This window comes from Telluria sp. ZB4P37 (assembly GCF_059685855.1).
In genome coordinates this window covers 57243-513930 of sequence record NZ_JCASID010000002.1, presented here as the reverse complement: position 1 = coordinate 513930, position 456688 = coordinate 57243, and the positions used below count along the sequence as shown (strand labels likewise).

The 456688-nt window shown below is 64.8% G+C and carries 389 protein-coding genes, 5 tRNA genes, 1 other RNA gene and 1 pseudogene (2 of these 396 only partly in view); 224 read left to right on the top strand and 172 right to left on the bottom strand.

Going from position 1 to position 456688, the window contains the following annotated elements:
• The 3 genes from AC56K1_RS06665 to AC56K1_RS06655 all read right to left on the bottom strand — a co-directional run.
• Positions 1-846: the start of a M16 family metallopeptidase gene (locus tag AC56K1_RS06665; RefSeq protein WP_497157054.1), read on the bottom strand. The gene continues 1908 nt to the left of window position 1, outside the view; 846 of the gene's 2754 nt are visible here — the first part of the coding sequence; it begins with the start codon at positions 844-846; its stop codon lies beyond the left edge, outside the window.
• 71 nt (positions 847-917) lie between these two features.
• A complete protein-coding gene (locus AC56K1_RS06660; protein WP_497157053.1) occupies positions 918-1814 on the bottom strand; it encodes a metallophosphoesterase family protein in 897 nt (298 codons plus the stop codon).
• Between the two features lie 10 nt (positions 1815-1824).
• Positions 1825-2307: a CinA family protein gene (locus AC56K1_RS06655; RefSeq protein WP_497157052.1), complete on the bottom strand. Its 483-nt coding sequence runs from the start codon at positions 2305-2307 to the stop codon at positions 1825-1827.
• 355 nt (positions 2308-2662) lie between these two features.
• Here AC56K1_RS06655 and AC56K1_RS06650 point away from each other — a divergent pair, with 355 nt between their 5' ends.
• Together AC56K1_RS06650 and AC56K1_RS06645 are read left to right on the top strand one after the other, a co-directional pair.
• On the top strand, positions 2663-4693 hold the full coding sequence (locus tag AC56K1_RS06650) for a sensor histidine kinase, YfiR-like protein-associated (RefSeq protein ID WP_497157051.1): 2031 nt from the start codon (positions 2663-2665) through the stop codon (positions 4691-4693).
• Positions 4690-7326 carry an EAL domain-containing protein gene (locus AC56K1_RS06645; RefSeq protein WP_497157050.1) on the top strand — a complete coding sequence of 879 codons (2637 nt, stop codon included), beginning with the start codon at positions 4690-4692 and terminating at the stop codon, positions 7324-7326. Before AC56K1_RS06650 ends, AC56K1_RS06645 begins: the two co-directional genes overlap by 4 nt.
• Before the next feature lie 30 nt (positions 7327-7356).
• Here AC56K1_RS06645 and thiL read toward each other — a convergent pair whose 3' ends face one another.
• On the bottom strand, positions 7357-8319 hold the full coding sequence (thiL, locus tag AC56K1_RS06640) for a thiamine-phosphate kinase (RefSeq protein WP_497157049.1): 963 nt from the start codon (positions 8317-8319) through the stop codon (positions 7357-7359).
• A 222-nt stretch (positions 8320-8541) separates the two neighbouring features.
• On the opposite strand from thiL, the gene AC56K1_RS06635 reads away from it, so the two are divergent.
• The 5 genes from AC56K1_RS06635 to AC56K1_RS06615 all read left to right on the top strand — a co-directional run bounded on the left by AC56K1_RS06635 (position 8542) and on the right by AC56K1_RS06615 (position 15460).
• Positions 8542-10854, top strand: coding sequence for an NADP-dependent malic enzyme (locus AC56K1_RS06635; protein WP_497157048.1), 2313 nt, complete (start codon positions 8542-8544; stop codon positions 10852-10854).
• Positions 10855-11158: 304 nt separating this feature from the next.
• Positions 11159-12202, top strand: coding sequence for a GDP-mannose 4,6-dehydratase (gmd, locus tag AC56K1_RS06630; protein ID WP_497157047.1), 1044 nt, complete (start codon positions 11159-11161; stop codon positions 12200-12202).
• 10 nt (positions 12203-12212) lie between these two features.
• Entirely contained in the window at positions 12213-13145 is a 933-nt protein-coding gene (locus AC56K1_RS06625) for a GDP-mannose 4,6-dehydratase (protein ID WP_497157046.1), read from the top strand.
• Positions 13142-14281 carry a glycosyltransferase family 4 protein gene (locus AC56K1_RS06620; RefSeq protein WP_497157045.1) on the top strand — a complete coding sequence of 380 codons (1140 nt, stop codon included), beginning with the start codon at positions 13142-13144 and terminating at the stop codon, positions 14279-14281. Before AC56K1_RS06625 ends, AC56K1_RS06620 begins: the two co-directional genes overlap by 4 nt.
• 9 nt (positions 14282-14290) lie before the next feature.
• Positions 14291-15460, top strand: a complete 1170-nt coding sequence (locus AC56K1_RS06615; protein WP_497157044.1) for a glycosyltransferase family 4 protein — start codon at positions 14291-14293, stop codon at positions 15458-15460.
• 80 nt (positions 15461-15540) lie between these two features.
• On the opposite strand, the gene AC56K1_RS06610 is transcribed toward AC56K1_RS06615, so the two are convergent.
• Together AC56K1_RS06610 and AC56K1_RS06605 are read right to left on the bottom strand one after the other, a co-directional pair.
• Entirely contained in the window at positions 15541-16533 is a 993-nt protein-coding gene (locus tag AC56K1_RS06610) for a response regulator (protein WP_497157043.1), read from the bottom strand.
• A gap of 23 nt (positions 16534-16556) precedes the next feature.
• The gene (locus tag AC56K1_RS06605) at positions 16557-19874 is read right to left on the bottom strand and encodes an MHYT domain-containing protein (protein ID WP_497157042.1); all 3318 of its coding nucleotides are present in this window, start codon (positions 19872-19874) and stop codon (positions 16557-16559) included.
• A 221-nt stretch (positions 19875-20095) separates the two neighbouring features.
• On the opposite strand from AC56K1_RS06605, the gene AC56K1_RS06600 reads away from it, so the two are divergent.
• On the top strand, positions 20096-20866 hold the full coding sequence (locus tag AC56K1_RS06600; RefSeq protein WP_497157041.1) for a substrate-binding periplasmic protein: 771 nt from the start codon (positions 20096-20098) through the stop codon (positions 20864-20866).
• A gap of 603 nt (positions 20867-21469) precedes the next feature.
• On the opposite strand, the gene AC56K1_RS06595 is transcribed toward AC56K1_RS06600, so the two are convergent.
• The 8 genes from AC56K1_RS06595 to hutC all read right to left on the bottom strand — a co-directional run bounded on the left by AC56K1_RS06595 (position 21470) and on the right by hutC (position 28082).
• Positions 21470-21554, bottom strand: a tRNA-Leu gene (locus tag AC56K1_RS06595).
• A 95-nt stretch (positions 21555-21649) separates the two neighbouring features.
• Positions 21650-22117 (bottom strand): hypothetical protein, encoded by a 468-nt coding sequence (locus AC56K1_RS06590; RefSeq protein WP_497157040.1) that lies wholly within the window; start codon positions 22115-22117, stop codon positions 21650-21652.
• A gap of 236 nt (positions 22118-22353) precedes the next feature.
• Positions 22354-24075 carry an ArnT family glycosyltransferase gene (locus tag AC56K1_RS06585; RefSeq protein ID WP_497157039.1) on the bottom strand — a complete coding sequence of 574 codons (1722 nt, stop codon included), beginning with the start codon at positions 24073-24075 and terminating at the stop codon, positions 22354-22356.
• A 130-nt stretch (positions 24076-24205) separates the two neighbouring features.
• A complete protein-coding gene (locus AC56K1_RS06580) occupies positions 24206-24475 on the bottom strand; it encodes a type B 50S ribosomal protein L31 (protein ID WP_497126787.1) in 270 nt (89 codons plus the stop codon).
• Between the two features lie 383 nt (positions 24476-24858).
• Positions 24859-26121 (bottom strand): transcription termination factor Rho, encoded by a 1263-nt coding sequence (gene rho, locus AC56K1_RS06575; protein WP_497157038.1) that lies wholly within the window; start codon positions 26119-26121, stop codon positions 24859-24861.
• Positions 26122-26263: 142 nt separating this feature from the next.
• Positions 26264-26590 carry a thioredoxin TrxA gene (gene trxA / locus AC56K1_RS06570; protein ID WP_497157037.1) on the bottom strand — a complete coding sequence of 109 codons (327 nt, stop codon included), beginning with the start codon at positions 26588-26590 and terminating at the stop codon, positions 26264-26266.
• Between the two features lie 241 nt (positions 26591-26831).
• Positions 26832-27233, bottom strand: coding sequence for a response regulator (locus tag AC56K1_RS06565; RefSeq protein WP_497157036.1), 402 nt, complete (start codon positions 27231-27233; stop codon positions 26832-26834).
• A gap of 132 nt (positions 27234-27365) precedes the next feature.
• Positions 27366-28082, bottom strand: a complete 717-nt coding sequence (hutC, locus tag AC56K1_RS06560; RefSeq protein WP_497157035.1) for a histidine utilization transcriptional repressor HutC — start codon at positions 28080-28082, stop codon at positions 27366-27368.
• A gap of 139 nt (positions 28083-28221) precedes the next feature.
• Between hutC and ada the strand changes: the two genes are divergently transcribed.
• The 8 genes from ada (at position 28222) to hutI (ending at position 38480) form a co-directional block, all read left to right on the top strand.
• Entirely contained in the window at positions 28222-29286 is a 1065-nt protein-coding gene (gene ada, locus AC56K1_RS06555) for a bifunctional DNA-binding transcriptional regulator/O6-methylguanine-DNA methyltransferase Ada (protein WP_497157034.1), read from the top strand.
• A 127-nt stretch (positions 29287-29413) separates the two neighbouring features.
• Positions 29414-31084, top strand: a complete 1671-nt coding sequence (locus AC56K1_RS06550) for an amidohydrolase (RefSeq protein WP_497157033.1) — start codon at positions 29414-29416, stop codon at positions 31082-31084.
• Between the two features lie 121 nt (positions 31085-31205).
• The gene (hutU, locus tag AC56K1_RS06545) at positions 31206-32921 is read left to right on the top strand and encodes a urocanate hydratase (RefSeq protein ID WP_497157032.1); all 1716 of its coding nucleotides are present in this window, start codon (positions 31206-31208) and stop codon (positions 32919-32921) included.
• Between the two features lie 10 nt (positions 32922-32931).
• Positions 32932-34479 carry a histidine ammonia-lyase gene (gene hutH / locus AC56K1_RS06540; RefSeq protein WP_497157031.1) on the top strand — a complete coding sequence of 516 codons (1548 nt, stop codon included), beginning with the start codon at positions 32932-32934 and terminating at the stop codon, positions 34477-34479.
• A 21-nt stretch (positions 34480-34500) separates the two neighbouring features.
• The gene (gene hutG / locus AC56K1_RS06535; RefSeq protein WP_497157030.1) at positions 34501-35289 is read left to right on the top strand and encodes an N-formylglutamate deformylase; all 789 of its coding nucleotides are present in this window, start codon (positions 34501-34503) and stop codon (positions 35287-35289) included.
• The gene (locus AC56K1_RS06530) at positions 35286-36665 is read left to right on the top strand and encodes a formimidoylglutamate deiminase (protein ID WP_497157029.1); all 1380 of its coding nucleotides are present in this window, start codon (positions 35286-35288) and stop codon (positions 36663-36665) included. The genes hutG and AC56K1_RS06530 overlap by 4 nt, the downstream gene beginning before the upstream one ends.
• Entirely contained in the window at positions 36662-37264 is a 603-nt protein-coding gene (locus AC56K1_RS06525; RefSeq protein ID WP_497157028.1) for a HutD/Ves family protein, read from the top strand. The genes AC56K1_RS06530 and AC56K1_RS06525 overlap by 4 nt, the downstream gene beginning before the upstream one ends.
• Positions 37257-38480 carry an imidazolonepropionase gene (gene hutI / locus AC56K1_RS06520; protein ID WP_497157027.1) on the top strand — a complete coding sequence of 408 codons (1224 nt, stop codon included), beginning with the start codon at positions 37257-37259 and terminating at the stop codon, positions 38478-38480. Before AC56K1_RS06525 ends, hutI begins: the two co-directional genes overlap by 8 nt.
• 272 nt (positions 38481-38752) lie before the next feature.
• Here the strand turns inward: hutI and AC56K1_RS06515 are convergent, their stop codons facing one another.
• The 4 genes from AC56K1_RS06515 to AC56K1_RS06500 form a co-directional block, all read right to left on the bottom strand.
• Positions 38753-39241: a GNAT family N-acetyltransferase gene (locus AC56K1_RS06515; RefSeq protein ID WP_497157026.1), complete on the bottom strand. Its 489-nt coding sequence runs from the start codon at positions 39239-39241 to the stop codon at positions 38753-38755.
• Positions 39238-40176: a DMT family transporter gene (locus AC56K1_RS06510; RefSeq protein WP_497157025.1), complete on the bottom strand. Its 939-nt coding sequence runs from the start codon at positions 40174-40176 to the stop codon at positions 39238-39240. Before AC56K1_RS06510 ends, AC56K1_RS06515 begins: the two co-directional genes overlap by 4 nt.
• A 172-nt stretch (positions 40177-40348) precedes the next feature.
• Positions 40349-40795 carry an Mpo1 family 2-hydroxy fatty acid dioxygenase gene (locus tag AC56K1_RS06505; protein ID WP_497157024.1) on the bottom strand — a complete coding sequence of 149 codons (447 nt, stop codon included), beginning with the start codon at positions 40793-40795 and terminating at the stop codon, positions 40349-40351.
• A 55-nt stretch (positions 40796-40850) separates the two neighbouring features.
• The gene (locus AC56K1_RS06500) at positions 40851-41810 is read right to left on the bottom strand and encodes a LysR family transcriptional regulator (RefSeq protein ID WP_497157023.1); all 960 of its coding nucleotides are present in this window, start codon (positions 41808-41810) and stop codon (positions 40851-40853) included.
• A 138-nt stretch (positions 41811-41948) separates the two neighbouring features.
• Here AC56K1_RS06500 and AC56K1_RS06495 point away from each other — a divergent pair, with 138 nt between their 5' ends.
• From AC56K1_RS06495 to AC56K1_RS06465, 7 genes are all read left to right on the top strand, one after another.
• Positions 41949-42152 (top strand): hypothetical protein, encoded by a 204-nt coding sequence (locus AC56K1_RS06495; protein WP_497157022.1) that lies wholly within the window; start codon positions 41949-41951, stop codon positions 42150-42152.
• The gene (locus AC56K1_RS06490; RefSeq protein WP_497157021.1) at positions 42149-42985 is read left to right on the top strand and encodes an alpha/beta hydrolase; all 837 of its coding nucleotides are present in this window, start codon (positions 42149-42151) and stop codon (positions 42983-42985) included. The genes AC56K1_RS06495 and AC56K1_RS06490 overlap by 4 nt, the downstream gene beginning before the upstream one ends.
• A 361-nt stretch (positions 42986-43346) precedes the next feature.
• On the top strand, positions 43347-44558 hold the full coding sequence (locus AC56K1_RS06485) for an efflux RND transporter periplasmic adaptor subunit (protein ID WP_497157020.1): 1212 nt from the start codon (positions 43347-43349) through the stop codon (positions 44556-44558).
• A gap of 4 nt (positions 44559-44562) precedes the next feature.
• Entirely contained in the window at positions 44563-47745 is a 3183-nt protein-coding gene (locus tag AC56K1_RS06480; RefSeq protein ID WP_497157019.1) for an efflux RND transporter permease subunit, read from the top strand.
• A gap of 1 nt (position 47746) precedes the next feature.
• Positions 47747-49231 (top strand): efflux transporter outer membrane subunit, encoded by a 1485-nt coding sequence (locus tag AC56K1_RS06475; RefSeq protein ID WP_497157018.1) that lies wholly within the window; start codon positions 47747-47749, stop codon positions 49229-49231.
• 145 nt (positions 49232-49376) lie between these two features.
• Positions 49377-49985: a PH domain-containing protein gene (locus tag AC56K1_RS06470; RefSeq protein ID WP_497157017.1), complete on the top strand. Its 609-nt coding sequence runs from the start codon at positions 49377-49379 to the stop codon at positions 49983-49985.
• A 28-nt stretch (positions 49986-50013) separates the two neighbouring features.
• Entirely contained in the window at positions 50014-50568 is a 555-nt protein-coding gene (locus tag AC56K1_RS06465) for a DNA-deoxyinosine glycosylase (RefSeq protein WP_497157016.1), read from the top strand.
• A 16-nt stretch (positions 50569-50584) separates the two neighbouring features.
• Here the strand turns inward: AC56K1_RS06465 and AC56K1_RS06460 are convergent, their stop codons facing one another.
• Both AC56K1_RS06460 and AC56K1_RS06455 read right to left on the bottom strand, forming a co-directional pair.
• The gene (locus tag AC56K1_RS06460; protein WP_497157015.1) at positions 50585-51763 is read right to left on the bottom strand and encodes a tetratricopeptide repeat protein; all 1179 of its coding nucleotides are present in this window, start codon (positions 51761-51763) and stop codon (positions 50585-50587) included.
• Between the two features lie 66 nt (positions 51764-51829).
• On the bottom strand, positions 51830-52696 hold the full coding sequence (locus AC56K1_RS06455) for an HDOD domain-containing protein (RefSeq protein WP_497157014.1): 867 nt from the start codon (positions 52694-52696) through the stop codon (positions 51830-51832).
• 160 nt (positions 52697-52856) lie between these two features.
• Here AC56K1_RS06455 and AC56K1_RS06450 point away from each other — a divergent pair, with 160 nt between their 5' ends.
• Positions 52857-53435, top strand: coding sequence for a DNA-3-methyladenine glycosylase (locus AC56K1_RS06450; protein ID WP_497157013.1), 579 nt, complete (start codon positions 52857-52859; stop codon positions 53433-53435).
• Positions 53436-53437: 2 nt separating this feature from the next.
• Here the strand turns inward: AC56K1_RS06450 and AC56K1_RS06445 are convergent, their stop codons facing one another.
• Positions 53438-55156: a methyl-accepting chemotaxis protein gene (locus AC56K1_RS06445; protein ID WP_497157012.1), complete on the bottom strand. Its 1719-nt coding sequence runs from the start codon at positions 55154-55156 to the stop codon at positions 53438-53440.
• A gap of 36 nt (positions 55157-55192) precedes the next feature.
• A complete protein-coding gene (locus tag AC56K1_RS06440; protein WP_497157011.1) occupies positions 55193-55648 on the bottom strand; it encodes a cache domain-containing protein in 456 nt (151 codons plus the stop codon).
• A 335-nt stretch (positions 55649-55983) separates the two neighbouring features.
• Between AC56K1_RS06440 and AC56K1_RS06435 the strand changes: the two genes are divergently transcribed.
• The 3 genes from AC56K1_RS06435 (at position 55984) to AC56K1_RS06425 (ending at position 60140) form a co-directional block, all read left to right on the top strand.
• Complete coding sequence (locus AC56K1_RS06435) at positions 55984-57402, top strand: KamA family radical SAM protein (RefSeq protein WP_497157181.1); 1419 nt, start codon at positions 55984-55986, stop codon at positions 57400-57402.
• Between the two features lie 19 nt (positions 57403-57421).
• Entirely contained in the window at positions 57422-58723 is a 1302-nt protein-coding gene (locus AC56K1_RS06430; protein ID WP_497157010.1) for an MFS transporter, read from the top strand.
• A gap of 97 nt (positions 58724-58820) precedes the next feature.
• Positions 58821-60140 carry a PQQ-dependent sugar dehydrogenase gene (locus AC56K1_RS06425; protein ID WP_497157009.1) on the top strand — a complete coding sequence of 440 codons (1320 nt, stop codon included), beginning with the start codon at positions 58821-58823 and terminating at the stop codon, positions 60138-60140.
• Positions 60141-60300: 160 nt separating this feature from the next.
• Here the strand turns inward: AC56K1_RS06425 and AC56K1_RS06420 are convergent, their stop codons facing one another.
• From AC56K1_RS06420 to AC56K1_RS06405, 4 genes are read right to left on the bottom strand one after another with little or no spacing between them, the layout of a single operon-like run.
• Entirely contained in the window at positions 60301-60630 is a 330-nt protein-coding gene (locus AC56K1_RS06420) for a hypothetical protein (RefSeq protein ID WP_497157008.1), read from the bottom strand.
• Positions 60631-60633: 3 nt separating this feature from the next.
• Positions 60634-63147: a cytochrome c oxidase subunit I gene (gene ctaD / locus AC56K1_RS06415; RefSeq protein WP_497157007.1), complete on the bottom strand. Its 2514-nt coding sequence runs from the start codon at positions 63145-63147 to the stop codon at positions 60634-60636.
• Positions 63144-64073, bottom strand: coding sequence for a cytochrome c oxidase subunit II (locus tag AC56K1_RS06410; RefSeq protein WP_497157006.1), 930 nt, complete (start codon positions 64071-64073; stop codon positions 63144-63146). The genes ctaD and AC56K1_RS06410 overlap by 4 nt, the downstream gene beginning before the upstream one ends.
• A 7-nt stretch (positions 64074-64080) precedes the next feature.
• Entirely contained in the window at positions 64081-64479 is a 399-nt protein-coding gene (locus AC56K1_RS06405) for a c-type cytochrome (protein WP_497157005.1), read from the bottom strand.
• A gap of 89 nt (positions 64480-64568) precedes the next feature.
• Between AC56K1_RS06405 and AC56K1_RS06400 the strand changes: the two genes are divergently transcribed.
• The 3 genes from AC56K1_RS06400 to AC56K1_RS06390 all read left to right on the top strand — a co-directional run bounded on the left by AC56K1_RS06400 (position 64569) and on the right by AC56K1_RS06390 (position 66394).
• Positions 64569-65111 carry a c-type cytochrome gene (locus tag AC56K1_RS06400; protein WP_497157004.1) on the top strand — a complete coding sequence of 181 codons (543 nt, stop codon included), beginning with the start codon at positions 64569-64571 and terminating at the stop codon, positions 65109-65111.
• The gene (locus AC56K1_RS06395) at positions 65108-65467 is read left to right on the top strand and encodes a c-type cytochrome (protein WP_497157003.1); all 360 of its coding nucleotides are present in this window, start codon (positions 65108-65110) and stop codon (positions 65465-65467) included. The genes AC56K1_RS06400 and AC56K1_RS06395 overlap by 4 nt, the downstream gene beginning before the upstream one ends.
• A gap of 78 nt (positions 65468-65545) precedes the next feature.
• Positions 65546-66394: a fumarylacetoacetate hydrolase family protein gene (locus tag AC56K1_RS06390; RefSeq protein WP_497157002.1), complete on the top strand. Its 849-nt coding sequence runs from the start codon at positions 65546-65548 to the stop codon at positions 66392-66394.
• 170 nt (positions 66395-66564) lie between these two features.
• Here AC56K1_RS06390 and AC56K1_RS06385 read toward each other — a convergent pair whose 3' ends face one another.
• The gene (locus tag AC56K1_RS06385; protein WP_497157001.1) at positions 66565-67119 is read right to left on the bottom strand and encodes a carboxymuconolactone decarboxylase family protein; all 555 of its coding nucleotides are present in this window, start codon (positions 67117-67119) and stop codon (positions 66565-66567) included.
• Positions 67120-67235: 116 nt separating this feature from the next.
• Between AC56K1_RS06385 and AC56K1_RS06380 the strand changes: the two genes are divergently transcribed.
• Entirely contained in the window at positions 67236-68561 is a 1326-nt protein-coding gene (locus AC56K1_RS06380) for an aspartate aminotransferase family protein (RefSeq protein WP_497157000.1), read from the top strand.
• Positions 68562-68678: 117 nt separating this feature from the next.
• Here AC56K1_RS06380 and AC56K1_RS06375 read toward each other — a convergent pair whose 3' ends face one another.
• Genes AC56K1_RS06375 through yjgA form a run of 3 tightly spaced genes read right to left on the bottom strand, consistent with a single transcriptional unit; the run spans position 68679 to position 70589 of the window.
• Positions 68679-69347, bottom strand: coding sequence for an alpha/beta hydrolase (locus AC56K1_RS06375; RefSeq protein WP_497156999.1), 669 nt, complete (start codon positions 69345-69347; stop codon positions 68679-68681).
• Between the two features lie 11 nt (positions 69348-69358).
• Positions 69359-70006, bottom strand: coding sequence for a molybdopterin adenylyltransferase (gene mog, locus AC56K1_RS06370; protein ID WP_497156998.1), 648 nt, complete (start codon positions 70004-70006; stop codon positions 69359-69361).
• The gene (yjgA, locus tag AC56K1_RS06365) at positions 69984-70589 is read right to left on the bottom strand and encodes a ribosome biogenesis factor YjgA (protein ID WP_497156997.1); all 606 of its coding nucleotides are present in this window, start codon (positions 70587-70589) and stop codon (positions 69984-69986) included. The genes mog and yjgA overlap by 23 nt, the downstream gene beginning before the upstream one ends.
• A 95-nt stretch (positions 70590-70684) precedes the next feature.
• On the opposite strand from yjgA, the gene pmbA reads away from it, so the two are divergent.
• The 3 genes from pmbA to AC56K1_RS06350 are packed head-to-tail and all read left to right on the top strand — an operon-like array spanning position 70685 to position 72723.
• Positions 70685-72037: a metalloprotease PmbA gene (pmbA, locus tag AC56K1_RS06360; RefSeq protein ID WP_497156996.1), complete on the top strand. Its 1353-nt coding sequence runs from the start codon at positions 70685-70687 to the stop codon at positions 72035-72037.
• Between the two features lie 12 nt (positions 72038-72049).
• Entirely contained in the window at positions 72050-72292 is a 243-nt protein-coding gene (locus tag AC56K1_RS06355) for a hypothetical protein (RefSeq protein ID WP_489872546.1), read from the top strand.
• An 11-nt stretch (positions 72293-72303) separates the two neighbouring features.
• Positions 72304-72723 carry a DUF1801 domain-containing protein gene (locus AC56K1_RS06350; RefSeq protein ID WP_497156995.1) on the top strand — a complete coding sequence of 140 codons (420 nt, stop codon included), beginning with the start codon at positions 72304-72306 and terminating at the stop codon, positions 72721-72723.
• Here the strand turns inward: AC56K1_RS06350 and AC56K1_RS06345 are convergent, their stop codons facing one another.
• The 4 genes from AC56K1_RS06345 to paaX form a co-directional block, all read right to left on the bottom strand.
• Positions 72724-73221 carry a DUF4214 domain-containing protein gene (locus tag AC56K1_RS06345; protein ID WP_497156994.1) on the bottom strand — a complete coding sequence of 166 codons (498 nt, stop codon included), beginning with the start codon at positions 73219-73221 and terminating at the stop codon, positions 72724-72726.
• Between the two features lie 120 nt (positions 73222-73341).
• Positions 73342-73578 carry a hypothetical protein gene (locus tag AC56K1_RS06340; protein ID WP_497156993.1) on the bottom strand — a complete coding sequence of 79 codons (237 nt, stop codon included), beginning with the start codon at positions 73576-73578 and terminating at the stop codon, positions 73342-73344.
• A gap of 13 nt (positions 73579-73591) precedes the next feature.
• Positions 73592-74731 carry a M14 family metallopeptidase gene (locus AC56K1_RS06335; RefSeq protein ID WP_497156992.1) on the bottom strand — a complete coding sequence of 380 codons (1140 nt, stop codon included), beginning with the start codon at positions 74729-74731 and terminating at the stop codon, positions 73592-73594.
• 52 nt (positions 74732-74783) lie between these two features.
• Complete coding sequence (gene paaX, locus AC56K1_RS06330) at positions 74784-75710, bottom strand: phenylacetic acid degradation operon negative regulatory protein PaaX (RefSeq protein WP_497156991.1); 927 nt, start codon at positions 75708-75710, stop codon at positions 74784-74786.
• A 93-nt stretch (positions 75711-75803) separates the two neighbouring features.
• Here paaX and paaA point away from each other — a divergent pair, with 93 nt between their 5' ends.
• From paaA to AC56K1_RS06265, 13 genes are all read left to right on the top strand, one after another.
• Positions 75804-76793: a 1,2-phenylacetyl-CoA epoxidase subunit PaaA gene (gene paaA, locus AC56K1_RS06325; protein WP_497156990.1), complete on the top strand. Its 990-nt coding sequence runs from the start codon at positions 75804-75806 to the stop codon at positions 76791-76793.
• A gap of 20 nt (positions 76794-76813) precedes the next feature.
• The gene (gene paaB, locus AC56K1_RS06320) at positions 76814-77098 is read left to right on the top strand and encodes a 1,2-phenylacetyl-CoA epoxidase subunit PaaB (protein ID WP_171083342.1); all 285 of its coding nucleotides are present in this window, start codon (positions 76814-76816) and stop codon (positions 77096-77098) included.
• A 23-nt stretch (positions 77099-77121) separates the two neighbouring features.
• Positions 77122-77883 carry a 1,2-phenylacetyl-CoA epoxidase subunit PaaC gene (gene paaC / locus AC56K1_RS06315; protein ID WP_497156989.1) on the top strand — a complete coding sequence of 254 codons (762 nt, stop codon included), beginning with the start codon at positions 77122-77124 and terminating at the stop codon, positions 77881-77883.
• Positions 77883-78395, top strand: coding sequence for a 1,2-phenylacetyl-CoA epoxidase subunit PaaD (paaD, locus tag AC56K1_RS06310; RefSeq protein WP_497156988.1), 513 nt, complete (start codon positions 77883-77885; stop codon positions 78393-78395). Before paaC ends, paaD begins: the two co-directional genes overlap by 1 nt.
• Positions 78396-78411: 16 nt before the next feature.
• Entirely contained in the window at positions 78412-79488 is a 1077-nt protein-coding gene (gene paaE / locus AC56K1_RS06305; RefSeq protein WP_497156987.1) for a 1,2-phenylacetyl-CoA epoxidase subunit PaaE, read from the top strand.
• 172 nt (positions 79489-79660) lie between these two features.
• Positions 79661-80452, top strand: a complete 792-nt coding sequence (paaG, locus tag AC56K1_RS06300; protein ID WP_497156986.1) for a 2-(1,2-epoxy-1,2-dihydrophenyl)acetyl-CoA isomerase PaaG — start codon at positions 79661-79663, stop codon at positions 80450-80452.
• Between the two features lie 4 nt (positions 80453-80456).
• Entirely contained in the window at positions 80457-81995 is a 1539-nt protein-coding gene (paaH, locus tag AC56K1_RS06295; protein ID WP_497156985.1) for a 3-hydroxyacyl-CoA dehydrogenase PaaH, read from the top strand.
• A complete protein-coding gene (gene paaI, locus AC56K1_RS06290; protein WP_497156984.1) occupies positions 81988-82425 on the top strand; it encodes a hydroxyphenylacetyl-CoA thioesterase PaaI in 438 nt (145 codons plus the stop codon). Before paaH ends, paaI begins: the two co-directional genes overlap by 8 nt.
• 26 nt (positions 82426-82451) lie before the next feature.
• Positions 82452-83765, top strand: a complete 1314-nt coding sequence (gene paaK / locus AC56K1_RS06285) for a phenylacetate--CoA ligase PaaK (RefSeq protein WP_497156983.1) — start codon at positions 82452-82454, stop codon at positions 83763-83765.
• Between the two features lie 16 nt (positions 83766-83781).
• A complete protein-coding gene (pcaF, locus tag AC56K1_RS06280; protein WP_497156982.1) occupies positions 83782-84984 on the top strand; it encodes a 3-oxoadipyl-CoA thiolase in 1203 nt (400 codons plus the stop codon).
• A gap of 2 nt (positions 84985-84986) precedes the next feature.
• Positions 84987-85586, top strand: a complete 600-nt coding sequence (locus AC56K1_RS06275) for a phenylacetic acid degradation protein PaaY (protein ID WP_497156981.1) — start codon at positions 84987-84989, stop codon at positions 85584-85586.
• A 229-nt stretch (positions 85587-85815) separates the two neighbouring features.
• Positions 85816-87867: a phenylacetic acid degradation bifunctional protein PaaZ gene (gene paaZ / locus AC56K1_RS06270; RefSeq protein WP_497156980.1), complete on the top strand. Its 2052-nt coding sequence runs from the start codon at positions 85816-85818 to the stop codon at positions 87865-87867.
• 65 nt (positions 87868-87932) lie between these two features.
• A complete protein-coding gene (locus tag AC56K1_RS06265) occupies positions 87933-88397 on the top strand; it encodes a cupin domain-containing protein (protein WP_497156979.1) in 465 nt (154 codons plus the stop codon).
• 26 nt (positions 88398-88423) lie between these two features.
• On the opposite strand, the gene AC56K1_RS06260 is transcribed toward AC56K1_RS06265, so the two are convergent.
• The 3 genes from AC56K1_RS06260 to argH all read right to left on the bottom strand — a co-directional run bounded on the left by AC56K1_RS06260 (position 88424) and on the right by argH (position 90976).
• On the bottom strand, positions 88424-88651 hold the full coding sequence (locus AC56K1_RS06260) for a hypothetical protein (protein ID WP_497156978.1): 228 nt from the start codon (positions 88649-88651) through the stop codon (positions 88424-88426).
• Between the two features lie 94 nt (positions 88652-88745).
• A complete protein-coding gene (locus AC56K1_RS06255; RefSeq protein WP_497156977.1) occupies positions 88746-89426 on the bottom strand; it encodes an HAD-IA family hydrolase in 681 nt (226 codons plus the stop codon).
• 152 nt (positions 89427-89578) lie between these two features.
• Positions 89579-90976 (bottom strand): argininosuccinate lyase, encoded by a 1398-nt coding sequence (gene argH / locus AC56K1_RS06250; protein ID WP_497156976.1) that lies wholly within the window; start codon positions 90974-90976, stop codon positions 89579-89581.
• A 133-nt stretch (positions 90977-91109) separates the two neighbouring features.
• On the opposite strand from argH, the gene AC56K1_RS06245 reads away from it, so the two are divergent.
• From AC56K1_RS06245 to AC56K1_RS06235, 3 genes are all read left to right on the top strand, one after another.
• Positions 91110-91304, top strand: coding sequence for a hypothetical protein (locus AC56K1_RS06245; RefSeq protein WP_497156975.1), 195 nt, complete (start codon positions 91110-91112; stop codon positions 91302-91304).
• A gap of 59 nt (positions 91305-91363) precedes the next feature.
• Positions 91364-91801 carry a GNAT family N-acetyltransferase gene (locus AC56K1_RS06240; protein WP_497156974.1) on the top strand — a complete coding sequence of 146 codons (438 nt, stop codon included), beginning with the start codon at positions 91364-91366 and terminating at the stop codon, positions 91799-91801.
• A 68-nt stretch (positions 91802-91869) separates the two neighbouring features.
• Positions 91870-93153 (top strand): cyanophycinase, encoded by a 1284-nt coding sequence (locus AC56K1_RS06235; RefSeq protein ID WP_497156973.1) that lies wholly within the window; start codon positions 91870-91872, stop codon positions 93151-93153.
• Here the strand turns inward: AC56K1_RS06235 and AC56K1_RS06230 are convergent.
• The gene (locus AC56K1_RS06230; protein ID WP_497156972.1) at positions 93128-93454 is read right to left on the bottom strand and encodes a DUF6572 domain-containing protein; all 327 of its coding nucleotides are present in this window, start codon (positions 93452-93454) and stop codon (positions 93128-93130) included. The genes AC56K1_RS06235 and AC56K1_RS06230 overlap by 26 nt on opposite strands.
• Positions 93455-93575: 121 nt before the next feature.
• Here AC56K1_RS06230 and AC56K1_RS06225 point away from each other — a divergent pair, with 121 nt between their 5' ends.
• Both AC56K1_RS06225 and AC56K1_RS06220 read left to right on the top strand, forming a co-directional pair.
• Positions 93576-94991: an IgA Peptidase M64 gene (locus AC56K1_RS06225; protein WP_497156971.1), complete on the top strand. Its 1416-nt coding sequence runs from the start codon at positions 93576-93578 to the stop codon at positions 94989-94991.
• A 142-nt stretch (positions 94992-95133) separates the two neighbouring features.
• On the top strand, positions 95134-95622 hold the full coding sequence (locus AC56K1_RS06220) for a hypothetical protein (protein WP_497156970.1): 489 nt from the start codon (positions 95134-95136) through the stop codon (positions 95620-95622).
• Between the two features lie 260 nt (positions 95623-95882).
• On the opposite strand, the gene parC is transcribed toward AC56K1_RS06220, so the two are convergent.
• Together parC and AC56K1_RS06210 are read right to left on the bottom strand one after the other, a co-directional pair.
• On the bottom strand, positions 95883-98228 hold the full coding sequence (parC, locus tag AC56K1_RS06215; protein WP_497156969.1) for a DNA topoisomerase IV subunit A: 2346 nt from the start codon (positions 98226-98228) through the stop codon (positions 95883-95885).
• Between the two features lie 177 nt (positions 98229-98405).
• Positions 98406-100403: a DNA topoisomerase IV subunit B gene (locus AC56K1_RS06210; protein WP_497156968.1), complete on the bottom strand. Its 1998-nt coding sequence runs from the start codon at positions 100401-100403 to the stop codon at positions 98406-98408.
• A gap of 153 nt (positions 100404-100556) precedes the next feature.
• Between AC56K1_RS06210 and AC56K1_RS06205 the strand changes: the two genes are divergently transcribed.
• From AC56K1_RS06205 to AC56K1_RS06195, 3 genes are all read left to right on the top strand, one after another.
• Positions 100557-101381 (top strand): response regulator, encoded by an 825-nt coding sequence (locus AC56K1_RS06205; RefSeq protein WP_497156967.1) that lies wholly within the window; start codon positions 100557-100559, stop codon positions 101379-101381.
• Positions 101382-101552: 171 nt separating this feature from the next.
• On the top strand, positions 101553-102554 hold the full coding sequence (locus AC56K1_RS06200; protein WP_497156966.1) for a gamma-glutamyl-gamma-aminobutyrate hydrolase family protein: 1002 nt from the start codon (positions 101553-101555) through the stop codon (positions 102552-102554).
• Between the two features lie 164 nt (positions 102555-102718).
• Positions 102719-103057: a hypothetical protein gene (locus AC56K1_RS06195; RefSeq protein ID WP_497156965.1), complete on the top strand. Its 339-nt coding sequence runs from the start codon at positions 102719-102721 to the stop codon at positions 103055-103057.
• Between the two features lie 165 nt (positions 103058-103222).
• On the opposite strand, the gene AC56K1_RS06190 is transcribed toward AC56K1_RS06195, so the two are convergent.
• The 5 genes from AC56K1_RS06190 to AC56K1_RS06170 form a co-directional block, all read right to left on the bottom strand.
• A complete protein-coding gene (locus tag AC56K1_RS06190; protein ID WP_497157180.1) occupies positions 103223-104365 on the bottom strand; it encodes a YbdK family carboxylate-amine ligase in 1143 nt (380 codons plus the stop codon).
• Entirely contained in the window at positions 104355-105545 is a 1191-nt protein-coding gene (locus tag AC56K1_RS06185; protein WP_497156964.1) for a cation:proton antiporter, read from the bottom strand. Before AC56K1_RS06185 ends, AC56K1_RS06190 begins: the two co-directional genes overlap by 11 nt.
• Before the next feature lie 239 nt (positions 105546-105784).
• Entirely contained in the window at positions 105785-106954 is a 1170-nt protein-coding gene (locus AC56K1_RS06180) for a vWA domain-containing protein (RefSeq protein ID WP_497156963.1), read from the bottom strand.
• A 4-nt stretch (positions 106955-106958) separates the two neighbouring features.
• Complete coding sequence (locus AC56K1_RS06175; RefSeq protein ID WP_497156962.1) at positions 106959-107561, bottom strand: GNAT family N-acetyltransferase; 603 nt, start codon at positions 107559-107561, stop codon at positions 106959-106961.
• The gene (locus AC56K1_RS06170; RefSeq protein WP_497156961.1) at positions 107558-108412 is read right to left on the bottom strand and encodes an AAA family ATPase; all 855 of its coding nucleotides are present in this window, start codon (positions 108410-108412) and stop codon (positions 107558-107560) included. The genes AC56K1_RS06175 and AC56K1_RS06170 overlap by 4 nt, the downstream gene beginning before the upstream one ends.
• Before the next feature lie 188 nt (positions 108413-108600).
• Between AC56K1_RS06170 and AC56K1_RS06165 the strand changes: the two genes are divergently transcribed.
• Both AC56K1_RS06165 and AC56K1_RS06160 read left to right on the top strand, forming a co-directional pair.
• Entirely contained in the window at positions 108601-108939 is a 339-nt protein-coding gene (locus AC56K1_RS06165) for a c-type cytochrome (protein ID WP_497156960.1), read from the top strand.
• 8 nt (positions 108940-108947) lie between these two features.
• The gene (locus AC56K1_RS06160; protein ID WP_497156959.1) at positions 108948-109286 is read left to right on the top strand and encodes a c-type cytochrome; all 339 of its coding nucleotides are present in this window, start codon (positions 108948-108950) and stop codon (positions 109284-109286) included.
• A gap of 429 nt (positions 109287-109715) precedes the next feature.
• Here the strand turns inward: AC56K1_RS06160 and AC56K1_RS06155 are convergent, their stop codons facing one another.
• Positions 109716-110144, bottom strand: a complete 429-nt coding sequence (locus AC56K1_RS06155) for a DUF1841 family protein (protein WP_497156958.1) — start codon at positions 110142-110144, stop codon at positions 109716-109718.
• Positions 110145-110344: 200 nt separating this feature from the next.
• Complete coding sequence (locus AC56K1_RS06150) at positions 110345-110992, bottom strand: RNA pyrophosphohydrolase (RefSeq protein WP_497156957.1); 648 nt, start codon at positions 110990-110992, stop codon at positions 110345-110347.
• Between the two features lie 204 nt (positions 110993-111196).
• Between AC56K1_RS06150 and AC56K1_RS06145 the strand changes: the two genes are divergently transcribed.
• The 4 genes from AC56K1_RS06145 (at position 111197) to AC56K1_RS06130 (ending at position 116555) form a co-directional block, all read left to right on the top strand.
• Positions 111197-112915, top strand: coding sequence for a proline--tRNA ligase (locus AC56K1_RS06145; protein WP_497156956.1), 1719 nt, complete (start codon positions 111197-111199; stop codon positions 112913-112915).
• A gap of 5 nt (positions 112916-112920) precedes the next feature.
• Positions 112921-113538: a lytic transglycosylase domain-containing protein gene (locus tag AC56K1_RS06140; protein WP_497157179.1), complete on the top strand. Its 618-nt coding sequence runs from the start codon at positions 112921-112923 to the stop codon at positions 113536-113538.
• Positions 113539-113706: 168 nt separating this feature from the next.
• On the top strand, positions 113707-115164 hold the full coding sequence (locus tag AC56K1_RS06135) for an alkaline phosphatase (protein ID WP_497157178.1): 1458 nt from the start codon (positions 113707-113709) through the stop codon (positions 115162-115164).
• 20 nt (positions 115165-115184) lie between these two features.
• Positions 115185-116555 (top strand): alkaline phosphatase, encoded by a 1371-nt coding sequence (locus tag AC56K1_RS06130; protein WP_497156955.1) that lies wholly within the window; start codon positions 115185-115187, stop codon positions 116553-116555.
• A 320-nt stretch (positions 116556-116875) separates the two neighbouring features.
• On the opposite strand, the gene AC56K1_RS06125 is transcribed toward AC56K1_RS06130, so the two are convergent.
• Entirely contained in the window at positions 116876-117265 is a 390-nt protein-coding gene (locus tag AC56K1_RS06125; RefSeq protein ID WP_497156954.1) for an SWIB/MDM2 domain-containing protein, read from the bottom strand.
• 243 nt (positions 117266-117508) lie between these two features.
• Positions 117509-118876, bottom strand: a complete 1368-nt coding sequence (ffh, locus tag AC56K1_RS06120) for a signal recognition particle protein (RefSeq protein ID WP_497156953.1) — start codon at positions 118874-118876, stop codon at positions 117509-117511.
• Positions 118877-119117: 241 nt separating this feature from the next.
• Between ffh and AC56K1_RS06115 the strand changes: the two genes are divergently transcribed.
• The 11 genes from AC56K1_RS06115 to AC56K1_RS06065 all read left to right on the top strand — a co-directional run bounded on the left by AC56K1_RS06115 (position 119118) and on the right by AC56K1_RS06065 (position 131869).
• Positions 119118-120098 (top strand): ABC transporter substrate-binding protein, encoded by a 981-nt coding sequence (locus tag AC56K1_RS06115; RefSeq protein ID WP_497156952.1) that lies wholly within the window; start codon positions 119118-119120, stop codon positions 120096-120098.
• 94 nt (positions 120099-120192) lie between these two features.
• Entirely contained in the window at positions 120193-120981 is a 789-nt protein-coding gene (locus AC56K1_RS06110; protein ID WP_497157177.1) for an ABC transporter permease, read from the top strand.
• A gap of 1 nt (position 120982) precedes the next feature.
• Positions 120983-121804, top strand: a complete 822-nt coding sequence (locus AC56K1_RS06105) for an ABC transporter ATP-binding protein (protein ID WP_497156951.1) — start codon at positions 120983-120985, stop codon at positions 121802-121804.
• A 232-nt stretch (positions 121805-122036) separates the two neighbouring features.
• The gene (locus tag AC56K1_RS06100) at positions 122037-122840 is read left to right on the top strand and encodes a cytochrome C assembly family protein (protein ID WP_497156950.1); all 804 of its coding nucleotides are present in this window, start codon (positions 122037-122039) and stop codon (positions 122838-122840) included.
• Positions 122837-123082, top strand: a complete 246-nt coding sequence (locus AC56K1_RS06095) for a PP0621 family protein (protein ID WP_497156949.1) — start codon at positions 122837-122839, stop codon at positions 123080-123082. Before AC56K1_RS06100 ends, AC56K1_RS06095 begins: the two co-directional genes overlap by 4 nt.
• Positions 123083-123090: 8 nt before the next feature.
• Positions 123091-124767: a sensor histidine kinase gene (locus tag AC56K1_RS06090; protein WP_497156948.1), complete on the top strand. Its 1677-nt coding sequence runs from the start codon at positions 123091-123093 to the stop codon at positions 124765-124767.
• A gap of 44 nt (positions 124768-124811) precedes the next feature.
• Entirely contained in the window at positions 124812-126269 is a 1458-nt protein-coding gene (locus AC56K1_RS06085) for a sigma-54-dependent transcriptional regulator (protein ID WP_497156947.1), read from the top strand.
• Between the two features lie 628 nt (positions 126270-126897).
• On the top strand, positions 126898-129828 hold the full coding sequence (locus tag AC56K1_RS06080; RefSeq protein WP_497156946.1) for a ribonucleoside-diphosphate reductase subunit alpha: 2931 nt from the start codon (positions 126898-126900) through the stop codon (positions 129826-129828).
• 202 nt (positions 129829-130030) lie between these two features.
• On the top strand, positions 130031-131137 hold the full coding sequence (locus AC56K1_RS06075) for a ribonucleotide-diphosphate reductase subunit beta (RefSeq protein WP_497156945.1): 1107 nt from the start codon (positions 130031-130033) through the stop codon (positions 131135-131137).
• Positions 131138-131213: 76 nt separating this feature from the next.
• A complete protein-coding gene (locus AC56K1_RS06070) occupies positions 131214-131468 on the top strand; it encodes a transposase (RefSeq protein ID WP_497156944.1) in 255 nt (84 codons plus the stop codon).
• Entirely contained in the window at positions 131465-131869 is a 405-nt protein-coding gene (locus AC56K1_RS06065) for an IS3 family transposase (protein ID WP_497156943.1), read from the top strand. The genes AC56K1_RS06070 and AC56K1_RS06065 overlap by 4 nt, the downstream gene beginning before the upstream one ends.
• A gap of 25 nt (positions 131870-131894) precedes the next feature.
• Here the strand turns inward: AC56K1_RS06065 and AC56K1_RS06060 are convergent, their stop codons facing one another.
• The gene (locus AC56K1_RS06060) at positions 131895-132779 is read right to left on the bottom strand and encodes a LysR family transcriptional regulator (RefSeq protein ID WP_497157176.1); all 885 of its coding nucleotides are present in this window, start codon (positions 132777-132779) and stop codon (positions 131895-131897) included.
• A 119-nt stretch (positions 132780-132898) separates the two neighbouring features.
• Here AC56K1_RS06060 and AC56K1_RS06055 point away from each other — a divergent pair, with 119 nt between their 5' ends.
• From AC56K1_RS06055 to AC56K1_RS06015, 9 genes are all read left to right on the top strand, one after another.
• Positions 132899-134182 (top strand): GDSL-type esterase/lipase family protein, encoded by a 1284-nt coding sequence (locus tag AC56K1_RS06055; protein WP_497156942.1) that lies wholly within the window; start codon positions 132899-132901, stop codon positions 134180-134182.
• A complete protein-coding gene (locus tag AC56K1_RS06050) occupies positions 134179-135306 on the top strand; it encodes an alkene reductase (protein ID WP_497156941.1) in 1128 nt (375 codons plus the stop codon). Before AC56K1_RS06055 ends, AC56K1_RS06050 begins: the two co-directional genes overlap by 4 nt.
• Before the next feature lie 98 nt (positions 135307-135404).
• Positions 135405-135926: a DUF4256 domain-containing protein gene (locus AC56K1_RS06045; RefSeq protein WP_497156940.1), complete on the top strand. Its 522-nt coding sequence runs from the start codon at positions 135405-135407 to the stop codon at positions 135924-135926.
• 81 nt (positions 135927-136007) lie between these two features.
• Complete coding sequence (locus AC56K1_RS06040; protein WP_497156939.1) at positions 136008-137708, top strand: PQQ-dependent sugar dehydrogenase; 1701 nt, start codon at positions 136008-136010, stop codon at positions 137706-137708.
• A gap of 139 nt (positions 137709-137847) precedes the next feature.
• Positions 137848-138489 carry a hypothetical protein gene (locus AC56K1_RS06035; RefSeq protein WP_497156938.1) on the top strand — a complete coding sequence of 214 codons (642 nt, stop codon included), beginning with the start codon at positions 137848-137850 and terminating at the stop codon, positions 138487-138489.
• Between the two features lie 258 nt (positions 138490-138747).
• Positions 138748-139557, top strand: coding sequence for a UCP032817 domain-containing protein (locus AC56K1_RS06030; protein WP_497156937.1), 810 nt, complete (start codon positions 138748-138750; stop codon positions 139555-139557).
• A gap of 141 nt (positions 139558-139698) precedes the next feature.
• The gene (locus AC56K1_RS06025; RefSeq protein ID WP_497156936.1) at positions 139699-141345 is read left to right on the top strand and encodes a glycosyltransferase family 4 protein; all 1647 of its coding nucleotides are present in this window, start codon (positions 139699-139701) and stop codon (positions 141343-141345) included.
• Positions 141346-142021: 676 nt separating this feature from the next.
• Positions 142022-143353, top strand: coding sequence for a transcriptional regulator (locus tag AC56K1_RS06020; protein WP_497156935.1), 1332 nt, complete (start codon positions 142022-142024; stop codon positions 143351-143353).
• A gap of 99 nt (positions 143354-143452) precedes the next feature.
• Positions 143453-143980, top strand: a complete 528-nt coding sequence (locus AC56K1_RS06015; protein WP_497156934.1) for a YggT family protein — start codon at positions 143453-143455, stop codon at positions 143978-143980.
• 92 nt (positions 143981-144072) lie between these two features.
• On the opposite strand, the gene AC56K1_RS06010 is transcribed toward AC56K1_RS06015, so the two are convergent.
• The 8 genes from AC56K1_RS06010 to AC56K1_RS05975 form a co-directional block, all read right to left on the bottom strand.
• Positions 144073-145014: a carbohydrate kinase family protein gene (locus AC56K1_RS06010; protein WP_497156933.1), complete on the bottom strand. Its 942-nt coding sequence runs from the start codon at positions 145012-145014 to the stop codon at positions 144073-144075.
• A gap of 19 nt (positions 145015-145033) precedes the next feature.
• Positions 145034-146338 (bottom strand): DUF3426 domain-containing protein, encoded by a 1305-nt coding sequence (locus AC56K1_RS06005; RefSeq protein WP_497156932.1) that lies wholly within the window; start codon positions 146336-146338, stop codon positions 145034-145036.
• Positions 146339-146341: 3 nt separating this feature from the next.
• A complete protein-coding gene (prmA, locus tag AC56K1_RS06000) occupies positions 146342-147298 on the bottom strand; it encodes a 50S ribosomal protein L11 methyltransferase (RefSeq protein WP_497156931.1) in 957 nt (318 codons plus the stop codon).
• Positions 147295-148695 (bottom strand): acetyl-CoA carboxylase biotin carboxylase subunit, encoded by a 1401-nt coding sequence (gene accC, locus AC56K1_RS05995; RefSeq protein WP_497156930.1) that lies wholly within the window; start codon positions 148693-148695, stop codon positions 147295-147297. Before accC ends, prmA begins: the two co-directional genes overlap by 4 nt.
• A 206-nt stretch (positions 148696-148901) precedes the next feature.
• Entirely contained in the window at positions 148902-149366 is a 465-nt protein-coding gene (gene accB / locus AC56K1_RS05990; protein WP_497156929.1) for an acetyl-CoA carboxylase biotin carboxyl carrier protein, read from the bottom strand.
• A 90-nt stretch (positions 149367-149456) separates the two neighbouring features.
• Positions 149457-149894 carry a type II 3-dehydroquinate dehydratase gene (aroQ, locus tag AC56K1_RS05985; RefSeq protein WP_497156928.1) on the bottom strand — a complete coding sequence of 146 codons (438 nt, stop codon included), beginning with the start codon at positions 149892-149894 and terminating at the stop codon, positions 149457-149459.
• A gap of 122 nt (positions 149895-150016) precedes the next feature.
• Positions 150017-150577, bottom strand: coding sequence for a TlpA family protein disulfide reductase (locus tag AC56K1_RS05980; protein WP_497156927.1), 561 nt, complete (start codon positions 150575-150577; stop codon positions 150017-150019).
• Complete coding sequence (locus tag AC56K1_RS05975) at positions 150574-151203, bottom strand: hypothetical protein (protein ID WP_497156926.1); 630 nt, start codon at positions 151201-151203, stop codon at positions 150574-150576. The genes AC56K1_RS05980 and AC56K1_RS05975 overlap by 4 nt, the downstream gene beginning before the upstream one ends.
• A 91-nt stretch (positions 151204-151294) precedes the next feature.
• On the opposite strand from AC56K1_RS05975, the gene mpl reads away from it, so the two are divergent.
• From mpl to corA, 8 genes are all read left to right on the top strand, one after another.
• Positions 151295-152665, top strand: a complete 1371-nt coding sequence (gene mpl / locus AC56K1_RS05970; protein WP_497156925.1) for a UDP-N-acetylmuramate:L-alanyl-gamma-D-glutamyl-meso-diaminopimelate ligase — start codon at positions 151295-151297, stop codon at positions 152663-152665.
• Positions 152662-153246 carry a YqiA/YcfP family alpha/beta fold hydrolase gene (locus tag AC56K1_RS05965; protein ID WP_497156924.1) on the top strand — a complete coding sequence of 195 codons (585 nt, stop codon included), beginning with the start codon at positions 152662-152664 and terminating at the stop codon, positions 153244-153246. The genes mpl and AC56K1_RS05965 overlap by 4 nt, the downstream gene beginning before the upstream one ends.
• The gene (locus AC56K1_RS05960) at positions 153243-153821 is read left to right on the top strand and encodes a chorismate--pyruvate lyase family protein (protein WP_497156923.1); all 579 of its coding nucleotides are present in this window, start codon (positions 153243-153245) and stop codon (positions 153819-153821) included. Before AC56K1_RS05965 ends, AC56K1_RS05960 begins: the two co-directional genes overlap by 4 nt.
• 1 nt (position 153822) lies before the next feature.
• Complete coding sequence (locus tag AC56K1_RS05955; protein ID WP_497156922.1) at positions 153823-155877, top strand: ribonuclease catalytic domain-containing protein; 2055 nt, start codon at positions 153823-153825, stop codon at positions 155875-155877.
• 248 nt (positions 155878-156125) lie between these two features.
• Positions 156126-157010 carry a TonB C-terminal domain-containing protein gene (locus AC56K1_RS05950; RefSeq protein ID WP_497156921.1) on the top strand — a complete coding sequence of 295 codons (885 nt, stop codon included), beginning with the start codon at positions 156126-156128 and terminating at the stop codon, positions 157008-157010.
• Positions 157007-157816: a shikimate dehydrogenase gene (gene aroE / locus AC56K1_RS05945; RefSeq protein ID WP_497156920.1), complete on the top strand. Its 810-nt coding sequence runs from the start codon at positions 157007-157009 to the stop codon at positions 157814-157816. Before AC56K1_RS05950 ends, aroE begins: the two co-directional genes overlap by 4 nt.
• 5 nt (positions 157817-157821) lie before the next feature.
• Positions 157822-158550, top strand: a complete 729-nt coding sequence (mtgA, locus tag AC56K1_RS05940; RefSeq protein ID WP_497156919.1) for a monofunctional biosynthetic peptidoglycan transglycosylase — start codon at positions 157822-157824, stop codon at positions 158548-158550.
• A gap of 98 nt (positions 158551-158648) precedes the next feature.
• Positions 158649-159614, top strand: coding sequence for a magnesium/cobalt transporter CorA (gene corA / locus AC56K1_RS05935; RefSeq protein ID WP_497156918.1), 966 nt, complete (start codon positions 158649-158651; stop codon positions 159612-159614).
• Between the two features lie 91 nt (positions 159615-159705).
• Here corA and hemL read toward each other — a convergent pair whose 3' ends face one another.
• On the bottom strand, positions 159706-161004 hold the full coding sequence (gene hemL / locus AC56K1_RS05930; protein ID WP_497156917.1) for a glutamate-1-semialdehyde 2,1-aminomutase: 1299 nt from the start codon (positions 161002-161004) through the stop codon (positions 159706-159708).
• Positions 160994-161824: a bifunctional hydroxymethylpyrimidine kinase/phosphomethylpyrimidine kinase gene (gene thiD, locus AC56K1_RS05925; RefSeq protein WP_497156916.1), complete on the bottom strand. Its 831-nt coding sequence runs from the start codon at positions 161822-161824 to the stop codon at positions 160994-160996. Before thiD ends, hemL begins: the two co-directional genes overlap by 11 nt.
• Before the next feature lie 235 nt (positions 161825-162059).
• On the opposite strand from thiD, the gene AC56K1_RS05920 reads away from it, so the two are divergent.
• The 6 genes from AC56K1_RS05920 to AC56K1_RS05895 all read left to right on the top strand — a co-directional run bounded on the left by AC56K1_RS05920 (position 162060) and on the right by AC56K1_RS05895 (position 171302).
• On the top strand, positions 162060-162212 hold the full coding sequence (locus AC56K1_RS05920; RefSeq protein WP_036170087.1) for a rubredoxin: 153 nt from the start codon (positions 162060-162062) through the stop codon (positions 162210-162212).
• 106 nt (positions 162213-162318) lie between these two features.
• A complete protein-coding gene (locus tag AC56K1_RS05915) occupies positions 162319-162714 on the top strand; it encodes a response regulator (protein ID WP_497156915.1) in 396 nt (131 codons plus the stop codon).
• 26 nt (positions 162715-162740) lie between these two features.
• On the top strand, positions 162741-163154 hold the full coding sequence (locus tag AC56K1_RS05910; protein WP_497156914.1) for a response regulator: 414 nt from the start codon (positions 162741-162743) through the stop codon (positions 163152-163154).
• Entirely contained in the window at positions 163151-163687 is a 537-nt protein-coding gene (locus AC56K1_RS05905; protein ID WP_497156913.1) for a chemotaxis protein CheW, read from the top strand. The genes AC56K1_RS05910 and AC56K1_RS05905 overlap by 4 nt, the downstream gene beginning before the upstream one ends.
• Positions 163688-163706: 19 nt before the next feature.
• Positions 163707-166019, top strand: coding sequence for a methyl-accepting chemotaxis protein (locus AC56K1_RS05900; RefSeq protein ID WP_497156912.1), 2313 nt, complete (start codon positions 163707-163709; stop codon positions 166017-166019).
• 30 nt (positions 166020-166049) lie between these two features.
• Positions 166050-171302, top strand: coding sequence for a hybrid sensor histidine kinase/response regulator (locus tag AC56K1_RS05895; protein WP_497156911.1), 5253 nt, complete (start codon positions 166050-166052; stop codon positions 171300-171302).
• 135 nt (positions 171303-171437) lie between these two features.
• Here AC56K1_RS05895 and AC56K1_RS05890 read toward each other — a convergent pair whose 3' ends face one another.
• A complete protein-coding gene (locus AC56K1_RS05890; protein WP_497157175.1) occupies positions 171438-172889 on the bottom strand; it encodes a cryptochrome/photolyase family protein in 1452 nt (483 codons plus the stop codon).
• A 306-nt stretch (positions 172890-173195) separates the two neighbouring features.
• Between AC56K1_RS05890 and AC56K1_RS05885 the strand changes: the two genes are divergently transcribed.
• The 7 genes from AC56K1_RS05885 to ilvD all read left to right on the top strand — a co-directional run bounded on the left by AC56K1_RS05885 (position 173196) and on the right by ilvD (position 179742).
• Positions 173196-173810: a YqgE/AlgH family protein gene (locus AC56K1_RS05885; RefSeq protein ID WP_497156910.1), complete on the top strand. Its 615-nt coding sequence runs from the start codon at positions 173196-173198 to the stop codon at positions 173808-173810.
• Between the two features lie 9 nt (positions 173811-173819).
• Positions 173820-174212, top strand: coding sequence for a Holliday junction resolvase RuvX (gene ruvX, locus AC56K1_RS05880; RefSeq protein WP_497156909.1), 393 nt, complete (start codon positions 173820-173822; stop codon positions 174210-174212).
• Entirely contained in the window at positions 174199-174750 is a 552-nt protein-coding gene (gene pyrR, locus AC56K1_RS05875) for a bifunctional pyr operon transcriptional regulator/uracil phosphoribosyltransferase PyrR (protein WP_497156908.1), read from the top strand. Before ruvX ends, pyrR begins: the two co-directional genes overlap by 14 nt.
• Positions 174728-175708 (top strand): aspartate carbamoyltransferase catalytic subunit, encoded by a 981-nt coding sequence (locus tag AC56K1_RS05870; protein ID WP_497156907.1) that lies wholly within the window; start codon positions 174728-174730, stop codon positions 175706-175708. Before pyrR ends, AC56K1_RS05870 begins: the two co-directional genes overlap by 23 nt.
• On the top strand, positions 175705-176985 hold the full coding sequence (locus AC56K1_RS05865; protein WP_497156906.1) for a dihydroorotase: 1281 nt from the start codon (positions 175705-175707) through the stop codon (positions 176983-176985). The genes AC56K1_RS05870 and AC56K1_RS05865 overlap by 4 nt, the downstream gene beginning before the upstream one ends.
• A 48-nt stretch (positions 176986-177033) precedes the next feature.
• A complete protein-coding gene (locus tag AC56K1_RS05860) occupies positions 177034-177765 on the top strand; it encodes a lysophospholipid acyltransferase family protein (RefSeq protein WP_497156905.1) in 732 nt (243 codons plus the stop codon).
• Between the two features lie 114 nt (positions 177766-177879).
• Positions 177880-179742, top strand: coding sequence for a dihydroxy-acid dehydratase (ilvD, locus tag AC56K1_RS05855; protein ID WP_497156904.1), 1863 nt, complete (start codon positions 177880-177882; stop codon positions 179740-179742).
• Between the two features lie 123 nt (positions 179743-179865).
• On the opposite strand, the gene AC56K1_RS05850 is transcribed toward ilvD, so the two are convergent.
• Entirely contained in the window at positions 179866-180723 is an 858-nt protein-coding gene (locus AC56K1_RS05850; protein WP_497156903.1) for a symmetrical bis(5'-nucleosyl)-tetraphosphatase, read from the bottom strand.
• A 292-nt stretch (positions 180724-181015) separates the two neighbouring features.
• Between AC56K1_RS05850 and AC56K1_RS05845 the strand changes: the two genes are divergently transcribed.
• The 6 genes from AC56K1_RS05845 (at position 181016) to AC56K1_RS05820 (ending at position 187041) form a co-directional block, all read left to right on the top strand.
• Complete coding sequence (locus AC56K1_RS05845) at positions 181016-182116, top strand: glycosyltransferase family 4 protein (protein ID WP_497156902.1); 1101 nt, start codon at positions 181016-181018, stop codon at positions 182114-182116.
• Positions 182117-182206: 90 nt separating this feature from the next.
• Positions 182207-182524, top strand: a complete 318-nt coding sequence (locus AC56K1_RS05840) for an H-NS histone family protein (protein ID WP_171083133.1) — start codon at positions 182207-182209, stop codon at positions 182522-182524.
• 276 nt (positions 182525-182800) lie between these two features.
• Positions 182801-184183, top strand: a complete 1383-nt coding sequence (locus AC56K1_RS05835; RefSeq protein ID WP_497156901.1) for a phosphomannomutase/phosphoglucomutase — start codon at positions 182801-182803, stop codon at positions 184181-184183.
• A 10-nt stretch (positions 184184-184193) separates the two neighbouring features.
• On the top strand, positions 184194-185174 hold the full coding sequence (gene waaC, locus AC56K1_RS05830) for a lipopolysaccharide heptosyltransferase I (protein WP_497156900.1): 981 nt from the start codon (positions 184194-184196) through the stop codon (positions 185172-185174).
• Positions 185174-186439, top strand: coding sequence for a lipid IV(A) 3-deoxy-D-manno-octulosonic acid transferase (waaA, locus tag AC56K1_RS05825; RefSeq protein ID WP_497157174.1), 1266 nt, complete (start codon positions 185174-185176; stop codon positions 186437-186439). Before waaC ends, waaA begins: the two co-directional genes overlap by 1 nt.
• Before the next feature lie 101 nt (positions 186440-186540).
• Positions 186541-187041, top strand: a complete 501-nt coding sequence (locus tag AC56K1_RS05820; RefSeq protein ID WP_497156899.1) for a YcxB family protein — start codon at positions 186541-186543, stop codon at positions 187039-187041.
• 186 nt (positions 187042-187227) lie between these two features.
• Here AC56K1_RS05820 and AC56K1_RS05815 read toward each other — a convergent pair whose 3' ends face one another.
• The 10 genes from AC56K1_RS05815 to miaB form a co-directional block, all read right to left on the bottom strand.
• On the bottom strand, positions 187228-188130 hold the full coding sequence (locus AC56K1_RS05815) for a M48 family metallopeptidase (RefSeq protein ID WP_497156898.1): 903 nt from the start codon (positions 188128-188130) through the stop codon (positions 187228-187230).
• A gap of 44 nt (positions 188131-188174) precedes the next feature.
• Positions 188175-188915 (bottom strand): lysophospholipid acyltransferase family protein, encoded by a 741-nt coding sequence (locus AC56K1_RS05810; RefSeq protein WP_497156897.1) that lies wholly within the window; start codon positions 188913-188915, stop codon positions 188175-188177.
• Between the two features lie 28 nt (positions 188916-188943).
• Entirely contained in the window at positions 188944-189498 is a 555-nt protein-coding gene (gene gmhB, locus AC56K1_RS05805; protein ID WP_497156896.1) for a D-glycero-beta-D-manno-heptose 1,7-bisphosphate 7-phosphatase, read from the bottom strand.
• 18 nt (positions 189499-189516) lie between these two features.
• Complete coding sequence (gene glyS / locus AC56K1_RS05800) at positions 189517-191604, bottom strand: glycine--tRNA ligase subunit beta (protein WP_497156895.1); 2088 nt, start codon at positions 191602-191604, stop codon at positions 189517-189519.
• A gap of 22 nt (positions 191605-191626) precedes the next feature.
• The gene (gene glyQ, locus AC56K1_RS05795; protein WP_497156894.1) at positions 191627-192556 is read right to left on the bottom strand and encodes a glycine--tRNA ligase subunit alpha; all 930 of its coding nucleotides are present in this window, start codon (positions 192554-192556) and stop codon (positions 191627-191629) included.
• 211 nt (positions 192557-192767) lie between these two features.
• Entirely contained in the window at positions 192768-194345 is a 1578-nt protein-coding gene (gene lnt / locus AC56K1_RS05790) for an apolipoprotein N-acyltransferase (RefSeq protein ID WP_497156893.1), read from the bottom strand.
• Positions 194345-195223: a CorC family transporter gene (locus AC56K1_RS05785; RefSeq protein WP_497156892.1), complete on the bottom strand. Its 879-nt coding sequence runs from the start codon at positions 195221-195223 to the stop codon at positions 194345-194347. Before AC56K1_RS05785 ends, lnt begins: the two co-directional genes overlap by 1 nt.
• Before the next feature lie 218 nt (positions 195224-195441).
• Positions 195442-195909 carry an rRNA maturation RNase YbeY gene (gene ybeY / locus AC56K1_RS05780; RefSeq protein WP_497156891.1) on the bottom strand — a complete coding sequence of 156 codons (468 nt, stop codon included), beginning with the start codon at positions 195907-195909 and terminating at the stop codon, positions 195442-195444.
• On the bottom strand, positions 195890-196975 hold the full coding sequence (locus tag AC56K1_RS05775; RefSeq protein ID WP_497156890.1) for a PhoH family protein: 1086 nt from the start codon (positions 196973-196975) through the stop codon (positions 195890-195892). Before AC56K1_RS05775 ends, ybeY begins: the two co-directional genes overlap by 20 nt.
• Positions 196972-198333, bottom strand: a complete 1362-nt coding sequence (gene miaB, locus AC56K1_RS05770) for a tRNA (N6-isopentenyl adenosine(37)-C2)-methylthiotransferase MiaB (protein ID WP_497156889.1) — start codon at positions 198331-198333, stop codon at positions 196972-196974. The genes AC56K1_RS05775 and miaB overlap by 4 nt, the downstream gene beginning before the upstream one ends.
• Before the next feature lie 608 nt (positions 198334-198941).
• On the opposite strand from miaB, the gene AC56K1_RS05765 reads away from it, so the two are divergent.
• A complete protein-coding gene (locus AC56K1_RS05765) occupies positions 198942-199340 on the top strand; it encodes a hypothetical protein (protein ID WP_497156888.1) in 399 nt (132 codons plus the stop codon).
• Between the two features lie 179 nt (positions 199341-199519).
• On the opposite strand, the gene AC56K1_RS05760 is transcribed toward AC56K1_RS05765, so the two are convergent.
• Both AC56K1_RS05760 and AC56K1_RS05755 read right to left on the bottom strand, forming a co-directional pair.
• Entirely contained in the window at positions 199520-200374 is an 855-nt protein-coding gene (locus AC56K1_RS05760; protein WP_497156887.1) for an HDOD domain-containing protein, read from the bottom strand.
• Positions 200371-200700 (bottom strand): hypothetical protein, encoded by a 330-nt coding sequence (locus AC56K1_RS05755; RefSeq protein WP_497156886.1) that lies wholly within the window; start codon positions 200698-200700, stop codon positions 200371-200373. The genes AC56K1_RS05760 and AC56K1_RS05755 overlap by 4 nt, the downstream gene beginning before the upstream one ends.
• A gap of 166 nt (positions 200701-200866) precedes the next feature.
• Between AC56K1_RS05755 and gstA the strand changes: the two genes are divergently transcribed.
• Both gstA and AC56K1_RS05745 read left to right on the top strand, forming a co-directional pair.
• Positions 200867-201472 (top strand): glutathione transferase GstA, encoded by a 606-nt coding sequence (gene gstA, locus AC56K1_RS05750; protein ID WP_497156885.1) that lies wholly within the window; start codon positions 200867-200869, stop codon positions 201470-201472.
• A gap of 55 nt (positions 201473-201527) precedes the next feature.
• Complete coding sequence (locus tag AC56K1_RS05745) at positions 201528-202076, top strand: DUF1697 domain-containing protein (RefSeq protein ID WP_497156884.1); 549 nt, start codon at positions 201528-201530, stop codon at positions 202074-202076.
• Between the two features lie 167 nt (positions 202077-202243).
• On the opposite strand, the gene AC56K1_RS05740 is transcribed toward AC56K1_RS05745, so the two are convergent.
• Positions 202244-202384, bottom strand: a complete 141-nt coding sequence (locus tag AC56K1_RS05740) for a hypothetical protein (protein ID WP_497156883.1) — start codon at positions 202382-202384, stop codon at positions 202244-202246.
• Positions 202385-203083: 699 nt separating this feature from the next.
• Between AC56K1_RS05740 and AC56K1_RS05735 the strand changes: the two genes are divergently transcribed.
• Positions 203084-205039: an AAA family ATPase gene (locus AC56K1_RS05735; protein WP_497156882.1), complete on the top strand. Its 1956-nt coding sequence runs from the start codon at positions 203084-203086 to the stop codon at positions 205037-205039.
• Positions 205040-205339: 300 nt separating this feature from the next.
• Here AC56K1_RS05735 and AC56K1_RS05730 read toward each other — a convergent pair whose 3' ends face one another.
• Both AC56K1_RS05730 and AC56K1_RS05725 read right to left on the bottom strand, forming a co-directional pair.
• Complete coding sequence (locus AC56K1_RS05730) at positions 205340-207037, bottom strand: cation:proton antiporter domain-containing protein (protein WP_497156881.1); 1698 nt, start codon at positions 207035-207037, stop codon at positions 205340-205342.
• Between the two features lie 100 nt (positions 207038-207137).
• On the bottom strand, positions 207138-207773 hold the full coding sequence (locus AC56K1_RS05725) for a TetR/AcrR family transcriptional regulator (protein ID WP_497156880.1): 636 nt from the start codon (positions 207771-207773) through the stop codon (positions 207138-207140).
• A 119-nt stretch (positions 207774-207892) separates the two neighbouring features.
• Between AC56K1_RS05725 and AC56K1_RS05720 the strand changes: the two genes are divergently transcribed.
• The 6 genes from AC56K1_RS05720 (at position 207893) to AC56K1_RS05695 (ending at position 213425) form a co-directional block, all read left to right on the top strand.
• Complete coding sequence (locus tag AC56K1_RS05720; protein WP_497156879.1) at positions 207893-209074, top strand: lipid-transfer protein; 1182 nt, start codon at positions 207893-207895, stop codon at positions 209072-209074.
• A gap of 17 nt (positions 209075-209091) precedes the next feature.
• Positions 209092-210228: an acyl-CoA dehydrogenase family protein gene (locus AC56K1_RS05715; protein ID WP_497156878.1), complete on the top strand. Its 1137-nt coding sequence runs from the start codon at positions 209092-209094 to the stop codon at positions 210226-210228.
• A 16-nt stretch (positions 210229-210244) separates the two neighbouring features.
• Positions 210245-211396, top strand: a complete 1152-nt coding sequence (locus AC56K1_RS05710; RefSeq protein ID WP_497156877.1) for a CaiB/BaiF CoA transferase family protein — start codon at positions 210245-210247, stop codon at positions 211394-211396.
• A 132-nt stretch (positions 211397-211528) separates the two neighbouring features.
• Positions 211529-212797: a DUF445 domain-containing protein gene (locus AC56K1_RS05705; protein ID WP_497156876.1), complete on the top strand. Its 1269-nt coding sequence runs from the start codon at positions 211529-211531 to the stop codon at positions 212795-212797.
• A 35-nt stretch (positions 212798-212832) separates the two neighbouring features.
• Entirely contained in the window at positions 212833-213150 is a 318-nt protein-coding gene (locus AC56K1_RS05700) for a putative signal transducing protein (protein WP_497156875.1), read from the top strand.
• A 116-nt stretch (positions 213151-213266) separates the two neighbouring features.
• Positions 213267-213425 carry a hypothetical protein gene (locus tag AC56K1_RS05695; RefSeq protein ID WP_497126464.1) on the top strand — a complete coding sequence of 53 codons (159 nt, stop codon included), beginning with the start codon at positions 213267-213269 and terminating at the stop codon, positions 213423-213425.
• A gap of 54 nt (positions 213426-213479) precedes the next feature.
• Here AC56K1_RS05695 and AC56K1_RS05690 read toward each other — a convergent pair.
• The 5 genes from AC56K1_RS05690 to AC56K1_RS05670 all read right to left on the bottom strand — a co-directional run bounded on the left by AC56K1_RS05690 (position 213480) and on the right by AC56K1_RS05670 (position 217598).
• Positions 213480-213556 (bottom strand) — tRNA-Met (locus AC56K1_RS05690).
• Positions 213557-213616: 60 nt separating this feature from the next.
• A tRNA-Met gene (locus tag AC56K1_RS05685) sits at positions 213617-213693 on the bottom strand.
• Between the two features lie 79 nt (positions 213694-213772).
• Positions 213773-214726: a tRNA (adenosine(37)-N6)-dimethylallyltransferase MiaA gene (miaA, locus tag AC56K1_RS05680; protein ID WP_497157173.1), complete on the bottom strand. Its 954-nt coding sequence runs from the start codon at positions 214724-214726 to the stop codon at positions 213773-213775.
• Positions 214726-216642, bottom strand: a complete 1917-nt coding sequence (gene mutL / locus AC56K1_RS05675) for a DNA mismatch repair endonuclease MutL (protein WP_497156874.1) — start codon at positions 216640-216642, stop codon at positions 214726-214728. The genes miaA and mutL overlap by 1 nt, the downstream gene beginning before the upstream one ends.
• A 41-nt stretch (positions 216643-216683) precedes the next feature.
• A complete protein-coding gene (locus tag AC56K1_RS05670; RefSeq protein WP_497156873.1) occupies positions 216684-217598 on the bottom strand; it encodes a peptidylprolyl isomerase in 915 nt (304 codons plus the stop codon).
• A 163-nt stretch (positions 217599-217761) separates the two neighbouring features.
• Between AC56K1_RS05670 and AC56K1_RS05665 the strand changes: the two genes are divergently transcribed.
• Both AC56K1_RS05665 and AC56K1_RS05660 read left to right on the top strand, forming a co-directional pair.
• Entirely contained in the window at positions 217762-218406 is a 645-nt protein-coding gene (locus tag AC56K1_RS05665; protein ID WP_497156872.1) for a VTT domain-containing protein, read from the top strand.
• A 130-nt stretch (positions 218407-218536) separates the two neighbouring features.
• Positions 218537-219640: a carbonic anhydrase gene (locus AC56K1_RS05660; protein ID WP_497156871.1), complete on the top strand. Its 1104-nt coding sequence runs from the start codon at positions 218537-218539 to the stop codon at positions 219638-219640.
• 127 nt (positions 219641-219767) lie between these two features.
• Here the strand turns inward: AC56K1_RS05660 and AC56K1_RS05655 are convergent, their stop codons facing one another.
• The 3 genes from AC56K1_RS05655 to tsaE are packed head-to-tail and all read right to left on the bottom strand — an operon-like array spanning position 219768 to position 222460.
• On the bottom strand, positions 219768-220562 hold the full coding sequence (locus tag AC56K1_RS05655; protein WP_497156870.1) for an aldose epimerase family protein: 795 nt from the start codon (positions 220560-220562) through the stop codon (positions 219768-219770).
• Positions 220563-220574: 12 nt separating this feature from the next.
• Positions 220575-222011, bottom strand: a complete 1437-nt coding sequence (locus AC56K1_RS05650) for an N-acetylmuramoyl-L-alanine amidase (RefSeq protein WP_497156869.1) — start codon at positions 222009-222011, stop codon at positions 220575-220577.
• Positions 221978-222460: a tRNA (adenosine(37)-N6)-threonylcarbamoyltransferase complex ATPase subunit type 1 TsaE gene (gene tsaE, locus AC56K1_RS05645; protein WP_497156868.1), complete on the bottom strand. Its 483-nt coding sequence runs from the start codon at positions 222458-222460 to the stop codon at positions 221978-221980. Before tsaE ends, AC56K1_RS05650 begins: the two co-directional genes overlap by 34 nt.
• A gap of 42 nt (positions 222461-222502) precedes the next feature.
• On the opposite strand from tsaE, the gene queG reads away from it, so the two are divergent.
• Positions 222503-223606, top strand: coding sequence for a tRNA epoxyqueuosine(34) reductase QueG (gene queG / locus AC56K1_RS05640; RefSeq protein WP_497156867.1), 1104 nt, complete (start codon positions 222503-222505; stop codon positions 223604-223606).
• Here the strand turns inward: queG and AC56K1_RS05635 are convergent.
• The 3 genes from AC56K1_RS05635 to AC56K1_RS05625 all read right to left on the bottom strand — a co-directional run bounded on the left by AC56K1_RS05635 (position 223601) and on the right by AC56K1_RS05625 (position 226686).
• Complete coding sequence (locus tag AC56K1_RS05635; protein ID WP_497156866.1) at positions 223601-223981, bottom strand: DUF3052 family protein; 381 nt, start codon at positions 223979-223981, stop codon at positions 223601-223603. The genes queG and AC56K1_RS05635 overlap by 6 nt on opposite strands.
• Before the next feature lie 122 nt (positions 223982-224103).
• Complete coding sequence (locus AC56K1_RS05630) at positions 224104-224685, bottom strand: response regulator transcription factor (RefSeq protein ID WP_497156865.1); 582 nt, start codon at positions 224683-224685, stop codon at positions 224104-224106.
• Positions 224686-224751: 66 nt separating this feature from the next.
• Positions 224752-226686, bottom strand: coding sequence for a two-component system sensor histidine kinase NtrB (locus AC56K1_RS05625; protein ID WP_497157172.1), 1935 nt, complete (start codon positions 226684-226686; stop codon positions 224752-224754).
• A gap of 214 nt (positions 226687-226900) precedes the next feature.
• Here AC56K1_RS05625 and AC56K1_RS05620 point away from each other — a divergent pair, with 214 nt between their 5' ends.
• The 5 genes from AC56K1_RS05620 (at position 226901) to AC56K1_RS05600 (ending at position 232487) form a co-directional block, all read left to right on the top strand.
• Entirely contained in the window at positions 226901-227899 is a 999-nt protein-coding gene (locus AC56K1_RS05620) for a TRAP transporter substrate-binding protein (protein ID WP_497156864.1), read from the top strand.
• A 385-nt stretch (positions 227900-228284) separates the two neighbouring features.
• A complete protein-coding gene (locus tag AC56K1_RS05615; protein WP_497156863.1) occupies positions 228285-228809 on the top strand; it encodes a methylated-DNA--[protein]-cysteine S-methyltransferase in 525 nt (174 codons plus the stop codon).
• Entirely contained in the window at positions 228782-229687 is a 906-nt protein-coding gene (xerD, locus tag AC56K1_RS05610) for a site-specific tyrosine recombinase XerD (protein WP_497156862.1), read from the top strand. Before AC56K1_RS05615 ends, xerD begins: the two co-directional genes overlap by 28 nt.
• An 82-nt stretch (positions 229688-229769) precedes the next feature.
• A complete protein-coding gene (locus AC56K1_RS05605; RefSeq protein WP_497156861.1) occupies positions 229770-229985 on the top strand; it encodes a hypothetical protein in 216 nt (71 codons plus the stop codon).
• A gap of 357 nt (positions 229986-230342) precedes the next feature.
• The gene (locus tag AC56K1_RS05600; protein ID WP_497156860.1) at positions 230343-232487 is read left to right on the top strand and encodes a putative bifunctional diguanylate cyclase/phosphodiesterase; all 2145 of its coding nucleotides are present in this window, start codon (positions 230343-230345) and stop codon (positions 232485-232487) included.
• Positions 232488-232517: 30 nt separating this feature from the next.
• Here AC56K1_RS05600 and AC56K1_RS05595 read toward each other — a convergent pair whose 3' ends face one another.
• Positions 232518-233492 carry an endonuclease/exonuclease/phosphatase family protein gene (locus AC56K1_RS05595; protein WP_497156859.1) on the bottom strand — a complete coding sequence of 325 codons (975 nt, stop codon included), beginning with the start codon at positions 233490-233492 and terminating at the stop codon, positions 232518-232520.
• Between the two features lie 38 nt (positions 233493-233530).
• Between AC56K1_RS05595 and AC56K1_RS05590 the strand changes: the two genes are divergently transcribed.
• The 3 genes from AC56K1_RS05590 to AC56K1_RS05580 all read left to right on the top strand — a co-directional run bounded on the left by AC56K1_RS05590 (position 233531) and on the right by AC56K1_RS05580 (position 235648).
• The gene (locus AC56K1_RS05590) at positions 233531-234022 is read left to right on the top strand and encodes an aminoacyl-tRNA deacylase (protein ID WP_497156858.1); all 492 of its coding nucleotides are present in this window, start codon (positions 233531-233533) and stop codon (positions 234020-234022) included.
• A gap of 99 nt (positions 234023-234121) precedes the next feature.
• Positions 234122-234739 carry a glycerol-3-phosphate 1-O-acyltransferase PlsY gene (gene plsY, locus AC56K1_RS05585; RefSeq protein ID WP_497156857.1) on the top strand — a complete coding sequence of 206 codons (618 nt, stop codon included), beginning with the start codon at positions 234122-234124 and terminating at the stop codon, positions 234737-234739.
• Positions 234740-234970: 231 nt separating this feature from the next.
• Positions 234971-235648: a DsbA family oxidoreductase gene (locus AC56K1_RS05580; protein WP_497156856.1), complete on the top strand. Its 678-nt coding sequence runs from the start codon at positions 234971-234973 to the stop codon at positions 235646-235648.
• 15 nt (positions 235649-235663) lie between these two features.
• On the opposite strand, the gene AC56K1_RS05575 is transcribed toward AC56K1_RS05580, so the two are convergent.
• From AC56K1_RS05575 to AC56K1_RS05565, 3 genes are all read right to left on the bottom strand, one after another.
• Positions 235664-236509 (bottom strand): endonuclease/exonuclease/phosphatase family protein, encoded by an 846-nt coding sequence (locus tag AC56K1_RS05575; protein ID WP_497156855.1) that lies wholly within the window; start codon positions 236507-236509, stop codon positions 235664-235666.
• A 133-nt stretch (positions 236510-236642) separates the two neighbouring features.
• Complete coding sequence (tsaD, locus tag AC56K1_RS05570; protein ID WP_497156854.1) at positions 236643-237683, bottom strand: tRNA (adenosine(37)-N6)-threonylcarbamoyltransferase complex transferase subunit TsaD; 1041 nt, start codon at positions 237681-237683, stop codon at positions 236643-236645.
• Between the two features lie 41 nt (positions 237684-237724).
• The gene (locus AC56K1_RS05565; protein ID WP_497156853.1) at positions 237725-238786 is read right to left on the bottom strand and encodes a 3-deoxy-7-phosphoheptulonate synthase; all 1062 of its coding nucleotides are present in this window, start codon (positions 238784-238786) and stop codon (positions 237725-237727) included.
• 105 nt (positions 238787-238891) lie between these two features.
• On the opposite strand from AC56K1_RS05565, the gene ybiB reads away from it, so the two are divergent.
• From ybiB to darG, 13 genes are all read left to right on the top strand, one after another.
• Entirely contained in the window at positions 238892-239851 is a 960-nt protein-coding gene (ybiB, locus tag AC56K1_RS05560) for a DNA-binding protein YbiB (RefSeq protein WP_497156852.1), read from the top strand.
• A 473-nt stretch (positions 239852-240324) separates the two neighbouring features.
• Positions 240325-240858 carry a DUF4402 domain-containing protein gene (locus AC56K1_RS05555; protein ID WP_497156851.1) on the top strand — a complete coding sequence of 178 codons (534 nt, stop codon included), beginning with the start codon at positions 240325-240327 and terminating at the stop codon, positions 240856-240858.
• Between the two features lie 43 nt (positions 240859-240901).
• On the top strand, positions 240902-241396 hold the full coding sequence (locus tag AC56K1_RS05550) for a DUF4402 domain-containing protein (RefSeq protein WP_497156850.1): 495 nt from the start codon (positions 240902-240904) through the stop codon (positions 241394-241396).
• A 10-nt stretch (positions 241397-241406) separates the two neighbouring features.
• The gene (locus tag AC56K1_RS05545) at positions 241407-242261 is read left to right on the top strand and encodes a fimbrial biogenesis chaperone (RefSeq protein ID WP_497156849.1); all 855 of its coding nucleotides are present in this window, start codon (positions 241407-241409) and stop codon (positions 242259-242261) included.
• A gap of 179 nt (positions 242262-242440) precedes the next feature.
• The gene (locus AC56K1_RS05540; RefSeq protein ID WP_497156848.1) at positions 242441-245014 is read left to right on the top strand and encodes a carboxypeptidase-like regulatory domain-containing protein; all 2574 of its coding nucleotides are present in this window, start codon (positions 242441-242443) and stop codon (positions 245012-245014) included.
• A gap of 278 nt (positions 245015-245292) precedes the next feature.
• Positions 245293-246522, top strand: coding sequence for a BaiN/RdsA family NAD(P)/FAD-dependent oxidoreductase (locus AC56K1_RS05535; protein WP_497156847.1), 1230 nt, complete (start codon positions 245293-245295; stop codon positions 246520-246522).
• Between the two features lie 107 nt (positions 246523-246629).
• Positions 246630-246842, top strand: a complete 213-nt coding sequence (rpsU, locus tag AC56K1_RS05530) for a 30S ribosomal protein S21 (RefSeq protein WP_005665410.1) — start codon at positions 246630-246632, stop codon at positions 246840-246842.
• Positions 246843-246977: 135 nt separating this feature from the next.
• Positions 246978-247427 carry a GatB/YqeY domain-containing protein gene (locus AC56K1_RS05525; protein ID WP_497156846.1) on the top strand — a complete coding sequence of 150 codons (450 nt, stop codon included), beginning with the start codon at positions 246978-246980 and terminating at the stop codon, positions 247425-247427.
• Between the two features lie 246 nt (positions 247428-247673).
• Positions 247674-249467, top strand: coding sequence for a DNA primase (gene dnaG, locus AC56K1_RS05520; RefSeq protein ID WP_497156845.1), 1794 nt, complete (start codon positions 247674-247676; stop codon positions 249465-249467).
• Between the two features lie 290 nt (positions 249468-249757).
• Complete coding sequence (gene rpoD / locus AC56K1_RS05515) at positions 249758-251950, top strand: RNA polymerase sigma factor RpoD (RefSeq protein ID WP_497156844.1); 2193 nt, start codon at positions 249758-249760, stop codon at positions 251948-251950.
• Positions 251951-252069: 119 nt separating this feature from the next.
• Positions 252070-252148: transfer RNA gene (locus AC56K1_RS05510), tRNA-Ile, on the top strand.
• A gap of 382 nt (positions 252149-252530) precedes the next feature.
• The gene (gene darT, locus AC56K1_RS05505; protein WP_497156843.1) at positions 252531-253172 is read left to right on the top strand and encodes a type II toxin-antitoxin system toxin DNA ADP-ribosyl transferase DarT; all 642 of its coding nucleotides are present in this window, start codon (positions 252531-252533) and stop codon (positions 253170-253172) included.
• A 12-nt stretch (positions 253173-253184) separates the two neighbouring features.
• Positions 253185-254240 (top strand): type II toxin-antitoxin system antitoxin DNA ADP-ribosyl glycohydrolase DarG, encoded by a 1056-nt coding sequence (gene darG, locus AC56K1_RS05500; RefSeq protein ID WP_497156842.1) that lies wholly within the window; start codon positions 253185-253187, stop codon positions 254238-254240.
• Between the two features lie 207 nt (positions 254241-254447).
• Here the strand turns inward: darG and AC56K1_RS05495 are convergent, their stop codons facing one another.
• The 3 genes from AC56K1_RS05495 to AC56K1_RS05485 are packed head-to-tail and all read right to left on the bottom strand — an operon-like array spanning position 254448 to position 260250.
• Positions 254448-255929, bottom strand: coding sequence for a class I SAM-dependent DNA methyltransferase (locus AC56K1_RS05495; RefSeq protein ID WP_497156841.1), 1482 nt, complete (start codon positions 255927-255929; stop codon positions 254448-254450).
• Positions 255926-257473, bottom strand: a complete 1548-nt coding sequence (locus AC56K1_RS05490; protein ID WP_497156840.1) for a restriction endonuclease subunit S — start codon at positions 257471-257473, stop codon at positions 255926-255928. Before AC56K1_RS05490 ends, AC56K1_RS05495 begins: the two co-directional genes overlap by 4 nt.
• Positions 257470-260250 (bottom strand): type I restriction endonuclease subunit R, encoded by a 2781-nt coding sequence (locus AC56K1_RS05485; protein WP_497156839.1) that lies wholly within the window; start codon positions 260248-260250, stop codon positions 257470-257472. Before AC56K1_RS05485 ends, AC56K1_RS05490 begins: the two co-directional genes overlap by 4 nt.
• Positions 260251-260755: 505 nt before the next feature.
• On the opposite strand from AC56K1_RS05485, the pseudogene AC56K1_RS05480 reads away from it, so the two are divergent.
• Positions 260756-261513 (top strand): annotated as a pseudogene (locus AC56K1_RS05480) (IS3 family transposase); the annotation flags it as partial.
• Between the two features lie 230 nt (positions 261514-261743).
• Complete coding sequence (locus AC56K1_RS05475) at positions 261744-264002, top strand: hypothetical protein (protein WP_497156838.1); 2259 nt, start codon at positions 261744-261746, stop codon at positions 264000-264002.
• A 504-nt stretch (positions 264003-264506) separates the two neighbouring features.
• Here the strand turns inward: AC56K1_RS05475 and AC56K1_RS05470 are convergent.
• Complete coding sequence (locus tag AC56K1_RS05470) at positions 264507-265133, bottom strand: DUF4082 domain-containing protein (protein ID WP_497156837.1); 627 nt, start codon at positions 265131-265133, stop codon at positions 264507-264509.
• 281 nt (positions 265134-265414) lie between these two features.
• Here AC56K1_RS05470 and AC56K1_RS05465 point away from each other — a divergent pair, with 281 nt between their 5' ends.
• The gene (locus AC56K1_RS05465) at positions 265415-266236 is read left to right on the top strand and encodes an SDR family NAD(P)-dependent oxidoreductase (protein WP_497156836.1); all 822 of its coding nucleotides are present in this window, start codon (positions 265415-265417) and stop codon (positions 266234-266236) included.
• A gap of 4 nt (positions 266237-266240) precedes the next feature.
• On the opposite strand, the gene AC56K1_RS05460 is transcribed toward AC56K1_RS05465, so the two are convergent.
• Positions 266241-267284, bottom strand: coding sequence for a UDP-glucose--hexose-1-phosphate uridylyltransferase (locus AC56K1_RS05460; RefSeq protein ID WP_497156835.1), 1044 nt, complete (start codon positions 267282-267284; stop codon positions 266241-266243).
• A gap of 256 nt (positions 267285-267540) precedes the next feature.
• On the opposite strand from AC56K1_RS05460, the gene AC56K1_RS05455 reads away from it, so the two are divergent.
• Entirely contained in the window at positions 267541-270231 is a 2691-nt protein-coding gene (locus AC56K1_RS05455) for a TonB-dependent receptor (RefSeq protein WP_497156834.1), read from the top strand.
• A gap of 19 nt (positions 270232-270250) precedes the next feature.
• On the opposite strand, the gene AC56K1_RS05450 is transcribed toward AC56K1_RS05455, so the two are convergent.
• The 3 genes from AC56K1_RS05450 to AC56K1_RS05440 form a co-directional block, all read right to left on the bottom strand.
• Positions 270251-270598, bottom strand: coding sequence for a hypothetical protein (locus AC56K1_RS05450; protein ID WP_497156833.1), 348 nt, complete (start codon positions 270596-270598; stop codon positions 270251-270253).
• Between the two features lie 21 nt (positions 270599-270619).
• Positions 270620-271594, bottom strand: coding sequence for a ribonuclease Z (locus AC56K1_RS05445; protein WP_497156832.1), 975 nt, complete (start codon positions 271592-271594; stop codon positions 270620-270622).
• A 111-nt stretch (positions 271595-271705) separates the two neighbouring features.
• Positions 271706-272095, bottom strand: a complete 390-nt coding sequence (locus AC56K1_RS05440) for a YbaN family protein (protein ID WP_497156831.1) — start codon at positions 272093-272095, stop codon at positions 271706-271708.
• Between the two features lie 264 nt (positions 272096-272359).
• Between AC56K1_RS05440 and AC56K1_RS05435 the strand changes: the two genes are divergently transcribed.
• A complete protein-coding gene (locus tag AC56K1_RS05435) occupies positions 272360-274264 on the top strand; it encodes a bifunctional diguanylate cyclase/phosphodiesterase (RefSeq protein ID WP_497156830.1) in 1905 nt (634 codons plus the stop codon).
• A 135-nt stretch (positions 274265-274399) separates the two neighbouring features.
• Positions 274400-274777, top strand: coding sequence for a YybH family protein (locus AC56K1_RS05430; protein WP_497156829.1), 378 nt, complete (start codon positions 274400-274402; stop codon positions 274775-274777).
• 18 nt (positions 274778-274795) lie between these two features.
• Here the strand turns inward: AC56K1_RS05430 and AC56K1_RS05425 are convergent, their stop codons facing one another.
• Positions 274796-277072, bottom strand: a complete 2277-nt coding sequence (locus tag AC56K1_RS05425; RefSeq protein WP_497156828.1) for a CHASE domain-containing protein — start codon at positions 277070-277072, stop codon at positions 274796-274798.
• A 197-nt stretch (positions 277073-277269) separates the two neighbouring features.
• On the opposite strand from AC56K1_RS05425, the gene AC56K1_RS05420 reads away from it, so the two are divergent.
• The 4 genes from AC56K1_RS05420 (at position 277270) to AC56K1_RS05405 (ending at position 281100) form a co-directional block, all read left to right on the top strand.
• A complete protein-coding gene (locus AC56K1_RS05420) occupies positions 277270-277701 on the top strand; it encodes a hypothetical protein (RefSeq protein WP_497156827.1) in 432 nt (143 codons plus the stop codon).
• Positions 277702-277772: 71 nt separating this feature from the next.
• A complete protein-coding gene (locus AC56K1_RS05415) occupies positions 277773-278393 on the top strand; it encodes an LON peptidase substrate-binding domain-containing protein (RefSeq protein ID WP_497156826.1) in 621 nt (206 codons plus the stop codon).
• Between the two features lie 21 nt (positions 278394-278414).
• Positions 278415-279182 carry an anti-sigma factor family protein gene (locus AC56K1_RS05410; RefSeq protein WP_497156825.1) on the top strand — a complete coding sequence of 256 codons (768 nt, stop codon included), beginning with the start codon at positions 278415-278417 and terminating at the stop codon, positions 279180-279182.
• Positions 279183-279549: 367 nt separating this feature from the next.
• On the top strand, positions 279550-281100 hold the full coding sequence (locus AC56K1_RS05405) for a DEAD/DEAH box helicase (protein WP_497157171.1): 1551 nt from the start codon (positions 279550-279552) through the stop codon (positions 281098-281100).
• 45 nt (positions 281101-281145) lie between these two features.
• On the opposite strand, the gene AC56K1_RS05400 is transcribed toward AC56K1_RS05405, so the two are convergent.
• The 13 genes from AC56K1_RS05400 to AC56K1_RS05340 all read right to left on the bottom strand — a co-directional run bounded on the left by AC56K1_RS05400 (position 281146) and on the right by AC56K1_RS05340 (position 297938).
• Positions 281146-282813 carry a PAS domain-containing protein gene (locus AC56K1_RS05400; RefSeq protein WP_497156824.1) on the bottom strand — a complete coding sequence of 556 codons (1668 nt, stop codon included), beginning with the start codon at positions 282811-282813 and terminating at the stop codon, positions 281146-281148.
• Between the two features lie 139 nt (positions 282814-282952).
• Positions 282953-285052 (bottom strand): DUF7024 domain-containing protein, encoded by a 2100-nt coding sequence (locus tag AC56K1_RS05395; RefSeq protein WP_497156823.1) that lies wholly within the window; start codon positions 285050-285052, stop codon positions 282953-282955.
• Positions 285053-285054: 2 nt separating this feature from the next.
• On the bottom strand, positions 285055-285864 hold the full coding sequence (locus AC56K1_RS05390; protein ID WP_497156822.1) for a PIG-L deacetylase family protein: 810 nt from the start codon (positions 285862-285864) through the stop codon (positions 285055-285057).
• Entirely contained in the window at positions 285854-286705 is an 852-nt protein-coding gene (locus tag AC56K1_RS05385) for a GNAT family N-acetyltransferase (protein WP_497156821.1), read from the bottom strand. Before AC56K1_RS05385 ends, AC56K1_RS05390 begins: the two co-directional genes overlap by 11 nt.
• An 8-nt stretch (positions 286706-286713) precedes the next feature.
• Positions 286714-287103 carry a GtrA family protein gene (locus tag AC56K1_RS05380; RefSeq protein ID WP_497156820.1) on the bottom strand — a complete coding sequence of 130 codons (390 nt, stop codon included), beginning with the start codon at positions 287101-287103 and terminating at the stop codon, positions 286714-286716.
• Positions 287100-288134 (bottom strand): glycosyltransferase family 2 protein, encoded by a 1035-nt coding sequence (locus tag AC56K1_RS05375; protein ID WP_497156819.1) that lies wholly within the window; start codon positions 288132-288134, stop codon positions 287100-287102. Before AC56K1_RS05375 ends, AC56K1_RS05380 begins: the two co-directional genes overlap by 4 nt.
• Positions 288131-289633 (bottom strand): hypothetical protein, encoded by a 1503-nt coding sequence (locus tag AC56K1_RS05370; RefSeq protein WP_497156818.1) that lies wholly within the window; start codon positions 289631-289633, stop codon positions 288131-288133. Before AC56K1_RS05370 ends, AC56K1_RS05375 begins: the two co-directional genes overlap by 4 nt.
• Before the next feature lie 68 nt (positions 289634-289701).
• A complete protein-coding gene (locus AC56K1_RS05365) occupies positions 289702-291135 on the bottom strand; it encodes a UbiA family prenyltransferase (protein ID WP_497156817.1) in 1434 nt (477 codons plus the stop codon).
• Positions 291128-294049: a glycosyltransferase gene (locus AC56K1_RS05360; RefSeq protein WP_497156816.1), complete on the bottom strand. Its 2922-nt coding sequence runs from the start codon at positions 294047-294049 to the stop codon at positions 291128-291130. The genes AC56K1_RS05365 and AC56K1_RS05360 overlap by 8 nt, the downstream gene beginning before the upstream one ends.
• A gap of 37 nt (positions 294050-294086) precedes the next feature.
• A complete protein-coding gene (locus AC56K1_RS05355; protein ID WP_497156815.1) occupies positions 294087-295385 on the bottom strand; it encodes an FkbM family methyltransferase in 1299 nt (432 codons plus the stop codon).
• On the bottom strand, positions 295382-296605 hold the full coding sequence (locus AC56K1_RS05350) for an ABC transporter ATP-binding protein (protein WP_497156814.1): 1224 nt from the start codon (positions 296603-296605) through the stop codon (positions 295382-295384). The genes AC56K1_RS05355 and AC56K1_RS05350 overlap by 4 nt, the downstream gene beginning before the upstream one ends.
• The gene (locus tag AC56K1_RS05345) at positions 296605-297405 is read right to left on the bottom strand and encodes an ABC transporter permease (protein WP_497156813.1); all 801 of its coding nucleotides are present in this window, start codon (positions 297403-297405) and stop codon (positions 296605-296607) included. The genes AC56K1_RS05350 and AC56K1_RS05345 overlap by 1 nt, the downstream gene beginning before the upstream one ends.
• Before the next feature lie 215 nt (positions 297406-297620).
• Positions 297621-297938 carry a hypothetical protein gene (locus AC56K1_RS05340; protein ID WP_497156812.1) on the bottom strand — a complete coding sequence of 106 codons (318 nt, stop codon included), beginning with the start codon at positions 297936-297938 and terminating at the stop codon, positions 297621-297623.
• A gap of 323 nt (positions 297939-298261) precedes the next feature.
• On the opposite strand from AC56K1_RS05340, the gene AC56K1_RS05335 reads away from it, so the two are divergent.
• The 6 genes from AC56K1_RS05335 to AC56K1_RS05310 all read left to right on the top strand — a co-directional run bounded on the left by AC56K1_RS05335 (position 298262) and on the right by AC56K1_RS05310 (position 305777).
• Positions 298262-298999: a hypothetical protein gene (locus AC56K1_RS05335; RefSeq protein WP_497156811.1), complete on the top strand. Its 738-nt coding sequence runs from the start codon at positions 298262-298264 to the stop codon at positions 298997-298999.
• A gap of 70 nt (positions 299000-299069) precedes the next feature.
• Positions 299070-300404 carry a caspase family protein gene (locus tag AC56K1_RS05330; protein WP_497156810.1) on the top strand — a complete coding sequence of 445 codons (1335 nt, stop codon included), beginning with the start codon at positions 299070-299072 and terminating at the stop codon, positions 300402-300404.
• A gap of 35 nt (positions 300405-300439) precedes the next feature.
• The gene (locus AC56K1_RS05325; RefSeq protein WP_497156809.1) at positions 300440-301327 is read left to right on the top strand and encodes a DUF4384 domain-containing protein; all 888 of its coding nucleotides are present in this window, start codon (positions 300440-300442) and stop codon (positions 301325-301327) included.
• Between the two features lie 12 nt (positions 301328-301339).
• The gene (locus AC56K1_RS05320; protein ID WP_497156808.1) at positions 301340-304342 is read left to right on the top strand and encodes a tubulin-like doman-containing protein; all 3003 of its coding nucleotides are present in this window, start codon (positions 301340-301342) and stop codon (positions 304340-304342) included.
• Positions 304343-304402: 60 nt separating this feature from the next.
• Positions 304403-305119, top strand: coding sequence for a TPR end-of-group domain-containing protein (locus tag AC56K1_RS05315; protein WP_497156807.1), 717 nt, complete (start codon positions 304403-304405; stop codon positions 305117-305119).
• A gap of 1 nt (position 305120) precedes the next feature.
• Positions 305121-305777: a TPR end-of-group domain-containing protein gene (locus AC56K1_RS05310; RefSeq protein ID WP_497156806.1), complete on the top strand. Its 657-nt coding sequence runs from the start codon at positions 305121-305123 to the stop codon at positions 305775-305777.
• 42 nt (positions 305778-305819) lie between these two features.
• Here AC56K1_RS05310 and AC56K1_RS05305 read toward each other — a convergent pair whose 3' ends face one another.
• The 4 genes from AC56K1_RS05305 to AC56K1_RS05290 are packed head-to-tail and all read right to left on the bottom strand — an operon-like array spanning position 305820 to position 310183.
• Entirely contained in the window at positions 305820-306596 is a 777-nt protein-coding gene (locus tag AC56K1_RS05305; protein WP_497156805.1) for a Crp/Fnr family transcriptional regulator, read from the bottom strand.
• Positions 306597-306613: 17 nt separating this feature from the next.
• Positions 306614-306940, bottom strand: a complete 327-nt coding sequence (locus AC56K1_RS05300) for a VanZ family protein (protein WP_497156804.1) — start codon at positions 306938-306940, stop codon at positions 306614-306616.
• A 46-nt stretch (positions 306941-306986) separates the two neighbouring features.
• Entirely contained in the window at positions 306987-308252 is a 1266-nt protein-coding gene (locus AC56K1_RS05295) for a tetratricopeptide repeat protein (protein WP_497156803.1), read from the bottom strand.
• Positions 308249-310183 (bottom strand): CHASE2 domain-containing protein, encoded by a 1935-nt coding sequence (locus tag AC56K1_RS05290; protein WP_497156802.1) that lies wholly within the window; start codon positions 310181-310183, stop codon positions 308249-308251. Before AC56K1_RS05290 ends, AC56K1_RS05295 begins: the two co-directional genes overlap by 4 nt.
• A gap of 199 nt (positions 310184-310382) precedes the next feature.
• Here AC56K1_RS05290 and AC56K1_RS05285 point away from each other — a divergent pair, with 199 nt between their 5' ends.
• The 6 genes from AC56K1_RS05285 to AC56K1_RS05260 all read left to right on the top strand — a co-directional run bounded on the left by AC56K1_RS05285 (position 310383) and on the right by AC56K1_RS05260 (position 319639).
• Complete coding sequence (locus tag AC56K1_RS05285; protein ID WP_497156801.1) at positions 310383-311738, top strand: FecR family protein; 1356 nt, start codon at positions 310383-310385, stop codon at positions 311736-311738.
• 376 nt (positions 311739-312114) lie between these two features.
• Entirely contained in the window at positions 312115-314133 is a 2019-nt protein-coding gene (locus AC56K1_RS05280; RefSeq protein WP_497156800.1) for a DUF4214 domain-containing protein, read from the top strand.
• Positions 314134-314371: 238 nt separating this feature from the next.
• Entirely contained in the window at positions 314372-316180 is a 1809-nt protein-coding gene (locus AC56K1_RS05275) for a type I secretion system permease/ATPase (RefSeq protein ID WP_497156799.1), read from the top strand.
• A complete protein-coding gene (locus AC56K1_RS05270) occupies positions 316180-317532 on the top strand; it encodes an HlyD family type I secretion periplasmic adaptor subunit (RefSeq protein ID WP_497156798.1) in 1353 nt (450 codons plus the stop codon). Before AC56K1_RS05275 ends, AC56K1_RS05270 begins: the two co-directional genes overlap by 1 nt.
• Before the next feature lie 13 nt (positions 317533-317545).
• Complete coding sequence (locus AC56K1_RS05265; RefSeq protein WP_497156797.1) at positions 317546-318889, top strand: TolC family outer membrane protein; 1344 nt, start codon at positions 317546-317548, stop codon at positions 318887-318889.
• A 171-nt stretch (positions 318890-319060) separates the two neighbouring features.
• Positions 319061-319639: a DUF4214 domain-containing protein gene (locus AC56K1_RS05260; RefSeq protein ID WP_497156796.1), complete on the top strand. Its 579-nt coding sequence runs from the start codon at positions 319061-319063 to the stop codon at positions 319637-319639.
• Between the two features lie 73 nt (positions 319640-319712).
• On the opposite strand, the gene AC56K1_RS05255 is transcribed toward AC56K1_RS05260, so the two are convergent.
• Positions 319713-320603: a sulfurtransferase gene (locus AC56K1_RS05255; protein ID WP_497156795.1), complete on the bottom strand. Its 891-nt coding sequence runs from the start codon at positions 320601-320603 to the stop codon at positions 319713-319715.
• A gap of 141 nt (positions 320604-320744) precedes the next feature.
• Here AC56K1_RS05255 and AC56K1_RS05250 point away from each other — a divergent pair, with 141 nt between their 5' ends.
• From AC56K1_RS05250 to dnaE, 3 genes are all read left to right on the top strand, one after another.
• Positions 320745-321860 carry an acyltransferase family protein gene (locus AC56K1_RS05250; RefSeq protein WP_497156794.1) on the top strand — a complete coding sequence of 372 codons (1116 nt, stop codon included), beginning with the start codon at positions 320745-320747 and terminating at the stop codon, positions 321858-321860.
• Between the two features lie 146 nt (positions 321861-322006).
• Positions 322007-323476, top strand: a complete 1470-nt coding sequence (locus AC56K1_RS05245) for an Ig-like domain-containing domain (RefSeq protein ID WP_497156793.1) — start codon at positions 322007-322009, stop codon at positions 323474-323476.
• Positions 323477-323561: 85 nt separating this feature from the next.
• A complete protein-coding gene (dnaE, locus tag AC56K1_RS05240) occupies positions 323562-327059 on the top strand; it encodes a DNA polymerase III subunit alpha (RefSeq protein WP_497156792.1) in 3498 nt (1165 codons plus the stop codon).
• Positions 327060-327398: 339 nt separating this feature from the next.
• Here dnaE and AC56K1_RS05235 read toward each other — a convergent pair whose 3' ends face one another.
• Positions 327399-328454 (bottom strand): DUF5694 domain-containing protein, encoded by a 1056-nt coding sequence (locus tag AC56K1_RS05235; protein ID WP_497156791.1) that lies wholly within the window; start codon positions 328452-328454, stop codon positions 327399-327401.
• 111 nt (positions 328455-328565) lie between these two features.
• Positions 328566-329411 carry a glycosyltransferase family 2 protein gene (locus AC56K1_RS05230; RefSeq protein WP_497156790.1) on the bottom strand — a complete coding sequence of 282 codons (846 nt, stop codon included), beginning with the start codon at positions 329409-329411 and terminating at the stop codon, positions 328566-328568.
• A 57-nt stretch (positions 329412-329468) separates the two neighbouring features.
• Between AC56K1_RS05230 and AC56K1_RS05225 the strand changes: the two genes are divergently transcribed.
• Entirely contained in the window at positions 329469-330734 is a 1266-nt protein-coding gene (locus AC56K1_RS05225) for an O-antigen ligase family protein (protein ID WP_497156789.1), read from the top strand.
• Positions 330724-332460 carry a lipid A export permease/ATP-binding protein MsbA gene (msbA, locus tag AC56K1_RS05220; RefSeq protein ID WP_497156788.1) on the top strand — a complete coding sequence of 579 codons (1737 nt, stop codon included), beginning with the start codon at positions 330724-330726 and terminating at the stop codon, positions 332458-332460. Before AC56K1_RS05225 ends, msbA begins: the two co-directional genes overlap by 11 nt.
• Positions 332461-332613: 153 nt before the next feature.
• Here msbA and AC56K1_RS05215 read toward each other — a convergent pair whose 3' ends face one another.
• Positions 332614-334890 carry a family 1 glycosylhydrolase gene (locus AC56K1_RS05215; RefSeq protein ID WP_497156787.1) on the bottom strand — a complete coding sequence of 759 codons (2277 nt, stop codon included), beginning with the start codon at positions 334888-334890 and terminating at the stop codon, positions 332614-332616.
• A 233-nt stretch (positions 334891-335123) separates the two neighbouring features.
• On the opposite strand from AC56K1_RS05215, the gene AC56K1_RS05210 reads away from it, so the two are divergent.
• Positions 335124-335360, top strand: coding sequence for a hypothetical protein (locus AC56K1_RS05210; RefSeq protein WP_497156786.1), 237 nt, complete (start codon positions 335124-335126; stop codon positions 335358-335360).
• Between the two features lie 13 nt (positions 335361-335373).
• On the opposite strand, the gene AC56K1_RS05205 is transcribed toward AC56K1_RS05210, so the two are convergent.
• Both AC56K1_RS05205 and AC56K1_RS05200 read right to left on the bottom strand, forming a co-directional pair.
• Positions 335374-336846, bottom strand: a complete 1473-nt coding sequence (locus tag AC56K1_RS05205; protein WP_497156785.1) for a class I adenylate-forming enzyme family protein — start codon at positions 336844-336846, stop codon at positions 335374-335376.
• An 88-nt stretch (positions 336847-336934) separates the two neighbouring features.
• A complete protein-coding gene (locus AC56K1_RS05200) occupies positions 336935-338008 on the bottom strand; it encodes a substrate-binding domain-containing protein (RefSeq protein ID WP_497156784.1) in 1074 nt (357 codons plus the stop codon).
• 123 nt (positions 338009-338131) lie between these two features.
• On the opposite strand from AC56K1_RS05200, the gene AC56K1_RS05195 reads away from it, so the two are divergent.
• The 7 genes from AC56K1_RS05195 to AC56K1_RS05165 all read left to right on the top strand — a co-directional run bounded on the left by AC56K1_RS05195 (position 338132) and on the right by AC56K1_RS05165 (position 347497).
• The gene (locus tag AC56K1_RS05195) at positions 338132-339772 is read left to right on the top strand and encodes an OFA family MFS transporter (RefSeq protein WP_497156783.1); all 1641 of its coding nucleotides are present in this window, start codon (positions 338132-338134) and stop codon (positions 339770-339772) included.
• A gap of 157 nt (positions 339773-339929) precedes the next feature.
• A complete protein-coding gene (locus AC56K1_RS05190; RefSeq protein WP_497156782.1) occupies positions 339930-341654 on the top strand; it encodes an NAD(P)H-dependent oxidoreductase subunit E in 1725 nt (574 codons plus the stop codon).
• Positions 341651-344452, top strand: coding sequence for a formate dehydrogenase subunit alpha (gene fdhF, locus AC56K1_RS05185; RefSeq protein ID WP_497156781.1), 2802 nt, complete (start codon positions 341651-341653; stop codon positions 344450-344452). The genes AC56K1_RS05190 and fdhF overlap by 4 nt, the downstream gene beginning before the upstream one ends.
• The gene (locus AC56K1_RS05180; protein WP_497156780.1) at positions 344449-345318 is read left to right on the top strand and encodes a formate dehydrogenase accessory sulfurtransferase FdhD; all 870 of its coding nucleotides are present in this window, start codon (positions 344449-344451) and stop codon (positions 345316-345318) included. Before fdhF ends, AC56K1_RS05180 begins: the two co-directional genes overlap by 4 nt.
• Entirely contained in the window at positions 345315-346022 is a 708-nt protein-coding gene (locus tag AC56K1_RS05175; RefSeq protein ID WP_497156779.1) for an ABC transporter permease, read from the top strand. The genes AC56K1_RS05180 and AC56K1_RS05175 overlap by 4 nt, the downstream gene beginning before the upstream one ends.
• On the top strand, positions 346019-346672 hold the full coding sequence (locus AC56K1_RS05170; RefSeq protein ID WP_497156778.1) for an energy-coupling factor ABC transporter ATP-binding protein: 654 nt from the start codon (positions 346019-346021) through the stop codon (positions 346670-346672). Before AC56K1_RS05175 ends, AC56K1_RS05170 begins: the two co-directional genes overlap by 4 nt.
• A gap of 18 nt (positions 346673-346690) precedes the next feature.
• Positions 346691-347497 carry an ABC transporter substrate-binding protein gene (locus tag AC56K1_RS05165; RefSeq protein ID WP_497156777.1) on the top strand — a complete coding sequence of 269 codons (807 nt, stop codon included), beginning with the start codon at positions 346691-346693 and terminating at the stop codon, positions 347495-347497.
• Here the strand turns inward: AC56K1_RS05165 and AC56K1_RS05160 are convergent.
• From AC56K1_RS05160 to AC56K1_RS05150, 3 genes are all read right to left on the bottom strand, one after another.
• The gene (locus tag AC56K1_RS05160) at positions 347451-347786 is read right to left on the bottom strand and encodes an RAD55 family ATPase (RefSeq protein ID WP_497156776.1); all 336 of its coding nucleotides are present in this window, start codon (positions 347784-347786) and stop codon (positions 347451-347453) included. The two genes, AC56K1_RS05165 and AC56K1_RS05160, sit on opposite strands and share 47 nt — an antisense overlap.
• Positions 347787-347823: 37 nt before the next feature.
• Positions 347824-348240 carry a hypothetical protein gene (locus AC56K1_RS05155; protein ID WP_497156775.1) on the bottom strand — a complete coding sequence of 139 codons (417 nt, stop codon included), beginning with the start codon at positions 348238-348240 and terminating at the stop codon, positions 347824-347826.
• A gap of 63 nt (positions 348241-348303) precedes the next feature.
• Positions 348304-349209, bottom strand: a complete 906-nt coding sequence (locus AC56K1_RS05150) for a sensor histidine kinase (protein ID WP_497156774.1) — start codon at positions 349207-349209, stop codon at positions 348304-348306.
• 223 nt (positions 349210-349432) lie between these two features.
• On the opposite strand from AC56K1_RS05150, the gene AC56K1_RS05145 reads away from it, so the two are divergent.
• Positions 349433-349828 (top strand): response regulator, encoded by a 396-nt coding sequence (locus AC56K1_RS05145; protein WP_497156773.1) that lies wholly within the window; start codon positions 349433-349435, stop codon positions 349826-349828.
• A gap of 25 nt (positions 349829-349853) precedes the next feature.
• Here the strand turns inward: AC56K1_RS05145 and AC56K1_RS05140 are convergent, their stop codons facing one another.
• Positions 349854-350183 (bottom strand): hypothetical protein, encoded by a 330-nt coding sequence (locus tag AC56K1_RS05140; protein ID WP_497156772.1) that lies wholly within the window; start codon positions 350181-350183, stop codon positions 349854-349856.
• A gap of 26 nt (positions 350184-350209) precedes the next feature.
• On the opposite strand from AC56K1_RS05140, the gene AC56K1_RS05135 reads away from it, so the two are divergent.
• Positions 350210-350368 (top strand): hypothetical protein, encoded by a 159-nt coding sequence (locus tag AC56K1_RS05135; protein ID WP_497156771.1) that lies wholly within the window; start codon positions 350210-350212, stop codon positions 350366-350368.
• A 33-nt stretch (positions 350369-350401) separates the two neighbouring features.
• Here AC56K1_RS05135 and rng read toward each other — a convergent pair whose 3' ends face one another.
• From rng to AC56K1_RS05090, 9 genes are all read right to left on the bottom strand, one after another.
• Entirely contained in the window at positions 350402-351865 is a 1464-nt protein-coding gene (gene rng / locus AC56K1_RS05130) for a ribonuclease G (RefSeq protein WP_497156770.1), read from the bottom strand.
• A 170-nt stretch (positions 351866-352035) separates the two neighbouring features.
• Positions 352036-352653, bottom strand: coding sequence for a Maf family protein (locus AC56K1_RS05125; RefSeq protein ID WP_497156769.1), 618 nt, complete (start codon positions 352651-352653; stop codon positions 352036-352038).
• 5 nt (positions 352654-352658) lie between these two features.
• Positions 352659-353129, bottom strand: coding sequence for a 23S rRNA (pseudouridine(1915)-N(3))-methyltransferase RlmH (gene rlmH, locus AC56K1_RS05120; protein ID WP_497156768.1), 471 nt, complete (start codon positions 353127-353129; stop codon positions 352659-352661).
• Positions 353130-353147: 18 nt separating this feature from the next.
• Positions 353148-353822, bottom strand: a complete 675-nt coding sequence (gene rsfS / locus AC56K1_RS05115) for a ribosome silencing factor (RefSeq protein WP_497156767.1) — start codon at positions 353820-353822, stop codon at positions 353148-353150.
• Entirely contained in the window at positions 353822-354508 is a 687-nt protein-coding gene (locus AC56K1_RS05110) for a nicotinate-nucleotide adenylyltransferase (protein ID WP_497156766.1), read from the bottom strand. Before AC56K1_RS05110 ends, rsfS begins: the two co-directional genes overlap by 1 nt.
• Positions 354505-355416 (bottom strand): oxygen-dependent coproporphyrinogen oxidase, encoded by a 912-nt coding sequence (hemF, locus tag AC56K1_RS05105; RefSeq protein ID WP_497156765.1) that lies wholly within the window; start codon positions 355414-355416, stop codon positions 354505-354507. The genes AC56K1_RS05110 and hemF overlap by 4 nt, the downstream gene beginning before the upstream one ends.
• A 170-nt stretch (positions 355417-355586) precedes the next feature.
• Entirely contained in the window at positions 355587-356852 is a 1266-nt protein-coding gene (gene purD, locus AC56K1_RS05100) for a phosphoribosylamine--glycine ligase (RefSeq protein WP_497156764.1), read from the bottom strand.
• 27 nt (positions 356853-356879) lie between these two features.
• The gene (locus AC56K1_RS05095; RefSeq protein WP_497156763.1) at positions 356880-357605 is read right to left on the bottom strand and encodes a YebC/PmpR family DNA-binding transcriptional regulator; all 726 of its coding nucleotides are present in this window, start codon (positions 357603-357605) and stop codon (positions 356880-356882) included.
• A 128-nt stretch (positions 357606-357733) separates the two neighbouring features.
• Entirely contained in the window at positions 357734-358510 is a 777-nt protein-coding gene (locus AC56K1_RS05090; RefSeq protein WP_497156762.1) for a copper chaperone, read from the bottom strand.
• Between the two features lie 240 nt (positions 358511-358750).
• Here AC56K1_RS05090 and AC56K1_RS05085 point away from each other — a divergent pair, with 240 nt between their 5' ends.
• From AC56K1_RS05085 to AC56K1_RS05070, 4 genes are read left to right on the top strand one after another with little or no spacing between them, the layout of a single operon-like run.
• Complete coding sequence (locus tag AC56K1_RS05085) at positions 358751-359671, top strand: DMT family transporter (RefSeq protein WP_497156761.1); 921 nt, start codon at positions 358751-358753, stop codon at positions 359669-359671.
• 32 nt (positions 359672-359703) lie between these two features.
• Positions 359704-360090, top strand: a complete 387-nt coding sequence (locus tag AC56K1_RS05080; RefSeq protein ID WP_497156760.1) for a methylglyoxal synthase — start codon at positions 359704-359706, stop codon at positions 360088-360090.
• A 14-nt stretch (positions 360091-360104) separates the two neighbouring features.
• Positions 360105-361079: a quinone oxidoreductase family protein gene (locus tag AC56K1_RS05075; protein ID WP_497157170.1), complete on the top strand. Its 975-nt coding sequence runs from the start codon at positions 360105-360107 to the stop codon at positions 361077-361079.
• Entirely contained in the window at positions 361076-361219 is a 144-nt protein-coding gene (locus AC56K1_RS05070) for a hypothetical protein (RefSeq protein WP_497156759.1), read from the top strand. The genes AC56K1_RS05075 and AC56K1_RS05070 overlap by 4 nt, the downstream gene beginning before the upstream one ends.
• A 176-nt stretch (positions 361220-361395) precedes the next feature.
• On the opposite strand, the gene AC56K1_RS05065 is transcribed toward AC56K1_RS05070, so the two are convergent.
• Positions 361396-362046: a DUF4136 domain-containing protein gene (locus tag AC56K1_RS05065; protein WP_497156758.1), complete on the bottom strand. Its 651-nt coding sequence runs from the start codon at positions 362044-362046 to the stop codon at positions 361396-361398.
• 198 nt (positions 362047-362244) lie between these two features.
• On the opposite strand from AC56K1_RS05065, the gene pepN reads away from it, so the two are divergent.
• From pepN to AC56K1_RS05045, 4 genes are all read left to right on the top strand, one after another.
• Positions 362245-364896: an aminopeptidase N gene (pepN, locus tag AC56K1_RS05060; protein ID WP_497156757.1), complete on the top strand. Its 2652-nt coding sequence runs from the start codon at positions 362245-362247 to the stop codon at positions 364894-364896.
• 158 nt (positions 364897-365054) lie between these two features.
• On the top strand, positions 365055-366056 hold the full coding sequence (locus AC56K1_RS05055; protein ID WP_497156756.1) for a class 1 fructose-bisphosphatase: 1002 nt from the start codon (positions 365055-365057) through the stop codon (positions 366054-366056).
• A gap of 101 nt (positions 366057-366157) precedes the next feature.
• Positions 366158-366233: transfer RNA gene (locus tag AC56K1_RS05050), tRNA-Thr, on the top strand.
• 509 nt (positions 366234-366742) lie between these two features.
• Positions 366743-367699, top strand: coding sequence for an ElaB/YgaM/YqjD family protein (locus AC56K1_RS05045; protein WP_497156755.1), 957 nt, complete (start codon positions 366743-366745; stop codon positions 367697-367699).
• A gap of 208 nt (positions 367700-367907) precedes the next feature.
• Here AC56K1_RS05045 and AC56K1_RS05040 read toward each other — a convergent pair whose 3' ends face one another.
• Together AC56K1_RS05040 and AC56K1_RS05035 are read right to left on the bottom strand one after the other, a co-directional pair.
• Entirely contained in the window at positions 367908-371030 is a 3123-nt protein-coding gene (locus AC56K1_RS05040; protein ID WP_497156754.1) for an efflux RND transporter permease subunit, read from the bottom strand.
• Between the two features lie 13 nt (positions 371031-371043).
• A complete protein-coding gene (locus AC56K1_RS05035) occupies positions 371044-372198 on the bottom strand; it encodes an efflux RND transporter periplasmic adaptor subunit (RefSeq protein WP_497156753.1) in 1155 nt (384 codons plus the stop codon).
• 154 nt (positions 372199-372352) lie between these two features.
• On the opposite strand from AC56K1_RS05035, the gene AC56K1_RS05030 reads away from it, so the two are divergent.
• Complete coding sequence (locus tag AC56K1_RS05030) at positions 372353-373441, top strand: DUF1800 family protein (protein WP_497156752.1); 1089 nt, start codon at positions 372353-372355, stop codon at positions 373439-373441.
• 221 nt (positions 373442-373662) lie between these two features.
• Here the strand turns inward: AC56K1_RS05030 and AC56K1_RS05025 are convergent, their stop codons facing one another.
• The 12 genes from AC56K1_RS05025 to AC56K1_RS04970 form a co-directional block, all read right to left on the bottom strand.
• Positions 373663-374400: a 2OG-Fe dioxygenase family protein gene (locus AC56K1_RS05025; RefSeq protein ID WP_497156751.1), complete on the bottom strand. Its 738-nt coding sequence runs from the start codon at positions 374398-374400 to the stop codon at positions 373663-373665.
• Between the two features lie 40 nt (positions 374401-374440).
• Positions 374441-376498, bottom strand: a complete 2058-nt coding sequence (locus AC56K1_RS05020; protein ID WP_497156750.1) for a TonB-dependent receptor — start codon at positions 376496-376498, stop codon at positions 374441-374443.
• On the bottom strand, positions 376498-377001 hold the full coding sequence (locus AC56K1_RS05015) for a DUF6702 family protein (RefSeq protein WP_497156749.1): 504 nt from the start codon (positions 376999-377001) through the stop codon (positions 376498-376500). The genes AC56K1_RS05020 and AC56K1_RS05015 overlap by 1 nt, the downstream gene beginning before the upstream one ends.
• Positions 376998-379376 (bottom strand): M1 family metallopeptidase, encoded by a 2379-nt coding sequence (locus tag AC56K1_RS05010; RefSeq protein ID WP_497156748.1) that lies wholly within the window; start codon positions 379374-379376, stop codon positions 376998-377000. The genes AC56K1_RS05015 and AC56K1_RS05010 overlap by 4 nt, the downstream gene beginning before the upstream one ends.
• A gap of 87 nt (positions 379377-379463) precedes the next feature.
• Entirely contained in the window at positions 379464-381839 is a 2376-nt protein-coding gene (locus AC56K1_RS05005) for a M1 family metallopeptidase (RefSeq protein ID WP_497156747.1), read from the bottom strand.
• Positions 381840-382072: 233 nt separating this feature from the next.
• On the bottom strand, positions 382073-382474 hold the full coding sequence (locus AC56K1_RS05000) for a PilZ domain-containing protein (RefSeq protein WP_497156746.1): 402 nt from the start codon (positions 382472-382474) through the stop codon (positions 382073-382075).
• Positions 382475-382630: 156 nt separating this feature from the next.
• Complete coding sequence (locus AC56K1_RS04995) at positions 382631-383467, bottom strand: phytanoyl-CoA dioxygenase family protein (RefSeq protein WP_497156745.1); 837 nt, start codon at positions 383465-383467, stop codon at positions 382631-382633.
• A gap of 70 nt (positions 383468-383537) precedes the next feature.
• Positions 383538-384971 (bottom strand): serine hydrolase domain-containing protein, encoded by a 1434-nt coding sequence (locus AC56K1_RS04990; RefSeq protein WP_497156744.1) that lies wholly within the window; start codon positions 384969-384971, stop codon positions 383538-383540.
• A gap of 74 nt (positions 384972-385045) precedes the next feature.
• Positions 385046-386176, bottom strand: a complete 1131-nt coding sequence (locus AC56K1_RS04985; protein WP_497156743.1) for a HupE/UreJ family protein — start codon at positions 386174-386176, stop codon at positions 385046-385048.
• Positions 386173-387354, bottom strand: a complete 1182-nt coding sequence (locus AC56K1_RS04980) for a tetratricopeptide repeat protein (RefSeq protein WP_497156742.1) — start codon at positions 387352-387354, stop codon at positions 386173-386175. The genes AC56K1_RS04985 and AC56K1_RS04980 overlap by 4 nt, the downstream gene beginning before the upstream one ends.
• A 62-nt stretch (positions 387355-387416) precedes the next feature.
• On the bottom strand, positions 387417-387692 hold the full coding sequence (locus AC56K1_RS04975; protein WP_497156741.1) for a hypothetical protein: 276 nt from the start codon (positions 387690-387692) through the stop codon (positions 387417-387419).
• Positions 387693-387708: 16 nt separating this feature from the next.
• Entirely contained in the window at positions 387709-389205 is a 1497-nt protein-coding gene (locus AC56K1_RS04970) for a DUF4331 domain-containing protein (RefSeq protein WP_497156740.1), read from the bottom strand.
• 256 nt (positions 389206-389461) lie between these two features.
• On the opposite strand from AC56K1_RS04970, the gene AC56K1_RS04965 reads away from it, so the two are divergent.
• Entirely contained in the window at positions 389462-389989 is a 528-nt protein-coding gene (locus tag AC56K1_RS04965; RefSeq protein WP_497156739.1) for a sigma-70 family RNA polymerase sigma factor, read from the top strand.
• Positions 389986-390690 (top strand): anti-sigma factor, encoded by a 705-nt coding sequence (locus tag AC56K1_RS04960; protein ID WP_497156738.1) that lies wholly within the window; start codon positions 389986-389988, stop codon positions 390688-390690. Before AC56K1_RS04965 ends, AC56K1_RS04960 begins: the two co-directional genes overlap by 4 nt.
• Before the next feature lie 9 nt (positions 390691-390699).
• Here the strand turns inward: AC56K1_RS04960 and AC56K1_RS04955 are convergent, their stop codons facing one another.
• Both AC56K1_RS04955 and AC56K1_RS04950 read right to left on the bottom strand, forming a co-directional pair.
• Positions 390700-391875: a GAF domain-containing sensor histidine kinase gene (locus AC56K1_RS04955; RefSeq protein ID WP_497156737.1), complete on the bottom strand. Its 1176-nt coding sequence runs from the start codon at positions 391873-391875 to the stop codon at positions 390700-390702.
• Between the two features lie 59 nt (positions 391876-391934).
• A complete protein-coding gene (locus AC56K1_RS04950; protein ID WP_497156736.1) occupies positions 391935-392996 on the bottom strand; it encodes a hypothetical protein in 1062 nt (353 codons plus the stop codon).
• A 235-nt stretch (positions 392997-393231) separates the two neighbouring features.
• On the opposite strand from AC56K1_RS04950, the gene AC56K1_RS04945 reads away from it, so the two are divergent.
• From AC56K1_RS04945 to AC56K1_RS04920, 6 genes are all read left to right on the top strand, one after another.
• Positions 393232-394725, top strand: a complete 1494-nt coding sequence (locus AC56K1_RS04945; RefSeq protein WP_497156735.1) for a hypothetical protein — start codon at positions 393232-393234, stop codon at positions 394723-394725.
• Positions 394725-396218 carry a hypothetical protein gene (locus AC56K1_RS04940; RefSeq protein ID WP_497157169.1) on the top strand — a complete coding sequence of 498 codons (1494 nt, stop codon included), beginning with the start codon at positions 394725-394727 and terminating at the stop codon, positions 396216-396218. Before AC56K1_RS04945 ends, AC56K1_RS04940 begins: the two co-directional genes overlap by 1 nt.
• 26 nt (positions 396219-396244) lie before the next feature.
• Complete coding sequence (locus tag AC56K1_RS04935) at positions 396245-396703, top strand: hypothetical protein (protein ID WP_497156734.1); 459 nt, start codon at positions 396245-396247, stop codon at positions 396701-396703.
• Between the two features lie 22 nt (positions 396704-396725).
• On the top strand, positions 396726-400391 hold the full coding sequence (locus AC56K1_RS04930; protein ID WP_497156733.1) for a tubulin-like doman-containing protein: 3666 nt from the start codon (positions 396726-396728) through the stop codon (positions 400389-400391).
• On the top strand, positions 400388-401290 hold the full coding sequence (locus AC56K1_RS04925) for a hypothetical protein (protein ID WP_497156732.1): 903 nt from the start codon (positions 400388-400390) through the stop codon (positions 401288-401290). Before AC56K1_RS04930 ends, AC56K1_RS04925 begins: the two co-directional genes overlap by 4 nt.
• A 90-nt stretch (positions 401291-401380) precedes the next feature.
• Positions 401381-401677, top strand: coding sequence for a hypothetical protein (locus AC56K1_RS04920; RefSeq protein ID WP_497156731.1), 297 nt, complete (start codon positions 401381-401383; stop codon positions 401675-401677).
• Positions 401678-401852: 175 nt separating this feature from the next.
• Here AC56K1_RS04920 and AC56K1_RS04915 read toward each other — a convergent pair whose 3' ends face one another.
• Positions 401853-403889: a GGDEF domain-containing protein gene (locus AC56K1_RS04915; protein ID WP_497156730.1), complete on the bottom strand. Its 2037-nt coding sequence runs from the start codon at positions 403887-403889 to the stop codon at positions 401853-401855.
• Positions 403890-404150: 261 nt separating this feature from the next.
• Here AC56K1_RS04915 and AC56K1_RS04910 point away from each other — a divergent pair, with 261 nt between their 5' ends.
• From AC56K1_RS04910 to AC56K1_RS04900, 3 genes are all read left to right on the top strand, one after another.
• Complete coding sequence (locus AC56K1_RS04910) at positions 404151-405020, top strand: ABC transporter ATP-binding protein (protein ID WP_497156729.1); 870 nt, start codon at positions 404151-404153, stop codon at positions 405018-405020.
• Complete coding sequence (locus tag AC56K1_RS04905; RefSeq protein WP_497156728.1) at positions 405017-406582, top strand: hypothetical protein; 1566 nt, start codon at positions 405017-405019, stop codon at positions 406580-406582. Before AC56K1_RS04910 ends, AC56K1_RS04905 begins: the two co-directional genes overlap by 4 nt.
• Positions 406583-406666: 84 nt before the next feature.
• A complete protein-coding gene (locus AC56K1_RS04900; RefSeq protein WP_497156727.1) occupies positions 406667-407416 on the top strand; it encodes a DUF2243 domain-containing protein in 750 nt (249 codons plus the stop codon).
• Positions 407417-407499: 83 nt separating this feature from the next.
• Here AC56K1_RS04900 and AC56K1_RS04895 read toward each other — a convergent pair whose 3' ends face one another.
• The 3 genes from AC56K1_RS04895 to AC56K1_RS04885 form a co-directional block, all read right to left on the bottom strand.
• Positions 407500-409257 (bottom strand): ABC transporter ATP-binding protein, encoded by a 1758-nt coding sequence (locus AC56K1_RS04895; RefSeq protein WP_497157168.1) that lies wholly within the window; start codon positions 409255-409257, stop codon positions 407500-407502.
• A 40-nt stretch (positions 409258-409297) separates the two neighbouring features.
• The gene (locus AC56K1_RS04890; RefSeq protein WP_497156726.1) at positions 409298-411049 is read right to left on the bottom strand and encodes an ABC transporter ATP-binding protein; all 1752 of its coding nucleotides are present in this window, start codon (positions 411047-411049) and stop codon (positions 409298-409300) included.
• A 112-nt stretch (positions 411050-411161) separates the two neighbouring features.
• On the bottom strand, positions 411162-411896 hold the full coding sequence (locus AC56K1_RS04885) for a phasin family protein (RefSeq protein WP_497156725.1): 735 nt from the start codon (positions 411894-411896) through the stop codon (positions 411162-411164).
• Between the two features lie 210 nt (positions 411897-412106).
• Between AC56K1_RS04885 and AC56K1_RS04880 the strand changes: the two genes are divergently transcribed.
• From AC56K1_RS04880 to AC56K1_RS04865, 4 genes are all read left to right on the top strand, one after another.
• Positions 412107-413399: an amidohydrolase family protein gene (locus AC56K1_RS04880; RefSeq protein ID WP_497156724.1), complete on the top strand. Its 1293-nt coding sequence runs from the start codon at positions 412107-412109 to the stop codon at positions 413397-413399.
• Positions 413400-413463: 64 nt separating this feature from the next.
• Positions 413464-413991: a GNAT family N-acetyltransferase gene (locus tag AC56K1_RS04875; protein WP_497156723.1), complete on the top strand. Its 528-nt coding sequence runs from the start codon at positions 413464-413466 to the stop codon at positions 413989-413991.
• Positions 413988-414527, top strand: coding sequence for a GNAT family N-acetyltransferase (locus AC56K1_RS04870; RefSeq protein WP_497156722.1), 540 nt, complete (start codon positions 413988-413990; stop codon positions 414525-414527). Before AC56K1_RS04875 ends, AC56K1_RS04870 begins: the two co-directional genes overlap by 4 nt.
• A gap of 88 nt (positions 414528-414615) precedes the next feature.
• The gene (locus AC56K1_RS04865; RefSeq protein WP_497156721.1) at positions 414616-415602 is read left to right on the top strand and encodes a diacylglycerol/lipid kinase family protein; all 987 of its coding nucleotides are present in this window, start codon (positions 414616-414618) and stop codon (positions 415600-415602) included.
• Positions 415603-415784: 182 nt separating this feature from the next.
• Here AC56K1_RS04865 and AC56K1_RS04860 read toward each other — a convergent pair whose 3' ends face one another.
• Positions 415785-417638, bottom strand: a complete 1854-nt coding sequence (locus tag AC56K1_RS04860) for a glycoside hydrolase family 13 protein (protein ID WP_497156720.1) — start codon at positions 417636-417638, stop codon at positions 415785-415787.
• Positions 417639-418171: 533 nt separating this feature from the next.
• Between AC56K1_RS04860 and AC56K1_RS04855 the strand changes: the two genes are divergently transcribed.
• The 3 genes from AC56K1_RS04855 (at position 418172) to AC56K1_RS04845 (ending at position 424611) form a co-directional block, all read left to right on the top strand.
• A complete protein-coding gene (locus tag AC56K1_RS04855; protein WP_497156719.1) occupies positions 418172-421072 on the top strand; it encodes a TonB-dependent receptor in 2901 nt (966 codons plus the stop codon).
• A gap of 82 nt (positions 421073-421154) precedes the next feature.
• The gene (locus tag AC56K1_RS04850) at positions 421155-422666 is read left to right on the top strand and encodes a tryptophan halogenase family protein (RefSeq protein WP_497156718.1); all 1512 of its coding nucleotides are present in this window, start codon (positions 421155-421157) and stop codon (positions 422664-422666) included.
• 169 nt (positions 422667-422835) lie between these two features.
• Complete coding sequence (locus tag AC56K1_RS04845) at positions 422836-424611, top strand: DEAD/DEAH box helicase (protein ID WP_497156717.1); 1776 nt, start codon at positions 422836-422838, stop codon at positions 424609-424611.
• A 194-nt stretch (positions 424612-424805) separates the two neighbouring features.
• Here the strand turns inward: AC56K1_RS04845 and AC56K1_RS04840 are convergent, their stop codons facing one another.
• The gene (locus tag AC56K1_RS04840; RefSeq protein WP_497156716.1) at positions 424806-425690 is read right to left on the bottom strand and encodes an alpha/beta hydrolase; all 885 of its coding nucleotides are present in this window, start codon (positions 425688-425690) and stop codon (positions 424806-424808) included.
• Positions 425691-425902: 212 nt separating this feature from the next.
• On the opposite strand from AC56K1_RS04840, the gene AC56K1_RS04835 reads away from it, so the two are divergent.
• The 10 genes from AC56K1_RS04835 (at position 425903) to AC56K1_RS04790 (ending at position 438142) form a co-directional block, all read left to right on the top strand.
• Entirely contained in the window at positions 425903-427240 is a 1338-nt protein-coding gene (locus AC56K1_RS04835; protein ID WP_497156715.1) for an MFS transporter, read from the top strand.
• 105 nt (positions 427241-427345) lie between these two features.
• Positions 427346-428977, top strand: a complete 1632-nt coding sequence (locus AC56K1_RS04830) for an alpha-D-glucose phosphate-specific phosphoglucomutase (RefSeq protein ID WP_497156714.1) — start codon at positions 427346-427348, stop codon at positions 428975-428977.
• Positions 428978-429003: 26 nt separating this feature from the next.
• Positions 429004-430671: an alpha-amylase family glycosyl hydrolase gene (locus tag AC56K1_RS04825; RefSeq protein ID WP_497156713.1), complete on the top strand. Its 1668-nt coding sequence runs from the start codon at positions 429004-429006 to the stop codon at positions 430669-430671.
• 240 nt (positions 430672-430911) lie between these two features.
• The gene (locus AC56K1_RS04820) at positions 430912-432672 is read left to right on the top strand and encodes a sensor domain-containing phosphodiesterase (RefSeq protein ID WP_497156712.1); all 1761 of its coding nucleotides are present in this window, start codon (positions 430912-430914) and stop codon (positions 432670-432672) included.
• Between the two features lie 60 nt (positions 432673-432732).
• A complete protein-coding gene (locus AC56K1_RS04815; RefSeq protein WP_497156711.1) occupies positions 432733-434592 on the top strand; it encodes a glucokinase in 1860 nt (619 codons plus the stop codon).
• Positions 434593-434604: 12 nt separating this feature from the next.
• A complete protein-coding gene (locus AC56K1_RS04810) occupies positions 434605-435627 on the top strand; it encodes an ABC transporter substrate-binding protein (protein WP_497156710.1) in 1023 nt (340 codons plus the stop codon).
• Positions 435627-436202 carry an SCO family protein gene (locus tag AC56K1_RS04805; RefSeq protein ID WP_497156709.1) on the top strand — a complete coding sequence of 192 codons (576 nt, stop codon included), beginning with the start codon at positions 435627-435629 and terminating at the stop codon, positions 436200-436202. Before AC56K1_RS04810 ends, AC56K1_RS04805 begins: the two co-directional genes overlap by 1 nt.
• Positions 436199-436621: a cupredoxin domain-containing protein gene (locus tag AC56K1_RS04800; RefSeq protein WP_497156708.1), complete on the top strand. Its 423-nt coding sequence runs from the start codon at positions 436199-436201 to the stop codon at positions 436619-436621. Before AC56K1_RS04805 ends, AC56K1_RS04800 begins: the two co-directional genes overlap by 4 nt.
• A complete protein-coding gene (locus AC56K1_RS04795) occupies positions 436618-437382 on the top strand; it encodes an ABC transporter permease (RefSeq protein WP_497156707.1) in 765 nt (254 codons plus the stop codon). Before AC56K1_RS04800 ends, AC56K1_RS04795 begins: the two co-directional genes overlap by 4 nt.
• A gap of 4 nt (positions 437383-437386) precedes the next feature.
• Positions 437387-438142: an ABC transporter ATP-binding protein gene (locus AC56K1_RS04790; protein ID WP_497156706.1), complete on the top strand. Its 756-nt coding sequence runs from the start codon at positions 437387-437389 to the stop codon at positions 438140-438142.
• 220 nt (positions 438143-438362) lie between these two features.
• On the opposite strand, the gene AC56K1_RS04785 is transcribed toward AC56K1_RS04790, so the two are convergent.
• Together AC56K1_RS04785 and AC56K1_RS04780 are read right to left on the bottom strand one after the other, a co-directional pair.
• Complete coding sequence (locus AC56K1_RS04785) at positions 438363-439607, bottom strand: sensor histidine kinase (RefSeq protein WP_497156705.1); 1245 nt, start codon at positions 439605-439607, stop codon at positions 438363-438365.
• Positions 439607-441163, bottom strand: coding sequence for an ATPase domain-containing protein (locus AC56K1_RS04780; protein WP_497156704.1), 1557 nt, complete (start codon positions 441161-441163; stop codon positions 439607-439609). The genes AC56K1_RS04785 and AC56K1_RS04780 overlap by 1 nt, the downstream gene beginning before the upstream one ends.
• Before the next feature lie 148 nt (positions 441164-441311).
• On the opposite strand from AC56K1_RS04780, the gene AC56K1_RS04775 reads away from it, so the two are divergent.
• A complete protein-coding gene (locus tag AC56K1_RS04775; RefSeq protein ID WP_497156703.1) occupies positions 441312-441638 on the top strand; it encodes a hypothetical protein in 327 nt (108 codons plus the stop codon).
• 3 nt (positions 441639-441641) lie between these two features.
• Here the strand turns inward: AC56K1_RS04775 and AC56K1_RS04770 are convergent, their stop codons facing one another.
• Both AC56K1_RS04770 and AC56K1_RS04765 read right to left on the bottom strand, forming a co-directional pair.
• Positions 441642-444362 carry an alpha-1,6-glucosidase domain-containing protein gene (locus AC56K1_RS04770; RefSeq protein WP_497156702.1) on the bottom strand — a complete coding sequence of 907 codons (2721 nt, stop codon included), beginning with the start codon at positions 444360-444362 and terminating at the stop codon, positions 441642-441644.
• A gap of 65 nt (positions 444363-444427) precedes the next feature.
• Positions 444428-446011 (bottom strand): POT-type proton-dependent oligopeptide transporter, encoded by a 1584-nt coding sequence (locus AC56K1_RS04765; RefSeq protein WP_497156701.1) that lies wholly within the window; start codon positions 446009-446011, stop codon positions 444428-444430.
• Positions 446012-446272: 261 nt separating this feature from the next.
• Between AC56K1_RS04765 and AC56K1_RS04760 the strand changes: the two genes are divergently transcribed.
• Both AC56K1_RS04760 and AC56K1_RS04755 read left to right on the top strand, forming a co-directional pair.
• Entirely contained in the window at positions 446273-447916 is a 1644-nt protein-coding gene (locus tag AC56K1_RS04760) for an alpha-glucosidase (RefSeq protein WP_497156700.1), read from the top strand.
• Positions 447917-448015: 99 nt separating this feature from the next.
• On the top strand, positions 448016-448516 hold the full coding sequence (locus AC56K1_RS04755) for a hypothetical protein (protein ID WP_497156699.1): 501 nt from the start codon (positions 448016-448018) through the stop codon (positions 448514-448516).
• Here AC56K1_RS04755 and AC56K1_RS04750 read toward each other — a convergent pair.
• The 6 genes from AC56K1_RS04750 to AC56K1_RS04725 form a co-directional block, all read right to left on the bottom strand.
• Positions 448513-448932, bottom strand: coding sequence for a GFA family protein (locus tag AC56K1_RS04750; RefSeq protein ID WP_497156698.1), 420 nt, complete (start codon positions 448930-448932; stop codon positions 448513-448515). The genes AC56K1_RS04755 and AC56K1_RS04750 overlap by 4 nt on opposite strands.
• 106 nt (positions 448933-449038) lie before the next feature.
• A complete protein-coding gene (locus AC56K1_RS04745; protein ID WP_497156697.1) occupies positions 449039-449464 on the bottom strand; it encodes a DoxX family protein in 426 nt (141 codons plus the stop codon).
• 135 nt (positions 449465-449599) lie between these two features.
• Entirely contained in the window at positions 449600-449986 is a 387-nt protein-coding gene (locus tag AC56K1_RS04740) for a YXWGXW repeat-containing protein (RefSeq protein ID WP_497156696.1), read from the bottom strand.
• Positions 449987-450380: 394 nt separating this feature from the next.
• Positions 450381-450839: a hypothetical protein gene (locus AC56K1_RS04735; RefSeq protein WP_497156695.1), complete on the bottom strand. Its 459-nt coding sequence runs from the start codon at positions 450837-450839 to the stop codon at positions 450381-450383.
• 100 nt (positions 450840-450939) lie between these two features.
• On the bottom strand, positions 450940-451500 hold the full coding sequence (locus AC56K1_RS04730) for a YdeI/OmpD-associated family protein (RefSeq protein WP_497156694.1): 561 nt from the start codon (positions 451498-451500) through the stop codon (positions 450940-450942).
• A gap of 34 nt (positions 451501-451534) precedes the next feature.
• Positions 451535-452431, bottom strand: coding sequence for a LysR family transcriptional regulator (locus tag AC56K1_RS04725; protein ID WP_497156693.1), 897 nt, complete (start codon positions 452429-452431; stop codon positions 451535-451537).
• Between the two features lie 73 nt (positions 452432-452504).
• On the opposite strand from AC56K1_RS04725, the gene AC56K1_RS04720 reads away from it, so the two are divergent.
• A complete protein-coding gene (locus AC56K1_RS04720; protein ID WP_497156692.1) occupies positions 452505-452729 on the top strand; it encodes a hypothetical protein in 225 nt (74 codons plus the stop codon).
• Between the two features lie 246 nt (positions 452730-452975).
• Here AC56K1_RS04720 and groL read toward each other — a convergent pair whose 3' ends face one another.
• Both groL and groES read right to left on the bottom strand, forming a co-directional pair.
• On the bottom strand, positions 452976-454622 hold the full coding sequence (gene groL / locus AC56K1_RS04715; RefSeq protein ID WP_497156691.1) for a chaperonin GroEL: 1647 nt from the start codon (positions 454620-454622) through the stop codon (positions 452976-452978).
• 54 nt (positions 454623-454676) lie between these two features.
• A complete protein-coding gene (groES, locus tag AC56K1_RS04710) occupies positions 454677-454967 on the bottom strand; it encodes a co-chaperone GroES (RefSeq protein WP_091872698.1) in 291 nt (96 codons plus the stop codon).
• A gap of 415 nt (positions 454968-455382) precedes the next feature.
• On the opposite strand from groES, the gene AC56K1_RS04705 reads away from it, so the two are divergent.
• The 4 genes from AC56K1_RS04705 to AC56K1_RS04690 all read left to right on the top strand — a co-directional run.
• Entirely contained in the window at positions 455383-455613 is a 231-nt protein-coding gene (locus AC56K1_RS04705) for a hypothetical protein (RefSeq protein WP_497156690.1), read from the top strand.
• Positions 455610-455921: a cell division protein ZapA gene (locus AC56K1_RS04700; RefSeq protein WP_497156689.1), complete on the top strand. Its 312-nt coding sequence runs from the start codon at positions 455610-455612 to the stop codon at positions 455919-455921. Before AC56K1_RS04705 ends, AC56K1_RS04700 begins: the two co-directional genes overlap by 4 nt.
• A 44-nt stretch (positions 455922-455965) precedes the next feature.
• Positions 455966-456147, top strand: a non-coding RNA gene (ssrS, locus tag AC56K1_RS04695) — 6S RNA.
• A gap of 78 nt (positions 456148-456225) precedes the next feature.
• Positions 456226-456688, top strand: partial view of an EVE domain-containing protein gene (locus tag AC56K1_RS04690; RefSeq protein ID WP_497156688.1) — the 5' portion only. 8 nt of this gene lie beyond the right edge of the window; only the first 463 of its 471 coding nucleotides appear in the window; the start codon lies at positions 456226-456228; the stop codon falls past the right edge of the window.

The window sequence follows — 456688 nt, the reverse complement described above, 5'->3', positions numbered from 1 at the left end:
CAGCGCCAGCTCGGCGTCGCCGGCATGGTAGGCGGGCGGCGTGAGCCAGCCCATGAATACGCGCGGCAGCTCGACCCGGTCGCGCACCACCACGCGCCGTTCGCTGGTGATCGGCGGCGTAGGGATTGACGGGCGCGCCACCGGCGCGCTGCGTCGCAGGCTGCCGAAATATTTTTCGACCAGCGCGCGCGTCTTCGCCTTGTCGATGTCGCCGGCGATCACGAGGCTGGCGTTGTTCGGGCCGTAGTAGCGCTCGAAGAACTGGCGCACGTCGGCCAGGCGCGCATTCTGGATATCGGCGTGCGAGCCGATGATCGAGGCGTGGTAGGGATGGTTCTTCGGGAACAGGGCATGCGCCAGCGCTTCCTCGACCACGCCGTATGGTTCGTCCTCGACCGTCTGGCGGCGCTCGTTGCGCACCACGTCCTGCTGGTTGGTGAGCGCCTTCTGGTCCAGCACGTCGAGCAGGTAGCCCATGCGGTCGGCGTGCACCCACAGCGCCAGCTCGAGCTGGTTCGCCGGCACGGTATCGTAATAGCTGGTGCTGTCGTAGCCGGTGCCGCCATTGCTGTCGGTGGCGCCGGCGCCTTCAAGCAGGCGGTCGGCCATGCCGCGCGGGACGTGGCGGGTGGCGTTGAACATCATGTGCTCGAACAGGTGGGCGAAGCCGGCCAGACCCGGGGTCTCGTTGGCGGGGCCGACGTGGTACCAGATGTTGACTGCCACGATGGGCAGCCGATTGTCTTCGACCAGGATCAGCTGCAGCCCATTGGGCAGGACGGTTTTTTCGAAAGCGATAGTGGGCAGCGGCGTGGCGGCAGGCTGGGCCTGGGGAATTGCGGTCATGAGGATGATAGGCAGGATGAAACGAGCAAAAAATAGTAGGGAAGGCATGCCGGACTCCGGTCGGTGGCAGCTCAGTGGCAGGCACTGCGGCCTTGGTCGAGCCGCGCGCCGGCCGGCACCTTGCCCGGGTCGGCCGGCAGGAAGCGCCACTCGTAGGCGCCGTCCAGCAGGCGCAGCGCGAGCACGCCATCATAACTGGCTTCGCGCACTTCGCTGTTCGGGGCGAAGAATATGAAGGGCGTGGCGTAGGCCCCGCCGGTGCCGACCACGAACTGGCGCAGGCCGCGCGCGGGCACCAGCCGGCCGTCGGCATCCTGCGGCGCGAAGCGCTCGTAGTCGTGGTCGTGGCCCGACAGCACCAGCTCGGCGCCGGCCGCGTGCAGCAGCGCAAACGCGTCGCGCATCCGGCCCGGCGGCGGATGCCCGCCCGAACTGTACAGGGGATGGTGCCAGAATGCGAGGGTGCAGGCGGCCGGCTGTTGCTTCAGTTCGGCACGCAGCCAGTCGATCTGGGCCGCATGCGCGACGCCCTTGAGGTTGCTGTCGAGCGAAATCACCAGCCAGCTGCCCAGCCGCAGGCTATAGTATCCGCGCCCGGCGCGCTTGCCGAAATAGTCGAAATACGGCTTGGCCCCAAGCGTCGCGTATTCGTGATTGCCCGGCGTGGGCCAGGTGCGCTCGCGGAAGCGCCCCCAGGTCGGGGCGTAGCAGTCTCTGAATTCGGCTTTCGTCCCGCGCGGATAGGTATGGTCGCCCAGGCTCAGCACCGCCGATTGCGGATCGGCGCGCAGCAAGCCTTCTACCAGGGTAGCGGTGGCGGCCGCGCCCGACCAGCGCGGGTCGGGGTGCTGGCAGCGCGCGATGTCGCCGGCCGCGTAGACCGTGTACGCGCTCGCATAGGCGAAGGCCGGCGCGGCGCCGGCGAGCAGCGCCAGGCCGCCCAGCACGCGGCAGGCCAGCCGGGACATCGGCCCGGCTCTATTCGATGAAGCGCAGCAGGCCGCGCAGCGCATGCGCCACGGTCTGCTCGCGCACGGACTGGCGGTCGCCCTGGAACACCAGGCGCTCGGTAAAGGTGGTGTCGCCGCGCGACCAGCCGAAGCACACCGTGCCCACCGGTTTGCCCGGCACCGCGCCGGTGGGGCCGGCGATGCCGGTGGTGGACAGCGCCACGTCGGCCGTGCTGCTTGCCAGCGCGCCTTCGGCCATCTTGCCCGCGACTTCTTCGCTGACCGAGCCGAATTGCGCGATCAGCGCGGCCGGGATGTCGAGCAGCTCGCTCTTGGAGGCATTCGAATAGGTGACGAAGCCGCAGTCGAACCAGCCGGTGGAGCCCGCGATTTCGGTGATGGCATGGGAGACGCCGCCGCCGGTGCAGGACTCGGCGGTGGCCAGGACCAGGCGCTTGGCCTCGAGTGCGCGGCCAACTTTGCTAGCTAGATCGAGAATATCGTTCGTCACGTGAGGCTCCTTTGAGTGCTGGTCGGGGTCGCTGCAGGTCTGGCGCACCCGAGTGCGCGCAAGCTCATTCTAGCGCGCTCCGCGCCGTCCTGGCACAGGATGGATCGACAAAATACTACCCGTCGCGCATGGACGCACGGAGCAACCGCGACAATGTGAAACGTGAAAGGTTCCGTGCGACATGTCACACAGCGGTAGGCTATGCTGGTCACGCCCTGCCGTTCGACCCGGCCGGGGCCACTTTTACTGTTTTCGTAGGACCCTCGATGCCGCTCGAACGAATTGCGCGTGACCGGATGGGGCCGGCGCATTCGCGCGGCACGGTCCCTCATGCCTGGCCCGCGCCGGAGGCCGCATGACCCCGCTGCACTCGATCCGCACCAAGCTGGTGGCGGCGGTGATGGCGACGACCCTGGCGGCGCTGCTGGTGTCGGTCGCGATCATCATCGGCTACGACCTGCGCAGCTATCACCGCACCCTCACCAACGACATGGCCACCCAGGCCGAGCTGGTCGGGCACATGACCTCGGCCGCGCTGACCTTCGACGACCCGCGCCTGGCCAACGAGAACCTGGCGCTGCTGCGCACCCGCCCGCAGGTGCGCGCCGCCGCGATCTACGACGCCGGCGGCGAACTGTTCGCGTCCTACCAGGCCGCCGCCGAAACGCGTGCCTTGCCGCGCCGGCTGGCGGGCGCACCCGGCACCGAGGGCAACGACCTCGTGATCCACCACCGCATCGCCGAGAACGGCGACACCCTGGGCACGGTCTACCTGCGCGCCCGGAACCAGCTGATGGAACGCACCCTGAGCTACCTGAGCATCGCCGCCGGCGTGACACTGCTGGCGATGGGCGTGGCCTACCTGCTGGTGCGGCGCATGGGGCATGTGGTGACGGCGCCGATCGTGGCCATTACCGAGATCGCGCGCGACGTCGTCGCCACCCGCGATTATTCGCGCCGCGCGCCGCGCATCAGCAACGACGAAGCCGGTGAGCTGGTCGATTCCTTCAATGCGATGCTGACCGAGATCGAAGGCCGCACGCGCGAGCTCGAAACCTCCAGCGCCGAGATCGCGCACGAGGTGCAGGAACGCTCGCGCGCCCAGCAGGAAGTGATGCGCCTGAACGAGCAGCTCGAGCACCGCGTGGACGAGCGCACCCTGCAGCTGGCTCTGGCCAATGCCGAACTGGCCAATGCCATCGAAGAAGCGAGGAGCGCGAACCAGGCCAAGTCGGCCTTCCTGTCGTCGATGAGCCACGAGCTGCGCACGCCGCTCAACGCGATCCTGGGCTTTGCCCAGATTCTGACATCGGATACGCTGCCCTCGACGCTCGCGCAGAAAAAGGAGTTCGCCAACCACATCCTGAAATCCGGCCGCCACCTGCTCACGCTCATCAACGAAATCCTCGACCTGGCCAAGGTGGAGTCGGGCACGATGACGCTGTCGATGGAACCGGTGGCCCTCGCCGACACGCTGCTCGAATGCCGCGCCATGGTGGCGCCGATCGCGGCCGCGCGCGGGGTGCGCGTGCTGTTCCCGGAAGCGCCCGGCGCGGTGGTGCTGGCCGACCGCACCCGCCTGAAGCAGGTGCTGCTCAATTTGCTGTCGAATGCGGTGAAATACAACCGCGAGGACGGCGCCGTGGTCCTGACCTGCGAGCAGGTGGCCCCAAACCGGCTGCGCATGGCGGTGCAGGACACCGGCCTGGGCCTGGACGCTTCGCAGGTGGCGAGCCTGTTCCAGCCGTTTAACCGGCTCGGCCAGGAAGGCGGCAACCAGGAGGGCACCGGCATCGGCCTGGTGGTCACCAAGCGCCTGGTCGAGCTGATGGGCGGCGATATCGGCGTGACCAGCAGCCCTGCGGTGGGCAGCGTGTTCTGGATCGAACTGGCCACCACCGCACCCTTGGCAGCCCCGGAGCACGAGGGCGCGCAGGCGCTGCCGGCGCTGCCGACCCTGCCGCGCGACGGCGGACCGCATGTGATTCTGTACGTCGAGGACAACCCGGCCAACCTGCGCCTGGTGGAAGAAATCGTGCGCTTCCGCGACGACCTGCGCCTGTTGTCGGCGCCCGACGGCCACGTCGGCCTGGCGCTGGCGCGCGCCCACCTGCCCGAGATCATCCTGATGGACCTGAACCTGCCCGGCATGAGCGGCATCGACGTGCTCAAGCAGCTGCGTTCCGATCCGGCCACTGCCGCCATTCCCGTGATCGCCCTGACCGCCAATGCCATGCCGCGCGATATCGAACGCGGCCAGGCGGCGGGCTTCAACCGTTACCTGACCAAACCGATCGACATCGATAAATTCACCGAAGCGATCAACAGTACGCTGGCAGTGCTCCATCCCGTGGGGGCGCTACCTGCCGAAAGGAAGGCCGAATGATTTCATTGTCCGACATCCGCCGCGCGCGCATCCTCGTGGTGGACGACGAACCCGTCAACGTCCAGCTGCTGGAATACCTCCTCAAGACCACCGGCTATGAAAACGTCCTGAGCACGAACGACCCGCGCCAGGTAGTGTCCCTGCACCTGAAGCACCGCTTCGACCTGATCATCCTCGACCTGCACATGCCCGGCATGGACGGCTTCGACGTGATGGAGGCACTCAAGCCCTTGGAGAGCGATTCTTGGCTGCCGGTGCTGGTGGTGACGGCCGAGCCGGACAAGAAGCTCGCCGCGCTGGAGGCCGGCGCGCGCGACTTCATCGGCAAGCCCTTCGATACGGTCGAGGTCATGACGCGCATCCGCAACCTGCTGGAAGTGCGGCTGCTGCACCGCGAATCGCAGGACTACGGCGTGGGGCTGGAACGCGAAGTGCGCGAACGCACCGCCGAACTGGCGCGCTTTCGCGGCGCGATGGACGCCACGCCCGATGCGATCTTCCTGATCGACACCGCCAGCATGGCGATGGTGGACGTCTCCGACGGCGCTTGCCGCATGTTGGGTTTCTCGCGCGAGGCGCTGCTGCGGATCGACCCGGTGGCGCTGGGCCTGGGTACGCGCGCGCTGCTCGAGCGCCACCTGGCGGCGGACGCGCCGGCCAGCAAGGCATTTGCCGGCGGCAATGGAGACGACCAGGAGCCGGCGCCGCGTTTCGACGCCATGCCGGGCGATATCGTCGAGACCGAACTGCTGCGCGCCGGCGGGCAGGGCGCGGTGCCGGTGGAGATCAGCTGGAAACTGCAAGACCTGGGAAAGAGCCGCATGCTGATCGCGGTGGCGCGCGACATCAGCGAGCGCCTGCATGCGCAGCAGCGCATGCGCCACATGTCGCATTACGACGCGCTCACCGGCCTGCCGAACCGCACCCTGTTCTTCGAGAACCTGAACGATGCGATCGAAATGGCGCGCGACAAGAACTGGCGCGTGGCGGTGCTGTGCATCACGCTTGACCGCTTCAAGATCATCAATGATTCGCTCGGCACCGAACTGGGCGACGAGTTGCTGGGCCAGTTCAGCAACCGCCTGGTGCGCGTCGTGCGCCTGCGCGAATCGGCGGGGCGGCTGGGCGGGGACGAGTTCGCGCTGTTCCTGACCATGACGCGCGACCAGCAGGAGGCCGTGAACATGGCCAACGAAGTGCGCGATGCGCTGCGCGCGCCCTTCGACCTGGGCGTCCAGCAGGCGGGCCTCACGGCCAGCATCGGAATCGCCATGTATCCGGAAGATGCGCTCGATCCGGGCACCCTGGTGAAATACGCCGACGCGGCCATGGTGCGCGCCAAGGAAGCGGGGCGCGACGGCTACCGCTTCTTCACCGCCGGGATGAACGTGCAGGTGCTGGCGCGCCTGGACCTCGAGCTGGCGCTGCGCGGCGCGCTCGAGGGCGGGCAGTTCGTGCTGTACTACCAGCCCAAGCTCGAGCTCAACACCGGGCGCGTGTCGGGCATGGAGGCGCTGCTGCGCTGGAACCGGCCGGGCTACGGCCTGGTGTACCCGGCCGAATTCGTGCCGATCATGGAAGAGACCGGGCTGGTGGTGCGGGTCGGCGACTGGATCGTCGACGAGGCCTGCCGCCAGATCGCCGCCTGGAACAAGGAAGGCGTGCGCGACGTGCGGGTGGCGGTGAACGTGTCGAGCCGCCAGTTCGTCGAGGGCGACCTCGAAGGCGTGATCCGTGCGGCGCTCGAACGGCATGGCGTGGAGCCGGCCTTGCTCGAACTGGAGCTGACCGAGAGCGCGCTGATGTCCAACGCCGAGCACACCATCGAAGTGCTGGGGCGCCTGCGCGAGCTGGGCATCCGCATCGCAATCGACGATTTCGGCACCGGTTACTCTAGCCTGGCCTACCTCAAGCGCTTCCCGATCGACAAGCTCAAGATCGACATCGCCTTTGTCCGCGACATCGTGACCAACCCGGACGACGCGGCCATCGCGCTGGCCATCATCAGCATGGCCCACAGCCTGCACATGCAGGTGATCGCCGAAGGGGTGGAGACGCGGGCCCAGATGGCGTATTTGCGGCGCCACCGCTGCGACGAGATCCAGGGCTTCCACTTCGCGCGCGCGTTACCAAGCGTGGAAGCGGCGCGCCTGGTGCAGGACAACCGCGCCCAGCCCGACACCCCGCCTTCGCACGACGACAAGGTGCAGACCCTGCTCATCGTCGACGACGACGTCAACGTGCTCACCTCCCTGCACCGCCTGTTCAGGCGCGACAACTACCGCGTGCTGACGGCATCGTCACCGGCCGAGGGCTTCGACCTGCTGGCGCTGTACCGCGTGCAGGTGATCCTGTGCGACCAGCGCATGCCGGTCATGAGCGGCACCGAATTCCTCAGCAAGGTCAAGGAGATGTACCCGGAGACGATCCGCATCATCCTGTCGGGCTATACGGGCGTGGAAACGGTGCTCGATTCGATCAACCGGGGGGCGATCTACCGCTTCTATACGAAGCCCTGGCATGACCTGCAGCTGCGGGAAAATATCCGGCTGGCGTTCCGGCATTACTGGATGACGTATGGGCCGTATGATGATCGCAGGGAGCCGCGGGAGGATGAGGGAAAGGTGGGGTAGGGTATTCACGCAAGTTAAGAAGGTGCGCGGTCAACTGAAGTGATCCCACCCGCTCAGTTTCAAGTCGAGCGGCGCGCCCTTCGCATCCACCAGGCGTAATCCAGCCTCGGCCTCGATCCGACCCACGCGCGTCACCGTCGTCCCACTTGATCGCCCCGCCTCCAGCACCGCCTCACGATTGGCCACCGGCGCCGTAAAGCACAACTCATAATCATCCCCACCCGCCAGCGTAAACCGCCGACGCAGGGCCAGCTCCTGCCGCGCCAGCACAGGCCCTGCCGGCAGCGCATCGACATCGAGCGTCGCACCCACCCGCGAGGCCGCGAGGATATGCCCCAGGTCCCCCACCAGCCCATCCGAGATGTCGAGCGCGGCATGCGCAACCGGCTGCGCGGCCAGCGCCAGCCCGAGCGCCACCCGCGGCGAAGGCAGGTGCATGCGCTGCGCGGCCTGCGTGAGATCGCCAGCATCCAGCGCCACTTCCTTCCAGTCCGCGGCCAGCGCCAGGCGTGCATCGCCCAGCGTCCCGGAGATCCAGATATCGTCGCCCACCCGCGCCGCGTCGCGCCGCAGCGCATGCCCGGGCGCGAGCTCGCCGAACACGGTGATGCAGATGTTCAGCGGCCCCTTGGTGGTGTCGCCCCCCACCAGTTCGCAGCCATGCGCATCGGCGAGCTCGAACAGCCCGCGCGAGAAGCCTTCCAGCCAGCCTGGGTCGGCCGCCGGCAGGCTCAGGGCCAGCGTGAAGGCGACGGGGCGCGCGCCCATCGCCGCCAGGTCCGACAGATTCACGGCCAGGCTTTTATGCCCGAGCATGGTGGGATCGGCGCCGGCGAAGAAATGCCGGTCCTCGACCAGCATGTCGGAGGAAATCGCGAGCTGGCGCCCCGGGGCGGGCGTGAGCAGGGCGCAGTCGTCGCCGATGCCGAGTTCGGCCCGGCCGGGACGGTCGCGTTTGAAAAACTGCTTGATGAGGTCGAATTCGGAAAGCATGGATGGATTGTACTGCCCACATCGGCTTGGTACTACGATAACGATATCGGCATGACTGGCGGCGCAATAGTGATCGTACTATTAGCCCGGCAACTAAATCGGCTCGATATATTTGCTCAGCTTCTGAATCGGCCGGCCTCTTGTTGAAAATACGTAGCCTTTGACAAGTGCTCGTCTGATAAAATTGGAGGTTCCCCTCTAGTATCAGGAAGGCTGCCCAGCATGGATTCGTCATCGGACAAAAAAGAAGAATTGCGTCAACAACTGCGTGCTGCAGCGCTCGAGTACCACCAGATTCCCCGCCCCGGCAAGATCAGCGTCACCCCGACCAAGGGCCTGTTGAACCAGCGCGACCTGGCGCTGGCTTATTCGCCGGGCGTCGCCGCGCCGTGCGAGGAAATCGTCAAGGACCCGGCCAATTCGTTCAAGTACACCGCGCGCGGCAATCTGGTCGCCGTGATCACCAACGGCACCGCCGTCCTCGGCCTGGGCAATATCGGCCCGCTGGCTTCGAAGCCGGTCATGGAAGGCAAGGGCGTGCTGTTCAAGAAGTTTGCGGGCATCGACGTCTTCGACATCGAGATCAACGAGAACGACCCGGACAAGCTGGTCGACATCATCGCCTCGCTCGAACCGACCTTTGGCGGCATCAACCTCGAAGACATCAAGGCGCCCGAATGCTTCTACATCGAGCGCCAGCTGCGCGAGCGCATGAAGATCCCGGTCTTCCATGATGACCAGCACGGCACCGCGATCATCGTCGGCGCGGCCATCCTGAACGGCCTGAAGGTCGTGAACAAAGGCCTGAAGAATTGCAAGCTGGTGGTGTCCGGCGCCGGCGCGGCGGCTCTAGCCTGCCTCGACCTGATCGTCGACCTCGGCTTCCCGATCGAGAACATTTTTGTTACCGACCTGGCCGGCGTGGTCTACAAGGGCCGCGCGGAGCTGATGGACCCGGACAAGGAGCGCTTCGCGCAAGACACGCCGCATCGTTCGCTGCTTGACGTGATTCCCGGCGCCGACATCTTCCTCGGCCTGTCCGCCGGCGGCGTGCTGAAGCAGGACATGGTCGCCGCGATGGCGCCGAACCCGCTGATCCTGGCGCTGGCCAACCCGAATCCGGAAATCCTGCCGGAAGACGTGAAGGCCGTGCGCAGCGATGCGATCATTGCCACCGGCCGTTCGGACTACCCGAACCAGGTCAACAACGTGCTCTGCTTCCCGTACATGTTCCGCGGCGCCCTCGATTGCGGCGCCACGACCATCACGCGAGAAATGGAAATCGCGGTGGTGCATGCGATCGCCGACCTGGCCCACGCCGAGCAGTCGGACATCGTGGCCTCGGCCTATGGCATCACCAACCTGTCCTTCGGCCCGGAATACCTGATCCCGATGCCGTTCGACCCGCGCCTGCTGACCCATATCGCCCCGGCGGTGGCCAGGGCCGCGCAGGAAGGCGGCGTGGCGACGCGCCCGATCGCCGACATGGAAGCCTATGCCGAGACCCTGCAGCAGTTCGTCTACCGCAGCGGCACCTTCATGAAGCCGCTGTTCTCGGTGGCCAAGGCGGCCCAGGCCGAGATCAAGCGCATCGTCTACGCCGAGGGCGAGGAAGAACGCGTGCTGCGCGCGGTGCAGGTCGTGGTCGACGAGAAGCTGGCGCGCCCGATCCTGGTCGGCCGCCCGGCGGTGCTGGAAAAGCGCATCGAGAAATTCGGCCTGCGCCTGAAGCAGGGCGAGCATTTCGACGTCATCAACCCGGACTTCGACGAGCGTTACCGCGACTACTGGCAGACTTACCACCAGATGGTAATGCGCAAGGGCGTGACCGCGGACATGGCCAAGCTGGCGATGCGCCGCCGCCATACCCTGATCGGCGCGATGATGATCCACAAGGGCGACGCCGACGGCATGATCTGCGGCACCTATGGCACCACCTGGACCCACCTGGAATTCATCGACAAGGTACTGGGCCGGCGCGCGGGCGCCAACGTGTATGCGGCGATGAACATCATCATCACGCCCGAGCGCCAGCTGGCGATCCTCGACACCCACGTCAACGAGAACCCGAACGCCGAGGAAATCGCCGAGATGACGATCATGGCGGCCGAGGAGCTGGAGCGTTTCGGCATCACGCCGCGCGTAGCGCTGCTGTCGCACTCCAACTTCGGCACCTCGAACGGCGAGTCGGCGGTGAAGATGCGCGCGGCGCTGGCGCTGGTGCAGCAAAGGGCCCCTGGCCTGGAAATCGACGGCGAGATGCACGGCGATGCCGCGCTCGATTCGGCGATGCGCGCCAAGATCATGCCGCAGTCGACGCTCAAGGGCGACGCCAACATGCTGGTGATGCCGAACATCGACGCCGCCAACATCTCCTATAACCTGCTCAAGACCGCGGCCGGCAACGGCATCGCCGTCGGTCCGGTGCTGCTGGGCTGCGCGCGCCCGGTGCACATCCTGACCCCGTCGGCGACGGTGCGCCGCATCGTCAACATGACCGCGCTGTGCGTGGTCGACGCGGTGTCGCAGCGCTAGGCAGCTAGCCTCAAGCTGGAACGGCACCGGGCGTGGTCCCGGTGCCACGCCCTGGCGCGGCCGTTTTTGGCTGCGCCAGGCGCGAATGTCGGAAAACTTCACCATTTGTCTTCGCACAAATACAACGGTAACAAACCGTAAGCGGGCGACGAGCCCCAGCCATTTCAAGGCATAATGGCTGAATATCCGTTGCTTTTCTTGCACGATTTCTAACGTGCAAGGGTTTGAGTTTTCCCTCTCTGTTACAATCCCGGCTCGTCATTTGTCTGGCGGCCTGCGAGACCATCTTCTAGAATCCAAGAACATGCAAACAACAAAAAGAGCCCTGATTACTGGCATCACCGGCCAGGATGGCGCCTACCTGGCGCAGATCCTCCTGGAAAAGGGTTACCACGTGACCGGCACCTATCGCCGCTCCAGCTCCGTGAACTTCTGGCGTATCGAAGAACTTGGTATCGAGAAGCACCCGAATTTGTCCCTGGTCGAATACGACCTGACCGACCTGTCCTCGAGCATCCGCCTGGTCGACAAGGCGCAGCCGCACGAGGTCTACAACCTGGCGGCGCAGAGTTTTGTGGGCGTGTCCTTCGAGCAGCCGGTGGCCACCGCCTCGATCACCGGCATCGGCGCGGTGAACCTGTTGGAGGCCATCCGCATCGTCAACCCGAAGATTCGCTTCTACCAGGCATCCACCTCCGAAATGTTCGGCAAGGTGCAGGCCGTCCCGCAAGTCGAAGACACCCCGTTCTATCCGCGCAGCCCTTACGGCGTGGCCAAGCTGTACGCGCACTGGATGACGATCAATTACCGCGAGTCCTACGACATCTTCGGTTCCTCGGGCATCCTGTTCAACCACGAATCGCCGCTGCGCGGCCGCGAGTTCGTCACCCGCAAGATCACCGATTCGGTCGCCAAGATCGTCCTGAACAAGCTCGACGTGCTCGAGCTGGGCAACCTCGACGCCAAGCGCGACTGGGGCTATGCCAAGGAATACGTCGAAGGCATGTGGCGCATCCTGCAGGCCGACCAGCCGGACACCTTCGTGCTGGCCACCAACCGCACCGAGACCGTGCGCGATTTCGTCACCATGGCCTTCAAGAGCGCCAATATCGAGCTCGAATTCACCGGTTCCGGCGAAAACGAAACCGGCCACTGCGCCCGTACCGGCAAGGCGCTGGTGCGCGTGTCGCCCAAGTTCTACCGCCCGGCCGAAGTCGAGCTGCTCATCGGCGACCCTGCCAAGGCGAAAAAGGTGCTCGGCTGGGAGCCGAAGACCACGCTGGAAGAACTGTGCCAGATGATGGTCGACGCCGACCTGCGTCGCAACGAAATCGGCTTTTCGTTCTGATATGGAGCGCATGGCCACGGATGACATCCCGGCATTCATCGGCGGGAGGGAAGGCGAGGGGCGCCGCGCGCTCATCACGGGCCTGCGCGGCTTCACCGGCCATTACCTGGCGCGCGAGCTCACCGCCGCCGGCTACCGTGTATATGGCACCGTCATGCCGGGCGAAGAGCTCGGCCCCGACGTCTATCCGCTCGACCTGTGCGACCGCGAAGCCGTCGCCAGAGTCGTTGACGAAGTCCAGCCCGACGTCGTCGCCCACCTGGCCGGCATCGCCTTCGTGGCGCATACCAATTCCGAACTGATCTACCGCGTCAACGTGGTCGGCACGCGCAACCTGCTCGAGGCGCTCGCCGCCGGCCAGCACCGGCCCACCAGCGTGCTGCTGGCTTCGTCGGCGAATATCTACGGCAACGCCAACGTTCCCCTCATCGACGAGAACGTGGCCCCGGCGCCGGCCAACGACTACGCCGTCAGCAAGCTGGCCATGGAATACATGGCGCGCCTGTGGATGGACAAGCTGCCGATCACCATCGCGCGCCCGTTCAACTACACAGGCAGGGGCCAGGCCGAGAACTTCCTGCTCCCGAAGATCGTCTCGCACTTCCGCCGCGCCGAGCGCCGCATCGAGCTGGGCAACCTGGCGATCGCACGCGACTTCTCCGACGTGCGCATGGTCTCGCGCGCCTACCGCCGCCTGCTCGCCGTGGCGCCGAGCGGCGAAGCCTTCAACGTCTGCTCCGGGTCATCGCACTCGCTGGCCAACCTGATCGACATGATGAGCGAGATCGCCGGCTACCACATCGACGTGCACGTCAATCCCGCCTTTGTCCGCGCCAACGACGTGCTCACGCTGGCCGGCAGCAACAGCAAGCTGACCGCCGTCATCGGCCAGCTCGAACCGACGCCGCTGTCCGAGACGCTGCGCTGGATGTACCTGGCGTGAGTGAGGGCGGTCTCACCGTCGGACTCGGGACGACCATGATCGAACCGGGCCTGACCGGCGGCCGTCTCGACGGCATCGGGGTCTACACCCGCGCCCTGATGCGCTACCTCCCGCCTCTAGGGGCAACCGTGCTGCCGTATTCCTGGCCGCGCCCGCGTGGCGGCGGTGCCGGCATCAGCATCGGCCAGCCGCTGCCGCAATCCTTCGAAGCCGCTTCCCTGATCGACCTGGCCACGCCCGGCGCCCACCGCGTGCACATGCCGGCCGACCTGTTCCACGTCACCGACTACCGCATCGTGCGCATGGACTGCCCGGTGGTGGCGACCCTGCACGACGCGCTGCCGATCAAGTATCCCGAGTGGTGCAACCCGCGTCTGCGCAGCGTCAAAAACTGGCTGCAGCGCAAGGCCACCGCCAAGGCCGACCACGTGATCGCGCTCTCGCATTTCGCCATCGACGAGCTGGTGGAGTGCTTCGGTGTGAACCCGAACCGGGTGTCGGTGGTGTATTGCGGTGTCGATGACGAATGGCTCGAGCCAGTCGACGACGCTGCCGTGGCCGCGACCCTGGCCGCGTATAAGCTCACGCCCGGCTACTTCCTCACCGTCGGCACCCTGCAGCCGCGCAAGAATGTCGGCCGCCTGCTCGACGCCTGGGTCACGCTGCCCAAGGCGCTGCGCGAGGAGCGCGCGCTGGTGGTGGTGGGCGCGCGCGGCTGGCGCTGCGAAGAGCTGGTGGCCCGCCTCGAACAAGCGCGCGCCGACGGCGAGAACATCGTCTGGCTCGACAAGCTCACCGACCCGGTCCAGCTGCGCCACCTGTTCCTGGGCGCCGGCGTGTTCGCCTTTCCGTCGCTATACGAAGGCTTCGGCATCCCGGTGGTGGAAGCCTTTGCCTCGCGCGTGCCGGTGGTCGCCTCGAACGCCAGCTCGCTGCCTGAAGTGACGCAAGGCGCCGCGCTCGAGGTCGACCCGCTCGACGTGGGCGAACTGGCCGCCGCCCTGCAGACCCTGGCCCTTGACGGCACCGAGCGCGCGCGCTGCATCGTGGCCGGCCGCGCCCGCGCCGAACAACTCACCTGGCACGCCACCGCACGGCAAACCGCCGCGGTGTACCGAACCGTCCTTTCGCAGTAAGCTTCCAACATGCGTGTCCTTCATTTCTACAAGACGTACTATCCGGACTCGGTGGGCGGCATCGAACAGGTGATCCGCCAGCTGTGCGTCGGCACGACTCGCCTGGGCGTGACCAATACCGTGCTGTCGCTCTCGCGCCAGAAAGACCTGGCGCCGATCCAGTTCGACGGCCACACCGTGCATCGCGTGCCGCTGAATTTCGAAATCGCCTCGAATGCCTGCTCGCTGCAGGCGCTGGGCGCGCTGGCGCGCATGGCCAATGAGGCCGACGTCGTGCACTACCACTTCCCCTGGCCCTTCATGGACCTGGCGCACTTCGCGTCACGCGTGAAGAAGCCGACCGTGGTCAGCTACCACTCCGACATCGTGCGCCAGAAGCACCTGTTGCGCCTGTACCAGCCGCTCAAGCACCGCTTCCTGCGCAGCGTCGACAGCATCGTCGCGGCTTCGCCGAACTACCTGGCCTCATCGCCGGTGCTGGCGCGCTACCGCGACAAGACGCGCGTGATCACCTACGGCCTGGACAAGACCACCTATCCGAGCACCGACCCCTGCCGCCTCGCGCACTGGCGCGCGCGCGTGGGGCCGAAGTTCTTCCTGTTCGTGGGCGTGCTGCGCTATTACAAGGGCCTGCACATCCTGCTCGAGGCAGCCAAGGGGCTCAACTACCCGATCGTGATCGTCGGCACCGGCCCGGAAGAGCAGGCGCTGAAGGAACAGGCCGCGCGCCTGGGCTTGAGCAACGTGGTGTTCACCGGCGCACTGGACGAAGCCGACAAGGCGGCGCTGCTCACGCTGTGCTACGCGCTCGCTTTCCCCTCGCACCTGCGTTCGGAAGCCTTCGGCATCTCGCTGTTGGAGGGCGCGATGTACGGCAAGGCCATGATCTCCTGCGAGATCGGCACCGGCACCACCTATATCAACATCGGCGGGGAGACCGGCCTGGCCTTGCCCCCGTCCGACCCGCAGGCCCTGCGCGGTGCCTTGCACACGCTGTGGGAAAGCCCCGAGCTCACGCGCCGCATGGGCGCGCAGGCCGAGGCACGCTACCACGAGCTGTTCACGTCGGAGCAGATGGCGGCGAATTACACGGCCCTGTACCAGGAGCTGGTGGCGCGCAAGGCGCCGGCCAGTGCGGGGACCGGCGTCGGGTTGGCGGGTTTGCCGCCGACGCGGTAATCGATGGCCGGCGGTCCGCGCCGGTGTTTCAACGAAAATGAACGCATGCGATCACGCGGACCGACGGTCCGCGTGATCGATTACGCCTCTGCCCAGCGCTGCTGGACCGTGCGCACCGCATCCATTTGTCCGAGGAACAAATCCACCAGCGCCGGATCGAAATGGCGCCCGCGCTGCTCGCGCAGGAAGACCAGCGCTTCTTCTTCGGTCCACGCCTTCTTGTACGGCCGCTTGGAGGTGAGCGCATCGAACACGTCGGCGATCGCCACGATGCGGCCGGCCAGTGGGATCTCGTCGCCGCGCAGCCCGCGCGGGTAGCCGCTGCCGTCGTATTTCTCGTGATGGGTCAGGGCGATCTGGCTCGCCAGCGCCAGCATGCCGCCATCGTGCTCGCCGATGATCTCGGCGCCGATCGTCACGTGGCTCTGCATGATCTTCCACTCGTCCGCATCCAATGGCCCGGGTTTTTGCAGGATGCGGTCGGGGATGCCGATCTTGCCGACGTCGTGCATCGGCGCGGCGTGCAGCAGGTCGTCGGCTTCCGCTTCGGACATGCCGGCGGCGATGCCGATGATGCGCGAGAAGTGGCTCATGCGGATCACGTGCATGCCGGTCTCGTTGTCCTTGTACTCGGCCGCAAGGCCAAGGCGCTGGACGATCTCCAGGCGCGTGGCGCGCAGTTCGTCCATGCGCACGAGCGACAGGTGGGTGCGCACCCGCGCGCGCACGATCGGCGGGCTGACCGGCTTGGTGATGTAGTCGACCGCGCCGGCGTTGAAGCCTTCCAGCTCGTCGGCGGTGTCGGTCAGGGCGGTCACGAAGATCACCGGGATCGAGGCCGTCGCCGGATGGGCCTTGAGCGCGGCGCAGACTTCGTAGCCGGACATCCCCGGCATCATCACGTCCAGCAGGATCAGGTCGGGATGTTCCTGGCGCACCAGTTCGAGCGCGCGCGCGCCGTCCTTGGCGAACAGCAGGCGGTAGTGGTCCTGCAGGATCTGGCGCAGCAACTGGAGGTTGCTGGCCTCGTCATCGACCGCGAGGATCAGCGGCCGGTTGTTCGGTTGGGTCATGCGAGTACGTCCTGATGTTGGTCTTATTCGCCCAGCGTGGCCATCACGGCCTCGAGCTGTTCCAGGGCGAGGTCGAATTCGAAATCGCCGATTGCGCCCTGCACTTGGGCGACGCGCGGCGCGGCCGGGTGGCCGGCCAGCGCCGTGGCCAGCCCGGCCAGCGCGGCATCGTCCAGCGCCCCGCGGCGCAGGGCCTGCAGCAGCAGGTTGCCGGCGCGGTGGGCGCGCGCCAAGTCGACGCCGGCAGCCGCTTCCGACGCCGCCGGCTGGGCGCTGCCTTCGCGGATCGCAGCCAGTGCCTGGTCCAGGGCGGCGGTCGAGCTCTCCAGTGCGCCGGCAGCTTCGCGCTCGTCGGTCGGCACGGTGTTGGTCGCTTGTTCGAGCTTGGAAAGCGCATCGGACAGCTGTTCCAGGCCCACGTTGGCGGCCACGCCGCGTACCTTGTGCGCCAGCATGCGCAGTTCCTGGTGGGCGCCGCCGGCCGCATGCAGTTTCAGCGTCGTGGCGAGATCGGCGTACTGGCGGCCGAAATGCTCGAGCGCCTCGAGGTAGACGTCTTCCTTGTCGGCCCAGCGGCGCAGGCCGACGCGGCGGTTCAGCACCTCGCGCGCCGGGCCCGGGATGCCGTCGGTGTCCTTGTCGGCGCCGCCCTGCGACAGGCCCAGCACGCGCGCGATCTCATGCGACAGGGTGAACCAGTCGACCGGCTTGCTGGCGAAACCGTCCATGCCCACGTCGGCGCTGGCACGACGGTGCTCGGCCAGCACGCTGGCGGTCATCGCGATCACCGGCACGCGCGTGCGGCCAGTCGTGGCTTCGTGGGCGCGGATCGCGCTGGTGGCGGAGAGGCCGTCGAGCACCGGCATCTGGAAATCCATCAGGATCAGGTCGAATTCGCCGGAGGCGGCCTGTTCGACCACGGCGGCGCCGTCCGACACGGCCGTGAGCGTATGGCCGCGGCGCGACAGCAGGAGCTGCATCAGTTCCAGGTTCTGCGGCACGTCGTCGGCAGCCAGCACGCGCAGCGGCGGCAGCACGGCGGCGCTGCGCACGCGCGGCGCCTGTTGGGCAAAGCGCGCCAGCACCAGCGGCAGGCGCACGTGGAAGGTGGTGCCCTTGCCTGGCTCGCTCTCGGCCCAGATCCGGCCGCCCATCAGCTCGACGAGCTGCTTGCAGATCGTGGTGCCCAGGCCCGTGCCGCCGAAGCGGCGCGTCATCGAGGCGTCGGCCTGGGTGAAGGGGTCGAAGATCGCCTGCAGGCGGTCCGGCGCGATGCCGATACCCGTGTCGGCCACGGCGATGCACAGCTGGTCGCCTTCCGCCCCGACGCGCAGCGTGACGGTCCCCTGCGGCGTGAACTTGATCGCGTTGTCGATCAGGTTGGTCAGCACCTGGCGCACGCGCAGTTCATCGCCGCGCAGGCCGGTCGGCAGCGCCGGGTCGTAGTGGATGTCGAGGTGCAGGCCCTTGGCGCGCGCGTTCGCGGCCAGCGTCGACGAGAGTTCGTCGATCAGCGACAGCAGGTTATAGTCGTTCTGCTCGAGCTCCACCGCGCCTTTGTCCAGCTTGGCGGTATCGAGGATTTCGTTGAGCAGGCGCAGCAGGGCGCGGCCGGCGCTGCGGATGGTGTCGAGGTGGCGGCGCTGGTCCTTGTCCAGTTCCCCGTCGAGCAGCACGTCGGTGAAGCCCAGGATCGAGTTCATCGGGGTGCGGATCTCGTGGCTCATGTTGGCCACGAAGGAGGCGCGCGCGGCGGCGGCCTGCTCGGCCTTTTCCTTGGCTTTGCGCAGCGCTTCTTCCATCTCGCGGCGCTCGGTGATGTCGAGGATGACGCCATCCAGCCAGGACAGCTCGCCCTGGTCGTTGCGCACGCCGCTGCCGTTTTCCCACAGCCAGCGCACGCCGCCGCCGGCGTGCAGCAGGCGGTATTCGACCAGATAGGGACGCTCTTCGCGCAGCGCGAGGCCCACTTCGGCGGCCACGCGCACGCGGTCGGTTGCATGGATCAAGGTGCCGAAGGTGCGGCGCGGCGGCGTGCCCAGGAAATCGGCGGCCGGGTAGCCGGTGACGCGTTCGACCGCGTCGCTGATGAAGACCATCGGCCAGTCGCCGTCGAGCGCGCTGCGGAAGGAGATGCCGGGGATGTTGCCGATCAGGGAACGGAACTGCTGCTCGCTGGCGTGCAGCGCCTGCATGATGGCGCGGCGTTCGCTGATGTCGGTGATGAAGCAGACGTACAGGTCCTGCTGGTCCACGCGCGCGTGGCCGATCGCGCGGCGCACCGGCACCAGGCTGCCGTCCTTGCGCCGGCCCAGCACTTCGCTGCCTTTCGACAGGGCGGCCGAATGGCCGTCGCGCAGGAAGCCGAGCAGGCCGTCGTGCGCCGTAGTGTCTTCGTCGGCGATCAAGATGCTTACGCTGCGGCCGACGATCTCGTCGCGCTGCCAGCCAAAGATGCGTTCGGCCGAGGCGTTGAATTCGGTGACGATGCCGTCGCGCCCGATCGTGATGACGCCGTCGATGGTCGTGGTGAGCAGGGCACGCATCCAGGCTTCGCTGCGCTGCAGTTCGAGGAACATCTGGCGGTAGCGCAGCAGGCCGTTGGCGGCCAGGACCAGGCCGGTGAAGATCACGGTGGTGAGCGAGATCGCCAGCGCCAGGAAGGAGCTGTTCGAGGAGCCGCCACCGCCCGGCGCCACCTGGCCGACGAAGCGCGCGGCGGCCATGCCGGTATAGTGCATGCCGGCGATGGCGCAGCCCATCACGATGGCCGCCAGCAGCAGGCGGCGCGATTTGCCCAGCGACTTGAAGCGCGACAGGCCGAAGCGCACGCCCAGCGCCACCGTGGCCAGCACGACGGCGACCACGATCGACAGCGCGAACATGGCCGGGTCGTAGCGCAATTGCAGGCTCATGCGCATGCCGGCCATGCCGGAATAGTGCATCGCGCCGATGCCGGCGCCGACCACGACGCCGCCGATCAGGAGGCCTACCGGGCCCAGGCGCTGGCGCGAGATCAGCGACAGGGCCACGGCCGAGGCGCCGATGCTCGGCAGGGCCGACAGGATGGTAGTGAGCGGATCGTAGGTGATCGGCGTGCACAGGTTAAAAGCCAGCATGCCAATGAAGTGCATGGCCCAGACGCCGGCGCCCAGGGCCAGGCTGCCGCTGCCGAGGACAATCGCGCGGTGGGTGCGGCTGGCCGCGGCCTGGCCGGCAATCTGCAGGCCCATCCATGACGAGAAGATGGCGATCAGGACCGACAGCAGCACGAAGCGCGGGTCGTGCGCGCCAAAAGTCAGCAGCGACGGATCATCCGGCACCGAAAATAATTGCATCATGGTCGGCTTTTTTTGCGTAATTTGGGCATGAGAGGCGCCCGAAAGTTTCTTGGCAGTATCTCATTTCCATAGGGGAAAGTCTTGTTGAATGCAGGAATCATGTGGGTTTGGAGGCTTTGTGTCGTATAGACACCACCTCTTGTCACATGCAGTGTGGAAATTTACGCCATCCTGATATGCTGTATTTATCGGCGCGCAGGCGTCGTCCGTGGGGTGCGAGCATGTTGTTCAATCGATTTTTCGCCGTGGTCATGACCGGCCTCGGCGGTCTGGCTTGTGCTGCGCCGGCGCCTGCGCCAGCGCCGTCGGCACAGCCGCGCCTCTTCATCGCGACCGAACCGTCCGCGCCGTCGAGCATGCTCGATGGGGGGCGGGTGGTGGGCATTGCCACCGACAAGGTGCGCGAAGCCATGGACCGCGCCGGCGTCGCCTACACGATCGAGATGCTGCCCTGGAAGCGCGCCTACAATGCGGCGCTGCAACGGCCGGATGCCTGCGTGTATTCCACCACCCGCACGCCCGACCGCGAGCCGCTGTTCAAATGGGTCGGCCCGACCGATATTGCCCAGTGGGTGCTGGTCGGGCGCGCCGACCGCAAGCTGCAGCTGCGCACGCTCGAGGATGCGCGGGGCCTGCGCATCGGCACCTACAACGGCGATGCGCGCGACGCGTATTTGCGCGAACGCGGCTTTACCACCGACCCGACGTCGAACGATTTGTCCAATCCGCAGAAGCTGATGCTGGGGCGCATCGATTTATGGGCGGCGAGCCTGCGCAGCGGCAGCACCGTGCTGGCGCGCTATGGCTACGACAAGACGATCGTGCCGCTGCTCGTCTTCAATGAAATTGGCGTCTATCTGGCCTGCAACCGGGCCGTGCCGAATGACGTGATCGCGCGGCTGAACACGGCCTTCGACCAGATCGCACAAGATGGCACGGGGCGGCGCATCGAGCGCCTGTATGAACGCTGGATGCCGGCCAGGCGGCGCTGAACGAAAAAGGGTGATGTAGCGAGAGCGCGTCACCCTTTCTTGTTTCTTCAGGAGACTGAGTGGCTCAAGCAGGCCGCTTGCTCCTGCCAAAGCGCAACACCGCCACGGCGCCGGCGCCAGCAGTGCCAGGCTGCCCGGTTCGGGCACGTTCTGGGTCGGGACGATGCGCGGGATACAGGAATGCGCTTGCTTGCCAGAACGAGGATTTTCTTGAGCATGAAAGATAGTTGCAAGAGTGGTGGAGCTAATTGTTAAGCAATTAACGTTCTATCAACATTTTTCTCTACAATATCCGATGCTTAAGGATGGGAAAGTCTTGTTTTTACTTCATCTGTAAAATTTATCGACGAAACAATAGGCAGACAGGTAAATGATAAAACAGATCGTGAAAACGGATAGCAGCGCCGGTCGGAGAGCAAATATCCATGTCACCTGAATCACGGAACGCGTAAATAAATGCAATGGATAAATATGCCTTACCCGGCTATATGCAGGTGAGGCCGCATGCAGGATGTTGTCGGGAAATTTTACAGCCGCGTTGGACCGTGGTGAATCGGGGAAGGACGGGGAACTGCCGATGACGGGTGGTGCTGGTTGTTGGGGTGGTGCCTCCGGCCGGAATCGAACCGGCACGCCTTACGGCGCTTGATTTTGAGTCAAGTGCGTCTACCAATTCCGCCACAGAGGCCCAACAGCAGGCGCGAATCTTAGCACACCCCTTGCCTCGCTGACCAGTACCGTCGCGCTCCCGGATGGATATGCCTTCATGGCCCCGGAATCGGCTCAGCAGGCAATGCGCTGCTGGAGCAGGCGCAGGCTGCCGACTGGGCCGATGACCTGCAAGGCAGTGGGCGTGACGGCGACCTCGATCGCGCCTTCGCGGCCGCGCAGCCAGGGCCGTGGGCGGAAATAGCTGATGTGATCGGTTTCGGAGGCGGTGCGGCGGTAGCCCAGCGAGGTCAGGGCGTCGTCGAGCGTGCTGATCATGTGGCGGGCGTCGACACGGGTGTTCATCTCGAAGCGGCCCGGGCCCATCATGGCAACGGGCATGAGCCCGCCCGCAAGCGCCGGCAGGATGATGAAGGGCAAGGGCGTGGCCGGGTCGATAAAGTGCAGCACCAGCATCAACAGGGGCAGGCCCAGCGCCAGGGTCAGCACCCAGGGTAGCAGCTGACGCCAGGTTCCGCGCCGGCCGAGAAAAAAGGGCCGTTCGTGGACCCGAACAATTTCCGAAAACGTAACGCTTTTCATGACTATCTCCTCGCAGCGCTGCTTGACCAGTGGGACCGCACGACAAAGCGACCGTATTATTCTGACCACCAACCAGACGGAGAAGTTGACTCCGCTCAAACGCACTGCCATCAAGGCGTAGGTTCTCATATCAGGCTGGCGTGGCGCGCACTGGTGGATAAACCATGCACGAATCGTGCCAGAAATGAAAAAAGCCGCCGGCGATGACGCGGGCGGCTTTCAAGCAGCCATAAAACTCAGCGGCTGCGGCGGAATAAGCGAAAGCGTTCGTCGCGGTCGGAGGCGCGCCGGCCCTCCCACAGCACAGCCGCGCCGCGCACCCCGTAGCGGCGCGCCAGGATGTTGTCATCGCGGTTCCTGATGCTGTCCTGGAGCAGCACGTAATTGCATTCCCCGCCCGCCAGGCTGGCGAAGGGCAGGCGCCCGAAATAGGCGAACGAGGCGCGCTGGGCCGGGCCGACATTGGTGTCGATGCAGCCGGCGTCGGCTGGCAGGCGCGCCGCGATCTGCTGGGCTACGCCGGCGTAGCTCTTGCTGTAGTTCAGGTCCGGCAGGAACAGGGTCATCAGGAGCACCCACACCAGGATCAGGCCGCTCGACGAGAGCACCACCGCGCGCCACAGCACCGAGGGCTGGCGCGACAGGCGCCAGTGGACCAGCATGATCCAGCCGATGCTGGCGGCGGCCGCCACCAGGAAGGCGATGATGCCCACTTCTGGCTTGAAGCCGGGCACCAGCTTGAGCGCATTCTTAGCCAGCTGGGCCGGCCAGCCGGTGAGCTTGGCGATCCAGAACAGCCAGATCAGCGCGCCCAGGATGGTCAGCACCATCACCGAGAACCAGTCGATCGCATTGATGGTGCCGCGCTTCATGGTCGGCAAACCAAAAGCGGCCATCAGCGCCAGGGGCGCGAGCATCTTGAGGAAGTCGGCGTTTTCCGGTTCCGGATCGCACAGCATCAGCAGCATCAGGGCCAGGAAGAACATCACCGGCATCACGATATGCAGCAGGTGCTGCTGGCGGCGCCAGGCCCAGGTCGCCCACAGCGCGAACGGCCAGGCCGGCCAGAAGAACCACACGCCGATGCGGAAGAAGCCCTTGAGCGAAGCCGCGCCGGGCAGCGCGACCTGGGCCGCGTTCCAGCTCAGCCACTCGCCCACCGGCGACAGCCCGAAGGGCTGGACCAGTGCGGCCGGGACGATCCAGGCCAGGGTGATAAGAAATCCGACACCTGCGGCAATGCCCAGATGGCGCAAGCTGGCCGCGGTCTGCAGCTTGAGGTAGCGCGTGCAGGCGAACAGGGCCAGCACCAGCACCACTGGCGGCATGATGCCGCGCGTGAGCGTCAGCAGCCCCAGCGACAGGCCGACCAGCACGGCATTGCGGGTGGTGGCGCTCTCGACATAGCGCACCGCGCGGTACAGGAAATAGGCGAGCAGGGCGCCCTGCAGCGTGGCCGACAGCGTCAGGTGGCTCTGCACCAGCAGGCCGAGGCAGCCGAGGTAGATCAGGACGGCGGTGTCGCCCAGGGTGCGGCCATAGTCGTCGGGTTCGGGCTGGCCGCCGAAGGCCAGGCGCAGCGGCTGGGCCTCGGCGCGGCGGCCGAGGTGAAAGGCGGTGTACCAGAGCGACATGGCGCCCGTAACAAAAATGCCGATGGTCGAGACGCGCGCGGCCAGCACGTCGCCCAGTATCCAGCCAAACAGCTTGATGCACAGGGCGCCGAGCCAGAACGCCAGCGGGCCCTCATGGCTTGCCGCCAGGCCGGCGATGTTCGGGTACAGCCAGTCGTGCAGGCCTCCATGCGCCATGGTCCACATGATGCCGAAGGGACCGGCGTCTTCCTTCCACGGGTCGCGGCCGATCAGGCCCGGCAGGATGTACAGCATGCCCAGCGCGAGCAGGGCCCAGCGGGGCAGCGCCAGGGTAGCGGCGGCAGGGAGGCGGACGGGTTTCATCGGGGTAGTCTGTTGCAAGATGAGAATAGTCGCGTAGTATAGCCGCGAAAAAAAAGAAGCCGGTGAACCGGCTTCTTCTCTGGCAACGCCGGGCGCAAGGGCCCGGGTGTGCATGTCGTGCTGTGGCGAATTAGCCGTTGGCGACGGCGGTCTTCGAACCGACTGCACCGAACTTCTGGCGGAACTTCTCGACGCGGCCAGCGGTGTCGACGATCTTGTGCTTGCCGGTGAAGAACGGGTGCGATTCAGCCGAGACTTCGATCTTGATCAGCGGGTATTCTTTGCCTTCGTGCTGGATCGTTTCGCGGGTGTTGATGGTCGAACGGGTGATGAACTTGAAGTCGCACGACAGGTCGTGGAACACAACTTCACGGTAATTTGGGTGGATATCGTTCTTCATGGTATTGCTTTCTAAGAGTTGGTAGCCAAACAGCACTTCGTCGGTCGTCCTGCTTCTTGACCCGATTGCCGATCACTTGCCAGGGTGGACTGAACCGAAGATTATAAATTGGTTTAGGCGCGGAGGCAACGCTATCCCTGCGCCGGGCGCGTTCACACAACGCTGTTTCTTTGTTAGCCCGTCGTTCCCCCGTAGGCGGGAACCCAATTTTTGCGTACAAATTGCTTACGTTTGATGTAACTGGCAGGCCACGAACCTGGAGGGAATGACGGCTTTTAAGTTAGCGAAGCAAATTGCGGTAGCGATGTGCAGCACACCGTACGAACTCCCCAAACAAAAAAAGCGGCCCGAAGGCCGCCTCTCGCGCGTCGCTGCGTCGACTATCAGCCGCCGCGGCGCATCATGTCAAAGAATTCGACATTGTTCTTGGTCGCGCGCATCTTGTCGAGGATGAACTCCATCGCTTCGATCTCGTCCATCGAGTACAGGAGCTTGCGCAGGATCCAGATCTTTTGCAGCTGGTCCGGCTTGATCAGGAGTTCTTCGCGGCGGGTACCCGATTTGTTCAGGTTGATCGCCGGGTAGACGCGCTTCTCGGCCAGGCGGCGCTCGAGGTGCACTTCCATGTTGCCGGTGCCCTTGAATTCTTCGTAGATCACGTCGTCCATGCGCGAGCCGGTTTCGATCAGCGCGGTGGCGATGATGGTCAGCGAGCCGCCTTCTTCGACGTTACGGGCTGCGCCGAAGAAGCGCTTCGGACGCTGCAGCGCGTTGGCGTCGACACCACCGGTCAGCACCTTGCCCGAAGCCGGGATCACGGTGTTGTAGGCGCGCGCCAGGCGGGTGATCGAGTCGAGCAGGATGATCACGTCTTTCTTCATCTCGACCAGGCGCTTGGCTTTTTCCAGCACCATCTCGGCGACCTGCACGTGGCGGGTGGCCGGTTCGTCGAAGGTCGAGGCGACGACTTCGCCGCGCACCGAACGCTGCATCTCGGTCACTTCTTCCGGGCGCTCGTCGATCAGCAGCACGATCAGGGTGCAGTCGGGATGGTTGGCGGTAATCGCGTGGGCGATATGCTGCAGGATGACCGACTTGCCCGACTTCGGCGAGGCCACCAGCAGGCCGCGCTGGCCCTTGCCGATCGGCGAGATCAGGTCGATGATGCGGCCGGTGATGTTCTCCTGGCCGTTCATGTCGCGCTCGAGGCGCAGCGGCTCGTTCGGGTGCAGCGGGGTCAGGTTTTCGAACAGGATGCGGTGCTTCGAGGCTTCCGGCGATTCGCCGTTGACCTTGTCCACCTTGACCAGGGCGAAGTAGCGCTCGCCGTCTTTCGGCGTACGCACTTCCCCTTCGATCGAGTCACCCGTATGCAAGTTGAACCGGCGGATCTGCGACGGCGAGATGTAGATGTCGTCGGTCGAGGCCATGTAGCTGGCGTCCGGCGAGCGCAGGAAGCCGAAGCCGTCCGGCAGCACCTCAAGGGCGCCGTCGCCGAAGATCTGCTCGCCGCCTTTGGCGCGCTTCTTCAGGATCGCGAACATCAGTTCCTGTTTGCGCAGGCGTGCTGCGTTGTCGATGTCGAGGCCGATAGCCATCTCCAGCAGCGCGGAGACGTGCATTGCCTTCAGTTCAGATAAATGCATGTTTGTGTGGGTGTCCCGTGACGGGAAAGTAAAGGTAGGGGAGGGAACGACGTGGGTTCGTTTAACTGCGTCAGTTGGGAAGCGCCGGAGCGAGGCTTCCCGATAATGACGGCAACGCGGGCGCGCTGCCGTCGCTATGGTATCAGATGTTGCTGTCGATAAACTGGGTCAGTTGACCCTTGGCCATTGCGCCAACTTTTTGCGCCGCCGCTTCACCGTTCTTGAACAGGATCAGGGTCGGGATGCCGCGGATGCCGAACTTGGCCGGTACGGCCTGGTTCGCGTCGACATCCACTTTAGCGATGAGCAGCTTGCCTTCGTATTCTTTTGCGACTTCTTCGAGGATAGGTGCAATCATCTTGCACGGACCGCACCACTCGGCCCAGAAGTCTACCAAAACCGGAAGCTCGGATTTGAGCACTTCGGTATCGAAGTTTGCATCGCTGATGTGTTTAATGTTTTCGCTCATAGGTTCCTCAAAAGAGGTAAGGATCAATTAACGCCTGGCGGCCAATGCCGATCCTGCGTCGTCCCGGCCGGCTTCCGTGCATCGCTTATCGCGCATTGCCACTGAATGACTAACCGCTACACAATGGTGGAGGCACTGTGTGCACAATTCAATATGGAAGGACGGCAAGGGGGTGTCAGGCGGGGATGTGCGGAATAATACCCCATTTTTTTAAAAAGTGTGGGCAGGTTTGTACAAAATCTTAACATTGCACCGCAAGGCGCAGCTGCTCGGCCGCGACCGGCTTGCGGAAGGCCCCTGCCACCTGCAGCCCGAGGGCGCGCGCCAGCTCGGTGGCGGCGTTGCGCAGGCTGTCGTCCAGCGCCGACACCACGATCACCCGCCCGCTGAATCCCTGGCTGGCCGCGGCCTGCAGGAATTCGATGCCGTCCATCTCGGGCATGGCGAGGTCGCAGATCACGAGGTCGGGCAGGTGGCGCGGCAGCTCGGCCAGCGCACTACGCGCGTCGGATTCGGCGTGCACGTCGAAGGGGCCGAAGCCCTCCAGCATGTCGCGCAGGAGCGCCAGCATGAACCGGTCGTCGTCGAGCAGCAGTACGCGCTGGGGCGCGGCGTGCGGCGTGGACGAAGTCGGTGGGTTCATTGGACGGAAAAAAAATGGCTGCGGTTGGACCGGGGCCATTATGGCGAAGTTTTCCACTCTCGTGGAAATATTGAACAACTAGTGTTGCGTGAGTGTTGCTCAATAGTCAGGCGAGCCAGGTTGGACGATGCGTCAGACGCTGCCGGTGAAGCGCGCCAGGTGGCCCGGATGCCACATCGTCGCCACCGAGGCCACCCGCCCGCCCGAGGTGGTGCGGCGGTGCAGCACCAGGCAGGGCAGGCCGGCCTCGATCGCCAGCATGGCGGCAATCTCGCCAGGCGCCGGCTGGGCTTCGATGCCGTAGGTGGCGCCCTGCAGCGGCGCGGCCACCATCAGGTGCTCGTTCGGCGTGATCGTGCTGAAGTCCTGTTCCAGGTAGTGTGGCGCGCAGGCCGGATTGACCCAGCGGTCTTCGACCTGGATCGGCACGTCGTTCTCGAAGTGGACGATGGTCGAATGATAGAGCCGCCCGCCGGGCGCCAGCTCGAATTCGGCGGCCAGCTCGATGCCGGCCGTTTCCTCGCGCAGCAGGCGCAGGTCGCTGCGGTGGGCGCGCCCGCGCGCACGGATCTCGTCGGCGATGTTGCGGATTTCGACCAGGGTGGCCTGGTACTTCTGCGGCGCCACATAGGTGCCCGAACCCTGGCGGCGCGTGAGCACGCCCTCGGCGGTAAGCTCGCGCACCGCGCGGTTGACCGTCATGCGCGAGACCCCGAACTGGCGCACCAGCGCCTGCTCGGAGGGCACCAGTTCGCCTTCCTTCCAGCGTGCGGACGCGATCTCGCCGACCAGGTAATCCTTGATACGCTGGAAAATGGGGGTGCTGTCTTGCGCGATGGGGTCTTCCAAACTACTCTCCGGGAAGGCGATGACGCCAGGTATGCCATGAGCATCGATTCTAGCATTGCAATTCGAAAGCAAGACCCGGAGTGCCTGGGGCGGGGAAGCAGCTTAGGCTGTCTCCATCGCACCTTACCTGGACGCCACCATGAACGCCATGACCAGCCTTTACGACACCGATGACGCACGCTGGGTCGCCGTGCAGCGGCGCGACCCCGATGCCGACGGCCAGTTTTATTATTCTGTGCGCACGACCGGCGTCTATTGCCGGCCTTCGTGTCCGTCGCGCGGCGCGTTGCGGACGAATGTCGCTTTCCACGCCAGTTGCGCCGCCGCCGAAGCTGCGGGCTTCCGCGCCTGCCAGCGCTGCCACCCGGCGCTGCCGCCCTTGGCAGAACGCCAGGCGCAGGCCGTGGCGCGCGCCTGCCGCCTGATCGACGAAGCCGAAGAGGCGCCCGACCTCGATACCCTGGCGCAGGCCGTCGGCATGAGCCGCTTCCACTTCCACCGCATCTTCAAGGCGCAGACCGGGATTACGCCGAAAGCCTATGTCAGCGCACGCCGCTCGGCGCGCCTGCAGCAGGGACTGGCAAGCGCGCCGAGCGTCACCGATGCGCTGTATGACGCCGGTTTTAATTCGAGCGGGCGCTTCTACGAAGCCAGCACCGGCGAACTCGGCATGACGCCTGGCCGCTACCGCGCGGGCGGGAAGGGCGAGACCATCCGCTTTGCGGTGGGTGCCTGCTCCCTCGGCGCCATCCTGGTGGCCGCGACCGAGCGCGGGATCTGCGCGATCCTGATCGGCGACGAACCCGAACCGCTGCTGCGCGATTTGCAGGAGCGCTTCCCGCAGGCCGAACTGGCAGGGGCGGAACCGGAATTCGAACGCACTGTGGCGCAGGTGGTCGGTTTTGTGGAGGCGCCCGGCCTGGGCCTGGACTTGCCGCTGGACGTGCGCGGCACCGCCTTCCAGCGCCGCGTGTGGGAAGCGCTGCGCGCGGTGCCGGCCGGCTCCACCGTCAGCTATGCCGAGCTGGCCGAGCGCATCGGCCTGGCGACTGGCGCACGCGCTGTGGCCGGGGCCTGCGCGGCGAACCCGGTGGCCGTGGCGATTCCCTGCCACCGCGTGGTGCGGCTTGACGGCGCGCTGTCCGGCTACCGCTGGGGCGTCGAGCGCAAGCGCACGCTGCTCGAACGCGAGGCGGGTCAATGATCGGCGATGCGGTGGTGTTTCACGACGCCGGCTGAGGCGCTTTTCCCGCTGCCTGCATTCCTATACACTGCTCCGTGCCACGCCCACAAGGCGTCGAATCCATCCAACACGGAGAAAAGAAAAGCCTATGCGCGCGCGCCGGATCCCCCTGTCTTCCCTGATTGTCCTTGCCGGCCTCGGCGTCCTGTCATCGGCGCATGCCGACACGGTCATCACGAATGCCAACGGCTACACCCTCAACAGCAAGGGCGAGCTGGTGCAGTTCAGCGCGCTGGCCTACGACGACAAGGGCCGCATCACGGCGGTCGGCACGGCCGCCGAGGTCGCGGCGAAAGCAAAGGGCGCGCGCCAGGTCGACATGGGCGGGCGCACCGTGCTGCCGGGCCTGATCGACGCCCACGGCCACGTGTTCGGCCTGGGCCAGCAGCTGACCCAGCTCGACCTCTCCGGCACCACCTCGCTGGCGGACGCCACGCGCGCCATCGCCACTTATGCACGCTCGAACTCGGGCCTGGCCTGGATTCGCGGCCGCGGCTGGAACCAGGAAAACTGGAAGCTGGGCCGCTTCCCGACCGCCGCTGACCTCGACCCGGTCGAATCAAGCCGCCCGGTATGGCTGGAGCGCGTCGACGGCCACGCCGGCTGGGCCAACAGCCGCACGCTGGCGCTGGCCGGCATCACCAAGTCCACGCCCGATCCGGCCGGCGGCAAGATTCAGCGCGACGCGAACGGCGAAGCCACCGGCGTGCTGGTCGACGCCGCGCAGGAGCTGGTGACCAAGGTCATGCCGGCGCAGACGGAAGCCGAGGCCAGAACGGTGCTGGACCGTTCGCTGCAGGAACTCGCGCGCGTGGGCCTCACCGCCGTGCACGACGCCGGCATCGGCGTGGCGGAGGACCGCCTGTACCGCGGCTACGCCGACAACAAGAAGCTCACTGCGCGCGTCTACGCCATGATCGGCGGCACCGACAAGGATTTTGACCAGTTGGCAAAAAATGGCCCGCTGCGCGATTACGCCGACGGCATGTACGCACTGCGCGCAGTGAAGCTGTATTCCGACGGGGCACTGGGCAGCCGCGGCGCGGCGCTCATCAAGCCGTACAGCGACGAGCCGCATTCGCACGGCCTGCTGTTCTTCAAGACCGCGCAGATGGATGCCATGATGACCAAGGCCATGCGCAAGGGCTACCAGGTCAACGTGCACGCGATCGGCGACGCCGGCAACAAGCAGATCCTCGACATCTATAAAAAGGAAGTCGCCGCCACAAAAAGCGGCGCGCAGCGCCATCGCATCGAGCACGCGCAAGTCGTGGCCTTGCAGGACATCCCGCGCTTCCAGTCGCTGGGCATCATCCCGTCGATGCAGCCGACCCACGCGACTTCGGACAAGAACATGGCCGAAACCCGCGTCGGCGCGGAACGCATCAAGGGCGCCTATGCCTGGCGCAGCTTCCTGCACCAGGGCTCGCGCATCGCCTGCGGTTCCGACTTCCCGGTGGAGTCGCCGAATCCCTTCTTCGGCATCCACGCGGCGGTGACGCGCATGGACGCCGGCGGCCAGCCGGTCGCCGGCTGGTACCCGAACCAGGCGATGTCGCTGAAGGAAGCCTTCCGCTGCTTCACGCTGGACGCCGCCTATGCCGGCCACCAGGAGACCAGCCTCGGTTCGCTGGAGCCGGGCAAGCACGCCGACTTCATCGTGATCGACCGCGATCTGTTCCGGATGCCGACGTATGACATCCACAAGACCGGCGTGCTGGAGACCTGGGTGGGCGGCAAGCAGGTGTTCAAGAAATAACGCATGAATCGACGTAACCCGCAGGGTGGTCGGCCAAGCCGGCCACCCTGCAAAAATCGGGTTGACTTGGTTGTATAGACAACCTAGACTTCATCGCTGCACTTCCAACCCAGGAGCCGCCATGACCCAGCCAACTTCCACCGACCCGCGCTTCGACCCGACGCGCTCCATCCGCGCCCCGCGCGGCACCGAACTGAGCTGCAAGAGCTGGCTCACCGAAGCCGCCTACCGCATGATCCAGAATAACCTCGACGCCGAGGTCGCGGAGAACCCGCAGGCGCTGGTGGTCTACGGCGGCATCGGCCGCGCCGCGCGCAACTGGGAATGCTACGACCAGATCCTGGCCTCGCTGCGCGAACTCGAAGACAACGAAACCCTGCTGATCCAGTCCGGCAAGCCGGTCGGCGTGTTCCGCACCCACCCGGACGCGCCGCGCGTGCTGCTGGCGAACTCCAACCTGGTGCCGAAATGGGCCAACTGGGAACACTTCAATGAGCTGGACCGCAAGGGCCTGTTCATGTACGGCCAGATGACCGCCGGCAGCTGGATCTACATCGGCACCCAGGGCATCGTGCAGGGCACTTATGAAACCTTCGCCGAAGCCGGCCGCCAGCACTTCGGCGGCGACCTCAGTGGGACCATGAGTGGCCGCTGGATCCTGACCGCCGGCCTGGGCGGCATGGGCGGCGCCCAGCCGCTGGCCGCGAGCTTCGCGGGCGCGGTTTCGCTCAACATCGAATGCCAGCAGACCAGCATCGACTTCCGCCTGCGCACCCGCTACCTCGACAAGCAGGCGAAGGACATCGACGAGGCCCTGGCGATGATCAAGGACGCAACCGAACGCCGCGAAGCGGTCTCCATCGGCCTGCTCGGCAATGCCGCCGACGTGCTGCCCGAGCTGGTGCGCCGCGCCAAGGCCGGCGGCATCAAGCCCGATCTGGTCACCGACCAGACCTCCGCGCATGACCTGATCAACGGCTACCTGCCGAGCGGCTGGACGGTGGAGGAATGGAAGGCCGCCCAGCAGGACCCTTCGCAGCATGCGCGCCTGAAAGCGGCGGCCGCCGCATCCTGCGCGGTCCACGTGCGCGCCATCCTCGACTTCAAGGCGATGGGCTCCTACGCCGTCGACTACGGCAACAACATCCGCCAGGTGGCCAAGGACGAGGGCGTCGAGAACGCCTTCGATTTCCCGGGCTTCGTGCCGGCCTATATCCGTCCCCAGTTCTGCGAGGGCCGCGGCCCGTTCCGCTGGGTGGCGCTGTCGGGCGACCCGGAAGATATCTATAAAACCGATGCCAAGATCAAGGAGCTGTTCCCGCACCACGCGCAGGTGCACCGCTGGCTCGACATGGCGCGCGAGCGCATCGCCTTCCAGGGCCTGCCGGCGCGCATCTGCTGGCTGGGACTGGGCGAGCGCCACATCGCCGGCCTGGCCTTCAACGAAATGGTGCGCACCGGCGAGCTGAAGGCGCCGATCGTGATCGGCCGCGACCACCTCGACACCGGCTCGGTCGCCAGCCCGAACCGCGAGACCGAAGCCATGCGCGACGGCACCGACGCGGTGTCCGACTGGCCGCTGCTCAACGCCTTGCTCAATACCGCCGGCGGCGCCACCTGGGTCTCGCTGCACCATGGCGGCGGCGTGGGCATGGGCTATTCGCAGCACTCGGGCGTGGTAATCGTGGCCGACGGCACCGACGCCGCCGCCGAGCGCCTGGCGCGCGTGCTGGTCAACGACAGCGGCTCGGGCGTGATGCGCCATGCCGACGCCGGCTACCAGAGTGCGATCGACACGGCCAAGCGCAATGGCCTGAACCTCCCGATGATCAAATAAGAGTCACAGCATGAACAAATCGAACCACGGCATCACCCTGCAACCTGGCCAGCTCACCCTTTCCGACCTGCGCGCGGTCTGGGCCGGCCACGCGCCGCTCGCGCTCGCGCAAAGCGCATGGCCGGCGATCGAAGCCTCCCTCGCGCTGGTCGATGCCATCGTCGCCAAGGGCGACCCGGCCTACGGCATCAACACCGGTTTCGGCATCCTGGCCAAGGCCCACATCCCGAACGACCAGCTGGCCACGCTCCAGCGCAACCTGATCCTGTCGCACGCGGTCGGCACCGGTCCGCTCATCGACGACAACATCGTGCGCCTGATCGTGCTGACCAAGATCGGCAGCCTGGCGCGCGGCTATTCGGGCGTGCGCCCGGTGATCATCGAAACCCTGATTGCCCTGTACAACGCGGGCATCATGCCGGCGATTCCCTGCCAGGGTTCGGTCGGCGCCTCGGGCGACCTGGCGCCGCTGGCCCACATGACCCTCGCCATGCTGGGCGTGGGGCCGGTGCGCTACAAAAGCGAAATCGTCGAAGCGACGGACGCACTGAAAGCGGCCGGCATCGAACCGGTGACCCTGGTCGCCAAGGAAGGCCTGGCCCTGATCAACGGCACCCAGGTCTCGACCGCGCTGGCGCTGCACGGCCTGTTCATGGCCGAGCGCGTGCTGGAGGCGGGCATGGTCGCCGGCGCGCTGTCGCTCGACGCCGCCCGCGGCAGCGATGCGCCGTTCGACGCGCGCATCCACGCGGTGCGCGGCCAGCCGGGCCAGATCACGGCCGCCGGCATCTACCGCGAGCTGGTGGCAGGCAGCGCGATCCGCGCCTCGCACCTGGTGGGCGACGAACGCGTGCAGGACCCGTACAGCCTGCGCTGCCAGCCGCAAGTCATGGGCGCGGCGATGGACATCATTGCCAACGCCGGCCGCACCCTGTTGATCGAAGCCAATGCCGTGACCGACAACCCGCTGCTGTTTCCTGACGACGGGGCCATCATCTCGGGCGGTAACTTCCACGCCGAGCCGGTGGCCTTTGCCGCCGACACGCTGGCGCTGGCCATCGCCGAGATCGGGGCGCTGAGCGAGCGCCGCATCGCTCTGCTGATCGACGCCAACCTGTCCGGCCTGCCGGCCTTCCTGGTGCGCGAGCCGGGCCTGAACTCGGGCTTCATGATCGCCCACGTCACCGCGGCCGCGCTGGCTTCCGAAAACAAGTCGCTGGCCCATCCGGCCAGCGTCGACAGCCTGCCGACCTCGGCCAACCAGGAAGACCATGTCAGCATGGCCACCTTCGCGGCGCGCCGTCTGGACCAGATGGCGCACAATACGTCGGTGATCGTGGGAATCGAGCTGCTGGCGGCGGCCCAGGGCATCGAATTCCACCGTCCCTTGACCACCTCGCAGCACCTGGAGCACGTGCACGCCCAGCTGCGTGAACGGGTAGCGCCGTATGACGCCGACCGCTTCTTCGCGCCGGACATCGAGGCCGCACGCAAGATGGTGGTGAACGGCGAGTTGTCGGCATCAATCAAGGAATTGTTTGTAGCGCTGCACCCTTAACAATCTGACCCAGGAGAGGCAATGGACTTTCGGTTCAAGGCAGGCAGGCTTCCGGTGCTCGTGTCGATGCCCCATGCGGGCACCGACATCCCGGACGAGGTAGCAGGATTGATGTCGCCCTGCGCCGGCGCGCGCGCGGACACCGACTGGCACCTGCCCGAGCTGTATGGCTTCCTGGAAGAAATGGGCGTCTCCACCATCTCGGCGCGGTGGTCGCGCTACCTGATCGACCTGAACCGCCCGCCCGAGGACACCAACCTCTACCCGGGCATGGATACCACCGGCCTGTGCCCGGTCGACACCTTCGGGCGCGAGCCCCTCTACTTGCCGGGTAAAGTGCCGGATGAGGCCGAGATGCAGCGCCGCCTGCAGCAGTACTGGATGCCCTACCACGCCCAGCTGCGCGCGGAACTCGACCGCCTGAAGGCGCAATTCGGCCGCGTGGTGCTGTGGGACGCGCATTCGATTGCTTCCACCGTGCCGCGCTTTTTCGAGGGCCGCCTGCCCGACCTGAACTTCGGCACCGCCGACGGCGCCTCCTGCGCGCCGGGGCTCGAACAAGCTGTCGTCGGCGTGGCGCGGGCCCAGGACCGCTTCAGCATCGCCGTCAACGGCCGCTTCAAGGGCGGCCATATCACCCGCAAATACGGCCAGCCGCCAGACAATGTGCACGCGATCCAGCTCGAGATGTGCCAGTGCCTGTACATGAACGAGACGCCGCCCTTCGATTACCGACCAGATGTAGCAGCGCAAGTGCAGCCGCTGCTGCGCGCCATGATCGGCTCCGCCGCCGAATGGGTGCGCACATGAGGGCCTTGTTTGCCCGCCACGCGCTCCTGCAGGGAACGACACACCCGGGCTGGCAGCGCGACGTGCTGCTCGAATGGGACGTGCACGGCGACCTGACCCGCGTAGTGCCACAGGCCGCGCCGCCGCTGGGCGTGGCGCGCGCCGACTACGTGGTGCCGGGCATGGTCAACCTGCATTCGCACGCCTTCCAGCGCGCGTTGGGTGGCCTCACCGAGCGCGCAGGGGAGGGCCCGGACAGCTTCTGGACCTGGCGCGACCTGATGTACCGCTTCGCCGCGCGCATCACGCCCGAGCAGATCGAGGCCATCGCCGCCCAGCTGTTCGCCGAATGCCTGCGCCATGGCTATACTTCGCTGTGCGAATTCCACTACCTGCAACGGACCCCAAGCGGCGAGTCCTACGCACGGCCGGCCGAAACCGCCGAGCGGATCGTGGCCGCGGGCCATGCAACCGGCATGGGCGTCACGCTGCTGCCGGTGCTGTACAGCCATGCCGGTTTCGGCGAACAGCCTCTGCGTACCGAGCAGCAGCGCTTCCGCACCGGCGTCGACGACATCCTCGGCATCGTCGATGCGCTCGGCGCGCTGCGCGGGCCCCAACTGGAAGTGGGTGCGGCGCCGCACTCGCTGCGCGCGGCCACCATCGAGCAGGTGCGCGAGCTGGCAGCCGGCCTGCCGCCGGGACGCCCGCTGCACATCCATATCGCCGAGCAGCAGGCCGAGGTCGAGCAGAGCATCGCTGCGACCGGGCGCCGTCCGGTCGAATACCTGATGGAGCAGGTTCTTGTAGACGAACGCTGGTGCCTGGTGCATGCCACCCACCTGAACGATGAAGAAGTACGCGTGCTGGCCGGTAGCGGCGCGGTGGCCGGCCTGTGCCCGACCACCGAAGCCAACCTGGGCGACGGCCTGTTCCCGCTGCAGCCCTTCATTGAAGCCGGCGGGCGTTTCGGGATCGGCAGCGACAGCCATGTGTCGCAAAGCCCGGTCGAGGAATTGCGCTGGCTGGAATACGGCCAGCGCCTGGTGCACCAGCGCCGCAATATCGCCTTCACACGCGAACAGCGCGACGTCAGCCAATACTTGTGGCAAGCTGCGTTGCGTGGCGGCGCCCAGGCGACCGGCCGCAAGGTCGGCGCGCTCGAGGAAGGCCGCCGCGCCGACCTGCTGGTGCTGGACGGGACGCATCCGAACCTGGATGGCGTGGCGGACGAGGACGTCCTCGGCCGCTTCCTGTTCTGCGGTAACGACAACCTGGTGCGCGACGTGCTGTGCGGCGGGCGCTGGGTGGTGCAGGCAGGCCGCCACATGGCGCAGGACGCGATCGCGCAGCGCTACCGACAAGCCGTCAATGAATTACGCGAGGTGAGCCAATGACCGTACTGATCCCATTCGCAAGCCTGTCGCCGGTACCGTGGAAAAACGGCGGTGGCAGCACGACCGAAATCGCCATCGGCCCGCCGGATTCCGGCTTCGAGGATTTCGACTGGCGCGTCAGCCTGGCCACCATCGAGAAAGACGGCGCATTCTCGCAGTTCCCGGGCGTGGATCGCACGCTGGCGCTGGTGGAAGGCCATGGCATGACTCTCGACATCGACGGCGATCCGGTCTTGATTACCGACGGCGATCCGGTGGTCGCCTTTGACGGCAGCTCGGACGTCATCGCAAAGCTCAGCCGCGGTGGCAGCACCGACTTCAATGCGATGACGCGCAGCGACCGCTGCTACCACACCTTCGGGCGGCGCCGGCTCACCGGCATCTCCACGTTTGTTGCGCGCGCCGACATCACGGTGCTGTTCCTGGCCGAAGGCGAAGCGCTGGAGTTGCGCAACGAAAAGGAGCGCATCGGCCTGGTGCGCTTCGATGCCGTGGTGCTCGAAGCAGGCTCGGTGTGGAAGCTCGAAGCAGGGCAGGCCATGATCTACATCGTCGACATCTACTACCACAGCGAAGAGGATGAAGAGTCGTATGAGTGAGGTGGCCGACCTGCTGTTCACCAACGTGCGCCTGGCCACGATGGTGGACGGCTACGGCGAGCTGCAGGACGCCGCGCTCGCCGTCAAGGATGGCCGCATTGGCTGGCTGGGCGCGCGCGGCGATGCGCCGGACGCCAGCGCGGAACACGATTGCGGCGGCATGTGGATGACGCCGGGCCTGGTCGACTGCCACACCCACATCGTCCATGCCGGCAACCGCAGCAATGAATGGGAAGCGCGCCTGAACGGCGCCACCTACGAAGACATCGCCCGCCAGGGCGGCGGCATCATGTCCACGGTGCGCGCGACGCGCCAGGCCGACGTCGAGGCGCTGCTGGCGCAAAGCCTGCCGCGCGTGGCCCAGCTCTTGTGCGAGGGCGTCACCACCATCGAGATCAAGTCGGGCTATGGCCTGGCCCTGGCGGCGGAAGAATGCATGCTGCGCGCCGCGCGCCAGGTGGCAAAGCAGCTGCCGGTGCGCGTGGCCACCACCTTCCTGGGCGCCCATGCGCTGCCGCCCGAATTCGCCGGCCGGCCCGAGGCCTATGTCGACGAATTGTGCGAACGGATGCTGCCGCAGCTGGCGGAACAGGGGCTGGTCGACGCGGTGGACGCCTTCTGCGAGCGCATCGGCTTCACCAACGCCCAGACCGAGCGCGTGTTCGCCGCGGCCCGCAAGCTCGGGCTGCCGGTCAAGCTGCATGCCGAACAGTTATCCGACCAGGGCGGCGCCGAACTGGTGGCGCGTTTCGGCGGCCTGTCGGCCGACCACCTCGAACACCTGACCCCAGCCGGTGTCAAAGCCATGGCGGGCGCCGGCACCGTGGCCGTGCTGCTGCCCGGTGCCTACTACTTCCTGCGCGAGACTATGCCGCCGCCGATCGCCGCGTTGCGCGCGGCGGGCGTGCCGATGGCCGTGGCCACCGACTGCAATCCCGGCACCTCGCCCATGACCTCCCTGCTGCTGGCGATGAACATGGCCTGCACGCTGTGGCGCCTGACGCCGCAGGAAGCGCTGCTTGGTGCGACCAGCCACGCCGCGCGGGCGCTCGGCCTGCAGGGCGAAATTGGAACGCTGGAAGTGGGAAAGGCGGCCGACCTGGCGCTGTGGGACATCGCGCGCCCGGCCGACCTGGCCTATGCGATGGGTTTCAATCCCTGCCGCGCGGTGGTGAACGGCGGCGTACTGCGGGCGGGGCATATCACGCCCGTGTGAGGCGCGGCGGAGACGGGACACCCCTTCTCCGTCACGCATGCCCCATTAATCTGCGGCTGACCTTGCTTTTCTTGATTGGCGTCAAATCGCCAGTTTCCAGCTCGGGAATTATTACTTAAACGGTCGTAACAACAGTAACTACTGGTAATAATTAACCCCGGATTAAGAAAGCATATTTATAGTTCGAAGCGTGTTTCACCATCTCCCCTCCCCATTTGTAAAAATGGGTTCGCCCACGGTGCCCTCCAGGCCCGTGGGTTTTTCTTTGTGCTTCAGCTTTGGCGTTCTGCCATCGCGGTGAGGGTATCGCCGGTCAGGCGGCAGATGCGCCAGTCGGGCATCACGTCCGCGCCCATCGACTTGTAGAACTGGATGGCCGGCGCGTTCCAGTCCAGCACCGACCACTCGAAGCGGCCGCATTCGCGCTCGACGGCGATCTGCGCCAGGCGCGCCAGCATCTTCGTGCCATAGCCCTTGCCGCGGTGCGACTGCAGCACATAGAGGTCTTCGAGGTACAGGCCCTTCTTCGTAAGGAAGGTCGAGAAGTTATGGAAGAACAGGGCGAAGCAGACGACCTTGCCGTCCTCTTCGCCGATGATGGCTTCGCACGACGGACGCACGCCGAACAGGCCCTCGTGCAGCAGGACTTCGGTGGACGCCACCAGGTGTTCGAGTTTTTCGAACACGGCCAGCTCCAGGATCATGGCCTGGATGTGCGCGACGTCGGATGGCTTGGCAGGGCGGATGGAAAATTGGGTCATGGGGTTTCGATGGCGTTGTTCAGGTTTGCGGATTGCACAGGTTTGGCTGCGGGTGCGCGCAGGGCCCAGGCCACGCTGGCCAGGCACAGGAACATGCCGGCGAATTCGATCGGGCCAGGACGGTAGCCCTCCAGCTGGATCGACAGCAGCACCGACAGCACCGGCGTGACGACGCCGATATACACGGTTTTCTGCGCGCCGATACGGTTAATCAGCGTGAAGTAGGCGAAGAAGGCGATCACCGAGCCGAAGATCGACAGGTAGACCAGCCCGGCCCAATAAGTGGCGCTGGCAGGCAGCACGAATTGGTCGCCGTTGAGAAGCGACCACACGGTGACCAGCGCAGCGCCCCACAGCATCGACCAGGCCATGCTCAGCGGCAGGTTCGCGCACTCCTTCTGCACCCGGTTGACCACGATGCTGCCGGCCGAACTCGCGAGTGTGGCCACCAGCGCCAGCACGACCCCGGCGATGAATTTGGCGCTGCCCCCCGCCTGGTAATCGTGCCAGGCGGTGCCGATCGAATGCCAGAACAGCAGGGCGACGCCGGCAATGGCCGCCACGCCGCATAAAATGGTGCGCGGGTTGATGCCGGTGCCGAAGAACAGGCGGCTCAGGAGCGGCGTCCAGAACACCATCAGCGCAAACACCACGGCCACCAGTCCCGATACCACGTATTGTTCGGATTCGTAGGTGCACAGATAGGAGATGCAGAAGGTCAGGATGCCCTGCAGCGCGATCCAGCGGTGGGTGCGCAGCGGCAGCGCCAGGCGGTCGCGCCGCACGATGCAGATGATGAAGAGCGTGGCCGCGGCCAGGAAGAAGCGGTAGGCCACCGACACCGCCGGCGGGGCTTCGCCCAGCTGCAGGGTGATGGCAAAGAAGGTCGAGCCCCAGATCAGCGAGGCGACGGTAAAGAGGACGGAAGAGGGCATCGCGGGAGTATACGTGCTTAGCCGGTTTCCCGCACGGGTCGATGTAGGGTAGGCGGGTCCCCCGCCCGCGCGTTCAAATCACGTGGACATGGACGCACCGTGGCTCCACCGCGTTCGTTGAACGCGCGGGGTGATCTGGTCCGGTGGACCAGATCACAAGCCGTCCACCCTGCTAGTAAGCCAAATTCAAACGCCGATACAAGAACGACAGCACGAACAGCGGCCCGATCAGCAAAAACCGCAGGTCGTCAAAAAACGACGGCTTCTTCCCCTCGATCTTGTGTCCGATGAACTGCCCGATCCAGGCCACCACGAAGACCGCGATCGACACCGGCAGCACCGTCATCGCCGGCATCAGCGCCAACACACCCAGCATCGCCGCGCTCATCACGCCCATGCCCGCCGCGAAGCCGCGCGAGAGCTTGAGGTAGTAATAGAGCGAGCCAAGCGTGACCGCGATGGCCGCCACCGGATGGATCGCCCACAGGATGCCCAGCAGGCTGAAGACGATCAGCGGGATGCACACGAAGTGGATGATCTCGTTGGTGTGGTCCTGGTGGCTGTCGCCGTAGCGCGCCAGCAGGATGTCGATATTGCGGGGTTGCGAGCTGTGGTCCATGGGTGTCTCCAACTTTGTTCTGGACCCGCTTCGAGCCGGCCCTTTTCGCCCGATTCTACACCGTCTCCGCCTCGGTGGCGCTGCTGGCCATCACCGTTCTCGGCGCCTGCAGCCGCAAATTCGGATGCCCGGCAAACAGCTCCGAGACCCATTCGACGAACACCCGCACCTTGGCCGACAGGTGGCGGTTCTGCGGATAGACGATGTGCACCGGCAGCGCGTCGATGCTCCAGTCGGCCAGGACTTGCACCATGCGGCCGGCCGAGATGTGCTGGACCAGCAGGTAGTCGGTCATCATGATCACGCCCAGCCCGGCCAGGCCCGCCTGCACGTAGGCGTTCGAATCGTTGAGGGCGATCGCGCCGGGCAGGGCGACCTCGATGCGTTCGCCGTCGCGGGTGAAATCCCAGTTCAGGATCTTGCCGGTCTTGGCCGAGAAATAGTTGACGCAGCGGTGGCGCTCGAGGTCGCGCGGGTGCTCCGGCAGACCGAAGCGTTCGATATAGGCGGGCGAAGCACAGGTGACGAAGTTGATCACGCCGATGCGGCGCGCGATCAGGTTCGGGTCGAGCAGCTCGCCGCCGCGCACGGCGCAGTCGACGCCTTCCTCGACCAGGTCGATCACGCGGTCGGTGCTGCCCAATTCCATCGTGATGTCCGGGTAGCGCTCGAAGAAGGCCGGCAGGGCTGGAATCAGGATTTCCGACGACAGCCCGGTGGGCGAATCCACGCGCAGGCGCCCGCTTGGGCTCAGGCGATGCCGCGACAGCGATTCCTCGGCGTCGCGCACGTCCGACAGAATCTGGATGCAGCGCTCGTAATAGGCCGCGCCATCCGAGGTGATCATGACCTGCCGGGTCGTGCGGTGCAGCAGCTTGACCGAGAGCGTGGATTCGAGCGTCTGCACCAGGGTCGAAACGGTGGCCTTCGGCAGGTTCAGCATCTCCGCCGCCTTGGTAAAGCTGCCGCAGTCGACGACCTGGATAAAGACTTCCATGGCCTGGAGTTTGTTCATGTCGGACTCCCTTTGTCCTGTTTTATGTCGATTGTTCGGAAATATGAACAATCAATTCGATATTGCCATCTTTATCCGATTGCAGATGAAGACTATATTGTGTGCATCGCAGCAAAAAGTAAACCCAGGGAGCAGCTCATGAGCATTCGGAACTCAATTTTCAACACGGTCGCGCTGGCACTCGGTGCAGTAGCATTGGCGGGCCTGCTGGGAACCGACGCCTATTCGCAGGCCGCCGGCGCTGAAGCGCGCGGCTTGCAGGCGCTCTCGATGCAGATGGAAACCTGCAGCGCCTGCCCGGATGCCGACGGCCTGGCCCTGGCGCCTGGAGGCCAGCGATGAGCGCGGTGCTGGAAAAACAACAAATCAGCGCGCTGGCCGTGCGCGAGCTCGAAGTCGCCGGCGCCCAGGGACCACTGGCAGCGCGCCTCTACCTGGCCGGCACGCCGGTCAAGCGCGACACGCTGATCGTGTTCTTCCATGGCGGCGGCTTCGTCGACGGCGACCTGCAGGAAGCCGACGAATTCCTGCGCCACCTGGCCGAAAGCAATGAAGAGCGCGCCGTGCTGACCTCGAACTACACCTTGGCCACCGTCAGCCCCTTCCCGGCCGCGGTCGAAGACGCCCACGCCGTGCTGCTGTGGGCCACGAAGAACAAGGCGAAGCTCGGCTGGTCCGGCAAGAAGCTGGTGGTGGCCGGCATCGAGGCTGGCGCCAACCTGGCCGCCGTCTGCGCCCTGATGGCGCGCGACCGCGCCGCGCCCAAGCTGGCCGGCCAGATTTTAATCATGCCGATGCTCGACCCGGGCCTGTCCACCGGCTCGATGCGCCAGCTCAACGGCTGCCCCGGCCGCGAAAAGCTCAGCACCGATTGCGCCGCCGCCTACCGCGGCTACCTGCCGCATGCGGCCGACCGCGCCCACCCTTATGCCTCGCCGCTGCGCTCGACCCGGCTGAAGAACCTGCCGCCGGCCCTGATCCTGTCGGCCGAAGACGATCCATTGTGCGACGAGGCCGAACAATACGGCGCCAAACTGATCAACGCCGGCGTGCGCACGACGGTGCGTCGCATGCCGCCGGCCCCCCTGCAAGACCCGAACGGGCGTAACGAATGTGCATGCAAGGTGCACGCGCTCGCGGAGATGGCCACCTTCCTTGCAGGACTGGACCGCTGACGCGCCGGCATCCGCTTTAACCACTAACGCTTCCCGAGCACCATGCCATCCAGGCGCGGGGAAGCCCCGTTTTTCCCAAAATTCGCCGCGCAAGCGGCGTGAGGGACCTCATCAAGAAAGAGGTGAGCATGAACAAGGCATCTGCACCCCGCGGCATCGACGCCGGCCACCTCGGCGCCATGCGCGGCCGATGTCGGGACTAGCGCCCGCATCCTGACCTGACCCGCAAGGGCCGGTCCACTACCAGTAACGAATCCGGCATCCACGCTTGCAAGCGTGGAGGGACCCCTGTTTTCCCGTTTTCTGCTCGCGCCCCCGGCGTCGGCGAAGTTTTCGTCTCACCACATAAGAAAGGTTCATCATGAATAACCTACAAGCACGCATGGGCAGCGCAAGAATCCTGGTGGCTGCGCTCGCAGCCGCGGGCCTCGCGGGCGCCATGCTCACCGGCTGCGCCGATGCCAACAGCAAGGCCGACGCGGCTGCCGCTCCAAGCGCGCCGCCGGTCTCCGCCGCGGTCGTGTTCGAAAAGCCGGTCGCCGAGACCCAGGAATTCTCGGGCCGCCTGGAAGCCATCGAGGTGGTCGAGATCCGTCCGCGTGTCAGCGGCTATATCACCGCCGTCAATTTCAAGCCGGGCGCCGAAGTGAAGAAGGGCGACGTGCTGTTCGTGATCGACCAGCGTCCTTACCAGGCCGAAGCCGACCGCGCCGGCGCCGCCGCGAGCGCCGCGCGTGCCCGGGCCGACCTGGCCCGCCTGGAACTGCAGCGCGCCGAACGCCTGCTCGCGGACAAGGCCATCGCCCAGCGCGAATTCGACGAGAAATCCGCCGCCCAGAAGGAACTCGACGCCAGCGCTAGAGCCGCCCAGGCCCAGCATGAATCGGCGCGCCTGAACCTGGCCTATACCCGCGTGACCGCGCCGATCGACGGCCGCGTGTCGAAAGCCGAGATCACCCTCGGCAACCTGGTCGACGCCACCGCGGTCCTGACCTCGGTCGTCTCGCTGGACCGCATCTATGCCAGCTTCGACGGCGACGAGCAGACTTATCTGCGCGTCGGTAGCCGTGCCCAGCGCGGCGCCCCTGCCGTGGTCAAGGTCGGCCTGACCAACGAAGAAGGCTTCCCGCACGAGGGCAAGCTCGAATTCGTCGACAACCAGCTCGACGCCAATACCGGCAGCGTGCGCATGCGCGCCACCCTGGCCAATCCGGACCGCCTGCTGGCGCCCGGCCTGTTCGCTCGCGTCCAGGTGGGCAGCGGCGTCGCCGGCCAGGCGGTGGTGATCAACGAGCGCGCCGTCGGCACTGACCAGAGCCGCAAATACGTCGTGGTGGTCGGCGCCGACAGCAAGGCCGAGTACCGCCCCGTCACGCTCGGACCCGTGGTGGACGGCCTGCGCGTGGTGCGCAGCGGCCTGAAGGCCGGCGAAAAGATCGTCGTCAATGGCTTGCAGCGCGTGCGTCCCGGCGCTCCCGTCGCCGCGCAAATGGTGGCGATGGATGCCGACCCGACGGCAGCCGCAGCCAAGGGCGGCACCAAGGTCGCCCTGAACACGGCCGGCAAGGAGTAAGAACATGAACTTTTCCCGATTTTTCGTCGACAAGCCGATCTTCGCGGTCGTGCTGTCGGTGATCATTTTTGTGGGCGGCCTGATCTCGATCTTCCAGCTGCCGATCTCCGAATACCCGGACGTGGTGCCGCCTTCCGTGGTAGTGCGCGCCCAGTACCCGGGCGCCAACCCGAAAGTGATCGCCGAAACCGTGGCCGCGCCGCTGGAAGAGCAGATCAACGGTATCGAGGACATGCTCTACATGACCTCGCAGAACACCTCGGACGGTGCGCTGGCCCTGACCCTGACCTTCGCCATCGGCACCGACATCGACCGTGCCGAAAGCCAGGTGCAGAACCGCGTGCAGCGCGCGCTGCCACGCCTGCCGGAAGAGGTGCGCCAGATCGGCGTCACCACCGTCAAGAGTTCGCCGAACCTGACGATGGTGGTCCACCTCAATTCGCCCGATGGCCGCTATGACGACCTGTACCTGCGTAATTACGCGGTGCTGAACATCAAGGACCAGCTGGCGCGCCTGAACGGCATGGGCGAAGTGCAGCTGTTCGGCTCGGGCGACTACGCCATGCGCGTCTGGCTCGACCCGCAAAAGGTGGCGGCACGCGGCCTGACCGCAGGCGACGTGGTGTCCTCGATCCGGGAGCAGAACGTGCAGGTTGCGGCCGGCGTGGTCGGCCAGGGCCCAACGAAGGATGCCCAGTTCCAGCTCACCGTGAACACCCAGGGCCGGTTGACAAGCGTCGAGGAATTCGGCGCGATCGTGGTCAAGGCCGGTGAGGACGGCGCCGTCACGCGCCTGAAGGACGTGGCGCGCCTGGAGATGGGTTCCAGCTCCTACGCGCTGCGCTCCCTGCTGAACAACAAATCGGCCGTCGCGATCCCGATCTTCGAGGCGCCGAACGCCAACGCGCTGCAGCTGTCGAGCGACGTGCGTGCCAAGATGGACGAACTGTCGAAAGACTTCCCGGAAGGCGTCGAGTACAGCATCGTCTACGATCCGACCCAGTTCGTGCGCGAATCGATCGACTCCGTCGTCACCACGCTGCTCGAAGCGGTGGTGCTGGTGGCGCTGGTGGTGATCGTCTTCCTGCAGACCTGGCGCGCCTCGATCATCCCGCTGCTGGCGGTGCCCGTATCGGTGGTCGGCACCTTTGCCGTGATGCTGATGTTCGGCTTCTCGATCAATACCCTGTCGCTGTTTGGCCTGGTGCTGGCGATCGGCATCGTGGTCGATGACGCGATCGTGGTGGTGGAAAACGTCGAGCGCAACATCAGCAACGGCTTGAACCCGCGCGACGCCACCATCCAGGCGATGCGCGAAGTGAGCGGCCCGATCATCGCCATCGCGCTGGTGCTGTGCGCCGTGTTCGTGCCGATCGCGTTCGTGGCGGGCCTGACCGGTCAGTTTTACCGCCAGTTCGCCCTGACCATCGCAATCTCCACCGTGATCTCGGCGTTTGCTTCCCTGACGCTGGCGCCGGCACTCTCGGCCGCACTGCTGAAAGCCCACGACGCGCCGAAAGACCGCCTGACCCGCATCATGGACACCGTGTTCGGCCGCTTCTTCGCCGCCTTCAACCGCTTCTTCGGCCGTGCCTCGCACAGCTACGAAGGCGGCGTCAAAACCGTCCTGCGCCGCAAGACCGCGACCCTGGGCGTCTACCTGGCGCTAGGTGTGGCTGCGGTCTTCATGTTCAAGGTGGTTCCGCCCGGCTTCGTGCCGGCCCAGGACAAGGGTTACCTGATCGGTTTCGCCCAGCTGCCCGATGCCGCTTCGCTGGACCGCACCGACGCCGTGATCCGCCGCATGTCGGCCATCGCCAAGGATATCCCGGGCGTCGAATCGTCGATCGCCTTCCCGGGCCTGTCGATCAACGGCTTCACCAATGCGCCGAACGCAGGCATCGTGTTCACCTCGCTGAAACCCACCAGCGAGCGCAAGGGCAAGGCGCAGTCGGCCGAAGCCATCGCGGCCGAGATCAACAAACGCATGGGCGCCGTGGAAGATGCCTTCGTCATGGTGCTGCCACCACCCCCGGTGAATGGCCTGGGCACGACTGGCGGCTTCAAGCTGATGTTGGAAGACCGCGGCAACCTCGGTTACGACGCGCTCTACCAGGCCACGCAGGCGCTGCAGGCCAAGGCCTGGGGCACGCCGCAACTGGCGGGCGTGTTCTCAAGCTACCAGATCAACGTGCCGCAGCTGTTCGCGGACGTCGACCGGGTCAAGGCCAAGCAGCTGGGCGTGCCGCTGGCGACCATCTACCAGACCTTGCAGGTGAACCTCGGCTCGCTCTACGTGAACGACTTCAATCAGTTCGGCCGCACCTACCAGGTGCGGGTGCAGGCGGACGCGCAGTTCCGCTCGCAGCCAGAGCAGATCTCCCAGCTCAAGGTGCGTAACGACAAGGGCGAAATGATCCCGCTGTCGTCGCTGATGCAGGTGAAGGACAGCTATGGCCCGGACCGCGTCCAGCGCTACAACAACTACGTGGCCGCCGACCTGAATGGCGGCGCGGCCCCGGGTGTCTCGTCCGGCCAGGCGCAGGCCATCATGGAGCAGCTGGCCAAGGAGACGCTGCCGAAAGGGATCGCCTACGAATGGACCGACCTGACCTACCAGGAGATTTTGTCCGGTAACACCATGGTGTATGTGTTCCCGCTGTGCGTGCTGCTGGTGTTCCTGGTGCTGGCGGCGCAGTACGAAAGCTGGACCTTGCCGCTGGCGGTGATCCTGATCGTGCCGATGTCGATCCTGTGCGCCCTGATCGGCGTGAAGCTGACCGGCGGCGACAACAACATCTTCACCCAGATCGCGCTGTTCGTGCTGGTGGGGCTGGCCTCGAAGAACGCGATCCTGATCGTGGAATTCGCGAGGGAACTGGAAGACCATGGCCGCAGCGTCGTTGAAGCAGCTTTGGAAGCAAGCCGCCTGCGCCTGCGTCCGATCCTGATGACCTCGATCGCTTTCATCATGGGCGTGGTGCCGCTGGTGTTCTCGACCGGCGCCGGCGCCGAGATGCGTCATGCGATGGGTGTGGCGGTGTTCTTTGGGATGCTGGGCGTGACCTTCTTCGGCTTGTTCCTGACGCCGCTGTTCTATGTCTTGCTGCGCACGTTCGCGAAGCGTTTCGAGAAAAAAGTCCCGGCCGCGAAAGCCCCGGCCCTGGACCTGGAAGGAGTGCATTGAAATGAATACCATGATCGCAAAAGGCGTGGCTCCGCTGCTGGCAGCCCTGCTGTTGACGGCCTGCGCCACCCCCGAGTTCAAGCAGCCGGCCATCGAGACGCCGACGGCATTCCGCGAGTCGCAGACTCCTGCAATCGTCGAGGGCGTCGACGGCGCTCGCTGGAAGAAGGCAGAGCCGGCCGAGCAGCAGCCGCGCGGCCAGTGGTGGCTCGCCTTCAGGGATCCGGCGCTCACCGCGCTGGTCGAGGAAGCGACCGCCAACAACGCCAACCTGGCGGTGGCCGCAAGCCGCGTCAAGCAGGCGAGGGCGATCGCCGGCATCGCTGACGCCGACCGCATGCCGCAGGTCGGCTTCGGGCTCGGCGCCCAGCGCGCCCGCCCGTCGGCACTGGAAGCGGGCCTGCCGCAGGGTACGCCAACCCAGCCGCAGACGAGCTACACGGCTAACCTCACCGCCAGCTACGAGGTCGATCTGTTCGGCCGCGTCGCAGCCGGCGTGTCGGCCGCGAAGGGCGACGCGGCCACCAGCGAGGCGAACTACCGCTCGGTGTTGCTGGCCTTGCAGGCGGACGTGGCGCAAACGTATTTCCGCCTGCGCGCGCTGGATGCCGAGCTCGATACGGTGGCGCAGACGGTCAACCTGCGCAACGAGAGCGTGAAGCTGACCCAGCGCCGCTTCGACCTGGGCGACATCGGCGAATTCGACCTGTCGCGTGCCCGCACCGAACTGTCGACCGCGCGCGCCGAGGCCATCGGCCTGCAGCGCGACCGCGCCAACACCGAGCATGCGCTGGCGGTTTTGCTGGGCAAGCCGGCGGCGAATTACGTCGCCGGAGCCAACCCGCTGCTGGACGCCGCCACCTTGCCGGCAATTCCCGCCGGCCTGCCGTCCTCGCTGCTGGAACGCCGTCCAGACATCAATGCGGCCCAGCGCGCGATGGAAGCGTCGAATGCCCGCATCGGCGTGGCGCGCGGCGCGATGTTTCCTTCCTTGACCATCAGCGCGGCCGGCGGCGGCATCGGCGGCGCCCTGTCGGACGTGTTCCGCTGGAGCAGCCGCTCCTGGGTGCTGGGCTTGCTTACCTCGCTGCCGATCATCGACGGTGGCCGCAACCGCGCCAATGTCGAGCGCAGCGAAGCGGTGCTGGAAGAATCGGTGGGCGTCTACCGCCAGAGCGTGCTCACGGCCTTTGCGGAAGTCGAGGACAACCTGGCCGGCCTGCGCATCCTGAGTGGACAGGCGGAGCAGATCGACGCGGCCCAGGTCTCGGCGCGCCGCTCGGCGGACCTGGCGCGAAAGCTGCATGACGCGGGACGTTCCAGCTATATCGAACTGCTCGACGCGCAGCGCAACCTGGCCAATGTCGAGCGCACGGCCGTCCAGCTGCGCGGCAACCGCGCGGTGACGACGGTGGCCCTGATTCGCGCGCTCGGCGGGGGCTGGGATGCCGATCCGGCGATCGCCAACACGGTTGCACTGAAGTAAGCCTGTTTCCCAGGAGTTCTGCCCTTTGCGGCGGGTACGCGAGTGCCCGCCGTTTTTTTTTGCGCTGTCCATTGGCTTTCCGCTAGCAAAGCAGGCTCGCTTGCATGTATAAATACGGATCTTTCACAGCGATGGAGACCTGGACATGTTCAAGCGACTGGCAGCAGAAGCCCTCGGCATCAGCGATATCGGCGTGATCGTCGCGCCTTCGGATTACGACAAGGTCGACGCCGACGACTACCTGTTCTCGGAAGACGGCGAACAGATCTTCTTCCTCATCAAGAGCAAGAAGGACGAATACTGCTTCACCAACCTGGCCCTGATTCATGTCGACGGCGATTCCGCCGTGTCATCGAAGCGTTCGATCAAGCGCTACGAGTACGCGTCGTCCCGCATCGCCAACGTCAGCATCGAGACCGCCGGCACCCTGGACATGGACGTCGAGCTCAAGTTCAGCGTGGGCGAAACGCCCTTCAACATCGACATCAAGAAATCCCATATCGAACAGCTCAAGGATATCTACAAGGCCTTGATCTCGATCGGCAAGCAGCAGCACCGCGATGCGGTCGGCCGCGACAACGCCCTGCGCGCGCTCGACGCCACGGCCTCGATGCACAAGCTCAATGCGGTGCCGGCGGGCGGCAGCGTGGCGAGCCAGTTCGGCGACCTGCTGGCCGCCGTGAACACCGCCATGCTCGAGACGCATACCCGGCGCGATTTCAGCGACACCTTCAGCAAATACATCCATAACTGATCGCGGGCGTGGGGACTACAATGTCCCCATGCCGTATTCCATCGACATTCCGACTTCCGAGGCGCTGACCGGGCTCGCCCCGGTGATCGCACCTGGCATCCGCGTGCTGGTGCTGGGCAGCTTTCCCGGCGCCGCCTCGCTCGCCGCGCAGCAGTATTACGCCCATCCGCGCAACCAGTTCTGGCCCCTGATCTCCGCCGTCGTCCAGGAAGACCTCGCGGCGCTGCCTTATCACGAGCGGCTTCCGCGCCTGTTGGCGCACCGTGTCGGCTTGTGGGACGTGCTTGCGGGCTGCGAACGCGAAGGCAGCCTCGATTCCGCCATCCGCAAGCCCGCTGCGAACGATTTCGAGCGCCTGCGCGCCTTGTGTCCGGAACTGGAAACGGTCGGCTTAAATGGCCAGGCGTCGGGCAAGTTCGCGCCGCAGTTCGAAGCCGCCGGCTACCGTGCCGTCGTGCTGCCGTCGAGTTCACCGGCGCATCAGTCGATGACGTTCGAGCAGAAGCTTATCGTCTGGCGCCAACAGCTTGAACCTACGGCAACCCGGCTGCCGGCTTCAAAGGCGCAATCCACGCTGTTCTAGACCGCGGGGACAGCACTCAGCGAATATGCGTCCCCAGCGCACTTGCTCTGCGCAAATGCGCCAGCTTGGCCGAATACACCTGCCGCATTTCCTGGCGCGTGCTGGTGTCGACCGCCTTGGCGATCTGCTCTCGCGCGTGGGTCAGGTCGCCCAGCTGCAGGTGCGACACGCCGAGCCAGAAGCGGAACTCGTCGTTGTAGGGCGCGCGTTTGACCTCGCGTTCGAACAGCTCCCTGGCCGCTCCGTAATTCCCGGCGCGCAGCGCGATCATGCCCTTGTCGAAGTGGTGGTAGGGCGGAAATGGCTCGACGCTGGCAATGCGCTTGGCCAGGGCCGCGGCTTCGCCCTGCTTGCCCAGGGTCGCCAGCACCGGCTGCAGGTTGCGCATGACCGCCATGTTTTCCGGCTCGCGCTCTAACGCGGCGCGGTAGGTTTGCTCGGCCAGTTGCATGTCGCCGTGCTTTTCGTAGATCACGCCCAGCGTGTTCAGGGCGCGGATCATGCCCGGGCGCTTCTCCACCGCCGCACGCGCCCACCAGTAGGCGTCGTCGATGCGGTCCTGCACCAGCATCTCGGCGGCGCGGTTGTTCAGGTAGAGCGCGACGATGTCTTCTTCGTCCAGCTCGCGCGCACGCAGGCGCGCCGCTTCGTTCTGTGGAATGAAGTCGACCAGCAGCATGGTGTCCTGGTCGCTACTGCGCACGCCGCTCTCATGGCGGTTGCCCAGGCTGATGTTCACGTGCGCGCTGGCCAGGTAGAGGCCTGCAGTGCGGCTCCAGGTGTCGTCCACGTCGACGCTGCGGTAGCGCACCGGCATGCCCAGTTCCTTGGCAAAGGCCGCGGTCATGATCACCAGCGACAGGCAGTTGCCCGAGCGGTCGGCGTAGGTTTCGGAGGCGGTGCGGGTTTTCGAGGATTCGTATTCAAGCTTCAGGTCGGTCTTGCTGTAGAGCGCAGCGACCAGGCCGTGGCGCTGGCCTTGCTGGCGCAGCGCGATGGTGAAGGACTGGCTGCCGAGGTAAGCCCGCATTGCCGGACTGAGGGTGAACAGGTCGTCGGCCCCGACTTTTTCGCGAGGGGGCGCGAAGCGCGCATCGGCAAACAGGGGAGGGGCCGCAGGCGGCTGCATGCTGGTGCATCCGGCCAGCAGCGATAGCGACAATGATAATGACAGCAGGACCGCAACGCGTTTCATGACTCCCTCCAAGGGCGTACTTACAGACCGAGTATCTGCCTGTGCCGGAGGCTTGTCAAAGCTTGTTCAGTCCTCGTGGAAGGCTTCGACCAGTTCGTCCAGCAGTTCGGCCGTTTCTTCGTCGGACAGGCCCAGGTAGGCGCAGGCGGCGCTGCCGCCCTTGGCCCATTCGAGCGAATCGCCATGGCCCTGGTAGCGGCTGATCGCAGCTTCGGCCAGCAGCGACAGGGCGACCAGCGAGCGCACCGCGCCGGAGGTCGAGGCGTCTTCTAACACCGTGAAATCGTGGTGGAGCAGGATGGCCCAGCCGACGTCGGCCGACAGGCCCCAGTTACGCGCCAGCAGGCAGCCGACCGAGGCGTGGGAGGTAGCGTGGCGCTCGTCTTCCAGCGCCGTGAACGGGCGCTCAACATCGAGCGAGGCGGCGGCATAGGTGTCGGCATAGTCGGCGAAGCGGTCGATCAGCAGCGGGACGCCGGTGTCGCAGAACAGGCCGAAGGTATGCGCCACGTCGGCTTCGCCAATGCGCAGGCGGCGCGACAGGAACACCATCGCCTGGGCGCGGCGGGTCGAGATGTCCCAGAAACTGGCCAGGCTGGCGCTGTTGACGGGAATCGCCTGGCGCGCCAGCAGGCCGGTCATCAGGGCCGCCACCTGGTTAATACCGAGGAAGAGGATGGCCTGCTCGATCGACTTGGCCTTGCGGCGGCCGCCGTAGATCGATGAATTGGCCAGCTTGAGCAGCGCGCCCGACATGCCCACGTCGCTCGCCACGATCTTGCCGATCGCTTCCGGCGACGGATCTTCCGATGCAAGCTCGCGCTGCATGTCGGCGAGCAGGCTGGGACGCGGCGGGATGCGGATCGACTTGATCAGGGCATCGACCTGGTCGAGCTGCGCGAGCTGCGGTATGGGATCGGCGAGGGTATTCATGGGTAAGGGCAGGGAAGCGTGCGCTTCGGGGGCAGCGAGGTCAGCCGTAACTATACCCCAGGCGCGGTTATCTTGCGCAGAGGCAATACTCTAACCCATTGTAAACTGTGGTGATTTCACCAAAACGACACCCTGCCTGAGCCCGCGATAAAATTGGTCCATGGTACTTTCGACAATAGCGGGAATCGATTTCACGGCGCCGGCAGAGATGGTGGCGCGCCAGCTGATCGGCATGACGGTGCTGGTGGACGGCGTCGGCGGACGGATCGTCGAGACCGAAGCCTACGACCGCGAAGACCCGGCTTCGCACGCCTTTTCCGGCCCGACCGAGCGCAATGCCGCGATGTTCGGCCCGCCCGCCCACGCCTATGTCTACCGCTCCTACGGCATCCACTGGTGCCTCAATTTCGTCTGCCGGGAGGAAGGCCATGGTGCCGGGGTCCTGATCCGCGCGCTCGAACCCGTGGCGGGACTCGAGCAGATGCGCGTGCGGCGCGATACGGGAAGCAGCGCCAAGGACCTGCTGCTGTGCTCCGGTCCCGGCAAGCTGTGCCAGGCACTGGGCGTGACGCGCGCCCACAACGGCAGGGCCTTGTCGCAGCCGCCGTTCGAACTGCTGCCCGGCGCGCGCGACCTGGAGATCGTGGTGGGACCGCGCATCGGCATTTCGAAGGCGATAGACGTGCCGTGGCGGTTCGGGCTGGCCGGCTCGCGTTTCGTCAGCCGGCCGTTCCGCTGAATTCAGCTACGGCGCTGGCGCTGCGGCGCGGCCGCGCTCAAGGCACGGATTGGACGCCCGCGCATCGCGCTGCCCGGCCCGCGCCGTTCTTCCAGGCCGTGGAAGCCTGAATCGTCTTCGTCGGCGTCAATGGACGCGATGTCTGCGGCGTCCCTGGCCGGGCGGCCTTCGCTATCGGTGAACTTGAAGATCGAGACCGCCTTGGCCAGGTTGACGGTCTGCTCGTGCAGGCTTTCGGCCGCCGCCGCGGCTTCTTCGACCAGCGCCGCATTTTGCTGGGTCATGCCGTCCATCTGCCCGACCGCCCTGTTCACTTCGGCGATGCCGTCGGCCTGCTCGGTGCTGGCGATGCTGATGCGGCCGATGATGTCGTTCACCTGGCGCACCGAGGCGACGATGTCGCCCATGCTGGCGCCGGCCTGGCTGACCGAGGCGCTGCCGTCCTCGATGATCTTCACCGAGTCGGCGATCAGGGCCTTGATCTCGCGCGCAGCTGCTGCCGAGCGCTGGGCCAGGGTGCGCACTTCGGCCGCGACGACGGCAAAGCCGCGTCCCTGCTCGCCGGCGCGCGCTGCTTCCACCGCCGCGTTCAGCGCCAGCAAATTGGTCTGGAACGAGATGCCGTCGATGACGCCGGTGATCTCGACGATCTTGCGCGAGCTGGCCTGGATCGATTCCATGGTGGCCACCGCGCGGCCCACAGACTGGCCGCCGGTGGAGGCCAGCTGCGCCGCTTCTGCCGCCAGGTCCGAGGCGAGACGGGCATTGTTGGCGTTTTCCTTCACCGCCGTGGTCAGTTCTTCCATGGTGCTGGCGGTCTGCTCGAGCGAGCCGGCCTGCATCTCGGTGCGGGTCGACAGGTCGAGGTTGCCGCTGGCGATTTCTTTCGAGGCCGTGTCGATCGAGCGCACTGAGCGCATGATGCTTTGCAGGGCGCCGTTCAGGCGGCCGATGGAATGATCCAGCGCGCGCGAGGTGTCGGCGATTTCGTCACGGCCGGCGCCGGGCGTGCCGGAAGGCTGCAGGCGGCCGTCGGCCAGGTCGTTCACCACCGTGGCGATCGAGCGGATGTCGGACAGCATGGCGCGCCGCACCAGCATCGTCACGATCAGCGACAGCGCGATCGACAGCACCACCAGGCCGGCCATGCTCATGCCGAGCAGGCGGAACTCGGCCTTGGCGGCGGCGTGCGCTTCCACGCTGAGTTTTTTCTCCAGCGCGGCCAGGCGCTGCAGCTCGGTGTCGAGCGCGACGAACTGCTTTTCCGCCTTCTGCATCGAATTGGTGGCGATCGACTGGTCCACAGCGGCCAGCTCGATCGTCTCCGATACCAGCTTGCGGTAGCTGGCCAGCGCAGCCAGCGAGCCTTCCAGCGCGGTACGCTCGGATGGCTCGGCCAGCTTGGCCAGCTCGCCCAGCTTGGTCTTGACGTCGGCATGCTTCTTGTGAATGTCCGCGATCAGGGCCGTGAGGCGGTTCTGCGCGAAGCTGCCGTTCACCCAGGCCAGCAGCTGGTAGATATTCGCGTGCGCAAAGCGCGCGTCGCCCGCCACGTCGGCTACCGACTGCAGGCGCGCGGCGCGCACCTGCACCATGTGCTCGAGCGAGGCGTTCTGGCGCACCATGCCGTAATAGGCGGCTGCCGACAGCATGGTCAGCAGCACCAGCACGAGCCCCGGGGCCAGCAGGAGTTTGGGACCGATCCGCAATTTATTCAGCATGCTTGACTCCGGGGAGGGCAGGACGGTGAGGTCGGCTTATTTCTTGTAGATGCCGGCTTCCAGCACCACGTCGTCGACCCGCTGGATATAAGTGGTCTTCGGCTCGATCTTGCCGCTGGTCGGGTTCTTGTACTGGTAGTCGACCCAGCCCTTGCCCTTGGCGGCAGCGACGTCGATGATCTCGCGGCGGTATTTCTTGCCGTTCGCATCCGGCACGTCGGTCAGGTCCTTGCCGACGATCGACGGGTTGTAAGGGTGGGCCAGCACGATGCCGGTCTTGAGGTCGCGCATGTCGATGTACAGCTCGCCCTGGACATACTCGCCATCCTTCGCGTTGATTTTTTTCATCATCTCGTCCTTGCCCTTGGCTTTCACGAGGGCGACGCCGCGTTCGACCATGGCGACGGCGTCTTTCTCGGTCGGGGAATTGGCCAGCACAGGGGCGGCGACGAGGGCCAGGGACAGGGCGGCGGCAGTAGCGAACAACTTCATGGTGTAACTCCTTTGGTGGATGTTCTAGGGCCAACATTTCTAAAGTGCATTGCCAAATGTACCGGGGTCGGAAGGAGCTGGATTGCGGTAGCGCAATCGCAGGGCAGGACCGCCCTGCAGCGTTGCGCATTGGTGTCAGGGCCTGGCTGGCTTGACATGGGCGTCCACGGTTGTCCCGCTTGCATTCCTTCTTGTTTTAACCCCACCCGTAGGACCAATCTGATTGATTGACGGCAATTCTTCATAATTTCCGCAACGTAAGATGAATTCTTCCCGGCAACGCTTTTTCCTCTGCCGGTCTTTCGTCCAACGTTTCCTGGAGAACTTCCGTGATCATGACCGACTCGACGCCATCCAAATTCAAGCCCTACACCCGGCAAACGATCCACCTGGCGCGCCAGTGGCAATGGATGTCGCCGGACCTGCAGGAAGCGGTGCAGGTGGTGTCGCATGTGCTGCCATTTCGCGTCAACGCTTATGTGCTGGAAGAGCTGATCGACTGGGACAAGGTGCCGGACGACCCGATCTACCGCCTGACTTTCCCGCACCGCGACATGCTGCCCGCCCTTGAATACGAGCAGCTGCGCGACCTGGTGCTGTACAAGAAGGACGATGCCGCCATTGCACGCCTGGTGCACGGCATCCGCATGCGCATGAACCCGCACCCGGCCGGCCAGATGACCCATAACGTCCCGCGCGTGAACGATGCGCCGCTCAAGGGCCTGCAGCACAAGTACAAGGAAACGGTCCTGTTCTTTCCGAGCTCGGGCCAGACCTGCCACGCCTACTGCACCTTCTGCTTCCGCTGGCCGCAGTTCGTCGGCATGGATGACATGAAGTTCGATGCGCGCGAGTGCAGCGAGCTGGTGGCCTACCTGAAGACCCACCCGGACGTCACCGACGTCCTGATCACCGGCGGTGACCCGATGATCATGAATACCCGTTCGCTCGCCGAATTCCTGGAACCCTTGCTGGCGCCGGAGCTGGCCCACATCCAGAACATCCGCATCGGCACCAAATCGGTGGCTTACTGGCCGCAGCGCTTCGTGTCCGACAAGGACAGCGACGACTTGCTGCGCCTGTTCGAGAAGGTGGTCAGGTCCGGCAAGAACCTGGCCATCATGGGGCACTACAACCATGCCGTCGAACTGCGCGCGCCCGTAGCCCGGCAGGCCGTCAAGCGCATCGTCGGCACCGGCGCCACGCTGCGCATGCAGGGCCCCCTCATCCGCCACATCAACGAAGACCCGAAGAGCTGGGCCGAACTCTGGACCACCGGCGTGCGCCTGGGTGCGATTCCCTACTATATGTTCGTAGAGCGCGACACCGGCCCGCGCGACTACTTCTCGCTGCCGCTGGCGCGCGCGCACCAGATCTTCCAGGAGGCGTATTCGATGGTGTCGGGCCTGTCGCGCACGGTGCGCGGCCCGTCGATGAGCGCCTTCCCCGGCAAGGTGGCGATCGACGGCGTCGTCACGATCAACGACGAGAAGCTGTTCGCGCTGCAGTTCCTGCAGGCCCGCAATCCGGAATGGGTGCGCCGCCCTTTCTTTGCGAAATACGATCCCGAGGCCACCTGGCTCGACCACCTCAAACCGGCCTTCGGGCGCGACAAGTTCTTCTTCGAGGAGGGCGGCACCGCGCATCAAGGCGCACGGGGACGGGTGATCCCGCTGGTGCCGGCAGGGCAACGCGCCGGCGACACCGGCTGCAGTCCGGCCCTGCACGGCGGAACCGAGCCCGACGCCGCCTGACCTCCCGGAGACCTGCACCATGCCGGACCAGGCCACCACGCCACGCCTGTCCGGCATGGCGGTATTCTTCTACGTGTTCCTGCCCTTCGCGCTGGGACACTACCTGTCTTCCCTGCTGCGCAACGTGAACGCGGTGCTGGCCTCGCACCTGGTGGGGGCGCTTGCGCTCACGCCGGGCGAGCTGGGGCTGCTGACCAGCGCCTTCTTCTTCGCCTTCGCCCTGGTCCAGCTGCCGGTCGGGATCGCCCTCGACCGCTACGGGCCGCGCAAGGTGCAATTGGCGATGATGCTGGTCGGCGCGCTCGGGGCGCTGCTGTTCTCGCGCGGCCATGGCTTCGCCCAGCTGGTGGTGGCGCGCGCCATCATGGGCTTCGGCCTGGGCGGCTGCTTCATGGCGGCGGTAAAAGCCGTCTCCACCTGGATCACGCCGAGCCGGCTGCCGTCGGTGCATGGCTACCTGATCGCCGTCGGCGGCCTGGGCGCGGCAACCGCCACCATGCCGGTGCGCCAGCTGCTCCAGTACACAGACTGGCGCGGCCTGTTCGTCATGCTGGCGGCGCTGACCGCCTGCTGCGGCGTTCTGATCTGGCTTCTCTGCCCCCGCACTACGGGCGCCGCCTTTTCAACCTCTTCCAAGCGCTGCCCGCTGGGACTGGCGCTGCGCGATGTCTTCTGCGCCCCGGTGTTCCGCAGCACGGCCTCGCTGGTCTTGATCCCGCACGCGGTCTTCTTTGGCATCCAGGGCCTGTGGATCGGGCGCTGGCTGAGCGACGTCGCGCTGTTCCCGGAAGATGCGGTCGCCTACCTGCTCTACATGGGCATGGCGGCGGTGATCTTCGGGGCGATTGCGGTCGGCATGATCACCGAATGGGCCGGGCGGCGCGGCATCGCCCCGCTCGACGTGGCCGCCGCCGGCATCGGCGTGTTCCTGCTGGTGCAGCTGGCCTTCGTGGTCAGCTACAAGCCGAGCTTCCAGCTGCTGTCGGTGATGTTCACGCTGGTCGGGACGATTACCGGGATCGAATACGCGATCATTGCGCAGTCGATGCCGAAGGAGCTGACCGGGCGCGCGGCGACCTGCCTGAACCTCCTGATCTTCATCGGCGCCTTCGTGGTGCAGGCCGGCTTCGGCCTGATGGTCGGACTGTGGACGCCGGGCGCCGCCGGCCACGCGCCGGCGCTGGCCTACCAGGCGGCGTTTGCGGTGCTGCTGCTGGCGCAGTTGCCCGGACTGGTCGGCTTCGTGCGGCGCCGGCGGCGCGAATCGGCCGCCGCAGCAACCGCGGCGAACGAGGACGAAGGTCTGGCCGCCCCCTCGTGACAGTCGGGTTTTCCCTGCGGTAACGGACGGCGTACTATTGCCAAATTAGCTAGCATCGGAGCACAATCGATGCCGTCCGTTACCTCTGAGGGAAACCATGCGCGATCACACCTTGCCTTGCCTGTCGGCGGGCGCCATGCTCCTGCTGCTCGCCGCCTGCGGCGACAAGTCGACCCTCCCGGTCGGCGCCGATGTCGGCCCGCAGCCGACCATCCGGGCGCCGGTCAAGCGCATGATCCCGACCGTCGACATCGCGCCCGCCAAGGGCTGGCCGCAAGGCGCCGCGCCCGGCGCCGCCCCCGGCCTGGCGGTCAAGGTGTTCGCGTCCGGCCTCGATCATCCGCGCTGGCTGCACGTGCTGCCCAACGGCGACGTGCTGGTGGCGGAAACCAATGCCCCGGAGCGCCCGGAAGACAAGAAGGGCATCAAGGGCTACATCATGGGCAAGGTGATGGCCAGGGCCGGCGCCGCCGTGCCGAGCGCGAACCGCATCACCCTGCTGCGCGACCTTGATGGCGACGGCGTGGCGGAAACGAAGAAGGTCTTCCTCAAGGGCCTGAACTCGCCCTTCGGCATGGCCCTGGTCGGCGACATGCTGTACGTGGCCAACACCGACGGCATCGTACGCTTCCCCTACCGCACGGGCGACCTCGAGATCACGGCAAGCGCGCAGCCGGTGGCTGCGCTGCCGGGCGGCCCGCTGAACCACCACTGGACCAAGAACATCATCGCCAGTCCGGATGGCCGCAAGCTGTACGCCACCTCGGGCTCGAACAGCAACGTCGCCGAGAACGGCATCGACAAGGAAGTCGACCGCGCCGCCATCCTGGAAGTGGACATCGCCACCGGCAAGACACGTTTATTCGCCTCCGGCCTGCGCAACCCGAACGGCATGGCCTGGCACCCGCAGACCGGCGCGCTCTGGACCGTCGTCAACGAGCGCGACGAGCTGGGAAGCGACCTGGTGCCGGATTACCTGACTTCCGTGAAAGAGGGCGGCTTCTATGGCTGGCCGTACAGCTACTACGGCAAGCACGTCGACGAGCGCGTCAAGCCGCCGCGCCCCGATCTGGTGGACAAGGCGCTGGTGCCGGACTACGCGCTCGGCTCCCACGTGGCCCCGCTCGGGATGGCCTTCTACACCGGCGCGCTGCTGCCGCAGTTCGCGGGCGGCGCCCTGATCGGCCAGCACGGCTCCTGGAACCGCAAGCCACTGTCGGGCTATAACGTGGTGTTCGTGGCGTTCAAGGAGGGCATGCCGAGCGGGAAACCGGTCGAGGTGCTGGCGGGCTTCGTGGACAAGAACGGCGATGCGCTGGGACGGCCGGTGGGGGTGGCGGTGGATAAGCCGGGGGCGATCCTGGTGGCGGATGATGTGGGCAACGTCATTTGGCGCGTCACGCCGAGTAGCCGATAATCGATGTAACCCGGAACGCCCGCAGACCACCAAATCGTAGCGTGGACAAGTTCCTTGCCCACGCGTTCAAATCACGTTTGAACAATCGGCGCGGCTGCTCATCCGCTGCTTGAACGCGTGGGCAGGAAAACCTGCTCACCCTACGGTTCCAGGCAGATCGTCAGGCGCAGCCTTCGACCAGCAGCACGGGCAACCCGGTCCACGCAATCGCCACGAAGGCCATCACCGCCGTCAGCGCCGCCGCCCAGTCCAGCAAGCCCGCTTCGGAACCCGCCCGCAACATCCCCCGCTCGCGCCACACCAGCCACCCGCACACCGCCAGCGCCACCACCGTCACACCCCCCAGCAGCACCCGGTCCGGCCCACCCGCCCGCATCGCCGCCGGCGTGCACTGCGCCGCCGCCAGCAAATAGCAGAAGGCGAAATGCGCCGCCCATACCAGCAGGGGAAGGGTGCCGCGCGCGAGCCGGCGCCAGAAATGATCGTGCATGCTTTACTCCATCAGCAGCGGCAGGACATGCACCAGCACCATGCCGGCAATGCCCTGCAGCGTCGTGTAGTGCCAGATCAGGGCGACGTTGTCGAGCGTGGCGCGATTGCGCTCACCGAGCATGCCGCGCCAGGCGCGCAGGCACAGGTAGGGCCCGGCGATCGCCAGTAGCACGATGTGCAGGCCCTGGTAGCCCAGCAGCGTGGCAATCGCCGCGCCCCAGGCACTGGCGGTCGGCTCCAGGCCTGCGAACTGGTGGCCGCTCAGGTCAAGCACGAAGGAAGACACTGCGCAGCCCAGCGCCGCCAGCACCAGCCAGGGCAGGCGGCGCTTGCCGAGGGCGCGCACCGCCAGCAGCATCAGGATGGAACTGGCCAGCAGCAGGCCGCCGGACGCGAACTGCCACGGCAGCGCGGGCAGGGCGGCGCCGGGCGGCGGGCAGACCCGCAGCCGCATCGACACGTGGATATAGGTAAAGCCGAAGGACGCGAAGATGCTGGCGTCGACGACCAGCATGATCATCGTGCCCCACCACGACTGCGAGGCCGTGCCCCTGGCGTTCACCGGCAAGACCAGGTCGTCGGACACGCGCGCTTCATCGATCGAAGGCTTGCGGTCGGACTGCCACAGCCAGCCCAGGGTGCCGGCCACCGCCATGAAGCCGAAGATCCAGGCCAGCAGGATCATCTTCACCGTCAGCAGCAGGAAGAAGCCCGCGGTGCCGAGCGCCGCGATCACCGGCAGCCAGCTGTCGCCCGGCAGCACCATCAGGTAGCGCGGCTCTGCTTCAACAGGGCTGGTGGCGATGGTCTCGCGCAGTCCGGTGGCGGTATTGGGCAGGTAGTGCTGGCCGCGGTCGACTTCTTCGGACAGGGTTGGCTGCTCCCACAAGGGGTTGCCTGATGTGATGCGCGGGATGCTGCGGTTGCCGTAGGATTCGGAGGTGAGCCATTCGAGCGTGGGCGCATTCCAGGGGTTGCCGACTTCCTTGTCGGGCCGGCGCAGGGTGCGCACCAGGTCGACGAAGAACAGCACCACGCCCGCGGCAAGCACGAAGGCGCCGATCGTGGAGAGCATGTTCAGCAGGTTCCAGCCGAGGTTCGCATCATAGGTGTAGACCCGGCGCGGCATGCCTTGCAGGCCGGTGATGTGCATCGGGAAGAAGGCCAGGTTGAAGCCGCCGAACATCAGCCAGAACACCCAGCGCGCCAGCGTTGCCGACAGCTGGTTGCCGTTGATGAGCGGGGTCCAGTAATACATCGCCGCAAATACCGGGAACACCATCCCGCCAATCAGGACGTAGTGCAGGTGGGCCACGATGAAATAGGTGTCGTGCACCTGCCAGTCGAACGGGATCACGGCCACCATCACGCCGGTCAGGCCGCCCAGCACGAAGATGAACATGAAGCCGAGCAGGAACATGGTCGGTGGGCTCATCTTCACGCGGCCGTTCCATAGTGTGGCGATCCATGCGAAGACCTGGATGCCGGTGGGGATGGCCACCGCCATGCTGGCCGCCGAGATGAAGCTCATCTCCAGCACGCCCAGGCCGGCGGTGAACATGTGGTGGGCCCACAGCCCGAAGGAGAAGAAGCCCACGCCCACCAGCGCCACCACCACCGCGCGCTGGCCGACCAGGGGCGTGCCGGCGATGGTCGGGATCATCGTCGACACCATGCCGGCGGCAGGCAGGAAGATGATGTAGACCTCGGGATGGCCGAAGAACCAGAACAGGTGCTGCCAAAGGATCGGGTCGCCGCCACGGTCGGAGATGAAGAAAGGCCAATCAAAAGCGCGCTCCAGCTCCAGCAGCGCGGTGCCCGCGATCACCGCCGGGAAAGCGAATACGATCATCACCGCCACCACCAGCATCGCCCATGCGTACACGGGCATGCGGCGCAGCGTCATGCCCGGAGCGCGGGTAAACAGGATGCCGACGATCAGCTCGACCGCGCCGGCGATGGCCGAAATCTCGATGAAGCCGATCCCCAGCAGCCAAAAATCGGCGTTCAGCCCGGGCGAGTATTTTTCGCCGGTGAGCGGCGGGTACATGAACCAGCCGCCGTCCGGGGCCAAGCTGAAGAACAGGGTGCAGAAGAAGGCCAGGCCCCCGAAAGCATAAGCCCAGTAGGCATAGGCGGACAGGCGCGGGAAGGGCAGGTCGCGCGCGCCCAGCATATTGGGCAGCAGGTAGACCGCGATCGCTTCGACGATGGGGATCGCGAACAGGAACATCATCACCGTGCCGTGCATGGTGAAGACCTGGTTGTAGGTGCCGGGGCTGAGCAGGGTGTTGTCGGGCACGGCCAGCTGCGCCCGCATCATGAGCCCCAGGATCCCGGCCAACACGAAAAACAGCAGCGCCGTGCCAATGTAGAGCAGGCCGATGCTGGTGTTGTTCACCGAGGTCATGAAACGCAGGCCGGTCGGCGTGCGCCAGGTTTTTACCAAACGGTCAAATTCTCCCTCGGGACGCGGCAGGGAAGAGGGCAGTGGTGCGCGGACAGCGTCGGTCATTTCAGGTGCTCGAGGTAAGTGGCCAGCGCGCTTAAGGTGTCGCGGTCGAGGTCTTGCGAACCGGGCATGAAGACGCCCGGCTTGGCCGCTTGCGGGTCGGCGATCCAGCCCCCCAGGGTGTCGCGGTGGGTGCGCAGGGTGCCGGCGCCGATGTGCAGGCGGCTGCCGACGTGGGTCAGGTCCGGCCCCAGGCGCGTGCCTTCGGCCACGCCGCGGATGGCGTGGCAGGCCTGGCAGCGCTGTTCCAGGAAGGCCGTGCGGCCGCGTTCCAGCACCTGGCTGCTGGCCGGCGCCGCGGGCAGGGCCTGGCGCGCCAGCCAGGCATTGAATTCGTCGGGCGTGGAGGCGATCACGTGCAGCGCCATCTTCGCGTGCTGGGCGCCGCAGTATTCGGCGCACTGGCCGCGATAGATGCCGGGCTTGTCGGTGCGCAGGGTGAGGCCGGTGACGCGTCCCGGCACCATGTCGCGCTTGCCGGCCAGCGCCGGAATCCACAGGCTGTGGATCACGTCGGCCGAATTCAGGCCGAGGTAGACCGCGCGTCCGGTCGGAATATGGATTTCGTTGGCGCTGACGATCTCGCGCCCGGATACCGGGTCGTGGTAGCGCACTTCCCACCACCACATCTTGGCCGTCACCGAGATGGTCAAGGCATCGCGCGAGGATTGCGGCGCCAGCTGGGTGCTGCGCCAGGTGCTCCACCCGAGCAGCGCGCTGAGCACCACGATGGGAAAGGCGATGCCCCCGCCCCCGATCCACAGCAGCGCGCGGGCAGGACGCCCCTGGGGCCGCAGGCTCAGGGCCAGCAACAGCATCACGGCCACGAAGATCAGGGCGGCGGCGCCGAACAGCACCCAGGCGAAATGGCTGATGATGGTGGCGTCCCACCCGGCCGGGTGCAGTACCGATTGCAGGTTGTCGTTCATCCCGGCCTTAACGCAGCGTGTACAGGAAGGCCGCCATGTGGCGCGCTTCCTGTTCGGTGAGGCCCATCGGCGGCATCTCGGTGCCGGGTTTGACGGCGTGCGGCACGCGCAGCCACTGCACCATGTTGGCAGGCTGGTTGGGGATGCCGCCCGCGATATAGCTCAGGCGGCCGATGGTGTCGAGCGCCGGCGCCTGTTCGCCGGCAGCGCCCTGCACGCCTGGGATGGTGTGGCAGGCGCCGCACTGGTACTGGGTCACCAGGCGCAGTCCCTGCTGCACGTCGCCACCGGGGACAGTCACGCCGCCGGACTTCTCGCCGCAGCCAGCCAGCGCCGCCATGCATGCCAGCAGCGTGCCGGCGCGTATGGTTTGGGGGACGAATTCGTGGAAAGAGATGGTGCGCACGCTTGGAAATCACAATTGTGGAGTGGCTTTTATAATACACAAAGAATGATGCAATTTTTTTAACTACTCCAATCGGACGCCGCTCTCGCATGCTCTCCAACCGCCACCGGCTGATCATCAAGACCGCCGTATTGACGCTGCTCGCGGCCGGCGTCACCGCGGGCGCAGCCGGCCTGGCCATGCTGTACGGCGGCTGGTACAACATCGGCGCCACGGCCCAGCACTTCCCCTTCGTGTACACGGTGCTGGAAGAGGGTATGAAGCAGTCGGTGCAGAACCACGCGCAGGAGGTGAAAGTGCCGGCCTTCGGCGGCGCACGGCAGCTGCGGCGCGGCGCCCAGGTCTACCGCGACAAGTGCGTGCAATGCCACGGCGGGCCCGGGGTCGCGCAGTCGACCATCGGCATGAGCATGCAGCCGATTCCAGGGCCGCTGGTCGATGCCACCCAGCGCTGGGAACCGCGCGAGCTCTACTGGGTCACCAAGCACGGCATCAAGATGAGCGGCATGCCGGCCTGGGAGTACCACCTGGCCGACGAGGACATCTGGGCCGTGGTGGCGTTCGTGCGCACCCTGCCGGCGATGAGCGCCGACGACTACCGCGCCGCCACCGCGAAAGTGGGCACGCCATGAAGGCGCTGCGCATCGCCACGATGCTGCTGGCACTTGGCGTGCTGGCCGGCTGCGCGCCGCCAGTGCTCCCTGGCGTGCAGGGCGACCCGGTGCGCGGCAAGATTGCGCTGACCCAGTATGCCTGCCAGTCCTGCCACATGATTCCGGGCGTGCCCGGCCCGAAGGTCTATGTCGGCCGGCCGCTGTCGGACCTGGCCAAGCGCAAGGTGCTGGTCGGTACACTGGAAACCAGCCAGGCCAACCTGGTGCGCTGGATCCGCGCCCCGCAGGCGATCGACCCGCACACCGCCATGCCCGACATGGGCGTGACCGACCGCGATGCGCGCGACATGAGCGCCTACCTCCTCAGCCGCTAAGCCGGTACGCCCTGGCGATCCTTGGTATCATCGGCGCCTCGGCCCGGCATGGGCCTGACTACTCACGGGAAGACAAGAATGAGATTGGTGCGCTATGGCCGCCCAGGCAAGGAAAAGCCGGGCCTGTTCGACGAAGAGGGCCGCCTGCGCGACCTGTCCAGGGTAATCGACGATATCGACGGTTCGGTACTATCCGACAAAGCCCTGCGCAAGCTGGCAAAGCTCGACTGGAAGACGCTGCCACTGGTACGCGGCAACCCGCGCCTGGGCGTGCCGGTGAAGGGCGTCGGCAAGTTCATCGGCATCGGCATGAATTATGCCGACCACGCGCTTGAAACCGGCACCGTGGTACCGAGCGAGCCGGTGTTCTTCACCAAGGCCATCAGCAGCTTGAGCGGCCCGGACGACCCGATCCAGCTGCCGAAAGGCTCGAAGAAGACCGACTGGGAAGTCGAGCTGGGCGTGGTGATCGGCACCCGCGCGCAGTACGTGAACGAAGAAGACGCATTGAAGTGCGTGGCCGGCTACTGCGTGGTCAACGACGTCTCCGAGCGCGCCTTCCAGTTCGAGATGGGCTCGCAGTGGGACAAGGGCAAGGGCTGCGACACCTTCGGGCCGGTCGGCCCCTTCCTGGTCACGCGCGACGAAGTCTTCGACGTGCAGGACCTCGACCTCTACCTGGAACTGAACGGCAAGCGCATGCAGACCGGGAATACCTCGACCATGGTGTTCACGGTGGCGCAGATCGTCAGCTACGTGTCGCGCTTCATGACCCTGGAACCCGGCGACATCATCACCACCGGCACCCCGCCAGGCGTGGGCATGGGCCGCACGCCGCAACGCTTCTTGAAGAAGGGCGACCGGCTGCGCCTGGGGATTGCGGGGATTGGGGAGCAGCAGCAGGAAGTGGTGGCGTTTCCGAAGTAAGCGCGCGTTGGTGGTGCGCCGCTAAAAATTGGGTCCCCGCCTGCGCGGGGATGACGCTGGTTTAGTGTTTGGTTGAGCTACCGGTAACGCTGTTTGCACGACTGCCCTAGAACCGTCATTCCCGCGAAGGCGGAACCCAATTTCGTACCGCAGCCACCAACCTCACCACGCTAGTCCGGCATCGCCCGCACGCTTGACGCCGGCACCGCCGTCCTGGCCGTATTCATGATCATGGCCAGGAAGGTGTAATACCCGTTCACCCCCATCAGGTCGACCACCCCCTGCTCGCCGAACAGCGCCAGCGCATCCGCATACACCCGGTCCGACACCGATTTCCCCTCGTGCAGCTCGACGCAGAAGTCGTGCACCACCGCTTCGTCCACCAGCATGTCGTCGGGCCGGCGCCGCTCGGCGATCGCCGCGATCACCGAGTCCGGGATGCCCACATGCGCCGCGATCGGCGCATGGATCGCCCATTCCACCTGCTGGTTCCACTGGCGCGCCGTGACCAGGATCGCCAGCTCCGACAGCCGCACCCCGATCGCGCTGCGGTAGCGCAGGTATTCGCCCATGCGCTGCGCATACTCCATCAGCTCGGGGCTGCGCAGCAGCGGCACGAAGGGGCCGTAGACCGCGCCGCGCGGGCCGTCGATGATGGCTTGCGCGGCAGCGCGCTGGGCCGGCGTCATGTCGGCGGGGGCGATCGGTCCGAGTCGGTCGGTCATGGGATAGGGCAAATGTTGTAATTGGAAAATAATTGCATAGCGTCCGGTAAAAATCAAAAGAACCGGCGCACCGCACGCTTATTGTCAAAGTCGTTCTTCTTACGATGGGAGTCGCAATGAGCCATATCCTCCACCGCAACCTGCGCCAGGTACCGCCGCTCGCGGTGGCAGCCAGCGGCATCCGCATGCACGACAGCGTCGGCCGCAGCTATATCGATGCCAGCGGCGGCGCGGCCGTCTCCTCGCTGGGCCACGGCCACCCGGACGTGATCGCCGCCATGCACCGCCAGATCGACCGCTGCGCCTACGCCCACACCTCCTTCTTCACCACCGACGTGGCCGAGGAACTGGCCGACCGCCTGGTAGCCGGCGCGCCGCAGGAATTCAAAGGCGTCTACCTGGTCTCGGGCGGCTCGGAAGCGGTGGAAACCGCGCTCAAGCTGGCGCGCCAGTACTGGGTCGAGGCGGGCGAGCCGCAGCGCACGCTGTTCGTCGCGCGCCGCCAGAGCTACCACGGCAACACGCTGGGCGCGCTGGCCGTGGGCGGCAACGAATGGCGTCGCAAGGCCTTCGCGCCCCTGCTGATGGATACCGTGCGAGTGGGCGCCTGCTACGAATACCGCGGCCGCGCCGCCCACCAGAGCGTCGACGACTACACCGCCGGCCTGCTGGACGACCTCGAAACCCGCATCCTCGAGGCCGGCCCGGAAAACATCATCGCTTTTGTCGCCGAGCCGGTGGTGGGCGCGACCGGCGGCGCGATCCCGCCGACGCCCGGCTACTTCCAGGGCGTGCGTGACATCTGCGACCGCTACCGCATCCTGTTCATCGCCGACGAAGTGATGTGCGGAATGGGCCGCACCGGCAGCATGTATGCGATCGAGCAGGACGGCGTGGCGCCCGACATCATTGCGATCGCCAAGGGCCTGGGCGCGGGCTACCAGCCGATCGGCGCCGTGCTGGCGCACCAGACCATCGTCGACTGCCTGCGCAACGGCAGCGGCATCTTCCAGCACGGGCACACCTATATCGGCCACCCGGTGGCGGCAGCGGCGGCGCTGGAGGTGCAGAAAGTGATCGAGCGCGACGATTTATTGGGGCGCGTGCGCAGCCGCGGCGCGACCTTGCGGCGCATGCTGGGCGACGTCTTCGGCACCCACGAGCACGTGGGCGACATCCGCGGCCGCGGCCTGTTCCTGGCGCTGGAATTCGTGCAGGACCGCGCGACCAAGGCGCCATTCGCACCGGAGCGCAAGCTGCACGCGGCGATCAAGGCCAAGGCGATGGAGTGCGGGCTGATGGTCTACCCGATGGGCGGGACGATCGACGGGCTGCATGGCGACCACGTGCTGCTGGCGCCGCCCTTCATTGCGACGGCGGCGGATTTGTCGGAGATCGTGTCGCGGCTGGCGGATGCGGTGGAGGCGGCGTTGAAGGGGTGAGGGCACTTTAGCCACCGCCCTAAAGACCGTCGTTCCCGCCTTCGCGGGAAGTCATGGGCGCCAGTGGCGCCCATGACGGTTTTAAAGATAACGATAGAAACCAGGTCGCGTGTCTGCTTACGACAAGACCTTCCTGAACCACGTCGAAATATCCCGCACCTCTTCCAGGCACAGCGAGTGCTGCATCATGTACTCGTGCCACTCCACCTGGTAGCCCAGTTTCTTGAGCACCTCCATCGATTCCTGCGCGCGGGCAAACGGCACCACGTGGTCCTGGCGGCCGTGGGCCATGAAGATCGGCGTGGCCAGGCTTTCCTCGGTGCGTTCGGCGCCGGCGACCCCGGCCAGCGGCAGGTAACCCGACAGGCAGAGCATGCCCGCCAGCTTTTCCGGATGGCGCATGCCGGTCTGCAGCGTCATGGCGCAGCCCTGCGAAAAGCCGGCCAGGATGATGCGCGAAGCGGGAATGCCGCGCGCCTTTTCGCGCGCGATCAGCGCTTCCACGTCCAGCTGCGAAGCGCGCAGGCCGCCTTCGTCTTCGCGGCGGGTCAGGTCGGTGGCGACGATGTCGTACCACGAGCGCATCACGTAGCCGCCGTTGATCGTCACCGGCATGGTCTTCGCATGCGGGAACACGAAGCGGATGCCAGGCAGGCCGGCCAGGTCGAGCTCCTGCACCATCGGCACGAAGTCGTTGCCGTCGGCGCCCAGGCCGTGCAGCCAGATGACGGCGATTTCCGGGTTCGGTGCGGTTTCGATCTCGATGTTTTCCAGCAGCTGGTTCATTGTTGTCCTTGTTATGCGGCGGAAGGCGCAGCAGGAGCGCGCAACGCCGACTTCGGGCGGAAGGTCTTGCTCACAGCCGGATTGGTTTCCATGTAGGGTCCGCCGATCAGGTCGATGCAATAGGGGACCGCGGCAAAAATGCCGCCGACGAGCGTGTTGCCGGCATCGTCCTTGAGCCCTTCGAGCGTTTCCTTGATCGACTTCGGCTGGCCCGGCAGGTTCATGATCAGCGCCGCATGGTCAGCCGTCTCGCGGATCACCGCGGTCTGGCGCGACAGGATCGCGGTCGGCACGAAGCGCAGGCTGATCTGGCGCATCTGCTCGCCGAAGCCCGGCATTTCCTTGGTCGCCACGGCCAGCGTGGCCTCGGGCGTGAGGTCGCGCCGCGCCGGGCCGGTGCCGCCGGTGGTGAGCACCAGGTGGCAGCCAACCTGGTCGACCAGGTCCACCAGGGTGCGCTCGATCTCCGCGCGTTCGTCGGGGATCAAGCGGGTCTCCAGCCGGTAGGGCGTGGTGATCGCAGCGGCAAGCCAGTCGCTTAGTGCGGGAATGCCCTTGTCCTCGTAGACCCCGCCGCTGGCGCGGTCCGACACCGACACCAGGCCAATCACCAGCTCGTGGTCGGCCATCGCCGGATTACTCGTCGTCGGACTCGTCATCGACCGCTTCCTCGTCGCCGGCTTCCGATTCGGCCTGCTTCGACTTCTTGTTCAGGTCCTTCAGGATCTGGAAGATCTCGCGGTAGGCTTTCGGCGGCTTGTTCTCCGCCTGCTCCTTGCGCGCGTTGCGGATCAGGGTGCGCAGGTGCTGCACGTCCAGTTCCGGGGCTTCTTCCAGCAGCTTGGTCAGGGCCGTGTCATCGGTGAGCAGCTTCTCGCGGCGGCGCTCGAGCGCGTGCAGCGAGGCGGTTTCGGCCTTGGAGGCGCCTTTCCAGCTGTCGATGGTGCGCTGGATGATGGCCACTTCCTCTTCATCGAGGGTGCGCATCTTCTTGCCCACGAACTGCAGGGCGCGGCGGCGGCCTTCGTGGTTGGTGATGGATTGGCAGGTGAGGATGGCTTCCCTGACGTCCTCGGGCATCTCGATGCGCTTGACCCGGTCGCGCGCGGCGTCGACAAGCTGTTCGCCAAGCTTTTGCAACTCGTTCGAGTGGCGCTTGGCCTCGGACTTCGATGGGCGTTCGTATTCTTGCTCGAATTCGTTGGACTGGAAGCCCACGGAGCCGCGATTTGGATTAGGCATGATTTGGATTGATCCGATTGGCACTGGGCCGATCAGTGAAAACTGTAAACGGCTGCTATGATAACTGTTTTAGGGCTCGCTACGAAAAACACTATATGAACGACTCCGCTTTCACCCACACCCAGGACCAGTTGAAACAGCTCGCCCGCGACGTTTTGGCGTACGCAAAAGAGCAGGGCGCGACCGACGCCTCGGTGGAAATCAGCGAGGGAAGCGGATTATCAGTTTCTGTACGTAAAGGAAAAATCGAGACCATCGAGCAAAACCGCGACAAGGGCATCGGCGTCACCGTCTATGTCGGCCAGTGCCGCGGCAACGCCAATACCTCCGATTTCTCCACCGGCTCGCTCAAGGCCACCGTCGAAGCAGCCTGGAATATCGCCCGCTTCACCGCCGAAGACGACTGCTCCGGCCTGCCGGACGCCGACCTGCTGGAAATGGAACCGCGCGACCTGCGCCTGTTCTACCCATGGCAGATCTCCACCGAAGAAGCGGTCGAACTGGCCCAGCGCTGCGAAAATGCGGCCTTCGAGGTCGATCCGCGCGTGACCAATAGCGAAGGCGCCAGCGTCTACGTGCAGCAGTCGCATTTCGTCGGCGCCAACAGCCGTGGCTTCATCGGCGGCTACCCGTTCTCGCGCCACACCATTTCGGTGGCGCCGATCGCGGGCAAGGGCAACAAGATGCAGCGAGACGACTGGTACACCTCGGCGCGCGACCCGAAAAAACTGGGCAAGCCCGAAGCAGTGGGCCGCTACGCAGCCGAACGCGCGCTGGCCCGCCTGAACGCGCGCAAGCTCGATACCCGCACCTGCCCGGTGCTGTTCGAGGCGCCGCTGGCCGCCGGCCTGCTCGGCGCCTTCGTGCAAGCCGTCTCGGGCGGCGCGCTCTACCGCAAATCCACTTTCCTGCTCGACACCCTCGGCAAGCCGGTCTTCCCGGACCACATCAATGTGGTGGAAGACCCGCACCTGATCGGCGCGGTCGGCTCGGCGCCTTTCGATGAAGAAGGCGTGAAAACCGTGCGCCGCAAGGTCGTGGACAACGGCGTGCTGCAGGGTTATTTCCTGTCGTCTTATTCGGCACGCAAGCTGGGCATGCAGACCACCGGCAATGCCGGCGGCTCGCACAACCTCGACATGGTGTCCACCCAGACCAAGCTGGCCGACAATTTCGAAGGCATGCTGCGCAAGATGGGCACCGGCCTCCTGGTCACCGAGCTGATGGGGCAGGGCGTGAATTACGTCACCGGCGACTATTCGCGCGGCGCCTCCGGCTACTGGGTCGAAAACGGCGTCATCCAATACCCGGTCGAAGAAATCACCATCGCCGGCAATATGCGAGAGATGTTCCAGCAAATCGTGGCCATCGGCAACGATGTCCTCACCCGCGGCAACAAGTCCACCGGCTCGATCCTGATCGAGAAGATGGTCATTGCCGGCAGCTGACAGGAGCAGGCCATGAGCAAATTCATTCGCATCGATAAGGACAACATCCCGAAGAAAGCGGTCCTGCTCAACCTCGACCTGGTCGCCACCGTCGAGCTGGCGCCGCAGTCCGACCTGCTCAGCTCGAACAACGACGAGAAGCGCATGTACGCCAACCTGCTGTCCGGCGACAAGACCACCCTGGCCACCGTGCATTTCGACAGCGTCGAAGATGCCCACGCCTGGGTCGCGACCCACCTCGACGTCAAGCTCTAAGCCGACGCGCCATGGCGGGCAACAAGACGGTGGCGAACGATGCCGGAGTGCGCGCCTATCTGGACGCTATTCCCGACGAGGCCCGCCGCCGCGACTGCGAGGCGATCGCGGCCATGATGCAGCAGGTGACCGGGGCGCCGCCCGTGATGTGGGGGCCTGGCATCGTCGGCTTCGGCAGCTACCACTACGTCTACGAGAGCGGCCGCGAGGGCGATGCCCCGCTGGCAGGCTTTGCCTCGCGCAAGGGCGACATCAGCATCTACCTCGATTGCGACGCGCCGGCGCTGCAGGCCTTCCGCGGCACACTCGGGCGGCACAAGATGGGCAAGGCCTGCCTGTATGTGCGCCGCCTGATGGACGTCGATGCCGGCGTGCTGGAACGGATGGTAGCGGCGTCGGTGGCCGTCACGCGCGCACGCTACCCCAGCTGATTAGCTGTAAGGCATGAACGGGATGCCGTTCGCGATCAGTTCGGCCACGCCGTCCACGTTCTCGCCGCTCTCGCTGATCATCGACAGCACGCCCACCAGGTCGGCCTTCTTGCTGTCCAAAATATCCAGCCAGCAAGCGTAACCCGCCGCTTCCGGCGCGCGGTGCAGGATGTTGGTGTACAGGCGCGTGACCAGTTCCGCGTTGGTCGGCGTGGCGCCATACAGGTCGGCGAACACTTTCGACGCGACGAAGCCCACGGCCAGGTCGTGCACGGTGGCGCCCTTGTCCATCACCGACAGCCAGAAGCCCATGCCGCCCAGGTCCGGCGCGCGATCAAACGCGGCGCGGTAGATGCGGAAGGCCTGGCCGGCCACGCCGTCGATGTCGATGTCGATGTCGAGGGCCATGCCGACGCCGTCGCCAAAGAGCAGGCGTTCGACGCCGTCCAGGGTGTCGGTGCCTTCGCCATTGAGCCGCAACTGTCCTCGAATCGACAATTCTTGTCTAGAAATCTATATAACAAAACCTGTAACCATGCCGGAGGCATAGCACTACTGCGAATGTGCAAACGCCCCGAAAACCGGGGCGTTTGACAGATCTTGCAGGGATGCAGATCGTCAGCCTGCCTCTTCGATCCTGCTCAGCCGCTGCCCGAAAATCCCCCAGGTGCGCGGCTCGCCCTCGACCGTGGCCTTCAGGACCCAGCCGGTGCCGACCTTTTCTACAGTAACCTCGGTCTCGAGTTCCTTGGCAACCTTCTCGGCCCAGGCCCGGGCCGAGCCCTGGCCCTTGAACAATTCCTGGCCCTCGAACACGACGGTCGCGTCGAACACGGATGCGGCGAATACGGTCATGGTGGCCTCGTCCTTACTTGTTGCGCAGTGCGCGCACGGTATTGAGCACCGGCTGCAGCACCGATGCGCCCAGGCGCGCGCTGCGGGCGCCGTCCCAGCCGACCAGCGGGTCCGGATCGTTGGCGTTGTCCTTGAACGGCAGTTCGAGCGTCAAGGAAAGGCAGCCGAAGGCGTGGGTGATGTGCGGCGAACCCATGGTGAGCGTTTCTTCGGTGTACGGGGTCTGGCCGTAGCCGTGCACGTCCTGGAAGTCCGGGCTGGCGATCTTGAAATCGTCGATGAAGCGCCGCTGCGCCGCGGCTTGCTCCGCGCTGAAGGTCGGCAGGGATTCGCTGCCGGCCACGAACACGTAGGGCAGGCCTTCGTCGCCGTGCACGTCCAGGCACATGTCCACGCCCACCTCGTGCATCTTCTGGCGCACCAGGAATACTTCCGGACTGCGCTCCATGGTCGGGTTCTTCCACTCGCGGTTCAGGTTCGCGCCGGCCGCGTTGGTGCGCAGGTTGCCGCGCACCGAGCCGTCCGGGTTCATGTTCGGCACCACGTAGAACACCGACTCGTTCAGCAGCTGGCGGCCGAACGGGTGGGCCGGGTCGAGCAGGGCGTCCAGCATGCCTTCGACGAACCACTCGGCCATCGTCTCGCCCGGGTGCTGGCGCGCGATGACCCAGACCTTCTTCTTCTCTGGCGACGGCTCGCCGATGACCAGCATGTTCAAATCGCGGCCGTCGACGGTGGAGCCGAGGTCCAGCATGCGCACGTTCTCGGACATCTGGGCGCGATCTAGCAGCTCCAGGTGGCGTTCCCACGAATAGGGCTCGAAATAGGCGTAGTAGACGCTGTCCATGCCCGGGGTGTGCTCGATGGTCATCACCTCGCCATCGAAGCTGGTCGGCACACGGAACCAGTTCACGCGGTCATAGCTGGCCATGGCCTGGTAGCCTTCCCAGCCGGCCGGATAGGCGGCCTGGCCGGCGTTCAGGAAGCGGATCGTGCACGCTTCGCCTTGGGCGCCCTGCAGGCGGAAGTAGAACCACTGGATGATCTCGGCGTGCGAGTCCTTGCGGATGTTCAGGTCGATGGCGTTGGCGCTCGTGGCGTTCACGATCTCGATGGCGCCGGCGTCGAACTGGCTGCTGATCTTGATAGACATGGTATGTCCTGTTGTTGGGTGATGTCGGAAGATGGTGATGATACCGCAAGGCCTAGTCCAGGCCCCCGAAGCGGTCATGAAAGTCGCTGCCGGCCTGCGGCGTGCCGTCATCTTCTTTCAGCAGCATCGTCATGATGTGTTGCTCCGCCTGTTTGTAAGTCAGCCGGTAGATCTGCCCGGCCAGCTCGTAGGCATCCGAGCCGGGCCATGGGCCGGGCAGCAGCTCGACCGGCAGCATCGGGTCGTGCAGCTGCACCCGGCGATAGGCGTGGACCAGCAGGCTGCGGATGGCGAAGGCGTCCTGCGGGTTAATGCCGGCGTCGCCACCCAGCCGCGCCAGCACCGGCGTGAAGCTGTCGATGAATTGCCGGTAGCTGGCGATCACGCCGGACAGGTCCCAGCCGTCGCCTACCAGTTCTGGCAGCGGCCGCGAACCGGCGCCGGGCAGCTCGGCCGCCTCGAACACGAATACCTTGCCGGTGGCCCCGGTGCGCGCCAGGATCTCGCGCAGGGTGTCGCGGTCGGGCGCCGGGTGCGCCATCACGCCGGTGGCCAGCATGGCAAAGCCTTCCCATTCCAGTTCCTTGCGCAGCAGGCTGCGCAGGTCGCCGTCGATGCTGCCGTTCGGGGCCAGCACGAAGCTCCAGCGGCCATCCCAGTGCAGCCCGGGCGGCGAATAGATGCGGCGGTTGGCGCGCTCGAAGCGCGGCAGGGCTCTTGGCTCCAATGCGTAGCGGCTGCGACGGCCCTCGCGGCTGGCGGTCAGCCAGCCTTCCTGCACCAGGCGGAACACGCTGGTGCGCACCAGCCGGTCGGACACGCCCAGGGGGCCCAGCAGCTCGATCATGCTGCCCAGCCAGAAGGCGCCGCCATGCGGGGCGATGGCGTCGCCGCAGAGCGTCATCACCAGCGATTTATGGCGCGGCGGGTCGCTCGCGAGGAGGTGGGCGATCCATTCGCCGCTGGAGCCTGGTTGCATAGGGTTGTTCGCAATATGATTCAATATTTCGGTGTACATCTGATTTTTTGTATCGTATTATGGATTCGATAGGTTTGCAAACGGAGAACCAACATGTATGCACAGATGGTGGAGACCGGACTCAAGAAAGTCCGTACCGAAGAGGACATGAGCGCCGAAGAACAGGCGTTCCAAGCGCGCATCGATGCCGGCATCAAGATCGAGGCCAAGGACTGGATGCCCGAGGCCTACCGCAAGACCCTGATCCGCCAGATCTCGCAGCACGCGCACAGCGAGATCGTCGGCCAGCTTCCCGAGGGCAACTGGGTCACGCGCGCACCGACGCTCAAGCGCAAGTCGGTCCTGCTGGCCAAGATCCAGGACGAAGCCGGCCATGGCCTCTACCTGTACAGCGCCGCCGAGACCCTGGGCGTCTCGCGAGACGAACTGCTCGCCGCCCTCCATTCGGGCAAGGCCAAGTATTCGAGCATCTTCAATTACCCGACCCTGAGCTGGGCCGACATGGGCGCCATCGGCTGGCTGGTGGACGGCTCGGCCATCATCAACCAGATCCCGCTGTGCCGCTGCTCGTACGGTCCCTACGCGCGCGCCATGATCCGCGTCTGCAAGGAAGAGTCCTTCCACGCGCGCCAGGGCTACGACATCATGATGAGCCTTGCCAAAGGCACGCCCGAACAAAAGGCGATGGCGCAGGATGCGCTCAACCGCTGGTGGTGGCCTTCGCTGATGATGTTCGGCCCATCGGACGCCGAATCGGTGAACAGCGCGCAATCGGCTGCCTGGCGCATCAAGTTGTTCTCGAACGACGAACTGCGCCAGCGCATGGTCGACCAGACCGTGCCCCAGATCGAATACCTGGGCCTGACGGTTCCCGACCCCGACCTGAAATGGAACGAGGCGCGCGGCTCCTACGACTTCGGCGCCATCGACTGGAGCGAATTCCAGAACGTCCTGAAGGGCAACGGCCCCTGCAACCGCGAGCGCCTGCGCACCCGCGTCAAGGCCTACGAAGACGGCGAATGGTTCCGCGACGCCCTGGTTGCCCACGCCGAGAAAAAAGCCGCTGCTAAAGCCGCCGCATAAAAAGTACACGGAGAGACAAGATGAGCAAAGAATGGCCCCTGTGGGAAGTCTTCATCCGCAGCCAGCACGGCCTGGCCCACAAGCACGTGGGCAGCCTGCACGCACCCGACGCCGAAATGGCGGTGAATAACGCGCGCGACGTCTACACCCGCCGCAACGAAGGCGTCTCGATCTGGGTCGTGCGCGCCATCGACATCGTCGCCAGCAGCCCGAACGACAAAGAGGCGCTGTTCGAGCCGGCCAACAGCAAGGTGTACCGCCACCCGACCTTCTTCCCGATGCCGGAAGAAGTCAAGAACCTGTGAGTGCGTTGGTGGAGACGAACATCGTGGAGTCAACGACTGCAAAAATCGACTACCTGCTGCGCCAGGGCGACAACGCCTTGATCCTGTCCCAGCAGCTGTGCCAGCTGTGCGGCAAGGGCCCGGCCCTCGAAGAAGACATGGCGCTGTCCAACGTCGCGCTCGACCTGCTGGGCCAGACCCGCATGTGGCTGACCTATGCCGGCGAATTGGAGGGCAAGGGCCGCGACGAAGACCACCTGGCCTTCCACCGCGACGCGCACGATTACCGCAATTGCCAGCTGGTCGAGCAGCCCAACGGCAGCTATGCCGAAGTCATGATGCGCCAGTTCCTGTTCGATACCTGGCACTACTTCCTGATGGATGGATTGACTCGCTCGAGCGATGCCCGCATCGCGGAAATCGCCCACAAGTCGATCAAGGAAGTGACTTACCACCTGCGCCGCTCCGGCGACCTGGTGGTGCGCCTGGGCGACGGCACCGATGTCAGCCGCGCCAGGATGCAGGCGGCACTCGACGATCTGTGGATGTACAGCGGCGAGATGTTCCTCTACGACGAAGTCGATAACGCGATGGTGGAGCAGGGCGTGGCCCCGGCTGCCGACGCATTGCGCCGCCAGTTCCTCGACCACCTGGCCGACGTGCTGAGCGAGGCCACCCTGGTCATGCCCTCGCTAGAAGCTTACATGCAGCGCGGCGGCAAGCAGGGCCGCCACACCGAGCGCCTCGGTTTCATCCTGGCCGAGATGCAATTCCTTCAGCGCGCCTATCCGGGAGCGCAGTGGTAATGACTGCATTGGGCGTCACGCTTGACGATGTCTGGACCTGGCTCGGCGCAGTCGCCGATCCGGAGATCCCGGTCATCTCGGTGGTGGACCTCGGTATCGTGCGCGACGTCGCTCTTGATGGTGACGCCTGCACCGTGACGATCACGCCGACCTATTCGGGCTGCCCTGCGATGCAGGTGATTTCCGATTCGGTGAAGGAAGCCTTGCAGGCGCATGGTTTGGAAAACGTGCGCATCGTCAGCCGCCTGGCGCCTGCCTGGACCACCGACTGGATGAGCGAAGCCGGCAAGGCCGCTCTCAAGGGCTATGGCATCGCGCCGCCAGTACAGCAGGCGATCGACATCAGCGGCCTGCATGCCGGCATCCGCCGCCGCGCCGCGCCCGAGGTCTCCTGCCCGAATTGCGGATCGCCGCACACCCAATTGACGAGCGAATTCGGCTCGACGCCATGCAAGGCGCTGTACAAGTGCCTCGACTGCCGCGAGCCTTTCGATTATTTCAAGTGCCACTGAGAGCACCGAAGGAATCATGAGCAAATTCTATCCACTCACCGTGGCCAAGGTGAAGCACGAAACGCGCGACGCCATCGCTGTCACCTTCGACGTGCCGCCCGAGCTGAAAGCCCAATTCGCCTACCAGCAGGGCCAGCACCTGACCCTGCGCGCCATGATCGGCGGCGAAGACGTGCGCCGTTCCTATTCGATCTGCTCCGCGGTGCAGGACGATACCCTGCGCGTGGCGATCAAGCGCACCACCGGCGGCCTGTTCTCGAGCTGGGCCAATGAAAGCCTGCAGCCGGGCGCCACGCTGGAAGTGATGCCGCCGATGGGCCACTTCAACGTGCCGCTCGAGCCCGAGAGCGAGCGCCATTACCTGGCCTTTGCCGCCGGCAGCGGCATCACGCCGATCCTGTCGATCGTGAAGACCACCTTGCTGGCCGAGCCGAAGAGCCGCTTCACCATCGTCTACGGCAACCGCGCCTCGTCGAGCGTGATCTTCCGCGACGAGCTGACCGACCTCAAGGACAGCTACATGGACCGGCTCAAGCTGGTGTATGTGATGAGCCGCGAGCAGCAGGACATTGAACTGTTCAACGGCCGCATCACCGAAGAGAAATGCGGTCACTTCCTGCGCCACTGGATCGACATCCGCGACATCGACGTCGCCTTCATCTGCGGCCCCGAAGACATGATGCACGGCGTCTCGCGCTCGCTGCAGGAGGCCGGGCTGGCCAAGGAAAAAATCCGCATCGAGCTGTTCGCCGCCAGCATTCCGAAGCACGAGCACAAGCCGCGCAAGATCGAGGCCGGCGTGCAGCATCTGACCGAAGTCACCGTGATCATGGACGGCAGCGCCGCCAGCTTCACGATGGACAAGGACAAGGAATCCATCCTCGACGCAGGCCTGCGCGCCGGCATCGACATGCGCTATTCGTGCAAGGGCGGCGTGTGCTCGACCTGCCGCTGCAAGGTGCTCGACGGTCAGGTGGAGATGGATGTGAACTACGCACTGGAAGACTACGAAGTCGCGCGCGGGTTTGTGCTGAGCTGCCAGAGTTTTCCGATTACGGACAAGGTTGTTGTCGATTTCGATATTGCTGAGTAACGATAACGCTTGTTCTCACCATTAACCGAGAGACTGTCGTCCCGGCGAAGGCCGGACCCCACTGACGTTCGTGGCACAGCAACGAACTTGGAGCGAACAATGCCAGTGGCATTGTTCGCGCCTTCGCCGGGATGACGGATCAAGGGCTAACAATAAGATTCTGGAGACACCCATGACCTACGAATCCATCCAGTTCAGCATCAACGCCGGCATTGCCCTGCTGACCCTGAACCGCCCCGATCGCCTGAACAGCTTCACCCAGGCCATGCACCTCGAAGTGCGCGACGCCCTGGAAAAACTCCAGGCCGACAAATCCGTCCGCGTGCTGGTCCTGACCGGCGCCGGGCGCGGTTTCTGCGCGGGCCAGGACCTGTCGGATCGCGCCGTCGAACCCGGCGCACAAGGCGTCGACCTCGGCGAATCCGTCGAGAAGTTCTACGCCCCGCTGGTCCTGACGCTCAAATCCCTTCCCATGCCGGTCATCTGCGCTGTCAATGGCGTGGCCGCCGGCGCGGGCGCCAACCTGGCGCTGGCCTGTGACATCGTGCTGGCGGCGAAATCGGCCAGCTTCATCGAAGCCTTCTGCAAGCTGGGCCTGATCCCGGATACCGGCGGCACCTGGCATTTGCCGCGTCTGATCGGCCACGCACGCGCCACGGGCCTGGCCATGCTGGGCGAGAAACTCAGCGCCGAGAAGGCCGAGCAATGGGGCCTGATCTGGGCCTGCGTCCCGGACGAAGCGCTGATGGAACAGGCCATGGCCATGGCCGAGCACTTCGCCGCGGCGCCAACCCGCGGCCTGGCGTTCACCAAGAAGGCGCTGAACGCCAGCTACGCCAATACCCTGCCGGAACAGCTCAAGCTGGAAGGCGAGATGATGCGCGAACTGGGCTATACCCACGACTACCGAGAAGGCGTCGCCGCCTTCATCGCCAAGCGCCCGGCGCACTTCAAGGGAGAGTAACAATATGCAGGCACTCCCGAAAGGAAGCATTGTCGCCGTGGTGGGCAGCGGGGCCATGGGCTCCGGCATCGCGCAGGTAGCTGCCAGCGCCGGCCACCAGGTGCTGCTGTTCGACACCCGCATCGAGGCGGCCGACAAGGCCGTGGCGGAGATCGGCAAGACTTATGCCAAGCTGGTGGAAAAGGGCCGCATGAGCGCAGAGGATGCAGAGGCTGCGCACGCGCGCCTCAAGCGCATCGCCACGCTGCGGGAAGCCCACGAAGCCGCACTGGTGGTCGAAGCCATCGTCGAGAACCTCGAGGCCAAGCGCGCGCTGTTCACCGAGCTGGAAAGCCTGGTGGGCGACGAGTGCATCCTGGCGACGAACACCTCGTCGATCTCCGTCACCGCCATCGCCGCACCGCTGCGCCGCCCGGAGCGGCTGGTCGGCATGCACTTCTTTAACCCGGTGCCCCTGATGGCGCTGGTCGAAGTCATCAGCGGCATCGCCACCGACAAGGCCGTTGCGGATACCGTCTACGCCACCTCCGAAGCCTGGGGCAAGAGCCCGGTGCATGCCAAATCCACGCCCGGCTTCATCGTCAACCGCGTCGCCCGTCCTTACTATGCCGAGGCGCTGCGCCTGCTGCTGGAAGGGGCGTCGGACCACGCCACGCTCGACGCCGTGATGCGCGACTGCGGGGGCTTCCGCATGGGGCCCTTCGAGCTGATGGACCTGATCGGCCACGACGTCAACTTCTCGGTGACGAACTCGGTATACGCCGCCTATTTCGGCGACCCGCGCTTCACGCCGTCGATCCTGCAGCAGGAGTTGGTGAACGCCGGCTTCCTGGGCCGCAAGACCGGCCGCGGCTTCTACCGCTACGGTGAAGGCGTCGACAAGCCTGCCGTGCAGACGGAGGCACCGCAAGACAGACCGGAATCGGTATCGCTCATCGGCGGCGAAGACAGCGCGCTCGAACCGCTGGCGGCGCGCATTGCCAGTGCGGGCATCAACCTGTCGCGCCAGGAGTCGTTCGAAGGCACCCCAGGCTTCCTGTGCCAGGGCGCAGCCGTATACCTGGCCGATGGCCGCAGCGCTACCGGGCGCGCGGCCGCGACCTGGCACCCGGATACCGTCACCTATGACCTGCTGCTCGACGGCTCCAAAGCCACCCGCATCGCGCTGGCCCGTGCCGACCAGTGCAGCGACGCAGCCTACAACGCCGTCGTCGGCATGTTCCAGGCCGCCGGTTTCGCCGTGACTCGTTTCGACGACGTGCCAGGCATGCTGGTGATGCGCACCGTCGCCATGCTGGCCAACGAAGCGGCCGATGCCGTCAACCAGGGCGTGTGCAGCGCAGCCGCCGTGGACATCGCCATGCAGAAGGGCGTCAACTACCCGCGCGGGCCGTTGGCCTGGGCCGACAGCATCGGGCTGCAGCAGGTCGTCACCGTGCTGGCCAACCTGGCATCGACGTATGGCGAAGACCGCTACCGCGTCTCGCCGCTGCTGCGCCGCAAGCTGGCCGCGAATCCAACCGGGGCACGCTTCCATGCATAACGACGCCCAGGCGCTGGCCGAACTGGCCGGCAAGTCCATGTACGAGCGCGACCAGGCATCCCAGGCGCTGGGCATGACGCTGGACGAGATCCGTCCGGGTTACGCGCGCATGTCAATGCCGGTGCGCGCCGACATGCTCAACGGGCATGCGACCTGCCATGGCGGCTATATCTTCATGCTGGCCGACAGCGCCTTTGCCTTCGCCTGCAACTCGCACAATTTCAATACCGTGGGCGCCGGCTGCACGATCGATTACCTGTCCCCGGGGCGCGAAGGCGACGTACTGGTGGCCGAGGCGGTCGAGCAGGCGCTTGCCGGTAAAACCGGCGTCTACGACATCAGCGTGACCAACCAGGACGGGCGCAAGGTCGCGCTGTTCCGGGGGAAGTCGCACCGCGTCGGCGGCATGGTGGCAGAGGTCGGCACGTAATTTCGCAGGACAACCAGGAGGTCGAGATGGTCCAACGTATTCCCGCGGCCGGCGAGCTGGAGCCGATCGAACGCGCCAGCCGCGACGAACTGCAGGCCTTGCAGCTCGAGCGGCTGAAATGGTCGCTGCATCACGCCTACGAGAACGTGCCGCATTACCGCGCGGCCTTCGATGCGGCCGGCGTGCACCCTGGCGACCTCAAGTCCCTCGCCGACCTGGCGAAATTCCCCTTCACCGACAAGAAGACCCTGCGTGACAACTACCCGTTCGGCCTCTTTGCCGTGCCGCGCGAGCAGGTGGTGCGCATTCACGCATCGAGCGGCACCACCGGCAAGGCCACGGTGGTCGGCTACACCCAGCGCGACATCGACACCTGGGCCGGCGTGGTGGCGCGCTCGATCCGCGCCGCGGGCGGGCGCCCGGGCGACATGGTGCATATCTCCTATGGCTACGGGCTGTTCACCGGCGGCCTGGGCGCGCACTACGGCGCCGAAAAACTCGGCTGCACGGTGATCCCGATGTCGGGCGGGCAGACCGAGAAGCAGGTGCAGCTGATCCAGGACTTCAAGCCCTCGATCATCATGGTCACGCCCTCGTACATGCTGAACATTATCGAGGAATTCACGCGCCAGGGGATCGATCCGGTGCAGTCCTCGCTCAAGGTCGGCATCTTCGGGGCCGAGCCCTGGACCGATGCGATGCGCAGCGAAATCGAAGCCCGCGCGGGCATCGACGCAGTGGACATCTACGGCCTGTCCGAAGTCATGGGCCCGGGCGTTGCCAGCGAATGCATCGAAAGCAAGGACGGCCCGGTGATCTGGGAAGACCATTTCTATCCGGAGATCATCGACCCCGACACCGGGGAAGTGCTGCCGGATGGCGGCGAAGGCGAGCTGGTATTTACTTCGCTGTCCAAGGAAGCGCTGCCGATCATCCGCTACCGCACCCGCGACCTGACCCGCTTGCTGCCCCCGACCTCGCGCTCGATGCGCCGCATGGCGCGCATCACGGGCCGCTCGGACGACATGCTGATCATCCGCGGCGTGAACGTATTCCCGAGCCAGATCGAAGAGATCATTTTGAAAATTCCGGCGCTGGCGCCGCAATACCAGCTGGTGGTGGCGCGCGACGGCCACCTCGATACGCTCGAAGTGCTGGGCGAACTGCGCGACGCTTCGCTGTCGCCGGGCGACGTGGACGCCTTGTGCCGCGAACTCCAGCACAGCATCAAGACCTATGTGGGCGTGACCACGCGCGTCACCCTGGTGCCGCCGCAAGGCATCGAGCGCACGCTGACCGGCAAGGCCCGGCGCGTGGTCGACAAGCGCCCCAAACACTGAATAACCAGGAGATTCCATGAACGACGCCTTCATCTGCGACGCCATCCGCACCCCCTTCGGCCGCTACGGCGGCGCGCTGTCCACGGTTCGCGCCGACGACCTGGGCGCACTGCCGATCGCCGCCCTCATCACCCGCAACAAGGACGTGGACTGGGCCGCCATCGACGACCTGTTCTACGGCTGCGCCAACCAGGCCGGCGAGGACAACCGCAACGTCGGCCGCATGGCCGCGCTGCTGGGCGGGCTGCCCCAAGAGGTGCCGGGCAATACCATCAACCGCCTGTGCGGCTCGGGCATGGATGCCGTCGGCACCGCCGCGCGCGCGATCCGTGCCGGCGAGGCGAACCTGATCATCGCGGGCGGCGTCGAGAGCATGACCCGTGCCCCCTTCGTGATGGCCAAGGCCGACAGCGCCTTCTCGCGCGCGGCCAAGATCGAGGACACGACCCTCGGCTGGCGTTTCGTCAATCCATTGATGAAAGCAAAATACGGCATCGACTCGATGCCGGAAACCGCCGAGAACGTGGCGCGCGAATTCAATATCAGCCGCGCGGACCAGGACGCGTTCGCGCTGCGCAGTCAGCAGCGCTGGGCCCAGGCCCATGCCGCCGGCTTCTTCAAGGATGAGATCGTTTCCGTGACGATCCACGGTAAGAAAGGTGAATCGCGCGTGTTCGACACCGACGAGCAGCCCCGTGAAACCAGCCTGGAAGCGCTGGCGAAACTGAAAGGCGTCGTTTCGCCTGACGGTTCGGTCAGCGCCGGCAATGCGTCGAGCCTGAACGACGGCGCCTGCGCGCTGTTGCTGGCGTCAAGCGACGCCGCCGCCCGCTATGGTTTGACGCCGCGCGCGCGCGTGGTCGGCATGGCCACCGCCGGCCTGGCGCCGCGCATCATGGGCTTCGGCCCGTCGCCCGCCGTGAAAAAACTGCTGGCCCAGACCGGCCTTCAGTTGGAGCAGATGGACGTGATCGAACTGAACGAAGCCTTCGCCGCCCAGGGCCTGGCCGTGACGCGCGACCTCGGCCTGCCGGACGATGCCGCTCACGTGAACCCGAACGGCGGCGCCATTGCGCTCGGCCACCCGCTGGGCGCTTCCGGCGCGCGCCTGGTGACGACTGCCGTCAACCAGCTGCACCGCACGGGTGGCCGCTACGCGCTGTGCACCATGTGCATCGGCGTGGGGCAGGGCATCGCCATCATCGTCGAGCGGGTGTAAGCGTGGTCAAGGTCTATGAGATCAACGGCGTTCGCCCGGTGGTGCATCCCACCGCCTTCGTGCACCCGACCGCGGTGCTGATCGGCGATGTGATCGTCGGCCCGCGCTGCTACATCGGTCCGCTGGCCTCGATGCGCGGCGACTTCGGCCGGCTGGTGCTGGAAGAGGGCGCCAACCTGCAGGATTCCTGCGTGATGCACGGCTTCGCCGGCGAAGAAACCGTGGTCGAAGTCGATGGCCACATCGGCCACGCCGCCGTGCTGCACGGCTGCCGCGTCAAGCGCAACGCCATGGTGGGCATGAATGCGGTGGTGATGGATAAGGCGGTCGTGGGCGAAGAATCGATCGTCGCGGCGATGAGTTTTGTAAAGGCGGGGATGATCATCCCGCCGCGCAGCATGGTAATGGGCACGCCCGCCAAGATCATGCGCGAGCTTACCGACGAGGATGTGAAGTGGAAGAGTTTCGGCACGCAGCAGTACCACGAGCTGGCAGTGCGCTCGCTGCAGACGATGCGCGAGGTGGAGGCCTTCATCGAGGTGGAGCCGAACCGGCGCGGGATCGAGTTTGCGATGGACGCGGTGCATAAGCCGAAAGGCTGATTTTACTTTCACCACCATCCTCAAGATCGTCGTACCGGCGAAGGCTAATACCAAGTTCGTGCCGCTGCCACCAGATGCGTTAGCACTACGCATGCAAAATTGGATCCCGGCCTTCGCCGGAATGACGTTGGTATAGGGTGACGAGATTCGTAGGTCGGCGAGACCTGAAAAGCTGGCAAAACCTGAAACGCCGGCAACCTGAAAAGACAACTGACTGGAGACTCACAACATGGGCAACATCGCAACCCTGCAAAGCCTGATCGCCGGCCGCTGGCACGGCTCCGAGGCACTGACCCCGCTGCACAGCGCACTGGACAACGAACTGATCTTCCACACGCACGCCGAGAAGATCGACTTCGACGAAGCCTTGAGCTATGCCCGCAAGACCGGCGTGAAGGGGATGATGGGCCTGGACTTCCAGAAGCGCGCCCAGTGCCTGAAAGCCCTGGCGCTGTACATGATGGAGCGTAAGGAAGAGCTGTACGAGATCTCGCACCTGACCGGCGCCACCCGCCCGGACAGCTGGGTCGATGTCGAAGGCGGCATCGGCACCCTGTTCGCCTACGCCAGCATGGGCGGGCGCGAGCTGCCGTCCTCGAACGTGCTGCACGAAGGCCCGGCCATCGCCCTGGGCAAGCGCGGCGGCTTTGCCGGCACCCACATCCTGGTGCCGCGCGGCGGCGTGGCGGTGCACATCAATGCCTTCAACTTCCCGATCTGGGGCATGCTGGAGAAATTCGCGCCGAGCTTCCTGGCGGCGATGCCCTGCATCGTCAAGCCGGCCACCGCGACCAGCTACCTGACCCATGCCACCGTCAAGATGATGATGGAATCCGGCTTGCTGCCGGAGGGCGCCCTGCAGCTGGTCATCGGCTCGACCGGCGACCTGCTGGACCGCATGGGCGGCTTCGACGCCGTCACCTTCACCGGCTCGGCGGACACCGCCGCCAAGCTGCGTGCCAATCCGAACCTGATCCGCAATTCGGTGCCCTTTACCGCCGAAGCCGACTCGCTCAACTGCGCCATCCTGGCGCCGGATGTCACGCCCGATGACGCGGAGTTCGACCTGTTCGTGAAAGAAGTCGCGCGCGAGATGACCGGCAAGGCCGGCCAGAAATGTACGGCGATCCGCCGCGTGATCGTGCCCGAGCAACACGTGGACGCCGTGGGCGAGCGTCTGCGCGAGCGCCTGGCCAAGATCACGGTCGGCAACCCGAAGATGGAAGGCGTGCGCATGGGTGCGCTGGCCTCGATGGACCAGCACCGCGACGTGAGCGAACGCGTCGAGGTGCTCGCGCGCGGCAACGAGGTCCTGTTCAGCGCCCGCGACGGTTTCAACCCGGTGGGCGAGGGCTGTGCGAATGGTGCCTTCTTCTCGCCGACCTTGATCCTGTGCCGTAACGCGCTGGTCAACGATGCCGTGCACGACGTCGAAGCCTTCGGCCCGGTGTCGACCCTGATGACTTACCGCGACATCGACGAAGGCCTGGAGCTGGCGGCACGCGGCAAGGGCAGCCTGGTGTCCACGCTAGTCACGAAAGATCCGGCGATCGCAGCCTATGCGGTGCCGATGGCGGCCGCTTCGCACGGCCGCGTGCACATCCTCGATCGCGAATCGGCGGTGGACTCCACCGGCCACGGCTCGCCGCTGCCGCAGCTCAAGCACGGCGGCCCGGGCCGCGCCGGCGGCGGCGAAGAGCTGGGCGGCATCCGCGCCGTCAAGCACTTCCTGCAGCGCGCCGCGGTCCAGGGCTCGCCGACCATGCTGACCGCCGTGACCGGCGAATACGTGCGCGGCGGTGCGGTGAAAGAAAGCGACCTGCATCCCTTCCGCCGCCATTTCGAAGACCTGGAAATCGGCCACTCGCTGCTGACCCACCGCCGCACCGTGAGCGAAGCCGACATCGTCAACTTCGGCGGCGTGTCGGGCGACTACTTCTACATGCACTTCGACGACATCGCGGCCAAGGACACCCAGTTCGGCAAGCGCATCGCGCACGGCTATTTCGTGCTCTCGGCGGCGGCCGGCCTGTTCGTGTCGCCGGCGCCGGGCCCGGTGCTGGCCAACTACGGCCTGGACAACCTGCGCTTCGTGGCGCCGGTGGCGATCGGGGACACCATCCGCGCGCGCCTGACCTGCAAGCGCAAGGTCGACCGCAACCGCACGGACGAGCAGGGCCGCGGCCAGGGCGTGGTGGCCTGGGACGTGCAGGTAACGAATCAACACGACGAACTGGTGGCGAGTTACGATATCCTGACGCTGGTACAAAAACGCGGCTGATAAGTTAACCAGGCTGCGTGCCGCGGGCGGCGTCCGCCCCCCGCGCCAACCAAGGAGACCCTTGCATGTCGAGACTGGACCTGAGCAGCATTCCCGTGGTGAGCGGCACCGGCTATCCCGCGCCCTTCGCCGAACTGGTGGACGGACGCACCAGGCAGGCGCTGGGCGAGGCCGGCGGCCTGACCCAGCTCGGCGTGAACCTGGTCGAGCTGCAGCCCGGCGCGGCATCCTCGCAGCGCCATTGGCATACGCACGAGGAAGAATTCGTGATGGTGGTGTCGGGGGAGCTGGTGCTGGTGACGGACGAAGGCGAAACCCTGATGCGAGCCGGCGACTGCGCGGCCTTCCCGGCGGGACGGCCGAACGGCCATCACCTGCTCAACCGCAGCTGGGGTGCGGGCGTGTTCCTGGTGGCGGGAACACGGGTGAAGGAAGACGTGGCAACCTATCCCGACGTGGATTTGCGCTACGACGGCGCCACCGATTCGTACTCGCACAAGGATGGCACGCCGTATCCGCCGCGCGGCTGAGCTGCTGAATCATCAAGCGATGCGCGTCAGTTCAGCTTGCGCGCATAGCGTTTCCGGATGTGCTGGCTGACGAAGGTCGACAAGCCGCGGCCCTCGCGCGCCAGTTCCTGCATCTTTGCAATATTCTCCGGACCGGCGCTGCGCCCGGTATAGAGATAGCGGTCCCCGCCGGTGAACTGGATGGTGATCGAATCGTCGCCAAGCTCATACGCCGTCACGCCGGATTCCCCGCTCTGGTTCCTGTAGCGATGCATGTCGCGCCTCCATTGATTGCTGCTGAACCATGTATATGGGGTTCGGCCTGCGCCCGCACAAGGTAGGCGGCGCGCCTGCATCAGGGCAGTGCGTTCACAAGACCTTGCGCTGCACCCGCAGCATCCCGCTCTCCGCCACCACCGCCTCCAGGTGCGTATAGTCGGCCACGCCTGCCGAACGCGTCTCGACCGGATGCGTGTGGGTAGCGGTGACCACGATACTGTCCATGCCGGCCGACTCTGCCGCCTGCAGGCCGATCGGCGTGTCCTCGAATACCAGGCAATCCTGCGGGTTCACGCCCAGCAGCTTCGCCCCCAGCAGGAAAGGATCGGGCGCCGGCTTGCCGTGCCGGACGTCCTCGGCCGCGATCAGCAGGGGCGGCAGGGGCAGGCCGGCGGCGGCGATGCGCGCCGTGGCCAGCGCCCGCGAGGCCGAAGTGACGATCGCCCAGCGTTCAAGCGGCAGGCTGGCCAGGAAGGCGCCCACGCCGCGAATTTCTTCGATATCGCCCACGTCCTCGATTTCGGCCAGTGCGATGTACATGGCCTGGGCCACCGGGTCGACGCCGGGCAGGCCGAGATTGCGGATGGTGTCTTCGGTGCGCTTGCCGTGTATGGTCGGCACGAAGGTGACCGGGTCCAGCCCATGGCTGAGCGCCCACGCGCTCCAGACCCGCTCGGCGGACTTGATCGAGGTGAGGATGGTGCCGTCCATGTCGAACAGGAAGGCGGCGTAGTCGCGGGCGGGGAGGATGGAGGGGTTGGTCGGGGTCATGGGTGTTCCAGGGTATCCGTAGGGTGGGCGGCTTGTGATCTGGTCCACTGGACCAGATCACCCCGCGCGTTCACATCACATCAATTCTGCCCACGCGGCCATGCATCTGCTGGTTGAACGCGCGGGCGGGAGGACCCGCCGACCCTACAGCATCACTCCGCGAGCTGCTTGCGCACCCGCTCGATCGCCTTGCGCACCTGGTTCGGCGCCGTCCCGCCCACATGATCGCGCGCCGCCACCGAGCCTTCCAGCGTGAGCACTGCAAACACATCCTGTTCGATCAGCGGCGAGAACTCGCGCAGCGTTTCCAGCGACATCTCCGACAGGTCGCATTTGGCGGTATCGCAGGCGCGCACCGCATGCGCCACGGCTTCGTGCGCATCGCGGAAGGGCAGGCCCTTCTTGACCAGGTAGTCGGCCAGGTCGGTCGCCGTCGCGTAACCCTGCAGCGCGGCGGCGCGCATGTTCTCGGCCTTGACTGTGATGCCGCCCGCCATGTCGGCGAAGATGCGCAGCGTGTCCGTCACGGTGTCGACGGTGTCGAACAGCGGTTCCTTGTCTTCCTGGTTGTCCTTGTTGTAGGCCAGCGGCTGGCCTTTCATCAGGACCAGCAGGCCGTTCAGGTGGCCGTAGACGCGGCCGGTCTTGCCGCGTGCCAGTTCCGGCACGTCCGGGTTTTTCTTTTGCGGCATGATCGACGAGCCGGTGCAGAAGCGGTCGGCGATGTCGATGAAGCCGATACGCGGGCTCATCCACATGACCAGCTCTTCCGAGAAGCGCGAGACGTGCATCATGATGAGAGAGGCGGCGGCGGTGAACTCGATCGCGAAATCGCGGTCCGACACTCCGTCCAGCGAGTTGTGGCAGACGTCGTCGAAACCGAGCGTTTTTGCCACGCGCAGGCGGTCGATCGGGAAGGTGGTGCCGGCCAGGGCGGCGGCGCCCAGCGGCAGGCGGTTCACGCGGCGGCGCGCATCCTGCATGCGCTCGGCATCGCGGCCGAACATTTCGACATAGGCCAGCATGTGGTGGCCGAAGGTAATCGGCTGGGCCACCTGCAGGTGGGTAAAGCCCGGCATGATGGTATCAACATGGCGTTCGGCCAAGTCCGTCAGGGCGCCGCGCAGGCTGCCCAGCAGCACCAGGATGTCGTCGATCGCCGCACGCACGTACAGGCGGATGTCGGTGGCCACCTGGTCGTTGCGCGAGCGGCCGGTATGCAGGCGTTTGCCGGCGTCACCCACCAGTTCGGTCAGGCGCTTTTCGATGTTCAAATGGACGTCTTCCAGGTCCAGCAGCCACTCGAAGCTGCCGGCCTCGATCTCGCCCTTGATCTGCGCCATGCCGCGTTCGATCTCGGCCCGGTCCTCCTGGCTGATGATGCCTTGCGCGGCCAGCATTTCGGCATGCGCGAGCGACCCCTGGATGTCGAACTGTGCCAGGCGCTTGTCGAAGAAAACGGACGCCGTATAGCGCTTGACGAGGTCGGAGACCGGTTCGGAGAAACGCGCCGACCAGGCTTCGGCTTTCTTGGAGAATTGTTCGTTCATGGTGGGATCCCAGTGTGGTATCCCACGATTATAACTGGCCCACCAAGGCCCCATCCGCCGCGGGTGACAAGCGCCGGGGAATGCATGATGATGTGGTCATGTATTCAACAAAAGACAACAATACAGGGGAGACATGCATCGATTGGTCCAGCTCGGCCTGGCGGCAGCGTTGACGATGGTGGCCTGCGTGCCGGCAATGGCGCAACAGGCGGCGCCGGCCGCACCCGCCGCATCCGCCATGCCTGCGGCAAGCGCGGCACCCACAGCACCCGCCATGCCCGCTGTGCGATGGGCGCGCCCTGCGGCTTCGCCCGGGGCGTCCAATTGAATGTTATACATCATGCAAACAGCGCTAGAATTGGTTTTTTCGCCAGAGCTACGGTCCCCATGATTACCAACGATTCAAGCTTCCAGGTCATTACCGACCAGACGCGGCTCGACATTCCGATGATCTACCGCTTCCTGAGCGAACAGGCAACCTGGGCCATCGGCATTTCGCGCCCGGTCGTCGAGCGCGCCATCGAGAATTCGCTGTGCTTCGGCGCCTACCTCGACGGCCGCCAGATCGGTTTCGCCCGGGTCATCACCGATTTCGCCACCTTCGCCAACCTGGTCGACCTGTTCGTGCTGCCGGAATACCGCGGCCACGGCTATGGCAAGCAGCTGGTCGGTGTTGTGCTGCGTCATCCCAGCCTGCAGAAACTGCGCCGGTTCACGCTCGCCACCAGCGACGCGCACGGCCTGTACGAGCGCTTCGGTTTCACCGCGCCCAAGCAGCCCGAGACCCTGATGGAACGTTACTTCCCGAACATTTATTTGTCCTGAGCGGTCGCAACACGGCGACCCCCTTCTCGAATCAGGCTTACGATAGTCTCAATCGAGAAGGAAGCTGTATGTTCCAGGCCGCCGTCAATATTGTCGTCCGCACACTGCTCGCCGTCGTCTTACTCACGAGCCAGTCTCTCGGGGCCACAGAGGCGCCGCAGCCCAAGGGCTCGCTGGTCATCATCGGCGGAGCGCTGCGCAGCGATAACGCGGCCGTGTGGGAACGCATGGTCCAGCTCGCGGGCGGCAAGGGTGCCCGCATCGCCGTCTTCGCCTCCGCCTCCGCCAATCCCGACAAGGCCGGCAAGGCCCTGGTCGAGCGTTTCCATCACTATGGCGCCAACGCCTTCTTCGTGCCGGTCGCCGTGCGCCTGGCCGGCACCAACTACCAGGCCGCCGCCGACGATCCCACCTTGGCCGCGGCCGTGCGCGCTGCCGGCGGCGCCTTCTTTGCCGGCGGCGACCAGGGCCGCATCACGCATGCGCTGCGGCGCACGGACGGCAGCAATAGCCGCGTGCTCGACGCGCTGTGGGACATGTACCGGCGCGGCGGCGTGATCGCCGGCACCAGCGCCGGCGCCGCCATCATGAGCAGCACCATGTTCGGCCATCCCAAGACGGTGCTCGCTACGCTCAAGCTGGGCCTGGACGACGGCAAGGAAATCACGCCGGGCCTGGGCTTCATCGGCGAAGACGTCTTCATCGACCAGCACCTCCTGGTGCGCGGCCGCTTCGCACGCATGGTGCCCGCCATGCTCAAGAAGGGCTACAAGCTCGGCCTGGGCGTCGACGAGAACACCGCGATGGTGGTGGGGCCCAACCGCGAAGTCGAAGTCATCGGCTACCGCGGCGCGCTGCTGGTCGATTTGTCGAAGGCGGTGGCGCAACACGGCCCGCTCCACGTCAGCAACGTGCGCCTGAGCTACCTGGACAACGGCGACCGCTTCAGCCTCGCCACCCGGTCGTTCACGCCCTCACCGGACAAGATGGATAACCGGATCGACCCGGCCAAGCCCTATTACCGTGAACCCCTGTTCTCGGCCGACATCCTCGGCAACAGCACGGTGGTGGACCTGATGGCCAGGCTGATCGACAGCGACCAGCTTGACGCCATCGGGCTGTCCTTCGACGGCGCGCAGGGCATCGGGCCCGACCTCGGTTTCGAATTCAAGCTCACCCGCACCAAGGACAGCGTCGGCTACATGTCCTCGCTCACCGAGCAGTATTCGGTCTACCATCTGCGCCTGGACATCCGGCCGATCGTGGTGCAGCGCCCGCTCTACCGCTACCACCAGGCCGATACCGTGGCGGCATCGGGCTCCAGCGCTAGCCGGGCAGATGCCGCCAGGTGAAGCCGAAGCCTGCATCGACGATAGTCGCCCGGGCGCTTCCGAGGAAGCGGGCCGCGATGCCGGTCAGCGGCTCGCGGTGCACGAGGGTGATGCGCACCTGCCTGCCGGCCGCTTCCGGCCGCGAGGCCAGCAGCTCGCCGCTTTCGATGAACCCCAGGTAGCCGTTCAGTTTTTCCTGCAGCGCCATCAGGTGTCCGTGGTCGCCGTCCCATGACAAGTCGTCGGTGATCGTCAGGACGATGTCGCCTGAGCCCTCATCGATGCTGATGAAATCGACGACTTGTGGATTCTCGACTGTCATATTCCTCCTGGTCCGACGCCGTATGGGCGTAGTGATCGCGCATCGTCGCATTATCCGTGGTTTCGTAAAATTCGCCGCAGGCCGGCAGTACAATGGATGATCTTCCTGTACGAGGGTATCCATGATCCGTTTCGCTTCCCACTTCTTCTTGGCCGCACTGGCGCTGGCCGCAGGAGCAGCCTGCGCCGCCCAGCCGGCCACCGTCCGCGTCGACTACGCCCACAGCGGCAATGCGCTGCAGGATGGCTACGCGCTCGAGCGCATCGTGATCGAGCCGCTGCCCTGGCCGGGCAGTACCGCGCGCAATCTCGACGAGACCAATCGCGGCCAGAACCGCGTCGAAGTGGTCGACGCGAAAACGGGCGACCTGCTGTACTCGCGCGGCTTCTCGACCATCTTCGGCGAATGGCGCACGACGGACGAAGCGAACAAGATCAGCCGCAGCTTCCAGGAGTCGGTGCGTTTTCCGAAGCCCGACCGCCCGGTGCGCGTGCGCATCCTCAAGCGCGACGAGCGCAACCAGTTCTCGGTCGCGTGGAGCGTCGAGGTGGACACCAACGCTCAGGAGGTCGTGAAGAAGCAGCCTGCGGCGCCCGCGAAACCCATCGCGATCCACACGAGCGGCCCGTCGGCCGACAAGGTCGACCTCCTGATCATGGGCGACGGCTACACCGCTGCCGACATCAAGAAGTTCGAGCTCGACGCGCGGCGCCTCACCAGGCACCTGTTCTCGGTCTCGCCCTTCCGCGAACGCGCGGGCAGCTTCAACGTCTGGGCGCTGGCGGTGCCCACCGGCGAATCGGGCATCAGCCGTCCCTCCACCGGCGTCCACCACGCGTCCCCGCTGGGCACGCGCTACGACATCTTCGGCAGCGAGCGCTATGTGCTCACCCTGGATAACCGCGCGCTGCGCGACATCGCTCAGCATGCGCCCTACGAGTTCATCGAGATCCTGGTGAACAACGAGACCTACGGTGGCGGGGGCATCTTCGGCCAGTTCAGCACCGCGGCCGCCGGCAACGAATGGGCGAACTACCTGTTCGTGCACGAATTCGGCCACCATTTCGCGGGCCTGGCCGACGAGTACTACACCTCGCCGGTCGCCTACGCCGCCGCCAGCACGCGCATGGAGCCATGGGAGCCGAACGTCACCGCGCTGCGCGACCCTGCCGGCATCAAGTGGAAACACCATGTGAAAGCCGGCACGCCGCTGCCAACAAGCTGGCCGAAAGCGGAGTACGAGCAAGCCTCGCGCGCCTACCAGAAGAAGCGCGCCGCGCTGCGTGCGGCCAACCGCCCCGAGTCCGAGATGAACGCGCTGTTCCGGGAAGACCTGCGCGCGACCCAGGCCCTGTTCGCGGGCAAGCCGCACCGCCATGCTGTCGGGGCCTTCGAAGGAGCGAACTACGAAGCGACTGGTTACTTTCGCCCGGCCATGCAATGCCTGATGTTCGACCGCAGCGAAAGCTTCTGCCCGGTGTGCCAGGAGGGGATTGCCGACATCATCGACCTGTATGCGGGCGCAGCTCGGCAGTAAAGTTTGCTTACAACTTGGATAGGCCTAAGTGGGCTGGGCAACAGACCCGGATGTGGCGGATGGGTATTCTGAACTCATCAGCACAGAAAAACGATTCCGCAGACGAACTGATCTGCTTACAGAACCACTGAAAGGATCCACCATGAACAAACTGATCGCCACCCTCATCGCCGGCCTGTTCGCTACCGCAGCCACCGCCCAGGTCACCACCACCGTCCCTGCCACCAAGGCAGTCGTCAAAGCCGAAGCCGGCGCCGAGAAGGACATCGCCAAGGCGGAGTCGAAGGAAATGAAGGTCGCCAGCAAGGCCGACGAAAAAGTGAACAAGGCAGCTGCCAAGGCGAACGAGAAGAAGGCCAAGGCACACGCCGACGCAGTCGAGAAGCAGGCCGACGTGGCTGAAAAGATCGCCGAAGCCGATCCGGAAGACCGCGCCAAGGCCGTCGCCAAGGGCCAGGAGAAGATGGCCGATGCCAACCTGAAGGCCAGCAAGAAGATGATCAAGGCCGACGAAAAGCTGCTCAAGACCCAGGTCGAGGCAGCGGCCGACAAGGCAATTGCTGCAGCCAAGACCGAACAGGTGCGCGCTGAAGCGACCGCCGACGTGCACAAGGCGGCTGCGAAGCACTAAGCACTGCTGTGTCAATGAGAACGCCGGCTTGCGAGCCGGCGTTTTTATTTTCTGGTGCTAGTGGTTTGCTGCGAACTTGGATTCCCGCCTGCGCGGGAATAACGTGCGTGAGTTAACGCTTAAAACGTTTCTGCCGTTAGCCCTGAAACCGTCGTCCCGGCGAAGGCCGGGACCCAAGTTCGTCGCGCACCCCAACCGATTGCTTGCACCGCTAAATCGGCACACGAAAAAAAACGCCGGCATCCAGCCGGCGCTCTCGGTTACACGGCTTTCGCCGCTTCGCCTTCCGTCACCCGCATCGCCAGATCCTGCGCCTTGAGCTTCGCCGACAGCGGCTTGCCCTTGCGTGCGCGCTTGCCGAAGTGCGGCTCCAGGCCCGATGCGAACAGCTCCACCGTGCGCGGCTTCGAGCCGGCCCAGGTGCCGATGACGTTCACGCCTTTCTGGTTGATCGGCTGCGCCGCCAGCAGGGTTTCCTTCGGATCGAGCTCCATCAGGATCACGCCGCGGCCGCCATTGGTCAGCACCTTCATCTCGTCGATGCCGAACACCAGCACGCGGCCCTTTTCGGACAGGCAGGCGATCGCGCCGGTGGCATCGGGCACAACTCGCGGTGGAAGCGGGACGGCGCCTTCGTCGAGCGTGATGAAGGACTTGCCGCCCTTCAGGCGGCTGACCATGTCGCCGGCCTTGGCAATGAAGCCGAAGCCGTTGGACGAGGCCAGCAGCAGGCGCGTGTCGGGGGTGCCGGCGAAATAATGCAGGATGCGCACGCCGCCCGACAAGTCGACCAGGGTCGTGATCGGCACGCCGTCGCCGCGCGCGCCCGGCAATGCCGCGACCGGCACCGAATACGCCTTGCCGTTGCTGCCGATCCCCAGCAGGGAGTCGACGGTGCGGCACTCGAAGGCCTTGAACAGCGAGTCGCCGGCCTTGAAGGTGAACTGCGCCGGATCGTGGCCGATGCCGGTACGCGCGCGCACCCAGCCTTTTTCCGACACGATCACGGTCACCGGCTCGTCGACGATCTTCTGCTCGGCCACTGCGCGTTCGGCTTCTTCGATGACGGTGCGGCGGTCGTCGCCGTACTGTTTCGCGTCAGCCTCGATCTCGCGGATGATCAACCGTTTCATGGTCGACGGGTTCTCGAGGATATCTTCCAGCTTTTCCTGTTCCGAACGGAGTTCGGCCAGCTCCTGCTGGATCTTGATCGCTTCCAGGCGCGCCAGCTGGCGCAGGCGGATCTCGAGGATGTCTTCGGCCTGGCGGTCGGACAAGCGGAACTCCTCCATCAGCGCCGCCTTTGGCTCATCCGAATTGCGGATGATCGCGATGACCTTGTCGATGTTGAGCAGGACGATCTCGCGGCCTTCCAGGATGTGGATGCGGTCCTTGACCTTGCCCAGCTTGAATTCGGTCCGGCGGCGCACGGTAACGAAGCGGAAGTCGATCCATTCCTGCAGGATGTCGGTCAGGCCCTTCTGGCGCGGGCGGCCATCGCCGCCGATCATCACCAGGTTCATCGGGCTCGAGGTCTCCAGCGAGGTGTGCGCGAGCAGCATCAGCATGAACTCGTTCTGGTCCTGGTTCTTCGACTTCGGCTCGAACACGAGGCGCACCGCCGCTTCGCGGCCCGATTCGTCGCGCACGGTGTCGAGCGCGCCGAGGATGTTCTGCTTGAGCGCCAGCTGCTCGGGCAGCAGCGTCTTCTTGCCCATCTTGATCTTCGGGTTGGTCAGTTCCTCGATCTCTTCCAGCACGCGCTGGCTCGAGGTCCCGGGCGGCAGTTCGGTGACCACTGCCTGCCACTGGCCGCGCGCCAGTTCTTCGATCTTCCAGCGCGCGCGCACCTTCATCGAGCCGCGGCCGGTGGCGTACATGTCGGCCACGGTCGAGGCCGGGGTGATGATCTGGCCGCCGCCCGGGAAGTCCGGGCCCGGGATCAGGGTCATCAGCTCGGCGTGCGACATCTTCGGGTTGCGGATCAGGGCGACCGCCGCCGTCGCCACTTCGCGCAGGTTGTGCGAGGGGATCTCGGTGGCCATGCCGACCGCGATGCCCGAGGCGCCGTTGAGCAGCACCATCGGCAGGCGGGCCGGCAGCTGGCGCGGTTCGGTGAAGGAGCCGTCGTAGTTCGGCTGGAAGTCGACCGTGCCCATGTCGAGCTCGTCGAGCAGCAGACGCGATACCGGCGTCAGGCGCGCTTCGGTATAGCGCATCGCCGCGGCGCCGTCGCCGTCGCGCGAGCCGAAATTGCCCTGGCCATCGATCAGCGGATAGCGCAGCGAGAAGTCCTGCGCCATGCGCACCAGCGCGTCGTACACCGACTGGTCGCCGTGCGGGTGGAGCTTACCCAGCACGTCGCCGACCACGGTGGCCGACTTGCGCGGCTTGGCGGTATGGCCCAGGCCCAGCTCGTGCATCGAGTACATGATGCGGCGCTGGACCGGCTTCTGGCCGTCCGAGACGTCCGGCAGCGCGCGGCCCTTGACCACCGAGACGGCGTAGTCGAGGTAGGCGCGCTCGGCGAAGGTGGAAAGGGTGAGCGTTTCGACGTCGTCGTTCGGCTCGTTTTGTTGTTCGAAGAGGTTTGCTTGCGTCGTCATGATTGGGTGTTCGGTGTTTGGGCGGGGCTAGTAGCTGCGGTACAAAATTGGGGGGGATAATGCCAGTGGCATTATTTCCGCCTTCGCGGGAACGACGTAGATAAGCCAACACAATCAATCAACGTCATCCCCCGCACAGGCGGGGATCCAATTTGGCGTGCGTCACGCCTGCGTCACTTAAATATCCGCCTCAGTTTCATTCCCATGTTCCTCCAGCCACGCCCGGCGCGCCGCGGCTTCGCCTTTGCCCATCAGCATATTGAAGCGCGAAGCCGATTCGGCCAGGTTGTACTGGCCGAAGGCGACCGGCAGCAGGCGGCGGGTGTCGGGGTTCATGGTGGTTTCCCACAGCTGTTCGGCGTTCATCTCGCCCAGGCCCTTGAAGCGCGAGATGCTCCACGCGCCTTCCTTCATGCCTTCTTTCTTGAGCTTGTCCTCGATCGCCAGCAGTTCGCCGTCGTCGAGCGCGTACACCTTTTGCAGCGGCTTCTTGCCGCGCGCCGGCACGTCCACGCGATACAGTGGCGGGCGCGCGACGCAGATGTGGCCGCTGCGGAACAGGGCAGGGAAGTGCTTGAAGAAGAGCGTCAAGAGCAGTACCTGGATGTGCGAGCCGTCGACGTCTGCATCGGACAGGATGCAGATCTTCCCGTAGCGCAAGCCGCTCAGGTCGGGACTGTCGTCCGCACCATGCGGGTCGACGCCGATCGCCACCGCGATGTCGTGGATTTCGTTGTTCGCGAACAGGCGGTCGCGGTCGGTTTCCCAGGAGTTGAGTACCTTGCCGCGCAGCGGCAAAATCGCCTGGAATTCCTTGTCGCGGCCCATCTTGGCCGAACCGCCCGCCGAGTCGCCCTCGACCAGGAACAGTTCGTTGCGGGTGATGTCGGTCGATTCGCAGTCGGTCAGCTTGCCCGGCAGGACGGCTACGCCGGAAGACTTCCTCTTCTCGACCTTCTGCAGTGAACGCAGGCGCGACTGGGCCTGCTTGATGACCAGTTCGGCCAGCTTCTTGCCATATTCGACGTGCTGGTTCAGCCACAATTCGAGCGGCGGACGGGTGAAGAAGGACACCAGCTTGACCGCGTCGCGCGAGTTCAGGCGCTCCTTGGTCTGGCCCTGGAATTGCGGGTCCAGCACTTTTGCGGACAGCACGAAGGAGACGCGTGCGAACACGTCTTCCGGCAGCAGCTTGACGCCTTTGGGCAGCAGCGAATGCATCTCGACGAAACTCTTCACGGCGCCGAACAGGCCGTCGCGCAGGCCCGATTCGTGGGTGCCGCCGCTGACGGTCGGGATCAGGTTGACATAGGATTCGCGCACCACCGAACCTTCTTCGGTCCAGGCCACGACCCAGGCAGCGCCTTCGCCTTCGGCAAAGCCTTCGTCGCCCGCCGGGGCGTACTGCGCGCCCTCGAACAGCGGGATCACGGTCTGGCCGCTGGAACTCTGGGCCAGCGCCTCGGTCAGGTAGCCGCGCAGCCCTTCGTCGTAGCGCCAGGTCTGGACGTCGCCGGTCTTCTGGTTGGTGAGCGTGACGGTCACGCCCGGCAGCAGCACGGCTTTCGAGCGCAGCAGGCGCTGCATCTCGGCCAGCGGAATGTTCGGCGAATCGAAATATTTCGGGTCGGGCCAGGCGGTGACGCGGGTGCCGTTCTTCTTGCCGCCACGTTCGGCCGGGCGCGAGGTGAGTGGCTCGATCACGTCACCGGCGGAGAAGGCCAGCTCGTGCACGCCGTTGCCGTTTTCCTCTTTACGCCAGACCGTGATCTCGAGGCGTGTCGACAGCGCATTGGTGACGGACACGCCGACACCGTGCAGGCCGCCCGAGAACGCATAAGCGCCGCCCGAGCCCTTGTCGAACTTGCCGCCCGCGTGCAGGCGGGTGAACACGATCTCGACGGTCGGCACGTTTTCTTCGGGATGCAGTCCAACCGGGATGCCGCGGCCGTCGTCTTCGACCGTGACCGAGCCGTCCGTGTTGAGCGTCACGGCGATGTTGTTGCAGTGTCCGCCCAGTGCCTCGTCGGAGGCGTTGTCGATCACTTCCTGGATGATGTGCAGCGGGTTTTCGGTGCGGGTATACATGCCCGGACGCTGCTTGACGGGCTCGAGTCCCTTGAGGACGCGGATGGATGATTCGCTGTAGTCGGATGCGGGTTTCTTGGAAGCCATGCTTATTTTCGTAAATTAATGCTTGCGCATTCTATCGTGTCAACCGGGAAAAAATTAGGCTTTTATAGATATCAAACGTGCTTGTTCGTTCGTACCTTTGTGCTAGATTAAGACGACAAACCCGGAAGCGCCCCAGGAAAGGCTGGAAAAGCGATGCACGCACCCAGATATCCCTTTACCGTTCGACTGATCGGGTTCGCGCCTGCGGAATGCGCACAGCTGGAAAACCTGCTGGCGCAAGCCCCGCGCACGGGGCCGTCCTATTTTTGCCTGCACGACGACAGTTTGCAGGATCCCGACCTGTACATCGCCGCCGGCGACAGCCCAGAGGCACTGGCACGGCTGCGCTGCCTGCCGCCCGGCGCGCTGCAGCCGACGCTCGTGATCGGCAGTCATGGCGCCAGCTGCCACCGTACCCTGGCGCGCCCGGTCGATCCCGTCCACCTCTACGACGCCCTGGGCGATCTGCTCGACGCACGCGTGCAGGCAATAGCGGCCTCGATGGCACGCGGCGAACGCCGCCTGCCGGAGCGGCGACGAAGGCCGAGGCTGGGGCCGGATACCGAGGCCCCGGCCTACTACGCCAGCATGCGCCACGGACCGCAGGATGGCGCCGTGCTCATCATCGACAAGGGCGGCGCTTTCCGCGACCACGTGGCTCAGGTCGTCGGCACCCAGGGGCGCCCCGTCGAATGGACCGATAGCGGCCGCGCCGCCGTGCGCCTGTGCGACGAGACGCCGGTGTCGCTGGTGATGATCAATACCGCCGCGCCCGGCATCGAGCCCTACGATTTGTGCAGCAAGATCAAGGCGCAGGACGGGGCAAGCCGCACCGCGGTGCTTCTCCTGGTTGGGCAATCTTTCAAGTACGACAGCAACCGCGCCCGCGATGCAGGCGTGCGCGGCCTGCTCGACAAACCGGTAGCCGACCGCCACCTCGTGGCGACCTTCCAGAAACTGCTGGCGCTGCCAACCTGAAAACTACTGTAATTGCATACAGTATTAACCGAAAACCGAAATCGCGCAAGCCGCCGTTGTGTGTCGGCAGCGGCGTGATTCAACGCGCCGGCGGCACCCCTGGCCGCGCGTATTACGATTTCGTAACACGTTCAAATCGTGCGCGGCCATGGCGACGTTATATTGACGGTTATGGCGGAAGACGAACCAAAATCCCTCGAGGAAATACCGGGCTCTCCCCTCGACAAGCGTCCGGAGAGCCCGATCCGCGTGCCGGACCGGCGCGCCACGCGCGGCCCCGTCGAGCCCGGCGCCGCCCGTTATCAGCGCGACGGCGATACGCCCTTTGCGCTGGCGGGAAGGGTGCTGAGCTCGCGCTGGCGCAGCTTTCGGGAGCGCTTCAGCCGCGACTTCATGCACCGCACCCTCCATATCGGGGTGTCGGCGCGCATTTTCCACCCTGAAGCAGGCGCGAAAGGCCTGCTCAGCAAGAATCTCCAGTATCTCGAAGAATCGATCGCCCAATGGGTGATGTCGCGCGACGTGCTGGTGTTCATGATCCCGACGGTGAATACCAACGGGCTGCTGCACCCCAGCAACATCACCCTGCGCCATTACGCGCGCCACCTCGACGGGCTGGTGCTGCAGGGCGGGGCCGATGTCGCGCCGCAGACCTATTCCGAACTGCCGACCCGGCCCGAATGGAGCGGCGACCGCGCGCGCGACGTCTACGAGCTCGAGCTGCTGCACGAATTCGTCGATGCCGGCAAGCCGGTGCTGGGCGTGTGCCGCGGTTGCCAGCTGATCAATGTTGCCTTCGGCGGCACCCTCTACCAGGACGTCGCCACCAATGTCCCCGAGGCGCTGGCCCACGTGCACGATCTGTACGACGCTCACCGCCATGCGGTGCGCTTTCCGCCAGGCTCGTCACTCGGCCGCATGTTCAGTGGCGTGCAACGGCCGATCGTCAATTCGATCCACCACCAGGCCGTCAAGGAACTGGGGCGCGACATCCAGGTGGAAGCCTATTCCGATCCGGACGGCATCGTCGAGGCGATCCGCTACGAACGCGCCGATTTCGTGATGGGCCTGCAATGGCATCCGGAATTCCACCGCGCCGGCGGCACCGAGCTGCTCGACTGCACGCCGGTGCTGGACGAATTCCTGCGGGCGGCGCGCGAGACCAGACTGTAGACGCCAGCTGCAAGGCCGGGCTGCACCCGTCCCCGTGCTGCCCGGAAGTTCTCCAACTTGAGCCAAGCCGTGCCGAAAACGCTTGCTTTCATCGGTTGAGCGGTCAATAATAAATGAGAATCATTCTCATCTATTGGTCGAATATCCGTGAAAGAGAGGCGTGCATGAACAGTCGTTTTGCAGACCCGGCAATCACCTCGCAGGCATCGCGCAGCCAGGACGTGCTGCTAGTGGCGTCGCTGCTGCACCTGATGTCGCATTACACCGCGCGCGGCGATGGCGAGCAGCCCTGCGTGAAGCTGGCCTCGGTGATCGAGCGCCACCTGTGCGCGCTGACTCGCCTGCCTGAGATCGACCCGGTGCTGCGCGCTACCTGCGAGCAGCTGGCAGAACGCTGGGCGGGCCTGGTGGACGAGCAGTTGCCGCGGCCGCAGCCAGCCAGGCAGCCGCTGCTGGCGCGCTTCATGAAAGGGGCGCGGAGCCGGAAGGTGGTAGCGACCTAGACGCCATTGAGCGCTTGCAGATCACCACATTTGTTTAGTCGTTGTCCTATAGGCCGCCGCCGGTGCGACGGTTCCCGAGCAGGAGTTTTTGTTCGCAGCGCGACACCTTGCGAAAGACTTGGGCACCGGCCTTCGCCGGTGCGACGACTCCAGGGTCGCAGGCCATCACCCCCGCTGCCAGCGCATGCGCCGGTCGCCGCGGAAGCGCTGGATCGCCGCCTGCACCATGCCCTCGACGCTGCCCTCCAGCGCGAACACCTGGCGCAGCTGCGCTGCGTCGCTGCCGCCGTGCGCGGCCGCGGCCAGGTGCTGCAGGGCCTCGACGCTGCCCAGCGCCTCGGCGTGCGGCATCATCTTCTCCAGCGTGGCCAGGATGTCCTCGCGCATCGGTACCGCCTCGTAGGTCTTGGGGTGGGTGAGCGAACCCTCCATGCCGAAGCGGCAGGCCTGGAAGCGGTTGTAGTTATAGACCAGGTAATCGTCTTCGCTGGGCGCTTCTTCGGGTCGCGTGAGCAGGTAGCGGCACAACGCCTGCAGGTAGCCGGCAATGGCCGCGGCGCGCTCCACCGTCAGCGGCGTGTCGCACACGCGCAGCTCGATGGTGCCGAATTCGGGTTTGGGCCGCAGGTCCCAGTAGAAGTCTTTCATGCTCTTGATGATGTTGGTGCGTTCCATCTTGGCGAAATAGACCTCGGTGAACTCCTGCCAGGTCTGCACGAACGGCGCGCGCCCGCTCATCGGGAAGGCGAAGACGGAATTCAGGCGCGCCGAATCGAAACCGCTGTCATGGCCCTGCACGAAGGGCGAGGAGCTTGATAACGCGATGAAATGCGGCAGGTAGCGGTTCAGCGCGTGCAGCAGGTAGAGCGCATCGTCGCCGTTGGCGCAGCCGATGTGCACGTGCTGGCCGAACACCGTGAACTGCTTGGCCAGGTAGCCGTACAGCTGCGACAGGTATTCGTAGCGCGGCCTGGCTGAAATTTTCTGTTCCGACCAGTGCTGGAAAGGATGGGTGCCGCCGCCCGCGATGCCGATATTGAGCACGTCGCTGGCGGCGACCAGCGTGTCACGGATCTCGCGCAGTTCGGCCAGGAGCGGCGCGTAGGCCGTGTGCACGCTCGAATTAATCTCGATCATGCTCTCGGTGATTTCGGGCGTCACGTTGCCGGGGAAGGGCTTGCGCTTCAAGAGGTGCAGCAGGTCGGGGCTGGCCGCCGTCAGGTCGAAGTCCGACAGGCTGACCAGCTGCAGTTCGAGCTCGACCCCGAAGGTCAGTGGCCGGGATGGCGTAAAGGCTTCAAGCGGCATCGGGATGCTCCGGGGCTTCATGCGCCCATACCAGGGCGCGCTGGATGATCAGGGGGCCGAACACTTCCAGCAGCATGGTCACGGCCGCCATCGCGCGCAATTCCTCGACCACGTGCACGCCCGCATGGCGCGCATGCTCGATCAGCAAGATTACGAACACCGACAGCGGCACCAGGCCCAGGCCGGTAAGCGCGCCTTTGCGCCAGGAGATGCCGGACAGGTGGGCAAAGGCCGTCACCCCGGCGGTCTTGGTTACCAAGCGCGCAAACACCACGACTACGGCCAGCGCGCTGCCGGCAGCGATCTGGCGCCAGTCCAGCGTGGAGGCGGCGAACACGAACAGCAGCACCGTCAGCATCTCGCCCAGCGCCCCGAAATTGCGCTGCGCCGCGCTGAACGCGACGCGCCGGTGGCGCGCCGTTAGCCCAAAAGCCAGTGCCGCGATATAGGGCGAGAGTGCGCCCGCATCGCAGATCGCCACCAGGAGCAGCACGGCAATCGCGAAAGCCACGGTCGCATCCTGGCGCGGGTTATGGATCGCGCGCAGCAGGGCCGGCACCACCACCCCGAACACGGCGCCCAGCAACACCGAGCCGGCCAGCATCACGAGGCTCTGCCAAAGCGCGTCGCCGACGGCGTCGAAGGTGCGGAAGATCCAGAAGCCGATGATCACGTTGAAGGCGAACACCGCCAGCACGCAGTTCAGCGCCGTCAGGTGCAGTACGCGTTCGGTCACCTGGCCCGAGCTGCGCTGCTCGTTGATGACGCGCATCACGGTGGCGGGCGAGGTGCCCATCGACAGGGCCGCCATCATCAGCGCGATCAGTTGCGGGCTGCCGAAGGCGATGGCGACCAGGTAGACCACGGCGAAGGTGAGCAGGGATTCGGTGAGGCCGGCCACGCCCAGCCAGGGGTTGGTGTGCAGCCAGCGCAGGTTGATGCGGTAGCCGAGTTCGAACAGGATCAGGCCGAAGGCGATGTCGGCGAGCAGCGCGACCGGGCCGCTATCGGGCGGCGGCAGGATACCGATTTGCGGGCCTGCCAGCGCGAAGCCGACCAGGCCGTAGAAGCTGATGCGGGGCAGGCCGGTCCAGCGCTGGCCGAATTCGCCGGCCAGCCAGGCGATGGCCATGGCGATGGGCCATGCGAGGCTGGTCAGGATGGGCGGCAGGTCGGGCATTGATCGCCTTTTAATCAACGGATGGAGTGACCGAACATCGTAGGGTGGGCCAGTCCCTTGCCCGCGCGGTGATAGTCAGCGCAAGATCGTTGCGCACGAGATCCGAGTCCGCAACGATCACCGCGTGGGCGTAATTCCCGGCATTGCCCGAAATTACCCTGCCCACCCTACGGGTTGTTGGCAATTCTACAAGACGGGCAAGCGCGCACGATTGACGTGGACACGCCGTACAAGAAGACCTATTTGCTCAGCAACCGCATCGCCCGCTCCAGCCCTTCGAGCGTGATCGGGAACATCCGATTGTTCATGATTTGCCGGATGACCGAAATCGACTGCCGGTACTGCCACAGGTTTTCCGGCTCCGGATTGAGCCAGGCGAATTTGGGGAACGCATTGGTGAAGCGCGCCAGCCAGGCCGCGCCGGCTTCCTCGTTGTTGTACTCGACCGAGCCGCCCGGCGCCAGCACTTCATAGGGGCTCATGGTGGCGTCGCCGACGAAAATGATGCGGGTATCCTTCGGGTATTTGCGCAGCACGTCCCAGGTCGGGAAGCGTTCGCTGTGGCGGCGCTGGTTGTTCTTCCACAGGTAGTCGTAGACGCAGTTGTGGAAGTAGTAGAACTCCATGTTCTTGAATTCGCTCTTCGCCGCCGAGAACAGCTCTTCGGCGCGTTCGATGTGGTCGTCCATCGAACCGCCGACGTCGAGCAGCATCACCACCTTGATGCGGTTCTTGCGCTCGGGCTGCATGCGGATGTCGAGCCAGCCGGCATTGCTGGCCGTTGCCCGGATGGTGTCGTCCAGCGCCAGCTCGTCGGCGGCCCCTAGCCGGGCGAAGCGGCGCAGGCGGCGCAGCGCCACCTTGAGGTTGCGGGTGCCGAGTTCGCGTTCGTCGTCGTAGTCGCGGTAGCTGCGCTGCTCCCACACCTTCACCGCCGTGCGGTTGCGGCTTTGCCCGCCGATGCGGATGCCTTCCGGGTTGGTGCCGCCATTGCCGAAAGGCGAGGTGCCGCCGGTGCCGATCCACTTGCTGCCGCCTTCGTGGCGCCCGTGCTGTTCCTTCAGCAGTTCCTCCAGGCGCTGCTGCAGCTTGTCGTAGCCGAGCTTTTCCAGCGCCGCTTTCTGCTCGGGCGTGAGCTCGCGCTCGAAGCGCTTGAGCAGCCAGTCGAGGGGGATCTCGGCCTTGGTGTCGAACACCGCGGCCACTCCCTTGAAAAAGGCGCCGAAGGCGCGGTCGAACTTGTCGAAATGGGCTTCGTCCTTCACCAGCGTCAGGCGCGCGAGGTAGTAGAACTCGTCCAGCGAGGGCGCGATGACGCCGCGCTGCAGGGCCTCTAACAGCGTGAGGAATTCCTTGATCGTGACCGGGACCTTGGCGTCGCGCAGCGTGTAGAAGAAATCGATCAGCATCGGCTCAACCCCGCGCGTGCTGTCCCAGGCGCTCGTGCAGGGCGCTCTTGATCGCCGGCCATTCGCTGCGCAGGATGCTGTACATGACGGTGTCGCGCGGAGTGCCGTCGCGCCGCACGGCATGGTGGCGGATGACGCCGTCCTTCTGCGCGCCGAGCCGCTCGATGGCGGCCTGCGAAGCGAAGTTCTCGCCGTCGGTGCGCAGGCCGACCACGGCGCAGCCCAGCGTATCGAAGGCGTGCGACAGCAGGAGCAGCTTGCAGCTGGTGTTCACGTGGGTGCGCTGGGCGCGTTTCGCATACCAGGTGTAGCCGATCTCGACGCGGTCCGCGCCCGGGACGATGTCGTGGTAGCTGGTGGTGCCGAGCAGGGTGCCGCCGCTTTTTCCCTCGCGCGCGTCGATCACGGCAAAGGCCACCCGGTCGGGCATCTCGAGCGCGGTGCCGATGTATTGGCCCGCGTTGTGCGGCTCCGGCACGCTGGTCACCCGTAAATTCCACAGCTCGCCGTCGCCGGCGGCCGCGCGCAGGCCTTCCTCGTGGTACGGCGCCAGCGGCTCCAGGCGCAGGCCGTTAAACTCGAGCGTGACAGGCGCGACCCGGATCATCGGTTGGTCCTCGACATCTGGATCAGGCGCTCGAACAGGTGAACGTCCTGCTCGTTCTTCAGCAGCGCGCCGTGCAGCGGCGGGACGATCGCCTTGCGGTCCTGGCTGCGCAATGCTTCGGCCGGGATGTCCTCGGCCAGCAGCAGCTTGAGCCAGTCGAGGAATTCCGAAGTCGAGGGCTTCTTCTTGATGCCGGCAACCTCGCGCAGCTCGTAGAAGCTCTGCAGGGCTGCGGCAAGCAGGTCCTGCTTGAGCGCCGGGAAGTGGACCTTGACGATGTCGGTCATGGTCTCGCGGTCCGGGAATTTGATGTAATGGAAGAAGCAGCGGCGCAGGAAAGCGTCCGGCAACTCCTTTTCGTTGTTCGAGGTGATGATCACCATCGGGCGATGTTTTGCCACCACCATCTCGCGGGTTTCATAGACATAGAACTCCATGCGGTCCAGCTCGCGCAGCAGGTCGTTCGGGAATTCGATGTCGGCCTTGTCGATCTCGTCGATCAGCAGCACCACCGGCTCGGGCGCGGTGAAGGCCTGCCACAGCACGCCCTTGACGATGTAGTTGTGGATGTCGCGCACGCGCTCGTCGCCCAGTTGCGAGTCGCGCAGGCGCGACACTGCATCGTATTCGTACAGGCCCTGCTGGGCCTTGGTGGTCGATTTCACGTGCCACTGCATGAGGGGCATGTCGAGTGCTGCCGCCACTTCTTCGGCCAGCATGGTCTTGCCGGTGCCGGGCTCGCCCTTGATCAGCAGCGGGCGGCCGAGCGTCAGCGCGGCGTTGACGGCCAGTTTCAGGTCATCGGTGGCGACATAGTTGTCGCTGCCTTCGAAGCGTTGGGAAGCGTGCATGTGCGGTCGAAAGTAAGTGTGAAATGAGGCCGAGTATATGCCAGAATGGCGCTCACCGAGGACGTCCCACCCGTACGTGCGTTTGTAGACTGTGGACAACTCTTCAGATAGAATCGACAGGTTGGTGGATCATTTGCTAACTTTTTGTGCGTTTGCGGTATTCGAATTACAACTAACGAGCCACACCCATGAAAACATCTTTAGCTCTACTGGTACTGGCGGCGTTTGCCGGCACCGCAACCGCCGCCGAGGTCGTCGGCAACCCGAAGGCAGCGGCAAGCAAGGTCGAAATGTGCATCGGCTGCCATGGCATCCCGGGCTACAAGGCGTCCTTCCCCGAGGTTTACCGGGTACCGATGATCGGCGGGCAGTCCGCCAAGTACATCGAATCGGCGCTGCACGCCTACAAGAAGGGCGACCGCAAGCACCCGTCGATGCGCGGTATCGCGGCCAGCCTGAGCGACCAGGACATCGCCGACGTGGCTGCGTACTACTCGCAGCAGACCCCTGCCACCGCCAAGCGCTAAGGACAGCCATGAAGAAACTCGTTTCCGCGCTGGTGTTCGGCGCTTTCTGCCTCAACGCTTCGGCCGCCGACGTCTCGAAGGGCGAAGCCCTGGTCAAGAAGTACAACTGCGCGTCCTGCCACGGCGCCGACTTCAACAAGCCGATCGACCCGAGCTATCCGAAGCTGGCCGGCCAGCACGCCGAATACCTGACGCACACGCTGCACGCCTACAAGCGCGGCGCCGGCCCGAACGGCCGCACCAACCCGATCATGTCGGCCCAGGTGCAGCCGCTGTCGAACCAGGACATGGCCGATATCGGCGCCTACCTAGCGAAACTGCCGTCGCAGCTCGTCGTCAGCAAGTAAGCTTCAGTAAATAAGCTTTTCCAGCCTGCGGCTGGTAAACTGCGATCCCCCCGACCGGGCAGCCGGCAGGGGGATTTTGTTTTTGGTGATGCGCGTGGTGGTGAATGCGGGTGCCGCGGGGGCGCGACGAACTTGGGTTCCGGCCTGCGCCGGGATCCAAGTTCGTACATAACCACCGCCTTTCGCGTCCACCAATTACCGCAGTACACCCCGTCACAACTGGAACCCTTCGTGCCTCCAGCCCACATCAAATCCAACCTGCTCAGCGGCCTCATCGTGGCCCAGGCGCTGGTTCCTTAAGCGATCGCCTTCGCCCTGGTCGCCAAGGTCTCGCCCCTCACCGGCCTGTACGCCGCGATGGTGGGCGGAAGACCCGACCACCCTACCAAAATCACCGTGCGGGCGGAAAGACCGTCCACTCTACGAAGATCAGCGCGATGCGCGCCGGCGCACGCAGTCGATATAGGCCTCGGTATCCGGCGGCACGCCGTTGCGCTGGGACGTCCAGATCATCTCGCCCAGGCATTCCATGATTTCGTGGTGCGCATCGTGCTCGCCGCGCCGGGACACCAAGAGGTCGTGCGCGGCCTTGATCCCGCGCGGCTGGTCGACCGAGACCTGCTCGGCAATCGACAGGTGCATCGACAGGTGCAGGAAGGGGTTCGCCTCGCCGCCTTCGACCGAGTAGTCGCGCGCGATCGCCGCGTCGACGTCGCCCAACTGCTCGTGGTATTCGGGATGCTGGGCGATCCAGTCGGCCGCGATGGCGTCCATCGGCGTCAGGATCTCGCCATTGCGCTGCTTGCGCAGGGCTTCGCAGAAAAAGCGGCGCACGTCGTGCGAAGACGGTGTGAACATATCGGGGGAGGGCAAAAAGGACGGAAGCCGGCATTGTAGCGCGATGCGGTTTGGCCCGTGCGGCAGCCGCCGGCTAGCGCCTTGGTGTTGCTGGATGAATCACAAGGTGTTCATGCGTGGCGCATGAACAGGCTTGCTCCGCAGAACGAGCGCACAGCAAAGGGGATGGAAACCGGCTGGAACCGGTCTCCATGGGGATCTTACTTGTTCGGCACCAGCACCAGCGGTTCTGCAACCACCGGGGCAACGGCCGCCGGCGACGCCGTCAACGTTGCCTGCTGGACCGGCTTGCCGCCGCCCTGCACACGGCCATGCGGCTGGCGCAGGTAGCGCGCGCTGTGGCGGCGTTCGCCATGCGGGCCGCCGCTCTTGGCCGGCCAGGTGATGAAACGCGACAATTCCTGCAGCGCCCGCTGGTAGACATCGCGCTTGAACTCGATGACCACGTCCAGCGGCACCCAATAGTCGTGCCAGCGCCAGGCGTCAAACTCGGGATGGTCGGTGAGGCGAAGGTTGACGTCGTTATCGCGCGCCACCATCCGTAACAGGAACCAGATCTGCTTCTGGCCACGGTAGTGGCCGCGGATCTCGCGCTTGATGAAGTGATCTGGCACCTCATAGCGCAGCCAGTCGCGGGTGCGGCCCACGATCTTGACGTGCTCCTGGCGCAAGCCGATTTCTTCCTCGAGCTCGCGGTACATTGCCTGTTCCGGCGTCTCGCCGTATTTGATTCCTCCTTGCGGAAATTGCCACGAGTGCTCACGCACCCGCTTGCCCCACCACACCTCGTTATTGGCGTTCAGCAGGATGATGCCGACGTTGGGGCGAAACCCTTCACGATCGAGCATAAGTGCACCTCGAAACTTTCTGCCAGCCGTACGATCCTTATATTTTTACCCACAAATTGCCGTGCCTAGCTTGCCGGCAAGTTGCCGGCGAGGCAGGTACTGCGTGTTCCGGACCCATTTGTAGAAAGATTGGACGCATCAGCCAGCTAATCCTTTAAAATTAGGTCGATTATAACTCTCTCTTTTTAAAAAGAATTCATCGATATGCGCGCCTCACGATTTTTTATTTCAACTCTTAAAGAAGCGCCTTCCGACGCCGAAATCGTCAGCCACCAGCTGATGATGCGTGCAGGGATGATCAAGCGGCTGGGTTCGGGCATCTACACCTATATGCCGACGGGCCTGCGCGTCATCCGCAAGGTCGAGGGCATCATTCGCGAAGAAATGAACCGTGCAGGCGCAATCGAACTCCTGATGCCGCTCGTGCAGCCGGCCGAACTGTGGCAGGAAACCGGCCGCTGGGACAAGATGGGCCCGGAATTGATGCGCGTCAAAGACCGCCACGGCCGTGAATTCGCGATCCAGCCGACCTCGGAAGAAGTCATCACCGACGTCGTGCGCAGCGAGCTGAAGTCCTACCGCCAGCTGCCGGTCAACTTCTATCACATCCAGACCAAGTTCCGCGACGAGCGCCGCCCGCGCTTCGGCCTGATGCGCGGGCGCGAGTTCACGATGAAAGATGCCTACTCCTTCGATCGCGATGTGGCCGGCATGCAGGCGTCCTACCAGGTCATGTTCGACGCCTACACCAAGATCTTCAACCGCTTCGGCCTGAAGTTCCGCGCGGTGGCGGCCGACAACGGCGCCATTGGCGGCACCGGCTCGCATGAGTTCCACGTGATCGCCAGCACCGGCGAAGACGCGCTGGTCTACTGCCCGGACTCGGATTTCGCCGCCAACATGGAAGCGGCCGAAGCGCTGGCCATCGGCGAACGCGGCGCCGCCACTCAGCCGCTCACTAAAACATCGACCCCGGGCAAGACCAAGTGCGAAGCCGTGGCTGAACTGCTGAACGTCCCGCTCCAGCAGCACGTCAAGAGCATCGCCCTCACGGCCGAACACGAAGGCAAGAAGACTTACTTCCTGCTGCTGCTGCGCGCCGACCACGAGCTCAACGAGATCAAGGTCTCGAAAGTGGCAGGGCTGATGGACTTCCGCTTCTCGACCGAAGCGGAAATCCAGGAAGTCTACGGCACCGTGCCGGGCTACCTCGGCCCGATCAATACCAAGCTGCCGGTCACCGTGGTGGCCGACCGCACCGTGGCCAACATGAGCGACTTTATCTGCGGCGCCAACGAAGCTGACTTCCACTACACGGGCGCCAACTGGGGCCGCGACGCGGCCGAACCCCTGGTTGCCGACCTGCGCAACGTGGTCGAAGGCGATGCTTCGCCGGACGGCAAGGGCGTGCTGGCGATCGAACGCGGCATCGAAGTGGGCCACGTGTTCCAGCTCGGCACCGCCTATTCGGAAGCGATGAACGCTACCTTCCTCGACGAAAACGGCAAGCCGGCCCCGCTGCAGATGGGCTGCTACGGCATCGGCGTGACCCGCATCTTGGGCGCGGCGATCGAGCAGAACTTCGACGCCAAGGGCATCGTCTGGCCGGACGCCATCGCGCCCTTCGAGCTGGTGCTGTGCCCGATGGGCATGGACCGCAGCGAGATGGTCAAGGAACATGTCGAAAAGCTCTATGCCGACCTGCAGGCGGCCGGTATCGACGTCATCGTCGACGACCGCGGCCTGCGCCCGGGCGCGATGTTCGCCGACTGGGAACTGATCGGCGTGCCGCACCGCGTCGTGATCGGCGAGCGTGGCCTGAAGGAAGGCAACCTGGAATACCAGGGCCGCCGCGACGACGCCGCCACCAGCGTGCCGGTCGACGGCATGGTCGCCTTCATCAAGGGCAAGCTAGGCAAGTGAGTGTGTTGACGCTGGTTTCCTGGGCAGGCAGTGTGCTGCTGGCCGCCGGGCTGCTGCTCGGCGCGCCTGCGCACGCCGGAAACCAGAAGGAAGAAGCCATGGCCGACTCGGTGCGCCTGGCCATGGCCAATGCCATCCGCGACAGCCGGCCGCCCAAGCCGGTGCTGCGCGACGAGGCGGCGCGGGCGCGCTACCAGGCCTGGTTCAACGAGATGTCGCAGCGCCTGGCCAAGCGGCTTCCCGACGCGCAGTCGCGCACCGAATTCCTCGAAGTGGCCTGGTACGAAGCCACCCGCGCCGGCCTCGATCCGGGGCTGGTGCTGGGACTGATCCAGGTGGAGTCGGCCTACCGCAAGTACGCGATCTCGATCGCCGGCGCGCGCGGCTACATGCAGGTGATGCCCTTCTGGACCAAGGTGATCGGCGACGCCGACCGTCGCAAGCTGTTCCACATGCAGACCAACCTGCGCTACGGCTGCTCGATCCTGCGCATGTACATCGACATGGAAAAGGGCAACCTCTACCTGGCGCTAGGCCGCTACAACGGCAGCCGCGGCAAGCCGAAGTATCCGAACGCGGTGCTGTCGGCGTGGAAGAAGTGGGAGTTCAAGCCGGGCGTTTGACCGTTCATGCTCGCGTCTTCTATGCAGTTGTAGGGTGGGCAGGAAACCTGTCCGCCCTACGGTTCGCGGCAGCGCACCTGCCAACAATCCCGCAACATATCAATCCGCCATTCCTGCATGGCGAAGGTGTAAACTTCACGCTTTCCCGACGTAGAGGTTCCCATGCGATTGTCCACCCTCGCCGGCGCTGCCTGCCTTGCCATGCTGGCCGGCTGCGCGTCCGTTCCGCCCGCATCCCTTGCCACGCAAACCCCGCTCGAGCAGCGCGCGAAGAACGTGATCTTCTTCCTCGGCGACGGCATGGGCGTCAACACGCTCACCGCCGCGCGCATCTTCCATGTGGGCGAGGAGGGCGAGCTCACCATCGACCGACTGCCCGAATCGGCCTTCGTGAAGACCTTCTCGAACGATGCGATGGTGACCGACAGCGCCGCCGGAATGGCGGCCTACATGACCGGGGTGAAGCAAAACAACGGCGTGATCTCGATGTCGGCCGGCACCCGCTCGATCGCCCCTGGCAAGGACGTCAACGGCAACGCCCTGGTGAGCCGCTGCAAGGAGAGCCCTGAAGGCGGCGCGCCTGCGGCGACGCTGCTGGAGCTGGCCAGGCGCCGCGGCATGGCGCTGGGCGTCGTCACCAACACCAGCGTCACCGATGCGACCCCGGCCTCAAGCTACGGCCACGGTTGCCACCGCAAGCTGGAAACCGATTTCGCAGCCGCGCTTGTGCCGGGCGGCGCCGGCTACAACGGCGCGCTGGGCCCACGTGGCCTGGACGTGATGTTCGGCGGCGGGGCGCAGTTCTTCACGCCCTTCACGCGCGGCGGCAAGCGCGCCGACGGCCGCGACCTGCTGGCCGAGATGAGCGCGCAGGGCGTGCGCGTGGTGTCGGATAGTGCGGGCTTCCAGGCGCTGGCGCCAGCCACAGGGCAGCGGGCCATCGGCCTGTTCGCCGATAACCACATGGACTACGACGCCGTGCGCGACCCAAGCAGGCAGCCGAGCCTGAGCGAGATGACGCGCAAGGCCATCGACCTGCTGGCGCCGCACGCAGGCAGCCAGGGGGGCGGTTTCTTCCTGGTCGTCGAGGGCGGCCTGATCGACCACGCGCTGCATGCCACGCTCGGCAAACGCGCGCTGCAAGAGACGGTGTCGTACAACGCGGCCATGCAGGCGGCGCTCGACAAGATGGAAGCGCTCGACCCGGGCCTGAAGAACACCCTGGTGGTCGCCACCGCCGACCATGACCACACGCTGCTCCTGAACGGCTACACGGTCCGCACCGGCAAGACCACGCCAGGCAACCCGGGCGTGCTGGGCCTGGTGCGCAACCTCGACGGCAGCCCGAAGCTGGACAAGGAAGGCCGTCCGTTCACGATCATCGGCTTCGGCACCGGCGAAAACCGCACCAACGGCAACCGTAACACCATGCCTGCCTTGACCGACGAGATCGTGACGCGCGACGACTATCACCAGGAAGCCGTGGTGCGCACGCGCCCGGGCGCCGAAACGCATGGCGGCTCGGACGTCTACCTGGGCGCCGCCGGCGCCGGGGCCGAACTGTTCCGCGGAACCATCGACAACACCCGCGTCTTCAGCCTGATCAAGACCGCTGCCGGCCTGTGAGACCTGAACTGGACACCATCATGAAACAACGACTTCCACTGCTGCTGGCCGCCAGCCTGTTCAGCGCCAGCGCCATCGCCGCGCCGCAAGCGAAAAACATCATCTTCTTCCTCGGCGACGGCATGGGGCCGACCACGATCACCGCTGCGCGTATCTACAAGCACGGTGAAGACGGCCTGCTGAACTTCGAAAAGCTCGAGCGCACCGCGCGCATCAAGACGTATTCGAATGACTTCCAGACCACCGACAGCGCGCCCTCGATGGGCGCCTACATGACCGGCGTAAAGATCAACCAGGACGGCATCTCGATGAAGGATGCGCGCGCGATCGAGCCGGACAAGGACGCCCACGGCAACCGCACGGTTGACAAGTGCGGCGAGAACAACGGCAGCATCGTGCCGACCATCCTGGAGCTGGCCAAGGCGCGTGGCAAGGCGGTGGGCGCCGTGACGACCACCGAACTGACGCATGCAACGCCGGCATCGACCTTCTCGCACGCCTGCCACCGCGACGCGGCCTACAGCATCGCGCGCCAGCTGGTGCCTGGCGGCGCCGGCTACAACACCGCGCTGGGCGATGGCGTGGACGTCCTGATGGGCGGCGGACGGCACCACTTCACGCCGTATGACAAGGCGGGCAACCCGAAGGGCCGCGCCGACGGGCGCGACCTGATGGCGGAACTGGCGGGGCAGGGTTATTACGTGGCCGGCACCCGCGCAGGCATGATGTCTGCAAAACCCGGCCGCAAGTTCGTCGGCATCTACAGCGCCGACGACCACCTGGACTTTGCGCTGGAGCGCCGTCCCGAGCAGCCCACCTTGAGCGAGATGGCGCTGAAAGCAATCGAGCTGCTCTCGAAAGACCCGGACGGCTTCTTCCTGATGGTCGAAGGCGGCAAGATCGACCACGCGCTCCATGACAACAACGCCCAGAACGCGCTGGCCGACACGGTGGCTTTCGACGAGGCGATCCAGGCCGCGATCGACCGCATGCGCACGATCGACCCGGGCCTGGAAAATACGCTGATCGTCATCACGGCGGACCACGACCACACCATGGTGCTCAATGGTTATCCGAAGCGCGGCAGCAAGGTGCTGGACATCGTCCACGACTACGCCACCGGCGAGCCGAAGAAGGACGCGGACGGCAAGACCTTCACGGCCCTCGTCTTCGGCAACGGCAAGGTGCGCCCGGACGTGCGCGCCGACGTGGACAGCGCCACCGCGCTGGGCAAGCGCTACCAACAGGAGGCAGGCGTACGCACGGTCTACGAATCGCACGGCGGCGGCGACGTCAAGCTGTACGCGCTGGGCGCGGGCTCGGCGCCGTTCAAGGGGACGATTGAAAATACCAAGGTGTTCCACTTGATGAAGGCGGCGGCGGGATTGTGAGTTGAGGCGGGATGCCTGACGTCGCGCGCGACATCGGGCCAAGGTCGCCATATCAGATCAATCGCCATCCTTTATTAACGTCATTCCCGCGCAGCCGGGAATCCAAGTTCTCCCGCAGTACCTTTCCGGTTGCGGACTTCGGGTACAAACTTGGGCTCCCGCCTTCGCGGGAGGTCGTAAGCGCCAGTGGCGCTTACGACGGTCTTGAGGGAGAGGGAAAGCATCAGCAGGTTGCTGCGAGTACGAAAGAGCCCCTCCAAAAACAAAAAGCCCCGGAATCCGGGGCTTTCTGCAGTCAAGGCCTTGGACAGCCGCAGCGCTTACTTCAGATGATCCGAAATGAGCTTGGTCATTTCGAACATCGAGACCTGCGCCTTGCCGCCGAAGACAGCTTTCAGCTTGGCGTCGGCGTTGATCATGCGACGGTTCGCTGGATCTTGCAGGTTTTCTTTCTTGATGTAGTCCCAGACCTTCTTGGTGACTTCAGTGCGTGGCAGCGGCGCATTGCCGACGACTGCGGCCAATTCGCCCGACGGCGTCATCGCTTTCATGAAAGCGGCGTTCGGCTTGCGTGCTGCTGCAGGCTTGGCGGCTGGTTTTGCGGCTGCTTTTGCTGGAGCTGCTTTTTTTGCTGCAGGCTTGGCCGCGGCAGCAGGCTTGGCAGCTGCTTTCGTGGCTGGTGCTGCGGTGGATTTTTTGGCTGTTGCCATCTTCGAGCCTCCTAAAACGATCACGGGGAAAGTTGCGTTATTGACGCACGGGCTTATATTGGTGGCCTTTTACTGTTCGTGCAAGTCTTTTTCAAAATTTTTTCATTCTTACAAGCCCCGAAATGCGAGCTATCGCACACTCGGTGCGCCGCAAATGAAAAATCGGGGTCCGTAGATGTGAAAAACCGCGCAAGGCCAGTGCCCGCGCGGTTCCTTGCCGTTTCCAGCGAGCCGGTGTAAGGGTCAGCGCATGCCAGGCATCATGCCTTTCATCCCGCGCATCATCTTCATCAGGCCACCGCCTTTGAGCTTTTTCATCATCGACTGCATCTGGTCGTATTGGGTCAGCATACGGTTGACTTCCTGCACCTGCACGCCGGCGCCGGCTGCGATGCGGCGCTTGCGGTTGGCCTTGATCAATTCCGGCTTGGCGCGCTCGCCCGGTGTCATCGAGTCGATGATGCCGACCATGCGGCGTACCTGCTTCTCGGCCTGGTCCATGTTGGCGCCTGCCGCGGCCTGCTGGAATTGCGCCGGCAGTTTGTCGAGCAGGCCCGACATGCCGCCCATTTTCTTCATCTGCGTCAGCTGCGCCTTGAAGTCGTTCATGTCGAACTTGCCGCCGCCCTTGATCTTGTTCGCCAGTTCGGTGGCCGCTTCGGCGTCCACGCCCTTGCGCGCTTCTTCGACCAGCGCCAGGATGTCGCCCATGCCCAGCACGCGGTTGGCCATGCGCGCCGGGTCGAAGGCTTCGAGGCCGTCGAGTTTTTCGGACACGCCGGCGAACTTGATCGGCTTGCCGGTCACATGGCGCACCGACAGGGCGGCGCCGCCGCGCGAGTCGCCATCGAGCTTGGTCAGCACGATGCCGGTCAGCGGCAGCGTGTCGTTGAAGGCCTTGGCGGTATTGATCGCATCCTGGCCGAGCATGGCGTCGACCACGAACAGGGTCTCGACCGGATTGACGGCCGCGTGCACCGCGGCGATCTCCTGCATCATCGCTTCGTCGATGCCGAGGCGGCCGGCGGTGTCGATGATCAGGACGTCGTGGTAGTGCTTCTTGGCCCAGTCCAGCGCGTTGCGCGCGATGTCGACCGGCTTGTCCGCCGAGGTACTCGGGAAGAAGTCGGCGCCGACCTGCTTGGTCACCGACTCCAGCTGCGCGATTGCCGCAGGGCGGTAGACGTCGGCCGAGACGGTCAGGACCTTCTTTTTCTTCTGCTCTTTCAGGTACTTGGCGAGCTTGCCGACGGTGGTGGTTTTACCCACACCCTGCAGGCCGGCCATCAGGATGATCGCCGGCGGTTGCTGGGCGAAGGAGAGCTGGGTGGCTTCGGGGCCGAGGTCGGCGCCCATCAGGGCCGCGAGCTCGCGCTGCACCACGCCGACCAGGGCCTGGCCCGGGCTAAGCGAGCCGATGACTTCTTCGCCGAGCGCTTTTTCCTTCACTTTGGCGATGAATTCGCGCACCGCCGGCAGCGCCACGTCGGCCTCGAGCAGGGCCATGCGCACTTCGCGCAGCATCTCGGCGGTGTTCGCCTCGGTAAGGCGCGCCTCGCCGCGCATGGTCTTGACGACCTTGGCAAGGCGTTGGGTAAGGTTATCTAGCATGTTCTACCTGACTATATATATGAGACGACGGCATTCGATAATCCACTATTTTACCTTGTGCAAGCTCCCCGGTTCAGCCAAGCAGAGGATATGCCGCATTTTTTTTGAGCAGCCGTCATGTCGCCGATCACGCCGCGGGCTTGCTTAATTTGACACACCTCACGTGCCGTCGGGCCGTTTCCCGTCAGCATCGTCCCCTGTGCCGCGCCGTTTTGTCGTGCGGAACTCAAGGGAGACAGGCATGACCAAACTATTCAACAGCATCGTCATTGCGGCCAGCCTGCTGGCAGCAGGCGCCGCCGGGACGGCCGGGGCCAATGAGGTCGTCCGGCTCGGCAACCTCAAGTTCGCGCACTTCGGCGCGGTCTCGTACATCAAGGAGATCGCACCCACGTGCGGCATCCGGGTCGAGGAAAAGGTGTTCCCGAAAGGGTTGGACGTGATGCAGGCGATCATCGCCGGCGAACTCGATGTCGGCGCGACCGCATCGGAGGCGGCGATCTCGGGCCGCGCCGGCGGCGCCCCGATCGTGGCGGTGGCCGGGTTCGCGCGCGGCGGCGCGCGGCTGGTGGCGCGGCCCGAACTGAACATCCGTAGCGTGGCCCAGCTCAAGGGCAAAAAAGTCGGCGTGACGCGTGGCGCGATCCAGGAAGTGCTGCTCATGGCGGAACTGGCCAAGCACGGATTGAGGGGCGACGCGGCGCCGGGCAAGGACGTGCAGCTGGTCTACCTGCCTTATGCCGACTTGAACGGCGCGCTGCTGGGCCGGCAGATCGACGCCATGATGCAGTCCGAGCCGCAGTCTTCGCAGGCGATCAACAAGGGCTTCGGCATGGAGGTGCTCAAGCCCTATGACACTCCGATCGGCGAGCCGGTGCGCACCATGGTCATGACCGAGAAGTTCTACCGCGAGCGCCGCCCGGTGGCCGAGAAATTCATGCGCTGTTTTGTGCAGGCCACCCGCACCTTCATCGACCATCCGGCGGTGGCCGAGAAATACGTGCGCGAGGTGATCTTCAAGAACCAGATCAGCAGCGACGACTTCCATGATGCGATCCGCAATTCGCCGTATTCGTACGCGCTCACGCCCGAGCACATCCAGGTCACCACCGACACCATGGTCAAAACCGGGGTAGGGCGCATGGCGCGCCCGCCGCTGGCCCGGGACTGGGTGCGCACCGACCTGCTCGATGCCGCCATGGCCGACCTGAAACCGCGCTGAAGGAGCCCGCATGACGACGCAAACAATCACGCGCAACTGGCCCCGCGCCTTGCGCGCCTTCTGGAGCACTCCCTGGTACGAGCGCGCGGTCGGCATGGTGGTGCCGGTCGTGGCCATCCTGCTCTGGCAGTGGGTGGCGATGAACGGCTGGGTCGATCCGATGGTGCTGCCGGCGCCGCTCGACGTCTGGCGCAAGTGGGTGGCCTACCTGCTGCCGCTGGCGCCTTTTGAACATTACACCGGGGGCGGCTGGTGGTCCTGGGCATTCTCGGGCGAGCTGCCGATCGACATCTATACCAGCATGGTCCGGGTGGTGGTGGGCTTCTCGATCGGCGCGGGGTTGGCTTTGCCCCTGGGCCTGGCGATGGGCGCGAGCCGCGTCGTGTATGCCTGGATGAACCCTTTCGTGCAGATCCTGCGCCCAATCCCTCCGATCGCCTACATCCCGCTGGCGATCCTGTGGTTCGGGCTGGGCAACCCGCCGGCGGTGTTCCTGATCGCGCTGGGCGCGTTCTTCCCGGTCCTGATGAACACCATCGCCGGGGTGCGCCACGTGGACGGCATCTACCTGCGCGCCGCGCGCAACCTCGGCGCCGGACGCATCACCATGTTCCTGCGCGTGATCCTGCCGGCCGCCGTGCCCTACATCCTGTCGGGCGTGCGGATTGGGATCGGCACCGCCTTCATCGTGGTGATCGTCTCCGAGATGATCGCCGTGAACAACGGCCTGGGCTTCCGCATCCTGGAAGCGCGCGAGTACTTCTGGTCGGACAAGATCATCGCCGGGATGATCACCATCGGCATGCTCGGCCTGGCCATCGACCTGGCCATGAACCGCCTCAACAACTATTTGCTGCGCTGGCACCGCGGCCTGGAGCAGTGACATGAATGCACCTTACTCGCCGCCGCTGCAGGCGCCGCATATCCGCGTCGAAGGCGTCAACAAGATCTTCGCCAGCCACGGCCGCCAGGTGGTGGCGCTGAAGGACATCGCGCTCGAGATCCCGCGCGGGCAGTTCACCTGCCTGCTCGGGCCCTCCGGCTGCGGCAAGTCGACGCTGCTCAATGCGGTGGCCGGCTTTTCGCATCCGAGCAGCGGTACGATCCTCGTGGACAGCGTCCCCGTGACGGCGCCGGGGCCGGACCGCGGCATGGTGTTCCAGGAATACGCGCTCTTCCCCTGGATGACGGTCGAGGACAACATCTCCTTCGGCCTGCACATCAAGGGCATGACGAAGACGACCATCCGCAAGCGCGTGGGCGATTTGCTGGAGATGCTTTCCTTGAGCGACTTCCGCCAGCGCTTTCCCAAGGACCTGTCCGGCGGCATGCGCCAGCGCGTGGCGATCGCCCGGGTGCTGGCGCTCGATTCGCCGATCATGCTGATGGACGAGCCCTTCGGCGCCCTCGATGCCCTGACCCGGCGCAATCTGCAGGACGAGCTGCTGCGTATCTGGTCCGAGCTGAAGAAGACTATCCTGTTCGTCACCCACAGCATCGAGGAGGCGATCTACCTGGCCGACCGCATCGTGGTGATGACCTACCGGCCCGGCACCGTCAAGCGCGACCTGCTGGTGGAGCTCCCGCGCATGCGTGACCCGGCGGCGCCCGAGTTCAACGCGCTCAAGCGCGAACTGGGCATGGTGGTGATGGAAGAGCAGCAGCGCCATCATACGGATGAGTTGAGGATGGCGGCGGTGGATTAGCAGGTGGCTGCGGTACGGACTTGGCGGGATGACGGTGGCATTGCTCCCGCCTTCGCCCGGATGACGGTTTTTAGAGCAGTGGTAAAAATAATGTAACCACTGTCCTGAAGACCGTCATTCGCGCGCAGGCGAAACCTGATTTTTTCGAGCAACCTCTAGCCCTTGAATATCCAGTAACCGCAGAGCAGCCCCCTCCCGCCCCCACCATCAATCGATGGTGTATCCTTCCACTATGCAGAACTTCCTCTTCCTCGCCGCGGCCCTGCTGTACGCGGTGTGCGCCCTGCTGCCGTCGCGCCGGGGCGCCGTCATCTCCGGCGTCACTGCCGCCGCCTGGGCGGTGCATGGCGCCGCGCTCGCGCTCGACGTCGTCTCGCCAGGTCAATTGCGGGTCGGCTTCGCCATCATGTTATCAAGCGCGCTGTGGGTCTCGGTGGCCGCCTACTGGCTGGAAAACCGCAATTTTGCGCTGGACGGCATGCGCCGCCTGGTGATGCCCTTCGCCTTCGTGGCGAGCCTGCTGCCGCTGGTCTTCCCCGGCAGCGTGCTGGAAATCCACGACCAGTCGCCCGCCTTCGGCTGGCACGTCACGGTGGCGGTGCTGGCCTACAGCACCCTGACCATCGCCGCCTTCCATGCGGTGCTGATGGCGCTGCAGGAAGCGCGGCTGCACACCCGCGGCAGCAACGGCGGCTGGTTCGCCGCCGCGCTCGACCAGCTGCCGGCATTGCTGACCATGGAAAAGCTGCTGTTCCGCGTGATCTGGATCGGCTTCGTCCTGCTCAGCCTCACGGTGTTGTCGGGCGTGGTGTTTTCCGAGCAGCTGTTCGGCCGCGCACTGCGCTTCGACCACAAGAGCGTGTTCGCGCTGCTGTCCTGGCTGCTGTTCGCCGCGCTGCTGGCGGGGCGCCGCTGGCAGGGCTGGCGCGGCAAGACCGCGCTGCGCTTCACGCTGGCGGGCTTCGCCACGCTGGCGCTGGCCTATGTCGGCAGCCGCTTCGTGCTCGAAGTCGTCTTGCACAGGAGCGTGGCATGACGCGCATCCTGTTCTGGATCGCCCTGATCATCCTGGTCGTGATGGCGGTACGCGCCAAGCTCAAGGCGTCAAGCGTGCGCTACCAGGCGCCGCCGCGTCCGCAAGCGAAGGAAGAGGTGGCCCGGATCGAAACCATGACCCAATGCGCCCACTGCGGCCTGCATTTCCCGGCCTCCGAAGCGGTGCACGCCGATGGCCTCGACTACTGCTCGCCGGGCCACGTGCGCCTGCCGCCGCAGTAAGCCGGCCGATGCCCTTTCAGTCGTCCGCGCAGGCCTCGTCGCCGCAGCGACTCTCCCCGGAGGCGCGCGCGACCATGTGGCGCACGCTCCAGACCTTCAACATCAGCCGCATCGTGATCGCGCTAGTGCTCCTGCTCTACCTGGGCATGAGCATCACCGACAACGGCCTGCGCACCGATGCCATCAATACCGAGGCCTGCGTCTTCTATTTCGTGGCCTCGCTGGCCTTCGCCGGCTTCGGCACCTGGTGGAAGCGCCGCTTCGTGGTGCAGTTGGCCTGCCAGATCGCGACCGACCTGGCCGTGATCTCGCTCCTGTTCCTTGCCGCCGGCGGCATGCGCAGCGGGCTGGCGATCCTCTACCTGTTCCCGCTGGCCGGCGCGGCCATCCTTGCCCCCCTGGTGCTGGCGCTGTTCGCCGCGTCGGTCGCGACCCTGTTCCTGATCGCCGTAAGCGCCTGGCAGGTGGTCATGCTGGACCGCCAGGCGCCGCTGATGCAGGCAGGCCTGTACGGCGGCGCCTTCTTTGCCGGCGTGCTGCTGGTGAACCGGCTGGCGGCGCGCCTGATCAAGCAGGAAAACCTGGCCGCCCAGCGCGGCACCGACCTGCGCATCCAGCAGCTGATCAACGGGATCGTCATCGCCGACGTCGGCGACGGCATCCTGGTGGTGGGGGACGACGGCGTGGTCTTCACCGGCAATCCGGCGGCCCGCATCACGCTCGGCTTCGAAGGCGAGGCGGCGGGCTTCCGGCTCGGCGAGGCGCCTGGCCTCGAGCCGGTGGCCCAGGCGTTTGCCGCCTGGCTGCGCGCGCCGGTGGAAGGCGCGGCCTTCGTCACCGTCAAGCCCTACCGTGAAGACGCGGGCCTGCTGCGCGGCCGGCGCGACCAGCCGACCCACCTGAAGCTGCGTTTCGCGCGGGTCGACACCGCCGGCGTGGCTGCCGGGCGCAGCGTGGTGTTCATGCAGGACGTGAGCGCCATCGAAAACCAGGCGCAGCAACTCAAGCTGGCCTCGATGGGGCGCCTCACCGCCAGCATCGCGCACGAGGTGCGCAACCCGCTGTCGGCCATCGGCCATGCCACCGCGCTGCTGGCCGAAGACCTGCACGGCCCGGCCGAAGTGCGGCTGCTGAAGATCATCGGCGACAACGTCACGCGCGTGAACCGCATGGTCGAAGACATCCTGCAGCTCTCGCGCAAGGTGCAGCCTAATGGCGAACCGCTGCAGCTGGCGGCCTTCCTGGCCGAGCTCAAGCTCGAATTCTGCGAAACCCACGGCCTGGCCGGTGATATAGTTTATATAGGCGATCCGGGTGCGAGCGCGGTGCGCTTCGACCCGCTGCACCTGCATGAGGTGCTGCTCAACCTGCTGGGCAACGCGGTGCGCTACGCCAGCAAGCAGCCAGCCAGCATCCGCATCTTCCCGGCGCGCGACGCGGCCGGGCGCACCGAGCTGCATGTGCAGGACGATGGTCCCGGCATCACCCCGGAAGTACGCGCCCACCTGTTCGAGCCCTTTTACACAACCTCGAGCAAGGGCACCGGCCTGGGCCTGTACCTGGCGCGCGAGCTGTGCCTGAACAACGATGCAAAGCTCGACTACGAATACCGCTTCGACGCCGCGCCGACTGGTGAGCGCAAGGCGAGCGGGCGCTTCGTGATCAGCTTCGCCCAGCCGGCCTAGGTCCGCCAAACGTCGCGCCGCTATATAGATAGAGTGAGAAAACCATGACCGCACCCCGCATCCTCGTGGTCGACGACGAAGCCGACCTGCGTGAACTGCTCGAGATCACCCTGCTCAAGATGGGGCTGGACGTGGACAGCGCGGCGACCCTGCGCCAGGCGCGCGCTCTGCTCGAGGAGCACGACTACGCCCTGATCCTGACCGACATGCGCCTGCCCGACGGCCTCGGGCTGGAGCTGGTGCGCGAAGTGCACGCCTCGCCCAAGGCGACTCCGATCGCCGTCATCACCGCCTACGGCAGCGCCGAGAACGCAGTGGTGGCGCTCAAGGCGGGCGCCTTCGACTACATCTCCAAGCCTTTGGCCCTCGATGCGCTGCGCCTGATGGTGCGCTCGGCCCTGCGCCTGCTCGACGCCGCGCCGGCGCAGCCGGACGGCAGCCTGCCCGGCTCGCGCATGATCGGCAACTCACCCGCGATGCAGTCGCTGCGCGCCCAGATCGGCCGCCTGGCGCGTTCGAATGCGCCGATCTCGATCACCGGCGAATCGGGCAGCGGCAAGGAACTGGCGGCGCGCGAGATCCACGCCCAGAGTTCGCGCGCCGCCAAGCCGTTCGTCGCCGTGAACTGCGGCGCGATTCCCGAAACCCTGATGGAAGCGGAGTTCTTCGGCTACCGCAAGGGCGCCTTCACCGGCGCGGCCGAGGAGCGCGACGGCTTCTTCCAGGCAGCCAACGGCGGCACCCTGATGCTCGACGAAGTGGCCGACCTGCCGCTGGCGATGCAGGTCAAGCTGCTGCGCGCCATCCAGGAACGGCGCGTGCGCAAGATCGGCGCCACCAGCGAAGAGCCGGTGGACGTGCGCATCATCAGCGCCACCCATCAGGACCTGGCCCGGTGCGTGGAGCAGGGCAGGTTCAGGCAGGATTTGTTCTACCGCCTGAACGTGATCGAACTGTCGCTGCCGCCGCTGCGCGAACGGATCGACGACTTGCCGCCCTTGGTGGACGCCGTGCTGGCGCGGCTGGCCGGGCCGGGACAGGCCGCGCTGGGGGCGGGCGTGCTGGACGCGCTGCGCGCCTATTCCTTCCCGGGGAATATCCGCGAACTGGAGAACGTGCTGGAGCGGGCGCTGGCGTTTGCCAACGATGGCGTGATCGAAGTGGGCGATTTGTCGCTGAAGGCGGCGCGCCCAAACGAGGCGGGGCGCGAGCGGGCACAAGTGGCGCCGGTCCCGGTTCCGGCCCAGGTAGCTGCGCCCGAACCCGAACCGGATCCCGCACCAGTGGAAGCCGTAGCGGGTCCGGCCATGCTCGGCCCCAACGGCTTGCCCGGCAACCTGCCGGAATACCTGATCCAGGTTGAGCGCGACATCATCGGGCGCGCGCTGCAGCAGACCCAGTTCAACCGGACGCAGGCTGCGGCGCTGCTCGGGATCAGCGTGCGGCAGCTGCGCTATCAGATGCAGAAGCTGGAGATTTCGGCGCCGGACGATAACGTTTGATGTCTTCTATATGTAGGGTGGGCAGGGCAGGTCGGTCCAGCGGACTGACCTGCGCCCACGCGTTCAAACCACGTCAACGAACACGCTCCGTGTTTTTTCCTCGAACGTTGAACGCGTGGGCAGAATCCGCCCACCCTACGGTGTATTGGCAGCGCACCCGTAGAGGGATCTCATCCTGTTGTCTTTTCGCCAGTGCAAAACGCACAAGAATGATGCGCGTCGCATCAGGCTGATTACGCTTTGAGCAGCCATCTTGAACAAGGTTAGCGCTCACTCACCGAATACTCCCCGCCGTTCTAGCGCTACTTGCTTGTCAAGCCCATGCACCAAAAAAAACGCAAAATATTGCGAAGTTCTTTACTTGCCGTGACCTGGGTCAGGTACTACAATTAGTCTCATATCAACGTCGGGCACTAGATGTAGTGGTAGTGAGCTGAAGGAAACAAGTTCACTCCCGACTTGAGGCTTGCTCTGCAAGCGACTGATTCCACAGCGATTTCCTACCCTGCATATCTGGTTGCCAGCACGGCGTTCCGGCTGGCGGGGCATCGCTTTGCTATGAATTCCGTAGGACTTCGGTCCTGGTAACAACAAATGGCGGCAGGCATCTGCCCACCCTGGAGGCTCAATGCAAACAGCACAAGACATTTCGATCAATCCTCACGTCACCCCAGGCGCGTCGGCCAATGCCACGCCGGCAGAGATCGTGGCGCGCGGCGACTACCGCGTCATCCGCCGCAACGGCTCCGTGGTGGCCTTCGAGCCGCACAAGATCTCGGTCGCCATGACCAAGGCCTTCCTCGCCATCGCCGGCGGGCAGGGTGCTGCATCGGCCCGCATCCGCGATCTGGTGGAAGAGCTGACCGGCAATGTCGTTGCTGCATTGGTGCGCCGCCAGCCGAACGGCGGCACCTTCCATATCGAAGACGTGCAGGACCAGGTCGAACTGTCGCTGATGCGCTCGGGCGAGCATGACGTCGCGCGCGAATACGTGCTGTACCGCGCCAAGCGCATGGAAGAGCGCAGGGCCGCCAAGGAAGCTCTAGGGGGCGCCGCCGTGGCCGCGCCGCAGATCCACGTGATCGACGGCGGCCAGCGCATGCCGCTGGACATGAATGCCGTCTACGGCCTGGTCAACGCTGCCTGCGCCGGCCTGGAGAAGCATGTCGATGCCGATGCGATCGTTGCCGAGACCCTGAAGAACCTGTACGACGGCGTGCCGGTCGAAGAACTGCACAAGTCGGCCATTCTGGCGGCCCGCGCCCTGATGGAAAAAGATCCCGCCTACAGCCAGGTCACCGCGCGCATCCTGCTGCACACCATCCGCAAGGAAGTCTTCGGCCACGAGGTAGCGCAAGCCGGCGCCGCTCTTGAGTACATCACCTACTTCCCGCAGTACATCGCCAAGGGCATCGCCAACGAGCTGCTGGATGAAGAACTGGGCAAGTACGACCTCGAGCGCCTGGCCAAGGCCATCGTCGCCGATCGCGACCTGCAATTCGCCTACATCGGCCTGCAGACCCTGTACGACCGCTACTTCCTGCACGTGCGCGAAACCCGCATCGAGATGCCGCAGGCCTTCTACATGCGCGTCGCGATGGGCCTGGCCCTGCGCGAAGCCGACCGCGAAGCGCGCGCGATCGAGTTCTACAACCTGCTGTCGAGTTTTGATTTCATGAGCTCGACCCCGACCCTGTTCAACTCGGGCACCCGCCGCTCGCAGCTGTCCTCGTGCTACCTGACTACCGTCGGCGACGACCTGGAAGGCATCTACGACGCGATCAAGGAAAACGCGCTGCTGTCGAAGTTCGCCGGCGGTCTGGGCAACGACTGGACCCCGGTCCGTGCCCTGGGCTCGCGCATCAAGGGCACCAACGGCAAGTCGCAGGGCGTGGTCCCGTTCCTGAAAGTGGTCAACGACACCGCCGTGGCGGTGAACCAGGGCGGCAAGCGCAAGGGCGCGGTCTGCGCCTACCTGGAAACCTGGCACATGGACATCGAGGAATTCCTCGACCTGCGCAAGAACACCGGCGACGACCGCCGCCGCACCCACGACATGAACACCGCGAACTGGATTCCCGACCTGTTCATGAAGCGCGTGATGGAAAAGGGCTACTGGAGCCTGTTCTCGCCGAGCGAGACGCCAGACCTGCACGACAAGGTCGGCAAGGCCTTCGAAGAAGCCTATACCGCCTATGAAGCCAAGGCGGAACGCGGCGAAATGACCGTGTACAAGAAAATCGAAGCGCTCGACCTGTGGCGCAAGATGCTGTCGATGCTGTTCGAAACCGGCCACCCATGGATCACCTTCAAGGATCCGTGCAACATCCGTTCGCCACAGCAGCACATCGGCGTCGTGCACTCGTCGAACCTGTGCACCGAGATCACCCTGAACACCAGCGCCGACGAAATCGCCGTCTGCAACCTGGGCTCGGTAAACCTGCCGCAGCACATGAAGGGCGACAGCCTGGATCACGCCAAGCTGCAGAAGACCATCCGCATCGCCATGCGCATGCTGGACAACGTCATCGACATCAACTACTACGCCGTGGAAAAGGCGCGCAATTCGAACATGCGCCACCGTCCGGTCGGCATGGGCGTGATGGGCCACCAGGACTGCCTGCACATGATGCGCGTGCCGTTCGCCTCGGATAAAGCGGTGGAATTCGCCGACAAGTCGATGGAAGCCGTCTGTTACTTCGCCTACCTGGCTTCGACCGAGCTGGCCGAAGAGCGCGGCCGCTACGGTTCGTACGAAGGTTCGCTGTGGGACCGCGGCATCCTGCCGCAGGACTCGATCAAGCTGCTGGCGGAAGAGCGCGGCGGCTACCTCGAGCAGGACACGAGCGAGTCGATGGACTGGACCCTGGTGCGTAGCCGCATCAAGGAATTCGGCATGCGCAACTCGAACTGCGTGGCGATCGCCCCGACTGCGACGATCTCGAACATCATCGGCGTGTCGGCCTGCATCGAGCCGACCTTCCAGAACCTGTACGTGAAGTCGAACCTGTCGGGCGAATTCACCGAGATCAATGCTTACCTGGTGCGCGACCTGAAGGCACGCGACCTGTGGGACGAAGTCATGATCGCCGACCTGAAGTACTTCGACGGTTCGCTGTCCAAGATCGACCGCGTGCCGCAAGACCTGCGCGACATCTACGCCACGGCCTTCGAAGTCGAGCCGAAATGGCTGGTCGAGCAGGCGTCGCGCCGCCAGAAGTGGATCGACCAGGCCCAGTCGCTGAACATCTACATGGCCGGCGCATCGGGCAAGAAGCTGGACGAGACCTACAAGCTGGCCTGGCTTCGCGGCCTGAAGACCACCTACTACCTGCGCACCATCGCCGCGACGCACATGGAGAAATCCACCAGCCGCACCGGCGCGCTGAACGCGGTGTCGGTCTCGGGCGCCCTGTCGGGTGGCCACGCTGCGCCTAGCGCCCCGGCCGCGGCTCCTGCAGCCGCAGCACCGGCCGCCAGCGCGGAAATCGTCGACGGCGCCGCCTGCTACCTGCGTCCTGGCGACGACGGTTTCGAGGAATGCGAAGCCTGCCAGTAAGCGGCAAATGACGGTGCAAGCCAGCCTGAACGCCGGCTTGCACCGCTAACATCAGATTCGTCGTTCCCGCGCAGGCGGGAACCCAAGTTTGCAAACACGCCGCAAACGCCCCGGTTCCCACTACAAACGGAACGACACTTACTACCGAATATTTAGGCCGTCCGCTCAACGCGGACGCAGCCACGAAAGAAGGAACGAAACCATGCTCTCCTGGGACGACGAACCAAGCACCGCGCCGCGCGCACCACAAGCCACCGATGCAACCGACACCGTGGATGCCGCGCTGGTCGCCAAGCGCGTCAACGCCGACGACAAGCGCATCATCAACGGCCAGACCGACGTCAACCAGCTGGTCCCGTTCAAGTATAAATGGGCATGGGACAAATACCTGGCCGGTTGCGCGAACCACTGGATGCCGCAGGAAGTCAACATGCAGCGCGACATCGAGCTGTGGAAGAGCCCGAACGGCCTGTCGGAAGACGAGCGCCGCCTGGTCAAGCGTAACCTCGGCTTCTTCGTGACCGCCGACTCGCTGGCCGCGAACAACATCGTGCTGGGCACCTACCGCCACATCACCGCGCCGGAGTGCCGCCAGTACCTGCTTCGCCAGGCCTTCGAAGAGGCGATCCACACCCATGCCTACCAGTACATCGTCGAGTCGCTGGGCCTGGACGAGAAGGAAATCTTCAACGCCTACAACGAGATCGAGTCGATCCACGACAAGGACCAGTTCCTGATCCCGTTCATCAACGTCCTGACCGACCCGGAATTCAAGACCGGCACGCTGGAAAACGACCAGAAGCTGCTCAAGTCGATCATCGTCTTCGCCTGCTTGATGGAAGGCCTGTTCTTCTACGTCGGCTTCACCCAGATCCTGGCGCTGGGCCGCCAGAACAAGATGACCGGCGCCGCCGAGCAGTACCAGTACATCCTGCGCGACGAGTCGATGCACGTGAACTTCGGCATCGACCTGATCAACACGATCAAGATGGAAAACCCGATGCTGTGGACCCCGGCCTTCCGCGACGAGCTGAAAACCCTGTTCCTGGAAGCGGTCGAACTCGAATATCGCTACGCCGAAGACACCATGCCACGCGGCGTGCTGGGCCTGAACGCCCCAATGTTCAAGGGCTACCTGCGCTTCATCGCCAACCGCCGCGCCGTGCAGATCGGCCTGGATCCGCTGTTCCCGAACGAAGAAAATCCGTTCCCGTGGATGAGCGAGATGATCGACTTGAAGAAGGAGCGTAACTTCTTCGAGACGCGCGTGACGGAGTATCAGACTGGTGGTGCGTTGAACTGGGATTGATCAACCAGCTGTTTGTAGTGGTCAAATGCCCCCGGACACCTCGATAGGTGGATAATTCACCTTCGAGGGAGTTTGCATGACCAGGCAGCGCCGCAATTTCGACCCCGGCTTCAAGCTCGAGGTCGTCCGCATGATCACGGAACAAGGCCTCAGCATCTCGCACGTCAGCCAGACAATGGACATCGGCGTAACCGCGATCCGTCGCTGGATGGAGCAGTACGAGGCTGAGCAGCAACGCATTCGTCAGCTGGAACAGGAAAATTGTCAGCTTCGTAGTGATGTGGACGTCTTAAAAACGGCATCGGCCTTCTTTGCCCGCGAGCTCAAGTGAGCTATCGGCTCGCCGACGAGCTGCAAACGAAGGCCGTACCTGTCGCACAAACCTGTCGCCTTCTCGGGGTGAGCCGGGCCGGATTTTACGAAGCCAGGCTCCGTGCAGCTACGCCGGCTTTCTGCAAAACGAGCGTGCATCTGCGTGCCGCGTTCATGAGCAGCGGCCAACGTTACGGCAGCCGTCGCCTGGTCACGGTGCTGGCCAACAGCGGTCTTCAGGTCGGGCGTTACAAGGTGCGCCGTCTGATGCATCGAGCCAGCGTGAAACCAGTATGGAAGCGCAAGTTCGTGCATACGACCGACAGCAAGCATACACTGCCGATTGCGCGAATGTGCTTGCCCGGCAGTTCAATCCGGCAGCGCCCAACTTGGCTTACGTCTCGGATATCACGTACTTGACCACTACAAAACGTAACGAAAGACGCTAAGGGTGATGAAAACCTGGCAGTGAAGAAAGCGACCTTGTAGCAAATTCGATAAACAGTTTAGTACGTAATGGCTGATACTTCCTTGAAGGATATAGGAGATGGAGATCTTGGGGACGGGCAGACCACTCTTTCAAAACCGGTACTAGCTTGCCGCTGTCCAGCAGATCACGTACAAGCCAGTCTGGGCAAACTGCCACGCCGCCAGCTAGTAACAATGTCTCTCGGATCGCAAGTGCATTGTTGACGCGATAGCGGCTACTTGTCGGAACGTGCATCATTTCGTCGTTTCGAAACAACTCGATCGTCGTGCCTGGTGTCCACGCGAAGCGCACAAAATCATGTGAAGACAAATCACTTGGAGTCGCTGGGTTGCCTCGACTTTTCAGATACGCCGGCGAGGCTACCAAGAAGCGGGAAATCGTCGCTAGGTGTCTACCAAAGGCGTCTGCTGGTAGCGTGCCTCCTAACCGAAACGCAACGTCAACACCGTCTTCGATGAGGTCAACGAAACGGTCGTTTAAGATCAGCTCTATCTCGATCGCGGGATGCTCTGCCAGAAACTGCTGGACCATCGCATTAATACGGTATTGTCCAAGCGCGACAGGTGCATTGATCCGTAAAAAACCAGACGCTTGGGCATTCGTCCCCTGGATCGACGCTACTGCAGCGTCAAACTGTTCCAGTACCAATTTAGCGTCCACGTAAAAACGCTGTCCCTGTTCGGTTGAAGACAGGCCGCGCGTGCTGCGCTCGAACAATCGAACGCCAAGCTGTTGCTCGAGTTGAGCCAGCATCTTGCTAACAGTCGGCTGTGTTGTTCCTGCTTCCCGAGCTGCCGAGGACAAACTGCCTAACTCAACGGCTCTAACGAAAGTTCGCATTAATCGAAGAGTGTCCATTAAGCCATTCGAAAAAGGAATAAGTAATCTTCCATCCTACCATCTTCCATGACGCTTTCGCATGACCTAATGTGAAAGCTTTGAAAAGGATGGAGAACAAAATGGTGAACAAACTTGGTTCGATCGCTACCCTCAGCCTCGCCATGGCGTTAGGTGCTGAGGCGTTGGCAGCGACTTCTGACCCAGGAAGCAAAGACCAGCACTGGATAACGTCCTGGTACGCGGCGCCCCAGTCGAGCTGGGATGCCACCTTTGTGCTACCTACGAATGTGCCGGCATATCTAAACAACCAGTCTTTGCGTGAGAATGTTCGTCTTAGCGCTGGTGGACAACGCATCCGGCTCGTTTTCTCAAATCGTTATGGAAAAGAGCCCGTGCTCATTGGCGAAGTCAGGGTTGGCATACCAGGCAAAAGTCGGCCGTGCCAGCGCTTGTCGTTCTCTGGTCAACCAAGCATTTCGATATTGCCAGGCGCGACAGTGACCAGTGATCCGCTTCCGCTGTCGGTTAAACCGCTTGCTGATTTGAGCGTGACTACTTATCTACCGTCGCGCACTACTGTCGACAGTTTCCACTGGGGGAGTCAGCAAACCATGCAGGTAACAGCAGGAAGGGCGACCGAAGCCCCTTACACAAAAGGCGGCGATCGGGTCGAAGGACGTCTCTTCTTAAGTGCTGTCATGGTTGAAGCTGCAGAGAAGCGGCGAACTGTCGTCGCTCTTGGCGACTCGATTACGGATGGGAACGGATCGACTCCGGATGCGAATCGTCGATGGCCTGACTACCTCGCGAAACGCCTGGCGCCTTACGGCGTAGGCGTGGCTAATGCCGGGATTTCGGGAGCACGTCTGGTAAGCGACGGAATGGGGCAGAACGCCTTGGCTCGCCTTGAGCACGATGTGCTGAGCCAACCAGGTGTATCGGATGTCATTGTCCTACTCGGTATCAACGATATCGGGTGGCCTGGCAGTCCGTTCGCACCTAACGAAGCACCGATGACACTGGACAGACTTACGGCCGCCTACCGACAACTGGTGTCTGCTGCACATGTCAGGGGAGTGCGCGTGACCGCTGCAACGCTGCCCCCGTTCGAAGGAGCACTCGAAGGCACACCTTTCGCAGGTCACTATAGCCGTGACAAGGAGCAGCTGCGCAAGCGGTTCAACGACTGGATTCGTACGGCTGGAGTATTTGATGCAGCTATCGACTTCGACGCACTTTTGCGGGATCCGGCGAATCCCCAAAGGATACGCAAGGACTTCGATTCGGGCGACCATCTGCATCCCGGAGACGAGGGATACCGCACGATGGCCGAGGCCATCGACATCAACTTGCTTACCAAAAATGCGAGATCGATCCCCAGCGCTCAAAAGGACTTGAAATGACCCACCAAATGCTCTTCGAACCCTTCGACCTGTCTGGACTGCTTTTGCCTAATCGGATCGTTATGCCGCCCATGACGCGCGCGCGCGCAGCAGCCGGACAGGTGCCAACGGACATGATGGCCAAGTATTATGCGCAGCGAGCGTCAGCAGGACTGATCATTACGGAGGGGACGCAAATTAGCTCCCAGGGCCAAGGCTACGCGTGGACACCTGGCATCCACACTTCCCAACAGGTAGAAGGATGGAAGAAGGTCACAGCTGCCGTTCACAGGGCCGGCGGGCGTATCTTCGCGCAGTTGTGGCATGTCGGGCGCCTGTCGCATGTATCGCTACAGCCTGGCGGCGCTGCTCCCCTTGCCCCATCAGCGCTCGTTGCAGACGGAGTGCAAGTTTTCATCGATCCAGACCAACTGGGCGCTGCAGCGGGACAGGGCAAAAAAGTGCAGCACTCAGCTCCACGTGCACTCGATACGGCAGAGATTGAAGAACTGGTTCATCAGTTCGCGGTCGCAGCAGCCAATGCTATGGCTGCAGGTTTCGACGGAGTCGAGCTACACGGGGCGAACGGCTACTTGATCAATCAATTCATTGACTCAGGCACTAACCAGCGCACCGACAAATATGGCGGGACTCTCAGCAACAGACTGTGTTTTCTTGGCGAGGTAGTGCGTGCAGTTATCGCAATGTGCGGTCCGGATCGTGTCGGGGTTCGCTTCTCCCCTCTAACAACCGCCCAGGGCGCGATCGATGAGACGCCTCAGGCAACTTACTTGGCTGCAGCCAAGTTAATGGACGAGTTGAAGGTTGCATACATCCACATCGCGGAGGCTGACTGGGACGATGCACCGGCTATGCCCGCCGGTTTCAAAGAAGCTCTCAGACAAGTTTATTCGGGAGCGACAATCTACTCAGGCCACTACGACTGCAACCGGGCGCAGGAAGCCCTGCGGCGGGGATGGGCTGACTTGATCGGTTTCGGCCGGTCCTTCATCGCTAATCCCGACCTCCCTCGGCGGCTACGCACCGGAGCAGCGCTCAACCTTGGGGACGCAGCCAAATATTTTGGTGGCGATGCACAGGGGTATACTGATTATTCGTACATTGATGGGAAGCCAACTGAGTAGATTGTTAAAGTGAGGTGTACTGTCAATAGCGGACACTCTTGTTTCAAGCTGCCTGCTTAATTGTTCAGCAAATACAGCCGGCGGAATATAGCCGAGGCGTGAGTGACGCGGCTGGCGGCTGTTTCGAAAAGAACATCCGCCGCCACGAAGGCCTTGCCTGGGCGGCGGTGCAGGCCAGGCTGGAGCAGGATGCCGGCGCACTGAAGGCATTGCTCGCGATGGAGGCCACTGGCGGCGAGCCCGACGTCATCGGGCAAGATAGTGAAACGGGACGCATCACGTTCTGCGATTGCGCACCGGAGAGCCCGGCCGGCCGCAGGAGCATCTGCTACGACCGCGCAGCCCTGGAGGCGCGCAAGGAAAACAAGCCGCGCGCCAGTGCGGTCGGGATCGCCGCCGGAATGGGCATCGAACTGCTGACCGAAGCGCAGTACCGGGCGCTCCAGCAATTGGGCGAATTCGACAGGAAGACGTCCAGCTGGATCGCGACGCCGGACGACGTGCGGACCCTCGGCGGCGCGCTGTTTTGCGATCGCCGCTATGGCAGAGTGTTCGTGTATCACAACGGTGCCGAGTCCTACTATGGCGCGCGGGGCTTTCGCGGCACGCTGTCGGTGTAAGCGTGGGGCCTGTCGACTGCGTGCGAACACAAGTTACCCTATGATGTCCGATTGTCCAGTCCGAATAACAGGAGAACTCCCTTGCAAGCCAAGTCCCTGCCGCTGCATGCCGCGCTGCTCGCCACCCTGGCAGCGGCGACCAGCGCCCACGCGGCGCCCCAAAACGCCGGCCAGACCACCTTCCAGAACAACTGCGCCAGCTGCCACAGCGTTGACCCGACCCTGTCCTCGCGCGCCGGCCCGGGCCTGTTTCGCGTCGTCGGACGCAAGGCCGCAGCCGTCCCCGGTTTCAACTATTCGCATGCGCTGACCAAAGCCGGCGCCGCCGGCAAGACCTGGACCCAGGCCGAGCTGGATGTCTTCCTGGCCGACCCGGCGAAAAACGTGCCCGGCACGACGATGCCGGTTGGCGTGCCCGACAAGCAGGTCCGCGCCGCGCTGATCGACTACCTCGCCACCTTGCAGGGTACCGCCACCGCCGCAACGCCGGCGCCGGCCACCGCGGCGGCACCCGTAGAGCGCAACGGCTCCTGGGACGACAACCAGCCCGGCAAGATCCACCACATCAAAGTCACCGACCTGCCGCCGCCGTTCGCCACCGCCAGCGCCGGCAACGGCCCGCGGGTCGAGGCGCGACCCAACGGCAGCCTGCCGGTCGTCCCGAAAGGCTTCACGGTCGGCGTCTTCGCCAGTGACGCCGACAAGCCGCGCCTGCCGCTGCGCGCGCCGAACGGCGACATTTTCCTGGCCGCGACCGGCAAGGGCGAAATCAAGGTGTTGCGTTCGAAGAACGGGCAGGCGGCCGACACCGCCGAAGTCTTCGCCAGCGGCTTGACGCGCCCCTACGGCATGGCCTTCTGGCCCTCCGGCGCGAATCCGCAGTATTTATATGTCGCCAACGTCAACGCCATCGTCCGCATCCCCTACCGCAACGGCGACCTGAAGGCGCGCGCCGAAGCCGAAACGATCGTGCCGCAGCTGTCCGAAACCAGCGGCGGCCACACGACGCGCACGCTGGTGTTCTCCAAGGACGACAAGACCATGCTGCTGTCGATCGGTTCCGCCACCAACGTGGCAAGCGATATCGGACCCAAGCCCCCTGAGCCGCTGCCGCAATGGGAGGCCAGGCACGGTGTCGGCGCCAGCTGGGGCGTCGAAACAGACCGCGCCACCGTCATGGCATTCGATCCGGATGGCCGCAACCGCCGCACCTATGCCACCGGCCTGCGCAACTGCGTCGGCCTGCTGGTCTACCCGGCCACGGGCGACGTGATGTGCACCGTGAACGAGCGCGATGCGCTGGGCGACAACCTGCCGCCCGACTACCTGACCCGCGTGAAGCAGGGCGGCTTCTACGGCTGGCCGTGGTACTACATCGGCGACAACGAAGATCCGCGCCTGCAGGGCCAGCGTCCGGACCTGAAGGGCAAGACGATCGTGCCCGATGTGCTGATCCAGTCGCATTCGGCGCCGCTGGGCATGGCGGTCTACCACGCACCGAAAAACGCGGCGCATGCCTTCCCGAAGGAGTATGAGGGCGACGTCTTCGTGGCGCTGCACGGTTCGTGGAACCGCGGCGTGCGCACCGGCTACAAGGTGGTGCGCGCCTTCATGAAGAATGGCGTGCCGACCGGCCGCTACCAGGACTTCATGTCGGGGATGGTGCTGAGCGACCGCGAGGTCTGGGGCCGGCCGGCCGGCGTAACCGTGGCGCTGGACGGTGCGCTGCTGGTGGTCGACGATGCGGGCGGCGTCGTCTGGCGCATCGCGCCGCAGCGTTAAGCAGCCGATCAACCCGTCGCAAGACGGGTTTTTTCATGGTGGCGCCGGCTTGACCCGGTTACGATCGCTTGCGCTCCCTCATCGCCGGCAGCTTGTGCGTGCACTAAGGTGAGCGGATGACCTGGAGGGAGGAGTGGCGATGCATGCGATCGATATGCCGATGGACGCGGACCGCGCGGGGAAGCTCCCGGCCCCCGATCATGCGGCGATGCTGGCCGAGGTGCCGGCAACGCTGTTTCCCTACTGGGCCGGCACCGCGCACCACGACTTCCCCGGCATTCCCCGCGATGCCTCGTTCTGCGCGCAGTCGCTCCAAGGGCTATTGACGTTCTTCGACTGCGTGGCGCTTGCGGGCAAGCCTTGTGCGTTGCCTTCGCTGGCGGCCGGCTCGGTGTGGCGCGCGTGGACCTGCCTCGATGAGCCGGGGCTGCACCGGTTCTGCCTGCGCCATGTCGGCTGGACGATCCCCCATCCCGGACAAGCGCGGTCGATGGCCAACATGGACAGGACGCTGGCCACTTGCCTGGTCGCCGCGCGCCGCCGGGCGTCGATGCCGGCCGCCGGCGCCTGCCTGCCACCGCTGTTTTCGCTGGACAGCCGCCTGGGCATGCCGCAGGGCTACGGCTACCGGATCATCCAGGGCCTGGTCGCCTGCTCCATCCTGGATGAATTCGGCAACACGGAAGAGCGCGTGTCCTTCCCGCCCGCCCTGACGCCCCAGGGCCTGCTGCTGGCCGGCTTGGTCAGCCAGGCCGAGTATGAGGAGGCTGGGCGTCCTTGACGGCGTCGCAGCTGAATCGGTAAACAACAAACCTGTAGCTTGGCCATTGCCGGTCAATTCAGGTTCGCTAACCAATCGTAGCGTGGGCAGGTTTCCTGCCCACGCTACCAGCTGCGAGCGGCTCTCAATCGGCCGGTATTGGCCGCATGGCGGTTTTTTAAGCAGGCGAAAGTGCGGCCAGTTAAGTTTGATATTTATCAGTATCTGTTCAGTTTTCGTAAACTAACGTAACCAGAGAATCCACGACAGGGGACGGCGATGAATGTCAGGGCAGTCTGGGAATCGGTCACCCGCTCGGTTGAACGGGAATTTGTCCACTCGACCTATGCGGCAGTGCTGTCCGACGTGCCCGCAAGGCTGTTTCCTTACTGGGCAGCGTCCGCGCGCGATGAGTTTCCCCGTATCCCCCGTGACGCCGCCTTCTACGCGCAAGCGGCCGAAGGACTGATGATGTTCTTCGACTGCGTGGCCGCAGCCGGCAAGCCCTGCGGCCTGCCGTCGCGCGCCGCCGATTCGGTCTGGCACGCATGGACGCGCATGGACGCAGCGGGCCTGGACGCCTTCTGCATCCGGCATTTCGGCCGCGTCATCCCCCACCTCGAGCGCGCGCAGATGCAGGACGACATGGAAAAGGCGCTCGGCGCCTGCCTGGTGCAGGCGCGCCGCCGCGCGTCACGGCCGGTGGCCGGTCCAAGCCTGCCACGGCTGTTTTCGCTGGATGCGCGACTTAGCATGCCGCACGGTTTCGGCTACCGCATCATCGGCGGCCGGGTCGCCTGCTCATCCCTGGACGCGTGCGGGAATGTCGAGAAGAAGCCGTCCTTCCCAGATGGCCTGAGCCCGTATGGCCTGTTGCAGGCCGGCCTGATCAGCGCCGCCGAGTACGAAGAAGGCGCGCGCCTGGCGGGCAGTCATGCCCTGCGCTTCGAAGGCGAGGACAGCTTCGTCGACCACATCGGAGGTGATATGACCGCCGACGGCGACAGTGGGGGAGGCGATGGCGCCGCCTCCTGCAGCGGCGGTGCCTCGTATGGCGGCGGCTGCGGGGGAGGCGGCTGCGGCAGCTAGCCGTCGTTCGACCAGGCGTCGACTATTGCGCCTGCCCGCCCGGGCAGGCTTGCGCCGTCCTTCGCGTGCGCTCGCTATCATGGGCTCGACCGGTCACGCGCGCCGCATTCCGCCGGCACGCACCTGACCGCAGGAGACCGCATGCGCGACAGCTTTGCCCTGCACTACATTCCCGAATCCTTTTCCGTCGCCGGCCAGAAGCTGATGGGCCGCCAATCGGCTGGCGTCGGCCTGCTGCGCGCCATCGCACGCCATTGCGACGCGGAGCAGGTCGGATGCTTCGCAGCCAACCGCACCCACGCGGACGCCTTCGAGGCCACGCTGCGCAAAGACGGCTACACCGGCAACATCGCCTGGGTGCCGCAATCGATGCCACAGGCGCTGGAGCGCTTCGGCTGCCTGTACCACCCGGGGCCGGGCATCGAGCGGCTGGCCTGGCGCCGGCTCGAGGCAGGCGAACACCGCTACAGCCTGTGCGGCATTGCGCATGCCACCGCTTCGCACGAGATGATGAGCATGGTGACCAATCTGTTGGTGGCCCCGGTGCGCAGCTGGGACGCCATCGTGTGCACGTCGTGCGTGGTGCGCGACAGCGTGCGCGTGCTGCTCGAGGCGCAGGCCGACTACCTGCGCACCCGCCTCGGCGCGCAACGCTTCGAGCTGCCGCAGCTGCCCCTGATTCCGCTCGGGGTGCATTGTTCGAGCCTGCAGCCGGACGCCGCGCGCCGCCTCGAAGCGCGCGCCCGGCTCGGCATCGCAGAAAACGACGTCGCCTTCCTCTACCTCGGCCGCATGTCGGTGCATGCCAAGTCCCATCCGCAGCAGATGTTTACTGCGCTGGAGCGTGCCGAGAAGGGCGGCCGGCGCGTGCACCTGATCATGGCGGGCTGGTATGCGGGCGAGGCCTTGGAGGCGGCCTTCCGGGAAGCGGCCGCCCTGCTGTGTCCTTCGGTGCGGCTGGTGGAGCTGGACGGGCGCCTGCCCGCGAACCAGCTTGATGCCTGGGCGGCGGCCGACGTCTTCACCTCGCTGGCCGACAACGTGCAGGAAACCTTCGGGCTCACGCCGGTCGAAGCCATGGCGGCCGGGCTGCCCTGCGTGGTCTCGGACTGGAACGGCTACCGCGACACGGTGCGCGACGGCGTCGACGGCTACCGCATCCCGACCCTGATGGCGGGACCGGGCGCGGGCCTGGACCTGGCCCAGCGCTACGACGACGGCGTGGACAGCTTCGACATGTATTGCGGGCACGCGAGCCAGGCGGTGGCGCTCGACGGCGCGCTGCTGGCGCAGGCCTACGGCCGGCTGGTGTGCGACGCGAACCTGCGCCGCACGATGGGAGACCAGGCGCGCCGGCGCGCGCAGTCCGAATTCGACTGGCAGGTGGTGTTCGGCCGCTACCGCGCGCTGTGGGACGAGCTGGCGGAGCGCCGCCGCGGCGACCCGGTGCTGGCGCCGGCGCTGCCGGCACGTGCGCCGGACCGCCCCGATCCGTTCAAGCTGTTCGCCTGCTATCCGACCCGGCCGCTGACGGCCGCCTCGCTGGTGGAGCTCACGCCAGACGCCTCGCTCGCGCTGGTGAATCAATACCGCGAACTGGCCATCAACCGTTTCGCCGCAGCCTCGCTGCCGACGCTCGAAGATTTCGGCCAGATGTTCGGGGCAATCGGTCCGCGCCCGGTCGAAGTCGAAGAGCTCATCGACACGCTTGGGCCGTGCGACCGCGCGACACTGCTGCGCGGCCTGGCATGGCTGTGCAAAATGGATCTGCTGCGCGTGGTCGAGTAGTACGGGAAGGGTCGCTGTTACGAATTGGAGACATTATCTTTGCAGCCAAAACCATGCCTGGAGGCGAACCAATCCGATTGCCATATCGCTTGCCGTTGCAGGCGCTCTGCCGGATTCGCGCGTTTCCCCAATGCCTGTCGGAAGACGGTTTCGGCGATGGAGTGGAATCCGATTTGGTACGCCGGCGGTGTGTTGGTTAACCGACGAATGCGCGAGCGCATGGTTTAGTGCGAAAAGACGTTTTGTTTGAGCCGTTCGGGTTGCGTACTCACAAAGTTTTCGTGTACTTTACGTGATTGAATTTGTCAAAACGTGAACATGTGATATTGTCGCGTCCATCCGGGCAATAATCGATTGAATAATAGGACACCGATTCATTTAGTATGCACGCAAAGCGAAGCGAAAAGAACAAGCCGCACTGCCTGACCTGAGTTCAGGCAAGGCGGCTTTTTCTTTTCGCGCCCGCAACGGTAGCGACGTGGATACGGTTTGTTTCGGTTGCCTGTTGACCTTGGCTGAAGTGCTGCAATTGTGAGGAATTGCAGCAGTTCAGCCGGTGCCGGATTCATTGGCCCACACCATTTTCAGGTTTGGTCCGATGAATAATTCGCTCGCCACGTTGGACGAGCGGGTTTTAACCTTGAGCTTATTTCATCGCAGATGAAGGAGAACTACAATGGCAACCGCTAAAAAACCAGCAGCAAAAGCAGCAACAAAGAGCACCCCTTCGTCCGCGACGAAGTCCACCAAGCCGGCAGCAAAAGCTGCAGCCGAGAAACCGGCAGCAAAGAAAGCTGCCGCCAAGCCGGCAGCCAAGCCGGTAGCGAAGTCGGCAAGCAAGTCGGCAGCAAAGCCTGCTGCAAAGAAAGCCGCAGCAAGCAAAACCGCTGCCACCAAGACCACTGCTACGAAGGCAGTGGCCAAGCCGGCCGCAAAGAAAGCCGCCGCCAAGCCAGCAGCCAAGCCAGCAGCAAAGAAAGCTGTTGCTAAATCGGCAGCAAAGCCGGCAGCCAAGAAAGCCGCTGCTAAACCAGCAGCGAAGCCAGCTGCAAAGAAAGCCGCTGCTAAACCAGCCGCAAAGAAGGCCGCTGCCAAGCCAGCCGCCAAATCGGCAACCAAGTCGGCTGCAAAGCCGGCGGCAAAGAAAGCTGCTGCTAAACCAGCCGCCAAGCCAGCTGCAAAGAAAGCCGCTGCAAAGCCGGCAGCCAAGAAAGCCGCCGCTAAACCGGCAGCAAAGAAAGCCGGCGCTAAACCAGCAGCTAAACCTGCTGCAAAGAAAGCAACTGCAAAGCCTGCAGCCAAGTCGGCCGCTAAATCGGCAGCCAAGCCGGCAGCCAAGAAAGCCGCGGCCAAACCAGCTGCAAAAAAGGCCGCTGCTAAACCCGCAGCCAAGTCGGCCGCTAAATCGGCAGCCAAGCCGGCAGCAAAGAAATCCGCCGTCAAACCGGTAGCCAAGAAAGCCGCGGCAAAGCCAGCGGCAAAGAAAGCGACCGCTACCAAAACGGCAGCGACCAAATCGGTTGCTAAATCGGCTGCAAAGCCGGCAGCCAAGCCGGCAGCAAAGAAAGCGGCCGCAACCAAAGCCACCGCTAAGCCTGCTGCAAAGAAAGCCGCTGCTCCAGCCAAAGCCGCTGCATCGGCAAAAACCGCTGCTCCAGCTAAAGCCGCTACTCCGGCAAAAGCCGCTGCGCCAGCAAAAGCTGCCGCTCCAGCTAAAACCGCCGCTACCAAACCGGCTGCTACCAAAACCGCCGCCAAGCCTGCTGCAAAGCCTGCCGCAAAAGCGGAAGCCAAGCCGGAAGTAAAGGCCGAAGCCAAGCCGGAAGCCAAGGCAGAAGCCAAGCCGGAAGCGAAAACCGAGTCGAAAGCCGACACCAAAGCGGAATCGAAAACCGAATCGAAATCGGACAAAGCCGATAACAAGGCAGCGTCGACGACTGCTCCGGCCGCCAAGACCACGCTGTCGCCGGCAGCAGCCTGGCCGTTCCCGACCAGCAGCCGTCCGTAATCCAGCCGGCGAGCGCGGCTCGTTAGCAAGTCTTGCCTGGATCAGGCAAAATGCCGCTGTGTGATCGTTCACACAGCGGTTTTTTTATGAGGAGCCTTCGTGCTGTCTATTCTCCAGTTCATTGTCGATATCGCCGCCGGCCTGTTGGGCGGACTGCTCCTGCTGCGTTTCTGGATGCAGGCGATCCGCGTGCGTCCGCCTGCGCAGATCGGGCAGTTCACCTTCACGCTCACCGACTGGCTGGTGCTGCCGCTGCGGCGCCTGGTGCCGGGCATGGGCGGCTATGACTGGGCAAGCCTGATCGGCGCCTTCCTGGTGGTGGTGCTGGCCAGCTCGCTGTTGCTGCTGGTGGGTGCGCCCTGGGAGACGGTGCTGCTGGGGGCCTTGTACCGCTTCCTGAACTGGATCCTGTACGGGTTCATGGCGCTCCTGATCATCGATGCGGTATTCAGCTGGGTGAATCCGAGCGCGCCGCTGGCGCCCTTCGTGCATGCGATGAATACGCCGATCCTGCGCCCGATCCGGCGCGTGGTGCCGCCTGTGGGCGGGGTGGATTTATCGGTGCTGGTGGCGCTGGTGCTGATTCAGATTATTCAGTTCGTGCTGAGGCAGGTGTTTTTCGGGTGATGGGTGTAAGCGCGCGCTTGTAGTGCGCTAATAAAAATTGGGTCCCCGCCTGCGGGGACCCAATCTTTTTGTGTGCAGCGTTAGCGCCGGCTTTACCGAAACTTGTACCCGAACGCCGCTTCGAACTTCTCTTCGATCTGCTGCGGCGTAAAGCTGTGGTTCTGGCCGCCCTGGCTGGCGATCTTGATCGAACCGAGCAGGCTGGCGATGCGGCCGGTGGTGGGCCAGTCGTAGCCCTCGGTGATCCCGTACAGCAGGCCGGCGCGGTAGGCGTCGCCGCAGCCGGTCGGGTCGACGATGTTCTCGGCTTTCACCGCCGGGATGCGATGGTGTTCGCCGCCCGCATAGATGTCCGATCCTTCTCCGCCGCGCGTGATGATCAGGGCATCCAGGCGCGAAGCGATGTCGGCCTGGCTCAGGCCAGTGCGGTCCATCACCATCTCGAATTCGTAGTCGTTCGAGGCCAGGTAGCTGGCCTGGTCGATGAAGCGGATCAGCTCTTCGCCCGAGAACATCGGCAGCTGCTGGCCAGGGTCGAACATGAACGGCACCTTGTGCTCGGCGCAATCGGCTGCGTGCTTGAGCATGCCGTCGCGGCCGTCCGGCGAGATGATCGCCACCCGCAGCGCGCCCAGGTCGGCCACGTTGTTCTCGTGCGAGTACTGCATGGCGCCCGGGTGGAAGGCGTTGATCTGGTTGTTGTCCTGGTCGGCGGTGACGAAGCACTGCGCGGTATAGGCGTCCGGGATGGTGCGGATGGCGCGCGTCTCGATGCCTTGCTTGCCCATGCGCTCGAGGTAGTCGCCGCCGTCCTGGCCGATCGTGCCCATCACCAGCGGTTCGCCGCCCAGCAGCTTGAGGTTGTAAGCGATGTTGACCGAGCAGCCGCCATATTCCGTGCGCAGGGTCGGCACCAGGAAAGAGACGTTCACGCGGTGCAGCTGGTCGGCCAGCAGGGTTTCGGCGAAGCGGCCGTGGTACTGCATGATCTTGTCGAATGCAATCGATCCGCAGATCAGGGCGGTCTTGGTCATGGATGAACCTTCAGGGATATTAGGGATAGAAGACGGCGATATGGTAACCGGACGGCGCCGGTTCTTCCACGCGGAAGTTCAGCTTGATGGGCTGCTCGGCGCGCGCGGCGAAGCCGGCCCCCAGGAGGGGCCCTGCCGGCAGGTAGTCGCGCGGGCCGAACACCCGGCGCACCAGGGGCTTGTCGTCCGGATCGGACAAGGTCAATTCGATGCTCGGCCAGGCCTGCACCGAATCGCCCTGGTTGCGCAGCAGCGTGGTGAAGCTGTAGGCGTTGCCGCCCAGCGTGGTCAATTCGCCGGTTTCGATTACCATCTGCTCGATCTGGGCCGGCAGCTCCACGCGGCAGCCGAGCAGGCCGCACATTGAGACCAGCACCGGCTTCATGCCCGGATAGCGGGCCGCCAGCGTGTTGCGGAAGGAGGTGGCCGCCTGCGCCGCCAGCACCAGCAGCAGCAGCAGGCTGCCCAGCACCAGGGCGATGCGCACCGCCTTGCCAGAACGCTCGCGCTGGCGGCCGCGGCGCACGAACTCCGGTTCGTCCGATTCGGGCACGCGCAGCTTGGGCGCTTCGATCTTGGTGGGCGTGAGCTTGGAGCGGCGCGCGGCGCGCGCGTCCAGCGCGCGGGTGCGGGGCGTGCGCGGCGCGACCGGCGGGGCGATGGGCGCGGCCTGGATGGTGACGGTGGAAGGACCGGATTCGCGCAGCAGCAGCGAAGGCATGGACAGGCCGGCGGCCCTGGTGGCAGCCTTGCGCTCTTCCCTGGCCAGGATGACGGCTGGCGCGGATTCGGTGACGTCCAGCGCGTGGCCATCGTCCGGCGCCGGCGCGGCGACCAGTTCTTCGTCGACCGGCAGCTCGAGCATCGGGGCAGGCGCTGGTTCGGGCAGTGGTTCCGGCCGCGGCTCGAACACAGGCTCGGGCTGCGGTTCAGGCAAAGGCTGCGGTTCCGGCGCCGCATCCGGTTGCGGCTCCGGCAGCGGTTCGGCTTCGGGCGCAACAGTCCCGGCATCGTCGCTCGCCTGCGGCAGGATGCCGAAGGGCGAGAAGGTATGGTCGAATTCGAGGGTGTAGATCGGCTCTTCGGCCGCCTCGAGGGGCGCGGCAGGCGCGGGGACCTCCGGTTCTGGAGGCGGCACTGCGGGGGGCGCCGCGCGAACGGAAGGCGGTGCGGCAGGCGCCGCGGCCAGGTCGACCAGGGCGGCGCTGCCGTCAAATACCTGGGTGCAGGCGCCGCAACGAACGATGCCCCCACGCAGCTTGAGCTGGTCCGCGGCGACGCGGAACATGGTGCCGCAGTGGGGGCATTGGGTGGCGAGCGCCATGCGTCAGCCGGCGGCAGCTTGGCGCGGCGGCGGTGCGTTCTCCTGGCCGAGCGTGCCGTGAAGGGCAACCCAGCCGTCCTGCTCGGCCCAGACGCCCAGCTTGATGAAAGGTGCGTAGGCGCTGGCCACTTCCTCGGCCTGGCGCGCCAGCACGCCCGACAGCACCAGCGAACCACCGGCGGCCACGCGGCCTGCCAGCATCGGCGCCATCAGCTTCAATGGGCTCGACAGGATGTTGGCCACCACGATGTCGAACTGGCCCTTGGCGTGGCGCTCGTTGGGCGTCACGGCCAGGTCGTCCGGCACGTAGAAGTCGATCGCACAGTGATTGCGCCCGGCGTTGGCGCGGGCCGATTCGATCGCCTGCGGGTCGATGTCGACACCAGCCACGTCGTCAGCGCCGAGTTTCTTGGCGACCATCGCCAGGATGCCCGAGCCGCAGCCGTAGTCCAGCACCGACTTGCCCGGGGCAGGGTGGGCTTCGAGCCATTCCATGCACAGTCGGGTGGTCGGGTGGCTGCCGGTGCCGAAGGCGAGGCCCGGGTCGAGTTCCAGAATGAGGCCATTCGGATCCGGGGCTTCGTGCCAGCTCGGCACGACCCAGATATTGGTGCCGATGTGGATCGGCTCGAACTGCGACTGCGTCAGGCGCACCCAGTCGGCATCGGCCACCGCGCGGGTGGTGAAGGACGGCACGACGGGCAGCTTGATGGCGTTGGCGGCTTCCTGGACGATCGCGAACTGGTCGGCATCGACGTCGGTGAGGGCGACCACGCGGGAATGGTCCCAGGCGGCTTCTTTCGGTTCCATGCCCGGCTCGCCGAACAGCGGGCGTTCAGCGTCCGTGCCTTCGTCGGCGTCTTCGACCGACACCGACAGGGCGCCCGCGTCCATCAGGGCGTCCGACAGGGCCTCTGCATGGTCGCGTGCGACCTCGATGACTACTTCCGTCCAGCTCATGCGTCTACCTTGGCTTCCGATTTGGCGCCGATACCGCCTTCCTTGGGCAGGTCTGGCTTCGAGGCCAGCTTGTGCTCGAGGTAGTGGATGTTGGTGCCGCCTTCGATGAATCGGGCGTCCACCATCAGCTCGCGGTGCAGCGGGATATTGGTGAGAATACCTTCAACCACCATTTCCGAGAGCGCGATTTGCATGCGGCGAATGGCCTGATCGCGCGTCGCACCGTAGGAAATTACCTTGCCGATCATCGAGTCGTAATGAGGTGGAACATAGTATCCGGCATACGAGTGCGAATCGACACGGATGCCAGGGCCGCCCGGCGGGTGCCAGCCGGTGATGCGGCCCGGCGAAGGCGTGAACTTGAACGGGTCTTCGGCATTGATGCGGCACTCGATCGCGTGGCCCGACAACATGATGTCGCGCTGCTTGAAGCGCAGCTTCTCGCCGCAGGCGATGCGGATCTGTTCCTGCACGATGTCGATCCCGGTGATCATTTCGGTCACTGGGTGCTCGACCTGCACGCGGGTGTTCATCTCGATGAAATAGAACTCGCCGTTCTCGTACAGGAATTCGAAGGTGCCGGCGCCGCGGTAGCCGATCTTGCGGCAGGCTTCGGCGCAGCGGTCGCCGATCTTCTCGATCAGTTTGCGCGGGATGCCCGGCGCCGGTGCTTCTTCGATCACCTTCTGGTGGCGGCGCTGCATCGAGCAGTCGCGTTCGCCCAGCCAGACGGCGTTTTTATGTTCGTCGGCGAGGATCTGGATTTCCACGTGGCGCGGGTTTTCCAGGAACTTCTCCATGTAGACTTCCGGATTGCCGAAGGCGCTGCCGGCTTCGGTCTTGGTCATCTGCACCGCGCCCAGCAGGGCCGCTTCGGTATGCACCACGCGCATGCCGCGGCCACCGCCGCCGCCTGCCGCCTTGATGATGACCGGATAGCCGACCTTGCGCGCGGTCGTGATGATCTCTTTCGGGTCGTCGCTCAGGGCGCCGTCCGAGCCCGGCACGCAAGGCACGCCGGCCTTGATCATGGCCTGCTTGGCCGAGACCTTGTCGCCCATCAGGCGGATCGAGTCGGAACGCGGGCCGATGAAGACGAAGCCCGATTTCTCGACGCGCTCGGCGAAATCGGCGTTCTCGGACAGGAAGCCATAGCCCGGGTGGATCGCCTCGGCGTCCGTCACTTCTGCGGCGCTGATAATGGCCGGCATGTTCAGATAGCTGAGTGCCGACTGGGCCGGGCCGATGCAGACCGATTCGTCGGCCAGCTTCACGTACTTGGCGTCCTTGTCCGCTTCGGAGTGCACGACAACCGTCTTGATGCCCAGCTCGCGGCAGGCGCGCTGGATACGCAGCGCGATTTCACCACGGTTGGCGATGAGGATTTTTTCAAACATGGTAGGTTCGATGTTTCTGTGAAGACCGGTGCAGCCAAGCTGACTAGCGCGCCGGACACAACATGGATGAGCTGGCGGCAGGACGCCGCCGGGCCTAACTGCCTGGATCGTCTAGCAAGGCCCCCAGGGCAAGGCGTATCGTCGAAGACAGTACGCCAGTACGGCAAGACGATGCAACGCCGCGATGGGGGAATTTTTAGACGATCTTAGCCGATGATGAACAGCGGCTGACCAAATTCAACCGGTTGGCCGTTTTCCACGAGGATCTTGGTAACAACGCCAGTCGCATCGGCGTCGATTTCATTCAGGAGCTTCATCGCTTCGATGATGCACAGGGTGTCGCCTTCCTTGATGTTCTGACCGATTTCGACGAAGGCCGCGGCGCCCGGGGCCGACGAACGGTAGAAGGTGCCGACCATCGGCGACTTGACGACGTGGCCGGTCGGCTCGGCGGCGACGGCCGGAGCCGGTGCAGCCGCTGGTGCCGGTGCGTGCTGGGCCGGGGCGGCGTAGTGCTGCACGCCCTGCTGCGGCATCATCATCATCTGGCCCTGCGGGATGGCGGACGACTTGACGATACGGACCTTGCTTTCGCCTTCGGTCACTTCGAGTTCAGCGATGTCGGATTCGGCGACCAGGTCGATCAAGGTCTTGAGTTTTCTGAGATCCATGTGAAACCCCTTGGAATTATTCGTTTTTAAGAGAGCTGGTAGCGCGGTAACCGTCGCCGCGCAGCCGCTGATACATGAAGTTGACGTAGATTAACGCGATTTAAGCGCAAAGTCGATGGCAAACCGGTATCCGTCCGGCCCCAGTCCGCAGATCACGCCTTGCGCGATGCTTGAGAGGTAGGAGTGATGCCGGAACGGCTCGCGGGCATGCACGTTCGAGATGTGCACTTCCACGAACGGAATCGCCACCGCGGAGAGCGCATCGCGCAATGCCACGCTGGTATGGGTCAGGCCGCCAGGATTGATGACGATCGCGTCCACGCCTTCGCCGCGCGCGGCATGGATACGGTCGATCAGGGCTCCCTCATGGTTACTCTGGAAGCAGGCGAGGCTTGCGCCCGCCGCCCCGGCCTGGGCTGCTGCTGCTTGTTCGATGTCGGCCAGCGTCGTCGCGCCGTACACCGCAGGCTCCCGGGTCCCCAATAGATTGAGGTTGGGGCCATTAAGCAGCAGTAGCTTTTTCGCCATATTGAAGTGTCTGAACGCCCGAAAGGAAGGCATTGTGCCGCCAAGCTCGTCTGTTGGCAAGCAGTAAAATTGTCGGTGGATAAGAGCATATTCGCCGGAATTCCGAATAGTACGACCGTTCGTTAGCCTTCCAGCTTTGCCAGGTCGGCACGCAATTCGTCGAATTTCAATTTGCCCAGATAAGTCTTCTTGACCTGTCCATCGGCTCCGATCAGCACGGTATAAGGCAGTCCGCCGGCCTTGTTGCCGAAGTCGCGCGACAGCTCGGTCCCGCCCATGCCGCCCACGTACAGCGGATAGGCGATCTTCAGCTTGGCCGCGAATTCGCGCATGTTCGAGGGCGAATCGATGCCGATGCCGATCACATTGAAATGCTTGCCGCCGTCATGACCGGCCAGTTCCGACAGCTCCGGCATCTCCTGCACGCAGGGCCCGCACCAGGTCGCCCAGAAATTGACCACCAGCGGCTTGCCGCGCCATTTGCTCAGTGACTGCGGCGCGCCGGCCAGGTCGTTGAGCGACTGCCCGAACAGATTGTCCACGGCTGTGTGCGGCTTGCCGCCAGTCGGGGCAATTACGGTGGTAAGGGGAGGAGTGTCCTTCTTGTTGACCGCGACCAGCGCGCCCATGATGCCGAACATGGCGGCAACGGCCGCATACGCGGCCACGTGTTTCTTGTTCATTTATCCTTTTCCATTGCTTCGTCATTCGCCATCAGCGCGCGCAGCCCGTTCGCGTCGATACGCTGCGGGCGGCCGTCGGCGCGTGGCTTGAGTGCGCCGCGCAAGTCATGGTAATCATATAACTCGGCGTGAATAGTTTCCTTATGCCACATGAAGCTGACAGTTTCAACCGGCTCGTGCCGCCCGCCGCGGAAATGGGGCGTTTCCGAGATCTCTATATTGACGTTGCGGTTGAGCAGGTAGATCTGCACTTCCTTGGCGCTGTCGGCAAACAGTTGCAGGTGGATGTCGTCATGTTCGCCGGCAGTGCCGTTCAGGACCGCGCCGGTGAGATAAGGATGGAAATCCGCCAACGCGTCCATCACCTGCAGCGCCGTGTCGCGCAGCAGGGCCAGGCGCTCGGGCTGGCCGGCCACGCCGAACAGTGACAGGTATGTGCGGACCTCGTCCTCGATCTGGCTGTTGTCGGGCATCAGGTTGGGCGCCGGCTGGTCCACCCCGAGCACCTGGCGGGCGGCCTTGCGGCGGGCGGTGGCGTAGTCGGCGCCATCCTGGGCGATCATGCGCGCCGCGTTTGCAGCGATTTCGGCGCGCAACTGGAGTACGTCTGTGTTCAGTGTCGGCATGATGACCGAATCATACTCTTGAACGGCAAATGGCAGCGGGTCGGGTAGAATCGCGTATTCGATTTTTCACCCTGCTATTTCTCCCACGATCATGCACATTCATATACTCGGCATTTGCGGCACCTTCATGGGAGGCCTGGCGGTCCTGGCCAAGGAAGCCGGCCACCGCGTCACCGGCTGCGACGCCAACGTCTATCCCCCGATGAGCACCCAGTTGGAAGCTCAGGGGATCGAGCTGATCCAGGGCTATGGCCCGGAGCAGGTGTCGCTGAACCCGGACCTGTATGTGATTGGCAATGTCATGACGCGGGGTAATCCGCTGATCGAGGAAATCCTGAACCGTGGCCTGAAGTATGTATCGGGCCCGCAGTGGATCGGCGAACACATCCTGCGCGACAAATGGGTGCTGGCCGTGGCCGGTACGCACGGCAAGACCACGACCACCTCGATGCTGGCCTGGATCCTGGAAGACGCGGGCTATGCGCCGGGCTTCCTGATCGGCGGCGTGCCGATGAACTTCGGCATCTCGGCGCGCCTGCATGGCGATAAACCATCGGACTTCTTCGTGATCGAGGCCGACGAATACGACACCGCCTTCTTCGACAAGCGCAGCAAGTTCGTGCACTACCACGCCAAGACCGCGGTGCTGAACAACCTCGAATACGACCACGCCGACATCTTCCCGGACATTGGCGCCATCGAGACCCAGTTCCACCACCTGGTGCGCACCGTGCCGGGCGTGGGCCGCCTGGTCGTCAATGGCGACGAAGCCTCGCTCGCCCGTGTGATCAAGCGCGGCTGCTGGAGCGACAAGGAACTCTTCGGATCCAGCGAAGGCACGAACTGGGGCCTGGTCGAGCATCCGGGCGGCGGCAGCTTCGACGTCCTGTTCAATGGCGACATGCAGGGCACCGTGCACTGGGACCTGACCGGCCACCACAACCGCTCGAACGCGCTGGCCGCGATTGCCGCCGCGCGCCACGTCGGCGTGCCGACCTCGCAGGCGATCGATGCGCTGTCGCGCTTCCAGAACGTGAAGCGCCGCATGGAAGTGCGCGGCACGGTCAATAACATCACCGTGTACGACGATTTCGCCCACCATCCGACCGCGATCGCCACCACCGTCGGCGGCCTGCGCCAGAAACTCGGGACCACCGGCCGCATCCTGGCGGTGCTCGAGCCGCGCTCGAACACCATGAAGCTCGGCGCCATGAAGGATGCGCTGCCGGGCAGCCTGAAGGACGCCGACCTGGTGTTCGGCTTCGGCAGCCAGCAGGCGCTGGGCTGGTCGCTGGCCGATGCCCTCAAGCCGCTGGGCGCGATTGCCCACAGCTTCGACCAGATCGACTACATGGTGCAGGCCATCGTGCAGGCGGCCCAGCCGGGCGACCACATCCTGGTCATGAGCAACGGCGGCTTCGGCGGCGTGCACCAGAAACTGCTGGACGCGCTGGCTCCATGATGTTGTACCTGCACGGGTTCCGCTCGTCGCCCAAGTCGTTCAAGGCGCGGGTGGTGCAAAAGGCCCTGGAAGACGCCGGCCGCGCGCATGAGCTGATCTGCCCGCAACTGCCGGCCTCGCCGAAGGCCGCGATGGCCCTCGGCCTGCTGCTGGCCGAGCGTCATGCGCCCCACAATTTGTCGATCATCGGCTCCTCGCTGGGCGGCTTCTACGCCACCTGGCTGGCCGAGCGCCTGGGCTGCCGCGCCGTGCTGCTCAATCCCTCCGTCGATCCTATCCGGAACCTGGAACACCATGTCGGCGTCACCACGGCCTGGCATTCGAGCGAGCCTTTCGAATTCCGCCCTGAGTACATCGGCGAGCTGGCCGACCTGCGCGTCGGCCAGATCACCCAGCCGGAGCGCTATTTTTTGCTGGCTGCGACCGGTGACGAAGTGCTCGACTACCGCGACATGGTGGCCCACTATCCCGGCGCGCGCCAGCACCTGATCCGGGGAAGCGACCACGCGATTTCCGAATTCCCGCAGTATGTGGAGGAAGTGCTCGCCTTCTGCTCGGCGCCATTGGACATGGCGCAGTGAAGGGAGCGACGCTGCGACAGGCGGCCTGGCGGCCCCATGCCAGGGCCGTGCGTGCCCCTGGCGCGCTGCGCGACTGGCTCACCACCGAAGGCTCGCTGACCGCGCGCCTGGTGGCCGCTAGCAGCTCTTTCCGCGTGCGCCGGCTGCACCAGCGCGCCGCCACCTGCCTGGCCGACGAGGCGCAAGCGATCGGCCTGGCGCGCCCGGGACGGGTATGGGAGCGCGAAGTGCTCCTGGAATGCGACGGCAAGCCGGTGGTGTTCGGCCACACGGTGGTGCCCACGAATTGCACGGCGGCCGACTGGCCGCTGTTTTCGGCGCTGGGCGAACGCTCGCTCGGCACCACGCTCTTTTACGATCCGCTGGTGCGCCGTGGCCAGCTGGAATATGCGCGCATCCGCGCCGGCCATCCGCTAATTAGCCGCGTGCGCGAAGCCCTCGGCGGGGCCGATGACTCGCTTTATTATGCCCGGCGCTGCGTCTATCGCCGCCGTCAAGGCCTGCTGCTGGTCACCGAGGTATTCTTGCCTGCGGTACTAAGCCTGGCAGGCGCACCACAAGAGAACACGAAATAAAATGAATCTATTTTTTGAAGAATCGGGCGACTTCAAGGTCGGCACCGTACTGTCGCAGGCCGGCGAGGCCTACCACGTGGAGCTGGCCAGCGGCAAGCGCACCAAGGTCAAGGCCAAGGACGTGCTGATCCAGTTCGAGAAACCCGATCCGGAAACGCTGCTCGCCAATGCCAAGGGCATCGCCGCCGAAGTCGACCTCGACTTCCTGTGGGAGGTGGCGGGCCAGGAAGAATTCGGCATTCCCGAGCTCGGCCTTGAATACTTCGGCCATGCGCCGCTGCCCGCGGAAGCGGCCGGCCTGGTGCTGGCGCTGCACGCCGCCCCGGTGTACTTCCATAAAAAGGGCCGCGGGCGCTACAAGGCCGCGCCGGAACAGACGCTCAAGGCCGCGCTGGCCGGCATCGAAAAGAAGAAGCAGCAGGCCATCGTGCAGGCCGGCTATGTCGAAGAGCTCAAGGCCGGCACACTGCCGGCCTCGATGCAGCCGATCGTGCAGCAGCTGCTGTTCAAGCCGGACAAGAACACCATCGAATACAAGGCGCTGGAGGCCGCGGCCAACGAGCTGCACACCACGGCGCCGCGCCTGATGCTGGCAACCAAGGGCCTGGCCTCGCCCAAGGAACTGCACATGGCGCGCTTCCTGTTCGAGCACTTCCCGCGCGGCGCCGGCTTCGCGCCCGTGAACGTGCCGGCGGCGCCGCTTGAGCTGCCGCTGGCCGATGTCGCCGCCTTCTCGATCGACGACGTGACCACGACCGAGATCGACGATGCCTTCTCGGTGGTGAAGCTGGACGATGGATTGGTACGCGTGGGTATCCACATCGCCGCCCCTGGCCTGGCGATTCGCCCGGACGATGCGATCGACAAGATCGCGCGCGCGCGCATGTCGACCGTGTACATGCCCGGCGACAAAATCACCATGCTGCCGGACGACGTGGTGGACGCCTTCACCCTGGCCGAAGGCAAGGATTGCCCGGCGCTGTCGCTGTATGCGGTGATTGATCCGGAAGACTGGAGCGTGGTCTCGACCACGACCCGCGCCGAGCGCGTGCCGATCAAGAGCAACCTGCGCCACAACGACCTGGACGCGCTGGTCAATGAAGACACCCTGGCCAGCGGCGAGGGCGAATACCCGCACAAGATTGAGCTCGGCCTGCTGTGGAAGTGGGCGCTGCAGCTGGAAGCGGGCCGCATGAAGAAGCGCGAAGCCTTCGGCCTCAAGCCGGAACAGGCCAACCGCGTCGACTTCAACTTCTACGTGGAAGACGACGTGGTCTCGATCGTGCGCCGCAAGCGCGGCGCGCCGCTCGACAAGATCGTCGCCGAGCTGATGATCTTCGCGAACAGCACCTGGGGCAAGCTGCTGCACGACTCGGGCGTGCCGGGCATTTACCGCTCGCAGGGACCCGGCGCCGGCGGCTGGGGCGCCAAAATCCAGGTGCGCATGGTCACGCACGCCGCACCGCACCAGGGCCTGGGCGTGGACCAGTACGCATGGAGCACTTCGCCGCTGCGCCGCTACACCGACCTGGTGAACCAGTGGCAGATCATCGCCTGCGCCGAACATGGCGTGACCGCGCCTCTGGTGGCGCCGTTCAAGCCGCGCGACGCGACCCTGTTCTCGATCGTCTCCGCGTTCGACGCGGCCTATGCGGCCTACAACGACTTCCAGCAGAATATGGAACGCTACTGGTGCCTGCGCTGGCTGGGCCAGGCCGGCGCAAAGCACGTCGACGCCGTGGTGCTGAAGGACGAGATCGTGCGCCTGGTAGACGTGCCGCTGGTGGTGCGCCTGGCCGGCATGAACTCGGTGGCGCGCGGCGCCCAAGTGAAACTCGACATCGTGCGCTGGGATGAGATCGACCTGGTGCTCGAGGCGCGCCTGCTGGAAGTGGCGGCTGCGGCGCCGGATGAGTCGATCGGCCTGGAGGAAGAGGAAGAGGGCGATACGGGGGAGGCCGCGGTGGAGGAGGTGGTCGAGGCTGAGGGGATTGTCGCGGTTGTGACCACGGAAGATGGTAGTCAGGTTCCCACTGACGCGGGAACGAGCGAGTAAGGTCAAATCGGGGGAGCAATGCCGGTGACATTGTTCCCGCCTTCGCGGGAACGACGTAGTTAAGAGGCTGGCCACAAGTGTTGTTATCACCATCACACTAAAAACCGTCGTTCCCGCGCAGGCGGGAACCCAAGTTCGCTCCGCGGTCACAAGCGCTACAACGCCCCTCCACATTCCCCCCACGCCACCCGTTGCGGGTTAGAATGTTCAGTCCCTGATCCAACAGCCCTCCCGGGCGAGTGCAGCGCGTGAAGTATTTGCAGAACAACCGACCCTTGACGATTGCCCTTGGCGTGTCCGTGCTCCTGCACGCGGCGCTGCTGGCGGTGCGTTTTGCCGCGCCGGATGCGTTCCGGCAGCAGCCGGCCGATCCGGGCCTGGAAGTCATCCTGGTCAACGCCAAGCATGCCAACGCGCCAGCCAAGGCCGACGCCCTGGCCCAGGCCAACCTCGATGGCGGCGGCACGGCCGACGCGGGCCGCGCCCGCTCCCCGCTGCCGGACCTGCGCAAGATCGAGAACGGCGAAAGCATCAAGGCCCTGCAGCGCCGCATCGCCGACCTCGAACTGCAGCAGCGGAACGTCCTGACCCGCGTGCAGCGCACCCGGTTTACCGCCGCGCCGAAAACGGAACAGGACAAGCCCGACCCCACCCGTACCGGGGCCGATGCCTTCGATACCAGCCGCGCCATCTCGCGCGCGGCGGCCGAAGTCATCGAGCGCATCGAAGACCAGAACAAGCGTCCCAAGCGCACCCAGATCACGCCGAGCACGCGCCAGGTCGGCTACGCCATCTATTACAAGGAAATGCAGAAGCGGATCGAGGAAATCGGCACGCTCAACTTCCCGCAGCAGGGCGGGCGCAAGCTATACGGCGAGCTAGTGGTCTACATCCCGATCTTCCAGGATGGCTCCATCTATATGAGGGACGGCGGCCCGCGCATCGAGCAGGGCTCGGGCAACCCGGCGCTGGACAAGGCGGCGCTGCAGATCGTGCGCCGCGCCGCGCCTTTCGGCGGCTTCCCGGCAAATATGCGCACCCAGGGCAAGGACGATTTGTGGGAAGTGATCACGCGCTTCCGCTTCACGCGCGAGGACAAGATGCAGGCCGAATTGCGCGGGGGCGCGCAGTGACCGACAAATACTGTGTCATTGGCCACCCCATCGCGCACAGCAAGTCACCCGACATCCACGCCGCCTTCGCGCGCCAGACCGGCCACGACCTGCGCTACGAGCGCTGCCTCGCGCCGCTCGACGGCTTCGCGTCCACCGTGCAGCGCCTGGTGGACGAGGGCTACAAAGGTGCCAACGTCACGGTGCCATTCAAGATCGAAGCCGCACGCCTGGCCACCCGCCTGGAAGAGCGTGCGCGCGCGGCCGGCGCCGTCAATACCCTGGTGTTTGAGAACGGCGAGATCATCGGCGACAACACCGATGGACCGGGCCTGGTCGCCGACATCACCCGCAATGCGGGCGTGCCGATCAAGGACAAGCGCGTGCTGCTGCTGGGCGCGGGCGGCGCCGCGCGCGGCGTGCTGCTGCCGTTTCTACAAGAAGGGCCGCGCGAGATCGTCATCGCCAACCGCACCCTGGCCACGGCCGAAGCGCTGGCCCGCGACTTTGGCGGCTACGGCATTCCGGTCAGCGCCACCGGCTTCGAGAGCATCGACGGCAGCTTCGACATCGCCGTCAACGCCACCTCTGCCAGCCTGTCTTCAAGCCTGCCGCCCATCCCCGCTTCGGTTTTTTGCCCATCCACGCTGGCTTTGGATATGATGTACGGAAATAAACCGACCGTGTACATGGCCTTCGCGGCAAGCCTTGGCGCCGCCACCCGCGACGGCATGGGCATGCTGGTCGAGCAGGCGGCCGAAGCCTTCGCCTTGTGGCGCGGCGTGCGGCCCGACACGACGGACGTCCTGAACCAGATGCGACCATAACAATAATGAGCAAAACACGTAAGTCTGCCGGGCCACGAATGGCGGCCCCGCGCCGCTGGGTCAAGTGGATCTTCCTTGGCCCGCTCCTGCTGGTCTTCCTGGTCCAGCTTTACTTCTTCCTCATGGTCTGCTGGTATGCCTATGTCGATCCGGGTTCGACCAGCTTCATGCGCCAGCAGTTGTCGGAACTGCGCGAGAAGAATCCTGATGCCCAGCTCAAGCACCAGTGGGTGCCCTACGAGCGCATTTCGACCAACATGAAACGGGCCGTGGTGGCCTCGGAAGATTCGGGCTTCGCCGCGCACGGCGGCGTGGACTGGGAAGCGCTGGAAAAAGCCTATGAACGCAATAACCGCCGCAGCAAGGTGGTGGGCGGCGGTTCCACCATCACGCAGCAGCTGGCCAAGAACCTCTTCCTGTCCGGCTCGCGCAGCTACCTGCGCAAGGGCCAGGAAATGATCATCGCCTTCATGCTGGAGACCGTGATGAGCAAGCGCCGCATCCTCGAGGTCTACCTCAACGTGGTGGAGTACGGCCGCGGCGTGTTCGGCGCCGAAGCTGCGGCGCGCCATTACTTCCGCACCTCGGCGGCCAACCTGTCGCCGTCCCAGGCCGCGCGGCTGGCGGTGATGCTGCCGAACCCGCGCTACTACGACAAGCACCGCTCTACCTCCTACCTGATGCGCCGCACCGCGCTGATCCAGCGCCGGATGCGCTTCGCAGATCTGCCTTGATACGCCGGCTCGGGATGAAAATGTCGTGACGGGGTGGCCGCGGCCAGGGCTGTCGGTTACACTTGCGGAAATTTCGAATCCCGGCCGAGAAAAAGCGCATGATCAACGTATTTGTCCTCCAGAATGGCCGACTCAACCAGGTAGGCGTCGACACGCGCGAAGACCTGGAAAACGTGGTCCCGGTCTGGGTCGACCTGACCGATCCGACCGAGGAAGAGCGCACCCTGGTCAAGGCGACCTATGGCGTGACGCTGCCGGGCGAGGACGAAGTCCAGGACATCGAGGCATCGGCCCGCTACTACGAAGCCGAGAACGGCGACCTGCACCTGCGCACCGACTTCCTGCTGGAAGAAGAAGACGGCCCCTCGCGCGTGGTCACCGTCGCCTTCATCCTGTCCGGGAAAATCCTGTTTTCGGTCCACAACGACGACCTGCCGGTGTTCCGCCTGGTGCGCCTGCGCGCGCGCTCGCGTCCCGGCTCGATCGAAGACTACATGGATGTGCTGCTCGACCTGTACGCCACCGACGCCGAGTATTCGGCGGACGCGCTGGAAGGCATCTACGAAGCGCTGGAAGAAGTCTCGACCCGCGTGCTGCAGAAGGATTTCACCGACCAGGACGCAGCCGCCGCGCTGAACTCGATCGCGCACGAGGAAGACTTGAACGGCCGTATCCGCCGCAACATGATGGACACGCGCCGCGCAGTCAGCTTCCTGATGCGCGGCCGATTGCTCAATGCCGACCAGTTCGAGGAAGCGCGCCAGATTTTGCGCGACATCGAATCGCTGGACGGCCACACGTCCTTCCTGTTCGACAAGGTGAACTTCCTGATGGATGCGACCGTCGGTTTCATCAACATTAACCAGAACAAGATTATCAAGATGTTCTCGGTGGCCTCGGTGGCCTTCCTGCCGCCGACCCTGATCGCCAGCGTCTACGGCATGAACTTCGAGATTCTCCCGGAGTTGAAGTGGAGCTTCGGCTATCCTCTGGCAGTGGTGTTGATGATTACTAGCGGTGTCGCACCCCTGTGGTATTTCCGCCGGCGGGGCTGGTTGCGCTGATTGAAATAATATTTCAAAAGAAAACGGGCGATGAAATTTAATTTCATCGCCCGTTTTGCGTCGATGGGACGGCGTAACCGCCCCGCCAAACTTAACCGATGCGCTTGAACACCCGGCGCGCCGCTTCGATCGTCTCGTCGATCACCGCATCATCATGCTGCGCCGAGACGAAGCCCGCCTCGAACATCGCCGGCGCAAAATACACGCCCTCATCGAGCATGCCGTGGAAGAAGCGGTTGAAGCGCTCCTTGTCGCCGGCCATCATCTGGCCATAGGTCGACGGCACGTTGTGCGAGAAGTAGAAGCCGAACATGCCACCCACCGCATCGCCGCAGAACGGAATGCCGGCTTCCTTCGCCGCTTCGGTCAGCCCTTTTACCAGGCGCTCGGCCGCTGCACCGAGGCGATCGTAGAAGCCGGGCTCCTGCACCAGTTTCAGGGTGGTCATGCCGGCGGCGACTGCCACCGGGTTGCCCGACAGGGTGCCGGCCTGGTAGACGGGGCCAAGGGGCGCCATCTTCTGCATCAGTTCCGCGCGGCCGCCAAAGGCCGCCACCGGCAGGCCGCCGCCGATCACCTTGCCCAGCGCGGTCAGGTCCGGGTTGATGCCGTACATTTCCTGCGCGCCGCCGAGACCCACGCGGAAACCGCACATGACTTCGTCGAAGATCAGCACGGCGCCGTGTTCGGTGCACAGTTCGCGCATGCGCTGCAAAAATTCCGGCGTGGCGCGGATCAGGTTCATGTTGCCGGCGACCGGCTCGACGATCACGCAGGCGATGGTGTCGCCCATCGACTCGAACGCGTCCTCTAACTGCGGCACGTTGTTGTAGTCGAGGACAAGGGTGTGCTTGACGAAGTCTTCCGGCACGCCGGCGGAAGTCGGGTTGCCGAAGGTGAGCAGGCCGCTGCCGGCTTTCACCAGGAGCGAATCGGCATGGCCGTGGTAGCAGCCTTCGAACTTGACGATCTTGTCGCGCCCGGTGGCGCCGCGCGCCAGGCGCAGCGCGCTCATGGTCGCTTCGGTGCCCGACGAGACCAGGCGCACCTGCTCGATCGACGGCACCAGCTTGCAGATCTCTTCGGCGATTTCGATCTCGCCTTCGGTCGGGGCGCCGAAGGACAGGCCATTGGCCGCCGCATCCTGCACCGCCTTGATCACTTTCGGGTGGGCGTGGCCGACGATGGCCGGACCCCAGGAGCCGATGTAGTCGATGTAGCGCTTGCCGTCCGCGTCCCAGAAATACGGGCCTTCGGCGCGGGTGATGAAGCGCGGGGTGCCGCCCACCGAGCGGAAGGCGCGCACCGGCGAGTTGACGCCGCCCGGAGTCGTTTGCTGGGCGCGGGCGAACAAAAGGTCGTTCTTCGAGGTGTTGTGGTCAGTGGTCATTGGTGCGTGCAAGGCCGTGCTGGCCCCGGTAGTATTTGTTGGGGATGAACTTGCCCATGCCGAAGCGCTGGGCGTGTTCGAGCGTGCCGGTCGTGTATTCCTGGGCGGCGAACATGGCCTGTTTCGCATCCATGCCGCGCGCCATCAGGGCCGTGAACGCGGCCGAATAGGTATTGCCGGCGCCGATGAAGGGCCCCGGCAGGTGCTTCCATTCCACGCGCGCGACTTCGCCGTCGGCGTCGAACAGGGTATTGGAACAGGCTCCGCACTCGTCGCGGGTACCGGTGACCAGCACGTACTGGCAGCCGGCCGTGGTCAGTTCGGCAACGTCTTCGAGCAGCGAGCCTTCACCGCCGTCGCGCCAGGTCTCGGCCATGCGGCCCAGTTCCGACTGCGACAGGATCAGCACCGTGGTCTGCGGCGCCAGGATCGAGCGGATCGCCGACAGCATCTCTTCGTCGGCCAGGCCCGAGTCGGGCAGGGCGGTGAGGAAGGGATCGAGGATCAGGGGCGCGTCCGGATAGTCCGAGACGATCTCGGCGATCGCCGCCAGCTGCAGCACGGTGGCGACGGCGCCGACCTTGAAGGCCGCGACCGGCATGTCTTCGAGCAGGACCCGGGCCTGGTCGGCCATCCAGTCGCTGTCGACTTCATGCAGGTTCTCGACCTTGGCGCTGTCGGCGACCAGGATGCCGGCGACCACCGACAATCCATGGCATCCGTGCACGGCAAAGGCAGCCAGGTCGGACTGGACACCGAGTGCGCCGACCGGGTCGGACACGCCGAAAGTCATGATGAGGGGTAGCGGTTGGCTTTGCACGACGGCTTGGATTAAGATGCTCACTTCCCCATTTTACTAGACGGAACGTCGAATAACCTACTGCGCGTTGCACTGCCGGCCTGCGATGCTCGCTGTACTAGCGTACAGCTGCGCTTCTTAGCCGCCATTGCTGCCGCTCGCTACGGTTCTTCGACGTTCCTGCGGCTTCATTTAATTTATCTACATACAAGGAATCACCGTGAGTACAGAAACAACCGTCGCTTTCCAGACCTGGATGTGCCTGATCTGTGGCTGGGTCTACGACGAAGCTGCCGGCGCGCCGGAAGACGGCATTGCGCCGGGCACCCGCTGGGCCGATGTGCCGATGAACTGGACCTGTCCGGAGTGCGGGGCGCGCAAGGACGACTTCGAGATGACCGCTATTTAAAGGCGGCGGCAGCGTGTCATTTTACCTAGTTGACACGCTGCAACACTTCACGCACAAGGGATAATGCCTGTGCTATCGTGGCGCTTCATGCTGAAGTGAAACGAAAATGACGACATCGCCGCAACCGACCGGCCTGACCATCATGGTGATCGACGACAGCAGCACGATCCGCCGCTCCGCCGAGATCTTCCTGACCCAGGCAGGCTACGAGGTCGTGCTGGCGATTGATGGTTTCGATGCGCTCGCCAAGATCAACGACCACCATCCCGCGCTGGTGTTTTGCGACATCCTGATGCCGCGCCTGGATGGGTACCAGACCTGCGCCCTGATCAAGAAGAGCGCGCGCTTCCATGCGACACCGGTGCTGATGCTGTCGTCCAAGGATGGCCTGTTCGACCGCGCGCGCGGCGCGATGGTCGGCGCTTCCGCCTACCTCACCAAACCCTTTTCCAAAGACAGCCTGCTGGCTGCCGTGCGCGAACACACGGCCGCCAGGGCCTGAACCTTACCGAAATTCCGGAGCCCCACGTGGCCATACACAAGATCCTGATCGTCGACGATTCCCCGACCGAGCGCTTTTACCTGACCGATGTCCTGGTCAAGCATGGCTATACCGTCACCACCGCCGTCAACGGCGAGGAAGCCATCGACAAGATCCGCGCCGAGCGTCCGCAGCTGATCCTGATGGACGTCGTCATGCCCGGCGCGAACGGCTTCCAGGTGACACGCTCGATCGGGCGCGACCCGGAGCTGGCCGCGATTCCGGTCATCATCTGTAGCAGCAAGAACCAGGAAACCGACCGTATCTGGGGCATGCGCCAGGGCGCGAAAGACTACCTGGTCAAGCCGGTCAATCCGGCGCTGCTGCTGGCCAGTATCGCGGCGCTCGACGAGCAGGCTGCCGTGGCCGTGGCCGCAGCCCCGGCCGCCGCCGCGGCATGACCGCGGGCGAGGCCCGGCCCGACGCCGACGACGCGCGCAGCATCCGCCTGCGCGCCTACCAGGAACAGCTCCTCGAGCGCATGCAGGCCGCGAAAAGCGGCACCGGTGCGCCGATCCAGCAGCTGGGGATGCAGATCGGCGCCACCCGCTATCTGCTCCACCTGCTCGAAGCAGGCGAAATCGTCGCGCCCGTGCCTTTGGTGCGCGTGCCATTGACCGCGCCCTGGTACCTGGGCCTGGCCAACGTGCGCGGCACCCTGGTGGGCGTGATCGACCTGGTGCGCTACCTTGGCGCCGAAGGGCAGGCCAGTGCGGCGCCTGGCGCGCGCCTGGTGACCTTCGCGCCTTCGCTGGGTTTCAACTGCGCCCTGCTGGTCGACCGCATGTACGGCCTGCGCCAGGCCGGCAGCATGCAGCGCGAGGGCGAGGCCCTGCGCGACGCCGACAACATCCTCTGGACGCCGCTCTCGCTGGCGGCGCTGGTGCGGGAAGAACGCTTCCTGCACGTGGCACAACAACCAGGCCATCAATAAGCTGCACCCAGGAGCCGGTATGGGATTTGCCTCGAAACTCAGCATGAACGCCTTTTCGAAAGCCAGCGCGGACGACGATACCGCCCTGGTCTCGCCCGACACCCAGTTCGGACCTGGCCTGCTGCCGCAGCAGCCCTCGAACGACGTCCCGTCCCAGGGGCAGGGCGCCGTGTACGGCTCGGCCGATGCGGCCGCGCGGCGCCTGGGCAACACGCGCCCGCGCAAACCCCTGTCCGTTGCCGCCGACGAGGGCGAAGACCTGCGCCTGCCGCTGATCGGCCACCTGTCGCTGGCCAGCCAGCTGCGCCTGGTGCTGGCGGCGTTTGCCGCCGGCATCCTGCTGACCGTGCTGGCGATGTGGCAGAACGCCGCCCACTCCGGCGTGGTGTCGACCCAGGGCCAGATCGCGGCCGACGCCCTGATGCATTCGCAGCGGGTGGCCAAGTCGGCGCCGAACGCGCTGCGCGGAGACATCAACGCCTTCAGCCAGCTCGATAACAGCCGCGCCGAACTGGGACGCCTGCTGGCGCTGCTGGCGCGCGGCGGCAAGGCCGGTCCGACTGCGATCCCGCCGGCACCGAGCGAGCTTGCGCCCATGCTGGCCAAGGCGCGCGCGGCCTGGTCGGCCTCGAATGCCGCCGCCACCACCATTGCCGGCAACAAGCGCCACCTGGTCGGTTTCGGCGCCAGCGTAGCCGGGCTCGACCTGCTCGCCCCCGAGCTGCGCAGCCTGGCCGACCGCCTGCGTGGCTCAAGCATCCGCCAGGACGCCGCACTCGAGCGCATGGTAGCGATTTCGGAACGCCTGCCGGCATCGGCCCATGCCTTTACCGCGCCCGGCGCCGCGCACCGCGAGGCCGCCAACACCATCAAGCGCGACAGCGCCGAACTGGGCGCGCTGCTGGATGCCATGGTCGGCCTCAATCCCGCCCTGGGCCTGGCGCCGGTCGCCGACGTCGACCTGCGCGAGCGGCTGACTGCCGCGCGCACCTCTTTCCGCGGCTGGCAGCAGGGCATGTCGCCGCTGGCGACCAACCTGCACAACTTCGAGGCCGCCCGCGTGGCGGAGCAGGTCATCGCGCGCGACAACGAAGGCCTGCGCTCGACGCTCGAGCGGGTGCAGGCGGAATGCCGCCGGCTGCTGGGCACCCGCAGCAGCTGGTTCTGGCTGCTGGTGGGGGCCTCGGTCTTCACGCTGGCGATGGGCGGCAGCATCAGCCGCGTAATGCTGCAGGACTCGCGCAACCGCACCCGCGGTGCCGAGGCACGCCGGCGCGAAGCCGAAGCCATGCGCCAGCTCGCCCAGGCCAAGGAAGAAGAAGCCAAGGCCACCAACGACCAGAACCAGGCGGCGATCCTGCGCCTGATGAACGAATTGCAGGAAGTCGCGGACGGCGACCTGACCGTGCATGCCACGGTGTCGGAAGACATCACCGGGGCGATCGCCGACTCGGTCAACTACACGGTGGAAGAATTGCGCGAGCTGGTGCTGCGCGTGATCCGCACCACCGAGCAGGTCACGCGCGCATCGAACGGTGCGCAGACCGTTTCGACCGAGCTGCTGGGCGCCGCCGAAGCCCAGTCGCGCGAGATCCAGGAAGCATCGAGCACGGTGCTGCGTATGGCCACCCAGATCGCCGACGTGTCGCGCTCGGCGACCGAATCGGCCGAGGTGGCGCGCCAGTCGGTGGATGCGGCCGAGCAGGGCGCGCTCGCGGTGCAGAATGCGATCCTCGGCATGAACGAGATCCGCGAGCAGATCCAGGAAACCTCCAAGCGCATCAAGCGCCTGGGCGAATCCTCGCAGGAAATCGGCGAGATCACCGACCTGATCTCGGACATTACCGAGCAGACCAATGTGCTGGCGCTGAACGCCGCGATCCAGGCCGCATCGGCCGGCGAGGCCGGGCGCGGCTTCTCGGTGGTGGCCGAAGAAGTGCAGCGCCTGGCGGAACGCTCGGGCGAGGCGGCCAAGGGCATCGGCGCGCTGGTGCGCACCATCCAGGCCGACACCCACGATGCGGTGGCGGCCATGGAAAAGTCGACCCAGGGCGTGGTCGAAGGCGCGCGCCTGTCGGATGCGGCCGGCGCTGCGCTGCTCGATATCTCGCGCGTGTCGAACCGGCTGGCGGAGCTGATCGAGGCGATTTCGAGCGCCGCGCAGCAGCAGGCGACGTCCGCCAACGGTGTGGCCCATAATATGCAGCACATCCTGTCGGTCACCGAGCACACCCAGGGCGGCACGCGCCAGACGGCGCAGTCGATCCGTGAGCTGGCGCTGCTGGCGCAGGAGCTGAAAGATTCGGTGTCGCGCTTCCGCGTGGCCGCCTAGACAACCTGCTGAGTAACTACAACGAGCCCAATGACCAACGCACCTTCCAGCCGCATGCCCGCATTCGACACCGGACCCCTGTCATGGGTGATCGGCGAGATCCGCGATGCGCTGGGGCGCTCGGGCACGGCCTTGCGCGACGCCGCCAACCGCAGCGCGGAGGCCCAGCCGACCCTCCTGCTGCACGCCAAGAGCCATCTGCACCAGGCCCACGGCGCGCTGCAGTTGGTCGACGTCGAGGGCATCGGCGTGCTGGGCGCGGCGGCCGAACAGCTGATCGACGCTTTTAAAGACGGACGCCAGGCCTGTACGCCGGAGTCGGTCAAGATCGTACAGGATGCCTACCAGGCCCTGGTCGAATACCTCGACGAGTTGTTGGCCGGGGCGCCCCAGCAGCCGGCGCGCCTGTTCCCGTATTACCGCGACCTGCAGGAAAAGCTGGGCCTTGAACGCGTCCATCCGTCCGACCTGCTGCCCGCCAGCCTGGGCAAGGGCGTCGAACTGACAGCTGCAAAGGTCGACCCGTCCCCCGACGTCGCGGCCTGCCGCACGCGCTTCGAAAAGTCGCTGCTGCCTTTCCTGAAGAGCGGCGAAGCGCAGCACGCAGCCGGCATGCGCGATGCGATCGCGCCGATCGCGCTGGCACAGGGCGAGCCACGCCCGCGCCTGTTCTGGGAAGCGATCCACGCGTTCATCGGTGCGGTGGCCGACGGCCAGGTCGAGAGCGACCTGTACGTGAAGCAGCTGCTGGGGCAGGTGAACATGCAGCTGCGCCGCCTGGCCCAGGGGCAGGGCGGCACCCCGGACACGATGCTGCGCGATGCGCTGTTCTTCGTGGCGGCAGTCAGGGAGCCCAATGAGGGCGCCCAGCGTCTGCGCCAGGCCTGCGGCCTGGACGGCCTGGTGCCGCACGATTACGCGGTGCGCCGCTATGGGCGCATCGACCCGGCCACGCTTCAGGAAGCGCGCGAAGCGCTGGCCCGCACCAAGTCGGACTGGGACCGCATCGCCACCGAGGGCGCGGGCGAGCTTGAGGTCAAGGAAGACTTCAACGATGCGCTCTCGCGCCTGGCCGGCGCCAGCGAAAAACTGGGCGCGCCCGCGCTGGCGCAACTGATGCGTGAGCTGGGACGCGCCGCGACCGATGCCATGGCGGCCGGGCGCAGCGACGGCCTGGGGCTGGAGATGGCCACCGCCATGCTGTTCGTCGAGAACGGCCTGGACCAACTGCGCCATCTGCCGGAGGATTTCGCCGAGAACGCGGAAGCCGTCGGCGCGCGTCTGCTGGCGCTTGCCGCCGGCGAAACCCCGCCGGATGCGCCGCAATGGCAGGGCGATCTGGCGCGCCAGATCCAGCAGGGCCAGACCGTGGCGGTGCTGGCCGGCGAGATCAAGGCCGGCCTGCGCCAGGTCGAGAAGCTGCTCGACGATTACTACGACGACCCGAACAAGCGCGAAGTGCTGGCGCAAGCCGAGCCGGTCCTGCACCAGCTGCAGGGCGCGCTCGCCATCCTCGACCAGGAACAGGCGGTGCAGGCCGCGCGCCACGTCGCCGGGCAGGTAGCAGTGCTGGCCGGCAGCGACGGCGACGTGACGGCGCAATCGAGCGTGCTGCATAACATCGCCCAGAACATCGGCGCGCTCGGCTTCTTCACCGACCTGCTGGGCCAGAACAGCGAGGTGGCCAAGGGCCGCTTCACGTTTGATGCGGACAAACGCCTGCTGCGCGAGCTGCCTTTCGAGTTCGTCGAGGCGGCAGCTCCCCAGGCGACCGCACCGGAAGCGCCGGAACCGCAAGCGCAGGGACAGGACGCTTCGATCGAATCCGAATTGCTCGAGATCTTCATCTTTGAAGCGCAGGAAGTGCTGGGTTTCGTGGCCGAAGCGATGCCGCAGGCCGAAAGCAATCCGGCCAGCCAGGAAACCCTGGCCTTGCTGCGCCGCTCCTTCCATACGCTCAAGGGCAGCAGCCGCATGGTGAGCCTGGAGCGCTTCGCCGAAGGCGCCGCCGCGATCGAGCGGGTGATGAACGTCTGGCTGGCCGAAGCGCGCAGCGCCACGCCCGAGCTGATGGCGCTGCTCAAGCACGCGCATGCGGAGTTGTCCGACTGGGTGGCCGACCTGGTGGCCAACGGCTGGTCGGCGCGCGAAAGCGGGGCGCTGGTGGAAGCGGCCGCACGGGTGCAGGAGGGTGGGCAGGCGGCGCTGGAGGAGGTACCGGTGCTGGTCGACTTGGCCGAGCCCGAGGCGCCCGTGGCTGCCGACAGCAAGCGCATCGGCGACCTGGAGATTGCGCCGGGTCTGTACGCGGTCTATGTCGACGAAACCGAGGCGCTGGTGCGGGTGCTGGCCGATGAATTCGAGGCATGGGCCGCGGAACCGGAGCGGCGCGCCTCGCCGGAAGCACTGAAGGCGGCACACACGCTGGCCGGCACCTCGGCCACGGTCGGCTATACCGCATTGCAGGACGTGGCCCACGCACTGGAACTGGTGCTGGAAAAGCTGGCCGCACCCGGCCCGCTCCTCGACGACAGCGGGCGCGAGCTGCTGGATGCCACCCTGTCGCGCGTGCGCACGATGCTGCAGGTGTTCGGCCTGGGCGAACTGGCGCCAGGCCAGCCTGACCTGGTCGGCCAGCTAGGGGCCTTGCTCGAGCGCCTGGCAAGCCAGCAGGCGGCCAGCGTGTATGGCGAAGCCGACCCGGTGTTGGCGGACCAGCTGGACGCCTTGTTTGCCACGGCCTACGACGCGCTACTGGCCTCCCCGCAGCCCGAGGCACTGCCTGCCGCCGAGCCCTCGGCGCGCGATGAAGCGGAGCAGTCGAACGCGGTGAGCGAGATCGACGATTTGTTCGACAGCTTCCTGGACGACCCGTTTGCCGCCTCGGCCTTTGGAGCACCTGGCCTGGACCAGGCCGCGCCGGACGACGCGGCGCCGGCCTTCGTGCCGGTCACGCCGGACGAGGCTGGGCTGGACGAGGCGCCGGAAGCGGTGGCGGCGGTACTGGCTTCGGAGCCGGAGGAGGCGGAACCGGAACCTGCCCCGGTGCTGCAAGCCGCGCCGCTGCCCGTGCTGGACGTCAGCGCGCTGGCCGCCGTCCCAGTCTTTGGCGACGAACTCGATCCGGACCTGCTGCCGGTCTTCCTCGAAGAAGGCGCCGACCTGTTCCCTCAGATCGGAAATAGCCTGCGCCAGTGGCAGCAGAACCCGCAGGACGGCGCCGTCGCCCAGGGCCTGCAGCGCGCGCTGCATACCGTCAAGGGCAGCGCCCGCATGGCCGGCGCGATGCGCCTCGGCCAGCATACCCACGAACTGGAAACCCAGGTCGAGAACATGGTGCACGCCGGCACCACCAGTGCGGCGGCCTTCGACGAACTGCTGGCCAACTACGATGCCGCGCTGCTGCTGTTCGAGCAGTTGCAGCAGCCCCACAAGCCGGCCGCTCCGCCGCCGGCCGCAGCGCCTGCAGCCCCTGCCGAGCAGCCGGGCGCGCGGGCGCCGCTGGTGCGGGTGCGCGCCGACATCCTCGACCGCGTGGTCAACCAGGCCGGCGAAGTATCGATTTCGCGTTCGCGCCTGGAAAACCAGGTCGGCTCGCTCAAGGGCGCGCTGTCCGACTTCTCGGAAAACCTCGACCGCCTGCGCCGCCAGATGCGCGAGATCGAGATGCAGGCCGAATCGCAGATTGCGTCCCGCCTGTCGATCGCCGGCGAGCGCGAATTCGATCCGCTCGAATTCGACCGCTTCACGCGCTTGCAGGAACTCACGCGCATGATGGCCGAGAGCGTCGATGACGTGGAAGCCTTCCACGACAGCCTGTCGCGCACGGTGGACAGCGCTGCCGACGACCTGGCCGCGCAATCGCGCATGACGCGCGACCTGCAGCGCGACCTGATGCGGGTGCGCATGGTGCCGTTCGCTTCTCTTGCGGAGCGCCTGTTCCGCGTCGCGCGCCAGACCGCGAAAGAGCTTGAGAAGCGCGTCAACCTCGACATCCGCGGCGGCGCCGTGGAAATCGACCGCAGCGTGCTGGAACAGATGGCCGCGCCCTTCGAGCACCTGCTGCGCAACGCCATCGTGCACGGCATCGAAGCGCGCAGTGCACGCATCGATGCCGGCAAGGCGGAAACCGGCGAGATCCTGGTGCAGGTCGAGCAGCACGGCAATGAAGTCGCCATTCAATTCAGCGACGACGGCGGGGGCCTGGACCTGGAGCGCATCCGCGACAAGGCCCGTGCGATGGGACTGATCGGGCAAGCCGATGCCGTGTCCGACCAGGATGCGGCCGAGCTGATTTTCGAGCCGGGTTTTTCGACTGCCGACACGCTGACCGAACTGGCCGGCCGCGGCGTCGGCATGGACGTGGTGCGTTCGGAAGCGCAGGCGCTGGGCGGGCGCGTGGTGGTCACGACCGAGCCCGGCAAGGGCACGCGTTTCTCGATCCACCTGCCCCTTACCTTGGCGGTGGCGCAGGTGGTGCTGGTGCTGAGCGCCGGGCGCACCTGGGCGCTGCCCTCGACCCTGGTCGAGCAGGTGATGCAGGTGCGCGATACCGAACTGCTGGCTGCGCAGGCCTCCGGAACGATTCCGGTGGCGGGCCAGCCGCAGGCCCTGCATGCGCTCGACGCACTGCTGGGCGAGGCGGGCAATGCACCTGCGCTGCAGCGCCTGAATCCGGTGCTGGTGGTGCACGGCGCGGGTGGACGCATCGCGCTGCGCGTGGACGAGGTGCTGGGCAACCGCGAAGTGGTGGTCAAGAACATCGGCCCGCAGCTCTCGCGCATGCCGGGCATCGCCGGGGCCACGGTGCTGGGCACGGGCGAGATCGTGCTGATCCTCGATCCGGTGGCGCTGGCACAGCAGCCTGCCTCGCCTGGCGCATCATCTGGTGCCGCGAGCGCGCAGCCTGCGCACCGCGCGACCATCATGGTGGTGGACGATTCGATCACCGTGCGCCGCGTGACCCAGCGCTTGCTGGAGCGCGAAGCTTATCAGGTGATGCTGGCCAAGGACGGCGTCGACGCGCTCGAGCAGATCGAACACGCCCGGCCGGACCTGATGCTGGTCGATATCGAGATGCCCCGCATGGACGGCTTCGATTTGACGCGCCAGGTGCGCGAGAACGCGGCGACCGCCGGCATCCCGATCATCATGATCACCTCGCGCACGGCGGACAAGCACCGCAATGTTGCGCTGGGGCTGGGGGTGAATGCGTTCTTTGGGAAGCCGTATCAGGAGGCGGTGTTGTTGGCGGCGATTGAGAGTTTGCTGGGCAAGGGCTAACTGGTGCGGTACGAACCTGGGTCGCCTGCGCGGGGATGACGTTGTTTTATTGTTCGAACGATCAGTGGCTGCGATTTTTGCACCGCTTACCCAGAAATCGTCGTTCCCGCGAAGGCGGGAGCCCAGCTTTTGTGATTAGTCGCTTACTTTCTTCACCACCGCAAACCTCTCCAGCGTCCGCTTGCGCGCCACATCATGCTCCACAACCGGCAACGGGTAGTGGCGCCCCAGCACCACGCCTTTCTCCTCCAGCACCTCCGCCGCCACCAGCCACGGTGCATGAATCTCCTTCGCGCCGAGCCTTGCCAGAGCAGGCACCCAATCCCGAATGAACTCCCCCCGCGGATCGAAGCGCATCGACTGCGACACCGGGTTGAAAATCCGGAACCACGGTTGCGCATCGCACCCGGTCGACGCCGCCCACTGCCAGCCCCCATTGTTCGAGGCCAGCTCGTAGTCGTTGAGCTTGAGCGCGAAATAGCGCTCGCCGCGACGCCAGTCGATCCCTAAATCCTTGGTGAGGAAACTCGCCGTCACCATGCGCAGGCGGTTGTGCATGAAACCAGTCTGGTTCAGCTGCGCCATGGCCGCATCGACCAGCGGATAGCCGGTGCGGCCCTCGCACCAGGCCACGAACATGGCGTCCGCTTCCTCGCCGCTTTCCCAGGCCAGCACGTCGAAGGCCGGCTTGAACGAGCGCGTGACCACCTGCGGATTGCGCGCCAAAATCATCGAATAGAAATCGCGCCAGATGAGTTCCGACAGCCACACTGACGCCCCGGTGCCGCCGGCGCCGCTGTGCGCCAGCTGCTGCGCCGTGCGCACGAGATGGCGGATCGAGGTGGTGCCGAAGCGCAGGTGGGTAGACAGGCGCGAGGTGCCGTCTTCGGATGGGAAATCGCGCGCCCGGCCGTAGTCGGCCATGTGCGCGACGAAGCGCTCGAACAGCTCTTCCGCGCCTTCCATGCCGGCCAGCAGCGGCGGCTCCCCCGTAACGAATCCGATGTCCTCCAGCGAGGGCAGGGCGGGCTGCGCGTCGGGCGGTGCGAAGGCATGCGCATACGCATCGACCGGATAGCTGGCCAGGGTTTCCGGCATGGCCGCCAGCCGCTTGAGCCAGGCATTCTTGTAGGGGGTGAACACCGAAAAAGGCCCCTTGGCCAGGGTCAGCACTTCTTCCTTCTCGAAGATCACCTGGTCTTTCAGGCTGTGAAATTTCCTGCCCTCAGCTTCCAGGGCGGCTTTCATCCGTGCGTCGCGATCGACCGCCTCGGGTTCATAATCGGTGCATACATAGACCGCGTCCACGCCCAGTTCGGCGGCGAGCGCGGGGATCACTTCCAGCGGGCGGCCTTGCCGCACAATCAGATAACCGCCGAGCCGGCGCAGTTCGGCGTCAAGACTGGCCAGGCTGGCGTGGATGAAGCGCACGCGGCGGTCGTCACGCGGCAGCGCATCGAGAATCCCGCTGTCATACACGAAGACGCAGTGCACACGATTGGACGAGCTCAACGCCCGGTGCAGGGCAGCATGGTCGAATGCGCGCAGGTCACGCCGGAACCAAACCAAAGAGTTGCTCATATTCATCATCGTGTGCGGGGTCAAAGTAGCGGCCGATTTTACTGGGTAGGATTCTTCCTAAGCAGCGATGAAGGAAACAAGACGGGTCAGTTGTGGGACGTCAGGCAGGGTTGGCGCAGGGCTACGAGGGCTGCCTGTCGTGGCGCTTCCGGAGGCGCCGGACCGATTCAGTGTAAACTATCGAAAAGCGGAACGTTGTTTTGTGGACACTTCCCGGTCGCCCAGCTTGGGCGGTCGCCAACCAGAGTGAGCCCATGTGAGAGTAAGCGTATGAAAAAAAGTAAAGTTGGCAAGACTCTACCAATGCCCGGCATGCCACCGGAACACGACGATACGCTGGGGAACATCGGGCCTGCCGCTTCCGGCCTGAACCTCGCCAACCATTTCCTGATCGCGATGCCCTCGATCCAGGACCCGATCTTCGGCGGCACGGTGGTCTATGTCTGCGAGCACAACGAGAAGGGCGTACTCGGCGTGGTCATCAACAAACCGACCGACATGACCATGGAAGTGCTGTTCGACCGCGTCGACCTGAAGCTCGGCGAAGGCCTGCGCTCCTCGGTCGTGGACGAGCCCATCATGTTCGGCGGCCCGGTCCAGGACGACCGCGGTTTCGTGCTGCACACGCCCAGCGGACGCTATTCCTCCTCGCTTGCCGTCACCGACGACGTCGCCTTCACCACCTCGATCGACGTGCTGGAAGCCGTCGCCAGCGGCAACGGCCCGGCCCGCATGCTGGTCTCGATCGGCTATGCCGGCTGGAGCCCGGGCCAGCTGGAAGAAGAACTGTCGCGCAATGGCTGGCTCACCGTCGCGGCCGACGCCAGAGTCCTGTTCGACCTGCCGATCGAAGAACGCTATACCGCCGCGATCAAACTGCTGGGAATCGATCCTTTAATGCTCGCAACCGAGGCTGGCCACGCATGAAATGCTGTAATGGTTGAGATTGTTTTTGGTTTTGACTTTGGGGTGAAGCGGATTGGCATTGCCATGGGCAACACCCTGACTGGACAGGCGCAACCGTTGACGGTCATCAAGGCCATCGACAACGCCACCCGTTTCCAGGTCATTGGCGACCTCATCAACGAATGGAAGCCGGCCCGCCTCATCGTGGGCGAGCCGCGCCATCCCGACGGCGCCGAGCACGACATGACGATGCGCTCCCGACGCTTCGCCAACCAGCTCCACGGCCGCTTCAGCCTGCCCGTCGACCTCGTCGACGAGCGCTATTCCTCCGCCGTCATCCCGCAAAAACGCGGCGAGATCATCGACGCCCAGGCGGCTGCCATCATTTTGCAACAATACTTTGACGACCATGCCAACATCTAAACTGGAATACGACGCGGAGGCGCTGTACCGCGAGCTGCTGGGCCAGGTCCGCGCAGGCCTGGCCGGCGTGCCCGACGCCGCCATCGTGGGCATCCACTCGGGCGGCGCCTGGCTGGCCGAACGGCTCGCGCGCGACCTCGACCTGCTGGGGCGCTTCGGCACCATCGACGTCTCGTTCTACCGCGACGACTACGCCAAGAAGGGCCTGCATCCCGACGTGAAGCCGACCCATATCCGCTTCCCGGTCGATGGCGCGACCATCGTGCTGGTGGACGACGTGCTGGAAACCGGCCGCACCGTTCGCGCCGCGATCAACGTGCTGTTCGATTATGGCCGTCCGGCCTGCATTCGCCTGGCGGCCCTGGCCGACCGCGGCGGGCGCGAGCTGCCGGTGGCTGCCGACTACGCGGGCGTGCGCACGACCCTGCCTGCGAACCAGTCGCTCTGCCTGCAGCGCGGCGACGCCGGCCAACTCTCGCTGACCATTGAAGAAGATCCTGCCTCGCCTGACGACCATGCCGAAAATCCTGCACAATAATCCGCAACTGAACAAGAACGGCGAGCTGCAGCACCTGCTGAGCATCGAAGGCCTGCCCAAGTCCATCGTCAACCACATCCTCGACACCGCGTCGAGCTTCGTGGGCATTTCCGACCGCGAGGTCAAGAAAGTGCCGCTCATGCGCGGCAAGAGCGTGTTCAATCTCTTCTTCGAGAACAGCACCCGTACCCGCACCACCTTCGAGATCGCCGCCAAGCGCCTGTCGGCCGACGTCATCAACCTGAACATCCAGGCCTCGTCGGCCAGCAAGGGCGAGTCGCTGCTGGACACCATCGACAATCTGTCGGCCATGCACGCCGACATGTTCGTGGTGCGCCACTCGCAGTCGGGCGCGCCCTACCTGATCGCCAAGCACCTGGTCGAGACCGGGCAGTCGCACGTGCACGTCGTGAACGCCGGCGACGGCCGCCACGCGCACCCGACACAGGGCCTGCTCGACATGTACACGATCCGCCACTACAAGAAGGACTTTACCAACCTGCGGGTGGCGATCGTCGGCGACATCCTGCACAGCCGCGTGGCGCGTTCGGATATCCACGCCCTGACCACGCTGGGCGTGCCGGAAGTGCGCGCGATCGGCCCGCACACGCTGCTGCCGGGCGGACTGGAACAGATGGGCGTGCGCACCTTCACCAACATGAACGAAGGCCTGAAGGACGTCGACGTCATCATCATGCTGCGCCTGCAGAGCGAGCGCATGAGTGGCGCGCTGCTTCCTTCGGCCCAGGAATACTTCAAGAGCTACGGCCTGACCCCGGAGCGCCTGGCGCTGGCCAAGCCGGACGCGATCGTGATGCACCCGGGGCCGATGAATCGCGGCGTCGAGATCGACTCGGCGGTGGCCGACGGCAGCCAGGCGGTGATCCTGCCGCAGGTGACCTTCGGGATTGCGGTACGCATGGCAGTGATGAGCATTTTGGCGGGAACCCACGGATGAAACACCATATCAAGAACGGGCGCGTGATCGACCCGGCGAACGGCATTGACCAAGTACAGGATTTGTTCATCGACGGCGGCGTGATTGCCGCCATCGGCGCACCGCCTCCGGGCTTCGTGGCGGATAACACCATCGACGCCAGCGGCCTGGTGGTCGCGCCCGGCCTGGTGGATTTGTCGGCGCGCCTGCGCGAGCCGGGCTACGAATACAAGGCCACGCTGGAATCGGAAATGCAGGCGGCGATGCAGGGTGGCGTGACCACCCTGGTCTGCCCGCCGGACACCGATCCGGTGCTGGACGAGCCGGGCCTGGTCGAGATGCTCAAGCACCGCGCGCGCATCCTGGACCAGGCCAACGTGCACCCGCTTGGCGCACTGACCATGGGCCTGAAAGGCAAGGCGCTCACCGAAATGGCTGAGCTGACCGAAGCCGGCTGCATCGGCTTCTCGCAGGCCGAAGAACCGGTGCTGGACACGACGGTGCTGATGCGCGCCATGCAGTACGCGAAAACCTTCGGCTACACCGTCTGGCTGCGCCCCCAGGACGCCCACATCGGCCGCGGCGGCGTGGCCCACAGCGGACCACTGGCCTCGCGCCTGGGACTGTCGGGCGTGCCGGTGATGGCCGAGACCATCGCGCTGCACACCATCTTCGAGCTGATGCGCGCCAGCGGCGCGCGCGTGCACCTGTGCCGCATGTCCTCCGGCGCCGGGCTGGCCCTGGTCGCAGCGGCCAAGAAGGAAGGCCTGCCGGTCACCTGCGACGTCGGCGTGCACCACCTGCACATGACCGATGCCGACATCGGCTTCTTCGACCCGAATGCGCGCTTCGATCCGCCGCTGCGCAGCCAGCGCGACCGCGACGCGATCTGGAACGGCCTGCTGGATGGCACCGTGGACGCGGTCTGCTCGGATCACACGCCGGTGGACGACGACGAAAAGATGCTGCCCTTCGGCGAAGCCTCGCCCGGCGCAACCGGGCTGGAACTGCTGCTGGCCCTGATGCTCAAGTGGGTCGAAGATCAGCACGACGACAGCGTCCTGCCCAGGGCGCTCGGCAAGGTCACGTACGAGGCGGCGCGCATCGCCGGCCTGCCGGCAGGGACCCTGTCGGTGGGCGCGGCGGCCGACGTGGTGCTGTTCGACCCGGACGCGCGCTGGACCGTCGAGCGCAAGGCACTGGCCAGCCAGGGCAAGCACACGCCCTTCCTTGGTTACGACCTGGCCGGGCAGGTGCGCGCGACCATCGTGCGCGGCCGTGTCGCGTACCAGCGTTGAGCGGGGCGGGCGGCCGGCGCTGCCCGCTTCAAGCTTGACCCCTGCATCGTGACGCCCCGTCTTGCCCTGCGCCTGGCGCGCGTGATGGTTCACCTGGTGGCGGGCCTGGCGACCTGCGCCATCGTCTTCCCGCTGGCCTCCAACGCCGTGCGCGAGCGCCTGACGCGGCGCTGGTCGCGCAAACTGGTCGGCATCTGCCGCGTGAGCGTGGAAATGGCGCCGGGCGCGCCCGTACTCGAGCATGCGCTGGTGGTCGCCAACCACGTGTCCTGGCTCGACATCTTCGTCATCAACGCCTTGTATCCCTGCCGTTTCGTGGCCAAGGCCGAGATCCGCGCCTGGCCGGTGCTGGGCTGGCTGGCCGCCGCCGCCGGCACCGTGTTCATCGCACGCGGCAACCGGCGCGAGCTGCGCCACATCTTCAAGGGCATCGTCAGCGTGCTGGCGCAAGGCCAGCGGGTCGCCTTCTTCCCCGAAGGGACAACGTCGAAACAGGGCGAGGTGCTGCCCTTCCATGCCAATCTGTTCGAGGGCGCCATCGATGCCAAGGTCCCCGTGCAGCCCTACGCGTTGTCCTATGTCGACGCGGCCGGCCGCAGCCACCCCTCGGTCGACTACACCGGCGACACCACGTTTGTAGACAGCATGTTCCGGATCCTGGAGGGCGAACCGGTACGGGCGCGCCTGCAGGCGCTGGCGCCGATCGAGGGTGCGGGCGCCCACCGGCGCGAGCTGGCGCAAGCGGCCCATGACGCCGTGGCTGAGGCACTGCGCCGCTAACCATAGCTGTGATTCATAAAAAGAATCACAGAGCAATAAATCATATATTGGACAACTCACAGCAAGCGCGTCACGCTGGTGCTTTGCACCATTGCCAGCATCGAGGAGACCAGCATGCCAGTTTATCGTTCCCGCACCACCACCCAGGGCCGCAACATGGCCGGCGCACGCGCGCTGTGGCGCGCCACCGGCATGAAGGACGGCGACTTCGAAAAACCGATCATTGCGGTCGTGAACTCCTTCACCCAGTTCGTGCCCGGCCACGTGCACCTGAAGGACCTGGGCCAGATGGTCGCGCGCGAGATCGAAGCGTCCGGCGGCGTGGCCAAGGAATTCAACACCATCGCGGTCGACGACGGCATCGCCATGGGCCACGGCGGCATGCTGTACTCGCTGCCCTCGCGCGACCTGATCGCCGACTCGGTCGAGTACATGGTCAACGCCCACTGCGCCGACGCGATGGTGTGCATCTCGAACTGCGACAAGATCACGCCGGGCATGCTGATGGCCGCGATGCGCCTGAACATCCCGGTGGTCTTCGTTTCGGGCGGCCCGATGGAAGCGGGCAAGGTGGTCAAGACGGTCGACAACGGCCAGAAGGTCATCAAGCTGGACCTGATCGACGCCATGATCAAGGCTGGCGACAGCAGCGTCTCGGATGCGGACGTGCTCGAGATCGAGCGCTCGGCCTGCCCGACCTGCGGCTCCTGCTCTGGCATGTTCACGGCCAATTCGATGAACTGCCTGACCGAGGCGCTGGGGCTTGCGCTGCCGGGCAACGGCACCATCGTCGCGACGCACCTTGATCGCAAGGAGCTGTTCCTGCGCGCCGGCCGCCTGATCGTGGACATCGCCAAGCGCCATTACGAGCAGGACGATTACTCGGTACTGCCGCGCTCTATCGCCTGCAAGGCCGCGTTCGAGAACGCGATGGCGCTGGACGTCTCGATGGGCGGATCCACCAACACCGTGCTGCACCTGCTGGCGGCCGCGCACGAGGCCCAGGTGGAATTCACCATGGCCGACATCGACCGCATCTCGCGCAAGGTGCCCTGCCTGTGCAAGGTGGCGCCGATGACCGACAAATACCATATCGAAGACGTGCACCGCGCCGGCGGCATTTTCTCGATCCTGGGCGAACTGGCGCGCGCCGGGCTGCTCGACACCTCGCTGCCGACCGTGCACAGCCCCACGATGGGAGAGGCCATCGAGCAGTACGACATCAAGCGCAGCGACGACCCGGCCGTGCACCAGCTGTTCCGCGCCGCGCCGGGCGGCGTACCGACCCAGGTGGCCTTCTCGCAGTCCGAACGCTTCGCCGGCAACGACCTCGATCGCAGCCTGGGCTGCATCCGCGACCGCGAGCACGCCTATTCGCAGGACGGCGGCCTGGCGGTCCTGTACGGGAACATCGCCGAGAAGGGCTGCATCGTGAAGACCGCGGGCGTGGACGAGAGCATCCTGGTCTTCTCCGGCAAGGCGCGCGTGTTCGAGAGCCAGGACGCGGCGGTGGAAGCAATCCTGGGCGATACGGTGAATGCCGGCGACGTCGTCATCATCCGCTACGAAGGCCCGAAAGGCGGCCCGGGCATGCAGGAGATGCTCTATCCGACCTCGTACATCAAGTCCAAGGGATTAGGTAAAGCCTGCGCGCTGTTCACGGACGGGCGCTTCTCGGGCGGTTCCTCGGGCCTGGTGATCGGCCACGCCTCGCCGGAAGCGGCCGAGGGCGGGGCGATCGGGCTGGTGGAGGAGGGGGATCTCATCGATATCGACATCCCGGCGCGCACGATCAATTTGCGCGTGAGTTTCGAGGAGCTGGCGCACCGGCGCGGGAAGATGGAGGACCGCGGGCTCGAGGCCTGGATGCCGGTGGGGCGCGAGCGGTATGTGTCGCAGGCGCTGCAGGCGTATGCGGCGTTGACGACGTCGGCGGACCGCGGGGCGGTAAGGGATATCACTCAGCTTCGCCGCTAAACCGTAGGGCGGGCGGGTCTCCCGCCCGCGCATCCAAATCACGGTAATGCTGCCCGCGCCGCTGTGCTCCCGCTGGTTGAACGCGTGGGTGGAATGGCCGTCCACCCTACGAAAAACCTGGCCTTACTTCTTCCCCCCATGCTCCCGATACTCCGGACAATCCACCTGCAACAGCGACCGGTCATCCAGGCACACCGCCGTCAGCTTCCCACCCCACACGCAGCCGCTGTCCAGTCCCACCAGGTTCGGCCGTAGCACCAGCCCCAGCGCCGACCAGTGCCCGAACACCACCGTCACGTCGCTTGTCCTGCGCTGCGGCAGATCGAACCACGGCACCAGCCCCGAGCCTTCCGGCCCGCTCTCGATGTCCTTGTGCAGGAAATCCATGCGCCCATCCGGCGCGCACAGGCGCATGCGGGTGAGGGCATTGACGATGCAGCGCAGCCGCGCGATCCCCGTCAGGCTGTCGTTCCACCCATCCGGCTCGTTGCCGTACATCTCGCGCAGGAAATCGATCCAGCCATCGCCGCGCAGCGTCGTTTCGACTTCGTGCGCCAACTCCATCGTTTGCGCCGCGGTCCATTGCGGCGCCACGCCGGCGTGCACCAGCAGGTGGGCGTCGACGAACATCGCCAGCGGGCGGCGGCGCAGCCAGTCGATCAGCGCGTCGCAGTCGGGGGCGGCCAGGATCTCGTCGAGCGTATCGGAACGGCTGGCGCGCTGCGCGCCGACGGCCACCGCGATCAGGTGCAGGTCGTGGTTGCCGAGCAGGGCTTCGACACGGCCGGGATTCGCTTCTGCCAGCGCCTTCATGCGGCGCAGCGCGGTCAGCGATTCCGGGCCGCGGTTGATCAGGTCTCCGACGAATAAAATACGCGACTGCGCCTGGCCGTGGCCGCGTGCGTCTTCGTGGATGCGTTCGATCAGGAGTTGGGCTTCGTGGGCACAGCCCTGCAGGTCGCCAATGGCGTAGGTTCTCATGTTGTTCTTATCTGTGATGACGGCGGTCGTGCAGGCGCCTTGGGTGTTTTGGAGTCTAAATGATTTCGCCTGCCGCTGCAGCGGATATCGCGGTGCACGGCGCTTCGATTACGCCGGCAAACCGCGTGCGAATTTGATCGAATCGAAGCGCGCGCGATGGAATCCATTCCCGCGCCGGAGCGGCTCATCTATTCCGGTACAATGAGGCCACATCCATTGATAAGAGTGCCGTGGGATTTTCCGAGGGGTCGAAGCGGAAACGACTCACCTAATTGCACCGAAAGAATAATAAATGTTCTCCTTTTTTGTCAGTTTCGTCTCTTGCGCGCTGCTGACCCTGCTTGTGATTAAGCTTGCGCAGCGCAATGGTGCGGCGCTCGACAACGATTATGGCGGCGTGCAGAAATTCCATTCCCATGCAGTCTCGCGCATTGGCGGCGTGCCGATCTATCTCTCGGTGGTAATCACCGGCGCGGTGTCGGTGATGCGCCAGCCATCGCTCGGTCCCTGGCTCGCGCCTTTGCTCGGATGCGCATGCATTGCCATGGCGGGCGGTATCGTCGAAGACTATACGGGCAAGGTCTCGCCGGCGCGCCGGCTGCTGCTCACGATGGTCGCCGCACTGCTCGCGTATTACCTGCTCGGCGCAAAACTCGTGCGCCTCGATTTACCCTGGGGCGTGCTGTCGCTGCAGCTCGATTGGATCGTGGTGCCGCTCACCGTGCTGGCGGTGGCCGGCATCGCCAATGCTGTCAACATCATCGACGGATTCAATGGCCTGGCCAGCGTGGTCAGCATTTGCATGCTGATGTCACTGGCCTACGTGGCGCTGCAGGTGGACGACATGTTCGTGCTGGTGACGGCGCTGGTGGTGGCCGGCGCCACTGCCGGTTTCCTGATCTGGAACTATCCGGTCGGCCTGATTTTCCTCGGTGACGGCGGTGCCTATTTCATCGGCTTCATGCTGGGCGAGCTGGCGCTGCTGCTGGTGATGCGCAATCCGCAGGTGTCCACCTGGTATGCGGCGCTGCTGCTGATTTATCCGGCTTTCGAAACCATATTCTCGGCATACCGCCGCATGTTTGTACGTGGTAAATCCCCAGCACTGCCGGACGGCATTCACCTGCATAGTTTAATATTCCGGCGTATTGTGCAATGGACGGTTGGTCCGCGCGAAGCGCGCGCATTGATGAAGCGGAACGCGCGGACTTCACCTTATTTATGGCTGTTTTCGCTGATGGCGGTGATTCCGGCGACTGTGTTCTGGAAAAACACAAGCGTGCTCATCTTCTTCAGCTTGTTGTTTATAATCAGTTACCTGTGGTTATATGCGCGTATCGTTCGATTTAAGTCGCCACGCTGGCTTTTTTTACACAGGAAAGACGGTAAATAAATTACTAATGTAGTATATTGCGACAATTGGTGAGTTTCGCCGTACTTGTATCAACCTCTGTATCAACCTTTACCTATCGAGGGAACGAAGATGGATCTGTCTAATATGTCCGTAGGCGATATGCGCAACCTGCAAGAGCAAATCAAGCAGGAAATGAAGAAGCGCGAAGTGCAGGAAGTGCAAAAAGCACGTGAACAAATCCTGGCAATCGCGCAGAGCGTCGGCGTGCCCCTCAAGGACCTGCTGGCAACCGGCGGTCGCAGCAATGCGACCAAGGGTAATTCCGTGGCCGTGCGTTTCCGTCACCCGGATAATGCATCGCAGCAGTGGACCGGCCGTGGCCGCCAGCCGAAATGGGTCAAGGAATGGGTCGAAGGCGGCAAGTCGATCGACAAGCTGCGCGTGTAATCCCGGCCGGCATTGCCGGCCAAGAACGAGCGACTAACAAACCCCCAGGGCAAGGCGCATTGTCGAAGACAGTACGCGAGTACGGCGAGACAATGCAACGCCGCCATGGGGGAATTGTTAGGCGCTCGTAAGCAAGCGGTCCGCCCGATTCCCAAAGGGCGCAGCTTGCCGCTACAATAGCGGTCATTGTCTTTTCACTCATTCCCGCGTCGACGCCTTGCCGTCACAGCCTGCCATTGCGTGTGCGGCTGCCCAGCGCCTTCATTCCAGGACATCATGGTTGCTCTCTCCAAAACGATCTTCAAGGCTTATGACATTCGCGGCGTCATCGATAAAACGCTGGACGAAGGCATCGCACGCCATATCGGCCGTGCCTTCGGCGCCGCCGCCCTGGCCAAGGGAGAGCGCAAGGTCGTGATCGGCCGCGACGGCCGCCTGTCGGGCCCGGCCCTCACGGCCGCCCTGAGCGAAGGCCTGCGCGACGCCGGCGTGGACGTCATCGACCTGGGTATGGTCGCCACCCCGATGGTCTATTTCGGCACCAATGTGCTCGACACCCGTTCGGGCATCATGGTCACCGGCAGCCACAACCCGCCGGACTACAACGGCTTCAAGATGGTGCTGGCGGGCGAAGCGATCCACGGCGAGGCCATCACCGGCCTGCACGACAGCATCGCGGCTTACGACGGCGCCATTGCCGCAGAACGCGGCGGCTACAGCACCCACGACATCCGCGCCGCCTACCTCGAGCGCATCATTGGCGACGTCAAGGTCTCGCGCCCGATGAAGATCGCGGTCGACTGCGGCAATGGCGTGGCCGGTGCGTTTGCCGCGGACCTGTACCGCGGCATGGGCTGCGAGGTGGTCGAGCTGTTCTGCGAAGTCGACGGCACCTTCCCGAACCACCACCCGGACCCGGCGCATCCGGAAAACCTGCAAGACCTCATCAAGGCCTTGCAGGATACCGATGCCGAAATCGGCCTGGCATTCGACGGCGACGGCGACCGCCTCGGCATCGTCACCAAGGATGGCCAGATCATCTTCCCGGACCGCCAGATGATGCTGTTCGCAGCCGACGTCCTGTCGCGCAACCCGGGCGGCGAGATCCTGTACGACGTCAAGTGCACGCGTCACCTCGGTCCATGGATCGAGCAGCACGGCGGCAAACCCCTGATGTGGAAGACCGGCCACTCGCTGGTCAAGGCCAAGCTCAAGGAAACCGGCGCCCCGCTGGGCGGCGAGATGAGCGGCCACATCTTCTTCAAGGACCGCTGGTACGGCTTCGACGACGGCCTGTACGCCGGCGCGCGCATGCTCGAGATCCTCACGAAGGAACAGGACCCGTCGAAGCTCCTCAACAGCCTGCCGATCGCGTCTAGCACCCCGGAACTGCACCTGCACCTGAAGGAAGGCGAGAACTTCACGCTGATCGACAGCCTGCGCGCCAACGCCACTTTCCCCGGTTCGGACCGCGTCAATGACATCGACGGCCTGCGCGTGGAATACCCGGACGGCTTCGGCCTGGCCCGCTCGTCGAACACGACCCCGGTCGTGGTGCTGCGCTTCGAAGGCGAGAATCCCGAAGCCCTCGCACGCATCCAGGCCGAGTTCCGCCGCGTGATCCTGGCCGCCAAGCCGGACGCCGAGCTGCCTTTCTGAGCGAGCCGTCTTGAAGATCCTGCTGGTGCGCGTGTCGTCGCTGGGCGACGTGCTGCACAACCTGCCGATGGTGGCCGACATCCTGCGCCACCATCCGGGCGCCACCATCGACTGGGTGGTGGAAGAGGGCTACCAGAGCCTGGTGCGCCTGAACCCGAACGTACGCAAGATCATCCCGTGGGCGCTGCGCCGCTGGCGCAAGAGCCTCGGCAAGGCAGAGACGCGCGCCGAGATCCGCGGCTTCTTCCGCCTGCTCCGCGAAGAAGAATACGACCATGTCTTCGACACCCAGGGCCTGCTCAAGACCGGCATCATCATGGGCGCCGCACGCGTACGGCGCGGCGGCAAGAAGGTGGGCCTGGCCAATGGCAGCGAAGGCTCGGGCTACGAAGGCATCTCGCGCATCTTCCACACCGACAGCATCCCGCTCGACCCGCGCACCCATGCGGTTGCGCGTGGCCGCATGGTGGCCGGCGCCGCGCTGGGCTATTCCGTTACTACCCCCCCGGACTTCGGGCTGCCGGCGCCGCAGACCGCGCTGCGCCCGGCCTTCCTGCCGCTTGAAGACTATGCCGTGTTCTTCCACGGTACCGCGCGCGACGCCAAGAAGTGGTCAAGCGAGAACTGGATCGCGCTCGGTCAGGCGCTGGCGCCGATGCCGGTGCTGCTGCCCTGGGGCTCGCAACCCGAACTGGCCGATGCGCAATCGCTGGCCGCCGCGCTGCCCAATGCACGCGTGCTGCCCAAGCTGTCGATGATGGATGCCGTCGGCGTGGCCCAGCATGCGCGGCTTGCCGTCGGCGTCGATACCGGCCTGACCCACATTGCCGCCGCCTTCGTGCGCCCGACCGTCGAACTCTATTGCGACTCGCCGAAGTGGAAGACCGAGGGCAACTGGTCCGAGTGCATCGTCAACCTGGGCGACCTGGGCATGCCTCCTGCCGCGCCGGAAGTAATTGCAGCGGCGCGCCGCCTGCTGGAGACGACTTGATCCGTGCCCTGTATTCGCTGGCCTGGTGGCTGGCGCTGCCGATCGTCCTGGGCCGCCTGTGGTGGCGCGGGCGCCAGGAGCCGGGCTACCGCCAGCACTGGCGCGAGCGCCTCGGGTTCCCGGGCGCCGCACCGTCCACTCGCCCGACCTTGTGGGTGCATGCGGTGTCGGTGGGTGAAACCCGCGCCGCCGAACCGCTGGTGGAAGCGCTGCTCGCGGCTTACCCCGAATCCCGCATCCTGCTCACCCACATGACGCCGACCGGCCGCGCCACCGGCCGCTCGTTGTTCGTCCACCACGGCGAGCGCGTCGTCCAGTCCTACCTCCCTTATGACACCGGCTTCATGGTCGCGCGCTTCCTGCGCCGTGTTGCACCAGGCGTGTGCATCCTGATGGAGACCGAGGTGTGGCCGAATTTGATCGCCGGTTGCGCGAGGGCCGGCGTGCCGGTGGCGCTGGTCAACGCGCGCCTGTCCGAGCGGTCGCTGCGCAGCGGCCGCAAGATGGGCGCCTTGATGACGGACGCCGCCGAGGCCATTACCCTGGTCGCGGCGCAGACCGAACTCGACGCCGAACGCATCCGCTCGCTCGGCGCGCCGCAGGTCGCCGTTACCGGCAGCATCAAGTTCGACGTGGTGCCGCCGGGCGCGGCGCTGGAGAAGGGCGCCTGGCTGCGCGCGCAGATCGGCGCCCGGCCCGTATTCCTGTGCGCCAGCACGCGCGAAGGCGAGGAAGCGCTCATCATCGATGCATGGCGGCGCGTGGCGGACAAGCCTGCCAGGGCGCTGCTCGCGATCGTGCCGCGCCATCCCCAGCGTTTCGACGAGGTCGAGAAGCTGGTCGCGGCGCGCGGCTTGCGTTTGAAGCGGCGTTCGCAGGTCGAACAAGGCATCGACAATGCCGAGGTGCTGCTGGGCGATTCGATGGGCGAGATGTTCGCCTATTTCGCCGCCTGCGACTGCACCTTCATCGGCGGCAGCTTGATGCCGCTGGGCGGCCAGAACCTGATCGAAGCTTGCGCACTTGGCAAACCGGTGCTGGTCGGCGCGCACACCTTCAATTTCGCCCAGGCGACCGACGAGGCGGTGGCAGATGGCGCCGCCCTGCGAGTGCTGGATGCCGACGCCCTGGTTGCCGCTGCGATCCGCCTGCTGGAAGACGATGCGGCGCGCTCGCGCATGGGCGCGCATGCGCTCGCGTTCGCGGCGCGCCACCGCGGCGCCACCCTGCGCACGGTTGAACTCTTGCGACAACTTATCAAGTAGGTTTTGCTACCATTCCGGTTTCGAGCTCGGATAACACTAGGGGATGCGTTATGTTGTCGTTTAATCACCCGAGGCCCGTCAACAGCAACAAGCCTGTCGCCATGCTGGTACAACAGCAGGCCGACGACAAGCTGCTGCACGTGCCCGTGAGTGACGGTCCTGTGGACCTGCCGGTTCCACACCCCGCCGCCTTTCCGGTTCCCTTATCCGAACTGCATTTTGTCGTCCGCTACACGCTGGGCGAATACCTCAGCTTCATGTGGCAGCACGGGGGCTTCCTGATCCGCCGCCGCCGCATCCGCTGGCCAGCCAGCCTCTACCTGCGCTTCAAGAGCACCCTGGGTGCGGCCCTGCATTTCATCCTGCTCGGGCGCGGCCGCCGCACCTACGAATTCACCATCGACCAGCACGGCATCGTGCGCACCAGCGGCGGCGTAACGCTGATCGGATGGGAAGACGTAGTGGGAGTGCGCACCTATTCGTGCGGGTTCATGATGGTGCTCAAGCGCGGGACGCTGCCGATTCCGTATCGGTGTTTGTCGGAGGAGCAGCTGGGGGCGATGAAGGCGTTGGCGGCGGCGAGGCGGGATTCGCTGTTGTAGGGTGGGCGGCTTGTGATCTGGTCCACCGGACCGGATCACCCCGCGCGTTCAATCAGCGGCAAGATCATCGGATACGTCGACTCAGGCGTTAACCATCACCGCGTGGGGGGGGAACCCGCCCACGCTACGAGTCACGACGGATCCCATTAATCCATCAATGGCAGCGCCATTCCCCGACGGATCGAGCTAGTCGGTAAACAACACCGGCATCTCATGCGAGCGCTTGCGCAGGGCCAGCCGCGCCCCGTCGTAATCCGGATACACCTCGCCCACCGTGGCCCAGAAGGCCGGGCTGTGGTTCATCTCGCGCAGGTGCGCCAGTTCGTGCGCCACCACGTAGTCGATCAGCGACAGCGGATAGTGCACCAGCCGCCAGTTCAGGCGGATATTCCCTTCGATCGTGCAGGAACCCCAGCGCGTGCCGGCAGACGACAGCGCGAACGCGCTGTAGCTCACGCCGAGGCGCGGCGCGAAGTGGTCGAGCCTTTCCTCGAACAGGCGCCTGGACTCGGCCTGGAACCACAGCTTGACGCGTTCCTTGAGCTGCCACTCCGACAGCCCCGGCACCACGCCGATCCATAGTTCGTTGCTGCTTGCATCAAATTCGCAGTGGCTGCGCGCCGCTTCTTCCAGGCGCAACACAATCTCCCCACCGAGGTAGGGCAGGCGCGCGCCGTCCTTCCATTCGACCGGCAGACGTTCCTTTTGCTTTGCCCGGCGTTCGCCGCGTTCGAGTAGCTTGGTGATGATCCAGCGGCCCTTGGCGCGGATGGCGTTGTCGATGTCGGCCTGGGCGCAGCGGCGCGGTGCGGTCACGCGCAGGCCGTCGTCGTCGATCATGAAGCCGATCGAACGACGCGCGGAGCGGCGCAGGGCGTAATCGACGGTGTGGGCGCCGAGGACGATGCGCTTGAGCGGCGGCTCGCCCATTGCGACCGGCGGGGAAGGAAGGAGGTTGCGAGGCGCCGGAGGCGGCGCCTTGAACAAAGGCTGGGCCGGCGGCGCAGGCTTATCCGCCGGCTTGAGCGCGGCGAAGAATTCCTGGGCAAACAGCTCGAGCTGGTGCCCGTCGATCTTCGGGGAGGTCATCGCTTGCTGCGGCTGCGAATCCCTGATCTGAGCGCTGACGTCGCTCAGCCACCTTTGTAGACGTGGGGCGAAATGACGCGCATTTCCGATTCTATCCAATTTTCAACCTCTTGCATCATGCTCTCGGGGGTGTGACTGTCTGGCGAAATCGGTTTGCCGATCGAGACGGTGATGAGTCCCGGGCGCTTGATGAACGAATTCTTCGGCCAGCATTCACCTGAATTATGCGCGATCGGCACGACAACGGTTTGGGTTTCGACAGCGAGCCGGGTACCGCCGCTTTTGTACTTGCCCTTCCGGCCCACCGGGATGCGAGTCCCTTCGGGGAACATGATGATCCACTGGCCGTCGGCGAGGCGGCGCTTGCCGTGCCGGACCACGTGGGCGAAGGCATTCTTGCCCTGCTTGCGGTCGATCGGGATCATGCGCAGCAGCGCCATGGCCCAGCCGAAGAAGGGGATGTACAGGATCTCCTTCTTGAAAACGAATACCAGCGGGCGCGTGAGGTTCGGCAGCAGGGCGATGGTTTCCCATGCCGACTGGTGCTTCGACAGGACGATGGCCGGGCTGTCCGGCAGGTTGTCGTAGCCCTTGAATTCGTAGCGGATCCCGCAGATCACCTTCGCACACCAGATCATGAAGACGTTCCAGCGCGAGGTCACCCAGAAGCGCTTGTTGTACGGCAGTGGCGCGGCCAGGAAGCACACGCAGGCCCACACGACGGTGGCCACGATCATGACGATCTTGAAGAGCAGGGAACGCAGGAACAGGGTGAAGGTTTGCAAAGGGTCTCCGGACAAATTCTGGTGTTCGTTATTCTGGCCGCTGTACCGCGGTCTTGAGGAAGGCAGTGACCATCGAGGCCAGGTTGGGGAAGACCTGGGTGCCAGGCGGCAGGCCGCCGGTAGCCTGGGTCTTCTCGCCCTTGCCGGTCAGGACCAGGTAGGGCACGCAGCCCATGATGAAGCCTGCCTGCAGGTCGCGCAGCGAGTCGCCCACGGTGGGCACGCCCTTCAGGTTCATCTTGAAGCGCTTGCTGATCTCTTCGAACATGCCGGCCTTGGGCTTGCGGCAGTCGCAGTTGTCGATCGCTGCATGCGGGCAGAAGAAGATGGCGTCGATGTCGGCGCCCACCAGCTGCGCACTGGCGTGCAGCTTCTGGTGGATGGCGTTCAGGGTGGGCATGTCGAACAGCTCGCGCGCGATGCCCGACTGGTTCGAGGCCACGACGACCCGGTAGCCCGCCTGGTTCAGGCGGGCGATTGCTTCGAGCGAGCCGGGAATGGGGATCCATTCCGCCGGCGACTTGATGAAGTCCGGCGAATCGTGGTTGATGACCCCGTCCCGGTCCAGGATGATGAGCTTCATGGCCCGTACCTTACCAGCTTACGTCGCCAATTTCGAGATATCGGCGACGCCATTCATCATGCCGTGCAGCTGCGACAACAGCGCCAGGCGGTTATTGCGCAGTGCCAGGTCGTCGGCCATCACCATGACATCGTTGAAGAAGGCATCCACGTCGTCGCGCAGCTGGGCCAGGGTCTTGAGCGTGCCGGTGAAGTCGCCGCGCGCAAAGGCCGCATCGACCTCGGGGCGCACGCGCGCGATCGCGGCGGCCAGGTTCTTCTCGGACGGCTCCGCCAGCAGCTCCGGTTTAACGTCGCCGATGGCGGCTTCGGTCTTCTTCAGGATATTGGTGATGCGCTTGTTGGCGGCAGCCAGCGATGCGGACTCCGGCAGCGCGGCGAAGGCCTGCACCGCTTCCAGGCGCTGGACCACGTCGTCGACGCGGTCCGGGTTCTGGGCCAGGACGGCTTCGACTTCGTTCGGCGAGAAGCCGCGCTCGCGCAGCATGCCGCGCAGGCGGTCGAGCATGAAGGCGGTCACTTCCCCGCGCGGTTCCTTGAACGCCGTTTGGCCTTCGAACACGGCCACGGCCTCAATCAGCAGCTCCGAGATCGACAGCGGCAGGCGCTTTTCGACCAGCATGCGCATCACGCCCAGGGCGTGGCGGCGCAGTGCGAACGGATCCTTCTCACCGGTCGGCTGCAGGCCGATGCCCCAGATGCCGACCAGGGTCTCGAGCTTGTCGGCCAGCGCGGCGGTCAGGCCGGTATTGGTCGAAGGCAGGGCATCGCCGGCAAAGCGCGGCTGGTAGTGCTCGGACGCGGCCAGGGCGACTTCCTCGTGCTCGCCGTCGTGGCGCGCGTAATAGGTGCCCATGATGCCTTGCAGCTCGGGGAACTCGCCCACCATGTCGGTCAGCAGGTCGGCCTTGGCCAGGCGTGCGCCGCGTTCGGCCAGCGGCACGTCATGGCCCAGGCGGCGCGCGATGCTGCTCGCCAGGATCGTGACGCGCTCGGTACGGTCGAGCTGGGTGCCCAGCTTGTTGTGATAGACCACGCTGGCGAGGTGCGGCAGGCGCGATTCCAGGGTTTTCTTCTTGTCCTGCTCGAAGAAGAACTTGGCGTCCGACAGGCGCGGGCGCACCACGCGCTCGTTGCCGCCCACGATCGCGGTCGGGTCATCGGTGGCGATGTTCGACACGATCAGGAAGCGCGAGCGCAGCTTGCCCGCGCTATCGGTCAGCGCAAAATATTTTTGATTGGTCTGCATCGTCAGGATCAGGCATTCCTGCGGCACGGCCAGGAATTCGTCCTCGAAGCGGCATTCGTACACGACCGGCCATTCGACCAGGGCGGCCACTTCCTCGAGCAGCGACTCCGGCATCAGGACCTGGTCGGCGCCGGCTTTTTCGAGCAGCTGCTTGCGGATGCTTTCCTTACGGCCTTCGGCACTGGACATCACCTTGCCTTCGCTTTCCAGCACTGCGCCGTAGTGGTCGGCGTGCGGGATGGCGATGGCCTGGCCGTGCGACAGGAAGCGGTGGCCCATGGTGTGGCGGCCGGCTTCGAGGCCCAGCAGCGTCAATGGCAGCACCTGCTCGCCATGCAGCGCGAGCAGCAGGTGCACCGGGCGCACGAACTGCACGGTGGCGCCGTCGGGGCGCTGGTAGCTCATGAGCTTCGGGATCGGCAGCTTGGCCACCGCATCAATCAGCACGTCCTGCAGGCCTGCGGCCAAGGCGCTGCCGCTTGCGGTATAGGTATAGAAGAAGGATTCGGCCTTGCCGTCCTGGGCGCGTTCGAGGTCGCTGATCTGCAGGTCGGGAAAGCCCAGCGCGGCCAGCTTCTTGGCCAGCGGCGCGCTCGGGTTGCCGTCCTTGTCAAGCGCGACGGAGACCGGCAGTACCTTCTCGCGCATGGATTTGTCGGGCGAGGTGGCGCGGACCTTGGTGATCGTGACCGCCAGGCGGCGCGGGGTGGCGTGGGCCGTGACGACGCTATCCGGCTCTAAAAAGTCGCGTGCCTTCAGGCCGTTGGCGATACCGTTGGCAAACGCGGTGCCCAGTTTGACGAGGGCTTTCGGAGGCAGTTCTTCGGTCTGGATTTCGACGAGGAGAGTCTGGTTCATGGTGTGTTCTTGTCTGTTCCGCTCAGGCTGCGGCTTTGTCGGCAGCCGGGAGCATTGGGAAGCCGAGCTTCTCGCGCGAGTCGTAATAGGCCTGCGCCACGAGGCGCGACAGCGTGCGCACGCGGCCGATATAGGCGGCGCGCTCGGTCACGGAGATGGCGCCGCGTGCATCGAGCATGTTGAAGCTGTGCGAGGCCTTCATGATCTGCTCGTAAGCGGGCAGGGTCAGCGCCAGTTCGACCAGGCGCTTGGCCTCGGCCTCGTGGTTGGCGAAGGCCTGGAACAGCAGCTCGGTATTGGCGTGCTCGAAGTTGTAGGTCGACTGCTCGACTTCGTTCTGGTGGAAGACGTCGCCGTATTTCAGCGTCTTGGTAACCGGTTCGCCGGCCGCGCCGTTTTCTTCCCACGTGGTCCAGACCAGGTCATACACGTTCTCGACGCCCTGCAGGTACATCGCCAGGCGCTCGACGCCATAGGTGATTTCGCCCAGCACCGGCTTGCAATCGAGGCCGCCGACCTGCTGGAAATAGGTGAACTGCGTGACTTCCATGCCGTTGAGCCAGACTTCCCAGCCCAGGCCCCAGGCGCCCAGGGTGGGGCTTTCCCAGTCGTCCTCGACGAAGCGCACGTCGTTCTTCTTCAGGTCCAGGCCCAGCGCCTCGAGCGAACCGAGGTAGAGCTCGAGGATGTTTTCCGGCGCCGGCTTGAGCACCACCTGGTACTGATAATAGTGCTGCAGGCGGTTCGGGTTCTCGCCATAGCGGCCGTCCTTCGGGCGGCGTGAGGGCTGCACATAGGCGGCGCGCCAGGGCTCGGGGCCGATCGCGCGCAGGAAGGTACCGGTGTGGAAGGTGCCGGCGCCGACTTCCATGTCGTAAGGCTGCAGCAGTGCGCAGCCCTGCTTGTCCCAATAGGATTGCAGGGTCAGGATGATTTGTTGGAATGTGAGCATCTTGTAGGGAACGGCGCGGGGATGAAGCCGCAGACACGGTTAATTTGCCAAATGACTAATTCTACTGAATTTTGGCGGGACTCTGGGGAGTGATTCAGCTCAGCAGTTGGATTTCGCAGTTTATGGATAGACGCGGCCGATCGCATTTGTAGGGTGGTCGGCTTGCCCGACCGCGCATTCAACGACCAGGCGCGGTGCCACAGGGCGTCCGTCAGTTGGACGCGCGGCCGGCGGAGCCGGCCACCCTACGGAACCCGGCGTACCATGCGCCGGCCAGCATCAGGCCGCCCAGCAACAGGAAAGCCAGGTTGCCGAAGCGGATATACGGCGTGAAGCCTTCGGTGCCGCGCACGGTGGCGGTCAAAACGCCGCGGCCATAGAAGGGCAGCTGCTGAACGATATGGCCGCGCGCGTCGATGATGGCGGTGGCGCCGTTATTCGTCGAGCGCAGCATCGGGCGGCCGGTTTCGATCGAGCGCATCTGCGAAATCTGCAGGTGCTGCGGGATCGCCACCGATTCGCCATACCAGGCCAGGTTCGACACGTTCAGCAGCAGCGTCGCCGCTTTCGGCGCGTTGCGCAGCTGGGCCGCGATCTCTTCGCCGAAGGCGTCCTCGTAGCAGATATTCGGCAGCACCAGCTGGTCCTTGACCGGGAAGGGCGCCTGCAGGGCCTTGCCGCGGGTCTGGTCGCCCAGCGGGATGTGCATCAAATCGGTGAACCAGCGGAAGCCCGGCGGGATGAATTCGCCGAAGGGCACCAGGTGATGCTTGTCGTAGCGGTAGGGCTGCGAACCGGGGCCGTAGGCGATCACGCTGTTGGCATACTGGGTCGGGCTGTCCATCATCGGGATGCCGAGCATCAGGTGGCTGCCCGTCTGCGTGGCATAGCCCTGCAGCGCATTCAGGTAGCCGTCCGGAAGCTGGTAGGGCGTGACGGGTATCGCGGTTTCCGGCGTGGCGATCAGGTCGGCCGGGGCGGCCATGATCATGCCGCGGTAGCGCCCGATGATGTCTGCTAGGTACGCCACGTCGAATTTCTGGTCCTGGCGCACGTCGCCCTGCAGCAGGCGCACCGTCAAGGGCTGGCCGACGTCCTGGGTCCAGTGAATCTGCTTGAGGCCGAAGCCGGCCGCCATGACCGCGGCGAACAGGCCGAGGGCGCGCCAGCGCTTGCGCTGGGTCAGCATGGCCAGGCAGCCCGCGCACAGGGCAGCGAGGATGCCGACGCCGTACACGCCCACCAGGGGCGCATAGCCAGCCAGGGGCGAGACATTGTGGGCATAACCCGAGGAAGCCCAGGGGAAGCCGGTAAAGACCCAGCCGCGCAGCCATTCCGACACGCCCCAGGTGACGGGCAGCGCCAGCAGCACGAAGGCGGTCACAGGCAGCGACCACTTGCGGCGCAACCAGGAGGCGGCGCCGCCGGCGAAGGCGCCGAACAGGCCCATGTACAAGCCCAGCAGGGCAATCGAGATCGCGCCCAGGATGGCGGGCAGGCCGCCGAAGCGGGTGACGGCAATGTAGAGCCAGTGCATGCCGGCCACCGACCAGCCGAAGCCGAAGGCCCAGCCCAGGAGCAGGCCATGGCGCGGCGAGTTCTCGACGCCGACCCGGTAGAAGAAGTAGGCAAGCGACAGGAACTGCACCGGCCACCAGCCGAATGGCTCGAACGAGAGCAGGGAGAGCGCGCCGGCGAGCGCCATCAGGACCAGCGCTTTCGGCGAGGGCGTGGCGGGGCGGGCGACCGGATCAGTCGTAGTGGAAGGCTGGGTACGACGGCGCAGCATTACTCGCGGCCGTCCTGGGCGTAGGGCAGCTTTTCGACCAGCAGAACGTGGATCTGGCGCGCGTCGGCGCGCAGCACCTCGAAACGCAGGCCTTCCAGGTCGAAGACCTCGCCCTTGTGCGGCATGCGGCCCAGGTGGCTGGCCACCAGGCCGCCGATGGTGTCGGCATCGGTATCGAGCAGGTCGGCGCCGATCTCTTCGTTGAACTGCTCGATCTCGGTCAGCGCCTTGACGCGCCAGCGGGGCCCTAGCTGGCCCTCCTTGATTGACAGGACATTGTCTTCTTCTTCGTCGAAGTCGTATTCGTCTTCGATGTCGCCGACGATCTGCTCGAGCACGTCCTCGATGGTGATCAGGCCGGCCACGCCGCTGTACTCGTCAACGACGATGGCCATGTGGTTGTGGTTGGCGCGGAAATCGCGCAGCAGCACGTTCAGGCGCTTCGATTCCGGGATGAAGATCGCCGGGCGCAGCATGGCGCGCACGTCGAAAGTTTCTTCAGCGTAATAGCGTAGCAAATCCTTGGCCAGCAGGATGCCGACCACCTTGTCGCGCTCGCCATCGATGGCAGGGAAGCGCGAGTGTTGCGTTTCCATCACGACCGGCAGCCATTCCTCGATCGGTTTGGTGATGTCGATGACGTCCATCTGGGAACGCGGGACCATGATGTCGCGCACGGACAGGTCGGATACCTGAAACACGCCCTCGATCATCGAGAGTGCGTCGGCATCGATCAGGTTGCGTTCATGGGCTTCGTGCAGCACTTCGAGGAGTTCTGCGCGATTTTCAGGTTCGGGGGAAATCAGTGCGGTCAGCCGTTCAAACAGCGACCGGTGGGGTTTGGCGTCCGATCGGACGTCACTGGGATACTCGGGCATAGTTGGCGTGAAGCCGTTGTTGCGATGGGTATAGGATACACCAAAAGGGCAAATCCTGAATTCGTAAGCGGCTGCTCAGTCGGTTTTCGTAGGGTGGGCGAGGCCTGGGAGGCCAGTGGCCTCCCGTGCGCCCACGCGGCGATTGCGTCCATTTAATATATCGCGGTTGTGCCGGCAACCGGTTGAATGCGCGGGCGGGAGGCCCCGCCCACCCTACATCAATCCGAATACGGATCCGGATACCCCAGCACCTCCATGATATCCCGCTCGAACTGTTCCATTTCGTCGGCTTCCTCGTCGTGGTCGTGGTCATAGCCCTGCGCGTGCAGCACGCCGTGCACCACCAGGTGGGCCGCGTGCTCCTCGATCGTCTTTTTCTGCTCGTCGGCTTCGCGCAGCAAGACGTCGGTGCACAGGATGATGTCGGCCTGGGTCGGGTCGTCCGCGCCCAGTTCCTCGCCTTCGTTGTAGGCAAAGGTGAGGACGTTGGTCGCGTAGTCCTTGCCGCGGTAGGTGCGGTTCAGCGTCTGGCCCTCTGCCGCGTCGACGAAGCGGATGGTCAGCTCGGCCGGGCCGAGCAGGGCCGCCTGCACCCAGCGCGTCAGCATCTCCTCGGTCAGCTCTTTCTCGAGGCGCGTGTCGGCGTACTGGACGTCGAGGTCGAGATCATGTTTTTTTTCTTGCATTTTTCACAGGTAGCGGTTTGGGGAGGGCGGCCAGTTCCTCGATCGAGGCATTGCTCTCGTAGGCGTCGATGATGCGCCCGACCAGCGGGTGGCGCACCACGTCCACGCTGGCGAACTGGGTGAATTTGATGCCGCGCACGTTCTTGAGCACGTGCATGGCATCGACCAGGCCCGAGCGCTGCGTCTTGTGCAGGTCGACCTGGGTCACGTCGCCCGTGATCACGGCCTTGCTGCCGAAGCCGATCCGGGTCAGGAACATCTTCATCTGCTCCACCGTCGTGTTCTGCGCTTCATCCAGGATCACGAAAGCGTGGTTCAGCGTGCGGCCGCGCATGTATGCCAGCGGGGCGATCTCGATGACCTGCTTCTCGAACATCTTCTGGGTGCGGTCGAAGCCGAGCAGGTCGTACAGCGCGTCGTACAGCGGACGCAGGTAAGGGTCGACTTTCTGGCTCAGGTCGCCGGGCAGGAAGCCGAGGCGCTCGCCCGCTTCCACCGCGGGGCGGGTCAGGATGATGCGCTTGACCGCATCGCGCTCGAGCGCGTCCACCGCGCAGGCCACCGCCAGATAGGTCTTGCCGGTGCCGGCCGGGCCGACGCCGAAGCTGATGTCGTGCTCGAGGACCGCGTTCAGGTATTCGATCTGGTGCGGCGTGCGGCCGCGCAAATCGCTGCGGCGGGTCTTGAGCGTCGGGCTGACCAGTTCGGGCGCGACGCCGTCCTCGGTGTCGTCCGCGCCGGCGGCGGGCGCTTCTTTCGCAGCCGGCTCGGCTTCCGCAGCGTTGCGCGGCTTCAGGCCGACGCGCTGTTCCACCAGGGCCAGCTGCACTTCTTCGATCGGCACGACCTTGTTGGCCACCGCGTAGAAACGCTCGAGCAGTTCGACCGCGCAGTCGGCATTGGTGCCGGTGACGATGAATTTCTCGCCGCGCCGGAAGACGGTGACGTCAAGCGCGGCCGAAATCTGGCGCAAATTCTCGTCGAGCGGGCCGCACAGGTGGGCAAGCCGCGTGTTGTCGAGCGGCTCGGGGATGAAATAGGAAGGCTGGGATGGGGTATTTTTCAACTGGCTTTGGCAATCGTATGTGAGTGAGCGACGAGTTCGCCGCGCAGGAAATAATCATGGCTGGCGGTGATCCGCAGGTCGACCAGCTGGCCCACCAGGGACGGACCGGTCGTTTCCGGGAAAAAGTGGACCACGCGATTGTTCTCGCAGCGTCCCTGCAATTGCCCTTCGTCTTTCTTCGACGGACCTTCGACCAGCACGCGCTGGACGGTGCCGACCATGGCCGCGCTGTACTTGCGGGTGTTGACGTCGATCAGGGCCTGCAGGCGCTGCAGGCGCGCGAGCTTGACCTCGTGCGGGGTGTCGTCGTCGAGGTTGGCGGCCGGGGTGCCCGGACGCTTGCTGAAGATAAAACTGAAACTGTTGTCGAAGCCGACGTCGGCCACGAGCTTCATCATGGCCTCGAAATCGGCTTCGGTCTCGCCGGGGAAGCCGACGATGAAGTCGGACGAGAACGTCATCGAAGGCCGCACCGCGCGGATGCGGCGGATGATCGATTTGTACTCGAGGCCGGTATAGCCGCGCTTCATGGCGCCGAGGATGCGGTCGGAGCCGTGCTGCACCGGTAAATAGATATGGTTCACCAGCTGCGGGATCTTGGCGTAGGCGTCGATCAGGCGCTGGGTGAATTCCTTCGGATGGCTGGTCACGTAGCGCAGGCGCTGGACGCCGGGGATGTCGGCGATGTATTCCAGCAGCAGGGCGAAGTCGGCGATGTCGCCGCCGGCCATGGCGCCACGGTAGGCATTCACGTTCTGGCCCAGCAGCATGATTTCCTTCACGCCCTGTGCGGCCAGGCCGGCGCATTCGGTCAGCACATCGTCAAACGGGCGCGACACTTCCTCGCCACGGGTATAGGGCACCACGCAATAGCTGCAGTACTTGCTGCAGCCTTCCATGATCGACACATAGGCCACGGCGCCGTCCACCTTGGCTGGCGGCAAGTGATCGAACTTTTCGATTTCCGGAAAGCTGATGTCGACCTGGGCATTGCCGCTGCTGCGGCGCTCGCGGATCAGCTGCGGCAGGCGGTGCAGGGTTTGCGGGCCGAACACGACGTCGACGTGCGGCGCCCGGCGGACGATGGCTTGCCCCTCCTGCGATGCCACGCAGCCACCCACGCCGATTACCAGGTCCGGCTTGTCGCGCTTGAGCGCCTTGAAGCGGCCCAGGTCCGAGAACACTTTCTCTTGCGCCTTTTCGCGCACGGAACAAGTGTTCAGCAGGATGACATCGGCGTCTTCCGGCGTATCGGTACGGACCAGTCCATCGGAGGCACCGAGGACATCCGCCATCTTGTCCGAGTCGTACTCGTTCATCTGGCAGCCGAAGGTTTTGATGAATACTTTTTTCTGCATGGAGTGCTGTGTAAGAGGGGAGCTGGTGCTGTGGCAATACAAGGTGCCCAGTTTAGCGTAAATCGGCTACTGCCCTCGAAACGGGCATGTGCGCGACGGATTTTTATGCCACTGGGAATGATTACTTTCTTAACCTAAAGTAATTATAATTATGCTCAGATTGTTAAATGTGCGATGATGTTTCAGGGCGAGAACCTGTCCTGTTGAGTCTATCCGGATAAATTTATTTCCTTATGTAAATCAATGAGTTCGGTCTGACTTCTGATAGGAAAATTAATTGAAGAAATCTCTTGCGTGCGCCACAAATTATCCCCATGTGCTGAAATGTCTATGTGATAAGCTTTCCGCACGATAGCTTGATTTGAGACAATGAGTCACATGTGCTGCTCGGATGTACTGGTAGTGGATGAGCCTGATAATTTGTTTGAAATACAAGTTCGTATGCGGAGAGGTAACGCGGGGGCATGCGATCCGGTACGTTTCTTAAGGGGATCTTCAGGTTCAGCCTGTTAAATCACCGCAAGGTAGTCCGGGAACTGATGTTAAGGAAATCTAGCTTTAACAAAAGTTCGTAAGGGAACTATTAACCAACTAAAGAGGTAAACATCATGGCACAACATCATCATGCTCTGTCTTCGCAAGAAAGCTACAATCCAAACCACCTGCTGGATATCCTGCTCGGCAAGATGCAACTGAAGAACGATGCTGCGCTGTCGCGCATGCTCGAAGTCGCGCCGCCAGTCATCAGCAAGATCCGCCACCACCGCCTGCCGGTCGGCGCCTCGCTGCTGATCCGCATGCACGAAGTAACCGGCATGAGCATCCGCGACCTGCGTGACTTGATGGGCGATCGCCGTACCAAATACCGCCTGTCGGATGCACAAGGTCGTCCGAAGCCAGAAGAGAAAGCAGCACAGGCCGCCGCAGCCGCAGCAGCCCAGCAACAGCAACCGCAACAGAACAACGAAACGACTCCGTCGTCCTCGTCCGGCAATTATGCTCACTAATGCCGCGGGCATGACAGCCGCGACTGTCGTGCCTTCGGTATCAGCGACCTGCGGCACCGCGCGCTGAGCGCAGTGCCGCGCCGGTTCCTTCCGGCGTCTTTCGGCGCCTTTTCGGCGTTTCCTCTTCACTTTTCTTTTTGGCAAGCCTGATCGGCGACCGCTAAAGGCGCCTGGCTTCTTCAAGCCATCAGGACGGCCGTCATTTCCTCATACTGCAGCTCCGTATCGTGGAAGGCCTGCAGCCACGCTTCTTCCGTCAGCCCCAGGGCCGTCCAGGCCACCGCAGACACGCGGGGCACCAGCTCGTCCGGATTGCCCGCCAGGTCCAGCGCGTGCACGACGGCGCTCGCCACGTGCACGATGGTCGCCAGAAAACCTGCGCCCTGCGCTTCAGGCATGTGGTGGAAGGCAATCGCCTGGCGCATGGTGTCGGAGAAATTCCAGTGCGCAGCCAGGGCCACGCCGGCGTCGACATGGTCGATGCCCAGCAGGGCACGCTCGGCTTCGATCAGCTCGCAATCCTTCTTGTCGCGTAGCGACAAGACCGCCTGGTAACGCTCCGGGAAACGCGAGACCAGCACCAGCCGCCCGATGTCGTGCAGCAGGCCGGCCGTGAACGCGTAATCGGGATTGAAGCGCACCCGCCGCGCCAGCACCCGCGCGCAGGCGGCGGTGGCGATCGAATGGCGCCAGAAAGCCTTGTCGTTGAAGCCCGGGCAGCGTCCCGCCGGGAAGCACCCGGTCAGCGCGGCCGCCGTAATCAGGTTGCGCGTGGTCTGGAAACCGAGGAAGGTCATGGCCTGCTGGATGGTCGTGGCTTTGACTTGCAACCCGAAGGCCGAGGAATTGGCCAGGCGCAGGGTCTTGGCCGTCAGCGCCGGATCGTTCGCCACTTTTTTGGCCAGCACGGCGATGTCGACGTTTTCCTGGTCGATGCTGCCCAGCAGTTCCATGACGACAGCCGGCAGCGAGGGCAGGTCCTCCACGTTACCAATCAACTCCTCGACGCTTACCGCGTCCAGCGGCGCGCTCATGGCGCCACTCCGCGTTTAAGGCGGTAATCCTCGACGTAGCGGCGCAGCAGACCGGTGGCCCAGTCGGCGTGGTCCTCGCGCTCGTTGCGGCGGAACAAATGGTCGAGGCGCTCCTGTACCGCTGCCGCGCTGGGCTGGGCCAGGGGAAGGGCGCGCGCCACCGGCACTGCGGCGACACCATGCCGCGCCAGCGAAGCGATCGTCGCCTCGCTCAGGATGGCGCCTTCGGCCAGCAAGACGTGGCCGTGCTCGTCGAGCAGCACGTCGGCCAGCACCATGCCGGGGAACAAGTGCGCCATTGGCACCAGCTCATAGGTATTGCTCATCGTTCCTCCTGTTATCAGCTGATCGATCTTATCATTGGCCCCGCCCGGACTGGTGCTTGCGCGCAGCAACTGTCGCGTCAGCGCAGCGCTCTTTTTAAATGCAGCAATGAAAATGTTGTACGCTTTCAGGTTCGCGACCCGTGTCGCCCATTGCCAAAGGACTTCCATGAAACTCTACGTCAGCCCGGGCGCCTGCTCGCTCGCTCCGCATATCGCCCTCATCGCCGCCGGCCTGCCGTTCTCGGTCGAACGCGTCAGCCTGAAGACCAAGGCCCTCGCCGGCGGGGGCGACTTCCGCGAGATCAACGACAAGGGTTCGGTCCCGGCCTTGCAGCTGGACAATGGCAAGGTGCTGACCGAAGCGGCCGTGCTGCTGCAATACATCGCCGACCAGGCACCTGGCGCGCAACTGGCCCCGGCCATGGGAAGCTTCGAGCGCTACCAGCTGATGGAAAGCCTGAACTACGTCGCCACTGAATTGCACAAGCGCTTCACGCCGCTCTTCACCCCAGGCTGCACCGAAGAAGGCCGCGCCGCCGCGTGGGCCGGCCTGGCGCGTCCGCTGGACTACCTTGCGGGCAAGCTCGAAGGCGGGCAGTTCCTGGCGGGCAGCCAGTTCACGATCGCCGACGCCTACCTGTTCACAGTGCTGAACTGGGCCGGCTTCGCCAAGTTCAGCCTGGCCGACTGGCCGGTGCTGCAAGCCTACCAGGCACGCGTTGCCGCGCTCCCGGCCGTGCAGGAAGCCATGCGCGCCGAAGGCCTGGCCTGAGCACCGGGCATACACGACGCGCCGCGCCGCGATCGCCTGAGGTAAGATCGCGCCCATGACCAGCCACTGCTACGTCGCATTTTTGCGGGGAATCAATGTTGGGCGCGCCAAGCGGGTCGCCATGGCCGACCTGTGCGCGCTGGTCGAAGGGCTGGGCTATTCCGGCGTGCGCAGCGTCCTCAATAGCGGCAACGTCGTCTTCCAGGCGCCCGGCACCTCGGCCAGCGAGGCCGCCGGGGCGATCGAGGAAGCGCTGGTGCTCAAGCTGGGCGTGGCGGCGCGCGTCTTCGTGCTGGAACGCAGCGAGCTGTCCGCCGTCATCGACGACAATCCCCTGCTCGAGGTGGCGGACGATCACGCCCGTTTGATCGTGTTCCTGCTGGGCGACCCCGCACAGCGCGAGAAGCTGGCCGCGCTCGACGGCAAGGACTGGGGCTGCGACCGGCTGGCCCTGGGCGAGCGCGCGGCCTATGTCTGGTGTCCGGACGGGATGCTCGATAGCGCGGCAGCCACTGCGCTCGGGAAGCACCTGGGCGATGCAACCACCTCGCGCAACTGGAACACCCTAATGAAGCTGCACGCCTTGTGTGGGGACGCTCGATAAACCTACTGCGCGTCGAATCTTCGGCCTGCGATGCTCGCCGTACCGTAAGTACGGCTGCGCTTCTCGGCCAAAGCTTCTTCCGCTCGCTACGGTTTCTCGAGGTCCCGATGCGTCTGTGAAAAACCCTGCCGGCAGGGCACTAGGCCATAAATCCTAACTACTGACGGCTACTTGAACTTCTCGCTGCTGTCGCGGCCCGCCTTGACGCCGATGAGGATCAGGCCCACCAGCATCATCGCGAAGACCTCCGGCTCGGGCAGTTCCGACATGTGGGTGGGGGGCGTGACGATGTCCTGGCGCTGGGTCACGGACAAATTGCGTACCGGCTGCTGGGCGCTTATTGCCGTAGCATTATTTACAGCGAGATCGATAACGGCAGCTTGCGCGCTACTGCCGAGGCATATTGCCAGCGCTGCTGCCAATGCGTATCTTTTCATAGCCGTTCCTTCTTACTGTTGCTTGCATGCGGCCTGTACAGCCTCATATAGGTGAGGCAGTACAATCCTCGTCTCACATGATTAGCATACCAAAAACGCATAAACTCTTGCGTTCAATTGGGACGATGAGTTGCGTAAAGAAGTCATCAGGATGATTGCAGATGCATACTGTTGAGCTCAATCAAGCGGATTTTACTTGTCGCGAATTTGCCTCGTGTAATCACTGTCATTAATGCAATTATTGTTCTTATTATCAATGTATTTTCGCAAAGTTATCGGGTAATTTTGAATGTTCGATAAGTTTTGCTGTTAGCTTCATAATATATTCCGTTATCTCATTTTCCATAATCGTCGAATTCATGATTTTTTTCGACGTACGGTATACACCTCGGTTTTTTTTACAGGTATAGTCTCCATATCCTATTGCCTTCGGGCATCAAAACAATACCAAACGTACACGTTTGGACCTTGAGCGGCCCCATGCGCCGCCGCCGATCCCGCGAGACCACGCCGGCACGGCACCCTTGAAGTACCGTCGCTGTCCGACCCAACTTTGCAAGAGATCAATCGATGCCCAATTTCGCCCGACTTCACATTGCCTTCAAGAACGTTTACGTGCGCATCGCCATTGCGGCGCTGCTTGGCGTGATCGCGGCAGTGGCAATCTGGAAATCTAACGTGCCCCAGGATCTGACCCCGGTGGTGCATTCGCAGAATATTGCCGAGATCACCGAGCTGGCAGCCAAGAAGGGCCGCCTGGACTACCTCCTGATTGCCAAGCCGCTGTCGGAGTCCCCGCGCTACGTTTACAAGTTCAAGGACGAGAACGCGCTGCACGTGGTCAAGGTGCCGAGCACCTCGCACCTGTCGCTCGAGCGCGAAGTGCTGCTCAAGAATGCGATTCCCTACTCGATCGCCAAGGACGACTACCTGGCCAGCCACGTTGCCGTGATGGACGAGGGCGAAACCGCGTTCGAGAAGACCGGCAGCTTCCTGAAGAACTATGGGTTGACCATCGGCGTCGTGCTGCTGGTGCTGTACCTGCTGAAATTCGGCGTGCCGGGCATGGGCATGAGCGCGTCGGTCATCACCCCGGACAAGCTCAAGGGCAGCATGGACGACCTGATCGGCATGGAAGACATCAAGCAGGAAGTACTGCACCTGGAAGACATGATCCGCAACCGCGATGAATACCAGTCGCACAATATCGACAAGCCGTTCAACGTGATGCTCACCGGCCCGGCCGGCACCGGCAAGACCAAGCTGGTCGGCTACCTGGCCAAGCGCCTGAACCTGCCGCTGATCTCGGCCTCGGGTTCGGCCTTGGAATCGGGCTATGTCGGCGGCGGCTCGAAGGCGCTCAATGCGCTGTACCGCAAGGCTTGCGCCAAGGGCAAGTGCATCATCTTCCTGGACGAAGCGCAATCGCTGTTCATGCCGCGTGGCCGCAGCGAAAAGAAGTGGGAAGACGACACCGCCAACACCCTGCTGGGCCTGCTGGACGGCGTGAAGAGCGACAAGGGCCAGGGCGTGATCTGGATCGTCGCCTCGAACTTCGACGATTCCTCGACCGACATGGACGAAGCAATGCTGCGCCGCTTCTCGGTGAAGATCAATTTCCGCCTGCCGAACAAGGGCGAGCGCAAGGAATTGCTGCGCAGCTTCCTGTCGCGCAAGAAGGATGGCTTGGTCGACTGGACCGACACCAACCTGGACCAGGTGGCGGAAATCACCCAGAACCTCAGCCCGGCGCTGCTGGAAACCGTGGTCGAGCGTGCCAGCATGCTGTCGATCCAGGAAAAGACGATCATCAACACCAACCTGCTGTTCCGTGCCTACGAGCGCGCCACCATCGGCCTGACCGACCGCGCCACCACGCTCGACAAGCACCAGCAGCGCGAGCGCATCGCCCTGCACGAACTGGGTCACTTTTTCATGCAGATCGACCCCTACCTGCGCCAGGGCTTGAGCCTGGCCGAAGTGAAGGAAAAGTCGCACCTGCTCAAGATCAGCACCGAAGCGGTGTCGAAAATCGGCGCGCTGGGCTATGTGCTGCAGTCGGGCGAAGACATGTCGCTGCGCACCCTGGAAGAGCTCGAGCGTGACGTGGTTGGCCTGTACGGCGGCGTCGCAGCCGAAGAGCTGTTCTACGGCGCCCGCGGCATCTCGGTGGGCAGCCAGAACGACATCGAGAAGATCACCAAGATGCTCAACCTGATGGTCAGCCGCCTGTCGATGTACTCGCGCTCGAAGATCGACTACAGCCAGCTCTCGAAGGAAGTGGGCGGCGAGCACACGCTGCGCCTGGTGGAAGAAAAGGCCGATGAACTCTACAGCTACACCCTGAACGCGATCCGCGACTACAAGCTGCTGATCGAGTCGCTCAAGGACACGCTGATGGAAGAGTATGTGCTCTCGAAAGACGCCGTGTTCGCGCTGCTGGAAGAGCGCAGCGAGATGATCGCGTCGCAGCTGCATGGGCGGCACGCGAACCTCAAGCTGTGCGTGGAAGAAGTTGCCGCTTAAGTTAGACGATTTACCTTGCTGTTTCTGGACCCGCCGTGCGTGAGCCGGCGGGTTTTTTTTAGGTCCGATGGCGCTGTGACCACTTTGCTTGCACCACTACCCTGAGAACCGTCATTCCCGCCACTGGCGGGAATGACTCCCGGCGAAGGCCGGATCCAGTTTTGTGTGCGCGGCCTTAGCTCGTTCTATGCGTGTAAACGCATGAGCAGTGGGAAACGCAACGAACTTGGGCCCCGGCCTTCGCCGGGGCGACGGTTTTATCGCTAGAGGTACTAATCAATATCGTGGCAGGCACCCACCTCAATGCACCGTCGCCCGCTCCCTGAGCGTCTCCACCACATGCCGCGTCATGCTCGACGCCAGTTCATCCTCGCCCACGAACACCTTGCCGCCGGTATCCTCGCGCAGCAGCACCGCTTCGCTTTCGTTATGCGTGCGTACCACGGCCTGGATCGACGGGTTGAGCATGCGCGCGATCTCCACCATGCGCCGCACGTGGAAGGTGTCGGGCGTGGCGATCACCAGCAGCGCCGCGTGCGTGATGTGTGCCTGGATCAGCACCGCCGGCTCCGAGGCGTCGCCTGCCACCGCGGGAATGCCCTCGGCGCGCAGGCGCTCGACCAGTTCGCGGTTCTGCTCCGCCACGACGAAGTGCACGCCGCGCGCCGTCAGCTCTCCAGCGATGCGGCGGCCCACGCGGCCGTAGCCGACCAGCACCACCTGGCCGCTGAGCTTTTCGTGTGCGGTTTCCATCGGCAGCGTGGCCAGCGGGTCGTCGCGGCTTTCGAGTTTACGCGCCAGTTCCGAGCGCTCGCGCATCCAGCGCTGCAGCGGCTCGATGGCCGTGAACAGCAGCGGGTTGACCGCGATCGAGATGATGGCGCCTGCCAGGATCAGGTTCTGGCCCAGTTCCGGCAGCAGGCCGAGCGACATGCCCAGCGCGGCCAGGATGAAGGAGAACTCGCCGATCTGGGCCAGGCTGGCCGAGACGGTGAGGGCGGTGTTGAGCGGGTAGCGCAGCACCAGCACCAGCACGAAGGCCGCCAAGGACTTACCAAACAGGATGATGGCGACCGTCGCCAGCACCTCCAGCGGGTACTCGACCAGCACCATCGGGTCGAACAGCATGCCGACCGAGACAAAAAACAGCACCGAAAACGCGTCGCGCAGCGGCAGCGATTCTTCGGCGGCGCGGTGGCTCAGTTCCGACTCGCGCAGCACCATGCCGGCAAAGAAGGCGCCCAGCGCAAAGGAGACGCCGAACAGGGCCGAGGAGCCATAGGCGATACCGACCGCCGCCGCGATCACGGCGAGCGTGAACAGCTCGCGCGAGCCGGTCTTGGCAACCCTCCACAGGAACCACGGGAAGATCTTGCGGCCGATAATCAACATGAAGGCGACGAAGGCGCCTACCTGTAGCAGGGTCTTGCCCAGGGCGGGCCACAGCTCGGCGCCGGCATCGCCCTTGCCCCCGAGCGGTCCGGCGAGCGCCGGCAGCATCACCAGCACCAGCACCGTCACCAGGTCTTCCACCACCAGCCAGCCCACCGCGATGCGCCCGTTCATCGAATCGAGCACGCCGCGCGCCTCGAGTGCGCGCAACAGCACCACCGTGCTGGCCACCGACAGCGCCAGCCCGAACACCAGTCCCGCACCCAGGCTCCATCCCAGCAGGTGCGCCATGCCCATGCCCATCGCGGTCGCCACGCCGATCTGCAGCAGCGCGCCGGGCAGGGCGATGCCCTTCACCTCGAGCAGGTCGCGCATCGAGAAGTGCAGGCCGACACCGAACATCAGCAGCATCACCCCGATCTCGGCCAGTTGCGAGGCCAACGCCACGTCGGCGACGAAGCCCGGCGTGGCCGGGCCGATCAGCACGCCGGCGGCGAGGTAGCCGACCAGGGCCGGCAGCTTCAGGCGAATGGCGAGCATGCCGAACAAGAGGCCGAAGCCCAGTGCGGCAGCGATGGTGGTGATCAGGCTGAGTTCATGGTGCATCCGTGCGGCCTCCGTGGCAGGTTGTCAACCCCAGGAGTATAAGCGACGGATGGGCTCGAGCCCCGAATTAAATATGGTTTGTAGGCGGGTTACATGCCGTTCATGGCACAGTCGCGAGCGTTAGCAGCACTTTGCGCACCGATGTGCGCACGGCCTCGAACTGCGCCGGGCGTGCCTGGCGGTCGAGGCGGAACAGCATCAGGCCCTCAACCTGCGCCACCATCAGCACGGCGCGCGCCATGTAGTCCTCGTCGCCGATGCCCGGGTTCAAGCCCCGGATCAGGCCATAGATCGCCTTGCGTTCGCGCCCCATCATCTTGCCCATCAAATCGGATGCGAAGGGGTGGCGCGAGGCCAGCGCCCAGATCTCGAAGAAGACCGCATGCGTGACCGGGTCGGTGATCTCTTCCAAGAACATGTCGACGGTGGTGAGGAAGCGCTCGACCTGGGGCCGGCCCGCCATCGCCACCGCGATACGGTCCATCTTGGCCTGGAAGTCGTCCATCGTGTAGAGCAGCAGGGCTTCCAGCAGCTGCTCCTTGCTGCCGTAGTAGTGCTGCACATTCGACAGGCTCATGCCGGAATCCGATGCCACGCGCCGCATCGACAGGCCGGCATAGCCTTCCTGTGCAAGCAGCCCGCGCGCGGCCAGCAGGATGTCGTGCGCGCGACCGCGCCCCTTCTCGGTGGTGATCGAGGATTTCTTGCGCAGGGCGGTGTCGGGAATGAGCGTCATGGCCAGATTATCGCAGAGGCATACATAAAATAGGTCGGCTGACCTATAATCAATCGATAAACAATCGAAGCCGGGTCGTGCGACCAGGCCGGAGGCAGGAGATAGACATGGAGACAGGCATGAACAAAGTGTACGTGAGCGGCGTCGGGATGATCCCCTTCGCCAAGCCGGGCGCCAGCAGCCCCTACCACGAGATGGGCGCACAAGCCGCCAGGGCCGCGCTGCAGGATGCCGGCGTCGCCTACGACCTGGTCGAGCAGGCCTATGCCGGCTACGTCTACGGCGATTCCACCAGCGGCCAGAAGGCGCTGTACGCGGTGGGCATGACCGGCATCCCGATCGTCAACGTCAACAACAACTGCTCCACCGGCTCGACCGCGCTGTTCCTGGGCCGCCAGGCGATTGCCGGCGGCGCGGCCGAATGCGTGCTGGTACTGGGCTTCGAGCAGATGAGCCCCGGCGCCCTCGGTTCCATCTTCACCGACCGCCCGACCCCCTTCGACGATTTCGATGCCGTGACCGACCGCCTGGTCGGCAAGCCCGAGATCCCGCTGGCGCTGCGTTATTTCGGCGGCGCGGGCCTGGCCCACATGAACAAATACGGCACGCCGCTGGCGGCCTTTGCCCGCATCCGGGTCAAGGCCAGCCGCCACGCCGTGAACAACCCGCTGGCGCTGTTCCGCAAGGAAGTCACCATGCAGGACGTGCTCGATGCGCCGGAAATCTGGCCGGGCGTGATGACGCGACTGATGGCCTGCCCGCCGACCTGCGGTGCGGCAGCCGCCCTGCTGGTATCCGAAGATTTCGCGAAGCGCCACGGCCTGCGCCTTGACGTGCACATCGCCGCCCAGGCGATGACGACCGACCGCCCCGATACCTTCGACGCCGGTGACATGATGCGCCTGGTCGGCTACGACATGAGCCGCGCCGCCGCGCAAAAAGTCTACGAGCAGGCCGGCATCGGCCCGGAAGACCTCGACGTGGTCGAGCTGCACGACTGCTTCGCCCACAACGAACTGATTACCTATGAAGCACTCGGCCTGTGCCCGGAAGGCGGCGCCGACAAGTTCATCCTCGATGGCGACAACACCTATGGCGGGCGGGTGGTCACCAACCCGTCCGGTGGGCTGCTGTCGAAAGGCCACCCGCTGGGCGCCACCGGCCTGGCCCAGTGCTATGAGCTGACCCACCAGTTGCGCGGCTCTGCCTCCGCACGCCAGGTAGCCGGCGCGCGCGTCGCGCTGCAGCACAACCTGGGCCTGGGCGGTGCCTGCGTCGTGACCATGTACCGTAACGATTGAAGAGGCCTGGAATGGACATGACATCCCCCTGGATGAACGAGGAATTGCAGGCCTTCCGCGACGCCGTGCGCCGTTTCGTGGCGGGCGAAATCACCCCACACCAGGACGCCTGGCGCAAGCAGCAGCACGTCGACCGCGACCTGTGGACGAAGGCGGGGGAGATGGGCCTGCTGCTGGCCGACATCCCGGAAGAATACGGGGGCGCGGGCGGCAGCTTCGCCCACATGGCGGTGGTGTTCGAGGAGCTCTCGTATGCCGGCGACACGTCCTTCGGCATCCACGTGCACGCCATCGTCGCGCACTATCTGCTGAACCAGGGCACCGAAGAGCAAAAGCAACAATACCTGCCGCGCCTGGCCAGCGGCGAAATGATCGCGGCCATCGCCATGAGCGAGCCGGGCGCCGGCTCCGACCTGAAAGGCATCCGCACCACGGCCGTACGCGGCAACGACGGCTACCGTGTGAGCGGCTCCAAGACCTTCATCTCGAACGGCTTCATGGCCGACCTGATCCTGGTGGTGGCCAAGACTGATCCGGCCGCAGGCTCGAAGGGCGTGTCGCTGCTGCTGCTCGAGACGAAGGACAACCCGGGCTTTCGCGTCGGGCGCATCCTCGAAAAAGTCGGGCAGAAGGGCCAGGACACCTGCGAACTGTTCTTCGATGACGCCCACGTCCCGCTGGCGAACGTGCTCGGCGGCGAAGAGGGCAAGGGCTTCGCCCAGTTGATGACCGAGTTGCCCTACGAGCGCACCATTCTAGGTGTGTGCGGCGTGGCGGCGATCGAGCGCGCGCTGCAGCTGACCGTCGAGCATACGCGCGAGCGCAAGGCCTTCGGCCAGGCCCTGATCGAGATGCAGAACACCCGTTTCGTGCTGGCCGAGATCAAGACCGAAGCCACCATCGCCCGCATCTTCATCGATCGCTGCATCGAGGACATGCTTCTAGGTCGCATGGATACCGTGCGCGCCTCGATGGCCAAGTACTGGATCTCGGACCTGCAATGCAAGGTCGTGGACCAGTGCGTGCAGCTGTTCGGCGGCTACGGCTACATGCTGGAATACCCGATCGCCCAGATGTATGTCGACGCGCGCGTTCAGCGCATCTATGGGGGCGCGAACGAGATCATGAAAGAGATCATCGCCCGTTCACTATGACGGCAAGGAGATCCGAATGACAGGACCATTGGCAGGCGTGCGGGTCGTCGAGATGGTGGGAATCGGCCCGTGCCCGTTCGCCGCGATGATGCTGGCGGATATGGGCGCGGAAGTGATCCGCATCGACCGCAAGGGCAAGGCAAGCGAGGAGAGCCCCTATCCGGTGCTCGGCACGCGCCACGACGTGATGGCGCGCGGGCGCCGCTCGCTGGCAGTCGACGTCAAGAACGCGGCCGGCCGCGTCACCGTGTTGCAGCTTATCTCGCAGGCCGACGTGCTGCTGGAAGGCTTCCGCCCCGGCGTCATGGAACGCCTCGGCCTGGGGCCGGAGGCCTGCCTGGAACGCAATCCGAAGCTGGTGTACGGCCGCGTGACGGGCTGGGGCCAGACCGGGCCGCTGGCGCAGGCCGCCGGGCATGACCTGAACTACGTCGCGTTGTCCGGCATGCTGCACGCGATGGGCCGCGCCGGCGCACCGCCCGCGCCCCCGCTCAACCTGGTGGGCGACTTCGGCGGCGGCGCCATGATGCTCGCCTTCGGCGTCGTCTGCGCGGTGCTGGAAGCGCGCAGCTCGGGCAAGGGGCAGGTGGTGGACGCCGCCATGACCGACGGCGCGGCACTGCTGGGCGCCATGATGTACGGACTGCGCGGTTTCGGCGCCTGGAGCGACAACCGTGAAGCGAACCTGCTCGATGGCGGCGCGCCCTTCTACGATACCTACGCCTGCCTCGACGGCAAGTTCATCTCGATCGGGGCGCTCGAGCCGCAGTTCTACGCCCAGCTCCTGACGCTGGTCGGGGCGGACGATCCGGTGTTCATCAAGCGTTGGAACAAGGCCCACTGGCCCGATTTGAAGGCGAGGTTTGGCGCGCTGTTCGCCACCCGTACGCGCGACGACTGGTGCCGGCTGCTGGAAGGCACCGACGTCTGCTTCGCCCCGGTGCTTGACATGGCCGAGGCGCCGAAACACCCGCACAATGCCGCGCGCCGCACTTTTGTCGACATCGACGGCGTCAGCCAGCCGGCGCCCGCGCCGCGCTTTTCCCGCACCGCGCCGGCCACGCCCGTGCCGCCATCCAGCCCGGGGCAGGACAGCGACGCGATCCTGGCCGACTGGGGGTTTACGGCAGAGTCAATCGAAGCGCTGAGGGCCGGCGAAGTCATATAGCATTGTAGGGTGGGCGGCTCTGCCGCCCGCGCGTTCAAATCGCGTATGCGGGCAATAAACGCGGTTCGATCCGCGAACGTCTGTTGAACGCGTGGGCAGGAAACCTGCCCACCCTACGAACCTCGGGTGCTTATGACCAAACAAGCCGAACTGCGGCAATCCAAACTGCTCGCGCTCGCGTTCTTCGTCGGCGCGGCTCTGCTGTTCGTATTGACCCTGTTCCTGCGGCAGAACTGGTGGACCGGCCTGCTGCGCGCCTTTTCCGAAGCGGCCATGGTCGGCGCGCTGGCCGACTGGTTCGCCGTCGTCGCGCTGTTCAAGCGCGTGCCGATTCCCATCGTCTCGCGCCACACCGAGATCATCCCGAAGAACAAGGAGCGCATCGCCGACAACCTGGCGCTGTTCGTGCGCGAGAAATTCCTCGACACCGAGTCGATCATCGCCCTGATCCGGCGCCACGACCCGGTACAGAAGGTAGCCGAATGGCTGGTCAAGCCGGCCAATACCGAGCTGCTGGGGCAGCAACTGGTGCGGGTGGGCTCCTTCATGCTCGACTTCATCGAGGACAGCGCGGTGCAGGGCTTCATCCGCCGCGCCGTGCATGGGATGGTCAACAGCGTCGACCTGTCGAAGTCCGCCGGCACCATCCTGGAAAGCCTGACGCGCGACGGGCGCCACCAGGAGCTGCTTAACGAAGGCATCAACCAGCTCGCCCACCTGCTCGACAACCTTGATACGCAAGCCACGATCTCGCAGGGCATCGTCGACTGGCTCAAGGAAGACTATGCCTTCATCGAGCGCATGCTGCCCTCGGAACTTATCGGCCGCAAGGGCGCCGACCTGGCCGTGCGCCTCGCCGCCGGCATCCTGAGCAAGGTCGCAGCCGACCCGCATCACCCGCTGCGCCAGCGCTTCGACGTCTTCACCCAGGAGTTCATCGAGCGCCTGAAAGCCGATCCGTCCTTCGCCGGCCGGGCCGAAGAGATCAAGGCTTATTTGCTGGGCGACGAGACCCTGAACGGCTATCTCGCCTCGCTGTGGGAAGAGCTCAAGGGCTGGCTCAAGAAAGACCTGCACAGCGAGGATTCCAGCCTGCGCAAGCGCGTGATCGCCACCGGCGCCTGGGTCGGCAAGGTGCTGGCCGAGGACCCGCAGCTGCGCCGCTCGCTGCAGGACAACCTGGAAGCGGCCGCGCGCGGCATGGCGCCGGAACTCGCCGGCTACCTGACGCGGCACATCGCGGACACCGTCAAGCAGTGGGACGATCGCGAGATGTCGGAGCAGATCGAACTCAATATCGGCAAGGACCTGCAGTACATCCGCATCAACGGCACCATCGTCGGCGGGCTGATCGGCGTCACGCTTTACCTGCTGTCGCAGGTGCCGGTGCTGTTGCAGTAAACGTTCATCTCGTTGTCATCACCCAGGAGACGCACATGGAACCACTCGCACTGAATGCCTGGCTCGCGGCCAATCCGGAGGCCGAACAGATCCCGGGCCGCGATTTGTTCGTCGTCGCCAAATACCTGATCCCGATGGAGGCCACGCTGGCGCAGGGCTGCCTGGCGGCGTCCGGGATTCCCGCCGTGCTGGCCGATGCCCACCTGATGCAGACGGACCTGCTGCTGGCGCCCGCGCTGGGCGGCGTGCGCATCCTGGTGCCGTCCGAATACCTGCAGCAGGCCGGGGAGGTGCTGGAGGGGCTGGCGCGCGGCGACTATGCGCTGGACGAGGATTCGCCGGTCGACTGCTGAGTAGGTCGCCGCTTTGCGTGAAGTGCCTCACGTATTCATTTGCGTTGAAAGCGTAGGCTTTTGACCATGGGCCGGCAGCGTGCCGGCAATGCTCAACCGTCGGAAGGAGAACGATCATGCCTCAAGGTGATAAGTCGTCCTATACGGACAAGCAGAAACGCCAGGCCGAGCACATCGAGAAGGGCTACGAGAAGAAGGGCGTATCGAAGGAGGAAGCCAAGCGGCGCGCCTGGGCTACCGAGAACAAGATCTCGGGTGGCGGCAAGAAACACTAAAGCTCACGCCAAAAGAAAACGGCCCGGTTCGCGAGAACCGGGCCGTATCTTTACTGGTGGTGATAGGTGGACTTGAACCACCGACCCCAGCATTATGAGTGCTGTGCTCTAACCAACTGAGCTATATCACCGAAAGCGGTAAAACAAAATGGCTCGACTCTCGGAGAGTCAAGCCATCTGTGCGAAATTCTTGGTGGTGATAGGTGGACTTGAACCACCGACCCCAGCATTATGAGTGCTGTGCTCTAACCAACTGAGCTATATCACCGCAACGGCAGGCATTATCCAATCTGGCGTCCAGCCTGTCAAGGCTCGACGCCGCATCGCAACAAAAACCTGCTGTGATGTCATTTTTCCAAGCTGTCCAACTGCGCCAGCATGGCCTGCGTCGGATCACTGCCAAGGCAGTCTAACACGATCCGGTCCGGCATCGCGCGTAGCCAGGTGAGCTGGCGCTTGGCCAGCTGGCGGGTGGCGATGATGCCCAGCTCGCGCAGCCCGGCGCGGTTGATCGTGCCGTCGAGGTAGTCCCAGGCCTGGCGGTAGCCGACGCAGCGCATCGAGGGTAGCAGCGGCGTCAGGTCGCCCCGCGCACGCAGGCGCGCGACTTCCGCCACTAGCCCTTCGTCGTCGCGCTCGCCCAGCATCTGGTCGAAGCGCAGCGCGATCCGCTGGTGCAGCACCGCGCGATCCGATGGCTCCAGCGCGAACGAGACCAGCTCGAAGGGCAGCTCTGGCTTCTCGCGCTTGCCCAGCAGTTCGGACATCGGCTTGCCGGTCAGCTCGATGATCTCGAGCGCGCGGTTGATGCGCTGGGCGTCGTTCGGCGCCAGCCGCTCGGCGGTGACGGGGTCGAGCGCCTGCAGCTTGGCGTGCATGCCCGGCCAGCCGATGGCAACAGCTTCGAGCTCGATCGCCGCACGCACGGCCGCATCCGCCGTCGGCAGGTCGTCCAGGCTGTCGGTGAGGCCCTTGAAATACATCATGGTGCCGCCCACCAGCAGCGGCAGGGCGCCGCGCGCGCTGATCTCGGCGACCAGGCGCAGCGTATCGGTCCTGAACTGCATGACCGAATAGCTCTCCAAGGGGTCGATGATGTCGATCAGGTGGTGCGGCACGCTCGCCAGTTCCTCAAGCGAGGGCTTCGCGGTGCCGATGTCCATCTCGCGGTAGACCAGGGCCGAATCCACCGAGATAATCTCGACCGGCCGGGTGCGCGCGATCGCCAGCGCGGCCGCGGTCTTGCCCGACGCGGTCGGGCCCATGATGGCCACCGCCATCGGTTTGACAGGTGCCACCATCATTGACCGCGCAGGAACAGCTTGTCGAGCGCGTTGATCTCGAGCTGGACCCAGGTCGGACGGCCGTGGTTGCACTGGTCGGAGCGTTCGGTAATTTCCATCTGGCGCAGCAGGGCGTTCATTTCCTGGATCGACAGCACGCGGTTGGCGCGCACCGCCGTATGGCAGGCGAGGGTGCCGAGCAGCTCGTTGCGGCGCTCGATCAGCACGCGCGAGCCGCCGTATTCGCGCACGTCGCGCAGCACGTCGCGCGCCAGCGTCTGGGCGTCGGCATTGCGCAGGATGGTCGGCACGGTGCGCACCGCGAGCGTGGTCGGGGACAGCGCGGCGATATCGAAGCCGAGCGTCTTCAGCGTTTCGGCATGGTCCTGCGCGGTCGCCACCTCGACGGCGTCGGCGTAGAAGGTCACCGGGATCAGCATCTGCTGCACCTGCAGCTCTTCACCCTCGGCTCTTGCGTCGAGTGCGTTCTTGATCTGCTCGTACAGGATGCGCTCGTGCGCCGCGTGCATGTCCACCAGCACCAGGCCCTTGATGTTCTGGGCCAGGATGTAGATGCCGTGCAGCTGGGCCAGCGCGAAGCCGAGCGGGAAGTCCTCGTTCGTCAGCGGGCGCTCCGAGCTGGAAACCGGCACGCGCATCGGCGCGGCAGCCCTGGCCGACTCACCTGCTGCGAACAGCGCGCCGTAAGCCTCGGTACTCTGCGCCACGCCGCCGTTCGACGCCTGCGGGCGGCCCTCGTCCCAGCGGCTGCCAGGCAGGAAGGGCGAGGGCGAGAAGGTCGAGGTCAGCTGGGAGCCGAATGAAGTCTGCTCGTGCGGACGCGGTGCCCAGGCCGGCGTGCCGGAAGGCTGCATCGATGACCCGAATTCGGCCGCGGACACGGGCGCCGGCGCGCTGCCATGCGCCGTGGCGGAGGTTTGCGCCAGCGTGCGCTGCACCGCGTGGAACACGAACTGGTGCACCGCGCGGCTGTCGCGGAAGCGCACTTCGATTTTAGAGGGGTGTACGTTCACGTCGACCAGGGCCGGGTCGAGGTCGAGCGACAGCACATAAGAAGGGAAGCGGTCGCCGTGCAGCACGTCCTGGTAGGCGGCGCGCACCGCGTGCACCAAGAGCTTGTCGCGGACAAAACGCCCGTTCACGTAGAAGAACTGGCCATCGGCGCGCGCTTTCGAAGCGGTCGGCAGGCCCACATAACCGTACAGGCGAAGAGGACCGGCGCCTTCGCTCAGTTCCAGCCGCGCTTCGGCGAAGTCGTTGCCGAGGATCTGGGCGCTGCGCTTGGCCGCTTCGCTCACGTTCCAGTGGTCGATGGTGCGGCCGTTGTGCGTCAGGCTGAACGAGACGTCCGGGCGCGACAGGGCGATGCGGCGCACGACTTCGGCGCAGTGGCCGTATTCGGTCTGCTCGGATTTCAGGAACTTGCGGCGTGCGGGCGTATTGAAATACAGGTCCTGCACGTCGATGGTGGTGCCGAAGGCGCCCGACGAAGGCGCAACAAGACCCTCGTGCGAGCCGACAATCTCATAAGCGTGCGCCGCGTCCGGGGTGCGCGAGGTGATGCGCACCGCGGCCACCGAAGCGATCGAAGCCAGCGCCTCGCCGCGAAAACCCAGGGTGCCGACGTTTTCCAGGTCGGACAGCGACGCGATCTTCGAGGTGGCGTGGCGGGCCAGCGCCAGCGGCAGTTCTTCCGGTGGGATGCCGCGGCCGTTGTCGGTGATGGCGATGCGCTTGACGCCGCCTTCTTCGAGGCGCACGGTGATCTGGGTGGAACCGGCGTCGAGCGCGTTCTCGAGCAGCTCCTTGACCACTGCGGACGGCCGCTCGACGACCTCGCCGGCGGCAATCTGGGAGATGAGCTGGTCAGGCAGCTGCTGGATCGGGCGGGTAGTGGGGACGGGCGCGTTCATGCCCCGGATTATATCCCGCCCACCCGCGCTTATCTCCTCGCTTATTTCTGCTCGCGCACCGGGATCGGCGCACTGCACAGGTCGATCTTGCCGGCCGCGACCTTGGTCCACGGGCCGCCGCGGTTGCGCTGGGCGTCGACCGCCGCCTGGTAGGTGGCGCTGTCGGTGCGCATCACTTCAAGCTTGGTGCGCTCGGCTTCCGGCACGTCGGCCGCAATGCGCACCGCCTTGATCGGCATGCGCTGTTCCGGTTTCTCGTAGAAGCCCGAGGCGGCCGTGCCGCGCGGCTGCACGGACAGCAGCGGCATGCCCGAGACGACGCGTCCCACCACGGTGATGTTGCGGTCGAGCTGGCGCGGCGCGTGGCCGGTGACGACGTAGAGCTGTGAGCCGTTGCCGGTATCGGCATCGTTGTCGCGCGCCACGCCGACCATGGCCGGGCAATGGGTTAGCCAGGTGTCGCCTTTGGCGGGGTCGCGCGCGGCCGGGAAACCGTTCACGTGGCCGACCTGAGGCGCGTAGACGTCGCCGTCCTTCAGGCGGGTGAAGGTGCCGGCGCTCTTGATCGGGACGGTGAACTCGGCTTTGACTAGCTTGGCAGCCTTGAACGGCTTTGGCTTGTCTTCGTCGGGGTCGCCCCACTGCACCACGAAGCCATCCTGCGAGCGGATGATGAACAGGCCGTCGAAGTATTTTTCGCGCACCAGGTCGCGGATATTGGCGGCGGTCTTCGGCGCGAAGCCTGGGGCCAGCTCGAGGACGACGCGGCCGGTCGGCAGCTCCATGTACAGCGTGTTTTCCGGGTCGAGCGCGCGCCAGTCGGCCGGTTTGGAGGCCTTGACGACGTCCGCCAGCGAGGGCTTGGGTGGCAGTTCCTTGGCCGGAGCGGCGTGGACGCTGCTGATGGCTAACAGCGCCAGCGTGGCCAGGCGCAGGACAGTGATGGAAGGGCGCATCGGGTCTCCATTGCATTGTTGTTTTACGTGCGACGATTGTAATCGGGAATGTGGCCAGAACGTAAAGGTATGGGCCGCGAAAATATCCTGAGGCGCCCTGCGCCGGCCAGGCTGCCGCGGAGCGGAGTGATGGTATGATTCGCCGCTACCTTTTAGGAAAATTATGGATCTGATGCAATTCTTCGACATGATTCTCCATGTCGATAAGACGCTGGGCACACTCCTGGCCCAGTACGGAACCTACGTCTACATCGTGCTGTTCCTGATCGTGTTTTGCGAAACCGGCCTGGTGCTCCTGTTTTTCTTCCCCGGCGACACCCTGCTGTTCATCGCCGGCGCCTTCTGCGCCACCGGTCAGATGAACTATCCGCTCCTGATGGTGCTGCTCATCATTGCGGCAATCACGGGCAATACCCTGAACTATTACATCGGGCAGGCCATCGGCCACCGGGTGTTCACGCATAACTACCGCTGGATCAACAAGGACGCGCTGCAGCGCACCCACGATTTCTTCGAGAAGCATGGCGGCAAGACCATCATCCTGGCGCGCTTCGTGCCGGTGGTGCGCACCTTTGCGCCTTTCGTGGCCGGCGTGTCGGAAATGACGCATGCGCGCTTCCAGATGTATAACGTGACCGGCGCGGTGCTGTGGGTCGCCAGCCTGGTGACGGCCGGTTTCTTCTTCGGAAATATCCCGATCGTGCGCGACCACCTGACCGAAATCGTACTGGTCGGCGTGTCGGCGGCGATCGTGCCGCTGGCCATCGGCGGCCTGTACAAATTCGGCCGGCGCATGATGAGCCGCTAATTGATCCATTAGCAAGCGTCATTGTCATCCTGCCAGCGCCCCGATATTTCGGGGCGTTGTTGCTTCGGCGCACTCAAGTTTCACTGTCCAATTGCCGATAAGCATTAGGACAGCACATTCCTGGAACCCCATGCGCCACCTTATCGCCCTGTTCGCTTGCAGCCTTGTCATGGCCACGGCAAGCGCGAGCGACCCCGCTCCCACACCGCCCAAACCCGCAAGCGACGCCAGGTCGGCCACCGTCAAGGCCATCCTCGAAGGCAAGCCGGCGGCGGGCAAGCCGTCGATCAAGCCCGACATCAAAGCCCTGGCGGCCGCCGCCGATGCCGCGACCGTCGCCGCCGCCAAGCCGGCTGCCGCACCTGCGCCTGCCCCCGCCGCTGCCAATGAAGACCAGGCCGAAGTCGACCTGTCGGTGCGCATTGCCGAACGCCTGGCCGAACTGCGCGCGCAGCAGCAGGCGCGCGCCGCCAAGGCAGCAAGCGCCAAGCGCGCGGCCGACGCCCGGCGCCGCAAGGAAGCCGAAGCGGCGATCGCCGTTGCCAGCAAGCCGAAAAACGGCACCCACTGGAGCTATGAAGGCGAATACGGCCCGGCCAACTGGTCCAGCATCAATGCGGCCTGGGCCAAGTGCGGCACCGGCAACCGCCAGTCGCCGATCGACCTGCGCGACGGCATGAAGGTCGACCTGGAGCAGATCGCCTTCGACTACCATCCGAGCTCGTTTTCCGAAGTCGACAACGGCCACACCATCCAGGTGACGGTCGGCGGCGGCAACTTCCTTACGGTCGGCAACCAGGCCTACGAGCTGCAGCAGTTCCACTTCCACCGCCCGTCGGAAGAGCGCATCAACGGCAAGGGCACCGAGATGGTGATCCACCTCGTGCACCGCAGCGTCGAGGGTAAACTCCTGGTGCTGGCCGTGCTGCTCGAACGCGGCAAGGCGAACTCGCTGATCCAGACCGTGTGGAACAACCTGCCGCTGGAAAAGAAGCAGTCGGTGTCGCCTTCGATCGTGCTCGACGTGAACGAGGCGCTGCCGGAAAAGCGCGAATACTTCACCTATATGGGTTCGCTTACCGAGCCACCCTGCACCGAAGACGTGCTGTGGATCGTCATGAAGCAGCCGATGCAGGCCTCGCCGGCGCAGATGGCGCTGTTCTCGCGGCTGTATCCGCTCAATGCACGGCCTGTGCAGCAGAGTAATGGGCGGATGATCAAGGAGTCGAATTGAGGGGTGTGTTCACGGCCTGAGCAGTGACGTTATGGGTCTGCATGAAACTTGGGTTCCCGCCTTCGCGGAACCCAAGTTCGTCGCACACCGCAAATGCAAAAAGCCCGGCATCGCCGGGCTTCCTCATTCAGCTGACCCGATACGTCCCCGTCCAGGTCCCCCCCGGCTCCAGCATGAACGGATCGAGCAGCGCCGGCTCGATGCAGACGAAACGCTTGTACTCGTCATTGTCCATATCCGACAGCGCCGCCGCATCCACCGGCCCAGGGTTCCAGACAACGGCATCCGTGAAGCCGGTCTGCTCGATGGTCAAGCTTCCTTCACTGGTCGCCATGACCGCGCGCCCCGGGACGCCCGGATAGATCTTGTCCAGCTTCTCGTACATCGAGATCTCGTCCGAGGACACGCCTTCGATGCGCACCTCGCACACGTCCGGCACCAGGTGGTAGGTGTGCAGCGCCGCCGCGAACGGGAAGGGCGCGGCGCCCAGGTTGCGCACGGTGAGCTCCATCGTGAGCGTGTTCTCGCGCACCGCCACGCGCAGGCAGAGCATGAACTGGTGCGGCCAGGCGTCGGCGAGGGTAGAAGGCAGGTCGCCCAGCGCCAGGCCGAAGCTGGCCCAGGCGGCGCCGTCTTCCAGGCCGCTGTCTTCCAGCCGCCAGGTCGACACGCGCGCAAAGCCGTGGCGCATGCCGCTACCCTGTTCTGCGAACTGGGGGAAGATCACCGGCACGCCGCCGCGGATGGCTTTACTCCCGTCCAGCGCCGACTTCGCGCTGCAGAACAGGCGTTCCCGGCCGTCCATGCCCTTCCACGACACCAGGTGGGCGCCGTACAGCGTCACGGTGGCTTCGGCGCCATCCGGGGCGCTCAGGCGGATCGCGGGCAGCTGCTTGACAGTCGTGTGGATGGCGAGGGTCATTGAACGCTCCGGTCAGGTCTGGCGGCTCTTGGCCATGGGCGGATTATCGGCGAAATAGCGCTTGATGCCGTTCGTGATGGCCTCGGCGAGCTGGTTCTGGTAGCCGTCGTCGCGCAGCCTGGCTTCTTCCTCGCGGTTCGAGATGAAGGCGGTTTCGACCAGGATCGAAGGGATGTCCGGGGCCTTGAGCACCGCGAACCCGGCCTGCTCGACCACGTTCTTGTGCAGCCGGTTGATGCCGCCGATCTCGCGCAGCACGGCCTTGCCGAGCTTGAGGCTGTCGTTGATCTGGGCCGTGGTCGATAAATCGAACAGCACGCTGGCGAGCAGCTTGTCCTGGGTCGCGATATTGGTGCCGCCGATCAGGTCGGCCTTGTTCTGGTCGTTCGCCAGCCAGCGCGCCGCGCTCGAGCTGGCGCCTTTTTCCGACAGCACGAACACCGACGAGCCGCGCGCGGTGGGCGAGACGAAAGCATCGGCATGGATCGACACGAACAGGTCGGCCTGCACCTTGCGCGCCTTCTGTACACGCTGGCCGAGCGGCACGAAATAGTCGCCGTCGCGGGTGAGCATGACGCGGGTATTCGGCAGCTGTTCCAGCTTGGCCTTCAGGCGCTTGGCCACGGCCAGCACGATGTCTTTTTCATAGGCGCCGGTTGCGCCGATGGCGCCCGGGTCTTCGCCGCCGTGGCCGGGGTCGAGCGCGATCGTCACCATGCGCACCAGCTTCTGGGGCGGCTGCGCAGCCTTGGGGTGGGGCCGGGAAGGCGTCGGCTGCACCGCCTGCGGCGGCGGGGTGCCGCCCAGGGCCGACATCTCGGCCTCGAGCTTGGCGATGGCGTCCGGTCCGGCTTCGGTCTGGGCCGGCGGGGGCGCCGGCAGCGGCGAGGCAGGGTTGGCGCCGACAGCCGTGCTGGCAGTCGGGGCGGCGGGCGTGCCGTCCACGGTCCATTCGCCTTTTTCGATCATGGCCGCGATCGGATCGACCGGCTTGGTCGGGTACAGGTCGAAGATCAGGCGGTGCTGGTAGCCGGCGACCGGCGCGAGCGTGAACACCTGCGGCTTGACCTCTTCTTTCAGGTCGAACACCAGGCGCACCACGTTCGGGCGGTTCTGGCCGACGCGCACCTGCTTGATATAGGGGTCGTTCGCCTCGACCTTGGCGACCAGGCTTTTGAGGGTGCTGCTCAAGCCCAGGCCTTCGATGTCCACGACCAGCCGCGGCGGGTCGGGCACCAGGAAGTGCTCGGTCTTGAGGTTGCTGTCGTTTTCCAGCGTCACGCGGGTGTAGTCGGGCGCGGGCCAGACGCGCACGGCCAGGATCTGGGCGGCGCTGGCAGGCAGCGGCGACATCACTGACAGCAGCAGCGTGCCGCCGGCCTTGAGCAGGGTGCGGCGGCGCGGGGAACCAGGGGTCAGGACGGGGAGTAGGCGAGACGGTCGAGGCATAGCAGGCCTAATTGGGACAACGGCTGCAATTCTACCTCACGGCCGTGTCCCCTGACCTCAAACGATACACGGACGTCGGGTGGCGGCAACACGGGTTCGCCCTTCTCGGGCCATTCGACAATGCAGATGTTCTTGCCGTCGAAATCCTCGCGAAAACCGGCATCCAGGAACTCTTCCGGGCTCGACATCCGGTACAGGTCGTAATGGATCACATTGACCGGCTCCCCATCGACCGTCACGCGATACGGTTCCGACAAGGTATAGGTGGGGCTCTTGACCGTGCCGGTGTGGCCCGCGGCCTGGATCAGGGCGCGGGTGAGCGCCGTCTTGCCGGCGCCGAGGTCGCCGTGCAGGTAGATCACCAGGCCGGGTCGAAGCGCGCGCGCCAGGGCCGCGCCCAGGGCGGCGGTCGCGGTTTCGTCGGGTAGGTAAGCTTTGAAGGACTGCATCGAATAAAATAGCGGGTTAAGTAAGTGTTGTTCCATCCTGCCATGCCGATGACTTCCCCGGAACCGACCGATTTGCCCGAACTCGCCCGCGCCATCAAGGCCTGGGGCGCGGAACTCGGGTTTGCCGACGTACGCATCGCCGACGTCGACCTGGCGCATGCGGAAGCCGGACTGCAGGCCTGGCTGGACGCGGGCTGCCATGGCGAGATGGATTATATGGCAAGCCACGGCATGAAGCGTGCGCGCCCCGGCGAACTGGTGCCGGGCACGGTGCGCGCCATCGTGGCGCGCATGGATTACCTGCCGATGACGCGCGGCGACGGCTGGCGCGCCGAGGAAGCCGCGCGCCAGATGGAACCCGGCGCCGCCGTGGTCTCGGTCTATGCCAGGGGCCGCGACTACCACAAGGTGTTGCGCAACCGCCTGGCGGCGCTGGCTGAACGGGTCAAGGCGGCGGTCGGCGAGCTGGGCTACCGCGTGTTCACCGACTCGGCGCCGGTGATGGAATTGCCGCTGGCCGAAAAAGCGGGCCTGGGCTGGCGCGGCAAGCATACCTTGCTGCTGTCGCGCACGGCCGGCTCGACCTTCTTCATCGGCGAGATCCTGGTGGATATTCCCTTGCCTGTGGATTCGCCCACCGGCGCGCACTGCGGCGGCTGCCAGGCCTGCATCGAGGTTTGTCCCACCCAGGCCATCCTCGGCCCCGGCCGGCTGGATGCGCGGCGCTGCATTTCCTATCTCACGATCGAGCTCAAGGGCAGCATCCCGGAAGAATTCCGCCCGCTGATCGGCAACCGCATCTATGGCTGCGACGATTGCCAGCTGGTCTGCCCGTGGAACAAGTTTGCCCAACGCGCCACCTTGCCGGATTTCGACGAGCGCAACGGTCTCGGCGAAGCCGGCCTGGTCGCGGCGTTCGCGTGGGAAGAAGAAGAATTCAACCGCCGCATGGAAGGCAGCCCGATCCGGCGCATCGGCCACGAGCGCTGGCTGCGCAACCTCGCGGTGGGGCTGGGCAATGCGGCGGCCAGTCCGGCCGCCAAGGGCGATGCGGCCATCATGGCCGCGCTGCGTTCACGCGCCGAACATCCGTCGGAACTGGTGCGCGAGCACGTCAGCTGGGCGCTCGCGCGCCACGCGTCATAATTCGATGCGCTTCAGGCGCAGGGCTGACCAGTCGAGGTCGATGGAAATCATCGCCACGCCGGTGATGCCGTTTTCCTTGGCATAGGCGTTGATCGAATCGCGGTTGATGTCGGTGGCCTTGGAGGCGGTCTGCTTGAGGTAGGCGATCCACAGCGAGCTTTTTTCGCCGAGGCGTTCCTTGGCAGCGGGCAGGTACTGCTCGAGCTCCTTGCGGTTCAGGGCGAATAGCAGGATCACGTCGAAGGGGCCGTCGCCTTCCTTGATGAGTTCGGCGGGCAGCTGGGCCACCACGGTTGGATGAACCTGGCCGTTGATGACCTGGATCGACTTCGCCGTCTTCAAAAACATCTTGTCTGCAACTGTCTTTTCGCTCATGAATATCCCTCGTGCAAGTGCGCTGCGGCAGGTAAGGCTGCGGCGCGTTCCGCTGCATTTTACAAGGCTTCGTTCAAGATGGCGGGACGCTTGGGATGCGTTTGCAGGAGGAAATAATAGGTTTATTTCAGCAGCCCGGCTAATTCGACGGCCGTCTTGACCCGCATCTTGTCGAAGATATGCGCCCGGTGCACTTCGACCGTGCGCATGCTGATGCCGAGCTTGTCGGCCACGACCTTGTTCATCATCCCGGCCAGGATCAGGTCGAGCACTTCGCGCTCGCGCGCCGACAGCGTGGCCAGGCGCGCCTGCACCAGGCTTGCGGCGGCCGCCTTGCGCGAGGACGCCATGGCTTCTTCCACCCGGTCCATCAGCACATTGTCGTTGAACGGTTTCTCGAAGAAATCAAAGGCGCCGCGCTTGAGCGAATCGACCGCCATCGGCACGTCGCCGTGGCCGGTGAGGAAAATCACCGGCAGGCGCGCGACCAGGCCAAGTTTTGCCAACTGGTCAAATACCGCGATGCCATTCATGCCGGGCATGCGCACGTCGAGCAGCACGCAGTCGCCATCCAGGCTGGGCGCCTTGGCGGCGTCGAGGAATTCCTCGCCGCTCGCATAGCCACGGGACGGCAGGCCGCGCGACTGCGCCAGCCAGGACAGGGCGTCGCGAATGACGTCTTCGTCGTCGACGATATGCAGCATGTGGTGTCTCCCGGCCGGGCTGGGCCCGTGCTGTTGTGATGGCGGCAAGAACGCCGCAGGCGGATTTTAGCCCAGCGCCCCGCTCGCCGCTTGCGACGGCAATGCAAACGTGAAGATGGTGCCGCCGCCCGGGTTCGGCGCATGGGTAAGCGTCCCGCCGTGGAACTCGATCGCGGTGCGGCAGATCGACAGGCCCATGCCCATGCCTTCGGCCTTGGTCGAATAGAAGGGCGAGAACAGGCCGGCCGCCACTTCCGGCGCGATGCCATGGCCGCGGTCGATCACCGACACCAATACCCGGCCCTCATGCCGGCTCGCGGCGATGCGCAGCACGCGCTGGTCCGGCCGCGTGTCCTGCATCGCCTCGATCGCGTTGCGCGTCAGGTTGAGCAGCACCTGCTCGAGCAGCACGCGATCGGCCAGCACCGGCGGCAGCGCCGGCGCCTGTTCGATCTTGAGCACGACATTGGCCTGGCGCGCCTGCAGTTCGACCAGCGCATGCACGCCCTCGATCACGCTGCGGATCGTCACCAGCTCGCGCCGCGGCTCGCGTTTCTTGACGAATTCGTGCACGCTGCGGATGATCTGGCCGGCGCGCTGGGCCTGCTGGCGCGCCTGGTCCAATGCATGCCGGAGCATGCCAGGATTGACCGGTTCGCCCGATCCGGTAGCGCGTTCGAGCACGTTGAGCGCGCCCGCGGTATAGCTGGAAATCGCCGCCAGCGGCTGGTTCAGCTCGTGCGCCAGCATCGACGAGATCTCGCCCATGGTGGCCAGGCGCGCGCTGGCTTCGAGCTTTTCCTGCTGCTGGCGGTTGAGTTCTTCGGCGCGCTTGCGGTCGGTGATGTCGAGCACCGAACTCATCCAGCCCGACTGGCGGCCGTCGGCGTCCACCAGGGGCGCCTCGAACACCAGCACCGGCACCCGCACGCCGTCTGGGCGCTGGAACACGGTCTCGAACTGGGGCGTGATATTCCCCGCCAGCACGCCGCGGAAGCGCTCCTCGTATTCGGCCATGACTTCGGGCGCCCAATAGGCCATGGGCGGCTTCTTGCCGACCAGTTCTTCCGCCGGCAAGCCGACAATCTCGCAAAACGCCCGGTTCACATAGGTAACCCGGCCTTCCAGGTCGCGCGCGCGCAGGCCCGTGATCAGGGAATTTTCCATCGCGGTGCGGAAGGCCATCTGCTGGCGCAGCGCGGCTTCGGCCGCCAGGGTGCGCGAGATGTGGCGCCACAGCGCGCCCAGGCTTAGCACCAGGCCCAGCGCCAGTACGATCACCGAGCCCACCAGCAAATTCGGCAGCAGCTTGGGCGCGCCTTTCACGCTATTGGTGTAGAGCACCACCAGCGCGCCCGGCAGGTCGAGCTCGCGCCGGTGCGTGTAGATACCGCGTCCCGGGCCGCCGGCCACGCGCCGCGCAACCGTGCGGTCGTTGCGATCTAAGAGAGTAAGGGCATTGTCCTGGGCGAACCACCAGGGCACGGTTTCATCAAGCAGCACCTGCAGGCTGTAGGTCGCGACCAGGCTGCCGGCCTGCTGGCCGCCCGCCTGCAGCGGCAGGTAGTAGTCGAGCACGCCCGGCGAGGTGGCAGTCGCGCCATACGGCTCGCTGTAGCGGGCCCGCCCGGTCGCGCCCGCCACGTCGGCGGCCAGGCGGGTCGGCGCGGGCAGGATGGCGAGCGGTTCCTGGCCATGGCTGGCCATTACCTTGCCGTCGGGGCCGTACCAGACCACGCGCACCAGCTCGTGGCCATTGTTGAACATCTGCCTGAGACGCGCCTGCAGGGCGCTTGGGGAGGGCGGGCGGTTGACCAGGTCGGCGCCGAGCCCGCCGAGGGCCTCTTCGCTGCGTGCCAGTTCGAAGCGCAGGGTCTGCTCGACCCACAGCGTGTCCGCGATCAATTGCTCCTGGCGCTCGGTGGCTTCCATCTCGCGCGCCTGCCAGGGCAGCCAGATCAGCACGGCCAGGAACAGCAGCACCAGCAGCACCGGCACCAGCCAGCGCCAGGAACGCACGCGCTCGGTGGCGGGCGAGGGGGCCGGCGGCGGGAAGGGGGCTTGTGCTGGCGCTTTAGCCTGCGGGAATGTCTTCAAGGGCGTCGTACTCCGTTACACTGTCGGGTGCTTGTGGAAGTCCACGATGGCGGCCCGGGCCGCGGCCGCGCACACTGGATCCATTCTCATATCGTTACCAGGAAGAACCGAAACCGCCATGCAGATACCACCCCTGGCCGCCCTGCTGCTTGCCGCCTTGCTCGCCTGCGCCAGCCCGGGCGTCCGGGCCCAGGCGCCGATCGTCATCAAGTTCAGCCACGTGGTTGCGCCCGATACCCCGAAGGGACGGGCCGCCGAGCGCTTCAAGGCGCTGGCCGAGCAGCGCACCGGCGGGCGGGTGAAAGTGGAAGTCTACCCGAACAGCCAGCTCTACAGGGACCGGGAGGAGCTCGAAGCCTTGCAGCTGGGCGCGGTGCAGATGCTGGCGCCCTCGCTGGCCAAGTTCTCGCCGCTGGGCGTGAAGGAATTCGAAGCCTTCGACCTGCCGTATATCTTCCCGTCCAAGAAGGCGCTGCACGCGGTGCTGGAAGGGCGCATCGGCCGTAACCTGCTGCGCAAGCTGGAACCGAAAGGCATCACCGGCCTGGGCTACTGGGACAATGGCTTCAAGATCATGTCGGCCAATAAACCGCTGCTGGAACCCAAGGACTTCCGCGGCCTGCGCATGCGCATCCAGGCCTCGAAGGTGCTGGACGCCCAGATGCGCGCCCTCGGCGCCCAGCCGCTGGCGCTGGCCTTCTCGGAAACCGCCCCGGCGCTGCGCGACGGCGTGGTGGAGGGCACCGAGAACACGCCCTCGAACATGTACACCCAGCGCATGCACGAGTCGCAGAGCCACCTGACGGTGTCGAACCACGGCTACCTGGGCTACGCCGTCATCGTCAACAAGAAATTCTGGGATGGCTTGCCGAGGGAAATCCGCTCGACGCTGGAGCGCGCGATGATCGACGCCACCGCCTTTGAGAAAACCATTGCCCAGCGCACCAACGACGAGGCGCTGGAATCGATCCGGCGCTCGGGCAAGACCACCATTCATACGCTCACCCCGGCGCAGCAGGCTGCCTGGCGGCGCGCGATGGCGCCGGTCTATACCCAGATGGAAGAGCGGATCGGCAAGGATGTGGTCGAGGCGATCCGCCGCGAAGTGGCGCAATGAAGCGGGGGAGGATGACATCCGCATGACACGCCCAAAGCGAACGCTCATGCAGATTCTTTATAATTAAAATAATTAAAGTAATGTGGCCAAAAAGATACGCACGGGCAGAAAGCTTGCGTTATCATGGGGCCTGCTCGCACTCACATGGTGCGTACGCGTACAGAACACGACAGGTTTTGGGGAGTAATACAACAAATCACGGTGATGCATGCCGGAGACAATTGAGGAGACACACGTTTTACAGAAGCTGTTAGCACTGCTAAACGGCCGGAAACGTGATCCGAATTGGAGCGCACCTCAGGTGCGCTTTTTTTTCGCCTGTCGACCCTGCCTGCCGTGGCAAAAGGGGGTGGCAGCGCCGGGATCCAGCGGTTAAGATGCGAAGATGAAAACAGACCAGGCGAGCACCTTGTTCAACGCGATCGTGCCGGCAGAGTTCGGTGCGATCGGGATCCGCACCCAGGACGGCCGCGTGCGCGAACTGGTCTACCTGCAGCCTTCGTTCGAGGAAAAAGCCGCCGACAACGAGGTCGCTGCCGAAGCCGCAACGCAGGTGGCGCAGTACCTGCAAGACCCCGACTTCCATTTCGAGCTGCCGCTGTTCGAGGCCGGCACCGAGTTCCAGCGCCGCGTCTGGGGCGAGATTTCCGCCATCCCGCGCGGCAACGTCAAGACTTACGGCCAGGTCGCCAAGCTGATCGGCTCGGCGCCGCGCGCCGTCGGCCAGGCCTGCGGTGCCAACTGGTTCCCCCTGATCATTCCCTGCCACCGCGTGACCGCCTCCGGCGGCCTGGGCGGCTTCTCGAACCAGGACGACGAAAACGGCTTCCACCTGTCGGTCAAGCGCTGGCTGCTGCGGCACGAAGGCGCTACCGCTTCCCCATGGCAGCAGCAATCGATCTGGGACTGATCGACGAGTTCTGCGACACGCTCTGGCTGGAACAGGGGCTGGCCAAGAATTCGCTCGACGCCTACCGGCGCGACCTGCGGCTGTTCGCCGGCTGGCTGGAAAGCAAGCGCCCGGCACGCGCCAGTTTGCTGGCCGTGCAGCCCGACGACATTGCCGCCTATTTCGCCGAGCGTCACGCGGACACCCTGCCCAGTTCCGCCAACCGCCGCCTGTCGGTGCTCAAGCGCTTCTATGGGCTGGCCTTGCGCCGCAACCAGGTCGCCTTCGATCCCTGCCTGCAGATGGCCTCGGCCAAGCAGCCGCTGCGCTTCGTCCATACCCTGAGCGAAAGCCAGGTCGAGGCGCTGCTGGCCGCGCCCGACGTGGCCACCCCGCTGGGCCTGCGCGAGCGCACGATGCTCGAGCTGATGTATGCGAGCGGGCTGCGGGTGTCGGAACTGGTGGCCCTGAAACTGGTCGAAGTCAGCCTGAACGACGGCGTGCTGCGGGTCACGGGCAAGGGCAGCAAGACGCGCCTGGTGCCCTTCGGCCAGGAAGCGCGCATCTGGCTGGAGCGCTACCTGAAGGATGCGCGCGGTATCATCCTCAATGGCCAGGTCGATGACGCGCTGTTCGTCACCGGCCGCGGCGGGCCGATGACGCGCCAGATGTTCTGGATCCTGATCAAGAAGCATGCGCTCAAGGCCGGGATCAAGGGACCGCTGTCGCCCCACACGCTGCGCCATGCGTTCGCGACCCATTTGCTGAACCACGGCGCCGATCTGCGGGTAGTGCAATTGCTGCTGGGGCACGCCGATATTTCGACCACACAGATCTATACGCATGTTGCGCGTGAGCGCCTCAAGCATCTGCATGCCCAGCATCACCCAAGGGGTTAAATTAAGCCGGGATGGGCCGGCTAGTCCATAATGCTCCTGGCACGGTTACACGACCACCTACTTTCACGGCAACGAGGACAACATGGCAAAGACAAATTTCGGGTACGAAAAACGGCAACGGGAACTCGAGAAGAAGCGCAAGGCGGAAGATAAAGCCCGGCGCAAGCAGGAAGCCAAGCGTGACGAGCCGAACGGTGGCAGCGACGCATCCGACGCCGAGTCGGATACCGCGTCGGATACCGCCGCGGATGCCCCCGAAGGGGAATCCGCCGAGCCGGTGTCGCACGACGCCAGCTGAATGGGTTCGCGCTCGGGCTCCGTCTTGGTGACAAGATGGAGCTCCTTGCGCACCCTGGAAATATAAGCAAGCAATCCACACGCTTCCAGCGCCATGCGACGGGCCGCCGGCCGGCGGGTCTGGAACGCAGAAAAGCGCGACGAAGTGATGGCATGACGACGCCTTTGCGCCTACGCAAACAGCGTGCGCGGAGATCGGGGAAGATGGTGGGATTGTCATGGACATCATGGCTTTTTCCGCGTGCAAAGGATCTTTCCCGTGAGCGAGCAAAAACACGATCGGCCGGCCGGTGAGGGCCAGGCTGGTGGCGCTCATGCGAGACGCGAAGGTGGCGGCCATCCTCCTCCGTCCCCCGATATGCCGGCTCCGGCCGGCGCGGGCGAGCTGCGCAGCCCGGACGTCCCCGGCGAGCCGCCGCGTCCGGACGGGCCGCCCGACGGCTCCGACGTCGACGGCCCGGGGCGCGAAGCGCTCGACTGGCTCTACCGGTTTGTCACCGCGATCGAACTCGCGCCGGCCGTTGCCGTGCATTCGGTCGACGCCGGCGGCATCATCCGCTTCTGGAACCATGCCTGCGCACAGCTGTTCGGCATCCCGGCCAGCCGGGCGCTGGGCCGGCCCTTCCACGATATCGTTTCCCATCTCGACCGCCAGGCCGATTTCGACGCCACCATCGCCGGCATCTGGCGCGACGGCATCGCACCGGCGCCGCGCGACTGGTACGTCCAGACCGCCGCCGGCCGGCGCCTGTGGCTGCACTCGAACCATTTCCCGGTCAAGCGCAATGGCGCTGCCCAGCAGGTGTTCTGCATGGAAGTCGACATCACGACGCGCAAGCAGGCCGAAGACAACCTGATGCAGGCGGCGCGCGTGTTCCAGAACGCGCACGAGGCGATGATCGTGATGGATGCCGAATACCGCGTGCAGATGGTCAACGGCGCCTTCACGGCGATCACCGGTTTCGATGCCGCCGACATCGTCGGTTCGACCCTGGCCAGCCTGCCCTGGGGTGACGGCGAAGCGGGCTTCTACGAAAGCATCTGGTCCCAGCTCGACGGCAACGACCGCTGGCAGGGCGACATGCCGGCCGTGCGCAAGAATGGCGAGCGCTACACCGCCTGGGTGGCCTTGAGCACCATCCGCGACCCGCATGGCCAGGCCAGCAGCTATATGGCGATGCTGTCCGACATCACCGAGCGCAAGCGCGTCGAAGAGCAGGTGCGGCACCAGGCCGAGCACGACCCGCTCACCGGCCTGCCGAACCGCACGCTCTTCCTCGACCGCATGCACCAGGCGCTGGCCACCTGGCGCCGCCAGCGCGACAGCTTCGCGGTGCTCTTCCTCGACCTCGACCGCTTCAAGTCCATCAACGACAACAACGGCCACCATATTGGCGACGCCGTGCTGCGCGAGGTCGCCACGCGCCTGCGCGGCTGCGTGCGCCGGGTCGATACCATCAGCCGCCTCGGCGGCGACGAGTTCGTCATGCTGCTGGCCGATATCGGCGGCGCCGACCAGGCCGCGCACGTCGCCACCTCCGTCATGCATGCCATTTCCCACCCCGTCGAGGTGGGCGGCCAGGAGCTCGGGCTGTCGGCCTCGATCGGGATCACGATTTGCCCCACCGACGGCCAGGATGTCGACACCCTGATGCACCATGCCGACGTCGCGATGTACCATGCCAAGGGAAATGGCCGCAACAGCTTCCGCTTCTTCAGCCCCGAGATGAACGCCCGCGTGGTCGAACGCGGCGAACTCGAGCAGCGCCTGCGCCAGGCCCTGGCGCATGGCGAATTCCTGCTCGAATACCAGCCCGGGCTCGACGTCGGCAGCGGCCGCGTGATCGGCGTCGAGGCCCTGATCCGCTGGCGCCACCCGCAGCGCGGGCTGCTGCTGCCGCACGAATTCCTCCCCGTAGCCGAGGAATGCGGCCTGATCGTGCCGATCGGCGAATGGGTGCTGCACGAAGCCTGCCGGCAGGTGCGCAGCTGGCGCGACGAGGGGCACGACGTGTCGGTGGCGGTGAATCTGTCCGACGGCCAGTTTCTGCATGACGAATTGTTCGAGACCGTCGACGGCGCATTGGGCCGGTCCGGCCTGGACCCGGCCTTCCTGCACCTGGAAATCACCGAGGGCGCGCTGATGCAGGGAGATGGCGATCTCGACGGCACCGTGGCCGCACTGCGTGCCCGCGGCGTGCAGCTGGCCGTGGACCGCTTCGGCACCGGCCTGGGCAGCCTGTCCTCGCTGCGGCGCTTCCCCTTGTCCAAGCTGAAGATCGACCGCAGCTTCGTCAACGACATCGAGCACGACCCGGACGATGCGGCGCTGATACCGGCGATCATCGCGGTGGCGCGCAGCCTGCGGCTCAAGGTGGTGGCGGAGGGCGTGGAGACCGAAGAGCAGCTGCGGTTCCTGCGGCAGCACGGGTGCGACGAGTACCAGGGGTTTTATGCGGCGGGGGCGAGCAGCAGGCCGGATTTCACTCCGCGGTCGAATTAACGGCGCGGCCAATGCGGGCTTATCCCCCGCTCACTCCAACCCACCATGAAACTGCCCATCCTGCGGATACAGCAGCACGCGCGCCAGCACCTGCCCATGGTCCGAGGCCTGCGCCAGCCCGAGGTCGAGGTGGTCGTTGAGATAGACCACGTCGATCACCTCGCCGATCGCATTCGGCACCAGCGGATTGAATTCGTGCGAGACCAGAATATGGTCAATGGTCGAGTGGCGGCTTTCGTGCACGATCGAAAAGCCCACGTTGCGCTGGCCGTCCTGGTGGCGGCGCAGGCGGGCGGCGTCGAACATGCGTTCGGCTAATGGCGAGCCTTCGCCCAGCACGATCTCGGTGGTCACCGAATCGGCCACGTCGTTGAAGTCGCCCAGTACCACGCGCGGGCGCTGCTTGTCGCGCGCCATGTCGGTGAGCAGCACGCGCAGTGCGGCGGCTTCGGTGCCGCGCCGGATCAGCGAGCGCAGGCAGGCCAGGGCGTACAAATTCGGGTCTTCGCCGGTGTCGCTGCTGCGGTAGTCGGGGCGGCGCGATTTCAGGTGCACCACGACCACGTCGACGACGACGCCAGGCGCCAGCTCGACCTCGGCATGCAGCGGGGCGCGGGTGAAGCGGTCGGGGTCGCGGCTGCCGGGCGGCATGGTCACGCTTTCCGGGAACAGCGACAGGGCCCGGGCGGGGCTGGCCAGCGGCAGGCGCGAGACCAGGGCCACGCTCGGCGTCAGGCGCGGAGCTTCCGGGTCCGGGTCGAAGCCCAGGTGGGCCGCCTCGCGGTAGCCGCGGGTGCGCGCCAGTACCTCGCGCAGGCATGCCTGCGAAAAGATCTCCTGGAAGCCGATCACGTCGGCATTCAACAGGTCCAGTTGCTGTGCCGTCCAGTCCAGCTTGGCTTCGTATTGCTCCGGGGTGCAGGGCTCGAGGTTGTCGTAGCAGCGTACCCCCGGCGGCGCCAGGTTGAAAGCGTTGAAGGTGGCAAAGCGAATTTCTTGCTGCATAATAGAAACCCCTTATGTTCGTCTTTAGCGTACCACGCATGGCCAAGAAAGAGCACGTGTCTGAGACTCCTGCGACGCAGTTCCTGCGCAAGCAAGGCGTCGGATTTACCGAACATCCTTATGACTACGAAGAACATGGCGGCACAGCCGTTTCCTCGCGTGCATTAGGCGTGCCCGAGCACAATGTGGTGAAAACACTGGTGATGCAGGACGAGGCGGCGCGGCCGCTGATCGTGCTGATGCACGGCGACCGAAAGGTCTCCACCAAGAACCTGGCGCGGGCGATTCCCTGCAAGTCGGTCGAGCCATGCCGCCCGGAGGTGGCGCAGCGCCATTCAGGCTACCTGGTGGGCGGCACCTCGCCCTTCGGCATCCGCAAGGCCATGCCCGTCTATGTCGAGGAATCGGTGCTGGCTCTGGACAAGATCTACATCAACGGCGGCCGCCGCGGCTACCTCGTCGGCCTTGCTCCAGGCGTCCTCACCAGCGTGCTCGGTGCGCGCCCGGTGCAATGCGCGCTCGCCGAGTAAGCCGAAGCTGAGCTTCCAGGCAGCCCGGCCGATGGTGTATATTCCGTGCGCCCCACGGGATACCCCGGTCCCGGACCGACAACAACGACAAGAGACGAGATGACTACCCTGATTGCCACCATTGCCGCTTACCTGATCGGCTCGATTTCCTTCGCGGTCGTGATGAGCCGCGTGTTCGGCCTGTCCGATCCGCGCACCTACGGTTCCAAGAATCCGGGCGCCACCAACGTGCTGCGCAGCGGGAACAAGAAGGCCGCTATCGCCACCCTGATCGGCGACGGCTTCAAGGGCTGGCTGGCGGTCTGGCTGGCGATCAAGTACGGCCCGCAGTACGGCCTCGACGACGGCGGCGTGGCGCTGGTGGCCATCGCCGTCTTCCTGGGCCACCTGTGGCCGGTGTTCTTCCGCTTCGTCGGCGGCAAGGGCGTGGCGACGGCGCTGGGCGTGCTGCTCGGGATTAACGTCTGGCTGGGCTTGGCGACGCTGGCGACCTGGCTGATCGTGGCCTATGCCTTCCGCTATTCGTCGCTGGCCGCGCTGGTGGCCTCGGTGTTCGCGCCGTTTTATTACGGACTGCTGTTCGGCGCCGACGAGATCCTGTTCGCGGTGGTGGCGATGAGCGCGCTGCTGCTGTACCGGCACAGCAAGAACATCGGTAACCTGGTTGCGGGGAAAGAGTCGAAGATTGGAAGCAAGTCGGCAGGGGCGAAGAAGTAGGGCTGACGGTTCGCCGGCAAGAATTGGCGGGAACGACGGGCTAAAGGTGCGGGGTATCAGGTAACGTTATCTTGGTTCACCTATCCTTAAAACCGTCATTCCCACGCAGGCGGGAATTCAAGTTCGTACCGCAGCCCTACAGCCTGCAGGCACCACATCAAACCCCACATCGCGTTACCATACCGCCACCTGGCACTCCCCGTGCCGCAACAACCAGGAAAGGTGGCGTTCATGACCAAGCAACTCAGGATCGATTTCGTATCGGACGTCTCGTGCCCGTGGTGCGCGATCGGCCTCAAATCGCTGGAACAGGCGCTCGAACGCGTCGATGGCGAGGTGGCGGCCGACCTGCATTTCCAGCCCTTCGAGCTGAACCCGGACATGGGCCCGGACGGCCAGGACATCGTCGAGCACATCACCGAGAAATACGGCGCCACCGCCGAGCAGCAGGCGCACAGCCGCGAGATGATCCGCCAGCGTGGTTCGGATGTCGGCTTCGTGTTCGAGATGGAGCGGCGCGGCCGCATCTACAACACCTTCGACGCCCACCGCCTGCTCGCCTGGGCCGAACAGGTCGGCCGCCAGCGCGACCTGAAAATGGCGCTGTTCGAAGCCTATTTCACCCACTGCGAAGACCCGAGCAACCACGATGCGCTGCTGCGCGCCGTCGAACGGATCGGCATGGATGTCGAAACCGCTGCCCGCATCCTGCAGTCGGCCGACTACGCCGACGAGGTGCGCGAGCGCGAGCAGTTCTTCCAGCGCGCCGGCATCCATTCGGTGCCGGCCGTGATCATCAACCAGCGCCACCTGATCTCGGGCGGCCAGCCGCCGGAAGTGTTCGAGCAGGCGCTGCGCGACATCGCCGCCAAGGCCGATGCGGCACCGGAAGCGCCAGCGCAGCAGTAGCCCAACTACCAGCGCTTACTTCAAGTCCAGCACGATCGGCTGGTGGTCCGAAGCTGCGGTTTCCGACTGTACTTCGACCGCCGCCACGCGCGGCGCCAGGTCGTCGGTGAGGAAGAAATGGTCGTAGCATTCCGGCCTGTCCGGCCACGGATAGCCGTGCAGGCCGGTGGTCGGCGCGCGCGCGACATTGCCGTTGGCGACGCGCCAGGCATCGAGGAAGGGCGGGGCGCCGCCCTCGAATGGCGCCAGCAGGGCCTGGTAGTCGTCCGCGTCCGGCGCGAAGTTGAAATCGCCGCACAGGATGCTCGATGCGGGGCGAAAGCCCAGCTGGTAGGGCGCGTCGAGGTTGGGGTCGGGCTGGAAGATGCGCGAGCGGGCGCTGGCCTCGGCATGCAGCTCGCGGATGCGCCGCACCTGCGCCATGCGCTGCAGCGGCGAGTAGTACTCGAGGTGGGTGGTCATCAGGCGCAGCTTGCCGTTGGGCGCGTCGAGCACGGTTTCGATCAGCCCGCGCGGCATGCCGGCGGGGCGCTCCGGGTCGGCCGGCCAGGGCAGCAGGTGGCGGTGGACCTGCGAAATGCGGTATTTCGAGAGGATCAGGTTGCCGAACAGGCGAGGCGAATTATTCTTGTAGAGCTCACTCGGGGCATGTTCCATCATATGGTAGCCGCCAAAAGCGCCACCGAGCTGCTTGAACTGGTTCGCAGTCGCGCCGCCATTGAGTTCCGGATGGTTGGCCGCCACTTCCTGCAGGCACACCACATCCGGATTCAGCCGCCGCAGGACGTCGATGATCGCATGAATGCGGATTCGCCCGTCCTTGCCACAGCCCCAATGAATGTTCCAGCTAACTACGCGCATCGCAAACCCTCCGTAAATCTCAACCGTCGGATATTGCCACCGTTTGGCAAGGGGCGGTCACACCGTAGGATCGATGTCAGCCTTGCAAGTTCAATATCGCGCGCCCCATTCCGGTGCCGCGCTTTTGTCGTTTCTAGGCGGCTTCCAGCTCGTCCAGCGGCCAGCGCGGGCGCACGTTGAAGGCGTAGTCGCGCTGGGCCAGCGCCGGGTTGCGTTCCAGGCGCAGGGCGCCGGCAAAGGCGATCATGGCGCCGTTATCGGTGCAAAATTCCAGCTCGGGGTAGTAGACCTTGAACCTGCGCTTGACGGCCGCCGCGTTGAGCGACTCGCGCAGCTGCTTGTTGGCGCCGACCCCGCCGGCGATCACCAGGCGGGACAAGCCCGTGTGGCGCAGCGCGTTGACGCATTTCGCGGTGAGCACGTCCACGATCGCATCGACGAAGCCGCGCGCGATATTGGCCTTGTCCTGCTCGCAGATGTTGGCCACCACTTTCTCTTCGTGGTTCTTCACGACGGTGAGCACCGCGGTCTTCAGGCCGGAGAAGCTGAAGTTGAAATCCTTCGAGTGCAGCATCGGGCGTGGCAGCGTGTAGGCCGTGGGGTCGCCGAACTCGGCCAGGCGCGAAATCGCCGGCCCGCCCGGATAGCCCAGGCCCAGCAGCTTGGCCGACTTGTCGAAGGCTTCGCCGGCGGCATCATCCAGGGTCTCGCCCAGCAGCGTGTAGCGGCCCACGCCATCCACGCGCATCAGCTGGGTGTGGCCACCGGAGACCAGCAGGGCGATGAAAGGAAAGTCCGGGCGCTCGCTCGCCAGCAGGGGCGAGAGCAGGTGGCCTTCCAGGTGGTGCACGCCGAGCACCGGCTTGTCGAGCGCCAGCGCGAGGCTGCAGGCCACCGACGAGCCGACCAGCAGCGCGCCGGCCAGGCCCGGGCCCTGGGTGTAGGCGATGGCGTCGATCGACGACATCGGGATGCCGGCACGCTGAAGCACCTCGTCCAGCAGCGGCAGGGCGCGGCGGATATGGTCGCGCGAGGCGAGTTCCGGCACCACGCCGCCATACTCTTCGTGCATGGCGACCTGCGAATGCAGGGCATGGGACAGCAGCCCGCGCTCGGTGTCATACAGAGCCAGGCCGGTTTCATCGCAGGAGGATTCGACGCCGAGAACGATCATGGGGGAGAGGAGAGAGGTAAAGCGGAATCCGCCATTTTACATTACGGGCGCTGCAACAATTCCTGGTGCGCGCTGCGCAGCATCGCCTCCGTCTCTTCCCACCCGATGCAGCCATCCGTCACCGAGCACCCATACTTCAGCTGCGACAGGTCTTCCGGAATCGCCTGCGCCCCGCTGACGATGTTCGATTCGATCATCACGCCCACCAGCGAGCGGTTGCCGTGCCTGATCTGCTGGATCACGTCCGACATCACCAGCGGCTGCAGCTCCGGCTTCTTGTAGCTGTTGGCATGCGAGCAATCCACCACCAGGTTGGCCGGCAGTTTGGCCTTGGCCAGCGTTTGTTCCGCGATCGCCACCGACACCGAATCGTAGTTCGGACGGCCGCCGCCTCCGCGCAGCACCACGTGGCCGTAGGCATTGCCGCTGGTGCGCACGATCGACACCGTGCCTTGGCCGTTGATGCCCAGGAAGGCATGCGGGCTGGCCGAGGACTGCACCGCGTTCACGGCGATGCTCACATCCCCGTCGGTGCCGTTCTTGAAGCCGACCGGGGTCGACAGGCCGGACGACATTTCGCGGTGGGTCTGCGATTCGGTGGTGCGCGCGCCAATGGCGGTCCAGGCGATCAAGTCGCCCAGGTATTGCGGCGAGATCGGGTCCAGCGCTTCGGTCGCGGTCGGCAGGCCCAGCTCGCAGACGTCGAGCAGGAAGCGGCGCGCGCGTTCCATGCCGACGTCGACGCGGAAGGAGTCGTCCATGAAGGGATCGTTGATATAGCCCTTCCAGCCGGTGGTCGTGCGCGGCTTCTCGAAATACACCCGCATCACCAGCACCATCGTCTCCGCCACCTCGAGCTGCAGGGCCTTGAGCCGGCGCGCGTAGTCGAGGCCGGCTTCCGGATCATGGATCGAGCAGGGGCCGACGACCACGAACAGGCGCTTGTCCTTGCGGTCGAGGATATTGCGCAGCGTTTCGCGGCCGCCCATCACGGTGGCGAAGGCACGGTCGCTCAAGGGCAGCGAGGCGTGGAGTTCGTTCGGCGTCGGCATCTGCGCGAACGAACTGACGTTGGTATTTTCAATGGCAGGCGTATTGATCATGGTGCTGTGATTTCGGGAGGGAATATCCAGTGTAGACTGAAAATGCTGCACTTGCACAAGGGATCGCAAAATCCGCCGGTGGCGAAGCCGTTGTATGCTCCACCTATGGACAAGACCACTGAACGATTTGCCGCCGCACCCTTTATCAAGGAGATAGGCCGCGGCGTAAAAGGCGCGCGCAGCATGTCGCGCGAGGATGCGCGCGCGCTTTACGCCGCCATGCTCGAGCGCCGCGTCTCCGACCTGGAACTGGGCGCGATCCTGCTGGCGATGCGCATCAAGGGCGAATCGGTCGAGGAGCTGGCCGGCTTCATGGATGCGGCGGAAAGGTCGTTCGCGCTGCTGCCGCCGCCGCCGGGGCAATACGCCCCGGTCCTGATCCCCAGCTACAACGGCGCGCGCAAGCTGGCCAACCTGACACCGCTGCTGGCGCTGCTGCTGGCGCGCGAAGGGGTTCCGACCCTGGTGCATGGGGTGCGGTCCGATCCCGGGCGGACCACGACGGCAGAGATCCTGGCCGAACTGGGCCTGGCCGAGGCCGGCTCGACCAGCGACATCCTCGACGCGGCCGCGGCCGGCCGCCCGGCCTTCATGCCGATCGAGCGCCTCGCACCCGAGCTGGCCCACATGCTGGCGCTGCGGCGCATCCTGGGCGTGCGCAATTCCACCCATACCCTGGTCAAGATCCTGCAGCCGTTTGCCTGCCCGGCGCTGCGGCTGGTGTCCTACACCCATCCCGAATACCTGGAGACGCTCGGCGCCTATTTCACTACCGCGGCGCCGCCCGAGCGGGGCGACGCCTTCCTGATGCGCGGCACCGAAGGCGAAACCGTGGCCAACCCCCACCGGGCCCAGCAGATCGACTGGTTCCACGGGGGAGAGCGCACCTTGCTGGTCGAGCGCGACGCGCCGGCCGACGAGCTGGCCACCGTGCCGGAAGCGCGCGATGCCGCGACCACGGCCGCATGGATCGCCGCCGCCCTGCGCGGCGAGGTGCCGATTCCCCGGCCGATCACCGCGCAGTTCGCGCAATGCCTGCAGGTGGCGCGCGCCCTGCGCCGCTGAGCCTGCGGGCTGTGCGCCCGCTTTCCCGCCTTACCGACAGGCCGTCTGCACAGACGGCCTGTTGTTCTTTAAATGACCCGCTGACGTTGGATAGCAACAACATTTGTGTTGCTAAAACATATGTTCATGCGTACGGGGTGCGCGTCGTGCGGCGACACACATGAATTGGAAACTGCAGGGGATTCCCCATGAACTTACGTTATATGCGACCAATTTTTAGTCATCGGTATGTCTGCATTTGTACAGACACATATTCGATTAACAATTATTGATGAATTTGACAAGATTTTTTTAATCGTAAACTTCCAGAAGCAGTGATTTAGCGCAGAAAGCCGTTACTATTTTCTTGCAACATAGCAAAACGATACCGAGCTGCAACGTTTAATGTTTCTTCCAGAGCATCGTTGTGTAAGGTTCGTAAGAACAGTCCGGCGTAGGAATGCCGCTCCATCACTACCTGAAGGAAGACCAGAATGACCAAGCACGCCTGTTTCACCTCGACCCATCTGCCCCTGGCCGCGCTGGCACTCGCGGTCGCCGTTGCCGCCGGCAGCGCCCACGCCGCCAACACGACGGCCGCATCGACCAGCACCGTGGTCACTCCGATCAACATCACCCAGGCTGCCGACCTGGCCTTCGGCAGCTTCGCAGCCAGCGGCACCGCGGGCACCGTGACTGTCAGCCCGAACAATTCGCGCGGCGTGAGCGGCGGCGTCACCGGCATGGGCGGCGGCGGCACCGCGGCCCGGTTCAACGTCACCGGCCAGGGCACCTCGACCTATACCATCAACGTCATCGGCACCGCGCTGACTTCGGGCGCCAATTCGATGGCCTTTACCCCGATCACCGACCTGACGGCCAGCGCCATCACCAGCGGCACCGTCAGCACCGGCGCCCTGACCGCCGGGGCCCAGACGATCTTCGTCGGCGGCACCCTGAGCGTCGGCATCAACCAGGCGCCTGGCAATTACGCCGGCACCATCACCGCAACCGTCGAGTACAACTGACGGCGGCACGGCAGCGGCGCAGCCTCACCGATCGTCCAGCATCATGCAGCTAGGTCGCTACCGCGCACTCCTGGCCGCCGGCATTGTCGTGCCGGCGGTGCTCGGCCTGTCCTGCCAGCGCGAGGCCCAGGCGCAGCAAATCGTGCTCAGCACGGCGCGCGGCATGGACTTCGGGCGCTTCGTCGCGGGCAGCGGCGGCACGGTCGTCCTCAGCCCCACCGGCGTACGTTCGCGCACGGGCGGGGTCATCCTGCTCAATTCCCCCTCGGTCGGGCATGCCATGTTCAACGTCGGCAAGAGCGGCAATGGCGGCAACAACAAGGCCGTCATCATCTCGGTGCCGCCCAACGGCAGTGTCCGGCTCAACAGCGGCGCCAACAGCATGGCGCTCAATGCCTTCATCACCAATCCGGCGACGCTGGCCTCGGTGCCCAATGGCGGCACCACCCTGTCGGTCGGCGCAACCCTGAGCGTGGCGCCCAACCAGTTGCCCGGCAACTACTCCGGTTCATTTCCAATGACCGTCAATTTCCAGTAGGACTATCATCATGTTTTTCGCATCCGCACACCTTGCCCGCCTGCGCCGGTCGATGTCTCTTGTCCTCGCCGGCCTGCTGCTGGCGCCGTGCCTGCCTGCGCATGCCGAATTGATGCTGCACCCGACCCGCCTCGTCTTCGACAAGAACGCGCGCGCGGCCCAGATCGAACTGATCAACAACGGCAGCAAGCCCGCCAGTTACCGTATTTCGCTGGTGAACCGCCGCATGACCGAGGCCGGCCAGTTCGAAGCGGCCGACACCCCCATCGACGGCGAGCGCTTTGCCGACGGCATGCTGCGCTATTCGCCGCGCCAGGTCACCCTGCAGCCGGGCACCGCGCAGACGGTGCGCGTCATGCTGCGCAAACCTGCCGACCTGGCCGAGGGCGAATACCGCTCGCACCTGCTGTTCGACAAGCTGCCCGAGGTCGAAGGCAATGCCGGCATCGAGAACCGCGGCGCGCAAACACAGATCGGCGTGACCATCAACGCGATGGTAGGCGCTTCGGTGCCGGTGATCGTGCGCCACGGCAGCCTCAATGCCAGCGCCGGCCTGGCCGGGCTGGCGCTGCAGATGGATGCCGCCAAACGCCCGCTGCTGGCCCTGCGCCTCGAGCGCGAAGGCGCCAGCTCGCTATACGGCGACCTGAACGTCAGCTTCACGCCGCGCGGCGGCAAGCCGGTCAGCCTGGCCCAGGTGGGCGGCATTGCCGTCTACACGCCCAATCGCGTGCGCCTGGCCGCTGTGCCTTTGGCCGTGCCGGCCGGGGTGGCGCTGTCCGGCGGCACCGTCGACGTGACCTACCACGACCGTCCGGAAGCGGGCGGCAAGCTGCTGGCCCAGGCCCGGCTGAATCTGCCTTAATGCGCGCCTTGATGCCCGCTCACACGCGTCTCTTGATTCCCGCCCCAGCGCACAAGAGCTCCTCAGTTAATGTTTTTTGAGCAATAATCGTGTTGTCCGCCGGTCGGCCGCCAACACGTGTACGCGCGCATCCGGACACCATGCAGGGTTTTCGAACGGGATTGTTTGTCGCAGGATTGATGTTGCTGCCGGCCTTGCCGCCGGCGGCGCTGGCGGCGCCGGCGCCGCAGTCCGAGGCCAATCTCGTCCTGCTGGAAGTGCGGCTCGGCAACCAGCTCCTGTCCGACGCCGTCACCGGCTACGAGATCGGGCGCGAAGTCTTCCTGCCGCTGGGCGAAATGGCGCGCCTGCTGACCCTGGCCATCCGCGTGACGCCCGGCGAAGGCCGCGCCAGCGGCTTCATCCTCACCGAAGATCGCGGTTTCAGCCTGGACGTGCCTGGCCGCACGCTCGAGATCGGCGGCCGCCGCGAAGAACTCGACCGCTCGCAATTCAAGCTCCATCCCGATGAAATCTATGTCGCCGGCAGCCAGCTGCAACGCTGGCTGCCGGTCGACCTCGACCTGGACATGTCGAGCCTGGCCCTGAAAGTGCGCCCGCGCGAGCAATTACCCTTGCAGGCAAGGCAGGAGCGGCGCAAGTTCGGCAGCCTGCCAGGCTCGCCGGGCGGCTATGCCGACCCGGGCTATCCGCGCCTGGCCACGCCTTACCGGCTGGCCGACGTCCCCTTCATCGACCAGACCATCGGGTTATCCGCCAGCAAGCTCGATGGCCGGCGCCAGGCGGAAGCAGCCTACACAGCCTACCTGACGACCGACCTGCTCGGCATGGAGGCGGCCCTGTATGCCAGCCGCAACCGGCAAGATCCATCTTCCGGCCTGCGCCTGACCCTGGGGCGCAACGACCCGGACGCCGGCCTGCTCGGCCCCTTGCATGCGCGCACCGCGCTGTTCGGCAGCGTGCCGCTGCCGGGCGTGGCCAATATTTCGCCCAGCAGCGCGACGGGCAACGGCGTGCTGGTGAGCAACCGGCCGCTCAACCAGCCCACCAGCTTCGACCGCCACACGCTGCAGGGCGCGCTGCCGCCGGGCTGGGACGTCGAGCTGTTCTACAACGAGGCCCTGGTCGGCTTCCAGCAAGCGCGTCCGGACGGCAAATACAGTTTCGAAGACATGCCGCTCGCCTATGGCCCCAACGAGTTCCGGCTGGTGTTCCATGGGCCGCTGGGGCAACTGCGGGTCGAGCGCCAGAGCTTCCTGCTGGAGCAGTCGGCGGTGCCGCGCGGCGCGCTTTACTACGACGTCGGCGCGCACCGCGACAGCTTCGGGCGCGCTCGCGCGCTGGCGCAATTCGAATGGGGCCTGAGCGAGCGCATCAATGCCCTGGGCGGCTGGCAGCGCGTACCGATGTTCGACGGCAGCGCGCGCACCTATGCCAACCTGGGCCTGCGCGGCTACTGGAACAGTTTTATTGCCACCGCGGATGCCGCCAAGTCCGATGACGGCGGCACCCTGGCCCAGGTCGGCGTCAAGACCCGGCTGGGCAATGTCGCCGTGTCGGCGACGCACGCGCAGCTGGACAAGTTCACCAGCGACTTCTTCAACCAGAGTGCCGACCCGGTGCGCACCCGCGACGAAGTGCGCGCCGAAGGCGTCATCGCGCCCGGTGGGACCCAGTTCTTCCCGCTGGCGCTGCAGGTGCGCCATGACCGCCTGGCTTCTGGCACCCGCAACTTCGAGGTGCAGGGCCGGATCTCGGCCTACCGCGACGGCGTGGCATTGACCCATGTACTGCGCTGGCAGAAGATCGGCAACAACGAGCTGTCCGACGGCCTGGTCCAGGCCAGCCGCCGGGTGGCCGGCATCGGCCTGAGCGGGCAGCTGCAGTACACGCTGTCGCCCGAGACCGCGCTCGGCAGTGCGGCGGTCTCGGCCGACTATTACCTGAACGGCTACCTGCTGAACCTGGGCCTGGCGCGCATGTTCCAGAACCACGAGCTGCGCGTCACCGGCGCCCTGAACAAGAGCCTGGGCAGCTACGGGCTCGGCATCAACGGCTATTACTCCAGCCGCCGCGAGTACGGGCTCGGCCTGCAGTTCTTCATGGCGATGGGACTGGAGCCGCGCAGCCGCCGCGTCATGCTCGACGCCCAGCCGATGGCCAACATGGGTGCGGCCTCGATCCGCGTCTTCCTCGACAAGGACCTGAACGGCATCATGGACGGCACCGACGAAGCCATTGCCAACGCCGGCTTCACTGTCAACGGCGCCAACTACGCGGCGCGCACCGATGCCGGCGGCATTGCCTACCTGGGACGCCTGCCGACCCACCAGAACACCGACATCAGCCTCGACCCCAACACGCTCGACGACCCGCAATGGCAGCCGCGGATGCCCGGAGTGCGCGTCGTGCCGCGGCCGGGCAAGGTGACCCAGGTCGAGTTCGCCGTAAGCATGACGGGCGAGGTCGACGGCACCACCTACCTGTACGCCAATGGCGCCCGCCGCGCCATCGGCGACCTGCGCCTGGAAGTGGTGGACTCCTCGCGCAAGGTGGTGGCCACCATCAGCAGCGCCGCCGACGGCTATTTCGTCATCAGCGGCATCTTCCCGGGCGACTACTTCCTGCGCGTGTCGCCGGAGCAGCTCAAGCGGCTGGGGCTGACGGATACGGGCATGCATTTGATTACCATTGGGCGCGATGGCACGGTGCTCAACGGGCGCGACCTGGACGTACGGGCGGGGGATGGGTGATGGCTTGCGTTAGCGGTTTGCGACGAATTTGGGCCCCGGCCTGCGCCGGGGCGACGGTCTTGGGGCTGAGTTTCTTTGCACATGCGATCGGCAGCGCAAACGCTACAGTATTTTAACCACACACTTTGAGCCGTCATCCCGGCGAAGGCCGGGATCCAGGTTGCACGCAGGTCGTTAACGCATGCGTAAGTCACCCCCGCCGCCTACCTCCCCACCCCCTTAAGCATATACAATGGCCGGTTTGGCGATCTCAACGCCAGCGCAAGGACACGGCAAGCATGGCAGAACAATATGATGTAGCAGTAATCGGCGCCGGCGCGGCGGGCATGATGTGCGCGGCGGTCGCTGCCCGGCGCGGCAAACGCGTGGTGCTGCTCGACCATGCCACGAAGCTGGCCGAAAAGATCCGCATCTCCGGCGGCGGGCGTTGCAACTTTACCAATATCAACGCCGCCCCGGCCAATTTCCTGTCGCAGAATCCGCATTTCTGCCGCAGCGCCCTGTCGCGCTACACGGCCCAGGATTTCCTCGAACTGGTGAAGAAATACCGCATCCCGCACCATGAGAAGCACAAGGGCCAGCTGTTCTGCACCGAGTCGTCCGAGCACATCATCGCCATGCTGCGCGCCGAATGCGACGCGGGCGAGGTCAGCTGGCGCATGCCGTGCAAGGTCGGCAGCGTCGAGAAGGTGGCGGAGGGCTTCCACATCACCGCTGAAGGTGGCGACATCGAGTGCGACAGCGTCGTGATCGCCACCGGTGGCCTGTCGATCCCGAAGATCGGCGCGACCGACTTCGGCTGCCGCATCGCCACCCAGTTCGGCCTCGGTATCGTCGAGCCGCGCCCGGGCCTGGTGCCGCTGACCTTCGATGGCCCGAGCTGGGAAGCCTTCGTGCCGCTGGCCGGCATCGCGCTGGAAGTCGAAGTGAGCACCGGCTCAGAAGGAAAAGGAAAAGGCGGGAAGGGCGGCAAGGCCAAGGGCGGCGGCCATTTCCGCGAAGACCTGCTGTTCACCCACCGCGGCCTGTCCGGCCCGGCAATCCTGCAGATTTCGAGCTACTGGGAGCCGGGTACGCCGATCGTGCTGAACCTGCTGCCCGAGATGGATGTAGCGGAGGAACTGATCGCCGCCAAGACCACCGTGAAAAAGCAGCTCGGCAACGTGCTGGCCGGCTGGCTGCCGGCGCGCCTGGCCGAGGGCCTGCTGGCGGCCAACGGCTTCGCGGCGGATGCCCGCCTGGCCGACATGCCTGACGCCAAACTGCGCAAGCTGGGCGACGCCATCAACCGCTGGGAAATCATCCCGACGGGCTCGGAAGGCTACAAGAAGGCCGAGGTGACCCTGGGCGGCGTGGATACGCGCGAACTGTCCCAGCAGACCATGATGGCCAACAAGGTTCCCGGCCTGTATTTCATCGGCGAGAGCGTGGACGTGACCGGCTGGCTGGGTGGCTACAACTTCCAGTGGGCCTGGGCTTCGGGCTTTGTCGCAGGCAGCAGCGTATGAGCGCCGCGCTGATGTAGCAATTGTGGAACATGACGATAAAACCTTCCACTGAGCCACAAACAATGCTAAACTTTCGTTCTTCATAAATCCAACGGTTTCATTTTTACATGACCACTATCCGCCTTAAAGAAAACGAGCCGTTCGAAGTCGCTATGCGTCGCTTCAAGCGCACTATCGAAAAAACTGGTCTGCTGACCGAACTGCGCGCACGCGAGTTCTACGAAAAGCCAACCGCAGAGCGCAAGCGCAAGCTGGCAGCTGCCGTGAAGCGCCACTACAAGCGCATCCGCAGCCAGCAACTGCCTAAGAAACTGTACTAAGACGGCACTGCCGACTCCACCCGGCGACCGCTGTCGCGGTGAGTCGCTGAGCGTCCGCAAGCCCGCTCCGGTTGTTACCGCGGCGGGTTTTGTCGTTCATACCCATCGTTACTACCTATTCCAGACGGAGAATCCATGAGCCTGAAAGCACAACTGACCGAGGACATGAAGGCGGCAATGCGCGCCAAGGAAAGCGGCCGCCTGAACACCATCCGCCTCATGCTCGCGGACATCAAGCGCAAGGAAGTGGACGAGCAGATCGAGCTGGACGACACTCAGGTGCTGGCCATCATCGAAAAGATGATCAAGCAGCGCAAGGATTCGATCTCGCAATTCGAAGCCGGCGGCCGTGCCGACCTGGCCGATATCGAGAAAGCCGAACTGACCATCCTGTCGGCCTACATGCCGGCCGGGCTGTCGGACGAAGAAGTGGCCGCTGAAGTCGCCGCCGCCGTGGCCGCCACTGGCGCCGCCGGTCCGCAGGACATGGGCAAGGTGATGGGCGTGCTCAAGCCGAAGCTGGCGGGGCGGGCGGATATGACGGTGGTGTCGGGGCTGGTGAAGAAGGCGTTGACTGGCGCCTGATCACGCTGTAGTTGCACGCGCGGGCAGGGAACCTGCCCACCCTACGGGTTCCCGCTGTTCGTAGGGTGGCGGCTTTGCCGCCCGCGCGTTCAACCAGCTGAAGCGCTGCCGCACCGCCCGATTTTGATCGCGTGCATCCACGCCACACACGAAATCCAACTTGGCAATTGCCTTGTCATAAATCAATTTGCAGTCAGCGCTGCGGTATAGTCTGATCTGAGCTTAGACAAACACTGAGTACCTCTAGTGATTCCGCAATCCTTCATTACCGATTTGCTCAACCGTGTCGATATCGTCGATATCGTGGGCCGTTACGTCCAGCTGAAAAAGGGCGGCGCCAACTACATGGGGCTGTGCCCCTTCCACAACGAGAAATCCCCCAGCTTCACGGTCAGCCCGACCAAGCAGTTCTACCATTGCTTCGGCTGCGGCGCGCACGGCACCTCGATCGGCTTCCTGATCGAATATTCCGGCATGGGCTTCGTCGACGCCGTCAAGGACCTGGCCCAGGGCGTGGGCATGGTGGTGCCGGAAGCCGACGACAAGATCCCGCCGCAGCAGCGCGCCGCCCAGCAGGCCCAGTCGCTGGCCATGACCGACGCGCTGACCCAGGCCTGCACCTATTACCGCGCCCAGCTGCGCGAAGCGCCGAATGCCATCGCCTACCTCAAGAACCGCGGCCTGACCGGCGAAATCGCCGCCCGCTTCGGCATGGGTTATGCGCCGTCGGGCTGGGACAACCTGCGCTCGGTATTCCCCGACTACGACGCGCTGGCGCTGGTCGAATCGGGCCTGGTGATCGACAAGGTCGACGAGGACGGCAACAACAAGAAACGCTACGACCGCTTCCGCGAACGCATCATGTTCCCGATCCGGAATACCAAGGGGCAGGTGATCGGCTTCGGCGGGCGGGTGCTCGACAGTGGCGAACCCAAATACCTGAACTCCCCGGAAACCCCGCTGTTCCAGAAAGGCCTGGAGCTGTACGGCCTGTTCGAGGCGCGCCAGGCCATCCGCGACGCCGGCTATGTGCTGGTGACCGAAGGCTATATGGATGTCGTCGCGCTGGCCCAGCTGGGCTTCCCGCAAGCCGTCGCCACGCTCGGCACCGCCTGCACCAGCACCCACGTGCAAAAGCTGCTGCGCCAGACCGACATGGTGGTCTTCAGCTTCGACGGCGACAAGGCCGGCCGCCGCGCCGCCCGCCGCGCGCTGGAAGCCTGCCTGCCGCAGGTGACCGACAACAAGACCATCAAATTCCTGTTCCTGCCGCAAGAGCACGACCCGGACAGTTTCGTGCGCGAGCGCGGCGCCGACGCCTTCGACCAGGAAATCCACGAGGCGATGCCGCTGTCGCAGTTCCTGCTGCGCGAAATCACGGCCGAACACGACCTGGGCACGCCGGAAGGCCGCGCCCACGCCCAGTACGAAGCCAAGCCGCTGCTGCAATCGATGACGCCGACGGCGCTGCGCCTGCAGATCGTGCGCGGGCTGGCCAGCCTGACGGAGTCAACCCCGGCGGAGATCGAAGCGTTGTTCGAATTGTCCAAGCCGGTGTCGGTGATCCGCAAGGCGCCGCCGCGCCAGGGCCGTCCCCAGCCAGTGGGCCTGCCCTTGCAGATGCTGCGCATCCTGGTGTCCCATCCGAACCTGGCATTGCTGCTTGACGAGACCATCCTGCAATCGTTCGACTTCTTCGGACAAGACGACGCCGACAGCCTGCGCTACCTTGCGAGCGTGGCGCAAGCACTTGGGGAGCACGGAAATTTTGCTTCGTTGTCACAACAACTGAAAGAAGTGACGGGGGAGTACGACAGCATCATTTCGGAAATCGCCGCAGAACCAGAATCGGATCTGGAGGCTGACCGGATCTGCCTGATGAGTGCCGTACGCCAGATCAGGATTGATACTTTAAAGAAGGAGCAAAACCAGTTGTCTTCTTCCGGCATGACCCCAGATCAGATAACTCGCTATCGTGAAATCGTGGCGGAGTTGGACGCGCTGGAACGCGAGGCTGCTGCGGAAAGGGCCCCGCGCTGAGCCAGTGCTTCATAGTGCTGGAGGGCAGTCTTCACGACTGGAAAAATTAGGGGTGCGTGCTATAATAAAACGCTAACTATTGCAACCTTTGAAACCATTTTCCGTTTCAAGAGGGCGTGGAGTTTGGGTTAGCGAGGCAACGGAAGTTGCTTGCAGGGTGATGTAAGGTAACAAGAAAGTTTATCTTTAACCATCGTAAAGTGTGAGTCGTCGTGACTTCGAAAGCGCCTGTGCCAACCAAGAAACCCGAAACCAAAGTGGCTGCAAAAACCACGAGAGCGTCCGCCACGGTGGACAAAGGTCAAGACACGGCCGAGGTTCGTACGGCGAGCCCGGCACCGGTCAACCAGACGACCGATGCGGCCGCACTGGCCGCGATCGACACGTCCGGTTACGTCCTGCCTTCCGTCAAGGTCCCGGGACGCCGCGGTCGCAAGCCGAAGGAATTCACGCCCGAGAACGAGGAGATCGCCGCCCTCAATGCGGTCGAGCGCGCCGAACTGAAAGCCGCGGACAAGGCCAAGGCCAAGGACCGCAAGGCCAAGGAAAAAGCGCTGCTGAAAGACGCCTTCTCGTCGGATACCGAAGCCAGCGAAGAAGAGCTCGAGATTCGCCGCAACAAGCTCAAGGCCCTGATCAAGTCGGGCAAGGAGCGCGGCTTCCTCACCTATTCCGAGATCAACGACCACCTGCCGGAAAACATCGTCGATCCGGAAGCGATCGAAGGCATCATCGGCACCTTCAACGACATGGGCATCGCGGTCTACGAGCACGCCCCTGACGCCGAGACCCTGCTGCTGTCCGACAACGTTGCCACCGTGACCAGCGACGACGAAGCCGAAGCCGCCGCCGAAGCGGCGCTGTCCACCGTCGACTCCGATTTCGGCCGCACCACCGACCCGGTCCGCATGTACATGCGCGAAATGGGCTCGGTCGAGCTGCTCACGCGCGAAGGCGAAATCGAAATCGCCAAGCGCATCGAAGACGGCCTGAAGGACATGATCCAGGCCATCTCGGCCTGCCCGGTGACGATTGCCGAAATCATCGACGCCGCCAGCAAGATCGAAAAAGACGAAATCAAGATCGACGAGATCGTCGACGGCCTGGTCGACCCTGACGGCGACGAGCAGACCCCGCCGGTCGCACCGCCGCCGGCCGCGTCGGAAGAAGACGACGAGGAAGTAGACGAAGAAGAAGTCGCCGAGGAAGAAGAAGAAGAAGCTGCAAGTGCTTCCGGCGCCGCCGGCTACTCGGCCGAGCAGCTCGAGGCGTTGAAGCAGTCGGCCCTGGCCAAGTTCAGTCACATCGCCCAGCAATTCGACAAGATGCGCAAGGCCTTCGAGAAGGACGGCTACAACTCGAAAGCCTACGTCAAGGCGCAGGATGCGATCTCCGACGAACTGCTGGGCATCCGCTTCACGGCCAAGGTCGTCGAGAAGCTGTGTGACACCCTGCGCGGCCAGGTCGACGAAGTCCGCCACATCGAGAAGCAGATCCTGGACGTTGCCGTGAACCGCTGCGGCATGCCGCGCGCCCACTTCATCAAGGTCTTCCCGGGCAACGAGACGAACCTGGAATGGGTCGACGGCGAAGTCAATGCCGGCCACGCCTACAGCGCCATCCTGGGCCGCAACATCCCGACGATCAAGGAACTGCAGCAACGCCTGATCGACCTGCAAGCGCGCGTCGTGCTGCCGCTGCCGGACCTGCGCAACATCAACCGCCAGATGGCGGCCGGTGAAATGAAGGCCCGTAAAGCCAAGCGCGAGATGACCGAGGCCAACCTGCGCCTGGTGATCTCGATCGCCAAGAAATACACCAACCGCGGCCTGCAATTCCTCGACCTGATCCAGGAAGGCAATATCGGCCTGATGAAGGCGGTCGACAAGTTCGAATACCGCCGCGGTTATAAATTCTCGACGTACGCGACGTGGTGGATCCGCCAGGCCATCACCCGTTCGATCGCGGACCAGGCGCGCACCATCCGTATTCCGGTGCACATGATCGAGACGATCAACAAGATGAACCGTATCTCGCGCCAGATCCTGCAGGAGACCGGCGCCGAACCGGATCCGGCCACCCTCGCCATCAAGATGGAGATGCCGGAAGATAAGATTCGCAAGATCATGAAGATCGCGAAGGAACCGATTTCGATGGAGACGCCGATCGGCGACGACGACGATTCGCACCTGGGCGACTTCATCGAGGACAACAACACGCTGGCGCCGTCGGACGCCGCGCTGCACGCCTCGATGCGTGGCGTCGTGAAGGATGTGCTGGATTCGCTGACCCCGCGCGAAGCCAAGGTGCTGCGCATGCGCTTCGGTATCGAGATGTCGACCGACCACACACTGGAAGAGGTGGGTAAACAGTTCGACGTGACCCGCGAGCGGATTCGCCAGATCGAAGCGAAGGCACTGCGCAAGCTGCGGCATCCGTCGCGTTCGGACAAGCTCAAGAGCTTCCTCGAGGGTAGCAGCTGATTGTTGTAGTCCGGGCTTGACGGCGCTGTACTAAAGGCAATATCCTCTCGCCACTCTGCTTCTCGGTACCGCACCGCTGAAGCAGGTGGCGAGTGTTTTTCTGCCACTGTCCCGATTTCGGGCCTCTAGCTCATGCTTGGTTAGAGCAGCGGACTCATAATCCGTTGGTGCCCGGTTCGACTCCGGGGAGGCCTACCAATAAAATCAAGAGCTTACATTATGATGAGCTCGTGATTTCCCTAACGCCTATCAATCGTGTAGGCATCGTGTAGGTGTTTTTCCGATCTCGGCAGTTATCGCCATGCATCTTGAAGCAAGCACCACGTCCTACTCGAAACGTACCTGAAAAAATTTCGCTTTGAGATCGTTCATGAACTCGTGCAATATTGCGCGTGAGAACTCGGAGCCTTACGGTCTAGTTTCTGCATCCACAGCACGTTTGCGTAGGGCATTGCCTCTACTCCAAACGGACGTTTGCAGTCTTTGAGCAATCTCCAGCAAGCACCGGCAAGAAATAGCATGGCCAGAAAATTTAAAAGCTCATCCGAAGCATATCGCCTTTAATGCGGAGTTCGTAACAATGACGCCAGCACCGTCACACCCGAAGATCTATCATATATGTCATATAGACCGCTTGGCACCCATCATTGCTAACAATGGCATTTTCTCTGATGCATTGGTCCAGGAACACGCCCTGACAGGTACCGTAGTAGGAATGAGTAACATCAAACGACGCCGCCTCACAGAGCTGCATTTAGACAGTCACTCTGACCTGCTTGTTGGGCAATGCGTACCGTTCTACTTTTGCCCGCGATCGGTTATGTTGTACTTGATATATCGCAGAAGCGCCGAACTTATCTACCAAGGTGGCCAAGAGCCGATAATTCATCTTGAAGCAGACCTGCATGAGGCTGTCGCGTGGGCGGAGGCCGTCAACCGGCGTTGGTGCTTTACCTTATCTAATGCTGGGTCGTACTATTTTGAAGATCGTGCTGACCTTGCACAACTTCATGAAATAAACTGGGATGCTGTTCGATCGAGCAATTGGCAGCAGTGTAAAGAGGCCAAGCAGAGCGAGTTCTTGCTTGAGGAAAGTTTTCCTTGGCAACTGATCAAGCGCGTTGGAGTCATCAATCCAGCTATGTATGGGCAGGTTGTAAATGCACTACCGAAAAATGGACACAGGCCGATCGTTGAGGTCCATAGAGAATGGTATTACTGACAAAGGATCGCCATGATTGAGATAACTAGCGGCGACATACTGAAGGATAATTCAGAAGCCATTGTTAACACTGTAAATTGCGTCGGCGTGATGGGGAGAGGAATTGCGCTCCAGTTTAAAAATGCATGGCCAAAGAATTTTAAAGCCTATGAGGCTGCATGTAACCGCCAAGAGGTTCAGCCTGGGCAAATGTTTGTTTTTGATACTGGGCAGTTGACTACTCCACGATACATTATAAATTTCCCCACTAAACGCCATTGGAAGGGCAAGAGCCGTATTCAAGACATTGAATCGGGCCTTCATGCGTTAGTTTCGGAAATTAAGGCGCTGGGCATACGTTCTATTGCTATTCCCCCCTTAGGGAGCGGCTTAGGCGGGCTAGATTGGAGCGAGGTACGACCTTTGATCGAGAAAACCTTGAATCCGCTTTCAGATGTACTGATTCGGATCTACGAGCCGAAAGGAGCGCCCTCAGCTGATAAGATGCTTCACAATCGTGAGGTGCCGAAAATGACGCCTGGTCGCGCCGCGCTAGTTGAGCTAGTTAATAGGTACATACAAGGGTTGCTCGACCCAACAATTTCTTTGCTTGAAGTCCACAAGCTAATGTATTTCATGCAGGAGGCTGGCGAGCCGTTGCGCCTTAATTATGTCAAGGCACCATTTGGTCCATACGCAGAGAACTTACGCCATGTATTGCGAGCCATTGAGGGACATTTTCTATCAGGTTATGCAGACGGCGGCGACGCGCCAGATAAACCACTCGCCCTTGTCCCAGGCGCGGTAAAAGATGCTGCCGGATATTTGAGCCTACATAATGAAACCCGTGCGCGCTTCGATCGTGTGGGGGAACTTGTTGAAGGCTTCGAGACACCTTTTGGCTTGGAGTTGTTAGCAACCGTCCATTGGACTGTTGAGCGCAATAAAACGATGAAAAGTTCGTCTGATGTAATAGAGCATATCTACTCATGGAACGAACGTAAACGTCAGTTCACTCCACGGCAAATTGAAATAGCACTAAAAATGTTAGCGAACAAAGGTTGGATACGGCCTTCGTGGGTCTCATGACTTCGCTCAAACGGTTCTGCGAACACTAGTCCAGTCTAAATGACGTGTACGTCTGGTTAGCTGTAATCGCGTGTAAGCAGAACCAAATTCCTAAGAAAATTACCAGGGCCGCGTAGTTAACCTGCTCTTAAAAATCTCGATTGGTAGTCATCTGGCATTAATAAGCGCAACCATCATGGCTCAATGTCGAGAGAGTCGAGTGCCTAATTACTTGGCGAGTGCAATAGCAATCGTGCGGAAGCTATCTAACCCAGCCTCGAGATTGTCAACTATCTCAATTGCTAGATCATCTGGGTCAGGAAGGTTGTCGAGGTCGGCAAGGCTTTTGTCCTTTAGCCAGAAAATATCAAGACTGGTTTTTTCACGGGCAATAATCTGCTCATAGGTGAATTTGCGCCAGCGGCCCTCTGGGTTCGTTTCCTCGTCCCATGTCTCCTTGCGTTGGAAGAGGTTGTCTGCGTTGTAGCTGGCAATAAAATCCTCCAAATCCTCAAAGCGGAGCGGCTTCTTCTTGAGCGTGTGGTGAATGTTGGTTCGGTAGTCGTAGAACCAGACTTCCTTAGTCCAAGGCTCTTTGCTAGCAACGTGGTTGTCGAAGAACAATACATTGGCCTTGACGCCGTTAGCATAGAAAATGCCAGTCGGTAGACGCAAGACAGTGTGCAGGTCTGTATTCTCCATCAGCTTTTTTCGCACGGTTTCGCCCGCGCCGCCTTCAAATAATACGTTGTCCGGTACAACCACAGCTGCACGTCCGCTGGTGTTCAGCATGGTACGGATATGCTGGACAAAATTGAGCTGCTTATTTGACGTGGTGGCCCAGAAATCTTGCCGGTTGTATGTCAGGTCGTCCTTTTCTTGCTCGCCTTCTTCATTGGTAAAGCTCATCGCACTCTTCTTCCCAAAGGGCGGGTTGGCAAGCACGTAATCATAAGTTCTTGGCGGACTGGCGACCAAAGCATCGTTCGGTGAAATCATGCTGTCGCCGTCGATTTCGCCAATGTTGTGTAGAAACATGTTCATTAAGGCCAGGCGGCGAGTGTTGGCGACGATCTCGTTGCCATAAAAGGTCTGATGTTTGAGAAACATCTTCTGCGACTTATCCATCTGATGGTTCGTCACCAGAAAGTCGTAAGCGGCGAGGAAGAAGCCGCCCGTGCCGCAGCCAGGATCGGCAATTGTCTTATTGGGTTTCGGGCGAACACATTCGACCATGGCACGGATCAGTGCCCGGGGCGTGAAGTATTGGCCGGCGCCAGATTTCGTGTCCTCAGCGTTACGTTCGAGCAGACCTTCGTAGATGTCACCTTTGACATCCGCGCCCATAGTGACCCACTGAGTTTCATTCACCATGTCGATCAGCCGATACAACTTGGCTGGGTCCTGGATTTTGTTTTGAGCTTTTGTAAAGATGGTGCCCAACATGCCGCGCTTATTGCCCAGTTCACGTAAGAGCGTCATGTAATGGAGTTCTAGTTCGGCGCCACGCTTGGCTCTGAGGCTGTTCCAATCGTATTCGGCTGGGATCCCGACGTTGCGGTTATGTGGCGGCTGGCTGTACTCGTCCGCCATTTTGAGGAAGATCAGGTAAGTGAGCTGTTCGAGATAGTCACCGTAGCCTACCCCGTCGTCGCGCAGGGTAGTGCAGAAACTCCAAACTTTTGAAACGATTGATGCGGTTGCGTTCATTTGCGGGCTTTCTTGCCGTTGGATTGGGCGGACTTTGCTTCCTTGATGCGCGCCAATAGTGCAGTTACGGGCTCATCAGTGGGGTCTTGCGGAGCTAACTGGCCGGAGAAAGCTTTTTTCAGGATGGACTCACGTAAGGCCTCACTCTGTTGTAAGGATTCGGCAAGGGTTTGATCTAGTTGTGTGATCACTGATAATTTTTCGTCTAATTCTTTGATTACCGCCGTCTGCTCAGCTAACGAGCAAAGAGGAATGGCAAGATTCAAAAAAGCGCCTTGGTTTAGGTTTACACCACTATCGTTGATCCCCGATTTAATTCGTTCAATTGCTTTGAGAATTCTTGGGGAGTTAAGAGCTCCTTCTAAGTAGTTGGGCTCGGAAATGGTGGGCATACTCCTAATGCGATAGACCTTATCGCAATTCATGATCTTTTTTCTCACATTTCTAACTAAGCAACAAACGCCGACTCGGACGCGCGGTCCTGCTCGCGTAACGAGTATGTCGTTAGTGTTTAGCTCATGCTGCTCCCTTGGAGCCAAGCCAGGAGGGAGAACCTTATTTTCTGTGTCAAAAAAATGTCCGTGCTGAACGGCCGTTGTTTTAATTACGCCCCATTCACCATCTGCTGCGGGCGTGTTACCGCACTTTGGACTCCACCCCTGATCAATTCCCGTAATCAGGTATTCCAATTGCATCCATGCCCAACCTTCGGGTAGCCGAGGCAGTATCGCTAGCTGTTCGGCATCAATTTTCCGAAGCGGTAATGGTGCTTTGGGTTTGCTTCCTTTCTTGCCATCGGATTCCCACTCAACTAATTGACGTTGGTAGCGGTGCGTGCGTGCCTGCTGAATCTGTAGGACAAGCACCTCAGCGCTTTCCAGCGCATCCACATTATCGGTTCGCCATTGAGCAGTTAGCTTTCCCTCGAAAGCATGCTGCAATACTGCCCGGCGATAAACTTTAAGCTGGGCTTGGGCAGTCTTCAGATTGTCGATGCTCTTGTCCAACTCGGAGAATAGCTCTTCAATTTTAGCTACGATACGGTGCTGTTCACGTTCGGGTGGCAGTGGGAGCTTGCAAGCGCTCAGGTATGGAGTTGTAACGCGGCGTTGGCCAACCGCGCCAGACATATTGTGTTCTGCTTCACGACGGAAACTCTTGGACGATACATAGTAATAAAGATAGTTTTTACTAATTCCCTGATGAGGTCGGAGTACGTGAAATTCGGTCGAACCAAAACCAAGCCTGCCCTTAAGCTCTGGAACGACAGCTATCTTTCCGTTTTCCATACAGGGGGTGATTTTCGCAAAAAGAACGTCGCCTTCCTGAAACGGTGTATAGCCTTTCTTTACTTGCCCGAGCAGGCGTGTTTGAGAGATATCGATTCTCCCAGTTGCTGCTTCAACAGCCTGCATTGGGACAAAGGAAACTTCTTGATTATCTATGCAGGTAGTCTTATCAATATTCGGGTTGATTGCAGCTACTTCGGAGAAGTCAGTTAGTGCCCAGCCGTTCGGGAGCGTATCGGAACGTAAGATCGTCACGCTACTAATACCTCATTCAGTTCATCCAGCAATGTGTCCATTTTTGTTCCAAACAGTTGATACATTTTCCCCATGCCGCCTTGTCCATCGAAAGGTGCCATTTCGAGGTCGTCGCGTTCGATGTGAAAAGAGTTGGCAACGTGGTCGCGAATCATACGTAGCCAGTTCATTTGTTCCTCGTTAAATTTCTCGCTCCCGCCCGAGTGGTGCTTCATCACCCAGTTTTGAAAATTACGGCGGACAGTGTCGTCAAAAGCCGAGATCTTATCATCCATGCCGCATACGCGGCGGATGAGGGCGATCAGGGCAGTCAGTTCACTGATCGGTTGGTCGCCTTTGTAGTCGTCCAGTTGGCTGTAGGCCTGCCAGACACGCAATGGGGCGAGCTTGGGTTTGTCGGCTTTGAGCTTGTCGAGTACCTGCCTAATGAGATCAAAGCTTAGTGCGCGTCTTTTGTACGGCTGGCTGAAAAAGATTGTAAGAGCAGTGATGTTGTCCTGGTTGGCGGTCAGGTAATCGCGAAACTCGTCGGTGAGTGTCTGTGCGTTATCGGTTGCGTCCTTGTCCCACTCCGCACGTAGCACGATGTCGATGTTATCGTGGTCGATGGTTTGCTCTCTATTTCGGCGAATCGTGTCGATGAGTTCGATGAGCTCACCGTTGAGAACACTGGAGACGGCATTAACGAGAACCTCTTGGGCCTGCTGACGTTTGGTATCGCCAGGATCGCTACCTGCTGGCTGGCCGGCGAGCTCTAACGCTTTGACTTCAATGTTGTCGGCGTCAATAGCACTGAACAGCTTGCCGACGATCTCACTAAGTTCGACGCCTGCCACCTGGCGGACTTTCCGCCGCTCGTCGCTATCGAGCTGCTTGCTCAGGCGGGCAAGGCGACCGGCGAGGGATGAAACCGTGTCTTCGTCGGTGGCACCCATCATGACGGCCATCGCCAAGTCCTTCAACGGTACTGTAGGCTTAGTGATAAGAGGCTGACTGGCCGTCTTGAGCGATTTGGTGACGCCGATAGCGTCTACGATGACGTAATGGGTCTTGGCACTCTTAGCTGACGGTGTGACTTTCCGCAGATCGTCCATTTCTAGAGTGCGGGTACCACGTCCCTTCATTTGCTCGAAGTAGTTACGGCTTTTAACATCTCGCATGAACAGTAGGCATTCGAGCGGTTTTACGTCGGTGCCGGTAGCGATCATGTCTACAGTGACCGCGATGCGTGGATAGTAGTCATTGCGGAACTGAGCCAATACAGACTTTGGATCTTCCTCAATCTTGTAAGTGAGTTTTTTACAGAAAGCATTGCCCTCGCCAAACTCTTCACGCACTGTTTGGATGATGTCGTCGGCATGGCTATCGGTCTTTGCGAAGATGAGCGTCTTCGGTACTTCGGTACGTCCAGGAAATATTTCGGGTAGCTTGTCGCGAAAAGTGCGCACGATGGTGAGTATCTGGTCCGGGTTGACAATTTTTCTATCCAGCTGAGTTGCAGAGTAGCTTTCATCTTCGTCCTGCTGTTCCCATCGCTTTTTACGGGTTAGCTTTTCCCGGCGCTGAACCTGCTGCAAGGCCTTGATTTCGCCTCCGGCTTTCGTGACTTGAGTTTCGATAACGTATATTTCATTGCCGACGTTGACGCCATCAGCCACGGCCTTTTCATGGCTGTAATCACTGACAACATTCTTCTTGAAGAAGCCGTAGGTACGGTTATCCGGCGTCGCCGTGAGCCCAATTAGGCTAGCGTCGAAGTAGTCGATGACCTGTTGCCAGAGGTTGTAAATAGAGCGGTGGCATTCGTCGATAAAAATGAAGTCGAAGAACTCAGGCGGAATTTTTTCGTTATAAACCACTGGCATTGGGGTCTTGGGTTGGGCGAGCTCGGCTGGATTGATTTCTTCGGCAGCCTCGTCAAGTTCGGCACCCTTGAGAATAGAGTATAGGCGCTGAATCGTACTGAGGCAGACTTGACTATCCTTGGCGATGTACGAAGATTTGAGCCGCTGAACGGTATAGAGTTCTGTGAACTTCCGGTTGTCGTCAAGTGGCACATACGACATCATTTCCTGCTCAGCCTGTTCGCCCAAGTTTTTGGTATCGACGAGGAAGAGGATGCGTTTGGCGCCAGCGTACTTGAGTAGCCGATAGATGGAGGTGATAGCGGTGTATGTCTTGCCGGCACCGGTGGCCATTTGGATTAAAGCGCGCGGGCGGTCTGCTTTGAATGACACCTCTAGATTGGCGACAGCAATTTCCTGGCAGTCGCGTAGACGCAATTCTTGAGCTGGCAACTTGTGCGGATTGAGCTCGGGGACGGTCTGCAACTGCTGGCGTAGGCTTGCCCCTTGAGCTAACCATTCTTTGATGGTCTCCGGGCGGTGAAAGTTGAACACTTCTCGGGAGCGGGGCTTCGGGTCACGGCGGTCGGTAAAACGGGTAATGACACCGGTGCTCTCATACAGGAAGGGTAAGGGCTCCTTGTTGTTTACCCACTTTAACTTGGCAGCTGCGTAACCCTCGGTCTGCTCTTCGACCTCAGTGATTTTATGGCCAAGATCTTCCTTTTTCGCTTCGACGACCCCTACTGCTTTTTTGTCAACAAATAATACGTAGTCCGCAGGGCCGACATCGGTTTGGTACTCTCTGACCGCGATGCCGCGACCCGCCTCAAAATTAATTTTTTTCGCCGATTGAATTGACCAGCCTGCTTGCTTAAGGAGTACGTCAATGTTGTCGCGAGCTTTTTGTTCTGGATTCTGGTTCTCAGTCATACACAAGGTCGCTTTAGTCGAAAGTTGGCGGTAAGTAATGATATAAGAAGTCGCTCGTGCGAGGTGAGCAAAGTTCTTCGGCCACGTTCGCCCGTATCTAACCCAGCCACAAAACTGTTTCGAGCGAGCGATAAGCACGCACCGTGAAGGCGCGGCATGAAGAAGTTCTACGTCCGTCGAACTGGCGTGCGACTTATCGAACATCCTGCTGCCGTTGCTGAGGAGATAATTTTGAAAATTCAGTTTGTAACGAGCAATAGACCTGAGTAAGGTCACACTGCCTCATATAACATAGTGTTTAGACAATATTTCGATGTAGAATTGGGAAACTGCTAAGGGCAATGAATGGCCGAAATTACACGTAAACGAACGGGTGAACTGTTACAGGAACTTTTTGCAATTCTATCGGCTAACCCCACAGGGCTTCCTGCACGCGATGCTCTTCTGAATCGCCACGACTATCGTAGACACTCCTGAGCCATAATGTCGGGCACAAGGAGAAGATATGAGTGGCAAGCGGTACACAGAAGAATTCAAGATTGCAGCGGTCAAGCAGGTGGCGCAGGGCGGTCACCCAGCGAGCGAAGTAGCGGCGCGGCTCGGGGTCAGCATCCATAGCCTGTACGCTTGGACGAAGCGCTATGGCGTGCCCGAGGCGGAGCGTAAGGCTGTCGATGCCCAGTCTGATGAGATGCGGCGCCTGAAGGCCGAGCTCAAGCGCGTCACGGAGGAGCGTGACATATTGAAAAAGGCCGCGGTGTACTTTGCCAAGACGTCCGGGTAAGGTACACCTTAATTGCTGAGTTACAGGACCAATTCCCGGTGCGCCGGCTGTGCATAGCGCTTGAGGTGCATCCGAGCGGCTTCTATGCCTGGCGACTGAATCCGGAAAGCCGTCGCGCCAGGGAAGACAAGCGCCTACTCGTGCCGATCAAGGAGTCCTGGCTGGAAAGCGGTAGCGTCTACGGTTATCGGAAGGTCAGCGACGATCTGCGCGAACTCGGTGAGCAATGCGGCATCAATCGCGTCCACCGTCTTATGAGGTCGGCCGGGATTCGTTCGCAAACTGGTTACGCCAGGCGCAAATGCAAGCGCGGCGGCGCGCCTTCGCTAGTAGCGCCCAACCATCTTCAACGCCAATTTGACGTGCAAGAACCCAATCGCGTTTGGGTAACAGATATAACGTACATCCGTACTTATGAAGGCTGGCTATATTTGGCCGTGGTGCTTGATCTGTTCTCGCGCCAGGTAATTGGCTGGTCGTAGCAATTCGTGCGTTTATCGCAACTTCTTTGCTCATCGAAGCAGCAATTCAGAGGCTAAGCTGACCACTGAAAGTCCACGGTCCTGAGTTCGTTACTGATGACAGTAACCATCTACTTTCCCTTGTGCCAAAGCTTTTGAAGCCGAAAGTTGCATGTATTTAATTTTTAGGTGACGTAACAGCAACCGTCGATTAAGCTCTAGTATTGACGCAATAGTAGAGGTATAAGATGGCAAAGCGGCAGTTGTCGCCTGAAATAGTGTCACTGATCCACCACGTTGAACTCAACGAGTCTGGATGGTGGAAAAAGGCAATAGGTCAAGTGATTCAGAGTGTCCTGTGGCGTTGTGGGACCGTGCAGACGTTAAGCGAGATTTCTCAGCTGCTGGATGCCCACCTGGGCGTGCGTTTCTCGATGCAGGATCTGGAGAGGCAGCTTGATAGCTTGTGCACACAGGGTACTGTTACGAGGATGGCAGGACCGAACTTCAAGCTGACTGAACAAGCCCGGAAGTCGCTAACTGACTCTCATGAGACCGCAATAAGAGAGCAAGAAGAATGTAAAGGATCTTTTCTTCAATCCTGTGGCGCTCACTGCCCTGAGCTTGATGCGGCGGAGGCATGGTTACGCTTTACCACGGCGCTCCTCGGGGCTGTACGGGTCACGGGAGCGAACCTCTTCCATTTGCTTGCTGATGGAAACTTAGAGAAAGAAGAGGACTGGGTTTCCTCGTTCTTGAGTGGCTTCCCTGCCTCAAGCTCGTTAGGATTGAGGCGCGTCATGGCTGCGTTTTTTGCACCTAACAATCACGTTTGCCGTGCTCAGGTACTACGTTTCCTGTCTGCGCACTTTTTTGCTGAGGCCTCTCAGCTCTCCCCTGAAACTATTAGCGCAATCGAAGGCAGGAGAAGTAAGAAACGTAAAATTCGAGTCGTCTTAGACACTAATTTCGTCTTTTCTGTACTGAAGCTACACGATAATCCAACCAATGAATCCGCAGCGTCTCTTGTCGAGATTGCTGGAGCAGGCTCTAAGCATCTAGACATTAAAATGTACGTTCTGCCAGGTACTCTGGCAGAGGCCCAAGGAACACTCGCAGCGCAGGTTGAACGCATCAAGCACATTCGTACGACTTCGGCGATATCCAGAGTCGCGCCTACTTACCCGTTACCGAGTTTAGCAAAGAAGTTTTTTGAAGCTGCGTCAAATACGCCTGGCTTGACCCCGGAGTCATATTTTGCGCCCTATGTCAACGATCTGCGTTCAATTCTTGATGAAAAAGGCATCAAAGTTCTTGATGCGCATCCGTCTATCTACAACGTACGACTTGACGTTCTAGAGGATCTGCGCTGTGAACTGGAGCGGGAGGCTGTTGAACTTCCGGAAAGCAAGCGCAAAGGATATGAAACCTTGTTGCATGACATTGTTCTTTGGCATGCAGTACAAGACCGCCGAGACGCTACAAATGACAGGGCGCTTGATGTCGAGTACTGGGCTGTCACAATAGATTGGCGCCTTATAGGCTTTGATAGAAAGAAGAAATATGCCGGAGCGTCAACGTTGCCGGTAGTGTTGTATCCAAGTAACTTTGTCCAGCTAATACAATTTTGGCTTCCCCGCAGTGAAAAGCTGGATGATACATTGGTCGATACGCTTCGGATGCCTCTGTTCGTTCAGTCCTTCGATCCCGAGGATGAGAGAGCGACTATCGCCGTTCTTAATTCTCTCTCACGATTCGAAAACATTGACGACCTCTCGGAAGCAACAATTAGTTCAGTCTTAGCAAATCAAGCTCTACGAACACGGTTGCGAGAAGCTGAAATTACAACCGACGAGACCCTCGAACTTGTGCGCGAAGAGTTGCTTACTCAGCACAGCCGTACGGTTGAAGAGCTTGTACAAACGCGCACGGTTCTCTCACAGACAGAGTCTGACCTGTCGCGAGAACGAGGCGAACGAGAGCAAGCCCAAAGCACACTCAACACAACAGAAGAGGAGCTTAGGGAGGCTGCTAGACGCGTTGCAGAGGCGGAGGAAAGAGCGTCAAATGCTGAATCTGCCCGCCAGGCATATGAGCAAACAGCAGCAGTTGAGATTCAAGAAAGAGATCGGAGAGTGCAAGCTGCAGAGGCACGTTTCACACGAACTATGTTTGTAGTCCTATTCGTGATCCTTCCTGTTGCGCTGGGGGGAATAGCTGGTGTTGGAACCTTCGCCGTCCTCAACGCTATGACGAACGGCGTCGTGCAAGCATGGGCTAAATGGGGCGCTGTTGCTGCAGCAATGTTAATACCAGCTCTCTCTTGCCTGTTCGCTTCGTTGTATGTACCTCGTAGGGAGTCTTTGCAAACCTGGGGACTCTCTAAATTCATGGCTGTGATCGGCAAAAAAGCAGTTGCTTTGCCTGGGTCTTTAGCAGTAGCGGCCATATATCAGGGTGGAGTGTGGGACGCCTTAAAGTTATTAGTTAAGTGGCCAAGCGTCTAATGTTAGTAGCGTGCCAGTTGTCTTAATTTTGCTGAGATATTTTGAAGCGGCAATGCATCATAAGAGGGGGTGGGGGTATCCCCCGGGGTGGGGTCTCTGATCCGTGCTCAATGGCTGCTCAATCGATGCTCAAGCAAAGAACTACGAACCTGATTGCCTCAAGTGGCACTGCTAGCGTAAACTGTTGATCTGAAAGGGAAAGAGCAGCGGGAGCAAGGTAGCGCAAAGCGCTAGCGACGCACTCATAATCCGTTGGTGCCCGGTTCGACTCCGGGGAGGCCTACCAGAATCTTCTGCAAAAAAAAGGCTACGACAATTCGTAGCCCCTTTTTGCACTCTGCAAAATCACACTGGGACGTCGTTGTAGCGTCCTGAAGCTTGTCTTCAACGCCATCTCGATTCGATCCCTTCCTGACAGGCCCTGCGTGCAATTACGCGGACCTGTCAGGAATGAGCCGGCGCTTGCAGAATCAAGCGCTGCTTAAATCCTACCTATCCAAGCCTTTATTGGCGCTTGCGGAGAGCCAGCCCGGTACCGAGCATGCCGATCGCAACCAGCAACATCGACGAAGGCTCTGGTACGTCGGCGCTACGAATGGTGAACGAGCCGGCAGCATAGCGGTTGCCGATCGTAGATGCTGGGTTGGCAAAGGGTGACGAGACGTTGTAGTAGCCTTCCGTGCTCACATTCACAAGCGATGACGGCGACAGATTCGTGACGCCGTAGAAGAATGCATCCGAGGCCCCTTCAATGGCTGCCCCCAGGGTGTAGGTCGTATTGGCCGTTAATTTCAAATCCGAAATCGTGGTGTAACGGAACTGACCACCGTTAATTTGCGGTCCGAACAAGGTGCTATTGCCAGTCGTGACAACCGTGCTCGCCAGCAAATTACCGCCCAAATCCCAGATGCCGACGCGATGGCTAGCCAGCAGTCCGTTCGATCCCAGATCGAAGAAGCCAAGGCTGTTAACAAAGATATCGGACGTTGCCGTAAACCGGTAGCCATACGTTGCGCTTTGGCCGTAGGTCTGGTTTCCCGCGCCACTGAACGCATACGCGGGAATGACTGCGGCGGATGCTTGCGCGGACAGAAGCAAAGTGGCAGCGAGGAACAGGGATTGGATTTTCATGGCAGTGTCGTTGAGTAGGAGATGAACCTTCAATATGCAATTTCCATGCCAAGAATTTTCATTGGGAAAATACTTATGCAAATCAGCAACTTGCCACCGAGCCGGGCTCCATTAATCTATGGCATGTAAAATTTTCCGACAGCAATCACATCATTCTCGGCCTGCGGCTGCGGATCAAGTCAATGGGTGCTGCTACGCTGGATGGTCAGCACCTTCTGCCGCGCCGGTATACTCCGATGCATACAGCACTTCATTCCACTGTACTCATCAGGAGACCGGCAATGACACTCAAGCTCGACGGCAAGGTCGCCATCATCACCGGCGCAGGCCGCGGCATCGGCCGCTCCATCGCCCTCAAGCTAGCTAGCGAAGGCGCGCGCGTCGTCGTCAATGACCTCGACGAAGAACCGGCCCGGGAAACCGTGCAGGCAATCCGCGATGCGGGCGGCGTGGCCGTTGCCTGCGCCGGCAACGTGACCGCGCCCGATTTCGCGGCGCGCTTCCTGGAGACGGCGGTCGCGGAATACCAGGGCCTGGACATCATCGTCAACAATGCCGGCTATACCTGGGACAACGTGATCCAGAAGATGGGCGACGAGCAGTGGGCAGCGATGCTGGACGTGCACCTGACCGCGCCGTTCCGGCTGCTGCGCGCGGCCCAGCCGCTGATCCGCGCCTACAGCAAGGCGGAGGCCGACGCGGGCGCACCAAGGGTGCGCAAGGTGGTGAACATCTCGTCGATCGCCGGCCTGTTCGGCAATGCGGGCCAGGCCAACTATGCGGCGGCCAAGGCCGGCGTGGTCGGCATGACCCAGACCCTGGCCAAGGAATGGGGCCGGATGAACGTTACCGTGAATTGCGTCGCCTTTGGCCTGATCAAGACGCGCCTGACCGCCGACAGCGACAACGCCAGCATCGACGGGCGCGAGATCAAGCTCGGTGTCCCGCCGGACGCGCTGGCCGCGATGGAGCTCGCCATCCCGCTGGGCCGCGGCGGCACGCCGGACGAAGCGGCCGGCGCGGTCTACCTGTTCTGCATTCCGGAGTCCGACTACGTCAGCGGCCAGACGCTGCTCTGCAGCGGCGGCCTGACCGGCTTCTGATTGTTTAGCTGCCCTGGGCGTGCAGGTAATGCACCTCCGGCACCGCCCGCAACTGCGCCGCGGCCTGCTCCGGCGTCAGGTCGCGCTGGGTCTCGGCCAGCATCTCGAAGCCGACCATGAACTTGCGCACCGAGGCCGAGCGCAGCAGGGGCGGGTAGAAGTGGGCGTGCAGCTGCCAGGGCGTCGCGTCGTTCGCGTCATACGGCGCGCCGTGCCAGCCCATCGAATACGGGAAGGATGACTGGAACAGGTTGTCGTAGCGGATCGTCAGCTGTTGAAGCGCCAGCGCCAGGTCGGCGCGCTGCACTTCGTTGAGCTGTTCCAGGCGCTGCACCGGGAAGCGCGGCAGCAGGATGGTCTCGAATGGCCAGCTGGCCCAGTAGGGCACCACCGCCAGCCAGTGATCGGTACTGACCACGACCCGTTCGCCATCGGCCGCTTCGCGCTCCACGTAATCGAGCAGCAGCGGCTTGCCATGCTCCGCGAAATAGGCGCGCTGCTGGACGTCTTCGGTGGCCGGCAGCACGGGCAGGAAGCTGGTGGCCCAGATCTGCCCGTGCGGGTGCGGGTTGGAGCAGCCCATCACGGCGCCCTTGTTCTCGAAGACCTGCACCCAGCGGTATGTCGCGCCCAGTTCGGCTGCTTGTTCGCACCAGGCGTTGATCACGCCCTCGATGGCCGGCAGGCTCAATAGCGGCAGCGATTTGCTGTGGTCGGGCGAGAAGCAGATGACGCGGCTGGTGCCGCGCGCGCTCATGGTCTGGAACAGGGGATCGTCGCCCGGCGCGGCTTCGGGCGTGTCGGCCGTCAGGGCCGCGAAATCATTCGTGAACACATAGGTGCCTTCGTACGGCGGGTTGTGTTCGCCGTTGACGCGGGTATTGCCCGCGCACAGGTAGCAGTCGGGGTCGTGGGCCGGCTTGGCGGCGCGGTCCACCGCTTCCTGCTGGCCCTGCCACGGGCGCTTGGCGCGGTGGGGCGACACCAGCACCCATTCGTCCATGAGCGGGTTGTAGCGGCGGTGGGGATGGTCGGAGGGATTGAACATGGGATTCCTTGTGTGCTCCAGGTGGGCAGGGCGCTGCGGCGGGCTGCTGCCCTTGGCCTGGTGTGGTGACTGGCGCTCGATTTTGCCACTTTGCCCGGGGCAAACGCGCACGGGTTGGCAGCGACGCCGGGAGATACCCATAACGGTATCGGAACGCGGGAAAATTGAATTGGATTTCGGCCTGACTCCCCGAATAGTATGGCCCCAGGCCACGCTCAGCCGTGGACCATACAAATACAACAAGGAGACAGACGCCATGCGTAACCCAGGTTCGGGAAGCCGCTGCATTGCCCGCAAGAATCCCTTCATCCTCACGCTCATGGCGGCTGCACTCGGCAGCGCCGGGCTGCTGGCCAGCGCAGCGGCGGCCGCCCAGGACGCCCAGGTCGTCGCAGAGGAAGAGCAGGCCAAGCAGCCCATCAATTCCGTGGTCGTGACCGGCGTACGCCGCGCTGCCCAGAGCGCGCAGGCGATCAAGAAGAACGCCGACGAGGTGGTCGATTCGATCGTCGCGGAAGAGGCGGGCAAATTCCCGGACAAGAACGTGGCCGAGATCTTGGGGCGGGTCACCGGCGTGCAGATCCGCCGCGAGTTCGGCGAAGCCAATTCGGTGATCGTGCGCGGCTTGCCGGGCTTGATTACCTTGCTCAACGGGCGCGAAGTCTATACGTCGAACGGGCGCAACCTGTATCTGGCCGACATCCCGACCACCATGCTGCAGCGAATCGACGTCTACAAGACGCAGGGCGCCGAGATGGTCGAGGGCGGCACGGCAGGCGTGATCGACGTGCGCACTTCGCGTCCCTTCGACTTCAAGGGCTTCACCGCCAACCTGGCGGGCCGCGTCGAGCACCGCGACAAGTCCAGCACCAACGACCCGCAACTCTCCGGCATGCTGTCGAACCGCTGGAAGGGCGCCTACGGCGAAGTCGGCGTGCTGGCCGGCCTGTCCTACCAGAAGGGCAATTACCATGACGAAGTGACCTGGAACTCCCCGCCGGAGCGCCCGGTCGCCGGCAATTCCACCGTCACCGGCCCCTTCGACCTGGGCCACGTGAATTACCAGGGCGAGCGCATGCGCTACGCCGCCAACTGGGCCGTGCAATGGCGCCCGGTGCGCGAGGTCGAGCTGTATGCCGAAGGCTGGTCGACCCGCATCGACCACGATGCCGAGCGCCAGTTCTTCGTGGGCCACCTGGGCTGGAATGCCCAGCCCTGGACCGCCGGCGGCGACGTCGACTGGGGCGGCGGGCGCTATACCAATCCGGTATACACCCTGATCCCGGGCACCAACCAGATCGATACCGTGACGGCGACCAAACCCGCCGGGAACGCCCACATCTTCACGCTCAGCTCGAACCAGTCGCCGCGCGACGATTCGGAAGGCCACCAGGGCGCGGTCGGCGCGCGCTGGGACGTGACGCGCAACCTGCGCTTGACGACGGAACTGGCGCGCACCACCAGCCGCTGGAAGCAGGACTTCCCGATCATGGAATTGCTGGCCGATCCGCAGACCGTGACGGGCCGCACCTATGTCAATGGCGGCGCCTGGTTCGACTATCCGGGCACCGACATGATGAGCCCCAATAGCTACCGCCTGGGCGCCTTTATCGACAACTGGTCGGCTTCAAGCGGCCAGTCCACCGACTGGCGCGTGGACGCCAACTACGACAATGGCGAGGCCGGCCTGTTCCGGGAATTTTCGGCCGGGGTGCGGGTGGCGGCGCGCAAGGCGTCCTACCAGCACGAGAGCATGAACTTCCTGCCGCCGAACGCCAACCTGCCGGCGGTCGGCTCGGTGCCGGGGCTGCTGTGCCCGTCGATGCCGCTGGCGAACGACTACGGCATGAACCAGTGGCTGGTCGTGTGCAACAACTACCAGCATGCCAACATCGAGGCCGTGCGCACGCTGTACGGGCGCAATGGCCGGACCGCGCCCGACCCGTACTCGCTGTTCCGCAACGAGGAAGACACGTCCGCCTTCTACCTCAAGACCAAATTCGGCTTCGAGCTGGGCGGCGTCCCGGTGCAGGGTACGGCGGGTGCGCGCCTGGTCAGGACGGAGCTGGACGTGAACGGTTTCTCCAACGTCAACGGCCAGCCGGTCGCGGTCAACCGCAAGACTTCCGACAACGACGTGCTGCCGAACCTGACCCTGAAGGCGCTGCTGACGAAAGACCTGATTGCCCGCTTCAACGCCGGCAAGGCGATCCAGCGTCCGAACTTCGGCGACTTCAATCCGGGCGAATCGCTCGGCGCCACCCCGAACGGCCAGGGCATCTACGAAGGCGGCGGCGGCAACCCGGACCTGAAGCCCGTGGTGGGCCGCAACTACGACGCCGCGCTCGAATGGTATTTCGCACCGACCGGCAGCCTCACGGCGACGGCCTTCCGGCACGACTTCGAGAACTACATCATCCGCCGCCTCGGGATGGAGACCATCGGCGGGCTGCCTTACCGCATGGACCGCCCGCGCAACGTGAACGAGGGCCAGCTCAAGGGCATCGAGCTGGGCTACCGCCAGTTCTACGATTTCCTGCCCGGCTGGCTGGGCGGCTTCGGGCTGGAGGCGAACTACACTTACATGAAAGGCTACCTGCTGGACGACGGCGTCAAGAATCCCTTCGTGGGCATGTCGAAGAATGCCTATAACATCGTCGGCCTGTACGAACGCGGCCCGTGGTCGGCCCGCCTGGCCTACAACTACCGCAGCCAGTTCGTCGATGCCTACAACTACCGCGCCCTGGGCTTCGACCTGATCGTCGATCCGATCAAGACGGCCGATGCTTCGCTGTCCTACCGCATCAACGAGAACGTGGGTGTGACCCTGGACGTCGAGAACATCAGGGATCGCACCTATCACGACTACCACGGCATTCCGAGCAATCCGCGCGACGTGCGCCGCTATGACCGGGTGGTGGGGCTGTCGCTGCGCTGGAGGATGTAAGTGGGGAGCCGGTGGCCGATCAATCCTCCGGGTCCGCCTCATCCCGGCCGGGTGCGCCCAGGCCCTTGCTAGCGCGCCGGCTTGTCAGCCAGTCGCGGCCGCCTGCCTTCAGCGCCCTGGTGATCACGTCAGGCGGCAGGCTGTAGACGGTGGCCCAGGTGGCGCGGCCATCGACATCGTTGGACGGGAAGCTTTCGGTCTCGATCGGCCAGTGGTATTTGCGCTTGAGGGCGCGCACGATGGCGGCCAGGGTGATGCGGCCGCGCATCGGTTCGGCGCCGGTCTGGTCTTCGTTCGACAGCAGCACCGCGAGCACCGCGCCGCGGGCGGTCAGCGGGCCGGGAAAGATGGGGTTTTTTTTCGGCATGGGGCAATTGTAGCTGGACCTCTAGGGCGCAGCCTGCACGCTGCCGTCCTTCGCCAGCTCGTAGCGGTCGAGGTCGCGCGCCAGGGCCAGCGTGCCGGTGTAATGCTCGCGGGCTTCGCGCTCGATGTCGTCCAGGGTCAGTGCTGTATTTGGTCCCCTCGTGCGGTCCTGGTAGCGCGGGCTGAAATGGGTCAGGATGAGGTTGGGGAGCCCGGCCTGCTGGGCGAAGCGGGCCACCATGGCCGCCGAGCTGTGCTGGGGGCCGGGGCCGACCTTGCGCAGGATCGCTTCGGTATAGGTCGCTTCGTGCACCAGCAGGTCGGCGCCCGCCGCTTCCCTCGCAAGCAGCTCGGGGCGGTCGTTGTCGCCGGCGATGATGATCTTGCGCGACCTGCGCGGCGGCTGCAGGAAGTCCACGGCCCTTATCTGTCGCCCGTCCGGAAGGAGCACGTCCCGTCCCTGCTGGATCTCGCCCCAGGCCGGGCCGGAAGCGATGCCGCCGGCCTCGAGCTTGTCGAGGTCGAGCTTGCGTTCGACGCGCGCCTCGGTAAAGGCGTAGGCATGGGTGGCGATCCGGTGCGAGAGCGGCGTGGCGGTCACGTCCAGGTCGGGCAAGACCTTTGTACGGGGCAGGTCCTCGATGGCCACCCAGTCGATCGGATAGGGCAGCGTGAGCTGGGTCGCCTCCATGATGGCCTCGATCATCGCGCGCAGCGGGGGCGGGCCGACGACGGCCATCGGCGCGGTCCGGTTGAGCATGCCGGCCGTGGCCAGCAGGCCGGGCAAGCCATAGCAATGGTCGCCGTGCAGGTGGGTGATGAAGATGGCGCGCAGGCTTACCGGCGACAGGTTCGTGCGCTGCAGGCGGTATTGCGTGCCTTCCGCGCAATCGACCAGGGCCCAGTGCTTCGCGCCGCGGGTGCGGATGGCGCAGGCCGTCATGTTGCGGGTCCGGGTCGGCGTGCCGGCTGATGTTCCGAGAAACTGGATTTCCATAAGCGTCCCGCGTGCACGATCGAGACGTCATTATCCGGGATTGGTGTGCGCGCGCCGCCGGGCTGAAGGAGGGGAGAAAAGCAGGATAGTTTGATCGCGCTCTTGCCGGGCTCACGAGCGGGGCCCGGACTGGCTGCGCTCGAGCCGCAGCGTCGGCAGGAAGCGCCACAAATAGATGCTGACGCAGGTTCCGGTCAGCGCCAGCAGGGCAGGCACGGCGAGGCTGTCGAAGCGCCCCATCGCCATCAGCAGCGAACTCCACAACAAGACGGTGGCGACGATCTTCGCGCGCAGCGGGATGCCGCGCCCGGCTTCGAAATTGCGCAGGTAGTCCCCGAAGACGCGGTGCGACAGCAGCCAGCGGTGCAGGCGTCTTGATCCGCGCGCGAAGCACCAGGACGCCAGCAGCAGGAAGGGCGTAGTGGGCAGCAGCGGCAGGAAGATGCCGATGATCCCCAGCACCACGCACAGCGCGCCCATCACGTTATAGAACAGTTTCATGCTGCCACTCTAGCATGCGTGCATATGCGCGGCACTGCCGCGATGGTGAAAGAATATTTCACGAAATGATAGGTAATGAAAGAAAATTTCACGACACTTAACGGTAAGCAAATTCAGCAAATTTGCCCCGCGCGATGAGTTCTGGTAATAAACAGTAGGTATAATCAATGTATTCGCGACGGGCGCGATCCAGCACGGTTTCGGGCGCGAGCAGGACGCCCGGCTTCGCCTCGACGTGCCACCTTGCCAGCCGCTTTGTCGTCCATGCCTTCGTCCACCTTATCGTCATCGCCCTCGTCGGGCACGCGCATCGGACAATTCTTCCGGCCCCGCGTGCTGCGCGACCTGGCGATCTACCTGGCCTTCATGCTGCCGATCGTCTGGGGCCTGGTGGCGGTGGAACAATCACGCTTTACCTCCCTGGCCGAAGCCGGCAGCAACCGCGACCTGCGCAACACTGCGCGCGCCTTCTCCGAGGAAGTGCGCGCCACGGTCGGCATCGTCGACCTGTCGCTGCTGCAGTTGCGCTCGACCTGGCAGCGCGACCGCGACGGCTTTGCCCAGACCGTGGGCGAGCATGCGCGCCACCTGCGCTACCGGGCGCCGATGCTGATCAACGTGCTCGACGCCGGCGGCAAGCTGGTCTACACCAACCTGGGGCTCGCGCGCGAAGGCCTGGACATGAGCGGTTCGGCCGCCTACAGCGTCCACCTGCAGACCAACGACGACGGCTTCCATGTGCACCGTCCCGTGATCTCGCCGCTGACCAAATCGTGGGTGGTCCAGTTCAGCCGCTCGATCCGCGATGCCGGCGGCCGGCTGCAGGGCGTGATCGTCGCCGCGGTGTCGCCCGATTATTTCGTGCGCTTCTACGAGGACATCGACCTCGGGCCCAGCGGCTCGGTGTCGCTGATCCGCACGCTCGATGGCGCCATCATCGCGCGCAGCACCCGCGCCGACCGCCACAACGGCATCGGCACGGTCCTGAAGGACAATCCGCATACCGAACAAAGCCCGGTCACCGGGAGCTTCCGCCGCGTCGGCCAGATCGACGCGGTCGAGCGCTTCTACGCCTGGCACAAGATCCCCGAGTACGGCATGGTGGTGACGGTCGGCCAGGCCGTGCGCGACGCCAATGCCCGCTTCGCGCAGCAGCGCGCGGTGCTGTCCGGGGTCGGCAGTGCAGTGTCGGTGGTGATGGCGCTGCTGGGCTGGGCCGCCCTCGCAGCGGCCGACCGCCGCCGCCGCGCGCTGAAGGCGCTGGCCGCGGCCGAGGCGCGCTGGAAGCTGGCCCTGAATGCGGCCGGCGACGGTGTCTGGGACTGCGACGTCGTCACCGGCCTGGCCACGCTGTCGCCGCGCGCCCAGATGATTCTCGACACCGACCGCTCGGTGATCTCGTGGTACGGCAGCGCGCTCGACGCCATCGTCCATCCGGAAGACCTGCCGCAGCTGCGCGCCCAGCTGCGCAGCCACCTGGCCGGGCGCGCGCCGGACTTCGCCACCGAGTTCCGGGTCCGCCTGCGCAGCGGCGAGTGGAGCTGGATCGACGCGCACGGCACTGTCGGCGAGCGCGACGAGCTCGGCCAGCCGCTGCGCATGGTCGGCACCTTCTCGAACATCAATGCCCGCAAGCGCGAGGAAGCGCGCATGCGCCGCATGGCGCACGAAGACGCGCTCACCGGCCTGCCCAACCGTGTGCTGCTGGGCGACCGCCTGCGCCAGGCGATCCGCGCGGCCAGCCGCGACGGCCACAAGGTCGCGGTGATCTACTTCGACCTGGACAAGTTCAAGCCGGTCAACGACACCCACGGCCACGCCGCCGGCGACCGCCTGCTGCAACTGGTGGCGCGCCGCCTGCGCGCGGGCCTGCGCGATGCCGACACGCTCGCCCGCATCGGCGGCGACGAATTCGTCGTGCTGCTGCCGCGCTGCGACAGCCACGACGACGCCGCCCGCGTGGCCGAGAACATCCTGGGGCAGCTGAACGAACCTTTCGAGGACGGCGAGCTGGTGCACTGCATCTCCGGCAGCCTGGGCTGCGCGATGTTCCCGGACAACGGCCTCGACGCCGACGCCCTGCTGCGCAGCGCCGACCTGGCGATGTACGATGCGAAGTCGCATGGGCGCAACCGGGTGTCGGGCCGGTATCGGGGGGAGGCCGCTTGATGCCCGCGCCGCCCACGCGGTCAACGCCACGCGATGCCGCCCGTGCGGCTGTTCATCCACTGGCCGAACGCGTGGCGGCGTACGCGAATCGGGTTGCACGAACCGGGCACCATGCCCCATGACAAGGAGTTGAAGATGGCCTTGAAAGACGAGATCCAGGCAGTACAGGACCAGCTTGCCGAAGCGGTCGGCCAGCGCGACGCCAGCCGCGCGGCATTGCTGTATACCGGGGATGCGCAGCTGATCCCGCAGGGCGCGCCATCCTGCCTTGGGCGCGCCGCGATCGCCGCCTTCTTTGCCGGCGCCATGGACAAGGGCATCGCCGGCGCGCGCTTCACGACCGAGGAAGTCGATGGCGACGCTTTCCAGGCAACCGAGACCGGCCGTTACGAGCTGTATGCCGTGCCGCCAGGCGGCGAGCGCGTCCTGGCGGCCGAGGGCCGCTACCTGATCGTCTGGCGCAAGGTGGGCGGCGACTGGCGCATCTACCGCGACATGTTCAACACCCAATAAGAGGCGGGGTACAGCCGTTTAGTGGGGTGCCGCCACGCCCGTATCGGCAGGCAGGCGGGCTGTGGCCCCCGCGTGGCGCGGCAGGTAGATCGTCACCGTCGTGCCCTTGTCCGGCTCGCTCGCGAGGCGGATGTCGCCGCCGCTCTGGCGCGCGAAGCCATGCGCCATCGACAGGCCGAGCCCGGTGCCCTTGCCCTCGGGCTTGGTGGTGAAGAAAGGCTCGAAGGCGCGCTCCATCACTTCCTGCGGCATGCCGTGGCCCGAATCGGCAACCGCCACCGAGACGTAGTCCCCCGGCGCCAGCTCCGGATCATGGTCGATGGTGACATTGCTCAGCTCTAGGGTGATGCGCCCATTTTCTTCCATCGCGTCGCGCGCATTGATCACCAGGTTGAGCAGCACGTTTTCGAGCTGGTTCGGGTCGACCAGGGTCCGCCACAGCCCGGGCGGGACGATCTTTTCCAGCCGGATGTTGTCGCCCGCCGCACGCAGCACCAGGCTGTCCATGCGCTCGAGCAGCTCGCCGATATCGACGCTGCTCGGGTGCAGCGGCTGGCGCCGCGCAAAGGCGAGCAATTGCCCGGCCAGCTTGGCGCCGCGCTCGACCGCATCGAGGATGCTGAGCAGGCGCTTGCGGTTGGCCCCGTCCGCGCGCAGCATCAATTGCACGTTGGCGCTGATGATGTGCAGGATATTGTTGAAGTCGTGGGCCACGCCGCCGGTCAGCTTGCCGACCGCTTCCAGTTTCTGCGAACGGCTGAGGGCCTGGCGCGCTTCGTCCAGCCGCTGCTGGCGCTGCTGCTCGCGCGCTTCGGTCTCCTTGCGCTGGGTAATGTCGCGCACGAAGGCGGTGGCGCCGAAGCCGTTGCCGACGGCCAGCTTCGCCACGTTCAGCTCGGCCGGGACGGGGCGCCCTGCGCGGTCGAGCACGGTCAGTTCGGTCACCGTGCCCAGCATCGGGCAGTGGCCGCCGGCGGCAAAGGCCTCGAAGCTGGCGCGGAAGGCAGCGCGTCCTTCCTCGGGCAGCAATTGTCCGGCATCGCGCCCGATCGCTTCCTGCACGCTCCAGCCGAACAGCCGGGTGGCCTGGGCATTCCAGTCGGTAATGCGGCCGCTGCTGTCGAGCGCCAGGAAGGCGTCCGGGGCGTTCTCGAGGATGACCTGCATGCGCTTCTGCTCGGCGGCAACCTGGTCGTGCGATTCGCGCAGTTCCAGCGTCATGCCCTGCGCCAGTTGCAGCGCGCCGCGCCGCTGCCGCGCCAGCAGCCAGACCACGATGCTGAGCAGTATGCTCAGGCTGATGCCGGTGAGCGCGACCAGGCGCGGGCGCGTGGTGTCGAGGCTGTTTTCCAGGGCGGCGCTGGAACGCATCCAGATGGTCCAGGTGCGCCCGCCCGGCACGATCTGGGCGCTGGCCTTGAGGCGCGCCGCGCGCGCGGGCGCATCGACCGAGCGGTAGAGCAGGGTCGCGCCGTCCCTTGGCTCGCCGTCGTGGATCTCGATGTCGAGGTCGGTCGAATGGGCGCCGCCCAGCTCCCGCATCAGGTCGTTCATGCGAAAGGGTGCGTACACCCAGCCCAGGATGGCGGCGCGGCGCTGCTCGACCGTGCCGGCCAGCTGCCCGGCCCGGTAGACCGGCAGGTACATGACGACGCCGGGCTGCGGCGCACCCTTGCGGTTCTGGACCAGCACCACCTTGCCGCTCAGGGCCGCCTGTCCGCTGTCGCGCGCGCGCACCATGGCGGCGCGGCGCACCGGTTCGCTGAACATGTCGTAGCCGAAGGCGCGCAGGTTGCCGCCAAGGAAGGGCTCGATGCGGGCGATGGCGGTGTACAGCGGGCGCGGTCCCGCGGTCTGCAGCGAAGGATGCACCGCATATTGAGAGAAACCCTCGCGCCGCATGGCGGCCTCGTGCGCGGCCAGCGCGGCAGGCGGCACGATCTGGGCAATGCCGAGTGCTTCCAGGCCGGGAAACGACTGCTCCAGCCCCAGCACCCGGTAATATTCTTCCCAGTCGCGCCGCGATACGTCGACCGAGCCGCGCAGGTAGCCGCGTGCGCCGCGCAGCACCTGCTCGTACACCGCCATGCGCCGGCTGATGCTGAAGGCCATGTCGCGGGTGCGGTAATCGAAGGTTTCCAGGAACTGGGCCTGGGCGGTGCGCTGGGCGCCGTTCCATGCGCTGAAGGTGACCAGGAGCGTGACCAGCAGGACCAGCATCGCCAGCAGCAGGGGCATCTGTCCGGAGCCGGGCAGGGGAATGCGGCTGGTGTCGGCGGAAGAAGGCTGCTGCATGTGGTCGTACGCGCGGCGGGGGCCGTGGGGCAGGTTGATCGGAATCGCGCGAAAAGCAGTAGGATACGCATCCTTGCTGGGTTAAGGCGCACGCGAGTGCTTGGGTTTGGCAGGGCTATTACTGATAAAAATAACTCGATGCACGACTCTGACGCGATGACCATCTTCTTGCCTGGCGCCCCTGCGCCGCACCACGCATGACGCCCCTGCCTGCCTGGCGCCGGCACTGGCCCCTGACCCTGCTGGCGGGCGGCATCCTGCTGGCCCTGCTCTGGGGGACGCTGGCGCCGCTGCGTGGCGCCAGCCACGAGCTGCTGCTGGAGATCGGGCCCAAGAGCCGGCAGTCCAGCGTGCGCCTGACGCTCGGCGTGCAGGACGTGCTCCTGCTGCGCAACCGCAGCAGCGCGCCCCTGGTCTTCGGCCCGGTGCAGCTGGCGCCCGGCGGCGAGTTCCGCCTGCCGGTCGAGGAAGCGGGTGAGCGGGCGATTCCCTGTCCGGCGCTGCCGGGCGGGGTGCTGCACGTGCAGGTGGTGCCGATGCCCGATCCGGGCCTGGCGAGGTTGCGCTGGCGGCTCGCCAACCTCGGCAATGCGATTCGCACGATGCCATTGAAGGCGCCGGATTCCTGAACACCCGGAAGCGGAAAAATCGTCCCTCAATCGTGCTCCGGTCCCCGCTGTGATTCTGTCATGATGGGATCATGTCGACGATTTCCATGCCGCTATTCCCGCTCAGTACGGTACTGTTCCCGGACGGGGTATTGCCGCTGCAGGTGTTCGAGGTGCGCTACCTCGACATGATCAGCCGCTGCCTCACCGAGGACACGCCGTTCGGGGTGGTATTGCTCACGCAGGGACATGAAGTGCGCCAGCCCGAGGGTGACCCGGAACGTTTCGTTGCCTCCGGCACGATTGCTTCGGTCACCGAAACCACCACCTCCACGCCGGGCCTGCTGCAGGTGCTGTGCCGCGGCGGTTCGCGTTTCACGGTGGTGACGGCCGAACAGCGCCCGAACGGGCTGTGGATGGCCGAGGCCGAGCTGGTCGAAGACGACCACACGGTGCGGGTGCCGTCCGAACTGCAGGGCGCGTCCGACGCGCTCGACCGGGTACTGTCTTCGCTGCACGACGTACCCCAGCACCGCTGGCCGGTGCAACCGCCGTTCCGCCTCGACGATTGTGGCTGGGTGGCGAACCGCTGGTGCGAACTGCTGCCGCTGCCCAACCAGCAGAAGCACCAGATGCTCATGCTCGACAATCCCGTGATCCGGCTCGAAGTGCTGCACGATGTCCTCGACGAACATGGATTGATCACCTCCTAGCTTACACATTGGCGTGCTGGCATGAAATTCTCGGACGACCTCCTGATTGCCTACATCAACGGCGAGTTGGCCGAGCCGGCACGCGCGGCGGTCGAGCGGGCCGTCCACGCCGACCCGGTGCTGGCGGCGCGCCTGGCCCAGCACCGCAAGGAGCACTCCAGCCTGGGGCGCTCGCACATCTTCAGCGTCTCGGCCAACGGCCACGACGGCAACGGCAACAACAAGCCTCCCCATCGCTCGCCGCCAACGCGCGGCGCCAAGATCGTCCACCTCGACACCATCCGCCCGGGGCGCGCCATCGCGCCGCCGGTCCCGCCGGCGCCGCCCTCCTGGGGCACGCGCCACTGGGCGGCCATCGGCGCGGCGCTTGCCATCGGCGCGGCTGCCGGGGCGCTCGGCTGGCAGGCGCTGCGGCCCAACCCCGACCTGGTCACCCTCATGGCCAGCGACGGCGCGCTGGTGGCGCGCGGCAAGCTCACCGACGCCCTGGCCGACCAGCTGGCCAGCCCCGGACCGTCCGAGACCGGGGTGCGCATCGGCGTCACGTTTGTTTCGAAAGATGGCAGCTATTGCCGCAGCTTCGTGGTCGACACCACCGCCGGCCTGGCCTGCCGCGCAGGCGGGCGCTGGACCATCCCCGTGGTGGCCCAGGCCGGGGCCGGCGCGGCCTGGGTCGACGGCAGCGTGCTGCCGCCGGCGGTCCAAACCGCGATCGACGCGCGCATCGTCGGCGCCACGCTCGACCCGGTGGCCGAACGCGCCGCCCAGCAGCGCGGCTGGCGGCCCTGACTACCCGGCCGGCGTATGCGTATGCTTGTGAAAAAATTCCCCCCAAACAGGACCTTATATACAGGGGGGGCGATTTCAGGTATCGTGTAGGCCGCTAAAGTGCGTCTACGTCCGCGCGCCCGTGTTCCGGCGCCCTCCGCGGCACCGGCCCCTGGCCTGCCGTCCCATCTGGAAGCTTCCCGCGCAGGCCATGTTGCGCCGCAGGCGCAGCCGTAGAGCTAACGAAATACTGTCCAACAAGAATATGTCTGATACCCAGAACACTCCAGCCAGCGCCGAACCGCTCGACTCCCCGATGACCGCGTCCGACCTGGTGCTGGCCGCGACCGCACCAGCGGCTACCGCCGACACACCGGCAGACGCCGTCATGGACATCGCGCCGGATGCATCGGCCGATGCCGACGCCACCTCGGTGCTCGACGCGCCGGTCGAGCAGGTCGCCGCCGACGAGCAGCCGACCGTGCGCTTCGCCGACCTCGGCCTGGCGCCGGAAATCCTGCGCGCGCTGAACGACCAGGGCTATGTCCACCCGACGCCGATCCAGGCCAAGGCGATCCCGCTCGTGCTGCAGGGCCGCGACGTCATGGGCGCGGCCCAGACCGGTACCGGCAAGACCGCCGGCTTCTCGCTGCCGATCATCCAGCTCCTGATGGCGCATGCCAGCAGCAGCATGTCGCCGGCGCGCCACCCGGTGCGCGCCCTGGTGCTGACCCCGACCCGCGAACTCGCGGTGCAGGTGGCCGAGAACGTCAAGGCCTATGCGCGGCACACGCCGCTGCGCTCCACCGTCGTATTCGGCGGCATGGACATGAAGGGCCAGACCACCATCCTGAAGGGTGGCGTTGAAATCGTCATCGCCACCCCGGGCCGCCTGCTCGACCATATCGAACAGAAGAACGTCAGCCTGTCGCAGGTGCAGATGCTGGTCATGGACGAAGCCGACCGCATGCTCGACATGGGCTTCCTGCCCGACCTGCAGCGCATCATCAACCTGCTGCCGAAGAAGCGCCAGAACCTGATGTTCTCGGCCACCTTCTCGTCGGAAATCAAGAAGCTGGCCAACAGCTTCCTGGATAAACCCGTGCTGATCGAAGTGGCGCGCAGCAATGCCACCGCCGACAAGGTCACCCAGATCGTCTACAAGGTCGACGAGGAACTCAAGCGCGACGTGGTCGAGCACCTGATCCGCGAGCGCAACCTGAAGCAGGTGATCATCTTCTCGAACACCAAGATCGGCGCCTCGCGCCTGTCGACCCACCTCGAGAAGAAGGGCATCAAGGCCTCGGCCATCCACGGCGACAAGACCCAGCAGGAACGCATGGCCGCGCTCGACGCCTTCAAGGGCGGCGAGATCGAAGTGCTGGTGGCAACCGACGTCGCCGCGCGCGGCCTCGACATCACCGACCTGCCGTGCGTGATCAACTACGACCTGCCGTACAACGCCGAAGACTATGTGCACCGCATCGGCCGCACCGGCCGCGCCGGCGCCTCGGGCGATGCCCTGTCGGTGTTCTCGGACAAGGATGAGCGCCTGCTGACGGACATCGAAAAGCTGATCAAGCAGACCATTACGCGCGGCACCCTGGCCGGCTTCGTGGCGCCGTCGAGCCGTGCGCGTGAGACCGGGCGCGAAGGCGGCCGTGATGGCGCGCGCGATTTCGCCCGCGAAGGCGAACGCCGCAGCCGCCGCACTCCGGAAGAATCCGGCGCCGCCCCGCGCAGCGCCGAGCGCAGCGAACGCCCGCCGCGCCCGAGCTACGGCAGCACCCCGCGCCGCGAGAAGGTCGATCCGTGGTTCCTGAAGCCGTACGAGCCGTCGAGCGCGGCGCGCAAGGAGACCGTGACGCCGGTGTCGAATGGCGTCAAGTCGGGCAAGCAGAAGCTCGCGTATTTGCTCGGTGGCGGCCCACGGCCGTAATCATTACCGTCATGAGAGCCGTCGAAACCCTACGGTTCTCTCTGATCAAGCCGCCCGCTTCGCCTGCAGCGCCGCCTGCACCCGTTCCAGCAGCGTTTGATGATGATACGGCTTGGCCAGCACATCCAGCGCCTGCCCACGTGAGGGTAACTCATCCATATACCCCGTGGCCACCAGCACCGGCAGCTCCGGCCGCTTGACATGCACCTGCTCGATCAGCTGCAGCCCGTTCATCCCGCCCGGCATGATCACGTCGGTGAACAGCAGGTCCACCGGCTGGGTCTCCAGCACCGCCAGCGCCTGCTCGCCGCTGGGCGCCGACAGCACCTCGTAGTCGGCCGCCGCCAGCATCGCTTCGGCCAGCTCGCGCACGTCGTCATTGTCTTCCACCACCAGGATGCGGCATTTGCGCCCCTCGTCCGGCAGGGTTTCGGCAGGTTCGTCCTCTTTCGCCGCCGTCACCGGGAAGATCATGCGCACCCGCGTGCCGCGGCCCGGTTCGCTGTCGATCTCGAGCCGGCCGTGCGACTGCTGCACGAAGCCGTGCACCATCGCCAAACCCAGCCCCGTGCCCAGTCCCTTGGTGGTGAAGAAGGGCTCGGTCGCACGCCGCATGACGTCCGGCGGCATGCCGATGCCTTCGTCGTTCACCCAGATCGACACGTAGTCGCCCGGCGGAAGTTTATTCACGCTGCGGCGTTGCTGGCTGGCGAGGGCGGTGCCGACGGTGACCACGCCGCCGTCGGGCATGGCGTCGCGCGCATTGATCACCACGTTGAGCAGCGCCATTTCGAGGTAGGTGGTGTCGAGCGTGCAGGGCGGCAGGCCGGGTTTCAGGTCGAGCCGCAGCTCCACCTTGTCGCCCAGGGTGCGCACCAGCATGTCGGAGAAATCGACCATCAGGCTGTTGAGGTTGATCTCCTTCTGCTCGAGCCGCTGCTTGCGCGCAAAGCTCAGCAGCTGCTGGGTCAGCTTGCCGGCCCGCATGGTCGCGCGCTGGGCACGCCGGATCGGTTCGACCACTTTCGGGCTGGCGCCGCTGCTGAGCAGGGCCAGCTCCAGGTTGCCGTTGATGACTTGCAGCAGGTTGTTGAAATCGTGGGCCATGCCGGCCGACAGCTGGCCGATGGCTTCCATTTTCTGCGCCTGCAGGTTCGCTTCCTGCATGCCGCGGCGCTCGGAAATGTCCATTTGCGAGGCGAAGAAATAGAGCAGCTTGCCGTCCTGGTCGAAGATCGGCCCAATGAACAGGGCATTCCAGAAAGGCTCGCCGTCGGCCTTGTAGTTGAGCACGTCGACGGCCACCGCGCGCTGCTCGGCCAGGGCCTTGCGTAACTCGGTCACGGTGGCACGGTCGGTTTCCGGGCCTTGCAGGAAGCGGCAGTTGCGTCCCAGTACTTCTTTCTCTTCGTAACCGGTCAGATCGAGGAAGGCGCCATTGGTGAAGACAATGGGGTTGTCGGGCTGGTTGGGGTCGGTAACGACCATTGGCATGCGGGTCATTTCGACGGCGGCAAAAAAGACGTTGCCACGGTCGCCCAGCCCGGCGCGGTCGATATACCCGGCCTGCCAGTGCTTGTCGCCCGGATTGCCGAGCGTGGAGACCGCATTGCCTTCGACCTCGCCGTCGGCGGGCACCCCCGCGCTCTGGCCGCCGCCCTGAATGTCGAGCGGCTTGCCGGCGCGGTCCTCCTTGTCTGATCCCGTTGCCATCGAGCGTGTTCCTGGAAGCGCGCCACACGGCGCGGCCTGAAGCGGCCACAGGAGGTGGCCGGCAGGGAATCACTCTACCCGCAGGGGCCGGGCTGCTCCGTTCGTGACTTCACACAGCGCCGTAGGCGTTTGCACCGGATCAAGGAGCGGCCTGGGCCTGGGTGCCGACGCGCCGGCTGGTATCGGTGATGGTGATGTCGGCAATCCCGATGCCGAGCTTGCGCGCATCGGCCGGATTGCCCAGGTCGGCAGGTGAAATGGGCCGCGGGACCTCGATGCTGAGGCTGCGCTGCTTGCCGTCGGTAACGAAACGCAGGCCCAGTTCCTGCAGCGAGGGCGAGAGCTGGAACTGCGTGCTGGTCTCGCCGATGCGCATGGTGAAGGGCAGCGTCGCATTGACGTCGAAGGCCCTGGCAGTCAGGATCACCTGCACATTTTTTGGCAGGGGCGCGTTGAAGTGCAGCACAACCTGCTTGCTGTCCGACCATCGGCCCCATTGCTCGGCATGCGACAAGCCTTCTGCAGCACGCAGCAGCCCGGTGCCGATAGGCTTGGACAGCTCGGCGGTGCCGATCGTGCGGCTGTCGTCCAGCGGCAGCTGCACCAGTGCATATTCCGCCGTCTTTTTCACCGGGGTAAGGCCGGGCGGCAGAGGATGGTTGCCGACGACCAGCAGCCATTTCTTGCGTACCGGCAGCTGGTATTCGGCGATCGGCGCGTTCGGCGGCAGGTCGAGCATGGCGCTGTCCGGCGCGTCGATGTGGAATTGCGCGCGCATGATTTCCTGGGCGCCGGTCGAGGCCACCGTGATCTGGTTGTGTTCGTGCCTTGGCACATGGGCATGGGCGAACTTGCCGCCGTGGTCAGGGCCCCAGCCCGGCACCAGCTGCGCCAGGTAGGCATTGGTTTCCTGCGTGCCCAGCGCCAGCATCACCGGCACCGCGCCGAACAGGAACAGCGGCGCGCCGAAGCGGCTGCCCATGGCCCACAAGCCAAGGGCCAGCACGTCGAGCCCGACCACCAGCCAGCCGGTCCACAGGCGCAAATTGATGCCGGAAATCTCCGGGCCATCGACCGGGTTGAGCGAGAAATTCGGCAGCCTGACCAGGGCGAACAGCAGCACCGTCCCCAGTCCCAGCGCCACCAGCCAGCCCAGTGGCGGACGGGCGCTCGCGGCGGGCCGCTCCATCGTGCTCGCCACCAGGGTCAGGAGCAGCGGGAAGACGAAGGTGTAGTAGCGCAGGTGCAGGCGCACGACTTCGAGCGGCCCCAGCGGGGCGATCGAGGCGGTATACGCGATCGTCATGCCGGCGGCCGAACCGAGCATCAGGAAGGCGAACAATTGCAGGCGGTTGAGCGCGCTGCCGGCCTGTTGGCGCGCAGTGCGGCTGACGACGGCGTGCAGCAGGAGCGCCAATGGCAGGCTCATCAGGACGGTAAGGGCCATCAGGTGGCCGCGGCCGTTGATGAAGGCCGGCGCCAGCAGTTCCAGCGGCGAGCGCGGGCGGGTGCCGGCGGCTGCGTTCGCATAGAAGCTGCCGAACAGGCTGAGCGCGGGCTCGCCGGCGATCAGGTAGCCGAGGCCGAACTTGATGCCCAGTGCAACCACGGGGGCGATCGCCGCCGCCAGCAGCGCCGTGCGCACGCGCCGATCATGCTTGTCCAGCCAGGCGCCGGCGGCCAGGAACAGGCTGGCGGCCGGCATCAGGAACAGCGCATGCACTTTCACCAGGCTCATCAGGCCGAGCACGACTCCCATCAGCAGCGCGCGACGCGGCAACGACCAGGCCCGGGGCGTGAGCGCCACCCAGCTCAGGACGGCGAAGCCGAAGTAATAGCTCGCCTCCGGCATGAAATAGGCCGTGTAGATATTGGTCGGCGCCAGCAGCGCCAGCACCACGACGCTCACTGCCAGCAGGGGCCGCATGTAGACGCGGGCGACGAAATAGAAGAAGGCGCCGGCGCCGGCAAAGAACAAAGCGTTGGCGATGCGCACGCAATCGAGGAAGCCGTCGCCGCAGGCGAGCGAGCCGCGGAACAGCCACAGGTAGAGGTAGGAGGGTACGATGGCTTCGCCGAGCGGCGTCAGGCGCGCCATTTTGCTGTAGTACCACTCGTCGGCAAAGATGGCCGGGTACAGGCCCAGGTTGCGGTAAAGCAGCCAGGCCAGCACGGCGGCGAGCGCCGCGCACAGGACCAGCCGCTGGCGCCCGGTATCGGCGGGAAGTATGGTGTTCATGTTCAAGAATTGTCGAAGGAAGGGGATGCGGTGCGCCATGCGGCGATCGCCCGGGCCATCTGGTCCCAGGTGAAGAACTGGCGTTTTTCGTAGTACAGGGCGCCGGCATGCGGGCGCTCGGCGAGGCGGGCCGGCGCCACCGGCTGCAGCTGCTCGACGCCGCGCACCAAGTAGTGCAGCAGCACGAACGGGAACAGCCCGATCCAGGTGACGCGCTGCGACGGATAGGACAGGCAGGCTTTCAAATGGCGCAGGCGCGCGCGCCACGGGATCGGCAGGGCCTCTGCCAGTCCGTTCTCAGGCAGCGGCGCCAGCACGCGGAACAGCGGGCCGCTCAAGCCCTTGGCCTGGTAGAGCGAGAACTGCCAGGTGCGCGCCAGCAGGCCGCGCTCACTGGCCAGGGTGACGGCCAGCGCATGCAGCGCGTCGTGGTCGTGGTGGCCGCCTTCCCAGGCCGTCACGTGCAGGGCCTCGACCTGCGGATAGCGGTCCAGCCAGCGCGCGATCCAGCCCGCGGCGGCGTGCAGGTGCAGCGGCAGCTGCGCGTCGCCGATGCCCAGCTCCAGGCCGGCGAAGGACACGTCTTGCGGCGCCACACCCAGGCTCGCGAGCACCGCCAGCGATTCGCGGTTGCGCTGCTCGGCGCTGGCGCTGGCGGTGCGGCCATCGGTCAGGTAGGCGCAAGCCACGCGCAGCCGGCGCGCGCGGCAGTCGAGGATGCGCTGGAACACGCCGAACTCGTCGTCCTGGTGGGCGAACAGGAACAGCGCGACAGCTTCTTGTCCCTGCCCGTGGCCGGTCTCAGTAGGCATCGAAGTCGAGGAAGGTGAACTGGATGCGCGACGCGTCCAGCAGGGGCACGCGCGGCGTGAACGGGCGCCAGATCAGGTTCAGCGGCGAAGGCCGCAGCCGCATCGGGATGCTTGCGTAGTTCCAGTAGCGGCTGCAGGCGTCGGGCGCGAGGCCGATGAACAGGCGGAGCGGCGGCGGCGCAGCGCCGCCCGGTGCCGGGGCAGTTTGCGCTTCCAGCTCGGCATAGGCGGGCAAGTGCTTGCCCATGGCCGCGGCGTGGAATTGCAGGCGCTTGCCGCTGCCGTTCGCCACCGCCTGCACGCGGTTGTGCGGGTTGGCGCAGCGCCAGGCCAGCGAGGCCGGGGTCCAGCTGCGCTCGAAGGAGAGCGTGCCGGCGGCCGGCTTGGCCGCGTGCTGTAGCCGGCCCAGGCCGATGCGCGCTTCCAGCGGGCGCACCAGCTGGAAGCCGAGCTTGCGCACGAAGCCGGGCGTGCTGTTGGCATTGGCCACGCCGTACACGCCGTCGAAGCCCGCCTGCGCACCAGCCTCGTAGGTCATCGCCGCCAGTTTGGTGAACAAACCTTTACCCTGGTAGTCGGGGTGGGTGGCCGTATTCAGCGACAGCAGCACCAGCACTTGCTGGCCCTCGACCCAGGCCCTGGCCGGCACGCACACGTAATGCGCCGCCAGGCGTTCGCCGTCCCAGGCATCGAAGCCGACCGCGGCGCCGTCCGGATTGGCCACGTACAGCCAGTCGAGATAGGCGGGCGTGAACTTGTCCGTGCCGGGGAAGCAGGCGGCGAACAGCGCGCCATACTGGGCAAGGGTGGCGGGGTCGTTCCGGACGGGCGCAAAACGCATCGGCTGCATCACTTGAAGATCCAGTATTTGCTGAGCAGGTAGCCGTTGACCGCCACCAGCGGCAGCGACAGCAGCTTACCCAGCAGCGGGTTGTCGAGGTTGGCCTCGGCCAGCGCCACGCAGCCGATCGTCAAGAGGTAATTCACCCCGACGACGCACAGGTAGCGCGTGAAGTTCGCCGGGCTGGCGGCGGTATTGAAGGTAACACGGCTGTGGAAGGCGTAGTTGACCAGCAGCCCGGCGCCGAAGCCCGCACTGGCCGCCGCCGTGGTGGCCACGCCGTTGGCCAGCAGCAGCTGCATCAGGCCGACGTCGGCCAGCGCGCACATCAAGCCGCCGGTGATGAACACGGCGAACTGGCGCGACAGGATCAGGGAAGCGAGCTGCGACAACGTCATTTGCTGCTGCTGTTGCTACGATAAAGGGTTTTCTTGTGCAGCGGGCGGCGCGGCACCGAGGCGACGTCGTGCGCCACGAAGGCCAGGACCAGCTGCACGCCCATGATCACCGGCAGCGCGGCCAGCATGACGGTGCCGGCCGGCGTCGAGATGCCCGAGCGCGCCGAGGCGATCCAGTGCGAGATGCCGTAGCCGGCGCCGAAACAGGTCAGGAAAATTCCCAGCGGCAGTTCGATCGAGGCCACCGACATGTTGCGCAGGTAGTAGTTGTAGAACAGGCGCTTGCCGAAATTGCGCACGTGCTTGGAGAAGAATTCGGTGACGATCTTCGAGATCTTCAGGTTGCTTACTTCGTCGCCATAGACCGCGTCCATCGGCACGTCGGTCACCACCGCACCCAGGATGTTCAGGCGGAACAGCATGTCCGATTCGAAGAAATAGCGCTTGCTGATCTTATCGAAAGGCAGGAAGCGCGCCGCGTCCGCATGGATCGCGGTGTAGCCGTTGGTCGGGTCGAACAGGTCCCAGTAGCCCGAGGACAGCTTCGTCATCAGCGACAGCACCGCATTGCCGAACAGGCGCATCGGCGGCATCGTCCCGATGCGCTCGAGGTTGAAGAAGCGGTTGCCCTTGGTGTAGTCGGCTTCGCCGGCCAGGATCGGCGCGATGAAATTCGGCAGCAGGCTGCCGTCCATCTGGCCGTCGCCATCGATCTTCACCATCACCTTGGCGCCATCCAGGATCGCCTGGCGGTAGCCGGTCATGACCGCGCCGCCCACGCCCTGGTTCTCGGCATGCTCGAGCACGACCACGCGCGGATCGCGGCAGTGCTCGCGCACGAAGGCGCCGGTACCGTCCGGGCAGCAGTCGTCGACCACGTAGATGCGCGCGACTTCGGGGCCGATGCCCTCGATCACGCCGAGGATGTGGCGGGTGACCTTGTAGCTCGGGATCACGACCGCGACCGCGTCCGTGAGGCCCAGGGGGGCGATGGCCGGGAGGGTCAAGCTGGTGGTGTTGGGTGCGTTCATGGCGTGCTTCCAGTCGGTAGTGCAGACGAAATGGCGGTCGACGGGCGCGGCGCGGCGCTGCACAGCAGCGGACCGTCCAGGTAGCGCCAGCCGCGCGCGCTGTCCGTGACCGCGTTGCCCGGCGCCAGCCTGGCGCCGGCGCCGCACAGGGCGGCGTCAAGCCCGGTGTTGGATGCGTGTACCAGCGTCTTGATGCGCACGCCGCCTACGTCGTAAGTATAGATTTTTTCCGGCTCGACCCAGTTGTCGTGATGGCCCATGCGCTCGGCAAAGATTTCCGGCTCGGGGTGGTACCAGCCTGGTGCGTGCTTCAGCACCAGGGCGGCCAGCGGGCTGAACTCGATGTACTCGTAGCGCGTGGCATGCACCATCGCCGCCGCCTGCAGCGCCAGCACGGCGGCGAGCGCCACGGGGCGCCAGCGCGGCAGTTCGCGCAGCATGGCCAGGAAAGCGAACAGCAGGGGCATCGAGGCCCAGGCCACGTAGCGCATCGGGCCGGCGGCGCCCGAATTCCAGTTGATCACCGCCAGCGCCGGCAGCACCAGGGCCAGCGTGAACAGCAGGCACAGGGCCAGCAGGCGCAGGCCGCGCCCGCGAGCCAGGAGCAGCGCCGCGAGCACGCCCGGGATGGCGATCAGCATGCCCTGATTCAGGTCGGCGAAAAAGGAGAGCAGGCGGGTGCTGCCGATCAGGCCCGGATCGGAGAAACGGGCGACAATCAGGTTCGGCACGCCGTAGTGGTAGAGGTTGAACAGGATGGGCAGGGCGGCAACGAAAGCGCCGGCGGCCAGCGCCGCCACGGTAGGCGCAGTAAGCTGCGCACGCAGGTTGGCGGCCAGGCCGCGGTTGCGGTCCCAGCCAAGCGTCATGCGGATCAGGGGCGCGAAGATAAAGAAGAACACGATGGTCGGGTTCTGCTGCGCCGCGAGTCCGGCCAGCAGGGCGCCGGCCACCGGCATGCCGCTGGTAAACAGCAGCAGTGCCGACAGCAGGGCCGCGGCGCTCATGCATTCCGGGCTGGTCCAGGTCCAGTACAGCACCCCGCAGCAGAGCATGAACAGCAGCAGGCCGAGGGCCGCGCGCGTGTTCGAGCCGAAGAAGCGGCGCAGGGCCAGGCCCAGCACGAAGACGAAGGCCAGGTTCACCGCCTGGAAGGCCTTGAAGGGCGGCTGGCCGAGCGCTTCCATCAACTTCAGGGGCAAGGCGGCCAGCAGCGGATAACCGAAGAAGTGGACCGGATACACGGCACCCTCGCGCCCGCGCGCGAAGGCCGGGTACACGTCCTGCACGCCGCGCCGCATCTCATCCTGCAGCATGTGGAACAAAGCATCGAAGCGTCCCGGCAGGAGCGCCCTGGTGCGGTCGATGTCACTGCTCCGGATGTCCGGCGTGCCGTGGGTGGCGATGGCGACCGCATCGACCGTGTACTCGAGGGCGTCCCCGCTGATCGACACCGGGCGCGCCATGAACAGGGCCAGCAGGGCGAGCGCCAGCAGCACGGGAAATATCCAGCGCGAAGCCTGGCGTGATCGTGAAGCGGAAGGGCGGCGCGTTTTCATCTTCATGCTCAGTAGGCAGCGAGGGTGGCCAGGCCAAGGCAGCAGGCCATGACCACCAGGCTGGTCTTGTCCTTGCAGACGTACAGCACCGGGTCTTCGTTGACCTGCCCACGGAAGGACAGCACCCACAGGCGGCCGAGCCAGAACACCAGCAGCGGCAGGATCCCGGCCAGCCACTCGGGCGTGCGGTAGAGGTCCAGCACCTTGTTCGAATTAAAGTAGAGCATGAAGATCAGCACCGAGACGAAGGCGCTGTTGATTCCCATGACACCGACCGGCGTCTTGTCGGCGGTGGTGTAGCCGCGCCCGCGGCTCTTGTCCTTGCCCTGGTTGTGCAGGTTGATCAATTCGCTGTGGCGCTTGAGCAGCGCCAGGCTGAGAAAAATGAAGAAGGAGAAGGCCAGCAGCCAGAACGAAGGCGGGATGCCGGTTGCGGCGGCGCCGCCCAGCAGGCGCAGGCTGTACAGCACGGCCAGCGTGACGATGTCGATCATCAGGAGGCGCTTCAGAAACGCCGAGTAGGCGACCGTCGAGACGAAATACACGCCCACTGCCGCCAGCAGCAACACGTTATACGACGCGCACAGTGCGATGGCGCCAAGCGCCAGCAGCGGGCTGGCTGCCAGCGCCAGCGACAGCGGCAGGGCGCCGGAAGCAACCGGGCGGCGGTGCTTGGTCGGGTGCAGGCGGTCGTCCTGGGCGTCGAGCGCATCGTTGAGCAGATAGGCGCTGGACGCGCACAGCGAGAAGGCCACGAAGGCCACCAGCGAAGCGGTGAAGGTCGGCAGGTCGAGCGCGTGCCCGGCCAGCATCGGGACGAACACCAGCAGGTTCTTCAGCCACTGGTGCGGACGCAGGGCGCGCAGCAGGGCGGGGACGACTCCGGCGCGCACGCTGCCCGAGTGCGTCGTGCTGCGGCCGTCCTCGAGGCGGAAGGGCTTGCGGGTGACCGACCACGGGTGGGCGCAGCCCAGCCACACCGGCAGGTCGGCGCGCGAATTGCCGATGTAGTCGTAGCCCTGTTCTCCATACAGCTCGGCCAGGCGGCGCGCCTTGTTGTGCGAGGTCAGGTTGATGCCGTCGCTTGTTGCCAGCACCAGGTCGAACAGGCCCAGGTGGCTTGCGACCTGCTCGGCGAAGCGGCGCTGGGCGCCGGTGGCCAGCACCACGGTGCGCCCGCGCGCGCGTTCGGTGCTGACCAGGGCCAGCACCGTGCGGTCATAAGGCAGGGCTGCCGGGTCGAGTTCGACCGCGTTCGCCAGGCGTTCCTTGAACGCGGCCTTGCCCGCCAGGAGCCAGAACGGCAGCAGCCAGGCGCGCAGGATGTTCGTCTTCAGGAACAGCACGATCGATTCCCACAGCAGGTCGGAATGGATCAGCGTGCCGTCCAGGTCGACGACCAGGGGCCGCTGCAGGCTGCCTGCGAGGTCCCGTTCAAGCATGGCGATCTTCAGTCCCGGGCAAGGTGCGGTACCACTGCCGGCGCACCAGCGCGTCCAGCACCTGCTGCGCGGCGCCGTCCCAGGTCAGCCAGGGCATGCCGGTCGATTGCGGCGCTTTCCCCTCGCGCAGCAAGGCCAGCCAGGCCTGGACGGCGGCGGCCAGGTCTTGCGGGGCCAGTCCGTCGAAATAATAGGCGTGTTCGCCCGCCACTTCGCGGAACACCGGCAGGCTGCGCGCCAGGATCGGGATGCCCTTCTGGGCCGCTTCGATCAACGGCAGCCCGAAGCCTTCGCCTTCGGACGGCGCCAGCAGGGCGGCCGAGCCGGCGTAGAGCTTGAGCAGCATCTCGTCCGAGATCCCCGGCAGCCAGAACAGGCGTTTCGATTTTTCCGGATGCGCGGCCATGCGCTCGCACAGCTTTTCCATCATCCAGCCCTGCTTGCCGACCACCACCAGGTTGACGTCCTCGCCGCGTTCCCACAGCAGCTCGAAGGCGGCCAGCGCCTGGGTATGTCCCTTGCGCGGCTCGACGGTGCCCACCATCAGGAAGCTCGGGCGCTCGCCCAATGCTGCCAGCACCTGGTCGGCATCCGGCGGCAGGCCGAAACTCGGCGCGCTGGCGTTGATGTCGGCGCCGAGGTGGAAGTGGCCCAGCTGCAGCGGCGTGCGGCGTTTCAAGCCTTCGCGCCCGATCCAGCCGGCCAGTTCGTCGGCCACCGCGCGCGAGATGCACAGCACGCCGTCGGATACCTTGTGCACGGTGCGCAGGAAATCACCGAAATACTGCTCGGTCCCGAAGGGGAAGACGTCCGGGCGCAGCATCGGCAGGATGTCGAACACCACGAAATAAATGCCGACCCCGCGGTCGCGCATCGACAGCAGGAGCTGCTCGTTCTGCGAGGTGCCGGTAGTGAAGAGGTCGAGGCCGAAGAAGATGTCGCCGGGGCGCAGGTCGACCGGCGCGTCTTCCAGCGCCAGCTCGGTCTCACCCACCATGCCGAGGCCGAAGCGGCGCGCGTAATGGTAGCTGCGGTTGCCGCCATGCGAATACACCGGCTCGATCCGGAAGCCCGGCGGCGGGTCGGCGATCATCGCCAGCAGGATGCTGCGCACCACGCGCTGGATGCCGGTTTTCAGGTCGGACTGCACCACGGCCGAAACGTCGACCAGCAGCTGGCGCGGCTGGGCCGGGGCACGGTTGAAGGCGATCGCGGCGGCCAGCTGCTGCAATTCCTGGGCCGGGCAGAGCGGGGCGACCGCGCGCACCAGGGCCTGGTAGGCGGCATGCTCGCCGTGGCGCGCGAAACCTTCGATGGCGTCGCGGTAGAGCGCGCCGACGTGGGCCGGCGCATGGTGTTCGGCCATGTGCGCCAGCGCGCGCGTCGCCAGGCCGGCGCGCAGCGCGGGCTCGTCGCGCAGGCGCGCCAACGCCGTGACCAGCTGGCCGACCGCGAATTCGTCGGGCAGTTTCACCAGAAGTGAATCAGGCAGCGAAGCGGCCGAGCCGTGGGCGTTGACGATGGTCGGCAGGCCATACAGCAGGCAGTCGAGTACCGCCGCCGAAGTCTCGCCGCGCGTGGACGAGCGCAGTTGCACGGCGGCGTCGGCGGCGGCCAGGTAGCTGGCGTAGACCGCGGCATCGACGAAGCCGGTAATGCGGATGCGCCCAAGCGCGGGACTGGCGAGGATCTGTTCGCGCAGCGCTTCGCCATACGGGCCCGGATCGTTTTCGCCGACAAAGACCAGGTGGCAATCGGGATCCTGCGCCAGCGGCGAAGCCAGGAAGGCTTCGAGCAGCTCGGCATTGAGCTTGGTGCGGCCCAGCATGCCGAAGGTGGCGACCACGAAGGCGCCGGGCTCCAGCCCGAGGGCGGCACGCGCCACGCTGCGCGCTTCCTGCCCTGCGCCGCCCTCCGGACGGCCGCGCAGCAGCGGGATGGTGCGCCAGCCGTCGGCCGCGCCTTGCCCGTACCACTGCACCGCGAGCTCGCGCGAGAAGTCGGAATGGACGATGACGCCGGTGGCGTTGTCGAGCACACCCTTGTTGAGCGGGTAGGTCCAGATCGCCGGGTTGCGGCCTTGCTTGCGCTGCCCGAGCAGGCCGGTATAGCCGTGCGACTCGTACAGCGCCTGCAGGAAGCCCTTGTCGAGGTATTCCTCGCGCTCGAGGTTGTCCAGCACCCCGGACAGGTAGAAGTCGTGCAGCACGACGATGCCGGGCACCTCGCGCACCAGCTCGAACATGTGCTTGTGGGCGTGCGAATTGCCGAAGTGGTAGACCACGCGGTCGAGTTCATGCGCATGCTCGCGCAGCCATGCGGCGCTGCGCAGGGGCGTGCCGGTCAGGCGTGGGTCGGTGACCAGTTCCGGGTCCTGCTCCACCACCAGCTCGATGTCGTAGTACTGCGCCAGTTCCGGCACCAGCTCGGCGCTGTAGTCGGCGATGCCCGATTTTTCCGGCGGCAGCGGCGAGACATAGGCCAGTCGTGGACGCGCGCCGGGCGGCGGCGGGAGCGCTTCGGCCGCGGTGGCGTCCAGCGCCGTGAGCAGGGTCGCGACGTTCACGCCGCGGCATTCCGTTTCCAGCACCGGATAGGGCGCGGCCTGCGCGTCAAGGCCGCGCTTGCCGGCCGCGCGCACCGGCGCCAGCACCACGCCCGGGTTGAGGCTGGCCAGCGCATGCTGGCGCACCAGGGCGCGCACCCGGCCCCCGGCAGGCAGGTCGAAGGCGCGCACGCGCTCGCGCGGCAGCAGGCCGCCGGCGCGCAGGGTCTCCAGGGTGACCGGATCGAGCAGGGGGACGGCGACATGCACCTCGCGGTCACCGGCCTGGCGCAGCAGTTCCTGCGTCAGCGCCAGCGCGGTGGGGTCCACGCGGCCGTGGTTGTCAAGAAGGTCGATAACGATACGCATAGTTCAGTAAGCCCTTGGCCCTAGCGGTAAATCAGCGTCAGCGGCTGGTATGGTGGCGGCGTGCCCGTTCCAGGTCGGCCAGCACGCCGCGCACCGAGGCCGGCACGCCGCGCAATGCATCCGGCACCGGCTTGACGCCTTCCGGCAGCGGCTCGGGCGGCAGCTGCTTGAGGGCCGCCAGCGAGGCCTGCACGCGCCGGCCCAGCGGCGGGAAGCGCAGCAGCACCGGGATGACCAGGCGCCGCAGCGCCTCGTTGCGGGTCAGGCGCGTGACGATGCGCTTGGCCAGTTCCGGCCGGCGCACCGTATGGACGAGGTAACCGGCCGCGCGCAGCGGGCGGGTGACCTTCCACGAGGTGCTGTTGTGGGTGGCGATGACGGTCGCTTCCAGGCTCCTGGCCCAGGCCAGCAATTTTTCGCCGTTCGCCTGTTCGGCCGCCACGGACTGCTGCAGGGCGGCGATGCTGGCGTCGGCATGCATCTTTTCCTGGGCCAGCTGCTCGGCGCGCGCCCAGGCGGCATCGAGCCGGTCGTGCAGCTCGGCCGCTTCGCGGGCGAGGGCGTCGGCGCGTTGCCCGGTTTCGGCGGCGTGGCGCTCGGTATCGCGCAGCGCCTGGGTCAAGGCCTTGGACGAGGCCCAGGCCTTGTCGAGGTGGTGCGAAATATAGTCGTCGAATACGTTTGGCTGGATGCCGAAATGCGCCATCAGGTCGGCGTGTTCCTCGGCCACGTAATAGCGGTTCAGGCCATCGAACCAGGCGAAGCGGTAGCGCTGCGCGACCACCAGGTGCTCCCAGCTGGCGTGGTTGGTGGCGCGGCTGTTCGGCAGGGTCGCTTCGATGACGAGTACCCACGGGCGCCAGCGCGCAAAGTCCATCCCGCGCAGCACTTCGCCTTCGAAGCCTTCGACGTCGACCTTCAGGAAGTGGATCTCGCCCTGCACGTGCTCTTCGCACACCGAGGCCAGGGTGCGCACCGGCACGGTCAGTTCGGCGACCTCATGGCCCTCCGAACGGTGCAGTTCGGCCACCGACTCTTCAGGCGAGGCCCAGCCGCGCACGGCCGGCACGTCGTAAAGTAGCAGTTCGCCATCCGAGCTGCCTGCGGCCACCGCCAGGTTGACGTCGCGCGGGCGCTGGTCGAGGAAGGCCTGGTGAAAGCTGGGCAGCGGCTCGATGCTGATGCCGCGCCAGCCGGCGTCGTAGAAGGCCTTGGTCACCGAATGCTCTTCGGGATCGTTGGCGCCGACGTCGATGTAGAAGCCGTTTTTCACGTGGCCGAGTACGCGCCACAGCAGCACGTCCTCGAGGTTCTGGGCGTAGGAAATCAATGTCATGTGCGTTGGATATCGATGGCCGGGTCGAGCCAGGCCGAACCCTCGAAGTGCGGGCGGCGCATGTTCATCACGGTGAACACCAGGGCCAGGTCGCGCCACTCGTAGTTGTTCACCAGGTGGGTCTCGGTGCTGACGATCGCGGTCGCGACCGAATAGGTGCCGGGTCCGAGGTTCATCGGGAAGGCGAAGCGGTAGACCACTTCTTCGCCGGCGCCCACGGCCTCCAGCGGCAGGCCCTTGAGGTGGGTATTGGTGCCGTACATCGGCTGGCCGAGGCGGTCCTTGATCATGTAGCCGAGCACCATGCGCGGGATCGCGGCCTTCGCCTGCACCCGCACTTCCAGCGTCACGGCCGCGCCGACGTCGACCACTTCGACCCGCGCGCCCGTCTCGTCGATCAGGGCGATGTCCGAGACGGTCGCTTCGCCGGTGCCGGAAATGGTCTGCACCTTGCCCCCGCTGGTGCCGTTCAGGCGCACCGTCTCGTTTTCGCGCTCGGCGATCATGGCGTTGTAGTAGTCCATGATTTCTTCCGGCTTGCCTTCTTTCGCCAGGCGTCCGCCATCCAACAGGATGGCGCGGTCGCACACCGACTGGATCGCCTGCTTGTCGTGCGAGACCAGCAGCAGGGTGGTGCCTTCCTTGCGGAACTGGCGGATGCGGTCGAAACTCTTGTGCTGGAAATAGGCGTCGCCCACCGACAGCGCCTCGTCCACGATCAGGATGTCCGGGCGGCGCGCGGTGGCGATCGAAAAGGCCACCCGCATCTGCATGCCGCTCGAGTAGACGCGCACCGGCTGGTCCATGTACTCGCCGATGCCGGCGAATTCCTCGATCTGCGGCATCAGCGCCGTGATCTCGGGCACCGTCATGCCCAGCAGCTGGCCGGCCATGTAGACGTTCTGGCGGCCGGTGAAGTCGGGATGGAAGCCCATGCCCAGCTCTAACAATGCTGCCACGCGGCCCTGCATCGCGACCACACCCGTGGTCGGCTGGGTAGTGCCGGTGATGAGCTTGAGCAGGGTGCTCTTGCCGGCGCCGTTGATGCCGATCAGGCCCACGGCTTCGCCGGGCGCAACCTGGAAGCTGATGTCGGTCAGCACCCATTTGAGCTTGTGGCGCGGACCGCGCAGGGGCAGCAGCCATTCGCCCAGGCGCGACCAGCGCGTCGGGTACTGCTTGTAGGCCTTGCCCAGGTTGGAGACGACGATCGTGCCCATCAGAGTTCGTCCACCATCTCGCCCGAGCGCTTGCGGAACAGGCGCATGCCGAGGATGCACAGCAGCAGCGCCATCAGGCTTGCTGGGATCAGGGAATTCCAGTCGGGCAGCCGGCCTTCGACCAGGATCTGTTGATGTGCTTGCACCACTGCGGCCATCGGGTTGTAGACCAGGACTGGCCGCACCGCTTCCGGCAGGATGCTGGCCGGGTAGACGATGGGCGTGAGCCAGAACCAGAACTGCATGGCGATGGTCACGAACTGGCCGACATCGCGGAAGAAGACGTTCAGGATGCCGCTGACCATGCCCAGGCCGATGGCCAGCAGGATCTGCAGCAGCAGCACCGGGACGATGGCGAAGAATACGAGGCCCGGGAAGTTGCCGGTCGCGATCAGGAAGACGGTGAACAGCCCGAAGATGATGCCGAAATTGACCAGGCTATTGAGCACGACGATCAGTGGCAGGCAGATGCGCGGGAAGCTGATCTTCTTGATCAGGTTGGCCTGCTCGAGAAACATGTTCTGGCCGCGCGCGACGATCTCGGCGAACAGGCCCCAGGTCAGGATGCCGGCACACAGGTAGATCGAATAGGCGGCGCCGGAATCGTTGCCGGGAAGCTTGGCACGCATGACCTCGGAAAAAATCACGGTGTAGACGAGGATCATCGCGAGCGGGCTCAGCACGGACCAGACGGCGCCGAGCATGGCGTTCACGTATTTCGACTGGAATTCGCGCTTGACGCTGCCCAGCACGAAACCGCGGTAGGCCCACAGGCCTCGCAGCATCAGGGGCGAGATCATGAGGCGGCCCGTGCTGGCGGCGCCCCGGTCGGGTGCGTCAGGGTTGTGGTCATGTGGAATGGCTGAGCCGGATGAGCCCGAAATTATACTTCATCCAACAGCCGCTCCGTTGTTACAGATGTAACATCTTGTCTAAAGTCAATAAGAAATTGTCACGGAAGGGGGCAGCGGTGAGCGACTGCCGCGGTATGGTCATCGAGAAGCGATAACCAATCCTAATTACCCAAATTGGTAAAAATCCCCACCGCCAGCTCCGCCCACACATACACGAACGCCAGCGCAATCAGCCCACCCACGACCACGCGCTGCTTCGCCGTCTTCATCTTACGCGACGCAAACACAAACGCCAGCCCGGTCACCATCAGCAAGATGCCCATGACGACGAAATCCGACGCAGTCCAGTCCACTTCCCCCGTGAACTGCATCGCCACCAGCGGAATCATCAGCACGGCAGCGGTCGCCGCCACTACGTAGGAAATGCTTCTGCCAAGGCTGCGCTTCGTATCGAGGCTGTTGCCGGTCAGGCTGCTCATGGTAGGTCTCCGAGGGTGAAATGCGACGAAGCCGGCAGGGCGCCGCGCATGGCAGAAATGTATCATGCGCCTGCCCGTCCTGCTACTTTCCGAAGTCAATGCCCTCCTTCTCGGAGAGGCCCTGTCTCCTCACACGTCACACCGCAAACCGCTCTAAATTTTAGAATAATTTTTCCATTCGTGACTATTGGATAGTTTTTTCTGAGCAATAGTATGTAACACTGGTCTTATAACTATCTAGCAAGTATTGAGCAGGCGCCAACGCGTGAGAAGTTCAAAGTGCTGATGATAGTGATAAAAACTATCTCTAAACGAGGGAAATTATGTCCGCACTCCGCATCACAAAACGTGTAGTGATTAGCGCAATCATTTTTCAGGCTTGTGCGGGTCATGCAATGGCCCAAGAATCGGCCTACGCCGATTTGGACGCCTGTACCAAGAGCGAACAGCTCAAGCTGACCGCCAAAGGCGCGGTCATGGGCGCGCTGGCCGGGTTCGGAGGCGCCTTTCTTAGCGGCAATAAAGACAAGGCCAAAAAGGCTGCATTGGTTGGTGCTGCCGGTGGCGGCGCCATCGGCTTCGCGACGGCCTACTACACTGCGATCGATACATGCAAAAAGCTCAATCCGAGCTGGGTGACCGAGTCGAGCCTTGTACGTGACCCGAGCAAGACTTACGCTCAGGTCAAAAAAGAAAATCGCTATAGCGCCAAGGATGGCATTACCTTGCTCTTGCGCGATATGGCAATGCCAGGCGAGGCAAAAGCAGGCGACAGCGTGGCGATCAATACGGTCTATGACGTCATGACGCCGGATGGCGCCGAAACGCCAGTCGTATTCTCGCGCAAGCTTTATGTCGTCGCCGAAGGCGCCGAAAAGCTGGTCACGTTCCCAATGGCCGCATCGACCACGCGCACGGTAGAGGCGGGCCGCAGCAGGGAATCGATGACGCTGCCAATTTCTGCCGACACCACGTCGGGTACCGTGTATCGGATCGAGCTCAGCGCTGCCGCCGGAGACAAGTCGCCCGTCATTATGTCGAAGAGCATTACGGTCATCTGACCACCGCGCTCATGCAGCACGGCGCACGGCTCCCGGCCGTGTGCCGCCGACACCTTTTCAAGCCTGACAAATGATCAAACGCACCTGTAGTGCCTTCCTTGTGCTGCTGTCGCTACTTCTCGCCGGTTGTGCAGCCAACCAGATGCACGGTTTCGAAAACACCTATTATTCCTACAATGTCCCCCAATTCCTGATCGACAAAATTGCAGCGAAATTACGCCAGGAAGGCTTGGTCAACGCACGAATCGAGCGGGACAGTGTCGGGCGGGTAAAGCTCGGCGGTAGTTACCAGACCGAGGACGAGGTCGACCGCGCCTTTGTCATCGTACAGTCGATCGTAGGCCTGAAATCCACCTCGCCTTTCTATCCGGATAACATCAGGAAGAAGCGCTGGGAAATCGAAGCGCGCCAGCAACTCGAACGGCTCGCGCAGGCCGACCGTAGCGCACCGGGTCCCGGACGCAAGTTAGCACTGGTGATCGGCATCAGCACCTTCCAGGACAGCGCGCACTGGTTGCCGATTCCTGGGGAAGAAGATGCTGCGGTGGTGAAACGCACGGCAGAGCAGTCCGGCTACGTGGTGACCGCCTTGCTGGGGCGCGCCGCGACCAAGGCGGCTATCGAAACGGCCTTGCGCAGGATCGAATCAGACCTGAAGCCGAACGACAGCCTGTTCGTTTACATTTCGAGCCATGGCATGCAGCCTCTGCCCTCGGCTAATGGCGGTGACCAGCGCAAGATGTCGATCATCGCCTGGGACTCGGGCAAGGCGTCGATCACCAGCAAGACCGACTACCTGCTGAACCTGCAGAAGACCGCCGTTCCCGACGTCCTGGTTCAGCGGTTGGCCAAGAAGCCGACCCGCAACACCCGGATACTGATCGATACCTGCTATAGCGGCGAGATGCTCAAGGGCCTGCCCGACGAAAGCGGCGGCTATATCGCTAGCATGAATAAGGGCGCTCCCGAACGCGCTAGCATTTCGATGGAATCCTGGACTGGCAAGGCATACACATCCAAAGGCATCCGTTTCAGCGAGGATGAGCCAGGGCAGGCAAAGGCGGGCAGCAGCGCCAAGCCCCAGCCTGCACCGGCCGCACATGAGCTCATCGACAGTGAACGCGCCTATACCATTATTACCGCCACCAGTGAAGGCGAAGAATCGCTGGCGCCACCCACTCACGAGGGCGAGTTCTTGCTGCCTGAGCAGGGGCGCAAGCTGCGGGGCTCGTTCTTTACCCAGGCATTTTTCGCTTACCTCGACATTCACAAGGGGCACGTCGAACCGGCCTTTGCCGCGGCCCGCGACTTCACGAGCCGCAAGGCAAAGGAAGTCAGCCTCGGCAACAAGACGCAAGTTCCACGCCAGTTCGCTACCCGCTCCGCAGAACGCAACCGGCTTTGATGCGCCGGACTCATTACTTATTTACTGGGAAGACCATGAAACGTTCTTTGACCGTCATATCACTCTTGATCCTGTCGGGCGCTGCCTCTGGGCAGCAGGCTTATAGCGCCAAATCGCTGTTCTTCGGCGAGGATGGTGGCGTCGTCGCCGCATCGACTGCGGTCAAACCCGCCGCCGCACCTGTAGGAAAGCCAGCTGTGGCTCCGGCTGGGGCCGTTACCAGGATCGCCCAGAAGAAAACCATCGCGCCAAAACAGATTGGCGCCAGCTACTTCATCCGCCTCAAGCGGGCCGACGGCAGCACCGAAGACGTGCTGGCTAGCCGCTCGTTCCGCAGTGGCGACCGTTTCCAGCTGGGCGTGAAGGTCAACCGTCCGACTTATGTGTATGTGATGAACCAGGATCCGGACGGCAACCTGTCCCAGATCTTCCCGGTCAATGGTCAGGACAATTATGTCAATGCGATGGGTACGGTCTTCCTGCCGTCAAAGGGGGCCTTCGAGTTCGACGCCAAACCAGGTGTGGAGCAGTTACTGGTGTTCCTGTCGCCCAAGCCGATGGCGGGAGATATGAGCGAGCAGCTGCGTAGCACGGAGCCGGACATGATCGCAGGGGCTCCCGACATGGTCAGCGGCGGCCAGTGTGCCGGGCCTGCTGCAATCGCTGGTGCGCCTCGTGCCGATGATACGCGCCTCGCGATGGCTGGCAGCAGTGATGCTTATGCCGCCAAAGGCATTGTCTTCAAGGACGATGCACCGGCCACCTGCGCAAAACCGGCCCCGGCCTATGCAGCCAAGGGCATCGTCTTCAGTGATGATCCGGCCCCGGTCCGCGGCGGCCAGGTCGCCACTTATGTCGTCAAAAAAACAGATGCCAAGGCCGACAAGAACCTGTTCCTGAAACTCAAGCTCAACCACCAATAATTCGAAAAACATATGACGAACAATCACCTCATCATCGGCCTGGGCGGTTCCGGCGGCAAGATCATCCGCCATATCCGCAAGACCGTTGAGCGCAACAAGGAAGCCCAGGAAAATTCGGCCGCTCGCTTCGGTTACCTGTACATCGACACTTCGCACGACGAGCTGGACAAGAAGGATGAATGGAAGGTACTCGGCAAGGAAGTCGACCTGAATCGCAGCGAGTACCTGATCAACACGGCAAGCAACGTGCGCCCGGTGCTGGACGACCCGGATTCGTTCCCGGGGCTGAAGCAATGGATCGAACCGCGCGGAATCTTCGATTTCGTCAAGGCCAGCACCGCCGGCGCCGCACAGCGTCGCAAGCTTGGCCGGGTGGTCTTTGCCCAGAATGCTGCCAGCTTCGTCAAGGCGCTGGAAGGGCGCATGCGCGAACTGGAGGCCGGTCCTGGCAAGATGGGCGCCGTCATTCACCTGGTGTGCGGCCTGGCGGGTGGCACCGGTAGCGGTTCGGTGGTCGATGCCGTGGCCCAGATTCGGCACAAGTTCCCTGAGCATGAAAAATACCGCATCCTGATATACGCGCTCCTGCCCGAAAAAAATTCAAAGCGCGTCAAGGATGTGGCCGGTTTCTCGAACTATTACGCCAATGGCTACGCCGCGCTGGCCGAACTCAACGCGCTGGCGGTCGGCCAGTACAAGCCAACCAATCTGCTCGATGGCAGCCGCCTTGAGCATGACGTGTACTTCAATGGCTGCTACTTAATCAATAACATCAATGAGAATGGCATCCAGTTCGACATCGAATCGGAAGTGCCGAAGATCGTCGCCGACTTCATTTACCAGAAAACCCTGAACGCCGAATGGGAAGGCCTGGGGCGTGCCGAAAAAGGCGAGAACGACATCAAGAATTTCGAGAGCGACGAGGATATCGGGAAGGCGCGCGCCAAGCTGTTCATGTCGTTCGGCATCAAGCGCGTCGTCGTGCCGGAACAGGAAATCAAGGAGTACCTCGCCTACGGTTTTGCTGAGCAGGCCGCGCGCCAGCTGATGTTCAATAACTTCCGCCAAGGCGAAGGCTATGCCGACGAGGCCGTCGAAAAGGACTGGGGTGTCGAAGCCCGCAAACCCGAGACCGCACAGTCGCTGTTGCTCACCGACGCACACCTGATGCTGGAAGCCGGCATCTTGGAGGACGACGCCAGGAACCCGGCCTGGAAGCTGGTGCCCGAATACTGGAAGCAGATCGTCAACCGCCTCGTCCCTGAAATCAAGGCAGACACCGGCATCGAGCAGACAACCTGGATCGACGTGCTTAACACCCGGCTGGCCAAGGTCTTCGACGATACGTATCGCATGCTCGGCGGTGTCCGCAAGTTCTATGAGGTCAAGGGCAATGCACGGGTCGAGATGGCACGCCATGTCGGTCGCCAGGTAGAGAAGGAATTCTTCAGCCGCTGGAAGTCGGGCAGCGCTTCCCTGCTGCAACTGCGCCAGTTAACCGATGCCCTGCTGGCTGTGCTGGACGAGCGTCACGGGGTCTACCAGGACAAGATCGCCAAGATGCCGGTAGCACTGCAGGATCTCCAGCAGCGCTCCAAGGAGCTGACGATCCGCTTCAACGACGTCGGCTTCTTTGGCAAGCACTTGACCGACAAGCGCAGCGGCCTGTTTTCGGACATCGCCACCGTGCACCAGGATCTCTATATCGCGCGCACCAACCTGGAAGGCCTCAAGTTCGCCGCGCAGCTGCTTCCCTTCGTCAAGGAGCAGCTCACTGCCATGCGTGGCCGCATCGACGAACTGCACCAGAATCTGGCAGAGGCGACCAAGCAGTTCGGCAAGGAGCGCGATGCGCGACTCGGGGCGCAGGATGCTGCTTACCAGAAGCGGGTGTTCGACCAGAACGCGATCGGGGCCATCATGAAAGCGGTGGTCGTCGACGAGGCCAGCCAGGCCGTGCGGACGCAGCGTGTTCGCCAGTCAATCATCGACCTGGGTGGCACCGAGGTGGATTCGTTCGACCAGTTGCTACAGAGCCTCTCGCTGGGCAGCATCATTAGCCGCCTGTCGCAAGAGTCGGCGCAGATCGTCGAGCTGGCACATGCCGAAATCTCCGCTACATTGCAGCCCGTGCTCCACGTGAACATCGTCGAGCGGCTGCAGAAGAAATACGATGCCAATCCGAATGGCCTGCGTGCCTTCGTCAAGGAGTTGTACGACGAAGCCGGCACCATGCTTACCTTTAACAAGACCGAGGTGGACCGCACGGTCGCGAACAACCTTGGCGGCTCGCAGGGCGCCATGCAGACCGTCGGCGTGTTCGTCCCAGAGTGCACCAACCAGAACGAGTTCTGTTCCGGCCTGGCGCGCCTGTTCGCCGACGAGAAGCACCCGACCTCGGATACCCAGGTGGCAGTGGGCAGCCTGCCGAACCAGATCGTGATCATGAAGATCACCTCGCTGATGCCGGCGCGTTTCATTGAGTCGCTGGCCGAACTGAAAAAACATTACGACGGGCTGCTGAAGGATCACAACGAATCCTACCTGTTGCACGGCGAAGGCGATGGTCGCAAGCTGCCGCCCCTGTATGCCAAGTCGGCTGCGGAGATCGCAGTTCAGGGGCGGCGCAAGCCTACGCTGCTGGCGGCGCGCCTGCTCGGCATGATCAAAGAGCGCCAGAACAAGGTGACGGGGCTGCCGGAATGGGTGTTCGTCTACCTGGTCGACGGCATGCCGACCTCTAGGGTGCTCAACGGCCGCAACTGGGACGACGTGATCGGCGCGGACCATCCGCCGGAGCTTCAAGGCGCCATCGAGCGCGAGGTGGCCAAGCGGATCGATGCCGATTACAAGCACATCGACAAGAAGAACGAATTGCTGTCGGCGTACCGCGAGCTGGCGATGGCGTGCTTCCAGCAAGCTGGCGAGGATGATCAGGATCCTGCCTACCAGCAGCTGCACAAGATGCAGGCGCCGCTGAAGGCGATTATTGGCATTCCCGCAGTACAGGGCTGACACAGTTGCGCCGCACTGACGGCGCAGTCATCGACGACGATACATTTAAGAGGTTAAAGAATGGCGAAGTATAAATGCCCGACCCTGGGCGATTGCGACAAGGCGAATTCAGGCGAAGTGTTCGAACGTTCCCCCGGTGAAGACCTTAATTGCCCCGGTTGTGCAACCCAGCTCGAGCCGCAGATCACGGCGGCGGCAACTTCCGGCAGCAAAAAAGTGCTGCCGGTTGCCCTTGGCGTAGCGGCGTTGGCGCTGCTCGCTGGCGGCGGGTATTTCTATGCAAAGCGCGAGCCGGTAGCGGCGGTCGCGCTGGCCGAGCCAGCGACCGTATCGGTGGCCGCCCCGGTCGTAGCCGGCCAGGGAACAACGGGTATTGCGCCGTCCGACGAGGAAACCCGGGCGTTGCGCAAACAGGGTGAGTCCCAGCTTGCCGGGGGCGACCCGCAAAGTGCGGCAAGCGCCAGCAGCCGTGCAGCAGTGAACGAGCTACTCAAGCTGGCTATTGCGAACATGGCGCAAGGTAAGCTGGTGGAAGCTGAAAAAGACTTGGCGCAGGCGCGGGAGCGTGGACCGAAGGAGTCCTTGGTGTATTACAACACAGCTGTCCTGCGCCTCAAACAGGGCCGCACTGACGATGCTTTCAAGGAATTCGAGGCAAGCTTCATGGCAGGGTTCAGCCACTTCGACAAGCTCAAGGAGGACCGGGATCTGGATGCGCTGCGCACGACGCCGCGCTTCGTCGCACTGGTGAAACAATACGACACAAGGGCTAACTGACATGAAGTCTTGCCCATTTGCGCGCAAGGCCTTGCTGGCCGTGTTCGGACTGGCGCTGGCGGCTTGCGCTAGGGAGGATGGCAGCAGAATCTTGGGCAAATGGCGCGCCGAGCGTTTGGAAGTGATGAGCCTCAGGCTGCCGGTCGGTCCTGAGCTCGACATTAGACGCAACGTTTTGGCGATGGGAAATGACGTAAGTATTCCGATCGAGGGCATTACGCAGGAAGGCGACGAAGTCACGCTGGACACGGATGCACTCATCGGGATGACATTCTATTTTGTCGAGGTTGACCGGATGTATCTGGACTTGCCAGTTTTTGGACGGATTTACTATCGCCGCGTGAACGACCCCGCGGTCGCCGCGCCGGTGACGGCGCATGGAGATGATATCGGACGAGCTACAGCGGCGTCCGGTACGGCGCGAGCGTCCATTGCGCCGACGGCGGCGCCCGCCGTAGCACCGGCGCATGCACAGGACTATGCGCAGGCGGTGATCCTGGTGCGGCAGGGGGACCACGACAGCGCATTACGTGCACTGCACGACGCATTCAAGCTTGGTTTTCGCGACACTGAGTTATTAGATGCGACACCGGAATTCGCCGTCCTGAGAACAGACGTCCGCTTCCAGGCCTTGCTGGCGCGATACGCCGGGCGATAGACGCTGCCAGAACAACAAGGTTCGTTCCTGGATCATGCGGCGTCACCTGCTCCGGGTTAAGCTCATTACCCCCCCCTGCACCAGCCTTTGCAAAGCATCCGGATCTAGAATGATCAAGCGGTGCGCATCCTTCTGCACCACCCCCTGCTGCACCAGCGTAAGCAGCGCGCGCGTTACCGTTTCGCGGCTGGTGTTGATCATGTTCGCGATATCCTGGTGGGTCGGCAGGTTCTCCACCACGCGGCTGCCGTCCGGCCCCGGGGTGTGCTGCATCAGCGCGATATAGGTGAAGATGCGGCGCGTCGTGTTGTTAATGCTGAGCAGGGCGCGGAATTCGGAATCGCGCTGGATCTTCTGCGCCAGGTGGCCCAGCATCTTGCGCGCCACCGAAGGCGAATGCGAGAACAGGTGCAGCGCGACCGTGGCCGGCAGGAAGGCCACCAGCACTTCGGTGGTCGCCACCACCGAGGCCGAGCGGGTCGAATCGTTGATCAGGGCGATTTCGCCGAAGAAGTCGCCGGCCGACAGCATGCGCAGGCCGACCGAGCGGCCGTCTTCCGTCACGTCGACCACTTGCAGGTGGCCCGACAGCAGGAACAGCAGGCCGTCGCCGCTGCCGCCCTTGTGCAGCACCACCGAACGCTTGGGGTAATGGCGGAAGCGCAACTCGCCGCGGACCTGGAGGATTTCCTCGTCCGTCAGTTCGGACAGCAGCGGAATCTTGCGCAGGTGGATCTGGACCTGGCGTTCCTGAACCTCCTGCGGTGCAGGCGGTTCAGGCTGGTCACGGCGCTGGGGAAGCTTGGCGGAAGAACTCATCGATGGGTCAGGTTTCGTCAAAAATGCCCGATGGCGAAGGCGGGAAGGGCAATAAAGGCGATACCGGCCGCGTTGGCGGCCAGGTCGCGCCAGCAAAAACGCCGGTCGGGCACCAGGCCTTGCAGGCATTCGACCAGCCAGCCGCCGACCAGCAGGCCGGCCAGCCACCAGGCGGTCTCGACGCGTCCCTGGGCAACCCGCAGGGCCAGCACGGTGAGCAGGGCAAAGGCGGCGAAATGCAGCAACTTGTCGTTGGGCAGTGGGGGCAACCAGCGGTTGGGCACCAGGCAGCCGGCGCCGAGCCCGGCCGCGGCGCAGGCAAACACGATCACATCTGGGGCCATCGGCAACGCTTCCCTTTCATTGAAACCAGCGATGGCAAGGCTGGAATCAAGGGTATTGCCATTGCCAGCTCAGCTGTAGCTGACGGTTATTGTACTGAAAGATGCTGATGTTTTCCCGGTTGCGGACCATGCGTGCCTCCAGCGCAACAGTCTGGTTCTTGGCAAGCTGGTAGGTCAGGGCCGCGCGCAGCACCTGGGTGCGCTGGGCGCGCACCTGGCCGATCAGCAGCTCGGGCGAGTAGGGTGAAGCGCTGTCCCATTGCTGGCGGGTCCAGGCCAGCTCGCCGCTGGTGTCCCAGCCGAGCGGCCGGCGCATCGACAGCGTCAGGTAATTGCCATGGCGGTTGCCGCCCGGGCGGTCGCTGCGCGCGCGGTCGCTCAGCAGGCCGAAGGTGGCACTGGTGGCAAGCGTGCCGGCCTGGTGGGTCAGCAGCGCGCGCGCCTCCAGCACGTCGGAGTCGAAGGTACGCAGGGTCAGGTATTCGGTATGGGTGGCGCTGCCGGTAAGGTAGAGCTGGGTATTGGAGGGCAGCGGGAGCGGCGGGGCCACCCGGACTTGCGCCTGGGCCTGCTTCTGGTAGAGCCGGCCGCCCATGGTCGTCACGCCCAGCGAGCCGGTGGTGCGCACGGTCCAGGCGCCGAAGCGCCATGGCGATTCGATGCCGCCATACAGCGCGCCGGTGTCGTAGGCGCGCATGCTGTCGTAGCGGCGCTGCTGGAATTGCAGGAAACCGAGGCTGCCGTTGCTGCCGAGCGCGCGCACGTAGTCGGCGCCCAGCACGGTGTAGCCGTCGCGCTTGGGCAGGAAGTCTTCCAGTAGCGGCAGTTCAACGTCGCCGTTCGGGCCGGTGACGATGAAGGTCGAATTGCTGGCGCCCTGGTTGACGTTGTCGTCGATGCCGCGCCCAAAAGTGATGCCGGCCGAGCTCGCCGGGGCCATTGGCTTGCAGCCGCTGTCGCGCGCTTCGCCGATCAGCTCTAAGATCTCGCGCGTCGGCGAAAACCGGGTCTCGATGGTGGCGAACAGGCGTTCGGCTTCCTCCGCATTGCCCAGGCTGCACTGGATCAGCGCCAGGTCGATCAGCGCACCGGCGTGCTGGGGCGCCTGCTCGATCAGGCGCGCCAGGGTTTGCGAGGCGTCGGTCTTGCGGCCTTCGGCCAGCGACTGCAGCGCGTTCTGGTAGAGCGCGTCCTGGTGCGCACCGGCGGCGTTATCGGGTGGCGTGTCGGTGCCGATGTCCTGGGCCGGCGCGAATGCCGGCGCCCAGGCCAGCAAGCCGGCAAAAAGATGAACGAAGACCCGGCGCATCATGCGAGCGGCCCTGATTCGGCAGCGGCTGCCGCCTGGGGCGTGGCCGGATGGTTCATGCTGGAGTCGAAGGTATACAAAGGCGTTGGTTTTTCTTTACCGCGCAGCAGGCGCTCGCCCAGGGCGAGGAAACGGTGCCGGCGCGCACGTTCGACGGCGCCGGGGCCGATAATGACGTTGTGGGGGAAATCGCGGGCGACCTGCTCGAGCCGGGCCGCCGTGTTGACGCTGTCGCCAACCGCAGTATAGATGCTTCTGAAGCTGGTGCCAAAGTCGCCGGCCATCGCGATCCCGCTTTCGATGCCGATCCGCACACGCAGCGGCTTGAAACCGGCGCGTTCGCGCTGGCGGCTCAGGGCGGCTACCCGGCGCGTGATGGCCTGGGCGGCATCCAGCGCCAGGTCGGCGTGCTGCTCCATCGGCAGCGGCGCGCCCCAGAAGGCCATCATGCCGTCGCCGGTGTACTTGTCGAGTGTGCCCTGGTGGTCGATCACCGGACCGGTCAGGCAGTCGAGGAAGTCGCGCGTGAGTTGCGCCGCCTCGGACACCGGCAGGGTTTCCACCTGGCCGGTATAGCCTTCCATGTCCGCCACCAGGGTGGTCACGTCGCGCTGGCGTGGGCGCAGCGGGTCTTCTTCTTCGCTGCGCAGCAATTCCTCGACCACGGCCGGGGCCACGTACTGGCGCAGCGTCTGCAGTAGGTGGCGCGAGCGGCCCTGGCTGACTTGCCACTGGTAGGGCACCGCCACCGCCAGCAGGAACAGATTGGTGGCCAGCGGCCCCACCGGCGCGAAATCCGGGTCGTGGCTACTGACGATATAGGCCAGCGCCAGCCACAAGCTTGATCCGGCCGCGAGCAGCCCGACGCTGCTGGCTGCCGACAGGCGCGGGAACAGCAGCATGCAGGCCACGACCGAGACCAGCGCGTACAGGCAGGCGATCAGGCGCCCGGGCCAGGGCGCAGGCAGCTTGCCTTCCTGACGGTCGAGCAGGGCGGAGAGGATGGTGGCCTGCACGCCCAGGCCCGGGCGGCTGGCCGCCAGCGGAGTTTCCACCCGGTCGGCCATGCCCAGCGAGGAGGAGCCGACGATCACCAGACGCTTGGCCGCACTGGAGGGAACGATGCGTTGGGCCAGGATGTCGGCCGCGCTCACCACGGTATAGGCCGACCAGTCGCGCCGGTAGGGCACGCGCATCAGGCCGGTGTCCTCGAGTCCTAATGGTCCCTTGCCCGCGCAGCAGTTCACCAGGGCCAGCGCCAGCGCCGGATAGTGGCGTCCTTCGAATTGGGTGATGAGCGGCACGCGGCGCAGTGCGCCGTCCAGGTCCGGAATGAAACCGATGGCGCCGATCTGGGGTGCTTCTGCCAGGGCAGGGTAGTTGCCGACATAGCCGCTGGCCGGAATGCCGCTCTTATATAGTGTGGTGGCGCCGCCCAGGTGCCCGTCGCGCAGCTGCTGCGGCCGGGTGCCGGCCATGTCGAAGTCGAAGGCCTGGGCCGGCACCACCGGGCCATGCCGGGCCAGCAGGGCCAGGCGCATGTCCCCTGGCGTGCCGCTGCTTGATGGCAGCACGATGTCGAGGGCGACGCCGCGCGCACTGTATTCGGTCAGGAGGATTTCCACCAGGTGGGCCAGGCGCTCGCGTCCCCAGGGCCAAGGGCCGAGTTCGGTCAGCGAGGCTTCGTCGATGTCGACCACCAGGATGCGCGGCTCGGGCGCGCTGCCGGCCTGCATGCGCAGGAAAACGTCGCGCAGGCGCTCGTTGGGCAAAAACAACAAATCAGCGTTCGTGCGCGCGGCGTTTGCCGTGCCGTTGCTCGGCAACGACAGTTGCGCCAGGTTTCCGTACTGCGACCACAGGGTCACCAGGAAGGCCAGCGTAGCAATGACCCAGCGTCCGCGGGGTCGGGCTTGTGATCTCGGTTCAGCCACGCGCAGCAGTGTACAGGCGTACTTTCAGTTAAACGAATAGGGCAGTATAACGCGCGTAGTTGCTGCTGTGCATCGGTTCGCTAGAAGATTACGAAATGTAATACTTGAGTGGCGAGCCCGTCCTTTCCGATAAAATGTGACAGACATCACAGAACCGCCTGCCGCCCGCACGGTACATTGAAGGAAAAGGGGAATCATCTTGCAAAAACTACTACTTACTGCGCTGCTTGTCTGCGCGGCGCATGCTGCCCATGCGGCCGATGCGGGCAAGATCATCTTCGTTGCCGGCAATGCCAAGGCGGGCGACACGTCGGCGCGCGAAGGCGCGCCGGTTGCCGAAGGCCAGATGCTCAGCACTGGCGCCGATGGCTTCATCTACGTGAAGACGGTCGACAACGGCCTGTTCATCCTGCGCCCGAACACCAGGGCGCGGATCGTCACCTACCACATCGACCAGAAAAACCCGGCCAATACCCGCATCAAGCTCGAGCTGCTCAGCGGTGTCGCGCGCAGCAAGTCGGGCGAGGCGGTGAAACTGGCGCGCCAGAACTTCCGTTTCAATACCCCGGTGGCGGCGATCGGCGTGCGCGGCACCGATTTTACCGTCTTCACCAATGACGACACCTCGCGCGTGGCCGTGATTTCCGGCGGCGTGGTGGTCAGCGGCTTCAGTGGCGGCTGCCGTCCGGATGGCGCCGGCCCCTGTGAAGGCGAAGCCAGCCGCGAGCTGAGCGCCGCCCAGCGCGGCCAGCTGGTGCAGGTCCAGCGCGGCCAGACTGCCCAGGTCTTGCAGAGCAGCCCCTTGTCGCCGGACCAGGTCTCGCCGCCGCGCGGAGACGAGCCGCTGGCCAAGAGTGGCGGGGCGGCATCGACCCAAGCCAATGTCGGCGTGGAAGCCAAGAAAAACGCCGGCCTGAACCAGGTCATCGAAAAGCTGGTGACTACCGCGCCTGTCCCGGTGCCTGTCCCTATGCCAATCCCTGAACCGACCCCGCCAGTGGTCACCATGCCACCACCGGTGATCGACGTGCCGGCCCTGCCCGAGCGGGTTGCCGTTTGGGGCCGTTGGCAGCCGCTGCTGGGAAGCTATGCGAGTATCGATTTGGCCGAAGAGCGTAAAAAGAATGAATTATTGGCACTGTCCGGCTATTTCGCACTGTTCCGCTCGCCGGGAAAAGATTATGTAGCGCCTAATAACGGGACGGTCGGTTTCGGATTGCGTGGCAGTGAAGCAGTTGTGACAACGGAATATGGCTTCGGGAATACCGTTGCCGCGCCTGCGACCTTATCCAACGGCAGCCTGACAGTTGATTTTGGCAAGCGGAGCTTTGCTACCGGGATGGATGTCACGACCGCGACCGATGTCGTGCGCGTCAGTGCCGACGGTTCAGTGAGGGATGACGGCCGTCTCTTCAGCAATGCGGCGGAAGGGCGTCATGGGATCCTGAATGTGCAGGGTCTGTTGACGAACGAGCGCGGCGGATCTGCTGCCTATATCTTCGATGGGCGGTTGGATGACAAGCGCACGGTGAACGGCGCCACAACCTGGCGCTGAGTAGTTCGATCTCTTAAATATAAAAACCCCGGTGATGCCGGGGTTTTTCATTTAATGATCATTTGTTTAATAAGCTGGCTTATAAAACAATTAGTCTGCTTATGCATACGCTGTAACAAAATGTAAGCCAAAAGTTATTGCCTCGGCGGATAATTTTTGCCAAGGATTTAACAAAATCTATTCATCACGCGTAATGCTCGCCAGATTTGTATAAATTTTGTCGATTTCGAGAAAACTTTGCGGAATTTGTGATGGCCATCACATATCGAGCGCCACGGCATCTGTCATGATTCGGCTCGTTGGGCTTACAGGTGTGCATCAGCACTCTTGCAATAACTGATTCAACTTGAATCGAACTTTCTTTTTGGAGCACTACATGGCAATCGTCACCACCCACGTCGAAGCAGTTCAGAAACTGTACGTCGCTTACTTCAACCGTCCAGCTGACTACGCTGGCCTGGAATACTGGACCAACGTCGTCGCAGCCCAGAAGGGTTCGACCACTGCCGTGTCGGCTGCTTTCGCTGCTGAAGCTGAATACAAGACCGCCTACGCTGGCATGACCAACGCACAGGTCGTCAACCAGGTGTACCTGAACCTGTTCGGCCGCGCTGCTGAAACCGCTGGCCAGACCTACTGGGCAGACCTGCTGACCTCGGGCAAGATCACCATCGACAAAGTCGTTGCTGAAATCGCCAAGGGCGCGCAAACCACCGACGCAGAAGCCTACGAAAACAAGGTTTCGGGCGCAACCGCCTTCACCGCACAACTGGACACCAAGGCTGAGCAAGACGGCTACCGCGGCGCCGCTGCGAACACCGCTGCCAAGGCATTCATCACCAGCATCACCACCGATGCTTCGCTGACCGTTGCTGTTGCTCCTGCAGCCCTGGCTACCACCGTCGGCAACGTCGTTGCTGCTGGCACCCCATTCACCGTCGTCGGCGCCCTGCAAGCTCTGGATGTCGCTTCGGATGCTAAAGTTGCTTTCCTGGTCACCGCTGACGGCGACGGCAAAGCTACCACCAGCACCACCGACGCAGCACTGGATCAAGCTGTCATCGATAGCGACAACGCAATCGAAGCCCTGCTGCCAGTCGGCGTTCGTCCTACCTACGACGCTGGTTCGGTTGCCGTGAAAGCCGCACTGGTCGCTGACCAGGTCGCCGCTAACGCCAAGGCCCTGGCCGACGCGCAAGCCGCTGTCACGACCGCCAACGCCAACGTCGCTAAAGTCGCTGGTCTGCAAGCCGCCATCAGCACCGCTGCTGCTGCCAAGACTGCAGAAGCCAACGCCACCAAGGCACAGGGCGTTGCTGCCGCTGACCTGGCTGCCAAGCTGGCCTTCTACAACGCCAGCAACACTACTCAGGTGACCGTTGCTGTAGATGGTACCGTGACCATCCCTGGCGTTGCTGAGCAGCCAGGTCCTCCTGTTGTTCCTGCTGTTCCAGCCAAGCCGCTGATCATCGTCAGCACCACCACCGGCGCGCTGACCCTGGCATCGGGCGTGACCGAGACCACCAACCCAGGCATTACCGCGCTGCTGGCCTCGTCGACTGCATTCGAAGCTGCTGAAGTCAGCGCAACCAAAGCAGCTGCTGCAGCCATCGCTACGCAGAACACCGTCGACTACATCGACACCAGCACTGCTGAAAAGAACGAGCTGGAAGCCATCCGCGTCAAGATGGTCGATGTGACCGTTGCTGCTGGCACCATCCCTTCGGAAGCCCAGATCGCTGAGCAACTGGCTATCTTCAAGGCCAAGGATGCAACCGCTGCTAATCCTAACCAGTATGAAGAGTACAAGGCCCTGGTTGACGCCTTCTACGACCAGACCGCAGCAGAAAACACCCTGACCAAGGCACTGGCCGATGCTGAAGTGGTTGCCAAGAACGCCGCTACCGCCATCGACACCTTCACCAAGGCACAAGCTGCCCTGGTGAAAGCTGAAGCCCTGGTCGCCCAAAGCGATGCACTGGACGCAAGCGTTGCTGCCGCAACCAAGGTCTTCACCGACCGTGGCTACGTCATCAACAACATCGATGCAGTGAATGAATTCGGCTCGTCGAAGTCGGACATCTTCATCGCCAACACCGCTGCCAACGCAGCTGATGCCACCATCGACCTGTTCAACCTGCAGGGCAGCGATTCGCTGTTCATCGGTTCGGAGTTCACCCTGGTCAAGGGCGCCCTGTCGACCGGTAACGACGCAGTGCTGGAAGCCTTCGTGACCTCGGTTGGCGGCAATGCTGTCATCACCCTGGAAACCTCGAAGTTCGGTTCGAACGTCGCTGGTACCGCTGAAGTTGTCGTCATCACCCTGGTCGGTGTCGACGCAACCACCATCCAGCTGAACAACGGCATCATCACTTCGGTCGTTCCGACCGTCTAAGTAAGCTGCCTGGGCAACCAGGCTGATTACTGAAGAACAAAACCCCGCTTTCGCAAGAAGGTGGGGTTTTTACATTCCGACGCGGTTTCGCCACAAATCAGTTGCTACTGCAACAATTAAATGTGACGTGCATCACAAAATCTGCGCATTTTCGGTCATAATATGCGACGATACAATTTCCCGTAAGAAGTACTCCAAGAAGTAATAACTGCGCTTTGACAGCGCCACGCATATACACATGACGAAATTCCTGGATCCACAAACTGAAATCGGACGTGCCCTGTTGTCGTTCAAGCGCACGTTCTGGACGATCGGTGTCTTCAGCGCCATCATCAACCTGATGATGCTGGTGCCGTCGCTGTACATGCTCCAGGTCTACGACCGGGTGCTGGCGAGCCGCAACGAGATCACGCTCCTGATGCTGACCTTGCTGATGCTGGGGGCCTACCTGTTCATGGGCGGCCTGGAGCTGATCCGTTCCTTCGTGCTGGTGCGCGTCGGCGCGCGCTTCGACATGATGCTCAACAAGCGCGTGTATACCGCTTCGTTCGAGCAGAACCTGAAGCAGGCCGGCGGCAATGCAGGCCAGACCCTGAATGACCTGACCAACCTGCGCCAATTTCTGACCGGGAACGCCTTGTTCGCCTTCTTCGATGCGCCCTGGTTCCCGATCTACCTGTTCGTCATCTTCATGTTCCAGCCCTCGCTCGGCCTGTTCGCCCTGTGCGGCACCATTGTGCTGGTGATCCTGGCCTATGTGAATGAACGCGTCACCAAGAACCCGCTTTCCGAAGCCAACACCATGGCGATTTCGGCAAGCACCCTGGCGACCAACAACCTGCGTAATGCCGAAGTAATCGAGTCGATGGGCATGCTCCCCAATCTGATGGGCCGCTGGTTCAAGCTGCACGGCAAGTTCCTGAACCTGCAGGCCGATGCCAGCCAGAAGGCCGGCACCATCGGCGCCGCCACCAAATTCGTCCAGACTGCGTTGCAATCGCTGGTGCTCGGCTTCGGCGCCTTGCTGGTCCTGGAAAACAAGATCACCCCCGGCATGATGATTGCCGCCTCGATCCTGGTCGGCCGCACGCTGGCCCCGGTGCAGCAGGTGATCGGCGTCTGGAAGAGCTGGTCAAGCACCCGTAGCGCATTCGATCGCCTGACCAAGCTGCTGGAAGTCAACCCGCCACGCGCGGCCGGCATGGCGCTGCCGGCGCCACAGGGCAAGCTGGTGCTGGAAGGAGTCACGGCCGCGCCGCCTGGCATGCGCAATCCCGTCGTCCGTAACGTTTCCTTCGGCATCGTGCCGGGCGACGTGTTGGGCGTGATCGGCCCCAGCGGCTCGGGCAAGTCGACCCTGGCGCGCCTGCTGGTCGGTGTCTGGCCTGCGATGATGGGCAAGGTGCGCCTCGATGGCGCCGACATCTACAGCTGGAACAAGGCCGAGCTGGGCCCGTTCATGGGCTACTTGCCCCAGGATATCGAACTGTTCAGTGGCACCGTGAGCGAGAACATCGCCCGCTTCGGCGACGTCGACTCCGAGAAGGTCGTGCAGGCTGCCAAGCGTGCAGGCGTGCACGATATGATCCTGCACTTCCCGGAAGGCTATGATACTCGCCTTGGCGACGGCGGCGCCGGGCTCTCGGGCGGCCAGAAGCAGCGTCTCGGCCTGGCCCGCGCGATGTACGGCGACCCTTCGCTGATCGTGCTGGACGAACCGAATTCGAACCTGGACGAAGCCGGCGAGGCGGCACTGACTTCCGCCGTCAACGACCTGCGCCAGCGCGGCAAGACAATCGTCCTGATTACCCACCGCCCGAGTGCGATCGGCATCACCACCAAGCTGCTCTTGATGCGCGAAGGTTCGGTCCACATGTTCGGCCCGACGCAACAGGTGCTGGCTGCACTGCAGGAAGCCAATGCCAAGGCGCTGCAGGCAGCGCAGATACAGGCGGCGCAGGCCGCACAGGCAGCCGCCGCGGGCAAGCCCCAGCCAGATAACGCCCCGGAAGCGCAGTCCGAGGTTACTAGCGGAGAAACCAAATAATGAAGTTGTTGAAGAATGAAACGACGGACGTCGTCACCCACGACGCGACGCCGCTGGAAGTCAACACCGATGCCCGTGCTTACAGCCGGCTGGGCTGGATGATCGTTTTGTTCGGCGTCGGCGGCTTCCTGCTGTGGGCGCTGCTGGCGCCGTTGGACAAGGGCGTGCCGCTGAGCGGCACCGTGGCCAAGCAATCGAACCGTCAGGCAGTGCAGCACCAGACGGGTGGCACCGTGCAGGAACTTCTGGTGCGCAATGGCGATGTGGTGAAAGCAGGCCAGGTGCTGGTGCGCATGAACTCGGTCATGGCCCAGTCGGGCGTCCAGGCGACCGAGAGCCAGTACCTGACGGCGCTGGCTGCCGAGGCGCGCCTGTCCGCAGAACGCGACGGCCGCAAGCAGATCAGCTTCCCGCCTGAGCTGGAAAAGCGGCGCAACGAGCCGCTTGTGGCCGACGTGATCAGCCTGCAGAACTCGCTGCTGTCCTCGCGCCAGGCATCGCTGCAAAGCGAACTGGGCGCGCTGGACGAAAGCATCGCCGGCCTGAAGCTGCAGATTCAGGGCCTGCAGGAATCGCGCAACAGCAAGAAGGAGCAGGTTAATTTCCTGAAGGAGCAACTGGGCGGCATGCGCGACCTGGCCAAGGAAGGCTATGTCGCCCGTAACCGCCTGCTCGAACTGGAGCGCACCTACGCGCAGTTGGGCGGGGCGATTTCTGAGGATATCGGCAACATCGGGCGTTCGCAGCGCCAGGTGACGGAGCTGACCCTGCGCAAAATGCAGCGTATGCAGGACTACCAGAAGGAAGTGCGCACCCAGCTCTCCGACGTGCAACGCGAGGCCCAGGGCCAGGGCGCGCGCCTGCAGGCGCAGAACTTCGAGCTGTCGAATGTCGAAGTCAAGTCGCCTGCAGACGGCACGGTGGTCAACCTGGCGGTGTTTACCAATGGTGGCGTGGTTGCGCCCGGCTTCAAGATGATGGATGTCGTGCCGACCAATGACGCGCTGGTGGTCGAAGGCCAGCTGCCGACCAACCTGGTCGACAAGGTGCATGCGGGCCTGAAGGTCGAGCTGATGTTCTCGGCTTTCAATACCAACCGGACCCCGCACATCGAAGGTGAAGTCGTGAGCGTGGCAGCCGACCGCAACGTCGAGGAACGCACCGGCATGCCTTACTACGTCGTGCACGTGAAGGTGACCCCGGCCGGCGCCAGGAAAATTGCCGAGCACAAGATGGACATCCGCTCCGGCATGCCGGTGGAGCTGTTCGTCAAGACCGGTGAGCGCACCATGATGAATTACCTGCTCAAGCCGCTGATGGACCGTGCCCAGTCGTCGATGAGCGAGGACTGATATGCACCCAACCATGACACTTCGCAAAGGCAAGGCGTGCGTGCACGCCGCCGTACTGGGAATGTTGCTGGCAGCTGCCGGCGGCGCCGGTGCGGTGACGCTGCAGCAGGCCTATGACGCTGCCATCAAGCACGACCCGGTGTTCCGTATGCGCTTCTACGAGAACGAGTCGGGCAAGGAAAACCGCATCCTCGGCCGCGCCCAGTTGCTGCCCCAGGTCGGGGCGAACTACAACTACGGCAAGAACGTGGCGGATCAGGAGTATCTGCGCCTGGGCGTGATCCCGACCACAGACCACCCGCGCTATACCAGCCGCTCGGCCGTGGTCCAGCTGCGCCAGCCGCTGTTCAACATGGAAGCGATTGCACGCTACCGTCAGGGCAAGGTGCAAAGCGCGCAAAGCGAAGAAGCCTACGAGGCCGGCATCGACGAGGTGTCGGTGCGCGTGGTCAGTGCTTACCTGGACGTGCTGTTCGCCCAGGACCAGCTGGCGTTGGCGCGGATCCAGCGCGACGCCAACCTGGAAAGCCAAAAGGTCAACCAGCGCATGTTCGAAAAAGGCGAGGGCACCAAGACCGACATGCTGGAAACCCAGGCCCGGCTCGACCTGGCTGAAGCGCAATTGATCGAATCGCAAGACAATCTGGTGGCGGTGCGCAATACGTTGGAAGGCGTGATCGGCATGGATCCGGGCGAGCTGGACCAGCTGGGCGGCAATTTCCGCCCTCCCGAGCTCAACCCGTCCTCGTTCGAAGAATGGCGCAAGCTGGCGCTGGCGCGCAACAACAACCTGGCCGCGGCCCGCCTGGCGGCCGAGAATGCACGCCTGGACATCAGCCGCAACCGGGCCGGACATTATCCGCGTGTCGACTTCGTCGGCGTGTATAGCAGGAGCGACAGCGAAACCATCACCAACCTGAACCAGCAGAACACCAACCGCCAGCTTGGCCTGCAGGTCAATATCCCGATCTACCAGGGCGGGGCCATCAATGCGTCCACGCGCCAGGCTGCGGCAGGGTATGGACGCGCGCAGGCCGAGCTGGAAGCACGCACCAATGAAGTCATGGTCGAGTTGCGAAAAGCCCACAGCCTGGTAGCCAGTAGTGCTCGCAAGATTGATGCGCTGATCAAAGCGGTCGATTCCGGAAAGCTCTTAATGACTGCAACCGAGCAATCTATCAAGGGCGGTGTCCGCATCAACCTCGACCTGCTCAATGCCCAGCAACAGCTGTTCACCAGCCAGCGCGACCTGGCCCAGGCACGCTATTCCTATCTCGTAGGGCTGATGCGCCTGCGCGCCGCCGCCGGCACGCTGCAGTCGGATTCGGTACGCGAGATCGCCGCCTACTTCCGTTAAGCCGGAGCAAGCATCGAGCGCTCGATGCTTGCTTTGCGTCATCGTCGTCCAAGTTGCTTTATCTTTCAGGAAATATCGCCTAAAAGCAAGTAACTGCGCACTGTTCAGTAATCTGCGCCGCGGATCGGCGTCCTGTTGTACGATCGATTTTCCAACCACATGGAGGTCGATATGGCAGACGCTAACACCACCGCGGTACAGAAACTCTATATTTCCTACTTCAGCCGGCCGGCTGATGCCGCGGGCCTCACATACTGGACAGGCGCCCTGTCCGCCAACCCGAACGCCCTGCAGGAAATGTCACGCCAGTTCTCGATTTCGCAGGAATACCGTACTACCTACGCCAACCTGGATAACCGTGCCAAGGTGGTCGAGGTGTACGACAACCTGTTCAGCCGCGCGGCGGAAACCGCCGGGGTCGATTACTGGGTCAACCTGCTCAACAACAACCAGATCACCATCGACAATATGGTGACCCAGATTGCCGCCGGCGCCCAGGGCAACGACCGGGTAGCATTCAATGGCAAGGTAGCGGCAGCCGATGTGTTTACTGCACGCCTTGACCTGCCGGCCGAAAAGACCGCGTACTCAGGCGCGGCGGCGAACCAGATCGCGGTGGACTGGATTGCCACCATCAAGGATCTGATGACGGGCGCAATGGCCCAGGACATCGGGGTGGTGGATGGCGTGATCGCGAGGATCGTAGGGAGCGGGCCGTCGGGTATCGATGACTCAGGTTTCTTTGTCTGAGAACATGCGCGGACCTGGCGTCCGCGCGCACTGAAATATTATTTCAAACGCAGCGTCGCGTTGAAAGAAAATTTCAGAGTTGGTGTGCCGGATCTGCGCTGCCGGCTTCGTTCGCGGAACGAAGCGCCGGCGCGCAGTGCGGGCACGATTCGCCGTAGACATAGTCCGGCGACAATTGCTGCCGCGGCGTTACGACCGCGCGGCAGGCAAAGCACTGCACGGTTTCGGTCGGCTCGAGCTTCGGGTTGAGGGCGGTACGGTAGTCGAATACGAAACAGTCGCCGGTATAGTGCTCGCCGCCGACTTCCTCGAAATACTTCAGGATGCCGCCGTCGAGCTGGAACACGCGCTCGTAGCCGATTTCCTTCATGTGGATCGCCGCTTTTTCGCAGCGGATGCCGCCGGTGCAGAAGGTCACGACCGTCTTCCCGGCCAGCTCGTCCTTGTGTTTCGCCGCCACTTCCGGAAATTCGGTGAACTTGTCGATGCGGTAGTCAAGCGTGTTGTTGAAGGTGCCGACGTCGACTTCGAAGGCATTGCGCGTTTCCATCATGACCACCGGCACGCCGTCGTCGTCATGGCCCCGGTCGAGCCAGCGCTTGAGCGTCTTTGGTTCGACCGATGGCGCGCGGCCGAGTTCCGGCTTGATGAGCGGCATGCGCATGGTGATGATTTCCTTCTTGATCTTTACCAGCATGCGCTTGTGCGACTGCTCGCTGGACAAGCTCTCTTTCCATTCCAGGTCCGCCAGGCGCGCGTCGCTGCGCACCCAGGCCAGGTACTGGTCGATGTGCTCGCGCGACCCCGACAGGAACATGTTGATGCCTTCCGGCGTCAGCAGGACAGTGCCCTTCAGCCCGAGCTCGTTGCACAGCGCCTGGTATTGCGGGCGCAGGTCGTCGAGGTTCTCGAGGGTGATGAATTTGTAGGCGGCGATATTGACGAATTGGGCTGCGGAGGACATGGCAGGAGGGCTGATAAAGACAGGCCGATATTATAAGCCAGCCGCGGCCTTTCGCGGCGATTCCCCCGGGGAAGCTGCCGGAATTGGCATTACAATACGTGGTTCTGTACAACAGGGCGGCCGCGCCCGGCCAGGGACCACATGCACTCGCTGAACATCCAGTACAACCCGCGCATCGACCAGCTGCGCTGGCTTGCCGCCACCCTGGTCTTCCTATTCCACTTCCACCTCGAATACCGCGGCTTAGGCAGCGCCGGGCTCACCGGTCCGTGGTGGGCAATGATCACCGAAGGGCATACCGGCGTCGGCCTGTTCTTCACCCTGTCGGGCTTCCTGTTCATGCAGATCGCGCTGCACCAGGGGCAGATCGTCTACCGCGACTTCCTGCGCAACCGCCTGCTGCGCATCCTGCCGCTCTACCTCGTGATCTTCCTTCTGGCCACGTCGATCGGCCGCGACAAGTTCGCGCCGCAAGACCTGCTCTACCTGTTCGCCTCGAACCTGGGCCTGGCGCCCACCTCCGGCACCGTGATCACCGGCGCGGCCTGGACCATTTCGCTGGAGTTCCTGTTCTATATGGTGTTTCCGTTCCTGGCGCGCTTCACGATGGAGCGCGGCATGGTCTATCTCGGCGGCTGGCTGGTGCTGCTGGCCTTCTTCAAGGTGGCCGCCTACACGGTCAATCCCAACAGCACGCTAATGTATTTCTCCACCTGGGTCGGCCGCTTCGACCAGTTCCTGATCGGCATGGCGGCCGCCATGCTCTACGCGCGCTGGCGTGCGCCGCTGGCGCGCTTCGCTCCGGTGCTGCTGGTGGCCGCCATCGCCCTGGTCATGTGGGACACTGCCTGGATGCACCGCGTCGCGCCGTTTGGCGCCACGCCGAAGTCCGTGTTCTGGGTGTTCTGGTCGATGCTGGAAAGCGCCGGCTGGGCTGCGCTGATCCTGGCCTGGGTCTCGTTCGGACCGCGCCTGCCGGGCGTGATCGAGCGCGCACTCAGCCAGGGCGGCAAGATCAGCTTCTCGTTCTACCTGTTGCACATGGCCCTGCTGCACATCGCGGCCACCCGCATCGGCCTGGTCAGCCCGACCGGCACGCCCTGGGTCGACGCCGCCATCATGGTCGCGGCGGCCTACGGCGCCACCTGGGCGCTGTCGACCCTGTGCTACCACATCATTGAGGAACCCTTCCTGCGCATGCGGCGCAGCTACGGGGCCGCGCGCGAGACAGCCGCACTGGCGAAGGCAGCCAGCTGAGATATGATATCCCGCGCGAGATAAGGTTTCAAAAATTTAACATTCGTTGTTAAATGAATTTACATTCTGTCTTCGTTGAATTAATGCTGCGTTGAAAGTTGCGGTAAATTAAAATTCGCCCTTTGCTCTTTTGATAAAAAAGAGCTTTGCGAATTTTACGGCTCTTGACGGGGCAGGGCGAAACCTCCCAGCTGCGCCCGAACACCCGCTATACGGTCACCCTCCAGCAGGGCCTGCGGGCGGCATCGGGCGCTACGCTCGACGCGCCCGTGTCGTGGTCGTTCACGACCACTGCCGACTGCTCGATCGGCACGCTGCAAAACGGCGTGTGCGTGGCCCCGCCGACCAGCTGTCAGTCGGGCCAGGTATTGAGCAACGGCGCCTGCGTGCCATCGGGCTCGGTCACGAATCCACCGCCGACGCCGAACCCGACGCCGTCGCCGCCGTACACCGGCCCGGCGCCGACCGGCTGTCCTTATCCGCTGACCGTGGTGGGCAATGTCTGCACCAAGGGCAGCACGCCGGCGAACTACCTGAATATCGTCGCCACCAGCCCGGCCTACGGCACCGTCCTGCGCAGCGCCCCGGCCTTCGGCGCCGGCGTGGCCCGCACCGTGTCGATCACCTTCGACAAGGACGTCAATCCGGCCACCGTGGGCTCGACCGCTTTCGTCGTGAGGAACGAGTCGATGGGACGGCAGTTCCAGGGCACGATCGCGGTAGCGGGACGCACCGTGAGCTTCACCACGACCTCGACCGCCGGGTTCCCGCCGGACAGCTACACCATCACGCTGAACAGCCAGATCAAGGATACCGGCGGGCGTTCGCTGCCGGTGCCCTCGCTGACCGTGTATTTCCATGTGGCCGGCGACCTGACTGTCTATCCGCAACCGGGCATCGTCGATGTCCCGCCTGAATCGCCGGTCTCGGTCGTGTTCAGGGAAGGTGTCGCGGTGGATCCGAATTCGATCAACGCGAACACGCTGAAAGTGGTCAACCTGAACAACAACGCCCAGGTGACGGGCAGGTTCGAGATCCGTTCCGACCAGGTTCGCTTCCGTCCCGACATGCTGGCCTCCTACACCTGGTACGAGGTGACCTTGACCACGGGCGTGCGTTCGGCCAGCGGCACGCCGCTGTCGAGCGAATTCAAATGGAGTTTCCGCACCTCGTCGGCCCCGTTCGTGCCGTATCCGGACCCGACGCCGTCCCCCAACCCGACCCCGACCCCAACGCCAACGCCGACACCCACCCCGACGCCGACTCCGCCGCCACCGTCGGGCGGTGTGCCCGACAAGGACGGCTGCTATACGCCGCAGCGCAATCCGTCCTGCCTGGCGAGTTCGGCGAAAATGGAAGGCAGCAAGTACATTGTCACGTACACCAACAACTGTATTGCCCACGTGTTCGCACGGTTCTGTAACAAGCGGCAGAATGGCGCCAACGATTGCGGCGCCGCCGGCATCGACAAGGGCCAGTCGACGACCTGGTGGACGATCAACGGGTCGAACGGGACCTTCGCGTTCACCGGCTCGTCCATCCCGAACAAGGACTATGTCTGCTCGGGCAGGGATCCGGCCATGACGAAGTACAAGCAGGACTATCCGGAAGGCTGATTTGGTAGGGCGGGCGGGAAACTCGCCCGCCCTACGATGCAGAAATGCAACTTCAGCCGTCGCCCGGCCGGGGTAAAATGTCGGCATGACTTCCCCGACTTTTACCCACCTCCGCATCCACTCCGAATACTCGATCGTCGACGGCCTGGTCCGTATTGACGACCTGGTCGGGGCGGCTGCGAAGGACAAGCAGCCGGCGCTGGCCGTGACCGACCTGGCCAACATGTTTTGCCTGGTGCGCTTCTACAAGGCGGCGCGCGGGAAGGGGATCAAGCCGATCGTCGGCGTCGACGCCTGGATCACCAACGACGACAACCGCGACAAGCCCTCGCGCCTGCTGATCCTGGCCAAGAACCACACCGGCTACCTGCAGCTGTGCGACCTGCTCTCCAAAGCCTGGCTCACCAACCAGTGGAAAGGCCGCGCCGAGATCCGCGCCGAGTGGCTGGAAGCGCTGGCCACCAGCACCTCGACCCTGGAACCGGACGCGCCGCAGGACAATGCCCTGATCGTGCTGTCGGGCGCGGGTTTCGGCGACATCGGCCAGGCCGTCGACCAGGGTGATATCGTGCGTGCCGAACGGGCTGCCGAGCGCTGGGCCGCCATGTTCCCGGGTCACTTCTACATCGAGATCCAGCGCGCCGGCCAGCCCAACCAGGAGCAGCAGGTGCGCCATTCGGTGGCGCTGGCGGGCCGTTTGGGCCTGCCGGTGGTGGCGACCCACCCGGTGCAGTTCATCAGCAAGGATGAATTCATCGCCCACGAGGCGCGCACCTGTATCGCCGAAGGCGAGATGCTGGCCAATGCCAAGCGCGTGCGCCGTTTCAACGAAGAGATGTGCTTCAAGTCGCAGGAAGAGATGGCGGAACTGTTCGCCGACCTGCCGGGCGCGCTCGCCAATTCGGTGGAAATCGCCAAGCGCTGCAACGTGACCCTCACGCTGGGCAAACCCCAGCTGCCCGATTTCCCGACGCCGGACGGCATGAGCATCGACGACTTCCTGGTGGCGGAGACGAAGAAGGGCCTGGAAGAGCGCCTGATCCAGCTGTTCCCCGATCCGGCCAAGCGCGAAGCCGAGCGCCCGCGCTACGAAGCGCGCCTCGAGTTCGAGAACAACACCATCTGCAAGATGAAGTTCCCGGGCTACTTCCTGATCGTGGCGGAGTTCATCCAGTGGGGCAAGAACAACGGCGTGCCGATCGGCCCGGGCCGCGGCTCGGGTGCGGGCTCGCTGGTCGCCTACGCGCTGAAGATCACCGACCTCGATCCGTTGAAATACAACCTCCTGTTCGAGCGCTTCCTGAACCCTGAACGCGTCTCGATGCCCGACTTCGACATCGACTTCTGCCAGGAAAAGCGCGAACTCGTCATCCAGCACGTCAAGGACCTGTACGGCCGCGACGCGGTCTCGCAGATCGCCACCTTCGGTACCATGGCCGCGAAAGGCGCGATCCGCGACGTCGGCCGCGTGCTCGATTTCGGCTACAACTTCTGCGACGGCATCTCGAAACTCATCCCGTTCAAGCCGGGCAAGCAGGTCTCGATTGCGGAGGCGATCGAAGAAGAACCGCTGCTGAAAGAACGCCTGGAAAACGAGGAAGAGGTCAAGCAGCTGCTCGACCTGGCGCAGCAGGTCGAGGGCATCACCCGCAACATCGGCATGCACGCCGGCGGCGTCCTGATCGCGCCGGGCAAGCTCACCGACTTCTGCCCGCTGTATTCGCAAAGCGGCGACACCGGCGTGGTCTCGCAATACGACAAGGACGACGTGGAGGCCGTGGGCCTGGTCAAGTTCGACTTCCTGGGTCTGACTACGCTTACCATCCTGGACCGCGCGGTGAACTACATCCGCGCGCTCGACCCGGTCGACGCCGGCTTCAACCTCGAAACCCTGCCGCTCACCGACCGGCCTTCGTACAAGCTGCTGTCCGACGCGAAAACCGTCGCGATCTTCCAGCTGGAGTCGCGCGGCATGCAGGGCATGCTGAAAGATGCGCGTCCCGACCGCTTCGAGGACATCATTGCGCTGGTCGCGCTCTACCGTCCGGGCCCGATGGACCTGATCCCCGACTTCTGCAAGCGCAAGCACGGCGAGAAGTTCGATTATCCGGACCCGCGCACCGAGTCCATCCTGTCCGAGACCTACGGCATCATGGTCTACCAGGAGCAGGTCATGCAGATGGCGCAGATCGTCGGCGGCTACTCGCTGGGCGGCGCCGACATGCTGCGCCGCGCGATGGGCAAGAAGAAGGCCGAAGAGATGGCCGAGCACCGCGAGATCTTCCGCGCCGGTGCGGCGAAGGACGGCTTGAGCACGGCCAAGGCCGACGAGATCTTCGACCTGATGGAGAAGTTCGCGGGCTACGGCTTCAACAAGTCGCACGCGGCCGCGTATGCGCTGCTGTCCTATCACACGGCCTATTTGAAGGTGCACCACACCGCGGCGTTCATGGCAGCCAACATGTCGCTGGCCATGGAAGACACCGACAAGATCAAGATCCTGGTCGAGGACGCGCTGGACGTGTGCAAGCTCACGCTGCTGCCGCCCGACGTCAACGAATCGCAGTTCCGCTTCACGCCGGAGGGCCAGCCGAAGTCCGTCACCGGCAAGCAGGTATCCAATATCCGTTACGGCCTGGGCGGCGTGAAGGGCGCGGGACAGGGCGCGATCGAAGCGATCATCGCCGCCCGCACCGAGGGTGGCAAATTCAAGGACCTGTTCGACTTCTGCCTGCGCGTGGACCGCAAGCAGATCAACCGCCGCACCATCGAATCCCTGATCCGCGCCGGCGCCATGGATTGCTTCGGCGTCGACCGCGCGATCCTGCTGGCCTCGGTGGGCTTCGCGATGGAAGCGGCCGGACAAGCCGCCGCCGCAGCCAACCAGGTCAGCCTGTTCGGCGGCATTGACTCCGACCTGGTCGCGCCGCCGGAATATGTGAAAGCCACGCCCTGGACCGACCGCCAGAAGCTGGCCGAAGAAAAGATCGCGCTCGGCTACTACCTGTCGGGCCACATGTTCGACTCCTACGCGGGCGAGGTGCGGCGCTTCGCCAAGACCAAGCTGAAAGACCTCGAGCCCTCGCGCGACCCGCGCATGCTGTGTGGCGTGATCACCGGCGTGCGCACCCAGATGACCCAGCGCGGCAAGCTCCTGATCGTGTCGCTCGACGACAAGACCGGCGTGGTCGAAGTCACCGTCTACAGCGAGCTGCTGGAGCAGAACAAGAACATCTTCAAGGAAGACGAGTTCCTGCTGGTGGTCGGCAAGGTATCCGAAGACCGCTTCAACGGCGGCCTGCGCATCACCGCCGAAAAAGCCTACGACATCGCCGCCGCCCGCATCCAGTACGGCTTCAAGCTGGAGATGGACGTGGACACGAACCTGAACCTGGCCAAGCTGGCCGAGGTGCTGCAGCCGCATCGCCAGCAGGACGGCATGCCGGTAAGCCTGCGCATCAAGCCGCAGGGGATCGAGGCGGTTCTACAGCTCGGTGACGAATGGCGCGTGGCGCCGTCGGATACGCTCAAGCAGCAGCTGGAGCTGGTGGTGGGGGCGAAGGACGTGGCGGTGGAGTACTAACGCTTGCTCGGCCGCGCCGCGGTTACGCACATAAACTTGGCCGGGACAATGCCAGTGGCGGGAATGACGGTCTTTAATTTTCGTGACGAATAGCGCAGGTGGTATTTCGCCCACCAATCTTGAAACCGTCGTCCCGGCGAAGGCCGGGACCCAAGTTCATCGCATACCGCCAACGCCTCACCGCGCCCGCGCGGGATGAGGCTCACGACCAGCAGCCACACCCCACCCAGCCCCAGCACCGCACTCACGATCACCAGCGGATGACTGAAATCCTTCCGCCCGCTGTAATCCATTAGTGGGTGACGCGCACGCAGCGCCGCAGGCGGGAAAATGGCATCGTCAGCGCAGCAGGGCCGCAGCGTCGACAATGCGCACGTCATGCATCTGGTGCAGGTAGGCTTCCAGGTAGCCCTTGTGCGAGGCGCCGACGATCACCAGCATGCGAATGCCGGGCTGCGTGCCCAGCAGCTCGCGGATATTCGCCGCCATGCGCAGGTTGCGGGTTTCCCAGTAGCCGAGATAGTTGCGGCCGAAGCGCCGGGGCGAGGGCTCTTCGAGGGCCGCGCCGAAATCGCTGTCGAAGGCCAGCTTCGCTTCGCCCGGCGCATTGGTGGCGCGGTACATGGACAGCACGTCTTCCGGTGTGCCAAGGCGCGCCCGCAGCGCTTCGTCGTTGCGCCTGCGCTGTGCGGTCGCCGGGTTGTCCCAGGCCTTCATGATCGCCTCGCCCGCTGCCTTCTGGTCCGGGCTCTCGCTGTCCGCGGTATGGTCATCCATCGGGTAGACACGCTCGTGGCCCAGGCGCGCCGCCAGCCGCGCGGCGATCAGGTAGCTTTCGTTTCGCTGGCTTGCCTGCTTGTTCAGGCGCTCGACCAGCGCCGTGTCCAGGCCGTCCCCTGCGCGGCGCTCGGTTTCCAGCAGGCGCAGCCACTGCACCAGTGCCGAGGCGCGCTCGCCGCCGGCCAGGAACACGGCCGCCAGCTGGCGGCGCTGCGAGGGGGAGGGTGCCGCGGGCCAGGCGGCCAGCAGGCGCTCGGCCTGCGCCGTGGCGGCAGGCACGTCCAATCCGGTCGCCGCCTTGGCAGGCGCCGGGTCCCAGCAATACGACTTGACCGTTTCCTGGTAGCGCTGCGGGTAGCGCCGCAGGAAATCGCACTGCGCGCCCGACAGGTCTTCCACGGCGATGGCCTGCGGGCGCCAGCCGGCCAGCCGGTCGTTCAGCAGGCGAAGGTTGGCAGGGTCGAACGCGGGCGGCAGGGTCGAGAGGTGGGCGGTGCCCAGCACCAGCACCTCGTTCACCGGGCCGGACGCCGGGCCTTTCAGCCGGGCGGGATCGAAGCCGGGCTGGTAGCCCTGGGCAGCGGCGGCACCCGACAGGGCTGCGAGAGCAATCATCGAGATCAGTTGGCGCACCAGGAACTCTCTTTCTGTTGTTGGTTTGACGGTAGCCCCATATTTCCACGCCGGCAGGGGAGGGTCAATGCGCCGCGCATGACCCGGGCCAGCTCAGAGCGGGGCGGCGAAATCCTCGCCCGCATGCTCGCGCAACCCGCGCGCCGCCTGCGTGGTCTTGTTCGCCGCGCGCTCCAACACCACCTTGCGGTTGCTCGATTCCTCGTCGCGCTTGGCCTCGCGGTGCCACAGATGCAGCACTTCCGTCGCAAACGCCCCGTCCTTGCGCAGCACGCCGGCGTGGAACAGGCGCACCACCAGGTCCGAATCCTCGTGGCCCCAGCCGACAAAGCTCTCGTCGAAGCCATTGACCTTCTCCAGGTCCGCGCGCCACACCGCCAGGTTGCAGCTCTTGATGCGGCGCCAGCTGAAGCTGCGCCGCTCGCGCCCGGCGTCTGGGAGCCGGAACAGCAGCTGCAATACCTTGTTCATGTCGCCGCGCAGGCGGTAGCGCAGCTTGTCCGCCAATCCCATCGCCGGCAGGTCGATCTTTTCAAGCAGCGCCTGCTGCGTCAGCGCAGGGCTGAGCAGGATGCGGCTGCCCGACACCAGGAAGCCCGGCCGGGCAAGCAGCCGGTGGCGCGAGACGAAGTCGCGCTGCGGGATGCAATCGCCGTCGAGGAAAATGATATAGTCGCCGGTTGCCGCCAGCGTGCCGCGGTTGCGCGCCATCGCGGCGCGAAAGCCCCGGTCCGGCTGCCACACGTGCTTCAAGGGCACCGGCGAGCGCGCCCGCAGGCGATCGAGAAGCTCCCGCGTGTTGGCAGTGGAGCCGTCATCAGCGATAATGATTTCGAAATTCTGGTCGTCCTGCATGAAGCAGGCTTCCACCACCGCTTCCAATGCATCCGGGCGGTTGTAGGTGGTAATGACGACAGAAATGGTTTGGTCTTGCTGCATGGGTATCCGATAAAATCACGCGCTCAGGGTCGGCAAGATTATCCTACAAGAACATGAATGAACAATAATCAGACGAAAATCGGGGTGCCGATGCAGCGCTGGATCGGTTTCCTGGTTTTCCTGTTCCCTTTCCTTAGCCTCATCACCCCTTCCGGTATCGGCTTTTCCAGCCTCGTTTTCCTGCTCGCCGCGCTCTTCGTGCCGCGCCGGGCCTGGGACGCGCTGGCGCCGCACTGGCGCGACATCCGCTGGGTGGTGGCGGCCTTCGGCCTGAACTTCCTGCTTGCGGTGGCGTTCGTGCTGGCGCGGCCGGAAACGCATATCGAATACCTCGACAATCCTTCGCGCATGCTGTTCGGCCTGAGCGCGGCGGCGCTGGTGGTGCTGGCGCGCCCGCCGCGCGCCACGCTGTGGTGGGGCGTGGTGCTGGGCGCCGTCTGCGCGCTGCCCTTCGTGGGTTACCAGCGCATCGTGCTCGGGATCGACCGCCCGGGCGGCTGGCTCAATGCCATTACCTTCGGCGACCTCGCCCTGTGCCTCGCGCTGGTGGCGCTGGCTGCCGCCGTCGACTACCGCCACAGCACCCGCAAGGCTATCCTGCCGGCGCTGGGCGCGGTGGCCGGACTGGCTGGATGCGTCATGACCGGCACCCGCGGCGGCTGGGTCGCACTGGCGCTGGCCGCGCTCCTGTTCCTTACCTATGCCCACCTGCTGCGCAGCCGGCGTGTGCGCCTGCTGCTGGTCGGCAGCTTCGCCCTGTTCGCCTCCACTTTCTTCATTCCCGCGACCGGGCTGCAGGCGCGGGTCGGGCAGGGCGTCGACGACGTGCGCACCTGGCTCGACGGCGGAAGCGCCTTTACCAATGTCGGCGTGCGCCTGGAGCTGTGGAAGGCCGCCGGCTACCTGATCGAGGAGCGTCCGCTGTTCGGGCGCGATCCGGAGATGGTGCGCGCCGGGCTGCGGGAACTGGCGGCGCAAGGCAAGATCCAGGAAGTGATCCTGCCGGCCGAGCACCTGCACAACGACGCCCTGCAGGCGCTGGCCACCGGCGGCGTGTTCGGCCTGCTGGCCTGGATCGGCATCCTGGCCATGCCCTTCGCCTTCTTTGCGCGCGTGCTCGGGCGCGAGGCCCACAGGGCTAAGCCGCAGTTTGCGCCGGCCCTGGCCGGCATGCTGGTGGTGCTCAGTTACTTCAGCTTCGGCCTGACCGAAGTGATTTTCTGGTCTTTGAAAGGCAGCATGTTCTATGCGCTCATGGTGTTTCTGCTCATGGGCTTCTGCCTGAATCTGAAAGACGGATTGGACAAACAAATTGGAAAATAAAGTTATCGTCAAACGCCTGCTGGCGGTCGTCAAGCCTTACCAGACGCGCTCCTGGCTCGCGCTGCTGTCGATGGCGCTGACCGCCGCCACCCAGCCGCTGCTGGGCTGGGCGCTGCAGCTGCTGATCGACCTCGGCTTCAAGGACAAAGTGCCGTTCAGCCTGTGGTGGATTCCGGGCGTGCTGGTGTCGATCTTCATCCTGCGCGGCGTTGGCACCTTTTCCACCGCCTACCTGAACAACTGGGTCACCAGCCGCGTGCTCAACGACCTGCGCGCGATGGTGTTCGACCGCGTGCTGCGCCTGCCGGTGGCGCGCTTCCATGAAGAGTCGACCGGCAAGATCATCAACACCGTGGTGGCCGACGTGCGCCAGGTCGTCGACATGCTGCAGTCGGTATTCGTTGCCTGCGTACGCGACACCCTGGTCGTGATCGGCCTGCTGGCCACGCTGCTCTACCTGAACTGGAAACTGACCCTGGTGGCCATCGTCGTGATCCCGCTCACCGCCGTCATCGTGCGCACCACCACCGGGCGCCTGCGCCGCCTGAACCGCGACAACCAGCGCGTGACCGCCGAGATGACGCAAGTGGTCGAGGAAGCCACCCGTGGGCACCAGGTGATCCGGGTGTTCTCGGGCGAGCGCTACGAGCGCGCGCGCTTCCATGCGCGCAGCGAAGCCCTGCGCGGCTTCTCGCAGCGCATGACGGTGGCCTTTGCCGCTACCACGCCGATCACCCAGATTGCTACCGCAATGGCGCTGTCGCTGGTGATCGTGCTGGCGATCCAGGCCGACATGACCCAGGGCCAGTTCGTCCAGTTCGTCACGATGATGCTGATGCTGCTCACGCCGCTCAAGTCGCTGGCCGAAGTCAACGGTCCGATGCAGCGCGGGATCGCGGCGGCCGAGACGGTGTTCGGACTGATCGATGCTCCGGCCGAAGTCGACACCGGCACGCGCGAGCTGGGACGCGCCCAAGGGCACCTGCGCTTCGAGAGCGTCTCGTTCCGCTACCCGAACGCGATGAACCTGGCCCTGAACGACGTGACGCTCGAGGTCAAGCCGGGGCAGACGGTGGCGCTGGTGGGCATCTCCGGCGGCGGCAAGTCGACGTTCGTCAACCTGGTGACGCGCTTCTACGATCCGGAAGCAGGTCGCCTGCTGTTGGATGGCGTGCCCTACCAGGACATCCGCCTGGCCAGCCTGCGCGGCCAGCTCGCCATGGTGAGCCAGAACGTGGTGCTGTTCGACGACACGCTGGCGGCGAACATCGCCTACGGTTTCGAGACCATCGACTACGAGCGGCTCGCCGCGGCGGTGAGCGCGGCGCACCTGCTTGACGTCGTGGCCAAGCTGGAAGAGGGCGTGGACACGCGCATTGGGGAGAACGGCATGCGCCTCTCGGGCGGCCAGCGCCAGCGCGTGGCGATCGCACGCGCAATCTACAAGGACGCGCCGATCCTGATCCTGGACGAAGCGACGTCCGCGCTCGACAACGAGTCCGAGCGCGCCGTGCAGGCCGCGCTGGAAACCCTGATGGCGGGCCGCACCACCATCGTGATCGCGCACCGCCTGTCGACCATCGAACGGGCCGACCGCATTGTGGTGATGGAGCACGGGCAGATCGTCGAGCAGGGCACGCATGCCGAGCTGCTCGATGCGAATGGGATGTATGCGAATTTGTACCGGTTGCAGTTCGTGGCGGCAGATAGCGCGGCGAGTTCGTAATGTCGGGCTGCGGTACAAAGGTGGGGTGAACAATGCCAGTGGCATTGTTCACGCCTTCGCCGGGATGACGGCCTCACCGCTAGCTGTCAGCTCATAGACCGTCGTTCCCCCGAAGGCGGGAACCCAAGTTGTACTTGAAGTTCCGTTTTTGGATTAACTCGCGTAATGCGCCGCCTCCCCCGGCCGCTCCGCATCCCGGCCATGCGCCCGGTCCTGCATCGCTTCCAGGTAGCGCCGCAGTGCATCGTCCAGCGACGGCAGCATCAGCGCCCGCTCGCTCGACAGTGCGCTCAAGCCCGGCCGGCTCGCGGCGAAGCCGCAGTCCGCCGACGACACCACTTCGAGCCTCGACGCATCCACCCCCGCCGCATCGCAGGCGCGCCGCGCCAGGTCGGCCCAGCTGACGGCTTCCGCATTGGTCAGGTGCCACACGCCGCGCTCGCGGTCGATCAGCAGGTCGAGCGAGACGTTCACCAGGTCCGGCACATAGGTCGGCGAGACCACCATGTCACCCGCCGCCTGGAAGGAGTGCCCGGCTTCCAGCGCATTGAGCGCCTGGGTCACGAAGTTGTGGCGGTCCCAGGGACCGAAGAAGGCGCTGGTGCGGATTACCAGGGCCTGCGGGTCGGCTTCCAGCACGCGCTGCTCCGCCTCCTTCTTGCTGCGGCCGTACACGCCCAGCGGGTTGACGGCATCCGACTCGACATAGGGCGCGCCCTTGGCGCCGTCGAACACCAGGTCGGTCGAATAGGTCATGAAGCGCAGCTGGTGGCGGATGCAGGCCAGGGCCAGCACGGTCGGCCCGAGGGTGTTCTCGCGCATGCAGCGCTCGGCATCGCCCTCGGCCTCGTCCACGCGCACATAGCCGCCCGCATTGATGATGGCCCAGGGCCGGAAGCGCGTGATGGCCGCTTCCACCGATTGCGGGTCGGTGATGTCCATCTCCTGGCGGGTCAGCACATGGTAGGCCAGGTTGCGCTTGTCGCAGATGCGTGCGAAGGCCGAGCCGAGGGTGCCGGTCGCGCCGGTGATCAGGATCGGCTGCACGGTGTTCGACTTGAACCGGCTGCGGATCGCGATGTCGGCCACCGCGGTACGGGTGGCCACGGGTTTGCACATGAAGCGTCCGGGGCGGCGCCACCAGCCTTCGCCCTGCAGCACGGGGCTCGACAGCGGACGGCTCGTGGCCAGCTCGCGCATCAGGGTGGCCAAGGCTGTCGGGCGCGGCTCGCCGCCGCGCACGTCGAAGGGTCCCGGCTCGTAATAGCCGCGGCATTCGGTCACCAGGCAGTTCCAGTCGTAGGAGCCGAGCAGCGCCCAGACGGTGACGGCGCGGATGTCCGCGCCCTGCTGGCGTGCCTTGCGCGCGGCGTTCCAGATCTCCACCAGCCAGCGCAGCTGGTCTTCGCGGTTGGCATCGATGTGGGCTTCGGTAATGGCGATCGGCAGGCGGTAACGCTCCCAGGTTTCCATCAGCAGCGGCGCGATGCCGGGGGTGGGCGTGGCCAGCGCGCGCGGGGTTTCGATGTCCGCATGCGGGATGCCGCGGTACACGTGACGGCGCGATTCCGGATAGCGCTCCGGCCGGTGGTCGAGCCAGCGCTCGCTGGTGGCGTAGTAGTTCACGCCCATGATCTCGGGCGGGCAGGGATTGTCGCGGAACCAGAGCAGCTCTTCCGCCGTGGCGTTCGATTCGAGCAGGTAGCTCCACAGCGCATGCTGCTCGTCCACCATCCCGCACAAGAGGTCCCAGGCCAGCCAGCGGCGGTCATTGAAGAAGGTCGAGATCTCTTCCATCTGCGGGGTACCATAGGTCTTGGAGAGGTCGTCGGTCTGGACCAGTTTCGCGTCCGGGTTGACGGCGCGGATCGCACGCATCGACAGCACGGTGGCGCGGCACTGGTTGAGCAGGGCGCGTACGAAGGTGGCCTCGTCGCCGCCGTGCGGGTACCAGACGCCTGCCAGTCCGGAAAAGCGCGCCGTGGTCAGGGGTTCGTTGACCGGGGTGTAGTACTCGACCCAGGGGTAGCGCCGGGCTACCGCGCCGGCGTACTCGGCGAGCTTTTCGGGAAAGGCGGGATCGACCAGGCTGGTATGCCTTGGGCCGCTGCCGTGGTGGATCAGGCCGACGATCGGGGTGACGCCCAGTTGCTGCAGTGCCGGCAGGCGTTCGTCGGACCAGGACCAGTCGGCCGATTCGATGCCGTCGGGGGCGGTACGCTCCCATAGCACTGGATAGCGGATCGCCTTGATGCCGAGCGAGGCGAAGCGCTCGATGTCCTGCAGGCGGTCTGCATGGCCATTGCGTTCCATCTGGCTGAAGTAATTGTCGCGTACGCGGTTGACCGTGCATTCAAGTCCGCCCCAGAGCGCCAGCTCGGGCGTCCCCGCTGCGGCGCCTGCCGGTTGGGAATTCATCTGTGTGTTCATGTTCTGACCCGCGTTTGTGAAGACAGGCATCAGCCTAATTGGCGAGTGGGGCGAGTTGTGTGAAATGGCGCACATATAAGGACGTTTTCGGACCAGTCCTACTTTTTAAGTGCAATTTCTCAGTTTCTAGGGCTAACTTCTGCGATCAGGAAACTACTGCTGATATCTGGGAACAGCATGGTGTGCGCCAGGCGATGGCGCGCCTGGGCGATAATCTGGCTTAGGAGGACGCAATGTATATGGTGTATTGGACGGTCGTTGAAGACGACAACTGCATGCCGCACGAGAAATTGTTCGAGACGGCAGAGATGGTCGAGGCGATGCAGCAAATGGAAACCCTGCGCCGGCGCCAGCGCGAGGGCGAAAACTTGCGCTTCATTACGATGGCGTCCGAGCATCCGGACCTGGTCGGCCACCCCGGCGTGGACGTCACCGGTCCCGGCTACAACTGGAAGAAGCGGCGCCGCTGACTGTCCAGCAGGCTCAAGCGGGCAGCAGGAGCCTGCTTTTCAGGATCTTCCCGCTGGGCGCGGCCGGCAGCGCGTCCATGAACACGATGGTCGAGGGCCGCTTGTAGGGCGCCAGGCGCGGCTTCAGCCATTCCTGCAGCGCGGCAGCATCGACCATATGCCCTCCAGTCTTCTCCACAAAAGCGACCACTTCTTCTTCCCCGCCATCGAGCGTGCGCCCGACCACCGCGGACTGCAGCACGCCTGGATGGCTGTTGAGTGCCGTCTCGACTTCGAGCGGGTACACGTTGAAGCCCGAGCGGATGATCAGTTCCTTCAGTCGGCCCACGATGAACAGTGCTCCGTCGTCGCCCAGTGCCGCGAGGTCGCCGGTGGCGAGCCAGCCGCCGGGACGCAGCGCCGCCGCCGTCTCTGCCTTGTCGCGGTAATAGCCGGCCATGACGTTTGGACCGCGCACCAGGAGCTCGCCGTTCGCCCCGTCGATGCGCACCTCGACGCCGGGAATCGGGTGGCCCACCGACACATCGCTGCGTGGTGCGTCCAGGCGCGTCTGGCACACGGTCGGCGCGCATTCGCTCAAGCCGTAGCCGTTGTGCAGGGGCAGGCCGAACAGGCTCTCGGCATCGCGCTTGAGCGCCGGGTCCAGCGGCGAGCCGCCGGCATAGCAAAAGCGCAGGCGTGAGCGCAGCGGCGCGGCGCTGCCGGCCAGGACCAGCAGTCGCGCATACATGGCCGGCACGCCCTGCAGGATCGTCAGGCTGCCGTCCTGGATCCGGGCCAGCAGCGCCGCGCCGGAAAAGCGCGGCGCCAGGTGCAGGCAGGCGCCCGCATGCAGGGTGCCGAGCATGACCGAGGCCAGCCCGTACACGTGCGAGATCGGCAGCACGCCGCAGGCATGGTCGCCTGGCGCGAGCCCGCGCAGCGCGCTCGAGGTCGCGGCGACGAACAGCAGGTTCGCATGGGTCAGCATGACGCCCTTGGGTCGGCCGGTGGTGCCGGTGGTGTAGACCAGCGCGGCCACCTGGGCGCCGCAGGCAGACACCGGCTCCGGCAGGACAGTCGGGTCGAGCGGGCCGGCCATGACGCCGCCACAGGGCAGGGCGCCCTCGCGCCGGGCATGGGCCAGCGCATCAAGCGACACGTCCGTCGTGTAGAGCACGCGGCGCGGGCCGGCATGCGTTCGGATCGCGGCCAGTTCGGCCTGACTCAGGCGCGCGTTGACGTTGACGCTCCAGGCGTCGAGGCTGGCGATCGCGAACAGCAGGGCGACCTGCGCCACGCAGTTTTCGCTCACTAACATGACGCGGTCGCCGGGGCCGATGCCGAGGGTGGGCAGGAGGGTGGCGTAGCGGTCGATTTCCAGCTGGAGGTCGGCGTAGGACCAGGCCTGGCCGTCTTCAACCAGCGCGGAGGCGTGCGGTGCGCGTTCGGCGTGATGGCGGACGATGGCGCTGATGCGCGCGGGGAGGGTAGCGGGATCGATCATGGCCGCCTGCTTTATACCCGCTCGGCCGCATCGAGGCAACCCGTAGGGTGGGCAGGAAGACCTGCCTACCCTACGGGTTTCGTGTCACTCATGCCAACCCGAACGCCTCCCCGATCGACACCACCTCCCCCGTCCCCTGCGCATCGTAGCCCGGCAGCGCCGCCACCAGCCGGTGATACGACGGCGCGCGCATCAGCTCGAGCAGCTGCCCCATGGCCGGCTCGTCGAGCGCGTCGCGCCGCACCGCGAAATAATAGACCTCGCGCTCCAGGGGGATGAAGTCGAGCTTGAACTGGGCGGCGGCGGCGCGCATGCCGACGCCGGCATCGGCCATGCCGCTGGCGATGAACGCCGCCACTGCCGAATGGGTGAACTCGGCGCTGTGGAAGCCCTGGATGGCGTCGACCGGCAGGCCGTCGGCCGCCAGCATCATCTCGAGCAGCATGCGGGTGCCGGAGCCGGCCTGGCGGTTCACGAAGCGTACGCCGGGCGCGGCCAGGTCGGCCAGGCCGCGCAGGCCGAGCGGGTTGCCGCGTGCCGTGATCAGGCCCTGCTCGCGGCCCGCCACCCGCAGCAGGCAGTGCTGGTTCGGGTCGAGCCAGCGCAGGTACCACGCTGCGGTCTGGGCCTGGAAGCGCCCGATCGGGATGTGGAAGCCCGCCAGGTCGCATTCACGCCGCGCCAGCGCGACCACCGCATCGGTACTGGTGCGGTAGCGCGAATCGATCGGCAGGGCGTCGCGGTCGACGCAGTCCATCAGGGCCGCTACCGCAAAGCCGTGGCTGGCATCGAGACGCAGCGCGCGCAGGCGCCCGGCCGTGATGCGCACCAGTTCCGCTTCGAGTTCCGAAGCCAGGCTTTGCAGCGTGGGCGACAGGCGGGCGGCGATGCGGCGGTCGGCCCAGACCAGCTTTTGCGCCAGCGGCGTGAGCACCGTGCCGCGTCCGCGCCCGGTCTGCAGCAGCTGCTGGCCGAACAGCTCCTCGGCCGCGCGCAGCAAGCCCCAGGCATAGCGGTAGGACAGCTTCACCGACTTGGCCGCCTGTGCGATCGAACCGGTGTCCTGGATCGACAGCAGCAGGCCGAGCAGGTCGCCCGTGTCGAGCGGCGCTTCCCCCTTGATGCTGATTTCCCAATGCGGGCGGATGTGAATGTTAAGCATATGCTCAAAATAGCCTATTTCTACCCAGAAAACATCATGTTAGTCTCGCGGAAATAACAAAATTTGATGATTTAATATGCTTTTAAAAGCATATACCCATTCCTATAAAAATCTGGAGACAACATGGCGCTATTTAGTTTTCTTGACAAGGAGCACACGATCGCAGGGCCGGGCTTCAACCGCTGGCTGGTCCCTCCGGCCGCGCTCGCGATCCACCTGTGCATCGGCATGGCCTACGGATTCTCCGTGTTCTGGCTGCCGCTGTCGAAAGCGCTCGGCATCAGCGAGTCGCTGGCCTGCCCGGCCGAGATGAGCTTCATGGCGCAGGTCTTCGCGACCACCTGCGACTGGAAGATCTCGATGCTGGGCTGGATGTACACGCTGTTCTTCGTCTTCCTGGGCCTGGCGGCCTGGCTGTTCGGGGGCTGGCTCGAGCATGCGGGCCCGCGCAAGGCCGGCCTGGTGTCGGCCGTGTGCTGGTGCGGCGGCCTGGTGATCTCGGCGCTGGGCGTGTATACCCACCAGATCTGGCTGATGTGGCTCGGTTCCGGCGTGATCGGCGGTATCGGCCTGGGCCTGGGCTATATCTCGCCGGTGTCGACCCTGATCAAATGGTTCCCGGACCGCCGCGGCATGGCGACCGGCATGGCCATCATGGGCTTCGGCGGCGGCGCCGTCATCGGCGCACCGCTGGCCGATAAGCTGATGAAGTACTTTGCCACCCCGACCTCGGTCGGCGTCTGGGAAACCTTCCTGGCCCTGGCAGCGATCTATTTCGTCTTCATGGTGGCCGGCGCGATGACCTACCGCGTGCCTGCTTCGGGCTGGAAGCCGGAAGGCTGGACCCCGCCGGCCGCGAGCGGCAACACCATGATCACCACGCGCCACGTACACGCCAGCCGCGTCTGGGGCATTCCGCAGTTCTGGCTGATCTGGGGCGTGCTGTTCCTGAACGTCTCGGCCGGCATCGGCATCCTGGGCATGGCCTCGCCGCTGTTGCAGGAAGTATTCGGCGGCCGCCTGATCGGCCTCGACCTGGGGATCAATGACCTCGACGCGGCCCAGAAGGGCCAGATCGCGGCGATCGCCGCCGGCTTCACCGGCCTGCTGTCGCTGTTCAACATCGTCGGCCGCTTCGGCTGGGCTTCGTGCTCCGACTACATCGGCCGCAAGGCGACCTATTTCGTCTTCCTGATCCTCGGCTTCATCCTGTACGTATCGATTCCGTCCGCCGGCCACGCCGGTCAGCTGGCCCTGTTCGTCGGTTGCACCTGCATCATCCTGTCGATGTACGGCGGCGGCTTCGCCACCGTGCCGGCCTACCTGGCCGACCTGTTCGGCACCCAGATGGTCGGCGCAATCCACGGCCGCCTGCTGACCGCCTGGGCCGCTGCCGGCGTGGTGGGTCCGCTCCTGATCAACTACATCCGCGAATACCAGATCGCCAACGGCGTGCCGAAGGCGCAGGCCTACGACGTGACGATGTATGTGCTGGCCGGGCTGGTCGTGGTCGGTATCGGGCTCAATGCAATGATCCGTCCGCTGGACAACCGCCACTTCATGACCGACGATGAACTGGCGGCCGAGAAGAAGCTGGCGCGCGAGAAGGAAATCACCGCGACCAGCGGCACCCGCGTCGGCGGCGGCACCGCCGCCACGGCCGCCAACCCGGCCATGACGACACTCGCCTGGATGGCGGTCGGCATTCCGCTGATGTTCGGCATCTGGGTGACGCTGCAGAAGGCGTCGGCGATGTTTAATTGACGTCTGCTCGAGCGTGATTTGAACACGCGGGAATGGTAGTTCAGGCCAGTGGCCTGAACTACGCATTGCCCACCTTCCCGCGCGTTCAACCACCCTTTGAACCGCCGGGCTGCATTCAACAACGAATCAACGCAACACGAAATAATTGGGACACCCCATGAACCACCCTATCATCCCGATCGCCATTTCCGGCGCCAGCCGCCAGCGCAAGCGCGAAGCCCCCAAAGGCCGGCGCGTCGACCCGCAAGCCCTGGCTGAAGTGCAGGCCCTGCTCGGCGGCGCGTCAACCCAGAGCGACCTCCTGATCGAGCACCTGCACAAGATCCAGGACAGCTTCGGCTGCCTGTCGAGCCAGCACCTGGCTGCGCTGGCACAGCAAATGCGCCTGGCGCAGACCGAGGTCTACGAGGTGGCCAGCTTCTATCACCACTTCGACCTGGTGAAAGAGGGCGAGGCCGCCCCCGCCGCGCTGACGGTGCGCGTGTGCGCGGGCCTGTCTTGCGAGATGGCAGGCGCCACGGCGCTGCTGGAGAAGCTGCCGGCACTGCTGGGCCGCGAAGTGCGCGTGCTGGCGGCGCCCTGCATCGGCCGCTGCGAGCAGGCGCCGGCGGCGGCGGTGGGGCAGCATGCGGTGCCGCATGCGACCGTGGAAAAGCTGGTGGCGAAGGTAGCGCGCGGCGAAACGCGTGAACCGTTTGGGGGCCACGTCGACTACGCGGCCTACCGCGAGGGCGGCGGCTATGCGCTACTGCGCGCCTGCGCCGGCGGGCAGCACGAGGTCGAGCAGGTCATTGGCACGCTGGAATCCTCCGGCCTGCGCGGCCTGGGCGGCGCCGGCTTCCCGCTGGGGCGCAAATGGCGCATCGTGCGCGCGGAAAGCGGCCCGCGTCTCATGGCGATCAACATTGACGAAGGCGAGCCGGGCACCTTCAAGGACCGCGTCTACCTCGAGCGCGACCCGCACCGCTTCCTGGAAGGCGCCCTGATCGCCGCCTGGGCGGTCGGCATTGAGGCCATCTATATCTACCTGCGCGACGAATACCACGGCTGCCGCGCCATGCTGGAGGCCGAGCTGGAACAGCTGCGCGCGGATCCGCCGGTGCAGGGCATGCCCCCGATCTTCCTGCGCCGCGGCGCCGGCGCCTATATCTGCGGCGAAGAATCAGCCATGATCGAATCGATCGAAGGCAAGCGCGGCATGCCGCGCCTGCGCCCGCCCTACGTGGCCCAGGTCGGCCTGTTCGGCCGCCCGACGCTGCAACACAATTTCGAGTCGCTGCACTGGGTGCGCGAGATCCTCGAGCGCGGCGCCGACTGGTTCGCCGGCTTCGGGCGCAACGGCCGGCGCGGCCTGCGCTCGTTCTCGGTATCGGGACGGGTGCGCGAACCGGGCGTGAAGCTGGCCCCGGCCGGCATCACGATCACGCAGCTCATCGAGGAGTACTGCGGCGGCATGCAGGAAGGGCACGCGTTCTATGCCTACCTGCCGGGCGGCGCCTCGGGCGGCATCCTGCCCGCATCGATGGGCGACATCCCGCTCGACTTCGATACCCTGCAGCCGTATGGCTGCTTCATCGGCTCGGCCGCGGTGGTGGTGCTGTCCCACCACGACAGCGCCACGGCCGCCGCGCGCAACACGCTGGCCTTCTTCAAGGACGAGTCCTGCGGCCAGTGCACGCCCTGCCGCAACGGCACGGCCAAGGCCCTGGACATTGTCAAGCAACCCGTCTGGGACGTGCCGCTGCTGGGCGAACTGTCGCAGGTCATGCGCGACGCGTCGATCTGCGGCCTGGGCCAGGCGGCGCCGAATCCCTTCGACTGCGTCATCAAATACTTCCCGCACGAGCTCACGCAATCCCCGACCCCGCAGGTGCCAGCATGAACGCGATGACCCCGACCGTTACCTTCGAACTCAATGGCCGCGCCGTCACGGCGCTCGCGCACGAATCCCTGATCGAGGTCGCGGAGCGCGAAGGTGTCGAGATTCCGCGCCTGTGCTACAAGGAAGGCTATGAAGCGGTCGGCAACTGCCGCTCCTGCATGGTCGAGATCGACGGCGAGCGCGTGCTGGCGCCATCGTGCTGCCGGGCCCCGACTGCCGGCATGAAGGTGCGCACCGACAGCGCGCGCGCCGTCGCCGCCCAGAAGATGGTGCTCGAGCTGCTTCAGTCCGACATGCCGGAAGCCGAATACACCCGCAGGAACGAAGTCGATATCTGGGCCGAGAAACTCGGCGTGGGCAAGCCGCGCTTTGCCGCGACCCGCGCCCAGCCGCAAATCGATGCGACCCACGCTGCGATTACCGTCAACCTCGATGCCTGCATCCAGTGCACCCGCTGCGTGCGCGCCTGCCGCGACGAGCAGGTCAACGACGTGATCGGCCTGGCCTTCCGCGGCGAGAACGCGAAGATCGTGTTCGACCAGGACGATGCGCTGGGCGCCTCCACCTGCGTGGCCTGCGGCGAATGCGTGCAGGCCTGCCCGACCGGCGCGCTGATGCCGGCGCGCGAAGTGGCGCTGCACATCCCGGACAAGCAGGTCGATTCGGTCTGCCCTTACTGCGGCGTCGGCTGCCAGCTGACCTATAACGTCAAGGACAACAAGATCCTGTTCGTGGAAGGGCGCAACGGCCCGGCCAACCTGGGCCGCCTGTGCGTCAAGGGCCGCTACGGTTTCGATTATGCGCACCACCCGCACCGCCTTACCAAGCCCCTGATTCGCCGCGAGGGCATGCCGAAGACCGGCGACTTCACGATGGACCCGGACCGCGTGCTGGACGTGTTCCGCGAAGCGAGCTGGGAAGAAGCGCTGGCGCTGGCCGGCGGCAAGCTGGCAAGCATCCGCGACACTCACGGCGGCAATGCGCTGGCCGGCTTCGGCTCGGCCAAGGGCAGCAACGAAGAGGCCTACCTGTTCCAGAAGCTGGTGCGCACGGGCTTTGGCACCAACAACGTCGACCACTGCACCCGCTTGTGCCACGCCTCGTCGGTCTCGGCCCTGCTGGAAGGGATCGGCTCGGGCGCGGTCTCGAACCCGGTGATGGACGTGACCCGTGCCGAAGTCATCGTCATCATCGGCGCCAACCCGACCGTGAACCACCCGGTGGCCGCCACCTGGATCAAGAATGCGGTCAAACTCGGCGCCAAGCTGGTGGTGCTCGACCCGCGCCGCTCCGAGCTGGCGCGCCATGCGCATCGCTACCTGCAGTTCAAGCCCGATACCGATGTCGCGCTGCTCAACGCCATGATGCACGTGATCGTCAGCGAAAAGCTGGTCGATGCGGACTTCATCGCCAGCCGCACCATCGGCTACGAACAGCTCGAAGCGAACGTGGCCGACTACAGCCCGGACGCGATGGCGCCGATCTGCGGCATCGACGCCGAGACCATCCGCTACGTGGCACGCCTGTACGCGACCTCGAAGGGATCGATGATCCTGTGGGGTATGGGCGTGTCGCAGCACGTGCATGGCACCGACAATGCGCGCTGCCTGATCGCCCTGGCCCTGATGACGGGCCAGATCGGCCGTCCGGGCACCGGCCTGCATCCGCTGCGCGGCCAGAACAACGTGCAGGGCGCGTCCGACGCCGGCCTGATCCCGATGATGCTGCCGGATTACCAGCGCGTCGACAACCCGGTCGCGCGCGCTCGTTTTGAGGCCGCCTGGGGCGCCACGCTTGACCCGAAGCCGGGCCTGACCGTGGTCGAGATCATGGACGCGATCGATGCCGGCCAGATCCGCGGCATGTACATCATGGGCGAGAACCCGGCCATGTCCGACCCGGACGCCAACCACGCGCGCGCCGCGCTGGCGGCACTGGAACACCTGGTGGTGCAGGACATCTTCCTGACCGAGACGGCCTACCTCGCCGATGTGATCCTGCCGGCGTCCGCCTTCCCGGAAAAGACCGGCACGTTTACGAATACCGACCGCCTGGTGCAGCTGGGCCGCCAGGCCATCGACCCGCCGGGCGACGCGAAGCAGGACCTGTGGATCATCCAGCAGATGGCCAACCGCCTCGGCCTGCCGTGGAATTACGGCCATGTGTCGGAAGTGTTCGACGAGATGCGCCACACCATGGCCAGCATCGGCGGCATCACCTGGGAACGCCTGGAGCGCAACGGCGCCGTGGTCTACCCGTGCATGAACGAGGGCGACGTCGGCCAGCCGGTGGTGTTTACCGAGATCTTCCCGCGCGAGGGCGGCAAGGCGCGCTTCGTGCCGGCCGATATCATCCCGGCCGACGAGCGCCCGGATGCCGACTACCCGCTGGTCTTGATTACGGGCCGCCAGCTGGAACACTGGCACACGGGCAGCATGACCCGCCGCGCCACGGTGCTGGACGCGATCGAACCCGATCCGGTGGCGCTGGTGCACCCGCTCGACATGGAACGCATGGGTATCGCCCCGGGGCAGCCAATCACGATCGCCTCGCGCCGCGGCGAAGTGGTGCTGTATGCGCGCGCCGACGACAGCTCGCCCGTGGGTGCGATCTTCGTGCCCTTCTGCTATTACGAGGCAGCCATCAACCGCCTCACCAATGCGGCGCTTGACCCGTTCGGCAAGATCCCGGAGTTCAAGTATTGCGCGATCAAGCTCACGCCGGGAGGGGAGGTGGCGCAGCAGGGCAGCTACGGTGGCGGCCAAATCCTGGCCGGCATGGCACAATTGGCAAGATGAACCACAAAGACCTGCCACGCTACCGACCTGAACTGTCAAACGCCAGCGCCCGCCTCACCCACGAGGTGAGCGCGCTGGACGAGCGCGGCCGGCAATCCGGCATCGCGATCCCCGCCGAACGTCCCCTTACGGTGTATGTGGACAAACGCGAGATCGTCACCCTGATGACGCTGGGCGGCGCGCCTGAAGCGCTGACCCTCGGCTACCTGCGCAACCAGCGGCTGGTGCGCGCGCTGGAAGACATCGTCTCGATCCAGGTCGACTGGGCGGTCGATGCGGTGGCTGTCAGCACCCGCAGCGGCATCGCGGACGTGGAGGAACGCACCGCGAAGAAGGTCGTCACCACCGGCTGCGGCCAGGGCTCGGTGTTCGGCGGCCTGATGGACGAAGTCGACCAGATCGTACTCCCCGCTGACGCACGCCTGGCGCAGTCGGTGGTCTACCGCATCGTCGAGACCATCCGCACCCAGCAATCGATCTACAAGCAGGCCGGCTCGGTGCATGGCTGCGCGCTGTTCTCGAGTGACGGCACGCTGCTGTATTTTGTCGAGGACGTCGGCCGCCACAACGCGGTGGACGCCATCGCCGGCCTGATGTGGCTCGACGGTCTCGCGGGGGGCGACAAGGTGTTCTATACCACCGGGCGCCTGACCTCGGAGATGGTGATCAAGGGCGCCCAGATGGGCATTCCCTTCCTGTTGTCGCGTTCCGGCACCACCCAGATGGGCCACATGGTGGCGGAAAAGGTCGGCATGTCGCTGCTGGCGCGCTGCTCGGGCAAGCACTTCCTGCTGCTGGCCGGGCACGAACGGCTCGTATTCGAGCCCGACCTGCTGGAGCCCCTGAACGCCCCCCGGATGGCTTGACCGTGCTGGACGCGACTTCGCACGCCTTCGCCCTCCTGTTCTCCGGCGACGCGGCGCTGTGGCACATCGTCTGGGTCTCGCTCAAGACCAGCATCCTCGGCCTGCTGCTGGCCGCGCCGCCGGCAATCTTCCTCGGTTACGTGATCGCGCTGCACCGCTTCCCGGGCCGCCGCCTGGCGATCTGGCTGGCCCAGGCCGCGCTGTCGCTGCCCACCGTCCTGATCGGCCTGCTGCTGTATTTGCTGCTGTCGCGGCGCGGGCCGATGGGCGGTCTGGAATGGCTGTTCACCCAGCAGGGCGTGATCCTCGGCCAGATGATCATCGGCCTGCCGGTGCTGCTTGCGTTTACGCTGGCGGCGGTGCAGGCAGCCGATCCGCGCTATGCCGAAACCGCCGTGGCACTGGGCGCATCAACCTGGCGCGTGATGCTCACGGTGCTGCACGAGGCGCGCTACGGCGTCATGGCCGCCGTCATCAGCGGCTTCGGGCGCGTGATTTCCGAGGTGGGCTGCGCGCTGATGGTGGGCGGGAACATCGAAGGCCAGACCCGGACGATCACCACCGCCATTGCGCTCGAGACCAGCAAGGGCGATTTCGCCCAGGGCATCGCGCTGGGCATCGTGCTGGTGGCGCTGGCGCTGGTGATGAACGGCGCGCTGGTGCTGCTGCAGGGCGAGGCCCATGCGGCCGGAGGCAGGCTGTGAGTGCGCTGCTGACCGTGCACGGGCTGCACAAGCGCCACGGCGAGCGCACCCTGTTCGACATCGACACCCTCAGCATCCAGGCCGCCAGCGCCTATGTGCTGACCGGCGTGAACGGCGCGGGCAAGTCCACGCTGCTGCGCACGCTCGCCGGCCTGGAACGCTGCGAAGCCTGCACGGTCGAATTCGATGGCCACAGCATGCCCCTGCATCCGTATCCGCCAGCGCTGCGCCGCGCCATCGTGTTCGTGCACCAGCACCCGATCATGTTCTCGACCAGCGTCGCCCACAACATTGCCTACGGCCTGGTCGCGCGCGGCGACGACCGCCGCAGCATCGCCGCCGCGGTCGAGGAAGCGATGGACTGGGCCGGCGTGGCCCACCTGCGCGACACGGCTCCCAACCGCCTGTCCGGCGGCGAGAAGCAGCGCGTGGCGCTGGCGCGGGCGCGCGTGTTGCAACCGCGCCTGCTGCTGCTCGACGAGCCCACCGCCAATCTCGACGGCCCGGCGCGCGAGCAGGTGATGGCCCTGATTCCGACCCTGCTGGACGCCGGCAGCAGCGTGGTGATGGCCTGCCACGACCGCGACCTGATCGGGCTGCCCGGCATTCACCGCCTGAAGCTGCGCGACGGGCGCCTTGAACTTCGTTGACCAACCAGGAGAGCATCCATGCAACGCCGTACCTTTACCGTCCTGCTATCTGGCGTCCTGCTGGCCGCGCCGCTGGCCCACGCCCAGGACGTCATTCGTCTCTCCACCACCACCAGCACCGAGAACTCCGGCCTGCTCAAAGCGCTGCTGCCGGCCTTCGAGGCGAAGACAGGCACGAAAGTGCACGTGATCCCGGTCGGCACCGGCAAGGCGCTCGAACTGGCGAGGAACGGCGACGTCGACGTGACGCTCGTGCATGCGCGAGCGCTCGAGGATAAATTCGTGGCGGAGGGCTGGGGCGTGGACCGGCGCGACGTGATGTACAACGACTTCATCGTCGTGGGCCCATCGAGCGACCCGGCCGGCATCAAGGGCGGCAAGGATGTCATCGCCGCGTTCCAGAAGATTGCGGCGAGCGGCGCGCGCTTCATATCGCGCGGCGACAATTCCGGTACCGATGTGATGGAAAAGGGCTACTGGCAGCAGGCGGCAAGCAAACCGGCAGGGGCCAGCTACGTCTCGGCGGGCCTGGGCATGGGCGAGGTGCTCAACATGGCGGCCGAAATGCGCGCCTATACGCTGACCGACCGCGCCACCTATGGCGCCTACCGCGCGAAAACCGGCCTGGCCGTACTGGTCGAAGGCGACAGGCGCATGTTCAATCCCTACGGGATCATCGCGGTCAACCCAGCCAAACACAAGGGCGTAAACTATCGTGGAGCGAAGGCGCTGATCGAGTGGATCACGTCCAGCGACGGGCAGGCGCGCATCGCCGCCTTCAAGCCAGAAGGCGAGCAGCTGTTCTTCCCGTCGGCAGCGCGCTAGGGCTCCAGCCTGGTCCGCACCCTGGCCGCGCAACCGCTCCGAGCGAACCCAGGCGCAGCTCGTGGAAGCGGTCTTCGAGTTCGCAGGTCAGGAACAAGGTAACGCCTTTCAAGCGCAGGACGGTGGTCGGGCGATACAGGCCTTCGCGGAAATCATCGCGGTCTTCGGGGGCGATGGCCAGCTCGAAGCCGGACAGCGAATCGAGCACGACCCGGGTCGCCCCCGTGGCGTCGATTTTCGCGAGCAGTTCGTGGAGCAGTTCGTCGACCGACAGGTCGAGCTCGCGCACGCCCCTGGCGCCAGTGGGCGCAGGTCAAGTTTGTCGGTCATGCCGCGTTCTCCTGAATATTGATGTCGGCGCCCTTGGGCGGGAATGCGGAATCCAGGAACCGGGCCGCGAGGCGCGCGCCGATCAGTTCCTCCAGTTGCTTCGTGTAGGTGTCCAGCAGGGCGCGGTTGACCGCGTCGATGTCGCGAGGCGTGCAGCCTTCGAGGCTGTGGACGAAGGCCTCGAAGGCTGCGGCCGGCTGGGATGCGGACGCCTGCGGCAGCCACGGGAAGGCTTTGCGATGGATGGTCACGCTGCGTGCGAACAGCAGGTGAGCGCTCAGCGGGCCTAGCAGGGGCGCGAAGCAGTCGAACATCACACGCCAGGTCGCGGCTGCCTGCGCGGCCGTGGCGGAAGCGTTAGCTGAAGCAATGCGCTCCATGATCCTTGCGAGCAGCTCAGTCTGTGTTGGCATAGGTTCAGGCAGTCGCTGCCGCCACTGGGCGGTGAGCATGGGTGGAAGGTCCGGGATAGGAATCTATCCGATTGCGGGTGCATCGGACGGGCCTGCCCGCGATGGCGCCAGCGGCAGTTCGAGCGCCACTTCGGTGCCATGCCCCTGCGTGCTGGTCAAGGCCAGCGCGCCGCCGTGCGTGGCGACCCGCTCGTCCAGCCCGAGCAGGCCATAGCTGTTCGGCTTGCGCGGCGCACCCGGGTCGAAGCCGATGCCGTTGTCGGTGATGCTCATGCAGAGCATTTCCCGCGCGGTGCCGAGCCGGATGTTGACGCGGCTTGCCAGCGAATGGCGGAACACATTGTTCAGGCATTCCTGCAGCACTCGGTAGACGGTCAGCAGGGTGTCTTCGTCGAGCACCAGGCCGGTAATCGCCGCGTCGGCGTCGAGCTGGCACACGATGCCGCTGGCACGGGTGAACTTGCGCACTTCCATTTCGAGCGTGGCCAGCAGTCCCAGCTCGAGTCCGGCCGGCCGCAGGTCTCCCATCAGCTGCTTGACCGTACGCAGCGTCGTGTCGACATTGTCGAGCGCGGCCCCGACCCAGTCGCGCAGGCGCCCCTGGCGGCTGGCGGTATGCTGGTACAGCATGACGATGTCGATGCGCAGCGCCAGCAGGTTCTGGCCGAGGGCATCGTGGATTTCGCTGGAGATTCGCTTGCGCTCGGCTTCGCGGTTGGCGAGCTGGTGGGCCAGCAGGTCGTGCAGGGTTTGTTCGGAAACGCGCAGCTTGTCGATGCAGCGTTCACAGGCGAAGATCTTCTCCACCAGCGCCTGGTTTACCAGCATCTGGTTTTCGGTCAGCTCCAGGACGGCGGCATGGAGCGCAGCCGTGGCGGCCTCGTCGTGATCAACGTGGACATGCTTGGGCGCCGCAGGAGGGCGCTGGCCTCGCGCCGGGCTGTCGTGGCCTGAAAGTTGTGGGTGCATTTGGCTGAGTTAGCTGATCAAGCGCAAAACAGGAGCAAACGTCATCGGTTACCACGCTTTAACCCTATGCGTATTGGTGCGGCAAGTCAAGCACCGGCATGGGCCGGGGTGGTTCCTGCGCCACGCGTGGCGAGGGACGGCCAGGCACATTGAGGCTGCATCAAAATTGTCACGTCAATGCGTCGATGACGACACAATGTATTTGCCCATGTAGAATGTAAAGATGGTTAAAAAAGCCCTGATTGTCGATGACATGCCGCTCGACGTCGAACTGACACGGCGGGTCTTGCGAAGTTGCGGCGACGATCACGAGATCGTGGTGGCCTCGGACGGCGAAGAAGCGCTGCGCGAACTGAACCGGGCGCAAGATTTCGATGTCGTCCTGCTGGACCTGAAACTACCCAAGGTGGATGGCTTCGAGGTGCTGAAAGAGATCTCTTCCAAACCTTTCATGTCCGAGATCCCGGTGATCGTCCTGTCGAATACCCGCAACGAGAGCGACCGCATGCGCAGCCGCATGCTGGGTGCCTGCGAATTCGTGGAAAAGGCCATGGACTACTCGGAGTTCGACGCGAACCTGCGGCGTACCCTCGCCCAGTACGGCTTTTGCCGTGCATGAGCTGCTGGATTTTCGCCACAGCTAATTACGTTTGGTTAATCGTTGGTGAGCAAACACGGTCGGCGCGGCCTACTTTGACCGTCGCGAACGTGCGCGGCATCATCGAGCGCCAGGTCAGGCAGCTCTCGCACCTGATCGATGACCTGCTGGACATCGCCCGCATCCCCAACGGAAAGTCGACATCAAGAGGGAAGCGGTCGACCTGAAGTCGATTGTCGCCAATGCCGTGGAGACCAGTCTGCCCCTGATCGAGAAAGGGCGCCATGTGTTCAGCATGACGCTGCACGATGCGCCGCTGCCGGTCAATGCCGATGCCACCCGCATTGTCCATGTTCAGACAGGTCGGCCGCAACATGCTGCATTCCCAAGGGGGCTGGGGGCATGGAGCGCCGTACCATCGTGGCGGTGTCGGGCTGGGGTGCGAAGGACGACCTGGCGCGCTCGAAGGAAGCCGGGTTCGACATGCATTTCACGAAGCCCGTGGGGCCGGCGCGGCTGAGCGACTTCCTGGATGCGCTGCCGGCTCAAGCGCCACGCTAAGCGCGGCAAGGCGCCCGGCCGGCGCCCCGGGAATCACATCAGGATGACGTCGTACTGCTCCTGGTGATAGCCTTTTTCCACCTGCAGCGAGATGCGCTTGCCGATGAAGTCGCCCAGCATCGCCAGGTGCTGCGATTCTTCCTCTAAAAACAGGTCGATCACTTCCTGCGAAGCGACGATGCGGAATTCGCGCGGGTTGAACTGCTTGGCTTCGCGCAGCAGTTCGCGCAGGATCTCGTAGCAGATGGTGCGCGAGGTTTTCACCTGGCCGCGGCCAGCGCAGGCCGGGCAGGGCTCGCACAGGATATGGGCCAGCGACTCGCGGGTACGCTTGCGGGTCATCTCCACCAGTCCCAGTGCCGAGAAGCCGCTCACCGACACCTTGGTGCGGTCGCGCGCGAGCGTCTTCTTCAACTCGGCCAGCACCTGGTTGCGGTGCTCGTTGTTCTCCATGTCGATGAAGTCGAGGATGATGATGCCGCCCAGGTTGCGCAGGCGCAGCTGGCGCGCGATGGCATGGGCGGCCTCCAAATTGGTCTTGAAGATGGTGTCGGCAAAATTGCGCCCGCCGACATAGCCGCCGGTATTGACGTCGATGGTCGTCATCGCCTCGGTCTGGTCGACGATCAGGTAACCGCCGCTCTTCAGGTCCACGCGGCGTCCCAGCGCGCGCAGGATCTCTTCCTCGACGCCGTACAAATCAAACAGCGGGCGCTCGCCGGTGTAGTGCGCCAGGCGCGACAGCACGCTGGGCGTATAGATTTGCGCGAACTCGACCAGCATGTTGAAATTCTCGCGCGAGTCGATCTGGATGGTGGCCGTCTCGTCGTGCACGAAGTCGCGCAGCACGCGCTGGGCCAGGTTCAGGTCCTGGTAGAGCAGGGAGGTCGGCGGGCGGGTGCGCGCGCCCTGCACGATCGAGCCCCAGGTCTTGCGCAGGTAATCGACGTCGGCGGCGATGTCCACGTCCGAGGCTTCCTCGGCCTGGGTGCGCACGATGTAGCCGCCTTTTTCTTCCTTCGGCAGCAGGTTCTGCAAGCGGGTGCGCAGCTGGTCGCGGTCGGCTTCCTTCTCGATCTTCTGCGAGATGCCGATATGCTGGTCTTGCGGCAGGTAGACCAGCATGCGGCCGGCGATGGAGATTTGCGTGGACAGGCGCGCGCCCTTGGTGCCGATCGGGTCCTTGATGACCTGCACGGTCAGCACCTGGCCGTCGAACAGCAGCTTTTCGATCGGGGTGGGAGTGGTGGCGGCGCCGTCGTGGCTGCGCGCTTCCCAGATGTCGGCCACGTGCAGGAAGGCGGCGCGTTCCAGGCCGATGTCGATGAAGGCCGACTGCATGCCCGGCAGCACGCGCACGACCTTGCCCAGGTAAACATTCCCCGCCAGCCCGCGCGTCAGGGTGCGTTCGATGTGCAGTTCCTGCACCGCGCCCTGGAGGACCAGCGCAACGCGCGTTTCCTGCGGAGTGATGTTAATGAGGATGTCTTCGTTCATGGGACCAGTCGCGCGGTATTGTTCAGGGTGCCATGATACACGGTGGGGTGGGTGGCCGGGATGGTGGATCAGCGTTGTCTCGCAGGGTGGGCAAGTTCCTTGCCCACCCTGCGAGTCGCGGCAAATCCGACGCCGGCCAATCGCGTCAGATTTGATGCCGGCAAACCGGGTCAGATCTGGTAGCCCGCCTTGCGCAGCAAAATTGCCGTCTCGAACAGCGGCAATCCCATGATCCCCGAATGGCTGCCCTCGATATGCTCGACGAACAGCGCAGCCAGGCCCTGGATGCCGTAGCCGCCGGCCTTGTCGTAGGGTTCGGAGCTGGCGCAATAGGCCTTGATCTGGGCCGGGGTGAGCTTGGCGAAGCGCACTTCCGACACCTGCGTGATCTGGTCGGCGACGCGCTCGGCATGGATCGCCACCGAGGTCAGCACCTGGTGGGTGCGGCCGGACAGGCGCTCGAGCATGGCGACCGCCTCGAGCGTGTCGGCCGGCTTGCCCAGGATCTCGCCGTCGACCGTGACGGTGGTGTCGGCCGTCAGGATGGGACGCAGCGGCTGGCGCCGCATCTGCAGGATGTTCCAGGCGAACGCGCCTTTTTCCCTGGCCACCCGCGCCACGTAGGTGTGCGGGTCTTCGCCCGGCAGGGCGTCCTCGCTGATGTCGACGCCGCGCGCCGGATCGCCACGCACCATCAACAGTTCGAATTCCACGCCAACCTGGCGCAGCAGTTCGCGCCTGCGCGGGCTCTTGGAGGCGAGATAGATTTTCTTGTCAGTGAGTTTCATCGAGGTCAGACGCGGTGGTACGGATGGTTCTGGGTAATTGACCAGGCACGGTACAACTGTTCTGCGAGCATCACACGCACGATTCCGTGCGGCAGTGTCATGCTCGAGATGCGGATCATGCCTTCGGCGCGCGCTTTCAGCTCGGGATCGAGGCCATCGGCCCCGCCGATCAGGAAGGCGGTATCGCGGCCGTCCTGCTGCCAGGTTTCCAGCATCTGCGACAGCCCGACGCTGGTCAGGTCCTTGCCGCGCTCATCGAGTGCGATGATGCGCACGCCCTTGGGCAGCACCGCCTCGATGCGCTCGCGTTCGAGCACCATCGCGGTGGCGGCAGTCTTGCTGCCGGAGCGCTCGACCGGCTTGATTTCCTTGAGCACGATGCGCAGCTCGGGCGGCATGCGCTTCGTGTACTCGCCGAACCCGGATTCGATCCAGGCCGGCATTTTGTGCCCGACGGCAGCAATGATCAGTTGCATGGGGTCAGAAGATGCGGCTTATTCTTCAGCCTTCTTCACGCGACGGATCACTTTTTTCACTGGCGCTGCGTCGGCCGGTGCTGCTGCCTTGGTCACGCGCTTCGGCGGCTTGGCCTTGGTCGCTTCGACGGCGGCGATCTCGGTCTTGCTTGGCGCGACCTTGATGGTCTTGCCGACCGGGGCTTTCTTGGCGGCCGGTTTCTTGGCGGCCGCGGGTGCCGCTGCCTTCTTCGCCGCCACAGGCTTGCGCTCGCGGATCGGCTTGACTTCCGGCTGCGCCTGGGTGGCCGCCAGGTGCTTGGACTTGGCCTTCGGCTCGGCTGCTTCGGCTTCGACGGTCGACTTGCGCTTGGCCGCGCCCAGCTTCACCGGCTTCTCGCCCCAGATTTCTTCCAGGCGGTAGTACTGGCGGATGGCCGGCTGCATGATGTGGACGATCATGTCGCCGAGGTCGACCAGCACCCATTCGCCGGTGTCCTCGCCTTCCATGCCGACCACGTCGCCGCCGGCGGCCTTGACCTTGTCGCGCACCGAGGCGGCCAGCGCCTTGGTCTGGCGGTTCGAGGTGCCCGAGACCACCGCGATGCGGTCGAACAGGCTGGTCAGGTGCATCGTGTCGAACACGGTGATTTCCTGTCCTTTGACGTCTTCAAGGGCGTCAACGACGAGGGTTTGTAGTTTCTTGATATCCATTAGCTTTTATATAAGTTATGTTGTTGAATATAGTCTAGCACTTGCGACGGAAGGCGCGCGCTAATGTCGGCACTCGTCTTCGTGCCCGTACGCAGGGCGTTTCTAACTTGTGTGGCAGAAATATCTACCGCCAGGGTCTCTGCGAGGCAGACTTTGCCGTATGGGGCAAGGCGCACTTCCGCCGGCGTCGCCAGACGCTGCGAGAGTTCCTGCGCTACCGCTGGGGGCAATTTATCCTGATCCAGTTCATATCCCGGGCGTGCAGCCACGCCGAGGTTGCATAGCGCGAACAGCTCATGCCATTCGCGCCAGGTGTCGAGCTTTTGCAGCTGGTCGGCTCCCATCAGGAAGACAATCGATGCTGCTGGTCCGACGGTGTTGTCCAATTCGGCGCGCAATCCGCGCAGGGTGTCCACGGTATAGGTCGGGCTGCCGCGTTCGATCTCCTGCAAGTCGATCGTCACACTCGTTTCCGACCCCGCGAACGGCTGCCCGCCAAAGGCCAGTTCGAGCATGGCGATGCGCTGGGCGTCGCTGGCCTGCAGCGCGCTTTTCTGCCACGGCCGGGCCGGCAGGATGCGCAATTCGTCAGGGCGCAGCAGCTCGGCGAACAGCGCAGCCAGCGCGACGTGGCCGTGGTGGACCGGGTCGAAACTACCGCCCAGCAGGGCGACGCAACGCGTCACGGCGCCAGCCAGTCCCGGTGCACGAGGAAGTCGCTGTAGAGCAGCGCTTCCGGGCTGCCCGGTTCCGGATGCCAGTCGTAGCGCCATTTAACGATCGGCGGCATCGACATCAGGATCGCTTCGGTGCGCCCGCCCGACTGCAGGCCGAACAGGGTGCCGCGGTCCCACACCAGGTTGAACTCGACATAGCGCCCGCGCCGGTAGGCCTGGAAGTCGCGTTCGCGCTCGCCGTAAGGCGTGTCCATGCGGCGCTGCAGGATCGGCAGGTAGGCATCGAGGAAGCCGTTGCCGACGCTTTGCACCATCGCGAAGGCGTCATCGAAACCGGCTTCGTTGAAGTCGTCGAAGAAGATGCCGCCCACGCCGCGTGCTTCTTTCCGGTGTTTCAGGTAGAAATAGTCGTCGCACCAGCGCTTGAAGCGCGGGTGCAGGTCTTCGCCATAGGGCGCCAGCGCATCGTGGCAGACCTGGTGGAAGTGGCGCGCGTCCTCGAGATTGCCGTAGTACGGCGTCAGGTCCATGCCGCCGCCGAACCACCAGACCGGCTCCTTGCCCTCCGCGGTGGCTTCGAAAAAGCGCACGTTCATGTGCACCGTCGGCGCGTAGGGATTACGCGGGTGCAGCACCAGCGACACGCCCATCGCTTCCCAGGCGCGGCCGCTCAGTTCCGGACGCGCTGCCGCAGCCGACGGGGGCAGGCTGGCGCCGGTAACGTGCGAGAAGTTTACTCCGCCCCGCTCCAACACATTGCCCTCCTCGATCAGGCGCGAGATGCCGCCGCCGCCTTCCGGGCGTTCCCAGGTGTCGCGCAGGAAGGGCTTGCCGTCGATGTCTTCGAGGGCCTGAACGATGCGGGACTGGAGATCGAGCAGCCAGGCTTTGACAGCGATAGGATCGGGGGTGGACATGCGCTTGGGATGGTGTTGGGGAAAAGGAAGGGGCAGATTGTACACCTGCGTGGGGTTCTTATTATTGTGGGGGGGAGCTAGCGGTGCGCGACGAACTTGGATCCCGGCGCAGGCCGGGACCCAATTTTGCACGCCTACCGTTGACACAACATGCGGCCGTCAGCAGAAACTCACTTCACCCCACGCCACCCAATATCGCGCCGGTACTGCGCGCCATTGAAGTGGATCTTCTCCACCGTCTCATACGCCCGCTTCTGCGCCATCTTGACGCTGTCGCCCAGCCCCACGACGCACAGCACGCGGCCGCCGTTCGATTGCAGGGTGCCGCCGGCCAGACTGGTGCCGGCGTGGAAGGTCACGCATTCCGGCGTCTCGGCCGGGATGCCGACGATGGTGTCGCCCTTGCGCGGGCTGTCCGGGTAGCCCGCGGCGGCCATCACCACGCCCACCGCGGTGCGGCGATCCCATTCCAGTTCGACCGCATCTAACGTGCCGTTGCAGGCATGGTCCAGCACCGTGAGCAGGTCGCTTTTCAGGCGCGCCATGATCGGCTGGGTCTCCGGGTCGCCCATGCGGCAGTTGAATTCCAGCGTGCGCGGGTTGCCTTCGGCATCGATCATCAGGCCGGCGTACAGGAAGCCGGTGAAGACGATGCCGTCTTTCGCCATGCCCTGGATGGTCGGGTTGATGATCTCGCGCATCACGCGCGCATGCATCGACGGCGTCACGATCGGGGCAGGAGAGTAGGCGCCCATGCCGCCGGTGTTCGGGCCGGCGTCGCCATCGAGCAGGCGCTTGTGGTCCTGGCTGGTGGCCAGCGCCAGCACGTTCTTGCCGTCGCACATGACGATGAAGCTGGCCTCTTCGCCGGCCAGGAATTCCTCGATCACGATGCGCGCGCCGGCATCGCCAAACGCATTATCCGACAGCATGTGGTCTACCGCAGCATGCGCTTCGGTCAGCGTCATCGCCACCACCACGCCCTTGCCGGCGGCCAGGCCGTCGGCCTTGATCACGATCGGCGCGCCATTGGCGTCGACATAGGCGTGCGCTGCCGCGGCATCCGAGAAGCTCTGGTACTTTGCGGTCGGAATGCCGTGGCGTTCCATGAAGGACTTGGCGAAATCCTTCGAGCTCTCGAGCTGCGCCGCTTCGCGTGTCGGGCCGAAGATCTTCAGGCCGCGCGAGCGGAACAGATTCACGATGCCGGCGGCCAGTGGCGCTTCCGGACCCACCAGGGTCAGGGCGATGCCTTCGGCCACCACGAAGTCGGCCAGCGCCGCCGGGTCGGTAATGTCAATGTTCACCAGATGCGGGTCGAGCGCGGTGCCGCCATTGCCCGGCGCGACGAAGACGGTCTGGACGCGTTCCGATTGGGCCAGTTTCCAGGACAGGGCGTGTTCACGGCCGCCAGAGCCGACTACGAGAATTTTCATGCGAGCTTTTCCAGCTTGGTTACCAGCTTATTCTTCAATGACGGCGTTGGTGAAGACTTCCTGGACGTCGTCCAGGTTCTCCAGCGCGTCCAGGAGTTTCTGCATCTTGATGGCGTCGTCGCCGGTGAATACGGTTTCGGTCGCCGGCTTCATGATGACTTCGGCCACCTCGGCCTTGAAACCGGCTGCTTCCAACGCTTCCTTCACGCTCGAGAACGCGAACGGGTCGCACAGCACTTCGAAGCCGCCTTCCTCGTCCTGCACCACGTCGTCGGCGCCGGCCTCCAACGCCGATTCCATCAGCTTGTTCTCATCCACGCCGGGCGCGAACAGGAACTGGCCGGTGTGCTGGAACATGAAGGCCACCGAACCCTCGGTGCCCATGTTGCCGCCGAATTTGCTGAAGGCGTGGCGCACTTCGGCCACGGTGCGTACGCGGTTGTCGGTCATGCAGTCGACGATGATGGCCGCGCCGCCGATGCCGTAGCCTTCGTAGCGCACTTCTTCGTAGTTCACGCCTTCGAGCTCGCCCGAGCCGCGCTGGATGGCGCGGCTGACGTTATCCTTCGGCATATTGGCGTCAGCGGCCTTCTCGACCGCCAGGCGCAGGCGCGGGTTGGAAGCGATGTCGCTTCCGCCCATGCGTGCGGCCACGGTGATCTCCTTGATCAGGCGCGTCCAGATCTTGCCGCGCTTGGCGTCGGTAGCGGCTTTCTTATGCTTGATGTTGGCCCATTTGCTGTGTCCAGCCATGTCGAAAAATCCTTAGACGGTATGCAAGAGTGGCCGACATTCTAACATAGGCCCCTCCTGCAAAATCGTCTGGCGACGTCAGCACAACAGCAAGAAAACCGCATCGGCACCGGCAGACTAGAGATGCCTCAAGGGAACATCCGCCACGTGCCCCAGGCCACCAGCACCAGGCCCGACACCCAGCCCGCCAGCGTGCCTTCCTTCAGGCGCAGCTCGCACAGCAGCAGCAGGCCCACGGCCGCCACCACGCCCGGGTCGCCCGGCCCGCCTCCCAGGGGCAGCAGGAGCAGCAGCCAGCAGCAGCCCAGGCAGATGCGCCCGTGCTCCGCACCCTGCCACAGCGCACCCGCCATGCCGCCGCGCCACTCGGCCAGCACACCCGGCAGCGGCGTGCGGCAATAGTCCAGGCACTCGTGCTTCGCCGGGGTCCACTGGTAGACGCCGGCGGCCACCATGGCCAGCCCGGCGCCGGCCGGGTGGCGCACCGCCAGCGTGGCGTCGAGCATGCCGGCGTCGTGCAGGGTCCAGTGGATGAGCGTGACCAGCGCCGCGAAGCCGCACCAGGCCAGCAGGCAGCCGCCCGCGTACAGCGCGGCGGCAAGGCGCGGCCAGCGCAAGGCCTCGCATTCGTCGGCCAGGCGCGCGTACACGAACACGGCGCCGGCGGCCGCGGGCAGCATCAGCCCCACGCACAGGCCCGTCCATATCACGAACACCAGCACCAGTTGCCCGGCCTGCAGCGGCGCCGGCGCCGAACCGGCAAAGTCGCGCAGGGCGCCACCCGGCGGCGGATGCATGCCCTGGAAGGCGAACCACGACCAGCAGGCGCCTACCAGCAGCACCAGCCAGGCCAGCGCCAGCCAGGCCCGTGGGCCCGGGCGCTCATCGACGACGAACAGGCTCATCGTGAACCTCCGCTGCGCTTGCACCGGCGCGCCGGGCGTTTCTCGGCGGCGATTGCGCTTTGGTTATGTTCGGTGCGGCGGGTGCTCCAAGGCGTGCCCCGGTTCGCCATCAAGGTGCTCATGCGATCTCTCCTCGTTGTGATTGCCGTGCAAGGTTCGACAGCCTGCCGGCCGCGCCGTTCTCCGGTCCGCTCCAGCCTGCCTCCAGCAAGCACGGCTGATCGCTCGTACAATCGTCGGATGAAACCAAGCGCCACCGCCAACGCTGCTGCTCCTTTACCACGTGCGGCCCTTCTTGCCGGCCTGTCGATCGCCATTGGCGGCGCCATCTTGTTCTCCACGAAGGCCGTCGTCGCCAAACTGCTGTATCGCTACCACATCGACGCGGTTACTTTGATCGCGTTCAGAATGCTGTTCTCGTTTCCGGTATTCGCCGCCGTCGCGCTGTGGAAGATGCGGACCCAGCCGCCACTAAGCAGCCGCGACCGCTGGCGCATCGCCGGGCTGGGCCTGCTCGGCTATTACCTGTCGAGCTATCTCGACTTTTTGGGCCTGCAGCACATTTCGGTCGGGCTCGAGCGCCTGATCCTGTTCCTGACGCCCACCTTTGTCCTGCTCGCCAACGTGGCGATCTTCAAGCGCCGCATTGGCGTGATGGAGTGGGCGGCGTTGGGGCTGGCCTACTGCGGCATCGTGCTGGTGTTCGTGCACGACCTGGCCGGGAGCTCGGGCAGCACCATCCTGGGCTCGCTGCTGGTGCTGGGCTCGGCCGTCGCCTACGCCCTGTATTTGCTCGGCACCGGCGAGATGGTGCGCCGCATCGGATCACTCCGCCTGGTGGCCTATGCGATGTGCGTCTCGAGCGTGGCCTGCATCGGCCAGTTCTTCCTGCTGCGTCCCGCCAGCCTGCTGGTGCAGCCGCCGCAGGTATACTGGCTGTCGCTCGTGAATGGGGTATTCTGTACCATCTTCCCCGTGTTCATGACCATGGCCGCGGTGCAGCGCATCGGCGCTGCAACGGCTTCGCAGGCCGGGATGATCGGCCCGGTCTCCACGCTCTTCCTCGGCGCGCTGATCCTCGGCGAGCCGGTCACCAGCGTGCAGCTTGCCGGCACCGGCCTCGTGCTCGTGGGGATCTACCTGTTGTCGCTCAAAAAATGACGCTTCCAACCAACCCTTCGGAGAACCCATTGGTGAAACCACGCCTGGCGCTGATCGCGCACGACAAGAAAAAGGACGACATGATCACGCTTGCGGGCGAGTACCTCGGCTTCCTCCAGGGTTGCACCCTGTCGGCCACCGGCACCACCGGCGGGCGCCTCGCCAATGAACTGGGACTGGCGGTCGACCGCAAGCATTCGGGCCCGGTCGGCGGCGACCTGCAGATCGGCGCCATGCTGGTCGAGGGCGAGATCGACTGCGTGATTTTTTTACGCGACCCGATGACGCCCCAGCCCCACGAACCGGATATCAACGCCCTGGTGCGCGCCTGCGACGTGCACAACATCCCGTGCGCGACTAATGTCTCGACCGCGCGCCTGGTGCTGTCGCAACTGAGCGCCGCCACGGCCCAACCATGAAAGGAGACCACATGCTGGTCAAAGCAATCCGCATGGCCGCCACCGGCGGGCCTGAAGTGCTGGAGTATGTCGACGTCGAGGTCGGCGAACCGGGGCCGGGCGAGGCGCGCGTGCGCCATCACGCGATCGGCCTGAATTTCATCGATACCTATTTCCGCAGCGGCCTGTATCCGCAGGCGCTCCCGAATGGCCTGGGCCAGGAAGCGGCCGGCGTGGTGGAGGCGGTGGGCGAGGGCGTGCTTCATGTGGCGCCGGGCGACCGGGTGGCCTATGCGGGCGGCCCGACGGGCGCCTACAGCCAGGCGCGCGTGATGCCGGCGCAGGTGCTGGTGCGCCTGCCCGAAGCGATTTCCTTCGAGACCGGCGCGGCCATGATGCTGCAAGGGCTGACGGTCCAGTACCTGTTCACCTCGACCTACAAGCTGCAACCGGGCCAGACCATCCTGTTCCATGCAGCCGCGGGCGGCGTCGGGCTGATCGCCTGCCAGTGGGCGCGGGCGCTCGGCGTGAACCTGATCGGCACCGTGGGATCGAGCGAAAAAGCGGCGCTGGCCAGGGCGCATGGCGCGGCCCACGTCATCAACTACAACACCGAGGATGTCGTGCAGCGCGTGCTCGAGATCACCGGGGGCGCCAAGCTGCCGGTGGTGTACGACTCGGTCGGCAAGGACACCTTCATCCGTTCGCTCGACTGCCTGCAGCCGCGCGGCCTGATGGTCAGCTTCGGCAATGCCTCCGGCGCGGTGCCACCGTTCGCGCTCAGCGAACTGGCGTCGCGCGGCTCGCTCTACATCACGCGGCCGACGCTGTTCGCCTACGCCTCCAAACGCGAAGAGCTGGAAGCGATGGCGGCCGACCTGTTCGGCATGGTCGAAAGCGGCAAGGTGAGGATCGACGTCAACCAGACCTTCGCGCTGGCCGATGCCGCCGAAGCGCACCGCGCGCTGGAAGGCCGCCGCACGACCGGTTCCACGGTGCTGCTGCCATGAGGGATACCGGGGAAGACCCTCCAGTCCCACGTCCGGAAGGAGATGGCACGCCGAAGTTCGGGCGGCTGCTGATCGTGCTGGTGCTGGCGATTTTGCTGGTGGTGGCGATTACGATCGGGTCCGAAGCCTATTTCACGTAGGGTGGCGGGTCTTCCGCCCACGCGGTGATCGTTGGTGCTGGATACTTCGCGATCGCGCTGGCGGCCGTTGAACGCGTGGGCGGGGAGAGACCCGCCCACCCTACGGGTCGCGGCAAAGCGCGCTTCAACAAAAAAATGGGGCCTCGCGGCCCCATTCTTCCTCAACGCGCTGGCTATCAGCCGTTCTGCCGCTTCAGCTCCATCCGCCGTGCCACGCCCGACGGCCCCGGGAAACCTTCGAAGGCACTCTGCACCAGGGCCGGCATCACCGCCGGCGTCGACATCTGCCGGCTGGTGTTGTGCACGGTGACGTCGAACAGGCGCTTGCCGTCGCCCGCCGACTTGATCCCGACCTGCAGCTCACGGCGGTACTGGTGCTCGATTGAGACCTGGTAAGCCGGGTTCCAGAACGGATCGTAGAAGGGACTGTACAAACCGCCCCAGTAGGGATTATGGAAGCCCCGGTAGCGGCCGCGGTAGGAATAGCGCAGCGGGTGCATCATCGGCTGGTAGAAGGGCGACATCATCGGTTCGAACACGCGCACCGGCACGTCGGTGGTGGTAAAGCGCATCGACACCGTCAGCGCCGGCTTGGCGCCATCCGCGTCGCGAAAACCCAGGCGCGCCAGCTGGCCGCGCACCAGTTCCTGGTAGGCGCGCCATTCCAGCGTGTCGTCCTGCATGGGCGGCACTTCGAAGACATAACTCTTGTCCTCGATCTGCGCGGGCCACTGGTGGAAGGTGGTCACATCGCTGCGGATCGTGGTGGCGCAGCCGGCCAGCAGCAGCGAGCAGGCCGCCACGGCGGCGGTCATCAGGCGTTTCATTACTCTCTCCCTGGTCAATACGGACTTTCGCGAGCGTCTAGATTAGGACTTGTTCCGCATTCTCGCAGAATAATTTACTCCCAGTTACGGGGCGTACATTCTGATACATACGTCCCGGCGTATCAAGCGGTGCGAGCGCGGCAAAGTCTTGTTGGTAAAATAAGCACTTCACCTCACTGTCTATTGCGGACTCCCTCTATGCGCACCGATACGCCCCAGACGATTTACCGGAGTGACTACACCCCGCCGAGCTACCTGGTGGATACCGTGGAACTCGGTTTCGACCTCGACCCCACGCGCACCGTCGTGGCCAACCGGCTGAGCATGCGCCGCAATCCCGCCAGCGCCCAGCGCGAGATCGAACTCTACGGCGAGGACATCGAACTGGTGGCGCTGCGCCTGAACGGCCGGCTGTTGGCCGAGGGTGACTACGCGGTCAACGGCAGCTTGCTCACCATTCCGAACACGCCCGAAGAGGTCACGCTCGAGATCGAAACCGTGTGCGTGCCCGAGCAAAACACCACGCTCAGCGGCCTGTACACCTCGAACCGCAACTTCTTCACCCAGTGCGAGGCCGAGGGTTTCCGCCGCATCACCTATTTCCCGGACCGCCCGGACGTGATGGCGAAGTACACGGTAATGTTGCGTGCCGACAAGCAGCGCTATCCGGTGCTGCTGTCCAACGGCAATTTGCTCGAAGAAGGCGACCTCGGCGACGGCCGTCATTTCGCCAAATGGGAAGACCCGTTCAAGAAGCCGTCCTACCTGTTCGCCCTGGTCGCCGCGCAGCTGGTCTGCCAGGAAGAGACCTTCCGCCTGGCGGACGGCCGCGACGCCCTGCTGCAGGTCTGGGTTGAAGACGGCAACCTCGATAAAACCGACTACGCGATGCAGTCGCTCAAGCACAGCATCCGCTGGGACGAAGAGCGCTACGGGCTGGAGCTCGACCTCGATCGCTTCATGATCGTCGCCACCAGCGACTTCAACATGGGCGCGATGGAAAACAAGGGCCTGAACATCTTCAACACCAAGTTCGTGCTGGCCAACCCGCGCGTGGCCACCGACATCGACTTCCAGGGCATCGAGGCGGTGGTGGCGCACGAATACTTCCACAACTGGACCGGCAACCGCGTCACTTGCCGCGACTGGTTCCAGCTGTCGCTGAAGGAAGGCCTGACGGTCTTCCGCGACCAGGAATTCACCTCGGACATGATCGGCACCGAGCTAGGGCGCGCCGTTACCCGCATCGACCAGGTGCGCACGCTGCGCCAGGCCCAGTTCCCCGAAGACGCCGGCCCGATGGCCCACCCGGTGCGCCCGGACTCCTTCGTCGAGATCAACAACTTCTATACCGTCACGGTTTACGAAAAAGGCGCCGAAGTGGTGCGCATGTACCAGACCCTGCTGGGCCGCGAAGGCTTCCGCAAGGGCATGGACCTGTATTTCGAGCGCCACGACGAGCAGGCCGTCACCTGCGACGACTTCCGCCTGGCCATGGCCGATGCCGGCGGGCGCGATTTCACCCAGTTCGAGCGCTGGTACAGCCAGGCCGGCACCCCGCAGCTGCGCTTCGAAACCCGCTACGACGAAGCGGCCCAGACCTATGAGCTCACGCTGTTCCAGAGCTGCCCGGCCACGCCCGGCCAGGCGGCCAAGCTGCCTTTCCACATTCCGGTCGCGGTCGGCCTGCTCGATCGCGCGGGGCGCGACATGCCGTTGACGGTAGGCGGCAAGGACATGGGCACCACGGCCGTGCTCGAGCTGCTGGACGAACAGCAGACCTTCGTCTTCACCGGCGTGGCCGAGCAACCGGTGCCCTCGGTGCTGCGCGACTTCTCGGCGCCGGTGATCCTGCAGGGCGGCTATACCGATGCCGACCTGCTGCACCTGTTCAACCACGACAGCGACCCGGTCAACCGCTGGGAAGCCGGCCAGCGCCTGGCGATGGGCCGCCTGCTCAAGCTCACCGGCGAAACGGCAGCCGACGGGAAGCTCAGCCTCGACGAGACCTTCATCGAGGCGATGCGCAAGATGCTGACGGACGAATCGCTCGACCCGGCCTTCCGCGAGCAGGCCTTGCTGCTGCCGTCGGAAACCATGCTCTCCGAGCAGCTCTCCGAGGTCGACCCGCTGGCCGTGCACGTGGCGCGCCAGTTCATGCGCGCCAACATCGGTGCCAGGCTGCGCACCGAACTGCTGGCGCAGTACGAAGCCAACCTGACCCCGGGGCCGTACAGCCCGGATGCGGCGTCCGCCGGCAAGCGCGCCTTGAAAAACCTGGCGCTGTCCTACCTGAACGCCGCGCCGGACGAGGAAACCATCGCGCTGGCCGCGCGCCAGTGCCGCGAGGCGGACAACATGACCGACCGCGCCGCCGCGCTCAGCACCCTGATCCATGCGCGCGCGCCGCAAGCCGAGGCCGAACTGGAACGCTTCTACGACGAGTTCCAGGGCGAGGCGCTGGTGGTGGACAAGTGGTTCGCCATGCAGGCAACGGCTCCGACCACCGACATCGCCAAGGTGCGCGAACTGATGCGCCACCCGGCCTTCAACCTGCGCAACCCCAACCGCGCCCGCAGCCTGGTCGCGAACTACTGCATGAACAATGCGGTGCAATTCCATGCCCCGAACGGCAGCGGCTACCTGTTCTGGGCCGAGCACGTGACCTTGCTCGATGGCCTCAACCCGCAGGTCGCCGCGCGCCTGGCACGCGCAATGGACCGCTGGCGCCACTTCACCCCAAGCCTGCAGGTGCACATGAAGACGGCGCTGCAGCAGGTGGCGGGGCAGCAGCGCTTGTCGAACGACGTGCGTGAAGTCGTCACGAAAGCGCTGGCCAACCAGGGCTGAAATATTGTTATCCCGTAGGGTGGGCAGATCTGCCTGCGCGGTGATCGTTATCGATCGATATGTCGCGACGGCGCCGACGATTGTTGACCGCGTGGGCGGGAAGACCCGCCCACCCTACAAAAACAAAAATCTATTCAAAACCAAACCAAAGGAAGTCCATGAAACGCGTCAGTCTCACGCAATACCTGGTCGAAGAACAACGCCAGCACCAGACCATCAACGCCGAACTGCGCCTCCTGATCGAAGTCGTCGCCCGTGCGTGCAAGCGCATCAGCTATTCGGTCAGCAAGGGCGCGCTCGGCGAAGTGCTGGGCAGCGCCGACACCGAGAACATCCAGGGCGAGGTGCAGAAGAAGCTCGACGTGATCTCGAACGAGATCCTGCTGGAAGCGAACGAGTGGGGCGGCCACCTGGCCGCCATGGCCTCGGAAGAGATGGAAACCATCCGCCAGATCCCGAGCCGCTATCCGAAGGGCGAATTCCTGCTGCTGTTCGACCCGCTCGACGGCTCCTCGAACATCGACGTCAACGTCTCGATCGGCACCATCTTTTCGGTGCTCAAGGCCCCGGAAGGCATGAACGAGCCGACCGAGCAGGACTTCCTGCAGCCAGGCACCCAGCAAGTGGCGGCGGGTTACGCCGTGTACGGCCCGCAGACCATGCTGGTGCTCACCACCGGCAACGGCGTGCACTGCTTCACGCTCGACCGCGAAATGGGTTCCTGGGTGCTGACCGAGAGCGACATGATGATCCCGGAAACAACCAGGGAATTCGCCATCAACATGTCGAACAAGCGCCACTGGCACCCGCCGGTGCAGCGCTACGTGGACGAGATGCTGCTTGGGTCCACCGGCCCGCGCGGCAAGGACTTCAACATGCGCTGGATCGCCTCGATGGTCGCCGACGTGCACCGCATCCTGAACCGCGGCGGCATCTTCATGTACCCGGCCGACATGCGCGACCCTTCGTCGCCGGGCAAGCTGCGCCTGATGTACGAAGCCAACCCGATGGCGATGATCGTCGAGCAGGCCGGCGGCGCCGCCACCGATGGCAGCAAGCGCATCATGGACATCCCGCCGACCAGGCTGCACCAGCGTGTGCCGGTGTTCCTGGGCTCGAAATCGGAAGTCGAACTGGTCACCCGCTACCATGCTGAGTGAATGACTTTGTAGCAATTCTGCTGCGAATTGCCGAGTCGGACTAGCAAGTGTGCAGGGTTGTTTGCTAGAATACGGCTCTTCGTCGGGTTCGCCCGCGTAGAGCCGCTGTAGCTCAGTCGGTAGAGCAGCGCATTCGTAATGCGAAGGTCACCAGTTCGATTCCGGTCAGCGGCACCAAAAATTCAGTAGTACCAGATGGAGGGTTACAGGCTTCGGCGTGTAGCCCTTTTTTCTTTTGGCCCGGCGCCGCTGGCGCCGCCGGCTAAGCAGCTTGCAAAACAGGGTGGTTGCCACCGCCACCAGTGGAGGCCGCCTCACTTCCTGCGGTAGTTGACTCTTCCAGTCCGATAGCCTGACTCTGTTAGTCAGCGCACGGTCAGTGAACCTGATCCATTGTATTTTTTGTATCGTGTCGCAGCGTCTGATACTGCGCGCAATTTCGGACCGCCACAGCGACCGCCCACGAGCGACGACGAATACGTCGGCGCTAGACATGGAACTTTTGCGCTGGCTTTGGGTCATTGAGATGAAATCGTGACCCTGGGCAAAAGAGCAAAGTGCCGTTTGATATAGCGCACGCCAGTCTCGTCCCTTCGTTCTGTTTTAGGCGGAATCGAGGAAGAATGTGGTGATAGTCGAGTTTCGGTCTACTTCGCGTTGGTCTACATTTAAACGAGGGATACATCATGGATAATCAGAAATCTACCGAGGGAAAAGGCAGCGACGCAAGCCGCGAGGGTTCGGGTTCGAGCATTGGTAAAAACCAGACGCCTGGTTCGAACCAGAGCAGCAGCTCGTCCGGCAACAACCAGAGCAGCTCGTCGGGCAGCAGCCTGGGCAGCGCCAACGCTACGCCAGGCAGCGCCAAGCCGGCAACCGGCAGCAGCACGGGCTCCGTCGGTGGCACCAGCAATGCAGGCAGCCAGCAGAGCGGTACCCAAGGTTCGGGCAACATGGGCAGCAGCAGCCTGAGCGGTTCGTCGTCGAGCCCATCGAGCACCAGCGGTAGCCAGCAAAGCGGTTCGTCGTCGTCGAGCCTGTCGGGTTCGTCGAGCCCGTCGAGCCCGTCGAGCCCATCGAGCTCGTCGAGCCCATCGAGCTCGTCGGGCAGCAGCCTGCAGAGCGGCTCGTCGTCGAGCGCAGCCGGCAGCAGCGGCAGCCTGAGCGGCACCAGCAGCACCAACAGCGCACTGGGTACCAGCGGCAGCGGCACCGGCAGCACCGGTGGCAGCATGGGTGGCGCAAGTTCCCAGTCGTCGTCGGATACCGGCAAGTCGCAGGCAGCCGGCGGTATCAAGGGTGCCATGGCGTCGGTGTCGGCATCGGTGTCGCCTGACAAGCTGCACGAGAAAATCGACGCAGTCGCGCAAGGCGCCCAGCCGCTGGTCGATCGCCTGGTCGGCACCGCACACGCAGGCGTCGATCGCCTGAGCGGCCTGCTGAGCGGCGCGGGTGAAACCCTGGGCCAGCGCAAGGGCCAGCTGGGCGAAACCTACCAGAACTACTCGGTCAAGAGCACCGAGTACGTGAAGACCAATCCAGGCACCGCCCTGCTGGTCGCAGCCGGCGTCGGCTTCCTGCTGGCCAAGCTGCTGGGTGGCAGCAGCACCGAGCGCAAAGACTCCCGCTACTACCGCGACTGATCGCCGTAGTCGTCAAATAAAAAACCCGGCAGGCGCCAAAGCCTGTCGGGTTTTTTATTTGTGGTTTCACGTAGGGCGGCCGGCTTTGCCGGCCGCGCGTTCAAGCGCATGAAGCACAGCCGCAAAGACGGTCGGGCCCCTTTTCACACTGTTCGAACGCGCGGGCGGCAGGACCCCGCCCACCCTACGAAAACCTCAACTTCAAGGCCTACTTGACCGTGTCGGTCGCTACAACCGGTGCCGGCGCCTGCTTCGGCTTGTGCCGCAACTTGCCCATCCCGCGCTTCATCAGGTGCTCGAAGTCGTCCACATACGTGAACACCGCCGGCACCACCAGCAGGCTCAGCAGGGTAGACGTGATCAGCCCGCCGATCACCGCAATCGCCATCGGCGAGCGGAAGCTCGGGTCGCCTGACAGGCCCAGCGCCAGCGGCAGCATGCCGGCGCCCATGGCGATGGTGGTCATCACGATCGGGCGGCTGCGCTTGTGGCAGGCATCCACCAGGGCGTCGAAGCGGTTCAGGCCGGCCTTGCGCGCCAGGATGGCGTAGTCCACCAGCAGGATCGAGTTTTTCGTCACGATCCCCATCAGCATGATCAGGCCGATCATGGTCGGCATCGACAGCGCACTGTTGGTGATGAGCAGGGCGACAAAAGCGCCGCCAATCGACAGCGGCAGTGCCGCCAAAATGGTCACCGGCTGCATGAAGTCGTTAAACAGCAGCACCAGCACGCCGTAGATGCACAGCACGCCGATCAGCATTGCCACGCCGAAGCTGGCGAACAGCGCCTGCATTTCCTGCGCATCGCCCAGTTCCGCAATCTGCACCGAAGGCGGCAGCTTCTGGAACACGGGCAGGGCACGCGCTTCGTCGTTGACCTCACCGAGCGAACGGCCCTGCAGCTCGACGTCGAGCGTGACGTTACGGGTGCGGTTCAGGCGATCGACCTGGGCCGGCCCGCTTTCCATCGTGATGGTGGCGACATTCGCCAGCAGCACCGGTCCGCGCGCACCCGGCACCGTGAGGCGTCCCAGCGCATCGAGGTCGGCGCGCACCGCGTCCGGCAGCTTGACCCGGATCGGCACCTGGCGCTCGGCCAGGTTCATCTTCGCCAGCGAGATGTCGTAGTCGCCCGCGGTAGCCACGCGCACGGTTTCGCCGATCGCGGCGGCGGTCACGCCCAGGTCGGCGGCGCGTGCGAAGTCGGGCCGCACGATGATTTCGGGACGCACCAGCGAGGCGCTGGAGCTGACGTTGCCGATGCCCTTGAGCGTGCGCAGTTCGCGCTCGGCCTGGCGCGCAGCAAGGCTCAGCGCTTCCGGGTCTTCGCCGCGCAGCACCAGCTGCAACTTGGTGCCGGTGTCGTTGGCGCCCACGTTGAAGCGTGCGCCCGGGATCTGCGCGACCTTCTCGCGCAGCGCGCGCTCGATATCGGACAGGCCGGTGTCGCGCTCGTCGCGGTGCGAGGTGGTCACGGTCAGCACGGCGCGGCGTGCTTCGGCCGCGGCGCCCGGTGCGAAGGCGTCGCCGCTGGAGCCGCCGCCGATCGAGCTGAACACGCTCTTCACGCCCGCGACCTGCATCGCCGCGATGCGCGCCTGCTCGGCCACGGCATGGGTTTCGGCCAGCGTCGAGCCGGGCGGCAGTTCGAGCGTGACCAGGGTCTGCGAGCGGTCGGCCGGCGGCACGAAGCCGGTCGGCAGCAGCGGCACCAGCGCGATCGATCCGATGAAGAACAGCGCCGAGGCGATCGCGGTCACCAGGCGGTGGCGCAGGCACCACTGCATGACGCGCATGTAAAGGCTCATCAGGCGGCCGTCCTTTTCCTCGCCCAGGCGCTTGGCCGGCTTGAGGATGTAGGCCGCCATCATCGGCGTGAGCAGGCGCGCCACCACCAGCGAAGCAAGGATCGCGAGCACCGCGGTCCAGCCGAACTGCTTGAAGAATTTACCCGGGATGCCGCCCATGAAGGCGGTCGGCAGGAACACGGCTACCAAGGAGAAGGTGGTGGCGATCACCGCCATGCCAATTTCGTCGGCCGCTTCCAGCGCCGCCTGCATCGGGGTCTTTCCCATGCGCAGGTGGCGCGAGATGTTCTCGATCTCGACAATGGCATCGTCCACCAGCACCCCGATCACCAGGGCCAGCGACAGCAGGGTCACCATGTTCAGGGTGTAGCCGAACAAATACTGGCCGAGGAAGGCCGGAATCGCCGACAGCGGCAGGGCCGCGGCGGCGACCAGGGTGGCGCGCCAGTCGCGCAGGAACCACCACACCACCAGCACCGCCAGCAGCGCGCCCTCGTACAGCATCTCCATCGAGGCGTCGAAGTTTTCCTGCACCGGGGCCGAGTTGTCGATCACCTCGCGCAGCACCACGTTCGGATGTTCCTTCTGCAGCTGGGCCATGGCCGTGCGCGCGCCTTCGGCGACGTCGACTTCGCCCGCGCCGCGGGTGCGGAAGATCTCGAAGCCGACCACCTTGCGGCCATCCTGCTCGGCGATCGAGCGCGGCTCGGCCACCGTATCGGTGACGGTCGCCACCTGGTCGAGGCGCACGTGGCGCCCGCCCGGCAGCGGGATTTCCATCTGTCCCAGCGCCGAGGCCGACTGCACGGTGGCGATGGTGCGCACCGACTGTTCTGCGCCGTTCACGTCGCCGCGTCCGCCCGGCGCTTCGCGCTGCACGTTGCGCAGCTGGCGCGAGACGTCCAGCGCCGAGACCTGCAGCGCCGCCATGCGGGCGTCATCGAGTTCCACCCGCACTTCGCGCGTGACGCCGCCGACGCGTTTTACCGCGCCCAGGCCCGGTACGCTCAGCAGGCGCTTGGCCACGTCGTTGTCGACGAACCAGCTCAGTTCCTGGTCGTCCATGGCGCTGCCCGCACTCTTGCTTGGCGCGGCGGTAAAGGTGGCGACCACGCGGCCGGCGGTGGCGGCCTTGGTCACGCTCGGCTCGCGCATCTCGGGCGGCAGGTCGGCGCGCACGCGGGCGACTGCGTCGCGCACGTCGTTCACCGCTTCGGCCAGGTCTTTCTCGAGCACGAATTCGACGGTGACGGTCGCCACCCCGTCGAGCACCTTGGTGTAGATGTTCTTCACACCCTGCAAGGTAGCGACCGAATCCTCGATCTTGCGCGCGACCTCGGTTTCCAGCTGGGCGGGCGCCGCGCCTTCCAGCGTGGCGGCGACGGTCACGATCGGCAGCTCGATGTCGGGGAAGTCCTGGATCTTGTTGGCCTTGAAGGCCAGCAGCCCCGCCAGGGTGAGCAGGGTGAACAGCATGATGGCCGGAATCGGGCTCCGGATGGACAGGGCGGAAAAATTCATGATCGTGCCTTGTTCAGCGTGCCGCGGTCTGGCGCGGCGCCGGGGCCGCAGGCGCCGGCACATTGCGCACCAGATCGCCATCGTTCAGGAAGCCCGCGCCACTGACCACGATCGGCGTGCCGGCCGCCAGCCCGCCCACGATCTCGACCCGGTCGCCCAGGCGGCGGCCGGTGGTGACTTTCAGCTGGCTCACGCGGCTGTCGCGGTTCAGGCGGAATACATAGGTGAAGCCATCGCGCACGGCGACCGCCTGCTGCGGCACGGTCAGGGCGTTCGATTTGCCCAGCTCGAAACGGCCGCTGGCGAACATGCCGGCCTTGAGCGGCGCGTTCGCGGACAGCGATGGCGGCAGGTCGACATACACCAGCGCCAGGCGGGTCTGCGGATCGACCGTCGGCGCCACGGCGCGCACCTTGCCGCTGATTTCAAGGCCGCTGGCGGCGCGCACCGCTGCGCGCATGCCCGGCTTGATGCGGCCAAGGTCGCTCGAGGTGATCTCGGCGCGCCACTCGAGGCGGCCCTGGCGGATCATGCGGAACAGTTCGGTGCCGGCGCCGACCACGGCGCCCACCGTGGCGCTGCGCGCCGAGATGATGCCGCTGTCGGGCGCGGTGACGGTGGCAAAGCGCAGGCGCAGGTTCTGCTGCTCCAGCGTGGCCTTCGCTGCGCCCACGCGCGCGGCCGCGGTGCGCTCGGCGGTGAAGTACTGGGTGATCTGCTGCTCGCTCAGCGCGCCGGAGCTGCGCAGGGCGCGGGCGCGGTCTGCGTTGGCCTTGGCCTCGGCGGCATTGGCCTGCGCTTCCTGCAAGGCGGCGCGCGCCTGTTCGACATCCGCGCGCACGGTCTCGCTCGCGAACACGGCGAGGGTATCGCCCTTGTTGACGACGTCGCCCACGTTCACTTTTACATCACGCAGGCGCAGGCCGTTCGACTCGCTGCCGATCACCGCTTCCTGCCAGGCGGCGACGCTGCCGTTGGCGCTCAAGCCGAGGGGCAGGGAGGTGTTCGAGGGCTGGGTGGTGGTGACGGTCAGGGCCGGCGTCGGCGCGGCGGGCTTTTCGTCCTTGGCGGTGGCGCGGGTCGGCACGGCCAGCGCAGCGGCAAAGCACAGCGCGGCGCCGGCGACGGAAACCAGGGCGGCCGGGGGAAGGTGGCGGAGGGTAGGCATATGTTTGGCAGGCTTTCGGTTAAGCTGTGAAGTGTAGCAAAAATGCAATGCCTTGAGCGCGCAGTGGCCCGGGCTCGCCCAGCTACATCGGGGCTTTACAATATTTTACGAAACCGGCGCGCAGCCCGGGCTTCGCGGGGATATAACAGTGTTCATGCGATCCTGTCCGACCTTCCTTCGCTTCGCGCTGCCTGCACTGCTGGCATTGGGGGTGCTGTGCGGCCCGGGCGCCCGTGCCGATGATGCCATCGGCGAGCAGGCCGCGCTGCACCTGCTGAACCGGCTGGGTTATGGCCCTGCGCCCGGCGAGCTGGCCCGCGTGCGCGCCATGGGCTTATCCGCGTATGTGGACAGCCAGCTCGCGCCTCCGCCCTTGCCACCCTATCTCGAGGCACAGCTGCGCGAGCCCGGTACGGATGCCGCGCGGGCGCGTGCGCAAGCCCTGCTGCGCGCGGCCGCCAGCCCGCGCCAGCTCGAGGAAGTCCTGTGCGCGTTCTGGCTGGCCCATTTCGGCATCGTGGAAGGCACAGGCCTGGATGCGGCCGACATCGGCGCGATCGCGCGCGAGGCGGTGCGCCCGCAGGTCTTCGGCAAGCATGCCGCGCTGCGGGCGGCCGTGGCCCGGCATCCGCGCATGCAGGGCCGGCGCATCAAAGGGCGCAACGAACAGGAAGCCGTGCGCGAGCTGGCCGGGCAGTTCGTCTCCGCCCCGCCCACCGCGCTGGTGCGTTCGCTGGCTCGCGTATGGAAGGACACGGGCGGCAACCAGGCAACGGTCTTGCGCAGCCTGTTCACCAGTCCCGCCTTCCTGGCCCCGGCGGAGATGGGCAGCAAGCGCAAGGACGCACTGCGTTTCGTGGTGTCGGCGGTGCGGGCGAGCGGCATCGTGGTGCACGATGCGGCGCCGCTGGTGGAGGTACTGGGGCAGGCCGGCGCGCCCGTGTACGGGCGCCAGGCGTCGATGGATGCCAGGGAGCGTGCGGATTTCGTCGCGCGCCTGTCCGAGGGCCGCTTGCCGTTGGCGGCGCCTGCGCCGCGACCCCACGAGCAGGCTTCGTCGGCCCCGCCGCTGCGGGCCACGCCGCAGGGCGCGGCCGAGCAGGGCAGGCTCGCCCAGCCAGGCCCGGTCTTGATGGAAGCGGCTACGCCCTCGGCTGCGGCGATGGCGGCCGCGCGCAACCGCCCGGCAGATGTGGACAGCTTGAAAGCGGTGCTGCTGGGCGAGGCTTTCCTGCGTTATTAAGAATCGGAAGAGGAGATGGCGCGGCGCAGCAAACCACGCCGGCCCGCCTGGGGTTGGAAACGGATCCTTGCGGCAATGAGCACAGTAGTTGTACGGTATTGCAGTGCACAAAAAACTGCGCTATATTGAAACCGTCTCCTCCAGTTTTCTCCGAAAATTGGATTGCCGCCCGCCAGCGCAAGCTTCGCGGGCGTTTTTTTGTCCAGCGTCGGCGGGGCCGTTCAGGCGCCTTCGCCCTGGAAGGAACCTGCGCGCCAGGTCAGCACCAGCGTGTCGCGGTGCCCATGCTCGCCGAGCGGCTGGATCGGGGTCGATTCGTGGATCACGGCGGCGTCGTCGAGCAGCAGCAGGGTCCAGGGCTCGATCATGGTGAAGCGCTTGCCCATCGACCCTTCGGCCTCGAACACACGCGTTTCGCCGCCCTTGATGCCGGTGCGCCCGATCAGGATGACGGCGACGAAGTCGACGCCGTCGCGGTGCGCGCCCTCGGGTGTCGGTCGGCCGATGCCGTCGGCGGTATCGATGCGGAACTGGTGCGCTTCGACGCGCCAGGTGTGGCGGCCTGCGACGTTCGAACAGACGTCGCCCAGCGCACGCAGCAGGCGCTCCCAGGCAGGCAGGGCGACCGTGCCGGGTTCGACCGGTTCGAACAGCCGGTGCATGCCGCCGTGCAGGGCGTTGTATTCGACCGGCTGCCAGTGCGCGCGGTGCGGCGTCGGCGCCAGCGTGCTGCCATCGTCGATGAAGCAGGAGTGCCGCCGCCGGCGATAGCGGCCGCCGTCCTTCAGGTAGTTGTCGAGCTCTAGCCGGTCCCAGCTCGGTACCAGCGCCTGGAGCTCGTCCAGGGTGCAGCCCGCGAGGCGGGCCACGTCGAGGGGACGCAGCAGGGCATAGCCTTCGCTGCGCACGGCATCGGCCAGGTCGGCCGGCGCGGTGTAGGGGAGTTCACGTATCGTCATCCGGTTAGCGTAGCATTTTTCCACGCTGCCGGCCCGGCCCCTACCAATTCTTGATGAAGCTCAGGCGAAAGGAACGCGGTTCGATCGGATGGAAATGGATGTCGTCGGTGGCCCCGGTTTCGCCCGCCAGGCGCGAGGCATAGTAGTAGTCGATCGCCGAGTCGCGCCGGTTGCCCAGGTTGAAGCCTTCCAGTTCCAGGCGCATGTCCTTGCCGATCCGGTAGCCCACCCGGCCATTGAGCGTGACGCTGGCATGCGAACGCACGCTGTCGTCCTCGACCAGCGGACGCGGGCCGAAATAGCGCAGGCGCAGCGCGCCCGACCACGGTCCCGCGCGCTCCACGCTCAGGCCCAGCTGGGCCACGCCTTCGACCGCACCGGGAATCTTGCGGCCGGCGTCCCGGCTGCCGGCCGGGTTGCCGCCACGGGAGCGCGCATGCGCATAGGCCGCATCGAGATTGACCGACACCCATTTGTTGACGCGGTAGTTGTTCGACAGCTCGACACCGAAGCGGCGGCTCGGGTCGCCCGCTTCGGTGGTGCCGGCGTCGCCGACATAGCGCAGCTCTGAATCGAAGTCGAGCCGGTACAGCGACAGCGTGGTTTCCATCTTCGGGATCGCCACCGTACGCAGGCCCAGCTCCATGCCGCGCGAGCGCACCAGTCCGGGCGTGCGCTCGACCGCGTCCAGCGTCTTCGGATCGATGCTGGCGACGGTGCCGCGCGCATCGTTGCTGTGGAAGCCGTGGCCATAGTTGAAATAAAACTCGGTCGAGGTCCACGGCCCGTAAGCGATGCTCAGCGATGGCGTGGCCAGCGAATCGCTGGCCCGTCCCGCGTTTTCCGGACGGTCGCCGTCGACGCGGAAGCGGTAGGCATTTGCCCGTACCCCCACCACGCTGCGCAGGGCCTCGCTCCATTTGGTGGCGTTTTCCACGTAGAGGGCCATGCTGCCCTCGCTGACATGGTCTTCGCGGGTGGTGGACAGGCGCCGGCGCGCTTTGGTAGGGTACAGGCCGTTGAAGATATTGTCGTTCTGCGCCTGCAGGCCAACCGTCATGTCGGAACTGAGGGCACCCTTGCCGTACGCATGCCAGGTATGGCTGGCGTCCAGGCCGGTGGTCACGCGCCGGTCCGGCTGGCTGAACTGGTCCCCATTGACCGGGTCGTCCAGGAAGTAGGTGAAGTTCGAATACAGGTCGAGGCGGTTGCGGATCACGTAGGCGCTGATGCTGGTCGCAGTCTCCTGGGTGGTGCGGCGCCAGGCGCCGGAGATGCTGCTGCGCTGGGCCTCGCCGCCGTCGCTCAGGTCGAGCGCATCGAAGCGTCCCAGCTGGCCGCCGGCAACTGCGCGCAGCGGCACCTGGTCGGTGGCGTTCCAGTGGCCGCGGTAATGCATCGCCGCCACGTGCCAGCCATTGTTCGCATAGCCGCGGCTGTAGCGCAGCACCGCATTGATCTTGCGGTAGCCGTCCGGGCGAGTCCACGGGCCGTCGTTCTTGAGCAGCTCGAGCGCGTAGAGCAGGTTGCCCCCGGCTGCTTCCGGCGAGCCCGCGAGTACCGTGCGCGCATAGTTGTCCTGGCCGAGCGTGATCGCCGCCAAGGGCGCGACCAGCCGGTTGGCATAGGCGATCGAGGCCTTGCCGGCCGAGGAAAAATCGCCTTCCGCGGCCGAATAGGGGCCCTTGCGGTAATCGAGGCGGGTGACGACTTCGGGAATCAGGAAATTCAGGTCGGTCCAGCCCTGGCCATGCGCATGGCTGCGCTGGTTGACCGGCATGCCGTCGACCCAGGTGGCGAGGTCGGTGCCATGGTCCAGGTTGAAGCCGCGCAGGTAGAACTGGTTGGCCTTGCCTTCGCCGCTGTGCTGGCTGGCGATCAGTCCGGGTGTCGCCTCGAGCAGTTCGCCGGGGCGGTAGACGGTCAGCTTCTGCAGCTCCTTCGCGCCGACGCTGCCGGCGCTGGCCGCGTCGCTCAGGCCGATCTGGTTGGCGCGCGCGCCTTCCACCAGCACCCGCTGCAGCACGAAATCGTCGGCCAGGACCGGGGCCTGGAAGAATAGCGCGGACAGCGGCAGGGCAAGCGGGCGAAGGGTCATCAGGGAGGCGCAGGGGCCGGTTGTTCGAGCAAGGATTGTGAAAAAGTCAATGAGCGGATTGTACCCAAATTGTTGAAATTGACGGTGTTCACTTGATTCTGCAGAAAATCAATCAGCATGCCCTGGCGCACAGTCACTGTCTTCGACAGCTGCGCGTTCTCGAGTTCCTGGTAGATGACGACGCTCTGCGAATCGGCGCTCATGCCGACCCAGCGCACCGGCAGGCGCGCACCGTCCGCGCCCTTGAGCGCGAACTGCGCCTCGACGTACTTGCGCAGCACGGCCTGGTCTTCCGGGTCGAGCAGGTCGAACTGGCGCCCGTAGGTGTTCATGAGCAGCGCTTCGATATCGTGCGCCATATAGGTGTGGACGATCTCGGTGCTGCCCGTGCGCGGATTGAAGGCCAGCTCGGTGATCCCGGTGTGGAAGCGGTGCGCGCCCGCAGCTGCGCTCAGGCACAGCAGCGCGGCGGCCAGCAGCCATTTGCGACGATGCAGCATCATTGCACGGCCTTCTTGTCGGCCGGTTTTTCCGCAGGCTTCTTGAGTGGCGTGCGGAAGTCGCGCATCAGGTTGCCCGTGGCGGGGTCACGTTCGGTCTTGAACAGCTCCAGGCGCGACGGTGTCGCCTTGCGCGGCCAGGCATTGTTGTCCTGGTTGATGTCCGCGGTTTCCCAGTACGGGTCCTGCACCAGGCTCACGATCGGCTCGTCGGTGATGAACAGCTTGGTCACCTGCGTCGGCGAGTAACGCCACACTTCGGCCGGGATGCGCTCGATGTACTTCTTGCCGCTCTTGGTTTCGATCTGGACCACCAGCGGGGTCACGAGGCCGCCCTTGTTCGAGAAGTCGACGAGATACAGGTGCTTGCCTTCCTTGAGCAGCGCCTTTTCCCAGTCTTCCAGGCCTTCGACCGTCTCGTTGAACTTGTTGCGGTCCTTGTTGGTGACGGTGAAGTCGTCGTTCTCGTTATAGAAGTCCTTGAGCTCGGGATGCGCATCGACGCGGCGCGGGAGCCCCGCGTTGCGCTGGTCGGTGATCGAAATCGGCTCGGCCTGTTTGCGCGCGCGCTGCCACGCTTTTTCGACTTCCGGATCCTTGCTGCTCACGGTGTATTCGCTGATGCCGTCCACGCTCACGTCGACCGCATCGGTGGTGTAGAACCAGCCGCGCCAGAACCAGTCGAGGTCCGTGCCCGATGCGTCCTCCATCGTGCGGAAGAAGTCGGCTGGGGTCGGGCGCTTGAACTTCCAGCGCTGCGCATACTCCTTGAAGGCGAAGTCGAACAGCTCGCGTCCCAGCACCGTCTCGCGCAGGATGTTCAGCGCGGCGGCCGGCTTGGCGTAGGCATTGTTGCCGCGCTGGAGAGTCGATTCAGCATTGGTCATGACCGGTACCTGGTTAGTGCTGCGCATGTAGTCGACGATGTTGCGCGCTTCGCCGCGGCGCGAGGGGTAATTCTCTTCCCAGGCTTCCTCGGCCAGGAACTGCAGGAAGCTGTTCATGCCCTCGTCCATCCAGGTCCACTGGCGCTCGTCCGAGTTGACGATCATCGGGAAGTAGTTGTGGCCCACTTCATGGATGATTACGCTGATCAGGCCGTACTTGGTGCTCTTCGCATAGGTGAGTTCGCCGGTCTTCTTGTCCTTGACCGGGCGTCCGGCGTTGAACGAGATCATCGGGTATTCCATGCCGCCGATCGAGCCGTTCACGGAAATCGCGGTCGGGTAGGGATAGTCGAAGGAATACTTGTTGTACTGCTCGATGGTGTGGATCACGGCGGCCGTCGAATAGCGCTCCCACAGCGGGTTGCCTTCCTTCGGGTAGTAGGACATCGCCAGCACGTCCTTGTCGCCGCTCTTGATGCCCTGGGCGTCCCAGATGAACTTGCGGCTCGAGGCAAAGGCGAAGTCGCGCACGTCCCTGGCCTTGAAGTGCCAGGTCCTGGTCGCCTTCGAGCGCACCCTCTCGGCGGCTTCAGCCTCGGACTGGGTGACGATGACGACCGGCTTCTTCGCGTTGCGTGCCTGGCGTAGTCGGTCGCGCTGGGCGGCGGTGAGCACTGCATCCGGGTTCTGCAGCTCGCCGGTCGAGGCGACCACGTGGTCGGCCGGGACGGTCAGCTGCACATCGTAGTCGCCGAACTCCAGCGTGAACTCGCCGTCGCCCATGTATTGCTTGTTCTGCCAACCCTTGACGTCGTAGTAGGCCGCCATGCGCGGGAACCACTGGGCAGCCAGGTAGATGTCGTTGCCGTCGTCGAACTTCTCGTAGCCGGTACGGCGGCCGACGACGTTCGCTTCGGGGATGTTGATGGTCCACGCCAGATTGAAGGACACGCGCGCGCCCGGTTTGAGCGGCTGCGGCAGGTCGATCCGCATCATGGTCTTGTTGACCGTATGGCGCAAGGCGCGGCCATCGGCCCCAGTCACGCTGGTGACCTGGATGCCGCCTTCGAAGCGCTGCTGTTCCAGCGTGGCCTTCAGGGTGTCGAACTTGACGCCGTCGTTGCCGCGCGCCAGCCAGGCCTCGCGCCCCGGCAAGGTAGCGATGCGGCGGTTGTCGGAATCGCCGCGGAACATGTTCTGGTCGAGCTGCACCCACAGGTAGGAAAGAAGGTCCGGCGAATGGTTGGTGTAGGTGATGGTGCCCGAACCGCTGACGGAGCGTTTGGTTTCGTCGAGGGTGGCGCGCAGGCGGTAATCGGCGCGCTGCTGCCAGTAGCGGTGGCCCGGGGCGCCGGAGGCGGTGCGGGTCTCGTTCGGCGTCGGCAGCAGCTCGTCCAACTGGCGGAACTTGTCGTCGAATGCCGGCGCAGCTTGTGCAGCGCTCGCGAGGAAGAGGGCGACAAGGCTCGCCTGCAGATGTTTGATCTTCATGCTAATCGGGTAGTCATCAATAAAGGAACGGCAGGGCATGTAGCCCTGCCGTAGGGTGGACAAATCTGCCCACGGGTTCATTCATCCTTACTCGGACTTCGGCGCTTCTTCCTTCTGGCCTGGCGTCTTGAGCTTGGTATTGAAGTCGCGCATCAGGTTGCCGGTGGCGGGGTCACGCTCGGTCTTGAACAGCTCCAGGCGCGACGGTGTCGCCTTGCGCGGCCAGGCATTGTTGTCCTGGTTGATGTCGGCGGTTTCCCAGTACGGGTCCTGTACCAGGCTGACGATCGGCTCGTCGGTGATGAACAGCTTGGTCACCTGCGTCGGCGAGTAACGCCACACTTCGGCCGGAATGCGCTCGATGTACTTCTTGCCGCTCTTGGTTTCGATCTGGACCACCAGCGGGGTCACGAGGCCGCCCTTGTTCGAGAAGTCGACGAGATACAGGTGCTTGCCTTCCTTGAGCAGCGCCTTTTCCCAGTCTTCCAGGCCTTCGACCGTCTCGTTGAACTTGTTGCGGTCCTTGTTGGTGACGGTGAAGTCGTCGTTCTCGTTATAGAAGTCCTTGAGCTCGGGATGCGCATCGACGCGGCGCGGGAGCCCCGCGTTGCGCTGGTCGGTGATCGAAATCGGCTCGGCCTGTTTGCGCGCGCGCTGCCACGCTTTTTCGACTTCCGGATCCTTGCTGCTCACGGTGTATTCGCTGATGCCGTCCACGCTCACGTCGACCGCATCGGTGGTGTAGAACCAGCCGCGCCAGAACCAGTCGAGGTCCGTGCCCGATGCGTCCTCCATCGTGCGGAAGAAGTCGGCCGGGGTCGGGCGCTTGAACTTCCAGCGCTGCGCATACTCCTTGAAGGCGAAGTCGAACAGCTCGCGTCCCAGCACCGTCTCGCGCAGGATGTTCAGCGCGGCGGCCGGCTTGGCATAGGCGTTGTTGCCGAATTGTAAGAGCGACTCCGAGTTCGTCATGATCGGCACCTGGTTGGCGCTGCGCATGTAGTTCACGATCGTACGCGGGTCGCCGCGCATCTCCTCCCAGTTCTCTTCCCATGCTTCCTGGGCCATCGACTGCACGAAGGAATTCAGGCCCTCGTCCATCCAGGTCCACTGGCGCTCGTCCGAGTTGACGATCATCGGGAAGTAGTTGTGGCCGACTTCGTGGATGATCACGCCGATCAGGCCGTACTTGGTGCGCTTTGAATAGGTCAGCTCACCGGTCTTCTTGTCCTTGACGGGACGCGGACCGTTAAATGTGATCATCGGGTATTCCATGCCGCCCACCGGGCCGTTCACCGAGATCGAGGTCGGGTACGGGTAGTCGAAGGAATACTTGTTGTACTGCTCGATGGTGTGGATGATCGCCTGGGTCGAATATCGCTCCCACAGCGGGTTGCCTTCCTTCGGATAGTAGGACATCGCCATCACGTCAGTGTCGCCCGACTTGATCCCTTGCGCATCCCAGATGAACTTGCGGCTCGAGGCGAACGCGAAATCGCGCACGTTCTTCGCCTTGAAATGCCAGGTCTTGGAGGTGGTGGCGCGCGACTTCTCGGCCGCTTCGGCTTCCGCCTGGGTCACGATGATGACCGGCTTCTTCGCCGTGCGCGCCTGGCGCAGGCGGTCGCGCTGGGCGGCGGTCAATACCTCGCCCGGGTTCTGCAGTTCCCCGGTGGAGGCGACGATGTGGTCGGCCGGGACGGTGATCTGCACGTCGTAGTCGCCGAATTCCAGCGTAAACTCGCCGGCGCCCAGGAACTGCTTGTGCTGCCAGCCGTAGACGTCGTAATAGGCCGCCATGCGCGGGAACCACTGGGCGATCTCGAACAGGTCGTTCTTGTCGTCGAACTTCTCGTAGCCCGAACGGCCACCGAGCACCTTCTGCTCGTTGATGTTGTAGTTCCAGTCCAGGCTGAACGACACGCGCGCGCCCGGCTTCAAGGGCTGCGGCAGGTCGATCCGCATCATGGTGCGGTTGATGACGTATTTGAGCGGACGGCCGCCGCTGTCGCGCACGTTGCTGACCTTGAAGCCGCCGTCGAAGGTGCTCGCTTCGAGCAGGGTGCGCAGGGCGTCGAACTTCACGCCGGTTTCAGGCGTCTTGGCCTGGGCCCAGGCGTCGCGCGAGGGCAGGGCCGCCGAGGTGCGTGCGTCCGAATTGCGGTTGTAGATATTCTGGTCGAGCTGCAGCCAGAGGTATTTCAGCGTATCGGGGGAATTGTTGTGGTACGTGACCGTGCCGGAACCGGTGATCGCACGCCTGGCTTCGTCGAGCGTGGCGCGCATCGTATAGTCGGCGCGCTGCTGCCAGTAGGCCTGGCCCGGTGCGCCCGAGGCGGTGCGCACGCTACCCGGCGTGGGTAGCAGCTCGTCGAGCTGGCGGAATTTGTCGTCGAAAGGCGCGGCGGCGAAAACGGAGGCGCTGAGGCATAGCGCGGCCAGCCCGATGGGCAAACGTATCATGAGTCCCCTGATATTTTATTTAGAATAAGAAAAGTATTCTAGCTTTACCACTTCGGCATTGCTCGGTGGATTTGTAAAAAAACTGATACATAGTGCATATGTATCCTGGCGCGCGGCCAGTGGAGCAACGAGCACCCGCGGAAGCGCGACTGGCTTCAGACAGGGGGACTGTGCGAAGTGGGTTGACAACAGCGACAATCGGGCCGCGAGTCAGTCTCGCAAGGGGAAGGTCTTCACGAGCCTATGCCTGCAGGCGGTGACTGATAAGGGGCTGCATACTGGGTCCCGACTTCTTCTCCTGACCCGGCTGCGCCAAGAAGGCTCATGATGTGATCGACGGTTTTGGGGTCGGTTCGCACGAACGCTGCTTCATAGTGCCAACGTGAGTCCTCATGAGTTATCGCCGCCAGCAACTTCACCATGGCGAAATGAAGCCTCGGGTTACCCGGCAAAGTAAACCGCATGCTCAGCTGGTCGGACGGAACACTGTCGAGCTTTTCCGAACTGGCAAAACTGACGCGGGCGACGCTGACGTCAACCAGGCGAACACTGATTGAGCCGGAGCCCCGTAGGGTAGCGACCGATGCGACTTCGTGCATCAGGTTCAGGGCGTGAGCAGGCTTTGCGTCCAACATGATCGTCCAATGCGGCAAATAAGGTTCAGCACGCTTTGCGGGTCAAAAGCGAGACGGCCTGATATTACGTGTATTGTAGAAGCGCCAATATAAGACACTCCCGTTGAGTCATGTAAGACCAGTCCTACACTTGCCTGAGTGCTATTCCCGATCCCTTCAGAACCCGCGCACCGGAAAGCCGGCATCGCGCTGGATCCAGTTGCGCGGCGAGTAGCGTGAGGATGCATCGGTGGCGTGCAGTGTGAAGGCATGGCGCGACACCGGCGAACGGTTGGGTGCGCTGTAGTGCGGCAGCAGGCCGTGAAAGCACACCAGCGTACCGGCTTTGGCTTCGAGCGGTACCGCGGTACTGTCATCCGGCCAGGGCGTGGCATCGAGCTTTTCCATCGTGATGCTGTCCCCGGTGCGCAGGAAGCGTTCGCGCAGCGGACCGCGGTGGCCGCCCGGTTCCGCCCACAGGCAGCCATTGTCGACGGTCGCGTCTTCCAGCGCGAACCAGAAGGTGGTCACGGTGATCGGGTCGCTGTCGAAGAAAGTGGCGTCCTGGTGCCAGCGCACCTCGCCGCCGATGCCGGGCTGTTTAAAAATGTACATCGACTGCCACACCTGCGGCTGCTCGAGGCCCAGGTCGCGCGCGACGCTCGCCAGTTTCGGGTCGCGCGTAAAGGCCGCAAACACCGGGTCGAGGTCGTGCATGGCATGGCCGATCTTGTTGATCGAGAGCGCCTTGGCCTGGCGCAGCTGGCCGTCCGGGCTAAACGCTTCCTCTTCGAAGAAGCAGCGCACCGTGTTGTCCGAGCCGAGGAACCAGTCGTCGCTGGCGCGGGCCTGGTCCCTGGTCGTAAAGATGGCGCGCGACTCGGTGGGGTCGAAGGCCTCGACGATTTCCTCCGCGCGGCGGCGCAGTGCCGCGACCTGCTCCGGGCTCTTGAAGCCGGGAATAACGAGAAAACCGTCGCGTTGGTAGCGTGCGCGCTGTTCGGGTGTAAGCATGATGGGCAGCCCAGGGAAAAATGAAGATTGTAGCGCCGCGTGCATTGTCTGCGTGCTCCCGGCTGTCCCGTCAAGGCGCTCGCTTGAACGCCACGTTGAACGACCCGCTGACCAGCTTCCCGCCTTTGCCGGCCATCTGCAAATCCAGCTCGCGCGACAGCACGAACAAGGTGCGCGCCGATTCCGCGTACAGGGGCTCCCACTGGTTCTCGCGCAGCGCGATCATCAGCTTGCCCGCGCGATCGGCGATCTCGAAGCTGCCGAGATCCTTGATCTCGTAGCGGCCGGCCAGCATGCTGCGGGTGGCCGCCGGCAGGGTAATGGCCTTGCGCTGGGCGGTCTGGTAAGTCGGCCAGCGGTATTCGGCAGCGATCGCGCGGATCAGGCCCTGCGCCACTTCGGTCCCGTTATCGCCATTGGTCATGACCACCGCGCCGTCGCCGCCCTGCACGTAGGCGTAGAGCGAGTTCTGGTAGCCCATGTTGTGGCCGCCGTGGCCGAAGGCCTGCCGCGGCGCCTTGCCATCGATTTCCAGTCCCAGCGCGTAATTGTTCATCGCGGGGCGCAGCATGGTGCGGGTCATCGCCGCGGACAGGACGCCATCGGCGCCGGCGGCGCCCCGCTGCACCCCGAGCGCAAATTTCGCCAGGTCGGTCGGCGTGCTCCACAGGCCCGCCGCCGCCAGTTCCGGGTGGGTATGCGGGCCGCCCGTAACCGCGACGCCTGCGCCATCGTGCGGCAGCGCCGCGCGCGCCAGCAGGGCAGCCGGCAAGGGCTGGGCAAAGCTGCTGTCCGCCATGCCCAGTGGCTTCAACACCGTCTCGCTCATCAAGGCGTCGAACGGGCGCCCCGAACGGTCGATCATTGCCTGCTGCACCACGCTGTAGCCGCCGCCGGAATAATTCCAGGCTTCGCCGGGCGCCGTCTCGACCCGTACCGGTCCGTTATTGGCAGGCACCGCTCCCTCCAGGACCTGGAGCAGGGTCGGCACCTGCGCGCCGGCGGCATAGCCGCGGAAGCCCGAGACGCTCGTGCCGGCGGTATGCGACAGCAGCTGGCGCAGGCTGACTGGCCGCTTGGCGACTCCCGCCGGCAGCTTCCAGCTGGTGAGCATGGTGTTGACGTCGGCGTCGAGGTCGAACTGGCCCGCTTCCGCCATCTTCAGCGCGCCCATCGCGGTGAGCGGTTTACTGATCGAGGCTGCCTGGAACAGGGTCTGGGCCGTCACCGGCGCGCCGCCCGCCTGCGTTACACCATAACCCTTGGACCAGGTGATCTTGCCGCCCCTGATGACGGCCACGCTCAGGCCGGGCACGTGCAGGCGCTGCATCTCGCTGGCCAGGGAGCGCGTGGCGATCTTCTCGCCCTGGATGGCTACCGCCGGCCGCAGGCCGTTTTCGATCCGGGCAATCGCCTGCGCATCCTGAGCCTGGGCCGATACCGCGGCCAGCGTCATGCCCAGTGCATACGTCGCCAGCACCGCCGTGTTCTTGCGTCCGACCATGTTGTCTCCTTGTAGTTTTTGAAAGCTCTACAGGGAGTATCCGGATACTGGGCTGGTGGCGCAAGCACCGATCTTCAAGCCAGCAACTGCAGGTCGAAGGCGCGCTCGGCCAGCCAGACGCCGGCCAGCAGGGCGATCACGCATGAGCCCCCGACCATCACGGCGCGCCGGTAGAACAGGCCGTTGCGCAACAGGTAGGCCACCGGCAGGAAAGCCGCGACGATGGCCAGCTGGCCCAGCTCGACGCCGACATTGAAACCCACCAGCGACAACAGCAGCGCCTCCTGCGGCAAACCGAGGCCGGCCAGCACGCTGGCAAAGCCGAAGCCGTGCAGCAGGCCGAAGCCGAAGGCGAACCAGGCGCGGCCGCGGTGCACGATCGGCCAGACGTTGTTGAGCGCGGCCACGATCACCGAAGCGGCGATGGCCGATTCCACCAGCTGCGAGGGCAGGCTGACGATGCCGAGCGAGGCCAGGGTGAGGGTGATCGAATGGGCCAGGGTGAAGGCGGTGACGATGCGGACCACCTCCATCGCGCTGGAACGCAAGCCATCGCGCCCATGCCACGCGCGATCGCGCCAGACCAGCACCGCGGGCAGCAGGAGCGAGAGCAGGAACAGGATGTGGTCGAAACCGATCCAGATATGCCAGACGCCGTGCTTGAGGTAGTCGAGGAATTGGCGGCCTGGTGAAGGATCGGCCAGGCGCAGCTCCTGGTGCGGCTGCTCGGGGCCGAAGATCGCGGTGGACGTCGCCGCGCCATGGCGCAGCGCGAGCAGGCCCTTGTGCTGCGGGTCGATGTCGGCCAACAGGCTGTAGTCGATGCTTAGACTCGCCACCGCGCCGCCGCAGCTGCCTTGCAGCATCAGGACGGTATAGGCGCCGTCGGTATGCGTGTCGACCAGTTGCCGGGTAACCTGCAGCGGACAGGCGCTGCCGTCGCTGGCAAGCTTCAGGCGTGCCAGCGCATAGGCGGCGATCGCCCCGTGGCGCGCGCGTACTTCGTCCCAGGTCAAGGCGCCGTCGCCATTGCCGTCCAGGCCGACGGCCATCTCGAGGTCGCGCAGCGCGATGTCCCAGCGGCCCGTGACCTGCTGGCCGCGCACCTCCAGGTTCAGGTAACTGTCGCTGGCCTTGTGGGCATGCGCGCTCTGGCTGCACAGCAGGACCAGAACAGTCAACAGCAATGAGCAGACATGCTTCATGCGGCGGCTCCCAGACTGCGCAAGGTGGCGTCGAGTGTGCGGTCTTCCAGCGCGTGGCGACGTACCCAGTCGCGCACCAGGCGCGCGGCTTCGGCGTCGCCGCTGCTGGCGGCGGCCTGCGCCAGGATGCGCAGGTCGGCCGGTTCCTTCTGCACCGCCCAGTTGAGTTTTGCCAGGCGCACGGCGCCGGCCGGATTGCCGTCCAGGGCCAGGGCGAAGCGCGCTTCCTCGCGCCGGTGCACCACGTCGCCGCGCCGCCGGGCGGCCTCGAAGCGGGCACGCAGCGCGGCCGTGTGGCGCGGCGCCTCTGGCGAGCCGGCCGCGTTCAGGGCGATCGCATAGCGCAGCAGCAGGGCGTCGGCCAGGGTGCGCTCGGCCAGCAGGCGCAGCACGTCTTTCGCGCGGCCGCGCTCGAGCAGGAAGTCGGCGTAGGCCGCCAGCAGATAACTGTCCTGCGGGTCGGCTGCCAGCGCCTCGCGGAAATGCGCCTCGGCGGCAGTGTATTTGCCCAGCCGCTCGGCCATTTCGCCCAGCAGGGTAGCAGTCCAGGCGCGTAGCGGCGCCGGGGAATCAAGACGCGCGGCCAGCACCTGGCGCAGGCGCTCGTAGCTGGCGCCGGCAGTGCCGCTGACGCTGCCGACAGAGGCAAGGCAGGTCTGCACCACGAGATCGAGCGTCTTGCCGTAGAGCCGCGCGCAACTGGTGCGTGCACCGGGGTAGTCGCCGGTGACGAGCTGGATGGTTGCGCGCGTCAGCCAGGCCTGGCCATTGCCGGCATCGCGCCGCACGACTTCGTCCAGGTCGGCCAGGGCGGCGTCAAAAGAATGGGTGCTCTGGTTGAGCGTTGCGCGCAGCACCAGCACGTCGGGCGGGGCCTTGGCGCGCGAGGCGTTCCACCAGGGCGCCAGCGCCGCCTGTGCGTAGCCGAGATAGCGCGGATCGCCGTCGCGGCGCGCCTGTTCGATGTAGCGCCGCGCAAGGAAGGTCGCACGCGGCAGGTCGTTTGGATTGGTGGTGAGTTCGGCGCGCAGGCGCGCCAGTTCGCGTTGCGCAGGTTCCCGGGCGCCGGGCAGGCGCTCGAGTACCTGCTGGCCGCTGGCCGGAATGTAGGGCGCGGCCTGGGCGGCGCCAGTATACACAGCCGCCAGCAGCACCAGCGGATAAACGAACGCGATCATCGGTTCTCCATGAAAAAAGGCGGGAAGGGGACGAGCGTCCCCGTTCCCGCCGTCGAGGTGCATCAGTTCGATGGGACCGGCTCCGGCTCCGTCGTCTCCGGCGCAGTCAGTGGAATCGCATCGATCGCCACCGGTTCGTCATTATCGAGCAGCGATGCCACCCGCGCCAGCACCGTCTGGAAGAAAGTGTCGGTGGATACCGGCGGCGGGGTGGTGCTGGTTGGCGGCGGCGTCGTGGTGACCGGATCGCGGTCGTTGCTGCCGCCGCAAGCCGCCAGAAGCAGGGCAGCCGACAGCAGCAGCGCGCCATTGCGCAGGTGGGGAATCATGGAAGTCATGGCTCTCTCCTCGCGCTTACTGGTTGCCCGGCAGCGGCGTGTTCAGGTAAGGGAAGGCCGGCTTGAACGATACCGCCGTCTTGCGCACGCCATCGGTCAGCGCCAGGCCACCGGCCGGTGCATCGGCAGGCTTGCAGCCCACGCCCAGGGCGTCGTTGGCGCCGGTCAGTGCGCACAGTGCGCCCATCGAGACGCGCAGCGCGATATCGGTGACGTCGTCGGCCGGACGGCGGCCGTTCGGGAAGCCGGCATTGTCGCCGCCTGCCACGCCCATCGCGTTCTGCGCGGCCAGCGCGGTCGGTGCGATGCTGGTGTTCAGGCGCAGCATTTCCGAGGCCACCACGTTCTTCGGCTGGTTCACGCCCGGCAGGCCCTTGAGGAAGGCGGTCACCAGGTCGTTGCGCGGGAAGTTGGTCGGGGCCTTGGCGGACGGGAACAGGGTCTCGATGATGGCGGGCAGCGACGGGTTGGTGACGAAGTCGATGAACTGGCCGTCATCCTTCGGCTTGGAGCTGTTGAAGCGGTCCTTCAGGTCCATGCCGATGATGACTTCGTTCACGAGCGGCATGCCCACGCGCGAGACCTGGGTCCAGGCGCCGCCTTCCTTGGTCGCGTTGTTGATGCCGCTGGCAGGGGTCGGGTTGAGCAGGCGGCCCTGGCGCATGCTGGCGGTGGCATAACCGCCGATGACCGGTTCGCCGGCGGCGGCGACGCAGGCGATCGGCACTTCGATGGCGATCGCGCTGACGTTCTTGTTCTCGAGGTCGTTCTTGTTGCCATTGACCTCGGCGCCCAGCGGGTTCAGGTTGACCAGGTCGAAGATCTTGCCGACGGCGATATAGAAGGGTTCCTTGCGCTGGCCGACGAACACGCGGCCGGTGCCGCAGCCGGGGATGGCCACGTCGTAGATGTGCTGGTTGGCATAGGTCTCGTAGCCGGTTGCGCTGCCGAAGGTCTTGTCGCCGATGTTGTCGACCGGCTTGTCGAATTCGGTGGCGCCGCCGCTGCCCGCCAGGCGGGTACGGGTACCGCCGCGACGGTCGCCCTTGACCATATCGATGGTATAGGTCTCGCGCACGTTGAGCGAGCCCGGATTGACGCCGCTGATGGTCGAGGAGTTGATCAGGGGGATCAGCACCTGCTTGCCGCCGACGGTAAGGGCGGTGCGCTTCGAGGTGCTCTTGAAGCGGAACTGGAAGGAAATGTCTTCTTTCGCGTCGCCGTTGTTGTCGAGGTGGATTTCGTACAGCGCGTTGTTATCGAACTGGTAGAAGTTCGGGCCGCCCTGCGGATCCTGGAAGGGAATGAAGTTGGCGATCATCGTCACGAAGCCTTCGCGGCCTGGCGCGTAGCTGCGGAACATGTAGAAGTCGGTGCCGTCGACCTTGGGCGCGTTGGTCAGGAAGGGCGCTTCGCGATGGCTCGATGCCGATGCGGGCAGGGTGAAGGCAGCCAGGGCTGCGCCCGAGGCAAGGGCTGCAGCCCATAGTTGTTTCTTCTTACCAAATTGCATGTCAATCTCCTCTTGTTGTTGTCCCCGAAATGGGGAAGCCGTGGTGCGGAATGTGTCTCCAGGCTTGTATACGCAGCCCGCGCCTTATCGGATTCAAAATATTCTTATTTCATTACCACGGGGTAAATGTGATAATTTTATTCATCTGTCGTTAGCAAATTCGACGTTTTTTTTCTCTCCGTGGAAAGATTTTGTGGCTCAATCGATAAATTTGCCAAATTCATTAGAACTCAATGCCTGGATTCGTGGCGCTGCGTTGAAAGATGCGCTTGCTTTCCGGAATCTGTACGAGGCCAGCGCACCCCGGCTGTTCGGCCTGGCCCTGCGCATCCTGCGACGCCGCGAGCTGGCCGAGGAAGCGCTGCAGGAAAGTTTCGTATCGATCTGGGACCATGCGCGCGACTACCAGGAAGGCCTGGCGGCCCCCATGACCTGGATGTCGACGATCGTGCGCAACAAGTCCTTCGACCTGCTGCGGCGCCACCGGCACGAGGCGCAGCTCGACGGGGGAGAATTCGATGAGACGGTGATGGCGACGCTGGACGATCCGGTGGCCAATCCGGCCGACCTGCTCCAGCTCAGCAGCGAAGCAAAGGCGCTGGCCACCTGCATGGCTGCGCTCGACGAACCGCACCGGAACGCCGTCGGACTGGCTTTCTTCCATGATCTGTCGCACAGCGAAGTGGCAAGTCAGCTTGCGCTGCCGCTCGGTACGGTGAAGACCTGGATCCGCCGCAGCCTGGTGCGCCTGCAAGCCTGCCTGAGCGGAAGGAGGATGGGATGAAGCTGCGCGACAACGAACCCTTGCGCGAGCGGCTGGCTGGCGAGTATGTGCTGGGCACCTTGCGGGGACGGGCGCGCCGCCGCTTCGAAGGCCTGATGCATGGCGACGCGGCGCTGCGCCGCACGGTCGCCGAATGGCGCAACCGGATCGGGGCGATGGCGGAATTCGTGCCGGCGGTGGCGCCGCGCGCGCAGGTCTGGCGCGCGATCGAAGCCCGGCTTGGCCTGCAAAGGCAGGCGCCGGCCTGGCAATTCTGGCGCCACGGTTCGCTCGGCTTCTGGCGCGGGTTGGGCGTAGCCTCGAGCATGGTGGCGGCGCTGCTCCTGGTGAGCGTCATGCAGCAGGCACCGCAGCAGCCGGCGGTCAGCGATATCGCCACCCTGCTTGACGAGCAGTCCCGCACTGCGCTGCTGGTCACGGCCGACCGCGAGCGCAAGCTGCTCACGGTACGCCTGGTGGCCACCCGGCCACTCAGTCCGGGACAGGCGCTGCAGCTATGGGCGGTGCCGCAGCAGGGCAAGCCGCGTTCGCTCGGTGTGCTGGGTGGCGACCGGCAGCTGGCCTTGCCGCTTACGGCGCAGGCAATCGGCGCCGATGTGGCGCTGCTGGCGGTCAGCCTCGAGTCGGCGGGCGGCTCGCCGGACCCGAACGGCCCGAGCGGACCAATCCTCTACAAGGGCGGCTGGATCAGGGTGATGTAAGGCAGCCGCTCAGGCCGCGGGCATCGTGAAGGTGAATTCCGTCACGCCATCGGTGGAACTGACCGCGACCGCTCCCTGGTGGCCGCGGGCGATCTGGTCGACGATGTACAGGCCCAGGCCGAGTCCTTCGCTGCCCTGGCGCGGCGCCGCGCGCCAGTAGGGCTTGAACAGTTGCGTCATGACGCCGGCCGGGATATCGGAGCCGCCGTTGACGACGTGCAGCGCGAACAGGCCCTTGTCGATGTGGGCCCCGACCACGATGGCTTCGGCGTCGCTGCCGTGCACGACGGCATTCTTCAGCAGGTTGGACAGCAGTTGCGACAGGCGGTCGGGGTCGCAGCGAAGCCGCATGCCCATTTCGATGTGGCTCTCGATCAGGCGCTCGGGATACACGTCGCACAGTTCGTCGACGACCTGGCGCAAAAACAGGTCTGCGTCGGGCGTGTCGCGCAGGTCGAGCGCGATGCCGCCGCCCATGCGCCCGCGCGTGAAGTCGACCACGTCGTCGACCAGCGCCGCCATGCGCGTCGTGCTGCGGCGGATGCGTCCGGCCACCTGGCGCGTGACCGGGTCCTGGTGCTTGAGCAGCAGGATCTCGGCGCCGGAACGCACCACCCCGAGCGGCGTGCGCAGGTCGTGCCCCAGCACGGCGATGAACTGCTCGCGCAGCTCCGCCGTTTCGCGTTCGGACAGCAGTTCGCTTTGCACCTGTCCGCGCGCCTGCTCGGCTTCGAGCTGCTTGGAGATGAGTTCCGCGAACAGCGTCAGGGTCGAGACGGTCGTCTCGCCGGTCAGGCGCGCCGGTTCGGGATCGAGCCCGCACAGGGTGCCGAAATACTGGCCGCCGGGGCGGAACACGGGAATCGAAAAATAGCTCTGGAAACCGTAGATGCGCGGCGTGTGGTGAGCGTGGTAGCGGGCGCTGTCGCGCACGCAATCGATGATGACCGCTTCCCCGGTATCGCGCACCTGTTCGCACAGCGTCGTGGTGACGTCGAGCCCGTCGCCCGGCTTGACGCCGAATTCGAGCCCGTCGCGCACCGCGCAGGCGGTCCAGGAATCCTGGGTCACGTGGGCGATGCAGACGAAGCGCAGCCCGGTGATCGCGGCGACGGTCTCGAGGATCTTCGGGACGGCGCCGATGGCCTGGATTTCGCTGACGTATGGGGGGACGTCGTTTGCCATGGAGCGCTCTACCAAGGGATCTTAGAACGCCATGGTATCACCGATATTGTGACCGCTGCTCAGGTGTTGCAACTCCAGCTGCCGTTGGCGTACACCCTTTCCTCGCCGAGGTAGACCGCATCGGTAACAGCAAACACGTCGATGTGGAAGCGCGCATCCTTGCGCTTGAAGCCCGGCTTCGTATACACGCCATGCTTGGCGCCGAGCGAGAGGTGGATGCCGCACATGCGCTCGTAAGTGCCGATATCGTCGACGCGGCGCTCGCGCGTGAAGGCGCGGTTCATGCCGAAGCCCAGCTCGCGCACCCAGACTTCGCCCTCGATCTCGGTGATGTTGTCGAGCACCTGCTGGAATGCGGGCGTGGCATTCTCGGTGCCCACCACGCGCCCGCGCTCGATGATGAGCGTCACCGGGACCTCGGGCCGGTTCGAACGGTAACTCGTATCGCCGAAGACGTGCACCTGCACGCGGCCATGCACCGCTTCCAGGTCGAGCGCTTCGGTAAACACTTCGCCGATCGGGAACTGGCCGCCCACGTTGTGCATCTCGCGGTAATCGCCCACGTTCAGCTTGGCCGGCTCCAGGGCCGAGGCAAAGATGAGCGTCTCGCCGCCGCCCTCCACGCGCGCATGCGGCGCCGCGTCGATCCGGGCTTTCAGCGCACGGCCGACGCCGCGGAAGTAGGCCGGGTCATAGGCCAGCGCCTCGATATAGTGTTCCGACTGCGGCCCCGGCATGCGCGACAGGTGCACGTGCTCGATCACCTTCAGCCCCAGCTTGAACAGCTCGACCCGGATGCGAAAGCCATCCAGACGGAAATTGGTCGACTGTAGCAGCACCACCAGGTCCTTCGGCGCCAGCGCGCGGAAGGCCGCCAGCACCGCATCCGGGGTGGCGGCATCGAAGTCGATGAAAACTGCATCGGGCAGGTTGCGGCGGTAGCCCTCGAGCAGCGCACGCGACAGCGGGGTGCGGGTGTCGTAGACGACCAGCGCGGCGTGAAGCGGCCCATGTTCGAGCGCATGCGCGAGCACGTCGTGCAGGTGCCTGGTCGCGGCATCGATGGCTCGCGGCGGCAGGTCGCCAGGGTGCTGGTCGTCGGTGGGTTCGAGGGTATGCATGTTTGGCAGGGGAGAGCGAAAGCCGGGCCGCCATTATACGTACGCCAGCCAAAAGTTCCCCGCACCGCCGCCCAATCAGCCCGTTTATTGATCCTAAAAGTGTCGTGGCGCGCTACCCAGTGAACGGCGCGCCGCGCGACGGTCCTGAGCGCTATGATTTGAGTAACAACAAAGCCCGCATGGGCTGGGTTTCAATCGATCGAATGACTGCAAAAAGGGGCACCAAGGTGGCGGCATGACATACAGATGGGAAACGCCTGCCAGCGTCTGGCAGGAAGACGAACGTAGCGGGGAGTTCGAGCTGCTGGCAAGCGAAGGGCTGGGCCGGATCGACTGGCAGGCGCACGCCCATAGCCGCCTGCCCGACGTCGCCCGCCTGCTCGGCGCCTCCTTGCCCGACGCCTGCAACTGCGCACCCATCTATCCGGAAGGTTTTTCCTTTTGCCCGAACTGCGGCCGCAGCTTGCTGCGGCTGCCCGCACCGCCGTCGCGCCAGGCCGGCTGGTGGGGCCCGGGCGTGGATGCCATGCTGCCGCGCCATGTGCCGCATGGCTTGCCGGTCACCTCGCTGCCGCTGGGCGACAGCCTCGAAGAGCGTCCGGCCGCCCCCCAGGCCGGCCGCCATGACCTGGCGATGCCGGCGCCGCCCAATGCCCACTGTGTGTTCGCGGCCTCCCACTACGGCTTTCCCGAGCAGCGCCTGCTGGCGCTGGCCCACACGCGCGGCGTGCTGCAATACTGGGACCCGGTCGCCGGCCTGTGGCACGTCATGGCGCCGGACGACGGCGCCAGCAGCCTGGCCTTCACCGCCTCCTGCTATGCCTGGCTGCCGGTGCTGGAGCCGCGCCGCGGCGAGGTGGCAATCGTTCCCACCAGCTCCGGCCTGATGCGCCTGTGGATCAATCCAGTCAGCGAAACCTACCGCACCGAGCCCGTACTGGAAGCGCCGCTGGTCGCCGCACCCGGCGCCATGCGCCGCCATATCGCCTGCCTGGTCTGCCCCGACCCCGACGCGGGCGGAACCGTGCGCTTGTGGAGCGCGCGCAGCGACCTGCTCGAGGTCGAAGAATTCGCCTGCCCCGATCTTCCGCGGGCCGGCTGGTCGCGCCCGATCGGTTATGACGGCCGCCTGTTCTGGCTGCACGAGCAGGGCCAACTGGCCTGGCGTCCGGGCGAGCCGCCGCTGTTCACGCCCTGGGCGCCGGGCTGGCAGCCGCGCCTGGATTTCGGCGGACCGACCCAGAGCCGCGACGGCCGCCTGTGGCATATCGGCCATGACGGCCAAGGGTATTCCTTCCTCGAGCTGGGCACCGACCGCCCGGAAAGTGCGCCGATCGACGGCGCGCGCCTGGGTTTTGCCAACTTCCTGTTCCGGCGCGGGCACCCGGTGGTCGACGAGCCCTGGTCCGGCGAGCATATCGAAGACCTGAACCAGGACGACACCCTGGTGCTGCCGCTGCTGCGCGCCTTTAACAACAACCGCAGCCAGCCGAGCGGGCTGGTGCTGCGCTTCCACAAGTTCACCGGCCGCGCCGAAGAAGCGCTGGAGGCGCGCGTGCTGCCCCGCACCACGGTCGAATGGATCGGCCGGCGCAACGTGATCCTCGACGAGGCGGTGCGCCTGTCGCGGCCCCTCGATTGCTTGCCTTTCGTGTACGCGGGCTGCCTGTGGCTGCACCATCCGGACTGGAACGCCATCCGCGGCTGGCGCCTGGAAGAGACGGCGTGATGGGGGCCGCCATCAAGCAACTGGCGGCAGCCTTGCTGCTGCTGATGTCGAGTGCTTTCCCTGCGGCTGCGACCCCGCACGTCTTCCTGGTGCAGAACTCAGGCTGGATGGAACCCTTCTACACCGATCCGCAATCCCGGTTCAAGCCCTTGATTGGCGCGCTGGCCGGCGCCGTCGTGCAGCCGGGCGACGCGCTGGTGCTGGCGGCCTTCAACCAGTCCTTGCCGGGCGCGCCCTCGCCCAAGGCGCTTTTGTCGTTCAAGGCCGACCCGAAGACCGTGCGCAGCCGCGTCGATGCTGCGCTCTCCGGCCTCGATACGGCGCGTAAACCAGGCAGTGCCGCGCTGGCCGACACCGACCTGGGCGAAGCGGTGCAGGCGGCGATCGGCACCGCGCTCGGCGGCAAGCCCGGCATCGTCTGGCTGGTGACGAACAACCGCAACAGTCCGAACAACGACCAGGCCACGGCGGCGCGCAACCGCGAATTCTATGAATTGATCCACCGCGGCGCGGCGATCGACAAGGTGGTGGCGTTTCCGCTGCGCATGCCGGTCCAGGGCAAGCATTACCAGGCCAATGGCCTGATGGTGTATGCCTTCGCGGTCGGGGCGCCCGGCAGCCGCGCGTTGGATGCGCTGCTGGCCTCCGGGCGCATCGCCAGCGTGATCACCGAGCAGCCGGCGCGCCTCAAGCCGCTTGACCGCGACACGGTGCGCCTGAGCCCCGCGCAGGTGGAAAACGCGCCCGGCGTGGCCTTCTCGCAGGCGCAGGGCGGGGCGCTGCGTGCCGACGTCGATCCGGATGCCCGCACGCCGAAGGCCAGCATCCGGTGGAACCTCGAGAACACGATGTACCCCTACACCATCACCTCGGCCACGCTCAGCGCGCGCTCGATGCTGGCCGGCGAAGACCGCAAGATCGACCTGGCCAGCACCCGCGTGAGCAACCTGGCGCCGGGCAAGCCGGTGCCGCTGGGCTCGACCATGCAGCTGCCGGTGGCCCGGTTGCCCGATAAATGGTCGATGGAAGCGTTGAAATCCGCCGGTTCGGCCTATGTACTGCCGGGCCGGATCGAGCTGCACCTGGCGAACCAGAAACTGGAACTGTCGCAGGCCTTTCGCCAGCGCATGGCCGCGCTGTTCCCGGGCGACCCGCTGCCCGAGATCTTCACGCCGCCAAGTACGGTGCAGGCCTCGAACGCGGTGCTGCCCCTGGAGGTGCGCGTCCACTACGGCCTGGGCCCGCTCGCGGCGCTGGGCGGCATTGCGGCAATGCTGCTGGCGGCGCTGGGCGCCGGTGCCTGGGCCTATGGCCGGCCGCGCGTGGCCCAGGTCACCGTCGAAGACGAGCTGCGCACCCTGCATGCGCGTCCCGGCACGACCCAACCGATTTACGACAAGGCCGGCGCCCAGGTGGCGCAGCTGAAAACCACCCTGTTCGGCCACCAGCTGCTCGATCTGCGCGAAGGCGCGCAGGTCCGGCTCGGCCGCTGACAAAAACAAGAAAGGAATCTCTCCCCATGCAAGGAACCCAGTCACCTTCCGCACCGTCGCCGGCCGATCCAGGCTTCAAGCTGCCCGAAGACTCAAGCTCGCCCCAGGATTCGCTGCCGCAGACCACGCCGGACACCGCCGGCCGTCCGGTCGAAGTCGTCCCCGGTACCACGACGGCACCCGTTCCCGCGACCGATACCTCGACGCGCGACCTGGCCATCGGTGCGGTGGTGTTCGCGATCCTGCTGGTGGTGTACTTTTTTGTGCGCAACGCCTACGTGCACCACCTGGTCGTGCGGCGCGTGGCGCCGTCGTCCGCGGGCAGCGCCGGCTGGATGCTGTTCGTGGGCCTGGGCTTCTTGTCGGCCGCCGCCGTGCTGGCGATTATCAATGCCAGCAAATTCCTGACCTTCGCCGTCACCGGCCCGCTGGTGGCGGTGGGCGTGATCGCACTGGTCGCGGCGCTGTTCGTCGGCCGCCGTTAAGCACAACTCGAAAGAACACGATATGGCAGATTTCCCCAACCCAGCAAGCCTGAACGCCAAATCGGAGCTCAAGGTCGACCTGCGCCCGACGCTGTTCATCGGCGCGGGCGGCACCGGCATGGAAGTGATGATGCGCATCCGCCGCCGCATCCTGTCGGCCGTCTGGAACCGGCATCACCCCACCCGGGTCGAATCGATCGGCGACTTCCCGGTGGCGCGCTTCCTGCACTTCGACCTCGACAACAATGCCGTCATCGACGAAGGCAAGTCGCAGCGCACCGACCCCTGGTACGAATTGGTGAAGCTGACCGACGAAGAGCGCCTGGTCGAACCGCTCGACCTGCCGCAATACCACGAGTCCGACGACAGCCTGGCGCGCTTCCCGCTGATCGAAAGCTGGATGCCGCTGCGTCCCAAGAAACTGCGCTCGCTCGGCATCGACCCGTCCAAAGGCGCGGGCCAGATCCGCGCGCTGGCGCGGCTCTACCTGTTCGACAAATACCCCAAGCTGCGCGGCCGCATCAAGGGTGCGCTGAATTTCCTGAGCAGTAATGCCGGCATCGAGCGCAAGGAAAACTACCAGCGCCTCGGCCTGCAGGTGGATACCTCGAAATTCCGCATCGTCGTCATCGCCTCGTGCGCGGGCGGCACCGGCGCCGGCAGCGCCATTGATCTGGGCTGGCTGTCGAAGGCTATCGCCCGGCAGGAGGTGTCGGACAGCCAGGTCGACCTGGTGATGTTCATGCCTGGCGGCTTTGCCAAGGCCAACAAGGAGCGCACCGAGGCCAATGCCTACGCGACCCTGATGGAGCTGGAAACGGCGATGCGCGACATGAACGCACGGGTAGCCTGGATGGACCCGGACAGCATCGCCGGCAAGGGCGCGCCCTTCGACGACGTGTATTTTGTCGACACCGCCAACCTCGCCAACAAGGCCACGCTCGACGTCAAGGACGTCTACCAGATGGTGGCCGACACCCTGTTCGAAGATTTTGCTTCGGCCGATTTCGCCAACCGCAAGCGCTCGGTCGCGGTCAACCAGCAGCAGCACAAGCTGGGGCCCTACAACCCGCGCGTGCCCGAGCAGCGTTTCGGCGACATGCGCCTGTCCTACTCCAAGGTCTACTCCGCCTTCGGCCAGGCCGTGCTCGACACCCAGCAAAGCCTGCGCGACGACATCCGCGCCTACGAACTGGCCGGGCTGATGGTGAAGGCCTTCTTCGGCCTGGTGGGAACGGACGGCGCGATGGCGCGCCGCGCCGGCGACCAGGAACGCGACAGCTTCATGCGTGAGCAGATGGAGATGGGCGAGCGGCCCTTCGATGCCTTCCCCGATTTCCGCAAGGGAACGGTGGATATCACGCCCTTCCCGGAATACGCGCTCACCAGCACCCTGCTGCTCGACAAGGACGGTCGCTCGCTGCTCGAACGCGTGGAAAGCAAGGTGCAGCTCGAGGTCGACCGCATCATGGCGTCCTACGATATCAAGCAATGGCGCGAGAAGGTGGCCGAACTGCTGCCCCACCTGGAGCGCGACGCCATCCGCGAGGCCGGCGCCACCGCCGAGACCAGCGAAGACCGTATCAAGCGCCACACGGGTGAACTCAGCGGGCGCCTGAAAACCCACGTGCGCGAGCGCCTGTACGCGCTGCTCGACGACCGCAAGCAGGGTGGCCTGGAATTCGTGCTGTCGCTGCTGGAGCAGGTCAAGGCGCGCCTGTCGCAGCGCGACCTGGCCAATGCCGAGCGCAATGGCCGCCGCTACCGCGACATCCGCGATGCGCTGCGCACCCGCCAGGTCGAGGAATCGCTCAACAACCTGTCGCAGGCCTCCGCGCGCATGTTCGGCAAGGAGCCGCAGGCGCGCGAGGTGATGAACCACCTCAAGCGCGACATCGCCGACTACCTACGCTTCCACCTGCTGGCGGTGGCGGCCGGGCAGTCGATCGAAGTCATGCGCAACATGTCGGCCTGGCTGGGCGACCCGCAAGCCACCGACGAGCAGGGCCAGGCCCAGTGGAGCGGCATCGCCGGCGAGTTCCAGGAAGGCCGCCGCCAGGTCCAGGCCATGCTGGCAGCTGCCGACCAGCGCATCAGCCAGCTGCGCGCCGACGCGCGCCAGGAGCATGCCACCTATATCAAGCTGGCGGCCGACGTGCTGCCGCCGCCGGTGCGTCTCACGGGCGACGTCAGCGCCTGGAGCGAAGAAGTGCTGCTGGAGTTCGGCGGCTCGGCGCGGCTGTTCCCGCAACTGGGCGACGAGCGCCTGCGCGCCGACCTGCTGCTCAAGCTGTTCCGCCGCGCGCAGCTGCAGCTCTCGTCACAGGAACTTGAGCAGCCCGAGCCCGTCGACCCGCTGCTCGAACGCTTGTCCAGCATGACTCCGCAGGAGCGCCAGCGCGTCTTCGCCGAATGGATCCGCAGCGCCATGCCCTGGGTGAACGCGCGCTTCTCGGCCGAGTTCACCCCTAGCGCCGACCAGTTCAAGTGCTTCATCGGCGTCGGCGACGCAGCAAGCTGGCGCAAGATGGAAGCCGAGCTCCGTGCCGCGGTGCCGACCGGGTACTTCCATGGCGACCTGCTTTCGGTGGTCAACACCGGTATCTCGGGCAAGGCCGTCTGCTATATCGAGCTGTCGGGCTATCCGATGACGGTGCTGCGCGGCCTGCCGACCTGGCGCGCCTCGTACCAGATCGAGAACCCGAAGATCCCGACCCACCTGCATTTCGACGCGACGCGCTTTCGCCATCCCTTGTCGCCGTCGATGGACGAGCTCAATCGCCTGGCCGACGACTACGAATGGTTCCTGCAGGCGATCGCGCTGGGCGTCATTCGCCGCAAGCCGGATCTCGGCGACCGCGAGGCCAGCTTCCAGCCGCGCGGGCAGTATCTGTTCGAGGTCGAACCCGGATCGGGCGAGTGGCTCCAGATCGGCAACGAGTTTGCGATCCGCTCCAATGGCCTGCCGCCGTATTACCGCGACGGGGTGATTGGAGCCGTGCGCCACCGGCTGGCCAATGTCGGACCGCACCAGCTCACGCTCCTGGCGGCGCTGATGCGCCACTACCAGCTGCGCGTCTACGAGCCGCGCCTGGAGGTCGACGAGACCGGCGCCCAGCTGCCGTCGCCCTCGCTGCCGAACATCACCGCGCGGCGTTTATACGACCAATGGATCCGCCGCGCCGCCGCGCTCGACCCGTCGCTGTCCCCAAACCAGATCGAGACCGCGCTGGCCGGCATCGCGCGATGGACCGAGACGGTGCCGGATTCCGCCGGCGACGCCTACAGCTGGGAAGTCGAGCGGCCGGAGGACAAGCGGGTGATCCTGCCCGAGTTCCTGATGAACGACGGGCGCGCGGCCGCGCTGCTGGCAGGGCGTGCAGCGCCGGTCGAACTGGCCAAGGCGCCGGCCGCCCACGAGACGCAACCGACCATGCAGCAAACGGGCCAGCCGCGCTACAAGCTGTTCGTGCAGGGCGCCCAGCGCGGCCCGTTCACGGTCGACGAGATCGCCCAGCAGGCCGCACGCGGCGAGGTCGATGCGGCGACGCGCGCCTGGAACATGGCCTGGAACCCGAAGGCGGACAAGTGGAGCACGGTCGGCGCGCTGCCCGAACTGGCGGCGGTGCTGGATAACCTGATTCCCGATCCGGACGACGTGGACAACGCGATCCCAGATCCAGAATGAAGGACGGTATGGTGCAAGACGACGCGGTCTACCGCTGCATCGGCCTCTCATGCGGACGCCTGATGCCGAGGCGGGTGAATTACTGCCCCTGGTGCGGCACCTCCCAGCAGGTGGTGCAGCCGGGCGTGAGCCCACCGCCGGTGCTGGCCAGGCCGCCGGTGGCGCCGCCGCGACCGGCGCCGGTGCCTGCCCCGGTGCCTCCCCCGGTGGCGCCGGTCGTCCAGCCAACGGCTGCGGCTGCGAGTACCGCCGCAGGGGCAGCCGCAGCCGCAGCCGTCGCGGCGGGCACTGCGGGCACCGCGGCGCCTTCACCGAATCCTGCGCCGGTGCCGCCTCCCGCTGCACGGGCCGCCCCGCCCGCACCGCCGCCCGCGGCCGAGCCGGGAGCAGGGCGCGGCATCCCCCCGCCGCCCGGCATTCGCGGCGCCCCGATACCTGCTCGCCCGCCGCAGCGCGCGCCGGTGCGCCTGCGCTGGTGGATCGCCGCATTGATCGTGCTGTGGGTGATCTGGATGGTCGTCAAGCCCGAAGGCAGCCGCGTCGAGCGCCGCATGGACCGCGCCGTGGCCCTGGCGGTCGAGTGCAAGGCGCGCGAGGCGCAGGACGAGCTGATCGCCCTGCGCGGCAGCAGCGCCACACCCGAGCAGCTGCGCCAGGTGCAAACGTCCCTGAACAAGGCAGCGGCCGACTGCACCCGCGCCGAGCAGCGCGCCAGGGCCTGGACCGATACCGGCGCCGCCGTGCAAAGGCTGCGGCGCGCCCGCACCTACGACAAGGCGCTGGCCAGGCTGGCGGTATTCACCAAGCGCTGGGGCGAGGACGATGCCACCCGCGCGCTGCGGCAGGAGATCATCGACGAGCGCGAGCACCCGCTGGCCGACCCGTCGCGCGGGGAGTAAGCGATGAAGCAAGCGCTCGCCGTCCAACGGTCACCCAGGTTTTTTGCCGCAGGTGTATGCTTGTCGGCAAGCAAATAGCAGGAGTGAACCATGAAGACGACCATACTGGGCGCGTTGCTGGCCCTGGCCATGCTGGCAGGCTGCAGCCGTGATGAAGACGCGATCGGGCCGGCCCAGAAGGCTGGCAAGGTGCTGGACGATGCCGGCGTGCGGGTCTCGCGCCAGGTCGAGGGCGAGCTGGCCAAGGCCGACCGCGCCGCCGCCGAAGCCCGCGACAAGATCGAGGATGCGACCAAGGACGCCAAGGGCGGCCTGGAACGCGCCACCGAGGAAGTGGGCAAGAAGGTGGAAGACGCCGGAGAGAAGATCCAGGACGCGGCGGAGTAGCCGGGAACCCGTAGGGTGGGCGTCATTCCGGGCATTGCCCGAAATTACTTGCCCTCGCGGCCAACAAGCGTACGCATATTGATACGTGTCTGTAGCCGGGCACCGTGATTTGAACGCGCGGGGTGATCTGGTCCAGTGGACCAGATCACAAGCCGCCCGCCCTGCGAAACCCCGCTTACGCGCCGACCCGCTGGTCCTGCACATCCCCATGCACGACCGACAAATTCACCTGCCCGTTGCGCCACGCGCGTTCGAGGTTCTGCTCGATGTCCTCGAGGCAGACCTGGGCCGGGTCGCAGAAGCCGCGCACGCAATAGGCACGGTTGCGGCCATGCGCCTTGGCCAGATACAGCGCCATGTCCACCACGTTCACCACGCGTTCCCAAGGCAGTACCTCGCCGCCGCAGGCGAGCGGGAAGGGCGCGAAGCCGATCGAGACATTCACCCTCAGCGTATGCCCTGCGTGTGGAATCGTCACCGCTGAAATGCCGCTCAGGATGCGCTGGGCCACTTCGTCGAGGCTTGAGCGCGGGACGGTCGGCAGGAAGGCCAGGAATTCTTCGCCGCCCCAGCGCACGATCATGTCGGTTTCGCGCAGGATTTCGCACAGGCTGGCGGAGATGGCCGTCAGCACGGCGTCGCCGGCCGCGTGGCCATGGGTGTCGTTGATGTGCTTGAAGTGGTCGACGTCGAGCAGGAACAGGCCGCCGCACTGGTCGCTGCCTTCCTGCAGCTGCGGCTGCGGCGTGCTGCGCATGTAGTCCAGGAAGTGGCGGCGGTTGTACAGCCCCGTCAGCGGATCGCGCACGCTCTGCTGCTTGAGCTCCTTGTTCTTCTCGTAGAGCTGGGCATTGGCATGGCGCACCTTGCGGTACAGCAGGCCGACCACGACGGCCGTCAGCGCAAAGATGGCCGCCAGCAGCCACATGACCCGTTGCTGCAGGCGGTTGACTTCGTTTTCGCTGCGCAGCAGTTCGATCTGGCGCTGCTTTTTCTCGGTCTCGTATTTTTCCTGCAGGTCGAGCACCGCGCGCTGGCGCCGCTTTTCGAACAGCTCGTTGGAAATCTTGCGCTCGCGGTGATAGGCGCGCAGTGCGCCGGGCAGGTCGCCGACGCGTTCGAGCGCCTGGCCGTATTCGACCAGGACCAGTTGCAGCTCCGGCTGGTCGCCCAGGTTCTCGTAGGCCGTCATGCCGGCCTCGATATGCCGCTTGCCCTCGCCGAGGCGGCCCATGGCGAGGTAGGCCTGGCCCAGGTTCAGGCGGCCCGTCGCCTCCAGCCCGGCATTGTTCAGCGCGCGTGCGGCGGTGACGGCCTGCTCGCCATAAGTGGCCGCGTTGCGGTAGTCGCGCAGCTTCAGGTAGCAATCCGACAGGTTCACCAGCGTGTAGGACGACAGCGACTCGGCGCCGATCCGGCGTTCGATGGCCAGGCTGTCGAGCAAGGCCTTCAGGCCGCGCGCGTACTGGCCGGTGGATACCGACAAACCGTATTCCGCATGCTTGAGCGTGGCCATGCGTCCCGGCGAATTCGTTTTCTTCGCTGCCTCGACCGCCTCGGCCAGGGCCTCGAAGCCCTTGCCGTATTCGCGCATCTGCTGGTACAGGTCGATCAGGGCATTGAGCGACATGACGACCTGGAACGGGTTGCCGTTCTGGCGCGCCATGGCGGCGGCGGCCTGCAGGCGCTCGAGCGCCTTCGGGAAGTTACCTTCCTCGGCCCAGGAATCGCCCGACGAGATCGCGGCGCGAACCTTCAGTTCGGGGTCATCGGTGGTCAAGGCCAGCTTTTCCGCTTCCCAGACCAGGCGGTGCGATTCGGCCAGCTCGGACCGTCGGAAGGCCATGTAGGCCTTGCGCAGCAATCCCTTGGCCAGGGCGACCTGGTTGTCGTGCTGGCGGCCCAGCGCCACCAGCTCGTCCGCCAGCGCGTTCGCTTCGTCCAGCTTGCCGACCTCGTCGTAGGCATTGGACAGCTGGTTCAGGAATTCGATGCGTTCAGGCAGCGGCGCGGCCCGGCCCTCAGGCTGCATCGCCAGCAGCATCGGCAAGGCGCGCTGGCCCGCATATTTGTTGATTTCCCGAATTTCCGCCAGCCGCTGCGCCAGCGGCAGCGGCTCGGCCGCACCAGCGGCCGCCGACCCAATGCACAGCGCTGTGGCGAGCGCGATGCGTCGGGAGCGCACCAGGGCGCGGGGCAGGCTAGGGAACATGAGAATGGGTCTCGGAGTGCAGACAAAAAGTAATAGATGGTGTACGAAACATTATATTCCTGTTGCAACAAGGAAATTCAATTTCTATCCTATTGTCACTAAAAAGACACATCGTGCTGACTATTGGGGTGGTCCCGGTCGCCACCCGGACCTGGCGCCCCGCTGGCTCCCGTCCCGCATTTTCGACCTCCTGTCGCAAACCGCTGGCCGTCCGGAGGCGATCTACTTAAAGTTACGGCAATATTTACTAAGGAGAACGGCATGCTCGAACTGCGCGGCGTCACCAAACAATTTGGCAAGGAGCTCAAGGCAGTGGACGACTTGTCGCTGACCCTCGGGCATGGCGTGGTCGGCCTGATCGGCCACAATGGCGCGGGCAAGTCCACCCTGATGCAGATGATCGCCACCTTGAGCCGCCCTACGCGCGGCCAGATCCTGTTCGACGGCGTCGATATCGTCGCCAAGCCCGACGCGATGCGGCGCCGCCTGGGTTACCTGCCGCAGGATTTCGGCGTCTACCCGAACCTGAGCGCGCTCGAATTCATGCAGTATTTCGCCGCGCTCAAGGGCATGCGCGACCCCGCGCGCATCCGGCGCCTGCTGGAACTGGTGAACCTGCACGACCAGGCCCACCGGCCGGCGGCCTCGTTCTCGGGCGGCATGAAGCGCCGTCTCGGGATCGCCCAGGCGCTGCTGAACGATCCGGACATCCTGGTGGTCGACGAGCCCACCGCCGGCCTGGACCCGGAAGAGCGCCTGCGTTTTCGCAACCTGCTGGCGGAGCTGGGTTACGGCAAGCTGGTGCTGCTGTCCACCCATATCGTGTCGGACGTCGAGAGCATTGCGACCGAACTGGCCATCATGCGTTCCGGCCGGCTGGTGGCCCACGAAACGCCGGAAGCGATTCTGCAGCGCGCCCGCGGCCAGGTCTGGACGGCGAACGTCGCCGAACACGATTACGCGGCGCTGCGTGAGCGCGTGCATGTGCTGCAGGCCCAGCGCCAGGGCGAACGCATGGCGCTGCGCATCGCCCACCCCGAGCTGCCTTGCCTTGGCGCGCGCGAGGCCGAGCCGAGCCTGGAAGAAGCGCTGATGGCGCAGCGCTACGCCCTGCAGGTGGAGGCAGCATGATGCAGCAGATCCCCTGGCGCATGGTGGGTGTGCTGGCCGCGAACGAAGTGCGGCTGCGCATGCGCCGCATGTCGACCCTGATGGCTGTGCTGGTGATCGCCGCCATCAGCTGGGCCATGATCGAAGATCCGGCCAGCGGCAGGACCCTTTTGATCGTGGAGGACGCGCGGGTGCTGTACACCAGTTCCGCGCTGGCGCTGGGCAGCGCCACGCTGGCCGGCCTGCTGTTCTCGCTGGCCGGTTTCTACCTGGCGCGCGGGCGCACCGGCGAAGACCTGCGCAGCGGCATCGGCGGGGTGGTGGGCGCCACGCCCGCCGGCAACCTGGTGCTCGTGGCCAGCCGCTGGCTCGGGGCCGTTGGCGGCCTGCTGATCCTGCTTGGCGCCTTCATGCTGACCATCCTCGCGCTGCACCTGCTGCGCGGCGAAGGGCCGGTCCAGCTGCCCGTCTACCTGCAAACCTATTGCGTGCTGCTGCTGCCGATGGTGCTGTTCGCTGCCAGTTGCGCGGTGCTGTGCGACAGCTGGGCGCCGCTGATGGGCAAGGGCGGCGACATCCTGTATTTCTTCGTCTGGACCGCGATGCTCTCCCTCGGCGGGATCATCGAGGAAGCAGGCGCGTCGCCCGCGCTGGCCATCCTCGACTTCACCGGCATGGCCCAGGCCATGGAAGCGACGCGGCTTCACCTGAGCACGGACAGCGTTGGCATCGGGGCCATGAACTTCAATGCCGCGCTGCCGCCCCATACCCTGCCGCAATGGCTGTGGAACGGTTCGCACGCCGGCGGGCGCCTGCTGTCCTGCCTGCTGGCGCTGGCGCCGCTGGTGCCGGCGGTCTTGCTGTTCCACCGCTTCTCGCCGGACCGGGTCAAGGCCGGCAAGGCGCGCCAGCGCCGTTCGCCGCTGGCAGTGCTCAACGGCTGGCTGCGGCCGCTTGCCCGCATCGTGCAACCGCTGATGCGGCTGGCCGCGCGCGTCCCTGGCACCCCGGGACAGGTACTGGCCGACCTTGGCCTGGCCTTGGGCACCGCGCCGAGCGCCATCCTGGCCATCGCCCTGAGCATCCCGGGCGCCCTGGTGCTGCCGGCCGAGGTGCTGCCCGGATTGCTGGCCGTCGCGGTCGCCTGGTGGGGCATCCTCTGCAGCGAAAGCAGCACCCGCGATTTCGGTGCCGCCTGCGACGGCCTCACCGCTGCCGTGGCGGGTGGCGCCGGCCGGCGCTTCCTGCGCCAGTGGACAGCATCCGCGCTGCTCGGCGCCTTGTTCACGGGGACAGTTGCCCTGCGCTGGAGCGTCGACGAACCGGTGCGCGCATTGGCCGTCGTCGCCGGGGTCCTGGCGCTGTCGGGCTTCGCCGCCTTGCTGGGAGCACTGAGCCGCACGCCGCGCCTGTTCCTCGGCCTGTTCCTGTTCGGACTCTATGTCATGATCAATGCCAAGGGAATGCCGATGCTGGACGTCGTCGGTTTCCACGGGGCGGCGAACCTGCAGTCTGCGACTTTCTTCCTCGTGGCCGCCCTGCTGGCGCTGGCGACAGGAATGCTGTGGAGCCGGCGCAGCTGACCGTTCCTTTGCGAATGGTGCCTTCGCGTCGAAAACGGCCCGGTTATACTGGGCCGCTCCTGCTGCTGACGCGAGGTGATTGCGATGTGGAAAACACCGTTGGCCCTCTGGGCCGCCGCGCTGGGTTTCGCGCTCGGCGGCTTCTTCGACGGCATCTTGCTGCACCAGATCCTCCAGTGGCATCACCTGCTCAGCCTGGTTCCCGGCATGGACGACCTGCGCCTGCAGGTGCTGTGGGACGGCTTTTTTCACGCGCTGATGTATGCGATCGCGCTAGCCGCCCTGACCGGCTTGTGGCGCCTCTACCTTCGCGGCGCCAACACCGGGGGCTGGCCGCTGGTGGGGGCGGTGCTGGTGGGTTTCGGGGTATGGCATATCGTCGATTCGGTGCTCTCGCACTGGCTGCTGCAGATCCATCGCATTCGCGTCGACAGCGCCCACCCGTTGCTGTGGGATTTGCTCTGGCTGGCCCTGTTCGGCCTCTTGCCGCTCGCGCTGGGACTGCGCCTGCGGCGCAAGGGTGGCGGTGGATTGAATGGCGCCGCCGCCATGCTGGTGCTGGCCGCCGTCACCTCCGGTGCGGGAGCCTGGGCGCTACTGCCGCCTGCGCAAACCGGATTCGCCACCGTGGTATTCGCGCCCGGCGTCGGGCCGGGTGAAGTCTTTGCGGCGCTCGACGCGGTGGACGCGCGCCTGGTCTGGAGCGACCGGGCGATGGGGGTGGTGGTGGTTGCCGTGCCAGAGGAGCGGCGCTGGGATTTCTACCGGCACGGCGCTCTTCTGGTCAGCGGGGCGGGCGTGCCGGCGGGGTGCTTCAACTGGAGCCGTTCATGAGCCTGAATTCATTGTCAGCCGCAAAACCGTCGCCGGAACGGCGGACAGAGGTCGCGAACTGCGGTGCCGCATGAAGCCTGATCTCACACCGCAATCTGCTGCAGCAGATACAGCCGCTGGTACAAGCCGCCCGCGATGCGCATCAGCTCTTCGTGCGCGCCGGCTTCCGTGATGCGGCCGTGGTTCAGCACGATGATGCGATCGGCCGCGCGGATGGTCGACAAGCGGTGCGCGATCGCGATGATGGTCACCTTGCCGCGCAATTCTTCCAGGGCTTCCTGCACGATCTGTTCGGTGGCGCTGTCGATGCGCGAGGTCGCTTCGTCGAGCAGCAGGATGCGCGGCTCGCCCGCCAGCGCGCGGGCGATCGCCATCAGCTGCTTCTGGCCCGAGGACAGGCGCGAGCCGCCTTCGCCCAGCTGGGTGTCGTAGCCCTGTTCGAGCAGGGAGATGAAGCCGTGCGCATGCGCCGCCCGCGCTGCCGCTTCGATGCGCTCGGGCGGCAGACCGCGGCCCATGTCGATGTTCTCGCGCGCGGTGGCGGCCAGGATGAACGGGTCTTGCGGCACCAGGCCCACTTCGTTGCGGAAGCGCTCGTTGCCGATCGAGGCCAGCGGCAGTCCGCTGATATCGATGCTGCCCTCGTTCGGCGTGTAGTAGCGCAGCAGCAGCGAGAGCAGGGTGGACTTGCCGCTGCCGGTGTGGCCGACGATGCCGAAGAACGCGCCCTGCGGCACGTCCAGCGACAAGTCGTGCAGCACGGGCTGGCCGTCGATGTAGCCGAAGTTCAGTCCGCGCACGCGCACCGCCGGCGCTTGCGAATCAAAAGCCGTGTCGTTGCCAATACGGCCCGTGGCATGTTCGGCCGCGCCGGTTTCATCGAGCAGCGCCTCCACGCGCGCGGTCGCGACCACCGCCTGCTGCAGGCCGCTGAACTGCATCGTGATCTGGATGAGCGGCTCGACCACCCGCGCGATATAGCTGATGAAGGCGTACAGCACGCCGACTTCGACGGCATTCATTTCGCGCCGGCCGAAACCAAAAATCACGATGGTGAGCAGCACCACGTTGAGCAGGTCGAGCGCGGGGCGCAGCAGGAAGGCATTGGCCTTGAGTTCGGCCAGGCGCGCGGTACGGTGGGCGCGGTTGGTGGCCAGGAAGCGCTCGCCAAAGCGCCCTTCGGCATTGCTGGCCTGGAGCACGCTCATGCCGCCGATCGATTCGGCCATCTGGCCATTGATGTCGCTGCGCAGGGCGCGCGCACGCGTGACCGCCGGCGCCGACAGGCGCTGGTAGAGCCAGACGATGCCGACCACCGCCGGCACCAGCGCCAGCACCACCAGCATCAGGCGCCAGTCGAGCCAGGCCATCGCCACCAGGGTCCCGACCAGCACGATGCTCGAGTCGAGCATCACGAACAGCACCTGGATGTACAGGGTCTTGACCGCCTCGGTATCGTTGGTCACGCGGCTGACCAGCTGTCCGGTGATGGCGCGGTCGAAAAAAGCCATCGGCAGGCGCAGCACGTGGCCATAGACCCATTCGCGCAGGCGCCGCACCGAGCGCATCGCCAGGCCCGACAGTTGGATCAGCTGCAGGTAGCGGATCCAGGACGAAATCCAGCCGGTGAGCACCAGGCCGCCGAGCAGCAGCCAGATGCGCGGCCAGTCCAGGTTGCGCGCTAACAGGTGGTCGTCGATCAGCATTTTCCCGAGCAGTGGTCCCACCACTTCGAGGGCGGCAGCGACCACCAGCCACAGCGTGGCCCAGTACAGGTAGCGGCGGTCGGGGTACGCGGCGCGGCGCAGCAGGCGCGCGGCGTGCTGCGCCTGGACCTTCATGGCGCTGGCGGTGGTATCGGGTTTGTCCACAGCGTTGGCATCACTCTGCATCGATGCTGGCCTCCAGTTGTTGATAGCGCCACTGGCTTGCATACCAGCCGTCCAGTAGCAACAGTTCGTCGTGGGTGCCGGATTCCGTGATGCGGCCCTCGCGCAGCACCACGATGCGGTCGGCCGCGGCCACGCTCGACAGGCGGTGGCTGGCGATGATGGCCGCGCGCTCGGGGCGCTCCGCCCGCAGTTCGGCCAGGTGCTCGAGGATGCGCGTCTCGGTGCCGGTGTCCACCGCCGACAGGGCGTCGTCGAGCAGCAGCAGCGAGCTGTCGGCCAGCAGGGCACGCGCGATCGCGACGCGCTGGCGCTGGCCACCCGACAGCGTGATGCCTTTTTCGCCCACCGGCGTGTCGTAGCCGTGCGGGAAGCGCAGGATGTCGTCGTGGATCGAGGCCATGCGCGCGGCTTGCTCGATCTCCGCGCGCGAGGCGCCGGGGCGCGCCAGCGCGATGTTTTCCGCGATGGTGCTCGAGAACAGGAAGGACTCCTGCGGCACCCAGCTCAGGGCCGCGCGCAGCGCGCTCAATCGATACTCCTCCAGCCGGTAGCCAGCCCAGCTGACCGTGCCCTCTTGCGGCGTAGCCTGGCGCAGCAGCACGCGCAGCAGGGTCGATTTGCCGGCGCCGGTCGGACCCACCAGGCCGAGGGTCTGCCCCGGCTCGATGGTCACCGAGACCTTGCTCAGGGCCGGGCGGTCCGCCTCGCCATAGGCGAAGGTGACGTCCTTGACGACCAGCGGGCCGCGCCCGACTTCCTGCAGCCTGCCCTTGTCATCGACCGTCAGCGGCGCGTCCAGCAGCGGCTGCAAGCGGGCCAGGCCCGCGCGTCCGCGCTCGATCAGCGACAGCACCCAGCCGGCCGCGAACATCGGCCAGATCAGCTGGCCCAGGTACATCGAGAAGCTGGTCAGCGCGCCCACGGTCAGTTCGTTGTTCCAGACCAGGTAGCCGCCCAGGCCCAGCGTCAGGCCGGTGGCCGCGGTCAGGGTCAGGCCGACGGCCGGCTCGTAGGCCGCTTCCCAGCGCTGCGCGCTCAAGCTGGCATTCGCAGCATTGCCCGCCAGTTCGCTGAACTGGGCGGCGCTGCGTGCTTCCAGTCCGAGCGCGCGCAGGGTGCGCACGCCGGTGAGCGATTCCTGCACGTGGTCGTTCAGCGCCGAGAAGCGTTTGAGTGCATCGCCTTCGGCGGTGTGGATGTGCGACGAGATGCGCCAGAAGGCCAGCGCCATCAGGGGGAAGGGCAGCAGGGCGATGCTGGCCAGGCGCCAGTCCACGCCCAGGGTCATGATCCCGAGGACCATCAAGAGGGTCAGGGTGCCGTCGAAGCCGGCCAGCATCGCTTCGCCGGCCGCCATTTCGATGGCGTCGATGTCGTTGGTGGCCAGCGCCATCAGGTCGCCGGTGCGCTGGCGCCCGAAGAAGGCCGGCCCTTGCGCGGCCAGGCGCGCGTAGAGGCGGGTGCGCAGCTCGACGCCGAGGTTGTAGGCGGCCGAATACAGGCGGATGCGCCAGGCCACGCGCAGCACATAGATCGCCAGGCCGAGCCCGAGCAGCTGGGCCAGTCCGAGCAGCAGCGCATCCTGGTCGAGCCGGTGCGCGGCCAGGCCGTCGATCAGGGCGCCGACCTTACGCGGGATCAGGACCGTGCAGATGGAGACGCCGGCCAGCATGAAGGCCGACGAGACATAGGCATGCCAATGCCGACGGACAAAGCCGCCGATCAGCCTTGCGAGACTCATGTTCTTCCTTGGAGATGGTGTGCCCGAAAAACGACAAAGCGGGCCGAAGCCCGCTAGTGTAGACGTTTTGCCTGCCGGGCGCAGCGCCCGAGGCCAGCTTGCGTGGTGCCGTTTATTTCCTGCGCTTGGACGAAGACGATGCCGGGGCAAGCTTCTGCACCTGGATATTGGCATCTTCTGCTGGCACCGGGGCAGACGCAGGATGCGGGGCAACGCCGGCCTGCGGCTCGCCCTGGCCGGCAGCCATGACGATCTCGGTCTGCTCGGCGACCGGCGCCGGTTCGGCGTCGATGACCAGCTGTTCGACGGCCGGCTCGTGCTCCGGTTCCGCCACCACGACCGGCTCGGCCGATGCGCTGTGGACTGGAGCGGCTGGTGCCGCCGCCGGTGCTTCCACCGCTTCAGCCGCTTTCGCGCTCGGGGCTGCCGGTTGGCTTGCCGCTGCAGGCGCCTTCCCGCCGAGGGCAAACGGCTGGACGCTGCTGGCAATGCTCATCAGTTCACGGCTGTAGTCGAACAGGCTGTGCATCTGCTCTTCGGCGGTGCCGCCCAGGGTCAGGACGTCGCGCGGATCGCGCGAAGCGGCCAGGGCCTGCACCGCGCGGGTCGAGCGTTCGACCGAGGCGCGCGAGGTGGCCAGGTTCAGGGCGACGACGCGGCTGGCGCTGTCGAAGGCCTGCTTGGTGAACGACTGGAAGAAATTGACCTGGGTTTCGAACTGGGTTCGCAGCTGGGCCGGGATCTGGACGGGAAGCTGGGGCAGGGGCTGGCCCGCGAACGGCGCCGGGAAGGGGGTCTTGCCTGCTGCTGCTGCTGCTGCGAAAAATTGTTCTGCAAGTGAAGTCATATGATTTCCTTTAGTCATTTATGGCGCGCTGCAATATCGTCTAGTGTAGCCATGATTCCCCAAGCTTGCAAAGGTATATTGCTATATTATTGAGCAGAAATATTGCGATGCAGCATTACACATGCAGCCTGCATGCCTTATGGCTCCCGTCCGGCAAGCTCGAAGCGGCCATTCGTCGCTACAATCAGCAAAACACAACGGAGAGCACGCATGGATCTCGTGATTCGCAACGCCACCCTGCCGGACGGCAGCCGGGGCATCGACATCGGCATCAAGGATGGCCTGGTGGCCGCCGTGGAGGCGCGGCTCGCCGTGCAGTGCGCACGCGAGATCGATGCCGGGGGCGACCTGGTCAGCCCGCCTTTCGTGGACCCGCACTTCCACATGGATTCGGTGCTCAGCCATGGCCTGCCGCGCGTGAACCGCAGCGGCACCCTGCTGGAGGGCATTCGCCTGTGGGGCGAACTCAAACCGCTGCTGGCGCAGGAGGCGCTGATCGCGCGCGCGCTGCAGTATTGCGACTGGGCGGTGGCGCGCGGCCTGCTGGCGATCCGCAGCCACGTCGACATCTGCGACGACCGCCTGCTGGCCGTCGAAGCGCTGCTGGAAGTCAAACGGCGCGTGGCGCCTTATCTCGACCTGCAGCTGGTGGCGTTTCCGCAGGATGGCATCCTGCGCAGCCCGGGCGCCTTCGAGAACCTCAAGCGCGCCATCGCGATGGGCGTGGACGTGGTGGGCGGGATCCCGCATTTCGAACGCACGATGGCGCAGGGCGCCGAATCGGTGCGCCTGCTGTGCGAGTTCGCGGCCGAACAAGGCCTGCGGGTGGACATGCATTGCGACGAGACCGACGACCCGATGTCGCGCCACATCGAAACCCTGGCCTACGAGACCCAGCGCCTCGGCCTGCAGGGGCGGGTGGCCGGCTCGCACCTGACCTCGATGCATTCGATGGACAACTACTACGTGAGCAAGCTGCTGCCCCTGATCGCCGAGAGCGGCGTGGCGGCGATCGCCAACCCCCTGATCAACATCACGCTGCAGGGCCGCCATGACAGTTATCCGAAGCGGCGCGGCATGACGCGCGTGCCGGAGCTGTTCGCCGCCGGCGTGGACGTCGCCTTCGGCCACGACTGCGTGCTCGACCCGTGGTACGGCATGGGCTCGGGCGACATGCTGGAGGTGGCGCACATGGGACTGCACGTGGCGCAGATGACAGGCAGCGAGGCGATGCACCAGTGCTTCCTGGCGGTGACCGAGACCCCGGCGCGCATCCTCGGTTTGCAGGGCTACGGCCTGGCGCCGGGCTGCCGGGCCGACCTGGTGCTGCTCGATGCCGGGTCGACCGTGGAGGCGATCCGCCTGCGCGCGGCGCGCAGGCTCGTCATCCGGCGCGGGGCGGTCATCGCGGAAGCGCCGTCGGCACGGGCGACGCTGCACCTGCCAGGGCGGCCCGAGGCCACGAGTTTTCGCCACGTCCCGCAGGGTGCGCACGATACGTGAAGAGACTGGCGATCCGGGCTAGAATAGACCGCTTTCAGGTTTCGGTAACGTATCCACAGGCTCCGTGAAAGACATCCAGATCCGCCCCGCCAGCGACCATGATTTCGATGCGATATGGAGCATCTTCAGTGCCCATGTCGCAGCCGGCGAAACCTACCCGTTCACCACTGCGACGTCGCGCGAGGCGGGCCATGCCTACTGGCTCGGCCCCGACGTGGCCAGCTTCGTCGCGACCTCAGGCAGCTCGCGGGTGCTCGGCATGTACCGCCTGACCCGCAACCAGGTCGGGCGCGGCCATCACGTGGCCAACGCCTCCTACATGGTCAGCCCGTCGGCGCAAGGCGCCGGCATCGGCCGCATGCTGGGAGAGCACAGCCTGGACGAGGCGCGCCGCCAGGGTTACCTCGCCATGCAGTTCAACTATGTGGTGAGCACCAACACCGCGGCCGTGCGGCTCTGGAAAAAACTCGGCTTCTCGATTGTCGGCACCCTGCCCAAGGCCTACCGCCACAAGGCGCTGGGCTATGTGGACGCCTATGTGATGTACCAGCTGCTGCAAGACCCGGACCACTGGCCTACGGCGGACGCATGATGGCCGAATCCTCGATCGGCCGCGCCGAAATCCTGCGCACCGCTCGGCTGCGCCTGCGCCTGGCCGACCCGGGTGATTGCGCCTTCTACCTCGAACTCGTGAACGACCCCGCCTTCATCGCCCACATCGGCGACCGCGGGCTGCGCACGCTGGAGACTGCGGCGCGCGCCATCGAAGAAGGACCGGTGGCAATGCAGCGCGCGCGCGGCCATTCGCTCTACGTGGTGGAGCTGCTCGATGGAGGCGCGCCGATCGGGCTGTCGGGCCTGGTCAAGCGCGATGCGCTGCAGGACGTGGACATCGGCTACGCCTTCCTGGCACGCCACCGGGGGCAAGGCTATGCTTTCGAGGCCGCGCAGGCCGTCACCAACCATGCGCGCACCCTGGGCTTGACTCGCCTGGCGGCCATCACCGACCCCGGGAACGCGGCCTCGATCGGGCTGCTGCACAAGCTGGGCATGCGCTTCGAGCGCTTCGCGGTACTGGTGCCCGGCCAGCCCGGGGTGAACGTTTACATGATGGACCTGGCGCCATAGGAAAAAGGAAGCGGAACGCGGTCGGAACCGGGCAGGTGATACGATAAGCTTATTACATCGTCCACATGCCATTCACCTCAAACCATCGATGCCGACCACCGAGCCGAGTCCAGACGCGCCTTTTTTCATTGTCCTCAATGCCGGATCGGGGCATTCCGAAACCGAGTTGCGCCGCTCGACCATCGAAACCGTGCTGGCCGCCGCCGGCCGCAGCTGCCACCTCGAGCTGGTCGACGACCCGGTGGAACTGCAGGCCATCGCGCGCAGCATGGCGGCGCGCGCCGTCGCTGCCGGCGGCATCCTGGTAGCGGCTGGCGGCGACGGCACCATCAACACGGTGGCCCACGAAGCGGTGCTGGCCGGCTGCACCTTCGGCGTGCTCCCACAGGGCACCTTCAATTATTTCGGCCGCACGCACGGCATTCCCGAAGACCTGGAAGAAGCCGTGTATGCGCTGCTGCGTGCCCACGTACGGCCGGTGCAGGTGGGCGTGATCAACAACAAGGTCTTCCTGGTCAACGCCAGCGTCGGCCTGTACCCGAAGCTGCTCGAAGAGCGCGAAATCGACAAGGCGCACTACGGGCGCAGCCGGCTGGTGGCCTTTTTCTCGGCGGTCAAGATCATGCTGCGCCCCGCGCGCCACCTGCGCATCACGCTGGAACTCGACGGCAAGGAGCGGCGCCTGCGCACCACGACGCTGTTCATCGGGAACAACCGATTGCAGCTCGAGCAGGTCGGCATGATTGGCCTCACCGAAGCGGTGGAGGAAGGGCAGCTGGTGGCCATCGCCCCGCGGCCGATGGGCAGGCTCGGCCTGATCGGCTTGCTGGTGCGCGGCGCGCTGGGCCGGCTGGGCGATGCCGACGTCGAAGCCTTCGCCTTCAAGCGCCTGACGGTGCGCACGCCGGCCGTGTATGGCCGCAAGCGCATGAAGGTGGCGGCCGACGGCGAGGTCGAGCCGATGAACATGCCGCTTGAATTTCGCGTGCTGGAAGGGCGGCTCTACCTGATGGTGCACGGGGCGTCGCGCAAGGAGCCGCGTGCCGCGCCGGACACTGGTTCCGAGACGGCGTGAATCTGGCCGGTCGGTCCGTAGGGTGGGCGGCTTGTGATCTGGTCCACTGGACCAGATCACCCCGCGTGTTCACATTACGGTGCTGAAGCCCTTGCGGCTCTTCAACTCGAAACGATCACCGCGTGGGCAGAAAACCTGCCCACCCTACGGGTATGCAATGACGCTCGGGTCTGTGGCTCAGCTTAATTGACGGGATCCAGTTCCAGGATCACGCTCGCCTTCGCCGGCAACCGCAACTCGCTGCGCAAATCGAAGCGCTTGCCACTCACTACATCCACGCCGCCCGCCACGCCCGCCAGCATTTCGCGGAAGCGCGCGGTATCCAGCACCATCTCCTTCGCATTGGCATTCAAGGCGACCAGCACCTTCTTGTTGTCGTCGTAGCGGAAATACACATAGCTGTTGGCTTGCGGGCCGAAGTGCATCAGCTTGCCGTGGTGGATGACCGGCTGGCCACGGCGCCAGTTGGCCAGCTTGCGCACCAGGTCCTGCGCCGCCTTCTGCTGCGCGCCCAGGCCTTTGCCGGCGAAGGCATCGACCTTGTCGCCAGCCCACCCGCCGGGGAAGTCGCTGCGGTAGCTGACGTCGTTGCGCTCTTTCGTGGCGCTGGTCATCAGGATCTCGTCGCCCACGTAGAACTGGGGGATGCGCGGCAGCGTCATCAGCATCACGAGGGCCATGCGATAGCGGTCGAAGTCTTCGCCGACGACGCTCCAGATGCGCGACATGTCGTGGTTATCGGCGAACAGCACCAGGTTGCCCGGCTCCGGGTACAGGTAATCCAGCGACAGCGTCTCGTACACCTCGCCGAAGACGTTGCGGCCATCCTTGTCGGCCAGTGCGGTGCGCAGGCTTTCCGCCACCGGGAAGTCCATCAGGCTCGGGGTGAAGGCGCGGTAGCCGTCGAAGTTGTGCTTGCCGCGCTGCCAGCGCGCCACCACCGGCACCAGCTTGCTCCACTCCTCGCCCACCATGTTCAGCTTCGGGTATTCCGCCATGATGCGGCGCGTGTACTCGGACAGGAAGGCGCCGTCCGAATAGCCGAAGGTGTCGATGCGCAGGCCCGACAGGCCCGCGTACTCGATCCACCAGATGTTGTTCTGGATGAGGTAATTCGCCACCAGCGGGTTGGACTGGTTCAGGTCGGGCATGCTCTCGACGAACCAGCCGCGCGTGAAGTTGTCGGCGTCTTCCTTCGATGCATACGGATCCTGCACGGCGGTGCGGTGGTGCTGGGTCGGCACGAACTTGCCGTAGTTGACCCAGTCCGGCGCCGGCAGGTCCTTCATCCACCAGTGCGACTTGCCGATGTGCGAGAGCACCACGTCCTGGATCAGGCCAATGCCGCGGCGCTTCGCCTCCTGGCCCAGGCGGCGGAAATCGGCATTGCTGCCGTAGCGCGGGTCGATGCGGTAATGGTCGGTGGCGGCATAGCCATGGTACGAGTAAGCCGGCATGTTGTTCTCGACCAGCGGCGTCGGCCACAGCTGGGTGAAGCCCATGTCCTTGATGTAGTCGAGGCGGTCGATGATGCCCTGGATGTCGCCGCCGTGACGCCCGGAGCCGTTGGCGCGGTCGGCTTTTTCCAGCGTGTCCGGGGTGCTGTCGTTTGTCGTATCGCCATTGGCGAAGCGGTCCGGCATCACCTGGTAGATCGCATCGCTGCTATTGAAGCCGACGCGCTGGGCCGAGCCCTGCTCGCGCGCGAGCAGCTGGTAGCTGTAGCTGGCCTGGCGCCTGGTGCCCTTGAACAGGATCTCGAACTTGCCCGGTTTCGCATCCTCTTTAACAACCAGGTCGATGAACAGGTAGTTCTTGCTGGGCACCCGGGTGACACTGGCGATGCGCACGCCGGGATAGGACAGCGAGGGTTCCAGCTCGGCGATGCGCTCGCCATGCACCATCAGCTGCAGGCCCTTGTGCTGCATGCCGGCCCACCAGAACGGCGGCTCCATATGGGCAATGGCGGGGGGCTGGGCGCAGGCGGGAGCCAGTGCGGCGCTGCCGAGGAGGATGCTGGCGAAGAGCTGTCTCATGGGATCTGGGGCGTCCCACGTGTGCATCTTCCGGACGCGTAGTCAGACTACAGCGTATGTGCCAGCTAGATGCCGTGAGAACTGCCGCGCGTAGTTATATTGCGCAAAGAATACTACAGAAGGGACTCCGCGGACAAACCACGCGAGGCGGCTGATCTAGTCAAAGTACACATTACTATTAGGTAATCTTCATTTCCTTGTTGACTTATAAGCTCGGCTTCTAGCTCTGAGGCAGACGGATGCACCGGTGTGGTGCGCGGCTGCCCGAATAGGTATTGCTAAGCAGCATTTGTAGTCCGACTACAACGCCGCATCCCGATCTTTGTAGCCCAAATACAACGCAAAACACGTGTGCTCTGCCCACTCCTGTAAAAACATGCCATTATCGTAGTTACAAGCAACTCTCGTTGACAGTGCATCTAGTTTTAGTACAGAATTCTCGGCAGAACGTCTAAACCGTTGGCTTGGGGCTGCTGTGCTGCCTGTTGCGCTGTAGTTTCGAGAAAATAAAATCTGTCTTTTTGAGGGGACACATGAACATCTTCGCAACCAAGCGCGGCGCTCCGGCCCGCCTTGCATTCCAACTGAGCCCGGTCGCCGCAGGCTGCGCCGTCTTCCTGTCGGTGTTCGCGGGCAGCGCCTACGCGCAAACGACCGCGCAGGACAACACCACGACGACGACCAACGCCACCTCGAGCGTCGCGACCGCACCGGCTTCGGCCGAGCAGGCTGCTGCCGCCGCCGAGCCGACGCCACCGGGCGCGACCCCTGGCGTCGCCACGGTCCAGGTCACCGGTATCCGCCGCGGTATCGAAGCGGCCATCTCGATCAAGAAGAATTCCAGCTCGATCGTCGAAGCCATTTCGGCCGAAGACATCGGCAAGCTGCCTGACCAGAGCGTCGCCGAGTCGATCTCGCGCCTGCCGGGCGTGTCGGCACAGCGCGGCCGCAGCTCGGGCAAGGCAGCGGACATCTCGGTGCGCGGCCTGTCGCCAAGCTTCAACGGTACCCTGCTCAACGGCCGCGAAATGGCCTCGACCGGCAATTCCCGTTCGCCTGAGTTCGACCTGTTCCCGGCCGAACTGATGGGTTCCATCGTCATCTATAAAACCCCGGACGCGAGCGTCATCGGCCAGGGCCTGGCCTCGACCATCGACCTGCGCACCGTGCAGCCGCTCGACTTCAGCAAGCGCACCGTCGCCGTCAGCTACAAGAAGACCCGCCTCGGCGTGAAGCACCCGGACGGCCTGCCGGAAGGCGACGGCAAGCGCGCCACCCTGTCGTACGTCGACCAGTTCGCGAACCGCACCATCGGCGTGGCAGTCGGCTTCACCCGCTACGAAGAAACCGGCGGCGGCCAGACCACCTTCAATTCCTGGGGCACCGCGAGCATGCCGTTCAACGGCGCCAGCGTCACCACCCCGGGCGGCTTCGGCTACGACACCGTGGTCGATTCGCACGAACGCGACGGCGCCTTCGCCTCGCTGCAGTTCCGTCCAAACAAGAACTTCAAGTCGACCGTCGACCTGTTCTACTCGTCGGGCGAAACCGGCCAGAAGAAGACCGGCTTCGAAGGCGGCGTGGCCTACAACGCGGGCGGCGCCTACGAGCTGCCGCACGTGCTGAGCGCAGCCACCGTGACCAACGGCGTTGCCACCACCGGCACCATCAGCAACTGGAAAGGCGTGGTGCGTAACCACTACGAAGGCGCCAAGGACGATCTGAAGACCGTCGGCTGGAACAGCGAACTGAAGATCGCCGACTGGACTACCGCGGCCGACCTGACCTGGTCGAAAGCGACCAAGCTGAGCTCGCGCTACGAAACCACCGCCGGTATCGCCGGCCGCGCCCAGGACACCCTGCGCTACGCCAATTTCAACGGCTCCAACGTGACCCAGGTGCAGTACACCCCGGGCTCGAACTACGCCGACCGCAGCGTTGCGCGCCTGACCGACGTGATGGGCTGGTCCGGCGGCGAAACCTCGCCGCAGGCCGGCTACCTGGCCCAGCCTTACATCGAAGACGAAGTCAAGTCGATCCGCCTGACCGCCAAGAAGGCCGTCGAATGGGGCCCGCTGGTCGGCACCAGCTTCGGTTTCAACCACACCTCGCGCGACAAGTCGCGTACCGGCGACGAAGGCCGCCTGGTGATCAAGGGCGGCAGCGGTCCGTACGCGGCCCTGGCCGTGCCGGGCAGCGACATTGCCGAGGCAGGTTCGTCGGGCTTCAACGTCGTGTCGTGGGATCCGCGCGGTTCGCTCGGCACGGTGTACGAACTGGCGCCGAAGGTCGACGCCGACATCTACAACAAGTTCTGGGACGTGTCGGAGCGCATCAACACCGCCTACGTCATGGGCGACCTGGACGGCGAACTGTTCGGCCTGAACTACCGCGGCAACGTCGGCCTGCAGGCGATCCACACCAACCAGACCGGCGGCGGCTTCGTCATCGACAAGGCGCGTTGCACCGGCAATACCGCCCAGACCTGCCCGGCGCAACGCGTGAGCGAAGGCGACAGCTACTGGGATGTCCTGCCGAGCATGAACGTGGCGTTCGACCTGAAGAACGAGCAGAAGGTACGCCTGGGCATGGCCAAGGTGGTTTCGCGTGCCAACCTGGACGACCTGCGTGCCGGCGGCAACTTCGGCCTGGCGACCCAGGGCGTGTCGATCCTGACCGGCGGCGCCGGCAATCCGCAGCTCAAGCCGTTCCGCGCCAAGGCCTTCGACCTGTCATATGAGAAGTACTTCGGCAACAAGGGCTACATCAGCGCCGCTTACTTCTACAAGAAGCTCGACAGCTACATCATCCGTGTGCCGCGCGCCTTTGATTTCGGCCCGTTCGTCACCCCGACGACCCCGCTGCCGCGGACCGGCCCTTACGCCGGTTCGACCGTGGGCCTGCTCAACCAGCCGGTCAACGGCGATGGCGGCAACCTGAAGGGCTTCGAAGTGGCGGTGAACGTGCCGTTCTCGATGCTCACCGACTACCTGGACGGTTTCGGCGTGATGGTCAACCACTCGGACACCAAGAGCAACGTCAACCTGCCGGAAACGGGCTTTGCCAACGTGAACGGCGACCTGACCAGCATCCCGCTGCCGGGCCTGTCGCGCAAGGTGACCAACCTGCGCCTGTACTACGAGAAGAATGGCTTCCAGATCGCCGCCGCAGCGCGCAAGCGTTCGAGCTTCCTGGGCCAGGTGTCGGACTTCCAGGACAACGCACAGCTGACCTTCATCAAGGGTGAGACCATCGTTGACCTGCAGGCGTCGTACGAGATCCAGTCGGGCTGGCTGAAGGGCGTGAGCCTGTATGCCCAGGCGCAGAACTGGAACAACGCACCGTTCCTCGAGTACACCACGGACGAAGAGAATCCATCGAACCGTCGCGACTACGGCCGTACCTACCACTTTGGCGCCAGCTACAAGTTCTAAGCTGAGCTGAACTGCGGTACAGTATCAACCCCTGCCAGGCACCGCCTGCCAGGGGTTGTTTTTCGTTTCACTGGCTAAGCACATGAACACTGAACCACTCAAAGACCTCGTCATCGTCGGCGGCGGCACCGCCGGCTGGATGACCGCGGCGGCGCTGGCGACCATGCTCAATGGCCGCTACAACATCCGTCTCGTCGAATCCGACGAGATCGGCATCGTCGGCGTCGGCGAAGCGACCATTCCGATGATCCAGCGCTTCAACCGCGTGCTCGGCATCGACGAGCACGAGTTCATGCGCGAGACCCAGGGCAGCTTCAAGCTCGGGGTGGAGTTCGTCAACTGGGGCAAGGCGGGCGAGCGCTACATGCACGGCTTCGGACGCCTGGGCCAGGACCTGGCCACGGTGCCCTTCGACCAGTACTGGCAGAAGATGCGCCGCGCAGGCAAGGCCGCGCCGCTCGAGGAGTACTCGATCTCGCGCATGGCCGCCAAGGCCAACAAGTTCATGCCGGCCCGGCACGACGTGCCCAATTCGCCGCTGCGCGACATCGCCTACGCCTACCACTTCGACGCCAGCCTGTATGCGCGCTACCTGCGCAAGCTGGCCGAAGCGCGCGGCGTGATCCGCATCGAAGGCAAGATCACGCGCGCGATCCAGCGCGAAGGCGACGGCTTCATCGACGCGGTGGTGCTGGAGAGCGGCGAGCGGGTCGAGGGCGAGCTGTTCATCGACTGCTCGGGCTTCCGCGGCCTCCTGATCGAGCAAACGCTGCAGACCGGCTACGAAGACTGGAGCGGCTGGTTACCAAGCGACCGCGCCCTCGCCGTGCCCTGCGAGTCGGTGGCCGCCATGACGCCCTACACCCGCGCCACCGCGCACGGGTCGGGCTGGCAGTGGCGCATCCCGCTGCAGCACCGCACCGGCAACGGCCACGTCTACTGCAGCCGCTTCATCAGCGACGACGAAGCAGCAAGCACGCTGCTGGCGAACCTGGACGGCAAGGCGCTGGCCGAGCCGCGCCTGATCAAGTTCCAGACCGGCATGCGCAAGCAGGCCTGGAATCGCAACGTGATTGCCGTCGGCCTGGCGGGCGGCTTCCTGGAGCCGATCGAATCGACCAGCATCCACCTGATCCAGTCGACGATCCAGCGCCTGATCGACTTCTTCCCGGACCGCCGCTTCAGCAGCGTGGACCGCGATGAATTCAACCGCCAGTCGCGCTTCGAGTACGAGCGTATCCGCGACTTCATCATCCTGCACTACAAGCTGAACCAGCGGACCGATTCGGCCTACTGGACGGAATGCGCCAATATGGCCATTCCCGAAACCTTGCAGCGCAAGATGGACATGTACCGCTCGCACGGGCGCGTGGTCCGGGTCGACAACGAGCTGTTTTCGGAAGTCGGCTGGATCCAGGTGCTGGAAGGGCAGAACATGCCGATCGACGGCTACCACCCGCTGGCCGACACCCAGTCGGAAGCCGACATTGCCGACTACCTGGAAAGCGTGCGCAGCGTGATCGCCCAATGCGTGAAGGTGATGCCGACGCACAACGAGTACATTGCCAAAATGTGCCCGGCCAAAAAAATGTAGCATTAACCTGTATCATTCGCGGCCCCGTGCGCAAAGGTGCATGGGGCCGTTTTTTCATGGGACGGGCGGGTTGTCCCGCCACCCAACACCCCCGCCGTTCCAAATTGTGTCCGCCCCCTTGCTCCAAAAGAGTAAACTGGCGGTTTAGTATCGTTTTCGAAAGTTTTCTATGTCAGACACCCCCCTCCCGACGTTTTCCGACCTGAATCTCTCCGCGCCCGTACTCAAGGCGCTGAAAGATGTCGGCTACGAAGCGCCGTCGCCGATCCAGGCTGCAACCATCCCGCTGCTGCTGGCCAACCGTGACGTACTCGGGCAGGCGCAGACCGGCACCGGCAAGACCGCGGCCTTCGCGCTGCCGATCCTGTCGAACATCGACATCAAGCAGATGACGCCCCAGGCGCTGGTGCTGGCGCCGACGCGCGAGCTGGCGATCCAGGTGGCCGAGGCCTTCCAGACCTACGCCGCCCACATCAAGGGCTTCCACGTACTGCCGATCTACGGCGGCCAGAGCTACGGCCCGCAGCTGCAGGCGCTGCGCCGCGGCGTGCACGTCATCGTCGGCACTCCGGGCCGCGTGATCGACCACCTCGAGAAAGGCTCGCTCGACCTCTCCAAGCTCAAGACCCTGGTGCTGGACGAAGCCGACGAGATGCTGCGCATGGGCTTTATCGACGATGTCGAGCAGATCCTGAAAAAGACCCCGTCCGAGCGCCAGACCACGCTGTTCTCGGCCACCATGCCGCCGGCGATCAAGCGCATCGCCAAGACCTACCTGCGCGACCCGCAGGAAGTCACGGTCGCCGCCAAGACCGGCACCGCCGAGAACATCACCCAGCGCTACTGGCTGGTATCGGGGATGCAGAAGCTCGAGGCGCTGACCCGCATCCTCGAAGCCGAGCCGTTCGACGGCATGATCATCTTCGCCCGCACCAAGCTCGGTACCGAAGAACTGGCGATCAAGCTGCAGGCGCGCGGTTTCGCTGCCGTCGCCATCAACGGCGACATGGCCCAGCAGGCGCGCGAACGCACCATCGAGCAGCTCAAGAACGGCAAGATCGACATCCTGGTGGCGACCGACGTCGCCGCGCGCGGCCTCGACGTCGAGCGCATCAGCCACGTGATCAACTACGACGTGCCGTCGGACCCGGAAAGCTATACCCACCGCATCGGCCGTACCGGCCGTGCCGGCCGCAGCGGCGACGCGATCCTGTTCATCACCCCGCGCGAGCGCAGCCTGTTGAAAGCGATCGAACGCGCCACGCGCCAGCCGGTGTCGCAACTGACGCTGCCGACCGTCAAGGCGGTGAACGACGTGCGTATCGCCAAGTTCAAGGACCAGATCACCGAGGTGCTGGCCGCCGGCGGCCTGGAGCAGTTCCGTTCGCTGATCGAGGAATACGAGCGCGAGCAGAACGTGCCGGCGGTCGACATCGCCGCCGCGCTGGCAAAGCTGGGCCGTGGCGACGTGCCGCTGCTGATCGAGCGCCCTGACCGCGAGCCGCGTGCGGAATTCGCGCCACGCGAAGCGTCCGGCACCTGGGAAGACCGTCCTGCACGCCCGCCGCGTGAAGCGCGCGAGCCGCGCGAAGCCTCGTCGTTCAAGAAAGAGCGCACGCCGCGCGAGTCCGAGCCGGGCATGGCGACCTTCCGCATCGAAGTCGGCCACCAGCACGGCGTCAAGCCGGGCAACATCGTCGGCGCGATCGCCAATGAAGCCAACATCCCGTCGAAGTACATCGGCCGCATCGAGATCTATGACGATTTCAGTACGCTCGACCTGCCGGACGACATGCCGCCGGATCTGGTCAGCCACCTGAAGACCGTGTGGGTGGCAGGGCAGCAGCTGAACATCACGCGCGATGGTGAAGAGCCGGCCAAGCCGTCGGAAAAGAAGAAGTCGTTTACGAAGGTCGGCACCAAGAAGCCGCATCGCAAAGGCTGATCGGTACTGTAACTCCGGTTACGCACGTATGAACGTCGTTCCGGCGAAGGCCGGAACCTGAGTTTTACGCGCAGTGGTAATGGTTAATGCTCACTACCGCGCTCGCGAAATTGGGTCCCGGCCTGCGCCGGGACGACGGGTTAACAGTGTTGGTTTGGTCAAGGGCTGCTCAGCGTTCGCTAAGCGCCTCCGCATTACTTACTGCTCGCGACCTTTGTCGTTTCAGCCGCAAACATCCACAGCAGCGCCTCGCGCAACTCCCCCGACCAGAACTTCTCGTTGTGCTCCGCCCCCGGCACGATCTTCAGCACCGTGTTGGCCGCCGGATGCCCGGTCTTTTGCACCACCTCCGCCATGCGCTTGACGTCCGCCACCATTCCCGGGCCTTCCTTCTCGCCCATCAGCATGAACACCCGCGCGTTTTTCGGCATCGGCTTGGCTGCCACGAAGCCGAACGAGGCTTGCGCCGTCCAGTAAGCCGGCGAGAACACGCCGGCCTTGCCGAATACGTCGGGATACTGCGCCAGCGCGTAATGCGAGGCCAGGCCGCCCATCGAGCTGCCCATGATGGCGGTGTGCTCGCGGCCGGACAAGGTGCGGTAACGCTTGTCGATCAGGGGCTTCAAGGTTTTCACAATGAAGTCCATGTATTCGCGGCCCTCGGCGGCGCCAAAGCGTTCGCTGTTCCAGGCGTTGAGTTCCGTCATGCGCTTGTCGCCGCCGTTGTCGATGCCGACCACGATCAGTTCCAGCTTGCCTTCCTTCGCCAGCGCGTCCAGGGTCTCATCGACCTTCCATTCGCCCGCATAGGCGGTGGCGGTGTCGAACAGATTCTGGCCGTCGTGCATGTAGAGTACCGGGTAGCGCTTGGCCGACGTGGCATAGCCGGGTGGCAGGTAGAGCCGCACCTGGCGCTTGCGGTTCAGGCCCGCCATCTCCAGCGGTTCTCCCAGCAGGCTCACGCCGGGCAGGGCGGTCGAAGCCTTGGGCGCCTCGACCGCCTTGTCGGCGGCGGCGGCCGGCAGGCACAGGCCAGCTGCGAACAAGAGGGTAAGGGTAGGGCGGCAAAGCAGGCGCATAGATTGTCTCCTGGTTAAAATATTCTGTTGTTTGACTACAGAAGCGGGCCATTTCGACCTCGGTGTTGTGGCGATTCTACTATGAGAGCTCTTCGATTGACACCCATAAATCCCCATGTTATTTTGCTACAGCTTTGAGTAGGCTGTACCACTTCAGCCTGCCGACATCACACGAGAGCCCGGCATCCTTTCGGGCCAGATTGGGGACACACATGGATATGCACACCGGCGTGATCAAGCCGCGCCTGTCGTTCTGGCAGCTCTGGAACATGAGCTTCGGCTTCTTCGGCATCCAGTTCGGCTTCGCGCTGCAGAACGCCAACACCAGCCGCATCTTCTCGACGCTCGGCGCCGACCCCGACAACCTGGCCCTGTTCTGGCTCGCCGCGCCCGTCACGGGCCTGCTGGTGCAGCCCATCATCGGCTACCTGAGCGACAACACCTGGCACCCCAAATGGGGCCGCCGCCGTCCGTTCTTCTTCATCGGCGCCGTGCTGGCCGCGATCGCCCTGTTCCTGATGCCCAATTCCTCGGTGCTGTGGATGGCCGTGGCCGTGCTGTGGCTGATGGATGCCGCCATCAACGTGTCGATGGAGCCGTTCCGCGCCTTCGTCGGCGACAAGCTGGACGTCTCGCAGCAGACTGCCGGTTACGCAATGCAGACCTTCTTCATCGGCTGCGGCGCAGTGATCGCCTCGCTCCTGCCGACCTTCTTCGAGTCGATGGGCGTGTCCAACGAGGCAGTGGGCGGCCTGATTCCCGACACCGTGCGCTATTCCTTCTATGCCGGCGGCGCCATCTTCTTCCTGGCCGTGCTCTGGACCGTGCTGACCGCCGACGAGCTGCCGCCGCAGGACCTGGCCGCCTTCGACAAGCAGCGCAAGCACGCCCGCAGCATCACGGTCGCGCTGGAAGAGATCATCGGCGGCTTCGCCAAGATGCCCAAGACCATGGTGCAACTGGCCTTCGTGCAGTTCTTCACCTGGATCGCGCTGTTCGCGATGTGGATCTATACCGGTTCGGCCATCGCCGACAATGTCTTCGGCACCACGGACGCGCAGTCGTCCGCCTTCCAGTCGGCCGGCAGCTGGGTCGGCATCATGTTCGCGGTCTACAGCGGCGTCTCGGCGCTGGCCGCCTTCATCCTGCCGGTGTTCGCGCGCGCCACCAGCCGCAAGACCGTGCACGCGACCTGCCTGGCTATCGGCGGCCTGAGCCTGGCCAGCATCTATTTCATCACCGACAAGCAGACCCTGATGCTGCCGATGATCGGCGTCGGCCTGGCCTGGGCTTCGATCCTGACCATGCCCTACGCGATCCTGGCGGGCTCGCTGCCGGCCAAGCGCATGGGTTATTTCATGGGCCTGTTCAACTTCTTCGTCGTGATCCCGCAGATCTGCAGCGGCCTGCTGCTGGGCGGCGTGACCAAGCACTTCTTCGGCGGCCACACGGTGCAGACCCTGGTGCTGGGCGGCGCCTGCATGCTGATCGCGGCCGTGCTGACGCTGTTCGTCACCGACCGGGCGGCGCCCGTCAAGGCAAGCGCCTGAGCCCCGCGCGCCAGTGAATTCGCGCCTGTCGTATCGTAGCGTTTTACCAACATCGCCTGCGTCCCACCGCGATGTTGCAACACGATATGACGACAGGAGCGAAGCATGACCATCCAGACCATCCCGACCACGCCTTTCGCCGGCCAGCGGCCCGGCACCTCGGGCCTGCGCAAGAAGGTGCTTGAATTCCAGCAGCCGGGTTATCTCGAGAATTTTGTCGAAGCGATCTTCCTGACGATCGGCGAAGGGGCAGGCCGCACCCTCGTCATCGGCGGCGATGGCCGCTATTTCAACCGCGACGCGATCCAGGCCATCCTGCGCATGGCCGCCGCCCACGGCGTTGCGCGGGTACTGGTCGGGCGCGGCGGCATCCTGTCCACCCCGGCCGTGAGCTGCGTGATCCGCAAGCATGCGGCCTTCGGCGGCATCGTGCTGTCGGCCAGCCACAACCCGGGCGGCCCGGACGGCGACTTCGGCATCAAGTACAACATCGAGAACGGCGGGCCGGCCCCGGAAAAAGTCACCGAGGCGATGTTCGCCCACACCCAGGCGCTCACGTCCTACCGCATCAGCGATGCCGGCCCGGTCGACCTCGACCAGCTTGGGAAAACCCGCATCGAGAACATGGTGGTCGAGGTCATCGACCCGGTGGCGGACTATGCCGAACTGATGGCGCGCCTGTTCGACTTCAAGGCTATTTCAGCCCTGTTCTCCAGGGGTTTCCGGATGCGCTTCGACGCCATGCACGCGGTCTCGGGGCCGTATGCGAAAACCATCCTGGAGGGCATGCTGGGCGCGCCTCCAGGGACGGTGGTCAACGGCGATCCGCTGGAAGACTTCGGCGGCGGCCACCCGGACCCGAACCCGGTCAACGCGGCGGAGCTCATCGCGCACATGGAAGGGCCGGATGCGCCGGACTTCGGCGCGGCCTCGGACGGCGACGGCGACCGCAACATGATCGTCGGCCGCGGCATCGCCGTCACGCCTTCGGACAGCCTGGCCATCATCGCGGCCAATGCCACCGTGGCGCCGGGCTACCTGGGCGGCATCAAGGGCATCGCACGCTCGATGCCGACCTCGCAAGCGGCCGACCGCGTGGCCGAGGCGCTGGGCATCTCCTGCTTCGAGACCCCGACCGGCTGGAAATATTTCGGCAACCTGATGGACGCCAACCTGGTGACCCTGTGCGGCGAAGAGAGCTACGGCACCGGCTCATATCACATCCGCGAGAAGGACGGCCTGTGGGCCGTGCTGTTCTGGCTCAACCTGCTGGCCGTGCGCGGCCGCTCGGTGGAGCAGATCGTGCGCGAGCACTGGGCGCGCTTTGGCCGCAATTATTATTCGCGCCACGACTACGAAGCGGTCGACGCACTTGCTGCCGACGCCATGATGGCCGCGCTGCGCGAAAAGCTCCCCGAATTGGCCGGTCAGTCTTTCGGCCGCTACCGCGTGGCCCTGGCCGACGATTTCGTCTACACCGATCCGGTCGACCATTCGGTGGCGACCCGCCAGGGCATCCGCATCGCCATGGTGGACGGCTCGCGCATCGTCTTCCGCCTGTCCGGCACCGGCACCGAAGGCGCCACGGTGCGGCTCTACCTGGAGCGCTATGAAGCCGACCCGGCGCGCCACGACATCGACACCCAGGCTGCCTTGCTCGACCTGATCGCCATCGCCCAGAAGGTATCCGGCCTGCGCGCGCGCACCGGCCGGGAGAGCCCGACCGTGATTACCTGACCCATCCACCCCACCACAGGAACCGCATGAAACTTCCCGTCCTTGCTGCCGCCATCCTGCTCGCCTTCAGCGCCAGCGCCCAGAGTGCACCCGCCCAGCCCGCGGGCAAGCCCTTCGTCTGGGAAAACGCGACCGTCTATTTCCTGCTGACGGACCGCTTCAACAACGGCGACAAGGCGAACGACCACGCCTACGGCCGCAAGGATGATGGCGCGAAGCTGCGCGGCTTCATGGGCGGGGACCTGGCCGGCATCACGGCCAAGATCCGGGAAGGCTATTTCAAGGACCTGGGCGTGAACGCCATCTGGCTCACGCCGCCCGTCGAGCAGATCCACGCGCCGACCGATGAAGGCACCGGCAAGACCTATGGCTTCCACGGCTACTGGGCGAAGGACTTTACGGCGGTGGACGCCAACCTGGGCAGCGAAAAAGACTTCCGCACCTTTGTCGACACCGCGCACGCCAACGGCATCCGCGTGATCCTCGACGTGGTGATGAACCACACCGGCCCGGTGACGCAGGCGGATCCGGTCTGGCCTGCCGACTGGGTGCGCACGAAGCCGAAATGCACCTACAAGGACGCGCCGACCACCATCGATTGCACCCTGGTGGACAACCTGCCGGACTTCCTCACCGGCAGCAACGAGAACGTCGCACTGCCGCCTCTGCTTGCGGCGAAGTGGAAGAAGGAAGGCCGCTTTGATCGCGAGATCAAAGAGCTGGACGCCTTCTTCAAGCGCACCGGCTATCCGCGCGCGCCGCGCTTCTACCTGGTCAAGTGGCATGCCGACTGGGTGCGCAAGTACGGCGTCGACGGCTTCCGCGCCGACACCGTCAAGCACACCGAACCCGGGGTGTGGAAGGAACTGAAAACAGAGGCCAGCCTGGCTTACGAAGAATGGAAGCGCGCCAACCCGGAAAAACGGGTCGGCAACCTGCCGTTCTTCATGACCTCGGAAGTCTACGGCTATGCGATCAACCACGCGCGCAGCTTCGACATGGGCGGCGGCGTGAAGGTCGACTACCTGGCCAATGGGTTCGACAGCATGATCAACTTCTCCATGAAGACCGATGCCGCGCAGGGCTATGAAAAGCTGTTCTCGGATTATGCGAACCTGCTGCATGGCCCGATGAAGGGTTATTCGGTCCTGAACTACATCAGCTCGCACGACGACGGCAGCCCCTTCGATCCACTGCGCCAGCGTCCCTTCGAATCGGCCAACAAGCTGATGCTGGCTCCCGGTTCGGCCCAGATCTATTACGGCGACGAGACCGCGCGCCTCTTGAAGGTCGAGGGCGCCGAGGGCGACGCCACCTTGCGCTCGTTCATGAACTGGGACGAGCTGGCGGCCAACACCCGGCGCGGCGCCAACCGCGTGGCCGAGGTGCGCGATCACTGGGCGCGTCTGGGACGCTTCCGCGCGGCCCATCCGGCCGTCGGCGCCGGCACGCACCAGATGCTCGCCGCGAGCCCCTACACTTTCAAGCGCACCTGGGAGAAGGATGGCGTGAGCGACCGCGTCGTGGTCGCGCTCGACCTGCCGGCCGAGCGGGCCGTGCCGATCTCGGTCGCGGGCGTGTTCAGCGACGGCCAGACCGTGCGCGACTGGTATTCGGGCAAATCGGCCGTGGTCAGCGGCGGCAAGGTGCAGTTCGGAACCGTGGCGCCGGTAGCGCTGATCGCGCTGGACTGAGACCGCGCCCGGTGTTCACTCCGGGCGCCAATGCTGGTATTCTTGACGCGTAAATACGTGTAAACGACGTGTAAACGATCGGGAAACCGCGATCCGGAAGCGTCAATCGGCATGGACGACTGTGAAATGCGCGCGAACTCGCCAGAAGGGTGGACGTACAGCAGGATTGCGCTGACAGGCGGAATCCTGGACGCGGGGAGTCTTGCCCATGTACCCGGTCATGGGGGCCGCGACCGGGTGATGCTCGAGCCCTCCGATACCAGGCTCGACTACATTACCCGCCTGGCCGTCAGCCTGACCGGCTCGGACGTCGGCGGCATCAGCCTGGTATTCCGCTCGCAGATCTGGCTGCCCTCGCGAGTCGGCGCCGACACGCGCCTGCTGCCGCTGGCCGGCTCCTTCTGCAACTGTGCAGTGCGCGAGAATGCGCCCCTGTTCGAGGTCGCCGACGCCCGCCTCGACGCACGCTTCGCCGACAATCCGCTGGTCACCGCGCCGCCGCACTACCTCCACTATGCGGGCATCCCGCTGGACGGCAGCCCGGCCCGCCTGCTGGGCACCTTGTGGGTCATGAGCAAGGAGCCGCATTATCTCGACGACGAGCAGGTCGGCCAGCTCCAGCTGATGGCGCGCATCGTGGTCGACCTGCTCGAGCACCGGTATTTCGACCCATCCACCGGGATGTTCAACCGCACCGTTTTCCTGCATCACCTCGAGTTCATGCTGGCGCGCGAGGAGGCCAGGGTGACGGTGGGCTTCATCGACCTCACTGGTTTTCGCCAGGTCAACGAATTGTTCGGCAGGCTGTCCGGCGACCGCATCCTACACCAGCTCGGCGACCGGCTGGCGTCATGGGGCGGCGATGGCGCACTGCTGGGCCACCTCGGCGGCGACCGGTTCGCCTTCGCACTTGACCTCCCGCCAGACCAGCTCGATACCTGCCTGGCCCAGCTGCGCGAGACCATCGACCTGCCGTTCGCGGTCGGGAATGGCTATGTGCAGCCGCTGCACGGCCGCATCGGCATCTGGCGCCAGGGCGCAGCGCGTGGCGCCAGCGCGGTGGACGCACTCGATGCCGCCGACGGTGCGGCGTCCTCGATCCGCCGCAGCCTCGACCGTAGCGTCATTGCCGAGTACGACAGCGCGCAGGCCGCGCGCGTGCGCTTGCGTTACGAACTGCGCCACGCCATGCTCGGCGACCGCCGCCACGGCCGGATCGAGGTGCATTACCAGCCCCAGATCGATGTCGAAGCAGGCAAACTGATCGGCCTGGAAGCGCTGGTGCGCTGGTGCCATCCGGAGTTCGGGCTGGTCAGTCCCGCGATGTTCGTTCCCCAGGCGGAGCAGTCGGGACGCATCTTCGAGCTCGATGCCCACGTCGCGCGCCTGGTCTGCGAAGACGTGAAAGGGTGGCTGTCCAGTGGCCTGGATCCGGTCCCGGTGGCGCTCAACTTCTCGCGCGTATCGCTCATGCATCCGGAGCTGTTCGCGCGGCTGGAATCGGTGCTCGCTGATACCGGCGTGCCGGGCAGCCTGATCGAGCTCGAGGTGACCGAAAGCATCTTGCTCGACTCGCTTCAGCAACTGGGTCCACGTATCACTGCGCTGCGTTCGCTGGGTGTGCACATCGCGATCGACGATTTCGGCACCGGTTCGTCCAACCTCGATGCGCTGGCCGGTTTCGCCTTCGACCGCCTCAAGGTGGATCGCCAGTTCGTACACGGTGTCGCTGCCGACCACAAGAAGGCCGGTCTGTTCTCCCTGATCCAGGGCGCGGCCCGGGTCTTCGACGCTGAACTCGTCTGCGAGGGACTGGAGGACGAGACCGACCTCGACTGGCTCACCAGCCACGGCGTGCATTGCGTGCAGGGCTGGCTGTTCAGCCGTGCGCGCACTGCTGCCGATATCGAGCACCTGTTGCTGCGTTTCCGCGAAGTGCAGGAAACGATGCTGTCGACTGGCGAGCTGCGCGCCTTGCTGTACCAGGAACCGCGGGCCTGAGCCGCCGCCGCCGGGGCCTCGATCCTGAGGTTTTCCGTCGATCAATGGTATCCTTATGTAATGACTGTTGAACCCGACACCGAACAGAAACCCTCCCGCGCCGCATTCGCCGACGGCCCGCGCCTGCTCGCGGACATCGGCGCCACGCACGCGCGTTTCGGCCTCGAGACCGCGCCCGGCGTGCTGCGCCAGGTCGCGGTGCTGCGCTGCGACGAGTACGCCGGCATCGTGCCGCTGCTGCACGGCTACCTGGCGCAGCTGGGGGGCGTGCGCATCAACCATGCGGCCTTCGCGCTGGCCAATCCAATCAGCGGCGACACCATCCGCATGACCAACCGCGACTGGCAGTTTTCGACCGACGAGGTGCGCCGCACCCTCGGCCTGGCGACGCTGCTGATCGTGAACGACTTCACCGCGCTGGCCATGGCGCTGCCGGGCTTCAAGCCGCAGGACCTGATGCAGGTCGGCGGCGGCGCGCCGCAAAGCCATGCGGTGGCCGGCGTGCTCGGGCCGGGCACGGGCCTGGGCGTATCTGGCGTGATCCCGACCATCGACGGCTTCATCACCCTCGGCAGCGAGGGCGGCCACGTCAACTTCGCCCCCAGCGACGAGCGCGAATTCGCGATCCTGCAATACGCCTGGCAGGAATGGCAGCACGTCTCCAACGAGCGCCTGATCTCCGGCCCCGGCATCGAACTGATGTACCGCGCGCTGGCCAAGCGCAACGGCGTCCAGGCTCCGAGCCGCAGCACCGCCGACATCGTCAGCAGTGCGCTGGACGCGCGCGACCCGCTGTGCCTCGAAACCCTGGAAACCTTCGCCGGCATGCTGGGCGGGGCGGCGGCCAACCTGGCGGTGACGCTGGGCGCCTTTGGCGGCATCTTCATCGGCGGCGGCATCGTGCCGCGCATCGCCGAGTGGTTCGCTACTTCTCCCTTCCGCGCCCGCTTCGAGGCCAAGGGGCGCTTTACCGACTACATCGCCCAGATCCCGACCTACATCATCATGACGCCGAACCCGGCGCTGCATGGCGTGTCGACCATCCTGTCCGAGCACCTGCGCGGGCGCAGCGGCGCCAACACGCTGATGGACCGCGTGCAGCAGCTGCGCCACGAACTCTCGCCCGCCGAGCAGCGCGTCGCCGCGCTGGTGCTGGAACACCCGCGCAAGGTGCTGGGCGAGCCGATCGCCGAGATCGCGCGCCTGGCCGACGTCAGCCAGCCGACCGTGATCCGCTTCTGCCGCTCGCTCGGCTTCCAGGGCCTGGCCGAGTTCAAGCTCAAGTTCGCGGGCAGCCTGACCGGCACCATCCCCGTGCGCCACAGCCAGGTGCGCATGAGCGACAGCACGCACGACCTGTCGGCCAAGGTCATCGACAACACGGTGTCGGCGATCCTGAAATTCCGCGACCAGCTGGATGTGCACGGGATCGACCGCGCCATCGAATTGCTGCGCCGCGCGCGCCGCGTCGAGTTCTATGCGATGGGCAATGCCAGAGCCGTGGCGCTCGATGGCCAGCACAAATTCTTCCGCTTCCGCATCCCGGCCGCGCTGTACGGCGACTCGCACCTGTTCACGCTGGCCGCGGGGCTGCTGGGGCCGGGCGACGTGGTGATCGCGATCTCCACCGCCGGCCAGCTGCCCGAGCTTTTAGAGGCGGTCGATATCGCGCGCGCGGGCGGGGCGGACGTCATCGCCATCACCAGCAGCAAATCCCTGCTGGCGAAAAAGGCCAGCGTCTGCCTCGCGGTAGACCACAGCGAAGACAGCACCACCTTCCTGTCGATGATCTCGCGCATCCTGCAGCTGCTCCTGATCGACATCATGTCGGTCGGGATTTCGCTCGGCACGCAAGGCGAAGCAGGGGGCGAGGGCGAGAACGACCAGCGCCGGCTCCTGATTTCCCACCTCGACAGCTGACGGTATTTCGCCATGGTTGAGCATTCCCCGCGCCGGCGCCAGCTGCTTGGCGGCGCACTGAGCCTGCCGCTGGCCGGCATGGGCGCGGCCAGTGCAGCGCCGGCACGCGCACCCCTGCAGGTCGGCGGCCTGCCCGTTACCTGCAACCTGACCTTGCCGATCGCCTGCAAGGCCAAGGCGGCCGCCGACGGCAAGCCGGACGCGCCGTTCACCGCCTTCGAGTACAACAAGTTCTCCGGCTGGCCCGAGATCAAGGAGTCCTTGATGACGGGCCGCATCCAGGCAGCCTACATGCTGGCGCCGCTGGTGATGGACCTGACTGACTGGCGCATTCCGCTCAAGATCGTCTCGCTCGGCCACCGCTCGGGCGCGGTCATCATGGTGCGCACCGATTCGCCCTACCGGAAATTCGCCGACCTGCGCGGCAGAAGCATCGCCATTCCCAGCCGCTTCGCCGTGGACTACCTTTTCCTGCGCAAGATGCTCGCGCGCGAAGGCATGTCGGCGAAGGACATCGAGGTGATCGAGATGGCCCCGCCCGACATGCCGGCCGCGCTGTATGCCAAGGCCATCGACGGCTATTGCACCGGCGAGCCCTTTGGCGCGGCGGCCCAGCGCGCCGGCTATGCGCGGCCGCTGTCGATGACGCGCAACGAATGGCGCAACTACATCTGCTGCGTGCTGACCGTGCGCGAAGAGCTGATCCAGACCCAGCGCCCGCTGGTGCAGGAGCTGGTCAACTACGTGCAGGCTGCCGGCAACTGGCTGGACGCCAGTGCGCTCAATCGCAGCAAGGCCGCGCACATCGCCGCCAACCGCAAGTTCTTCAACCAGGACCCGAACATCATCAAGTTCGTCATGGAGAACCCGGCGGATCGCGTCACCTACGGCGACCTGCGCATGCTGCGGCCCGAGTTCGACGAGCTGATGAAGCTGTCGGTCGAGGCGGGCACGCTCAGGCGCCCGGTGGCGTATGAACAGTATGTGGACGACAGTTTCGTGAAGAATATCCGTCCCGTGAAGGTGGCCTTGTGATGCGCCGCGTGTTGGGAATGCTGCTGCTGTGCGCCGCCGCGGCGGCTCAAGCTGCGCCGGCATTGAAATCCGGCGTGTTCTCGCCTGCGCGCGCCGCGCCCGAGATCGCGCAGAAGGCGGCCAATGGCAGTGACTTCCGCCTGTCCGCGCTACGCGGCAGGGTGGTGGTGCTGGAATTCGGCTTCACCCATTGCGCGGCCGTGTGCCCGGCCTCGCTCGCCGCCCTGGCCGCCGCGCGCCAGAAGCTCGGCCCCCACGCCGACCGCCTGCAGGTGGTGTTCGTCTCGGTGGACCCGGAGCGCGACACCCCCGCGCGCCTGAAGACTTATCTGGCGCAGTTCGATAAAAGCTTCATCGGCATCACCGGCACGCAGGAAGAGATGGCGGCCATCCGCAAGGACTACGGCATCACGGCCACCAAACACTTCAATAGCGACGGCAAGACGCCATACCAGGTCGGGCACTCGTCCTATCTTTATTTCATCGACAAGAGGGGCATGCTGCGCGCCCTGATGCCTTTTGGGCGCCCGGCGGACGAGATCGTGCACGATGTGAACGTGCTGGCGGCCGAATGAAGAAGCGCTTCGCCGCCGCCGCCGTGGCTGCGCTCCTGGGCGGGTCCTTCGGGTGGGCCGCCTTCGCGCCACTGCATGCCGCATCGCGCGACCAGCTGTTCGAGATCCCGAAGGGCACCTGGGAGCGCCGCATGAAGGGCGATAAAACCAGCATCCTGCGCGAGCAAATCACCTTGACGCTGGGCGTGCGCGACGTGCTCCTGCTGCGCAACAGCGACACCGTGCCGCAGATGTTCGGTCCGGTCTTGATCATGCCCGGCCAGGACTTCCGCCTGCCCTTCGGCCAGGCCGGCGAGCATCCCTTCGACTGCACCGCCCATGCCAGCGGCAAGATGACGGTGCTCGTCATTGAGGCGCCCGCCGCCGGGCTGGCGCGCCTGCGCTGGCGCCTTCACTCCCTCCTGGATGACAAAGCATGACCGTGGATAGACTCAACAGGATCTGGCCCCCGCTGCTGGTGCTGGCCGCCATCGTGGCGCTGTGGTGGCTCGTGGTCGCGCGCAGCGGCAGCGTGATCTTCCCGTCGCCGCTGCAGGTCGCGGCCGGCACGCTGGAGCTGGCCCGCGACGGCACGCTGTGGGAGCACATCGGCGCCTCGCTGGCGCGCGTGGCCACGGGCTTCATGATTGCATTGATGTTCGCGCTGCCGCTGGGCCTGTGGATGGGGCGGGTGGACGCCGCCTACCGCACGCTCAACCCGGTATTCCAGATCCTGCGCCCGATCTCGCCGATCGCCTGGATCCCGATCGCGATCCTGTGGTTCGGCGTGGGCGACCTGGCGCCGGTCTTCCTGATCTTCCTGGCCTCGGTGTTCCCGATGATCGTGCAGACCGCCGCCGGCGTGCACGCCATCGAAGGGCGCTACCTGCGCGCGGCCGAGAACTTCGGCGTCTCGCGCGCCAAGCTGTTCCGCCAGGTGATCGTGCCGGCGGTGCTGCCCGAAATCCTGATCGGCATGCGCATCGGGCTGGGCGTGGCCTGGCTGGTGGTGGTGGCCGCCGAGATGATCGTGCGGCGCTCGGGCCTGGGCTACCTGATCATGGATGCGCGCAATGCCGGCAACCGCTACGACCTCGTGGTGGCGGCCATGATCATCATCGGACTGATCGGCCTGGGGCTCGATACCCTGATGCGCCGTCTCGAAGGACTCAGGGGAGTGAGGTGGCGCTATGCACGCTAAGGTCATGAATGCAACGATTGAGGCTGGCGCGGCGGTGCCGAAGGTCGCCATCCGCGGCATCCGCAAGGGCTTCAAGTCGCTGCCGGTCATCGACGGCATCGACCTGGCGGTGGCGCCGGGTGAGTTCGTCGCCATCGTCGGCCCCTCGGGCTGCGGCAAGTCGACCCTCATGAAGCTGCTGGCCGGCTTCGAGCATCCGGACAGCGGCGCTGTCATGATCGACGGCGTGAAGGTTGACCGGCCGACGCCCAACGCCATTGTCATCTCCCAGCATGGCTCTGTGTTCCCGTGGCTGACGGTGCAGGAGAACCTGATGTTCGGCCTGTCGGGCAGGGACCACGCGGCGAAAGCGGCGACGGCCGACCATTACGCCGAGATGGTGGGGCTGAAAGGCTTCGAGAAGGCTTATCCGCACGAGCTCTCGGGCGGCATGCTCAAGCGGGTGGAAATCGCGCGCGCGCTGGCAGTCAAGCCGGACATCCTGTTCATGGACGAGCCGTTCTCGGCGCTCGATGCGCTGACGGCGCTGAAGATGCGCATCGAGCTGCTGCGCGTGCTGCGCGAAGAGCGCCACACGATCATCCTGATCACGCACGACGTGGAAGAGGCGATCTACCTCGCCGACCGCGTGGTGGTGCTGTCGCCGCGCCCCACCCGCATCGCGTCGGTATTCCCGATCGAACAGCCCCATCCGCGCAAGCTGTCGCAGCCGGAGCTGCAGGCGATCAAGGACGCGATCCTGGGGCAGCTCGGGCTATAAGCCGCCGGTCTTACTGCTGGCGCGCCTTTTCTTCTTTTTTGACCTTCTTCGCTTCCTTCTTTTCCTTCATCGTCTTGGCCGGTTCTTTCTTGGTCGTTTTCTTGGCATCCTGGCTTTTACTCATGGTAGTGCTCCGATCGGTAATGGACTAGGGTGGGTTTCGGTTCGTACGCGTTCCACGCCACTATACAGCGCAAGACGGACGACACGATAGGACTGCTCAGGATCCGGGGCGCAGGGCCGTCGCCAGCGGCAGGCGGATGGCGAAGGTCGCCCCCTTGCCGCGGCCCGCGCTGCTGACGCTCAGGCTGCCCTCGTGCAGCTCGACGATACGGCGCGCGATGTACAGCCCCAGCCCCAGGCCGGTCGCATTGTCGTGCTGCTGCAGCGTGAACGCGCCGAATACGTGCGGGAGGTCTTCGGGCTCGATGCCCTGGCCCGAATCGGTGATGTCGATCGCCACCGTGTCGCTGCTGCGCCTGATCTCGATGCGGATGGCGCCGCCCTCGGGCGTGAACTTGGTCGCGTTGAACAGCAGGTTCCAGATCACCTGCTGCAGGCGGCGGCCGTCCGCCTCCAGCCCTATCGCGTCGCCATAGTCGCTGGGCGTGACCTGCATCAGGATGCGCTTGGTGTGGGCGAAGGTCTCCACCGTCGAGATGGCATCGCGCAGCACCTGTCCGAGCCTGACCTGCGAGCGCGTGATCGACATCTGGCCGGTCAGGGTGCGCGCGGCATCGATCAGGTCGTCGACCATGGCGGCTTCCTGGCGCACGTGCACCCGCATCGATTCCAGGCCGCTGGCGACCTTCGGCGGCAGGTCGGGCTCCGTGCGCAGCATCAGATCGATGCGCATCGACAGCGCCGATAGCGGGGTGCGCATTTCGTGCGAGACCGTGGCCAGGAACAGTTCGCGCGTGCGGTTCACGCGGGTCAGGTCGTCGATGGTCTCGCGCTGGCGGTCGAGCGTGGCCGACAGGGTGCCCAGCAGCGCCGCATAGGTGCCCATGCGCTGCTCCGACACCGGCGCGTCCAGCCGCACCTCGTTCCACAGCAGGTGGCCGGGCAGGCCGACCTGCTTGGCGATGCGCTCGCAGCCGAGCGGCGAACTGAAGTCGGCGAAGCGCCAGCCGAACACCAGCACCCCATACACCTCGCCGCGCAGCAGCAGCGGCAGCGAGCAGACGCGCAAGCCCTCGAACTGCGCCGATTGCGGCTCGCCGCCGGCGCACACCGACTCGACCAGCGTGCGCTCGAGCGCCGTGCCGGGACCGTCCTCGGCCCACAGGCGCGAGCCCGCCAGCAGCGTGGCCAGGCGAGAGCCGGTCTTCGGCCCGATGCGGCGTACGCCGTCCGGGTCGTAGGCGGAGGTCACCAGGCCGGTGGCCTCGGTAAACTGGCGCAGCGGCGTGTCCCAGTCCTCCCAGTCCACCGGTGCGTTGCCTGGCAGCTTAGCCGTGATCACTATGGCTGTTCGGTCGGCAGGTCCGCCGACTCCGGCAGGCTGCCGCCCTTGGCGATGGCCTCCTCGATCTGCGGGCTTTGGCGCGACGGTGAACGCGACAGCAGGCCGTAATACGAGGAAAACGGCAGTTGCGGCACGGCGCTGGACTGGGTGTCGCTGTCGCTTTCGTCGACCAGCAGCAGGCCGCCGGGGCCGATGGTGTACTCGCGCGTCACCTGCAAATTGCGGCTGCCGCGCACTTTCGGCACCATGATCGCGCGCCTCAGCACGGTGGACACCTCGACATAGTTCAGCAAGATGATGTTGTCGACCAGGTGCGAGCCCTTGAGTTCTTCGCTGATCTGCGACACGCCCAGCAGTTCCGGGCTTTCGTAGTTGAACAGCGTCGTGGCCAGGCGGTTCTTGAAATAAGTCGCCAGTGCGTACAGGTAGTCGGCCACTTCGCCGCGGCTGGTCATCTCGTACACGGCGATCGAATCGAACACCACGCAGTCGATCCCGTGCTCTTCGACCAGCTTGACGATGTGGTCGAAGTGGACGTCGAGGTCCAGCTCCAGCGGCGACTCGTAATGGATGAACATGTCGCCCGCATCGACCAGCGGTTGCAGCTCGAAGCCGAGCGACCTGGCATTGCGCATCAGCTGGGCCGGGTGCTCGTCCAGGCTCACCAAGAGGGTCTTGTGGCCTTCCTTGATCGCGTTGGTCAGGAACTGCACGCTCAGCACCGTCTTGCCGGTGCCGGAAATGCCGCTCACCAGCGTGACCGAACCCTTGTAGATGCCGCCGTCCATCATCTTGTCGATGGCCGGCGAGCCGGTCGACAGGCGTTCTTCCGAGGTCGGCTGGTGCACCGAACCCAGGGGCCGCGACTGCGCGCGGCGGTAGACATGCACGCCCATGCCCGGCTCGATGCGCATGGTGTGGCTGCCGCCGATGAAGTCCTGGCCGCGCGATTTCAGCACCGTCAGGCGGCGCTGCACGCGCCGGCGGTTTTCTTCGCGCGTGAGCGAAATGATCGTGTCGAACACGAAGCGCTCGTGCGCCAGCACGCCGGTCATCGACTCGTCCTTCTCGGCGGTGACCATGGTGGTCACGCCCAGGCGGGTCAGGCCTTCAATCAAGAGGTGCACGTCCTCGCGGAAGGGCATGTCATGGGCTTCGGCATACAGGCGCAGGGGCGTGAGGCCATCGATCAGGAGCCGCTTGGCCTTCATCTCGACCAGCGATGCCGCAAAGGCGCCGTCCTCGCTGCGGAATTCGCTCAGCAGCACGGCCGGGCTGGTCTGGATGATCTTGACTTTGCCCTGGTCGATCATGCCCTGCAGGTCCCAGTCGAAGCCGGCGGCGTCGCGCAGCAGCTTGGCCGGGTCGAGCTCGAAAGACACGATGGCGCCCGGTTCGTCGTAATCGAGGGCGCCATGGTAGATGAAGCCCAGGCCCAGGGTGGTCTTGCCGGAGCCCGGCGGGCCCTCGACGATCAGGTTGTTATTGCGTGGAATACCGCCGTGCATCACTTCGTCGAGACCGGCAATCCCGGTCTTCACTAATCCGCTCATGTGACATGCCTTTACAAAAATTCATTCCAGCTTAACATGCGGGCGATCACTTCACCGGCGGCCGGCATTCCAGGGCGATGCCGAGCTGTGCGTCGCCGCGCCGGGGCTTCTGTTATCGTTTTTCCAAACATTTACCATAGGAGCCGGCATGGAACGATACCTGATCGTTTACCGCGGATCGACCGTCGACGAAGCGGAAGGTCCGCAGCACGACCCCCAGCGCTGGGAAGCATGGTTCGAGATGCTCGGTTCCGCGCTGGTGGACCGCGGCAGCCTGGCGCACAACAGCGTCGAGGTCCCGAGCCGGCTGATCGGCCCGAAACTGAGCAGCGCTTCGCTGTCGGGCTATTCCATCATTGCGGCAAGCGACTTCAACGAAGCGGTGAGCCTGGCCGAGGAATGCCCCGTGTTCGACGAAAAGGGTTCGGTGGAGATCGCCCGCCTGCGGGAGTCCGCAGGCGCAGCAGCCTCGTAAGCCTTATTCGGCGACGAACACGACGGCGGTACGCGCCGGCACGGTAAACGTGCCGCTGGCGCTGTCGAAGCGCGCCTGCACGGCGCGCTTGTCGGCGGCGCCTCTCGCCGTATGCACCGGATGCAGCGTCAACCGCTTGCCACGGAGCTGCACATCGCTCACGCGCTGTTCCACCTTGTCCACGTTCACCAGGTAGCTGATGGCGGCGAAGTTCGCGCCGGGATAGCCTTTGCCGTCGATCGAAGCGGCCAGCACGGTCGCTACCTGCTCCGGTCCGGTGTTGAAGAAGCGCAGGCGCTGCACGATGTCGCCGGCGGTGCGCATCCGGAACAGGGTCGAGCTGGCGCGGATGGCCAGCAGGTCGCGGAAGGCATCGCGCGCAAAGACGATGTCGGCGGCCTGCGGCTTGATCGCGGCATTGGCCAGGTAGGGCTTCAGCAGCGGCCAGTCCTTGCCGTTGTCATCCTGCTGGGGCAGGCCGGTGCCGTAGTAGTTGTCCTGGTAGGTCCAGTCGATGCGGTTGAACCAGTCGCCCGAATTGAAGCTGTTGCGGTCCAGGGACTTCGAGCGCAGCGTGTCGATGCCGGCGTGGTAATAGGCCACGCCCTGGCTGAAGGCATTGATCGCCATGCCCAGCACCTGCACGCGCGCGCGATCATGCGTCGAGGTGCCGACGGGGAGTTTCAGGACGTTGATGTCGAACAGGGTCTGGTTGTCGTGGTTCTCGACATAGTTCACGACCTCGCCCGGTTCGCTGGCATAGCCGGCCGGCTGGTTGCCGTAGGCGATGTCCTCCAGCTTGCGTACCTGGCCATCGAAAGTCTGCAGCGGATAGCTGCGCACCGAGCCGGCCAGGCCGACGCGGATCAGGTCCGCCGCGCGCAGCAGGTCGGCCGGCTTGTGGCCGACGCCCATCGGGTTAGGGTCATACACCAGGCCATTGATATAGCCCTGCTGACGCACCATCGCTTCACCCGAATCCCCGGCCGAGCCGCCGCGCACGGCGTCGCGCGCGCGATCGCTGAAGGTGCCGATGCCGGAGCCGTTCAGCGAGAGCTGCGAGGCCTGCACGAAGCGGGCGCCATCCGCCACCTCGCCGAAATTCCAGCCTTCGCCGATCAACTGCACGTGGCGGCCCGCCGCCTTGTCCACGCGCTGCTGCAGGCGTTCCATGGCCGCGCGCGGCTGGTGGCCCATCAGGTCGAAGCGGAAGGAATCGATCTTGTAGTGGCGGGTCCAGAGTTCGGCCGAATCGATCATCAGCTTGGCCATCATGGTGTTCTCGGTGGCCGTGTTGTCGCAGCAGGTCGAGCGCTCGATGGCACCCAACGCATTCAGGCGGTGGTAATAGCCGGGCACCACGCGGTCGAGCACCGATTTCTCGTTCTGGCCGGCGATGAAGGTGTGGTTGTAGACCACATCAAGGCCGATTCGCAGGCCGGCGCGGTGCAGGTCCATCACCATCTGGCGCATTTCGACGATGCGGCGCGCGCCGTCTTGCGGGTCGGTCGCGTAGCTGCCTTCCGGCGCGTTGTAGTGGTAGGGGTCATAGCCCCAGTTGAAGCAGTCCGTCTCGGCGGTCTTGCGGGTCAAGGCCTGCTGGGTTTCGCCATCCGGACTGCCCGAGGGCAGGGGCAGCGCGCAGTCCTTTTCCGGCACGCTGCCCAGGTCATAGACCGGCAGCAGGTGGATGTCGGTCATGCCGGCTTTGGCCAGCGCCTTCAGGTGACGCATGCCGTTTGAACCGGCTTCGCCGAAGGCCGCATACTTGCCGCGTTTATTTGCCGGCACGCTCGGGTCGTTGAGCGAGAAGTCGCGCACATGCAGCTCGTAGATGACCATGTCGGTCTGGGCCTTGACCGTGTTTGGCGGACGCGTGTTGTCCCAGCCTTTCGGCTTCAGGTTTGCCGCACCCAGGTTGGCGACATAGCTGCGCTTCGAGTCCGTTGTGAGGCTGACCGAATAAGGATCGGTGACGAGATTGCGCACCAGGCCCATGCCGTCGACCGCGACGTCGACCGCGTACTTGTAATAGCTGCCGGACAGGTCTTTCGCGACCCTGGCTTCCCATGCGCCGGTGCGCGCGTCGAAGGCCATGTCGTGCACGGCGGTGGCGCGGCCGGTGCCGGTGTCATAGGTGCAGACAGCAGCCGTGCGGGCGGTCGGCGCCCACAGGCGAAAACCCGTGTGTCCTTTCCTTGGCGTGGCGCCAAGGTCATGGATGCCGTCTGCGGCCGCGTACAGGTCGTCCAGCGCGCCGGCCACCTGGATGCGGGTTGCGGCGGCTACCAATCCGTCGGTCGTTTCCTGCACCAGCACCAGCTGGCCGCGGTGCAGGTCTTTTAATCGCGCCGGGTCAGCTGCGCGCAGCGACAGTACCGGTCCGGCCGCGACCCACTTGAAGCGGGTGGCGGCTGCAGCCGGCGCCTGGCCGCTGATGACGTCCAGCGCCAGCGCGCCGTCAAAGCCTTGCACTTTCGCGCCAGGCTTGGCGACGATCGATGCCTTGGCTGAGTGATACAGGCGGTAAGTGCCGCCGGCCTCGGCGCCCGGCCATTTCAAGAGGCGCTTGTCGAGCCAGACGGCGCGCGCTTCCAACGTGGCGCCGGAGGCGTGCAGGACCTCCTGGAACGACGGGTTGTCGCAGCTGGCGAGGGGAACCGCGGCGTGGGCGGAAGAAGCGAAAAGGGCGGCCGCGAGGGCGGCGTAATGGAGTCGGGTCATCGTGGCGTGGAGGTTGGGATTAGCAGGGCGGGCACGAAGGCCCGCCCATCGGCAGCAGCGGCGGGTCAGCCGCGGTAGTTATCGACCATCTTGTAGCGCCTGGCGTACAGGGCGAAGACCAGCGCCGCCAGCAGCGCGAAGCCGGCGAAGAAATACATCTGGAAGGCCAGCACGCCGAACCCCGAGCTTTCGATGTAGGCGAGGACGGCCTCGTTCTTGACGCTCGAATTGACGATCAGGACCCACAGGTTGCCGACGGTAACCGCCAGGTACCACAGGGCCATGATCACGCCCTTCATCGCGGCCGGCGCCTGGCTGTACGCGAATTCCAGGCCGGTGGCCGAGACCAGTACTTCGCCCAGGGTCAGCAGCGCGTAGGGCAGGATCTGCCAGGCGATCGAGACCGGGTCGCCGGCGTCGAGCTGCACCTGCAGGTTGCCGACCACGATCCAGGCCAGCGCCGAGAAGGCGATGCCGGCGGTCATGCGGCGCAGCGCGGTCGGCTCGAAGCCCAGCTTGCCAAGGGCCGGGAACAGCACCAGGTTATTAAACGGAATCAGGATCATCACCAGCAGCGGATTCAAGGCCTGCATCTGGGCCGGGATCACGCTGAAACTGAAACCGAGCAGCTTGACGTCGGCGGACATGGCATTGGCCTGCACGATCCAGGTCGAGGCTTTCTGGTCGAACAGCGACCAGAACGGGGTCACCAGGGCGAACACGATCAGGATGCGCAGCACGGCGCGCACGCCGTCCACGGCGACATCAGGGTGCACGCCGCGTGCGCGATCGAGCTGCATCGAGGCGCCGGTACCGACGAAGGCAATCAGGAGCACCAGCGCCAGGCAGGCGGCGATGACGAAGCCCCAATCGGGCGTCTTCAACAGCGAGGCGAATGCCCCGATGATGCCGGCGGCGGCGATGGCAAGACCTGGGCGGCCCTGGCCAGGGTGCTGCTGCGTCATCAGCGCGGTACGGATCACGCGCAGGAAGGAGTGCGGGTCGCTTTGCGCCGGCGGCACGTGCACGTATTTCTTCTTGCCGCTCCACAGGATCATGGTGGCGATGAACATCAGGATGCCGGGGATGCCGAAGGCGACCGCGGGACCGTAGTCGCGCAGGAAAATCGGCATCAGCAGCGAAGCGAAGAAGGAGCCGAAGTTGATGATCCAGTAGAAGGCGTCGAACACGACTTTCGCCTTGCTCTTGTTGGTCTTGTCGAACTGGTCGCCGACAAAGCTTGCCACCAGCGGCTTGATGCCGCCCGACCCGAAGGCGATCAGGAACAGCCCGAAATAAAAGCCCCTGACGCTGTCTTCAAAAATGGCCAGGCAGGCGTGGCCCGCGCAGTAAATGAGGCTGAACCAGAAGATGGTGTTGTACTTGCCGAAATAGCGGTCGGCCAGCCAGCCGCCCAGTAGCGGGAAGAAATACACGCCCATCATGAAGGTGTGGAAAACGTGCTTGGCTTCGCCGGTGCGCTCGGACTCGGCCACGAACAGCAGCAGCGTCGAGATCAGGAAGGGCGTGAGGATGTTGCGCATCCCGTAGAACGAAAAGCGTTCGCAGCCTTCGTTGGCGATGATGTAGGGGATCTGCCGCGGCATGCGCGCGGCCGGGCTGGCTACCGTCGTTGCTGGAGAACTCATGGCTTCCTCGAAAATCGAAACAACCGCGATCCTATGCCGAGGCTGAGCCAGTTTGCAATAAAAATATCGTTGCGAAACAAAGGAGTTACAAAGTCGGCGTAGTTTAGCTACTTTTTCCAAAAGCGCGACTTGATCGAAAACGAGTTAACCCGTTGAATTGAAACGAATAAGGGAAATTTTCAGCAGAGCCAGGCTGATTGTAAAGAATATTCTGCTGCTGTATATTGCCTAGAATTCTCAAAATTTTCGGACGGACCAGCCATGACCCAGACTTCGAAGAACGACAACCCGAACTGGTGGCGCGAAGCCATCATCTACCAGGTCTATCCGCGCAGCTTCCTCGACACGAATGGCGACGGCGTGGGCGACCTGGCGGGCATCACCGACAGGCTTGATTACATCGCGCGCCTGGGCGTGGACATCGTCTGGCTCTCGCCCTTCTTCAAGTCGCCGATGAAGGACTTCGGCTACGACATCGAAGACTATTGCGACGTCGACCCGCTGTTCGGCAGCCTGGCGGACTTCGACAAGCTGGTCGCGAAAGCGCACAGCCTGGGCCTGAAGATCATGATCGACCAGGTGATGTCGCACACCGCCGACACCCATGCCTGGTTCGTCGAGAGCCGCAAGAGTCGCGACAATCCGAAGTCCGACTGGTATGTCTGGGCCGATCCGCTGCCGGACGGCTGCCCGCCCAACAACTGGCTGTCGGTGTTCGGCGGCTCGGCATGGCAGTGGGATACCCGCCGCAAGCAGTACTACATGCACAACTTCCTGGTGAGCCAGCCGCAGCTGAACTTCCACAATCCGGAAGTGCAGCAGGCCCACCTGGACGCCCAGCGTTTCTGGCTCGAGCGCGGCGTGGACGGCGTGCGCATGGATGCCTGCGTCTTCCACTTCCACGACCGCCAGCTGCGCAGCAATCCGCCGGCGCTGGTGCGCGACACCTCGACCGTCACCGACGTCAATCCCTACGGCATGCAGGCCCACCTGTACGACAAGACCCAGCCGGAGAACATCGCCTTCCTGCAGCGGGTGCGTGCCCAGCTCAACGAGTTCGGCGCGGTCTCGATCGGCGAAGTCAGCTCGGACGACGCGCTCGAGCAGATGGCGCAGTACACCGAAGGCGGCGACAAGCTGCACATGGCCTACAGCTTCAACCTGCTCACGCCCGTGCACACGGCAGCGCATGTCCGCACCCAGGTCGAAGAGTTCAACGAGCGCGTGAAAGACGGCTGGGCCTCCTGGTCGGTGAGTAACCATGACGCCATCCGCGTGGCGACGCGCTGGAGCGACGGCAAGCCGACGCCTGCGTTGGCCAAGCTGGTGCTGGCCATGCAGCTCTCGCTCAAGGGCACGCCTTGCCTGTACCAGGGCGAAGAACTCGGCCTGATCGAGGCCGACGTGCCGTATGAGTTGCTGCAGGACCCGTATGGCATCACCTTCTGGCCCGAGTTCAAGGGCCGCGACGGCTGCCGCACCCCGATGCCATGGCAGGCGGGCGCGCCGCAGGCCGGCTTTACCAGCGGCCAGCCATGGCTGCCCGTGGCCGCGCCGCATGCGGCCGTCGCGGTCGACCGCCAGGACGGCGATCCCGATTCGCCCCTGAACTTCGCGCGCCGCTTCATCGCCTGGCGCCGCACGATGCCGCAGCTCACGCGCGGCGAGATCGTCTTCTTCGATGCGCCGGAACCGGTGCTGGCCCTGCGCCGCGACGTGGAGGGCATGGACGGCGTGCTGGCCGCGTTCAACCTGGGGCCGGAGCCGGTCAGCTTCGACTGGGCGCAAGCCGCGCAGGCCACGGCACTGGACACCTTCGGCCTGCCGGGCGGCGCCGTGGGCGGCCGCGTGACCCTGCCGCCTTATGGCGCCTGGCTGGGCAGCGTCGCCCCTAGCGCCAAATAATGGCCGGCCGGCGGCGTCGACGTTCGCGGACAAGTCCGCCCGCACCTCTATAGTCGGGGCAGCGGTGCGTCCTGCATGGCATGACGACAAAGGAAAACGATGCGGCAACTTCTCGTACTCGGAACGATCTGCCTGCTGGGCGCCTGTTCCCAACCTGTGGCCACGCCGGCTTCGGCCTTACTCAGCGCCAGCGGAGTAGGCGCCATTCGCTTCGGCATGACCCTGGCACAGGCGGAGCAGGCCGCGGGAGGCAAGGCCACGCTGCCCACGCCGTTCGATCCGGCCTGCAGCATGGTGCGCTTGCCTGGCGTGCCGGGCCTGCGCTTCATGGTCGAGCAGGGCATCGTGACCCGTGCCGATGCCGAATCCGGCGTTGGCAATGCGCTCGGCATCGCCGTGGGCGACCCTTTGGCGCGCATCCGCGCCAGTCATCCGGAAGGGGTGCTCACCCCGCACAAATACGACGTGAACGGCCACTACCTGAGTTTCCCCAGCACCGACGGACGTGGCGCGATCCTCGTCGAGGAAAGCGGCGGCAAGGTGACCAAGGTGCGTGCCGGCTTGCAGCCGGCGGTGGCTTACGTCGAAACCTGCGGCTAGCCTGGCGCTTGTGGCGACTGGGGAAAGTGCGGAAGCGCCGGGTCGAGGCATACCCACTGCTGCGCGCTCGCCGTATAAATGTCGAGCATCGGCTTGAACCCGGACGCATCGTCCAGCGTCGGGAAGCGGATCGAGGTGAATTGTGCGTTTGCGTCGCTTTGCGTGAACAGCGGCGTGCCGCAATCGCCGCAAAAACCGCGCGTGGCAAGCCCGCCGCTGCTGGCGCTGACGGCATACTTCTTCGGCGTGCCGCTGATCTCGAGATCGGCAGTCATCACGACAATGCCGGAGGCGAACGGCGCGCCGCTCGACAGTTGGCAGTCGCTGCAATGGCAGTTGATCATGGCGAACGGCTCGCGCGATGCGGTATAGCGGATTGCTCCACATGCGCATCCGCCTGAAACGGGGTGGTTCATATCGGGTGCTCCCGGTTGAAAGGTAAATGATTTTACGGGGAATCAGGCTTGACGCAGCACTGACTGGTGATATCCGTTTCGCCAGCTTGCTTACCGATTGCTGTGGCTAGGGGTCGGTACGGCGGTGCAAACGGAAGGTGCTCCACAGTATCAGCCACAGCAGGGCCGCCTGTACCGGCAGACGCAGCCATAGGGCCCATATCGGCACCCCGAACAACTCAGGTCTTTGCAGCATATACACGTGTACGGGTGTCACCGCCAGTGTGAGCAGGAACAGGCCGATCCCGGCTGCCTTTCGTGTCGACGGCAGCACGATGCCGACCGCGCCCAGCAATTCAAGGACGCCGCTTACCAGTACCGCCGCCACCGGCCACGGGATGTAGGGTGGGACGATACGGGCTTCCATATCGGTCGCGACAAAGTGCATGATGCCGCCGATGAAGAACCATAGGAAGACGAATGACAGGCCGGCCAGTTGCCGGTTATTTACCTGACGATTCGCTATGGCGGCCTGCAGTCCTGTGAATATCATTCGTCGCCAACCTTTATCCATCAACGAAAAACGGCCCGGCCGCCAATCGACCGGCCGTGAAGCCGTTACCTAAGGTAGCACAGCAAGCCATCGGCAGATGCGAATCGACTTTCAGGCCCCTTCGCTTCCTGCGTCTTAATAACGGTTTGCGTTGTTCGGGCGTGCGTCGGCGCGATTGCGGACACCGTCGCCATCACGATCACGGGCCAGTTGGCCCGAACGCCAGTTGCCGCGCTCCAGGACCCAGCCGTGACGATCGCGGCGCCATTCAGGCCGGGCATAGACCTGGCCTGCCCGGGCTTTTTCGTAGTGGCCAGCAACCCAGGTATAGCGGCGGCCGCTCCAGTCCCAATAGCCAGGGACCCATTCGAAGCCGCGGCGCATTGCAGGCAGCTTTTCGGCACGCAGCGCTGGCGGCGCCTGTTTCACGACAATGATGTCGGTCCGGGATTGTGCCTGCACCGGGGTCAATGCAGCGGTACTGATCAGGAAGGCTGCGGCAGTGAGAAGGATTCGTTTCATGATGTGCTCCTGTCGTGTCGATGTGGCTCCACTATAGCCAGTCGATATCGTGCACAGTCGCTGTGATGCAGGTTCTTACAATCGATACATTACGACGTTTGCGGTAGAGGTTTCGCTTGTCAGCAGCCACCCAATTCTCATGCGTGCGGGCAGGGCGGCATCTGGTCGCGATTGGCGACTCTTCAATAGTTGCTTATAAGGTTTTTAACCACGGAATCCAGCGGAACCTCGATTCTCGCGGACAGCTGAGGGTCGTCACAGATGACTGCAAATGCCAAGCGATTTCTTTCTGCCGCATGGCCGTCTGCTACGGGGAGAATGCAAGAAAGAACGCGACAAAGCTTATAAAAACGGATTTCATTTTTTTGGCAATGCAGTATTGACAGGTCGGGACTCAATCCGCGCTCTTGAGGTCCACGCGCTTGATGTCGCGGCGCCATTCCTGCAGGGTCAGCAGGGTATCGGTCTCGGTGTTTTCCACCAAAATGTCGTCGCCCTGCTGGGCCACCAGGAAGCTTTCGCGGCGGCGTACGTCACTGGCGCGGTTCTCGACAAACGTCAGCTGGTAATACTTCCTGCCGTTGATCACGCGCGGCGCCGGATCGTCCTCGATGACCGCGCCATGCGCCTTGCCCTTCGAGCGCTTCTCGATCTGTTCCGACCATGCCTTCAGTTCCGGCACCGCGAGCAAGGCAGCCATCGCCTGCTCCCTCGTGCGCGCCGGCGCTTCCTTGACCGGGGCCGGAGCCGGCCTGGCCACCTCCTGTTCGGCGCGCTTGCAGCCCCCGAGCGCCAGGGCCGTGGCCAGCGCGATGGCCAGCAGGGAAGAAGGGGATGCGGCGCGTAGGAACATGGAAAGCCTCGTAGGGTGACAGGGAAGTCTACACCGTGGCGTGTTCTCTCGGCAATATCACTGCCGACGGCCGCTTGGCAAACCGTCCCCGGCGTGGTGCTTATGCGAGCCGCGTACGGGCCGCGCAGGCGGCCATGAGTTTGGCCAGCCGGCCGGCGCGGGTCCTGTCCTGCTTCGCCCCGGTGATCCAGTGCAGGACGGTCTTGCGGTAGCCGGGCGGTGCGGCATCGAAGTACTCCCAGGCGACGGGGTCGCGCCGGAACAGGGCGAGCTCAAGGCTGGACAGCTCGGGCAGGTCGCTGCGTTCGTGCGAATAGATGCCGGACTTCGCCGCGCTGCGCAGGGCGAAGGCCGCTTCGCCGGCAGGCAGCATCTTGCCCTCGGCGCGCAACCTGTCGATCTTGGCGATGTTCACCACGCTCCAGATCGAGGTCGGCTTGCGCGGCGAGAAGCGGATCACGTAGCGCTCGTCATCGATGCGCTTGCGGCGCCCGTCGATCCAGCCGAAACACAGGGCTTCGTCGACCGACTCCGACCACGACATGCAGGGATGCTCCGAGCCGGCCTTGTAGAAGCCGACCAGCAGTTCGGTGGCGCTGGCCGAATTGGCTGCGAGCCAGCTACGGAAGGCGGATGGATCGGCGAAGAAGGTGGGGGTCATCAGGCGGCAATAAGAAGGGTGGAGCGGCGCGGGTTCACGCCGGCAAATCGATGTTCGCACGCAGGAAGTCGAACATGGCTTTCATCCGCCCGAGGTAGCGGGTATCGGGATGGGCCAGCAGCCACAGGCCGATATCCAGTTCCGGCAGCGGGCCCTCGAGCATCACGACTTGCGGATGCTCGCGCAAGACCACGAGCGGCACGATGCCCACGCCCAGGTTGTTCACCACGGCGCCGGCCACCGCCAGCAGGTTGCCGGCCTTGTGGCGCGGGACCAGTTTCGGGAAAGCCGCGCGGCGCCAGCGCTGCGAAGGATGGTCCGGCAGGCTGTCGTCCAGCGCGACCCAGTCCATCTCGCCATAGTGCCGGCCGGGGGGCTGGGCGGCCAGGTAGTCCTTGCCGGCATAGACCGCCGAGCGCATCGTGCCGAGGCGGATGCCGACCAGGTGCTCGGGCGGGCTGCTGGTGACGCGGATCGCGATGTCGGCTTCGCGCTGGCTCAGGTTGGCCAGGACGTTGGTGGTGACCAGTTCCAAGTCGATGTGCGGGTAGGTGGCGGTGAAGCGCGCCAGCCTTGGGAGCAGCACGCTGTGCAGCAGCGTATCGGTGAGGGTGATGCGCAAGCTGCCCGAGGGCTCGGCCGCCTGGTCGAAGGCTTCCTCGCGCGCCTCTTCCAGCTGGGTTTCGATCCGTTCGGCGTGGCCGGCGAGTGCGCGCCCGAGTTCCGTCGCCGTATAGCCGCTGCGGCCGCGCTCGAACAGCGGTTCGCCGACGTCCTTCTCGATGCGCTTGATGGCGCGGAAGACGGTGGAGGTGTCCACCTTCAGGCGCTCGGCCGCACCGGCCAGCGTGCGGCCGCGCTGCAGGGCCAGGATGGTCTCCAGGTCCTGCAGGTCGAGCTTGGATTGCGTTTTTGCATAGGGTGCTTGCATGGACGCCTATTTTACTTGCGTTTTTGCCTAGGTAGAGTAAGGACTTCTCAACCAGTTGTGTAAAGGGCAGATCATGAAAACCACAAACTCGCTTACCGCTGTCTTGCTGCTGCGCCTGTCGATCGGGGCGCTGTTGTTGTCGCATGGTTTCCTGGGGCTGGTGGCCCTGGGGGTGCCGGCATTCGCGGCGGCGCTGGCGGGGCAGGGCATGCCGGTGCAGGCTTTGCCGGTGGTGCTGGTGGAGCTTGCGGGAAGCGCGCTGGTCATCGTCGGCCGGCATGCACACGCCCGCATATAGGCAAATCGTCGGGTGAGCGGGTCTCCCGACCACGCGTGATGGTCAGGATGTGAACAGCCGCGCAGGCAGCATTGCCGTGATTTGAACGCGTGGGCGCGATGGCGCTACCGCAGGCGACTGACACGGCGTTCTCCATCCCAGATCACCATCATTGCTTGTTCCATCGAAAATTAAAAAGCCTGCAAGGCGCGAACCTTGCAGGCTTTTCGGATGGGGCGGCGCCGGATCAATCCGGCGCCAGGCACATTACATCATGCCGTCCATGCCACCCATGCCACCCATGCCGCCCATGCCGCCCATGCCGCCGGCTGGCTTGTCTTCAGCCATTTCCGAGACCATGCAATCGGTGGTCAGCATCAGGCCGGCGATCGACGCTGCGTTTTGCAGTGCCGAGCGGGTGACCTTGGCAGGATCGAGCACGCCCATTTCGACCATGTCGCCGTAGGTGCCGTTGGCAGCGTTGTAGCCGTAGTTGCCGGTGCCGGCCAGGACGGCAGCAACAACCACCGATGGCTCGTCGCCGGCGTTCTGGACGATCATGCGCAGCGGTTCTTCCATGGCGCGCATGACGATCTTGATGCCTGCGTCCTGGTCTGGGTTGTCGCCCTTGATGTTGATCGAAGCGCGTGCACGCAGCAGGGCAACGCCGCCGCCTGGCACGATGCCTTCTTCAACGGCAGCGCGGGTTGCGTGCAGTGCGTCTTCGACGCGGGCCTTCTTCTCTTTCATCTCGACTTCGGTGGCTGCACCGACGCGGATCACGGCAACGCCGCCGGCCAGCTTGGCCACGCGCTCTTGCAGCTTTTCGCGGTCGTAGTCCGAGGTCGCTTCTTCGATCTGGATACGCACCATCTTGACGCGTGCCTCGATGGTTTCAGCGGCGCCTGCACCGTCGATGATGATGGTGTTTTCCTTGCCCACTTCGACGCGCTTGGCCTGGCCCAGTTCGTTCAGCGTGACCTTTTCCAGGGTCAGACCGACTTCTTCTGCGATGACCTGGCCGCCGGTCAGGACAGCGATGTCTTCCAGCATGGCCTTGCGGCGGTCGCCGAAGCCTGGCGCCTTGACGGCGACGGTCTTCAGGATGCCACGGATGTTGTTGACGACCAGGGTCGCCAGCGCTTCGCCTTCGATGTCTTCGGCGACGATTACCAGCGGACGGCCGGCTTTCGCGACCTGTTCCAGTACCGGCAGCAGGTCACGGATGTTCGAGATCTTCTTGTCGCACAGCAGGATGAACGGGTTCTCGTGAACGGCGACCTGCTTGTCCGGGTTGTTGATGAAGTAAGGCGACAGGTAGCCGCGGTCGAACTGCATGCCTTCCACGATATCCAGCTCGTCGTTCAGCGACTTGCCGTCTTCGACGGTGATGACGCCTTCCTTGCCGACCTTGTCCATCGCTTCAGCGATACGCTCGCCGATCGAGTAGTCCGAGTTGGCCGAGATCGCGCCGACCTGGGCGATTTCCTTGGTGGTGGTGCATGGACGCGAGATTTTCGCCAGCTCTTCGACGGTGGCAGCAACTGCCTTGTCGATGCCGCGCTTCAGGTCCATCGGGTTCATGCCGGCGGCAACGAACTTCATGCCTTCGCGGACGATGGCTTGTGCCAGCACGGTCGCGGTGGTGGTGCCGTCACCGGCGTTGTCGCTGGTCTTGGAAGCGACTTCCTTGACCATTTGCGCGCCCATGTTCATCAGCTTGTCTTTGAGTTCGATCTCTTTGGCGACCGAGACGCCGTCCTTGGTCACGGTCGGCGAGCCGAACGAGCGCTCCAGCACGACGTTGCGGCCTTTCGGGCCCAGGGTGACTTTGACTGCGTTGGCGAGGATGTTGACGCCTTCGACCATTTTGGCGCGCGCTGCGTCGCCGAAGATTACTTCTTTAGCTGCCATGTGTAGTGCTCCGAATGAGTTCGTGAATGGATTGCGGGAGGAATGCGGGAACGATTACAGGGCCACGACGGCCATGATGTCTTCTTCGCGCATGACCAGCAGTTCCTGGCCGTCGACCTTGACGGCCTGGCCCGAGTATTTGCCGAACAGGACGCGGTCGCCGACTTTCACTTCGAGCGCGCGCAGTTGGCCGTTGTCCTGCACCTTGCCGTTGCCGACGGCGAGGATTTCGCCCTGGTCCGGCTTCTCGGCGGCTGCATCAGGGATGATCAGGCCGGATGCGGTCTTGGTTTCCTGGTCGAGACGCTTCACGATTACGCGATCGTGCAGAGGACGAAGGTTCATGCAAAACTCCTTGTTTTTCAGTGGTTTGACTAGCTGGATTGGCGCCGCCGCACCTGGGCGTCGCCTGAGAATAAGTGACATCGGTTGTTAGCACTCTCTGCTGACGAGTGCTAACCAGAGCTAATTATAGGGACGATAACCCCCTATTTCAAGGCTCAATGTGAAGCTGATAACCGACTAATTTGCGAAAACGCAATTTGCTAGGGGGCTTTACCCATGATGGGTGTGGTGTCGCAGACAACAGGCGGGCAGGGTACACTGAATGCCGTGCCGATGCCGCACGCGCGCGAGCGGGCCTTTTGCGCCCGCCCAGGGTGCATGCATTACGGTTGACTGAAAAACCATCCCGGACCTATAGTGTCGAATGATTTCCGAATTCCAAGACCTCTCCGACAAAATTGACCGGCTCGCCCAATTGACCCAGTCACTGCGTGCCGAGAACTACCTGCTGCGCCAGGCCAACAGCCTGCTGAGCGCCGAAAACCTCGCCTTCAAGGAGCGCCTGCTGCTGGCCCAGGGCCGCGTCGAAGCGCTGCTCGCGCAGTTCCCGGCGCCTGAAGCCGACGCGGGCGAAGACGAAGCCAGCGAGGCCGGCGCCGAAGCCGGCGCCTCCAGCGCCGCACACGACAGCGAGGCCACCCAATGATCCATCTCGATTGCAGCATCATGGGCCAGTCCTACCGCCTGGCCTGCCGCGAAGGCGAAGAGCGCACGCTGCGCGAAGCCGTCCACTACTTGGATGGCAAGATGTGCGCACTGCGCGACTCGGGCAAGGTCAAGGGCACCGACCGCATCGCGGTGATGGCGGCGCTGAGCGTGGCGGCCGAATTCCTGTCGGTGAAGTCGCCGCAAGGGCCGCTATCGGACATGTCGATCCTCGAAGTCAAGCAAAAACTCGAAGCGATGCACACGGTGCTCGACAGCGCCTTGTCGCCACAGGAAAATCTCACCTGAGCCTGAATTCGTTTGACATGGGCGCTCAGCGTAGTAAACTGGCGCCTACCCTGCGGTGTTCGAGATTTGCCATATATTCCTTGAACCATTCTTTCGCATAGGTTGTGGAACAATGCTTGGTGGGCGCGATCGTCACTAGTTTGACGAACCCGAAATTGAGCTGACTGCGACCACCTTGAGCCTTTTGGTTCGGGATGCCGGCAATAACGGCACAGGCGGGGCTACACACACGAGCGGTTGCGCACCTTGGTACGCAGCCGCTTTTTTTTGCGCGCCGTCTGGCGCAGTTGTACATGGAGGCGCGGTGCGCTATTGGTTGATGAAATCCGAGCCGGACGAAGTCAGTTTCGACGACGTGCTGGCCGCGCCCGGGCAGACGGTGGCCTGGTTCGGCGTGCGTAACTACCAGGCGCGCAACTTCATGCGCGACGCGATGGCCGTCGGCGACGGCATCCTGTTCTATCACTCCAGCTGCGCGGTGCCGGGCGTGGCGGGCATCGCCGAAGTGGCCAGCGGCCCGTATCCGGATGCGACCCAGTTCGACGCAGCCTCCCATTATTACGACCCGAAAGCGACCCAGGAGCAGCCGCGCTGGATCTCGGTCGACGTGCACGCAGTCGAAGCGGGGCGCTACCTGCCCTTGAGCGAGATGCGCGCCGTTCCCGCGTTGGAGGACATGGTGCTGCTGCAGAAAGGCAGCCGCCTGTCGATTTCGCCCGTCACGCAAGCGCAGTGGAACACCATTACCGCCTTGATCAAGGAAGGGA

What these genes read in the sequence shown, in the direction of transcription:
- AC56K1_RS06660 (WP_497157053.1), bottom strand. Translation starts at nt 1,814, where the DNA reads ATGTCCCGGCTGGCCTGCCGCGTGCTGGGCGGCCTGGCGCTGCTCGCC.
- AC56K1_RS06650 (WP_497157051.1), top strand. Translation starts at nt 2,663, where the DNA reads ATGACCCCGCTGCACTCGATCCGCACCAAGCTGGTGGCGGCGGTGATG.
- AC56K1_RS06645 (WP_497157050.1), top strand. Translation starts at nt 4,690, where the DNA reads ATGATTTCATTGTCCGACATCCGCCGCGCGCGCATCCTCGTGGTGGAC.
- thiL (WP_497157049.1), bottom strand. Translation starts at nt 8,319, where the DNA reads ATGCTTTCCGAATTCGACCTCATCAAGCAGTTTTTCAAACGCGACCGT.
- AC56K1_RS06635 (WP_497157048.1), top strand. Translation starts at nt 8,542, where the DNA reads ATGGATTCGTCATCGGACAAAAAAGAAGAATTGCGTCAACAACTGCGT.
- gmd (WP_497157047.1), top strand. Translation starts at nt 11,159, where the DNA reads ATGCAAACAACAAAAAGAGCCCTGATTACTGGCATCACCGGCCAGGAT.
- AC56K1_RS06625 (WP_497157046.1), top strand. Translation starts at nt 12,213, where the DNA reads ATGGCCACGGATGACATCCCGGCATTCATCGGCGGGAGGGAAGGCGAG.
- AC56K1_RS06615 (WP_497157044.1), top strand. Translation starts at nt 14,291, where the DNA reads ATGCGTGTCCTTCATTTCTACAAGACGTACTATCCGGACTCGGTGGGC.
- AC56K1_RS06610 (WP_497157043.1), bottom strand. Translation starts at nt 16,533, where the DNA reads ATGACCCAACCGAACAACCGGCCGCTGATCCTCGCGGTCGATGACGAG.
- AC56K1_RS06605 (WP_497157042.1), bottom strand. Translation starts at nt 19,874, where the DNA reads ATGATGCAATTATTTTCGGTGCCGGATGATCCGTCGCTGCTGACTTTT.
- AC56K1_RS06600 (WP_497157041.1), top strand. Translation starts at nt 20,096, where the DNA reads ATGTTGTTCAATCGATTTTTCGCCGTGGTCATGACCGGCCTCGGCGGT.
- AC56K1_RS06590 (WP_497157040.1), bottom strand. Translation starts at nt 22,117, where the DNA reads ATGAAAAGCGTTACGTTTTCGGAAATTGTTCGGGTCCACGAACGGCCC.
- AC56K1_RS06585 (WP_497157039.1), bottom strand. Translation starts at nt 24,075, where the DNA reads ATGAAACCCGTCCGCCTCCCTGCCGCCGCTACCCTGGCGCTGCCCCGC.
- AC56K1_RS06580 (WP_497126787.1), bottom strand. Translation starts at nt 24,475, where the DNA reads ATGAAGAACGATATCCACCCAAATTACCGTGAAGTTGTGTTCCACGAC.
- rho (WP_497157038.1), bottom strand. Translation starts at nt 26,121, where the DNA reads ATGCATTTATCTGAACTGAAGGCAATGCACGTCTCCGCGCTGCTGGAG.
- trxA (WP_497157037.1), bottom strand. Translation starts at nt 26,590, where the DNA reads ATGAGCGAAAACATTAAACACATCAGCGATGCAAACTTCGATACCGAA.
- AC56K1_RS06565 (WP_497157036.1), bottom strand. Translation starts at nt 27,233, where the DNA reads ATGAACCCACCGACTTCGTCCACGCCGCACGCCGCGCCCCAGCGCGTA.
- ada (WP_497157034.1), top strand. Translation starts at nt 28,222, where the DNA reads ATGAACGCCATGACCAGCCTTTACGACACCGATGACGCACGCTGGGTC.
- AC56K1_RS06550 (WP_497157033.1), top strand. Translation starts at nt 29,414, where the DNA reads ATGCGCGCGCGCCGGATCCCCCTGTCTTCCCTGATTGTCCTTGCCGGC.
- hutU (WP_497157032.1), top strand. Translation starts at nt 31,206, where the DNA reads ATGACCCAGCCAACTTCCACCGACCCGCGCTTCGACCCGACGCGCTCC.
- hutH (WP_497157031.1), top strand. Translation starts at nt 32,932, where the DNA reads ATGAACAAATCGAACCACGGCATCACCCTGCAACCTGGCCAGCTCACC.
- hutG (WP_497157030.1), top strand. Translation starts at nt 34,501, where the DNA reads ATGGACTTTCGGTTCAAGGCAGGCAGGCTTCCGGTGCTCGTGTCGATG.
- AC56K1_RS06530 (WP_497157029.1), top strand. Translation starts at nt 35,286, where the DNA reads ATGAGGGCCTTGTTTGCCCGCCACGCGCTCCTGCAGGGAACGACACAC.
- AC56K1_RS06525 (WP_497157028.1), top strand. Translation starts at nt 36,662, where the DNA reads ATGACCGTACTGATCCCATTCGCAAGCCTGTCGCCGGTACCGTGGAAA.
- hutI (WP_497157027.1), top strand. Translation starts at nt 37,257, where the DNA reads ATGAGTGAGGTGGCCGACCTGCTGTTCACCAACGTGCGCCTGGCCACG.
- AC56K1_RS06515 (WP_497157026.1), bottom strand. Translation starts at nt 39,241, where the DNA reads ATGACCCAATTTTCCATCCGCCCTGCCAAGCCATCCGACGTCGCGCAC.
- AC56K1_RS06510 (WP_497157025.1), bottom strand. Translation starts at nt 40,176, where the DNA reads ATGCCCTCTTCCGTCCTCTTTACCGTCGCCTCGCTGATCTGGGGCTCG.
- AC56K1_RS06505 (WP_497157024.1), bottom strand. Translation starts at nt 40,795, where the DNA reads ATGGACCACAGCTCGCAACCCCGCAATATCGACATCCTGCTGGCGCGC.
- AC56K1_RS06500 (WP_497157023.1), bottom strand. Translation starts at nt 41,810, where the DNA reads ATGAACAAACTCCAGGCCATGGAAGTCTTTATCCAGGTCGTCGACTGC.
- AC56K1_RS06495 (WP_497157022.1), top strand. Translation starts at nt 41,949, where the DNA reads ATGAGCATTCGGAACTCAATTTTCAACACGGTCGCGCTGGCACTCGGT.
- AC56K1_RS06490 (WP_497157021.1), top strand. Translation starts at nt 42,149, where the DNA reads ATGAGCGCGGTGCTGGAAAAACAACAAATCAGCGCGCTGGCCGTGCGC.
- AC56K1_RS06485 (WP_497157020.1), top strand. Translation starts at nt 43,347, where the DNA reads ATGAATAACCTACAAGCACGCATGGGCAGCGCAAGAATCCTGGTGGCT.
- AC56K1_RS06480 (WP_497157019.1), top strand. Translation starts at nt 44,563, where the DNA reads ATGAACTTTTCCCGATTTTTCGTCGACAAGCCGATCTTCGCGGTCGTG.
- AC56K1_RS06475 (WP_497157018.1), top strand. Translation starts at nt 47,747, where the DNA reads ATGAATACCATGATCGCAAAAGGCGTGGCTCCGCTGCTGGCAGCCCTG.
- AC56K1_RS06470 (WP_497157017.1), top strand. Translation starts at nt 49,377, where the DNA reads ATGTTCAAGCGACTGGCAGCAGAAGCCCTCGGCATCAGCGATATCGGC.
- AC56K1_RS06465 (WP_497157016.1), top strand. Translation starts at nt 50,014, where the DNA reads ATGCCGTATTCCATCGACATTCCGACTTCCGAGGCGCTGACCGGGCTC.
- AC56K1_RS06460 (WP_497157015.1), bottom strand. Translation starts at nt 51,763, where the DNA reads ATGAAACGCGTTGCGGTCCTGCTGTCATTATCATTGTCGCTATCGCTG.
- AC56K1_RS06455 (WP_497157014.1), bottom strand. Translation starts at nt 52,696, where the DNA reads ATGAATACCCTCGCCGATCCCATACCGCAGCTCGCGCAGCTCGACCAG.
- AC56K1_RS06450 (WP_497157013.1), top strand. Translation starts at nt 52,857, where the DNA reads ATGGTACTTTCGACAATAGCGGGAATCGATTTCACGGCGCCGGCAGAG.
- AC56K1_RS06445 (WP_497157012.1), bottom strand. Translation starts at nt 55,156, where the DNA reads ATGCTGAATAAATTGCGGATCGGTCCCAAACTCCTGCTGGCCCCGGGG.
- AC56K1_RS06440 (WP_497157011.1), bottom strand. Translation starts at nt 55,648, where the DNA reads ATGAAGTTGTTCGCTACTGCCGCCGCCCTGTCCCTGGCCCTCGTCGCC.
- AC56K1_RS06435 (WP_497157181.1), top strand. Translation starts at nt 55,984, where the DNA reads ATGACCGACTCGACGCCATCCAAATTCAAGCCCTACACCCGGCAAACG.
- AC56K1_RS06430 (WP_497157010.1), top strand. Translation starts at nt 57,422, where the DNA reads ATGCCGGACCAGGCCACCACGCCACGCCTGTCCGGCATGGCGGTATTC.
- AC56K1_RS06425 (WP_497157009.1), top strand. Translation starts at nt 58,821, where the DNA reads ATGCGCGATCACACCTTGCCTTGCCTGTCGGCGGGCGCCATGCTCCTG.
- AC56K1_RS06420 (WP_497157008.1), bottom strand. Translation starts at nt 60,630, where the DNA reads ATGCACGATCATTTCTGGCGCCGGCTCGCGCGCGGCACCCTTCCCCTG.
- ctaD (WP_497157007.1), bottom strand. Translation starts at nt 63,147, where the DNA reads ATGACCGACGCTGTCCGCGCACCACTGCCCTCTTCCCTGCCGCGTCCC.
- AC56K1_RS06410 (WP_497157006.1), bottom strand. Translation starts at nt 64,073, where the DNA reads ATGAACGACAACCTGCAATCGGTACTGCACCCGGCCGGGTGGGACGCC.
- AC56K1_RS06400 (WP_497157004.1), top strand. Translation starts at nt 64,569, where the DNA reads ATGCTCTCCAACCGCCACCGGCTGATCATCAAGACCGCCGTATTGACG.
- AC56K1_RS06395 (WP_497157003.1), top strand. Translation starts at nt 65,108, where the DNA reads ATGAAGGCGCTGCGCATCGCCACGATGCTGCTGGCACTTGGCGTGCTG.
- AC56K1_RS06390 (WP_497157002.1), top strand. Translation starts at nt 65,546, where the DNA reads ATGAGATTGGTGCGCTATGGCCGCCCAGGCAAGGAAAAGCCGGGCCTG.
- AC56K1_RS06385 (WP_497157001.1), bottom strand. Translation starts at nt 67,119, where the DNA reads ATGACCGACCGACTCGGACCGATCGCCCCCGCCGACATGACGCCGGCC.
- AC56K1_RS06380 (WP_497157000.1), top strand. Translation starts at nt 67,236, where the DNA reads ATGAGCCATATCCTCCACCGCAACCTGCGCCAGGTACCGCCGCTCGCG.
- AC56K1_RS06375 (WP_497156999.1), bottom strand. Translation starts at nt 69,347, where the DNA reads ATGAACCAGCTGCTGGAAAACATCGAGATCGAAACCGCACCGAACCCG.
- mog (WP_497156998.1), bottom strand. Translation starts at nt 70,006, where the DNA reads ATGACGAGTCCGACGACGAGTAATCCGGCGATGGCCGACCACGAGCTG.
- yjgA (WP_497156997.1), bottom strand. Translation starts at nt 70,589, where the DNA reads ATGCCTAATCCAAATCGCGGCTCCGTGGGCTTCCAGTCCAACGAATTC.
- pmbA (WP_497156996.1), top strand. Translation starts at nt 70,685, where the DNA reads ATGAACGACTCCGCTTTCACCCACACCCAGGACCAGTTGAAACAGCTC.
- AC56K1_RS06355 (WP_489872546.1), top strand. Translation starts at nt 72,050, where the DNA reads ATGAGCAAATTCATTCGCATCGATAAGGACAACATCCCGAAGAAAGCG.
- AC56K1_RS06350 (WP_497156995.1), top strand. Translation starts at nt 72,304, where the DNA reads ATGGCGGGCAACAAGACGGTGGCGAACGATGCCGGAGTGCGCGCCTAT.
- AC56K1_RS06340 (WP_497156993.1), bottom strand. Translation starts at nt 73,578, where the DNA reads ATGACCGTATTCGCCGCATCCGTGTTCGACGCGACCGTCGTGTTCGAG.
- AC56K1_RS06335 (WP_497156992.1), bottom strand. Translation starts at nt 74,731, where the DNA reads ATGTCTATCAAGATCAGCAGCCAGTTCGACGCCGGCGCCATCGAGATC.
- paaX (WP_497156991.1), bottom strand. Translation starts at nt 75,710, where the DNA reads ATGCAACCAGGCTCCAGCGGCGAATGGATCGCCCACCTCCTCGCGAGC.
- paaA (WP_497156990.1), top strand. Translation starts at nt 75,804, where the DNA reads ATGTATGCACAGATGGTGGAGACCGGACTCAAGAAAGTCCGTACCGAA.
- paaB (WP_171083342.1), top strand. Translation starts at nt 76,814, where the DNA reads ATGAGCAAAGAATGGCCCCTGTGGGAAGTCTTCATCCGCAGCCAGCAC.
- paaD (WP_497156988.1), top strand. Translation starts at nt 77,883, where the DNA reads ATGACTGCATTGGGCGTCACGCTTGACGATGTCTGGACCTGGCTCGGC.
- paaE (WP_497156987.1), top strand. Translation starts at nt 78,412, where the DNA reads ATGAGCAAATTCTATCCACTCACCGTGGCCAAGGTGAAGCACGAAACG.
- paaG (WP_497156986.1), top strand. Translation starts at nt 79,661, where the DNA reads ATGACCTACGAATCCATCCAGTTCAGCATCAACGCCGGCATTGCCCTG.
- paaH (WP_497156985.1), top strand. Translation starts at nt 80,457, where the DNA reads ATGCAGGCACTCCCGAAAGGAAGCATTGTCGCCGTGGTGGGCAGCGGG.
- paaI (WP_497156984.1), top strand. Translation starts at nt 81,988, where the DNA reads ATGCATAACGACGCCCAGGCGCTGGCCGAACTGGCCGGCAAGTCCATG.
- paaK (WP_497156983.1), top strand. Translation starts at nt 82,452, where the DNA reads ATGGTCCAACGTATTCCCGCGGCCGGCGAGCTGGAGCCGATCGAACGC.
- pcaF (WP_497156982.1), top strand. Translation starts at nt 83,782, where the DNA reads ATGAACGACGCCTTCATCTGCGACGCCATCCGCACCCCCTTCGGCCGC.
- paaZ (WP_497156980.1), top strand. Translation starts at nt 85,816, where the DNA reads ATGGGCAACATCGCAACCCTGCAAAGCCTGATCGCCGGCCGCTGGCAC.
- AC56K1_RS06265 (WP_497156979.1), top strand. Translation starts at nt 87,933, where the DNA reads ATGTCGAGACTGGACCTGAGCAGCATTCCCGTGGTGAGCGGCACCGGC.
- AC56K1_RS06260 (WP_497156978.1), bottom strand. Translation starts at nt 88,651, where the DNA reads ATGCATCGCTACAGGAACCAGAGCGGGGAATCCGGCGTGACGGCGTAT.
- AC56K1_RS06255 (WP_497156977.1), bottom strand. Translation starts at nt 89,426, where the DNA reads ATGACCCCGACCAACCCCTCCATCCTCCCCGCCCGCGACTACGCCGCC.
- argH (WP_497156976.1), bottom strand. Translation starts at nt 90,976, where the DNA reads ATGAACGAACAATTCTCCAAGAAAGCCGAAGCCTGGTCGGCGCGTTTC.
- AC56K1_RS06245 (WP_497156975.1), top strand. Translation starts at nt 91,110, where the DNA reads ATGCATCGATTGGTCCAGCTCGGCCTGGCGGCAGCGTTGACGATGGTG.
- AC56K1_RS06240 (WP_497156974.1), top strand. Translation starts at nt 91,364, where the DNA reads ATGATTACCAACGATTCAAGCTTCCAGGTCATTACCGACCAGACGCGG.
- AC56K1_RS06235 (WP_497156973.1), top strand. Translation starts at nt 91,870, where the DNA reads ATGTTCCAGGCCGCCGTCAATATTGTCGTCCGCACACTGCTCGCCGTC.
- AC56K1_RS06230 (WP_497156972.1), bottom strand. Translation starts at nt 93,454, where the DNA reads ATGACAGTCGAGAATCCACAAGTCGTCGATTTCATCAGCATCGATGAG.
- AC56K1_RS06225 (WP_497156971.1), top strand. Translation starts at nt 93,576, where the DNA reads ATGATCCGTTTCGCTTCCCACTTCTTCTTGGCCGCACTGGCGCTGGCC.
- AC56K1_RS06220 (WP_497156970.1), top strand. Translation starts at nt 95,134, where the DNA reads ATGAACAAACTGATCGCCACCCTCATCGCCGGCCTGTTCGCTACCGCA.
- parC (WP_497156969.1), bottom strand. Translation starts at nt 98,228, where the DNA reads ATGACGACGCAAGCAAACCTCTTCGAACAACAAAACGAGCCGAACGAC.
- AC56K1_RS06210 (WP_497156968.1), bottom strand. Translation starts at nt 100,403, where the DNA reads ATGGCTTCCAAGAAACCCGCATCCGACTACAGCGAATCATCCATCCGC.
- AC56K1_RS06205 (WP_497156967.1), top strand. Translation starts at nt 100,557, where the DNA reads ATGCACGCACCCAGATATCCCTTTACCGTTCGACTGATCGGGTTCGCG.
- AC56K1_RS06200 (WP_497156966.1), top strand. Translation starts at nt 101,553, where the DNA reads ATGGCGGAAGACGAACCAAAATCCCTCGAGGAAATACCGGGCTCTCCC.
- AC56K1_RS06195 (WP_497156965.1), top strand. Translation starts at nt 102,719, where the DNA reads ATGAACAGTCGTTTTGCAGACCCGGCAATCACCTCGCAGGCATCGCGC.
- AC56K1_RS06190 (WP_497157180.1), bottom strand. Translation starts at nt 104,365, where the DNA reads ATGCCGCTTGAAGCCTTTACGCCATCCCGGCCACTGACCTTCGGGGTC.
- AC56K1_RS06185 (WP_497156964.1), bottom strand. Translation starts at nt 105,545, where the DNA reads ATGCCCGACCTGCCGCCCATCCTGACCAGCCTCGCATGGCCCATCGCC.
- AC56K1_RS06180 (WP_497156963.1), bottom strand. Translation starts at nt 106,954, where the DNA reads ATGCTGATCGATTTCTTCTACACGCTGCGCGACGCCAAGGTCCCGGTC.
- AC56K1_RS06175 (WP_497156962.1), bottom strand. Translation starts at nt 107,561, where the DNA reads ATGATCCGGGTCGCGCCTGTCACGCTCGAGTTTAACGGCCTGCGCCTG.
- AC56K1_RS06170 (WP_497156961.1), bottom strand. Translation starts at nt 108,412, where the DNA reads ATGCACGCTTCCCAACGCTTCGAAGGCAGCGACAACTATGTCGCCACC.
- AC56K1_RS06165 (WP_497156960.1), top strand. Translation starts at nt 108,601, where the DNA reads ATGAAAACATCTTTAGCTCTACTGGTACTGGCGGCGTTTGCCGGCACC.
- AC56K1_RS06160 (WP_497156959.1), top strand. Translation starts at nt 108,948, where the DNA reads ATGAAGAAACTCGTTTCCGCGCTGGTGTTCGGCGCTTTCTGCCTCAAC.
- AC56K1_RS06155 (WP_497156958.1), bottom strand. Translation starts at nt 110,144, where the DNA reads ATGTTCACACCGTCTTCGCACGACGTGCGCCGCTTTTTCTGCGAAGCC.
- AC56K1_RS06150 (WP_497156957.1), bottom strand. Translation starts at nt 110,992, where the DNA reads ATGCTCGATCGTGAAGGGTTTCGCCCCAACGTCGGCATCATCCTGCTG.
- AC56K1_RS06145 (WP_497156956.1), top strand. Translation starts at nt 111,197, where the DNA reads ATGCGCGCCTCACGATTTTTTATTTCAACTCTTAAAGAAGCGCCTTCC.
- AC56K1_RS06130 (WP_497156955.1), top strand. Translation starts at nt 115,185, where the DNA reads ATGAAACAACGACTTCCACTGCTGCTGGCCGCCAGCCTGTTCAGCGCC.
- AC56K1_RS06125 (WP_497156954.1), bottom strand. Translation starts at nt 117,265, where the DNA reads ATGGCAACAGCCAAAAAATCCACCGCAGCACCAGCCACGAAAGCAGCT.
- ffh (WP_497156953.1), bottom strand. Translation starts at nt 118,876, where the DNA reads ATGCTAGATAACCTTACCCAACGCCTTGCCAAGGTCGTCAAGACCATG.
- AC56K1_RS06115 (WP_497156952.1), top strand. Translation starts at nt 119,118, where the DNA reads ATGACCAAACTATTCAACAGCATCGTCATTGCGGCCAGCCTGCTGGCA.
- AC56K1_RS06110 (WP_497157177.1), top strand. Translation starts at nt 120,193, where the DNA reads ATGGTGGTGCCGGTCGTGGCCATCCTGCTCTGGCAGTGGGTGGCGATG.
- AC56K1_RS06105 (WP_497156951.1), top strand. Translation starts at nt 120,983, where the DNA reads ATGAATGCACCTTACTCGCCGCCGCTGCAGGCGCCGCATATCCGCGTC.
- AC56K1_RS06100 (WP_497156950.1), top strand. Translation starts at nt 122,037, where the DNA reads ATGCAGAACTTCCTCTTCCTCGCCGCGGCCCTGCTGTACGCGGTGTGC.
- AC56K1_RS06095 (WP_497156949.1), top strand. Translation starts at nt 122,837, where the DNA reads ATGACGCGCATCCTGTTCTGGATCGCCCTGATCATCCTGGTCGTGATG.
- AC56K1_RS06090 (WP_497156948.1), top strand. Translation starts at nt 123,091, where the DNA reads ATGCCCTTTCAGTCGTCCGCGCAGGCCTCGTCGCCGCAGCGACTCTCC.
- AC56K1_RS06085 (WP_497156947.1), top strand. Translation starts at nt 124,812, where the DNA reads ATGACCGCACCCCGCATCCTCGTGGTCGACGACGAAGCCGACCTGCGT.
- AC56K1_RS06080 (WP_497156946.1), top strand. Translation starts at nt 126,898, where the DNA reads ATGCAAACAGCACAAGACATTTCGATCAATCCTCACGTCACCCCAGGC.
- AC56K1_RS06075 (WP_497156945.1), top strand. Translation starts at nt 130,031, where the DNA reads ATGCTCTCCTGGGACGACGAACCAAGCACCGCGCCGCGCGCACCACAA.
- AC56K1_RS06070 (WP_497156944.1), top strand. Translation starts at nt 131,214, where the DNA reads ATGACCAGGCAGCGCCGCAATTTCGACCCCGGCTTCAAGCTCGAGGTC.
- AC56K1_RS06060 (WP_497157176.1), bottom strand. Translation starts at nt 132,779, where the DNA reads ATGCGAACTTTCGTTAGAGCCGTTGAGTTAGGCAGTTTGTCCTCGGCA.
- AC56K1_RS06055 (WP_497156942.1), top strand. Translation starts at nt 132,899, where the DNA reads ATGGTGAACAAACTTGGTTCGATCGCTACCCTCAGCCTCGCCATGGCG.
- AC56K1_RS06050 (WP_497156941.1), top strand. Translation starts at nt 134,179, where the DNA reads ATGACCCACCAAATGCTCTTCGAACCCTTCGACCTGTCTGGACTGCTT.
- AC56K1_RS06035 (WP_497156938.1), top strand. Translation starts at nt 137,848, where the DNA reads ATGCATGCGATCGATATGCCGATGGACGCGGACCGCGCGGGGAAGCTC.
- AC56K1_RS06030 (WP_497156937.1), top strand. Translation starts at nt 138,748, where the DNA reads ATGAATGTCAGGGCAGTCTGGGAATCGGTCACCCGCTCGGTTGAACGG.
- AC56K1_RS06025 (WP_497156936.1), top strand. Translation starts at nt 139,699, where the DNA reads ATGCGCGACAGCTTTGCCCTGCACTACATTCCCGAATCCTTTTCCGTC.
- AC56K1_RS06020 (WP_497156935.1), top strand. Translation starts at nt 142,022, where the DNA reads ATGGCAACCGCTAAAAAACCAGCAGCAAAAGCAGCAACAAAGAGCACC.
- AC56K1_RS06010 (WP_497156933.1), bottom strand. Translation starts at nt 145,014, where the DNA reads ATGACCAAGACCGCCCTGATCTGCGGATCGATTGCATTCGACAAGATC.
- AC56K1_RS06005 (WP_497156932.1), bottom strand. Translation starts at nt 146,338, where the DNA reads ATGGCGCTCGCCACCCAATGCCCCCACTGCGGCACCATGTTCCGCGTC.
- prmA (WP_497156931.1), bottom strand. Translation starts at nt 147,298, where the DNA reads ATGAGCTGGACGGAAGTAGTCATCGAGGTCGCACGCGACCATGCAGAG.
- accC (WP_497156930.1), bottom strand. Translation starts at nt 148,695, where the DNA reads ATGTTTGAAAAAATCCTCATCGCCAACCGTGGTGAAATCGCGCTGCGT.
- accB (WP_497156929.1), bottom strand. Translation starts at nt 149,366, where the DNA reads ATGGATCTCAGAAAACTCAAGACCTTGATCGACCTGGTCGCCGAATCC.
- aroQ (WP_497156928.1), bottom strand. Translation starts at nt 149,894, where the DNA reads ATGGCGAAAAAGCTACTGCTGCTTAATGGCCCCAACCTCAATCTATTG.
- AC56K1_RS05980 (WP_497156927.1), bottom strand. Translation starts at nt 150,577, where the DNA reads ATGAACAAGAAACACGTGGCCGCGTATGCGGCCGTTGCCGCCATGTTC.
- AC56K1_RS05975 (WP_497156926.1), bottom strand. Translation starts at nt 151,203, where the DNA reads ATGCCGACACTGAACACAGACGTACTCCAGTTGCGCGCCGAAATCGCT.
- mpl (WP_497156925.1), top strand. Translation starts at nt 151,295, where the DNA reads ATGCACATTCATATACTCGGCATTTGCGGCACCTTCATGGGAGGCCTG.
- AC56K1_RS05965 (WP_497156924.1), top strand. Translation starts at nt 152,662, where the DNA reads ATGATGTTGTACCTGCACGGGTTCCGCTCGTCGCCCAAGTCGTTCAAG.
- AC56K1_RS05955 (WP_497156922.1), top strand. Translation starts at nt 153,823, where the DNA reads ATGAATCTATTTTTTGAAGAATCGGGCGACTTCAAGGTCGGCACCGTA.
- mtgA (WP_497156919.1), top strand. Translation starts at nt 157,822, where the DNA reads ATGAGCAAAACACGTAAGTCTGCCGGGCCACGAATGGCGGCCCCGCGC.
- corA (WP_497156918.1), top strand. Translation starts at nt 158,649, where the DNA reads ATGATCAACGTATTTGTCCTCCAGAATGGCCGACTCAACCAGGTAGGC.
- hemL (WP_497156917.1), bottom strand. Translation starts at nt 161,004, where the DNA reads ATGACCACTGACCACAACACCTCGAAGAACGACCTTTTGTTCGCCCGC.
- AC56K1_RS05920 (WP_036170087.1), top strand. Translation starts at nt 162,060, where the DNA reads ATGTGCCTGATCTGTGGCTGGGTCTACGACGAAGCTGCCGGCGCGCCG.
- AC56K1_RS05915 (WP_497156915.1), top strand. Translation starts at nt 162,319, where the DNA reads ATGACGACATCGCCGCAACCGACCGGCCTGACCATCATGGTGATCGAC.
- AC56K1_RS05905 (WP_497156913.1), top strand. Translation starts at nt 163,151, where the DNA reads ATGACCGCGGGCGAGGCCCGGCCCGACGCCGACGACGCGCGCAGCATC.
- AC56K1_RS05900 (WP_497156912.1), top strand. Translation starts at nt 163,707, where the DNA reads ATGGGATTTGCCTCGAAACTCAGCATGAACGCCTTTTCGAAAGCCAGC.
- AC56K1_RS05895 (WP_497156911.1), top strand. Translation starts at nt 166,050, where the DNA reads ATGACCAACGCACCTTCCAGCCGCATGCCCGCATTCGACACCGGACCC.
- AC56K1_RS05890 (WP_497157175.1), bottom strand. Translation starts at nt 172,889, where the DNA reads ATGAATATGAGCAACTCTTTGGTTTGGTTCCGGCGTGACCTGCGCGCA.
- AC56K1_RS05885 (WP_497156910.1), top strand. Translation starts at nt 173,196, where the DNA reads ATGCCACCGGAACACGACGATACGCTGGGGAACATCGGGCCTGCCGCT.
- ruvX (WP_497156909.1), top strand. Translation starts at nt 173,820, where the DNA reads ATGGTTGAGATTGTTTTTGGTTTTGACTTTGGGGTGAAGCGGATTGGC.
- pyrR (WP_497156908.1), top strand. Translation starts at nt 174,199, where the DNA reads ATGCCAACATCTAAACTGGAATACGACGCGGAGGCGCTGTACCGCGAG.
- AC56K1_RS05870 (WP_497156907.1), top strand. Translation starts at nt 174,728, where the DNA reads ATGCCGAAAATCCTGCACAATAATCCGCAACTGAACAAGAACGGCGAG.
- AC56K1_RS05865 (WP_497156906.1), top strand. Translation starts at nt 175,705, where the DNA reads ATGAAACACCATATCAAGAACGGGCGCGTGATCGACCCGGCGAACGGC.
- ilvD (WP_497156904.1), top strand. Translation starts at nt 177,880, where the DNA reads ATGCCAGTTTATCGTTCCCGCACCACCACCCAGGGCCGCAACATGGCC.
- AC56K1_RS05850 (WP_497156903.1), bottom strand. Translation starts at nt 180,723, where the DNA reads ATGAGAACCTACGCCATTGGCGACCTGCAGGGCTGTGCCCACGAAGCC.
- AC56K1_RS05845 (WP_497156902.1), top strand. Translation starts at nt 181,016, where the DNA reads ATGTTCTCCTTTTTTGTCAGTTTCGTCTCTTGCGCGCTGCTGACCCTG.
- AC56K1_RS05840 (WP_171083133.1), top strand. Translation starts at nt 182,207, where the DNA reads ATGGATCTGTCTAATATGTCCGTAGGCGATATGCGCAACCTGCAAGAG.
- AC56K1_RS05835 (WP_497156901.1), top strand. Translation starts at nt 182,801, where the DNA reads ATGGTTGCTCTCTCCAAAACGATCTTCAAGGCTTATGACATTCGCGGC.
- AC56K1_RS05820 (WP_497156899.1), top strand. Translation starts at nt 186,541, where the DNA reads ATGCTGGTACAACAGCAGGCCGACGACAAGCTGCTGCACGTGCCCGTG.
- AC56K1_RS05815 (WP_497156898.1), bottom strand. Translation starts at nt 188,130, where the DNA reads ATGACCTCCCCGAAGATCGACGGGCACCAGCTCGAGCTGTTTGCCCAG.
- gmhB (WP_497156896.1), bottom strand. Translation starts at nt 189,498, where the DNA reads ATGAAGCTCATCATCCTGGACCGGGACGGGGTCATCAACCACGATTCG.
- glyS (WP_497156895.1), bottom strand. Translation starts at nt 191,604, where the DNA reads ATGAACCAGACTCTCCTCGTCGAAATCCAGACCGAAGAACTGCCTCCG.
- glyQ (WP_497156894.1), bottom strand. Translation starts at nt 192,556, where the DNA reads ATGCTCACATTCCAACAAATCATCCTGACCCTGCAATCCTATTGGGAC.
- lnt (WP_497156893.1), bottom strand. Translation starts at nt 194,345, where the DNA reads ATGCTGCGCCGTCGTACCCAGCCTTCCACTACGACTGATCCGGTCGCC.
- AC56K1_RS05785 (WP_497156892.1), bottom strand. Translation starts at nt 195,223, where the DNA reads ATGCCCGAGTATCCCAGTGACGTCCGATCGGACGCCAAACCCCACCGG.
- ybeY (WP_497156891.1), bottom strand. Translation starts at nt 195,909, where the DNA reads ATGCAAGAAAAAAAACATGATCTCGACCTCGACGTCCAGTACGCCGAC.
- miaB (WP_497156889.1), bottom strand. Translation starts at nt 198,333, where the DNA reads ATGCAGAAAAAAGTATTCATCAAAACCTTCGGCTGCCAGATGAACGAG.
- AC56K1_RS05765 (WP_497156888.1), top strand. Translation starts at nt 198,942, where the DNA reads ATGGCACAACATCATCATGCTCTGTCTTCGCAAGAAAGCTACAATCCA.
- AC56K1_RS05760 (WP_497156887.1), bottom strand. Translation starts at nt 200,374, where the DNA reads ATGAGCGCGCCGCTGGACGCGGTAAGCGTCGAGGAGTTGATTGGTAAC.
- AC56K1_RS05755 (WP_497156886.1), bottom strand. Translation starts at nt 200,700, where the DNA reads ATGAGCAATACCTATGAGCTGGTGCCAATGGCGCACTTGTTCCCCGGC.
- gstA (WP_497156885.1), top strand. Translation starts at nt 200,867, where the DNA reads ATGAAACTCTACGTCAGCCCGGGCGCCTGCTCGCTCGCTCCGCATATC.
- AC56K1_RS05745 (WP_497156884.1), top strand. Translation starts at nt 201,528, where the DNA reads ATGACCAGCCACTGCTACGTCGCATTTTTGCGGGGAATCAATGTTGGG.
- AC56K1_RS05735 (WP_497156882.1), top strand. Translation starts at nt 203,084, where the DNA reads ATGCCCAATTTCGCCCGACTTCACATTGCCTTCAAGAACGTTTACGTG.
- AC56K1_RS05730 (WP_497156881.1), bottom strand. Translation starts at nt 207,037, where the DNA reads ATGCACCATGAACTCAGCCTGATCACCACCATCGCTGCCGCACTGGGC.
- AC56K1_RS05725 (WP_497156880.1), bottom strand. Translation starts at nt 207,773, where the DNA reads ATGACGCTCATTCCCGACACCGCCCTGCGCAAGAAATCCTCGATCACC.
- AC56K1_RS05720 (WP_497156879.1), top strand. Translation starts at nt 207,893, where the DNA reads ATGAACAAAGTGTACGTGAGCGGCGTCGGGATGATCCCCTTCGCCAAG.
- AC56K1_RS05715 (WP_497156878.1), top strand. Translation starts at nt 209,092, where the DNA reads ATGACATCCCCCTGGATGAACGAGGAATTGCAGGCCTTCCGCGACGCC.
- AC56K1_RS05710 (WP_497156877.1), top strand. Translation starts at nt 210,245, where the DNA reads ATGACAGGACCATTGGCAGGCGTGCGGGTCGTCGAGATGGTGGGAATC.
- AC56K1_RS05705 (WP_497156876.1), top strand. Translation starts at nt 211,529, where the DNA reads ATGACCAAACAAGCCGAACTGCGGCAATCCAAACTGCTCGCGCTCGCG.
- AC56K1_RS05700 (WP_497156875.1), top strand. Translation starts at nt 212,833, where the DNA reads ATGGAACCACTCGCACTGAATGCCTGGCTCGCGGCCAATCCGGAGGCC.
- AC56K1_RS05695 (WP_497126464.1), top strand. Translation starts at nt 213,267, where the DNA reads ATGCCTCAAGGTGATAAGTCGTCCTATACGGACAAGCAGAAACGCCAG.
- miaA (WP_497157173.1), bottom strand. Translation starts at nt 214,726, where the DNA reads ATGGTGGCACCTGTCAAACCGATGGCGGTGGCCATCATGGGCCCGACC.
- mutL (WP_497156874.1), bottom strand. Translation starts at nt 216,642, where the DNA reads ATGAACGCGCCCGTCCCCACTACCCGCCCGATCCAGCAGCTGCCTGAC.
- AC56K1_RS05670 (WP_497156873.1), bottom strand. Translation starts at nt 217,598, where the DNA reads ATGCGCCCTTCCATCACTGTCCTGCGCCTGGCCACGCTGGCGCTGTTA.
- AC56K1_RS05665 (WP_497156872.1), top strand. Translation starts at nt 217,762, where the DNA reads ATGGATCTGATGCAATTCTTCGACATGATTCTCCATGTCGATAAGACG.
- AC56K1_RS05660 (WP_497156871.1), top strand. Translation starts at nt 218,537, where the DNA reads ATGCGCCACCTTATCGCCCTGTTCGCTTGCAGCCTTGTCATGGCCACG.
- AC56K1_RS05655 (WP_497156870.1), bottom strand. Translation starts at nt 220,562, where the DNA reads ATGACCCTCGCCATCCACACGACTGTCAAGCAGCTGCCCGCGATCCGC.
- AC56K1_RS05650 (WP_497156869.1), bottom strand. Translation starts at nt 222,011, where the DNA reads ATGCCTCGACCGTCTCGCCTACTCCCCGTCCTGACCCCTGGTTCCCCG.
- tsaE (WP_497156868.1), bottom strand. Translation starts at nt 222,460, where the DNA reads ATGCAGTCCTTCAAAGCTTACCTACCCGACGAAACCGCGACCGCCGCC.
- queG (WP_497156867.1), top strand. Translation starts at nt 222,503, where the DNA reads ATGCCGATGACTTCCCCGGAACCGACCGATTTGCCCGAACTCGCCCGC.
- AC56K1_RS05635 (WP_497156866.1), bottom strand. Translation starts at nt 223,981, where the DNA reads ATGAGCGAAAAGACAGTTGCAGACAAGATGTTTTTGAAGACGGCGAAG.
- AC56K1_RS05630 (WP_497156865.1), bottom strand. Translation starts at nt 224,685, where the DNA reads ATGCTGCATATCGTCGACGACGAAGACGTCATTCGCGACGCCCTGTCC.
- AC56K1_RS05620 (WP_497156864.1), top strand. Translation starts at nt 226,901, where the DNA reads ATGCAGATACCACCCCTGGCCGCCCTGCTGCTTGCCGCCTTGCTCGCC.
- AC56K1_RS05615 (WP_497156863.1), top strand. Translation starts at nt 228,285, where the DNA reads ATGAAAACAGACCAGGCGAGCACCTTGTTCAACGCGATCGTGCCGGCA.
- xerD (WP_497156862.1), top strand. Translation starts at nt 228,782, where the DNA reads ATGGCAGCAGCAATCGATCTGGGACTGATCGACGAGTTCTGCGACACG.
- AC56K1_RS05605 (WP_497156861.1), top strand. Translation starts at nt 229,770, where the DNA reads ATGGCAAAGACAAATTTCGGGTACGAAAAACGGCAACGGGAACTCGAG.
- AC56K1_RS05600 (WP_497156860.1), top strand. Translation starts at nt 230,343, where the DNA reads ATGCCGGCTCCGGCCGGCGCGGGCGAGCTGCGCAGCCCGGACGTCCCC.
- AC56K1_RS05595 (WP_497156859.1), bottom strand. Translation starts at nt 233,492, where the DNA reads ATGCAGCAAGAAATTCGCTTTGCCACCTTCAACGCTTTCAACCTGGCG.
- AC56K1_RS05590 (WP_497156858.1), top strand. Translation starts at nt 233,531, where the DNA reads ATGGCCAAGAAAGAGCACGTGTCTGAGACTCCTGCGACGCAGTTCCTG.
- plsY (WP_497156857.1), top strand. Translation starts at nt 234,122, where the DNA reads ATGACTACCCTGATTGCCACCATTGCCGCTTACCTGATCGGCTCGATT.
- AC56K1_RS05580 (WP_497156856.1), top strand. Translation starts at nt 234,971, where the DNA reads ATGACCAAGCAACTCAGGATCGATTTCGTATCGGACGTCTCGTGCCCG.
- AC56K1_RS05575 (WP_497156855.1), bottom strand. Translation starts at nt 236,509, where the DNA reads ATGCGCGTAGTTAGCTGGAACATTCATTGGGGCTGTGGCAAGGACGGG.
- tsaD (WP_497156854.1), bottom strand. Translation starts at nt 237,683, where the DNA reads ATGATCGTTCTCGGCGTCGAATCCTCCTGCGATGAAACCGGCCTGGCT.
- AC56K1_RS05565 (WP_497156853.1), bottom strand. Translation starts at nt 238,786, where the DNA reads ATGATCAATACGCCTGCCATTGAAAATACCAACGTCAGTTCGTTCGCG.
- ybiB (WP_497156852.1), top strand. Translation starts at nt 238,892, where the DNA reads ATGGACAAGACCACTGAACGATTTGCCGCCGCACCCTTTATCAAGGAG.
- AC56K1_RS05555 (WP_497156851.1), top strand. Translation starts at nt 240,325, where the DNA reads ATGACCAAGCACGCCTGTTTCACCTCGACCCATCTGCCCCTGGCCGCG.
- AC56K1_RS05550 (WP_497156850.1), top strand. Translation starts at nt 240,902, where the DNA reads ATGCAGCTAGGTCGCTACCGCGCACTCCTGGCCGCCGGCATTGTCGTG.
- AC56K1_RS05545 (WP_497156849.1), top strand. Translation starts at nt 241,407, where the DNA reads ATGTTTTTCGCATCCGCACACCTTGCCCGCCTGCGCCGGTCGATGTCT.
- AC56K1_RS05540 (WP_497156848.1), top strand. Translation starts at nt 242,441, where the DNA reads ATGTTGCTGCCGGCCTTGCCGCCGGCGGCGCTGGCGGCGCCGGCGCCG.
- AC56K1_RS05535 (WP_497156847.1), top strand. Translation starts at nt 245,293, where the DNA reads ATGGCAGAACAATATGATGTAGCAGTAATCGGCGCCGGCGCGGCGGGC.
- rpsU (WP_005665410.1), top strand. Translation starts at nt 246,630, where the DNA reads ATGACCACTATCCGCCTTAAAGAAAACGAGCCGTTCGAAGTCGCTATG.
- AC56K1_RS05525 (WP_497156846.1), top strand. Translation starts at nt 246,978, where the DNA reads ATGAGCCTGAAAGCACAACTGACCGAGGACATGAAGGCGGCAATGCGC.
- darT (WP_497156843.1), top strand. Translation starts at nt 252,531, where the DNA reads ATGACGCCAGCACCGTCACACCCGAAGATCTATCATATATGTCATATA.
- darG (WP_497156842.1), top strand. Translation starts at nt 253,185, where the DNA reads ATGATTGAGATAACTAGCGGCGACATACTGAAGGATAATTCAGAAGCC.
- AC56K1_RS05495 (WP_497156841.1), bottom strand. Translation starts at nt 255,929, where the DNA reads ATGAACGCAACCGCATCAATCGTTTCAAAAGTTTGGAGTTTCTGCACT.
- AC56K1_RS05485 (WP_497156839.1), bottom strand. Translation starts at nt 260,250, where the DNA reads ATGACTGAGAACCAGAATCCAGAACAAAAAGCTCGCGACAACATTGAC.
- AC56K1_RS05475 (WP_497156838.1), top strand. Translation starts at nt 261,744, where the DNA reads ATGGCAAAGCGGCAGTTGTCGCCTGAAATAGTGTCACTGATCCACCAC.
- AC56K1_RS05470 (WP_497156837.1), bottom strand. Translation starts at nt 265,133, where the DNA reads ATGAAAATCCAATCCCTGTTCCTCGCTGCCACTTTGCTTCTGTCCGCG.
- AC56K1_RS05465 (WP_497156836.1), top strand. Translation starts at nt 265,415, where the DNA reads ATGACACTCAAGCTCGACGGCAAGGTCGCCATCATCACCGGCGCAGGC.
- AC56K1_RS05460 (WP_497156835.1), bottom strand. Translation starts at nt 267,284, where the DNA reads ATGTTCAATCCCTCCGACCATCCCCACCGCCGCTACAACCCGCTCATG.
- AC56K1_RS05455 (WP_497156834.1), top strand. Translation starts at nt 267,541, where the DNA reads ATGCGTAACCCAGGTTCGGGAAGCCGCTGCATTGCCCGCAAGAATCCC.
- AC56K1_RS05450 (WP_497156833.1), bottom strand. Translation starts at nt 270,598, where the DNA reads ATGCCGAAAAAAAACCCCATCTTTCCCGGCCCGCTGACCGCCCGCGGC.
- AC56K1_RS05445 (WP_497156832.1), bottom strand. Translation starts at nt 271,594, where the DNA reads ATGGAAATCCAGTTTCTCGGAACATCAGCCGGCACGCCGACCCGGACC.
- AC56K1_RS05440 (WP_497156831.1), bottom strand. Translation starts at nt 272,095, where the DNA reads ATGAAACTGTTCTATAACGTGATGGGCGCGCTGTGCGTGGTGCTGGGG.
- AC56K1_RS05435 (WP_497156830.1), top strand. Translation starts at nt 272,360, where the DNA reads ATGCCTTCGTCCACCTTATCGTCATCGCCCTCGTCGGGCACGCGCATC.
- AC56K1_RS05430 (WP_497156829.1), top strand. Translation starts at nt 274,400, where the DNA reads ATGGCCTTGAAAGACGAGATCCAGGCAGTACAGGACCAGCTTGCCGAA.
- AC56K1_RS05425 (WP_497156828.1), bottom strand. Translation starts at nt 277,072, where the DNA reads ATGCAGCAGCCTTCTTCCGCCGACACCAGCCGCATTCCCCTGCCCGGC.
- AC56K1_RS05420 (WP_497156827.1), top strand. Translation starts at nt 277,270, where the DNA reads ATGACGCCCCTGCCTGCCTGGCGCCGGCACTGGCCCCTGACCCTGCTG.
- AC56K1_RS05415 (WP_497156826.1), top strand. Translation starts at nt 277,773, where the DNA reads ATGTCGACGATTTCCATGCCGCTATTCCCGCTCAGTACGGTACTGTTC.
- AC56K1_RS05410 (WP_497156825.1), top strand. Translation starts at nt 278,415, where the DNA reads ATGAAATTCTCGGACGACCTCCTGATTGCCTACATCAACGGCGAGTTG.
- AC56K1_RS05405 (WP_497157171.1), top strand. Translation starts at nt 279,550, where the DNA reads ATGGACATCGCGCCGGATGCATCGGCCGATGCCGACGCCACCTCGGTG.
- AC56K1_RS05400 (WP_497156824.1), bottom strand. Translation starts at nt 282,813, where the DNA reads ATGGCAACGGGATCAGACAAGGAGGACCGCGCCGGCAAGCCGCTCGAC.
- AC56K1_RS05395 (WP_497156823.1), bottom strand. Translation starts at nt 285,052, where the DNA reads ATGAACACCATACTTCCCGCCGATACCGGGCGCCAGCGGCTGGTCCTG.
- AC56K1_RS05390 (WP_497156822.1), bottom strand. Translation starts at nt 285,864, where the DNA reads ATGCCTACTGAGACCGGCCACGGGCAGGGACAAGAAGCTGTCGCGCTG.
- AC56K1_RS05385 (WP_497156821.1), bottom strand. Translation starts at nt 286,705, where the DNA reads ATGCGTTTTGCGCCCGTCCGGAACGACCCCGCCACCCTTGCCCAGTAT.
- AC56K1_RS05380 (WP_497156820.1), bottom strand. Translation starts at nt 287,103, where the DNA reads ATGACGTTGTCGCAGCTCGCTTCCCTGATCCTGTCGCGCCAGTTCGCC.
- AC56K1_RS05375 (WP_497156819.1), bottom strand. Translation starts at nt 288,134, where the DNA reads ATGAACGCACCCAACACCACCAGCTTGACCCTCCCGGCCATCGCCCCC.
- AC56K1_RS05365 (WP_497156817.1), bottom strand. Translation starts at nt 291,135, where the DNA reads ATGCTTGAACGGGACCTCGCAGGCAGCCTGCAGCGGCCCCTGGTCGTC.
- AC56K1_RS05360 (WP_497156816.1), bottom strand. Translation starts at nt 294,049, where the DNA reads ATGCGTATCGTTATCGACCTTCTTGACAACCACGGCCGCGTGGACCCC.
- AC56K1_RS05355 (WP_497156815.1), bottom strand. Translation starts at nt 295,385, where the DNA reads ATGACATTGATTTCCTACGCCCAGAACCTCGAGGACGTGCTGCTGTGG.
- AC56K1_RS05350 (WP_497156814.1), bottom strand. Translation starts at nt 296,605, where the DNA reads ATGGGCACGATCGTCGTCTCCAACCTGGGCAAGGCCTACAAGCAGTAC.
- AC56K1_RS05345 (WP_497156813.1), bottom strand. Translation starts at nt 297,405, where the DNA reads ATGATCTCGCCCCTGATGCTGCGAGGCCTGTGGGCCTACCGCGGTTTC.
- AC56K1_RS05340 (WP_497156812.1), bottom strand. Translation starts at nt 297,938, where the DNA reads ATGAGCAGCCTGACCGGCAACAGCCTCGATACGAAGCGCAGCCTTGGC.
- AC56K1_RS05335 (WP_497156811.1), top strand. Translation starts at nt 298,262, where the DNA reads ATGTCCGCACTCCGCATCACAAAACGTGTAGTGATTAGCGCAATCATT.
- AC56K1_RS05330 (WP_497156810.1), top strand. Translation starts at nt 299,070, where the DNA reads ATGATCAAACGCACCTGTAGTGCCTTCCTTGTGCTGCTGTCGCTACTT.
- AC56K1_RS05325 (WP_497156809.1), top strand. Translation starts at nt 300,440, where the DNA reads ATGAAACGTTCTTTGACCGTCATATCACTCTTGATCCTGTCGGGCGCT.
- AC56K1_RS05320 (WP_497156808.1), top strand. Translation starts at nt 301,340, where the DNA reads ATGACGAACAATCACCTCATCATCGGCCTGGGCGGTTCCGGCGGCAAG.
- AC56K1_RS05315 (WP_497156807.1), top strand. Translation starts at nt 304,403, where the DNA reads ATGGCGAAGTATAAATGCCCGACCCTGGGCGATTGCGACAAGGCGAAT.
- AC56K1_RS05310 (WP_497156806.1), top strand. Translation starts at nt 305,121, where the DNA reads ATGAAGTCTTGCCCATTTGCGCGCAAGGCCTTGCTGGCCGTGTTCGGA.
- AC56K1_RS05305 (WP_497156805.1), bottom strand. Translation starts at nt 306,596, where the DNA reads ATGAGTTCTTCCGCCAAGCTTCCCCAGCGCCGTGACCAGCCTGAACCG.
- AC56K1_RS05300 (WP_497156804.1), bottom strand. Translation starts at nt 306,940, where the DNA reads ATGGCCCCAGATGTGATCGTGTTTGCCTGCGCCGCGGCCGGGCTCGGC.
- AC56K1_RS05295 (WP_497156803.1), bottom strand. Translation starts at nt 308,252, where the DNA reads ATGATGCGCCGGGTCTTCGTTCATCTTTTTGCCGGCTTGCTGGCCTGG.
- AC56K1_RS05280 (WP_497156800.1), top strand. Translation starts at nt 312,115, where the DNA reads ATGGCAATCGTCACCACCCACGTCGAAGCAGTTCAGAAACTGTACGTC.
- AC56K1_RS05275 (WP_497156799.1), top strand. Translation starts at nt 314,372, where the DNA reads ATGACGAAATTCCTGGATCCACAAACTGAAATCGGACGTGCCCTGTTG.
- AC56K1_RS05270 (WP_497156798.1), top strand. Translation starts at nt 316,180, where the DNA reads ATGAAGTTGTTGAAGAATGAAACGACGGACGTCGTCACCCACGACGCG.
- AC56K1_RS05265 (WP_497156797.1), top strand. Translation starts at nt 317,546, where the DNA reads ATGACACTTCGCAAAGGCAAGGCGTGCGTGCACGCCGCCGTACTGGGA.
- AC56K1_RS05260 (WP_497156796.1), top strand. Translation starts at nt 319,061, where the DNA reads ATGGCAGACGCTAACACCACCGCGGTACAGAAACTCTATATTTCCTAC.
- AC56K1_RS05255 (WP_497156795.1), bottom strand. Translation starts at nt 320,603, where the DNA reads ATGTCCTCCGCAGCCCAATTCGTCAATATCGCCGCCTACAAATTCATC.
- AC56K1_RS05250 (WP_497156794.1), top strand. Translation starts at nt 320,745, where the DNA reads ATGCACTCGCTGAACATCCAGTACAACCCGCGCATCGACCAGCTGCGC.
- dnaE (WP_497156792.1), top strand. Translation starts at nt 323,562, where the DNA reads ATGACTTCCCCGACTTTTACCCACCTCCGCATCCACTCCGAATACTCG.
- AC56K1_RS05235 (WP_497156791.1), bottom strand. Translation starts at nt 328,454, where the DNA reads ATGATTGCTCTCGCAGCCCTGTCGGGTGCCGCCGCTGCCCAGGGCTAC.
- AC56K1_RS05230 (WP_497156790.1), bottom strand. Translation starts at nt 329,411, where the DNA reads ATGCAGCAAGACCAAACCATTTCTGTCGTCATTACCACCTACAACCGC.
- AC56K1_RS05225 (WP_497156789.1), top strand. Translation starts at nt 329,469, where the DNA reads ATGAACAATAATCAGACGAAAATCGGGGTGCCGATGCAGCGCTGGATC.
- AC56K1_RS05215 (WP_497156787.1), bottom strand. Translation starts at nt 334,890, where the DNA reads ATGAACACACAGATGAATTCCCAACCGGCAGGCGCCGCAGCGGGGACG.
- AC56K1_RS05210 (WP_497156786.1), top strand. Translation starts at nt 335,124, where the DNA reads ATGTATATGGTGTATTGGACGGTCGTTGAAGACGACAACTGCATGCCG.
- AC56K1_RS05205 (WP_497156785.1), bottom strand. Translation starts at nt 336,846, where the DNA reads ATGATCGATCCCGCTACCCTCCCCGCGCGCATCAGCGCCATCGTCCGC.
- AC56K1_RS05200 (WP_497156784.1), bottom strand. Translation starts at nt 338,008, where the DNA reads ATGCTTAACATTCACATCCGCCCGCATTGGGAAATCAGCATCAAGGGG.
- AC56K1_RS05195 (WP_497156783.1), top strand. Translation starts at nt 338,132, where the DNA reads ATGGCGCTATTTAGTTTTCTTGACAAGGAGCACACGATCGCAGGGCCG.
- AC56K1_RS05190 (WP_497156782.1), top strand. Translation starts at nt 339,930, where the DNA reads ATGAACCACCCTATCATCCCGATCGCCATTTCCGGCGCCAGCCGCCAG.
- fdhF (WP_497156781.1), top strand. Translation starts at nt 341,651, where the DNA reads ATGAACGCGATGACCCCGACCGTTACCTTCGAACTCAATGGCCGCGCC.
- AC56K1_RS05180 (WP_497156780.1), top strand. Translation starts at nt 344,449, where the DNA reads ATGAACCACAAAGACCTGCCACGCTACCGACCTGAACTGTCAAACGCC.
- AC56K1_RS05165 (WP_497156777.1), top strand. Translation starts at nt 346,691, where the DNA reads ATGCAACGCCGTACCTTTACCGTCCTGCTATCTGGCGTCCTGCTGGCC.
- AC56K1_RS05155 (WP_497156775.1), bottom strand. Translation starts at nt 348,240, where the DNA reads ATGCCAACACAGACTGAGCTGCTCGCAAGGATCATGGAGCGCATTGCT.
- AC56K1_RS05150 (WP_497156774.1), bottom strand. Translation starts at nt 349,209, where the DNA reads ATGCACCCACAACTTTCAGGCCACGACAGCCCGGCGCGAGGCCAGCGC.
- AC56K1_RS05145 (WP_497156773.1), top strand. Translation starts at nt 349,433, where the DNA reads ATGGTTAAAAAAGCCCTGATTGTCGATGACATGCCGCTCGACGTCGAA.
- AC56K1_RS05140 (WP_497156772.1), bottom strand. Translation starts at nt 350,183, where the DNA reads ATGTTGCGGCCGACCTGTCTGAACATGGACAATGCGGGTGGCATCGGC.
- AC56K1_RS05135 (WP_497156771.1), top strand. Translation starts at nt 350,210, where the DNA reads ATGGAGCGCCGTACCATCGTGGCGGTGTCGGGCTGGGGTGCGAAGGAC.
- rng (WP_497156770.1), bottom strand. Translation starts at nt 351,865, where the DNA reads ATGAACGAAGACATCCTCATTAACATCACTCCGCAGGAAACGCGCGTT.
- AC56K1_RS05125 (WP_497156769.1), bottom strand. Translation starts at nt 352,653, where the DNA reads ATGAAACTCACTGACAAGAAAATCTATCTCGCCTCCAAGAGCCCGCGC.
- rlmH (WP_497156768.1), bottom strand. Translation starts at nt 353,129, where the DNA reads ATGCAACTGATCATTGCTGCCGTCGGGCACAAAATGCCGGCCTGGATC.
- rsfS (WP_497156767.1), bottom strand. Translation starts at nt 353,822, where the DNA reads ATGGATATCAAGAAACTACAAACCCTCGTCGTTGACGCCCTTGAAGAC.
- hemF (WP_497156765.1), bottom strand. Translation starts at nt 355,416, where the DNA reads ATGTCCACCCCCGATCCTATCGCTGTCAAAGCCTGGCTGCTCGATCTC.
- purD (WP_497156764.1), bottom strand. Translation starts at nt 356,852, where the DNA reads ATGAAAATTCTCGTAGTCGGCTCTGGCGGCCGTGAACACGCCCTGTCC.
- AC56K1_RS05095 (WP_497156763.1), bottom strand. Translation starts at nt 357,605, where the DNA reads ATGGCTGGACACAGCAAATGGGCCAACATCAAGCATAAGAAAGCCGCT.
- AC56K1_RS05090 (WP_497156762.1), bottom strand. Translation starts at nt 358,510, where the DNA reads ATGAGCCTGTTCGTCGTCGATGAGCGCCCGGGCCCACGGGCCTGGCTG.
- AC56K1_RS05085 (WP_497156761.1), top strand. Translation starts at nt 358,751, where the DNA reads ATGAAACCAAGCGCCACCGCCAACGCTGCTGCTCCTTTACCACGTGCG.
- AC56K1_RS05070 (WP_497156759.1), top strand. Translation starts at nt 361,076, where the DNA reads ATGAGGGATACCGGGGAAGACCCTCCAGTCCCACGTCCGGAAGGAGAT.
- AC56K1_RS05065 (WP_497156758.1), bottom strand. Translation starts at nt 362,046, where the DNA reads ATGAAACGCCTGATGACCGCCGCCGTGGCGGCCTGCTCGCTGCTGCTG.
- pepN (WP_497156757.1), top strand. Translation starts at nt 362,245, where the DNA reads ATGCGCACCGATACGCCCCAGACGATTTACCGGAGTGACTACACCCCG.
- AC56K1_RS05055 (WP_497156756.1), top strand. Translation starts at nt 365,055, where the DNA reads ATGAAACGCGTCAGTCTCACGCAATACCTGGTCGAAGAACAACGCCAG.
- AC56K1_RS05045 (WP_497156755.1), top strand. Translation starts at nt 366,743, where the DNA reads ATGGATAATCAGAAATCTACCGAGGGAAAAGGCAGCGACGCAAGCCGC.
- AC56K1_RS05040 (WP_497156754.1), bottom strand. Translation starts at nt 371,030, where the DNA reads ATGAATTTTTCCGCCCTGTCCATCCGGAGCCCGATTCCGGCCATCATG.
- AC56K1_RS05035 (WP_497156753.1), bottom strand. Translation starts at nt 372,198, where the DNA reads ATGCCTACCCTCCGCCACCTTCCCCCGGCCGCCCTGGTTTCCGTCGCC.
- AC56K1_RS05030 (WP_497156752.1), top strand. Translation starts at nt 372,353, where the DNA reads ATGCGATCCTGTCCGACCTTCCTTCGCTTCGCGCTGCCTGCACTGCTG.
- AC56K1_RS05025 (WP_497156751.1), bottom strand. Translation starts at nt 374,400, where the DNA reads ATGACGATACGTGAACTCCCCTACACCGCGCCGGCCGACCTGGCCGAT.
- AC56K1_RS05020 (WP_497156750.1), bottom strand. Translation starts at nt 376,498, where the DNA reads ATGACCCTTCGCCCGCTTGCCCTGCCGCTGTCCGCGCTATTCTTCCAG.
- AC56K1_RS05015 (WP_497156749.1), bottom strand. Translation starts at nt 377,001, where the DNA reads ATGATGCTGCATCGTCGCAAATGGCTGCTGGCCGCCGCGCTGCTGTGC.
- AC56K1_RS05010 (WP_497156748.1), bottom strand. Translation starts at nt 379,376, where the DNA reads ATGAAGATCAAACATCTGCAGGCGAGCCTTGTCGCCCTCTTCCTCGCG.
- AC56K1_RS05005 (WP_497156747.1), bottom strand. Translation starts at nt 381,839, where the DNA reads ATGATACGTTTGCCCATCGGGCTGGCCGCGCTATGCCTCAGCGCCTCC.
- AC56K1_RS05000 (WP_497156746.1), bottom strand. Translation starts at nt 382,474, where the DNA reads ATGTTGGACGCAAAGCCTGCTCACGCCCTGAACCTGATGCACGAAGTC.
- AC56K1_RS04995 (WP_497156745.1), bottom strand. Translation starts at nt 383,467, where the DNA reads ATGCTTACACCCGAACAGCGCGCACGCTACCAACGCGACGGTTTTCTC.
- AC56K1_RS04990 (WP_497156744.1), bottom strand. Translation starts at nt 384,971, where the DNA reads ATGGTCGGACGCAAGAACACGGCGGTGCTGGCGACGTATGCACTGGGC.
- AC56K1_RS04985 (WP_497156743.1), bottom strand. Translation starts at nt 386,176, where the DNA reads ATGAAGCATGTCTGCTCATTGCTGTTGACTGTTCTGGTCCTGCTGTGC.
- AC56K1_RS04980 (WP_497156742.1), bottom strand. Translation starts at nt 387,354, where the DNA reads ATGATCGCGTTCGTTTATCCGCTGGTGCTGCTGGCGGCTGTGTATACT.
- AC56K1_RS04975 (WP_497156741.1), bottom strand. Translation starts at nt 387,692, where the DNA reads ATGACTTCCATGATTCCCCACCTGCGCAATGGCGCGCTGCTGCTGTCG.
- AC56K1_RS04970 (WP_497156740.1), bottom strand. Translation starts at nt 389,205, where the DNA reads ATGCAATTTGGTAAGAAGAAACAACTATGGGCTGCAGCCCTTGCCTCG.
- AC56K1_RS04960 (WP_497156738.1), top strand. Translation starts at nt 389,986, where the DNA reads ATGAAGCTGCGCGACAACGAACCCTTGCGCGAGCGGCTGGCTGGCGAG.
- AC56K1_RS04955 (WP_497156737.1), bottom strand. Translation starts at nt 391,875, where the DNA reads ATGGCAAACGACGTCCCCCCATACGTCAGCGAAATCCAGGCCATCGGC.
- AC56K1_RS04950 (WP_497156736.1), bottom strand. Translation starts at nt 392,996, where the DNA reads ATGCATACCCTCGAACCCACCGACGACCAGCACCCTGGCGACCTGCCG.
- AC56K1_RS04945 (WP_497156735.1), top strand. Translation starts at nt 393,232, where the DNA reads ATGACATACAGATGGGAAACGCCTGCCAGCGTCTGGCAGGAAGACGAA.
- AC56K1_RS04940 (WP_497157169.1), top strand. Translation starts at nt 394,725, where the DNA reads ATGGGGGCCGCCATCAAGCAACTGGCGGCAGCCTTGCTGCTGCTGATG.
- AC56K1_RS04935 (WP_497156734.1), top strand. Translation starts at nt 396,245, where the DNA reads ATGCAAGGAACCCAGTCACCTTCCGCACCGTCGCCGGCCGATCCAGGC.
- AC56K1_RS04930 (WP_497156733.1), top strand. Translation starts at nt 396,726, where the DNA reads ATGGCAGATTTCCCCAACCCAGCAAGCCTGAACGCCAAATCGGAGCTC.
- AC56K1_RS04925 (WP_497156732.1), top strand. Translation starts at nt 400,388, where the DNA reads ATGAAGGACGGTATGGTGCAAGACGACGCGGTCTACCGCTGCATCGGC.
- AC56K1_RS04920 (WP_497156731.1), top strand. Translation starts at nt 401,381, where the DNA reads ATGAAGACGACCATACTGGGCGCGTTGCTGGCCCTGGCCATGCTGGCA.
- AC56K1_RS04915 (WP_497156730.1), bottom strand. Translation starts at nt 403,889, where the DNA reads ATGTTCCCTAGCCTGCCCCGCGCCCTGGTGCGCTCCCGACGCATCGCG.
- AC56K1_RS04910 (WP_497156729.1), top strand. Translation starts at nt 404,151, where the DNA reads ATGCTCGAACTGCGCGGCGTCACCAAACAATTTGGCAAGGAGCTCAAG.
- AC56K1_RS04905 (WP_497156728.1), top strand. Translation starts at nt 405,017, where the DNA reads ATGATGCAGCAGATCCCCTGGCGCATGGTGGGTGTGCTGGCCGCGAAC.
- AC56K1_RS04900 (WP_497156727.1), top strand. Translation starts at nt 406,667, where the DNA reads ATGTGGAAAACACCGTTGGCCCTCTGGGCCGCCGCGCTGGGTTTCGCG.
- AC56K1_RS04895 (WP_497157168.1), bottom strand. Translation starts at nt 409,257, where the DNA reads ATGAAGGTCCAGGCGCAGCACGCCGCGCGCCTGCTGCGCCGCGCCGCG.
- AC56K1_RS04890 (WP_497156726.1), bottom strand. Translation starts at nt 411,049, where the DNA reads ATGAGTCTCGCAAGGCTGATCGGCGGCTTTGTCCGTCGGCATTGGCAT.
- AC56K1_RS04885 (WP_497156725.1), bottom strand. Translation starts at nt 411,896, where the DNA reads ATGACTTCACTTGCAGAACAATTTTTCGCAGCAGCAGCAGCAGCAGGC.
- AC56K1_RS04880 (WP_497156724.1), top strand. Translation starts at nt 412,107, where the DNA reads ATGGATCTCGTGATTCGCAACGCCACCCTGCCGGACGGCAGCCGGGGC.
- AC56K1_RS04870 (WP_497156722.1), top strand. Translation starts at nt 413,988, where the DNA reads ATGATGGCCGAATCCTCGATCGGCCGCGCCGAAATCCTGCGCACCGCT.
- AC56K1_RS04865 (WP_497156721.1), top strand. Translation starts at nt 414,616, where the DNA reads ATGCCGACCACCGAGCCGAGTCCAGACGCGCCTTTTTTCATTGTCCTC.
- AC56K1_RS04860 (WP_497156720.1), bottom strand. Translation starts at nt 417,638, where the DNA reads ATGAGACAGCTCTTCGCCAGCATCCTCCTCGGCAGCGCCGCACTGGCT.
- AC56K1_RS04855 (WP_497156719.1), top strand. Translation starts at nt 418,172, where the DNA reads ATGAACATCTTCGCAACCAAGCGCGGCGCTCCGGCCCGCCTTGCATTC.
- AC56K1_RS04850 (WP_497156718.1), top strand. Translation starts at nt 421,155, where the DNA reads ATGAACACTGAACCACTCAAAGACCTCGTCATCGTCGGCGGCGGCACC.
- AC56K1_RS04845 (WP_497156717.1), top strand. Translation starts at nt 422,836, where the DNA reads ATGTCAGACACCCCCCTCCCGACGTTTTCCGACCTGAATCTCTCCGCG.
- AC56K1_RS04840 (WP_497156716.1), bottom strand. Translation starts at nt 425,690, where the DNA reads ATGCGCCTGCTTTGCCGCCCTACCCTTACCCTCTTGTTCGCAGCTGGC.
- AC56K1_RS04835 (WP_497156715.1), top strand. Translation starts at nt 425,903, where the DNA reads ATGGATATGCACACCGGCGTGATCAAGCCGCGCCTGTCGTTCTGGCAG.
- AC56K1_RS04830 (WP_497156714.1), top strand. Translation starts at nt 427,346, where the DNA reads ATGACCATCCAGACCATCCCGACCACGCCTTTCGCCGGCCAGCGGCCC.
- AC56K1_RS04825 (WP_497156713.1), top strand. Translation starts at nt 429,004, where the DNA reads ATGAAACTTCCCGTCCTTGCTGCCGCCATCCTGCTCGCCTTCAGCGCC.
- AC56K1_RS04820 (WP_497156712.1), top strand. Translation starts at nt 430,912, where the DNA reads ATGCTCGAGCCCTCCGATACCAGGCTCGACTACATTACCCGCCTGGCC.
- AC56K1_RS04815 (WP_497156711.1), top strand. Translation starts at nt 432,733, where the DNA reads ATGACTGTTGAACCCGACACCGAACAGAAACCCTCCCGCGCCGCATTC.
- AC56K1_RS04810 (WP_497156710.1), top strand. Translation starts at nt 434,605, where the DNA reads ATGGTTGAGCATTCCCCGCGCCGGCGCCAGCTGCTTGGCGGCGCACTG.
- AC56K1_RS04805 (WP_497156709.1), top strand. Translation starts at nt 435,627, where the DNA reads ATGCGCCGCGTGTTGGGAATGCTGCTGCTGTGCGCCGCCGCGGCGGCT.
- AC56K1_RS04800 (WP_497156708.1), top strand. Translation starts at nt 436,199, where the DNA reads ATGAAGAAGCGCTTCGCCGCCGCCGCCGTGGCTGCGCTCCTGGGCGGG.
- AC56K1_RS04795 (WP_497156707.1), top strand. Translation starts at nt 436,618, where the DNA reads ATGACCGTGGATAGACTCAACAGGATCTGGCCCCCGCTGCTGGTGCTG.
- AC56K1_RS04790 (WP_497156706.1), top strand. Translation starts at nt 437,387, where the DNA reads ATGAATGCAACGATTGAGGCTGGCGCGGCGGTGCCGAAGGTCGCCATC.
- AC56K1_RS04780 (WP_497156704.1), bottom strand. Translation starts at nt 441,163, where the DNA reads ATGAGCGGATTAGTGAAGACCGGGATTGCCGGTCTCGACGAAGTGATG.
- AC56K1_RS04775 (WP_497156703.1), top strand. Translation starts at nt 441,312, where the DNA reads ATGGAACGATACCTGATCGTTTACCGCGGATCGACCGTCGACGAAGCG.
- AC56K1_RS04770 (WP_497156702.1), bottom strand. Translation starts at nt 444,362, where the DNA reads ATGACCCGACTCCATTACGCCGCCCTCGCGGCCGCCCTTTTCGCTTCT.
- AC56K1_RS04765 (WP_497156701.1), bottom strand. Translation starts at nt 446,011, where the DNA reads ATGAGTTCTCCAGCAACGACGGTAGCCAGCCCGGCCGCGCGCATGCCG.
- AC56K1_RS04760 (WP_497156700.1), top strand. Translation starts at nt 446,273, where the DNA reads ATGACCCAGACTTCGAAGAACGACAACCCGAACTGGTGGCGCGAAGCC.
- AC56K1_RS04755 (WP_497156699.1), top strand. Translation starts at nt 448,016, where the DNA reads ATGCGGCAACTTCTCGTACTCGGAACGATCTGCCTGCTGGGCGCCTGT.
- AC56K1_RS04750 (WP_497156698.1), bottom strand. Translation starts at nt 448,932, where the DNA reads ATGAACCACCCCGTTTCAGGCGGATGCGCATGTGGAGCAATCCGCTAT.
- AC56K1_RS04745 (WP_497156697.1), bottom strand. Translation starts at nt 449,464, where the DNA reads ATGATATTCACAGGACTGCAGGCCGCCATAGCGAATCGTCAGGTAAAT.
- AC56K1_RS04740 (WP_497156696.1), bottom strand. Translation starts at nt 449,986, where the DNA reads ATGAAACGAATCCTTCTCACTGCCGCAGCCTTCCTGATCAGTACCGCT.
- AC56K1_RS04735 (WP_497156695.1), bottom strand. Translation starts at nt 450,839, where the DNA reads ATGTTCCTACGCGCCGCATCCCCTTCTTCCCTGCTGGCCATCGCGCTG.
- AC56K1_RS04730 (WP_497156694.1), bottom strand. Translation starts at nt 451,500, where the DNA reads ATGACCCCCACCTTCTTCGCCGATCCATCCGCCTTCCGTAGCTGGCTC.
- AC56K1_RS04725 (WP_497156693.1), bottom strand. Translation starts at nt 452,431, where the DNA reads ATGCAAGCACCCTATGCAAAAACGCAATCCAAGCTCGACCTGCAGGAC.
- AC56K1_RS04720 (WP_497156692.1), top strand. Translation starts at nt 452,505, where the DNA reads ATGAAAACCACAAACTCGCTTACCGCTGTCTTGCTGCTGCGCCTGTCG.
- groL (WP_497156691.1), bottom strand. Translation starts at nt 454,622, where the DNA reads ATGGCAGCTAAAGAAGTAATCTTCGGCGACGCAGCGCGCGCCAAAATG.
- groES (WP_091872698.1), bottom strand. Translation starts at nt 454,967, where the DNA reads ATGAACCTTCGTCCTCTGCACGATCGCGTAATCGTGAAGCGTCTCGAC.
- AC56K1_RS04700 (WP_497156689.1), top strand. Translation starts at nt 455,610, where the DNA reads ATGATCCATCTCGATTGCAGCATCATGGGCCAGTCCTACCGCCTGGCC.